At 64.0% G+C, this 459,528-nt stretch carries 406 protein-coding genes, 2 tRNA genes, 3 pseudogenes and 1 riboswitch (2 of these 412 running past the window's edge); of the genes and pseudogenes, 205 read left to right on the top strand and 206 right to left on the bottom strand.

Going from position 1 to position 459,528, the window contains the following annotated elements:
• The 3 genes and pseudogenes from LFL96_RS01200 to LFL96_RS01205 form a co-directional block, all read right to left on the bottom strand.
• A protein-coding gene (locus LFL96_RS01200; RefSeq protein WP_280997117.1) for a tyrosine-type recombinase/integrase crosses the window boundary here: on the bottom strand, positions 1-1,308 show its 5' portion. 57 nt of this gene lie to the left of the window's left edge; 1,308 of the gene's 1,365 nt are visible here — the first part of the coding sequence; it begins with the start codon at positions 1,306-1,308; its stop codon lies beyond the left edge, outside the window.
• A gap of 371 nt (positions 1,309-1,679) precedes the next feature.
• Positions 1,680-1,898, bottom strand: coding sequence for a transposase domain-containing protein (locus LFL96_RS37045; RefSeq protein ID WP_348638407.1), 219 nt, complete (start codon positions 1,896-1,898; stop codon positions 1,680-1,682).
• Positions 1,849-3,171, bottom strand: a pseudogene (locus tag LFL96_RS01205) (IS66 family transposase). The gene LFL96_RS37045 and the pseudogene LFL96_RS01205 overlap by 50 nt, the downstream one beginning before the upstream one ends.
• A 626-nt stretch (positions 3,172-3,797) precedes the next feature.
• On the opposite strand from LFL96_RS01205, the gene LFL96_RS01210 reads away from it, so the two are divergent.
• From LFL96_RS01210 to LFL96_RS01220, 3 genes are all read left to right on the top strand, one after another.
• Positions 3,798-4,439 carry a hypothetical protein gene (locus tag LFL96_RS01210; RefSeq protein WP_280997119.1) on the top strand — a complete coding sequence of 214 codons (642 nt, stop codon included), beginning with the start codon at positions 3,798-3,800 and terminating at the stop codon, positions 4,437-4,439.
• A gap of 239 nt (positions 4,440-4,678) precedes the next feature.
• Positions 4,679-5,707, top strand: a complete 1,029-nt coding sequence (locus tag LFL96_RS01215; protein ID WP_280997120.1) for a type II toxin-antitoxin system PemK/MazF family toxin — start codon at positions 4,679-4,681, stop codon at positions 5,705-5,707.
• A 467-nt stretch (positions 5,708-6,174) separates the two neighbouring features.
• Complete coding sequence (locus LFL96_RS01220) at positions 6,175-6,909, top strand: hypothetical protein (protein WP_280997122.1); 735 nt, start codon at positions 6,175-6,177, stop codon at positions 6,907-6,909.
• A 25-nt stretch (positions 6,910-6,934) separates the two neighbouring features.
• On the opposite strand, the gene LFL96_RS01225 is transcribed toward LFL96_RS01220, so the two are convergent.
• On the bottom strand, positions 6,935-8,662 hold the full coding sequence (locus tag LFL96_RS01225; RefSeq protein ID WP_280997124.1) for a methyl-accepting chemotaxis protein: 1,728 nt from the start codon (positions 8,660-8,662) through the stop codon (positions 6,935-6,937).
• 586 nt (positions 8,663-9,248) lie between these two features.
• On the opposite strand from LFL96_RS01225, the gene LFL96_RS01230 reads away from it, so the two are divergent.
• The 7 genes from LFL96_RS01230 (at position 9,249) to LFL96_RS01260 (ending at position 17,640) form a co-directional block, all read left to right on the top strand.
• Positions 9,249-9,821: a TetR/AcrR family transcriptional regulator gene (locus LFL96_RS01230; RefSeq protein WP_280997126.1), complete on the top strand. Its 573-nt coding sequence runs from the start codon at positions 9,249-9,251 to the stop codon at positions 9,819-9,821.
• Between the two features lie 60 nt (positions 9,822-9,881).
• Positions 9,882-10,772 (top strand): SDR family NAD(P)-dependent oxidoreductase, encoded by an 891-nt coding sequence (locus LFL96_RS01235; RefSeq protein WP_280997128.1) that lies wholly within the window; start codon positions 9,882-9,884, stop codon positions 10,770-10,772.
• 131 nt (positions 10,773-10,903) lie between these two features.
• Positions 10,904-11,605 (top strand): NAD(P)H-binding protein, encoded by a 702-nt coding sequence (locus LFL96_RS01240; protein ID WP_280997130.1) that lies wholly within the window; start codon positions 10,904-10,906, stop codon positions 11,603-11,605.
• Positions 11,606-11,771: 166 nt separating this feature from the next.
• Entirely contained in the window at positions 11,772-13,373 is a 1,602-nt protein-coding gene (locus LFL96_RS01245; RefSeq protein WP_280997132.1) for a sensor domain-containing diguanylate cyclase, read from the top strand.
• A gap of 81 nt (positions 13,374-13,454) precedes the next feature.
• On the top strand, positions 13,455-14,111 hold the full coding sequence (locus LFL96_RS01250) for a DUF2239 family protein (RefSeq protein WP_280997134.1): 657 nt from the start codon (positions 13,455-13,457) through the stop codon (positions 14,109-14,111).
• A gap of 460 nt (positions 14,112-14,571) precedes the next feature.
• Complete coding sequence (locus tag LFL96_RS01255; RefSeq protein ID WP_280997136.1) at positions 14,572-16,137, top strand: methyl-accepting chemotaxis protein; 1,566 nt, start codon at positions 14,572-14,574, stop codon at positions 16,135-16,137.
• Positions 16,138-16,332: 195 nt separating this feature from the next.
• On the top strand, positions 16,333-17,640 hold the full coding sequence (locus tag LFL96_RS01260) for a solute carrier family 23 protein (protein ID WP_280997138.1): 1,308 nt from the start codon (positions 16,333-16,335) through the stop codon (positions 17,638-17,640).
• A 6-nt stretch (positions 17,641-17,646) separates the two neighbouring features.
• Here LFL96_RS01260 and LFL96_RS01265 read toward each other — a convergent pair whose 3' ends face one another.
• Positions 17,647-19,302: a Na+/H+ antiporter gene (locus tag LFL96_RS01265; protein WP_280997140.1), complete on the bottom strand. Its 1,656-nt coding sequence runs from the start codon at positions 19,300-19,302 to the stop codon at positions 17,647-17,649.
• Positions 19,303-19,625: 323 nt separating this feature from the next.
• On the opposite strand from LFL96_RS01265, the gene LFL96_RS01270 reads away from it, so the two are divergent.
• Together LFL96_RS01270 and LFL96_RS01275 are read left to right on the top strand one after the other, a co-directional pair.
• Positions 19,626-20,903, top strand: coding sequence for an EAL domain-containing protein (locus LFL96_RS01270; RefSeq protein WP_280997142.1), 1,278 nt, complete (start codon positions 19,626-19,628; stop codon positions 20,901-20,903).
• Positions 20,904-21,091: 188 nt separating this feature from the next.
• A complete protein-coding gene (locus tag LFL96_RS01275; RefSeq protein WP_280997144.1) occupies positions 21,092-21,793 on the top strand; it encodes a copper homeostasis protein CutC in 702 nt (233 codons plus the stop codon).
• A gap of 17 nt (positions 21,794-21,810) precedes the next feature.
• Here LFL96_RS01275 and LFL96_RS01280 read toward each other — a convergent pair whose 3' ends face one another.
• The 9 genes from LFL96_RS01280 to LFL96_RS01320 all read right to left on the bottom strand — a co-directional run bounded on the left by LFL96_RS01280 (position 21,811) and on the right by LFL96_RS01320 (position 34,011).
• Entirely contained in the window at positions 21,811-25,398 is a 3,588-nt protein-coding gene (locus LFL96_RS01280) for an indolepyruvate ferredoxin oxidoreductase family protein (RefSeq protein WP_280997146.1), read from the bottom strand.
• 241 nt (positions 25,399-25,639) lie between these two features.
• The gene (locus tag LFL96_RS01285; protein ID WP_280997148.1) at positions 25,640-26,668 is read right to left on the bottom strand and encodes an ion channel; all 1,029 of its coding nucleotides are present in this window, start codon (positions 26,666-26,668) and stop codon (positions 25,640-25,642) included.
• A gap of 164 nt (positions 26,669-26,832) precedes the next feature.
• On the bottom strand, positions 26,833-27,078 hold the full coding sequence (locus LFL96_RS01290) for a hypothetical protein (protein ID WP_280997151.1): 246 nt from the start codon (positions 27,076-27,078) through the stop codon (positions 26,833-26,835).
• A gap of 65 nt (positions 27,079-27,143) precedes the next feature.
• Positions 27,144-27,371, bottom strand: a complete 228-nt coding sequence (locus tag LFL96_RS01295) for a hypothetical protein (protein ID WP_280997153.1) — start codon at positions 27,369-27,371, stop codon at positions 27,144-27,146.
• 148 nt (positions 27,372-27,519) lie between these two features.
• A complete protein-coding gene (locus LFL96_RS01300; RefSeq protein ID WP_280997155.1) occupies positions 27,520-28,437 on the bottom strand; it encodes a carbohydrate kinase in 918 nt (305 codons plus the stop codon).
• Positions 28,434-29,714 (bottom strand): AGE family epimerase/isomerase, encoded by a 1,281-nt coding sequence (locus LFL96_RS01305; protein WP_280997157.1) that lies wholly within the window; start codon positions 29,712-29,714, stop codon positions 28,434-28,436. Before LFL96_RS01305 ends, LFL96_RS01300 begins: the two co-directional genes overlap by 4 nt.
• A complete protein-coding gene (locus tag LFL96_RS01310) occupies positions 29,711-30,697 on the bottom strand; it encodes a LacI family DNA-binding transcriptional regulator (RefSeq protein WP_280997160.1) in 987 nt (328 codons plus the stop codon). The genes LFL96_RS01305 and LFL96_RS01310 overlap by 4 nt, the downstream gene beginning before the upstream one ends.
• 157 nt (positions 30,698-30,854) lie before the next feature.
• Positions 30,855-32,714 (bottom strand): phosphodiesterase, encoded by a 1,860-nt coding sequence (locus LFL96_RS01315; protein WP_280997162.1) that lies wholly within the window; start codon positions 32,712-32,714, stop codon positions 30,855-30,857.
• Between the two features lie 271 nt (positions 32,715-32,985).
• Positions 32,986-34,011 carry a bile acid:sodium symporter family protein gene (locus tag LFL96_RS01320; protein WP_280997164.1) on the bottom strand — a complete coding sequence of 342 codons (1,026 nt, stop codon included), beginning with the start codon at positions 34,009-34,011 and terminating at the stop codon, positions 32,986-32,988.
• 550 nt (positions 34,012-34,561) lie between these two features.
• On the opposite strand from LFL96_RS01320, the gene LFL96_RS01325 reads away from it, so the two are divergent.
• The gene (locus LFL96_RS01325; protein ID WP_280997166.1) at positions 34,562-35,185 is read left to right on the top strand and encodes a hypothetical protein; all 624 of its coding nucleotides are present in this window, start codon (positions 34,562-34,564) and stop codon (positions 35,183-35,185) included.
• A 364-nt stretch (positions 35,186-35,549) separates the two neighbouring features.
• On the opposite strand, the gene LFL96_RS01330 is transcribed toward LFL96_RS01325, so the two are convergent.
• Positions 35,550-35,813: a hypothetical protein gene (locus LFL96_RS01330; RefSeq protein ID WP_280997168.1), complete on the bottom strand. Its 264-nt coding sequence runs from the start codon at positions 35,811-35,813 to the stop codon at positions 35,550-35,552.
• Here LFL96_RS01330 and LFL96_RS01335 point away from each other — a divergent pair.
• Both LFL96_RS01335 and LFL96_RS01340 read left to right on the top strand, forming a co-directional pair.
• Positions 35,812-36,897: a porin gene (locus LFL96_RS01335; RefSeq protein WP_280997170.1), complete on the top strand. Its 1,086-nt coding sequence runs from the start codon at positions 35,812-35,814 to the stop codon at positions 36,895-36,897. The genes LFL96_RS01330 and LFL96_RS01335 overlap by 2 nt on opposite strands.
• Positions 36,898-37,158: 261 nt before the next feature.
• Complete coding sequence (locus LFL96_RS01340) at positions 37,159-38,097, top strand: LysR family transcriptional regulator (protein ID WP_280997172.1); 939 nt, start codon at positions 37,159-37,161, stop codon at positions 38,095-38,097.
• 17 nt (positions 38,098-38,114) lie between these two features.
• Here the strand turns inward: LFL96_RS01340 and LFL96_RS01345 are convergent, their stop codons facing one another.
• Positions 38,115-39,074 carry a nitronate monooxygenase family protein gene (locus tag LFL96_RS01345; RefSeq protein WP_280997174.1) on the bottom strand — a complete coding sequence of 320 codons (960 nt, stop codon included), beginning with the start codon at positions 39,072-39,074 and terminating at the stop codon, positions 38,115-38,117.
• 332 nt (positions 39,075-39,406) lie between these two features.
• Here LFL96_RS01345 and LFL96_RS01350 point away from each other — a divergent pair, with 332 nt between their 5' ends.
• Positions 39,407-40,297 (top strand): alpha/beta hydrolase, encoded by an 891-nt coding sequence (locus LFL96_RS01350; RefSeq protein WP_280997176.1) that lies wholly within the window; start codon positions 39,407-39,409, stop codon positions 40,295-40,297.
• A gap of 181 nt (positions 40,298-40,478) precedes the next feature.
• Here the strand turns inward: LFL96_RS01350 and LFL96_RS01355 are convergent, their stop codons facing one another.
• Positions 40,479-41,504, bottom strand: coding sequence for a sulfate ABC transporter substrate-binding protein (locus tag LFL96_RS01355; RefSeq protein WP_280997178.1), 1,026 nt, complete (start codon positions 41,502-41,504; stop codon positions 40,479-40,481).
• A 196-nt stretch (positions 41,505-41,700) separates the two neighbouring features.
• A complete protein-coding gene (locus LFL96_RS01360; protein WP_280997180.1) occupies positions 41,701-42,303 on the bottom strand; it encodes an alpha/beta hydrolase in 603 nt (200 codons plus the stop codon).
• Positions 42,304-42,691: 388 nt separating this feature from the next.
• Here LFL96_RS01360 and LFL96_RS01365 point away from each other — a divergent pair, with 388 nt between their 5' ends.
• From LFL96_RS01365 to LFL96_RS01390, 6 genes are all read left to right on the top strand, one after another.
• Positions 42,692-43,633 carry a glyoxylate/hydroxypyruvate reductase A gene (locus LFL96_RS01365; RefSeq protein WP_280997182.1) on the top strand — a complete coding sequence of 314 codons (942 nt, stop codon included), beginning with the start codon at positions 42,692-42,694 and terminating at the stop codon, positions 43,631-43,633.
• A gap of 128 nt (positions 43,634-43,761) precedes the next feature.
• Entirely contained in the window at positions 43,762-44,688 is a 927-nt protein-coding gene (locus LFL96_RS01370; RefSeq protein ID WP_280997184.1) for a hydroxymethylglutaryl-CoA lyase, read from the top strand.
• Positions 44,689-44,724: 36 nt separating this feature from the next.
• Positions 44,725-45,246 carry a YbaK/EbsC family protein gene (locus LFL96_RS01375; RefSeq protein WP_280997186.1) on the top strand — a complete coding sequence of 174 codons (522 nt, stop codon included), beginning with the start codon at positions 44,725-44,727 and terminating at the stop codon, positions 45,244-45,246.
• A gap of 4 nt (positions 45,247-45,250) precedes the next feature.
• Complete coding sequence (locus LFL96_RS01380; protein ID WP_280997188.1) at positions 45,251-45,478, top strand: DUF1289 domain-containing protein; 228 nt, start codon at positions 45,251-45,253, stop codon at positions 45,476-45,478.
• A complete protein-coding gene (locus LFL96_RS01385) occupies positions 45,475-45,945 on the top strand; it encodes a MaoC family dehydratase (RefSeq protein WP_280997190.1) in 471 nt (156 codons plus the stop codon). Before LFL96_RS01380 ends, LFL96_RS01385 begins: the two co-directional genes overlap by 4 nt.
• Positions 45,942-46,862, top strand: coding sequence for an MBL fold metallo-hydrolase (locus LFL96_RS01390; RefSeq protein ID WP_280997192.1), 921 nt, complete (start codon positions 45,942-45,944; stop codon positions 46,860-46,862). Before LFL96_RS01385 ends, LFL96_RS01390 begins: the two co-directional genes overlap by 4 nt.
• 413 nt (positions 46,863-47,275) lie before the next feature.
• On the opposite strand, the gene LFL96_RS01395 is transcribed toward LFL96_RS01390, so the two are convergent.
• Complete coding sequence (locus LFL96_RS01395; RefSeq protein WP_280997194.1) at positions 47,276-48,175, bottom strand: DMT family transporter; 900 nt, start codon at positions 48,173-48,175, stop codon at positions 47,276-47,278.
• A 114-nt stretch (positions 48,176-48,289) separates the two neighbouring features.
• Between LFL96_RS01395 and LFL96_RS01400 the strand changes: the two genes are divergently transcribed.
• Positions 48,290-48,760, top strand: a complete 471-nt coding sequence (locus LFL96_RS01400) for an Lrp/AsnC family transcriptional regulator (RefSeq protein WP_280997197.1) — start codon at positions 48,290-48,292, stop codon at positions 48,758-48,760.
• A gap of 128 nt (positions 48,761-48,888) precedes the next feature.
• Here LFL96_RS01400 and bioB read toward each other — a convergent pair whose 3' ends face one another.
• From bioB to LFL96_RS01460, 12 genes are all read right to left on the bottom strand, one after another.
• A complete protein-coding gene (gene bioB / locus LFL96_RS01405) occupies positions 48,889-49,968 on the bottom strand; it encodes a biotin synthase BioB (RefSeq protein WP_280997199.1) in 1,080 nt (359 codons plus the stop codon).
• Positions 49,969-50,020: 52 nt separating this feature from the next.
• Complete coding sequence (gene bioD, locus LFL96_RS01410; RefSeq protein ID WP_280997201.1) at positions 50,021-50,755, bottom strand: dethiobiotin synthase; 735 nt, start codon at positions 50,753-50,755, stop codon at positions 50,021-50,023.
• On the bottom strand, positions 50,752-51,936 hold the full coding sequence (bioF, locus tag LFL96_RS01415) for an 8-amino-7-oxononanoate synthase (protein WP_280997204.1): 1,185 nt from the start codon (positions 51,934-51,936) through the stop codon (positions 50,752-50,754). Before bioF ends, bioD begins: the two co-directional genes overlap by 4 nt.
• Positions 51,936-53,297, bottom strand: a complete 1,362-nt coding sequence (gene bioA / locus LFL96_RS01420) for an adenosylmethionine--8-amino-7-oxononanoate transaminase (RefSeq protein WP_280997206.1) — start codon at positions 53,295-53,297, stop codon at positions 51,936-51,938. The genes bioF and bioA overlap by 1 nt, the downstream gene beginning before the upstream one ends.
• Positions 53,298-54,170: 873 nt before the next feature.
• Positions 54,171-55,310, bottom strand: a complete 1,140-nt coding sequence (locus LFL96_RS01425; RefSeq protein ID WP_280996340.1) for an IS481 family transposase — start codon at positions 55,308-55,310, stop codon at positions 54,171-54,173.
• Between the two features lie 231 nt (positions 55,311-55,541).
• On the bottom strand, positions 55,542-56,819 hold the full coding sequence (locus tag LFL96_RS01430; RefSeq protein ID WP_280997209.1) for a CocE/NonD family hydrolase: 1,278 nt from the start codon (positions 56,817-56,819) through the stop codon (positions 55,542-55,544).
• Positions 56,820-57,445: 626 nt separating this feature from the next.
• On the bottom strand, positions 57,446-57,895 hold the full coding sequence (locus LFL96_RS01435) for a YchJ family protein (protein WP_280997211.1): 450 nt from the start codon (positions 57,893-57,895) through the stop codon (positions 57,446-57,448).
• On the bottom strand, positions 57,892-58,059 hold the full coding sequence (locus LFL96_RS01440) for an acyl-CoA dehydrogenase family protein (RefSeq protein ID WP_281000901.1): 168 nt from the start codon (positions 58,057-58,059) through the stop codon (positions 57,892-57,894). Before LFL96_RS01440 ends, LFL96_RS01435 begins: the two co-directional genes overlap by 4 nt.
• A 25-nt stretch (positions 58,060-58,084) precedes the next feature.
• Positions 58,085-58,762 carry an SDR family oxidoreductase gene (locus LFL96_RS01445; protein WP_280997213.1) on the bottom strand — a complete coding sequence of 226 codons (678 nt, stop codon included), beginning with the start codon at positions 58,760-58,762 and terminating at the stop codon, positions 58,085-58,087.
• A gap of 57 nt (positions 58,763-58,819) precedes the next feature.
• Positions 58,820-60,028, bottom strand: a complete 1,209-nt coding sequence (locus LFL96_RS01450; protein ID WP_280997215.1) for an acetyl-CoA C-acetyltransferase — start codon at positions 60,026-60,028, stop codon at positions 58,820-58,822.
• Positions 60,029-60,086: 58 nt separating this feature from the next.
• Positions 60,087-61,970 carry a bifunctional isocitrate dehydrogenase kinase/phosphatase gene (aceK, locus tag LFL96_RS01455; protein WP_280997217.1) on the bottom strand — a complete coding sequence of 628 codons (1,884 nt, stop codon included), beginning with the start codon at positions 61,968-61,970 and terminating at the stop codon, positions 60,087-60,089.
• 13 nt (positions 61,971-61,983) lie between these two features.
• The gene (locus LFL96_RS01460) at positions 61,984-62,388 is read right to left on the bottom strand and encodes a MerR family DNA-binding transcriptional regulator (RefSeq protein ID WP_280997219.1); all 405 of its coding nucleotides are present in this window, start codon (positions 62,386-62,388) and stop codon (positions 61,984-61,986) included.
• Between the two features lie 209 nt (positions 62,389-62,597).
• Between LFL96_RS01460 and LFL96_RS01465 the strand changes: the two genes are divergently transcribed.
• A complete protein-coding gene (locus LFL96_RS01465) occupies positions 62,598-63,671 on the top strand; it encodes an MBL fold metallo-hydrolase (protein ID WP_280997221.1) in 1,074 nt (357 codons plus the stop codon).
• 55 nt (positions 63,672-63,726) lie between these two features.
• Here LFL96_RS01465 and LFL96_RS01470 read toward each other — a convergent pair whose 3' ends face one another.
• From LFL96_RS01470 to argS, 6 genes are all read right to left on the bottom strand, one after another.
• Entirely contained in the window at positions 63,727-64,941 is a 1,215-nt protein-coding gene (locus LFL96_RS01470; protein WP_280997223.1) for a DUF3396 domain-containing protein, read from the bottom strand.
• Between the two features lie 248 nt (positions 64,942-65,189).
• Positions 65,190-66,776, bottom strand: a complete 1,587-nt coding sequence (locus LFL96_RS01475; RefSeq protein ID WP_280997225.1) for an ABC transporter substrate-binding protein — start codon at positions 66,774-66,776, stop codon at positions 65,190-65,192.
• A 370-nt stretch (positions 66,777-67,146) separates the two neighbouring features.
• Complete coding sequence (locus LFL96_RS01480) at positions 67,147-67,920, bottom strand: SDR family oxidoreductase (RefSeq protein WP_280997227.1); 774 nt, start codon at positions 67,918-67,920, stop codon at positions 67,147-67,149.
• A 15-nt stretch (positions 67,921-67,935) separates the two neighbouring features.
• Positions 67,936-68,574, bottom strand: a complete 639-nt coding sequence (locus LFL96_RS01485; protein WP_281000862.1) for a thiol:disulfide interchange protein DsbA/DsbL — start codon at positions 68,572-68,574, stop codon at positions 67,936-67,938.
• A gap of 175 nt (positions 68,575-68,749) precedes the next feature.
• On the bottom strand, positions 68,750-69,532 hold the full coding sequence (locus tag LFL96_RS01490; RefSeq protein ID WP_280997229.1) for an SPOR domain-containing protein: 783 nt from the start codon (positions 69,530-69,532) through the stop codon (positions 68,750-68,752).
• A 79-nt stretch (positions 69,533-69,611) separates the two neighbouring features.
• Complete coding sequence (gene argS / locus LFL96_RS01495) at positions 69,612-71,402, bottom strand: arginine--tRNA ligase (RefSeq protein WP_280997230.1); 1,791 nt, start codon at positions 71,400-71,402, stop codon at positions 69,612-69,614.
• A gap of 575 nt (positions 71,403-71,977) precedes the next feature.
• Between argS and LFL96_RS01500 the strand changes: the two genes are divergently transcribed.
• Entirely contained in the window at positions 71,978-72,304 is a 327-nt protein-coding gene (locus LFL96_RS01500; RefSeq protein WP_280997232.1) for a DUF1840 domain-containing protein, read from the top strand.
• Between the two features lie 268 nt (positions 72,305-72,572).
• On the opposite strand, the gene LFL96_RS01505 is transcribed toward LFL96_RS01500, so the two are convergent.
• From LFL96_RS01505 to LFL96_RS01545, 9 genes are all read right to left on the bottom strand, one after another.
• Positions 72,573-72,782 carry an acid-shock protein gene (locus tag LFL96_RS01505; RefSeq protein WP_280997234.1) on the bottom strand — a complete coding sequence of 70 codons (210 nt, stop codon included), beginning with the start codon at positions 72,780-72,782 and terminating at the stop codon, positions 72,573-72,575.
• A gap of 158 nt (positions 72,783-72,940) precedes the next feature.
• Positions 72,941-75,658, bottom strand: a complete 2,718-nt coding sequence (gene metH / locus LFL96_RS01510; RefSeq protein WP_280997236.1) for a methionine synthase — start codon at positions 75,656-75,658, stop codon at positions 72,941-72,943.
• Positions 75,655-76,368 carry a DUF4276 family protein gene (locus LFL96_RS01515; protein WP_280997238.1) on the bottom strand — a complete coding sequence of 238 codons (714 nt, stop codon included), beginning with the start codon at positions 76,366-76,368 and terminating at the stop codon, positions 75,655-75,657. Before LFL96_RS01515 ends, metH begins: the two co-directional genes overlap by 4 nt.
• Positions 76,368-77,450: an AAA family ATPase gene (locus LFL96_RS01520; protein ID WP_280997240.1), complete on the bottom strand. Its 1,083-nt coding sequence runs from the start codon at positions 77,448-77,450 to the stop codon at positions 76,368-76,370. The genes LFL96_RS01515 and LFL96_RS01520 overlap by 1 nt, the downstream gene beginning before the upstream one ends.
• A 33-nt stretch (positions 77,451-77,483) precedes the next feature.
• Positions 77,484-78,563: a homocysteine S-methyltransferase family protein gene (locus LFL96_RS01525; RefSeq protein ID WP_280997242.1), complete on the bottom strand. Its 1,080-nt coding sequence runs from the start codon at positions 78,561-78,563 to the stop codon at positions 77,484-77,486.
• 265 nt (positions 78,564-78,828) lie between these two features.
• Positions 78,829-79,086, bottom strand: a complete 258-nt coding sequence (locus LFL96_RS01530; RefSeq protein WP_144111157.1) for a DUF3567 domain-containing protein — start codon at positions 79,084-79,086, stop codon at positions 78,829-78,831.
• A gap of 118 nt (positions 79,087-79,204) precedes the next feature.
• Positions 79,205-79,993 carry an alpha/beta fold hydrolase gene (locus tag LFL96_RS01535; RefSeq protein WP_280997247.1) on the bottom strand — a complete coding sequence of 263 codons (789 nt, stop codon included), beginning with the start codon at positions 79,991-79,993 and terminating at the stop codon, positions 79,205-79,207.
• A 195-nt stretch (positions 79,994-80,188) separates the two neighbouring features.
• Positions 80,189-81,418 carry a DUF3108 domain-containing protein gene (locus tag LFL96_RS01540; RefSeq protein WP_281000864.1) on the bottom strand — a complete coding sequence of 410 codons (1,230 nt, stop codon included), beginning with the start codon at positions 81,416-81,418 and terminating at the stop codon, positions 80,189-80,191.
• Positions 81,419-81,442: 24 nt separating this feature from the next.
• A complete protein-coding gene (locus tag LFL96_RS01545; RefSeq protein ID WP_280997251.1) occupies positions 81,443-82,366 on the bottom strand; it encodes an IclR family transcriptional regulator in 924 nt (307 codons plus the stop codon).
• Between the two features lie 115 nt (positions 82,367-82,481).
• Here LFL96_RS01545 and LFL96_RS01550 point away from each other — a divergent pair, with 115 nt between their 5' ends.
• The 6 genes from LFL96_RS01550 to rfaE2 all read left to right on the top strand — a co-directional run bounded on the left by LFL96_RS01550 (position 82,482) and on the right by rfaE2 (position 88,948).
• Positions 82,482-83,465, top strand: a complete 984-nt coding sequence (locus tag LFL96_RS01550; protein WP_280997253.1) for a fumarylacetoacetate hydrolase family protein — start codon at positions 82,482-82,484, stop codon at positions 83,463-83,465.
• Positions 83,466-83,723: 258 nt separating this feature from the next.
• Complete coding sequence (locus LFL96_RS01555) at positions 83,724-84,896, top strand: ABC transporter substrate-binding protein (RefSeq protein ID WP_280997255.1); 1,173 nt, start codon at positions 83,724-83,726, stop codon at positions 84,894-84,896.
• Positions 84,897-84,950: 54 nt separating this feature from the next.
• A complete protein-coding gene (locus LFL96_RS01560) occupies positions 84,951-85,853 on the top strand; it encodes an enoyl-CoA hydratase/isomerase family protein (RefSeq protein ID WP_280997257.1) in 903 nt (300 codons plus the stop codon).
• Between the two features lie 160 nt (positions 85,854-86,013).
• Positions 86,014-86,853 carry a PhaM family polyhydroxyalkanoate granule multifunctional regulatory protein gene (locus LFL96_RS01565; RefSeq protein WP_280997259.1) on the top strand — a complete coding sequence of 280 codons (840 nt, stop codon included), beginning with the start codon at positions 86,014-86,016 and terminating at the stop codon, positions 86,851-86,853.
• Positions 86,854-87,436: 583 nt separating this feature from the next.
• The gene (locus LFL96_RS01570) at positions 87,437-88,309 is read left to right on the top strand and encodes a ferritin-like domain-containing protein (protein WP_280997261.1); all 873 of its coding nucleotides are present in this window, start codon (positions 87,437-87,439) and stop codon (positions 88,307-88,309) included.
• A gap of 156 nt (positions 88,310-88,465) precedes the next feature.
• The gene (gene rfaE2, locus LFL96_RS01575) at positions 88,466-88,948 is read left to right on the top strand and encodes a D-glycero-beta-D-manno-heptose 1-phosphate adenylyltransferase (RefSeq protein WP_280997263.1); all 483 of its coding nucleotides are present in this window, start codon (positions 88,466-88,468) and stop codon (positions 88,946-88,948) included.
• Between the two features lie 177 nt (positions 88,949-89,125).
• Here rfaE2 and LFL96_RS01580 read toward each other — a convergent pair whose 3' ends face one another.
• From LFL96_RS01580 to LFL96_RS01590, 4 genes are all read right to left on the bottom strand, one after another.
• Positions 89,126-89,365, bottom strand: a complete 240-nt coding sequence (locus LFL96_RS01580) for a hypothetical protein (protein ID WP_280997265.1) — start codon at positions 89,363-89,365, stop codon at positions 89,126-89,128.
• 79 nt (positions 89,366-89,444) lie between these two features.
• Positions 89,445-90,293: a type III pantothenate kinase gene (locus LFL96_RS01585; protein WP_348638408.1), complete on the bottom strand. Its 849-nt coding sequence runs from the start codon at positions 90,291-90,293 to the stop codon at positions 89,445-89,447.
• Between the two features lie 26 nt (positions 90,294-90,319).
• Positions 90,320-90,460: a hypothetical protein gene (locus LFL96_RS37050; protein WP_348638409.1), complete on the bottom strand. Its 141-nt coding sequence runs from the start codon at positions 90,458-90,460 to the stop codon at positions 90,320-90,322.
• A 69-nt stretch (positions 90,461-90,529) separates the two neighbouring features.
• Positions 90,530-91,432 carry a biotin--[acetyl-CoA-carboxylase] ligase gene (locus LFL96_RS01590; RefSeq protein WP_280997269.1) on the bottom strand — a complete coding sequence of 301 codons (903 nt, stop codon included), beginning with the start codon at positions 91,430-91,432 and terminating at the stop codon, positions 90,530-90,532.
• A gap of 107 nt (positions 91,433-91,539) precedes the next feature.
• Here LFL96_RS01590 and LFL96_RS01595 point away from each other — a divergent pair, with 107 nt between their 5' ends.
• The 9 genes from LFL96_RS01595 (at position 91,540) to LFL96_RS01635 (ending at position 99,490) form a co-directional block, all read left to right on the top strand.
• Positions 91,540-92,673 carry an ABC transporter permease gene (locus LFL96_RS01595; protein WP_280997271.1) on the top strand — a complete coding sequence of 378 codons (1,134 nt, stop codon included), beginning with the start codon at positions 91,540-91,542 and terminating at the stop codon, positions 92,671-92,673.
• Complete coding sequence (locus LFL96_RS01600) at positions 92,670-93,548, top strand: ATP-binding cassette domain-containing protein (RefSeq protein ID WP_280997273.1); 879 nt, start codon at positions 92,670-92,672, stop codon at positions 93,546-93,548. The genes LFL96_RS01595 and LFL96_RS01600 overlap by 4 nt, the downstream gene beginning before the upstream one ends.
• Before the next feature lie 16 nt (positions 93,549-93,564).
• Positions 93,565-94,533, top strand: a complete 969-nt coding sequence (locus LFL96_RS01605; RefSeq protein ID WP_280997275.1) for an MlaD family protein — start codon at positions 93,565-93,567, stop codon at positions 94,531-94,533.
• Positions 94,534-94,576: 43 nt separating this feature from the next.
• Positions 94,577-95,203, top strand: a complete 627-nt coding sequence (locus LFL96_RS01610; protein WP_280997277.1) for an ABC-type transport auxiliary lipoprotein family protein — start codon at positions 94,577-94,579, stop codon at positions 95,201-95,203.
• 31 nt (positions 95,204-95,234) lie between these two features.
• Positions 95,235-96,392 carry a VanZ family protein gene (locus tag LFL96_RS01615; protein ID WP_280997279.1) on the top strand — a complete coding sequence of 386 codons (1,158 nt, stop codon included), beginning with the start codon at positions 95,235-95,237 and terminating at the stop codon, positions 96,390-96,392.
• 170 nt (positions 96,393-96,562) lie between these two features.
• Positions 96,563-96,886: a (2Fe-2S) ferredoxin domain-containing protein gene (locus LFL96_RS01620; RefSeq protein ID WP_280997281.1), complete on the top strand. Its 324-nt coding sequence runs from the start codon at positions 96,563-96,565 to the stop codon at positions 96,884-96,886.
• An 8-nt stretch (positions 96,887-96,894) separates the two neighbouring features.
• Entirely contained in the window at positions 96,895-97,539 is a 645-nt protein-coding gene (locus tag LFL96_RS01625; RefSeq protein WP_280997283.1) for an alpha/beta hydrolase, read from the top strand.
• 379 nt (positions 97,540-97,918) lie between these two features.
• Positions 97,919-99,148 (top strand): D-alanyl-D-alanine carboxypeptidase family protein, encoded by a 1,230-nt coding sequence (locus LFL96_RS01630; RefSeq protein WP_280997285.1) that lies wholly within the window; start codon positions 97,919-97,921, stop codon positions 99,146-99,148.
• Positions 99,149-99,220: 72 nt separating this feature from the next.
• Positions 99,221-99,490 carry a DUF493 family protein gene (locus tag LFL96_RS01635; RefSeq protein WP_280997287.1) on the top strand — a complete coding sequence of 90 codons (270 nt, stop codon included), beginning with the start codon at positions 99,221-99,223 and terminating at the stop codon, positions 99,488-99,490.
• Between the two features lie 60 nt (positions 99,491-99,550).
• Here the strand turns inward: LFL96_RS01635 and LFL96_RS01640 are convergent, their stop codons facing one another.
• On the bottom strand, positions 99,551-100,522 hold the full coding sequence (locus LFL96_RS01640; protein WP_280997289.1) for a transcriptional regulator GcvA: 972 nt from the start codon (positions 100,520-100,522) through the stop codon (positions 99,551-99,553).
• A gap of 98 nt (positions 100,523-100,620) precedes the next feature.
• Here LFL96_RS01640 and LFL96_RS01645 point away from each other — a divergent pair, with 98 nt between their 5' ends.
• The 3 genes from LFL96_RS01645 to lipA all read left to right on the top strand — a co-directional run bounded on the left by LFL96_RS01645 (position 100,621) and on the right by lipA (position 102,832).
• Positions 100,621-100,947: a DUF2917 domain-containing protein gene (locus LFL96_RS01645; protein ID WP_280997291.1), complete on the top strand. Its 327-nt coding sequence runs from the start codon at positions 100,621-100,623 to the stop codon at positions 100,945-100,947.
• A gap of 117 nt (positions 100,948-101,064) precedes the next feature.
• Entirely contained in the window at positions 101,065-101,811 is a 747-nt protein-coding gene (lipB, locus tag LFL96_RS01650) for a lipoyl(octanoyl) transferase LipB (RefSeq protein WP_280997293.1), read from the top strand.
• A 13-nt stretch (positions 101,812-101,824) separates the two neighbouring features.
• Positions 101,825-102,832 carry a lipoyl synthase gene (lipA, locus tag LFL96_RS01655; protein WP_280997295.1) on the top strand — a complete coding sequence of 336 codons (1,008 nt, stop codon included), beginning with the start codon at positions 101,825-101,827 and terminating at the stop codon, positions 102,830-102,832.
• Positions 102,833-102,931: 99 nt separating this feature from the next.
• On the opposite strand, the gene LFL96_RS01660 is transcribed toward lipA, so the two are convergent.
• Together LFL96_RS01660 and LFL96_RS01665 are read right to left on the bottom strand one after the other, a co-directional pair.
• Positions 102,932-103,066 (bottom strand): hypothetical protein, encoded by a 135-nt coding sequence (locus tag LFL96_RS01660; RefSeq protein WP_280997297.1) that lies wholly within the window; start codon positions 103,064-103,066, stop codon positions 102,932-102,934.
• A gap of 69 nt (positions 103,067-103,135) precedes the next feature.
• A complete protein-coding gene (locus tag LFL96_RS01665) occupies positions 103,136-103,582 on the bottom strand; it encodes a hypothetical protein (protein WP_280997299.1) in 447 nt (148 codons plus the stop codon).
• Between the two features lie 273 nt (positions 103,583-103,855).
• On the opposite strand from LFL96_RS01665, the gene tauA reads away from it, so the two are divergent.
• Genes tauA through LFL96_RS01680 form a run of 3 tightly spaced genes read left to right on the top strand, consistent with a single transcriptional unit; the run spans position 103,856 to position 106,599 of the window.
• The gene (tauA, locus tag LFL96_RS01670) at positions 103,856-104,878 is read left to right on the top strand and encodes a taurine ABC transporter substrate-binding protein (RefSeq protein WP_280997301.1); all 1,023 of its coding nucleotides are present in this window, start codon (positions 103,856-103,858) and stop codon (positions 104,876-104,878) included.
• A gap of 54 nt (positions 104,879-104,932) precedes the next feature.
• Positions 104,933-105,730, top strand: a complete 798-nt coding sequence (locus LFL96_RS01675; protein ID WP_280997303.1) for an ABC transporter ATP-binding protein — start codon at positions 104,933-104,935, stop codon at positions 105,728-105,730.
• Complete coding sequence (locus tag LFL96_RS01680) at positions 105,727-106,599, top strand: ABC transporter permease subunit (protein ID WP_280997305.1); 873 nt, start codon at positions 105,727-105,729, stop codon at positions 106,597-106,599. The genes LFL96_RS01675 and LFL96_RS01680 overlap by 4 nt, the downstream gene beginning before the upstream one ends.
• Positions 106,600-106,644: 45 nt before the next feature.
• On the opposite strand, the gene LFL96_RS01685 is transcribed toward LFL96_RS01680, so the two are convergent.
• Positions 106,645-107,328 carry an HAD family hydrolase gene (locus LFL96_RS01685; protein ID WP_280997307.1) on the bottom strand — a complete coding sequence of 228 codons (684 nt, stop codon included), beginning with the start codon at positions 107,326-107,328 and terminating at the stop codon, positions 106,645-106,647.
• A gap of 220 nt (positions 107,329-107,548) precedes the next feature.
• Here LFL96_RS01685 and LFL96_RS01690 point away from each other — a divergent pair, with 220 nt between their 5' ends.
• On the top strand, positions 107,549-109,216 hold the full coding sequence (locus LFL96_RS01690) for a Na/Pi cotransporter family protein (RefSeq protein WP_280997309.1): 1,668 nt from the start codon (positions 107,549-107,551) through the stop codon (positions 109,214-109,216).
• 83 nt (positions 109,217-109,299) lie between these two features.
• Here LFL96_RS01690 and LFL96_RS01695 read toward each other — a convergent pair whose 3' ends face one another.
• Positions 109,300-110,070, bottom strand: coding sequence for a DeoR/GlpR family DNA-binding transcription regulator (locus LFL96_RS01695; RefSeq protein ID WP_280997311.1), 771 nt, complete (start codon positions 110,068-110,070; stop codon positions 109,300-109,302).
• 557 nt (positions 110,071-110,627) lie between these two features.
• Between LFL96_RS01695 and ugpQ the strand changes: the two genes are divergently transcribed.
• The 8 genes from ugpQ (at position 110,628) to LFL96_RS01735 (ending at position 120,793) form a co-directional block, all read left to right on the top strand.
• A complete protein-coding gene (ugpQ, locus tag LFL96_RS01700) occupies positions 110,628-111,419 on the top strand; it encodes a glycerophosphodiester phosphodiesterase (protein ID WP_280997313.1) in 792 nt (263 codons plus the stop codon).
• A gap of 122 nt (positions 111,420-111,541) precedes the next feature.
• Positions 111,542-112,654, top strand: coding sequence for an ABC transporter substrate-binding protein (locus LFL96_RS01705; protein WP_280997315.1), 1,113 nt, complete (start codon positions 111,542-111,544; stop codon positions 112,652-112,654).
• A 138-nt stretch (positions 112,655-112,792) separates the two neighbouring features.
• The gene (locus LFL96_RS01710) at positions 112,793-113,731 is read left to right on the top strand and encodes an ABC transporter permease subunit (protein WP_280997317.1); all 939 of its coding nucleotides are present in this window, start codon (positions 112,793-112,795) and stop codon (positions 113,729-113,731) included.
• On the top strand, positions 113,728-114,519 hold the full coding sequence (locus LFL96_RS01715; RefSeq protein ID WP_280997319.1) for an ABC transporter permease: 792 nt from the start codon (positions 113,728-113,730) through the stop codon (positions 114,517-114,519). Before LFL96_RS01710 ends, LFL96_RS01715 begins: the two co-directional genes overlap by 4 nt.
• 34 nt (positions 114,520-114,553) lie before the next feature.
• On the top strand, positions 114,554-115,624 hold the full coding sequence (locus tag LFL96_RS01720; RefSeq protein ID WP_280997321.1) for an ABC transporter ATP-binding protein: 1,071 nt from the start codon (positions 114,554-114,556) through the stop codon (positions 115,622-115,624).
• Between the two features lie 439 nt (positions 115,625-116,063).
• Positions 116,064-117,344 (top strand): dicarboxylate/amino acid:cation symporter, encoded by a 1,281-nt coding sequence (locus LFL96_RS01725; protein WP_280997323.1) that lies wholly within the window; start codon positions 116,064-116,066, stop codon positions 117,342-117,344.
• Positions 117,345-117,405: 61 nt separating this feature from the next.
• Positions 117,406-119,421, top strand: a complete 2,016-nt coding sequence (locus LFL96_RS01730) for an ATP-binding protein (protein WP_280997325.1) — start codon at positions 117,406-117,408, stop codon at positions 119,419-119,421.
• 22 nt (positions 119,422-119,443) lie between these two features.
• On the top strand, positions 119,444-120,793 hold the full coding sequence (locus LFL96_RS01735) for a sigma-54 dependent transcriptional regulator (protein ID WP_280997327.1): 1,350 nt from the start codon (positions 119,444-119,446) through the stop codon (positions 120,791-120,793).
• Positions 120,794-120,908: 115 nt separating this feature from the next.
• Here LFL96_RS01735 and LFL96_RS01740 read toward each other — a convergent pair whose 3' ends face one another.
• Complete coding sequence (locus LFL96_RS01740; RefSeq protein ID WP_280997331.1) at positions 120,909-121,439, bottom strand: TlpA disulfide reductase family protein; 531 nt, start codon at positions 121,437-121,439, stop codon at positions 120,909-120,911.
• Positions 121,440-121,809: 370 nt separating this feature from the next.
• Here LFL96_RS01740 and LFL96_RS01745 point away from each other — a divergent pair, with 370 nt between their 5' ends.
• Positions 121,810-122,328, top strand: a complete 519-nt coding sequence (locus LFL96_RS01745; protein WP_281000865.1) for a hypothetical protein — start codon at positions 121,810-121,812, stop codon at positions 122,326-122,328.
• A 333-nt stretch (positions 122,329-122,661) separates the two neighbouring features.
• On the opposite strand, the gene LFL96_RS01750 is transcribed toward LFL96_RS01745, so the two are convergent.
• Both LFL96_RS01750 and LFL96_RS01755 read right to left on the bottom strand, forming a co-directional pair.
• Positions 122,662-124,197 carry a YifB family Mg chelatase-like AAA ATPase gene (locus LFL96_RS01750; RefSeq protein ID WP_280997335.1) on the bottom strand — a complete coding sequence of 512 codons (1,536 nt, stop codon included), beginning with the start codon at positions 124,195-124,197 and terminating at the stop codon, positions 122,662-122,664.
• Between the two features lie 119 nt (positions 124,198-124,316).
• The gene (locus LFL96_RS01755; RefSeq protein WP_280997337.1) at positions 124,317-124,580 is read right to left on the bottom strand and encodes an accessory factor UbiK family protein; all 264 of its coding nucleotides are present in this window, start codon (positions 124,578-124,580) and stop codon (positions 124,317-124,319) included.
• A 444-nt stretch (positions 124,581-125,024) separates the two neighbouring features.
• Here LFL96_RS01755 and LFL96_RS01760 point away from each other — a divergent pair, with 444 nt between their 5' ends.
• The 7 genes from LFL96_RS01760 to ptsP (LFL96_RS01790) all read left to right on the top strand — a co-directional run bounded on the left by LFL96_RS01760 (position 125,025) and on the right by ptsP (LFL96_RS01790) (position 132,923).
• Positions 125,025-125,363 (top strand): P-II family nitrogen regulator, encoded by a 339-nt coding sequence (locus tag LFL96_RS01760; protein WP_006048089.1) that lies wholly within the window; start codon positions 125,025-125,027, stop codon positions 125,361-125,363.
• Positions 125,364-125,407: 44 nt separating this feature from the next.
• Entirely contained in the window at positions 125,408-126,916 is a 1,509-nt protein-coding gene (locus tag LFL96_RS01765) for an ammonium transporter (protein WP_280997386.1), read from the top strand.
• Between the two features lie 235 nt (positions 126,917-127,151).
• Complete coding sequence (gene gshA, locus LFL96_RS01770) at positions 127,152-128,441, top strand: glutamate--cysteine ligase (RefSeq protein ID WP_280997388.1); 1,290 nt, start codon at positions 127,152-127,154, stop codon at positions 128,439-128,441.
• A gap of 103 nt (positions 128,442-128,544) precedes the next feature.
• Entirely contained in the window at positions 128,545-129,501 is a 957-nt protein-coding gene (gene gshB / locus LFL96_RS01775; protein ID WP_280997390.1) for a glutathione synthase, read from the top strand.
• 404 nt (positions 129,502-129,905) lie between these two features.
• Positions 129,906-130,433 carry a PTS mannose transporter subunit IIA gene (locus tag LFL96_RS01780; RefSeq protein ID WP_280997392.1) on the top strand — a complete coding sequence of 176 codons (528 nt, stop codon included), beginning with the start codon at positions 129,906-129,908 and terminating at the stop codon, positions 130,431-130,433.
• 229 nt (positions 130,434-130,662) lie between these two features.
• Positions 130,663-130,932 (top strand): HPr family phosphocarrier protein, encoded by a 270-nt coding sequence (locus LFL96_RS01785; protein ID WP_007179472.1) that lies wholly within the window; start codon positions 130,663-130,665, stop codon positions 130,930-130,932.
• 242 nt (positions 130,933-131,174) lie between these two features.
• A complete protein-coding gene (gene ptsP, locus LFL96_RS01790) occupies positions 131,175-132,923 on the top strand; it encodes a phosphoenolpyruvate--protein phosphotransferase (protein WP_280997394.1) in 1,749 nt (582 codons plus the stop codon).
• Positions 132,924-133,035: 112 nt separating this feature from the next.
• Here the strand turns inward: ptsP (LFL96_RS01790) and LFL96_RS01795 are convergent, their stop codons facing one another.
• The 3 genes from LFL96_RS01795 to gpmA all read right to left on the bottom strand — a co-directional run bounded on the left by LFL96_RS01795 (position 133,036) and on the right by gpmA (position 136,776).
• Entirely contained in the window at positions 133,036-133,794 is a 759-nt protein-coding gene (locus LFL96_RS01795) for a HesA/MoeB/ThiF family protein (protein ID WP_280997396.1), read from the bottom strand.
• A gap of 240 nt (positions 133,795-134,034) precedes the next feature.
• Positions 134,035-135,606 carry a S41 family peptidase gene (locus tag LFL96_RS01800; RefSeq protein WP_280997397.1) on the bottom strand — a complete coding sequence of 524 codons (1,572 nt, stop codon included), beginning with the start codon at positions 135,604-135,606 and terminating at the stop codon, positions 134,035-134,037.
• Between the two features lie 423 nt (positions 135,607-136,029).
• The gene (gpmA, locus tag LFL96_RS01805; protein WP_280997399.1) at positions 136,030-136,776 is read right to left on the bottom strand and encodes a 2,3-diphosphoglycerate-dependent phosphoglycerate mutase; all 747 of its coding nucleotides are present in this window, start codon (positions 136,774-136,776) and stop codon (positions 136,030-136,032) included.
• A 138-nt stretch (positions 136,777-136,914) separates the two neighbouring features.
• On the opposite strand from gpmA, the gene LFL96_RS01810 reads away from it, so the two are divergent.
• The 5 genes from LFL96_RS01810 (at position 136,915) to LFL96_RS01830 (ending at position 139,886) form a co-directional block, all read left to right on the top strand.
• Positions 136,915-137,340, top strand: a complete 426-nt coding sequence (locus LFL96_RS01810) for a rhodanese-like domain-containing protein (protein WP_149668531.1) — start codon at positions 136,915-136,917, stop codon at positions 137,338-137,340.
• Positions 137,337-137,597, top strand: coding sequence for a glutaredoxin 3 (gene grxC, locus LFL96_RS01815; protein ID WP_280997401.1), 261 nt, complete (start codon positions 137,337-137,339; stop codon positions 137,595-137,597). Before LFL96_RS01810 ends, grxC begins: the two co-directional genes overlap by 4 nt.
• A 148-nt stretch (positions 137,598-137,745) precedes the next feature.
• Positions 137,746-138,216 (top strand): protein-export chaperone SecB, encoded by a 471-nt coding sequence (secB, locus tag LFL96_RS01820; RefSeq protein ID WP_280997404.1) that lies wholly within the window; start codon positions 137,746-137,748, stop codon positions 138,214-138,216.
• A 21-nt stretch (positions 138,217-138,237) separates the two neighbouring features.
• Positions 138,238-139,236 carry an NAD(P)H-dependent glycerol-3-phosphate dehydrogenase gene (locus LFL96_RS01825; RefSeq protein ID WP_280997406.1) on the top strand — a complete coding sequence of 333 codons (999 nt, stop codon included), beginning with the start codon at positions 138,238-138,240 and terminating at the stop codon, positions 139,234-139,236.
• A gap of 101 nt (positions 139,237-139,337) precedes the next feature.
• On the top strand, positions 139,338-139,886 hold the full coding sequence (locus tag LFL96_RS01830; protein ID WP_280997408.1) for an O-acetyl-ADP-ribose deacetylase: 549 nt from the start codon (positions 139,338-139,340) through the stop codon (positions 139,884-139,886).
• On the opposite strand, the gene trmL is transcribed toward LFL96_RS01830, so the two are convergent.
• Positions 139,859-140,329 carry a tRNA (uridine(34)/cytosine(34)/5-carboxymethylaminomethyluridine(34)-2'-O)-methyltransferase TrmL gene (gene trmL, locus LFL96_RS01835; protein WP_280997410.1) on the bottom strand — a complete coding sequence of 157 codons (471 nt, stop codon included), beginning with the start codon at positions 140,327-140,329 and terminating at the stop codon, positions 139,859-139,861. The two genes, LFL96_RS01830 and trmL, sit on opposite strands and share 28 nt — an antisense overlap.
• Before the next feature lie 18 nt (positions 140,330-140,347).
• On the bottom strand, positions 140,348-141,166 hold the full coding sequence (locus LFL96_RS01840) for a ComF family protein (protein ID WP_280997412.1): 819 nt from the start codon (positions 141,164-141,166) through the stop codon (positions 140,348-140,350).
• A gap of 83 nt (positions 141,167-141,249) precedes the next feature.
• On the opposite strand from LFL96_RS01840, the gene LFL96_RS01845 reads away from it, so the two are divergent.
• The 8 genes from LFL96_RS01845 to LFL96_RS01880 all read left to right on the top strand — a co-directional run bounded on the left by LFL96_RS01845 (position 141,250) and on the right by LFL96_RS01880 (position 148,556).
• Positions 141,250-142,212 (top strand): methyltransferase domain-containing protein, encoded by a 963-nt coding sequence (locus tag LFL96_RS01845; protein ID WP_280997414.1) that lies wholly within the window; start codon positions 141,250-141,252, stop codon positions 142,210-142,212.
• Positions 142,213-142,518: 306 nt separating this feature from the next.
• Positions 142,519-142,992 carry a DUF2244 domain-containing protein gene (locus LFL96_RS01850; RefSeq protein ID WP_280997416.1) on the top strand — a complete coding sequence of 158 codons (474 nt, stop codon included), beginning with the start codon at positions 142,519-142,521 and terminating at the stop codon, positions 142,990-142,992.
• A gap of 66 nt (positions 142,993-143,058) precedes the next feature.
• The gene (gene coxB, locus LFL96_RS01855) at positions 143,059-144,702 is read left to right on the top strand and encodes a cytochrome c oxidase subunit II (RefSeq protein WP_280997418.1); all 1,644 of its coding nucleotides are present in this window, start codon (positions 143,059-143,061) and stop codon (positions 144,700-144,702) included.
• 44 nt (positions 144,703-144,746) lie between these two features.
• On the top strand, positions 144,747-146,360 hold the full coding sequence (ctaD, locus tag LFL96_RS01860) for a cytochrome c oxidase subunit I (RefSeq protein WP_280997420.1): 1,614 nt from the start codon (positions 144,747-144,749) through the stop codon (positions 146,358-146,360).
• A gap of 126 nt (positions 146,361-146,486) precedes the next feature.
• Positions 146,487-146,621: a cytochrome oxidase small assembly protein gene (locus LFL96_RS01865; RefSeq protein WP_280997422.1), complete on the top strand. Its 135-nt coding sequence runs from the start codon at positions 146,487-146,489 to the stop codon at positions 146,619-146,621.
• A 42-nt stretch (positions 146,622-146,663) separates the two neighbouring features.
• Entirely contained in the window at positions 146,664-147,311 is a 648-nt protein-coding gene (locus tag LFL96_RS01870; RefSeq protein WP_280997424.1) for a cytochrome c oxidase assembly protein, read from the top strand.
• Between the two features lie 34 nt (positions 147,312-147,345).
• Entirely contained in the window at positions 147,346-147,555 is a 210-nt protein-coding gene (locus LFL96_RS01875) for a DUF2970 domain-containing protein (protein WP_280997426.1), read from the top strand.
• A gap of 143 nt (positions 147,556-147,698) precedes the next feature.
• Positions 147,699-148,556 carry a cytochrome c oxidase subunit 3 gene (locus LFL96_RS01880; protein ID WP_280997427.1) on the top strand — a complete coding sequence of 286 codons (858 nt, stop codon included), beginning with the start codon at positions 147,699-147,701 and terminating at the stop codon, positions 148,554-148,556.
• Positions 148,557-148,867: 311 nt separating this feature from the next.
• Here the strand turns inward: LFL96_RS01880 and LFL96_RS01885 are convergent, their stop codons facing one another.
• Entirely contained in the window at positions 148,868-149,077 is a 210-nt protein-coding gene (locus tag LFL96_RS01885; RefSeq protein WP_007179452.1) for a twin transmembrane helix small protein, read from the bottom strand.
• A gap of 126 nt (positions 149,078-149,203) precedes the next feature.
• Here LFL96_RS01885 and LFL96_RS01890 point away from each other — a divergent pair, with 126 nt between their 5' ends.
• From LFL96_RS01890 to LFL96_RS01910, 5 genes are all read left to right on the top strand, one after another.
• Positions 149,204-149,920, top strand: a complete 717-nt coding sequence (locus LFL96_RS01890; protein WP_280997439.1) for an SURF1 family protein — start codon at positions 149,204-149,206, stop codon at positions 149,918-149,920.
• 213 nt (positions 149,921-150,133) lie between these two features.
• A complete protein-coding gene (locus LFL96_RS01895) occupies positions 150,134-150,739 on the top strand; it encodes a cytochrome C oxidase subunit I (RefSeq protein ID WP_280997441.1) in 606 nt (201 codons plus the stop codon).
• Between the two features lie 22 nt (positions 150,740-150,761).
• Positions 150,762-151,871, top strand: a complete 1,110-nt coding sequence (locus tag LFL96_RS01900) for a COX15/CtaA family protein (RefSeq protein WP_280997443.1) — start codon at positions 150,762-150,764, stop codon at positions 151,869-151,871.
• A 6-nt stretch (positions 151,872-151,877) separates the two neighbouring features.
• On the top strand, positions 151,878-152,783 hold the full coding sequence (cyoE, locus tag LFL96_RS01905) for a heme o synthase (RefSeq protein ID WP_280997445.1): 906 nt from the start codon (positions 151,878-151,880) through the stop codon (positions 152,781-152,783).
• Positions 152,784-152,788: 5 nt separating this feature from the next.
• Positions 152,789-153,406, top strand: coding sequence for an SCO family protein (locus LFL96_RS01910; RefSeq protein WP_280997447.1), 618 nt, complete (start codon positions 152,789-152,791; stop codon positions 153,404-153,406).
• A 213-nt stretch (positions 153,407-153,619) separates the two neighbouring features.
• Here the strand turns inward: LFL96_RS01910 and LFL96_RS01915 are convergent, their stop codons facing one another.
• Positions 153,620-153,916, bottom strand: a complete 297-nt coding sequence (locus LFL96_RS01915; RefSeq protein ID WP_280997449.1) for a YciI family protein — start codon at positions 153,914-153,916, stop codon at positions 153,620-153,622.
• A 342-nt stretch (positions 153,917-154,258) separates the two neighbouring features.
• Between LFL96_RS01915 and LFL96_RS01920 the strand changes: the two genes are divergently transcribed.
• Both LFL96_RS01920 and LFL96_RS01925 read left to right on the top strand, forming a co-directional pair.
• On the top strand, positions 154,259-156,166 hold the full coding sequence (locus LFL96_RS01920) for a methyl-accepting chemotaxis protein (RefSeq protein WP_348638410.1): 1,908 nt from the start codon (positions 154,259-154,261) through the stop codon (positions 156,164-156,166).
• Between the two features lie 233 nt (positions 156,167-156,399).
• Positions 156,400-157,212, top strand: coding sequence for a MetQ/NlpA family ABC transporter substrate-binding protein (locus tag LFL96_RS01925; RefSeq protein WP_280997454.1), 813 nt, complete (start codon positions 156,400-156,402; stop codon positions 157,210-157,212).
• Between the two features lie 129 nt (positions 157,213-157,341).
• Here the strand turns inward: LFL96_RS01925 and LFL96_RS01930 are convergent, their stop codons facing one another.
• Positions 157,342-158,268: a bifunctional helix-turn-helix transcriptional regulator/GNAT family N-acetyltransferase gene (locus LFL96_RS01930; RefSeq protein ID WP_280997456.1), complete on the bottom strand. Its 927-nt coding sequence runs from the start codon at positions 158,266-158,268 to the stop codon at positions 157,342-157,344.
• A gap of 382 nt (positions 158,269-158,650) precedes the next feature.
• Between LFL96_RS01930 and LFL96_RS01935 the strand changes: the two genes are divergently transcribed.
• The 5 genes from LFL96_RS01935 (at position 158,651) to nagE (ending at position 166,062) form a co-directional block, all read left to right on the top strand.
• A complete protein-coding gene (locus LFL96_RS01935) occupies positions 158,651-159,385 on the top strand; it encodes a GntR family transcriptional regulator (RefSeq protein WP_280997458.1) in 735 nt (244 codons plus the stop codon).
• Between the two features lie 53 nt (positions 159,386-159,438).
• Positions 159,439-160,542, top strand: a complete 1,104-nt coding sequence (gene nagA / locus LFL96_RS01940; RefSeq protein WP_280997460.1) for an N-acetylglucosamine-6-phosphate deacetylase — start codon at positions 159,439-159,441, stop codon at positions 160,540-160,542.
• Positions 160,535-161,542 carry an SIS domain-containing protein gene (locus LFL96_RS01945; RefSeq protein ID WP_281000870.1) on the top strand — a complete coding sequence of 336 codons (1,008 nt, stop codon included), beginning with the start codon at positions 160,535-160,537 and terminating at the stop codon, positions 161,540-161,542. The genes nagA and LFL96_RS01945 overlap by 8 nt, the downstream gene beginning before the upstream one ends.
• An 11-nt stretch (positions 161,543-161,553) precedes the next feature.
• Complete coding sequence (gene ptsP, locus LFL96_RS01950; RefSeq protein ID WP_280997462.1) at positions 161,554-164,154, top strand: phosphoenolpyruvate--protein phosphotransferase; 2,601 nt, start codon at positions 161,554-161,556, stop codon at positions 164,152-164,154.
• A 105-nt stretch (positions 164,155-164,259) separates the two neighbouring features.
• Positions 164,260-166,062 (top strand): N-acetylglucosamine-specific PTS transporter subunit IIBC, encoded by a 1,803-nt coding sequence (gene nagE, locus LFL96_RS01955; RefSeq protein WP_280997464.1) that lies wholly within the window; start codon positions 164,260-164,262, stop codon positions 166,060-166,062.
• Positions 166,063-166,254: 192 nt separating this feature from the next.
• Here the strand turns inward: nagE and cydX are convergent, their stop codons facing one another.
• The 5 genes from cydX to rpoH all read right to left on the bottom strand — a co-directional run bounded on the left by cydX (position 166,255) and on the right by rpoH (position 170,754).
• The gene (cydX, locus tag LFL96_RS01960) at positions 166,255-166,371 is read right to left on the bottom strand and encodes a cytochrome bd-I oxidase subunit CydX (RefSeq protein ID WP_280997466.1); all 117 of its coding nucleotides are present in this window, start codon (positions 166,369-166,371) and stop codon (positions 166,255-166,257) included.
• A gap of 27 nt (positions 166,372-166,398) precedes the next feature.
• Positions 166,399-167,535: a cytochrome d ubiquinol oxidase subunit II gene (gene cydB / locus LFL96_RS01965; RefSeq protein WP_280997468.1), complete on the bottom strand. Its 1,137-nt coding sequence runs from the start codon at positions 167,533-167,535 to the stop codon at positions 166,399-166,401.
• Between the two features lie 35 nt (positions 167,536-167,570).
• Positions 167,571-169,166, bottom strand: coding sequence for a cytochrome ubiquinol oxidase subunit I (locus tag LFL96_RS01970; protein ID WP_280997470.1), 1,596 nt, complete (start codon positions 169,164-169,166; stop codon positions 167,571-167,573).
• Positions 169,156-169,416, bottom strand: coding sequence for a cytochrome oxidase putative small subunit CydP (gene cydP / locus LFL96_RS01975; RefSeq protein WP_280997472.1), 261 nt, complete (start codon positions 169,414-169,416; stop codon positions 169,156-169,158). The genes LFL96_RS01970 and cydP overlap by 11 nt, the downstream gene beginning before the upstream one ends.
• A gap of 402 nt (positions 169,417-169,818) precedes the next feature.
• Positions 169,819-170,754 carry an RNA polymerase sigma factor RpoH gene (rpoH, locus tag LFL96_RS01980; protein WP_280997474.1) on the bottom strand — a complete coding sequence of 312 codons (936 nt, stop codon included), beginning with the start codon at positions 170,752-170,754 and terminating at the stop codon, positions 169,819-169,821.
• Between the two features lie 363 nt (positions 170,755-171,117).
• Here rpoH and LFL96_RS01985 point away from each other — a divergent pair, with 363 nt between their 5' ends.
• Positions 171,118-171,681 (top strand): acyloxyacyl hydrolase, encoded by a 564-nt coding sequence (locus LFL96_RS01985; protein ID WP_280997476.1) that lies wholly within the window; start codon positions 171,118-171,120, stop codon positions 171,679-171,681.
• A gap of 43 nt (positions 171,682-171,724) precedes the next feature.
• A complete protein-coding gene (locus LFL96_RS01990) occupies positions 171,725-172,108 on the top strand; it encodes a nuclear transport factor 2 family protein (protein ID WP_280997477.1) in 384 nt (127 codons plus the stop codon).
• A gap of 14 nt (positions 172,109-172,122) precedes the next feature.
• Here the strand turns inward: LFL96_RS01990 and LFL96_RS01995 are convergent.
• A pseudogene (locus LFL96_RS01995) lies at positions 172,123-173,103 on the bottom strand (2-isopropylmalate synthase); the annotation flags it as partial.
• A gap of 543 nt (positions 173,104-173,646) precedes the next feature.
• On the bottom strand, positions 173,647-174,618 hold the full coding sequence (gene ybiB / locus LFL96_RS02000) for a DNA-binding protein YbiB (RefSeq protein WP_280997478.1): 972 nt from the start codon (positions 174,616-174,618) through the stop codon (positions 173,647-173,649).
• Between the two features lie 295 nt (positions 174,619-174,913).
• On the opposite strand from ybiB, the gene LFL96_RS02005 reads away from it, so the two are divergent.
• Both LFL96_RS02005 and maiA read left to right on the top strand, forming a co-directional pair.
• Positions 174,914-175,612: a fumarylacetoacetate hydrolase family protein gene (locus tag LFL96_RS02005; RefSeq protein WP_280997479.1), complete on the top strand. Its 699-nt coding sequence runs from the start codon at positions 174,914-174,916 to the stop codon at positions 175,610-175,612.
• Positions 175,613-175,640: 28 nt separating this feature from the next.
• Entirely contained in the window at positions 175,641-176,285 is a 645-nt protein-coding gene (gene maiA, locus LFL96_RS02010; RefSeq protein WP_281000872.1) for a maleylacetoacetate isomerase, read from the top strand.
• Positions 176,286-176,337: 52 nt separating this feature from the next.
• Here the strand turns inward: maiA and LFL96_RS02015 are convergent, their stop codons facing one another.
• Positions 176,338-177,522, bottom strand: a complete 1,185-nt coding sequence (locus LFL96_RS02015; protein WP_280997481.1) for an acyltransferase — start codon at positions 177,520-177,522, stop codon at positions 176,338-176,340.
• Between the two features lie 280 nt (positions 177,523-177,802).
• Complete coding sequence (gene ftsY / locus LFL96_RS02020) at positions 177,803-178,978, bottom strand: signal recognition particle-docking protein FtsY (RefSeq protein WP_280997483.1); 1,176 nt, start codon at positions 178,976-178,978, stop codon at positions 177,803-177,805.
• A 241-nt stretch (positions 178,979-179,219) separates the two neighbouring features.
• Between ftsY and rsmD the strand changes: the two genes are divergently transcribed.
• The 3 genes from rsmD to LFL96_RS02035 all read left to right on the top strand — a co-directional run bounded on the left by rsmD (position 179,220) and on the right by LFL96_RS02035 (position 180,783).
• Positions 179,220-179,834 (top strand): 16S rRNA (guanine(966)-N(2))-methyltransferase RsmD, encoded by a 615-nt coding sequence (gene rsmD, locus LFL96_RS02025; protein WP_280997485.1) that lies wholly within the window; start codon positions 179,220-179,222, stop codon positions 179,832-179,834.
• 112 nt (positions 179,835-179,946) lie between these two features.
• Positions 179,947-180,462, top strand: a complete 516-nt coding sequence (gene coaD / locus LFL96_RS02030) for a pantetheine-phosphate adenylyltransferase (protein WP_280997487.1) — start codon at positions 179,947-179,949, stop codon at positions 180,460-180,462.
• Between the two features lie 63 nt (positions 180,463-180,525).
• Entirely contained in the window at positions 180,526-180,783 is a 258-nt protein-coding gene (locus tag LFL96_RS02035; RefSeq protein ID WP_280997489.1) for a YfhL family 4Fe-4S dicluster ferredoxin, read from the top strand.
• Positions 180,784-180,902: 119 nt separating this feature from the next.
• On the opposite strand, the gene hisC is transcribed toward LFL96_RS02035, so the two are convergent.
• The 8 genes from hisC to LFL96_RS02075 all read right to left on the bottom strand — a co-directional run bounded on the left by hisC (position 180,903) and on the right by LFL96_RS02075 (position 188,195).
• Positions 180,903-181,982 (bottom strand): histidinol-phosphate transaminase, encoded by a 1,080-nt coding sequence (gene hisC, locus LFL96_RS02040; RefSeq protein ID WP_280997492.1) that lies wholly within the window; start codon positions 181,980-181,982, stop codon positions 180,903-180,905.
• A 97-nt stretch (positions 181,983-182,079) separates the two neighbouring features.
• Complete coding sequence (gene pth / locus LFL96_RS02045) at positions 182,080-182,682, bottom strand: aminoacyl-tRNA hydrolase (protein WP_280997494.1); 603 nt, start codon at positions 182,680-182,682, stop codon at positions 182,080-182,082.
• Positions 182,683-182,835: 153 nt separating this feature from the next.
• On the bottom strand, positions 182,836-183,450 hold the full coding sequence (locus tag LFL96_RS02050; RefSeq protein ID WP_280997496.1) for a 50S ribosomal protein L25/general stress protein Ctc: 615 nt from the start codon (positions 183,448-183,450) through the stop codon (positions 182,836-182,838).
• A gap of 164 nt (positions 183,451-183,614) precedes the next feature.
• Positions 183,615-184,571 (bottom strand): ribose-phosphate pyrophosphokinase, encoded by a 957-nt coding sequence (locus LFL96_RS02055; RefSeq protein WP_028199080.1) that lies wholly within the window; start codon positions 184,569-184,571, stop codon positions 183,615-183,617.
• Positions 184,572-184,616: 45 nt separating this feature from the next.
• A tRNA-Gln gene (locus LFL96_RS02060) sits at positions 184,617-184,693 on the bottom strand.
• 52 nt (positions 184,694-184,745) lie between these two features.
• Positions 184,746-185,627 (bottom strand): 4-(cytidine 5'-diphospho)-2-C-methyl-D-erythritol kinase, encoded by an 882-nt coding sequence (gene ispE / locus LFL96_RS02065; protein WP_280997500.1) that lies wholly within the window; start codon positions 185,625-185,627, stop codon positions 184,746-184,748.
• Between the two features lie 94 nt (positions 185,628-185,721).
• Complete coding sequence (lolB, locus tag LFL96_RS02070) at positions 185,722-186,354, bottom strand: lipoprotein insertase outer membrane protein LolB (RefSeq protein WP_280997502.1); 633 nt, start codon at positions 186,352-186,354, stop codon at positions 185,722-185,724.
• Complete coding sequence (locus tag LFL96_RS02075) at positions 186,354-188,195, bottom strand: tetratricopeptide repeat protein (protein ID WP_280997504.1); 1,842 nt, start codon at positions 188,193-188,195, stop codon at positions 186,354-186,356. Before LFL96_RS02075 ends, lolB begins: the two co-directional genes overlap by 1 nt.
• An 87-nt stretch (positions 188,196-188,282) precedes the next feature.
• Here LFL96_RS02075 and mutM point away from each other — a divergent pair, with 87 nt between their 5' ends.
• Both mutM and mutY read left to right on the top strand, forming a co-directional pair.
• A complete protein-coding gene (mutM, locus tag LFL96_RS02080; protein ID WP_280997506.1) occupies positions 188,283-189,113 on the top strand; it encodes a bifunctional DNA-formamidopyrimidine glycosylase/DNA-(apurinic or apyrimidinic site) lyase in 831 nt (276 codons plus the stop codon).
• Positions 189,114-189,188: 75 nt separating this feature from the next.
• Entirely contained in the window at positions 189,189-190,316 is a 1,128-nt protein-coding gene (gene mutY, locus LFL96_RS02085) for an A/G-specific adenine glycosylase (protein WP_280997508.1), read from the top strand.
• A 109-nt stretch (positions 190,317-190,425) separates the two neighbouring features.
• Here the strand turns inward: mutY and LFL96_RS02090 are convergent, their stop codons facing one another.
• From LFL96_RS02090 to kdsD, 11 genes are all read right to left on the bottom strand, one after another.
• Positions 190,426-191,061: an LON peptidase substrate-binding domain-containing protein gene (locus tag LFL96_RS02090; RefSeq protein ID WP_280997511.1), complete on the bottom strand. Its 636-nt coding sequence runs from the start codon at positions 191,059-191,061 to the stop codon at positions 190,426-190,428.
• A 39-nt stretch (positions 191,062-191,100) separates the two neighbouring features.
• A complete protein-coding gene (gene rapZ / locus LFL96_RS02095) occupies positions 191,101-191,994 on the bottom strand; it encodes an RNase adapter RapZ (RefSeq protein ID WP_280997513.1) in 894 nt (297 codons plus the stop codon).
• Positions 191,995-192,111: 117 nt separating this feature from the next.
• Positions 192,112-193,080 (bottom strand): HPr(Ser) kinase/phosphatase, encoded by a 969-nt coding sequence (hprK, locus tag LFL96_RS02100; RefSeq protein WP_064266564.1) that lies wholly within the window; start codon positions 193,078-193,080, stop codon positions 192,112-192,114.
• A 139-nt stretch (positions 193,081-193,219) separates the two neighbouring features.
• The gene (locus LFL96_RS02105; protein WP_281000874.1) at positions 193,220-193,735 is read right to left on the bottom strand and encodes a PTS sugar transporter subunit IIA; all 516 of its coding nucleotides are present in this window, start codon (positions 193,733-193,735) and stop codon (positions 193,220-193,222) included.
• A 298-nt stretch (positions 193,736-194,033) separates the two neighbouring features.
• The gene (raiA, locus tag LFL96_RS02110; protein ID WP_280997515.1) at positions 194,034-194,390 is read right to left on the bottom strand and encodes a ribosome-associated translation inhibitor RaiA; all 357 of its coding nucleotides are present in this window, start codon (positions 194,388-194,390) and stop codon (positions 194,034-194,036) included.
• Positions 194,391-194,559: 169 nt separating this feature from the next.
• Entirely contained in the window at positions 194,560-196,077 is a 1,518-nt protein-coding gene (locus tag LFL96_RS02115) for an RNA polymerase factor sigma-54 (RefSeq protein WP_280997516.1), read from the bottom strand.
• A 285-nt stretch (positions 196,078-196,362) separates the two neighbouring features.
• Positions 196,363-197,148 carry an LPS export ABC transporter ATP-binding protein gene (gene lptB, locus LFL96_RS02120; protein WP_280997517.1) on the bottom strand — a complete coding sequence of 262 codons (786 nt, stop codon included), beginning with the start codon at positions 197,146-197,148 and terminating at the stop codon, positions 196,363-196,365.
• Complete coding sequence (lptA, locus tag LFL96_RS02125; protein WP_280997519.1) at positions 197,145-197,816, bottom strand: lipopolysaccharide transport periplasmic protein LptA; 672 nt, start codon at positions 197,814-197,816, stop codon at positions 197,145-197,147. The genes lptB and lptA overlap by 4 nt, the downstream gene beginning before the upstream one ends.
• Positions 197,817-197,837: 21 nt before the next feature.
• Positions 197,838-198,449: an LPS export ABC transporter periplasmic protein LptC gene (lptC, locus tag LFL96_RS02130; protein WP_280997521.1), complete on the bottom strand. Its 612-nt coding sequence runs from the start codon at positions 198,447-198,449 to the stop codon at positions 197,838-197,840.
• Entirely contained in the window at positions 198,446-199,006 is a 561-nt protein-coding gene (locus LFL96_RS02135; protein ID WP_280997522.1) for an HAD family hydrolase, read from the bottom strand. The genes lptC and LFL96_RS02135 overlap by 4 nt, the downstream gene beginning before the upstream one ends.
• The gene (kdsD, locus tag LFL96_RS02140; RefSeq protein ID WP_280997524.1) at positions 199,006-199,989 is read right to left on the bottom strand and encodes an arabinose 5-phosphate isomerase KdsD; all 984 of its coding nucleotides are present in this window, start codon (positions 199,987-199,989) and stop codon (positions 199,006-199,008) included. The genes LFL96_RS02135 and kdsD overlap by 1 nt, the downstream gene beginning before the upstream one ends.
• 161 nt (positions 199,990-200,150) lie before the next feature.
• Between kdsD and LFL96_RS02145 the strand changes: the two genes are divergently transcribed.
• From LFL96_RS02145 to purU, 5 genes are all read left to right on the top strand, one after another.
• Complete coding sequence (locus LFL96_RS02145; protein WP_281000876.1) at positions 200,151-202,154, top strand: cation:proton antiporter; 2,004 nt, start codon at positions 200,151-200,153, stop codon at positions 202,152-202,154.
• Between the two features lie 72 nt (positions 202,155-202,226).
• Positions 202,227-202,793 carry an adenine phosphoribosyltransferase gene (locus LFL96_RS02150; protein WP_280997526.1) on the top strand — a complete coding sequence of 189 codons (567 nt, stop codon included), beginning with the start codon at positions 202,227-202,229 and terminating at the stop codon, positions 202,791-202,793.
• Positions 202,794-202,851: 58 nt separating this feature from the next.
• Positions 202,852-203,466 carry a LysE family translocator gene (locus LFL96_RS02155; RefSeq protein WP_280997528.1) on the top strand — a complete coding sequence of 205 codons (615 nt, stop codon included), beginning with the start codon at positions 202,852-202,854 and terminating at the stop codon, positions 203,464-203,466.
• A gap of 102 nt (positions 203,467-203,568) precedes the next feature.
• Positions 203,569-204,426, top strand: coding sequence for a DUF4743 domain-containing protein (locus tag LFL96_RS02160; RefSeq protein WP_280997530.1), 858 nt, complete (start codon positions 203,569-203,571; stop codon positions 204,424-204,426).
• 106 nt (positions 204,427-204,532) lie between these two features.
• Complete coding sequence (gene purU, locus LFL96_RS02165; protein ID WP_280997531.1) at positions 204,533-205,402, top strand: formyltetrahydrofolate deformylase; 870 nt, start codon at positions 204,533-204,535, stop codon at positions 205,400-205,402.
• Between the two features lie 108 nt (positions 205,403-205,510).
• On the opposite strand, the gene LFL96_RS02170 is transcribed toward purU, so the two are convergent.
• From LFL96_RS02170 to uvrA, 3 genes are all read right to left on the bottom strand, one after another.
• Positions 205,511-206,800 (bottom strand): PepSY-associated TM helix domain-containing protein, encoded by a 1,290-nt coding sequence (locus LFL96_RS02170; protein WP_280997533.1) that lies wholly within the window; start codon positions 206,798-206,800, stop codon positions 205,511-205,513.
• 156 nt (positions 206,801-206,956) lie between these two features.
• Entirely contained in the window at positions 206,957-208,042 is a 1,086-nt protein-coding gene (locus LFL96_RS02175) for an AI-2E family transporter (RefSeq protein WP_280997535.1), read from the bottom strand.
• A 34-nt stretch (positions 208,043-208,076) separates the two neighbouring features.
• Positions 208,077-210,950, bottom strand: a complete 2,874-nt coding sequence (gene uvrA / locus LFL96_RS02180) for an excinuclease ABC subunit UvrA (protein WP_280997537.1) — start codon at positions 210,948-210,950, stop codon at positions 208,077-208,079.
• A 285-nt stretch (positions 210,951-211,235) separates the two neighbouring features.
• Between uvrA and LFL96_RS02185 the strand changes: the two genes are divergently transcribed.
• The 3 genes from LFL96_RS02185 (at position 211,236) to ltrA (ending at position 214,984) form a co-directional block, all read left to right on the top strand.
• A complete protein-coding gene (locus LFL96_RS02185) occupies positions 211,236-212,423 on the top strand; it encodes an MFS transporter (RefSeq protein ID WP_280997539.1) in 1,188 nt (395 codons plus the stop codon).
• Positions 212,424-212,544: 121 nt separating this feature from the next.
• The gene (locus LFL96_RS02190; RefSeq protein WP_280997541.1) at positions 212,545-213,084 is read left to right on the top strand and encodes a single-stranded DNA-binding protein; all 540 of its coding nucleotides are present in this window, start codon (positions 212,545-212,547) and stop codon (positions 213,082-213,084) included.
• 562 nt (positions 213,085-213,646) lie between these two features.
• Positions 213,647-214,984 carry a group II intron reverse transcriptase/maturase gene (gene ltrA, locus LFL96_RS02195; protein ID WP_280997543.1) on the top strand — a complete coding sequence of 446 codons (1,338 nt, stop codon included), beginning with the start codon at positions 213,647-213,649 and terminating at the stop codon, positions 214,982-214,984.
• A gap of 876 nt (positions 214,985-215,860) precedes the next feature.
• Here the strand turns inward: ltrA and LFL96_RS02200 are convergent.
• The 6 genes from LFL96_RS02200 to LFL96_RS02225 all read right to left on the bottom strand — a co-directional run bounded on the left by LFL96_RS02200 (position 215,861) and on the right by LFL96_RS02225 (position 224,811).
• Positions 215,861-217,747, bottom strand: coding sequence for an AAA family ATPase (locus LFL96_RS02200; RefSeq protein ID WP_280997545.1), 1,887 nt, complete (start codon positions 217,745-217,747; stop codon positions 215,861-215,863).
• Between the two features lie 1,018 nt (positions 217,748-218,765).
• Entirely contained in the window at positions 218,766-219,053 is a 288-nt protein-coding gene (locus LFL96_RS02205) for a PAAR domain-containing protein (protein ID WP_280997547.1), read from the bottom strand.
• A gap of 13 nt (positions 219,054-219,066) precedes the next feature.
• Complete coding sequence (locus LFL96_RS02210) at positions 219,067-220,104, bottom strand: T6SS immunity protein Tli4 family protein (RefSeq protein WP_281000878.1); 1,038 nt, start codon at positions 220,102-220,104, stop codon at positions 219,067-219,069.
• The gene (locus LFL96_RS02215) at positions 220,104-221,246 is read right to left on the bottom strand and encodes a hypothetical protein (RefSeq protein WP_280997549.1); all 1,143 of its coding nucleotides are present in this window, start codon (positions 221,244-221,246) and stop codon (positions 220,104-220,106) included. Before LFL96_RS02215 ends, LFL96_RS02210 begins: the two co-directional genes overlap by 1 nt.
• A gap of 13 nt (positions 221,247-221,259) precedes the next feature.
• The gene (locus LFL96_RS02220; protein ID WP_280997551.1) at positions 221,260-222,672 is read right to left on the bottom strand and encodes an alkaline phosphatase family protein; all 1,413 of its coding nucleotides are present in this window, start codon (positions 222,670-222,672) and stop codon (positions 221,260-221,262) included.
• A gap of 15 nt (positions 222,673-222,687) precedes the next feature.
• A complete protein-coding gene (locus LFL96_RS02225) occupies positions 222,688-224,811 on the bottom strand; it encodes a hypothetical protein (protein WP_280997553.1) in 2,124 nt (707 codons plus the stop codon).
• A gap of 313 nt (positions 224,812-225,124) precedes the next feature.
• Here LFL96_RS02225 and LFL96_RS02230 point away from each other — a divergent pair, with 313 nt between their 5' ends.
• Together LFL96_RS02230 and LFL96_RS02235 are read left to right on the top strand one after the other, a co-directional pair.
• Positions 225,125-225,829: a response regulator transcription factor gene (locus LFL96_RS02230; protein WP_280997555.1), complete on the top strand. Its 705-nt coding sequence runs from the start codon at positions 225,125-225,127 to the stop codon at positions 225,827-225,829.
• A 103-nt stretch (positions 225,830-225,932) separates the two neighbouring features.
• On the top strand, positions 225,933-227,939 hold the full coding sequence (locus LFL96_RS02235) for a sensor histidine kinase (RefSeq protein WP_280997556.1): 2,007 nt from the start codon (positions 225,933-225,935) through the stop codon (positions 227,937-227,939).
• A gap of 88 nt (positions 227,940-228,027) precedes the next feature.
• Here LFL96_RS02235 and LFL96_RS02240 read toward each other — a convergent pair whose 3' ends face one another.
• Positions 228,028-228,486 (bottom strand): Lrp/AsnC family transcriptional regulator, encoded by a 459-nt coding sequence (locus LFL96_RS02240; protein WP_281000880.1) that lies wholly within the window; start codon positions 228,484-228,486, stop codon positions 228,028-228,030.
• A 293-nt stretch (positions 228,487-228,779) separates the two neighbouring features.
• On the opposite strand from LFL96_RS02240, the gene LFL96_RS02245 reads away from it, so the two are divergent.
• Positions 228,780-229,853 (top strand): Glu/Leu/Phe/Val dehydrogenase dimerization domain-containing protein, encoded by a 1,074-nt coding sequence (locus LFL96_RS02245; RefSeq protein WP_280997558.1) that lies wholly within the window; start codon positions 228,780-228,782, stop codon positions 229,851-229,853.
• On the opposite strand, the gene LFL96_RS02250 is transcribed toward LFL96_RS02245, so the two are convergent.
• A complete protein-coding gene (locus LFL96_RS02250; RefSeq protein WP_280997560.1) occupies positions 229,854-230,657 on the bottom strand; it encodes a hypothetical protein in 804 nt (267 codons plus the stop codon). It lies immediately after the preceding gene.
• 237 nt (positions 230,658-230,894) lie between these two features.
• Between LFL96_RS02250 and LFL96_RS02255 the strand changes: the two genes are divergently transcribed.
• Entirely contained in the window at positions 230,895-232,571 is a 1,677-nt protein-coding gene (locus tag LFL96_RS02255) for a methyl-accepting chemotaxis protein (protein ID WP_280997562.1), read from the top strand.
• Positions 232,572-232,588: 17 nt separating this feature from the next.
• Here the strand turns inward: LFL96_RS02255 and LFL96_RS02260 are convergent, their stop codons facing one another.
• The 7 genes from LFL96_RS02260 to LFL96_RS02290 all read right to left on the bottom strand — a co-directional run bounded on the left by LFL96_RS02260 (position 232,589) and on the right by LFL96_RS02290 (position 239,222).
• On the bottom strand, positions 232,589-233,398 hold the full coding sequence (locus LFL96_RS02260) for a c-type cytochrome (RefSeq protein ID WP_280997564.1): 810 nt from the start codon (positions 233,396-233,398) through the stop codon (positions 232,589-232,591).
• A complete protein-coding gene (locus LFL96_RS02265; protein ID WP_280997566.1) occupies positions 233,395-235,029 on the bottom strand; it encodes a b(o/a)3-type cytochrome-c oxidase subunit 1 in 1,635 nt (544 codons plus the stop codon). Before LFL96_RS02265 ends, LFL96_RS02260 begins: the two co-directional genes overlap by 4 nt.
• Positions 235,016-235,588 carry a cytochrome C oxidase subunit II gene (locus LFL96_RS02270; protein ID WP_280997568.1) on the bottom strand — a complete coding sequence of 191 codons (573 nt, stop codon included), beginning with the start codon at positions 235,586-235,588 and terminating at the stop codon, positions 235,016-235,018. The genes LFL96_RS02265 and LFL96_RS02270 overlap by 14 nt, the downstream gene beginning before the upstream one ends.
• A 2-nt stretch (positions 235,589-235,590) precedes the next feature.
• Positions 235,591-235,767, bottom strand: a complete 177-nt coding sequence (locus tag LFL96_RS02275; protein WP_167444571.1) for a hypothetical protein — start codon at positions 235,765-235,767, stop codon at positions 235,591-235,593.
• 36 nt (positions 235,768-235,803) lie between these two features.
• Positions 235,804-237,201 carry a cytochrome c gene (locus LFL96_RS02280; RefSeq protein ID WP_280997569.1) on the bottom strand — a complete coding sequence of 466 codons (1,398 nt, stop codon included), beginning with the start codon at positions 237,199-237,201 and terminating at the stop codon, positions 235,804-235,806.
• The gene (locus tag LFL96_RS02285) at positions 237,198-237,914 is read right to left on the bottom strand and encodes a c-type cytochrome (RefSeq protein ID WP_280997571.1); all 717 of its coding nucleotides are present in this window, start codon (positions 237,912-237,914) and stop codon (positions 237,198-237,200) included. The genes LFL96_RS02280 and LFL96_RS02285 overlap by 4 nt, the downstream gene beginning before the upstream one ends.
• Before the next feature lie 420 nt (positions 237,915-238,334).
• Positions 238,335-239,222 (bottom strand): LysR family transcriptional regulator, encoded by an 888-nt coding sequence (locus tag LFL96_RS02290; protein ID WP_280997573.1) that lies wholly within the window; start codon positions 239,220-239,222, stop codon positions 238,335-238,337.
• Positions 239,223-239,322: 100 nt separating this feature from the next.
• Between LFL96_RS02290 and LFL96_RS02295 the strand changes: the two genes are divergently transcribed.
• From LFL96_RS02295 to LFL96_RS02330, 8 genes are all read left to right on the top strand, one after another.
• Positions 239,323-240,651 carry an MFS transporter gene (locus tag LFL96_RS02295; RefSeq protein WP_280997575.1) on the top strand — a complete coding sequence of 443 codons (1,329 nt, stop codon included), beginning with the start codon at positions 239,323-239,325 and terminating at the stop codon, positions 240,649-240,651.
• A 379-nt stretch (positions 240,652-241,030) separates the two neighbouring features.
• A complete protein-coding gene (locus LFL96_RS02300) occupies positions 241,031-241,708 on the top strand; it encodes a response regulator transcription factor (RefSeq protein ID WP_280997577.1) in 678 nt (225 codons plus the stop codon).
• A gap of 146 nt (positions 241,709-241,854) precedes the next feature.
• On the top strand, positions 241,855-242,544 hold the full coding sequence (locus tag LFL96_RS02305; protein ID WP_280997579.1) for a response regulator transcription factor: 690 nt from the start codon (positions 241,855-241,857) through the stop codon (positions 242,542-242,544).
• A 129-nt stretch (positions 242,545-242,673) separates the two neighbouring features.
• Entirely contained in the window at positions 242,674-243,318 is a 645-nt protein-coding gene (locus LFL96_RS02310; RefSeq protein ID WP_280997581.1) for a response regulator transcription factor, read from the top strand.
• A gap of 250 nt (positions 243,319-243,568) precedes the next feature.
• Positions 243,569-244,315: an aquaporin Z gene (gene aqpZ / locus LFL96_RS02315; protein WP_280997583.1), complete on the top strand. Its 747-nt coding sequence runs from the start codon at positions 243,569-243,571 to the stop codon at positions 244,313-244,315.
• 55 nt (positions 244,316-244,370) lie between these two features.
• Positions 244,371-248,867, top strand: a complete 4,497-nt coding sequence (locus LFL96_RS02320; RefSeq protein ID WP_280997585.1) for a transporter substrate-binding domain-containing protein — start codon at positions 244,371-244,373, stop codon at positions 248,865-248,867.
• Between the two features lie 372 nt (positions 248,868-249,239).
• Positions 249,240-249,674, top strand: a complete 435-nt coding sequence (locus LFL96_RS02325; RefSeq protein WP_280997587.1) for a CHRD domain-containing protein — start codon at positions 249,240-249,242, stop codon at positions 249,672-249,674.
• A 152-nt stretch (positions 249,675-249,826) separates the two neighbouring features.
• Positions 249,827-250,792 carry an alpha/beta hydrolase gene (locus LFL96_RS02330; RefSeq protein ID WP_280997590.1) on the top strand — a complete coding sequence of 322 codons (966 nt, stop codon included), beginning with the start codon at positions 249,827-249,829 and terminating at the stop codon, positions 250,790-250,792.
• On the opposite strand, the gene LFL96_RS02335 is transcribed toward LFL96_RS02330, so the two are convergent.
• Positions 250,762-251,601 carry an EcsC family protein gene (locus LFL96_RS02335; protein ID WP_280997592.1) on the bottom strand — a complete coding sequence of 280 codons (840 nt, stop codon included), beginning with the start codon at positions 251,599-251,601 and terminating at the stop codon, positions 250,762-250,764. The genes LFL96_RS02330 and LFL96_RS02335 overlap by 31 nt on opposite strands.
• 168 nt (positions 251,602-251,769) lie before the next feature.
• Between LFL96_RS02335 and LFL96_RS02340 the strand changes: the two genes are divergently transcribed.
• Both LFL96_RS02340 and LFL96_RS02345 read left to right on the top strand, forming a co-directional pair.
• Positions 251,770-253,365: an MDR family MFS transporter gene (locus LFL96_RS02340; RefSeq protein ID WP_280997594.1), complete on the top strand. Its 1,596-nt coding sequence runs from the start codon at positions 251,770-251,772 to the stop codon at positions 253,363-253,365.
• A gap of 30 nt (positions 253,366-253,395) precedes the next feature.
• Positions 253,396-253,902, top strand: a complete 507-nt coding sequence (locus LFL96_RS02345; RefSeq protein WP_280997596.1) for a MarR family winged helix-turn-helix transcriptional regulator — start codon at positions 253,396-253,398, stop codon at positions 253,900-253,902.
• A gap of 119 nt (positions 253,903-254,021) precedes the next feature.
• On the opposite strand, the gene LFL96_RS02350 is transcribed toward LFL96_RS02345, so the two are convergent.
• Entirely contained in the window at positions 254,022-255,299 is a 1,278-nt protein-coding gene (locus LFL96_RS02350; protein ID WP_280997598.1) for an amino acid deaminase, read from the bottom strand.
• A 165-nt stretch (positions 255,300-255,464) separates the two neighbouring features.
• Here LFL96_RS02350 and LFL96_RS02355 point away from each other — a divergent pair, with 165 nt between their 5' ends.
• From LFL96_RS02355 to LFL96_RS02365, 3 genes are read left to right on the top strand one after another with little or no spacing between them, the layout of a single operon-like run.
• Positions 255,465-256,355, top strand: a complete 891-nt coding sequence (locus LFL96_RS02355; protein ID WP_280997600.1) for a MurR/RpiR family transcriptional regulator — start codon at positions 255,465-255,467, stop codon at positions 256,353-256,355.
• 3 nt (positions 256,356-256,358) lie between these two features.
• A complete protein-coding gene (locus LFL96_RS02360) occupies positions 256,359-257,840 on the top strand; it encodes a D-aminoacylase (RefSeq protein ID WP_280997602.1) in 1,482 nt (493 codons plus the stop codon).
• A 50-nt stretch (positions 257,841-257,890) separates the two neighbouring features.
• Complete coding sequence (locus LFL96_RS02365) at positions 257,891-258,277, top strand: RidA family protein (protein WP_281000882.1); 387 nt, start codon at positions 257,891-257,893, stop codon at positions 258,275-258,277.
• Positions 258,278-258,934: 657 nt separating this feature from the next.
• Here the strand turns inward: LFL96_RS02365 and queF are convergent.
• The 3 genes from queF to ilvA are packed head-to-tail and all read right to left on the bottom strand — an operon-like array spanning position 258,935 to position 262,209.
• The gene (gene queF / locus LFL96_RS02370) at positions 258,935-259,759 is read right to left on the bottom strand and encodes an NADPH-dependent 7-cyano-7-deazaguanine reductase QueF (protein ID WP_280997604.1); all 825 of its coding nucleotides are present in this window, start codon (positions 259,757-259,759) and stop codon (positions 258,935-258,937) included.
• Positions 259,756-260,658 carry a 5'-nucleotidase gene (locus tag LFL96_RS02375; protein ID WP_280997606.1) on the bottom strand — a complete coding sequence of 301 codons (903 nt, stop codon included), beginning with the start codon at positions 260,656-260,658 and terminating at the stop codon, positions 259,756-259,758. The genes queF and LFL96_RS02375 overlap by 4 nt, the downstream gene beginning before the upstream one ends.
• 27 nt (positions 260,659-260,685) lie before the next feature.
• A complete protein-coding gene (ilvA, locus tag LFL96_RS02380) occupies positions 260,686-262,209 on the bottom strand; it encodes a threonine ammonia-lyase, biosynthetic (RefSeq protein ID WP_280997608.1) in 1,524 nt (507 codons plus the stop codon).
• A 715-nt stretch (positions 262,210-262,924) separates the two neighbouring features.
• Here ilvA and LFL96_RS02385 point away from each other — a divergent pair.
• The 19 genes from LFL96_RS02385 (at position 262,925) to LFL96_RS02475 (ending at position 287,733) form a co-directional block, all read left to right on the top strand.
• Positions 262,925-267,019 (top strand): DUF3683 domain-containing protein, encoded by a 4,095-nt coding sequence (locus tag LFL96_RS02385; RefSeq protein WP_280997610.1) that lies wholly within the window; start codon positions 262,925-262,927, stop codon positions 267,017-267,019.
• A 34-nt stretch (positions 267,020-267,053) separates the two neighbouring features.
• Complete coding sequence (locus tag LFL96_RS02390) at positions 267,054-267,482, top strand: HIT family protein (protein WP_280997612.1); 429 nt, start codon at positions 267,054-267,056, stop codon at positions 267,480-267,482.
• 201 nt (positions 267,483-267,683) lie between these two features.
• Entirely contained in the window at positions 267,684-268,097 is a 414-nt protein-coding gene (locus LFL96_RS02395) for a DUF971 domain-containing protein (protein ID WP_280997614.1), read from the top strand.
• Between the two features lie 67 nt (positions 268,098-268,164).
• Positions 268,165-268,896: a bifunctional demethylmenaquinone methyltransferase/2-methoxy-6-polyprenyl-1,4-benzoquinol methylase UbiE gene (gene ubiE, locus LFL96_RS02400; protein WP_012431711.1), complete on the top strand. Its 732-nt coding sequence runs from the start codon at positions 268,165-268,167 to the stop codon at positions 268,894-268,896.
• A 38-nt stretch (positions 268,897-268,934) separates the two neighbouring features.
• The gene (locus LFL96_RS02405; protein WP_280997620.1) at positions 268,935-269,939 is read left to right on the top strand and encodes a TIM44-like domain-containing protein; all 1,005 of its coding nucleotides are present in this window, start codon (positions 268,935-268,937) and stop codon (positions 269,937-269,939) included.
• 162 nt (positions 269,940-270,101) lie between these two features.
• Positions 270,102-270,746, top strand: a complete 645-nt coding sequence (locus tag LFL96_RS02410; RefSeq protein ID WP_280997622.1) for an SCP2 sterol-binding domain-containing protein — start codon at positions 270,102-270,104, stop codon at positions 270,744-270,746.
• Between the two features lie 15 nt (positions 270,747-270,761).
• On the top strand, positions 270,762-272,339 hold the full coding sequence (gene ubiB / locus LFL96_RS02415) for a ubiquinone biosynthesis regulatory protein kinase UbiB (RefSeq protein ID WP_280997624.1): 1,578 nt from the start codon (positions 270,762-270,764) through the stop codon (positions 272,337-272,339).
• Between the two features lie 51 nt (positions 272,340-272,390).
• Positions 272,391-273,014 carry a thiopurine S-methyltransferase gene (locus LFL96_RS02420; RefSeq protein ID WP_280997626.1) on the top strand — a complete coding sequence of 208 codons (624 nt, stop codon included), beginning with the start codon at positions 272,391-272,393 and terminating at the stop codon, positions 273,012-273,014.
• A gap of 183 nt (positions 273,015-273,197) precedes the next feature.
• Positions 273,198-273,587 (top strand): FmdB family zinc ribbon protein, encoded by a 390-nt coding sequence (locus LFL96_RS02425; protein WP_280997628.1) that lies wholly within the window; start codon positions 273,198-273,200, stop codon positions 273,585-273,587.
• Between the two features lie 75 nt (positions 273,588-273,662).
• Positions 273,663-274,316 (top strand): DUF502 domain-containing protein, encoded by a 654-nt coding sequence (locus LFL96_RS02430; protein WP_280997630.1) that lies wholly within the window; start codon positions 273,663-273,665, stop codon positions 274,314-274,316.
• Positions 274,317-274,379: 63 nt separating this feature from the next.
• Entirely contained in the window at positions 274,380-276,179 is a 1,800-nt protein-coding gene (gene aspS, locus LFL96_RS02435) for an aspartate--tRNA ligase (RefSeq protein ID WP_280997632.1), read from the top strand.
• A 206-nt stretch (positions 276,180-276,385) separates the two neighbouring features.
• On the top strand, positions 276,386-276,892 hold the full coding sequence (nudB, locus tag LFL96_RS02440) for a dihydroneopterin triphosphate diphosphatase (RefSeq protein ID WP_280997634.1): 507 nt from the start codon (positions 276,386-276,388) through the stop codon (positions 276,890-276,892).
• The gene (gene clsB / locus LFL96_RS02445; RefSeq protein WP_280997636.1) at positions 276,889-278,148 is read left to right on the top strand and encodes a cardiolipin synthase ClsB; all 1,260 of its coding nucleotides are present in this window, start codon (positions 276,889-276,891) and stop codon (positions 278,146-278,148) included. Before nudB ends, clsB begins: the two co-directional genes overlap by 4 nt.
• A 247-nt stretch (positions 278,149-278,395) precedes the next feature.
• Positions 278,396-280,081 carry a tetratricopeptide repeat-containing glycosyltransferase family protein gene (locus LFL96_RS02450; RefSeq protein WP_280997638.1) on the top strand — a complete coding sequence of 562 codons (1,686 nt, stop codon included), beginning with the start codon at positions 278,396-278,398 and terminating at the stop codon, positions 280,079-280,081.
• Between the two features lie 286 nt (positions 280,082-280,367).
• A complete protein-coding gene (locus LFL96_RS02455; protein WP_091796739.1) occupies positions 280,368-280,967 on the top strand; it encodes a TetR/AcrR family transcriptional regulator in 600 nt (199 codons plus the stop codon).
• 94 nt (positions 280,968-281,061) lie between these two features.
• Complete coding sequence (locus LFL96_RS02460) at positions 281,062-282,849, top strand: acyl-CoA dehydrogenase C-terminal domain-containing protein (RefSeq protein ID WP_280997643.1); 1,788 nt, start codon at positions 281,062-281,064, stop codon at positions 282,847-282,849.
• A 126-nt stretch (positions 282,850-282,975) separates the two neighbouring features.
• Positions 282,976-285,411: a 3-hydroxyacyl-CoA dehydrogenase/enoyl-CoA hydratase family protein gene (locus LFL96_RS02465; RefSeq protein WP_280997645.1), complete on the top strand. Its 2,436-nt coding sequence runs from the start codon at positions 282,976-282,978 to the stop codon at positions 285,409-285,411.
• Positions 285,412-285,601: 190 nt separating this feature from the next.
• A complete protein-coding gene (locus LFL96_RS02470) occupies positions 285,602-286,801 on the top strand; it encodes an acetyl-CoA C-acyltransferase (protein ID WP_280997647.1) in 1,200 nt (399 codons plus the stop codon).
• 161 nt (positions 286,802-286,962) lie between these two features.
• Positions 286,963-287,733 carry an enoyl-CoA hydratase gene (locus LFL96_RS02475; RefSeq protein WP_280997649.1) on the top strand — a complete coding sequence of 257 codons (771 nt, stop codon included), beginning with the start codon at positions 286,963-286,965 and terminating at the stop codon, positions 287,731-287,733.
• 96 nt (positions 287,734-287,829) lie between these two features.
• Here LFL96_RS02475 and LFL96_RS02480 read toward each other — a convergent pair whose 3' ends face one another.
• From LFL96_RS02480 to fdhD, 3 genes are all read right to left on the bottom strand, one after another.
• Positions 287,830-287,985: a hypothetical protein gene (locus LFL96_RS02480; RefSeq protein ID WP_280997651.1), complete on the bottom strand. Its 156-nt coding sequence runs from the start codon at positions 287,983-287,985 to the stop codon at positions 287,830-287,832.
• A 54-nt stretch (positions 287,986-288,039) separates the two neighbouring features.
• Positions 288,040-288,336 carry a hypothetical protein gene (locus tag LFL96_RS02485; protein ID WP_280997653.1) on the bottom strand — a complete coding sequence of 99 codons (297 nt, stop codon included), beginning with the start codon at positions 288,334-288,336 and terminating at the stop codon, positions 288,040-288,042.
• A 222-nt stretch (positions 288,337-288,558) separates the two neighbouring features.
• Positions 288,559-289,401: a formate dehydrogenase accessory sulfurtransferase FdhD gene (fdhD, locus tag LFL96_RS02490; protein ID WP_280997656.1), complete on the bottom strand. Its 843-nt coding sequence runs from the start codon at positions 289,399-289,401 to the stop codon at positions 288,559-288,561.
• Positions 289,402-289,609: 208 nt separating this feature from the next.
• On the opposite strand from fdhD, the gene LFL96_RS02495 reads away from it, so the two are divergent.
• Together LFL96_RS02495 and LFL96_RS02500 are read left to right on the top strand one after the other, a co-directional pair.
• On the top strand, positions 289,610-290,086 hold the full coding sequence (locus LFL96_RS02495) for a nitrate reductase associated protein (RefSeq protein ID WP_280997658.1): 477 nt from the start codon (positions 289,610-289,612) through the stop codon (positions 290,084-290,086).
• A gap of 182 nt (positions 290,087-290,268) precedes the next feature.
• Positions 290,269-293,379 carry an EAL domain-containing protein gene (locus tag LFL96_RS02500; protein WP_280997660.1) on the top strand — a complete coding sequence of 1,037 codons (3,111 nt, stop codon included), beginning with the start codon at positions 290,269-290,271 and terminating at the stop codon, positions 293,377-293,379.
• Between the two features lie 6 nt (positions 293,380-293,385).
• Here the strand turns inward: LFL96_RS02500 and LFL96_RS02505 are convergent, their stop codons facing one another.
• Positions 293,386-294,006 carry a glutathione S-transferase gene (locus tag LFL96_RS02505; protein WP_280997662.1) on the bottom strand — a complete coding sequence of 207 codons (621 nt, stop codon included), beginning with the start codon at positions 294,004-294,006 and terminating at the stop codon, positions 293,386-293,388.
• Positions 294,007-294,163: 157 nt separating this feature from the next.
• Between LFL96_RS02505 and LFL96_RS02510 the strand changes: the two genes are divergently transcribed.
• Both LFL96_RS02510 and LFL96_RS02515 read left to right on the top strand, forming a co-directional pair.
• Complete coding sequence (locus tag LFL96_RS02510) at positions 294,164-295,096, top strand: LysR substrate-binding domain-containing protein (RefSeq protein ID WP_280997664.1); 933 nt, start codon at positions 294,164-294,166, stop codon at positions 295,094-295,096.
• Between the two features lie 262 nt (positions 295,097-295,358).
• The gene (locus tag LFL96_RS02515; protein ID WP_280997666.1) at positions 295,359-295,691 is read left to right on the top strand and encodes a DUF4148 domain-containing protein; all 333 of its coding nucleotides are present in this window, start codon (positions 295,359-295,361) and stop codon (positions 295,689-295,691) included.
• A 184-nt stretch (positions 295,692-295,875) separates the two neighbouring features.
• Here LFL96_RS02515 and LFL96_RS02520 read toward each other — a convergent pair whose 3' ends face one another.
• Positions 295,876-296,271, bottom strand: coding sequence for an acyl-CoA thioesterase (locus tag LFL96_RS02520; RefSeq protein WP_280997668.1), 396 nt, complete (start codon positions 296,269-296,271; stop codon positions 295,876-295,878).
• Between the two features lie 337 nt (positions 296,272-296,608).
• Between LFL96_RS02520 and LFL96_RS02525 the strand changes: the two genes are divergently transcribed.
• On the top strand, positions 296,609-298,507 hold the full coding sequence (locus LFL96_RS02525) for an ABC transporter ATP-binding protein/permease (RefSeq protein ID WP_280997670.1): 1,899 nt from the start codon (positions 296,609-296,611) through the stop codon (positions 298,505-298,507).
• A gap of 38 nt (positions 298,508-298,545) precedes the next feature.
• Here LFL96_RS02525 and murU read toward each other — a convergent pair whose 3' ends face one another.
• Together murU and LFL96_RS02535 are read right to left on the bottom strand one after the other, a co-directional pair.
• A complete protein-coding gene (gene murU, locus LFL96_RS02530) occupies positions 298,546-299,262 on the bottom strand; it encodes an N-acetylmuramate alpha-1-phosphate uridylyltransferase MurU (protein ID WP_280997672.1) in 717 nt (238 codons plus the stop codon).
• 3 nt (positions 299,263-299,265) lie between these two features.
• On the bottom strand, positions 299,266-300,333 hold the full coding sequence (locus tag LFL96_RS02535) for a phosphotransferase (RefSeq protein WP_280997673.1): 1,068 nt from the start codon (positions 300,331-300,333) through the stop codon (positions 299,266-299,268).
• A gap of 222 nt (positions 300,334-300,555) precedes the next feature.
• On the opposite strand from LFL96_RS02535, the gene LFL96_RS02540 reads away from it, so the two are divergent.
• The 4 genes from LFL96_RS02540 (at position 300,556) to rsmA (ending at position 306,342) form a co-directional block, all read left to right on the top strand.
• Positions 300,556-302,922: an LPS-assembly protein LptD gene (locus LFL96_RS02540; RefSeq protein WP_280997674.1), complete on the top strand. Its 2,367-nt coding sequence runs from the start codon at positions 300,556-300,558 to the stop codon at positions 302,920-302,922.
• Between the two features lie 83 nt (positions 302,923-303,005).
• Entirely contained in the window at positions 303,006-304,370 is a 1,365-nt protein-coding gene (locus tag LFL96_RS02545) for a peptidylprolyl isomerase (RefSeq protein ID WP_280997675.1), read from the top strand.
• 5 nt (positions 304,371-304,375) lie between these two features.
• Positions 304,376-305,380: a 4-hydroxythreonine-4-phosphate dehydrogenase PdxA gene (pdxA, locus tag LFL96_RS02550; RefSeq protein WP_280997676.1), complete on the top strand. Its 1,005-nt coding sequence runs from the start codon at positions 304,376-304,378 to the stop codon at positions 305,378-305,380.
• A 131-nt stretch (positions 305,381-305,511) separates the two neighbouring features.
• On the top strand, positions 305,512-306,342 hold the full coding sequence (gene rsmA / locus LFL96_RS02555; RefSeq protein WP_280997677.1) for a 16S rRNA (adenine(1518)-N(6)/adenine(1519)-N(6))-dimethyltransferase RsmA: 831 nt from the start codon (positions 305,512-305,514) through the stop codon (positions 306,340-306,342).
• Between the two features lie 44 nt (positions 306,343-306,386).
• Here rsmA and LFL96_RS02560 read toward each other — a convergent pair whose 3' ends face one another.
• Positions 306,387-307,328 carry a DMT family transporter gene (locus LFL96_RS02560; RefSeq protein ID WP_280997679.1) on the bottom strand — a complete coding sequence of 314 codons (942 nt, stop codon included), beginning with the start codon at positions 307,326-307,328 and terminating at the stop codon, positions 306,387-306,389.
• 286 nt (positions 307,329-307,614) lie between these two features.
• On the opposite strand from LFL96_RS02560, the gene LFL96_RS02565 reads away from it, so the two are divergent.
• A complete protein-coding gene (locus LFL96_RS02565) occupies positions 307,615-308,769 on the top strand; it encodes a porin (protein WP_280997681.1) in 1,155 nt (384 codons plus the stop codon).
• Between the two features lie 28 nt (positions 308,770-308,797).
• On the opposite strand, the gene LFL96_RS02570 is transcribed toward LFL96_RS02565, so the two are convergent.
• Positions 308,798-311,806, bottom strand: a complete 3,009-nt coding sequence (locus tag LFL96_RS02570; protein WP_280997687.1) for an autotransporter outer membrane beta-barrel domain-containing protein — start codon at positions 311,804-311,806, stop codon at positions 308,798-308,800.
• 242 nt (positions 311,807-312,048) lie between these two features.
• Here LFL96_RS02570 and gloA point away from each other — a divergent pair, with 242 nt between their 5' ends.
• Positions 312,049-312,435, top strand: a complete 387-nt coding sequence (gene gloA / locus LFL96_RS02575) for a lactoylglutathione lyase (RefSeq protein WP_280997689.1) — start codon at positions 312,049-312,051, stop codon at positions 312,433-312,435.
• 25 nt (positions 312,436-312,460) lie between these two features.
• On the top strand, positions 312,461-312,862 hold the full coding sequence (locus LFL96_RS02580; RefSeq protein ID WP_280997691.1) for a hypothetical protein: 402 nt from the start codon (positions 312,461-312,463) through the stop codon (positions 312,860-312,862).
• A 165-nt stretch (positions 312,863-313,027) separates the two neighbouring features.
• On the opposite strand, the gene LFL96_RS02585 is transcribed toward LFL96_RS02580, so the two are convergent.
• The 8 genes from LFL96_RS02585 to LFL96_RS02620 all read right to left on the bottom strand — a co-directional run bounded on the left by LFL96_RS02585 (position 313,028) and on the right by LFL96_RS02620 (position 322,259).
• Entirely contained in the window at positions 313,028-313,969 is a 942-nt protein-coding gene (locus LFL96_RS02585) for a SprT family zinc-dependent metalloprotease (protein WP_280997693.1), read from the bottom strand.
• 44 nt (positions 313,970-314,013) lie between these two features.
• Positions 314,014-314,772 (bottom strand): lysophospholipid acyltransferase family protein, encoded by a 759-nt coding sequence (locus LFL96_RS02590; protein WP_280997695.1) that lies wholly within the window; start codon positions 314,770-314,772, stop codon positions 314,014-314,016.
• Between the two features lie 40 nt (positions 314,773-314,812).
• Entirely contained in the window at positions 314,813-315,367 is a 555-nt protein-coding gene (gene gmhB / locus LFL96_RS02595) for a D-glycero-beta-D-manno-heptose 1,7-bisphosphate 7-phosphatase (RefSeq protein WP_280997697.1), read from the bottom strand.
• Between the two features lie 10 nt (positions 315,368-315,377).
• Positions 315,378-317,474 (bottom strand): glycine--tRNA ligase subunit beta, encoded by a 2,097-nt coding sequence (glyS, locus tag LFL96_RS02600; RefSeq protein ID WP_280997699.1) that lies wholly within the window; start codon positions 317,472-317,474, stop codon positions 315,378-315,380.
• Positions 317,475-317,489: 15 nt separating this feature from the next.
• Entirely contained in the window at positions 317,490-318,497 is a 1,008-nt protein-coding gene (gene glyQ / locus LFL96_RS02605) for a glycine--tRNA ligase subunit alpha (RefSeq protein WP_281000884.1), read from the bottom strand.
• Between the two features lie 250 nt (positions 318,498-318,747).
• A complete protein-coding gene (locus tag LFL96_RS02610; RefSeq protein WP_280997702.1) occupies positions 318,748-320,358 on the bottom strand; it encodes an FMN-binding glutamate synthase family protein in 1,611 nt (536 codons plus the stop codon).
• Positions 320,359-320,536: 178 nt separating this feature from the next.
• Positions 320,537-321,682, bottom strand: coding sequence for a tRNA 2-thiouridine(34) synthase MnmA (gene mnmA, locus LFL96_RS02615; protein ID WP_280997704.1), 1,146 nt, complete (start codon positions 321,680-321,682; stop codon positions 320,537-320,539).
• 88 nt (positions 321,683-321,770) lie between these two features.
• Complete coding sequence (locus LFL96_RS02620) at positions 321,771-322,259, bottom strand: NUDIX hydrolase (RefSeq protein WP_280997706.1); 489 nt, start codon at positions 322,257-322,259, stop codon at positions 321,771-321,773.
• A 311-nt stretch (positions 322,260-322,570) separates the two neighbouring features.
• On the opposite strand from LFL96_RS02620, the gene LFL96_RS02625 reads away from it, so the two are divergent.
• From LFL96_RS02625 to LFL96_RS02645, 5 genes are all read left to right on the top strand, one after another.
• Entirely contained in the window at positions 322,571-323,713 is a 1,143-nt protein-coding gene (locus LFL96_RS02625; protein WP_280997708.1) for a Re/Si-specific NAD(P)(+) transhydrogenase subunit alpha, read from the top strand.
• Between the two features lie 15 nt (positions 323,714-323,728).
• A complete protein-coding gene (locus LFL96_RS02630) occupies positions 323,729-324,055 on the top strand; it encodes an NAD(P) transhydrogenase subunit alpha (protein ID WP_280997710.1) in 327 nt (108 codons plus the stop codon).
• A complete protein-coding gene (locus LFL96_RS02635) occupies positions 324,055-325,509 on the top strand; it encodes an NAD(P)(+) transhydrogenase (Re/Si-specific) subunit beta (RefSeq protein WP_280997712.1) in 1,455 nt (484 codons plus the stop codon). Before LFL96_RS02630 ends, LFL96_RS02635 begins: the two co-directional genes overlap by 1 nt.
• A gap of 138 nt (positions 325,510-325,647) precedes the next feature.
• Positions 325,648-326,070 carry a hypothetical protein gene (locus LFL96_RS02640; RefSeq protein WP_280997714.1) on the top strand — a complete coding sequence of 141 codons (423 nt, stop codon included), beginning with the start codon at positions 325,648-325,650 and terminating at the stop codon, positions 326,068-326,070.
• Positions 326,067-326,888 carry a hypothetical protein gene (locus LFL96_RS02645; RefSeq protein ID WP_280997716.1) on the top strand — a complete coding sequence of 274 codons (822 nt, stop codon included), beginning with the start codon at positions 326,067-326,069 and terminating at the stop codon, positions 326,886-326,888. Before LFL96_RS02640 ends, LFL96_RS02645 begins: the two co-directional genes overlap by 4 nt.
• 254 nt (positions 326,889-327,142) lie before the next feature.
• Here LFL96_RS02645 and LFL96_RS02650 read toward each other — a convergent pair whose 3' ends face one another.
• From LFL96_RS02650 to LFL96_RS02665, 4 genes are all read right to left on the bottom strand, one after another.
• Complete coding sequence (locus LFL96_RS02650; RefSeq protein WP_280997717.1) at positions 327,143-327,883, bottom strand: YafY family protein; 741 nt, start codon at positions 327,881-327,883, stop codon at positions 327,143-327,145.
• A 146-nt stretch (positions 327,884-328,029) separates the two neighbouring features.
• Complete coding sequence (locus LFL96_RS02655; protein WP_280997719.1) at positions 328,030-328,413, bottom strand: VOC family protein; 384 nt, start codon at positions 328,411-328,413, stop codon at positions 328,030-328,032.
• 277 nt (positions 328,414-328,690) lie between these two features.
• Positions 328,691-329,980: a class I SAM-dependent RNA methyltransferase gene (locus LFL96_RS02660; protein WP_280997721.1), complete on the bottom strand. Its 1,290-nt coding sequence runs from the start codon at positions 329,978-329,980 to the stop codon at positions 328,691-328,693.
• Positions 329,981-330,121: 141 nt separating this feature from the next.
• The gene (locus LFL96_RS02665) at positions 330,122-332,302 is read right to left on the bottom strand and encodes a site-specific recombinase (RefSeq protein ID WP_280997723.1); all 2,181 of its coding nucleotides are present in this window, start codon (positions 332,300-332,302) and stop codon (positions 330,122-330,124) included.
• A 641-nt stretch (positions 332,303-332,943) separates the two neighbouring features.
• On the opposite strand from LFL96_RS02665, the gene LFL96_RS02670 reads away from it, so the two are divergent.
• The 5 genes from LFL96_RS02670 (at position 332,944) to LFL96_RS02690 (ending at position 340,360) form a co-directional block, all read left to right on the top strand.
• A complete protein-coding gene (locus LFL96_RS02670) occupies positions 332,944-333,726 on the top strand; it encodes a DUF3050 domain-containing protein (protein WP_175772875.1) in 783 nt (260 codons plus the stop codon).
• 84 nt (positions 333,727-333,810) lie between these two features.
• Positions 333,811-334,737: a diiron oxygenase gene (locus tag LFL96_RS02675; RefSeq protein WP_280997728.1), complete on the top strand. Its 927-nt coding sequence runs from the start codon at positions 333,811-333,813 to the stop codon at positions 334,735-334,737.
• Between the two features lie 10 nt (positions 334,738-334,747).
• A complete protein-coding gene (locus tag LFL96_RS02680) occupies positions 334,748-338,437 on the top strand; it encodes an amino acid adenylation domain-containing protein (RefSeq protein ID WP_280997729.1) in 3,690 nt (1,229 codons plus the stop codon).
• A gap of 112 nt (positions 338,438-338,549) precedes the next feature.
• Positions 338,550-339,044, top strand: coding sequence for an SRPBCC family protein (locus tag LFL96_RS02685; protein WP_175772878.1), 495 nt, complete (start codon positions 338,550-338,552; stop codon positions 339,042-339,044).
• A 107-nt stretch (positions 339,045-339,151) separates the two neighbouring features.
• Positions 339,152-340,360 (top strand): PLP-dependent aminotransferase family protein, encoded by a 1,209-nt coding sequence (locus LFL96_RS02690; protein WP_280997733.1) that lies wholly within the window; start codon positions 339,152-339,154, stop codon positions 340,358-340,360.
• An 83-nt stretch (positions 340,361-340,443) separates the two neighbouring features.
• Here the strand turns inward: LFL96_RS02690 and LFL96_RS02695 are convergent, their stop codons facing one another.
• From LFL96_RS02695 to LFL96_RS02705, 3 genes are all read right to left on the bottom strand, one after another.
• A complete protein-coding gene (locus LFL96_RS02695) occupies positions 340,444-340,890 on the bottom strand; it encodes a PPC domain-containing DNA-binding protein (protein WP_280997735.1) in 447 nt (148 codons plus the stop codon).
• Entirely contained in the window at positions 340,887-341,411 is a 525-nt protein-coding gene (locus LFL96_RS02700) for a DUF296 domain-containing protein (protein ID WP_280997737.1), read from the bottom strand. The genes LFL96_RS02695 and LFL96_RS02700 overlap by 4 nt, the downstream gene beginning before the upstream one ends.
• Before the next feature lie 197 nt (positions 341,412-341,608).
• On the bottom strand, positions 341,609-342,508 hold the full coding sequence (locus tag LFL96_RS02705; RefSeq protein WP_175772881.1) for a LysR family transcriptional regulator: 900 nt from the start codon (positions 342,506-342,508) through the stop codon (positions 341,609-341,611).
• Positions 342,509-342,800: 292 nt separating this feature from the next.
• On the opposite strand from LFL96_RS02705, the gene LFL96_RS02710 reads away from it, so the two are divergent.
• Complete coding sequence (locus LFL96_RS02710) at positions 342,801-343,892, top strand: sigma 54-interacting transcriptional regulator (protein ID WP_280997739.1); 1,092 nt, start codon at positions 342,801-342,803, stop codon at positions 343,890-343,892.
• A 218-nt stretch (positions 343,893-344,110) separates the two neighbouring features.
• Here the strand turns inward: LFL96_RS02710 and LFL96_RS02715 are convergent, their stop codons facing one another.
• Positions 344,111-345,046 carry an ATP-binding protein gene (locus LFL96_RS02715; protein WP_280997741.1) on the bottom strand — a complete coding sequence of 312 codons (936 nt, stop codon included), beginning with the start codon at positions 345,044-345,046 and terminating at the stop codon, positions 344,111-344,113.
• A gap of 5 nt (positions 345,047-345,051) precedes the next feature.
• Complete coding sequence (locus LFL96_RS02720; RefSeq protein WP_280997743.1) at positions 345,052-345,957, bottom strand: DMT family transporter; 906 nt, start codon at positions 345,955-345,957, stop codon at positions 345,052-345,054.
• Positions 345,958-346,261: 304 nt separating this feature from the next.
• Here LFL96_RS02720 and LFL96_RS02725 point away from each other — a divergent pair, with 304 nt between their 5' ends.
• A complete protein-coding gene (locus LFL96_RS02725; RefSeq protein ID WP_281000886.1) occupies positions 346,262-346,987 on the top strand; it encodes a helix-turn-helix transcriptional regulator in 726 nt (241 codons plus the stop codon).
• Positions 346,988-347,000: 13 nt separating this feature from the next.
• Here LFL96_RS02725 and LFL96_RS02730 read toward each other — a convergent pair whose 3' ends face one another.
• The 3 genes from LFL96_RS02730 to LFL96_RS02740 all read right to left on the bottom strand — a co-directional run bounded on the left by LFL96_RS02730 (position 347,001) and on the right by LFL96_RS02740 (position 350,880).
• Entirely contained in the window at positions 347,001-347,990 is a 990-nt protein-coding gene (locus LFL96_RS02730; protein WP_280997745.1) for an aldo/keto reductase, read from the bottom strand.
• A gap of 38 nt (positions 347,991-348,028) precedes the next feature.
• Positions 348,029-349,606, bottom strand: coding sequence for an acyl-CoA synthetase (locus LFL96_RS02735; protein ID WP_280997747.1), 1,578 nt, complete (start codon positions 349,604-349,606; stop codon positions 348,029-348,031).
• Between the two features lie 107 nt (positions 349,607-349,713).
• Positions 349,714-350,880, bottom strand: a complete 1,167-nt coding sequence (locus LFL96_RS02740) for an acetyl-CoA acetyltransferase (protein WP_175772888.1) — start codon at positions 350,878-350,880, stop codon at positions 349,714-349,716.
• A gap of 399 nt (positions 350,881-351,279) precedes the next feature.
• Between LFL96_RS02740 and LFL96_RS02745 the strand changes: the two genes are divergently transcribed.
• The 4 genes from LFL96_RS02745 to LFL96_RS02760 all read left to right on the top strand — a co-directional run bounded on the left by LFL96_RS02745 (position 351,280) and on the right by LFL96_RS02760 (position 356,215).
• On the top strand, positions 351,280-352,299 hold the full coding sequence (locus LFL96_RS02745; RefSeq protein ID WP_280997750.1) for a TRAP transporter substrate-binding protein: 1,020 nt from the start codon (positions 351,280-351,282) through the stop codon (positions 352,297-352,299).
• Positions 352,300-352,305: 6 nt separating this feature from the next.
• Positions 352,306-354,186 carry a TRAP transporter large permease subunit gene (locus LFL96_RS02750; RefSeq protein WP_280997752.1) on the top strand — a complete coding sequence of 627 codons (1,881 nt, stop codon included), beginning with the start codon at positions 352,306-352,308 and terminating at the stop codon, positions 354,184-354,186.
• Between the two features lie 64 nt (positions 354,187-354,250).
• On the top strand, positions 354,251-355,051 hold the full coding sequence (locus tag LFL96_RS02755; protein ID WP_280997753.1) for an SDR family NAD(P)-dependent oxidoreductase: 801 nt from the start codon (positions 354,251-354,253) through the stop codon (positions 355,049-355,051).
• Positions 355,052-355,768: 717 nt separating this feature from the next.
• Complete coding sequence (locus LFL96_RS02760) at positions 355,769-356,215, top strand: hypothetical protein (protein ID WP_280997755.1); 447 nt, start codon at positions 355,769-355,771, stop codon at positions 356,213-356,215.
• 325 nt (positions 356,216-356,540) lie between these two features.
• On the opposite strand, the gene LFL96_RS02765 is transcribed toward LFL96_RS02760, so the two are convergent.
• Genes LFL96_RS02765 through LFL96_RS02780 form a run of 4 tightly spaced genes read right to left on the bottom strand, consistent with a single transcriptional unit; the run spans position 356,541 to position 360,366 of the window.
• On the bottom strand, positions 356,541-357,281 hold the full coding sequence (locus tag LFL96_RS02765) for a PqiC family protein (protein WP_280997758.1): 741 nt from the start codon (positions 357,279-357,281) through the stop codon (positions 356,541-356,543).
• Complete coding sequence (locus LFL96_RS02770) at positions 357,278-358,939, bottom strand: MlaD family protein (protein WP_280997760.1); 1,662 nt, start codon at positions 358,937-358,939, stop codon at positions 357,278-357,280. The genes LFL96_RS02765 and LFL96_RS02770 overlap by 4 nt, the downstream gene beginning before the upstream one ends.
• Positions 358,932-359,582 carry a paraquat-inducible protein A gene (locus LFL96_RS02775; protein ID WP_280997763.1) on the bottom strand — a complete coding sequence of 217 codons (651 nt, stop codon included), beginning with the start codon at positions 359,580-359,582 and terminating at the stop codon, positions 358,932-358,934. Before LFL96_RS02775 ends, LFL96_RS02770 begins: the two co-directional genes overlap by 8 nt.
• Before the next feature lie 7 nt (positions 359,583-359,589).
• A complete protein-coding gene (locus LFL96_RS02780; RefSeq protein WP_280997765.1) occupies positions 359,590-360,366 on the bottom strand; it encodes a paraquat-inducible protein A in 777 nt (258 codons plus the stop codon).
• Positions 360,367-360,850: 484 nt separating this feature from the next.
• Between LFL96_RS02780 and LFL96_RS02785 the strand changes: the two genes are divergently transcribed.
• From LFL96_RS02785 to LFL96_RS02800, 4 genes are all read left to right on the top strand, one after another.
• Entirely contained in the window at positions 360,851-361,411 is a 561-nt protein-coding gene (locus tag LFL96_RS02785) for a cytochrome b (protein ID WP_280997767.1), read from the top strand.
• Positions 361,412-361,419: 8 nt separating this feature from the next.
• Positions 361,420-361,983, top strand: a complete 564-nt coding sequence (locus tag LFL96_RS02790; RefSeq protein WP_280997769.1) for a YceI family protein — start codon at positions 361,420-361,422, stop codon at positions 361,981-361,983.
• 73 nt (positions 361,984-362,056) lie between these two features.
• A complete protein-coding gene (locus tag LFL96_RS02795) occupies positions 362,057-362,623 on the top strand; it encodes a YceI family protein (RefSeq protein ID WP_281000888.1) in 567 nt (188 codons plus the stop codon).
• A 317-nt stretch (positions 362,624-362,940) separates the two neighbouring features.
• Positions 362,941-364,218, top strand: coding sequence for an MFS transporter (locus LFL96_RS02800; protein ID WP_280997770.1), 1,278 nt, complete (start codon positions 362,941-362,943; stop codon positions 364,216-364,218).
• A 161-nt stretch (positions 364,219-364,379) separates the two neighbouring features.
• Here LFL96_RS02800 and secF read toward each other — a convergent pair whose 3' ends face one another.
• The 5 genes from secF to queA form a co-directional block, all read right to left on the bottom strand.
• Positions 364,380-365,330 carry a protein translocase subunit SecF gene (gene secF / locus LFL96_RS02805; protein ID WP_280997772.1) on the bottom strand — a complete coding sequence of 317 codons (951 nt, stop codon included), beginning with the start codon at positions 365,328-365,330 and terminating at the stop codon, positions 364,380-364,382.
• A gap of 18 nt (positions 365,331-365,348) precedes the next feature.
• Positions 365,349-367,403, bottom strand: a complete 2,055-nt coding sequence (secD, locus tag LFL96_RS02810; protein WP_280997774.1) for a protein translocase subunit SecD — start codon at positions 367,401-367,403, stop codon at positions 365,349-365,351.
• 118 nt (positions 367,404-367,521) lie between these two features.
• The gene (gene yajC / locus LFL96_RS02815) at positions 367,522-367,851 is read right to left on the bottom strand and encodes a preprotein translocase subunit YajC (protein WP_013587151.1); all 330 of its coding nucleotides are present in this window, start codon (positions 367,849-367,851) and stop codon (positions 367,522-367,524) included.
• A gap of 211 nt (positions 367,852-368,062) precedes the next feature.
• Positions 368,063-369,253, bottom strand: coding sequence for a tRNA guanosine(34) transglycosylase Tgt (gene tgt, locus LFL96_RS02820; RefSeq protein ID WP_280997782.1), 1,191 nt, complete (start codon positions 369,251-369,253; stop codon positions 368,063-368,065).
• A 146-nt stretch (positions 369,254-369,399) separates the two neighbouring features.
• Positions 369,400-370,455, bottom strand: coding sequence for a tRNA preQ1(34) S-adenosylmethionine ribosyltransferase-isomerase QueA (queA, locus tag LFL96_RS02825; protein WP_280997784.1), 1,056 nt, complete (start codon positions 370,453-370,455; stop codon positions 369,400-369,402).
• A 149-nt stretch (positions 370,456-370,604) separates the two neighbouring features.
• Between queA and recG the strand changes: the two genes are divergently transcribed.
• Positions 370,605-373,142 carry an ATP-dependent DNA helicase RecG gene (gene recG / locus LFL96_RS02830; protein WP_280997786.1) on the top strand — a complete coding sequence of 846 codons (2,538 nt, stop codon included), beginning with the start codon at positions 370,605-370,607 and terminating at the stop codon, positions 373,140-373,142.
• 163 nt (positions 373,143-373,305) lie between these two features.
• Here recG and ggt read toward each other — a convergent pair whose 3' ends face one another.
• From ggt to LFL96_RS02850, 4 genes are all read right to left on the bottom strand, one after another.
• On the bottom strand, positions 373,306-375,057 hold the full coding sequence (gene ggt / locus LFL96_RS02835; RefSeq protein ID WP_280997788.1) for a gamma-glutamyltransferase: 1,752 nt from the start codon (positions 375,055-375,057) through the stop codon (positions 373,306-373,308).
• 161 nt (positions 375,058-375,218) lie between these two features.
• Positions 375,219-375,800 carry a TetR/AcrR family transcriptional regulator gene (locus tag LFL96_RS02840; RefSeq protein WP_280997790.1) on the bottom strand — a complete coding sequence of 194 codons (582 nt, stop codon included), beginning with the start codon at positions 375,798-375,800 and terminating at the stop codon, positions 375,219-375,221.
• A 142-nt stretch (positions 375,801-375,942) separates the two neighbouring features.
• Positions 375,943-376,404, bottom strand: a complete 462-nt coding sequence (locus tag LFL96_RS02845) for a Rid family detoxifying hydrolase (protein ID WP_280997792.1) — start codon at positions 376,402-376,404, stop codon at positions 375,943-375,945.
• 111 nt (positions 376,405-376,515) lie between these two features.
• Positions 376,516-377,835 (bottom strand): aminotransferase class V-fold PLP-dependent enzyme, encoded by a 1,320-nt coding sequence (locus LFL96_RS02850; protein WP_280997793.1) that lies wholly within the window; start codon positions 377,833-377,835, stop codon positions 376,516-376,518.
• Between the two features lie 471 nt (positions 377,836-378,306).
• Here LFL96_RS02850 and LFL96_RS02855 point away from each other — a divergent pair, with 471 nt between their 5' ends.
• From LFL96_RS02855 to ubiA, 6 genes are all read left to right on the top strand, one after another.
• A complete protein-coding gene (locus LFL96_RS02855; RefSeq protein ID WP_280997794.1) occupies positions 378,307-379,266 on the top strand; it encodes a hydrogen peroxide-inducible genes activator in 960 nt (319 codons plus the stop codon).
• A 252-nt stretch (positions 379,267-379,518) separates the two neighbouring features.
• Complete coding sequence (locus tag LFL96_RS02860; RefSeq protein ID WP_280997795.1) at positions 379,519-379,659, top strand: hypothetical protein; 141 nt, start codon at positions 379,519-379,521, stop codon at positions 379,657-379,659.
• A gap of 81 nt (positions 379,660-379,740) precedes the next feature.
• Entirely contained in the window at positions 379,741-381,195 is a 1,455-nt protein-coding gene (locus tag LFL96_RS02865; protein WP_280997796.1) for a catalase, read from the top strand.
• Positions 381,196-381,324: 129 nt separating this feature from the next.
• Positions 381,325-381,528 (top strand): hypothetical protein, encoded by a 204-nt coding sequence (locus tag LFL96_RS02870; RefSeq protein WP_280997798.1) that lies wholly within the window; start codon positions 381,325-381,327, stop codon positions 381,526-381,528.
• 198 nt (positions 381,529-381,726) lie between these two features.
• Positions 381,727-382,215 (top strand): Dps family protein, encoded by a 489-nt coding sequence (locus LFL96_RS02875; RefSeq protein WP_280997800.1) that lies wholly within the window; start codon positions 381,727-381,729, stop codon positions 382,213-382,215.
• Between the two features lie 322 nt (positions 382,216-382,537).
• Positions 382,538-383,401, top strand: a complete 864-nt coding sequence (gene ubiA, locus LFL96_RS02880; protein WP_280997802.1) for a 4-hydroxybenzoate octaprenyltransferase — start codon at positions 382,538-382,540, stop codon at positions 383,399-383,401.
• Positions 383,402-383,542: 141 nt separating this feature from the next.
• Here the strand turns inward: ubiA and proC are convergent, their stop codons facing one another.
• The 6 genes from proC to LFL96_RS02910 form a co-directional block, all read right to left on the bottom strand.
• Positions 383,543-384,358 (bottom strand): pyrroline-5-carboxylate reductase, encoded by an 816-nt coding sequence (gene proC / locus LFL96_RS02885; RefSeq protein WP_280997804.1) that lies wholly within the window; start codon positions 384,356-384,358, stop codon positions 383,543-383,545.
• A gap of 67 nt (positions 384,359-384,425) precedes the next feature.
• Positions 384,426-385,124, bottom strand: a complete 699-nt coding sequence (locus LFL96_RS02890) for a YggS family pyridoxal phosphate-dependent enzyme (RefSeq protein WP_280997806.1) — start codon at positions 385,122-385,124, stop codon at positions 384,426-384,428.
• Positions 385,125-385,163: 39 nt separating this feature from the next.
• Complete coding sequence (glcF, locus tag LFL96_RS02895) at positions 385,164-386,390, bottom strand: glycolate oxidase subunit GlcF (protein WP_280997808.1); 1,227 nt, start codon at positions 386,388-386,390, stop codon at positions 385,164-385,166.
• An 8-nt stretch (positions 386,391-386,398) separates the two neighbouring features.
• On the bottom strand, positions 386,399-387,487 hold the full coding sequence (gene glcE / locus LFL96_RS02900; protein WP_280997810.1) for a glycolate oxidase subunit GlcE: 1,089 nt from the start codon (positions 387,485-387,487) through the stop codon (positions 386,399-386,401).
• Between the two features lie 202 nt (positions 387,488-387,689).
• Positions 387,690-389,183: an FAD-linked oxidase C-terminal domain-containing protein gene (locus tag LFL96_RS02905; protein ID WP_280997811.1), complete on the bottom strand. Its 1,494-nt coding sequence runs from the start codon at positions 389,181-389,183 to the stop codon at positions 387,690-387,692.
• Positions 389,184-389,241: 58 nt separating this feature from the next.
• Positions 389,242-390,657, bottom strand: coding sequence for an FAD-linked oxidase C-terminal domain-containing protein (locus LFL96_RS02910; protein WP_280997813.1), 1,416 nt, complete (start codon positions 390,655-390,657; stop codon positions 389,242-389,244).
• A gap of 317 nt (positions 390,658-390,974) precedes the next feature.
• Here LFL96_RS02910 and LFL96_RS02915 point away from each other — a divergent pair, with 317 nt between their 5' ends.
• Entirely contained in the window at positions 390,975-391,520 is a 546-nt protein-coding gene (locus LFL96_RS02915) for a cob(I)yrinic acid a,c-diamide adenosyltransferase (RefSeq protein WP_280997815.1), read from the top strand.
• A 34-nt stretch (positions 391,521-391,554) separates the two neighbouring features.
• On the opposite strand, the gene LFL96_RS02920 is transcribed toward LFL96_RS02915, so the two are convergent.
• From LFL96_RS02920 to LFL96_RS02945, 6 genes are all read right to left on the bottom strand, one after another.
• Positions 391,555-391,887 carry an XRE family transcriptional regulator gene (locus LFL96_RS02920; RefSeq protein WP_280997817.1) on the bottom strand — a complete coding sequence of 111 codons (333 nt, stop codon included), beginning with the start codon at positions 391,885-391,887 and terminating at the stop codon, positions 391,555-391,557.
• A 2-nt stretch (positions 391,888-391,889) separates the two neighbouring features.
• Positions 391,890-392,228: a type II toxin-antitoxin system RelE/ParE family toxin gene (locus LFL96_RS02925; protein ID WP_280997819.1), complete on the bottom strand. Its 339-nt coding sequence runs from the start codon at positions 392,226-392,228 to the stop codon at positions 391,890-391,892.
• A 188-nt stretch (positions 392,229-392,416) separates the two neighbouring features.
• Positions 392,417-393,490, bottom strand: a complete 1,074-nt coding sequence (gene aroG / locus LFL96_RS02930; RefSeq protein WP_280997821.1) for a 3-deoxy-7-phosphoheptulonate synthase AroG — start codon at positions 393,488-393,490, stop codon at positions 392,417-392,419.
• A gap of 324 nt (positions 393,491-393,814) precedes the next feature.
• Positions 393,815-395,281 (bottom strand): metalloprotease TldD, encoded by a 1,467-nt coding sequence (gene tldD, locus LFL96_RS02935; protein ID WP_280997823.1) that lies wholly within the window; start codon positions 395,279-395,281, stop codon positions 393,815-393,817.
• Between the two features lie 130 nt (positions 395,282-395,411).
• On the bottom strand, positions 395,412-396,263 hold the full coding sequence (locus LFL96_RS02940; RefSeq protein ID WP_280997825.1) for a carbon-nitrogen hydrolase family protein: 852 nt from the start codon (positions 396,261-396,263) through the stop codon (positions 395,412-395,414).
• Between the two features lie 143 nt (positions 396,264-396,406).
• A complete protein-coding gene (locus LFL96_RS02945) occupies positions 396,407-400,600 on the bottom strand; it encodes a YhdP family protein (protein WP_280997827.1) in 4,194 nt (1,397 codons plus the stop codon).
• Positions 400,601-400,819: 219 nt separating this feature from the next.
• Between LFL96_RS02945 and glnE the strand changes: the two genes are divergently transcribed.
• On the top strand, positions 400,820-403,624 hold the full coding sequence (gene glnE / locus LFL96_RS02950) for a bifunctional [glutamate--ammonia ligase]-adenylyl-L-tyrosine phosphorylase/[glutamate--ammonia-ligase] adenylyltransferase (protein WP_280997829.1): 2,805 nt from the start codon (positions 400,820-400,822) through the stop codon (positions 403,622-403,624).
• Between the two features lie 187 nt (positions 403,625-403,811).
• On the opposite strand, the gene recN is transcribed toward glnE, so the two are convergent.
• Entirely contained in the window at positions 403,812-405,482 is a 1,671-nt protein-coding gene (gene recN, locus LFL96_RS02955) for a DNA repair protein RecN (protein WP_280997831.1), read from the bottom strand.
• 81 nt (positions 405,483-405,563) lie between these two features.
• Positions 405,564-406,466 (bottom strand): NAD kinase, encoded by a 903-nt coding sequence (locus LFL96_RS02960; RefSeq protein WP_280997833.1) that lies wholly within the window; start codon positions 406,464-406,466, stop codon positions 405,564-405,566.
• A 282-nt stretch (positions 406,467-406,748) separates the two neighbouring features.
• Here LFL96_RS02960 and hrcA point away from each other — a divergent pair, with 282 nt between their 5' ends.
• The 3 genes from hrcA to LFL96_RS02975 all read left to right on the top strand — a co-directional run bounded on the left by hrcA (position 406,749) and on the right by LFL96_RS02975 (position 409,462).
• Positions 406,749-407,768 (top strand): heat-inducible transcriptional repressor HrcA, encoded by a 1,020-nt coding sequence (hrcA, locus tag LFL96_RS02965; protein WP_280997835.1) that lies wholly within the window; start codon positions 406,749-406,751, stop codon positions 407,766-407,768.
• A gap of 207 nt (positions 407,769-407,975) precedes the next feature.
• A complete protein-coding gene (hemH, locus tag LFL96_RS02970; protein WP_280997837.1) occupies positions 407,976-409,046 on the top strand; it encodes a ferrochelatase in 1,071 nt (356 codons plus the stop codon).
• Between the two features lie 8 nt (positions 409,047-409,054).
• Positions 409,055-409,462, top strand: a complete 408-nt coding sequence (locus tag LFL96_RS02975) for an RNA-binding S4 domain-containing protein (RefSeq protein ID WP_280997839.1) — start codon at positions 409,055-409,057, stop codon at positions 409,460-409,462.
• Here LFL96_RS02975 and LFL96_RS02980 read toward each other — a convergent pair.
• Positions 409,434-409,595 carry a hypothetical protein gene (locus tag LFL96_RS02980; RefSeq protein WP_280997841.1) on the bottom strand — a complete coding sequence of 54 codons (162 nt, stop codon included), beginning with the start codon at positions 409,593-409,595 and terminating at the stop codon, positions 409,434-409,436. The genes LFL96_RS02975 and LFL96_RS02980 overlap by 29 nt on opposite strands.
• A 384-nt stretch (positions 409,596-409,979) precedes the next feature.
• On the opposite strand from LFL96_RS02980, the gene grpE reads away from it, so the two are divergent.
• The 5 genes from grpE (at position 409,980) to pabB (ending at position 416,616) form a co-directional block, all read left to right on the top strand.
• A complete protein-coding gene (gene grpE, locus LFL96_RS02985) occupies positions 409,980-410,564 on the top strand; it encodes a nucleotide exchange factor GrpE (protein ID WP_280997843.1) in 585 nt (194 codons plus the stop codon).
• A 142-nt stretch (positions 410,565-410,706) separates the two neighbouring features.
• Complete coding sequence (locus LFL96_RS02990; protein ID WP_280997845.1) at positions 410,707-411,168, top strand: thioredoxin family protein; 462 nt, start codon at positions 410,707-410,709, stop codon at positions 411,166-411,168.
• Between the two features lie 154 nt (positions 411,169-411,322).
• A complete protein-coding gene (gene dnaK / locus LFL96_RS02995) occupies positions 411,323-413,275 on the top strand; it encodes a molecular chaperone DnaK (protein WP_280997847.1) in 1,953 nt (650 codons plus the stop codon).
• A gap of 271 nt (positions 413,276-413,546) precedes the next feature.
• Positions 413,547-414,689, top strand: a complete 1,143-nt coding sequence (gene dnaJ, locus LFL96_RS03000) for a molecular chaperone DnaJ (protein WP_280997849.1) — start codon at positions 413,547-413,549, stop codon at positions 414,687-414,689.
• A gap of 25 nt (positions 414,690-414,714) precedes the next feature.
• On the top strand, positions 414,715-416,616 hold the full coding sequence (gene pabB, locus LFL96_RS03005) for an aminodeoxychorismate synthase component I (protein ID WP_280997851.1): 1,902 nt from the start codon (positions 414,715-414,717) through the stop codon (positions 416,614-416,616).
• Between the two features lie 93 nt (positions 416,617-416,709).
• Here pabB and panB read toward each other — a convergent pair whose 3' ends face one another.
• The 7 genes from panB to LFL96_RS03040 all read right to left on the bottom strand — a co-directional run bounded on the left by panB (position 416,710) and on the right by LFL96_RS03040 (position 423,026).
• Entirely contained in the window at positions 416,710-417,525 is an 816-nt protein-coding gene (gene panB, locus LFL96_RS03010) for a 3-methyl-2-oxobutanoate hydroxymethyltransferase (protein ID WP_280997853.1), read from the bottom strand.
• 36 nt (positions 417,526-417,561) lie between these two features.
• Positions 417,562-418,242: a deoxynucleoside kinase gene (locus LFL96_RS03015; RefSeq protein ID WP_280997855.1), complete on the bottom strand. Its 681-nt coding sequence runs from the start codon at positions 418,240-418,242 to the stop codon at positions 417,562-417,564.
• The gene (folK, locus tag LFL96_RS03020) at positions 418,239-418,790 is read right to left on the bottom strand and encodes a 2-amino-4-hydroxy-6-hydroxymethyldihydropteridine diphosphokinase (protein ID WP_280997857.1); all 552 of its coding nucleotides are present in this window, start codon (positions 418,788-418,790) and stop codon (positions 418,239-418,241) included. Before folK ends, LFL96_RS03015 begins: the two co-directional genes overlap by 4 nt.
• 48 nt (positions 418,791-418,838) lie before the next feature.
• The gene (gene pcnB, locus LFL96_RS03025) at positions 418,839-420,449 is read right to left on the bottom strand and encodes a polynucleotide adenylyltransferase PcnB (RefSeq protein ID WP_280997859.1); all 1,611 of its coding nucleotides are present in this window, start codon (positions 420,447-420,449) and stop codon (positions 418,839-418,841) included.
• Positions 420,446-421,132: an HAD family hydrolase gene (locus LFL96_RS03030; protein ID WP_280997861.1), complete on the bottom strand. Its 687-nt coding sequence runs from the start codon at positions 421,130-421,132 to the stop codon at positions 420,446-420,448. Before LFL96_RS03030 ends, pcnB begins: the two co-directional genes overlap by 4 nt.
• Complete coding sequence (gene hda, locus LFL96_RS03035; RefSeq protein WP_280997863.1) at positions 421,125-421,874, bottom strand: DnaA regulatory inactivator Hda; 750 nt, start codon at positions 421,872-421,874, stop codon at positions 421,125-421,127. Before hda ends, LFL96_RS03030 begins: the two co-directional genes overlap by 8 nt.
• A gap of 75 nt (positions 421,875-421,949) precedes the next feature.
• The gene (locus tag LFL96_RS03040) at positions 421,950-423,026 is read right to left on the bottom strand and encodes an AI-2E family transporter (protein WP_280997865.1); all 1,077 of its coding nucleotides are present in this window, start codon (positions 423,024-423,026) and stop codon (positions 421,950-421,952) included.
• Between the two features lie 100 nt (positions 423,027-423,126).
• On the opposite strand from LFL96_RS03040, the gene purM reads away from it, so the two are divergent.
• Positions 423,127-424,194 (top strand): phosphoribosylformylglycinamidine cyclo-ligase, encoded by a 1,068-nt coding sequence (gene purM, locus LFL96_RS03045; RefSeq protein ID WP_280997867.1) that lies wholly within the window; start codon positions 423,127-423,129, stop codon positions 424,192-424,194.
• Positions 424,195-424,397: 203 nt separating this feature from the next.
• Here the strand turns inward: purM and miaA are convergent, their stop codons facing one another.
• Entirely contained in the window at positions 424,398-425,345 is a 948-nt protein-coding gene (gene miaA, locus LFL96_RS03050) for a tRNA (adenosine(37)-N6)-dimethylallyltransferase MiaA (protein WP_280997869.1), read from the bottom strand.
• 43 nt (positions 425,346-425,388) lie between these two features.
• On the bottom strand, positions 425,389-427,497 hold the full coding sequence (mutL, locus tag LFL96_RS03055) for a DNA mismatch repair endonuclease MutL (protein WP_280997871.1): 2,109 nt from the start codon (positions 427,495-427,497) through the stop codon (positions 425,389-425,391).
• Between the two features lie 231 nt (positions 427,498-427,728).
• On the opposite strand from mutL, the gene LFL96_RS03060 reads away from it, so the two are divergent.
• Positions 427,729-428,397, top strand: coding sequence for a DedA family protein (locus LFL96_RS03060; RefSeq protein ID WP_280997873.1), 669 nt, complete (start codon positions 427,729-427,731; stop codon positions 428,395-428,397).
• A 132-nt stretch (positions 428,398-428,529) separates the two neighbouring features.
• Here LFL96_RS03060 and LFL96_RS03065 read toward each other — a convergent pair whose 3' ends face one another.
• From LFL96_RS03065 to ydfG, 11 genes are all read right to left on the bottom strand, one after another.
• The gene (locus LFL96_RS03065) at positions 428,530-429,342 is read right to left on the bottom strand and encodes a mechanosensitive ion channel family protein (protein ID WP_280997876.1); all 813 of its coding nucleotides are present in this window, start codon (positions 429,340-429,342) and stop codon (positions 428,530-428,532) included.
• A 198-nt stretch (positions 429,343-429,540) separates the two neighbouring features.
• Positions 429,541-429,915, bottom strand: coding sequence for a hypothetical protein (locus tag LFL96_RS03070; protein ID WP_280997878.1), 375 nt, complete (start codon positions 429,913-429,915; stop codon positions 429,541-429,543).
• A gap of 294 nt (positions 429,916-430,209) precedes the next feature.
• Positions 430,210-430,285: transfer RNA gene (locus tag LFL96_RS03075), tRNA-Lys, on the bottom strand.
• A gap of 191 nt (positions 430,286-430,476) precedes the next feature.
• On the bottom strand, positions 430,477-431,226 hold the full coding sequence (gene ybgF / locus LFL96_RS03080) for a tol-pal system protein YbgF (RefSeq protein ID WP_281000890.1): 750 nt from the start codon (positions 431,224-431,226) through the stop codon (positions 430,477-430,479).
• A 19-nt stretch (positions 431,227-431,245) separates the two neighbouring features.
• On the bottom strand, positions 431,246-431,755 hold the full coding sequence (gene pal / locus LFL96_RS03085) for a peptidoglycan-associated lipoprotein Pal (protein WP_028198812.1): 510 nt from the start codon (positions 431,753-431,755) through the stop codon (positions 431,246-431,248).
• Between the two features lie 32 nt (positions 431,756-431,787).
• The gene (tolB, locus tag LFL96_RS03090) at positions 431,788-433,080 is read right to left on the bottom strand and encodes a Tol-Pal system beta propeller repeat protein TolB (RefSeq protein WP_280997888.1); all 1,293 of its coding nucleotides are present in this window, start codon (positions 433,078-433,080) and stop codon (positions 431,788-431,790) included.
• A gap of 140 nt (positions 433,081-433,220) precedes the next feature.
• Positions 433,221-434,231 (bottom strand): cell envelope integrity protein TolA, encoded by a 1,011-nt coding sequence (gene tolA, locus LFL96_RS03095; RefSeq protein WP_280997890.1) that lies wholly within the window; start codon positions 434,229-434,231, stop codon positions 433,221-433,223.
• Positions 434,228-434,674, bottom strand: a complete 447-nt coding sequence (gene tolR, locus LFL96_RS03100) for a protein TolR (RefSeq protein ID WP_280997892.1) — start codon at positions 434,672-434,674, stop codon at positions 434,228-434,230. Before tolR ends, tolA begins: the two co-directional genes overlap by 4 nt.
• Before the next feature lie 10 nt (positions 434,675-434,684).
• Entirely contained in the window at positions 434,685-435,362 is a 678-nt protein-coding gene (tolQ, locus tag LFL96_RS03105; protein ID WP_007179119.1) for a protein TolQ, read from the bottom strand.
• 154 nt (positions 435,363-435,516) lie between these two features.
• Positions 435,517-435,996, bottom strand: coding sequence for a tol-pal system-associated acyl-CoA thioesterase (ybgC, locus tag LFL96_RS03110; protein ID WP_281000892.1), 480 nt, complete (start codon positions 435,994-435,996; stop codon positions 435,517-435,519).
• A gap of 58 nt (positions 435,997-436,054) precedes the next feature.
• A complete protein-coding gene (gene ydfG, locus LFL96_RS03115; protein ID WP_280997906.1) occupies positions 436,055-436,801 on the bottom strand; it encodes a bifunctional NADP-dependent 3-hydroxy acid dehydrogenase/3-hydroxypropionate dehydrogenase YdfG in 747 nt (248 codons plus the stop codon).
• A gap of 238 nt (positions 436,802-437,039) precedes the next feature.
• Positions 437,040-437,148, top strand: a riboswitch (ZMP/ZTP riboswitch).
• 166 nt (positions 437,149-437,314) lie between these two features.
• Here ydfG and glyA point away from each other — a divergent pair.
• From glyA to LFL96_RS03150, 7 genes are all read left to right on the top strand, one after another.
• Positions 437,315-438,562 (top strand): serine hydroxymethyltransferase, encoded by a 1,248-nt coding sequence (glyA, locus tag LFL96_RS03120; protein ID WP_280997908.1) that lies wholly within the window; start codon positions 437,315-437,317, stop codon positions 438,560-438,562.
• 6 nt (positions 438,563-438,568) lie between these two features.
• Positions 438,569-439,051, top strand: a complete 483-nt coding sequence (gene nrdR / locus LFL96_RS03125; RefSeq protein WP_280997910.1) for a transcriptional regulator NrdR — start codon at positions 438,569-438,571, stop codon at positions 439,049-439,051.
• Positions 439,052-439,255: 204 nt separating this feature from the next.
• Entirely contained in the window at positions 439,256-439,816 is a 561-nt protein-coding gene (locus tag LFL96_RS03130) for a GspH/FimT family pseudopilin (protein WP_280997912.1), read from the top strand.
• A gap of 23 nt (positions 439,817-439,839) precedes the next feature.
• Positions 439,840-440,259 carry a hypothetical protein gene (locus LFL96_RS03135; RefSeq protein ID WP_280997914.1) on the top strand — a complete coding sequence of 140 codons (420 nt, stop codon included), beginning with the start codon at positions 439,840-439,842 and terminating at the stop codon, positions 440,257-440,259.
• Positions 440,256-441,068, top strand: coding sequence for a PilW family protein (locus tag LFL96_RS03140; protein ID WP_280997916.1), 813 nt, complete (start codon positions 440,256-440,258; stop codon positions 441,066-441,068). Before LFL96_RS03135 ends, LFL96_RS03140 begins: the two co-directional genes overlap by 4 nt.
• Positions 441,069-441,232: 164 nt before the next feature.
• Positions 441,233-441,733 (top strand): hypothetical protein, encoded by a 501-nt coding sequence (locus LFL96_RS03145; protein WP_348638411.1) that lies wholly within the window; start codon positions 441,233-441,235, stop codon positions 441,731-441,733.
• Positions 441,734-441,743: 10 nt separating this feature from the next.
• Positions 441,744-442,184 carry a type IV pilin protein gene (locus LFL96_RS03150; protein WP_280997918.1) on the top strand — a complete coding sequence of 147 codons (441 nt, stop codon included), beginning with the start codon at positions 441,744-441,746 and terminating at the stop codon, positions 442,182-442,184.
• A gap of 77 nt (positions 442,185-442,261) precedes the next feature.
• Here the strand turns inward: LFL96_RS03150 and LFL96_RS03155 are convergent, their stop codons facing one another.
• From LFL96_RS03155 to LFL96_RS03165, 3 genes are all read right to left on the bottom strand, one after another.
• Positions 442,262-442,741: a DUF3318 domain-containing protein gene (locus LFL96_RS03155; protein ID WP_280997920.1), complete on the bottom strand. Its 480-nt coding sequence runs from the start codon at positions 442,739-442,741 to the stop codon at positions 442,262-442,264.
• A 79-nt stretch (positions 442,742-442,820) separates the two neighbouring features.
• Positions 442,821-443,207 (bottom strand): phage holin family protein, encoded by a 387-nt coding sequence (locus LFL96_RS03160; RefSeq protein ID WP_280997922.1) that lies wholly within the window; start codon positions 443,205-443,207, stop codon positions 442,821-442,823.
• 169 nt (positions 443,208-443,376) lie between these two features.
• The gene (locus LFL96_RS03165; RefSeq protein WP_028198798.1) at positions 443,377-443,679 is read right to left on the bottom strand and encodes a DUF883 family protein; all 303 of its coding nucleotides are present in this window, start codon (positions 443,677-443,679) and stop codon (positions 443,377-443,379) included.
• A 359-nt stretch (positions 443,680-444,038) separates the two neighbouring features.
• Between LFL96_RS03165 and LFL96_RS03170 the strand changes: the two genes are divergently transcribed.
• Positions 444,039-444,677, top strand: coding sequence for a peroxiredoxin (locus LFL96_RS03170; RefSeq protein WP_280997934.1), 639 nt, complete (start codon positions 444,039-444,041; stop codon positions 444,675-444,677).
• 166 nt (positions 444,678-444,843) lie between these two features.
• Here LFL96_RS03170 and LFL96_RS03175 read toward each other — a convergent pair whose 3' ends face one another.
• Complete coding sequence (locus LFL96_RS03175) at positions 444,844-446,034, bottom strand: acyl-CoA dehydrogenase (protein ID WP_280997936.1); 1,191 nt, start codon at positions 446,032-446,034, stop codon at positions 444,844-444,846.
• Between the two features lie 111 nt (positions 446,035-446,145).
• Between LFL96_RS03175 and LFL96_RS03180 the strand changes: the two genes are divergently transcribed.
• Positions 446,146-446,934, top strand: coding sequence for an IclR family transcriptional regulator (locus LFL96_RS03180; RefSeq protein ID WP_280997938.1), 789 nt, complete (start codon positions 446,146-446,148; stop codon positions 446,932-446,934).
• Positions 446,935-446,976: 42 nt separating this feature from the next.
• On the opposite strand, the gene LFL96_RS03185 is transcribed toward LFL96_RS03180, so the two are convergent.
• A complete protein-coding gene (locus tag LFL96_RS03185; RefSeq protein WP_280997940.1) occupies positions 446,977-447,810 on the bottom strand; it encodes an EAL domain-containing protein in 834 nt (277 codons plus the stop codon).
• A 292-nt stretch (positions 447,811-448,102) separates the two neighbouring features.
• Here LFL96_RS03185 and LFL96_RS03190 point away from each other — a divergent pair, with 292 nt between their 5' ends.
• The 3 genes from LFL96_RS03190 to fahA are packed head-to-tail and all read left to right on the top strand — an operon-like array spanning position 448,103 to position 452,152.
• Positions 448,103-449,467 carry an MFS transporter gene (locus LFL96_RS03190; protein ID WP_280997942.1) on the top strand — a complete coding sequence of 455 codons (1,365 nt, stop codon included), beginning with the start codon at positions 448,103-448,105 and terminating at the stop codon, positions 449,465-449,467.
• Between the two features lie 34 nt (positions 449,468-449,501).
• The gene (gene hmgA, locus LFL96_RS03195) at positions 449,502-450,848 is read left to right on the top strand and encodes a homogentisate 1,2-dioxygenase (RefSeq protein WP_280997944.1); all 1,347 of its coding nucleotides are present in this window, start codon (positions 449,502-449,504) and stop codon (positions 450,846-450,848) included.
• Positions 450,845-452,152: a fumarylacetoacetase gene (gene fahA / locus LFL96_RS03200; RefSeq protein ID WP_280997946.1), complete on the top strand. Its 1,308-nt coding sequence runs from the start codon at positions 450,845-450,847 to the stop codon at positions 452,150-452,152. Before hmgA ends, fahA begins: the two co-directional genes overlap by 4 nt.
• 102 nt (positions 452,153-452,254) lie before the next feature.
• Here fahA and LFL96_RS03205 read toward each other — a convergent pair whose 3' ends face one another.
• The 7 genes and pseudogenes from LFL96_RS03205 to LFL96_RS03235 form a co-directional block, all read right to left on the bottom strand.
• Complete coding sequence (locus LFL96_RS03205; protein ID WP_280997947.1) at positions 452,255-453,190, bottom strand: pyridoxal-phosphate dependent enzyme; 936 nt, start codon at positions 453,188-453,190, stop codon at positions 452,255-452,257.
• Positions 453,187-454,416: an MFS transporter gene (locus tag LFL96_RS03210; RefSeq protein ID WP_280997949.1), complete on the bottom strand. Its 1,230-nt coding sequence runs from the start codon at positions 454,414-454,416 to the stop codon at positions 453,187-453,189. Before LFL96_RS03210 ends, LFL96_RS03205 begins: the two co-directional genes overlap by 4 nt.
• Positions 454,413-455,219, bottom strand: a complete 807-nt coding sequence (locus LFL96_RS03215; RefSeq protein WP_280997951.1) for an alanyl-tRNA editing protein — start codon at positions 455,217-455,219, stop codon at positions 454,413-454,415. The genes LFL96_RS03210 and LFL96_RS03215 overlap by 4 nt, the downstream gene beginning before the upstream one ends.
• Before the next feature lie 8 nt (positions 455,220-455,227).
• Positions 455,228-455,899 (bottom strand): serine O-acetyltransferase, encoded by a 672-nt coding sequence (locus LFL96_RS03220; protein ID WP_280997952.1) that lies wholly within the window; start codon positions 455,897-455,899, stop codon positions 455,228-455,230.
• 258 nt (positions 455,900-456,157) lie between these two features.
• Positions 456,158-457,318 carry an MFS transporter gene (locus LFL96_RS03225; RefSeq protein WP_280997954.1) on the bottom strand — a complete coding sequence of 387 codons (1,161 nt, stop codon included), beginning with the start codon at positions 457,316-457,318 and terminating at the stop codon, positions 456,158-456,160.
• A 67-nt stretch (positions 457,319-457,385) separates the two neighbouring features.
• Positions 457,386-458,552 carry an MFS transporter gene (locus tag LFL96_RS03230; protein ID WP_280997956.1) on the bottom strand — a complete coding sequence of 389 codons (1,167 nt, stop codon included), beginning with the start codon at positions 458,550-458,552 and terminating at the stop codon, positions 457,386-457,388.
• Between the two features lie 175 nt (positions 458,553-458,727).
• Positions 458,728-458,835, bottom strand: a pseudogene (locus LFL96_RS03235) (enoyl-CoA hydratase); the annotation flags it as partial.
• A gap of 146 nt (positions 458,836-458,981) precedes the next feature.
• Here LFL96_RS03235 and LFL96_RS03240 point away from each other — a divergent pair.
• Positions 458,982-459,528, top strand: partial view of a hypothetical protein gene (locus LFL96_RS03240; protein WP_280997958.1) — the 5' portion only. 71 nt of this gene lie beyond the right edge of the window; 547 of the gene's 618 nt are visible here — the first part of the coding sequence; it begins with the start codon at positions 458,982-458,984; its stop codon lies off the right edge, out of view.

The following is a 459,528-nucleotide window of genomic DNA, read 5'->3' on the forward strand; positions in this document are numbered from 1 at the left end:
GTCGTGCCACATGCGCAGCAGGTCGAGCGGGCGTCGGCGGTAGTGCTTTTCGGCGATTGCTGATGGCTTATGTCCTTGGATCTGTGCGACAACGCCGACGGGGACCTCCACCCACTCCGAAAGCGTGCCGAATGACCGGCGCAGTCCATGCAGCGAAATATGCGGCAAACCTGTTGGTTCCAACGCGCGATTGTGCGCGTGACGCGGTTCAGCTATCTTTCCGTCCGATGCTGTTTTGCTGGCGAAGACCCATTCCGATGGTTCCCATTGCTCACGTCTTTCAGCGAGGCGATTGGTTTGACGTTTATTGGGAGGTATCTCGTTCAGACGCTGAAGATGTAACAGTAGGCCCGAAAGATACGGAGTGAGTGGAATGGTCCGACCACCGGTACCTTCAACCTTATCGTTCATGGTCAAACTGCGCCATCGGAAGTCCACATCTTCCCAACGCAGCGCGGCCAGTTCTTCCCGACGGGCACCCGTGATTAAGAGCCCTTGAAGGTATGCGCTGATTACGGGGTTCGCAATGCTGCGCACTGCACTAAACCAAACAGACAATTGTTCCCGCTGAAGGCAATCATCTTTAGCGGCGCTACGAGGGAGAATGCCCTTGACCTTTGGCGAAGAATAAGCCTCGTGCAAGATGATGCCCGCGTACATCTCGTGCGTGTCACACCATCGAATGAATGCCTTGAAGAGGCCGAATGCATGACCGGCATTCGTTGGACCCCGAGGTATTTCACCCTCAAGCCACTGAGACATCGATGTTGCCGTTATGTCTGTCAATTTCAGCGGAATAAGCGGGGCCAATGGGCCGCGGACCTTTTCTTTACCGCCGCGTTTTGCAATGCCGCCGCCGGGTGACGAGAGGTTGATATGGTCGAGAATGTATCTCTCTGACCTAGGCTTCTTTGTCTTCGGTGAAATCTTCGTTCGCAGATGCTCCAGATACTGTTCCCACGCTTCGCCGACCGTCACATCCTGACGGTGCTTTGCAGCACGTCGAGCCTCATGTGCTGCCTTCTGCTCAGCCTCCTGTTCCCGCGGATCGATGCCGCCATCGATAAGCGTCTGGAGGCTACGTGCGCGCTCTTGCGCAACATCAATCGTCCAACTTCTCGGATCGCCGATCGTCATCCGCACCGTCGAGCCGTGGATCTTCCCTTGAAAAATGTAAGCTTTTGCACCGCCTGATGTAGCGCGTAAACCTAGCCCTGGGGTCTTGCTGTCCCAAAGAAACGATTGTGATTTACCTTCGGCGCAGCGATGGGCTTCTACCCGCGCCGCAGTGAAATTGACCTTCGCCACCGAGCCTCCTGTTTATGAGTCGGCAATCCCGTGTAACCGCTGTGTAACCCGATTATGCGGTAGCGAAGGTATTTAGATCAACGTGTATGGATGATTGGTTTTGGAATAGTTGTTAAAATACAATGGGTTGTGGGTGTTAATTGATGTCAATCTATCCGGGTGACTCCTGACTTGTTCGTATTCGCAATGCGAAGGTCGGGAGTTCGATCCTCCTCCTCCCAATAGATCAAAACGTCTGAAAAAGGCTAAAAAAATCCCGGCAGCATAAGGCTGCCGGGATTTTTTCGTTTACTGTCGCCGACAATCTCTCGCGCATGGTTAATGTCCCATGTGTAAGCGTGTCGCCGATACCGTCTTGACGCGGCGCTGAATTACATACGCGCTGGAAGCTGAGCAGCGACGGCCCACGGGGTGAGGTCATCGAGGCGATTGATGGGATGATCGGCAACACGGGCGAGTACGAAGCGCAGGTATGCCTCTGGATCGACATTGTTGAGCTTCGCGGTGCCGATCAGGCTGTAGATCGCTGCGGCACGCTCACTACCTGAGTCCGCCCCTGCAAAGAGATAGTTGCGACGGCCAATCGCCACGCCGCGCAATGCGCGTTCGACCGGCAGGTTGTCGATCTCAAGGCAGCCGTCCTCGCAATAGCGCGTGAGCGCCGCCCATCGATTCAAGGTATAGAGGATTGCGCGACTTGTATCGGACTTGCGCGAGAGCGTTTCCAATGTGGCGGTGAGCCACGCATTCAACTCATCAAACAGTGGGCGCGCGTGCTGTTGCCGGTACGCACGGCGTTCGTGGGGGCGGTTTGCCACGGATATTATCTTCGACCTTGTACAAAGCCCCAATGCGCTCGAGCGGTTCGGTGTTCAGCGCATTGGGACGCGCCGCGTGCAGTTCGTAGAACTGTCTTCGCGCGTGGGCCCAGCATGCCGCTTCGGCGACACGTCCCGTTTCGTAGATGGCCTGGTAGCCGCCGTACGCATCGGCCTGCAACGTGCCGCTAAACGATTCAAGATGCTCCTGCGGATGGATGCCCTTGCGATCCGGCGTCTAGGTGAATCACACGGCCGGCGGCGTCTTGTCGCCCGAGGCCCGATCGTCGCCCACATAGACCCACAGACGTCCCCTCTTTGTCTTGCCGGCACCTGGCGCCAGCACTGTCACAGGCGTGCCGTCGACGTACAGTTTCGTTGCCGCCATGACGTGTCGGCGCAACGCGTCGACCAGTGGCTGCAGTAGCGCAGCACTGTGGCCGACCCACTTCGCAAGCAGCGAGCGATCAAGCTCCACGCCTTCGCGCGCATACATGACCGATTGCCGGTAGAGCGGCAGGTGATCCGCGAACTTCGAGACGAGTACGTGAGCCAGCAGGCCGGGGCCAGCCATGCCGCGTTCGATGGGGCGGCTCGGGGCTGCGGCCTGCGCCATATGCTCGCAGCACGAACAGGCAAACCTGGGGCGCACATGGCGGATCACGCAGAAGCTCGCCGGAACGTATTCAAGCTGTTCGGAGACGTCGTCTCCCAGTTGCTTCATCTGGGCACCGCATTCGGTACAGCTCTGGTATGACTCAGGCGGATGTGTCTGGATTTCTCCGGACAGATGCTCCAGCAACGGCTTACGCTGCATCTGTTCCGGTGCGGTGTGCGGCGTTCTGGGGATTTCGACGGGTGTGGCACCTTCATCCGCTTCGAGCTCTTCCAGACGTAGTTCGAGTTGCTCGATCTGATGGTGCAGCTTCTCCCATTCGCGTCCGAACTGTATGCGGCGCAGCTTCGCAATGAGCAGCTTCAGATGCTCGATTTCGGCCTTGTCTGTCGCAATAGCGGCCTTCTGCGAATCGACCACGTTCTGCATACGCTTGAGTTACGCGTCGCGTTCGCGCAGCACGGCCTTCGGGGCCTCGAAGTCGTCTGGACAGTGTGTCAGCAGAAGTCATGCCGACAGTTTACGCGTCGGCGCCGACGTTTATAACTCGGACGTGGGTCGCCCGGTTCCGGCAGGTCATAGTCGCCCGCCAGGTAGTGACGGCGCCATTTAAACAGCAGATTGACATTGACCCGTGCTCGCGTGCGATGAGTGCAGCAGACGTCTCTGGAACGAGCGTCGCTTCGACGAGCTGCCGCTTGAATTCCACCGGGAAGTTGGGGCGTTTGATCTGTTTGGCCTGCGTTGTCGTATCCACGATGGTGTCCACCATTTATTTGGTGGACACCAAAGTAGCCAAACTCAACGGCTATTGCTACACGATACTGGCGACACGCTTATCCTCGCCTTGAACATGGGTTTTTCGATACGCGCTAAACAACCCATGACGTTCCGAACTGGCTCGCCATTTGGCTGCAAGAAAATCCTACCTGGTTCGTCGCACGACGTGTGTCCCCACTTCCGACTACCATCTATTTCCTCAACTGAAGTTTGGTTGACTCATAAAGCTCTGAGTTCATCTCATCAAGGTCATCGTTCTTTGATCCACTTATCCAATGCAAAACACGACCACTATCTCCGTTGCTCGAGTGCTGCTGAATCGAATCCAAGCTTGGGTACGGCGTCACACGTGCCATTTCAACTGCTCGGACTTCTGGCCTGGCCGTGAGCTAAAGCAAGCCGCCATTGTCCTCGCGGCTTGGGCACTTCCCGCAATAGTTGGGGTTGTCGTAACTGACTGGCTCGGCCGTTACCGGTCAGTCAGATATCTGCAAATCTCAATTCAGGAAGGCATTGGGCCGCATATCTGGAATGTCTTCGGGGTGCTTGGTATGGTTCTTACCGGTTTTCTGATTGCAGTTCCCAGACAGAAATGGCTTGCGATCGCGGCATATCAGGTAATGCTGAACACTTATGCTCTCGGCGCGTTGATGTTTGGACTTCTGCTCGGAAAATGGATCTGTGTCATCGTTCCGCAGGATGCTTATTCACTCGTCACCGTGACGCGATCGATGTTTGCCGTTGCGATTTTTCTGAATCTGTTGATTTGGTATGTGGCTTTTCTTGTCTCGCCCGCGCGCCTTGATACTGGTTTCATGCGCTCGGTCGCTCAGACCAAGCCGCAATTTCGCCTGCCGTTCGCCTTGGCAATTGTCCTGATCGCGATTGCTTCGCTTTACGTCTGTATGGACAAGTAGCCCGATGGATGGCGCGTTCTTGATCTGGGCCGCGACGTTCTCAAAGAGGAAACGCTACCGGAGAAGAGCGCGTACGCTATACGACCAGTCCGTCGACGCGCAGGGGGTATTCGAAGTCTTTCAATATGGGGGGGGCAGAATTTCCGCGCCTCCTGTAGCGAGGTTAGTCGCGACTATTCACCCAGCCCCACTTGTGGCACATTCACCTGCTTTAGAAGCGCTCGCAGGAATAACAACAAATGCCGCAGATCAACGTCGAGTATTTCGAGCTGGTAGACGATCCAGTTGGAAACGGAAACCGAACCCCACAGTTGAGAGGTCGTGAGAGCTTCGAGGATATCGAAGAGGCACTGATTCCCTCATCGGAAACGTTCAAGGTCTTTTGCGTCAAGAAGTTCGCTGGAACCAACAACTATCGTTGGCATGTGGAGAGCGTCGTCTGTACGTCAGCGCCTGGAGATCCCACCGCAAGCTATAAGGTAGAACTGAGCGAGCTGAATCAGCGAGTGCCTGAGGTATATCTCGAGCAAACGCTTCGGAATACCGGTGCGGCAGTGAACCGGGTCCTATGGACCGGCACATTGGTCGAAGTCGACTATGGTTTCATTCAGAGCGTGGGTGGACACGACGGGGTGGTCCGCACTAATGAACGCTACAGTGACACCCTGCAACAAGGGGAGATGCACAAGCGCCGCCTGGCTGTCGTCGTGAACGTTTCTGGTGGTCGCGTCAAGGTCGCTCCGGTCACGTCGAATCCGCAAGCCGGTCAAGATAAAACCTGTTTTGAACTGGACCCGACGACATTAAGCAAGCTGTCCTTCTATGGTTCCTCAGGCAAGCAGAGTTGGGTTCTCTGTAGCATGTTGGAAACGGTGTCGGTCAGTCGCATCCTGCCGCCTATGTCCAAATTTTTGGTTCGTGGCCGCGAAAGAGATGGTCGGAATGTCCACTATACGCAAAAGCTGAACGCAAACGAGCTTAAGCTGCTCGAATCAGCTTTGCTTCATGCTATTGGAATTACCGACTACTCTTCCCTCAAGGACGAACTCTCGGCGAAGAAACTTGAATGCGCGGAAATCGACGAGCTCAGGCAGTCGGTCGAAAATCTGAAAGCTCAACTCGCGACGGCGGGAACAGAAAACGCGCGGCTCAAACTCATCGAGGAAATCGCGAGGGACTGGGATAGAGCAATTGGAGGAGGGACGCTTGACGCAAGGGTTACCGAGCTTGCTCACTTGTACCGAGAAATGGCCGAAGAGGCCGATTGACAGTGGACAGCTATCCGCGCATAATCGTTAACACTGGTGGGGTGCTTGGAGCAGTACCGAGCCCCCGCGACGGCGGCAACGCCTTACTGCGAAAGAAACGTTTCAAGAAAAAGCCACCTTCGGGTGGCTTTTTTGTTTTCTGCTCAACCTGAACTCAGGTGCGGCATAGAGCATGCAACAATCAGCTCTAGCCAGAGCCCGTCTGTCTGCAAACGTAGTCGCGCCGATCGTGCTCCGCTCTCGAACTCGCACTAAAAGGCATCCGGATGAAATGTCTGATAGCTCGTGTTTTCACGCTGTCACTGTGCTTACTAGGCTCCGCCGCACAGGCAGCAGGCAGCCAATCGATCAGCGTCCCCGCAACCGCTGACCGCCCCGGCCTGGCCGGCAAAGTCTGGTATCCCTGCGCTTCAGACAGCGGCACCGCTCCCTGTCAAATCCCAGGCACCAGCACACTTCCCCTAATCGTGATCTCCCACGGCGCCGGCGGCGACGTCAACGGCCACCACGACACCGCCGAAGCCCTGGCCGACCACGGCTTCATCGTCGCCGCGATCAACCACCCTGGCGACACCGCCCGCGACCACAGCGCGATCGGCAGTCTCCCAGCCTTACTCATCAACCGTCCATCCGACATCAAGCGCCTGATCGATTTCATGCTGAGCGACTGGCAAAACGCATCCCGAATCGACCCCCACCGCATTGGCTTCTTCGGCTTTTCCCGAGGCGCGTTGACGGGCCTCGTCCTCGCGGGCGGCCAGCCCGACATGGGAAAAATGGCGATCGAATGTCGCGCCGAACCCGACTGGGGCGTATGCCAACACCCCACACTGCCGCCACAACCGCTCCCTCGCGACCCTCGAATCCGCGCGATGGTTCTAGCCGACCCAGTCTTCGGCGCCATGTTCGTCGACGGCCTCTCCACCGTGACCCTTCCACTCCAACTCTGGGCGAGCGAATACGGCGGCGGCGGCGTCACGCCCGCGGATGCCAAGGCAGTGGACGAAGGCCTCCCCACGAAGCCCTCGTACACCATCGTCCCGAACGCCACGCACTACGCCTTTCTCGCGCCATGCAGCCCGGCGCTGGCGCAAGCCGTCCCGCAAATCTGCACGGACAGAACCGGCTTCGACCGCAAACAGTTCCACGAGACATTCGACGCCAGCGTCGTGACCTTCTTCGAACGAACGCTCGGCAAGTAGACAGGGCGCTCGTCAGGGACGCTTCTCAAAACTTATCCCACCCATCCTCGCCACCAGCACCCGCACTCGCTCCCGCCAGCGCAACCATCGGCACGGCATTCGCATGCGTAACCTTCCGCGCAAAAGCCGAGGCAGAACCCGAGCCCGAACCCGCGGCCAACCCCGAACCCGCCCCGCCCGCATACCGCACCGCCTCCCTACGCGAAGCGCCGCCCGCTGAAGCAACCTCCGCCCCAGCCTCCCCCCTCGCGATCTGAAAAAACGCCACCGCCTCGTTCAGCCGTTCCCCCTGATCCTCCATCGACTTCGACGCCGCTGCCGCCTCTTCGACCAGCGCCGCATTCTGCTGCGTCACGTTATCCATCTGCGTAATGGCGAGGTTGATCTGCTCGATCCCCCGGCTTTGCTCGGTCGATGCCGCCGCGATCTCCGCCATGATGTCCGTCACCCGCGCCACCGCCTGCGTGACCTCACTCATCGTCTTCCCGGCCTCACCGGCCAGCGCGGACCCATCGCGAATCTTCTCCACCGACGTGGTGATCAGATCCTTGATCTCCTTCGCCGCGCTCGACGACCGCTGCGCCAGACTCCGCACCTCACTCGCCACCACCGCAAACCCACGCCCTTGCTCGCCGGCGCGCGCCGCTTCAACCGCCGCATTCAGCGCAAGAATATTGGTCTGAAAAGCGATCCCTTCGATGATCCCGGTGATATCCGCGATCTTCGTCGAGCTCTCGCTGATGTCGTGCATCGTGCTGACCACCTGCCCAACCACCTCGCTGCCTTTGTGCGCAACCGACGAAGCATTCGCCGCCAGCGTGCTGCCTTGCTGCGCGTTGTCGGCGTTCTGTTTCACCGTCGACGTCAACTCTTCCATGCTCGACGCGGTCTCCTGCAACGAAGCCGCCTGCTGCTCGGTACGCTGACTCAGATCCATATTGCCCGCCGCAATTTCCCGCGCCGCACCGGCAATGCTGTTGCTGCTGTCGCGCACCCGTCCGACGATCGCCGTCAACCGCTCGTTCATCTCGCGCAACGCGCGCAGCAGTTTGCTGGTCTCGTCGCTGCCATCCACGGTGATCCGCGTGCGCAGATCGCCCTCGGACACCGTCCGCGCGACATCGATCGCAAAACGCAGCGGTTTGGTCACCGCGCGCGTTATCGTCACGCACGCCATCACGGCCAGCGCCACCGCAATCAGGCAGATCGCGAGCAGCAGATTGCGTTGGCTCACGTAATGCGCGGCATAGTCGTTGATCATCTCTTCCTGACGGCCATGCGTGTACTCGGCGTACGCATCGGTCGAGCGGATCAGCGCGGCGAGCAGCGGCCGGCATTGTTCATCCATCTTCACGATCGCCTCGTCGCGTTTGTTGGTCAGCGCGAGGTTGACGATGTCGGTCGCGACCGGACCGTACAGCGACTCCACCCGGTTGATCTCGGCGACGAGACTGCGGGCCTTCTCCGACGTATCCGTCGCGGACCCGATCATGTCGTTGAGCTTCTTGAGGTCGGTCTGCACGTCTTCGTGCGCGCGCAGCACGTCGGCTTTCTCAAGTTCGAGGTCCTGAGGTTTGGTGACGAGCACGAGGTTGCGCGCGGCGATCGCGCGCCGGTCGACGGCGGTGCGCACCTGGACGGCCATGTCCGCGCGCGCGTTGATGCCGTGGACGAAGCTGGAAAAGCCATCGGTCGAATCGCTCAGCGCTTTCAGCGAAAGGCCGGAAACCACGACGACGATGACAGATAGCATGCCGAAACCGGCAACGAGTTTGGTTTTGATAGACAGATGCTTAAGTGTCACGATTAGTTCTCCAATAACGAAACGTTAGAAGCGTTCGCAATGGACTCTCAGGTCCGGGCATGGGAGCGTCTATGTGACCGCTTCGTACTACCAGGCGGCCCTGCGCGTTGATTTCCCCTCCTCGGTCCCGACGTGGCTCGCCGCAACGAATGGCGAGCCGGCGTCAGGCACAAAATGGGTATCCCATTTACCGGATATCGGAATACGCGGACGCGGACTTAAGGCTTATCGGGTATATCTCTATAAGCTTGCACACGATGAGCGAAGAAGCCGTCATTTCCTAAGAAGATGAGTAAATTTAGGCATCCGGCGGGAGGTTCAATCGTCTGTTTATTGCGCTGCAAAACGAACGTTCGGGCGCGGCAGCAATGCGAAGTGCGACGGCCGGGCAAGGCGGCGTGAAAAAAGTGGCTTGAACGATTCGGATTCTGTCGTTATGATTGAGCAATCACTCATTTAACCGGTGATCTTCCTGAGCGAAGTTCGCTGGTTGGCGCCGATAGGGCGTCACATCGTCACCCGGATTCGATTCAGCATGGCCCGTCCCAAAAGCGAAGACAAACGCAACGCCATCCTCGCCGCCGCCGCCGAGGTGATCGCCGAGCAGGGACTGAGCGCGCCCACCTCACGCATCGCGAAACTCGCGGGCGTCGCGGAGGGCACGTTGTTCACGTACTTCGACAATAAGGATGACTTGCTGAACGCGCTGTATCTCGACATCAAGGGCGAACTGCGCGACCTGATGATGAGCGCGTACCCGAAGCACGCCAGCGTGAAAGAGCGGGTCCAATACGTGTGGAACAAGTTCGTCGATTGGGGCGTCGCGCAGCCGCAGAAACGCAAGGCCATGGCGCAACTCGGCGTGTCGGAGCGGCTGACCGAACACACGCGCGCCACCGGCATGAAGTCGTTCGCCGACATCAACGGCATGATCGAGGCGAGCATCGCGAGCGGGGCGTTGCGCGATCATCCGCCGGCTTTCCGGTCGGCGATCATGAGCTCGCTCGCGGAAACCACGATGGATTTCATCGCGCGCGAACCGGCCGAAGCGGAGCGCTATCGTCAGGCTGGCTTCGATGCGTTCTGGAACGCGATCGCGAAGCAGTAATTTTTTTTATCGCATTAATGAGTGATTACTTGCTCAACTAACTCTCAAAAGGAGCGCATCATGTCGAAGGTCTGGCTGGTTACCGGAAGTGCTCGCGGCCTCGGTCGCGAGATCGTCGAAACGGCGTTGCAGGCGGGCGAGCGGGTAATCGCCACGGCGCGCGATCCGCGAAAGCTGGCGGACCTGGTCGCGCATTACGGCGAGCAGATCCGCGCGGTCGCGCTGGACGTCACCGATGCCGCGGCGGCGCGCGCCGCCGTGCAGGCCGCCGTCGATGCGTTCGGACGTCTCGACGTGGTCGTCAACAACGCGGGTTTCGGTCATCTGGTGCCGTTCGAACAAACCACCGAGGACGATTTCCACGCGCAGATCGACACGAATTTCCACGGGGTCGTCAACGTGACGCGCGCGGCGTTGCCGGTGCTGCGCGAGCAGCGCGCTGGCCACATCATCCAGATTTCGTCGGTGGGCGGGCGCGTCGGGATGGCGGGGCTTGCCGCGTATCAGGCGGCGAAGTGGGCAGTCGGCGGCTTTACCGAAGTGCTGAGTCAGGAACTGGCGCCGTTCGGCGTGCACGTGGTCGCGCTGGAACCCGGCGGGATGAAAACCGGCTGGGGCGCGGAGGCATCCGGCGCGACGCCGGAGCTGCTGCCGGACTACGAAGCATCGGTGGGGATGGTGACCGGGATGCTGAAGGAATACCGTGGCCGCGAAGCCAGCGATATCGCGAAGGTCGCGCAGGTCGTGCTGAAGCTCGCGTATCACGACGCGCTGCCACCGCATCTGCTGCTCGGTAGTGATGCCGTGTACTTTTGCGGCGCGGGCGACAAGGCGCGCACCGAGAACGCCGAGGCATGGCGTGCGGTCAGCCTGTCGACGGATTACGCCGCGACCGGACCGGTGCCGGCGCTGCCGGCCGTCGTGAAGCAGCTTGAAGTCGAACTGCCGTAACGCGCGACTGCATTGAACGTAACAACCGTGGCATCGGCACGTACTGATCCGCCGATGCCACGCTACTCGAAACCCGAACAATACGACCAACCCGTACACCCTCATCAACCTCCCCACCGGAGCACCGCAGCATGAAGGTTCTGATTTTCGGCGCGACCGGCATGGTCGGCCAGGGCGTCTTGCGCGAATGTCTGCGCGCGCCCGACGTGGAGGCGGTCCAGACCATCGGCCGCACGCGCAGCGGTCAACTCGATCCGCGTCTGACCGAAGTGATTCAGCCGGATCTGTTCGACTACAGCGCGCTGGAAAACCAGCTGACCGGTTTCGATGCGTGTTTCTTCTGCCTCGGCATCTCGTCGGCGGGCATGACGGAGGCCGATTACAGCCACCTCACCCACGACCTCACGCTCACCGCCGCACGCACGCTGGCCCGACTCAATCCGCGCATGACCTTCATCTACGTGTCCGGCGCGGGCACCGACAGCACCGAGCGCGGCCGCAGCATGTGGGCGCGGGTCAAGGGCCGCACCGAGAACGCGCTGCGCCAACTGCCGTTCGCGGCGGTCTATCTGTTCCGCCCGGGCGCGATCGAGCCGCTACACGGAATCCGCTCGAAAACGCGCGCCTACCGGCTCTTCTACACGTTCGCCAAACCCATCCTGCCGATCCTGCGGGCGCTTTTGCCCAACTACGTGCTGAGCACCGAGGACATCGGCCTCGCGATGCTCGAAGCCGTGCGCCACGGCGCGCCGCAGGCGGTACTCGAAACCGCCGGCATCCGCGCATTGAGCCGCACGGCGGCGCCACCCGCGCTCGATCTGCGCGCCGGTTAGCGCCCCAGATTCGGCTCAAACCATAAAAACCCTGCCTGTTCAACCGTTTGACGCCCCGCCGGGTCTGGTACGCTATCTGAAAAATAGGGCGCTGACCGGATGCCGGACGCGGAATGTGGCCCACCTTCTGACGCGCGTGGGCCAGCGCAACGTTGAACGAGTCCTTATGGTGACGCGCCGACCGAACATCGTGATTGCGATCAGTATCGTGCTGGCCAGCGCGATGCTGGCGATCGCCGTTTGGGTGCTCGCGCAGATGCGCGACGACGCGTTGCGCCGCGCGCAGGACTCCGTGTTCAACGTGTCGCTGCTGATCGAGCGGGACGTGTCGCGCAATCTGGAAATCTACGATCTGTCGCTGCGCGCGGTGATCGACGGTCTCAAGCAGCCGGGCGTGCTCGACCTCGATCCGGCGATTCGCCAGATGGTGCTGTTCGACGGCTCCGCCAGCGCCAAAGACCTCGGCTCGCTGCTCGTCATCGACGAAGCCGGCGACATCCTGTTCGATTCGCAATCGTCGCCGCCGCGCAAGATCAACGTGGCCGATCGCGACTACTTCAAGGTGCAGCGCGATTCGCCCGACGTCGGCTTGTACCTCAGCCATCCGTTCATTCCGAAGATCCACGGCAAGGACGTCAGCATCGCGCTGAGCCGGCGCATTTCGAAACCGGACGGCAGCTTCGGCGGCGTGGTGGTCGGCACGATGCGGCTCACGTATTTCCGCAGCCTGTTCGCCGGCATGAATCTCGGCGCGGGTGGCTCGATGGCGCTGATGCTCAGCGACGGCACCATGCTGATGCGGCGTCCGTACGATCCGAAGATCATCGGCATCGGGCTCGCCGGCACGGCGAACTACTCACGCTTTCTGACCCAGCCGAGCGGCGATTTCTTCGGCACGGCGGCGATCGACGGCGTCGAACGCTGGTATGCGTTCCGTCACATCGACATGTATCCGCTGATCCTCGACGTCGCGCTCTCCACGCAGGACATCTACGTGGAATGGCGGCGGCGCGCGTGGATCATCGGTTCGCTGATCGGCGCGCTCGACGTCACGATCATCGCGCTGGCCGTTCTGTTCTCGCAGCAACTGCGGCGGCGTCGCGCGGCCGAGGAAGAATTGCGTGTCCTCGCACGCACCGACGGTCTCACCGGCCTGAACAATCGCCGCACGTTCGAGGAGGAGGTCGAGGCGGAGTGGCGCCGCGCGCAGCGCAACGGCTGGGCGCTGTCGATGCTGCTGATCGACGTCGACAACTTCAAGGGCTTCAACGACCTGTACGGTCACTCGGCGGGCGATGACGCGCTCATCGCGGTCGCGCACAGCATCGCGCAGAGCATCCGGCGTCCGGGCGACGGCGCGGCGCGCTACGGCGGCGAAGAATTCGCGGTGCTGCTGCCGGATACCGACGAGGTCGGCGCGGCGCATATCGCGGAGAAAATTCGCGCGGCGATTCAGGCGCGCGAACTTCGGCACGTCGCGAGTTCGCACCATGTGCTGACGGTGAGCATCGGTCTGGCGACCATGCGCAACCAGAGCTTCGCGACGAGCCGCGCGCTCATCAATGCCGCCGACGAGGCGCTCTACGAAGCCAAGGACGCGGGCCGCAATCGCGTGATGCCGTATCGGGCGACGGTTCATACGCATATGCATGCGCATGCGCGCGGCACGGCGAGCGTTCAAGGCGGCGCAGGCTCGACGGCCGCGTCAGAACCCGCAAACGCGCTCGCAGCGGAAGCACGCGCCGGTTCCACGTCGCGTCTCCGTTAAATTTAACCCGGGTATTATTTGCGGATAAATTATATCCGGGTATAATTCGACAAACTTTCCTTCCGGGATCAGGAGTTTGTCGTGAGTTCACAGTCTTCCATTTCCACTTGCACGGCCTTCGAAGGGCATCGGCGGATCGCGTCGGGCGCGTTGCCGGACGTGGCGCTCGCCGTGCACGCGGTGCTCGCGCGCGGCGAACAGGCGCCGGTGCTGATTTTCGACGACGTCACGAGCCAGCCCATCGAGTTCGATTTGCGCGGCACGCCGCAAGAGATCGTCGCGCGGTTGAAGAAACAGGCCGGCGACGCGACCGATGCCAACGCGGCCCACTCCGCCGCAACGGACTCCGACACCACCACCGCCGCGACTTCCGCGGAAGATGCGCCGCGCGGCCGTGGCCGTCCGAAGCTTGGCGTGGTCGCGCGCGAAGTCACGCTGTTGCCGCGTCATTGGGACTGGTTGAACGCGCAATCGGGCGGCGCGTCGGTGGCATTGCGCAAGCTGGTCGAAGCGGCGCGCGTCGCGGGTGAGGACCGGCATCGGCAACGTGTGGCGCAGGAGGCGTCGTATCGCTTCATGACCGCGCTCGCCGGCAACCTGCCGAACTACGAAGACGCCACGCGCGCACTCTTCGCGGACGACCGCACGCGCTTCACGCAGATCGTCGAAACATGGCCCGCGGATGTGTGCGCGTTCGCGTCACGTCTTGCCGAACGCGCATTCACCGCTAAGGCGTGAAGGCTGATCGCCACATCGCCACATCGCCACCCGCGCCGCACTCGCCCCACGTGGCGAAATGCCGCTCCTTCAAAACGCACAGACCGCACAGACGAAAAAAAACCGCTCACGCCGGGGAAGCGTGAGCGGCAAGTCGGAGAGTTACAACATCGCATGCGCTTCATGGGGTGAACGCAGCCCACGCAGTCTAAGAGTCCGGTTTACCCTGATACATCAGACGAATCCCAAACGCCCGCCAAGCTCTTAAGCAGTACTGGCGGCGCATTGCGGCCTGTCCCTAGGCCAGAGTGCCGCCTTTCATCATCCTTGCCGCGTTATTCCTGTCATTTGTCTGATCAAGACTCTGTCATCGCAGCCGTAAATGAGAAGGAGCGTCGCTGCGTAGGGCTCGTTCGCGAAATGTTTCGCGGCGGGGCGCATCGGCGAAAGCGCCTGACGCGACCTTGGGAAGGATGAAGAGATGAAGTGGTTCGACCGCATGACCGTATTCCGCAAACTGTTGCTGGCATTTGCCGTGGTGATCGGCTTTTGCGTGGTGATCGGCGCAACCGCGCTGAACACGCTGTCGTCGATGCATGACATCACGACCGTCATCGGCGACAAGCACATGAATGGCCTCTACTGGATGGAAGAGGCGAACCGCCACAAGATCGACTCCGACCTCGCCGCCGCGAATCTCGGCTATGCCGCCGACGACGCGGCCCGTCAAAAGCTGAAGGACGGCATCGTCGCGTCGCTGAAGACCATGCACGGCGCCTACGACGAATATCGCAAGACGACCGGCAGCGCCAGGGGCCAGGAAATGTTCGACGCCGTGCTGCGCGAGTCGGGCGTGTGGGAAAGCATCGTGCACCAGCAGATCGGTCTCGAACCGATTCCGGCTGGCGTCGATAACAACGAACTCGTGCGCCGCGCGATCGCCGCGAGCGAAGCGCTGCGCGACCGCATCACCGCGCTGATCGACTACCGTCGCCAGCAGGCGGTGGAAGCGCAGCAGGAAGCGAGCGACGACTATCAGCACATGCGCATCGTGATGAGCGTGCTGGTGCTCGGCGCGATCGTCGCGGGCATGGCGCTCGCCACCTTGATCGCGCGCCGTCTGTCGCGTCAGCTCGGCGGCGAACCGGACTACGCGATGCAGATCGCCAACCGGATCGCCGACGGCGACCTCAGCGTGCGCGTCGACACCCGCGCGGGCGACAACGACAGCATGCTGTTCGCGCTGCGCAACATGCGCGAGCGTCTGGCCGGCATCGTGTCGGGCATCAGCGAGTCGAGCGAATCGATCCTGATGGCGTCGGGCGAAATCGCGCAGGGCAACACCGACCTGTCGCAACGCACCGAGGAACAGGCAGCGGCGCTGCAGGAAACCGCGTCGAGCATGCAGCAGTTGACCTCGACGGTGAAGATGAACGCCGAGAACGCGCAACAGGCGGGCGGCGTCGCGCACGGCGCGTCGGAAGTCGCGGCGCGCGGCAGTCATCTGGTCGGCGACGTGGTCGAGACCATGCGCGAACTGGCGGCCGGTTCGAAGCGGATGACGGACATCATCGCGGTGATCGAAGGGATCGCGTTCCAGACCAACATCCTCGCGTTGAACGCGGCGGTCGAGGCGGCGCGCGCCGGCGAACAGGGCCGCGGCTTCGCGGTGGTGGCGGGCGAAGTGCGCTCGCTCGCGCAGCGCAGCGCGGTGTCGGCGAAGGAGATCAAGGAACTGATCGAGAACTCGACGGCACGCGTGGGCAGCGGCGCCGAACTCGCCGAACGCGCCGGCCAGACGATGGCCGAGGTCACGCATGCGGTGAAGCGCGTGACCGACATCATGGGCGAGATTTCGTCGGCGTCGCAGGAACAAAGCACCGGCATCGAGGAAGTCAACCGCGCGGTCGCGCAGATGGACGACGTGACCCAGCAGAACGCCGCGCTGGTCGAACAGGCTGCTGCTGCGGCGGCGTCGATGGCGGATCAGGCGCGTCAACTTCAAGCGGCCGTCACGGTGTTTTCGCTCGAAGCGCGCGGCGCTTAAAGCGAGTCCTGAAACCCGTTCCGAAGCCAGCCCGTCAAGCTCGCACGCAACGGCAACGCGCGGCGAAAACCGCGCGTTTTACCGGCCTTGCCAGGCCCCATGGCACTCCGTACACTCGCGCCTGATTCCCGAGCGGCGGCGTCGATTCCGGCGCCGTCCACGATACACCGCGCCGATTAGAGGAGAACCCCCGTCATGGCCGATTCCTACTTCCCCCACTGGCGACGCCAGCCCGCCGGCGCCGAAGGCCGTATCGTCGGCACCGACGAACGGCTCGCGTGGCCGCAGATGATCGCGATGGGCGTCCAGCACGTCGTCGCGATGTTCGGCTCCACGGTGCTCGCGCCGCTGCTGATGGGCTTCGATCCGAACCTGTGCATCTTCATGTCGGGCATCGGCACGCTGCTGTTCTTCGTGCTGGTCGGCGGCCGCGTGCCGAGCTATCTCGGTTCGAGCTTCGCCTTCATCGGCCTCGTGATCGCGGTGACCGGCTACGGCGGTCATGGTCCCAACCTGAACATCCCGGTCGCGCTCGGCGGCATCATCGCGTGCGGCGTGGTGTATGCGGTGATCGGCCTGATCGTGTCGGCGGTCGGCACGCGCTGGATCGAAACGCTGATGCCGCCGGTCGTGACCGGCGCGATCGTCTGCGTGATCGGCTTGAATCTCGCGCCGATCGCGGTGCACGGCGTGAGCGGCAGCAACTTCGATTCGTGGATGGCGCTCGTCACGGTGCTGTGCGTGAGCGCGGTCGCGGTGTTCGCGCGCGGCATGCTGCAACGCCTGCTGATTCTCGTCGGCCTGCTGATGGCCTACGTGATCTACGCGATCGTCACCAACGGTCTCGGCATGGGCAAGCCGATCGATTTCGCGATCGTCGCCAACGCCGCGTGGTTCGGCATGCCGCATTTCACCGCACCGGTCTTCAACCTGCAGGCGATGACCCTGCTCGCGCCGATCGCGGTGATTCTCGTCGCGGAAAACCTCGGCCACATCAAGGCGGTGAGCGCGATGACCGGGCAGAACCTCGACCGTTACGTGGGCCGCGCCTTTCTCGGCGACGGCCTCGCCACCATCGTGTCGGGCTTCGCGGGCGGCACGGGGGTGACGACGTACGCGGAGAACATCGGCGTGATGGCCGTCACCAAAATCTACTCGACGCTGGTGTTCGTGATCGCCGCGTTGATCGCGCTGCTGCTCGGTTTTTCGCCGAAGTTCGGCGCGGTGATCCAGACCATTCCGGGGCCGGTGCTCGGCGGCGTGTCGATCGTCGTGTTCGGTCTGATCGCGGTGACGGGCGCGCGCATCTGGGTCGTCAACAAGGTCGACTTCTCCGATAACCGCAACCTGATCGTCGCGGCCGTGACGCTCGTGCTCGGCGCCGGCGATTTCTCGCTGAAGCTCGGCGGCTTCGGTCTCGGCGGCATCGGCACCGCGACCTTCGGCGCGATCATTCTCTACGCGCTGCTGCGCCGCAAACCGGCGCAAGGGCCGGTGGCCTGACAGGTTCTACTTGCGGCGCGCAGTCAGCGCCGTCTCCGACAGATCCACCTCGCGCATCAGCTTGTTCAACGTCTCGTCGTTGATCGTGCGGCTGTTGCGTAGCGCCAGCAAGGTCTTGCGTTCGGCGCGCATCGCGGCCAGCTTCATCGTGAATTCCAGTGACTCCGCGCGGCGCGCGAGGTCGCGCGATTCCTGCTCGTCGTCGAGCGACGCGAGCCGGCGGCGGTACAGATCCATCACCCGGGCGGTCACATCCGCCGCGTACGCCGCCGCAGATTCGTCGAGATCGGCGGACTCGGTTTCGTGGACGTCGTCGATCGCGCGGATCGCGGCTTGCGCCGCCATCGTGCGGGCGAGGGTTTCCTCGGCCGCGTGCGGGTCCTTGTGCTTGCGCCAGCCGTGCAGCAGGAACGGCAACGTCACCACCGCCACCAGCAGCGACACCAGAATCACGCCCGACGCGATGAAGATCGCCAGATCGCGGCCGGGTAGCGGCGCACCGTTCTTCAACACTTCCGGCAACGACAACACACCGGCCAGCGTCACCGCGCCGCGTACGCCGGCGACCGTCGTCACCGTGGCGGTGCGCAGACCCGGCACCGCGTTCGCCACGCCGTGCTTCGTCGCGCCCCGGCTCGCGAACCAGCGCAACAGCCACACCCAGACGAAGCGCATTGCGTAGAGCGCCACCGCAACCGCCGCGATATAGCCGATCAGCAAGCCGACCTGCACGTCGCTCGTTTCATGCGCGTCGAGCAGCGCGCGGCCGAGAATGTGCGGAAACTGCAGCCCGAGCAGAATGAACACCATGCCGTTGAAGACGAACTCGATCATGCTCCACGTGGTGCCCGCGCGAATCCGCGTCGATGCCGGTCCCGCGTTCGCGACGCTCGTGTAGTTCATCATCATGCCGGCGGCGACGGCGGCGAGAATGCCGGACAACTCGAAGCGCTCGGCGATCAGATACGCGGCGAACGGAATCAGCAGGGTCATCACGACGCCGGGTGCGGGGTCGCCCTCTTCGTTGAGATTCAGCAGATGCGTCGACGCGAAACTGAACAGCCAGCTCACCGCCGCGCCGACCAGCAGTCCGCCCAGCGCGATGATCACGAAACTGATCGACGCGTCGCGCAGCGAAAACACGCCGGTCATCGCGGCGGCGATCGCGAACTTCAGCGCGACCAGACCCGACGCGTCGTTCATCAGCGCTTCACCTTCGAGAATGTGCATCAATCGCCCGGGGATCTTGCCCTTGCCGACGATGCCCGACAGCGCGACCGCGTCGGTCGGCGACAACACCGCCGCGAGCGCGAACGCGACCGGCAACGAAATGGCCGGCACCAGCGCATGCACGAAATAGCCGACCGCCAGCACCGTCATGAACACGAGACCGAGCGCGAGCATCAGGATCGAACGGCGCGCCATGTAGAACTCGCGCTTCGGAATGCGCCACCCGTCCGCGAACAGCAGCGGCGGGATGAACAGCATCATGAAGATGTCCGGATCGAAGGTGACGTGCAGGCCGAGCGCCGGCCATGCGAGGAATGCGCCGATCGCGATCTGCACGAGCGGCAGCGGCAACGAGAACGGCAGAAGACGGATCGCGATGCCCGACACGGACACGGCCAGCAGGAGGATCAATACGGTAAAGACAATGTCCATCGGTCTGTTTCTGGGGATGACGGGTTGCGTGGATGAGCTTCGACGTGAGGCGCCGCGGGAAGTTTAGCCCGATGCCGCCCGATACCACTGCGGACAACACGGGCGCCACCGCCGGCTGCGCACCGTAACGGTGCGCGCGACGCCCCCGCGCGGCGCATCGGCCCTTGCGCCGTGCAATCTCCAATGCAAACGTCATGCGAATGTGCGCCACCGTGCGCATGGAGCTTGCTTAAGCCATACCGATGACGCACATTTTGAGAAACGGCGCCGAGGTTGTTCGCTTCCGCGTTCGGACCGGCCCGGCTCTCGCGTGAGAGGATTGCATGACCATTGCGCAACAGGAAAGGACGGCCAGCGCGCCGCATGGCTTCGATGTCGAGGTGACGTCGGGTCTCGAACGCTATTCGGCGCAGCATGGCGAGCTGACGCTGACCAGCGTGTTTCAACCGATCTTCAGCCTTTCGCATATGCGGGCGGTCGGCTACGAGGGACTGCTGCGCGCGCATGACACGCTCGACCGTCCGGTGTCGCCGCTCGACGTATTCGGCGAGGCCGCGCGTGTCGGCGACGTGCTGCAGGTAGACCGGCTCGCGCAGACGCTGCATCTGGAAAACTTCAAGGTGCTCGGCGCCGATCGAGAATGGCTGTTCCTGAACGTGCATCCGGGCGCGCTCACCGATCCGTATCTGTCGGCGGCTTTGCTGGCCACGCTCAAGCGGCTCGATCTGCCGCCGCGCCGCATCGTGCTCGAAGTGCTCGAACAGCGCGCCGAAGACCTCGAACGTCTCGCCGATGCGGTACGGCAGTTCCGCGAACGCGGCTTCCTGATCGCGCTCGACGATTTCGGCGCGGGGCATTCGAACGTCGAACGGATCTGGCAGTTGAATCCGGACATCGTGAAGCTCGACCGCATCATGCTGTCGCATGCCGCGCATCGCGCCGACATGGCGACGATCCTGCCGGGGCTCGTCGCGTTACTGCACGAAGCGGGCAAGCTGGTGCTGATCGAGGGCGTGGAAACCGAGCATGAAGCGCAGATGGCGCTCGCCTGCAATGCCGACTTCGTGCAGGGCTTCTTCTTCGGCCGGCCGAATCCGGGTGCGGCGGATGCGGTGCATGCGGCGGCCTGCATCAGCGAATTGACCGAACGCTATCGCGATCAGACCGAGGCGCGCGAGCGGCGTGGGGCTAGCCGGCTCGTGCCGTATCTGCGCGCATTCGAGCGCGCGGCCGAACGGCTCGCTGCCGGCGAACCGCTCGAGGAAGTGTGCTGGAATTTTCTCGCGCTCGACCACGCCGCGCGCTGTTTCCTGCTCGACGCGAAAGGGCGGCAGGCGGGTCGCAACGTCGTGCTGCGCGCGGACCGCGCCGCGCACGAAACGCGCTTTTTGCCGCTGGCGGACGCGCAAGGCGCGAACTGGCTGCGTCGTCCGTATTTCCGCGATGCGATCAATGCGCCGGAGCGCGTGCATGTGACGCGGCCGTATCTGTCGATCAACGAGGCGCTGCCGTGCGTGACGCTGTCGGTGGCGACGCGCGTCGGCGAGCAGACCTGCGTGTTGTGCGGCGATATCGACTGGGTGGACGAGGAGCGGTTTTGAGCGGGCGGGCGCGGTGAGGAGGTTTGTGGGGCCGCGTGCAACCGCTCGCAACCGCTTGCAACCGTTCGCAGCCGCGTAAAGCCGCGTGCAGCCGTTCGAGCATCGCTTCGCCCACGCAGCGAAAACCTGCGCGACCAGACGTTCGTGCGCGATGATGTCGTTTTCCACGACGACATCTCGCCGCGACCATGACCGTTCTACTCGAAGTCATCGCCACCACCGTCGCCGATGCGCGCGTTGCCGCGCAAGCGGGCGCCGACCGCCTCGAACTCGTCACCGCGATGGGCGAGGGCGGTCTGACGCCGAGCATCGGCTTGATCGAAGCGATGGTGGCCGCCGTACCGATTCCCGTCAACGTGATCGTGCGGCCGCATAGCCGTTCGTTCGTCTACGACGCCGACGATTACGCGACGATGTGGCGCGACGTGCGCGCGGTGAAGGCGGCGGGCGCGAACGGCATCGTGATCGGCATGCTGAACGAAGCGGGCGAGATCGACCGCGAAGCGCTCGCGCGTGCGATCGACGCCGCCGATGGGCTCGCCATCACCTTCCACCGCGCGTTCGACGAGACGCGCGATCTGCGTCGAGCGCTGGACGTACTGCTCGGTTTCGATGCGGTGACGAACGTGCTGACGTCGGGCGGCAAGGCGTCGGTGCTGGATGCGGAGCCGACGATCGGCGAGTTGATCCGGCAGGCGTCAGGTTCGCATTGCACGATCCTGGCGGGAGCCGGTTTGACGCTGGAGGCGATTGCCGGCTTCGTGAGCCGGACCCAGGTCGAAGCGGTGCACTTCGGTTCCGGCGTCCGCGAGCGTGGCCACGGTCTGGCGCCCGTCGAGGCCTTCAGAGTCGCACAGGTCCGGGCCGCGCTGGACGCGACCCGGACCTGACTGCGCTTATTTCTCGCTCACTTCGCGACCACCACCGGAATCCCACGCAACTGCCCGGCACCCTTCATCTCTTCAAGCGACGCCTTCACTGAAGCACCGGTTGCCGCGTCGATCTGCAGGCGTGCCGCGAGATCGCGCTCGCCGCGCTTCACGCCCGCCAGATTCGCCAGCTTCACGTGACCGTAACCGCGTACGCGCGCGTGCAGATCGGCAAGCTTCGCCACGTCCTCCAGATTGCTCGCGTCGAGCTTCGTCAATGCGCGTTGCAGCGTGGTTTCGTAGTCGCCGGCAAGCTCGCGTTCCATCTTGCGTTCGAGCGTGCGGCCGAACGGATCGAGCATTGTGCCGCGCAGACCGCGCCATTTCGCCAGCATGCCGAGCACCGGCCACATCCACTGACCGAAAGTCTTCTTGACCGGATTCTTGCCGTGCTGCGGACGCGCGATAGTCGGAGGCGCGAGATTGAACTTGATGCCGAAGTCCTTGCCGGCCACGCCTTCGAATTGCGCTTCCAGCGCCTCGCGGAAGGCGACGTCCGTGTGCAGACGCGCGACTTCGTATTCATCCTTCACCGCGAGCAGGCGGTAGAAGGTCGTCGCGACCGCGCGCGTCACGCGTTCGCTGTGGGCATCGACCGCGCTTTCCGCGCGGCGCGCCGCATCGACCAGCGCGCGGTAACGCTTCGCATAGCCTGCGCCGCCGTAGGTTTGCAGACGCCCTTCGCGATGCGCGATCAGCTCGTCGAGCGTGTCGACCCGCACCGCCTGTTTCGCCAGATGCCGCGCTTGCCACAACGCTTCCAGCGCGGCCGGGTCCTGCGCCGCCAGACGGCCGATCGAAAACGCCAGCTGATTCATCTGCACCGCGACGTTGTTCAGTTCGATTGCCCGCATCATCGCCGCGAACGACACCGGCACGAGGCCGAGCTGCCATGCGTAGCCGAGCATCAGGATGTTCGCGCCGATCGTGTCGCCGAGGAAACGCGTGGCGAGCGCCTGGGCGTCGCAGGTCGACATGCGTTCGGCGCCGGCCGCGTGACGCATCTTGTCGATCAGCGCGTCCGCATGCAGCGTCGCGTCCGGATTCTGCACGAAGGTCGCGTTCGGGATCGCATGCGTGTTCACCACGATGCGCGTGCGGCCGTGGCGCACCGTTTGCAGCGCATCGGCACTCGCGCCGACCACCATGTCGCAGGCGAGCAGCACGTCGGCCTGTTGCGTGTCGATACGGACCTGGTTGAGCCATTCGTCGCGCGCGGCGAAGCGCACGAACGACAGCACCGAGCCGCCTTTCTGCGCGAAACCCATGAAGTCGAGCACGGATGCGCTCTTGCCTTCCAGATGCGCGGCCATGCTGATGAGTGCGCCGACCGTCACCACGCCCGTGCCGCCCACGCCCGTCACCAGAATGTCGTAGGGCGCGGCGTCGAGGTGCGTCGCCGGAACCGGTAGCGCGTCGACGCGCGCGGCCAGCGCCGCCGGATCGAACGCAGCGCCCGCGGCCTTCTTCAGCTTGCCGCCTTCCACCGTGACGAAGCTCGGGCAGAAGCCGTTCACGCACGAATAGTCCTTGTTGCACGACGATTGATCGATACGGCGCTTGCGTCCCAACGCGGTCTCGACCGGTTCGACCGACAGACAGTTCGACTGCACGCCGCAGTCGCCGCAGCCTTCGCAGACTTCCTCGTTGATGAACAGACGCTTGTCCGGATCGGGAAACTCGCCTTTTTTCCGGCGACGACGCTTTTCCGCCGCGCAGGTCTGGTCGTAGATCAGCACGGTCACGCCGTCGGTGTCGCGCAGTTCGCGCTGCACGGTGTCCATTTCGCTGCGATGGTGGAACGTGGTGCCCTTCGGAAACAGATCGTGATGGCCGTCGTATTTTTCCGGCTCGTCGCTCACCACGACGAAGCGCGACACGCCCTCCGCTTCCACCTGACGCGCGATCTGCGGCACCGAGATGCTGCCGTCGACGGGCTGGCCGCCGGTCATCGCGACCGCGTCGTTATAGAGAATCTTGTACGTGATGGTGGCCTTCGCGGCCACCGCCTGGCGGATCGCCAGAATGCCCGAGTGGAAGTACGTACCGTCGCCGAGATTCTGGAACACGTGACGCGTTTTCGTGAACATCGAATGCGAGGCCCAGTCGACGCCTTCGCCGCCCATCTGGATCAGGCCGGTGGTGTCGCGCTCCATCCACGAGGCCATGAAGTGACAGCCGATGCCGGCGTGCGCGATCGAGCCGTCCGGCACCTTGGTCGACGTGTTGTGCGGGCAGCCCGAGCAGAAGTACGGCGTGCGCTTCACGCTGTCCGCCGCGTTCGACAGAATGTGCGGCGCGACCAGATCGACCACGCGGTCGCGGCGATCCAGCGCGGGCTTGTGCTTCGCGAGCCAGTCCGCGAACACCGGCAGAATGCGCGACGGCCGCAGCTCGCCGAGCGAGGACAGCAGCAGCGTGCCGTCCGCGGCGTTCTTGCCGACCACGACCGGCCGCGTGCCTTGCGTGCGGTTGTAGAGATAGTCCTTGATCTGCTGTTCGATGACCGGGCCTTTTTCCTCGATCACCAGCACTTCGGAGAGGCCGGAGACGAACGCGTCGATCCGCGTCATCTCCAGCGGAAACGACAGACCGACCTTGTAGATGCGCACGCCGGCCGCTTCCAGATCGGCGACCGTGAGATCGAGCCGGCGCAGCGTTTCCATCAGGTCCAGATGCGCCTTGCCGCAGGTCACGATGCCCACGTTCGCGTGCGGGCTCGGCGCGATCCATTTGTCGATGCTGTTCACGCGCGCGAAGTGGCGCACTGCGTCGAGCTTCGCGTGCATGCGCGATTCGATCGTCAGGCTCGGCAGATCCGGCCAACGGTTGTGCAGGCCGCCGGCGGGCGCGGTGAAGTCCTGCGGCGTCGCCCATTCGGTTTGCAGCGCGTCGAGATCGACCGTCGAACCCGACTCGACGGTCTCGGAGATCGCCTTGTAACCGACCCACGCGCCGGAGAAGCGCGACATCGCCCAGCCGTACAGGCCGAATTCGAGCATGTCGGCGATGTTCGACGGATTCACCACCGGCATGTGCCACGCCATCATCGCGAAGTCGCTCTGATGCGGCATCGACGACGACACGCAACCGTGGTCGTCGCCCGCCACCACCAGCACGCCGCCATGCGGCGACGAGCCGTACGCGTTGCCGTGCTTCAGCGCGTCGCCCGCGCGGTCCACGCCGGGGCCCTTGCCGTACCACATCGCGAATACACCCTCGACGGTACGTTCCGGGTCCGCTTCGACGCGCTGCGTGCCGAGCACGGCGGTGCCGCCGAGTTCCTCGTTGATCGCGGGCAGAAAGCGGATTTCACTCGCCGTGAGCAGTTTCTTCGCCTTCCACAACTGCTGGTCGACCATGCCGAGCGGCGAGCCGCGATAGCCGCTGATGAAGCCGGCCGTGTTCATGCCGCGCGCCTTGTCGGCGGCGCGTTGCATCAGCGCGAGACGCACCAGCGCCTGCGTGCCGGTCAGGAAGATGCGGCCGCGCGTCGCGGTGAGGTTGTCGGACAGCTTGTAGTCGGCGAGAGCGGGCGTGCCGTCGATGGGCAGGCGAGCGGTCATGGGTGAGTCTCCATTTTGTGTTCGCGCGGTGGTGGGGACCACGAGGTGACGCAGCGAAAGAGACTCTATTTTTTAGCGCCGATTGGAGTGGATTTTTTCTACTTTGATGAGCGGGTAGCGAAGCTGCGAGAAGAGCCGCGCGTTTTAATGAAGTTTTGAGGTGGATCTGCCACGCGGCGCGCGCATTCGGGTATGCCCTGGTGCGGCGCGGCGGGTTTTCGAAGGGAGCGTTTGCGGACGGCTACGGCCTGGTTTGCGCGGCGGCGGGGTCGTGGGCGCCGGCGCTATGGGTTGCGCTCGCGGCTGTCATCGGCGCGGCGTCGAGCGGTACCACTTCGTCGAAATGGGAATAGTCGATGTGGCTCACGCCGTCCTGCTCGGTGAGGATATCGACGAAGCGGTGATGCCAGCGGATCAGCTCGCAGTTCCACATATGCCGCGCCTGCATGGTCTGCGACGTCGATTCGTCGACGCCTTCCAGCGTCAGCACCAGCGACGTGTCGCTGCCCTTCAGCGACTCGGCGGTTTCGCCGAACAGCGGGCTGTTCTCGTCGATCACGTGCATCAGCGTCCAGCCGAGCTTGAACACCGGGTGTTGATCGCGCACCAGCGTGAGGTCGTAGAGCCGCCGCAGCGTGAAACCTTCGACGGTGGTTTCCTTGCGCAGGATGCGCAGCCGCGCGTGCGCTTCGGCAATCACGTTCAGCCGCGCGTTCGCGGAACGGACCATCAACGTCATGCGGCCGTCGATCGGCCGCACGACCGCGTAGCGCGCGAAAATCACCTTGGCGTGCGGGCGCGAGAAGCGCGCGAAGATCAGCCCGGTCGCCAACGCGATGCTCGACATGCCGACGAAGATTTCGAGCGTCGCGATCCAGTGCGCGTAGACGGTCTGCGGATGCATGTCGCCGTAGCCGACCGTCGCGAGCGTTTCGACGCTGAAGAAAAACGCGCCGCCGAAGCCGGACGGAAACTGATTGGCGATCGGCGCATCGCCGAGCATGTAGAGCGTCGCGAAGACGGTGTTGAGCAGCAGGAACAGCAGCGCGAGCGACACGAAGAACATCGGCCAGCGCGCCACCACCGCACGGTGATAGAAGTCCTGCCACAGCGGCGTCGGCAGGCTGTGCGTGATGACCACGCGATCGTCGAGGCGCAGTTCGCGGCTGCCGCGCGGAACGCGGCGGCGCGCGCGTGCGGCGGTGTCGGCGTCGGCACCGGTGTCGGCCTCGCCGAGGCCGGCAAGTCGGTCCGAGGGTTCGCTGGCCATGACGTGCTCGTGGAAATGAAAACGCGCAAAGCGTAGCACGCCGCTTTCGCGGCGCGAACGCGTTCGCGCCTTGCGTTGACCTTAAGTACAGCGCGGAAAATTCAGCGCCTAACGAGCGTTCAGCGCATCAGGCACGGCGTGTCTGATGCTTCAGGCGCCTCACGTCAAGGAAACGCGCGCGGCTTCGGAATGCCCGCGCCGTGTTCGATATCGTCGACCGCCTGCCGATGCGCGGCCTCGACCGCTTCCGCCGCGACGCCATACCCCTGATCGCCGCCGATGGTGGTCCACGCCTTCACCGCCTTGTCGCGATGACGGATCTCGTATTCCGCGTCCCAGCGCGCGCCGTTGAGTTCGAGAGGGCGGACGTGTATCGAGTACACGCCGTAGAGAAAGAGCTGTTCAGCCATGACCGCCTCCGGCCGTTTCAGGCAACGTGGCGCGGCACGGCAGTCCGTGCGCGGCGCCGGTCTGCCTAGAGTTCGATGTCCCCGAGTATCCGGTGCGCGAGCGCCTTGGCTTCTTCGAGCGCTTCTTCCGGGGTCGACGACGTGCTGTCCACTTCGTAGGCCGTCGTCTCCTGATCGGCCGCGTCGCCTTCGTCGCGCGCGAGCGTCACGACGCCCTGCCACGCATCGTTTTGTACTTGTTTGATGGACGCGGTGGCGGTGTAGATGCCCTTGGTGTACGTGATGTCGTCCATGGCCGCGCTCCTTCGCAACGGTGTCGGATTTTCATCCTAGCACGATGGCGGAGCGCCGGCTGACGCCCTCGCGGCGGCGCGTGCCGATGGCAAACGCGGCAACCGCACACCGCGCACGCCGCGCGGGGCGGCTGCCCAGCACGGTGGACTACAGCAGCGCGACCACTTCATCCAATGTCGGCGCATGCGCACCCGCATGCCGGCACGCCGCCGCGCCGGCCGCCAGCGCGAACGCCAGGTGCTCGGGCCACGCGCGCTGCGGCGCCGTCATCAGACTGAACAGCAGACCGCCGATCGATGCATCGCCCGCGCCGACCGTATCGGCCACTTCCACGCGCGGCGGACGCGCCTCGACCACCATCGCCCCGTCGATCAGCAGCGCGGTTTCCGAGCCGCGCGTGACGAGCACGGTGGCGGCCGGGTTCATGGCCTGCAATTGCGCGAGCGCGGCGGCTTCGTCGTCGGTCTTGAACAGCAGGCGCAAGTCTTCGTCCGATACCTTGATCAGATCGGCGAGCGCGGCCATCTTGCGCAAGGTCGGCTCGTAGCCGTGTTCCATCAGATTGCGGTAGTTCGGATCGAAGCTGATCTTCACGCCTTGCGAACGCAGCCCGGCCGCGAGCGCGGCGAGCGTATCGCCGAGCGGCTGGCGCACGAGGCTGATGCAACCGAAGTGCGCCCACTTCACCTGCGCGCTCCAGCCGGCCGGCAACTGCTTCGGATCGAACGCGAGGTCCGCGCCGTTTTCGCCCATGAAGAAGTACGCGGGCGGATGCGTCTGATGCACGATGGCCAGCAGCGGCGGGCGCGTCACGCGTTGCATGAAGCGCATGTCGAGCCCGGCGGCGATGCTCGCCTGCCACAGCTCGTCGGAGAAATTGTCGACGCCGAGCGAGCCCGCGCAGGCGGTCGGCAGACCGAGCCGCGCGACGCAGCGCGCCACGTTCCAGCCGGCGCCGCCCGGGCGCGACAGCCATTGCGAGGTGCCGGTGCGCACGAGGTCGGTGAGGATGTCGCCGGCCGAGACGAACACGGGAAAGTCGTTGCTTGCGATGGCTTCGCTCATTGTGTCTGCTCCGCGGATTCGGACGCGGCGGCCGCGCCGTCGGACAACGCGTGCGCCAGCACTTCGTAGCACGCGCCCATGGTGTGATAGTCGGTCTTGCCGGCCGGGCTTTTCTCGTCGCTGTACTTGCGGTTGTCGCAAGTGAGAATGCGATACCACGCGCCGTACTTGTGATCGACGAAATGCGCCCAGCTATAGCGCCAGATCTCGTCGTACCAGTCCCAGAAACGTTCGTTGCCGGTGCGCTTGCCGAGCAGCGCGGCGGTCGCGAAGGTTTCGGCCTGCACCCAGAAATACTTGTCGTGGTCGCACACGGTGCCGTCGGGCCCGAAGCCGTAATAGAGGCCGCCGTGATCTTCGTCCCACGCGTGCGTCATCGCGGCGTCGAACAGTTCGATCGCGCGCGGCAATAGCCACGGCAGCGGCCGGAAGCGTTCGAGAATCAGCAGCAGCTTCGCCCATTCGGTCTGATGGCCCGGCTGGAAACCCCACGGCCGGAAGATGTTCGAACTGTCTTCCTCGTTGTAGTGCCAGTCGACCGACCAGTCCGCGTGAAAGTGTTCCCACACCAGGCCCTGCGAGAGCTTCGCCTGACGCAGCGTGATGTTCGACGCGACCCGCTCCGCGCGATCGAGATAGACCAGATGCCCGGTCGCTTCGTGCGCGGCGAGCAGCGCCTCGGTGGTGTGCATGTTGGCGTTCTGGCCACGGTACGAGCTAACGCGCCATTCCGCTGATGCTTCGTCGGCGTAGAGACCGGCGGCGGCGTCCCAGAAGCGATGTTCCATCAGCTCGAAGGTCGCGGCGATCATCGGCTTCGCTTCCTCGATGCCGGCCATCGCCGCATGCGAGTACGCGAGCAGCACGAACGCGAGGCCGTAGCAGTGGCGGGTGGCGTCGAGCGTGCGCTTGTGGCCGTCGCGCCATTCGAGTTCCCAGTCGTAGCCTTCGTGCTGCGCGTCCCAATGCGCGTCGCGCAGAAAGCGCAGACCGTGGCGCGCGTATTCGAGATGTTGCGGATCGCCGAACTGGCGGTAGGCCATCGCGTAGTTGAACACGTAGCGGCAACTGCTCACCAGATGCCGCGTGGTGCGGTCGTAGATCGAACCGTCGTCGCGGAAGAAATGGAAGAAGCCGCCGCTCGGGTCGAACACGTTCGGCGCATAGAAGCGCAGCGTGTCCTGCACGTGCGAGAGCAGGAAGTCGCGGCTGCGGAAATCGTCGACGGCCGGCACGGCGGCGCCGTTGGCGGAGTGAAGCGGGTCGGATTGCGTCATGGCTTTTTCACCAAAGTACTGGCACGGGCAATGAGGTGGACGGGCAAGCGGACTTCGAGTTCGGCGGGCGAGTCTTCGAGCAGCAGCTCGACGCCGCGCCGGCCGAGCGCTTCCTTGTCGACCGAGAGGGTGGACAGCGGCGGCGACGCATGCGCGGCGGCGGGAATGTCGTCGAAGCCGATGATGGCGATGTCCTCGGGCACCCGCAGGCCGCGCGCGAGGCACGCGCGTAGCGCGGCGAGCGCGGCGGCGTCGTTGTACGCGAACACCGCGTCGGGACGCGGGCCGGGCGCGTCGAGTAGTTGCAGCATCGCGCGCGCGGCGCCGGTGTCGGGATCGAGGCCGGCGTCGATGGTCACTTCCAGCGACGGGTCGAACAGCAGCCCGGCTTCGAAAAACGCGCGCCGGTAGCCGAGCGCGCGCTGCGCGATGCTGAAGTGCGCGAGCGAGCCGCCGATGAACGCGATGCGTTTGCGCTGCTGCTCGAACAGGTGTCGCATCGCGAGCATCGCGCCGGCCACGTTGTCGAGATTCACCGAGCGCAGGCCCGGCGCCCACAGGTCGATCAGCACCAGCGGGCGCTGCATCGCGACCAGCGTGGTGAGCGTTTCCGGCTCGACGAAGCCGGCGATCGCCACGGCGTCGGGCGCGTGCAGGCGCATCTGCTGGATCACGTCCTCGGTGGGGCCGGCGGTCAGCACCGAGGGCACGATGCCGCGCTCGCGGCAGGCGTCTTCCACGCCGTGCAGCACGTGCGAAAAGAACGGACTGACCGCGAAGTTGTTGTGCTGACGATGCAGCAGGAAGGTGAGCCGGCGGATGCGCGGGCGCAATTGCGCGGCGTCGTAGCCGAGTTGCCGCGCCGCCTCGACGACGCGTTCGCGGGTCGCCTCGGAAAGCCCCGGCTGGTTTTTCAGCGCGCGTGACACGGTGCCGATCGACACGCTGGCCGCACGGGCGATGTCGCGGATGGTTGTGGCCATCGAATGAGACGGCCGCGCAGGGCGGCCGCACGGTGTTTGAGTTCGGGCGATTGTATAGTAAAACGCGCCGCGAACCGCTCGAAAATCACCGTGTCGGCACCCGGAGATACCCCTGGGTGTTGGGCTTGGCCCGTTTTATGCTGTTTAGTAAAAAATGCTAAACAAACTGTGCCGACGGCGCGTGGGCGGCTTCGGCCTGGCCGCGTAGCAGGGCCACGCATTCGTCCGCATCGATCAGCACGAAGCCGCTCGCCTCATGTTTCGCGCGCCGCTTGGCCACGGCCGCGACCGACGCGATTTCCTCGCTGTTGTACAGCGACGGCCCGCCGGCCGGCTCGACGTGCACGCCGCCGATCGCCATCGTCACGAAGCCGAAGAAGGTCGGATTGCCGCGCCGGTCTTCGCCGTGGATGCCGCCCGCGAGCCGGTCCGCCGGCGCGTAGAAACGCTGCGCGCCCTCGTTGAACGCGTGAATCGCGCGCAGCACGCGCGCCTGCCAGTCGTCGCTCTGGAACAGGATCATGAAATCGTCGCCGCCGACGTGGCCGAGGAAATCGCGCGTCGGGTCGCAGACTTCGGCGAGCACCGCCGCGGCGAACTTCAGCACTTCGTCGCCTTGCCAGTAGCCGTATTGATCGTTGAACGGCTTGAAGTGGTTCAGATCGACGTAGCACGCGTGAAAGCCCGCGTCGTTGCCGAGCAGGCGAGCGATGTGCGAGCTGATCGGGATGTTGCCCGGCAGGAAGGTCAGCGGGTTCGCGTAGCGCGCCGCTTCGATGCGCACTTCGGTCACCGCGCGCACCAGGTTCTCGCCGGTGCCGAGCCCCGCGTACAGACCGTTTTCGGTGATGACGAAGCCGTCGGCGAGATAGCGCTGGTCGTCGCTCGCGAGGAGCTGGGCCATCTGTTCGACCGTCATCGATTTTTCGATCACCACCGGCGATGCGTTGGCGAATTGCAGGCACGGGCGTTTGCCGAACAGCTCGCGGTGATACGGCAGCGCGTAGCGGTCCATGAAGCTGCGGCGGTTGATCAGCGCGACCGGCTGGTCGTTTTCCACCACCGCGACCGCGTGCAGGTCGGGCAGGCGGTTGAACAGGTCGAGCACGTCGTTGTTGGTCGCATGGCGCGGCAGCGCCGGCGCCGGCACCAGCATTTTCGCCGACGCCATGCCGCCCGACGGCGACGCGCTGCTCACCGCGCGCGTGGTCTCGGGGAACACGGCGATGTGGCCCGCGCGCAATGCGTCGCGGGCGTCGTCGCTCAGCTTGCGCGCCGGGTGCGCGTGCGGCCGGCCGAAGAAATAACCCTGGCCGCAATTGATCCCCATGTCGCGCACGACGATCAGATCCGCTTCGTTTTCGATGCCCTCGGCCACCAGCTGCGCGCCGCTCGCGCTGGCGAAATGCTGCATCGCCCGCACGGCCTCGAACTTGAGCGGATCGCTCGCGATGTCGTGAATGAAGAAGCGGTCGATCTTCACCACGTCCGGTTGCAGCCGCACCCACAGATTCATGCTGGCGTTGGCGGTGCCGTAGTCGTCGAGCGCGAATTGCGCGCCGGCGGCGCGCAGCGTCGAGATCACCGGCAGGAAACTGGCGACGTCCGGAATCGAACTCTGCTCGGTCAGCTCGATCACGAGCCGCTGCGGATCGACGCCGCGATGACGCAGCAGCGCGAGCGTGTCGTCGCGCGCTTCGGCCAACTGGCGTATCGCGCCCGCGCTGAAATTCAGGAACAGCTTGCCGTCGACGTCCAGCTTCGCGAACGCCTCGATGCAGGTGCGCGCGGCCGCCTGTTCGAGCGCGATCGCGCAGCCTTCCGCGAGCGCTTGCGAGAACAGCGCGAACGGCGCTTCGAGCGGGGTGCCGGCCGGTCCGCGAATCAGACCTTCGTAACCGAGGATCGCGCCGTCTTCGAAATCGATGATCGGCTGGAACACTGCGGACAAGTCACGCCTGGCGATCAATTCCTCGATGCGCGGCGCGGCGGATCGGGAGGGCGAACGAAGATGCATGGCAGATAGACGGAGCGATCGACGTTCGGCTTAACGGCGGACCCTGACCGGAGTTAAGTGAATTTTTAGTGAAGCGATGCACCGGGGTGGTGCGCCGGCGAAGAGGCCGAGCGCCGCTTAAGAATCGCCAGGAACCGCCCTATGTCTTCTGGCTGAGGCGACAGCAAGGCCGTGTGCGCGTGAAATAACAAAAAAGCCGCACGAGGCGGCTTTCATCCAATGACGCTCAGGGAGGGCGCTTATGAATGTCCTGTTTGCATTGCGCGCGTATTCACCGCCGGGCTACGGCGGCGGGGGACCGGTCGCGCGCGGGAACGCGGTTCTCGCCGCTGGTGTCGCGTGCGCCCCAGCGCTGCGCGAGCGCGGCGCACACCATCAACTGGATCTGGTGGAACAGCATCAGCGGCAGCACCACGGCGCCTACCGCGTGGGAGGAGAAGATCACCTTGGCCATGGGCACGCCGGCCGCGAGACTTTTCTTCGACCCGCAGAAGATGATGGTGATCTGATCGGCGCGATTGAAGCCGAGCCGCTTGCTGGCGAAGATGGTCACCGCCAGCGCGAGCGCGAGCAGCACCACGTTGATCAGCAGCAGCCCGCCGAGTGCGGACAGAGGAATCTGATGCCACAAGCCTTCGTCCACCGCTTCGCTGAAGGCGCCGTACACCACCAGCAGAATCGACCCCTGATCGACGAACTTCAGCACGCCGCGATGACGTTCGATCCAGCTCCCGATAACCGGCCGCAGCAACTGCCCGGCGAGGAACGGCACGAGAAGCTGCATGACGATATTGCCGACCGTGTGCCACGGCGAGCTGCCGCCCGCGTTCTGATTGGCGATGACGACGCTGACCAGCGCGGGCGTGATGAAGATGCCGAGCAGGCTGGAGGCCGACGCGCTACACACGGCGGCCGGCACGTTGCCTTTGGCGATCGATGTGAACGCGATCGACGACTGCACCGTGGACGGCAGCGTGCAGAGGAAGAGGACCCCTGCGTAGAGCGCCGGCGTGACCAGTGGCGACAGGAACGGCTTAAGCGCGAGGCCGAGCAGCGGAAACAGCGCGAACGTGCTCAACAGAACGACCAGATGAAGCCGCCAATGCGTCGCGCCCGCAATAATCGCTTCGCGTGAGAGCTTCGCGCCGTGCAGGAAAAACAGCAGGCCGACCGCCACGTTCGTCACCCAGTTGAAACCGACGGCGGCCTGCCCATGCACGGGCAGCAGGCTGGCGAGGATCACGGTGCCGACGAGGCACAGGGTGAAGTTGTCGGGAAGCAGTTTCGGGCGAGCCATGGCGGAATCTCGATTCGGTGAAGCGGAATAGCGCGCAGGGCGCGCGCGAACGCGTGCCGCTGAGCTGTGGCAAAAGGCTATTGTCATTGAAAATCGATTGAAAATGCAAATTCATTTGCCGAATCGATTAATGAACGACACGCATGAGTTTGCCCGTGCTGCTTATATTGGACGAGGCCGGTCGCCGCATTTTCAGTATTGGCGACGAGTGAGTTTTGGTCCATGCGGTTTTAACGATTTACCCTGAAAAACACGAGCCGGATTCGTCATACGCAACGGACTTCTGGAAAACCCGCAAAGCCTTGCAAGCGAACGGTTCCAGGGCTTTTCCGCAAGGGCTCTGTCGTAGAAAAACGTCGCGGTAACAAGGTGTTACATCCCATGCTCGGGCCTAACACTTTTTGGCTCGACACCCTTTGTCGCCACCCATAAATTACGGTTCAAAGGCCGTCGGGATGGCGTGCGCGGCATTAACTTCGCAACGCTCGAAATCGTCCCAAAAACAAACTCATCGCAGCTCGAACGGTGAGTTTCAGGCAAGTCTTCGGGCATGAGAGTCACCAAGGTGGACGGGTTGTCGAGAACGAAGCACTGGGCGTTGGGCGCGGTTATCGCCGCGCTGTGCTCGTTCGCCTATGCAAAGGCGCCGGGTATGCCGCACTTCGGTGGCGGCGGCGGCGGTTTCGCGCATGCTTCGGTGAACCACGCAATGCGCGGCGACATGCGCGGCGGCGGCCGTTTCGGCGGCTTCGGCGCGCCGGGTGCGCGATCCGTGCCGGCATTCGGCTCGATGTCCGCTGCGCGACCTGCTCCCGCTCCATCCCGCAACGCGTCGTTCGACCGCAATGCCGGCTCGCCGCGTAACGGCGCAAACTTCGCACGGGGTCCTGCCGGCGGCGATGGCTTCGGCGTGTACAACTCCGGCATGCGACGCCCGGCGGGTCCGTCCGGCTATCCGAACGACGCACGCGGCGGCATGCAATACGCCGGCGCCATCACGCCGGTCAGCGCCGAGTCGCGGTCGGTGCCACGGCCGCCGCCCAACGCGCCGGTGCGGGCGGGCTCGATCCGCGCGGATGTCGCACGCTACAACGAAGAACGCGGCTCGGCGCGCGCCATGCAGCGCCAGAACGACGATCCTCGCCAGGCCGAAGGTTCGCCTTACCGGAACTGACCGGTCGCCCACCGTTCTCGAATAGACCACGAACCGCTGGGCATAATCGGTACCCCGGCGCGTTCCATGATGCGGTAAATGCGCTTTCGCATTAGCGCGACGTCTTCCGATAATCGCCCTCCCGGCTAATCCGCCATTCGGTTTCGCGAACCGGCGGTTATCGTCAATTCACCTTTCAAACTGCCTTCTTCCCTCCTTCGCCCGCTCTCCGGGGTTTAAGCCGCTGTCAATGTGACGTTTCGACGCCACACTTTTTTGAAAACATTCGTCAGTCTTTAGCGACTCGTCGTCAAATCGTGACGTTTCTGCGGCGCTGCGTCATCCGCTTGTCATTTCGTGCGTTATCACCCAGTCGGCATCGGCATCAGCAGTGCTTTGCGCGCTGCCGCAAAAGTGGCGGAAGCACGGCGCGCGGGTTATCCGGCAGGGCTTTATCAGGCCGATAAACCGCAAAACTAACCAGATCGATATACCCGCAATAACCAGCGATATTTTTGTCCATAAAAATGGTCCGCAAAGATGGTCCCGCCCAGATTGGCTCGACGATCGAACGGACAACAACAAATGGTTCGCGCGAGCTCCCCGTTTCGCACAGCCACACCTTTTTGACAAAGACAGGAGAACCCATGAATACAAGCATCAGCAGTGCGCTGAAGACCACCCTCAAGGCCACTGCATGCGCCGCTTTGCTGGCTTGCGCATCGTCCGCTTTCGCGCAATCGAGCGTGCAGTTGTACGGTCAGGTCGACGAATGGGTCGGCGTGCAGAAATTCCCGGCCAACAAGAGCGCGACCGTCGTGTCCGGCGGCGGTATGTCGACGTCGTACTGGGGCATGAAGGGCGCTGAGGATCTGGGTGGCGGCTACAAGGCGATCTTCACGATCGAAGGCTTCTTCCTCGCGCAGAACGGTCAGTACGGCCGCTTCACGGGCGACTCGATGTTCTCGCGTAACGCGTACGTCGGTATCGAATCTCCGTACGGTACGGTCACGGCCGGTCGTCTGACGACGCCGCTGTTCGTCTCGACGATCCTGTTCAACCCGTTCATCGACTCGTACGTGTTCTCGCCGATGGTGGCGCATACGTACCTCGGCCTCGGCACGTTCCCGACGTACAACACGGATCAGGGCGTGACCGGCGACTCCGGCTGGAACAATGCCGTGTCGTACGCGACGCCGAACTTCAACGGCCTGAGCGCGACCGCCATGTACGGTCTGGGCAACACGACGCAGAACGGCGCGAAGAAGTGGAGCGGCCAGGTGCTGTACTTCCACGGCCCGTTCGCGGCAACCGCGGTGTATCAGTACGTGAACTTCAACAACGTGCCGAGCGACCTGGGCAGCTTCGCGGCGTCGGGCGTCCCCGGCCTGAAGAGCCAGAGCGTCGCGCAGGTGGGCGCGTCGTACGATCTGAAGTTCGTGAAGTTCTACGGCCAATACATGTACACGTACAACGAACAGCAGATCTCGAGCTGGCACGTGAACACTGGCCAGGGCGGCGCGTCGGTGCCGGTCGGTCCGGGTACCGTGATGGCGTCGTACGCCTACTCGCGCGACGGCGGCGGTCTGAACCAGACCCGTCAGACGGCAGCGATCGGCTACGACTACCCGCTGTCCAAGCGTACGGACGTCTACGCGGCGTATATGTACGACCACATCACCAACGAGTCGAGCGGCAACACGTACGGCGTCGGTCTGCGCGCGAAGTTCTAAGCGCGACCCGGGTCTGGAGCGTCACTCATCAGTGGCGCTCCTGGGCGCGCGTCACGCCGTGGCGGTGCGCCCGGACCTGCCGGCATCACGAGATTCGCGAAACGACAAAGCCCGTCTTCCCTGGAAGGCGGGCTTTGTCGTTTCTGGCCGCCTGGTGCCTATTACCTGCCGCCGCGGAGCGCTTAGCCTCCCGATTTGCTCACCTGCCTTTGATAAACCCGGCAGAATGACGCCGATTGATTCCTCCAGCGAGCGATTGAGATGGATACCCTCGTCAGCATGAAAGTGTTCCGCCATGTGGTGGAGGTCGGCAGCTTCGTCGGCGCGGCGGAGAAACTGGAGATGTCGGCGGCGATGGCGAGCAAGCACGTGATGCACCTCGAGCAGCAGCTCGGCGCGCGTCTGCTGAACCGCACCACGCGGCGCGTCGCGCCTACCGAGGCGGGCCGCGAATACTACGAACGCCTGAGCCAGGCGCTGACCGAACTCGAGGAAGCCGGCCAGGTGGTCGGCGCGGCAAGCGTGGTGCCGCAAGGACGGCTGCGGGTGTCGTCGCTGTCGGCATTCGGTCTGAGTCACGTGATGGCCGCCGTGGCCGACTACGCGGCGCAGTATCCGCAGGTCACCGTCGACATCACGCTGTCCGACCGTGTGGTCGAACTGATCGACGAGGGCTTCGACGTCGCGATCCGGGCGTCGCCGAGCGGGCTGAAGTCGTCGTCGCTGATCGCGCGGCAGATTGCGACCGCGCATCTGGTGCTGTGCGCGTCGCCGGCCTATCTGAAGCGGCACGGCACGCCGAAGACGGTCGCCGAACTCGCGCGCCACAACTACCTGCAATACGCGGGCGTCTCGACGCTGGAAATTCCGCTGACCGCCGGCGACGCCGCGCCGCGCGTGCGGCTATCGGGCAATCTGATCGTCAATCATCTGGAGGCGCAGCGGGTGATCGTGCTGCAAGGCGCGGGCATCGCGATGCTGGGCACCGAGGTGATCGGCGACGATCTGGCCGCCGGGCGCCTGGTGCCCTTGCTGGTGGACGACGTGCCGCCACGCGAGCTGCCGATTCACGTGGTCTACGCGAGCCGGCGGCATCTGTCGGCGAAGGTGCGCTCGTTCGTCGATTTCCTGGCGGAGCGGTTTGCGAACGAATCGTTGTGGCCATCGCTGGAGCAGATCAGGGCGATGGCCGTGCGGTGAGGTGAGATGAGACGTGCTTAACGCGCGATCGCGAGCCGCGCCTTCGCGTCGTCGTATTCCTGCTTCAGACGCTGCACCAGTTCGCCGACGCTCGGCACGTCGTCCATCAGACCGACGCCCTGGCCCGCGCCCCAGATGTCTTTCCACGCCTTCGCCTTGTCGCTGCCGAAGTTCATCTTGGTCTTGTCCGATTCCGGCAGCGCGTCCGGATCGAGCCCGGCATTGACGATGCTCTCGCGGATGTAGTTGCCGTGCACGCCCGTGAACAGGTTCGTGTAGATGATGTCCGAGGCCGTCGAGTTGACGATCGCCTGCTTGTAGCTGTCCACCGCGTGCGCCTCTTTCGTCGCGATGAAGCGCGTGCCCATGTACGCGAGGTCCGCGCCCATCGCTTGCGCGGCGAGGATCGAGCCGCCGTTGGCGATCGAGCCCGACAGGATGATCGGACCGTCGAAAATGCGCCGCACTTCGCCAACCAGCGCGAACGGCGAGGTCGTGCCCGCGTGGCCGCCGGCGCCCGAGGCGACCAGGATCAGACCGTCGACGCCCGCTTCGAGCGCCTTCTGCGCATGGCGCAGATTGATCACGTCGTGCAGCACGATGCCGCCGTAGCTGTGCACCGCGTCGACGATCTCGCGCGCCGGCGCACGCAGGCTCGTGATGAAGATCGGCACCTTGTGCTCGACGCATACGCGCACGTCGTGTTCGAGCCGCGTGTTCGACTGATGGACGATCTGGTTGACGGCGATCGGGCCGATGATCGCATCGGGATGGGCGGCCTTGTGCTCGGCAAGCTGCGTCTGGATCTGCGTGAGCCATTCGTCGAGCAGTTCGGCCGGGCGCGCGTTCAGCGCGGGAAACGAACCGACGATGCCGGCCTTACATTGAGCCAACACCAGCTCGGGATAGCTGACGATGAACATCGGCGAGGCGACGACGGGCAGCGCGAGTTTTTGCAGAACGGCGGGCAATGCCATGGTGCGAGTCTCCTGATTGATCCGTCCGGTACGGGCTGAGCGCGTCCGGCAGTGAGTGAGTTTAGCGGGACATGACATGCGTTGCGTTGCACGGCGGCGGCGCTGCGGTTCGCTACCGCCTGCTCGTCCCGCATGCACGGCACATCACGTTCCGCCCGACAAATAAAGAACGATCGTTCGATTATAGGGGAAGCGAATCGCACGCGCGTCGCGCGACCGTTTAGAACGGTTGGAAGGAGAGTTCAGGTTCTATGCCTGCGTGTGCCAAGCCACCACGCGATGTCACCCCGGCCTCCTACAATGCGTTGACTCGTAATGACAAGAGAGACGCCATGGCCTTCGAGAACTTCACGCCCTTTCGCGTCGCCGTCGGCGATGTCGACATTTTCGGCGTTCAGGGCGGCGCGGGTCCGCCTCTTCTGTTGTTGCACGGTCATCCTCAATCGCATCTGATCTGGGCGCGTTGCGCGGCGCAACTGGCCGAACACTTCACCGTCATCGCGACGGATCTGCGCGGCTATGGCGCGTCGGACAAACCGCCGAGCGATGCCGCTCATGCGCCGTATTCCAAACGCACGATGGCGGCCGATCAGGTCGCCGTGATGCGGCATTTCGGTTTCGAACGTTTTCTGGTGTGTGCGCACGATCGCGGCGCGCGCGTCGCGCATCGCATGGCGCTCGATCATCCGGATGCGGTCGAGCGTCTGATGCTGCTCGACATCGCGCCGACGCTCGCGATGTACGAAGCCACCGACCGCACGTTCGCCACGCATTACTTCCACTGGTTTTTCCTGATCCAGCCGGAGCCGCTGCCTGAAACGCTGATCGGCGCGAACCCGGCCGCCTACGTGGATGCGGTAATGGGCAGCCGTCACGCGGGACTGGCGCCGTTCGATGCCGCCGCGCTCGACGCGTATCGAACGGCGCTCGCGCAACCCGGCGCCGTGCATGCGATGTGCGAGGACTACCGCGCGTCGGCGAGCATCGATCTGGAGCACGATCGCGCCGATGTCGAGCGCGGGCACAAGATCGGTTGTCCGTTGCGGGTGTTGTGGGGCGACAAGGGCGTGATCGAGAAGTGCTTCGATGCGCTCGCGGAGTGGCGGCATGTGGCGCGCGACGTGAGCGGGCGTTCGTTACCGTGCGGGCATTACATTCCGGAGGAAATGCCGCAGGAACTGGTGACGGAGATGCTGTCGTTCTTCGAGGCGGTGGAGCAGTGACGGGTCTATCTTCGTGACGCTGACGCTGACGCTGGCGTTGACGGTGACGGTAGCGGTGACGACGACCACCGCATTGCCGTCACGACTCGCAACCGCCAACAAAAAAGGGCGCTCCGTTTAAAAACGCAGCGCCCTTTCCACATCGACACGTCAGCTAACCAACCGCGCTATCGCGTGCCGGTCATTTTTTGTCCACGACGATCTGATCGAACGTGCCGCCGTCCGAGAAATGCGTTTGCTGCGCCTTCTGCCAGCTACCGAACATCTCTTCGACGGTGAACGTCTTGATCGGCTTGAACTCGGCTGCGTGTTTGGCGAGTACGTCCTTGTCGCGCGGACGCAGATGATGCTCCGCGATGATTTCCTGCGCGGCCGGCGACCACAGATAGTCCAGATACGCCTGCGCTTCCTTGCGCGTGCCGCGCTTGTCGACCACCTTGTCGACGATCGATACCGGCGGCGCGGCCAGCAGACTCACCGACGGATACACCGCTTCGAAATTGCCGGCGCCCACGCCGCTGTCGATCAGCGACACTTCGTTTTCGAACGTCACCAGCACATCGCCGATGCCGCGCTGCGTGAACGTGGTGGTCGCGCCGCGGCCGCCCGTGTCGAGCACCGGCACGTTCCTGAAGATCGCCTTTTCGAAGTCGAGCGCCTGCGCGTCGGTGCCGCCGTGCTGCTTCTTATAGCCCCACGCGGCGAGATACGAATAACGCCCATTGCCCGAAGTCTTCGGGTTCGCGATCACCACCTGCACGCCGGGCTTCGCGAGATCGTCCCAATCCTTGATGTGCTTCGGGTTGCCCTTGCGCACCAGAAACACCATCGTGGTGGTGTAGGGCGCGCTGTCGTTCGGCAGGCGCGCGCGCCAGTTGGCGGGCACCAGTTGACCCTTCTCGGCGAGCAGGTCGATGTCGTTCGGCTGGTTCATCGTCACCACGTCGGCCTGCAGGCCTTGCAGCACCGACAGCGCCTGCGCGCTCGACGCGCCGTGCGACTGGCGGATCGACACCGTCTCGCCGCTCTTCTGCTTGTACGCCGCGATGAAGCCAGCGTTGATGTCCTTGTACAACTCGCGCGTCACGTCGTACGACACGTTGAGCAGTGACGTCTCCGCGTGCGCGGTCGAGATGCCGCTCATGGCGAGCGTGATTGCCGTCATGCCGGCTGCCAGCCAGCGCGAAGTCCCCGTATTGCCTGCCATCCTGTCCCCGCCTATCGATGATAAAAATTCGTGGCCGCGCCCGTGCGCAGCGTGAAGCGGGATTCTAACGGATTGCTTACTGGTTCGTGCACCGCGCGTCGACACGTTGCGAAGCTGAAATCGACCCGATTCGACCGGGCTCGAGCGCACTTTGCGGCGCTCGACCCGGCGTTCCGACCGGCGTTCAACCCAGCGTTCAAACGAACGCGTGCTGCGCGGTCTCGAAGCTCTCTTCGCGAAACCGCAACGGCGCCGCGCAATGCACGAGCGTGTCGACGAAATACTTCGCGCGCGGCCACGGACCGAAGCCGGCCGCCGTATTGATATGCCCGGCGTCGCCGAGATTGACGAACGCGCTGCCGAAGCGCTGCGCGAGTTCGCGCGCACCGGCGAGCGACATCCACGGGTCGGTTTCGCTGCCGATCAGGATCGACGGCACGCCAAGGCGGCGGGCGTCGAACGGTCCTGCGAACGCGAATTTCTCCGGACTCGCGGGCGCGACGAACAGCACGCCGACGACATCGTGCGCATACGACGCCTGCTGCAACGCATGCGCGGTCGCGAGGCAGCCGAAGCTATGCGCGGCCAGCACGAACGGGCCGCGTTCGCGTGCCAGCAGATCGCGCAGCGACTGCGCCCAGCGCGCAACGTCCGGCGCCTCCCAGTCGGCCTGCTCGACGCGCAGCGAGCGCGCGAATTGCCGTTCGAGCCAGGTTTGCCAGTGCGCGCCCTCGCTGCCGTGCAGGCCCGGCACGGTGACGAGCCGCGGCGGCCACGTCGATTTGGTGCATGAAAGCATGTGCGTCCCTCGCAGCGGGAATCCGGGAGGGTATTGTCCCGCCGGCTCTCTGCGGGGCGAACCAAGTTTTTGTGCTTTGTTTATCGGCTGACGCGGCGAGCCTGTTCCGCACACCCGTTCGCAAACGCGCGCGGTTCGCGTCGAAAAAGTAGAATGAAGCCTATCCATAAAAGGAGGAGGCGCGGTGCCGCAGGCATCGCGGGATGCGCAGCGGATCGCGCCACGCGTTTCGCCGCGGGTGCCGTGGGGCTTTCGGTAATGCTCCGTTGGCGCAACGTGGGTGAAACGTTGGGGCAGGCGGCCGCGCTCACGGCGGGCTTTGTAAAAAGCCGTCGCGTCCTCTCCGCCAATCGAATCGACTGGACTACGCAAAGGCTTACCTGACCGTATGAAAATCCTGTTCTACATGCAGCAAGCCGATGCCGCGACGTGGCTGCACGATTTCGCTCGCGCGCTGCCCGAAGCGGAGTTGCGCGAATGGCAGCCCGGCGATACCGCGCCGGCGGACTTCGCGGTCGTGTGGCGTCCGCCGCGCGAGATGCTCGCGGGTCGTGACGATCTGCGCGCGATCTTCAATCTCGGCGCGGGCGTCGATGCGATCCTCGCGCTCGAACACGCGCAACCCGGCACCTTGCCGCGCAACGCGCAACTGATCCGCCTCGAAGATTCGGGCATGGCCTTGCAGATGGCCGAGTACGTCACGCATGCGGTGCTGCGCTACCTGCGCCGTTTCGACGAATATCAGACGCTGCAACGCGAAGGCCGCTGGCAGCCGCTCGAACCGCATCCGCGCGAGACGTTCACGGTCGGCGTGCTGGGCCTCGGCGTGCTCGGCTCGCACGTCGCGCAAACGCTCGCGGGTTTCGGCCTGCCGGTACGCGGTTATAGCCGCGGCGCGCGGCAGGTGGAAGGCATCACGACATTCGCGGGCGACGCGCAACTCGGCGCGTTTCTCGATGGCGTGAAGGTGCTGGTCAATCTGCTGCCGCACACGCCGGAAACCGCCGACGTGCTGAATGCGCGCACCTTCTCGAAGCTCGCGCGCGGCGCGTATCTGATCAACGTCGCACGTGGCGGGCATCTGGTCGAACAGGATCTGCTCGATGCGCTGGCGGAGGGTCAGCTCGCCGCCGCGACGCTCGACGTGTTGCGCGAGGAACCGTTGCCGTCCGATCATCCGTTCTGGCGCGAGCCGCGCATCACGATCACGCCGCACGTGTCGGCGGTGACCTTGCGCGCGGAAAGTGTCGAACAGGTCGCGCGCAAGATCAACGCGCTGATGCGGGGCGATAGCGTCGGCGGCGTCGTGAATGTCGAGCGCGGATACTGACCCAGGACGCAAGGACGCAAGGACGCAAGGACGCAGGCATCGCCACGTATTGACGACATCACCCAGCATCACCCGCATCACCGGATTCCATCGCAGGAGCGCCGCCTCGCGCGGCAGGAGACAGGATCATGGCCTTACCCCAGCAAGTCAAAATCGTCGAAGTCGGTCCGCGTGACGGATTGCAGAACGAAAAGGAATTCGTCGCGACCGCCACCAAGATCGAGCTGATCGATCGTTTGTCGGCGGCGGGCTTCCGCAATGTCGAGGCGGCTTCGTTCGTGTCGCCGAAATGGGTGCCGCAGATGGCCGACGGCGCCGACGTGATGGCCGGCATCGCGCGCCGTCCGGGCACGATCTACTCGGTGCTCACGCCGAATCTGCGCGGCTTCGAGGGCGCGCTGGCCGCGCACGCCGACGAGATCGTGATCTTCGGCGCGGCCAGCGAGGCGTTCTCGCAGAAGAACATCAACTGCAGCATCGCGGAGAGCATCGAGCGTTTCGCGCCCGTCGCGCAAGCCGCCAAGGAGCACGGCGTGCGGATTCGCGGCAGCGTGTCGTGCGCACTCGGTTGCCCGTATCAGGGCGAGGTGCCGGTGGCTTCCGTGGTGGACGTGGTCGAACGGTTCGCGGCGCTCGGTTGCGACGAGATCGATATCGCCGACACGATCGGCGTCGGCACGCCGAAACGCACCCGCGAAGTGTTCGAGGCGGTGACCAGCGTATTCGCGCGCGAGCGGCTCTCCGGCCACTTCCACGACACCTACGGCCAGGCGCTCGCGAACATTTACGCGGCGCTGCAGGAAGGCATCGAGATTTTTCACGCGTCGGTGGCGGGGCTCGGCGGCTGTCCGTATGCGAAGGGCGCAACCGGCAACGTCGCGACCGAAGACGTGCTGTATCTCATGAACGGCCTCGGCATCGAGACCGGCATCGACCTCGCGCAGGTCGTCGCGATCGGCGATTTCATCTCGACGTCGATCGGCCGGCCGAACGTGTCGCGCGCCGGCAAGGCGCTGCTCGCCAAGGCGCGCAGCGAAGCGGCCAATTGCGTTTGAGCTTCCGCGTTCGATTTTTTACCAGGACCTGAACCGATGACGGACCACGCTTTCCTCGAATCCGGCGACCTCGCCGCCTTGCCCGAATCGGCGCGCCGCGTCGCGCTGCTGTTGCGCGAACGCGGTCACGCGGGCCGCATCGTGATGTTGCCGGAAACCGGCAAAACCTCCGCCGAAGCCGCGGCGGGACTCGGCTGCGCGGTCGCGCAGATCGCCAAGTCAATCCTGTTCCGCCGCCGCGAAGACGGCGCGCCGGTGCTGGTGGTCGCGAGCGGCGCGAATCGCGTCGACGAAAAGAAGGTCGCGGCGCACGTCGGCGACATTGGCCGGGCGGATGCGAAGTTCGTGCGCGAGCAAACCGGCTATGCGATCGGCGGCGTCTGTCCGATCGGTCACGCCGTCGAGCCGGTCACGCTGATCGACGCCGATCTGCTCGAACTCGACAGTCTGTGGGCGGCAGCCGGTCATCCGCATGCGGTGTTCAATCTGACGGCGCAGGAGTTGATCGCGCTGACGGGCGCGCCGGTCGTGGACGTCGCGCTGCGCGAGACGGCGTGACGCGATGACGGCCGGCAACGACATCGAAGACGAGGACGGCAGCGTGTTGTCGCCGTGCATCAGCGTGTGCCGGATGGACGCGGCGACCGGCTGGTGCGAGGGCTGTCTGCGCACCCTCGACGAGATTGCCGGCTGGTCGCTGTTCGACGACGACGCGAAACGCGCGGTGTGGGACGCGATCGAAGTGCGTCACGCGCAGTTCATGGCGCAGCGCGCGAAGGAGCCGCGATGAAGCCGGCACCGCGCGTCGTCACGATCGGCGAAACGTTCAGCGCGACGCTGGCGTTGTCGGTGGAATCGGTGAAGTCGTTCGCCGCGCTCGTCAACGACTTCAACCCGCTGCATCACGACGCGGACTATGCCGCGCAAAGCCGCTTCGGCGGTTTGATCGCGTCCGGCACGCAGCCGACCGCGCATTTCATGGCCTTGCTGGCCACGCATTTTTCCACCTACGCGCAACCGCTCGGGCTGGAATTCGACATCAAGCTGAAGAAGGCCGTCCACGCAAACGACACGCTCACCTTCACCTGGCGAGTGCGCGACGCGTACTGGAAGGCGAGCCTGAACGGCGATCTCACGCATCTGGACGGCACGACGGTGAATCAGCGCGGCGAGGTCATGCTGATCGGCGCGTCGACGATACTCGTGATGCCGAAGCCCGATTCCGTGGATTCACAGACCGGCGTGGTCTCGTCATGATCGCGCTGCCGTCGTCGGTGCGGGTATTCGAGCGCGGCTGGCTGTCGTCGAACAACGTGCTGCTCGTCGACGACGCATGCGCGGCGCTCGTCGATACCGGCTACGCGAGCCATGCCGAACAAACCGTCGCGCTGGTGCGCCAGGCGCTCGGCGCGCGGCCGCTCGATCTGATCGTCAACACGCACCTGCATTCGGATCACTGCGGCGGCAACGCGCTATTGCAGACCACGTGGCCGTGCCGCACGCTGATTCCCGCGTCCGAAGCCGCGGCAGTGCGCGACTGGAACGAAGCCGGCCTGACGTTTGGCGCGACCGGCCAGACCTGCGAGCGTTTCGCGTTCACCGGCACGCTCGCGCCCGGCGCAAGCTTGCGGCTCGGCGCACTCGACTGGCAAGTGCTCGGTGCGCCCGGCCACGACCCGCATTCGCTGATGCTGTACTGCGCGGACGAACGTCTGCTGATCAGCGCGGACGCGCTGTGGGAAAACGGCTTCGGCGTGATCTTTCCGGAACTGGAAGGCGAGAGTGGTTTCGCGGAACAGCAGGCGGTGCTCGAAGCGATCGCGAAGCTCGACGTGCGCGCGGTCATTCCCGGCCATGGCGCGCCGTTCACGAATGTCGACCAGGCGCTTGAACGCGCGTTCTCGCGCGTCGCGTGGTTGCGGGCCGATCCTGCGCGCAATGCGAGAAATGCGCTGAAAGTGCTGATCGTATTCAAGCTGCTCGAAGTCCGCGCGATGAGCTTCGCGACCCTGCTGAAAATGACGGACGATGCCGCGGTGATGCGCGCCGCGGCCACGCAACTCGCGCCGCGCGATACATGGCCCGCGCTACTGGGTAGGATCGTCGAGGAACTGGCGATGAAGAACGGGCCGCTGCGGATAGACGGCGAGCGCATTCTGGCGCGCGCGGGTTGATGAGCGTGCGGTCTGAAACACGCTCAAACAACCTCAAAAAAGCTCAAGTCACGTCGCGCAAATTTACGCAACGCTACTGCACGCCATCACGCACGCCACAAAAAGAAAGCCGCTCGACCTGACAACGGCGAGCGGCGCAAATTCTGTCTGACGTGATCAACGTCTGCCGCAATGATACGCGTGACGCGTTTTGGGTCGCATCGGTGATTTCCCTACAGAAATATGACAGTTCGTTTTAAAGCCCCCTACGTGCGTGCGCCGGCTTTGTGACGAGGCTTTGTCATTGCCCGCTTTAGCGTGAATCTGCCTGCTGATATGAATAATCCAGCTAATCGTTAATCTGGAATCCGTATCATTCGGGTAAAACGTGCCGACTCGATATCGACACACCTCACGCTGATGTCACGTGGAAGTCACGTCGACGACAGGCGTTTTTGCGGAACGATCCGCCAGCCGAGATTGACACCCGCCGCCGCCAGCAAAATCAGGATCGCGCCGAGCACCTGAATCCACGCGAGCGATTGTCCGAACGCGACGCGGTCCACGATGATCGCCACCACCGGATAGATGAACGACAACGCACCGGTCATCGAAGTCGGCAGTTTCTGGATCGCGCCGTACAGCAGCACGTACATGAGGCCGGTGTTCACGATGCCGAGCACGATCAGGTCGAGCCACTGCACGCCACGCGCCGGCAGCGCATCGAAGTGGACGAACGGCGCGAGCATCACGACGCCGAGCGACACCTGGATCAGCGCGATCAGATGCGGCGGCGTGCCCTTGAGCCGCTTCGTGATGATCGACGACACCGCGTACATGGCCGCCGCGCCGACCGCATACGCGACGCCGGTCAGGTATTGCCCCGGCACCGCCAGCACCGCGGGCTCGACCTTCACGACGAACACGAGGCCGATGAACGCGATCGCCAGCCACACCACCGTCGATGCGCTGATGCGCTCGCGAAACACCAGCGCGCCGAGCGCGACCAGCATGAACGGCTGCGTGTTGTAGACGGCCGTCGCCATCGAAATCGACGCGCGCGAATACGCGGCGAACAGCAGCACCCAGTTGACGACGATCGCCGCGCCGCCGAGCAGCGCGAGGCCGAGCATCTTCCACGAGAACAGCCGCCGCCTGAATAGCCCCAGCATCGCGCACACGATCGCCAGCGTCGCCCCGCCGAAAATGCAGCGGAAGAACACCACGTTGAACGGATTCTGCCGCGACGACACCACCAGCCAGCCGATGGTGCCGGACATCAGCATCGCCATGCTCATCTCCGCGGCCCCACGACGGATTTCGTTCGACGCCATGATTCGATCCTCGCTTGAATACCGGTATGGCAAGCAGTGTAAATAATCCGGTCGGCCGAATACATGACTAAACTTAGGTTGTTGCCGATTGCAGCCTAATAATCGAAGGTAATCATGTCGAAACGCCTTGCACCGTCCGTCCCCGTTCCGCTCGACGACACCGACCGCGCGTTGCTCGCGGCGCTCGCCGAGGACGCGCGTCAACCGGTCAGCGAACTCGCGCGACAGATCGGCCTGTCGGCGCCGAGCACCGCGGAGCGTGTGCGGCGGCTGGAAGCGCAGGGCGTGATCGAACGCTTCACCGTGCAGATCGATCCACGCGCGCTCGGCTACACGTTGCAGGCGATCGTGCGCGTGAAGCCGTTACCGGGGCAGTTGCATCTGGTGGAAGAGGTGATCCGGCGCATTCCGGAGTTCGTGGAATGCGACAAGGTGACGGGCGACGATTGCTTCGTTTGCCGCCTCGTGTTGCGTTCGATCGAGCAGCTCGACGAGATTCTGTCCAAGGTGACCGAGCGCGCGGAAACCAGCACCGCGATCGTCAAATCGACGCCGGTGGCGCGAAGGTTGCCGCCGGTTGGGTAGCGGGAGAGACGCCCGGTTGGCATGACCATAAAAACAAAGGGCGCCCCGGTTCAATCCGGGGCGCCCTTCTCACATCCGCCGTACGACGTGCTCACGGCATCGGTGCAGTCCAGCTCACGACAACGCGATCAATTCGGCGCGGCGTGCTTATCGCAGCCATGCTCGCAGCCGCTGTTGTCCACCGGCATCTGCTGCGCGGCCTCGGCGCGAATGCCGAGGCGTTCCAGCAGTTTGCGGTCCGCTTCCGCTTGCGGATTGCTCGTGGTCAGCAACTGATCGCCGTAGAAAATCGAGTTGGCGCCCGCGAGGAAACACAGCGCCTGCAAGGCCTCGTCCATCTGTTCGCGGCCGGCCGACAGACGCACCATCGCCTTCGGCATCGTGATGCGCGCAACGGCAATCGTGCGCACGAATTCGAACGGGTCGATCGCTTCGGTGCCGGTCAACGGCGTGCCTTCCACCTGCACCAGATTGTTGATGGGCACCGATTCCGGATACGGCTCCATGTTCGCGAGCTGCGTGATCAGGCCGGCGCGTTCGCGGCGCGATTCGCCGAGACCGACGATGCCGCCGCAGCACACGTTGATGCCCGCGTCGCGCACGCGTTCGAGCGTGTCGAGACGGTCCTGATACGTGCGCGTCGAGATGATCTGGCCGTAGAACTCCGGCGACGTGTCGAGATTGTGGTTGTAGTAGTCGAGGCCGGCTTCGCGCAGCGCCTGTGCCTGATGCGTCTCCAGCATGCCGAGCGTCACGCAGGTTTCGAGGCCCATCGCCTTCACGCCGCGGATCATGTCCTTGATCGGTTCGAGGTGACGGTCCTTCGGATTGCGCCACGCGGCGCCCATGCAGAAGCGCGTCGCGCCGTTGTCCTTCGCGACCTTCGCGGCGGCGAGCACTTCGTCGACCGGCATCAGCTTGTCGGCCTGCAGGCCGGTGTCGTGATGCACCGACTGCGGGCAGTACGCGCAATCTTCCTCGCAGCCGCCGGTCTTGATCGACAGCAGCGTCGACAGCTGCACGGTGTTCGCGTCGAAGTGCTCGCGGTGCGTTTGCTGCGCGCGGAACATCAGGTCGTTGAACGGCAGTTCGTACAGCGCGACGATGTCGGCGACGCGCCAGCGCGCGACCTGTTTGACGCCTTCGGCGGCGTTGTGGTTGGCGGCGGCCGCTTCGGCCGGCGTCGATGCGATGTTCAGTTGCGTCATGTCGTCAATCCTCATGGATGGATGTGAGTGTGGAGCAGCGCTGCGTGCGCGTTCATGGATGGCGCAGCGTCTGCAGAAGTCGTTCGATGTCGAGCTGGTCCGCCGCGAGTTCCGGCGACGCCGGGCTCAGATGCGGCACGATGCCGAGCAGGGGAGCGTCGTAAGCGCGGGCGAGCAGCGCGCGGATCGTCGCGATGTTTTCGTCGGGGAACGTCATGTCCGGATCGACGCGATTCGCGACCCAGCCGGCGAGTGTCAGGCCGCGCGCGGCGATCGCCTCGGCGGTGAGCAGCGCATGGTTGATGCAGCCGAGGCGCATGCCGACCACCAGCACGACCGGCAGCTTGAGCGCGACCGCGAGATCGGCGGTGTCCTGGGTGTCGGTCAACGGCACACGAAAACCGCCGACGCCTTCCACCACGACGATGTCCGCGCGCTGCACCGCCTGCGCGTGATAGTCGACGATACGTTCGAGGTCGAGCGTGACGTTCTCGAGCGCGGCCGCGATGTGCGGCGCGGCCGGTTCCTTCAGCAGGTACGGCGTGCGCATGTCGGGCGGCAGCAAGACGGTGGACGCGGCGTCGAGCTGATCCGCGTCTTCGTTATGCAGCACGCCGTTGCGTTCGTACGCGCCGGCGGCGATCGGTTTCATCGCGGCCGCTTGCAGACCTGCACGCGCGAAGCCGCGCAGCAAGGCCGACGAAACGAAGGTCTTGCCGATTTCCGTATCCGTGCCGGTGACGAACAGCGACAGCGCGCGGGACGAGGCGTGATTCGACGTGCTCATGCGGCCTTCGCTCCCAACTGTTGCAGGCCCGCGTCGAGCCGGTCGAGATCCGCGAACGAATGCGCGGCGGACAGCGAGATGCGTAGACGCGACGTGCCCACCGGCACGGTCGGCGGACGGATCGCCGGCACCCACAGACCCGCGCGATCGAGCGTGGCCGCGATGTCGAGCGTCGCTTCGTTGGTGCCGATGATCAGCGGCTGCACGGCGGTGTGCGAATCGACGGGCGTCCACGGCGTGGTCTTCAGCATCGCGCGCGTGCGGTCGATCAAACGTTGCAGATGCGCGCGTCGCGCGTCGCCTTCGTCGCCGCCGATGATCCGCAGACTCGCCGACACCGCGTGCGCGGCGGCCGGTACGGACGCTGTGGTGAAGATGTACGGACGCGCGCGCTGCACGAGCCATTCGATCACCGTTTCGTGCGCGACGACGAACGCGCCCGACACGCCGGCCGCCTTGCCGAGCGTGCCGATCGAAATCAGGTTCGGCGAGCGCAGCGCCGCTTGCGCGACCGCGCCGCGGCCTTGCGGGCCGAGCACGCCGAAGCCGTGCGCGTCGTCGACGATCAGCCACGCGCCATGCTGTTCCGCGAGTGCGAGCAGACGCGGCAGGGGCGCGACGTCGCCGTCCATGCTGAAGACGGTGTCGGACACGATCACCTTGACCTCGGCATCCGACGCCGCGAGCAGCGCGCTCAACGCATCCATGTCGCAGTGCGGGTAGATCTGCACGTCGGCGCGCGCGAGACGGGCGCCGTCGATCAGCGACGCGTGGTTCAGCGCGTCGGAGAAGAGCGCGGCGCCGCGGCCCGCGAGCGCGGTGAGCGTCGCGAGATTCGCCATGTAGCCGGTGCTGAAGTAGAGCGCGCGTGCGTTGTCGACGAAGCCGCCGGCGAATTCCGCGAGATCGTCTTCGAGTTGTGCGTGCGCGCGCGAGTGGCCGCCGAGCAGATGCGAGCCGCCGCTGCCCGCGCCATAGCGCTGCGCGCCTTCGGCGACGGCCGCGATGAGTTGCGGATGCGCGGCGAGGCCGAGATAGTCGTTACTGGCGAAGCCGACGATCGCGCGGCCGTCGACCGTCATGTGCGCGGCGCAGGCGGTATCCGCGATACGGCGGCGACGGCGCAGACCGTGCTGGTCGATGTCGTCCAGTCCGGCCTTGAGGGTATCGAGTAGATGCATCAACGGGCCTCCGTGAGGGTGGCGTCGAAGGTCTCGCGGGTGCGCGAGGCGAGCAGCGCGATTTCTTCGTCGTCGAGGATGTAGGGGGGCATCAGATACACCGTGGTCGAGATCGGGCGCAGCAGCAGTTCGCGCTGCAGCGCGTTCTCGAAGAAACGGCGCGAGAAGGTGCGGGCTTGTTGCGGGTCGTCGACGATCGCGTCGAACGCGAAGATCGTGCCGCACTGGCGCAGGTTGCGCACTTGCGGATGCGCGGCGAGCGGTGCGAGCGCGGCCTTCAGCGTGGCCGATTTGCCGGCGTTGACGGCGAGCACGTTGTCACTCGCGAACAGATCGAGGGTGGCGAGCGCCGCGCGGCAGGCGAGCGGATTGCCGGTGTACGAGTGCGAATGCAGGAAGCCGCGCGCGGTGTCGTCGTGATAGAAGGCCGCGAAGATTTCGTCGCGCGACAGCACGATCGAGAGTGGCAGATAGCCGCCGCTGATGCCTTTCGACAGGCACAGGAAATCTGGCCAGATGCCGGCCTGTTCGCACGCGAAGAAGGTGCCGGTGCGACCGCAGCCGACGGCGATTTCATCGGCGATCAGATGCACGCCGTACTGATCGCAAAGTGCGCGCAGACCGGCGATATACGACGCGTCGTGCATGGCCATGCCGGCCGCGCATTGCACGAGCGGCTCGACGATCAGCGCGGCGATGCGGGTGGCGCGCGCGTCGAAGAGTGCGCGGACGTTCTCGAGTGCGCGGCGGGCGACGTCGGCGGCGGATTCGCCGGGTTGGGCGAGACGCGCGTCGGGCGAGGCCACGACGTGCGCGTTGCGGATGAGCGGATCGTAGGCGTCCTTGAAGAGCGCGACGTCGGTGACGCCGAGCGCGCCGACGGTTTCGCCGTGATAGCTGTTGGCGAGGCAGACGAATTCCTGCTTGTCGGCGAAGCCTTGATTGCGCCACGCGTGGAAGCTCATCTTCAGCGCGATTTCGACGGCCGATGCGCCGTCGGACGCGAAGAACGCGTGGCCCAGGGTGTTGTCCGTGAGGGCGCCGAGGCGCTCCGCGAGTTCGATGGCGGGCTCGTGGGTGCAGCCGGCGAGCATTGCGTGTTCGAGGGTATCGAGCTGATCTTTGAGGGCTGCGTTGATGCGGGGGTTGGCGTGGCCGAACAGGTTGACCCACCAGGAGCTGATCGCGTCCAGATAACGATGGTTGGCGCGGTCGTAGAGCCACGCGCCTTGACCACGCGAGACGGGGATAAGCGGCAGGCGCTCGTGGTGCTTCATCTGGGTGCAGGGGTGCCAGACGGCGCGGAGGCTGCGGGTGATCCAGTCGTCAGGGGTGGGTGAGGCGGCGGCTTGGGGATTCAATGCGGTGCTCCTGGTGTTCGATTTGCGCTGGGCATGGGGGGGTGACCTGGCGGTGCCTGGCTTTGCGCGGGGTCGAGATTAGCGGTTTCTTTTCACGCTTGCACTAGTGATTTTTTTGGGGGCGTTGCCCGCTGGGCGGGGGTTTGGCGATGTTTTTCGCTGCTCGCGGGGGATTGGGTCTGATCGATGGTTTTGGGTGGTTTTAGCGACGGCAAAGTGGTGGGGCCCTTCGGGGGGAATGTGGGTTTGGGGTTGGGTTTGTTTGGTTTGGTTTGGTTGGGGTTTTGGCCTTTCCTTGCTGTCTTAGTGGTCTATTGGCGTCGCCCCTGTGCGGGGCAGGCACTTACTTTCTTTGCCTGCCGCAAAGAAAGTAAGCAAAGAAAGCGGCTTCAACCCGCCAGCCCATAAGCGGGAACCGTGGTCGGTCCACGGTAGTGGCCCATCTGGAATCCGTGCTCTCGCACATTCCGCGTCAGTGACAAAGCCGTCATTCATCCCGACTCGCGCACGCGCTCGCCGGAGCGGTTCGCTCAGGAACAGTGGCTTCGTTTGGGTTGGGTGGGGCCGTCGGCTGCGCCTCGGCGAGGCGCCGGAAAATCGGGGGGATTGAAATGCCGCGGTCAGAACCCCGGAGGGCGGCGTTTGATGGACCCGGGGGCGCGCGAAGCGCTGCCGGAAGCATGACTGCTGTGTCACGAACGTGGAATGTGCGGGTGCACGGATTCCAGATGGGCCACTACCGTGGCTGTGCGGGGGACCCGCTTAAGAGTTAGCGGTGTGAAGCCGCTTTCTTTGCTTACTTTCTTTGCCGCGGTGTTTAGACCGGAGACATAGGTAACAGATGTGCGGAGACATGGGTAACACATGATCCGCTCATTCCTGCTGGTTCAGGTTGATGGTTCCGAAGCGGTGATGCGCAAAAAACAGGTCGTAGCAGTTCTCTTCATCGACGCGCGCGCGGATGGCCACGGGCAGGTTCTGCAATGCATTTGATACCTTGAATCGCCGGTTCCTGAAGCGTAGTTCGCCGTTCCACTTCACGCACTGCACGTGATCGTTTTCGCCGTACTCGATTGGCGGCAGGATCTCCGGATAGGCGCGCGGACTCGGTCGATAACGCGTAACCGGGGTCGCCATGTCCAGCGCCTGATGTGGGCGCTGATGGTTGTAGACCGTGCGCCACTCATCGAACGCCTGCTGCGCGCTGGACAGATTCCTGAAGTGGCGTCCGGCGATCACCTCGGCCTTCAGCGTGCGGTGAAACCGCTCCTCCTTGCCGTTGGTCTGCGGATGCGCCACGCGGCTGTGTGACAGGCGCACACCCAGCCGGATGAGCCAGATGGCCAGTTCGGTCAACTGGCCCGGCTGGCTGGGGCTGCCCCACGGCGAACCGTTGTCCGCGTTGATGCGCCGCGGCAGCCCATAGCGGCGGAAGGTGCGCTGCAGATGATGCTGCACGATCCGGGTGTCGGTGCGAATGCAGGCATCGAGCGTCACGTTGTAGCGCGAATGATCGTCCAGCAGGGTCAGGGGCGAACAGTGGCGGCCGTCCTGCAGGTCGAACCAGCCCTTGAAATCCATCTGCCAGAGATCGTTGGGCTGTGCATGCTCGAAGCGCTGCCAGGCCGTGGCGGCCTCGGAGGCAGCCGGGTCGATGAGCCCGTGACGATGCAGGATGTCCGTCACGGTACTCGGGGCCGGCACGTCCCTGTGGCCCAGGTCGCACAGACGCCGGCTGATCTTGCGTCCACCCCAGGCGGGGTGTGCCCGCCGCAGTTCGACTACCTGCTGCTCGACTGACGGTGGCGTGCGCGCCGGATTCTGCAGGGGGCGGCGCGAGTGATCTGTCAGCGCGGCAACGCCGCCCTGCGCGTGGCGCTCAAGCCACTTGTAGCCGGTCTTCGGACTGATGCCAAAGCGCCGGCACAGGTCGCGACGGTTGGCGCCTTCCTGCAAGGCCAGATGGACGAATTCCAGACGCAGATTCATGGTGTCTCTCGGATTCCAGGGCATGACCGGCTCCAGGCGATTCGCTCGCCAAGAGTGTTACCCATGTCTCCGTACACCCGTTACCTATGTCTCCGGTCCATACACGGCGGCAAAGAAAGTAAGTGCCTGCCCCGCACAGGGGCGACGCTGATAGACCACTAAGACAGCAAGGAAAGGCCAAAAACCCAGAAAAACCCCAAAAAAAGCCAGAAAAACCACGAAGCCGCCGCGCAGGCAAAACCCCCAAAAAAAACATCACTCCCGACTAGCAATAGCCCGCCGCCCATCGCCCTCGGCAGAGCCCTTACCCTCACCATCGGCCGTCTGCGAAGCCCCCGCCCCCCAAACAACCGTGTTATCCACCGCATAAAGCCGACAAGGCGCCACACTCTGTTTCTGGCAATTCGCCACCGCGACAGACATCGGATCATCGCCACCTTCAGCCCACGACCACGACCCCGAATCCGAAACAGCAAAAGCCCGGCTAGGAAACTGATGCAAGAAATTCCGATACCCATTGCGCCCAGCTTCATCGACAAACGGCACGGCATCGACCGCATCCACCGCAGCAAACCCGCTCGCCTTCGGCGCAGACGGATCCGCTACCCGGTACTGCACGCCCGTCGGCATTCCCACCTGGGCAAGAAACGCCTCGACCGCCGGCCACCACACATGCACGCCGTCACGGTCGCCCACCAGTCGATGCGCGTCGTTCTTGTAATTCCCGAAATCCACCATCTTCGCGCTCGCGCCGTGCGCCCCATACGCGCCATACATGCCCGCCACCAACTGCGCGTTCCACACCGAATCGTTATCGCCGTACATCCACAGCGACGGCACGCGCGTCTTCTCGCCATACGCGCCAAACGCCCGCGTCAGATTGCCCTGCCAGTCCGTGCACGCATCCTGCCGCAAGCCGCCGGAAAAATTGATCAGCGCCCGCACGCCCGGCGCCGCCTCGGTGCCGTACGCCATCGTCGCGAGACCGCCATGCGATGTACCCGCCACCACGATGTGCTGCGCGTCCACGTACGGCTGCTTCGCCATGAAGTCGACCGTCGCGGCCACATCGCTCGCCTGACCCAGGCCGTTGCGCTCGACGTCGCAGCCATCCTGCTGATACACGCCGTCCGAATGACCGAAGCCCTGACGGTTCGGCGCCACCACCACGTAGCCGCGGCGCACGAACTCGCGCGCGAACGGCAGCGGATCGCTGCGTTCCTGCGTACGCGGATCGCCCGGAATCTTGCCGTGATTGAAAACGATCATCGGAAACGGACCGTTGCCGTCCGGTTTGTAGATCGTCGTTTCGAGTGTGATCTTGCCGGCAGCATCGACCGGCACGCGAATGATCTGTTCGTTCAGGCCCGCGGTGGGCAGATAGACGTCGTCGTCGAGTGCAATGCGCGGCACGTGCGCGCGCGTCAACGGACCCTGGGTGTCGGCGAGCGGGTCGGCATGTGCGACGGCGACAGCGCACGTAGCCGCTGCACAGATCACCGCACACTTCGTCAAAACCTTGCTGAACACCATTGACGCACCTGCCTGAAAAACCTGCCTTGAACACCGTGATGCCTGTGTGCCGATCGCCTTGACTGACGTTTGCCTTTCGGCTGCTTTCGACACACAAAAACACACTCGCGTGCGGGGTGCCGGAAGCACTCGCACGCTGATCGAGATCGCACGGGATGAACCCAAACGGCCGACGCGACCCCACGCGCCGATGATGAACGTCACCTCTGCCAGTTACCGCCGCCGAACCCACACTGTCTGATGCTCGGCAGAGTTATCTGCGCATTTTGCGGAGCGGTTTGAACCGGCTCTCGAAATGTGACGTCATGAAGCTACGGACCCATCCTGGCACGACAATTTTGTTTTGTGCAATCAAGGAGAACCCGCGACGAAAAAATTGCCGTATCGACAGGGACGTGCGTTTCGCCGCGTCGACGCCTTGATGGCGGCGGTCCTCGCATCGATTGCCGTCGTTCGCCATGCGAAGTACCCGGCGCAGATTCTGGCGTTGTGGTGTCTGGCCAACACGACCTGAACCAAAAACGCCGCGGAAAAAAAGACGAAAAAAATGGCCCGCGTATGGGGCCATATGTGAGCACGGTGAATGGAGCGACGCAGCGCCCCGTAAGGCGCGGAAAGGTTACGGACTATTCGGCGACGTCGCCGTCGATATAGCGCCAGCGGCCGTCGTCGCCGCGAACGAATCGGCTCAGTTCGTGCAACCGCTGCGCGCGGCCGCCCACCTTGTATCGTGCGACGAATTCGACCGTCGCGTGATCGGCGTCCGTTTCGGCGAAAGCCTTGATCTGGAGTCCAAGCCAACGGGGTGTGTCGGGCGCGGTGAGGTCGATGTCGAGGTCGGCGGGGCAGGTGGCCGGGGTCCACGTGGCGCGCAGATAATCCGTTGCGCCCACAACGTACGCGCTATAGCGCGAGCGCATCAGTTCGAGCGCGCGCGGCGCAACTTCGCCGCCGTCGATATAGCGCCCGCAACATTGCGCGAAACGCGGTGCCTTCGCACCGCTGCGCGGATTGGGCGCGGCGCCGCCGCACGGGCAGTCCACGGGTCGTTGCGCTGTCAACGAAGTCTTGGTCATCGGACGCTCAACCCAGCGCGCGGATAGCCGTAGCCGTCGTGAATCTGCAAGGCGGCCGAGCGGATGCGCACGCGGTCCCACGCGGCCGCATGCGGCGTGACGGCCTCGCGCACGAAGGTGCGCAGCGCGTCGCGGACCATCACGTGATCCTGATCAAGCACCATGAAATTTTCTCCTGCAGGGCACGGCTTACCAGTCGAGCTGCGTGCCGTCGTATTGATAGAAACGTCCGTTGAAGGCGTCGCGCATTGCCGCGGCTTGCGCCAGCACTTCTCGCATGCCGGTGACGCTGCGCGCCGGATCGATCGCGGCCTGCGCGCCGCCCATGTCGGTGCGGACCCAGCCCGGATGCAGCGACACGCAAGTGGCACGCCGCGCGTCGAGCGAGGCGAGCTTCAGCGCGTCGTTCAGCGCCGCCTTGCTCGCGCGATACAGCCAGCCGGTCGTGCCGCTCGCGTCGCCGATGCTGCCCATCTTGCTGGAGATCACCGCGAATACGCCGCCCGCATCCTCGACGAGCGGCAGCAGGATCGGCATCAACTGCATCGGGCCGCGCACGTTGGTGTGCATCACCTGATCGAAGTCCTCGGCGGTGATCGTCTCGATGCCCTGGGTGTTCGGTCCGTACACGCCCGACACGACGATCGCCGCATCGAGACGTTCGCCGTCGAGCTTCCAGCCGAGCCCGGCGATGTCCTCGGGCGCGGTCACGTCGAGCGAAAAAGCTTCGGCGCCGAGTCCGCTCAAGGCGTCGAGCGATGCGTCGTCGCGCGCGGTGGCGAGCACGCGCCAGCCGCTCTTCCGGTATTGCCGCACGAATTCCTGGCCGATGCCGCGCGACGCACCGACGATCAACACTGTCTTCATCGAATCACCTCGAATCTCAATGGCGCGCGGCGTGCGCCGCGCCTGTCGCCTGTCGCCTTAAACCAGTTCGATCCCCATCGCGGTCGCTTCGCCGCCGCCGATGCACAGCGTCGCGACGCCGCGCTTCAGGCCGCGCTTTCTCAACGCACCGATCAGCGTGACGAGAATCCGCGCGCCCGATGCGCCGATCGGATGGCCGAGCGCGCAAGCACCGCCGTTCACGTTGACCTTCTCGTGCGGCAGATGGTGTTCCTTCATCGCGGCCATGGTCACGACGGCGAACGCCTCGTTGACTTCGTACAGATCGACTTCCTCCGCGCGCCAGCCGTTCTTCTCGAACAGCTTGCGGATCGCGCCGACCGGCGCGGTGGTGAACTTTGCCGGCTCCTGCGCGAAGGTCGAGTGGCCGACCACGCGCGCGAGCGGCGTGACGCCAAGGCGTTTCGCGGTCGACTCGCGCATCATCACGAGCGCCGCCGCCCCGTCCGAGATCGACGACGAGTTGGCCGCCGTCACCGTGCCGGTTTTGCTGAACGCGGGCTTGAGCGTCGGAATTTTGTCGAGGTTGGCCTTGAACGGCTGCTCGTCGCGATCGATGGTGACGTCGCCTTTGCGGCTCTCTACTTTCACCGGCGCGATTTCCCAGTCGAAGGAGCCGTCTTCGTTCGCGCGCTTCGCGCGGTTCAGCGACTCGACCGCGAACGCGTCCTGTGCCTCGCGCGTGAAGTCGAACGAGCCCGCGCATTCCTCGGCGAAAGTGCCCATCAGGCGGCCTTTTTCGTACGCGTCTTCGAGGCCGTCGTAGAACATGTGGTCGATCACCAGGCCGTGACCCATGCGCATCCCGCCGCGCGCTTTCGGCAGCAGATACGGCGCGTTCGTCATGCTTTCCATGCCACCCGCGACGATCACGTCGATGGAGCCGGCGGCCAGCATGTCGTGCGCGAACATGGCCGCGCGCATGCCGGAACCGCACATCTTGTTGACCGTCGTGCTGCCGGTGCTCAATGGCAAGCCGGCGCCCAATGCGGCCTGACGGGCGGGCGCCTGGCCAAGACCGGCGGGCAGCACGCAGCCCATCACGACTTCATCGATCTGTTCGGGCTTCAGGCCCGCGCGTTCGACGGCGGCCTGGATCGCGGCCGAGCCGAGTTGCGGCGCGCTCAGCGACGCGAAGTCGCCCTGAAAACCGGCCATCGGCGTGCGGGCCACGCCGACGATGACGATCGGATCCTGCTGGGTCGGGTTGGTGTTCGTCTCACTCATGTTTGTCTCACTTGGGTTGAAGTGGTTTGATCGGCGCGTACTGGCGTGATGGCGCGGGTTAAGCGGTGCGCGCGCGAGGTTCGTCCGTCGGCGGGTTCGCCGCGTCAGGCGGGGACTGCGAGTTTTGCGATTGATGCGGTTGATGCAATCGATGTGTGGAAGAAGCGCTTGCGCCAAATCGCTCCGGGTAGCGCACGCAAAAGCGCGCGCTGTCGTCGTACGGGAAAAAGTCGGGCAACTCACCCTTCAGCAGATGATCCTTATGCCGCTGCCACAACGCGGGATCGAAAAAATCCGCGTGATGCTGCATGAACGAGCGGCGCACGCGCGGGTCGCCAAGCAGGAATGTGCCGTACGTCTCCGGGAAAATGTCGTGCGGACCGACCGAATACCACGGCTCGCCGGACATCTCGTCTTCCTCGTTACGCGGCGCCGGCACCGCGCGCACGTTGCAGTCGGTCAGGTATTCGATCTCGTCGTAGTCGTAGAACACGACGCGGCCATGACGCGTGACGCCGAAGTTCTTGTACAGCATGTCGCCCGGGAAGATGTTCGCCTGCATCAATTCCTTCACCGCGTTGCCGTATTCCTTGATGCCGTGCTCGACGTCGTCGTCGCTGCCGTTTTGCAGGAACAGATTCAGCGGCACCATGCGACGCTCGATATACAGGTGACGAATGATCAGATTGTCGCCCTCGTATTCGATCAGTGACGGCACTTCCTTTTCGAGTTCACGCACGAGCGCTTCGTCGAGACGCGAGAGCGGCAGCGCGACGCTCGAATATTCGAGCGTGTCGGCCATGCGCCCCAGGCGGTCGTGCCGTTTGACGAGCTGATACTTTTCCTTGATCTGCGCGCGCGTGGTTTCCTTCGGCGGCGGGAAGCTGTCCTTGATCAGCTTGAACACGTACGGAAACGACGGCAGCGTGAACACCAGCATCACGAGCCCCTTGATGCCGGGCGCGATGATGAACTGATCGCTCGAATGCGACAGATGGTGCAGCAGATCGCGATAGAACAGATTCTTGCCCTGCTTCTGCAGCCCGACCGACGTATAGATTTCCGCTTTCGGCTTGCCCGGCATGATGGTGCCGAGAAACTCCACATACGCGGACGGCACCTCCATGTCGACCAGAAAATACGAGTGCGAGAAGCTGAAGATGATCAGCAACTGGTCGCGCTTGAGCAGTACCGTATCGAGCGCGAGCAGGCCCGGTTTCACATGACGCAGCGGCACCGCGAACGGCAGCAGCAGATCGCCGTTGATGATCCGCCCGACGATATACGCCGACTTGTTCCGGTAGAACAGCGACGACAGCACGTGAATCTGGAAGTTGGGCGCTTCGTCGAACACGCCGAACGCGTCGTGGATGGTCTGCATCACGCAGTGCACGTCGCGCGACAGATCCTCGAATGGCGGCTCCAGCTGGAAGTTCGTGACGATGCGTTCGAGCGTCGCGGCGAGCCCGTCCTTGCCGGGGTAATACGCGCGATAGGTCGGCTTGGCGGCTGGCTCGTCGTTCTCGATGTACTCCGTCGAAATCGCCGGGCGCACGAAAATGAAATCGTTGTTGAAGTACGAGCGGTGCAGGATCTTGCAGCACACCGAGTTGAAGAAGGTTTCCGCGCACTCGGGCTGGCGGTGCGTGGTCAACAGGCCGATGTAGTGCAGCTTGATCTGCTGCCACACTTCGCCGTCGATATTCTCGGCGTCGTACTCGTCCTCAAGCAGTTCGACGCATTCGTCGACGCGTTCGTCGTACGAGGTGATGCGATCGCGCGCGAGCTTTTGCAGGCCGTGCCAGTCGGCCTGTTCGAACAGCGTCTTCGCGTGGATCGCGGCGTCGCGAAAGATCCGGTAGTGGCGGTCGAATCCTTCGAGCATGGTCTGCGCAAGGTCAAAGCCGATTTGCGACGACAGCAGTTTGGGGAAGTGATTCATGTCGACCGTCCAGTCACACAGGCTTGGCTTCTCGGGAGGTGTTTTCCAGCAGCGCACGCGCCTGCGCTTCGTACTGCGCGAGGTCTTCGAGCGTCGCGTTCAGATCTTCCAGTTGACGTTCGAGTACATCGCGATGGCGCGCCACCGTGGCGAGGAAGGCGTGCAGTTGCGGCACGGTGTCGGTCGGCGATTCGTACACGTCGAGCAGATCGCGAATCTCCGACAGCGTGAAGCCGAGCCGCTTGCCGCGCAGCGTGAGCTTGAGCCGCGTGCGGTCGCGGCTCGAATAGACGCGTCGCAAACCGCTCGATCCTTCGCGGCTTGGTGAGAGTAAACCCTGATCTTCGTAGAAGCGGATCGCGCGCGGCGTGACGTCGAATTCCCGTGCGAGCTCGGTGATCGTGTATTGCGTGTTCATCGGGCGCCCCGTGGCCAGGCAGAAAATCGGATTGAACGATAGAATCGACGTTTACGTTATCGTCAACTTGAGATCGACGCAACCGGTCCACGCAGCGGGTCCACGCAGCAGGTCCATGCAGCAGGTCAGCACAGGCAGGTCAACGCAACACCGCGTCCGGCATCGCACACCTCGCCATGCCGGACGATCGACGGAGGATGACACCCACAATGAATGCACTCGAACATCAACTCGATTACCCGTTCAACGACACCTTGCCGGAACCCGGCCATGCGCACGACGTCGCGCCGGGCGTGTTCTGGCTGCGCATGCCGTTGCCGTTCGCGCTGGACCACATCAACCTCTGGCTGCTGCGCGACGAGATAGACGGGCAGCAGGGCTGGACGGTGGTCGACTGCGGCATCACGTCTGACACGATCAAGCAGAACTGGGAGACGGTTTTCGATACGGTGCTGGACGGTTTGCCGGTGTTGCGCGTGATCGTCACGCATTGCCACCCGGACCACATCGGTCTCGCGCACTGGATTTGCGCCGGCGGCGACAAGGCGCGCTGGGACGTGCGATTGTGGATGACCCTCGGCGAGTACATGCAGGCGCGCGTGATGGCGGCCGGCGACGGTTCGAATGCGGGCGGCGAGGGCGCCGCGCGGCACTTTGCGCGGCATGGTGTGACCGACGAGGAGTCGCTCGACAAACTGCGCAACCGCAAGAGCTATTACGCGAGCCTGGTGCCGGCGATTCCTGGGCAGTACCGCCGGCTGCGCGAAGGGGACGGCGTGAAGATCGGCGGCAGGACGTGGCATGTGGTGACCGGCTTCGGTCATTCGCCGGAACACTGCGCGCTGCATTGCGAAGAGACGGGCGTGCTGATTTCGGGTGATATGGTGCTGCCGCGTATTTCGACGAACGTGTCGGTGTTCGATATGGAACCGGAGGGTACGCCGCTCGCGTTGTACCTGGAATCGTTAGGCCGTTACGAGACGATGGCGGAAGACACGCTGGTGCTGCCGTCGCACGGCAAGCCGTTCCGTGGCGTACGTACGCGGATCCGGCAGTTGCGCGAGCATCACGATGCGCGGCTTGCGGAAGTGCGCGAGGCGTGCGCGCAGCGGCCGCAAAGCGCGGCCGATATCGTGCCGCTGATGTTCAAGCGGCAACTCGACATCCATCAGATGACGTTCGCGATGGGCGAGGCGCTCGCGCATTTGCATCTGCTGTGGCTTGCGGGGGAGTTGACGCGGGAAGAGGGGGGAGATGGGGTGGTGCGGTTCAGGGCGGGGTGATTGCGCCGGTGAAGCGCGGCGCGCGGTCAGCCGGACGATCGGCTTAAAAGATCGATCAACGGGGCGGGCCGTCGTCGTAGCCCATCCCGTTAGGGACGGAAACATCGGTTAGCCCCATCGCTTTCCGTAGCCGGTGGAGATTCGCCGCGACAACGGCCTTGCTCTCCGTGACCTTTGGCGTCGCATGGAGTGCGTTCCAGCAGTCGAGGATCCTGTCTGCCGACGTGTCGAAACGTCGTAGCCACGCTTCTGACGCGACGTTGGTGTTCAGAAGCGGTGCGTTGCTGTCGAGCGTGCCGCTTTGAATGATGTCCATTGTCTCCGCGATGATGGGGCGCAGCGCAGCATTAAGCAGCACGTATGCGACGGGCGGCAACAGGCGCTGTCCCGATCCCGCGGATACGCCCGATTGCGGATCGATGCCGGCTTGAATGATCAGTCCACCGTCGCTCAACGGTTGACGCACATACCAGTCCGGCGGAAGCGCAAGCGACGTGGCACCCCCGCAGGTGTCCACGAGTTCCCTGTTCAGTGCGACGATCCAGTCCACCGTCTTGATCTTGCCGACGAGGTCGACCGCGCCGACACTCATCGGATCGCCGACGTCGATTCCCGGTCCATAGCGGCGGGAGAAGAAATACTCGCTTGCTTCGTTCGGCGCACGTCCCATCGGCGGTACGTTGATCGCGAGGCCCGCATGTCCGTGGACGGTCGGGAGCGCTTCGCAGCATGCGGCGAACAGTGCCTGGAAAACGCCGGGACGTTGATCGAGAAATGCTCGAGGCACCGTGAAATCGAGGACGTCCATGCCGCGATTGAGGTTGGCTTGCCAGGCCGCAGTCGTGAAAACGGCGAACTCGTAGAAGCCGGTTGCCAGCTTGTGGTCCGCGCTGGTCATCTGCACGACCAGCGCCTGATCGGCCGGAACGATTCTGGCGAGGCTATCGAGTTTTGGCGCTTTGTCGAGCGTCATGGGCGCTTCGCCCTCGCTGTAGAACCATGTCAGCGGTCCGTGTTTTGACGGATCTTTTCCTGCACGGGCTTCAAGTTCGTGGAAGTACTCATCGATCGCTGCGCGGTACTGCTCGAAACACTTCACCAGTGCGGCGCGTACCGCGGGCGTGTGGCCGTTCCGGAAATACACGACGCCACGTACCACTAGCGCCGCGCCCGTCACCCCCTTCCGGTATCCAGGCTCGTAGACGCCGAACGGCAATGTGTCCGCGCGTCGAGGGTCGGCGATCCAGTGTTTGATTTCGTCTTCTGTCATCTTCGCGAATGAAGCCAAAAATCGCTAAGGTTTGCTTGCCAATTAAATCTAGCACGACCAATCTCCGTAGGGCCATCCTGTCAGAGTTGCCAGTTTTCAAATACGGCCCGTCGATATCGTCGCGCTACGAACTGCTGACAACGGGACTCGCGTCGATCGACGCATGCCCGTTTCGAGCAAACAAAAAAAGCCCGATTGCCTTCCGGCAATCGGGCTTTTCAACTTTCAAACCAACAAACGGCCGCTTCCTACTGCACCGCCACCGTCCCAAAGTTCTGCCGACCAAACGGACTCACGTGATAACCGCTCACGTTCGTACGCGTAATCGCCGCGGCGGTTGGATAACCCAGCGGAATCCACAGCGCCTGATCGTGAATGATCTGCTGCGCGGCTTCATATGCCTTCGCGCGTTTTGCCTGGTCCGAGGTTGCCTTGCCGTCGGCGATCAGCTTGTCGAGATCCTGATCGCAGAAACGCGCGAAGTTGATGCCCGACTTCACCGCATTGCAACTGAACAGCGGCGACAGATAGTTATCCGGATCGCCGTTGTCGCCGGCCCAGCCCATGAACAGCGAATCATGCTGACCCTGCTTGGCCTGCTTGATCAACTCGCCCCATTCGATCACCTTCACATCCGCCTTCACACCGATCTTCGCGAAGTCCGCCTGCAACAACTCGGCGCCGGCCTTCGGGTTCGGATTCAGCACGCTGCCGTTCGGTCGTACCCAGATCGTCGTTTCGAAACCGTTCGGATAGCCCGCGTCGGCGAGCAGCTTCTTCGCCTTCACCGGATCGTACGGCCACGGCTTCACCGACTTGTCGTAGCTCCACGTATTCGGCGGATACGGGTTCACCGCCGCCGTGGCGGTGTTGTCGAACACGGTCTTCAGATACGTCGTGCGGTCGAACGACATGTTCAGCGCGGCACGCACCTTTTGATTATCGAGCGGCTTCTTCTGCGTGTTCAACGCGACGAATGCCGTCATGAACGCGGGCGTCTGCACGATCGCGAGTGACTTGTCGTTCTTCGCGTCGGCGAGATCCTGCGGCTTCGGCGACAACGCGATCTGGCATTCGCCGGCCTTGACCTTCTGCGCGCGCACCGTGGCGTCCGGCGTGATCGCGTAGATCAGGCGGTCGATCTTCGGCTTCGCTCCCCAGTAGGTCGGGTTCACGTCGTAACGGATCACCGCGTCTTTCGTGTAGCTCTTCAGTTCGAACGGACCGGTGCCGATCGGCTTCGCGTTCAGGTCGACCTGCTTGCCCGCCTTGAGCAACTGATCGGCGTATTCGGCCGAATAGATCGACGCGAAACCCATCGTCAGGATCGACACGAAGGTCGCGTCCGGTGCGTTCAGCTCGAATTTCACCGTGTTGTCGTCGACCTTGCTGATCGACTTGATGAGCTTCGGCAAGCCCATCGACTGCGCATGCGGGAAGCCGCTCGCGCCCGCTACCTTGTGCCACGGATTGCTGTCGTTGAGCATGCGGTCGAACGTGAAGACGACGTCGTCGGCATTCAGCGCGCGAGTGGGCTTGAAGTAGTCGGTGGTCTGGAATTGCACGTTCGGACGCAGATGGAACGTGTAGGTGAGCCCGTCGGCGCTCACATCCCACTTGTCGGCCAGCGACGGCACCACTTTCTTCGCGGCCTCGTCGTACGAGACCAGCGAGTTGAAGATCACGTCGGCCGACGCATTGGTCGTGACGAGCGAATTGAACTGCACGACATCGAAGCCGTCGGGGCTGGACTCGGTACAGACGGTCAGCGGTTTGGCGAGCACGAGCGCAGGCGCCGTGAACAGTACGGCGGCTGCGAGCAGTTTGAAGCGCATAGGATCTCCCATAACGAGCGCAGTCAGGCAGTGCGTCTGGTGGTGTGGTTGTGTTCCGTCGACGGGGACGGCCAGCGTGGCCGCTGTCTTTATTGTGATACGTTTCCGGCGCTGGCGCATCGGGCGGTCGATCGGACGACGCCGCCTTTGGCGCGGGTGAGCCTGCGCGAAAGCTTATCGAAGGGTCGTTGTGGCGACAACAACTTAATCCGCATATCCATATGGAGCGGACGGGTTGCGGTGCCGGAGATGGGCGAAGGCGTGTGAGGCGAAGCGGTGCGGGTAGTGCAAAAGGCGGGGCAAAGCGAGGCAGTAATCGAGGCGCAAAGCGAAATAAAAAGCGGCGCAAAAAGCGCCGCACACGTTTCGCTTACTCGGTAGCCGCGCGCGGTTTGCGCGGCGCGCGTTCGAATGCGCGGTCATAGAGCCAGCGCGGCGCCACGTGCAGCAGCATCGCGACGATACGCATCTGCCAGGGGAACACCGCGAAGGCCGTCCGGCGTTCGACCGCATCGGCCACCTTCGACGCGAAGCGATCGGCGTCCATCAGGAACGGCATGGTGTACGGGTTGTGATCGGTCATCGGCGTGCGGATGTAGCCGGGCGCGATCGTCACCACGCCGACGCCGTGCGGCCGCATTTCGACGCGCAACGCTTCCAGATACTTCAGCGCCGCCGATTTCGACGCGCTGTACGCGCCCGAACCCGGCAAGCCGCGCACGCTCGCGACGCTGGCAATACCCACCAGCGTGCCCTTGCGCGCAGCGACCATCGCGGCCGCGAACGGCTCGAAGGTGGCGACCATGCCGAAGTAATTGATGTCCATCACTTCGCGGAACGTGCGCAGATCGCCGTGGCCGGTAACCGCGCCGCGGCTGATGCCGGCATTGGCGATCACCACGTCCGGCAGACCATGTTCGGCGATGAATTGCGCGGCGGCCTCGGCGAGTGCCTCGGCGTCGCGCACATCGACGGAATAGACGGAGACGGTGTTCTGGGGATGGGACTGCTGGAACGCGGCGAGCGCGTCGCCGCGCCGGGCGACGAGGCCGAGAATCGCGCCGCGCCGCGCATATTCGTCGGCGAGCGCGAGGCCGATGCCGCTGGAGGCGCCGGTAATGAAAACCTTCAAGGCAGAGTGCATGCCGGCGCCTCGCACTTACATCTTCTTCGCGCGGACTTGCGCGACCAGGTAGTCGAGCACCTGGAGCGTGCCCGGCAGGCTGTTGGTCTGCGCCGGGCCGGTTTCATACTTGCCTTGCACGGCCAGGGTCGGCACGCCGTCGATCTTGTAGTCGTCCAGCAGCTTCTTGTCTTTCTGCAGCGCGCTTTGCGTCGAGAACGAGTTGTACGCGTCCATGTACTTCTTCGGATCGACGCCGTTCTTCGAGAGGAAGGCGGCCTGCGATTCCGGCGTCAGCAGATAGTCCTTGTTGACGTGGATTTCGTGGAAAACGGTCGGCGTGAGCTGTTGCGCGAGGCCGAGTGCGTCGAGCGCGTGGAACATCTTCGAATGCGGGATGAAGTCGTCGCGGAAGGCGACCGGCACGCGCTTGAACACCACATCCGGGCCTTGCTTCTTGATCCACGCTTCGAGGTACGGGTCGAATTCGTTGCAATGCGGGCAGCCGTACCAGAAGAACTCGGTGACTTCGATCTTGCCGGCCGGCACGTCGGTGGGCTGCGGGGTGCCCAGCACGGTGTAGTCCTTGCCGGCGACCGGCGCGGACGGCGATGCATGAGCCGTGGCGGCGACCAGGCCCAGCGAAAGGAACAGAATACTCAGCAGTTTTTTCATGTCGTGTTGACCCAGGTAGGCGATGAAGCGGCGGCGCCACGCAATGCCCGCTACCGCTTTTTTCAATGTCGGCGTTCTCGACGCCTTTCGACGTCCCGCGTGTCGGTGACACGCGCCGCACGCCGAAGGTTCGGCGGCGGCGCGTTCCGGTCAGGCACGCGGATTTATAGTTGGCTTATTGCTTCGTGAAACGGATCACTGCGGTATCCACGCCCGCGTCGGACAGACGCTGACGGCTCGAATTCATATCTTCGAATTTCGAGAACGGTCCGATCCGCACGCGATAGTACGTCACACCGCCCGCATCGCGCTGCGTGACCTTCGACTCGAAACCCTGGAATGCGAGACGCGCGCGCTGCTGCTCGGCATCGGCGGCGGTCTTGTAGGCGCCGACTTGCAGGAAGTAGCCGGTGTTCGCGTCGCCCGGCGCCGGTGCCGTGGCCGGCGCCGCGCCGGAGCCCGGCTTCGCGTTGGCGGTCGTGGTGTTGGCGGCCGGTGCGCTGGTGGCCTGCGGCTTCTTCGCCGGCGTGTTGTTCGCGACGGTGCCGTTGTCCTGCGCGGGCTTCGGCGCGACCGCCGTGCCGTTGTTCGCGCCGTTGGCACCATTAGCGGCGGGCGGCACTTCGACGATCTGCGGCTCTTCGAGCATGCCCGACTGCGTCTGCGAGTTGGTCTGGCCCGGCGCCGTGTTGGGCGGCGCCGGCTGCGCGGCTTGCGGCACCGGCTGGCCCGGCGTCTTGCCTTGCAGCGGACGGTTCGGATCGTATTGCGCCTGGCTCGCGTTCGAGTCCGACGCCGCGGGCGGCGCCACCTTCGAGACGAATGGCGTAGGCGCACGGGTGATATACAGCGCCACCACTACCGCGATCGCAAGGCCGACGATCAGGCCCAGCACGATGCCGAGAAACGTGCCCCCGGTTTGTTTCGATTGCTTTGTTGTGCGGCGTGGTTTTGCCATCGTATGAATCACCTGCGAAAAGAATCCTGGAACGGCCGTCGATTATAACGACGGCCGCATGCATGTTGCGCCGGAGGACTTACATCTTGACGGGAGCGGAGACGCCGATCGTCGCGAGACCGTTGGCCAGCACTTGACGCGTGGCCGCGAGCAGTGCGACGCGGGCATTGCGCTCGGCCGCATCGTCGACCAGCACGCGCTCGGCTCTGTCATTGTAGAACGAGTGGAATTCCCCGGCGAGGTCGCGCAGGTAGAACGCGACCGCGTGCGGCGCGAGTTCGTCGGCCGCGTGCTGCAGCATGTCCGGGAATTCGGCGAGCTTGTTCAGCAGCGCCATCGCGCGTTCGCTCGTGAGCGGCGCGACATCCACGCTCGCCAGCGTGCTTTCGTCGGTGTTGTAGCGTGCCTTGCATTCGGCGATCACCGAGCAGATCCGCGCGTGCGCGTATTGCACGTAGTGGACCGGGTTCTCGTCGTTCTGCTTCAGCGCGAGGTCGATGTCGAACACGAATTCCGTATCCGCCTTGCGCGAGATCAGGAAGAAGCGCACGGCGTCGCGGCCGCGGCGGATCGTTTCCTCATCGATCAGATCGACCGCGGCTTCCGAGCCCGGCGTCGCGCCGCCCGACCATTCGATCAGGTCGCGCACCGTCACGTAGCTGCCCGCGCGCTTGGAGATCTTGACCTCCTCGCCGTTGCGCATGACCGTGACCATCTTGTGCAGGATGTAGTCGGGGTAGCCCTTCGGAATGCCGATGCCGAGACCTTGCAGGCCGGCGCGCACCCGCGCGATCGTGCCGTGGTGGTCCGAACCCTGAATGTTGATGACCTTGGTGAAGCCGCGCTCCCACTTGGCGACGTGATACGCGACGTCCGGCACGAAGTACGTGTACGTGCCGTCGGTCTTGCGCATCACGCGGTCTTTGTCGTCGCCGTCGTCGGTGGTGCGCAGCCACAGCGCGCCTTCCTGTTCGTAGGTCTTGCCGGCGGCGACCAGCGCCTCGATGGTCTTCTCGACCCGGCCTTCCGTGTACAGCGACGACTCCAGGTAGTACTGGTCGAACTTCACGCCGAACGCCTGCAGGTCCATGTCCTGCTCGCGGCGCAGGTACGCGACCGCGAAGCGGCGGATCGATTCGAGATCCTCGACGTCGCGCGCGGCGGTGACCGGCTCGCCGTCGCTCGCCGCGACGGTGGCGCCGTCCAGATAGTCCTTGGCGATCTCGGCGATGTATTCGCCGTTGTACGACGATGCCGGCCAGCCCGCGTCGTCGGGGGTGAGCCCGCGCGCGCGCGCCTGGGTGGACAGCGCGAGCGTCTGGATCTGCACGCCGGCGTCGTTGTAGTAGAACTCGCGATGCACGTCCCAGCCCTGCGAGGCGAGCACGTTCGACAGCGCGTCGCCGAGCGCGGCCTGGCGGCCGTGGCCGACGTGCAGCGGACCGGTCGGATTGGCCGACACGAACTCGATCAGCACGTGCTTGCCGGCATCGCGTTGCGAGCGGCCGAACGCCTCGCCCTCGGCGAACACGGCGGCGATCACCGCCTGTTTGGCGGCGGCGGACAGACGCAGGTTGATGAAGCCCGGGCCGGCCACTTCGGCGGCATCGATCAAGCCCTTGGCCTGCGGCTGCGCGAGCAACGCGTCGACAATCTGTTGCGCGAGCTGGCGCGGATTCGCGCGCAGCGGCTTGGCGAGCTGCATCGCCACGTTGCACGCGACGTCGCCGTGCGCGGCGACCTTGGGACGTTCGAGCGTGATGGTCGGCGACACGAAGGCGGCTTCGCTAGCGCCTTGGGTGGCTTGGACGACCTGCTTCACCGTGTCGGCGAGCAGTGTTTCGAGGGTCTGTTTATGTGCGGGCAGCATGCTTGTTGCGAGTCCAGTGAGGCAATCCGGTGATGCGGGAGAGGCCGGCCGCGCGGCAGGCGCGGCTGGTCCGTCGGAAGCGTGGAAAAGCGGCGCGGCGCCCGGTGCGGCGGCGAGGCGCTGCCGGCTGTCGGCGCGCTGTCAGGCACGTTGCCTGCAACGCAGACGAGTGCGATGCATGACGATGCATGACGGCGAAGGGCGACGAGCGATGCGATCAGACACGACGCGACTCGACCTCGCTCGACGTCATCTGAAGCAAGATGCCGCCGATTCGCCGCAGGTCCGCCGACGTGCCGCGTAGCGCTTGCCGGCGTGCTCACCGTAGCGGCAGGCAACGCCGCGCGGGATGCCGGCGAGCCGTCCGGCTGGCGTTCATCGTGCTTCGCCGCGCGTGGCCAGATGCGGCACGCTTTTCCGTTCAGACGGATTTTAGCAGGTGCTAATATGTTCAATGAGATGCCCGGCAAGGGCCGTGGCCGCCAAGCCTGACCGGCGAGTCAACGTAACGCGCGGCGGCGCTGCTTTCGCGCAGCCGACACGCTAATCCAACATAACCAGAAAAGGGAACAGTCATGTTGATTACTTTCAAATGCCGCGCCGCTCCAGACGTGATGATGCTGGAGAATCTCGCCCAGTACCTGGTGGGTATCGTCGGCAAGCGTCTGGGTGAACGAGGCGTCATTACTCACGACGAACTCGGCCCCGCGATCACCAAACTCGAAGAAGCCATCCACGTCGACAAGCAGGAACGCGCGGAGCACGACGGCCATTTCCACGAAGGCGAAGACGGTCACGAGCATCACGAGATTCCGCCGGGACTCGCGCAGCGCGCGTACCCGTTCCTCGACATGCTGCGCGCGGCGCAGAAAGAAAACGCGGATATCGTCTGGGGACTGTGAGGTCGTCTGCGCCGGGGCCGGATCGACGGCCGAGGCGCTCGCTTCGCTATTAGCTTGGCGGGTCAAGGCGGACGCCACGACGCGCCGCCGCCTGCGAGTGTGCGGATGCGGCCGGTGCATGCGGCGCCTGATCCGGCGCGCAACACTCGCCAAAGACCATAAGAATAGCGATGCACCAATGAAAAGAGCCCGCTCAAAAAAGCGGGCTCTTCTGTTTCTGGAAGCCGGCGCGAACCGGCTTGCCGTGCATCACGGCATCGACAGCGGCTTACTGGCTGGCCGCGTCTGCCGGCGCGGTGGCGGGAGCCGACGCACCCTTCTTCACTTTGGCCTTCTTCGGCTTCTTGACATGCTTCGCGGTGGGCGGCGAATACGAGCTCACCGCGCTGGCACCGGCGGGAGCCGCCGGCTGGGCCAGCGCGACCGAAGCACCTGCGGCCAGCGAAACAGCAGTCAACAACAGCGTCAGCTTCTTCATACGTTTCTCTCCGTCGACGATTGCAATTTGGATAAGCCGACGCGTTTTGGCCGCGTCTGGCGGGGTAAGACTAAATCAGTCTACAAAGCCGAAAATTACACCGCCGCAAATATTCAGTCTTTCAGAGCCGATATAGGGGATTTCCCGCCACACGCCACTTACAGCAAGGGTGCCAGCGCCCGCTGCGCGTCCGTTTCCGACAACGCCATGCGTTTTGCGTAGTCCGCGAGCTGATCCTGAGCAATCTTGCCGACCGAGAAATAGGTGCTGTCCGGATGCGCGAGGTAGAAGCCCGACACGCTCGCCGCCGGCAGCATGGCCAGCGACTCGGTCACGCTCATGCCGATCTCGCCGGCCTGCAGCACGTCGAACATGTCGCGCTTGACCAGATGGTCCGGGCAGGCCGGATAACCGGGCGCCGGGCGGATGCCGCGATACTTCTCGGCGATCAGATCGTCGTTCGACAGGGTTTCGGCGTTCGCGTAGCCCCACAGGTCGCGCCGCACGCGCGCATGCATCGCTTCGGCGAAGGCTTCGGCGAAGCGGTCGGCGAGTGCCTTCAGCATGATCGCGCTGTAGTCGTCGTGATCCTTCTCGAACTGCTTTTCCTTCACGTCGACGCCCAGACCCGCCGTGACCGCGAACATGCCGATGTAGTCGGCCACGCCCGATTCCTTCGGCGCGATGAAGTCCGCGAGCGAGCGGTTCGGGCGCATCACGCCGTCCACCACCGGGCGCACGCTCTGCTGACGCAGGTTGCGCCAGGTGAGCGCGACTTCGGAGCGCGATTCGTCGGTGTAGATTTCGATGTCGTCGTCGTTCACCGTGTTGGCCGGCAGCAGCGCGATCACGCCGTTGGCCTGCAGCCAGCGGCCCTGGATCAGGCGCGCGAGCATCGACTTGCCGTCGGAGAACACGCGGCGCGCCGATTCACCGACGATCTCGTCGTTCAGGATCGCCGGGTAAGGACCGGCCAGATCCCAAGTCTGGAAGAACGGTCCCCAGTCGATGTAGTTCGCCAGTTCGTTCAGATCATAGTTCTTGAACATGCGCCGGCCGATGAACTTCGGCTTGACCGGCTGATAGCTCGCCCAGTCCACCTTGGTCTTGTTCGCGCGGGCTTCGGCGAGCGTGACCATCGGCGTGGCCTTGCGGTTCGCGTGCTGGTCGCGGATGCGGTCGTAATCGGCTTTCAGATCGTCGAGATATTTCGCCGCGCCTTCGTCGGACAGCAGGCTCGACGCCACCGACACCGAACGCGACGCGTCCGGCACGTACACCACCGGCCCTTCGTAATGCGGCGCGATCTTCACCGCCGTGTGCACGCGCGACGTGGTCGCGCCGCCGATCAGCAGCGGAATCTTCTTGATGCGGAAGTGATCGTCGCGTTGCATTTCGGACGCGACATAGGCCATTTCCTCGAGACTCGGCGTGATCAGACCCGACAGGCCGATGATGTCCGCGCCTTCGACCTTCGCCTTCGCGAGAATCTCGTTGCACGGGACCATCACGCCCATGTTGACCACTTCGAAGTTATTGCACTGAAGCACCACCGACACGATGTTCTTGCCGATGTCGTGCACGTCGCCCTTGACGGTCGCGATGACGATCTTGCCTTTCGCGCGCACGTCGCCGCCGGCCGCGGCCAGTTGCTTCTTCTCTTCCTCGATGAACGGGATCAGATGCGCGACCGCCTGCTTCATCACGCGCGCCGACTTCACGACCTGCGGCAGGAACATCTTGCCCTGACCGAACAGATCGCCGACCACGTTCATGCCATCCATCAACGGACCTTCGATCACGTTGATCGGCCGGCCGCCGGCCGCGGCAATTTTCGCGCGCACCTCTTCGGTATCTTCGACGATGAAGTTGGTGATGCCGTGCACGAGCGCGTGCGACAGACGCTTCTCGACCGGCTGGTTGCGCCATTCGAGGTTTTCTTCCTTCTTCGCGGCGCCGGTCTTGAACTTGTCGGCGATTTCGAGCAGACGGTCGGTGCCGTCTTCACGGCGATTCAGCACCACGTCTTCCACGCGTTCGCGCAATTCCGGGTCGAGGTCGGCATACACGCCGAGCTGGCCCGCGTTGACGATGCCCATGTCCATGCCGGCCTGGATCGCGTGATACAGGAACACGGTGTGGATCGCCTCGCGCACCGGGTCGTTGCCGCGGAACGAGAACGACACGTTGGACACGCCGCCGCTCACCTTCGCGTACGGCAGGTTCTCCTTGATCCAGCGCGTCGCGTTGATGAAGTCGACCGCGTAGTTGTTGTGCTCTTCGATACCCGTGGCGATCGCGAAGATGTTCGGATCGAACACGATGTCTTCCGGCGGGAAGCCGACTTCGTTCACGAGGAAGTCGTACGAGCGCTTGCAGATCTGCGTCTTGCGTTCGAACGTGTCGGCCTGGCCTTGCTCGTCGAACGCCATCACGACGGCGGCCGCGCCGTAGCGGCGAATCAGGTTCGCGTGATGGCGGAAGGCGTCTTCGCCTTCCTTCAGCGAGATCGAGTTGACGATCGCCTTGCCTTGCACGCACTTCAGGCCCGCTTCGATCACGTCCCACTTCGACGAGTCGATCATGATCGGCACGCGCGCGATGTCCGGCTCCGACGCGATCAGGTTCATGAAGCGCACCATGGCCGCTTTCGAGTCGAGCATGGCTTCGTCCATGTTGACGTCGATGACCTGTGCGCCGTTTTCGACCTGCTGGCGTGCGACTGCGATCGCGTCGTCGAACTGATCGTTCAGGATCATCCGCGCGAACGCTTTCGACCCGGTCACGTTGGTGCGTTCACCGACGTTGATGAAAAGCGTACCGGAGGTGACGTTGAACGGCTCGAGGCCGGAGAGGCGCATGGTGTGATCGGTCATGGCGTTAACTCAAGATTTGCAGTGTTTGTGCGCGCGGCGACTAGAGATGGCAGCGTTGCGATTCGGTCGTACCACTGGCGGAAATGCGGACATTCAGCGCGAATCCTGTCCAGTCCGATTTTGTCCGCGGCGACTGGCCCATGACGGACTTTGCGATATCGGGGACGCAGGCGTTCGAGCCGTTTGGACGGCGCCGTCTGCGGTGAATCGTTGATCCACTCGGGGTTTTCCACGTTAGCTCTAGCTACCTCGAGTGGGGCCAACTGATTGCGCCATTCGGGTTCGACATCGGCTAGTCGTGCGACATTGGAAAAAAGCAGTGATTCGAATTCGTGTGGCTGTACATGAGCGATCAAGCGCTCCGGACGGCACTGCGCCACTGCGACGATATCCTCGTGAAGCAGATTTTCGATAAGCGCGGCGCGCTCGGCAGGTTCCAGTCCGGCCGATGCTGCGACGCCGCGAAACGAGTTATCGAGCCCATACAGGTCGAATAGCGTCGTCACGTAAGTGTCCGTTCGTTCGCTCAACGTGTTCGCCAAAAAGCGCTGCGCACGGTCAAGATTGAGCGCGCCGCCGGCCTGGATTCTCGACGAATTGATCAGACGGGGAGTGGCGTAAATCTCGTTGATGGCCAGAACAGGCGCAAGAACATTGCGCACGAACGTTTCCTCCGTCTGACCTTCGCCGACAACGATCAATTCGACCATTACGCAGGCCTCCCGCCCAATACATTCTGCTTCCACAGATCGCCAAGCGAATAGTCGTCGAGCCAGCCTCGCAACTGTGTTGCGTCGAGACGGCGGAATGTGGATGCGTCGTCTTTGCGGTCCACGACGATGACATCCTCCGGCTCCATGTTGTCCAGTAATTCGACCGATTGCGTCGAGACGATCAATTGCTTTTGCTCGGCCGCACGTTTCAGTAAGTCAGCAAGCAGGTTGATCGCATACGGGTGCAGACCCAGTTCTGGTTCGTCGATCAGGATTGTCGCGGGCATTAGTTCCCAAGGCTGAAGCAATAGCGTGCTCAGACAGATGAACCGAAGCGTGCCATCGGAAAGCGCGTGCGCTGTGAATGGCGTGTCAGGGTCGCCGCGCTCGGTCCATTCGAGTTGAATCTTCGACGACGGATTGGTGCGAAATACGAAATCGTTGAAGAACGGTGCCACAAGACGGATCGTATCGACGATCAAACGGTAGTTTTGCCCATGCTCGACTTGGAGCATACGGAGATACGCGGCGAGATTCGCGCCGTCGACTTTCAGGCGAAGCGTGTCATTGGTGTCATGAAATTGCTTGACTTTCGCTCGTTCACCCGTGTCGTGGAAGTGATAGACGCGAGTACCTTCAAGCGCGGCTGCGATGTAGGGGTGACGATGCTCTTCTGCAATCAGTTTGAGCCTCGACTCAGGCGTATTGCCAAGTGTTCCACCGACGCTGTCGTTTCCGTCCTCAAACCTGAATTGCTCTTCGGCAAAGATGAGCCGATTGTCGGTTGTCGGCACAAGATTGAACTCGTAACAATCCTGGTCGCTGAACTGGAGTTGAGCGTAAATCTCGTCCGTTGCCTTCCGGGAAAAGTGCATTAGCGCATCCGGTCCGCCTTGTGTCTGAACGTATAGCTGAAGACGTTCTTCGTACATCTCGGCCAGCATCCGGAACAAACCGATGAAGTTCGACTTGCCGGCGCCATTGGCGCCGATCAAAACGTTCAGATTGCGCAATTCGAGGTCGCGCAACTCACGTATTGACTTGAAACCTGCAATCGTCAGTTTGGTGATGCCAGCCATTGTTAAATTCCCGGTTATCGCGCGCCGACACGATCAAGCTGTTTCAGTATCGGTTTCCCGATAGTTCGCCCACATGCGCGGCTTGATGTCGGCCAGTGCCTGCGCGATCGCCGCAATATGCTCCGGCGTCGTGCCACAGCACCCGCCGGCGAGATTCACCAGCCCGGCCTGCGCAAACTCCTTCAGCAAGCCCGACGTATCGGCCGGCAATTCATCGAAGCCCGTGTCGCTCATCGGGTTCGGCAAACCGGCGTTCGGGTAGCACGACACGTAGGTATCGCAAAGCTTCGCCAGTTCCGCGATGTACGGGCGCATCAGCGCCGCACCCAATGCGCAGTTCAAACCGAAGGTCAGCGGTTTCGCGTGGCGCAGCGAGTTCCAGAATGCCTCGACGGTTTGTCCCGACAGAATGCGGCCCGAGGCGTCGGTGACGGTGCCCGAGATCATGATCGGCAGACGCTCGCCGGTGTCCTCGAACAGTTCGTCCAGCGCGAACAGGGCGGCCTTCGCGTTCAGCGTGTCGAAGATCGTCTCGACGAGGAACAGGTCGGCGCCGCCGTCGAGCAATGCCTTGGCCTGCTCGTAGTACGCGTCGCGCAGTTCGTCGAACGTCACGTTGCGCGCGCCCGGGTCGTTCACGTCGGGCGAAATGCTCGCGGTCTTCGGCGTCGGGCCGATCGCGCCGGCGACGAAGCGCGGCTTGTCGGGCGTCGAATACTTGTCGCAGGCGGCCCGCGCGAGTTTCGCCGATTCGAGGTTCATCTCGATGGCCAGCGCTTCCATCCCATAGTCGGCCTGGGCGACGGTCGTCGCGCCGAACGTGTTGGTCTCGATGATGTCCGCGCCCGCCGCGAGGTACTGCTCGTGAATCTCGCTGATGATCTGCGGCTGCGTGATCGACAGCAATTCGTTGTTGCCCTTGATGTCGCGGCCGTAGTCCTTGAAACGCTCGCCGCGGTAACGCGCCTCGTCGAGCTTGTAGCGCTGGATCATCGTGCCCATTGCGCCGTCCAGAATCAGGATGCGCGCCTTGAGCAGCGCGGGCAGCACCGCCCCACGCGTATAGGCGGCTTCAGGGCGGACTGGCGTGGCGGTTTGAGCAGGCTGGTTCATGGCGGACAAAGGCTTGCGCCGGGATTGGCGGGAAACCTTGCATTGTAGCCGTTGCGGCGCGGACCCGCCGATGGTGGCCGGTGCCCCAAAAGAAAACGGTCCAGCAAGCCATCAGCGTGCTGAACCGTTTCATGAACTGCCGACCGCTTTGCGAAAACCGCCGGGTGGGCCGTGTACTGACTGACTTTCTTGCCCGGACGGTGCGGTCGAATGGTCGCCAACAACCTTGAACCGAACCTCGCGCCTCGCGACGCTGAGTGAAGACTTAGTGAAGAATCACCGGTTGCTGCATCAGACTATCGAACTGCCCGAGGAATTCGTCTACCTCATCCAGCGACGGTTCCTCTTCGATCAGCTTCTGCACGTGCTCGCGAAACCGCGCCGCCATTGCACCGTCAATGTAGATTTCACGCTGCATGTTTTTGTCGACGATCTCGTAGCCACCCGACTTCATGGCCAGCAGACCTTCCTGCGGCGGAAACTCGACGACACAATAGTTGGGGCTGTTGTAGATCATTTGCATGGCGACACTCCTTATTTCCGTTGGCTCCTGGCCATTCCTGCGCCATAGGTTGGAGCTTGTGGTTGGAATTCAAGGGGTGGGTCCGGATTGACGCTCGTAAAGATTCCGAACCTACCGGTTAGACCGGCCTTTCGAGAAACGTTTCAAGCAGTGCAGCAAAACGGTGAGATTGTTCGATGGGCGCGAGATGAGCGGCATCGAGCAGTTCGAAACGTGCGCCTCCGATGGCGTCTGCTATTGCCTGCGTTGCAGCAGGCGGCGTGCCTGTGTCGTGGCGGCCCGCCACGGTCAATGTTGGGCAACGGATGGTTCCCAGCTTACTGCGTACATCGAAATCGCGCAGCGCTTCGCATGCCATGGCGTAGCCTTCCGGCAACGTCTGGCCGAATACTTCGCGAATGGGCTCGACGGCTTCCGGGTGCGCGTGCTGAAAGTCGGTCGTCAGCCAGCGGCCCATGGTCGAGTCCAGCAGTGCGGACATGCCGTCCTGGCGTACGCTCGCGGCACGCTGGTCCCATAGCGCGCGCGCTTCGGGCGGCGTGCCGCCGCTCGTATCGGCGAGCGTGATCGTATCGACGCGCGACGGGTGGTCCAGCGCGAACTGCTGCGCGATCATGCCGCCCATCGACATGCCGACCAGATGGGTGCTGGGCGCGCCGAGCGCATCGAGCAGTGTGACGAGGTCATGTGACAGATCGGCAATGGTGAACGGCTCGCGCGACGCGGCGGTCCTGCCGTGACCGCGCAGGTCGTAGCGCAGCACGGTGTAGTCGTCGCGGAAATAGCCGGCGAGTTGATCCCAGACGGACAGATCGCCGCCCAACTGATGGACGAACGTCAGCCATGGGCCGCCGCCCTCGTTGCTCAGTACGTAGCGTGTGTCGATTCCGTTGATGTTCACTTGCATGCGGGCTCCTTGAAGGGGTCGCAGTGGAAGGATCCGTTCGCACGCGCCGCGGGGAGTCGATGGGCGCCGATCAGCGTCGACCTCGCCGCTGATCGATATACGCGGCAATCGCGCGAACGGTTGCAACTGTGTGTGCGAGTCGGCCTGGCGGTGGAAGTTTCGCCGATTCGCCGAGACCTTACTCGGAGGCGGGTCTTAGGGTTTGACGATGGCGGATGCGCTATCGGGCGCGCTGTCCGGGGCCGGCCCTGAGGCGCCGTCGGCATTGTCCAGGTTGAGCTTGCCGCGCCACATCAACTCGAATTGCGTGCCGTTCGGTTCTGTCTGAACGATGCGCGCGGGCAGCCAGCCAAGTGACGGCGCGAGCCACACGTCGATGCGGCGCAGGTCGCCGTCATGACGCGGCAGGCGTTTGAAATGGCGCGTGTCGAGAAAACCCTGGGCGGTGCGGATGGTTTCGTCGCCGATCGTCTCGATCGGCCAGTTCTCGCCGCTGTCGTTATCCACGACGAAGAACTGCCGCGTCACGCCAGGCTTGTACGCGGCGGGATCGCCGCGCACCAGGCTCGCGAGTTGCATCACCATGCTGAAGCGGTCCTGCGCGCCGTCGGGCAGCGGCAAGGTGGCCGGTGTCTTCGTGAACGCGATCTGCCGGTCGGTGCGGTTGAAGATGGCAATGTCTTCCGCGCGATGCCCGCGCTTTTCGATGTACTGGTCCGGCGCGAGACCGAAGGCGTCGATGCGTCCGTGGCTCGAATACACGAACGTGCCGACGAACGGCAGCGGCACGGACACGATCATCTCGTAGCCCTGCGCGTTGCTGGTCCAATGAATCGTGCCAGGCTGGTTGCGTACGCCGTTGTAGAACGTGTCGTATTCGAGGTCGCCGGATGGCGGCACCGAGAACTTCACGCCGGGCGACGCGTGCGGCGCGCTCGCGGCCGACGGGGCGCTGGCCGTACCGGTTCCCGTCGCGCCTGCCTTGGCGGCGTTCGCGCTGGTGGCGGACGCCGGGGACGCCGCATCGGGCGCGCTCGCCGCATCGGTTGCGCTCGCCGCCTCCGCCGACGCCGGCACGACGGGCGCCGCCGCCTGCCTGGCCGGCTGCAACGCGGTCAACACATGCGCGCGCGGCTTGCTGGGTGCGGTACGCGGCGCGGGTGCCGGCGTCGGGGCGCCCGCACGCGGCGCTGCCGCTGGATTGCGTTCGATACGCTCGGGCGTCAGCAGCGCGACCTGCACCGGAATACGCGCGTTGTCCGACGAATTCAACGTCGCGCGATGACGCTCGACCCATTGCCCGGCGATCCAGTGCAGCACCGCCACCACCAGCAGCACCGCGATCCACCGTGCCGCCCGCAACGCGCGGCGCGGCTCGCCGGAGGGCGTGCGATCGGAACGGGATGAAGCGGGGGCGGAAGTTATCGGCATCGTTACGGAATTGCGAGCCTAGCGCGGCGTCGCACTGTACCCCAACTCGTACGAGAGTTTGTGCGCGCAATCGCGCAGCGCCGTGTCGATTTCGCCGCCCCAGCGGATATCGAACACGCCTTCGTGACCCAGCGCGACGAGACCCAGCGCGAGATCGCCGGTCGAGTCGAATACCGGCATGCAGAACGCGTGGATGGTCGGCAGCAACATGCCTTCCACTCGCGCCGCCTGATGTTGCCGCACCTGCGCCAGCACGCGCTCGACTTCCTCGCGCGTGCGCGGGCCACCCAGATGCGCGGCGTGGCGCGCATCGGCGAGTTCGCGTTCGAGCATCGCGCCGGTTTTGCTGGCCGGCAGGTAAGCGGCGAACAGCAGGCCGGTGGCCGAACTGAGCAGCGGCATGACATCGCCGAGTTTCAGCGAGGCCTTCGCGGGATGGCTCGACTCCATCCAGTGGACCATCGTCGCTCCCTGATTGCCCCACACCGCGATGCCGACCGTCAGATCGAGCCGGTCGCGCAACTCCGCGAGCGCAATACGCGCAAGCTTGACGCCGTCGACTCGCGCCAGCCGCGCGAGCCCGAGTTGCAAGGCGAAGCCGCCGAGCTCGTAGCGGCCGGACAGCGCGTCCTGCGCGACCACGCCGAGACGCAGAAAACTCACCAGATAACGGTGTGCCTTCGCCGGACTCATGCCCGCGCGTTGCGCGAGATCGCGCAGCATCATCGCGCGTGGTTCGTTGGTCAGCACTTCAAGCAGACGGAAGCCGACTTCGATCGACTGGATGCCCGAGCGCAGTTTTTCCTCACCGGCTTCGCCGCCTTCCCCAGCGTCGCCGCTTTCGGCGAGATCGGCGAGGTTGCCGTTTTCGTCGTCGGTGTCGAGCAGTTCGGTGGAACCGGAACCGGATGGGATCGCGCCGGGGCGGGCAGTTCGAGGCATGAGCAAGGCGCGCGAAGCGCATCGAGAAGAAGGGAAGCCGCCGCCACTTGGGCCGCGCCGATTCACCATCGTAGAATAGATTCCTTCTATCGTCACTAAACCGGCTCACTCCCCTATGAAACTTGCCACGCTGAAGGACGGCACGCGCGACGGCCAACTGATCGTCGTGTCCCGCGACCTGCACACCGCGGCCATTGCCGACGCGATCGCGCCCACCATGCAGCGCGTGCTCGACGACTGGACCTTCTACGCGCCGCAATTGCAGGACCTGTACGACGCGCTCAATCAGGGCCGCGCACGCAACAGCTTTGCGTTCGATGCGAAAGACTGCATGGCGCCGCTGCCGCGCGCGTTCCAGTGGGCCGACGGTTCGTCGTACGTGAATCACGTCGAACTGGTGCGGCGCGCGCGCGGCGCGGACATGCCGCCGGAATTCTGGACCGATCCGTTGATGTACCAGGGCGGAAGCGACGACTTCATCGGCCCGAAGGACGACGTCACGTGCGCGTCGGAAGACTTCGGCATCGACTTCGAAGCGGAAGTCGCGGTGATCACCGCCGATGTGCCGATGGGCGCGACGCCCGACCAGGCGCTGCGCGGCGTGCGTCTCGTCACGCTCGTCAACGACGTGTCGCTGCGCAATCTGATTCCCGCCGAACTCGCGAAGGGCTTCGGCTTTTTCCAGAGCAAGCCGGCGACCTCGTTCGCACCGGTCGCCGTCACGCCGGACGAACTCGGCGAACATTGGCGCGAAGGCCGCGTGCATCGACCGATGATCGTTCATTGGAACGGCAGGAAAGTGGGCCAGCCGGACGCGGGCACCGACATGGTGTTCCATTTCGGCCAGTTGATCGCGCACGCGGCGAAGACGCGCAATCTGCGCGCGGGCGCGATCGTCGGGTCGGGCACCGTGTCGAACAAGGATGCGAAACGCGGCTACTGCTGCATCGCCGAGAAGCGTTGCCTCGAGACCATCGAGCACGGCGCGCCGCAAACGGAGTTCATGAAGTACGGCGACACGGTGAAGATCGAAATGTTCGACGAAGCGGGCAAGTCGATTTTCGGTTCGATCGATCAGGCGATCGCGCCGCTGGAGTAACGCTGGAACGAGCGCGCCGCTCGCGAAAGGGTTTCGCCCGATGCCGCCGGCCTGACGCGCCGCTACACTGATCGGCGCGGCGGCAGGCCCGGGGTGGCGGCTGCCTGGTTCGGGCGTCGGGCCTCGCTATCCGTCCGGCGCCGGATCGGCAGCTCATCTGCGCCATCACCTCGACAACGAAAACCAATGTGAGGAGACAGCATGCCGCGATTCGTATCCCTGACTGCCCGCAGATCCGCTAAGTCCCGCAAATCCCGCATGTCCCGCACGCCGCGCAAGTCGCTTGGAGCCGCCGCGCTGTGCGCCGCGCTTGCCGCTTGCGCGTTGCCCGTCACGGGCTTTGCCCAGGTCAAGATCGGCCTCGTGCTGTCGTTGACGGGACCGGCCGCGTCGCTCGGCATTCCCGCGCGCGATACGGTCACGCTGCTGCCGAAGCAGATCGGCGGCCAGGCCGTCGAGTATGTGGTGCTCGACGACGCGTCCGATACCACGCAGGCCGTGCAGGACACCAAGAAGCTGATTTCCGAGAATCACGTCGATGCGATCATCGGTTCGTCGATCACCCCGAACTCGCTCGCGATGATCGACGTGGTCGCCGAAGGCGAAACGCCGATGATCTCGCTGGCGTCGTCGGCGAAAATCATCGAACCCGTGGATGCGAAACGTCACTGGGTCTTCAAGACCCCGCAGACCGACGCGATGATGGCCTCCGCGATCGCCGAGCATGCGAGCGCGCACAACGTGAAGACGATGGCGTTCATCGGCCAGGCCGACGCGCTTGGCGAGACGTTCTACGCCGAAGTCGCGAAGTTCGCGCAACTGCATCACATCGACATGGTGGCGAGCGAGCGCTTCAATCGCACCGACCCGAGCGTGACCGGCCAGATCCTCAAGATTCTCGCGACGCATCCCGATGCGGTCGTGGTCGGCGCGGCCGGCACGCCCGCCGCGCTGCCGCCGAAAACGCTGCGGGAACGCGGCTACAAGGGGCTGATCTATCACAATCATGGCGTCGGCAATAACGACTTCCTGCGCGTGTGCGGCGCCGATTGCAACGGCACCTTCCTGCCCGCGAGTCCGGTGCTGGTGGCCGCGCAATTGCCCGCCGATCATCCGGCGAAGCGTCTCGCGCTCGACTACATCGCGCGCTTCGAGGCGTTGCGCGGACCGGGCAGCGTGTCGGCGTTCGGCTCCTACACGTGGGACGCGGGCATGCTGCTCAACCATGCGGTGCCGATCGCGCTGAAAGCCGGCGCGCCGGGCACGCAGGAGTTCCGCCGCGCATTGCGCGACGCGCTCGAAGCGACGCGCGGACTGGCGGACACCAATGGCGTGGTCAACATGAGCACCACCGATCACCTCGGCCTCGATCAGCGCGCTCGCGTGATGGTCGAGATCAGCAACGGCAAGTGGGTGTATCAGCCGCGTTAAACGAACTATCGCGAACTATCAGTCAGGTTTCAGGCCAGTCACGGATTGCACATCATGTCTCAAGCACCGCACACATCGCACGATTCGCACGCCAATGACGCGTACTACGCGCGCTACGAGTCGCTGCAACTGCATCGCCATCCGCATGGCGTGCTCGAAGTCGTGATGAACGGCGCAGGCGCGAACAAAAGCGGCCTCGCCACCGCCGACGCGCGGATGCATTACGAACTCGCCGAAATCTGGCGCGACATCGACCGTGATCCCGAGACACGTGTCGCGATCATTCGCGGCGAGGGCAAGGGCTTTTCGGCGGGCGGCGATCTGCAACTGGTCGAAGACATGGCGACCGATTTCGACGTGCGCGCGCGGGTGTGGCGCGAGGCACGCGATCTGGTCTACAACGTGATCAATTGCAGCAAGCCGATCGTCTCGGCGATGCACGGTCCGGCGGTCGGCGCGGGACTCGTCGCGGGGCTGCTCGCGGATATTTCGATCGCGGCGAAGACGGCGCGCATCATCGACGGTCATACGCGGCTGGGCGTCGCTGCCGGCGATCACGCGGCGATCGTGTGGCCGCTGTTGTGTGGCATGGCGAAGGCCAAGTACTACCTGATGCTGTGCGAGCCGGTGAGCGGCGAGGAGGCGGAGCGGATCGGCCTCGTCTCGCTCGCCGTCGATGAAAACGATCTGCTGCCCAAGGCGTTCGACGTCGCACGCAAACTCGCCGACGGTTCGCAGACGGCGATCCGCTGGACCAAGTACGCGCTGAATAACTGGCTGCGTTCGGCGGGGCCGGCGTTCGATACGTCGCTGGCACTGGAGTTCATGGGCTTCGCCGGGCCCGACGTGCGCGAAGGCGTGAAGTCGCTGCGCGAGCGGCGCGCGCCGGATTTCGGCGCGGCTGATCCGTGGACCGGCGATGCGCGACCGACGGGCGGCCGGGATGGCGATGCATGAGCGGCTGACGCGCGTCTTGCGGCGTCTCTGACACTCCTGACAGGCGCTTCCGGCACATGCCCGGCCGGCGTCTCAAAACCCTTGTGCCCGCACGGTATGATCGACCCCACCGCGCGCGGCCTGGCGCTCACTTCTCATTTTTAGCAGCGAGGCGACAAGCATGACCGACACATCCGATTCCACGCCGCCGTTTCCCGGCTTCCCTGGCTTTCCGCCCGCCGAAATGCTCGAACGCATGTGGGGGATGATGCGGCTGTCGCCGTTCGGCTCCGCGTTCTCCGGCGCGCAGCCGGGCGCGGGCATGGGACCGTCGCTGTCGATGATGTCCGACATGATGGCGCCGCTCACGAACGTCGAGGAGCTCGACAAGCGCATCACCGACATGCGCGCGGTCGAGCAATGGCTGAAGCTGAACCTGAGCATGCTGCAATCCGCGATCCAGGCGCTTGAAGTGCAGCGCGCGACGCTCGCGACGCTGCGCGCGTTCGGCGCGTTCGCGCAATCGTCGATGGAGCAGTCGGCGGCTGCGGCGACCGCGGCGCCGAAACCGTCGCCGTCGCCATCGAGCGGCGGCTGGCCTCATACGCAGCAGGCGGCGGCTTCCGCTGCTGCCGCCGAGCCGGCCGCCAGCGCGGAACCGGCCTCCGAAGCGGCCCAGGACGAGACCCCCGATACCCCGCCGTTCGACGCATCCGCGTGGTGGAATCTGCTGCAGTCGCAGTTCAACCAGATTGCGCAGTTCGCGATGACCCAGCCGGGGGCGGCCGCCGCCGGAGTTGGCGCGGCGGGCGCGGCGGGCGCGGCGGGCGATCCGGCGCCGGGCGGAACGGCTTCGTCGAGCGGCGCGGGCGGCGGTGCGTCGCCGTCAGCATCGACATCGGCATCGGCATCGACGAAGAACGCGGAATCGACCGCCAAACGGCCGGCGGCGAAGCGGGCTTCGGCGTCAACGTCGGCGGCATCGACAGCGGCGAAACGCACGACGAAGAAGTCGCTCTGACCGATCTGATGGTGGAGACGCGAGAACTCGCGGCGGTCCGGAAAGCCGCCGCGACAAAAAACCACACCGCATCCGCGGATGCACGCCGAATCGCCGTCTGTCATGGTTTTGACGCCGATTTTCCGTCACACTCCGCGGACCGCGCGCTTTGTTGAGAGAGGTCAACCGGGCATCGGAATTGCGTCCGTTGCCGTGGGATTTCCGTAAAGTCAGCGTGCTATCATTGTGTAAGCTTCAATTGGTTTTTGGGCGTGCGCTGAAAACAACCAATCCCAGCCGCCCTTGCTTCATTTTGCCGCCGGCCAGACCGGCGCAGGGCTGGACGGTGCGGTTTTCATCGCAGACTGGCTCGACCTCAGGCACAGGGCATCCCTCACCCACGGTTGGCCGCGCAGCGCGTAGCTGGAGTCGGGCGTGCCCGCGCAACCGCCTGACTTCTTTGCTTCCCGATGCATCTAGGCGGTGGATTACCGCGTAAAATTGAATGTTGGCCGACGCACGGCGCAATCCGTTCGTCGTCCATGAGAGTGCTACACGTAGCAGCGACAGACACACACAGCAAGCGCAGAACAGGGGTGGGACTATGAACACCATGCTTTATCCGGAACTTTATAAATCGCTCGAATCCGTTCGATGGGACATGGAGAAAGACATTCCCTGGGACAAGTTCGATGCATCGCTCTTGACCGACGAGCAGGCCGCCACGATCAAGATGAACGCGATCACCGAATGGTCGGCGTTGCCCGCCACGGAAATGTTTCTGCGTGACAACCATCACGACAGCGATTTCTCCGCGTTCATGAGCGTGTGGTTCTTCGAGGAACAGAAGCATTCGCTGGTGCTGATGGAGTATCTGCGCCGTTTCAAACCGGAACTGTGCCCCACGGAAGAAGAGCTGCACGCGGTGCGCTTCGAATTCGATCCGGCGCCGCCGCTCGAAACGCTGATGCTGCACTTCTGCGGCGAAATCCGTTTGAATCACTGGTATCGCCGTGCCGCCGAATGGCACACCGAGCCGGTCATCAAGCAGATCTACGAAACCATTTCGCGCGACGAAGCGCGTCACGGCGGCGCGTACCTGCGCTACATGAAGAAGGCGATGGGCCAAACCGGCGACATCGCGCGTGCTGCGTTCGCCAAGATCGGCGTGCTGATGGCGTCGGCGCGCCGCACCGAAAAGCCGCTGCATCCCACTAACCTGCACGTGAATCAGGCGCTGTTCCCGCGCGACACGATCCAGTCTCGTCTGCCGGATCCGGAATGGCTCGAGCGCTGGCTCGACGAACAGATCCGCTTCGACGACGGCTGGGAAAAGAAGGTGGTCGAGCGGATTCTGCACAACCTGTCCATCCTGTTCGAACGCACGTTCAACACCGCGCAGGAACTGAACCGTTATCGCAAGGAAGTCGTCGCGCGTTTGCAGGCCGACCAGAAGTCGGCGGAACAGCCGGCTTGACGGCCGCACACGCTTGAATGAACGCATGACCCGCTTCGGCGGTGAAACAGAACGGCCCGGCAGGCGTGAGCTTGCCGGGCCGTTTTGCGTCATGCCGTCGAACGTGTATCGTGGCGGCTCATTTCCTTTATCGCTTCTTCTCTTTCCGGTTTCGTCATGGCTGCTACTTTTGAACGCAAGATGCTGACGCGCGACGCCCTCGTGGCGCTGCGTCCCACGCTCAACGCGCCGGTGGTGTTCACCAACGGCGTGTTCGACATCCTGCATCGCGGGCACGTTACCTATCTGGCCGACGCCAAGGCGCTGGGCGCGTGTCTGATCGTCGGCGTGAACAGCGATGCGTCGGTGCGCATGCTCGGCAAGGGCGACGACCGGCCGATCAACGTCGAGTCGGACCGGATGGCGCTGCTCGCGGCGCTGGAAAGCGTCGATTACGTGGTGTGTTTCGGCGAGAAGACGCCGGTCGAGCTGATTTCGGCGCTGCGGCCGGATGTGCTCGTCAAGGGCGGCGACTATGACATGGATGTGCTGCCGGAATCAGCCATTGTGCGTGGCTGGGGCGGGAAAGCGCTGGCGATTCCGTTCGAGCATGACCGCTCGACCACGGCGCTGTTGAAGAAGGTGCGCACGCAAGGGTGAGTCCCGGCGGCGGGATGGGGGCGCAGATCAGTGCGCATGCCTTTGCGCGTTCCGTGTGCGCGAAGCAGGGGTAATGTGGCCGCACCAGCACCAGCACCAGCACCAGCACCAGCACCAGCACCAGCACCAGCACCAGCACCAGCACCGAGCGCGGGGCGCCCCGCGATCGATATCGCGCTACTGCGGCAACGCCGATGCCGCAATCGGCGCAACCGGCGCCGGACCGCCGACCACCGGTTGATCGGCCGCCTCGGCTGCCGTCACCGGCTGCACCTTCAGCCATTCCGGATGGATCTGCCGGGTCAGATGATTCGGTTCGCGGCCGCCGGCAGTCGGCGCCGGGCCGAACACGCCGCGCACCGCGACGAAGGCGAGCAGGTTGGCGAGAAACAGAATGGCGATCAGCCAGCGCAGCATTGTGGGTTGTCCCGATCCAGAAGAAAGTTGAGTCGTCGACGGCAAGCCGTCGTTAGCGATCCGACGCGCTGGCCGCGCATCAGGCGCCGTGGGCCGCCGCGTGCTCGGCGGCGATCAGCGCGAGGCCGGACAGCACGAGCGAATCGTGGCGAGTATGCGGCACTTTCAGCGCGCTTGCCACTTCGTCCACCGCGCCGCCGTTGACCACGAGGCGCACCGGCACCTGCCATTCGTCCCGCAAATCCCGCCACATCCGCTCGATCAGGCCGGCTTGCGCCAATGTGCATCCCGCCGACAGCGAACGCGGCGTATCCGTCGCAAAGAACGGGCCCCGGCGGGATTCGTGAGGGGCCGCGGCATCAGCGTCGGCGTCGGCGTCAGCGGATACACCGGCACTCATGGGTGTGGTTGCAGTTGCCTTCGACGCGGCGTCCGCATTCACATCCGCGCTTGCAGTTGCCTTCGTCTTCGCGTCGTCAATCACGTTCATGCTGGCCTTCACGTCATTGCCCAGCAAACCACGCGCCGCGTCGGCATCGAGTGTCGGCAGTTGCGCGGTGTGTTCGCCGAGCGAGCGCATCATCAGCGTCCAGCCCGGTGCGATCAGACCGCCGACGAACACGCCGTCCGCGCGCAACGCTTCCAGCGTGGTCGCCGTGCCGAACGTCGCGATCAACAGATGCTCGCCCGGAAACGCGGCATGCGCGCCGATCATGCCGGCCCAACGGTCGCTGCCGAGCGCGTGCGGCGTGGTGTAGCTATTCGTCACGCCGCATTGCGTCTCGCGTGCGCGAATCGTCGTGAGTGGTAGACCCGGCCACTGCGCGTCGACCAGCGCGGCGATTCGCGCGGCCACTGCCGGCCCCGCCACGTTGGATAGCCATGCGCCACGCGGCGTCGGCAGGTTCGCCCACGCCGGGCGATCCACGCCGTCATGCGTCAGCGCGCCGGAAGCTATGGCGGCAGCACCAGCAGCACCAGCACCATCAGCACCATCAGCAGCAGCACCACCAGCACCACCACCAGCACCACCAGCACCACCAGCACCACCAGCACCACCAGCACCACCAGCACCACCAGCACCACCAGCACCACCCGCCCGCACCAGCGTCCACTTGATCCGGCTATTCCCCGCGTCGATCAGCAAATGAAACGCGTCGCTCGTCATGCGGCACCGCTGGCGAGCCGCAGCGAAACGTCGCCGGTTGCAATGGTCTGACGGCCGTTCGCGGTGTCGAGCAGCAACTGGCCGCGCTCGTCGACGCCCGCCGCCACGCCGCGCGCCAACTCCTGGCCTTGTTCGAGCAGCACGACTTCGCGTCCCGCGTACGCATGCACCGCATTCCAGCGAGGCTGAAACGGCGCGAATCCCTCGGCGCCGAAGCGCTGCAACGCGGGTTCGAGCGCGTTCAATTCGGCGGCGAGCGTATCGGTGAGATTGGCGTTGGGCAGCGCGCGCTGCAGCGCGGTCGGCACCGTGCCGCGCGCCTGCGGCGGCACGTCGGCGTTCAGCGCACCGACCTTGCTCGCGAGTTCGTCCGCGCCCTTCACATTGGTGCCGATGCCGATCACCACCGCGCTCGCCTCGTCGGTGCTCCATGCGGTTTCGATCAGGATGCCGGCCAGCTTGTCGCCTTCGAGCAGCACGTCGTTCGGCCACTTCAGCGCGATCTGGCCAGGACCGGCGACCGGCAGCGAGCGCAGCCCGTCGACCAGCGCGACGCCGATCGCGAGGCTCAAACCCGCCAGCCCTTCGAGCGGACGCGGCAACACGCACGCCACGGAAAACAGCAGCGCATTGCCCGGCTCCGCGTACCACGGACGCCCACGGCGGCCGCGCCCAGCGGTCTGCAGATAGGCGACCCGCACGAGCGGACGCGGCAACGCGTCGGCCGAGCGCGGCAGCGCCTTGACGCGTGCCATCAGGTCGGCGTTGGTCGAGCCGGTTTCCTCGACGATTTCGATCGGCCAGTCGTGCGCGTGCGATCCGAACAGCGTGACCGCGCGTTCGCGGTCGATGCGCCAATCGGCCGCGGCGCCCTGGGGAGGAGTGTTGGAAGCGTTCATGTCTCATATTGTAGCGACAGCGAACCCGAACAGGCCGCCAGCACGGCCTATCCGCCGCGCCTTCGTTACAATGGCCGCTAATCCGATAACCAAGATTCTCGCGATCCTTGAACTACGACACTCCGCCCGGCCTTGAAGTCGCGGCCGGCAGCCAGGGCAAGATCGTCCGGCTTTCGGGCCAGTGGACGGCGCTCGCGCTTGCCCGCGACCGGGCCACCGGTAAAGTGATTCCGCTGCTGCGCTCGCTGATCGGCGCCGAAGGAATCCGCGAGTGGGATCTATCGCGCATCGACCGGATCGATCATGTGGGCGGCCAGGCGCTGTGGCGCGTGTGGGGTCACAAGATGCCGCCGAACACCGCGCTCACCGACACGCAGCGCGACATCTTCGAACGCATCGCGTTGCTCGACACGGTGCGCGACTCGGCCGAGCCGGTCGTCAAGGTCGATCCCTTCACGCGTCTCGGCCTCGCGATCTTCTCGTTCTTCGAGCATCTGTACGGCGGCGTCGGCATGCTCGGGCGCGTGGTGCTCGATCTGCTGTCCATCGTGCGCAAGCCGAAGCTCACGCCGTGGACCGAGATCTCCGCGAACGTCTATAACGCCGGCACCAAGGCGCTGCCGATCACCGCGCTGGTCGCGTTCCTGATCGGTATCGTGTTGAGCTACCTGTCCGCGCAGCAATTGCGGCTGTTCGGCGCCAATCAGTACATCGTCAACATTCTCGGTTTGTCGGTGATTCGCGAACTCGGGCCGGTGCTGTCGGCGATTCTGGTGGCGGGCCGCTCGGGCTCGGCGATCACCGCGCAGATCGGTGTGATGCGCGTGACCGAGGAACTCGACGCGATGCGCGTGATGGGCATCCCGCATGGACTGCGGCTGATCCTGCCGCGCGTGGTCGCGCTCGGCGTGGCCATGCCGCTGCTGGTGATGTGGACCAATATCATCGCGCTGACAGGCGGCGCGCTCGCCGCGAAGATCGTGCTCGGCATCGACATGAGCTATTTCGCGCGCGCGTTGCCGAGCGTGGTGCCAGTCGCGAATCTGTGGATCGGCCTGGGCAAGGGCGTCGCGTTCGGCATGCTGATCGCGCTCGTCGGCTGTCATTTCGGGTTTCGCATCAAGGCCAATTCGCAGAGTCTCGGCGAAGGCACGACGACTTCGGTGGTGACGTCGATCACCATCGTGATTCTCGCGGACGCGGTGTTCGCGATCCTCTTCCAGAACGTGGGGCTCGGATGATCGCGCCGCTCACCCAGGCCGTGCGCGGCCAGCCCGTGCCGTCGATCGCCGAGCCGGTGATCGAGGTGATCGACATCACCAAGCGCTACGGCCGCAACATCGTGCATCAGCATCTGAATCTGGATGTGCGGCGCGGCGAGATCGTGTCGATCGTCGGCGGCTCCGGTTCGGGCAAGACCACGCTGGTGCGGCAGATTCTCGGGCTGGAGAAACCGTCGTCGGGCACCATCAAGCTGTTCGGCGAGGATCTCGCGACCATCTCGCCGGAAACCGCGCTGCTGATGCGCAGCCGCTCCGGCATGCTGTTCCAGCGCGGTGCGCTGTTCTCGTCGCTGTCGGTGTTCGACAACATCGCGCAGCCGGTGCGTGAACTTGGCAAGGTGCCGGAAGATCTGCTGCGCGACATCGTGATGCTCAAGCTCGAAATGGTCGGACTGCCGTGCAAGCATGCGTCGAAGATGCCGTCCGCGTTGTCGGGCGGCATGATCAAGCGGGTCGGCATTGCCCGCGCGATCGCGCTCGAACCCGAACTGCTGTTTCTCGACGAACCGACCGCCGGGCTCGATCCGCAGGCGTCCGATGAATTCGTCGAGCTGATTTCCGCGCTGCATCGCGCGCTCGGCCTGACGGTGGTGATGGTCACGCACGATCTCGACACGATGATCGCGCTGTCCACCCGCGTCGCGGTGCTGGCCGACCGCAAGGTGCTGGTCGCCGCGCCGGTCGAGGAGGCGGCGGGCGTCGATCATCCGTTCATCCGCGAATATTTCCTCGGCCTGCGCGGACGCCGCGCGTTGCAGGCGCTGCCGCCGGAGCGCCGCGCGAAGCTGCCGCGCGCCGCGCTCGAACCGGCGTCGTCCGAACTGCCGCTGTGAATCAGGGAACCTGACAATGGAAAACAAATCACACGCCTTCTGGGCCGGGCTGTTCACCGTCGTGCTGCTGGTGGCGATCGCGGTGGCGGCGTTTCTGTTCAACGTCGACCGTTCGGTGCGCGTGCCGTACGACCTGATCGCGCGCACCAATGTGACCGGGCTCTACACGGATGCCGCCGTGCGCTATCGCGGGCTCGACGTCGGCAAGGTGCAGTCGATCAAATTCGATCGCGCGCATCCGGGGCAGATCCTGATCCGCATCCTCGTCGACACGCATGCGCCGATCACGCGCTCGACCTTCGGCAGTCTGGGTTTTCAGGGCGTGACCGGCATCGCGTTCATCCAGCTGGACGACAACGGCCGCGATCCGTCGCCGCTGCCGTCGTCGACGGCGCAGGTCGCCCAATTGCCGATGCGGCCGGGCCTGCTCGATCAGCTGCAGCAACGCGGCGACGTGCTGCTGCGCAAACTCGAAAGAGTCACGGAAGATGTCGACAATCTGTTGTCGCCGGAGATGGTCGCGCAGCTGCACGGCACCGCGGCCAGCATCCAGAAAGCCGCCGATGGCGTGGCCACGCTGACGCAGCAGATGGCGCCGGCGGCCGGCAAACTGCCCGGCACGATCGACCAGCTGGATCGCACGCTGGCGTCGACCAATCAGCTGATCACCAGCCTGAATCGCGCGGACGGTCCGTTCGAGACCAATCTGAACAAGGTCGGCACAGCGGCCCAGCAAGCGGGCGACGCGCTGACGTCCATGAACGGCTCGCTGCAGGAGCTGTCGGCGCGGGTCGGCTACGACACCTTGCCGCGCGTCAATTCGCTCGCCGAAGACGTGCGCTCGGCGGCCCGTTCGGTGGACCGCGCCGCCGATACGTTCAGCACCAATCCGCGTAGCGTGCTGTTCGGCGGCCCGCCGCGCGCGGCGCCCGGCCCCGGCGAAGCGGGTTTCACGTGGCCCGCCGCGCGCGCCGCCGCTCACTGAATGAATCGATGGAATTGATGGAATGAATGAAGGGAAGAATGCCATGTCACGCTTGACTCACCGATTGTTGTCCTCGAGCGCCGCGCTGACCGTGCTGCTCGCGTTCGGCGTGCTGGCCTCGGGCTGCGCCGGCAATCCGGCGGCGCTCGCCGACATCCGCTACGACTTCGGGCCGCCGAATCCGGCGGCTTCCGCGGGCACGTCGCCGGCCGTGAAGGTGCTCGAAGTGACCGCGCCCGGCATGCTCGAATCCGACAACCTGGTCTACCGTCTCAGCTACGCCGACGCCCAGCAGACCGCCTCGTACGCGAACAGCCACTGGACCATGACGCCCGCGCAATTGCTGACGCAGCGTCTGCGTGGTGCGCTCAGCACGCGCGGCACCGTGCTGACGGGCGCGGACGGCGTCGCCGCGCCGGTGTTGAAGGTCGATCTGAGCGAGTTCGAGCAGGTCTTCGACAGCCAGTCCGAAAGTCACGCGGCGGTGACCGCGCGCGCCACGCTGACGCAGAACGGCAAGGTGATCGGCCAGCGCACCTTCCTCGCGCGCGCGCCGTCCCGTTCGGCCGATGCCGCCGGCGGCGCCCAGGCGCTCGCCGCCGCCAGCGACGACCTCGTCGCGCAGATCGGCGCATGGCTCGGCGTGCAGGCGCTGGTCGCCGCGCAATGAGGGTCCTGCAGCGCACGCAACGGAGCGCTGCATGAGCGTAAAACCCTGGCAGCGCCGTCCGTCGGCGCTCGCCCGGCAGGCGCTGGTGCTGTACACGGCGCTGATCGTCTACGGGTCGTGGTATCCGTTTTCCGGCTGGCGTTCGCTCGGCCTCGCGCCGTTCGCCTATCTGTTCGATCCCATGCCGCAGTACCTGACGGCGTTCGACGTCGTCACCAACGTGCTCGGCTACATGCCGTTCGGCGCGCTGGTCGTGCTCGCGCTGTATCCGCGCTGGCGCGGCACGCCGGCGGTCGCATTGGCGTTCGTGCTCGGCGGGTTGCTGTCGGGCGCGATGGAAGCCGTGCAAACCTATCTGCCGACGCGCGTCGCCTCCAATCTCGATCTCGCCGCCAATGCGCTCGGTGCGCTGCTGGGCGCGGCGATCATGTCGCCCGCCACGGGGGCGCTGCTCGATCGCGGTTTGTTGCGGCGGCTGCGGCTGCTGTGGTTCGAGCGCGATAGCGCGGCGCTGGTCTGCCTGATCGCGTCGTGGCCGTTCGCGACGATGTATCCGGCGCCGCGTCTGTTCGGTCTCGGCAACTGGCCGCGCGCGCTGTGGCTGCGTTTCGATTCGACGACGCAGGATGCGCTGCTCGCGTGGGCGCCGCCCGGCTGGCACCTCGGCGCGTGGCCGGCGCTGCTCGCCGCGCGTCTGCCGGACGATACGTGGGAAGCGCTGATCGCCACGCTCAATCTGTTCGCCGCGCTCGCGCTGGCGTCGTTGCCGGTGCGCCGCCATGCGCCGCTCGTGCGGCTGTTGTTGCTGTTCATCGTCATGACCTTGTTCGTGAAGGTCGGCGCGACGTTTCTGCAATCGCAGTCGGGCCTGGCGTTCGACTGGGCGACGCCGGGCGCGCTCACGGGGCTCGTCTGCGCAACGGTGCTCGCGCTGCTGGCACTTCGCTTGCGGCGTCGAATGCGCGCGTCGCTCGCGGCCGTCGCGCTGATCGCGTCGCTGGTGCTCGTCAATCTGCTGCCGGTGAATCCGTATTTCGACGTCGTGCTGGCCGACTGGCGGCAAGGCCGGTATCTGCACTTCAACGGTCTCGCGCACTGGCTCGCGTGGATCTGGCCGTACGCGGCGCTGGTGTGGCTCGCGTTCGTCGCCGAGCAGGCGTGGTTGAAGCGGCGCGCGAAGCATGGGTGAGGGAAGCACGGATGGGCCGGCGAGGGCGCTACGAAAGAGCGCATGACGGTCCGCTGAAAAACCCTCGCCGAACCCACGCCGGACTCGCTCGCTATAATCGTCCGCACAACCGGCGCGGCATCGCGCTTACAACGCCATTCCCTACTCTTACGGTCTCGCCTCCGCCCATCATGGATTCTTTCTACAAGCATCATGTGTTCTTCTGTCTCAATCAACGCGATCCCGGCGCCGAGCGCCCGAGCTGCGCGAACTGCAATGCGCAGGCGATGCAGGAGTACGCGAAGAAACGCGTGAAGCAGCTCGGTCTCGCGGGCCCCGGCCAGGTGCGCATCAACAAGGCGGGCTGCCTCGACCGCTGCGAACTCGGCCCGGCGCTCGTCGTGTATCCGGAAGGCATCTGGTACACGTACGTCGACGAAAGCGACATCGATGAAATTGTCGACTCGCATCTCGCCAACGGCAAGATCGTCGAGCGTCTGAAAATCGATCAATAAGCGTCGCCATGAACGTACATACCCAGAAGTATCTGATCGACGGGCCGGTCGGCAAGATCGAGGTCGCGCGCGATCTCCCCGACGAGATGCGTGAAAACGGCACGGCGCCGCGCGGCATCGCGCTGGTCGCGCATCCGCATCCGCTGTTCGGCGGCACGATGGACAACAAGGTCGCGCAGACCCTCGCGCGCACGCTCGTGCAGTTGAACTACGTGACGTATCGCTCGAATTTTCGCGGTGTCGGCGAGACGCAGGGCGAACACGACGCGGGCCTCGGCGAGCGCGACGACCTGCACGCGGTGCTGGCCCATATGCGCGCCGAAGACGGGCAGCAGGATCTGCCGCTCGTGCTGGCCGGTTTTTCGTTCGGTACCTTCGTGCTCTCGCATGTCGCCGCGAAGTTGCGCGAAGAGGGGCAGGCGATCGAGCGGATGGTTTTCGTCGGCACGGCGGCGAGCCGTTGGGAGGTCGCGCCGGTGCCGGAGAACACCCTGGTGATTCACGGCGAGACCGACGACACGGTTCCCATTCAATCGGTTTACGACTGGGCGCGACCGCAGGAACTGCCGGTTGTCGTGATTCCGGGGGCGGAACATTTTCTGCATCGCAAGCTGCACGTGCTGAAGCGGATCATCGTCGACGCGTGGCGTTAAAACGCGCGTCGCTCGCGCTCGCGTGTGTTTTTCGGGGTACAGGTACGCGCAAACGCAAATTAATCGACGCCGTTTGCGCAAGGTTGCCTGGTGAGCGCGCGTATAATGGGCGCTCTTTTTTGGGCGCAGCGCCGCCCATCCGGCAGTTCGCGCGACGCGTAACGGGTTGTGAGTTTGCTTCTGTTTCGCGGTGGTTTCGTGGTGATGGTGTGGCCGCTGCGCGCGCAGCGGTGCCGGATGCAGGGCGTGCTGCGTGAACCGATCGCGTAGCCGGCAGTCCAACGGGCGCCGTGCCGTTTTTGCGGCCGGCCGCTCGCCGACCGGCTCTTCCAAACTATGCGCCCTGCGCGCGATGTATTTTTCTGCACGAATCGACCCTATGCGTTTCTCCACCTCCGGCCGCACGTCCTTCCCGTCAGTTGCTTCCCTCGTTCCCCAAACGCTTAGCCGTGCCGTCACGCTCGGCGTCGTGCTGCCGGCCACGCTCGTGGCCAGCGCCGCGTTCGCGCAAGTGCCGCCGCCGCAGGTGAATGCGCGTTCGTGGGTGCTCGTCGACGCCACCAGCAATCAGGTGCTCGCATCGGGCAATGCCGAGGAGCGCGTGGAACCGGCGTCGCTGACCAAGCTGATGACCGCGTATCTCGTCTTCGAGGCGCTGCAGTCGAAGAAGATCACGATGGACCAGACGGTGATGCCGAGCGAAGCGGTGCGCCGTGTGAAGACCGACGAATCGCGCATGTTCATCGAGGCGAATAAGCCGGTGACCGTGCACGATCTGGTGTACGGCATGATCATCCAGTCGGGTAACGACGCGGCGATCGCGCTGGCCGAACTGGTCGGCGGCAGCGAGTCGCAGTTCGTCAACATGATGAACAACGAAGCGGCGCGCCTCGGCATGACGCACACCCATTTCGCCGACGTGAACGGCATGCCCGATCCGCAGCACTACACCACCGCGGGCGATCTCGCGGTGCTGTCGGCGCGCCTGATCCGCGACTTCCCGGACTACTACAACATCTTCTCGGTCAAGGAATTCACGTACAACAAGATCAAGCAGCCGAACCGTAACCGTCTGCTGTGGATCGACCCGACCGTCGACGGCCTGAAGACCGGCCACACGCAAGCGGCGGGTTACTGCCTGATCGCGAGCGCGAAGCGTCCGCTGCCGGGCACGAACGATGGTTCGCGTCGTCTGGTCACGGTGATGATGGGCGAGACCAAGGAACACGACCGCGTGCAGGACAGCCTGAAGATGCTGAGCTACGGCTACACCGCGTACGACACGGTGCGTCTGTACAAGGCGAACCAGGTGGTCGGCACGCCGCGCGTCTACAAGGGTGCGCAGGACACGGTGCAGATCGGCGTGAAGGGCGATCAGTACATTACCGTGCCGAAGGGCATGGGCGACAAGGTGAAGCCGCAGATCGAGCAGAACGATCCGCTGATCGCGCCGATCGCGAATGGTCAGCAGGTCGGCACGGCGAAGCTCGTCGCGGACGGCAAGGTGCTCGCGCAATTCCCGATCGTCGCGTTGCAGGCGGTGCCGCAGGCAGGTGTGGTCGGCCGCGTGTGGGATTCGCTGATGCTGATGTTCAACAAGAAGAAGTAAGTTGTGTGGTGGCATGCCGCTGGCGAACCGGCGGCATGCTTGCGCGGCGAGGAGTAAAGAATGAACCCCGGAATGACCCCCGAGAAAACATCACTGCTTGAGTTTCCCTGCGATTTCCCGATCAAGATCATGGGCAAAACGCATCCCGAGTTCACCGACACCATCGTCGAAGTGGTGAGGAAATTCGATAGCGGCGTCGATGCATCGCGCCTCGAAACGCGGCCGTCCAGCGGCGGCAACTACACTGGCCTGACCATCACCGTGCGCGCTACCAGCCAGCAACAGCTCGACGATATCTATCGCGCGCTCACGGGTCATCCGATGGTCAAAGTGGTGCTTTGACGCTCGCTTCTCCAGGCTTTATCCGCCGTCCGTCTGCCGGTCGTCCGGCGGCGTGATCAATTACGGCGCGGCGTGCAATGCGTCCGCTGTCGCCGCTTCCCCAGCTGCCTCGGGACCCAGTTCGCAAGCGCGCTCGAAGAGCAGCTTGAAGCGTCCCACCTCCTCGAAAACCCAATCCCGGAACGCTCTGACGCGGGCGGTTTCCAGCATCTGCGGCGGACAGACGAAGTAGTACTGCCACGGGCTCGGCCCATCCACGTCGAACAGCCGCACGAGCCGTCCCGCGGCGATTTCATGCATGGCCAGCGAACGGCGCGTCAGCGCGACACCTTGACCGTCGATGGCCGCCTGCAACAGATTCGACGAATCCTGATAGAGCACGCCGCGCTTCGGCTCCGGCCATTCGGTAAGACCGGCGGCGTCGAACCAGGGACGCCACAATTCGTCGTCGGAGCGCAGCAGCGGGACTTTCGCCAGATCCGCCGGCGACTGCGGTAACTTGCCGCCGTTGAAGTTCGGCGAGCAGGCCGGGAAAAAAATCTCCTCCAGCAGCAGTTCCGCATGCAGGCCCGAATACTTGCCGAAGCCGAAACGGATCGCCACGTCGACGTCGTCGCGCGCGAAGTCGGTGAGCGCGTTGGTGGACAGCAGCTCGAGGTCCCATTGTGGATGCGCCTCGATAAAACTGCCGATGCGCGGCGTCACCCAGCGCGCCGCGAACGACGACAGCATCGACACCACCAGCCGTCGCTCGCGGTCGCCCGCGCGGATTTCGCGGGTCGCGTCGGCGAGCGCGGTTAATGCGAACCGGACTTGCGTCGCGTAGCGCCGGCCGGTTTCCGTGAGCCGCACGCGTTTGCCGTCGCGGGCGAACAGCGTGATGCCCAGTTCGGCTTCGAGCGCGCGGATCTGATGGCTGACGGCGCCGTGCGTGACGAATAGCTCGTCGGCGGCGCGCGAAAAGCTTTCGTGGCGGGCGGCGGCCTCGAAGGCCTTGATCGCGTTCAGTGTGGGGAGTTGACGGAGGTCCATCGCAATATTTCTCACATAGAGGTGAAAATTGCTCGTTTTGCGTAAACCCTTGCTACGCCTACGATTGTAGCCATGAAACGAATTTTGGCGAGGGCATCATGCGAGAAATTTCCTCTAGCATCGCGTTTGAAATCCGTAGCGGTGAAACGATTCCGATGAAGGTGGCGCGCAGCACGCGTCTGGTGGTCCATGGCGGCTCGATCTGGGTCACGCGCAGCGACGATACCGAAGATTACTGGCTGCAACCCGGCCACACGCTGCGGTTGCGTTGCGGCGAGCGGCTGTGGCTGAGCGCCGAGGGCGATACGCAGGCGAAGGTGACGTTTTCCGTGCCGACGCGGTGCGATCAGCGCGCGTTGAACTGGTTCGCGCGGGTCGGGGAACGGCTGGCGGCGCGTGTGCGCGGCGGGTGGATGACGGTTTGAGCGGCCGAGTGGCCGATGGGGAGCGGCCGAAGTAGGGCCGAAGCAGGGTCCAGGCTCGCTCCATCGGCCAATCCACATTCAACGGGGATTCCCAGATTTCGGTAAACTGGCGAGATTATGTGCGCCACCCCGGTTTCCCCGTCTCCGTCCTCTCCGTTACCTGCTGCCGCGCCGCTCACGCTGCGCTGGCGGGGCAACGAACCCTACGAAGCCAGTTTCACGGCCATGCGCGCGTTCACGGACGAGCGCACCGCCGACACCCCCGACGAAATCTGGCTGGTCGAACATCCTCCCGTCTTCACGCTCGGCCAGGCCGGCAACCCATCGCACCTGCTGGCTGCCGACAGCGGCATTCCATTGGTGCAGGTCGACCGTGGCGGACAGATCACCTATCACGGCCCTGGCCAGGTGGTGGCTTATCTGCTGCTCGATCTGCGTCGCCGGAAGCTGATGGTGCGGGAGATGGTGGCGCGAATCGAGCAGGCCGTGATCGACACCCTGGCGGCGTATAATCTCGCCGGAGAACGCAAGGCGGGCGCCCCCGGCATCTACGTGGCGCCCGGGCCTGCTGCGGGACCGGACGCGGATCTGCACGTCGGCGCCAAGATCGCCGCCCTGGGTCTAAAAATCCGCAACGGGTGCAGCTACCACGGCGTGAGCCTGAACGTGAAGATGGATTTGCGGCCGTTTCTGGCCATCAATCCATGTGGTTACGCCGGGCTCGAAACGGTCGACATGGCAACGCTGGGCGTTACCGCCGGCTGGGACGACGTGGCCCGTACCTTTGCAGCACGCCTCACCGCAAACCTCGACGGCAGTCCCGCGGCCGTCGCCCAACCACAGGCCGGTGCGCTCACCGCCTGACTGGACCGAACGAATGACTGACGTTACCGCGAACCTCGCAACTGCCCCCGCATCCGATGCCGCACCGGCCGCCGCCGCTGCCTACGACGCGACCGCCAAGCAGAAGGCGCAAGCCAAAACCGCCCGCATCCCGATCAAGATCGTCCCGATCGAAAAGCTGAAGAAACCCGACTGGATCCGCGTCAAGGCGGCCACCGGCAACTCGCGCTTCTACGAAATCAAGCAGATTCTGCGTGAGCACAACCTGCACACGGTCTGCGAGGAAGCGAGCTGCCCGAACATCGGCGAATGCTTCGGCAAGGGCACGGCAACGTTCATGATCATGGGCGACAAATGCACGCGCCGTTGCCCGTTCTGCGACGTGGGCCACGGCCGCCCGGACCCGCTCGATCCGGAGGAACCCGGCAATCTCGCGCGCACCATCGCCGCGCTGAAGCTGAAGTACGTGGTGATCACCAGCGTCGACCGCGACGATCTGCGCGACGGCGGGGCTGCTCACTTCGTGGAATGTATCCGTCAGACGCGCGAGTTGTCGCCGGAAACGCGCATCGAAATTCTGACGCCGGATTTCCGCGGTCGCCTGGATCGCGCGATCGGCATTCTGAACGCCGCGCCGCCCGATGTGATGAACCACAACCTTGAAACCGTGCCGCGTCTGTACAAGGAAGCGCGCCCGGGTTCGGATTACGCGCATTCGCTGAAGTTGCTGAAGGACTTCAAGGCGCTGCATCCCGATGTCGCCACCAAGTCGGGCTTGATGGTCGGCCTTGGCGAAACGGAAGAAGAAATCCTGCAAGTGATGCGCGATCTGCGCGAACACGACGTGGATATGCTGACGATCGGCCAGTACCTGCAGCCGTCGGAACACCACTTGCCGGTGCGCTCGTACGTGCACCCGGACACGTTCAAGATGTACGAGGAAGAAGCGTACAAGATGGGCTTCACGCACGCCGCGGTGGGCGCGATGGTCCGGTCGAGCTATCACGCCGATTTGCAGGCGCACGGAGCCGGCGTGGTCTAAGCGAATTGGTTTCGCTGTCGGTCATGAATAAAAACAAAGCCCGCACACGATGCGGGCTTTGTTTTTGGTGCGGGTGCGGCGAAGCTCGATCTGATCGAACTAGCTGTAGATCCGCACGAGAAAGATGAACGAGAAGTAGATGGTTCCGCCGACGAGCGAGAACGGAACCATGGCGTCGATAAAACGGTCGCGCATGGCGCGGTTCTCGATGACGTAGTCGATCAGATTGGGCATGTGGTTTCTCCGTGTGCTGAAATGTCGATGGCGATTTGTCAGCAGTATAAGTCAGCGGCTATCAATTAATTAGGTTAACGAAAAGTGAGATATGCAGTATGACGTAGCGACGAGCGCCGTCATGAGAATGGAGCCGCGCATCAGCCTTCGGCTGCGCGCCAGATCGTCGGCATCGTGAGCGTGAGTCGGCATGGCGTCGGCGACACCGAACGACACGATGACTGCCGACGCGACGATGAACACGCCATGCCACACCAGACCGGCGAACATCGCAGCCCTCACGCCATCCGACGACGCGCTACTCAGCGCACGGCCAATCTCGTAGCACGCGCTCGCGCACATCGAAATGACGACCCATAGCAACTGCCCGTCCCGCATCGAGCGCATTGCGGCGCCCTTCGACGCACGTTGATAGAAGCGCGAGAAGCCGAGCAGCGGCAGCAGCGCGAGCGGCGCCAGTATCGGTACGGCGACGTTGAACAACGCCCAGCTAAAACGGCTAAGAAAGTTGGACATGAGAAAGCACGATGAAAGCGATCCGGCGATCATCGCGCTGCCGTCGAAGCACGGTCAATAGGCCGAATGGCCAGCTTGCGCACGTCCTCCACAAGCCTCATCATTCGCTGCAACCGGCTCACTGCGCGCCGCAGCAGCGAGCGACAACCAACCGAACGTGAAAAGCAATGTTCGAGCGGCGTCATTAGCAATTGCTGATTAAATAGAACCGCCCGTGAACAAACTCCCTATAGTCGGATTCCTTCCAGATCAAATTGACCCAAGGGGTTTCCGATGAAGCGTTTTCGCCGTCCGCTGGCTGCGTTCGCCACACTGTTCGCGCTGTCCGCTACTTTTGCTTCCACCGCGCACGCGGACACCAAGGAAGTCGTGATCGCCTATCAGGACATGGTGGTGCCGTGGCGCTACGCGCAGGCAACCGGCGAAGTCGAGAAGGCCACTGGCTACAAGGTCACGTATCGCAAGCTCGGCAGCGGTGCGGACGTGATCCGTGCGCTGGCGTCCGGTTCGGTGCAACTCGGCGAGGCAGGCTCGAGTCCGATCGCGGCGGGTCTGTCGCAAGGCGTCGACATTTCGCTGTTCTGGATTCTCGACAATATCAACGACGCCGAGGCGCTGGTCGCGCGCGATGGCTCGGACGTGACGAGCGTCGCGGGGTTGAAAGGCAAGAAGATCGGCGTGCCGTTCGTGTCGACCTCGCACTTCCATACGCTGGTCGCGTTGCAGAACGCCGGCGTGAATCCCGCCGACGTGAAGATCGTCAACCTGCGTCCGCCTGAAGTCGCGGCGGCGTGGGCGCGCGGCGACATCGACGCCACCTACATCTGGGACCCGGTCCTCGCCAAGGTGAAGAAGAACGGCAAGGTACTGATCACGTCCGGCCAGGTCGCGCAGCAAACCGGCAAGGCAACGTTCGACGGTTTCGTCGTCGATCGCAAGTTCGCGAGCCAGAACGCCGACTTCGTCGCGCGCTTCGTGAAGGTGCTGGCCGCGACCGACGCGAGCTATCGCGATCACCCGTCCGCGTGGACGGCGACCTCGCCGCAGGTCGAAGCCGTCGCGAAGGAATCCGGCGCCAATGCGCAGGAGGTGCCGGCAAGTCTCGCGCTGTACGCCTTCCCGACGGCCGCGCAGCAGGCGTCGAATGCATGGCTCGGCGGCGGCGCGCAATCGGGCGCGGCGAAGTCGCTGGCGGCCACCGCGGCGTTTCTGAAGACGCAGGGCACCATCCAGAACGTGCTCGCCGATTATTCGACCGGCGTCGATCCGCAGTTCGTGCAACGCGCGGCGCATTGAGCCCGGCGCACCTGGCGCTGGCGCTGGTTCACATTCGTAGCATGAGGTCGAGTCATGAGTGGTCTTGAAATCCGGCGACTGCACGTCGCGTATGAAGGCGTGCGAGGCGGCGCGCCACACGTCGCGCTGGCGGATGTCGATCTGCATATCGAGCCGGGAGAATTCGTCGTGGCGCTCGGTGCATCGGGCTGCGGCAAGACCACCTTGCTCAACTGCATCGCCGGCTTCATTGCACCGACCGAAGGCGAAGTGCGCCTGAACGGCGAACCGGTGCGCGGTCCCGGCGCCGATCGCGGCGTGGTGTTCCAGAAGTACGCGTTGATGCCGTGGCTCGACGTGCTCGACAACGTTGCGCTTGGCCTGCGGTTTCAACGCGTGCCGAAAGCGGAGCGCGAGCGCATCGCGCGCGAGATGCTCGCGCTGGTCGGGCTGGAAAAGCATGCGCACTCGCGCGTGTACGCGCTGTCGGGCGGCATGCAGCAGCGCGTGGGCATTGCTCGCGCACTGGCGAGCGATCCGCAGGTGCTGCTGATGGACGAACCCATGGGCGCGCTCGACGCGATGACGCGAGAGTCGATGCAGGAACTCGTACTCGACGTTTGGGGCCGCACGCGCAAGACCGTGTTCTTCATCACGCATAGCGTCGAGGAGGCGCTGTTCCTCGCGACGCGTCTCGTCGTGATGACGCCCGGGCCGGGTCGTATCGCGGAGAGCTATGAGCTGCCGTTCGCGCGGCGGTTTCTTGAGACGCGCGACGCGCGCGCGGTGAAGTCGTCGCCGGATTTCATCGAATGGCGCGAGCGGCTGGTGCGCCGCCTGCATGAGCGCAATCAGGAAGAGTTGGTGTCGTGACGGCTTCGCGTGAATCATTGGGCAACGTGGCGTTGAAACCCACCACTGAACAGCAGAGCCGTAAAGCACGTCGCGCCACGGCAGGCTGGCGTTTACCTGGCGAAGGCCCGACCGCGGCGTTGAGCGCGGCATCGGTCGCGACGCTCGCCGCGCTCTGGTGGCTCGCCACGCATCTGCATTGGCTACCGCCGCTGTTCCTGCCCACGCCGGAAGCCGTCTGGACCGCATTTGTCGACGCATGGCATGGGCGTATTCAGGGCGGCTTGCCGCTCTCCGAACATCTGGCGTGGAGCGCGCTGCGCGTGTTCGGCGCATTTGCGCTCGCCGCGGTGACGGCGGTGCCGACCGGCATCCTGATGGGCGTGAGCCGGATCGCGCGCGGTCTGCTCGATCCGCCGCTGGAGTTTTACCGGCCGCTGCCGCCGCTCGCGTATCTACCGCTGGTGGTGATCTGGTTCGGCATCGACGAAACGGCAAAGATCGTCGTGATCTATCTCGCGTGTTTCGCGCCGATCGCGATGGCTGCGCGCGCCGGCGCGCGTAGCGCGACCGTCGAGCAGATTCACGCGGCCTACTCGCTGGGCGGGCGGTTCTCGCAGGTCGTGCGACATGTGGTTTTGCCGGCGGCGTTGCCGGAGATATTGACTGGCCTGCGGATCGCGATCGGCTTCGGCTGGACCACGCTGGTCGCCGCCGAGATGGTCGCGGCGACGGCGGGCTTGGGTCAGATGGTGCTCAATGCGTCGAGCTTTCTGCGCACGGATGTGGTGGTGATGGGCATCGTGCTGATCGGGCTGATCGCGTGGTTGTTCGATCTGGGTATGCGTGCGCTGGAGCGGCGCCTCGTGCCGTGGAAGGGGCGGGTGTAGCGTTGCACGGCCGCGTGCCGCGCAACGATTATCGGCGCCTGGCCGTTAAGCAAACAACTCGATCACCGGCCAGCCGCGTTCAGCGGCAATCGTGCGCAAACGCGGGTCCGGATTCGTCGCGACCGGATGGGTCACACGTTCGAGCAGCGGCACGTCGTTGATCGAATCGCTGTAGAACCAGCTCTGCGGAAAGTCCTGCAAGCGGTGACCGAGCGACGCGAGCCAGTTCTCCGTGCGCGTGATCTTGCCTTCGCGGAACGTCGGAATGCCGACCGACTTACCCGTGTAGCGCGCCGCCGGATCGTCGCCTTCGGTGCCGAGATCGATTCCCAGCAGATGATCGAAGCCGAGCGCCGCGCCGATCGGCGCCGTGATGAACACGTTGGTCGCCGTCACGATGCAGCAAAGATCGCCGGCATCGAGATGCCGCTGCACGAGTTCGCGCGCGGCCGGCCGGATAGCCGGCACGATCACGTCCTGCATGAACTGCGCGTGCCAGGTATCCAGTTGCTCGCGCGAATGACGCGCCAGCGGCGCCAGCGTGTAGTTCAGATAAGCCGCCATGTCGAGCGTGCCGGCCGCGTACTGCCGGTAGTAGCCGTCGATCTCCTCGGCGTGCCGCGCGGCGCCTTCAATTCCCAGACCAGCAATGAAGTGGGCCCACGCCTGATCGCTATCGAGTGGCAGCAGCGTGTGGTCGAGGTCGAACAGCGCAAGATTGCGGCTCATCCAGAGTCCTTGTGATTTGATGGGGCAAGCGGCTGGGTGGCTTGAGCGAATGAGCGCATGAGCCGGCACACAGCACGCCACAGTTTCGCACGAGCGTATAGTTAAACGCACAAAAATACAATATGGCAAAAATATGCAACACTACTGTCACATACGCTTCGCATAGCGCGCTCGCGCCGCGCGAGGTTCATGTCATGGCAGCAGCAACCGGCATCGCCCTATGTTGATTCTTCTTAACCTTCTAGCCGGTGTGGCGCTCCTCGTCTGGGGCTCGCACATCGTGCGTACCGGCATCCTGCGCGTGCTTGGCGCGGATCTTCGCAGCGTCCTCGGGCGGAGTACCGCGAGTCGATGGCGCGCGTTCCTCGCGGGCGTCGGCGTGACGAGTCTGGTGCAAAGCAGTAACGCGACCGCGGTGATCGTCACGTCGTTCGCGGCGCAGGGGCTGCTGCCGCTCACCAGGGGTCTGGCGATCATGCTCGGCGCCGACGTCGGCACCGCGCTGATGGCGCGGGTTCTCACGCTCGATCTCTCGTGGCTGTCGCCGATCCTGATTCTGCTCGGCGTGCCGCTGTTTCTGTCGCGCAAGCAGACCCGCATCGGCCAGACCGGCCGCACGCTGATCGGCCTCGGGCTCATCCTGCTGGCGCTGCATCTGATCGTCGAGGCCGCCCAGCCGATGATGCAAGGCGCCGGCGTGCGCGTGATGTTCGGCGCGCTGACCGGCGACACGATGCTCGACGCGCTGGTCGGCGCCGGTTTCGCGATGCTGTCGTATTCGAGCCTCGCGGCGGTGCTGTTGACCGCGACGCTGGCTTCGTCCGGCGTGATTTCGCTGAAAGTCGCGCTGTGTCTGGTGATCGGCGCGAACCTCGGCAGCGGCTTGCTGGCGCTGCTCGGGACGGTCGCCCAGAACGCGGCGGCGCGGCGCCTCGCGCTGGGCAGCTTCGCATTCAAGCTGGCGGGCGCGCTGCTGATCCTGCCGTTCGCGCCGCTGCTCGCGCGCGGCCTGCCGGTGCTGATCGCGAATCCGCGCGAAGCCACGGTCGGCTTTCACGTTATCTACAACACGCTGCGCTGCTGCGCGTGTCTGTCGCTGATCGATCCGGTCGCGCGCGTTTGCGTCCGCGTGTTGCCCGACCGGCCGTTGCCGAATGGCGAGTTGCGGCCGCTGCATCTGGACAGCGCTGCGTTGTCCACACCCGCGCTGGCGCTCGCGCACGCGGCGCGCGAGGTGCTGCGGATCGGCGATATCGTGCGCAGCATGCTCGACAACGTCGCGGACCTGATCCACCACAACAGTCTGGATAAAGCTCGCGAAACGGTGCGCATGGACGACGACGTCGACGAACTCTATGCCGCCGTCAAAAGCTATCTGACGCTGATCTCGCGCGAGCAACTAGACGAAGCCGACAGCCGCCGCTGGACCGACATCATTTCATTGACGATCAATCTGGAGCACGCGGGCGACATCATCGAACGGATCGTGCGGGATATCGAGGAGAAGAAGATCGCGCACCGGCTGTCGTTTTCCGAGGAAGGGCTGGGCGAACTCGACGATCTGCAGGCGCGGCTGGTGGGCAACCTGCAATTGGGGTTGTCGGTGTTTCTGAACAACGATCTGCGTTGCGCCGAACGTCTGCTGGCGGAGAAGGAGCGTTTCCGCGATCTGGAGCGCGCGTATTCGTACAAGCATCTGGATCGATTGGCCGGGCAAACGCTGCGCAGCATCGAGACCAGTGCGCTGCACCTGGATCTGATCAGCGACATGAAGCGATTGAACTCGCTGTTCTGTTCGACCGCCTATCCGGTGCTGGACGCGGCCGGCGCGTTGCACGACACGCGCTTGCGCAAGCGCGTGCTCGATACGATTCACGTGAAGGAATAGCGCGGCGGCGAGGCAGGGTGCTGGGCGGCAAGACGGACGGCATGAGCGCAAGCCGCCCGGCCGCTACATCACAATTCCGCACCCTAGGCCAGAACGATCTCTTCCACCTTCTTCTTCAGCGACGCAAACTCGGCGGCTTCGGCCGCTTTTTTATTGGTCACGAGCACGTCGATCCGCTCTACCGGGCAATACGAAATGCGGCTGCGCTGACCGATCTTGCTGTAGTCGGCGAGGATCACCACACGGTCCGCGTTGGCCACCATCGCGCGCGCGACTTCGGTTTCGGCGTGGTCGTAATTCGTCGCGCCATGCCGATGATCGACGCCGACCGGCGACAGCAACGCGAGGTCTGCGCGATAGCGCTGGATGTCGAGCACGGTCGTCGCGCCGGTGGTGGCCATCGCGCGGTCGCTGATCGAACCGCCGAGCAGGATCACCTCGTTGGCGGCATCCGTTTGTTCGACGCCGCCGCGCATCTTCAACGCGACGTCGATCGAGTTGGTGACGATGGTCAGATTCGCGAGCTTCGCCAGTTCTTCGGCGAGGGTCGCGGTCGTGGTGCCCGCGTCGATGAACAGCGTCTGGCCGCTCGCGATCAACCCGGTCGCTGCCTTCGCGATGGCCGTCTTCGACTTGACGCGCATATGCGCGCGCTCGGCGATCGGCGCTTCGTCGGCGGGCTTGATCGCGCCGCCGTGCACGCGCCGCAGTTCACCCAGCGCTTCGAGATCGAGCAGATCGCGCCGCACGGTTTCGCGCGACACCCCGAGGTCCGCCATGATCCGTTCGGTCGACACGCGTTGCAGCGTGGACAGCAACGCGCGAATTCTCTGATGACGGTCTTCCTGCCACATGCATTTTTCCTTGGATGCGAACGCGTGTTCACACGTCTTGTTTTGATGCCGATATCGTGGACACGAATGTGTGTCGAAACTGTGTCAAGCGTAGTACTTTAGAGGAATTGTGTTGTATTTTTTTGGCAGCTTGCAAGTTTGTGTATTTCAACTTAGCCTTCGCAAATTGAAGCGCTGTCTGTCTTTTCGAACATCAAATGTTCGAAAAGGAATTGAAATGTCCGTTTTCGAGCATTCGACGACGCTTTTTGGCAATTCGATGGACCCAGGCTGTCGCCATAATGAACCTTGGGGGCGGCTGGCCGAACGGACGGGCCGGTGACATCGCGCAGTCGGCAAGCGGTACGGTTCGTGATCCTGAGCATGATACGGCAACGCATTGCGCGCGCCGAATCGGATATCTCGAACGGGTTTCGCGCGACTCAGGGTTAGCCATTCGGCCAGCTATCGCACGGACGGCAGCAGCGCGATACTACGCGCGGAGCTTGCGCGTGAGGACAGACAGTGCCGAAGCGTCGAGCGCAATTTAATCCGCTCTATCGGGAAGGTATCGAGACGTGGCAAACGGAATGGATGGAATGGAAAGCGTGGTCGCGGACTGGCCGTATCCTCGGCTGGTCGCGCATCGCTGCGGCGGCACGCTGGCGCCGGAAAACACGCTGGCCGGCTTCGACGCCTGCGTGCGTTACGGCTACCGCATGGTCGAATTCGACGCCAAGCTTTCCGCCGATAACGAATTGTTTCTGATGCACGACGACACGCTCGAGCGCACCACGAACGGTCACGGCGCCGCCGCCGACTACTCGTGGGCACGCTTGAGCACGCTCGACGCCGGCGCATGGTACGCCCCGCAATTCGCCGGCACGAGGCTGCCGACGCTCGCCGATGCGGCACAGCGTTGCGCACGCGACGGCATCGCCGCGAACATCGAGATCAAGCCGTGCCCGGGGCGCGACGCGATCACCGGTGCACTGGTGGCAAGCGGCGCGGCCGCGCGTTGGCGAGGACAAACGCCGCCGCTGCTGTCGTCGTTTTCGTACGAAGCCCTCGCGGCGGCACGCGACACCGAACCCACGCTGCAACGCGGCATGCTGTTCGAGGAAGTGCCGTCGGACTGGCTGCGGATCGTGCGCGAACTAGGCTGCGTGTCGCTGCATGCGAGCCACCGTTATCTGAGCGAACCGCTGGTCGCGGAGATCCGCGCGGCGGGCTTGCGTGTGCTGGCCTATACGGTGAACGACCCGGCGCGTGCGCAGTTACTCGCGCAATGGGGCGTCGACATGATTTGTACAGATCGCATCGATACACTGCACCACGACATGTTCGCCGCGCCGGCGAATCCGCGCTAGGCGCGGCGCCGGACCGGACCTGTCGCGGCCGTACGCAGACCCTGCGCGCAGTGTCGTACGGCCAGAAGCTCGAACCAGAAATTTTCCAAACGTAGCAATTTCGGCAGAGGATGAGGAAGACCATGAACCGCACCGCGTTAGTCCGCTTACTTTCCATTTCGGCAGCGGCGGGCGTCGCCGCCGGCGCCAGCAATGTGGCGTCGGCCGCATCGCTCGATGCGCTGATCGCCGCCGCCAAACAGGAAGGCCAGCTCACCGTGATCGCCCTGCCGCATGACTGGTGCAACTACGGCCAGCTGGTGGCCGGCTTCCAGAAGAAGTACGGCATCAAGATCAACGAACTGAATCCAGATGCAGGTTCGGGCGACGAAGTCGAAGCGATCAAGGCGAACAAGGGCAACAAGGGTCCGCAGGCACCGGACGTGATCGACGTCGGTCTGTCGTTCGGTCCGACCGCGAAGGCCGAAGGCCTGCTGCAACCGTACAAGGTCGCGACGTGGAACTCGATCCCGAAGGAATCGAAGGATCCGGACGGTTACTGGTACGGCGACTACTACGGCGTGCTGTCGTTCGAAGTGAACGCCGACATGATCGACAAGGCACCGGCCGACTGGAGCGATCTGCTCAAGCCTGACTACAAGAACGCGGTGTCGCTCGCGGGCGATCCGCGCACGGCCAACCAGGCGATCCAGGCGGTGTTCGCCGCCGGTCTGTCGCAAAGCAAGGGCGATGCGGGCAAGGCCGGCGCGGCAGGTCTGAAGTATTTCGCCGATCTGAACAAGAACGGCAACTTCGTGCCGGTGATCGGCAAGGCCGCATCGCTCGCGCAAGGCACCACGCCGATCGTCGTGCGCTGGGACTACAACGCGCTCGCCGATCGCGACACGCTGAAGGGCAACCCGAAGGTGCAGGTGGTGATTCCGAAGACGGGCGTGGTCGCCGGTGTGTACGTGCAGGCGATCAGCGCCTACGCGCCGCATCCGAACGCCGCCAAGCTGTGGATGGAATACCTGTACTCGGACGAAGGCCAGATCGGCTGGCTCGCCGGCTATTGCCACCCGATGCGCTACAACGAACTGGTGGCCGGCAAGAAGGTGCCGCAAGCGCTGCTCGACAAGCTGCCGCCGCCGTCGTCGTACAAGAACGTGGTGTTCCCGACGCTGTCCCAGCAGGACGCCTATAAAGACACCATCACGAAGCAGTGGGACCAGGCGGTCGGCGCGAACGTCAAGTAAGCGCGCGGGCTGTCGTCACGGCGGGCGGGACTACCCCGCACCGTCGCGGCACACACCAACGACATGAAGTCTTGCCGCCCGCGTGCTGTTCGAACAGAGCGGCACGCGGGCGTTTGCAGAACGTCCCAAGGGTGAGTTATGAGCGCTTCATCGGATGCAGGATCGGTGCAGCCGGAATTGGTGGTTCCGCCTGTGCCCACCCCCACGCCGCGCGTCGACGGTCCCGGCCGCGCATCGCAGCTGCTGGCGTGGATCGGCGTGGTGCCGTTTTTCACCTTCGCGCTGCTGTTCCTGATTCTGCCGACCGGCTTCCTGATGGTCGGCGCGTTCCAGGACGCGCAGGGTCATTTCACGCTGGCCAATTTCCGCGATCTGTTGCAGCCGTCCGTGCTGGACGCGTACTGGATCAGTTTCAAGGTGAGCGCCGCGTCGTCGTTCGGCGGCGCCGTGATCGGCTCGCTGCTCGCATGGGCGGCGGTGCAGGGCAAGCTGCCGGGCTGGATTCGCCCGACCTTGCTGACGTTTTCCGGCGTCGCGTCGAACTTTGCCGGCGTGCCGCTCGCGTTCGCTTTCATCTGCACATTGGGACGGGTCGGGCTCGTCACCGTGCTGCTGAAAAAGTACCTCGGCTTCAATCTGTATTCGACCGGGTTCAGCATTCTGAGCTTTTCCGGCCTGACGCTGACCTATCTGTACTTCCAGATTCCGTTGATGGTGCTGATCGTCACGCCCGCGCTCGACGGCCTGAAGCGCGAATGGCGCGAAGCCTGTGATTGTCTGGGCGGCACCTCGTATCAATACTGGCGTTACGTCGCGCTGCCTGTGCTGTGGCCGAGCGTGCTCGGCGCGGCGCTGCTGCTGTTCGCCAATTCGTTCGGCGCGGTCGCCACGGCCTACGCGCTGACCGGCAGCTCGCTGAACATCGTGACGATCCTGCTGTATGCGCAGATTCGCGGCGACGTGATGCACAACCAGAACCTCGGCTACGCGCTCGCGCTCGGCATGGTGCTCGTGACCGGACTGTCGAACGGCGGCTATATCTGGCTGCGCTCGCGCGCCGAAAGGGGACGCCGATGAAAAGCCAATCGCGTGTAGGCGCGTGGACCGCGATGGTCGTCGGTTCGCTGTATTTCCTGATTCCGCTGATCGCGACGTTCGAGTTCAGCCTGCGCATGAAGCGCGGCTCGTACAGCTTCGAGGCGTACAGCGTGGTGTTGAGCGATCCGCGCTTTCAGGCTTCGTTCGGCTACTCGATCCTGATGGCGCTGCTGACGATCGTCGTCGGCGTGCTGCTGGTGGTGCCGACCGCTTACTGGGTGCAATTGCGCTTGCCGAAGCTGCGTCCGATCGTCGAATTCATCACGCTTCTGCCGCTGGTGGTGCCGGCCATCGTGATCGTGTTCGGCTATCTGCGCATCTACAACAGCAGCTCGATCCTGCCGCTCACCGGCAACGAGCGCGCCACGGATCTGCTGCTGGTGTTCGGCTACGTGACCTTGTCGTTGCCGTACATGTACCGCTCGGTCGATGCCGGTCTGCGCGCTGTCGATGTCCGTTCGCTCACCGAAGCGGCCGAATGCCTGGGTGCGAACTGGCCGACCATTCTGTTCAAGGTGATCTTTCCGAACATCCGCTCGGGCATCCTGTCCGGCGCGTTTCTCACCTTTGCGGTGGTGATCGGCGAGTTCACGTTCGCGAGCCTGCTCGACCGGCCGGCGTTCGGTCCGTATCTGCAGTTGATCGGCGCGAACCGCGCTTACGAGCCGTCCGCGCTCGCGATCATCGCGTTCGTGATCACGTGGGCGTCGATGGGATTGATCCAGGTATTCGGCTCGGCCCGCGCGATGAGCGGCCAGAAAGTTTGACCTTAATGAGTTTGACGCACTGAGGCGGCGCATCATGGCATTCCTTGAGATCGAAAATCTGCACAAGTCCTTCGGGGCGAACACGGCGTTGCATCACTTCGACATGAAGATCGAGCGCGGCGAATTCATCACCTTCCTTGGACCGTCCGGCTGCGGCAAGACCACGGTGCTGCGGATGATCGCCGGTTTCGAAACGCCGACGCGCGGCGTCATCCGTCTCGACAACAAGGACGTCACGCATCTGCGCACGCGGCAGCGCAAGGTCGGCATGGTGTTCCAGTCGTACGCGCTGTTTCCGAACATGACGGTGGCCGAGAACATCGGCTTCGGACTGAAGATCACGCACCGGCCGCAAGCGGAGATCGACAAGCGCGTCGACGAAATGCTGCAGCTGATCAAGTTGCCGCATCTCGGGCAACGCTACCCGTGGCAACTGTCGGGCGGCCAGCAGCAACGCGTCGCGTTGGCGCGCGCGCTGGCCGGCAAGCCGCAGGTGCTGCTGCTCGACGAGCCGTTGTCCGCGCTCGACGCGAAGATCCGCATCTCGCTGCGTCAGGATATCCGCGCGTTGCAGCGCGAACTCGGCATCACGTCGATCTTCGTCACGCACGATCAGGAAGAAGCGCTGTCCATTTCCGATCGCATCGTGGTGATGAACGAAGGGCGCGTCGAGCAGATCGGCACGCCGTCGGAGATCTACAACTATCCGCGCACGCGTTTCGTCGCGTCGTTCGTGGGCACGCTGAATATTCTGGCGGGGCACGTGGTCGATCCGGCCACCGGCAGGATGGCCGTCGACGGTCAGGAGTTGACCACCACGCAAACACTCCCTTCCGCCGACGCGGGCAAGCAGCGTCTGCTCGCGCTGCGTCCCGAGGCAATCGTGCTGGAACCAGCCGCGCCAGGCCGCAACACGCTGAATGCGACGGTCGAGGAGGTGAATTTCCTCGGCGCGGTGGTGCGCATCAGAACGCGCGTGAAAGACGCGGTGATCTCGCTCGACGTGTTCAACGACCCGAACCGTGGTTTGCCGGAAAGGGGCCAGCCGGTCTCGCTCGGTTTCTCGCACGACAATCTGCTGGTGCTGGAAGAAGGCGCGGTCTGAACCTCGCGCGAAGGCAAAAGCGGGTTCGGGTCCGCACGCGCGCGCGGCTACGGGACAACCCGTAGCGCGCGATGACAAAGGCCTCGGGGTTTTCCCGAGGCCTTTGTCATCATGCATTCCGGATTCTCCGACAGTCCGAATCCGGATTTCCAGAATCCCGGACGATTGATCTCAAAGCGTCTCAAAAATTCCATAAGAATCAAGACGCCGCCTCAAACATCAAGCTGGCATCGACCTTGCAATTCAGAACACGCGGCCGCAACGGCCCGACAACCAAAAAGCAAGGAGACAACGATGTCTGATTTCCCTTCCCGGTATTTCTGAATTCGTCGTCTTGTCGCGGCCTGATGGCGCGCCCGAGCGTGACGATTCTCCGTACTCGTCCGCACGATGCGCGTCCCGGCAGGTCATGAGCTCACCCATATCGCAGGAAAACATCGTGAAGAAACCTATCCACAAAGTGCTGTACGTCCAGGTGATCGTGGCGATCATCATCGGCATTGCGCTCGGACATTACTATCCGAACCTCGCGGTCGACATGAAGCCGCTCGGCGACGGCTTCATCAAGCTGATCAAGATGGTGATCGGGCCGATCATCTTCTGCACGGTGGTGACGGGTATCGCCGGCATGGAGGATATGAAGAAGGTCGGACGCGTCGGCGGCAAGGCGCTGCTGTACTTCGAGATCGTGTCGACCTTCGCGCTGGTGCTCGGCCTGATCGCGACACACGTGCTCAAGCCCGGCGTCGGCTTCAACATCGACCCGGCCACGCTCGACGGCAAGGCGGTCGCGTCGTACGCGGCGAAGGCGCACGGCCAGACGACCGTGGACTTCCTGATGCACATCATTCCGGACACGTTGTCGTCGGCGTTCGCGCAGGGCGAAATCCTGCAGATCCTGCTGATCGCGTTGCTGTTCGGCGCGGTGCTCGCGACGGCCGGCGAGAAGGGCAAGGTCGTGACGAACTTCATCGAAGGGCTTTCGCACATCCTGTTCGGCATCGTGCGCATCATCACGAAGCTCGCGCCGATCGGCGCGTTCGGCGCGATGGCCTTCACGATCGGCAAGTACGGCATCGGCTCGCTGCTGCCGATGCTGAAACTGATCGGCACGTTCTATCTGACTTCGATCGTGTTCGTGGTGGTGGTGCTCGGCATCATCGCGCGGGCGGTGGGCTTCAACATCCTGCGCTTCGTCGCGTACATCAAGGAAGAGATGCTGATCGTGCTGGGCACGAGCTCGTCGGAAGCCGCGCTGCCGCAACTGATGCTCAAGCTCGAAAAGCTCGGCTGCTCGCGCTCGGTGGTGGGACTTGTCGTGCCGACCGGCTATTCGTTCAATCTCGACGGCACCAACATCTACATGACGATGGCCGTGCTGTTCATCGCACAAGCCACCAATACGGATCTCACGTGGACGCAGCAGCTCACGCTGCTGGCCGTCACGATGCTGACCTCCAAGGGGGCGAGCGGCGTGACGGGCGCGGGCTTCATCACGCTCGCCGCGACCCTGGCCGTGGTGCCGACCATTCCGCTGTCGGGCATGGTGCTGATTCTTGGCATCGACCGCTTCATGAGCGAATGCCGTGCGCTGACCAACATCGTCGGCAACGGCGTGGCGACCGTCGTGGTGTCGGCGTGGGAAAAGGAACTGGACCGCAACAAGCTGAATGCCGCGTTGCGTGGCGACGTGCCGGTCAAAGAACCGGCCGGCGCCTGAGCCGGCTTCCGGTTCGCACCGTCGTTCTCTTCTGCCTTTCCATTCCGACGGCCGCCCGACCATGAAACGGGCGGCCGCGTCTTCAAGCTCCGCGCCTCTCACCCCCGCGCCGCCGGCCGACGAAAGTCGCGCCGGCGGCGCTTCGCCTTATGCCACAATAAACGATCCTCTTCGACCGGATCTCGCCAACGTGACGCGCCGCCTGCTGATCCTCTTCGCGCTCGTCGCCGGGCTCGCGGCGGCGTGCTGGCTCACGTACAGCATTGCGTGGCAACGCGGCATCGACAATTTGCGGTACAACGCGTCGGTGCGGGTCGATCGCACCACCAACGCGCTGAAGAGCACGCTCGAACGCTACGAGTCGTTGCCGTACCTGCTTGCCGAACATCCGATCGTGCAGGACGTGCTGGTCGATCCGACGCCGGCCAACGTGCGGCGCGCCAATCTCTATCTGGAAGACCTCAATCGCCACGCGCGCGCCACGGTCACCTACATCATTCCGCTCGACGGTTTTTGCGTCGCCGCCAGCAACTGGGACGGGCCGCAGAGTTTCATCGGCGCGGGCTATCAGTTCCGGCCGTATTTCCTTGATGCGGTGAAGGGCGGCGTGGGCCGCTTCTTCGGCATCGGCACGATTTCACAGGCGCCGGGTTACTACATTTCGCAGCCGGTGCGGCGTGACGGCAAGATCGTCGGCGTGGCGGTCGTCAAACTCGATCTCGAATGGTTTCAGGGCTCGGATGCGACCGAGCCGCTGGTCGTCGCGGACGATCACGGTGTGATCTTTCTGTCGTCGGTGCCCGCGTGGAAATATCACACGATCCGGCCGCTCTCCGGCCCGGTCGCGGATTCGATCTATCAGGCGCGTCAATACGCGCAGCAGCCGATCGCACCGCTGCCGGTCACGATCGAACGCACGCTGGAAGGCAACGCGCAGATCGTGCGGATCGGCGGCGGCCGCTACGCGCCGCGCTATCTGGCGTCGCGTCGCGGCATGGGCGAGCCGGACTGGCATCTGCTGACGATGTCGCCCGTCAGTCCGGTGGATGCCGACGCGCGCTACGCGACGATCATCACCGCGTTCGGTTACGTGTCGCTGGTGTTGTTCGCGTTCTACTGGCGCATGCGGCGCGCGCGCGTGCGCGAGGTGATGCGTAGCCGCGCGATGTTGCAGAAGGCGTATGCGGAGCTGAACCAGCGTGTCGCCGAACGCACCGCCGACCTGTCCGAGGCGAACGAACAATTGCACAAGGAAGTGGCGGAGCGCACACGCGCCGAGCAGGAGTTGCGCGCCGCGCACGACGAACTGATCCAGGCCAGCAAGCTCGCCGCGCTGGGCCAGATGGCGGCCGGCATCACGCACGAGCTGAATCAGCCGCTCGCCGCGTTGCGTGGCTTCTCCGACAACACGCGCGTGTTTCTCGAACGCGGCGACCATGCATCGGCGCGGGAAAATCTCGAAGCGATCGCGGCGCTCACCGAGCGCATGGGCAAGATCACCAATCAGTTGAAGCTGTTCGTCGGACGGGCGCGGCCGCGCAGCGCGCGCGCGCCGATCGTGCGGGCGCTGCGCAATGTGGTCGCGCTGCTGCAAAAGCGTCTGCAAGGTGTCGAGATCGGCTATGTGCTGGTCGATGCGGAAAGCGGCACCCGTACGCCGCTCAGTCTCGCCGACGACTACCCCGATCTGATCGCGCATTGCGACGATCTGCGTCTCGAGCAGGTGCTGATCAACCTGCTCGGCAATGCGCTCGACGCGACCGCCGGTTTGACGCCGCCGCGCATCGGCATCGAGATCGACGTGTCGGCGACGACGCTGGCGTTCGCCGTCGGCGACAACGGCCCCGGCATTCCCGACGACGTACTGCCGCGTCTGTTCGAGCCGTTCTTCACGACGAAGGAAATGGGCCAGGGGCTCGGTCTCGGGCTGGCGATCTCGTCGTCGATCGCGCGCGATTGCGGCGGTGCGCTGGTTGCACGCAACGCGCCGGACGGCGGCGCGCTCTTCGTGCTGACGCTGCGGCGCGCGCACGTGCAGACGAACCCCACTTCGGACCCGCTGATCGCGGGTTCATGAATCGACTCAGACGGAAAACGCCATGAATCACGGCCTGCAGGTGCTGTATATCGAAGACGACGAACTCGTGCGGCGCGCCAGCGTGCAGAGTCTGCAACTGGCGGGCTTCGACGTGATCGGGCATGCATCGGCGGAATCCGCGGCGAAGACGATCAGCGCGGACTTCGCGGGCGTGGTGGTGAGCGACATCCGTCTGCCGGGAGCAAGCGGACTCGACGTGCTTGCGCAGTGGCACGAACGCGCGCCCGACGTGCCGGTGATTCTGGTGACGGGACACGGCGACATTTCGATGGCCGTGCAGGCGATGCGCGACGGCGCGTACGACTTCATCGAGAAGCCGTTCGCGTCGGAGCGTTTGATCGAAACCGTGCGGCGTGCGCTGGAGCGTCGCAAGCTGGTGCTCGAAAATCTCGCGCTGCGCCGCGAGCTGGCGGAACAGAATACGGTGGCGCCGCGCATCATCGGGCGGAGTCCAGCGATCGAGCAGGTGCGGCGGCTGATCGCCAACGTCGCGCCGACCGACGCGTCCGTGCTGATCAACGGCGACACTGGCGCGGGCAAGGAGTTGATCGCGCGCAGTCTGCACGAGTTGTCGCCGCGGCGTGACAAGCCGTTTATCGCGGTGAATTGCGGCGCGCTGCCGGAACCGATGTTCGAGTCGGAGATGTTCGGCTACGAGCCCGGCGCGTTCACCGGCGCGGCAAAACGCCGTATCGGCAAGCTCGAACATGCGTCGGGCGGCACGCTGTTTCTCGACGAGATCGAAAGCATGCCGCTCGCGTTGCAGGTCAAGCTGCTGCGCGTGCTGCAGGACGGCGTGCTGGAGCGGCTGGGCTCGAACCAGCCGATCCGCGTGAATTGCCGCGTGGTCGCGGCCGCCAAGGGCGACATGGCCGAGCACGTCGCGGACGGCTCGTTCCGGCGTGACCTGTTGTACCGGCTCAACGTGGTGACGATCGCGCTGCCGCCGTTGGGCGAGCGCCGTGAGGACATCGTGCCGTTGTTCGAGCATTTCCTGCTGGACGCGGCCGTGCGTTATCAACGGTCCGCGCCGATTCTCACGGATCGTCAGCGCGCCGGCCTGATGCAGCGCGACTGGCCCGGCAACGTGCGGGAATTGCGCAATGCCGCCGATCGCTTCGTGCTCGGCGTCGCCGACGATCCCGTGATGTCGTTCTCGGACGATGGCGCGAGCGCACAGCCCTTGAAGGAACGCGTCGAGCAATTCGAGCGGGCGGTGATCGCGGAGGCGCTGGAGCAAACCGGCGGCGTGGTCGCGGTCGCGGCGGACCGGCTTCAACTGGGCAAGGCGACGCTGTACGAGAAGATCAAGCGTTATGGCCTCGCGGCCAAAGGGGAAGGGGAGCGCTAAGCGGTGTGCGATCCCGAAAGTGAGGATAAAAAAATGCCGGCGTCGATTTCGACGCCGGCATTTTTCGTTGAATCCGGTGCGCCACGCGATCGCGGCGCCTGCGACACAAAAACGCTCAAGCCTTGTTCAGTGCCTTTTCCAGCAACTGGTCGAGTTCCGCGAACTGAGGCTCGCCGACATAGCGCTTGAGAATCTTGCCGTCCTTGTCGACGAGGAAGGTGGTCGGCGTGAGCTGCACGTTGCCGAACTGCTTCGCGGCCGAACCGTCGTCCATCGCGACCTTGAACGGCAACTGACGGGTTTGCGTGTAGTTGGTCACGTACATGGGCGCATCGTAGTTCATGGCGACCGCGACGAATTCGAGACCCTGGCCCTTGAAGCGGTTATAGGTCTGGACCATCTGCGGCATTTCCTTCATGCAGGTGTCGCAGCTGGTCGCCCAGAAGTTGACCAGATAAACCTTGCCCTTCAGATCGGCGGTGGAGACCTTCTGGCCCGACAGCAGCGTGAAGGTCGCATCCGGCACACGCTGCTGGCCGGCAAACGCGAAATAACCGGCGACGGCGATCGCGATCACGACGACGGCAGCGATCACGTAGCGCAGCGGATTCGCGCGCTTGACGGTAGTGGACGGAGTGGAGCTCATGGACGAAACCTCGAGAGTCGCGCGGAACGCGCGGAACAGTGCGCCGGTTTGGGCCAGCGGCCCGGACCTGTTTAGCGTCGCTATTGTAGCGCCATTCCCGTGGCGCGGCAGGACGCCGGGCGGCAGCGGATAATAGGGCTTTTCAGCACATGTCGCCTGGTCTTCCGTCCCCATGATCCGAACTGTTTTCGACGTTTTGCTTCGCGTTGGTCTTCTTGCTACCCGCGCTGCCCGCTGCCTTTCCTTTACCGGACGAGCCCGCAACGCCGCCTGTGCCGCTTCGCCGGTCAGCGGCCAGCTTCGGCCGATTCACCCGCATCGCTCACCCGCTGCGCAGCCCGAATCGCGCCTATGGACGTTCGGCGGGGCGCTGGCCGGCGCGCTCGTGCTAGGCGTCACGCTGAGCGCCTGCTCGCCGACCTTCGACTGGCGCACGATCATGAACAACGACAACGGCTACACCGTCGACCTGCCGGCCAAGCCGGGCAACGATCAGCGGGCGGTGCAGATCGACGGCAAGCCGATGCAGATGGCCATGCAAACCGCCGAGGCCGGCGACGCCGTGTTCGCAGTCGGCACGGTGATGCTGCCGGACGATAGCGATGCCACTCAGCGCGCGGTGCTCGACTATCTGCGCACGGGCCTCGCCCGCAACGTGGGTGCCGCGCCCGACGCGCGCGCGGTCCAGATTCCGCTTGCCGCCGGCGGCAAGGTGCTTGGCCTGGAAATGCGGCTGAGCGGCGAAGCCGGCTCGAAGCACGAAACGCGCACCGTCTACGCACGCCTCGTGGCGCGCGGCCGGCACGTCTATCAAGCCGCCATCATTGCCGCCAAGCCGCTTCAGCCGGAACAGGTCGACCAATTTTTTTCGTCGTTTCAGCTGTATTAACTAGCGGTATTTTTGGCCGATCCGGCGTGCGCGCGGGCGTTCTCCACAGTGAAAGTTCATTCGCAGCTTCGCGCGCTAATTCACGGTTTACGTTGAAGTTTTCCCGTTACGCACCGAGCCTGTGGATAACTCTGTTGAGAACTCGCCGAAATTTGCCGAAGATGCTTGTCCGGTGGGCACTCTGTCAGATTCGGCTCGCCCATCACGATAAAAAAATATCAATAAAATCAACGATCTCTCTTTCGAGCACGTGCCGTACCTTTCAGATGTATCCAAATCTGTTTGGAACGTCCGTATGTGCATAAGTCAAGTCTTGACAGCAAATTTTTCGCCTTATAGGGCAGCGAAAACGCGCCGGTACTGGATCGCCTCGCCGATCTGCGCGGCACTCGGCATGACCGCGCCGGCGAGGTCCGCGATACTGCGGGCGACCTTCAGCACGCGGTAGTAAGCGCGCGCCGACCAGCGGAAGCGCTCGCCGGCCTCGCGCAGCAGGATTTCGCCGGCGGCGTCCGGGCGGCAGACATCATCCACTTCGCGCCCCGTGAGCTCGCGATTGGTTTTGCCCTGTCGCTGCAGCTGCCGCGCTCGCGCGTCGGCCACCCGATGAGCGATCGCCGCGCTGTTTTCGCCCGGCGTCGACGAGCGGGCCGACAACTCCGCCGGCGTCAGCGCCGGAATCTCTATTTGAATGTCGATGCGGTCAAGGAGCGGCCCCGACAGCTTGCGCAGATAGCGCGCCGCGATCTCCGGCGTGCAGCGGCAGCGCCCGCCGGGGTCGCCGCGCCAGCCGCACGGACAAGGATTCATCGCGGCGATCAATTGGCATGCGGCAGGAAAATCCGCCTGCAACGCGGCGCGCGAGATCGTGATGCGGCCGGCTTCCAGCGGTTCGCGCAGCGTTTCCAGCACATGACGGTCGAACTCGGGGAATTCGTCGAGAAATAGCACGCCGAGGTGCGCGAGCGTGATCTCGCCCGGTTGCGGCGGATTGCGCCCGCCGACCAGCGCCGCCGCGCTGGACGAATGATGCGGCGCGCGAAACGGCCGCTGCCGCCATTGCGACGGCGTGAACCCCGTCCGGCTGGCCGATAGCAGGGCGGCGGAGCTGAGCGCTTCGTCGTCGGTCATGGGCGGCAGCAGGCCTGGCAGGCGCGCGGCGAGCATGGACTTGCCCGCGCCGGGCGGGCCGACCAGCAACACGTGATGGCCGCCGGCCGCGGCGACTTCCAGCGCCCGCCGCGCGGCGCGCTGGCCGATCACGTCGCCCATGTCGAGGATCGCGGCGGGCGCGTGTTCGGCGAGCGTGGGCGCGGCGACCGGCGCGAGCCTCGCATCCGGTTCGCCCGCCAGATGAGCGCAGAGCGACGGCAGATCGGCGGCGCCGTACACATCCACGCCGGGGACGAGCGCCGCTTCCGCCGCGCTGGCGGCTGGCAGATAAAGTTGAGGCGTCGGCGACGCGCCGTTCGATCCGCGTGCCGTTCCGCATGCCATCGCGAACGCGCCGCGCATTGGCCGCAATGCACCGGTCAGCGACAGCTCGCCGGCAAACTCGCGATGCAGCAGCGACTCAACGGGAATCTGGCCGCTTGCCGCGAGAATGCCCAGCGCGATGGGCAGATCGAAACGCCCCGATTCCTTCGGCAGGTCGGCGGGCGCCAGATTGACGGTGATCCGCCGCACGGGAAAATCGAAGTCGCAGTTTTGCAGCGCCGCGCGCACGCGCTCGCGGCTTTCGCGCACTTCCAGATCCGGCAGGCCGACGATCGAAAAAGAGGGTAATCCGTTCGCGAGGTGAACCTCGACGGTTACTTCGGGCGCGCGGCCAGAGGCCGGCGCGCGACTGCGCACCACGGCAAGCGACATGTTTTCTCCCGTCGGACAGCGCGCCGAGTCGCGCGCAATCCCCTAAAACGCTGATGACGTCACGGCCCGCTTGCCGGTGATGTGCAGCACTTCGCGCGGTTCACGCCGCGCGCAAAGCGTTACGGCGACGGCGTCGAGGTTGTCACCGGCAGCTTCTGTTCGAGTTCGGCGACGCGGCGCTCCAACTCTTCCAGGCGTGCGCGGGTACGCACCAGCACCTGGGTCTGCGTTTCGAATTCCTCGCGCGTGACCAGCTCGAGCTTCGCGAAACCCTGCGACAGCATGGCCTTGACGTTGCGTTCGACATCCTTGGCCGGCGAGTTCTTGAACAGCTCGCTCACGCGCGCCTGAAAGTCGTTGAAAACATCGTTCGGTTGTTTCATGGGGTTTCCCTCGGTTTCTCTTGCTGCACAAAAAATGTGCATGTTTCGTTACGTCTGTGCTTTGTTACGGCGAATGGGCTGTCTTGGTGCATCGCCCGTTGCCCGCCGCCGCGGCGTGAGCCCGTTTGGTGCGCGACCGGGCGTCCAGAACCTTCGAACACTCTAGCAACGATCCAAACGCCGCGCCAGCGCGCCCGGCCCGCGTTAGCCGTTCGGCCAGGGGCGTTTGCGCCGTCGCCGCGAGGCGCGCGGCACGCAGTCTGACACAACATGGCATGCGAGTTGCTGTTACTGCCCCGCGCGCACTGCCGGGTGCTTTTTACCGGTGGTGCAAGAGACCACGCGAACGCAATCACGGTACGCGCACGGGTTACGCAGCGGCGACGGATTCGGTTCAACGAACGGGTTCAGCAAACGGGTTTAGCAACCAAGCGAGGGGATTTCATGAAACTCATTACCGCAATCATCAAGCCGTTCAAGCTCGATGAGGCGCGCGAAGCCTTGTCGGCCATCGGCGTCTCGGGCATCACGGTGACCGAGGTCAAGGGCTTCGGCCGCCAGAAGGGCCACACGGAGCTGTATCGCGGCGCCGAATACGTGGTCGATTTCCTGCCGAAGGTGAAGATCGAGGCCGCGGTCTCGGACGACATCGTCGATCAGGCGATCGAAGCGCTCGAACGCGCGGCGCGCACCGGCAAGATCGGCGACGGCAAGATCTTCGTCACGCCGATCGAACAAGTGATTCGTATCCGCACCGGGGAGACCGGCGCGGACGCTCTGTAACACCAAAAGATAGCGACACAGATAAGCGACAAGAGGAAACGAAGATGCGCAAACTATTGATGTCCTTGCTGATGGCCGGTTCGCTGCTCGCGGGCGGTATCGGCGCCGCCCTCGCGGACGACGCTTCCGCCCCCGCGGCCGCTTCGGCCGCAGCTTCCGATACGACGGCGAGCGCGCCGGCGCCGGACGCATCGGCAGCGCCCGCCGCGGCAGCCGCTTCGGCGCCGGCCGCGGATGCCTCCGCCGCGCCGGCCGCCAGCGCCCCCGCTGCCGCCTCGGCGGCGTCGGATGCTGCACCCGCCGCACCGACCGCGCCGTTCTCGGTCGATTCGTCGAAGATCAATTCGGGCGATACCGCCTGGATGCTGACCTCCACCGCGCTCGTGCTGTTCATGACGATCCCGGGTCTGGCGCTGTTCTACGGCGGCATGGTCCGCAAGAAGAACGTGCTGTCGGTGCTGATGCAAAGCTTCGCGATCACCTGCGTGGTGACGATCATCTGGACCGTGGTGGGCTACAGCCTGGCCTTCACGCCGGGCGGCTCGTTCATCGGCGGCTTCTCGCGCGTCTTCATGGCGGGCATGAACTACATCAAGGGCGACAAGGCCACGACGCTGACCGTCAGCCACCTCGCGCCGACCATCCCGGAAACGGTCTACTTCGTCTATCAGATGACGTTCGCGATCATCACGCCGGCGCTGATCACCGGTGCGTTCGCCGACCGGATGAAGTTCTCCGCGATGCTGGTGTTCATGTCGCTGTGGTCGATCATCGTCTACTCGCCGATCGCGCACATGGTCTGGGAACCGACCGGCTGGCTGGCTAGCGCGGGCATCCTCGACTTCGCGGGCGGCACGGTGGTGCACATCAACGCCGGTATCGCCGGTCTGGTCTGCTGCCTGGTGCTCGGCAAGCGCGTCGGCTACGGCAAGGAAGCGATGGCCCCGCACAACCTGACGCTCACGCTGATCGGTGGCGCGATGCTGTGGGTGGGCTGGTTCGGCTTCAACGCGGGTTCGGCGGTGGCGGCTGACGGCCGTGCCGGTTTCGCGATGTTCGCGACGCAGGTAGCGACGGCAGCGGCCGCGCTGGCCTGGATGTTCGCCGAATGGGCAACCAAGGGTAAGCCGTCGGTGCTCGGTATCGTGTCGGGCGCGGTGGCAGGTCTGGTGGCGATCACGCCGGCGTCGGGCTTCGTCGGTACGCTCGGCTCGCTGGTGATCGGTATCGTCGCGGGCGTGGTGTGCTTCTGGTCGGCCACATGGCTCAAGCACAAGCTCGGCTACGACGATTCGCTCGACGCGTTCGGCGTGCACTGCATCGGCGGGATCGTGGGTGCGCTGCTGACCGGCGTGTTCGCGGTCAAGGACATCGGCGGCGCGGACGGCAGCGTGATCCTGCAAGCCAAGGGCGTGCTGACCACCCTGATCTACAGCGGCGTGGTGAGCTTCATCCTGCTGAAGGTCATCGACATGGTGATGGGCATCCGCGTGACGGAAGAACAGGAACGCGAAGGTCTGGACGTGAGCCTGCACGGCGAACACGTCGAATAAAGTTCGACGACAGGCGCCGCCCGGCGGCGCCTGCGCGAAAGCAACAAGCGCAGCGATTTTGGCCCGCCTTCATGGCGGGCTTTTTTCTTGACGCTTATCTTGTAAACAGTCAATTTCCCCGCCTATCATCACGATAGCGAGAATGCATTCGCGTCCGCTTGCGTATGGAGAAACCGTCCCCAAATGAGCAAAGCATTTGCTCTACAATCTTTTTTCTCCAGTCTGCGAGTGATCAATGGTTCCGCACCTAGTTACGGCGTTAAACGGCCCGCTGCTCGATCTCGAGCGGAAGATCCTCGACGCCACGCCCGCCATCGAACGCTGGTTCCGGCTCGAATGGCAGGAGCACACGCCGCCGTTCTACTGTTCGGTCGACCTGCGTAACGCGGGCTTCAAGCTCGCGCCGGTCGACACCAATCTGTTCCCCGGCGCGTTCAATAATCTGCCACAGGAAGTGCTGCCGCTCGCCGTGCAGGCCGCCATGGCATCGATCGAAAAGATCTGCCCTGACGCGAAGAATCTGCTGGTGATTCCCGAGCGCCATACCCGCAATGCGTTTTACCTGGAGAACGTCGCCCGTCTGGCCGCGATCATGCGGCAGGCCGGCTTGAACGTGCGTTTCGGCACGCTCGACGAAAGCATCGTCGGGCCGGTCACGATCGCGTTGTCGGACGGCCAGAAGCTCGTGCTCGAACCGCTCGAACGCTCGCCGCGGCGCCTCGGCCTGAAGAATTTCGATCCGTGTTCGATTCTGCTGAACAATGATCTGTCGGGCGGCATTCCGCCGGTGCTGGAGAATCTGCACGAGCAGTATCTGCTGCCGCCGCTGCATGCGGGCTGGGCCGTGCGCCGCAAATCCACGCATTTCTCGTGCTATGACGACGTCGCGAAGAAGTTCGCGAAGATGGTCGAAATCGATCCGTGGATGATCAACCCGTACTTCGCGCACGTGGAAGGCGTCGATTTCCAGGAACGCACCGGCGAGGAAGCGCTGACGGATGCGATCGACGGCGTGCTGAAGAAGATCGCGAAGAAGTATCGCGAGTACGGTATCTCCGAGAAACCGTATGTCGTGATCAAGTCGGACGCCGGTACCTACGGAATGGGCGTGATGACCGTGCACGACGCATCCGAGGTGGCCGCGCTCACCAAGCGCGAGCGCGTGAAGATGTCCGCCACCAAAGACGGCCTCGACGTGCACGACGTGATCGTGCAGGAAGGCGTGTACACGTTCGAGCGCATCGGCGAGGAAGTGGCCGAGCCGGTCGTCTACATGATCGACCGTTACGTGGTGGGCGGCTTCTACCGCGTGCACGGCAGCCGCGAGCGCGATCAGAACCTCAATGCGCCCGGCATGCACTTCGTACCGCTCGGCTTCGAGCACACGGCGCTGCCGGATGCGCACGCCAAACCCGGCGCGGCGCCGCCGAACCGCTTCTATATGTACGGCGTGGTCGCGCGGCTCGGTTTGCTGGCGGCATCGGTCGAACTGGAAAAGACCGATCCGGAAGCGATCCAGGTCTAGCAGGACATTCAAGGTGGACGATGGCGGCGTGTGCCGCCATCGTCATTTTCAACACGTATATTGACGTTCAATGCCAAGCCCATCGGGGCGCACCGGGACCTTCATGGACATTCTTTTCATCGCCGATCCGCTCACGCAGTTCAAGATCTATAAAGACTCGACCTACGCGATGATGGCCGAGGCGGCGCGCCGCGGCCACGTGGTGTACACCTGCCAGCCGCAGCATCTGGCATGGACCGGCGGCGACGTCGAGGCGAACGTGCAGCGCGTCGCGATCGTCGGCGACACCACCGATCTGCATCGCGACACCTGGTATGCCGCCGACGCGCCCGGCGCGCGTTCGCTGAAGAGCTTCAGCGCGGTGATCATGCGCAAGGATCCGCCGTTCGACATGGAATACGTGACGTCCACGTGGCTGCTCGAACTGGCCGAACGCGGCGGCGCGCGCATCTTCAACAAGCCGCAGGCGATTCGCGATCATTCGGAAAAGCTCGCGATCGGCGAATTCGCGGAGTTCGTCGCGCCCACGCTGGTCACGCGCGACGCGACCCGTCTGCGCGCGTTTCACGAGCAGCATGGCGACGTGATCCTGAAACCGCTCGACGGCATGGGCGGCATGGGCGTGTTCCGCGTGAAGGCGGACGGCATGAACCTCGGCTCCATCATCGAAATGCTGAGCCACGACGGCGCGCGTTCGGTGATGGCGCAGAAATTCATCCCCGAGATCAAGGAAGGCGACAAGCGCATTCTGCTGATCGGCGGCGAGGCGGTGCCGTATTCGCTCGCGCGTATTCCGCAGGGCAATGAAGTGCGCGGCAATCTGGCGGCCGGCGGGCTGGGTGTTGCACGGCCGCTGACCGACCACGATCGCAAGATTGCCGGCACGCTGGCGCCGGTACTCGCGGCGCGCGGCTTGCTGCTGGTCGGACTGGATGCGATCGGCGACTGGCTGACCGAGGTCAACGTCACGAGCCCGACGTGCTTCCGCGAAATCATGGATCAGACCGGGTTCGACGTCGCCGCGATGTTTGTCGATGCGCTGGAGCGCGCGGTCGGCTGAGCCGTCGCCGGTCGAGCGGCGAGCGGGCCGCGCGTCGGGTTGCGGGCGGACAACGGTCCGTCATGCGCCCCTTGAATGCCTGCTCCGGTCCCCAAACTGTGTATTAATTCCGCATCGAGCAGCGCGGCGTGATTGGCGCGAAAATGGGCCTGCTACAATGCCCGCTCGCCCGCGCCAGGCCGGATCGGCGGCATCGACCGATGCCCCGGACCGCCCGCCGCGAGCGACGATCGAGCCCTACGGGCGCGGCCTGCGCGTAAGCCCAGCCACGGCGTACGACTCGACCTGGCAGATGATGCGTTTCAGCCCTCAGGACCCACGGCCGGTCGAGGGCGCTTGCGAACCGGGCATGTCGTTCATCCCGGTCCACGGTTCGGGGCCGTTCTTTTGGCAGTAAGGCTGACATGGCAGGCATTCTGATCATTGCGCACGCACCGTTCGCCACCGCGTTGCGCGATTGCATTTCGCACATTTACGGTGGCTTGCCGGCGCGCATCGGCGTGATCGACGTATCGCCCGATTGCGATCCTGTGCAGCAGGTGGCGTTCGCGAACTCGGAAATCGAGCGGTTGAAGGAAGAGAACGGCGCGCTCGTGCTCACCGACATGTTCGGCGCCACGCCCGCGAATATCGCGGGGCGGCTCGCGTCGGTGCCCGACGTGCGCGTGCTGTGCGGCGTCAATCTGCCGATGCTGGTGCGCGCGGTCTGTTATCGCGCGACGCCGCTCGACACGCTGGTCGACAAGGCGCTGGCAGGCGCCACCAAGGGCGTGCATGCGATCGGACCGGCCACGCCGGCGCCCGTCGCGCCATGCGCGGCCTCGGGCGATTGCCTGCCGGCCTTGCCGCCGGATGCGGCGCCGGGCGACTGTCTGCCCGCGTTGCCGGCCGGCGCCGACCTGACGCAGAAAACCGATTCGGCCGGCTTGTAAGCGGACCGGCCGATTCGGCGGAAGACGGCATCGAACGATTCATGTATAGGGCGTCAGGCCGCCACGACGGCCCGGCGCGGATTCATCCGGCGTGAAGCGGTTCCAACCTCGCGCCAGGCGGTTTCAATTGCAATGCATTGCGCCTGTAGCTGTAGGGCTTCAATCGCATTGCAACCGGTTTGCAGTTTCATTCTTCACCACAACACTTACCCGCGCTTCGGACCATCACATGCTGCAACAGGAAACGACTATTGTGAACAAGCTGGGGCTGCACGCACGTGCGTCGGCCAAGTTGACGCAACTCGCGGGCAACTACCAGGCGGAAATCTGGATGAGCCGTAACGGCCGCCGCATCAATGCCAAGAGCATCATGGGAGTGATGATGCTGGCCGCGGGCATCGGCAGCACGGTGTTGATCGAAACCGAAGGCGCCGACGAAAAGGAAGCCATGGACGCATTGCTGAAACTGATTGCCGATAAATTCGGCGAAGGTCAGTGAGTCACGCGTGCAGGTTGCGATCAGCAAGAACGCCGCGGCTATCCGCGGCGTTTTTTTTAGCGCGTGACAATAACGGAAACGATGCTGAACCAGGGCACGGGTGAGAGACGTGTCCGATTTTTCGTGCTGCGCTGCACACAGTTCCGACCGATGTGCATGGGGCGTGGAATTTATAATGACGACGAGAGTCTGAGAGCATTGCAGCGGTTTGCCGCGGCATCACACAACTAGAGGAGGTGCGCGTGTCGTTCACGCTGCATGGAATTCCCGTGTCACGCGGTATCGCCATCGGGCGGGCTTATCTGATCGCCCCGGCCGCACTCGACGTAGACCACTATTTGATCGAACCCGCCCAGATCGAGGGCGAGGTCGAGCGTTTTCGCGCGGCCCAGCAACACGTGCATCAGGAGCTCGACGCGTTGCGCGCCGATCTCGCGGCAGATGCGCCGAGCGAAATGGGCGCATTCATCAACGTTCATTCAATGATCCTGAACGATGCGATGCTCGTGCAGGAAACCATCGATCTGATCCGCACGCGCCGCTACAACGTGGAGTGGGCGCTGACCGAACAGCTTGAGCGTCTGTCGCGTCACTTCGACGATATCGAAGACGAATATCTGCGCGAGCGCAAAGCGGATATCGAACAGGTGGTCGAGCGCGTGCTGAAGGCGCTGGCGGGTGCGTCGGTCGCGCTGGTGGATGGCGCGCACGGCAGTTGCGACGAAATGATCGTGGTCGCGCATGACATCGCGCCGGCCGACATGATGCAGTTCAAAACGCAAACGTTTCAAGGTTTCGTCACCGACCTTGGCGGGCGCACGTCGCATACGGCGATCGTCGCGCGCAGTCTCGGCATTCCGGCCGCGGTTGGCGTGCAGCATGCGAGCGCGCTGATCCGCCAGGACGATCTGATCATCGTCGACGGCGATCATGGCATCGTGATCGTCGATCCGGCGCCGATCGTGCTGGAAGAGTATTCGTACCGGCAGAGCGAAAAGGCGCTGGAGCAGCGCAAGCTGCAACGGCTGAAGTTTTCGCCGACGCAAACGCTGTGCGGCACGCGGATCGAACTGTGCGCGAACATCGAGTTGCCGGAAGACGCGAAGGCCGCGGTCGATTCGGGCGCGACGGGCGTCGGCCTGTTCCGCACCGAGTTCCTGTTCATGAATCACAAGGACAGTCTGCCGGAAGAGGAGGAGCAGTTCGCCGCGTACCGCCGCGCGGTCGAGTTGATGAACGGGCTGCCGGTCACCATCCGCACGATCGACGTGGGCGCCGACAAGCCGCTCGACTCGATGAGCGGCGGCGACGGTTACGAAACCGCCGCGAACCCCGCATTGGGTCTGCGCGCGATTCGCTGGAGCCTGTCCGAGCCGCAGATGTTCCTCACGCAGTTGCGCGCGATTCTGCGCGCGTCGGCATTCGGCACGGTGAAGATTCTGATTCCGATGCTTGCCCACGCGCAGGAAATCGACCAGACGCTCGACCTGATTCGCGAGGCCAAGCGTCAACTGGACGACGCGGGCATGGCCTACGATCCGAACGTGCAGGTCGGCGCGATGATCGAGATTCCGGCGGCCGCGATCGCGTTGCCGTTGTTCCTGAAGCGGCTCGATTTCCTGTCGATCGGCACCAACGATCTGATTCAGTACACGCTGGCCATCGACCGGGCGGACAACTCGGTCGCGCATCTGTACGACCCGTTGCATCCGGCGGTGCTGCATCTGATCGCGTTCACGCTGCGCGAGGCGAAGCGTGCCGGCGTGCCGGTGTCGGTGTGCGGGGAGATGGCGGGCGATCCGGCGTTGACGCGCCTGCTGCTCGGCATGGGCCTCACCGAGTTTTCGATGCATCCGAGCCAGTTGCTGGTGGTCAAGCAGGAGGTGCTGCGCTCGCATCTGAAGACGCTGGAGAAACCGGTGGCGGATGTGCTGGCGTCGTTCGAACCGGAAGAGGTTCAGGCGGCGCTCAAGCGGGTCGCGCAGGTCTGATTCGTCGCGGTTCGCTGCTGAATGCAAAAACGCCGTACCTTTTCAGGTGCGGCGTTTTTTTATGTGCGGTTGCCTGATGTTCGCGGAAGTCTTGCCGTCCGGTATCGCGACCTTAAACCGGATGCGCTTGCCCACATACCGGGCAATCCGCTTGCCGTGCGATTCGCATGGTGGTCCATTCCATGCGCAGCGAGTCCAGCATCATCAGACGGCCGACCAGCGGCGTGCCGATGCCGCCGATCACGCGCAGCGCCTCGGCCGCCTGCATCGAGCCGATAATGCCGACGGTCGGTGCGAACACGCCCATCGTCGAACAGGCGACTTCCTCGAACGGCTGGTCTTCGGGGAACACGCACGCATAGCAGGGCGACGCCGGGTCGCGGAAATCGAAGGTGCTGATCTGGCCGTCGAAGCGCAGCGCCGCGCCGGACACCAGCGGCACGCCATGCTTCACGCACGCGCGGTTGATCGCGTGACGCGTCGCGAAGTTGTCGGTGCAATCGAGCACGACGGTGGCTTTTGGCACTTCGCGCTCGAGCCACGCATCGTCGACGCGCTCGGCTACCGCGTTCACCGCCACCTCGGGATTGATCCGGGCAAGGGCGTCGCGCCCGCTGTCCACTTTCAGACTACCGACCGATGCCGTCACGTGCAGGATCTGCCGCTGCAGGTTGGTCAGATCGACGGTATCGGCATCGACCAGCGTGATCCGGCCGACTCCCGCCGCCGCGAGATACATCGCCGCCGGTGAACCGAGGCCGCCTGCGCCGACGACGATCGCGTGCGCATCGATAAAACGCTGCTGCGCTTCGATGCCGATTTCATCGACGAGGATGTGGCGGGAATAGCGGAGGAGTTGATCGTCGTTCATGGCGGGGCGCGTGAATGGATCGCGCGATATGGAATGCGGCCGGAGGGTCTGCGATGCGCGTCGTGTCGATTTCGTTGTTATTTTAATCGCGCGAGGGAAATGACTGATGACGTGCGGGTGATACCGGGTGTCGTGCCCACGATGTTCCGCAGTCAGGACACCCGCTGAAGCTCAACGCGCTGACGTTCAAGGCGCCAGGCCGGCGGCGCGCTTTTCGCAAAGCGCGCCGCCGCTTGCCTCTTACTTGCCCGGCGCCGCCGCCGGCGCCGAAGCGCCCGGCACCGGTTGCGTGGGCTTCACCGCGACCGGCGCGGAGGCCGACGTTTCCGGCTTGTTCTGCGCGAGACGCCGTTCGCTCAGCGACTTCGACTCCTGAACCGGCTTGCCTTCGAGCTTGTTCAATGCCTGTTGCAGCATGAAGTCGTCGTTCGAGCCGAATTCCACCGGCTTGCGATCGCGGTCCTTCTGACGCTGTTCCGGCGTCTTCTTGTCGTTCTGTTCCTCGAGCAGACGCAGCTGTTCCATGCGATCCGCTTCGCGCTGTTCGGCTTCCTTCTTCTCGTTCGGATCCTGCGTATTCGCGAGGTGGTTCTGATAGTCCACTTCGCGGGTGACCAGCGCGTCGTCCGGATCGCCTTCGGCGTATTGATCGACCGCGATGTCAGGACGGATGCCCTTGTTCTGGATCGAACGGCCGCTCGGCGTGTAGTAGTACGCGGTGGTCAGACGCAGCGCGGTGTCCGCCGTCATCGGACGAACGGTTTGCACCGAGCCCTTGCCGAAGGTGGTCTTGCCGACGATCAGCGCACGGTGCTGATCCTGCAGCGCGCCCGCGACGATTTCCGATGCCGACGCGGAATAGGCGTTGGTCAGCACGATCATCGGCACGGTCTTGAAGATCGGCGCTTCGTCCTTCAGCGGATCGCTGTCGAAGGATTGCAGACGGTAGTTGTCGTAAGTGTCGCGATAGACCTGCTTCGAATCCGGGATCTGGCCGTTGGTCGACACCACCACCGAATCCGGCGGCAGGAACGCGCCGGCCACGCCGACCGCGCTTTGCAGCAGACCGCCGCCGTTGTTACGCAGATCGAGGATGAGGCCCTTCAGGTTCGGCTGCTGACGCGCGATGTCCTGCAGACGCGCGGCCAGATCCGGCGTGGTGCGTTCCTGGAAGCTCGTGATGCGGATGTACGCGTAGCCCGGCGCAAGAATCTTCATCTTGACCGACTGGACCTTGATGATCGCGCGCGTGACCGTGAGCGGGAACGTGCGGTCGTCGGTCTTGCGGAAGATCGTGAGCGTGACCTTGGTGCCCGGGTCGCCGCGCATCTGCTTGACCGCCTGGTCGAGCGTCATGCCGCGCACCGGCTTGTCGTTGATACGCGTGATCAGGTCGCCCGGACGGATGCCGGCGCGGAACGCGGGCGTGTCTTCGATCGGCGAGATGACCTTGATCAGGCCGTCTTCGGAAGAAATTTCAATGCCGAGACCCGCGAAGCGACCCTTGGTCTGCTCCTGCAGTTCTTCGTAATCGGTCTTGTCGAGATACGACGAGTGCGGGTCGAGGCTCGACACCATGCCCTTGATGGCGGCGGTGAGGAGCTTTTTGTCGTCGACCGGTTCGACGTATTCGTGCTTGATCTGCCCGAACACTTCGGCAAAGAGCCTGAGCTGATCCAGCGGCAGAGGCGTGGCGGCGTTGGCGGCGGCACTCGCGGGTTGCTGGGCCGAGGCCGAAAGTTGCAGGGTGGCAAATACGCCGGTAGCAAGGCCCGCGGCAATCAGGCCGATATTTTTCAGGTTCTTTCGCATAGAGTCTGTTGCGGTCGGAAGCGCGTGGCAGCGTCGATAAAGATGGGGACGGACAAGTATAACTGCACACCCGCCCACAAAGGGCGAGGTGCAGGCAATCGTGATTCGACAGCACGAGCCGGGCCTGGTTCGTGAGATCGTACCCGCGATGCCGAAATGATGTGCGCGAGGGAGCGCGGCGACGGGATATGGCGTGAACCTGACCGCCACGTGGCCGGGACATGGCCGCGCCGCAAGCGGGGAGGTCGAAATGAAAATCGGGACGAAGGCCGTGGTGTTGGCCCTCGTCCCGACTATGAGGCGAGGTGGTTCGAGCAGTGGTTCGAGAGGCGACGCGATCCATCGAGCCGGCATCGAGCAGGCCGGCGGCGGCCTGGATTCAACCTCTGAAGCAGTGAGTCAGCGAGTCAGTGAATCGGTGACTCAGCCCGCCTTGCCCTGGCTTGCGACCGCGGCTTGCGCCTTGGCGATCGCTTCCTGGTCGCCGAGGTAGTAGTGCTTGACCGGCTTCAGGTTTTCGTCGAGTTCGTAGACGAGCGGCACGCCGTTCGGAATGTTCAGCCCGACGATGTCTTCGTCCGACACGTTGTCGAGGTACTTCACCAGCGCGCGGATCGAATTGCCGTGCGCGGCGATCACGACCTTGCGGCCCGACTTGATGGCCGGCGCGATCGACTCGTTCCACAGCGGCAGCACGCGCGCGACCGTGTCCTTCAGGCATTCGGTGAGCGGCAACTGTTCGCGCGGCACCTTGGCGTAGCGCGGGTCGCCGTACGGCGCGCGTTCGTCTGTGGCTTCCAGCGACGGCGGCGGCGTGTCGTAGCTACGACGCCAGACCAGCACCTGCTCGTCGCCGAACTTCGCGGCGGTCTCGGCCTTGTTCAGGCCCGACAGCGCACCGTAATGACGCTCGTTCAGGCGCCACGAGTGCACCACCGGCAGGTACATCAGATCCATCTTGTCCTGCACGTGCCACAGCGTGCGGATCGCGCGCTTGAGCACCGACGTGTACGCGATGTCGAACGTGTAGCCCGAATCCTTCAGCAGCACGCCCGCCTGCTGCGCTTCCCGATTGCCCTGCTCGGTGAGGTCGACGTCGACCCAGCCGGTGAAGCGGTTTTCCTTGTTCCACGTCGATTCGCCGTGGCGGATGAGAACGAGTTTGTACATGAGATTGCCGGTCGGTAGTGAGGAAGCGGTAGCGCGCTGCGAGGGCTCCTTCGGTGGAGCGTCGCCATCGCGTCAAACGGTTATTTTATAATGGCTGGATTGCCCTTTTCGATTTCTCTCTTTTTCGGCGGATTTTCCGTGAAGTTTTTCACTGATTACACAAACCTTGTACTGATCGCGATCGTCCTTATCTCTGGTGGGTTGCTGCTGTGGCCGACGATCAGCCGGCGCGGCCGCGGTGGCCTGTCGGCCGCCGAAGCCACCCAGTTGATCAACCGGCGCAATGCGGCGGTGATCGACCTGCGGTCGTCCGCCGACTTCGCCAAGGGGCATCTGCCCGCGGCGCGGCACCTTGAATTCGCCGAGTTGCAAGCGAAAGTCGCGCAACTCGTGAAGAACAAGAGCAACCCGGTGCTGCTGGTTTGCCAGACCGGCCAGCAGTCGAACAAGGCAGCGCGTATCGTGCAGGATGCAGGGTATGCCGAAGTCCATGTTCTCGAAGGCGGTGTCGACGCCTGGCAGAAAGCCGGTATGCCGGTGGTGAAACAAGGAGCAGCCAAGTGAACAAAGTGATCATGTACAGCACCCAGGTGTGCCCGTATTGCCAGATGGCCGAACGTCTTTTAAAGTCGCGCGGCGTCGAGCACGTTGAGAAGGTACTGATCGACAAGGACCCGGCCCGTCGTGAGGAAATGATGACCCGGACCGGTCGTCGCACGGTGCCGCAGGTGTTCATCGGCGAGACGCACGTCGGCGGGTACGACGACCTGTCCGCGCTCGATCGCGCGGGCGGTTTGATGCCGCTGCTCGAAACCGCCTGAATTCGCGCGCCGTCCGGCGCGCGAGGGCGGGTGAAACACAAGCCGGCGCAGTCTGGCCCGATCCGGGCAAGTCGCGCGCCGCATCGATCTGGCGGCTCATGCACGCATGGGCCGCCGTTACGCATACCTATCAGGGAATCACTTCATCATGTCCGACGAGAATAACCAGCCGTTCTTCAACATCCAGCGCATCTACCTGAAGGACATGTCGCTCGAGCAGCCGAATTCGCCGGCCATTTTCCTCGAGCAGGAAATGCCGTCGGTCGAAGTGGAAGTCGACGTGAAGGCCGAGCGCCTCGCCGACACCGTGTTCGAAATCCTCGTCACCGGCACGGTGACGGCCAAGGTGTCGGACAAGGTCGCGTTCCTGATCGAAGCCAAGCAAGCCGGCATTTTCGACATCCGCAATATTCCGGCGGAGCAGATCGATCCGCTCGTCGGCATCGCTTGCCCGACCATTCTGTTCCCGTACCTGCGCTCGAACATCGCCGACGCCATCACGCGCGCCGGTTTCCCGCCGATCCACCTCGCCGAGATCAACTTCCAGGCGCTGTACGAGCAACGCCTCGCGCAGATGGGCGGCCAGGAAGGCGCGGCGCAGAACGGCGTCACGCACTAAGTGTCCGAGGCAGTGCCGGCTATGAAGGTTGCTGTTCTCGGCGCCGGCGCATGGGGCACAGCCCTCGCCGGCCATCTGGCCTTACGGCACGACACGGTCTTGTGGGCGCGCGAAGCCGCGCTCATCGCTGACCTCTCCACTTCGAAGGAAAACGCCCGCTATCTGGCGGGCGTTGCTTTACCTGCATCGCTTCGGTATGAAGCGGATCTGAACGCAGCGCTCGACCATGCGCTCGGCGACGACGCGTTGTGCGTCGTGGCTACGCCGGTGGCGGGCTTGCGCGGTCTGTTCCAGGCCATGCGCGATGCGGGCAAGGTTCCCGCGCAGGTGGTGTGGCTGTGCAAGGGTTTCGAAGCCGATTCGCAGTTGCTGCCGCATCAGGTGGTGGCCGCGGAACTGGCGGGGCACGCCAGCAACGGCGTGCTGTCCGGTCCGAGTTTCGCGCGCGAAGTGGGGCAGGGCCTGCCGGTCGCGTTGACCATCGCGAGCGGCTCGGCGGCGTGCCGCGAACGCACGGTCGCCGCGTTTCATCACGGTGCGATGCGCATCTATACCGGCGACGACGTCGTCGGTGTGGAAGTGGGCGGCGCGGTGAAGAACGTGCTGGCCATCGCCACGGGTATCGCGGACGGTCTCGGTCTCGGTCTGAACGCGCGCGCCGCGCTGATCACGCGCGGTCTCGCCGAAATGTCGCGCCTCGGCGTGACGCTCGGCGGACGGGCGGAAACGTTCACGGGCCTCACGGGCCTCGGCGATCTGATTCTCACGGCCACCGGCGACCTGTCGCGCAATCGCACGGTCGGCGTGCAACTCGCCGCGGGCCGTACGCTCGACGACATCCTCGGCGGTCTCGGTCACGTGGCCGAAGGCGTGCGTTGCGCGCAGGCGGTGCTGGCCATCGCCCGCGCGCATGCGATCGACATGCCGATCACGCAGGCGGTCTGCGCGGTGCTGTTCGACGGCGTAGCCCCGCGCGACGCCGTCAGCGCGCTGCTGCGGCGTGACTCCAAAGCGGAATAAGTGTTGTCTATCAGTCGTTTAGCGCGCAACACGCGCTGAACGGCTGCCTCCTTCCGTGGTCCACGTTGATATCGACGCTTCGGAACCACGAGGTTTTCCCCATGACCCGTTTCAATCGTTGCACGCTGGAAGCGCGTGCGGTCGACATCACCACGCTCGACGTGGATGCGATCGTCAATGCCGCGAATACATCCTTGTCAGGTGGCGGCGGAGTGGACGGCGCGATTCATCGCGCGGCCGGCAAGGAGTTGCTGCGCGAATGCGAAACGCTCGGCGGGTGCGCAACCGGCGACGCGAAGCTCACACGCGGGTATCGACTGCCGGCCCGCTACGTGATTCACGCGGTGGGACCGGTCTGGCGCGGCGGCGTGCACGGCGAAGCGGATCTGCTCGCGTCCTGCTATCAGCGCGCGCTGGAAGTCGCGCGCGAGGCGCAGTGCACGAGCATCGCGTTCCCCGCGATCAGTTGCGGCATCTACCGTTTTCCCGCCGATCAGGCCGTGCAAATCGCCGTGGCCACCGTGCTCGACATGTTGCCGCGCGCACCGCTTATCGAGCGTGTGGTGTTCGCGTGTTTCGACGACGCGATGCTCGCGCGCTACGAAGCTGAATTGAAACGCCGTCAGGCGCCGCCGTCGAAGCCGGTCTGACGCCACGCTTCGAACACCACGATCGCGACCGTATTCGACAGATTCAGACTGCGGTTGCCCGGCCGCATGGGCAGACGCACGCGCTGCGGGGCATCGAAACGGTCGAGCACGGCGTCCGGCAGTCCGCGCGTTTCGGCGCCGAACACGAACCAGTCGCCGGTCTGGAACGCATGCTCGTGAAAGCGGCCCGAGCCGCGCGTGGTGAACGCGAACATGCGCGCCGGGTCCGGCGTTTCCTTCGCGATGAACGCGTCCCAATCGGCATGCACGTTCATTTGCGCGTATTCGTGATAGTCGAGGCCGGCGCGGCGCAGCTTGGCGTCGTCGAGCGGAAAGCCGAGCGGCTCGATCAGATGCAGCCGCGCGCCGGTATTGGCGCACAGGCGGATCACATTGCCGGTGTTCGGCGGGATTTCGGGTTCGACGAGAACGACATTGAACATGATGGGACCGGGTGGGGATTAGTTTTTCGGGGTGCGCAGCGCGACGAAGTTGGTGACGCGCCGGGCGCCGGCGGCCTTCAGCGTGCGTGCAAGCGCTTCGAGCGTGGCGCCGGTCGTCATCACGTCGTCGACGATGCCGACGTGCAGGCCGTCGATGCTCGCGTTCACCGTGAACGCCTGACCGACGTTCAGCCGCCGCGCATCGAGATCGAGGCGCGACTGCGGCACGGTGTGGAGCACTCGCCGCGACAATGTGGCGTCGCTGCACACGTTCAGCAGTCGAGCCAGCGGCCGCGCGATCTGCCACGCCTGGTTGTAGCCGCGCTCGACCAGACGTTGCCGCGCCAGCGGCACCGGCGCGATTACGTCCGGCAGATCCGCCGCCCCGTGCGACGCGTCCAGCACAAGCCGCGCGAGACGTCGCGCGAACTCGTGAGCGAGCATCAACCGGGCGCGGAATTTCAGACCGACGGCCAGCGTATCGAGCGGTGCGCGGTAGTCGGCCAGCGCGAAAGTCGCGTCGAACGGCGGCGGCGTGGCGACACAATCGGCGCACACGTACCGCTGCGTGCGAGTCGTCCGACGCATGGACCCGGACGTGAACTCAGACCGGAAGGCGGACGCGAGCGGCGCCGCGCACACGGTGCAGCGCATGCGGCACTCGTTCCAGTACGCGTCGTCGCAGCTCGCACATAGGGTCTTCTGCGACAAATTGCCGCACAAAGCGCACAGGTTCGGCAAGGTAGCCTGCAGCACGCGTGGCCACGCCGAACGCAGACCTCGCGCAAAACGCGCGAAGCCGCTGCCGGAAGACGAGGAAAATGATTGGAGTGCCACGATCGGCGCGCCCGTAAAGGCCGTCCCGCTGAATCGAAGGAAACGAACGAGTATACTTCGTGCTCTACGCCAGCACGACACCCATGTCCCCAACTTCCGCTCAATCTGGCCGTCCGGCCTACGATGCCGTGCGTCTTCGGCGCATTTTCGACCGCCGCGCAGCGACCTTCGACGACGTCGCGTTCCTGCCGCGCGAGATCGCGCAACGCATGCGCGAGCGTCTGGACTACATCAAGGTCACGCCTGCGAGCGTGCTCGACGCCGGCTGCGGCGCGGGCGAGGACATTCCCGCGCTGCGCGAGCGTTTCCCCGAGGCGCCGGTGTTCGGCACCGATCTGTCGCGTGGCATGCTGGCCCGCGCGCTGCATCACGATGCCGGCGACACGAGCTGGCGGCGGTTCCTGCCCGCATCGCTCGGCAAGGCGCTCGGCGCTCGCGGACCGCGCTTCGCGCAAGCCGACTTTTCGGCGCTGCCCTTCGCGGCCGGCGCCTTCGAATTCATCTGGTCCAACCTGGCGCTGCACTGGCACTCGCGGCCCGATCTCGTGTTTCCCGAATGGCAGCGCGTGCTCAAGGTCAACGGTCTGCTGATGTTCAGCACGCTCGGCCCCGACTCGCTCAAGGAGTTGCGCGGCGCGTACGCGGAGGTCGAGGCCGCGCACGGCATCGGCGCGCGCAAGCACGTGATCGATTTCGTCGATATGCACGACCTGGGCGACATGCTGGTGGAGAGCGGCTTCGAGATTCCGGTGATGGACCAGGAGGTGCTCACCATCACCTACAAGTCCCCGGAATCCCTGCTCGCCGATGTGCGGCGCTGGGGTGCGTATCCGTTCGAGCGAGCCGCCGCGAACGGCGCCGCACGCCGGCTGCACAAGGCTTTGCTGGCGGCGCTCGAAGCGCGCCGGCGCGCCGACGGTACCATCGCGCTGACCTTCGAGGTGATCTACGGACACGCGTGGAAGGCCGTGCCGCGCACCACGGCGGAAGGACATGGCATCGTGCGGATCGAAGACATCGGACGCGGTTCGTCGCGGAATCGTTGAAGCGGTAAAGAGGCCATTTGTTATGTCTGAAATTTCCGCTTCAAAAGACACCTGAAAGCTGTGTAAAAATGGCGCGAAGGCTTGTCGCAGCGGGCTTTCAGGCCGATCGGGGCTTGCTTGTGGATGCTCTGGATCGCGCCTATAATGCGTCAGTTTGTCGTCCGAAGTCCCCACATTCGGGCGGCGAGTCCAAGGTTAAGGGCAGCATGGAGAGGAGACTCGGTCGTGATCGCGTGGCCCGTTTGAATGGCCGCGCAACATGACCGGATGCGCATGACCGGAGGCGGTGATTCGCGGGAGGCAGCGATGGAAGCATCCAATCTGCTGGCGGATTCAGAACCAGTTCTGAAAGACTGGACCATGAAACGCAACTGCTCGATATCGCCGCGGCAGTTCGTATGTTTCTACATGTCGCTTGCGTTGTTCTCGTTGGCCATTGCTTTCATGCTGGTGCTGGTCGGCGCGTGGCTGGTGTTGCCGTTCACCGGTATCGAATTGCTGGCGGTGGGTATCGCGTTTGCCATATATGCGCGTCATGCTGTCGATTACGAGCGCATCCGGTTGTTTCCGAACCGGCTCGTGATCGAACAGGTGAGCGCCGAGCAGCTCACGCAGTTCGAATTCAATCCGCGGTGGGTGCGGATCGAGCCGGGCGCAACGCCGCGTGACCAGATCAAACTGGTCTCGCGCGGCCAGACGATCATGATCGGGCAACACCTCGCGCAGTATCGGCGCGCGCAGTTCGCAGGCGAATTGCGTATGTGGCTCACGCGTTGTTAGATGCGTTGAGACGCGCGGCGTTCAAGGGGAGCGCGAGCCAGCCTGTCGGCGGGGTCGAGGGTTTGAATGGAAATTTTGGGTAAGGAAGCTATGAAAACAATCAAGCGAGCCCTCATGGGTGTGCTGGCGACGAGCGGTCTGCTTTTCGCCGGTGCGGCCCTGGCAGTGGGCGATGTCCCGGGCGGCCCTGCCGTCAACGAGATCAATCTCCAGCCGCCTGCGACGAAAATCGCTGAGGAGCTTTTCAGCCTCCACATGTTCATGCTGGTTCTTTGCCTGGTGATCTTCGTCGGCGTGTTCGGCGTGATGTTCTATTCGATTTTCGCGCACCGCAAATCGAAAGGTCACAAGGCATCTAATTTCCACGAAAGCACCACGGTCGAAATCATCTGGACGATCGTGCCGTTCATCATCGTCGTGTTGATGGCGCTCCCGGCCACCAAGACCGTCGTTGCGATGAAGGACACCACGAATGCCGACGTCACCATCAAGGTCACCGGCTATCAGTGGAAGTGGGGCTACGACTACGTGAAGGGTCCGGGCGAAGGCATCAGCTTCCTGTCCACGCTGGCTACGCCGCGCGCGCAGACCGATGGCCGCGAACCGATTTCCACCACGTATCTGCAGGAAGTCGACAACCCGCTGGTCGTTCCGGTCGGCAAGAAGATCCGCATCATCACCACCGCGAACGACGTGGTCCACTCCTGGTACGTGCCGGCTTTCGGCGTGAAGCAGGACGCGATTCCGGGTTTCGTGCGCGACACGTGGTTCAAGGCTGAGAAGACCGGCACGTTCCGCGGCTTCTGTACCGAACTTTGCGGCAAGGAACACGCGTTCATGCCGGTCGTGGTCGAGGTGCTCTCCACCGACGACTACGCGAAGTGGGTCGACACGCAAAAAGCGAAAATGGCCGCCGGCCAGGACGATCCGAACAAGACCTACACGATGGCCGAGCTGATGGAGCGCGGCGGCAAGGTGTACGCGTCGAACTGCGCGGTGTGCCACCAGCCGACCGGCAAGGGCGCGGGCGCATTCCCGGCGCTCGACGGCAGCAAGGTCGCCAATGGCCCGATCGCCGAACACGTCAGCATCGTGCTGAAGGGCAAGGCGGCCATGCCTTCCTGGGCGCCGACCTTGAACGACGTCGAAATCGCCTCGGTGATCACGTTCGAACGTAACTCGTGGGGCAACCACACCGGCGATATTCTCCAGCCGAAGCAGGTGGCCGACGCCCGTAACGGCAAAATGCCGGAAGGCGGCAACCACGTAGCCGACGCGGGCGCGGCAGCCAGCGGCGCCGAAGCGGCTTCGGGCGCGGCGGCGGCATCGGGCGCGGCTTCCGGCGCGGACGCGGCGGCAGCAGCTTCTTCCGACACTGCAGCGGGCACGCAAGCCGCGCTGCCGGCCAGCATTTACTTCGACACCGGCAAGAGCACGCTGCCGGCCGACGCGAAAGCGGCGGTCGACGCGGCCGCCGCCTACGCGAAGGCCCACCCGGATGCGAAATTCACGCTGTCGGGCTTCACCGACGCCACCGGTTCCGCCGATGTCAACGCGAAGCTCGCGAAGACTCGCGCGGAAGCCGTGCGCGACGCGCTGAAGGCAGCGGGCATTGCCGAAGACCACATTATTTTAAAGAAGCCGGAAACGATCACGGGCGGCAGCGACGCGAAAGAAGCCCGGCGTGTTCAAATCAGTCCGGCCGCCTGACGTGTTCATGGTCAGCACCGCAGTATTCGCTTTAGGAGATAGTCATGTCTAGCATCGGACACGATGTAGTCGCAGGCCACGAGCACGTGCACGGCGACCATGCCCACGAAACGCCGCACGGCTGGCGTCGTTGGCTGTTCGCAACCAATCACAAGGACATCGGTACGCTGTACCTGATCTTCTCGTTCACCATGTTCCTCTCCGGGGGCGTGATGGCGCTGATGATCCGTGCCGAACTGTTCGAACCGGGTCTGCAGATCATGCGGCCCGAGTTCTTCAATCAGCTCACCACGATGCACGGGCTGATCATGGTGTTCGGCGCGATCATGCCGGCCTTCGTCGGCTTCGCGAACTGGATGGTGCCGCTGCAGATCGGCGCATCGGACATGGCGTTCGCGCGCATGAACAACTTCAGCTTCTGGCTGCTGCCGGTGGCCGCGGTGCTGCTGGTCGGTTCGTTCTTCGCGCCGGGTGGCGCGACCGCCGCCGGCTGGACGCTGTACGCGCCGCTCTCCACGCAGATGGGCCCGGGCATGGACTTCGCGATTTTCGCGGTCCACTTGATGGGTGCTTCGTCGATCATGGGCGGGATCAACATCGTCGTGACGATCCTGAACATGCGCGCGCCCGGCCTCACGCTGATGAAGATGCCGATGTTCGTCTGGACGTGGCTGATCACCGCGTACCTGCTGATCGCCGTGATGCCGGTTCTGGCGGGAGCGATCACCATGGTGCTGTTCGATCGCCATTTCGGCACGTCGTTCTTCAACGCGGCAGGCGGCGGCGACCCGGTCATGTACCAGCACATCTTCTGGTTCTTCGGGCACCCCGAGGTGTACATCATGATCTTGCCGGCGTTCGGGATCGTGTCGCAGGTGATTCCGGCGTTCTCGCGCAAGCCGCTGTTCGGCTATAGCTCGATGGTGTACGCCACGTCGTCGATCGCGATTCTGTCGTTCATGGTGTGGGCGCACCACATGTTCGCCACCGGCATGCCGGTGACGGGCCAGCTGTTCTTCATGTACGCGACGATGCTGATCGCCGTGCCGACGGGCGTGAAGGTGTTCAACTGGGTCGCGACGATGTGGCGCGGTTCGCTGAGCTTCGAAACACCCATGCTGTTCGCGGTCGGCTTCCTGATCGTGTTCACGTTCGGCGGTCTCTCGGGTCTGATGCTGGCCATGGCGCCGCTCGACATCCAGTATCACGGGACTTACTTCGTGGTCGCGCACTTCCACTATGTGCTGGTGGCCGGTTCGCTGTTCGCGCTGTTCTCCGGCTGGTACTACTGGGCGCCGAAGTGGACCGGCTGGATGTACAACGAAACGCGCGGCAAGATCCACTTCTGGGCGTCGATGTTCTTCTTCAACCTCGCGTTCCTGCCGATGCACTTCGTCGGTCTCGCAGGCATGCCGCGTCGTTACGCCGACTACCCGGCGCAGTTCACGGACTGGAACCAGGTGATCTCGATCGGCGCATTCGGCTTCGGTCTGGCGCAGGTGTACTTCCTGTTCGCCGTGGCGCTGCCCGCCTATCGCGGCGGCGGTGAACTCGAGAAAGCCAGCGACAAGCCGTGGGACGGCGCAACGGGCCTCGAATGGACCGTGCCGAGCCCGGCTCCGTTCCACACGTTCGAAAACCCGCCGACCGTCGAATAAGACGGCATGGGGGAGGCAACCGGTTTCTGCTGCGCGGCGCGCTTGTTTCAGTGATGGCCGCGCGCGGAACCGGGGCAGTCTGAGCGGCTGCCACCGTAGTCACAAAAGTATTCAGACAAAGCGAGCATGACGCGCAATCCACAGGAAAGACGTACGCCGGAGCAGATTCGAGCGGGCAACAGGCGGATTGGCTGGGTGATGTTCGCGATCGCCGCGGTCTTTTTCGCTAGCGTCATCATCAAGCAGCGATTTTTCACCTGACGCGGCCGCGGCAGTCTGTACGCAGGTTTGTTGAGGATTGAGATGTCGACGCAACCGCCGGCGCAGGCCGACCGCTCTTTTAACCGTTCGATGCTGATCAAGCTGTTCGTCGTCGCGTTGATGATGTTCGGTTTCGGTTTCGCACTGGTGCCGATGTACCGCGCGATCTGCCAGATCACCGGCATCAACAATCTCGTGCAGCGTGATGCCACGGCGCGCGAGGCGAAGAATACGCAGGTCGACATGAGCCGCACGATTTCGATCGAGTTCGATGCGAACGCGCGCGGCCCGCTGGGTTTCAAGCCGGAGCAACGCAGTCTCGACGTGCATCCGGGCGAAGTGACAACGGTGATGTATGAAGTCAGCAACGAACAGGCGCGCACGATTCAGGCGCAGGCCATTCCGAGCTACGCGCCGAAGCAGGCCACCGAGTACTTCAAGAAGATCGAATGCTTTTGCTTTACGCAGCAGACGTTGACGGCGAATCAGACGAAGCGGATGCCGGTGGTGTTCGTGGTCGATCCGAAGCTGCCGAAGGATGTGAAGACGATCACGCTGTCGTACACGTTTTTTGAATTGAATACGCCGGCCGCTGCGGCGCCTGGCGGTGCGTCGCCCGCGGCTAACACGGCCAACTCAGCGGCCAATTCAGCGACAAACGCGGCGGCAGCCACGGCGAATCCCGCCTGAGCGCCGCCAGTCGGACGAAGGAGCGCGGCACACGATGAGCGATAACGGCAGCACCCCGCGCAAGAGCAGTTTCGGTCAGTCGATGCGTGCCGTGTTCTGGTCGTTCTTCGGAGTACGCAAGCGGCGCGATCTGGAAGCGGACGCCACGCAGTTGAATCCGCTGCATGTCGTCGCGGCGGCATTGATCGGGGCGGCGATTTTTATCGGCGTGCTGATCCTGATCGTGCGGGCGGTGGTGGGTTGAGATTGGCGCACGCGCAGCGGACGCAACAAGGGTGAAGGGCGCGGCAGCGCCCGGGAATTAGAGTGAAGCGGTGCGGTATCGACGCGCCGCCGAGGATACAGCCGGAGATTCCGGAACAACTGGACTGAAGTGGAGAATCAAGAATGAGCGGTCAAAACGAGAGCCCGTACTACTTCGTACCGCATCCGTCGCGGCATCCGATCAGCGCCGCTGCCGGATTGCTGGTCATGCTCGGATCGCTTGCGGCCTGGATCAACGAACACGAGCTGGCACCGATCGGCGTCGTGGTCGGCTTGTTGTGGCTGCTCTTTACGCTGTGGCACTGGTTCGGCGACGCGATTGCCGAGTCGGAAGGCGGCATGTACGGCAAGAACGTCGACAAGTCGTACCGCTGGAGCATGAGCTGGTTCATCTTTTCCGAAGTGATGTTCTTCGGTGCGTTCTTCGGCGCGCTGTTCTACGCGCGTGAAATTGCGCTGCATCAACTGGGCAGCCTCGACTACAAGCTAATCTGGCCGGACTTCTCGGCGGTGTGGCCGAACAACGGCCCGGCAGCGCTGGTGTCGACCTTCAAGTCGATGCAACCGTGGCCGGTGCCGACCATCAACACGGCGCTGCTGCTGTCCTCGGGCGCGACGCTGACGGTGTCGCACCACGCGCTGCGCGAGGATCATCGCAAGAAGGCGATCGGCTGGCTGGCGGCAACGCTGGTGCTGGGCGTCTGCTTCCTGTTCCTGCAGGCATTCGAGTATTACCACGCATATAACGAACTGAATCTGACGCTCGCTTCGGGCGTGTACGGCTCCACGTTCTTCCTGCTGACGGGCTTCCACGGTTTCCACGTGTTCCTCGGCGGCACGATGCTGGCGGTGGTGCTGGTGCGGATGATTCGCGGCCACTTCACGGCGGATCATCACTTCGCGTTCGAAGGTGCGGCGTGGTACTGGCACTTTGTGGACGTCGTGTGGCTCGGGCTGTACGTCGTCGTCTACTGGCTGTAACGCGGTCGGATAGTCTTCTGGCCCGCGCGCTTCATCCGGCGATTCGGAGCGTGTGCGGGTTCTGCGCGGTGTCTTGCAGGATAGTCCTGCAAGATGCGGCGCACAGGCAGTCAGCAAAGCACGCAAGCGGCGCCGCCCTCGACCCAGTCAGGGCGGCGTTTTGTTTGGCAGCGCGAAAATGCGGATGATGGAAGGAAAACGAGGGCGATCGAACGAGCAACCAAGCAGACAGGTGGCGGCAATTGACGGCGGCCGAACGCAAACCAATGCAGCACAGCGCAAACCAATGCGCTGCGTTTTATCCGCCGGCTTTAACGCCCGTACGGAATCCCGGTCGACTGAATCCAGCCCATCCAGTGTGCGAACAGGATGAACAGGAACAGCGAGATCGACAGGCCCACCCGGGTGGCGAGCGACCAGACCATCCGCTTGGTTTTGCCCTTGTCATGCATCATGAAATACAGCGCCGACACCATGCTGGCGATGATCAGGACGAAGGCGATGGGAACGAGAATGTGCATGGAACCAGCTAAAACCCGTAAGCGCAGAGGCAAGACGTTTATTATCTCACCGCACGCGGGCGTTTGCCGCAGCTTCCGGGCGATGTCCGAAGCCGCGTCGTACGGACCCAAGGCGGAGCGTACGCGATGAAATTCCGCCTGATTCCCGCGTTGCTGATTCTGCTCGTGATGGCGGTCACGCTGCGGCTCGGCTTCTGGCAGCGCGATCGCGCGCATCAGAAGGAGGCGCTCGAGGCGCGTATCACGCAGTTCGAGAATGCGCCGGCGCTCACGCTGGGCAGCGCGCCGGTCGAACTGAAGGACGTCGAATTTCATCGGGTGAAAGCGCGCGGCCGGTTCGTCGCGGACAAGGTCGTGTACCTCGATAATCGTCCGTATAACGATCAGCCGGGTTTTTACGTCGTGATGCCTTTTAAACTGGCCGACGGCGGCGTCGTGCTGGTCAATCGCGGCTGGTTGCCGCGCAACATGAGCAACCGCGAGACCATTGCGCCTTACAGTACGCCGCAGGGCGATGTGGAAATCGAAGGTATCGCGCGAGCCGATGCGTCGCGCGCTTTCGAATTGGGGCAGGGTGGGTCGGCCGCGCATCAACTGATCCGGCAGAATCTCGACATCGCCGCGTATGCCGCCGAAACCGGCTTGCCGCTGCGGCCGTTCGTGATCCAGCAGTCGAGCGACGATGGCGACAAACTGGTGCGCGACTGGCCCGCGCCGGACAACGGCGTCGAACGCAATTACGGCTATATGTTCCAGTGGTGGGGCATGGCGGCCGCGGCGCTCGCGTTCGGCCTGTATGCCGCGCGCCGGGCGGCGAAGAAGGCGCCCGCGCCCAGCGCTTGAGGTAGCTTGATATCAGGCAGCAACGCGCCGCACAGTGCATCGCCGCAGAACGCGGCGACACCTGGCGAAACGCAGCGCAGCACAGCACACGTGGCTTGCCCGACCTGTCCGAGGTCCGCAACGCAAACCGCGCAATCATTGAAGTGAGGTCCCGTAGTGTCGACGCAATCACCCCGTACGCCGCCAGCCGGCCAGAACGCCACGCCGCGAGCGATGCCCGGCCAACCCAACGGCAAGGGCTCGTGGGAGCGCGGCCGCTGGGTCCTGCTGCTGCTCGCGCTCATCTGCGCGGCGCCGATCGCCGTGTCGTACTTCACGTACTACGTGATCAAGCCGGCCGGCGGCAAGACCAACTACGGCACGCTGGTCGAGCCGCAGCGGCCGATTCCGGAATCGCTGGTGGTGACCGGCGAGGACGGCAAACCGCTCAAGCTCGCATCGCTGCGCGGCCACTGGCTGATGATCTCGGTCGACAGCAGCACCTGCGACAAAGCGTGCGTCACCAAGCTCTACTTCATGCGACAAATCCGCACAGCCCAGGGCCCGGAACGCGAGCGCGTCATGCAGGTGTGGCTGCGCACCGATGCAGGCAACGTCGCCGACGTGATACAAAAGGCGTATCCCGACACCGACATGCTGATCGCCGATCCGGCTCAGGTGGCCGCATGGCTGCCGACCGACACCGGCACGCAGTTGACCGACCACATCTTCCTGGTCGACCCGAACGGCAATCTGATGATGCGTTTCCCGAAAGATCCGAACCCGAGCAAGATCAAGGGCGACGTGACCAAGCTGCTCAAGTGGTCGACCATCGGTTGATGCCGCAACAAAGGTAAGCAAGATGTTCGTATTGCAATTGGCCCTGATCGGCTTGTGTATCGCGTTGTTGCCGCTGTCCTACGTATGGGTCAAGGCGGACGACAACAAATTCCGCAAGCTGGTCTGGCTCACCACTTTCCTGACGCTCGATCTGGTGATGTTCGGCGGCTTCACGCGCCTCACCGATTCCGGACTCGGCTGTCCCGACTGGCCGGGGTGTTACGGCACGTCGTCGCCGTTCATCGCGCATGCGGCGATCAGCGCCGCGCATCAACTGATGCCCACCGGCCCGGTCAGCATGACGAAGGCGTGGATCGAGATGATCCACCGCTACTTCGCGATGGCGATCGGCGTGCTGATCATCGCGCAGACGATCATCGCGTGGACGGCGCGTATCAAGCGGCGTCCGCTGCACGTGTCGCCGTGGTGGCCGACGTCGCTGCTGCTGCTGATCCTCGTGCAGGGCGCGTTCGGCGCGTGGACCGTGACGATGAAGCTGCAACCGGTCATCGTGACGACGCACCTGCTGCTCGGTCTCGCGCTGCTCGGCACGCTGGGCTGGCTGGCCGCGCGGCAAACGCCGCTGCCGGCCTACGAGCCCGAGGCGGCGCGCTGGCGCGCGGCCGCGCTTGCCGGACTCGTGCTGCTGATCGCACAGATCGCGCTGGGTGGCTGGGTCAGCACGAACTACGCCGTGCTCGCCTGCACCGACTTCCCGACCTGCAACGGCCAATGGATTCCGCCGATGGACTTCGCGCACGGCTTCCACCTGTGGCGCGCGCTCGGCATGACCGGCGACGGCGACATGATCACGCAGGACGCGCTGGTGGCGATACACTGGACGCATCGTACGTTCGCGATCGTGGTGGTCGCGTATCTCGCGTGGTTCGCGTTGAAACTGCGCCGTTTCGAGTCGCTGCGACGGCCCGCGAACGGCGTGCTGCTGGTGGTGCTGCTCCAGTTCATCACCGGGTTGTCGAACATCGTTCTGCAATGGCCGTTGCCCATTGCGGTCGCGCATAACGGCGGGGCCGCGATCATGCTGCTGCTGCTCGTTATGTTAAACTTTCGGATCGCTTATAGCCGTCCCGGCCGCGCCGTGCTCCCCGCGCGCGATGCCGCGCCAGCGTGACCCCACATGGACAGCACAACACTCTCCCAACATCCCGGTAGCCGGGTCTCCCAGTACATCGCCCTGACCAAGCCGCGCGTCACGCAACTCGCCGTGTTCTGCGCTGTCATCGGCATGTTCCTGTCCACGCCCGGCATGGTGCCGTGGACCGTGCTGATCGGCGGTACCGTCGGCATCTGGCTGCTGGCCGGCGCCGCATTCGCCATCAATTGCCTCGTCGAACAGAAGATCGACGCGAAGATGCGCCGCACGTCGTGGCGTCCATCGGCGCGCGGCGAAATCACGCCCGTGCAGATCCTGTCGTTTTCGGCCGTGCTCGGCGGCCTCGGCATGTGGACGCTTTACACGTTCGCGAATCCGCTGACCATGTGGCTGACCATCGCCACGTTCGTCGGCTATGCCGTCATCTATACGCTGTTGCTGAAGCCGGCCACACCGCAGAACATCGTGATCGGCGGCGCGTCGGGCGCGATGCCGCCGGCCCTCGGCTGGGCCGCGGTCACCGGTCACGTACCGGGCGACGCGTGGATTCTGGTGCTGATCATCTTCGTGTGGACGCCGCCGCATTTCTGGGCGCTCGCGCTGTATCGCCGCAAAGACTACGAAAACGCCGGCCTGCCGATGTTGCCGAACACGCATGGCGAGCAATACACGCGTCTGCATATTCTGCTGTACTCGGTGATCCTGTTCGCGGTCACCATGATGCCGTTCATCTCGGGCATGAGCGGCGCGGTGTACCTCGTCGCGGCCGTGCTGCTCGGCGCGGTGTTTCTCGCGTATGCGTGGAAGATCTACCGGGAGTACTCGGACGATCTCGCGCGCAAGATGTTCCGTTATTCGATCGTCTATCTGTCGCTGCTGTTCGCCGCGTTGTTGATCGACCACTACGTGCGCGTCCTGATCGGCGCGTAATACCCATGTTCAAAAACCGCTTCGCGCGTACGGCGCGCGCCGCCGTGCTGGCCTGCGCGCTCGGCGCCGCGCTGATCGCGGCCGGCTGCGGCAAGCAGCCGCCGGCCTTCCAGAATCTCGACATCACCGGCAACACGCAGTTTGCCAGCAACTTCTCCTTGCCCGACACGTCCGGAAAGATCCGCACGATGGCGGACTACAAGGGCAAGGTCGTCGTGCTGTTCTTCGGCTACACGCATTGCCCGGACGTTTGCCCGACCACCATGGCCGAGCTTTCGCAAGCGTTGCAGCAACTCGGTCCGGACGACGCGAAGCGCGTTCAGGTGCTGTTCGTCACGGTCGATCCGGAACGCGACACGCCCGCGTTGCTCGCGCAATACGTGCCGGCGTTCAATCCCACGTTCGTCGGTTTGCGGCCGGCGGACCAGGCGCAACTCACCAAGGTCACGAAGGACTTCCGCGTGTACTACGCGAAGGTGCCGGGCAAGACGCCGGACAGCTACACGATGGATCACACGGCCGCGAGCTATGTGTTCGATACCGACGGCAAATTGCGTCTGTTCGCGCGCGATGGCCAGGGCGCTACGCCTTGGGTCCACGATATCAAGCTGCTGCTCGATTGATGGTGTGAGCCAGATGCGGTGACCCGGCGCGGAGAAGCGGCGGCAACCAGGAAGCAGTAGTCGTGAAGAAGGGCATGTGCGTCAGGCACATGCCCTTCTTCATTTGCGCGTTCGCATGCTCGCGTGCGCATGCTCGCGTGCGCAACCACGTTCAGCGATATGCGATCGCCGTCGCCCGTCGCGCTCGGAGCTTCAACCCTCAGCCCTCAGCCTTCAGCCTTCGATCGGCATCGGCAGATTCAACCCCGGCGCGAGCCGCGTCGCCTTGAACTCGGTCACGTCATAGCGTGCGACCTGCTGCACGGCGAACGGGTCGGCGGCAAGGATCGCATCGAGCTTTTCCCGCTCGATGCCTACCGCCAGGATGACGCCGCCGTCGCGCGGCACTTTCGGGCCGGCCGCGACGAACACGCCGGCTGCGAACTGTTCGTCCAGAAACGCGCGATGCGCGTCGAGCGCATCGTCGACTCGTTCGAGCGATGCGATGTAGCTCAGGTTGATCACGTACATAACTCGTCCCACCAGAAATAAAAATCGCCGCCGACCCACGCGGCCTCGAGCGCGGATTATCGGTCACCGCGCGCTTTATTGCGCGCGATCAAGCTGTTCGCGAATCCCGCCGCGAAACAATCGTTTTCCTTACAGCGCCTCTCAAGTTGATTGCCCGCCATGCCGATATCTATGAGGCAATCGTTTGCGAGCAATCGTACCGGCGTGCCGCCGAAGCGGCGGCAACTTGTCGCGCGCTCGCATTCGCAAGCGGAAGCAAGCGGAAGCAAGCGGAAGCAAGCGGAAGCAAGCGGAAGCAAGCGGAAAACGGATCACACGAGAGAGACCATAACAATGAGCAGGATGAGTTTGAATCGAAAATTATGGCTGTCGCTCGCACTTGTCTGGCTGGGGTTGCTCGGCATCGGGCTGTGGAGCGCGGTCGAAACGCGCGGCACGATGCTGGCCGAACGCAAGGCGGGCATGGTGAATCTGGTCGATGCGGCGCAGGGTGTCGTGAACGGCTATTACACGCTGTCGCAGAACGGCAAAATGAGCGAGGCCGACGCGCAACGCGAAGCGCTCGCCCGGCTCGCGACGATGCGCTACGGCGAATCCGGCTATCTGTTCGTGATGGATTCGAAGCCGGTCGTGCTGATGCATCCGACCTTGCCGCAGATGACCGGCAAACCGGTCGGCGATTTCAAGGACCCGGACGGCAAGCTGCTGTACGTCGCGATCGTCGACGCCGCGAAGTCGAGCGGCCGCGGCTTCGCCGAGTATCGCGGACGTCTGCCGCACAGCGAAACCGCGGTGCCGAAGATCAGCTACGTGGTGCGTTTCGCGCCGTGGGACTGGAACATCACGAGCGGCGTGTTCATCAAGGACATCGACACCGTCTACTACGAAAACCTCGGCCTCAATCTCGCCGTGGTGCTTGTGATCGGCGCGGTCATCACGCTCGCGATGCTGTTGATCATCCGCAACGTGCGCGCGAGCCTCGGCGGCGAGCCGGACCAGGCGGCGCGGCTCGCGGCGAGCATCGCGCAGGGCGATCTGACCCAGCTCGTCGAGGTACGCGCCGGCGACACGGCCAGCATGATGGCCGCGATGCATGGCATGCAGGATCGCTTGCAACGCACCATCGGCGAGATCCGGCGTTCGGCGGAATCGATCGCTTCGGCGACGCAGCAGATTGCCGCGGGCAATAGCGATCTGTCACAGCGCACCGAGCAACAGGCCGCGTCGTTGCAGGAAACGGCCGCGAGCATGGAAGAGCTGACCGCGACGGTCAAGCAGAATGCCGACAATGCGCGTCAGGCGAGCGGGCTCGCGCACAACGCATCCGAAATCGCGACGCGCGGCAACGACGTGGTGAACCGCGTGATCGGCACCATGGGCGAGATCAACGACAGCTCGCGGCAGATCGCGGACATCATCGGCGTGATCGAGGGGATTGCGTTTCAGACCAATATTCTCGCGTTGAATGCGGCGGTGGAAGCCGCGCGCGCGGGTGAGCAGGGGCGCGGCTTCGCGGTTGTCGCGGGGGAAGTGCGGAGCCTTGCGCAGCGCTCGGGCACGGCGGCCAAGGAGATCAAACAGTTGATCGGCGCATCGGTGGAGCGCGTGCATAACGGCTCCACGCTGGTTCAGCAGGCCGGCACGACGATGGGCGAAATCCTGCAAGCGGTGCGGCGCGTGACGGACATCATGGGCGAGATCGCGGCGGCGTCGGAAGAGCAGAGCACGGGCATCGCGCAGGTCGGCCGCGCGGTCACGCAGATGGATGAGGTCACGCAGCAGAATGCGGCGCTGGTCGAGCAGGCGGCTGCCGCGGCGGCGTCGCTGCAGGATCAGGCGGGACGGTTGCGTGAGACGGTCAGCGCGTTCCGGGTGAATGGCGGGACGGCGGTTTCGCCGGCGTCGTCGATGTCGGTGACGGCGCGTGCGGCTGGCGTGGTCGCGCGTGAGACGAACGTGGCAGCACCGCAACGCGCATCGACGCGCGTGTCAAAGCGCGACGCGGACGCGGTGGCTCCGGCGCGCGGTCAGGCGCAAGTGTCGGTGCCCACGAAAGTGGAGCCGAAGTTGGCGGCGGCGGCTTCAGGCGCCTCGGCACCTGCAAGTAGCGGTGCGGCTTCGACTGCAACGGCTTCGGGCGCACGACCGGCGGCTGTGAGCGTGAGAACGGCGCCGACTGCAACGCCGTCGCGCGCTGTCGTCGAACCGGCCAGGTCCTCCGCTGCCGAAGACGACTGGACGACTTTCTAACGACGTCGAATCGTGGATGTGAGGGGTGGCCCGCGTCTAAGGCAACGGCCGGCTCTCGCCCCCACCGCATACCCATATGCGATCCTGATATTTCCCATCCCGCCGGTCGTATGAGACCATTTGCGGTCCAGTCGGCGCCGCGCCGCCACGAGCAGCGCGGCGCCGATTTTTTATCCGGCCGGACACCGGTCAAAGCGTCGATCAGCCCATCGACCAGAAACAGCGAGAATCAAATGCAGCGCAGAAACATCCTCAAAGCCCTCTCCGCAGTCGTCGCCGGTGCGGCGATCCTCTCCAGCGCCGGCGCGCATGCCGACGACAAAGTCATCAAGGTCGGCACCATCGGCGGCCCGGACGCGCAGATCTGGGAAGTCGTCACCAAGGTGGCGAAGCGCGAAGGCCTGAACGTGAAGGTCGTCGAATTCAACGACTACGTGCAGCCGAACGCCGCGCTCGACGCCGGCGACCTCGACGCCAACAGCTTCCAGCATCAGCCCTACCTCGACAGCCAGGTGAAGCAGCGCGGCTACAAGATCGTCAACGCGGGTCTCACCTACATTTCGCCGCTCGGCATCTACTCGAAGAAGCTGAAGTCGCTGAAGGATCTGCCGCAAGGCGCGAAGGTCGCGGTGCCGAACGATCCGTCGAATGAAAATCGCGCGATGCTGTTGCTGCAATCGCAAGGCGTGATCAAGCTGAAGGCCGGCGCGGGCACCAACGGCAACAACGCCACGCCGCTCGACGTCGCGGACAATCCGAAGAAGGTCAAGCTGGTCGAACTCGACGCCGCGCAACTGCCGCGCTCGCTGTCGGACGTCGACGCCGCCGCGATCAACACGAACTTCGCGCTGGCCGCCAATCTGCAACCGACCAGGGACGCGATCGCCCTCGAAGACATCCACAGCCCGTACGCGAACCTGATCGCCGTGCGCGCGCAGGACAAGGACAAGCCGTGGGTCAAGAAGCTGGTTGCCGCGTATCAGTCGGAAGACGTGCGCCAGTTCATCAAGACGCAGTTCAAGGGTTCGATGGTGCCGTCGTTCTAAACGGCTGATTTGAAGTCGCGATGCCGGGGCCCGGTATCGCGGCGCCCGCTTCCTTGATTGATCGTTCAGGCGGGACAAGCAGGCCGGATCACCGCCTGCATAACGTTCACACTCGCTCGCGCTTCGGCGCTACAACTCCAATTCCCAGCGCTCGATCGTCAGATCCATGCCGAAGCGGCGCTCCGGCGTCGTACCGGCCAGCGTGAAACCGGCGCGCTCGCACAGACGACGCGGTTCGGGCAACGAGCGCGCCGTGGTCAGCGTGAGTTTCGTGTAGCCCGCGCGGCGCGCGAAACGCACGCATTCGCCGAGCAGTTGCGTGCCGATGCCGTGCCGCTGCAACTCCGGTTCGACCCACAACAGCCGCACCCCCGCCACCGTCGTCGATACCCCGACGATGCACACCGAGCCCACCACCACGCCGTCCTGATCGGCGACCCAGCACATCTCGCGCAGTGGATCGGCGCGTTGCGTGTAATCGGCGACGACACGCGCGAGCAAACCCTCGAACGACCTATCCCAACCATATTGCGCGGCGAACCACTGCGCCTGCCGATGCACCAGCCAGCCGCATTCACCGGCGCGCGGCTGCCGCAACGACACGAGTGCATGCGAGGGTTGCGCGCTGAGCAAGCGCTCGATCAGCTTCATCGACGCGATCAGCTGTTCCTGCGAGAGCGGCGTGAGACTGCCGAGCAGCGCCGAGACTTCCTCGATCGCGGCGGTATCGAGCGGCGCGTACGCCGCGTGGCCGGCGTCGGTGAGCGCGATCAGCGATTGCCGCGCGTCCGTCTCGGACGGGCGTCGCGAGATCAGATCGCGGCGTTCGAAACTGGTCAGCAGGCGGCTGAGATAACCGCTGTCGAGCCCGAGCGCACGCCCGAGCACCGAGGCCGTCTGCGCGCGTCCGCGAGAGAGTTCGTGCAGCACGCGCACTTCCGTCAGCGAGAACGCGCTCTTTGCCAAATGCTCGTGCAGCGCGCCGATGTGCTGGGTGTAGAAGCGGTTGAAATGGCGGACGGCCTGAGCGCGCCGCAGCGCCTCGGAATCTGTCAATGCTGCTCCCCGGGGAATTGTTATGGTCTGGTGGCCTTCACTATATTGGAACGTATCGCATTAAAAAAGCGGCACCGACCCCGAGCGCCGCGCACTGGTATCAGAAAGGTATTGAAAGCCTGCAATTCGTCTGATAACGCGAGAACCGCAATGGGCTCCACCGGATCGCTCTGCGTGTCCCGGATAGGGGTAAGTCCTGGTCTCAACAAACCCTTCAATATCCCGTCCCCAGGCCCTTCAGCATGCCGCAAACCCTTGCTGCGCATGGCTTTCAGCCAACCCGGACCAGACTGATACCAGTTCGTTGACTGGTATTATGTTGGTTATATAATGGGCTCTCATTTTCGACGGCCGACTTTCCCACAACGGTCCCCGGAGCCCCATGGAAACTCGCTGGTCCGCATTGATGCCTGACGCCCGCAACGTCACGCCGCTCTATTTGCAGCTCGCGCGCAATCTGGCGACGGCGATCCATTGCGGCGTCTGGTCGGCGGGGGAAGCCTTGCCGTCGGAGCGCACGTTGTCGGACGCGATCGGCGTGTCGCGCATCACCGCGCGCAAGGCGATCGAGCTGCTGGTCGAGCAGGGTTTGATCCGGCGGGCACGCGGCGCGGGCAGCTTCATCACGCCGCGCGTCGAGGATCCGTTGTCGCGCCTCACCGGTTTCACGAAGAAGATGCAGCAGCGCGGTTTCCGGCCGGACTCGGTGTGGCTCGAGCGCGATATCCGCGCCGCCAACCGCGACGAGCTGGTGCACCTCGGCCTGTCGCCGGGCGCGGCGGTGGCGAGTCTGCGGCGCCTGCGGCGCGCGGACGGCATCGTGATGGCGGTCGAGCATTCGGCGCTGCCGGTGGCGATCGTCCCCGACCCGCAGGCGATCGGCGTGTCGCTGTACGCGCATCTGGAGCAACGCGGCATGGCCGTGGTACGCGCGTTGCAGCACTTCCGGGCGGTCAACGCGTCGAGCGAGATCGCCTCGCTGATGGATATCGAACCACGCTCGGCGCTGCTGGTCATCACCCGTATCGGGTTTAGCGCCGACCAGCGCGCGATCGAATTGACCGACACCTATTGCCGCGACGACTACTACGACTTCGTCGCCGAATTGCGGACCTGACGCCTGGCACGCGGCGCAGTCGCACCCCGAATCACGCCTGACCAGAGAGACTCATGCTGACCGGAAACATACTCACCACCGATGGGTGGATTCACGGCACGCTCGAATACGAAAACGGCCGCATCACGGCACTGACCGGCGAGCGCGTCGATCCGTCGACCAACGACGCGCCGTACATCCTGCCCGGCTTCATCGATCTGCACGTGCATGGCGGCGGCGGTTCCGACGTGATGGAAGCGGGCGACGCGATCGAGGTGATCGCCCGCACGCACGCGCGCTACGGCACCACCAGCCTGCTCGCCACCACCATGACCGCGCCGCGCGAGGAGCTGATGAACGTGGTCGCCGGTCTCGGCAACAACGCGAAGGTGCGCACGCCGGGCGGCGCGCGCGTGCTGGGCGTGCATCTGGAAGGTCCGTACATCAACCCCGGCAAGCTCGGCGCCCAGCCGGACGCGGCGGTCTCCGCGGTGATGGATGAAGTGCTGAAGTATCTGTCGATCGCGCCGATCCGCGTGGTCACGCTGGCGCCGGAAATCGCCGGCCACATGGAGATCATCTCGGAGATGGCGGCGCGCGGCGTGCGCGTGCAGCTCGGCCATTCGCTCGGCACCTACGACGACGCCGTCGCCGCGCTCAAGCATGGCGCGTGCGGTTTCACGCATCTGTTCAATGCGATGTCGCCGCTGCATCACCGCAATCCCGGCCTCGTCGGCGCCGCGCTCGCGCACGCCGAATTCGCCGAAATCATCCCCGATCTGCTGCACGTGCATCCGGGCGCGATCCGCACCGCGCTGCGCGCGATTCCGCGTCTTTACGTGGTGACCGATAGCACCTCGGCCACCGGCATGCCGGACGGCGAATACCGCCTCGGCAGCCAGCACGTGACCAAGTGCCTCGGCGGCGTGCGTCTCGCCGACGGCACGCTCGCCGGCAGCACCCTGACGATGGATCAGGCGCTGCGCAATCTCGTCTCGATCGGCCTGCCGATCGCCGATGTATCAAACCGTTTGTCGCGCTACGCCGCCGACTATCTCGGCATCGAAGACCGCGGCCGTATCGCGCGCGGCGCGTGGGCCGACGTGGTCGTGTTCGATCGTGAACTGGCGTTGACCGCGACTTACGTCGAAGGAGAAGCCATTGTCGAATATGCTTAAAGAAGCGCTCGCGTCCGCCGAAACGGTCGCCGCGCAACTCGCCGATACCACGCGCGTCGAGGCGCTCGCCGCCAGGCTCGCGCAGCAGCCGCGCCATGTCGCGCTGACCGTCGCACGCGGCAGCTCGGACCACGCCGCGAGCTATTTCGCCAGCCTGACGATGAGCCGCCTCGGCGTGCCGGTCGCCTCGCTGCCGATGTCGGTCGCCACGCTCCAGCAGGCGCCGCTGCAGGTGCGCGATCAACTCGCGCTGGCGTTCTCGCAATCGGGCAAGAGCCCGGATCTCGTCGGCACCATGGACGCACTGCGCCAGGCAGGCGCGTTGACGGTCGCCGCAGTGAATGCGCCGGACTCGCCGCTCGCCGATGCGTGCGAGTGGCATCTGCCGCTCGTCGCCGGGCCGGAACTGAGCGTCGCGGCCACCAAAAGCTATATCGCGATGCTGTCGATTTCCGCGCAGCTGGTCGCGCACTGGCAGAAGGACGCCGAATTGCTCGCCGCGCTGACGACGCTGCCCGACGCGCTGCAAGCCGCGGGCAAGCTCGACTGGTCGAGCGCGGTCGAGGAACTGCGTGGCGTCGAGCGGATGATCGTGATCGGCCGGGGTCTCGGTCTCGCGATCGCGCAGGAAGCCGCGCTCAAGCTGAAGGAAACTTCCGGCATTCAGGCCGAGGCGTTTTCGAGCGCGGAAGTGCGGCATGGTCCGATGGAGCTGATCGATCGCGACTATCCGCTGCTGGTGTTCGCGCCGCGCGGCCCGGAACAGGCCGGTCTGCTGCAGCTTGCCCGCGACATGCGCGCACGCGGCGCGCGCGTGCTGCTCGCCGCGCCGTCCGACGTGCCGGAAGCGACGCTGCCGCTCGCCATCACCGCTCATGCGGCGCTCGATCCGATCGCCGCGATCCTGTCCTTTTACGTGATGGCCGCCGGCCTTGCCGCCGCTCGCGGGCGCAATCCCGATGCGCCGCGCCATCTCAACAAAGTCACCGAAACTCACTGACGAGAAATCAGATGCGACGTGTCGAGGAGTCCCGCTTGATGAGCCAATCCGAAGGCCATATTGTTTTGCTCGCGCCCATGACCGGTCCGGTCGTGCCGCTCGCGAACGTGCCCGACCCGGTGTTTTCGGGCGGCATGTTCGGCGACGGCATCGGCGTCGATCCGCTCGAGGGCCGGCTCGTCGCACCGTGCGACGGCACCGTTACCCATCTCGCGCGCACCGGCCACGCGGTGACGCTGGCGACCGCCGAGGGTGCGGAAATTCTGCTGCACATCGGCATCGATACGGTCGAGCTGAACGGCAAGGGTTTTGCGCCGATGGTCGAGCAAGGCGCCCACGTGCGCGCCGGCGACGTGCTGATCGAGTTCGATCAGGATCAGGTGGCGTTGAATGCGCCGAGCCTCGTGTCGGTGATCGCGATCGCCAACTCGGACGCGTTCGAGATCGTCGAGCGCGTGCAGGGCGGCGTGTTGCGGGCCGGTCAAACGCCGCTGCTGGTGCTGCGTGCGCGCGGCGGCGAAGTGGCCGACGCGGCGCGCCGCGCGAGCGCGACCAACGTCACGGAAGAAGCGCGCCGCCAGGTCACGCTGGTGCACGCGGGCGGCTTGCATGCGCGTCCCGCCGCACGTGCCCGTGAAGCGGCACGCGGTTTCGACGCACGCGTCGAAGTGCGTTACGAAGGCCGCAAGGCGGCGATCGAGAGTGTGGTCGGTCTGCTCGGGTTGGGTGCGGGCGAAGGCGCGAGCGTCGAGTTGCTCGGCGTCGGCCCGCAGGCGCAAGCCGCGATCGACGCGATCGCTCACGAACTGACGCGCGAAGCGCACGGCGAAGTCGAGGAAAAACCGGCACGGCAAAGCTCGCCCGCGCCTCAAGTCACCGCGGCGGCGGCAGGCGCGGCCGGCGAAACGCTGGCACCGAATACGCTCGCGGGCGTGTGCGCGGCGCCGGGCGTCGCGGTCGGCAAGCTGGTGCGCTGGGACGATGCCGACATCGATCCGCCGGAGCAGGCGAACGGCACGTCGGCGGCGGAAAGCCGCCTGCTCGATAAAGCGATTGCCACCGTCGACGCCGATCTCGGCACGACGGTGCGCGATGCGTCGCAACGCGGCGCGGTCGGCGAAGCGGGGATTTTCGCGGTGCATCGCGTGCTGCTCGAAGACCCCACGCTGCTCGACGCGGCGCGCGATCTGATCAGCCTCGGCAAGAGCGCCGGTTTCGCGTGGCGCGCCGCGATCCGCGCGCAGATCGGCATCCTGAGCAATATCGAAGACGCGTTGCTGGCCGAACGTGCGGCCGATCTGCGCGACATCGAAAAGCGCGTGCTGCGCGCGCTCGGTTATACGAACGCGTCGGCGCGCGCGCTGCCGGACGAAGCGGTGCTCGCGGCTGAAGAATTCACGCCGTCGGATCTGTCGACGCTGGACCGTTCGCGCGTCACCGCGCTGGTGATGGCGCGCGGCGGGGCGACCTCGCACGCGGCGATTCTCGCGCGGCAGGCCGGGATTCCCGCGCTGGTCGCGGTCGGCGACGCGCTGAATGCGATTCCGGAAGGGACACAGGTCGTCGTGAACGCGACAACCGGCCGGCTTGAGTTCGCGCCTTCCGAAGGCGATGTGGAACGCGCGCGCGTCGAGCGCAGCCGTCTCGCCGACGTGCGCGAAGCGAACCGCCGCACCTCGCAACAGGCGGCCGTGACCGCCGACGGCCGCGCGATCGAAGTGGCCGCGAACATCGCCACGCTCGACGACGCGAAGACCGCCGTCGACAACGGCGCCGACTCGGTCGGTCTGCTGCGCACCGAGCTGTTGTTCATCCACCGCGCGGCGGCGCCGACCACGGACGAGCATCGGCAGAGTTATCAGGCCATCGTGGATGCGCTGAGCGGCCGCACCGCGATCATCCGCACGCTCGACGTCGGCGCCGACAAGGAAGTCGACTATCTGACGCTGCCGCCCGAACCGAACCCGGCGCTCGGCCTGCGCGGCATTCGTCTCGCCCAGGTGCGTCCGGATCTGCTCGACGATCAGCTGCGCGGTCTGCTGGCCGTGCAGCCGCTCGGCGCCGTGCGCATTCTGCTGCCGATGGTCACCGACGCGGGCGAGCTGATCCGCATCCGCAAGCGCATCGACGAATTCGCCCGCGAGTTGGGCCGCAACGAACCGATCGAGGTCGGCGTGATGATCGAAGTGCCGTCGGCGGCGTTGCTGGCCGATCAGCTTTCGCAACACGCGGACTTCCTGTCGATCGGCACCAACGACCTGACCCAGTACACGCTCGCGATGGACCGCTGTCAGGCCGATCTCGCCGCGCAGGCCGACGGTCTGCACCCGGCCGTGTTGCGCCTGATTTCGGCAACCGTGCAGGGCGCCGCGAAGCACGGCAAATGGGTCGGGGTGTGCGGCGCGCTGGCGGGCGATCCGGTGGCGATGCCGCTGCTCGTCGGCCTCGGCGTGACCGAGCTGTCGGTCGATCCGGTATCGGTGCCCGGCATCAAGGCGCGGGTGCGCAATCTCGATTATCAGCTGTGCCGCCAGCGTGCCCAGGATGCCCTGGCGCTCGAATCGGCACAGGCGGTAAGAGCAGTGAGCCGCGAAACCTGGCCGCTGGACTGAAGGCGGAACGCCACGCAGTCCACGACGGGCTTCGCATCGTCATGACGTAAAGCCAGAAAATTTAACGACAACAGTCGACCACGAGACAAAGGATTGGAGGTATCGATGGATGGGAATCCGTTTCTGAAGATTCAGCGCCTGGGACGCGCGCTGATGCTGCCGATCGCGGTGCTGCCGGTTGCCGGCCTGCTGCTGCGCCTGGGTCAGCCCGATGTGTTCAACATCAAGATGATCGCCGACGCCGGCGGCGCGATTTTCGACAACCTGCCGCTGCTGTTCGCGATCGGCGTGGCGGTCGGCTTCGCGAAGGACAACAACGGTGTCGCCGGTCTCGCGGGCGCGATCGGCTATCTGGTCGAAGTCGCGGTGATGAAGGACATCAACGACAAGCTCAACATGGGCGTGTTGTCGGGGATCGTGGCGGGGATCGTCGCGGGGCTGCTGTACAACCGGTACAAGGACATCAAGCTGCCCGACTATCTCGCGTTCTTCGGCGGGAAACGTTTCGTGCCGATTGTCACGGGGGTGGTCTGTCTCATACTCGGGATCGTGTTCGGCTACGTGTGGCAGCCGGTGCAGGCCGTGATCGATACGGCCGGCCACTGGCTGACCACGGCGGGCGCGCTCGGCGCGTTCGTGTTCGGCGTGCTGAACCGTCTGCTGCTGGTCACGGGTCTGCATCACATCCTCAATTCGCTGACGTGGTTCGTGTTCGGCACCTTCACGCCGCCGGGCGGCGCCGCGGTGACGGGCGACCTGCATCGCTTCTTCGCGGGCGATCCGACTGCCGGCACGTTCATGACGGGCTTCTTCCCGGTCATGATGTTCGGTCTGCCGGCCGCCTGTCTGGCGATGTTCCATGAAGCGCCGAAGGAGCGCCGCGCGGTGGTCGGCGGCCTGCTGTTCTCGATGGCGCTCACCTCGTTCCTGACGGGCGTGACCGAGCCGATCGAATTCAGCTTCATGTTCCTCGCGCCGGTGCTGTACGTGATCCACGCGCTGCTGACGGGCCTCTCGCTCGCGATCTGCTCGGCGCTCGGCATTCACCTGGGCTTCACGTTCTCGGCCGGTGCGATCGACTACGTGCTGAACTACGGTCTGTCGACGAAGGGCTGGATGGCGATTCCGATCGGCATCGTGTACTCGGTGGTGTACTACGGTCTGTTCCGCTTCTTCATCCGCAAGTTCAATATGGCGACGCCGGGCCGCGAACCCGCGGCCGCCGACGAGCAGGTCGATTCGTTCACCGCGGGCGGCTTCGTGTCGCCGGTGGCCGGTGCGGCCGTGCCGCGTGCGCAGCGCTATATCGCCGCGCTGGGCGGGGCGGCGAATCTGTCGGTGGTGGATGCCTGCACGACGCGTCTGCGTCTGTCGGTGGTGGACTCGAACAAGGTCTCCGAGAACGAACTGAAGACGATCGGCGCGCGCGGCGTGCTCAAGCGCGGTTCGACCAACGTGCAGGTCATCATCGGGCCGGAAGCGGACATCATCGCGGATGAAATTCGCACCGTGATCGCGCAGGGTGGCGGTGAGGCGGCCAGGCCGGTGGCGAGCGCGGCGGTTGCCGCGCCCGTGGCCGCTGCGTCCAGCGCGGCTGCGGCTACGGCGGCTGCCGGTGGGCAAACGCAAGGCGGCCCGCTCGATCCCGATCCGCTGCGCTGGCTTGCCGTGTTCGGCGGCGCGGGCAACGTGGTGTCGCTGGATGCCGTCGCGGCGACGCGTCTGCGTATCGTCGTGCGCGATCCGTCGGCGGTCGATCGTCAACGTCTGGCGACGCTCGACACCGCGTGGATTTCGGCGGATACGTTCCATATCGTCGTCGGCGATGCCGCGCAGCGTTATGCGGCGGTTCTCGCCACGCGGCTGTCGCAGAACGGCGGCAGCGGCGCGGCGCCGGTGCCGGCATAAGCGAGGGTGGCGTGGGTGGCGTGTTGCGAGTTGCGCGTCCGGCGCGACACGCCGTGCGCCATACCGCGCACGGCACGTAGTACGCCGTAATTGATAAGCCGCAAATACAAAACGGCACCTTGAGCGATCAAGGTGCCGTTTGCGTTTCAACTCGCCGGCGCGTGGCCGGCATCGAGTCGGGTTCAACCGCGGTCAGCGCGCCTTAGCCTTGGCCGCTTCCGCAGGACGCCGCGTTTCCAGCCACATCACGTTGATCACGCCGAACGCCAACGCCACGCCAATTCCCAATAACCAGCTGAAATACCACATCACCTACTCCTGTTAAGCGTCACACGTTCAATACATCGAATGATGGTTTTCCTCGAGCGCGGCGGCCGTCACCTTGCCGCGCATCACGCGATACACCCAGCTCGTGTAGAGCAGGATCAGCGGCAGAAATATCACCACCGCCACCAGCATGATTTGCAGCGTCATGCGGCTCGATGTCGAGTCCCATACGGTGAGGCTGCTGCGGCCGTCGAGCGACGACGGCATGATGAACGGGAACATCGAAAAGCCCGCGGTCAGAATCACGCCGATGATCATCAGCGAGGTCGACAGGAACGCGCTCTTCTCGAACCGCGAGCGCGCCAGCAGCAAGGCCAGCATGCCGCCGACCAGGCCGGCCACGGGCGCCGCCACCATCCACGGATAATTCGCGTAGTTGGTCAGCCACAGGCCGGGCGCGCCGATCACGTTCTTCATCAGCGGATTGGCGACCGCGTCGAGCGGCGGCGCGTCGATCACCTGATAGCCGCCGATCATCGTCGCGATCAGCGCGCCGGCGATCAGGAACAGCACCACGCCGACCAGCGCGGCGATCCGTAGCGCGAGCGACGCGCGCTCGGCCACCACGCCGTCCGACTTCATCTTCACGAAGGCCGCGCCGTGCGCCGCCAGCATCGACACGCTGACCAGCCCGCACAACACCGCGAACGGATTGAGCAGCGCGAAGAAGCCGCCGTGATAGGTGACGCGCAGGTCGGTGTCGAACGAAAACGGCACGCCTTGCAGCAGATTGCCGAATGCGACGCCGATCACCAGCGACGGCACGAACCCGCCGACGAACAGCGCCCAGTCCCACGCGCTGCGCCAGCGCGGGTCTTCGCGTTTGCTGCGGTAATCGAAGCCGACCGGCCGGAAGAACAGCGAGAACAGCACCAGCAGCATCGCGAAGTAGAAGCCCGAGAACGAGGCCGCGTACACCAGCGGCCACGCCGCGAACATCGCGCCGCCGGCCGTGATGAACCACACCTGGTTGCCTTCCCAGGTCGCGCCGACCGTGTTCACGACGATGCGCCGCTCGCCGTCCGTTTTCGCGATGAACGGCAGCAGAATCGCCGCGCCCATGTCGAAGCCGTCGGTGAGCGCGAAGCCGATCAGCAGCACGCCGATCAGCACCCACCAGATCAGTTTGAGGGTTGCGTAATCCATGATGATCTTTTCCCTTGATGCTCGATGGCGGCGGATCAGGCGGCCGTGTTGGTCGGCAGCGGCTGATTCAGCGGCTGTTTCTGTTCATGGTGATAGCGGCCCGTGTGCAGCGAGGACGGCCCCAGCCGCGCGTACTTGAACATCAGCATGATTTCGATGATGAACAGCACGGTGTAGAACACCACGAAGCCGGCGATGCTCAGATACAGATCGCTGGGCGTCAGGCTCGACGCCGACAGATTGGTCGGCAGAATGCCCGCGATGGTCCACGGCTGACGGCCCACCTCGGCGACGATCCAGCCGAACTCGGCCGCGAGCCACGGCAGCGGAATCGCCCACACGGCCCAGCGCAGGAACCAGCGACGCTTTTCCAGCAGCAGCGTGCGTTGCGCGCAGAACCAGAACGCCGTCACGAACGTGGCGAGGAACAGGATGCCGAGGCCCACCATCAGGCGGAACGAGAAGAACACGGGGGCGACTGGCGGAATGGTCTTCTTCGCCGCCTGCACGATCTGGTCCGGCGTGGCGTCGGTGACGTTCGCGGTGAACTGCTTGAGCATCAGGCCGTAGCCGAGGTCTTTCTTGTGCGCGTCGAAGGCGGCTTTGGCTTCGTCGGTGGCGTCGCCCTGCTTGAGTTTTTGCAGCGCGGCGTAGGCCAGCATGCCGTTCTTGATGCGCACTTCGTTCTGCGCCATCAGGTCTTTCAGGCCGACCACGGGTTCGTCGAGCGAACGCGTGGCGATCAGGCCGAGCGCGTACGGAATCCGGATCGCGTAGTCCGTGCGCTCTTCCTTCTGGTTCGGAATGCCGATGATCGTGAACGGCGCCGGCGCCGGCGCGGTGTCCCATTCGGATTCGATCGCGGCCAGCTTCACCTGCTGGACTTCGCCGGTGCGATAGCCGGATTCGTCGCCGAGCACGATCACGCACAGCGTCGAGGCCAGACCGAAGCCGGCGGCGATCGCGAACGAGCGCAGCGCGAACTCGGTGTCGCGGCGCTTGAGCAGATACCACGACGACACGCCGAGCACGAACATCGACGCCGTCACGTAACCCGCCGACACCGTGTGCACGAACTTCACCTGGGCGACCGGATTGAACAGCACGGAGAAAATGCTGTCGAGTTCCATCCGCATGGTCTGGTAGTTGAAGGTGGCGCCGACCGGATTGTTCATCCAGCCGTTGGCGACCAGAATCCACAGCGCGGACAGATTCGAGCCGAGCGCGACGAGGAAAGTGACCATCACGTGCTGCACTTTCGAGAGGCGGTTCCAGCCGAAGAAGAACAGTCCCACGAAGGTCGATTCGAGGAAGAACGCCATCAGGCCTTCCACCGCGAGCGGCACGCCGAAAATATCGCCGACGTAGTGCGAGTAGTACGACCAGTTGGTGCCGAACTGGAATTCGAGCGTGAGGCCGGTGGTCACGCCCATCGCGAAGTTGATCCCGAACAGCTTGCCCCAGAACTGGGTCATGTCCTTGTAGATCTGCTTGCCGGTCATCACGTAGACCGATTCCATGATGACGAGCAGCCACGACAGACCGAGCGTGAGCGGCACGAACAGAAAGTGATAAAGCGCCGTGATGGCGAACTGGAGACGCGATAGTTCTACGACTTCGCTAACGGGCATGTTGATCACCTTGGGACGAATGCGGGGCAGGCACGGACAACAGCGCCTGCGCGACCTGCTCAGGCGGCAGCGACATGTGCTCCGCCTGCGGATGATTGAAAAACGTGTACTTGAGCGCCATCAGCAGTACGAATTTGATAGCGAGGACGATGGCGATGTCCCGCGCCAGCGTCGGGCCGCGCACCCAGCCGGCGAGCCGTTGACGCAGGCTCGGGCGGGGGCGGCGGTTGCGATTGAGGGCTATGGTCATGATCGGTCTAAGGCGACTTCACGCCGGTGTCGTCCGGCTGGATCCGGGCCGCGGTCGCGGTCCGGCGAGTGCATTCCGATTCTAGGAGCAGAACCCGGCGCGCATCGTTTCAGCGCTGCGGCATTGGGTCGCTAAGCTCGCCCCGTCCGAACAGTATTGCTATCTGGTTTGTGATACGTCAAGAAAACGTATGCGGGGTGCAATGATTGCAGCGCGCGGCCGGGCGAGCGCGAAGGCGTGGCCGCGAAAGCGGAAAGCGGGCGAGCGGAAGGTGGGTAGATGCCGGGCAGGAAGGCGAAAAAAGAAACCCCGCCGTCTTGCGAGGGCGGGGTTTCGGGTGCTGCTTGCCGGTGCGGTGGTCCCGCACCCGGCATCCGGCGCTTATCTGATGGACTGCGCGTTTTACGTGTAGTCGGTCAGCGCGCCGCGCATCTTCTTCATGGCGCTGGCTTCGATCTGGCGAATCCGTTCCGCCGACACGCCGAACTCGTCGGCCAGTTCGTGCAGTGTCGAGCCGCCCGAACCGTCGTCTTCCACCTTCAGCCAGCGTGCTTCGATGATGCGGCGGCTGCGCGCGTCCAGCGCATTCAGCGCGCTCGCGATACCGTCGCTTTGCAGCCTGTCGCGCTGACGCGAAGCCAGCACGGCGGTCGGTTCGCTATGCGAGTCGGCCAGATAGGCGATCGGCGCGTAGCTTTCCTCGCCGTCCTCGACCTGGCCTTCCAGCGCGATGTCGCCACCCGACAGCCGGGTTTCCATTTCGGCGACTTCCTCGCGCTTCACGTTCAGTTCCTTCGCCAGATCGTCGATCTGATCCGGCGTGAACGCGCCCAGACCTTGCTTGTGGCTGCGCAGGTTGAAGAACAGCTTGCGTTGCGCCTTGGTGGTGGCGACCTTCACCATCCGCCAGTTGCGCAGAATGTATTCGTGGATCTCGGCCTTGATCCAGTGCATGGCGTACGACACGAGGCGCACGTTCTGCTCCGGATCGAAGCGCTTCACGGCCTTCATCAGGCCGATATTGCCTTCCTGGATCAGGTCGGCGTGCGGCAGGCCGTAACCGAGATAGTTACGCGCGATCGACACGACCAGGCGCAGGTGCGACAGCACCAGACGGCGCGCGGACGCGAGGTTGTCCTGCTCGCGAAATTCGGTGGCGAACTGGCGTTCTTCCGCCGGCGTCAGCATCGGAATCCGGTTAACGGCCTGGATGTAGGCGTCGATATTGCCCAGTTGACCGGGCAGCAGCGAGGAATGCGAGAGCGCCAGTGCACCTGCCGAAGCGGCCTTAGCCGACGACGGGCTCAGAGTACTCGGAAGGGTCATTGCATGGCTCACGTAGGAAACTCCTTTGGAATCAGACAAAAGCGTATTCAGTTAAACGACTCCAGCGTTGGATGTTAGCACTCTGATTTGCCGAGTGCTAATACTTAGAGGCCGTAGGGGCATCCAAGTTCCGTCAATTTCTATTGAAATCGAGGTTTCGATAGCCATGATACGCCGTTCATGCGTGACATGTGTGGGCCGTAGAACTTACCTGACAATCGGCCTTCATTCTTATATGTGACCGATATTTGCTGATTTTGCAGTGACTAATTGCGAAAAAATAGGTTTCTTCATACGATCCATCGAATCGACTTTGTCTTTAGAATAAGCAAACAGTGACAGATTCTTTAACGTTCGACGGAGCTCGGGTGTTAGATGAACAACAAAAAGAATGCATTGCGCGGTCTGGCGCTAAAAACGGGCTGCGTGGCCCTGCTGATGGGAGCGTCGGCGGCGGCTTCGGCCGATCAGTTCGGTATCCAGGTGGCGGGCGGTCTCGGCGATCGTCACGTGAAAAAGCTCGATCTCGGCTTCGTCTGGGATCCGAACCTGACCTGGTGGCAGATCGGTGACTGGCACTTCGCGCTGATCGGCGAAGCGCACGTGGCCTGGTGGCATACCAACGAAGGCAACGTGCACGACAACATCGGCGAAGTCGGCGTAACGCCGATCATCCGCTTCATTAAGGGCACGGGGTCGCTGCGGCCGTACGCGGAGTTGGGCGCCGGTATCCGCCTGCTGTCGAGTCCGCGTCTATCCGACAAGTTCACGCTCGGCACCGCGTTCCAGTTCGCCGACATGGCGGGGGTCGGCATGCAGTTCGGCAGCCACCAGCAGTATCAGGTGGGCTACCGTTTCCAGCATGTTTCCAACGGCGGTATCAAAGAGCCGAATCCTGGTATAAATTTCCACCAGCTATATCTGCAATATAACTTCTGAAGCCCGTGAGCACGTTCGGCTCATCGGTGCGAGGGGCTGAGCGATGGTGGCAAAGATAATCGAAGCGATTCGCGGGCTCGAACGCGAGCGTTTCCGCGCGATGGTCGACGGTGACGGTTCGTCGCTCGACACGCTGCTTGCGGAGAACGTCAGCTACGTCCATACGAATGGCAAGCGCGAAACGAAGCGGCAGTTCATCGACGGCATCACGGCGGGGCGGCGGCGCTACCGGCAGATCGAAGTGCAGTCGCAGGACGTGCTGCCGGTCGGGAACGAGACCTGTGTGGTGACCGGACGCGCGTTGATCGAGATGGAAGCGAACAACGGCGCGTTGCTGTTTCCGATCGCCTACCTCGCCATTCACACGCAGGAAGACGGGCAGTGGCGGCTGATCGCCTGGCAGGCGACCCGCTGCGCGATCGAATGAGCCATCGCGGCGGCGCCCGCATACGGATGCCGCTCGTGCACCGGCAATTGCGTGCAACGTTCGACGACGCCCCGCACCGCGTCCATCTCCGAAAAGTCCAGACCTGAGTCGACGCCTTGCGCGTCGAGATTCATCGCGAGCGTGACGAGGTCCACGTTGCCGGTGCGCTCGCCATTGCCGAACAGGCAGCCTTCCACGCGATCCGCGCCCGCCAGCAACGCCAGTTCCGCCGCGGCCACCGCCGTGCCGCGATCGTTGTGCGGATGCACCGACAGCACGATGCTGTCGCGATAGCCGAGATTGCGGTGCATCCATTCGATCTGGTCGGCGAACACATTGGGCGTCGCGGCTTCGACGCTCGCCGGCAGATTGACGATCATCTTGCGTTCGCGCGTGGGGCGCCACGTCTGCGCGACGGCGTCGCACACCTCGCGGGCGAACGGCAATTCCGCCATGTTGAAGGTCTCGGGCGAATACTGGAACGTCCACCGGGTGTCCGGGCGCGCCTGCGCGTGTTCCTTGATGAGCCGCGTGCCTTCCACGGCCAGCGCCTTGATCTGCGTCTTCGATTGATTGAACACGATGCGCCGGAACGACGGGCAGATCGCGTTGTACAGATGCACGATCGCGCGCGGCGCGCCCGCGAGCGCGTCGAAGGTGCGGCCGATCAGCTCGGTGCGCGCCGGCACGAACACTTCGATGGTGACGTCGTCGGGAATGCGTTGCTCCTCGATCAGCTTGCGCACGAAATCGAAGTCGGATTGCGACGCCGACGGAAAGCCCACCTCGATCTCCTTGAAACCGATCGCGACCAGCATCTCGAAGAATTCGAGCTTCTGCGCGGGGTTCATCGGTTCGATCAGCGCCTGGTTGCCGTCGCGCAGATCGGTGCTCATCCAGACCGGCGCCTGGTTGATCGTGCGGCTCGGCCATTTGCGGCCGGTGAGCCGAACGGTGGGGAAGGGGCGGTATTTTTCAGCGGGATTGGACAACATGTCAGGCCTCGTTCGTCGTGTAACAGGGAAAGAAAGGTGGCGACGGGCGGCTGACGGACTGCCACGGGTGCTCGGTCCGTCAACCGATGCCTAGCGGCACCAGCGAGCGGGCGAGCACGAACGGCCTGACGGCGGCGACGAAAACGGACGTGAATGATGCGCGTGCAGCGTGCATGTGACCCTCGCGCTTCGTCCGGGCGATCGGCGGACGAATGCAAACGACTACAGATTGGTGAAGAACCAAGGTTCGGGATGAAGCGGGAAACTGCTGAAACTGCCGGAGGACTGTGCGTGGCGCTAACCCGGTGGTGGGACAGCCGACACGCAGCGCTACGTCCGACTTACGCTAGACGTAGCGATAGGGGCCGCGCTAGGCGGCCGAGGATGTTGCGGAGGGTGTTCGGAAGGAAATGCATGGCGGCTAATTTAAGACAGCGCGCGGGGGCGTGTCAACCGCCGAGGTGCCGGATAGGCGGTGTGTGACGACGGTGTCACTGCCCGCCTGTCTGCCTGTCGCCGCTCGTGGCCAGTCACTCGTCGCCGTCACACGGCCACTTTCGCGACGTCGACGATCAGCTCCACCTGCCGCTCGATCGCGCTCGGCACCGGCGCTTCGCCGCGCAGGACGGCAGCGATCCACGCGGCGGTCGTCGGCGCATCTTTCGCTTCGGGCAACTCGACCTCCGGCGCATCCGCCGACGAGCGTTCGTGCGGCACGCGCGTTTCGCACACGCCATCGTGCAGCCAGTCGATCTGCACCTGCCGGCGCGTATCGGCGACCGCTTCGCCTTCGGTGCCGCGCGCGAGCAGCGCACCGCCGGCCGCCGCATCGGGATGCGTGTTGAACAGTTGCGTCAAACTGTCGCGATACGGCGGGTGCGTGTAATTCACCAGACGCAGTCCGGCCGGCGCGAATGGCTGCAGGATCTTCACCAGCGTATGGGTCGAATTGCGCACGCCCATGCGCCGTCGCAACGCGAGCAGGCGCGCGAGTTTCGGCGCCAGCACGTCGATCGGCGCGAACGCGAGACGCCGCTCGGCGAGACCGTCCTCGATATCGGCGTGTGAGCTGGCGTGCGGAATATGCAGATGCGCGAAGATTTCGGCGCTCGTCACGCGACCCGGATCTTCGGTGACGCCGTGTACGAGCACCGGCACGCCCTCGCGTGCGAGCAGCAGTGCGAGCAGCGGCACCAGGTTCGGCTGCTTGCGCGCGCCGTTGTAGCTCGGAATCGACACCGGCCGGAATTCGCCGTGCGGCAGATGAACCGGTTCGAACGACGCATGCGCACCCGCGAGCATGGCGGCGAGTTCATCGGCGGTTTCGCCCTTCACACGGTACGCGAGCAGCACCGCGCCGAGTTCGAGTTCGGCCACGCGGCCGTCGAGCATGGCGGTGTAGAGCGAACGCGTGTCGTCGGCGGTGAGTGCGCGGGCGCCGTTCGGGCCGCGGCCGATTTCCTTGATGAAACGGGCGCAGGGGAAGAGCGTGGTGGTGTGGGCGGAGTCGGTCATCGGGCGCGGGGGACGAGGTGGCGGGGCGCTTCGGGCATCTCAGGCATTTCAGCCGCTTGAGCTCTCGGCTACTTGAAGCACTTGAGGTTCTTCGAACGCGCTGCCACGGTATTCAAGGGACGTTGTTCGGTGTGAGTATCGCATCTATGGGATTTTGACGAGACGGCTCGCGCGGCGCCAGGCATTCGCGCGGGCCTGCCCGGCTCGCACGCGCCGGCCTTTTGCGCGCGTTACACTCGATGTTTCAGCGCCGCCGCCGCGGCACATATCAAAACGTCAGGAAACGGAGAACGGGATGAGTTACGTCTTTGCACCCGCACCGCAGGTCGCGGTGCCGATCATCGGGTCCAGCGAGCAATTCGCGGTGCGCCGCATCTACTGCGTGGGCCGCAACTACGAAGCGCACGCGCGCGAGATGGGACACGATCCCGACCGCGAACCGCCGTTCTTCTTCAGCAAACCGGCCGATGCCGTGCTGTACGTCCCGCCCGGCGCGACCGGCGAGTTTCCGTATCCGTCGTTGTCGAAGAACGTCCACTTCGAAATGGAACTGGTGGCGGCAATCGGCAAAGGCGGCAGGAACATCCCGGAGGAGAACGCGCTCGACCACGTCTACGGCTACGCGCTCGGTCTCGACATGACGCGCCGCGATCTGCAGGCCGAGGCGAAGAAGCTGGGCCGTCCGTGGGACACCGCGAAGGGCTTCGATCACTCGGCGCCGCTCGGCCCGATTTATCCGGCGACGACCGTCGGCCATGTCGGCAAGGGCGCGATCTGGTTGTCGGTGAACGGCGAGGAAAAGCAGCGCTCGGACGTGTCGCAGCTGATCTGGTCGGTGGCCGAGACGATCGCCTATCTATCGACGCTATTCGAACTGCAGCCGGGCGATCTGATTTTCACCGGCACGCCTGAAGGTGTCGGCGCGGTCGTGCAGGGCGACCTGATGAAGGGCGGCGTGGACGGACTCGGCGAGTTCAGCGTGCGCGTGGTCTGATCGCGCGCCGGAGGAGACAGACAACATGATGAAGCTCTACAGCTATTTCCGTAGCTCGGCGTCATACCGCGTGCGTATTGCGCTGAACGTGAAGAACCTGCCGTACGACTATGTGCCGGTGCATCTGGTGCGCGACGGCGGCGAGCAACTGAAGCCGGATTACCGCAAGGTGAACCTGGACGGCATCGTGCCGACGCTGGTCGACGGTAACGAGACGATGCCGCAGTCGCTGGCGATCATCGAGTATCTGGAGGAGACGCATCCGGAGCCGCCGCTGCTGCCGAAGAAACCGGTCGATCGCGCGTATGTGCGCTCAGTGGCGCTGCAGGTGGCCTGCGAGATTCACCCGATCAACAATCTGCGCGTGCTGAAGTATCTGAAGCACACGCTGCGCGTGGACGACGACGCGAAAGACGCGTGGTACAAGCATTGGATCGAGGCCGGCTTCGCGACGCTGGAAACGCATCTGGCCGGCGACGCGCGCACCGGCAAGCTGTGCTTCGGCGACACGCCGACGCTCGCGGACGCCTGCCTGATTCCGCAGGTGTTCAACGCGCAGCGCTTCAAGGTCGATACGGCGAAGTTTCCGACCATCCAGCGCATCTACGATCACGCGACGCAGCTCGATGCGTTCGCGCGCGCGGCGCCGGGCGTGCAGCCGGATGCGGAGTGAAGGAGTGAGGTGACGATGTGAAAGGGGCACGCCACGGCGTGCCCCTTTCCATTTATGTCGAAATAGCTGTCTTCAACCGATTGTTTCGTGAATGCGCAAGACGATGCCCGAGCCAGATGGCCGGCTTCTCGATGCACCAGAACGACAGGGTCGCGACCAGTACGCTGACGCTGAACGTACCGGCGAGAATGAGCAGTAACGGTACTTTTCCATGGAACACGTTGAGCGCCGCCAGCAGAATCACGCAATGAAACAGATAGAAGCTGTACGAAATACGGCCGGAAAAGCGTGCGACGCGAGTCGATAAAAGTCGCGACAGGGTTGGCGAAGCAATGGCGATAACGATGATCAGGCACGCGCAGAGCGCACTGAAAAACGAGACCGCGGAAAAGAGCATGAAGCCGTAGCCCGCAGGCGATTTGAAATAGAAACAGCCGAGGATCGCCGTCGCGAGTACCGTGAGTATCTTCACGACCGACAGCTTGACGGTGATCGCCGTGAGCACGTGAGCGTATCTGGCCAGCAACGCGCCAAGGGCGAAATGACTTGAAAACAGAATGCTCGCGGCGTACTCGCCCAGCCACGGCCGGGTTGCGATCGACAGCGCGACGAGCGCCACCGTAAACGCGAGGTTCACCGCCAGCGAGCCGCGCACGAGTACGTACATGATGAGCGGAAAGATCAGCGATATCCGCATTTCGTGGACAAGCGACCAGATGACGCTGTCGTACGCGGACATGTCGTAGGTGCCGATGAGGAGCGCGTGTCCGGCCAGCAGCGCCGGCGTCGGATCGACATGCGTCGACAGGCCGTTGAACCAGTTGCTGAGCCCGTCGATCTGGTGATACCTGATGACGCAATGCAGAACGATCGACAATGCGATGGCCGCGTAATACGGCGGATAGATTCGTAGAACGCGGCGGATCACGAAGGGCAGGCAACCGTCGTTGCCGCGATTCCAGAACTTGATGGAGAGCACGAATCCGCTCAGGACGAAAAACAGCACGACCGAACCATATCCGCCCATCAGAATTCTCAGTGGCGAATATCGCATCGTCACAGCAAACCATCCGAGCGATCTGACGGGGAGCGGGTCGTACATCAGCGGCGACAAAATCATGAAATGCGTGCTGACCACGATCAACGCAGCGATGCCTCGCAACGATTCCAGTTCGGGGACATTGCCTTTCATGATGTGCGCCGGCCGATCGTCCTTGAATGTGTCGCGTTGCGTCATTCCCGGCTCCCGGTTTTGCGATCACTCTATGCTCAACGGATGGCACGAACAATCCGTGCGTTCGCCATTTCCGTGCACGAAATGCGTGCTAGCAGACAGATGTCGAGTGATTACGGGGAAGGTTTCACGCTGCTGACATATTGCTGTCGATGCCCGTTGAACGGGTGTGCGCGCTGAAGGTTTGCATGCGGCTGAAAAGCAAAGAGGGCACTCCGCGGAGCGCCCTCTTTGCTCGTTTCGTTTCGTCGAACGAGGCTGCGGTGTTGGCCGCAGCTTGGCGTCAACCGCCCAGCAACGCGTCCGCGAATTCTTCCGCGCTAAACGGCTGCAAGTCCTCGACCTTCTCGCCGACGCCGATGAAGTACACCGGAATCGGCCGCTGCCGCGCGATTGCGGCGAGAATGCCGCCCTTCGCCGTGCCGTCGAGCTTGGTGACGATCAGACCCGTGAGGCCGAGTGCATCGTCGAAAGCCTTGACCTGGGCGAGTGCGTTCTGGCCGGTGTTGGCGTCGATCACCAGCAGCACTTCGTGCGGCGCGCCGTCCTGTGCCTTGCCGATCACGCGCTTGACCTTGCGCAACTCTTCCATCAGATGCAGCTGGGTCGGCAGACGGCCGGCGGTGTCCGCCATCATCACGTCGATCTTGCGCGCGCGGGCGGCGCCGACCGCGTCGAAGATCACCGCCGCCGGGTCACCGCTTTCCTGCGACACCACTGTGACGTTGTTGCGCTGTCCCCAGATTGCCAGTTGCTCGCGCGCGGCGGCGCGGAACGTGTCGCCTGCGGCCAGCAGCACCGATTGATCGAAACTTTGCAGATGCTTGGCGAGCTTGCCTATGCTCGTCGTCTTTCCCGCGCCGTTCACGCCGGCGATCATCATGACGAGCGGCTGTGCGCGGCCAAGCATCAGCGATTTTTCGAGCGGCTTGAGCAGGTCGATCAACAATGTGCGCAGTGCGGTTTTCACCTGCTGCGGATCGGTAAGGCGCTCGGCGCGCACTTTTTCACGCAGCGATTCGAGCAGGAATTCGGTGGCGCCGACGCCCGCGTCCGACATCAGCAACGCGGTTTCGAGTTCTTCGTACAGATCCTCGTCGATCTTCGTGCCGACGAAGATGCCGGTCAGGCTCGAACTGGTTTTCGACAGACCGGTTTTCAGGCGCGTGAGCCACGAACGCTTGGCGCCGGCGTCCTGCGCCGGTGGCGGGACGATTTCGACGGTTTCGGCGCTGTCCGCGCTTTCGTCGATGTCTATCGCCGGCTCCTGCTGCTCGGGTTCGAACACGGGAGAGGGCGCCGGTGCGGAAGCGGGCGTGGCGCGAGCGGGCGATGCCACCGGCGCGACGGGCGCCTCGGCGGCAGCTTCTGGCGCCTCGTCTGCCGGCGCGGATTGCGACTCTTCTGGCGCGTTATCGGACTCTTTCGAACCCTTGAATCGTTTGAAAAAGCTGAACATGATCTGGCGTGGTGAGAGCGCGCGCCGATGCGCGCAGCCGGCACGGAACCGGCGGGAGCGGCAGACAGCGTTGCGATGCGGGATGCAAGGCGCTGGAAGCCGCACATTTTATCAGGCGCGCCGCCGCGCGTCGTATAGGCCGAACGGCCAGGCTGGACGCGGCGCGCCCCTGTGGTAACGTTGGCGCTCCGGTCCGCACGCATCGGCGTGGCGGGCGCCTTCATTACGCAATCGAAACTGCATGCCTCGTCCCACACCATCCCGCGCCCACGGCGCTTCGTCCAAAGGCGGCAAGCCGCACGCCATTCGTATCATCGGCGGCGACTGGAAACGCACGCCGTTGCCGGTGCTCGATCTCGATGGCCTGCGTCCCACGCCGGATCGCGTGCGCGAGACGCTGTTCAACTGGCTCGGTCAGACGCTGGACGGCCAGCGTTGCCTCGATCTGTTCGCCGGTAGCGGCGCGCTCGGTTTCGAGGCAGCGTCGCGCGGCGCCGCACGGGTCTTGATGGTGGAGCGCAATGCGCGAGCCGCCGCCCAGTTGCGCGCGAATCAGGAACGCCTCGCGGCCCGCTCGATCGAAATCGCCGAAGCCGACGGTTTGCGGCTGGCCGCCAGTCTCGCGCCCGCTTCGTTCGACGTGGTGTTTCTCGATCCGCCGTTCGACGGCGACCTGCTGGACAAAGCGCTCGCGCTGGCCGTTCCGCTGATCGCCGCCGACGGTTTTCTCTATGTGGAAGCCGGCGAGGCGCTCCAGATCGACGGTAATGCGCCACTCGACGGCTGGGAAATCGTGCGGCAAGGCAAGGCGGGCGCTGTCCACTTTCATTTGCTGCAGCGCGAAAATAAGGAATAATGCGCGTTCCAAAACAAGCGCCGGGCGGTTTGCCGTTACGTGCGCGGCCGGTGCCAAATGCGTCGCGTGGACGCTTTGACGTGCCCATTTGTCTGAAGAGAGGAGAAGTCTCATGGTAGTCGCCGTGTACCCGGGCACCTTCGATCCGCTGACGCGCGGTCACGAAGACCTCGTTCGGCGCGCGTCGAGCATTTTCGACACGCTGGTGGTGGGCGTTGCGGACAGCCGCAACAAGAAGCCGTTCTTCACGCTGGAGGAGCGTCTGGACATCGCGCACGAAGTGCTCGGCCACTATCCGAACGTTCAGGTGATGAGCTTCAAGGGGCTGCTGAAGGATTTCGTGCGGACCAATAACGCGCGCGTGATCGTGCGCGGCCTGCGTGCCGTGTCGGACTTCGAATACGAGTTCCAGATGGCGGGCATGAACCGCTACCTGCTGCCGGATGTCGAGACCATGTTCATGACGCCGTCCGATCAATATCAGTTCATTTCGGGCACGATCGTGCGTGAAATCGCGCAACTGGGCGGCGATGTCAGCAAATTCGTGTTTCCGTCGGTCGAGAAATGGCTGAAGGAGAAGGTCGCTGCGCTGGACAATGGCAGCAGCGCGTCGGCGGGACAACCGTAACCGGCGTAAACTGTCGGTTTGACGGATCAAAGCCGGTTGCGGCCGGCGTGAAGTGAGAGAAGCATGGCCTTGATGATTACCGACGAGTGCATCAATTGCGACGTGTGCGAGCCCGAGTGCCCGAACGACGCAATTTCGATGGGCCCGGAAATCTATGTGATCGACCCGAAGAAGTGCACCGAATGCGTCGGGCATTTCGACGAGCCGCAGTGCATTCAGGTGTGTCCGGTGGAGTGCATTCCGCGTGACCCGGAGCATCTGGAAAGCGCGGAAGGGTTGATGGCGAAGTACCACGCATTGCAGGCGGCGAAAGAGGCTTGAGTGCCTGAGTGAGGGTGCTTCAGTCTGCACGCAGTCGCAGGCGGAAATAAAAAACGGCGAGGCCTGCGGGTCTCGCCGTTTTACTTGAGGCGGCGTATTCCGTCGCCCGGTTCCGAACCTTATCCGATGTACGCGCTAAAAATATCCCGCAATGCGTCCAGCAGGATCTCGCACTCCGCGTCGGTGCCGACCGAGATCCGCAGATGCTGCGCAATTCGCGGCGCGTTGAAATGGCGCACGAATATGTTGCTTTCCCGGAGCCGCAAAACGAGCGTGGCGGCGTCATAGCCTTCATGGCGCGCGAACAGCAGATTCGCCGCCGACGGCACCACCTCGAAGCCCAGCGCGGTCAGACCCGCAGCCAGCCGCTCACGGCTCGCAACCACCTTGGCGCAGGTTTCACGGAACCACGCATCGTCTTCGTAGGCGGCGGTCGCCGCGGCTTGCGCGAGGCGGTCGAGCGGATAGGAGTTGAAGCTGTCCTTCACGCGGTTGAGCGCATCGATCAGCACCGGATGGCCGAACGCGAACCCCACGCGCATGCCGGCGAGCGAGCGCGACTTCGACACGGTTTGAATGACCAGCAGATTCGGATAGCGATCGATCAACGCGATCGCCGACTCCGCGCCGAAATCCACGTACGCCTCGTCGATCACCACGACCGAATCCGTGTTGCGTGCGACCAGCCGTTCGATCTCGGCGAGCGGCAGCGGCCGGCCGGTCGGCGCGTTCGGATTCGGAAACAGGATGCCGCCGTTCGGCGTTGCGTAATCGTCGACGTGAAGGGCGAAGCTGTCGTCGAGCGGAACCGTTTGGTACTCGACCTCGAACAGACGCGCGTAAGTCGGATAAAAGCTGTACGTGATGTCCGGGAACAGCAACGGCTTGTCGTGCTTGAGTAGCGCCTGGAACGTGAGCGCGAGCACTTCGTCCGAGCCGTTGCCGACAAAAATCTGTTCGGCGCGAATGCCGTGATACGCGGCCACCGTTTCGCGTAGCGTGCGTGCGGTGGGGGCCGGATAGCGTCGCAGCGATTCACCGTTCTCGCCGAGTTCGCGGCGGATCGCGTCGAGTACGCGCGGCGACGGCGGATACGGATTCTCGTTGGTATTGAGCTTCACCGGATGCGTGGCCGTGGGCTGCTCGCCCGGCACGTACGGCGTGAGTTGATGGACGATGTCACTCCAATAGCGGCTCAAGCGATTCTCCGGTCTCGGTCGATAACGATGCGGGGCGATGTTTGGCGATGCGGTGTCGTGTAGTCACTCGCCGCGGACAAAGCAGGGAAACGACAGGTCAGGGATTGCGGTGAAGCTGCATCATCGCCCGGTCCAGCTCGCCTTTCACAATCTGCGGCATGACCGCGAGCGCACGTTCGATCGACGCGTCGATCACTTCCTGCTCCTCGCGCCGCGGGGGTTTCAGCACGAAATTGGCGACGTCCGGTTTTGCGCCGGCACGCGCGCTTTCCGGAATCAGATCGCGCGGATGCCCGATACCGATCCGCAGCCGCCAATATTGTTGCGACGACAGATGCGCGCTGATGTCCTTCAAGCCGTTGTGTCCGCCGCTACCGCCGCCCAGTTTGAGTTTGACGCTGCCGGGCGGCAGGTCGAGCTCGTCGTGCGCGACCAGAATCTCGTCGGGCAGAATCTTGAAGAACTGCGCGAGCGCGACCACTGATTGCCCCGAGCGGTTCATATACGTCTGCGGTTCCAGCAAATGCACTTCCTCGCCATGCAGCCGCGCCTTCGCGTAGAAACCGTGGAAGCGCCGCTCGTCGCGCAGCGTCGTGCCTGCTTCGCGCGCCAATTGATCGATTAGCCAGAAGCCGGCGTTGTGGCGCGTCGCGGTGTATTCGGCGCCCGGATTGCCGAGCCCGACGATCAGCTTGATCATGATTGCGTAGGTCCGTCTGGCCCGGAGACTGAACGCCGCCGCGCCGAAAAAAACCGAAAAAAAACCCGCCGGGGCGAACCTCGGCGGGTCACGTCGACCGTTTCATGGAAACGGTTCGAGAGGATTACTTGCTCTTTGCCTGAGGCATTAACCTTAAGCTGCCGGCGTTTCGCCTTCAGCAGCAGCGGCGTCTTCAGCGATTGCGCCAGCCGGGATCGTTGCTGCTGCGACAACCGGGTTTTCCGCTTCGACGTGAGCGACCAGCGAAACACCTGCCGGCAGCTTGATGTCCTTAGCGTGAACCGATTGACCTGCTTCGATGTTCGCCAGATCGACTTCGATGAATTCCGGCAGTGCCGACGGCAGGCACTCGATTTCGAGTTCGTTGACGACGTGCGAGATCACCGCGCTCGACAGCTTGACTGCCGGGTTCGATTCCTGGTTCATGAAGTGCAGCGGCACCTTGGTGTGCAGCTTCTTCTTCGCGTCGACACGTTGGAAGTCCACGTGCAGCACGAGCTGACGGAACGGGTGGTATTGCACGTCGCGCAGCAGAACCTGTTGCGACTTGCCTGCCACTTCCAGATCGAGGATCGACGAGTGGAAAACTTCTTTCTTCAGCGCGTGCCACAGCGCGTTGTGGTCCAGTTCGACCAATTGCGTTTCAGCACCAGCGCCATATACGATGCCCGGGGTCTTGCCCGAGTTACGCAGGCGGCGGCTCGCACCCGTACCTTGCAAAGAACGCTCGAAAGCGACTACTTTCATGTTGAATCTCCATTGCACTGCCCGCGACCAGGCAGTAAAAACGGGGCCTCCAAGCCAAACCGGCTGAGGCCCCAGAGCGACGGCACGAACCTTCGTTCGTTCATGCCGATTGTGCAAAAGCGCAGCGTGCCGCATGAAGCGGGACGCTGCGCCTTCGCAAATACTTAACTTTCAGCGAACAGCGACATCACCGAATCGCCGCGGCGAATCCGCGAGAACGTTTCGGCAAGCAGACCGGCGCTGGACAACGAACGGATCTTTGCGCACGAGCGGGCTTCTTCGCCGAGCGGGATCGTGTCCGTGACAACGAGTTCGTCGAGCGCGGAGGCGGCGATACGTTCACCGGCGCCGCCCGACAGAACCGGGTGGGTTGCGTAGGCGAAAACCTGCTTCGCGCCGCGTTCCTTCAAAACCTGAGCTGCCTTGCAGAGCGTGCCGGCGGTGTCGACCATGTCGTCCATGATCACGCAGGTACGGCCTTCGACTTCACCGATGATGTTCATCACTTCGGCTACGTTCGCCTTCGGGCGGCGTTTGTCGATGATCGCGAGGTCGCAGTTCAACTGCTTAGCCAACGCACGGGCGCGGACCACGCCGCCGACGTCCGGCGACACGACCAGCAGGTTCTCGTAGTTCTGCTTGCGCAGATCGCCGAGCAGCACGGGCGTTGCGTAGATATTGTCGACCGGAATGTCGAAGAAACCTTGAATCTGGTCAGCGTGCAGATCCATCGTGATGATCCGCTCGACGCCGGCGATTTCCAGCATGTTCGCCACGATCTTCGCCGAGATGGCGACGCGCGCGGAACGCGGGCGACGATCTTGACGGGCATAACCGAAGTAGGGGATGGCTGCGGTGATCCGGCCGGCCGATGCACGCTTGAGCGCGTCGACCATGATCATCAGTTCCATCAGATTGTCGTTCGCCGGCGCGCAGGTGGACTGCAGGACGAAGACATCCTTGCCACGCACGTTTTCCTGAATCTCGACCTGGATTTCACCGTCCGAGAAACGGCTAACCATTGCTTTGCCGAGGGGAATACCGAGAATTTTGACGACTTCCTGTGCAAGCGCGGGATTTGCGTTGCCAGTAAAAACCATCAGGCCGTCATGGCTGCTCATCGTGCACCTACTTCAGGCTGGGGGCGAGGGAAATGCGAGAATTTTTGGCAGGGGAGAAAGGATTCGAACCTTTGCATGCCGGAATCAAAATCCGGTGCCTTAACCAGCTTGGCGACTCCCCTACACTAACTTTGAGCTCCGCCGAACGTGGAGTTTCGTTCGACGATGCAAAACTTATGACGCGAAAGTAAAGAGTGGATGCTCTTCGAGTCCGGCGGCCACTGCGCTGTTCCATTCGCTGGGCAGTTTGGCTTGTGCCGCTTCTGCTTCAACTCTACTACGGAACGCTGCAAAGACACTTGCACCTGAACCCGACATCCGCGCTGGCGCGACGTTTTCAAACCATCGCAACACTTGCGCTACTTCCGCGTACTTTCCTACGACAACCGGCTGCATGTCATTACGGCCAAAACTTTCCGGCCATTCAGTGTTGCAGCTAAGTTCTGCAGGAAAGTCCGTAATTATGAGGGGTTTCGAATCTCTTGTCAACGCTTTTTCGGAAAAAATCGCTGCAGTCGGAACCTGCACCCTCGGCGTCACTACCAGGAAATGACGCGGCGGCAATTGTACAACGTCTAATGCCTCTCCGACACCCTCTGCGAACGCATTTTTTCCGAAGACGAAAAACGGCACGTCGGCGCCGAGTTTGAGCGCCAGGTGCTGCAATTCGAGGCGCGGCACATTCAGCTTCCACAGGCGGTTCAACGCGAGCAGCGTGGTCGCCGCGTCGGAGCTGCCGCCGCCGAGACCGCCGCCCATCGGTAGACGCTTGTCGATCGCGATGTCGACGCCCTCGGACGAACCCGTGTGCGTTTTCAGCAGCGTGGCGGCGCGCACCGTGAGATCGTGCTCGGCCGGCACATTGGCGATGTCGGTGCTGCGGGTGATGAGCCCGTCGTCGCGGCGCTGGAAGTGCAGCGTGTCGCCCCAGTCGAGCAGTTGAAACACCGTCTGCAGCGTGTGATAGCCATCCGGCCGGCGGCCCGTGATGTGCAGGAAGAGGTTGAGTTTCGCGGGCGCGAGGCAGTCGCGCAGCGAGTCGGGCGTTTCAATCATGAGTGAGTCGAGGCTGCGTGCGCCGAAACGGCGCGGTAGAAGCGACAAGGCCGCGCGACGTCGATAGACGAGGCGCGGCCCGGGGTAAGAGACTTTACTGGTCCAGCACGAGCTTGATTTCGAGCGGCGGTTCCGAACGGCTCAGATTCAGACGTTTGACACCGGTGGCCGGCGCGTCGGCGTAAGCGACGTAGTCTATCGTCCAGCCGTCCTGGGTGATCTGCTTCAGGCGCGAGGGCTGATCCGGATCCTTCTCGGTCTTAGCGCGCGACGTCGGCGCCGGCGACGGCTGCAGCCAGTAGCGCAAACCCTCGACCGGCAACGCGAAGCCCAGCGCATTCTGCATCAGCGTGGAGACGTTATCCGCGGTGAGCGGCTGGCGGTTCGGCAATTCGAGCGTGGCCGAGGCCGGCGACGATGTCACCACCGCGAGCGTCTGCCCGAGCGGATTGCGCAATTGCAGCGTCACCGTGTCACCGGTTTCCTGCCAGGTGAAGTTGCCGTACGCGTTGCGTTGCTGACCGTTCTGGTCGTTGTACTGAATCGCGAAACGACCCTGATAGGACCGGCTGGTCTGCGCGGTCACCGATGTCGCGGCATTCGACGTGGACGGCCCCTGCGGCTTGACCGATGCGCAACCGGATAACGCGACCGCGGCGGCGGCCGCGAAGCCGAGCACCGCGCCGCGCGGCGCCCGGGGAAGGGAAAGCAGACGAAAAAGACGCATCAAAGATCGTTCACCTGAAGACGTTGGAGCGTTTTGACCAGCGTGTCGTTGTCCGGTTCGAGCTTGCGCGCGTCGCGGAACGCCGCGCGCGCCTGATCCTGCGCGCCGGTTTTCCACAACACCTCGCCGAGATGCGCGCCGATTTCGGCGTTCGGCTGGATATCGTAGGCTTTGCGCAGCAGCTTGATCGCGTCCGACGTATCGCCCATCCGGTATTTGACCCAGCCGACGCTGTCCATGATGAACGCGTCGTTAGGCGCCAAAGCGGATGCCTTCTCGACCAGCTTGTCCGCTTCCGCGAGACGCTGCCCGCGGTCGGCCAGCGAATAGCCGAGCGCGTTATAAGCCTGCGGATTGTCCGGCTGCGTCTGGATCAGCTTGCGCAACTGCGCTTCCATCAGATCGTAGTGACCGTTCTTCTCGGCCGCCATCGCGTAGTCGTACGTGAGGTCGGGGTCGTCGGGGAAGTTCGCGGTGGCTTGCTGCAGACGCGCTTCCGCCTCCGGATAGCGCTTCGCGTCGAACAGGATCGCCGCATCCGTGCGCGCGATCAGCGCCTGGTCGCGCGGATCGGGCGCCGGCAGGCCGGCGAGCAGCTTGCGCGCGTCGTCGGTCTTGCCCTGCTTGGCGAGCAACTGGGCGCGCGTGATCTGTGCCGGCACGTACTGCTGGCTTTGCGGCGAGATCTTGTTGAGCCAGTCGCCAGCGGCGGCGTCGTTCTTCTGTTCGAGCGACAGTTGCGCGAGATAGATATACGCCTGACCCGGATCGGCGCCCGGCGTTTTCTCGGCCTGCTGCGCGTACTGCGTCAGATACGACTGCGCGTCGTCGAAATGCTTCTGCTGGATCTTGATCAACGCGAGCGCCATGAGCGGCGTCAGGTCTTTCGCGTCGTTCTTGTGCATGATCTCGAACTGCTTCTGCGCGTCGTCCAGCCGGTCGCTCGCCAGGTACATCTGCGCGAGCGCGAGCCGCGCGTCATGCGACTTCGGATTTTGCTGCACGTATTTTTCGAGCGACGCAATGCCTTCCTTGCGCTCTTCCGGACCCATCTGCGACAGCATCAACGCGGCCGGCAGGTAGTCGGGCTTCAGCGCGAGCGCCTGTTCGAGCGACTTGCGCGCGCCCGGTGCGTCGTCCGCCTGAAGCTGCTGGCGCGCGATGGCCAGTTGCGCTTCCGGACGGTTCATGTCGTTCTTCAGCAGATCCTGCAGCACGTGCAGGCCACCGACGCGGTTCGGCCCGCGCGACAGCAGCAATTGCAGCGCCAGAATCGCGCTGCCGCGATTGTCGCCGGACACTTTCGCGAGTTCGCGGGCGAGGATCGGTTCCGCGTCGTCAGGCTTGCCGGACAACACGAGCAATGACGCGTCCAGTTGCGCGGCGCGCTCCGAAGCCGGTGCATACTGCTGCCACAACTGCGCGGCGGCGAGTGCGTCCGATGGGCTCTGCGCAGCCAGCGCGATTTCCGTGGCGCGCTGCGCCATGCGCGGATCGTGCGTATCGCGTGCGAGCGCGAGGTAAGTTTGATAGGCGGGCGCCGGCTGGTCGCGTTGCAACGCGACTTCGGCGGCGAGCACCTGGAATACGATCTGACTCGTCAGCGGCACGTTCGGCAGCGCCTTCTGGTCTTCCGCCGTGGCGGGCCCGAGCGGATCGGGCAGCGTGACCGAGGTGTCGTCCGAATCCGGCGAAGGGTCCTGCGCGTGCGCGGGCACGGCGGCCAGCGCCCAGACGGCGAGCGCGGCGGCACCCAGCATCCGGCGGGCGGACACGACCTGCGGCACGCGGGATGCGCTAGCCGGGCGCTTCGAAAACAGCTTCACGAAGGACAAGTTCATGGAAATCCGTTCAATGTTTCGGACGATTGTAACGCGCTCGCTACAATACGCGCACAACCACTCACGCAAGTTGCAGACCAGTTAGACATGCCAGAGTTGCCAGAAGTTGAGGTTACCCGACGGGGAATCGAACCGTATGTGGCCGGCCGCAAGGTTGAGCGCGTCGACGTACGCACGCCCGCCTTGCGCTGGCCGATTCCGGCCGAGCTTGCGAAAACCTTGCGCGGCCACGTGGTGCGTAAAGTCGAGCGGCGCGGCAAGTATCTGCTGTTCGAAATCGATGCGGGGTGGTTCATCGTGCATCTTGGCATGACCGGGACGCTGCGGGTGCTGCGCCACGTGCCGCATCCGCCGGCCGCGGCGAAACACGACCACATCGACTGGATTTTCGACGAATTCATTCTGCGCTACCGAGACCCACGGCGCTTCGGCGCGGTGCTCTGGCATGCGCGCGAAGCCGGCGATGTGCTGGAACATCCGCTGCTCGCCGGGCTTGGCGTCGAGCCGTTTTCGCCGGCGTTTTCCGGCGCGTTGATGCATCGTCTCACGCGTGGACGCAAGGTGTCGGTGAAACAGGCGCTGCTGGCAGGTGAAATCGTCGTGGGTGTCGGCAATATCTACGCGTCGGAGAGTCTGTTTCGCGCCGGCATCCGGCCCACCACCGCGGCGGGCCGCGTTTCGCTGGTGCGCTACGATCTGCTCGCCGACGCGGTGCGTGTCACGTTGGCCGCCGCGATCGAGAAGGGCGGCAGCACATTGCGCGATTTCGTCGGCAGTAACGGCGAGAGCGGGTATTTTCAGCTCGACTATTTTGTCTACGACCGCGCGGGCCTGCCGTGCCGCGTGTGTGGAACGCCGATCAAACAGATCGTGCAGGGGCAGCGCTCCACGTACTTCTGTCCCACCTGCCAGCGATAGCTAGTGGAAGCCAGCGAAAGCCAGCGCTAACCAGCGTCAATTTTTATCAGCGCTTTAAAAGCGTCTTCGTCCTTCATGCCTTCTCGACTTACTCCGCGCTCGGCGCCGTCTGCTCAATCCGGCGCCTCCGCATTTCCCGCCATGCCCGATTTTTCGACGCGGCTGATCGCGTGGCAGCGTCGGCATGGCCGGCACGATCTGCCGTGGCAAAACACGCGCGACCCGTATCGCATCTGGCTGTCGGAAATCATGCTTCAGCAGACGCAGGTGTCGACGGTGATTCCGTATTACGCGAAGTTTCTCGCGCGTTTCCCGGATGTCGCCGCGCTCGCCGCCGCGCCGGTCGATGACGTGATGGCGCTGTGGGCCGGTCTCGGCTACTACACGCGCGCGCGCAATCTGCATCGCTGCGCGCAGACGGTCGTCGAGCGGCATGGCGGCGCGTTTCCGAGGACGGTGGAGGAACTGGCGGATCTGCCGGGTATCGGCCGCTCGACGGCGGCGGCCATTGCGTCGTTCGCATTCGGCGCGCGCGCGACGATTCTCGACGGCAACGTGAAGCGCGTGCTGGCGCGGGTCTTCGGCGTCGAAGGTTTCACCGGCGAGAAGAAAGTCGAAAACGCGATGTGGACGTTGGCGGAATCGCTGCTGCCGGTGAATGCATCGGACGCCGAAGTCAGTGCGTACACGCAAGGCTTGATGGATCTCGGCGCGACCTTGTGCGTGCGCGGCAAACCGGATTGCCTGCGCTGCCCGTTCGCGATCGACTGCGTGGCGAACGTAACGGGACGTCAGCGCGAATTGCCGGCCGCACGCCCGAAGAAGACCGTGCCGACACGCCGCACCTGGATGCTGGTGCTGCGCGACGGCAACGCGGTGATGCTGGAGAAGCGGCCGCCGTCGGGCATCTGGGGCGGTCTGTGGAGTCTGCCCGAAGCCGCCGACGAAGCCGCGCTCGCCGAGCGTGCTCGCGCGTTCGGCAGCGCCGGCACGGTGTCGCCGCTGGCGCCGCTCACGCATGTATTCACGCATTTCAAGCTGGATATCGAGCCGCGGCTCGCGGAGCTGGGGCATGGCGTGGGCGTGCTCGCCGCGTTGGGCGACGCGGACACCGCGTGGGTGTCGCTGAGCGATCTGGATTCGTTCGGTGTGCCGGCGCCGGTGCGCAAACTGCTGGACAGTTTGCAGGGCTCGTTGCTCTGATCGATGCCGATGCGTCTTCAGGCGAAGCGTTCGGGACGATGCGCCTGAGCGGAGCCGCTTGAGACAGGCGTGTGAAAGACGCCGGCGCGAACCCACTCGCGCCGAGTTCTTACAGCAGTTGATGCTGCTGCATGTAGTGATGAACCACATCGATACGTGCGCCGGCGTCCTGCAACTCCATCAACTTCTGGCGCGCACGCAACGCGATCGGCAGCACTTCGGCGAGCCGGTTCGAGACCCACGACGGATCTTCGAGCCGGAACGGTTCCGCGAACGGCAAACTGTCGGGATCACGCTCGCGAATGGTCGCGATGATCCGTTCGAGCACCTCCGCGCAGGCGCCGAACTTGGCGAGCACCTCGTTGCCTTCGAGCGGGACATCGTCGCCGAGCGGTTCGGCCATGCCGACCAGCAAACCACTGGGTTCGACCCGATGCGACAGCAAGCGGAAACGCCGTGTGCCGCGCGCGCGAATCAGCAGCATGCCGAACGCTTCGACGTCGCACTCTTCGATCTCGGCCAGACAGCCGATCGCTTCGGGCACCGAAGGCTCTTCCTCGCGCGCGACCTCCGCGCCGCTCTTCAGGAGACACACGCCGAACGGCGTCTTCTCGCGCAGACAGTCGCGCGCCATGTCGAGATAGCGCGCCTCGAAGATCTTCAGCGGCAGGAGTCCGTCGGGAAACAGCACCGTATGCAGCGGAAACAGCGGCACATCGGCAAGCACAGTAGAAGTAGATGACATGGCGCAACGCTTCGAGTTGAGGCCGCGCGATGCGGCCGGTTAAGCCACTAACTTCGAAGATGCGCCGGCGTCGACCGGCGCATCGCGGTGCCGCACAATGACATTCGCCGAAGCGGCGAGACGCGCGGCAAGCGTCTCCGCAATGAACACCGAACGGTGCTGGCCACCCGTGCAACCAATCGCCACAGTCAGATAACTGCGGTTGTCGTCGCGAAAATGCGGCAGCCATTTGGCGAGAAATTTCTCGATGTCGTCGATCATCTCGTGCACGACCGGCAACGCATCGAGAAAATCCATCACCGGTTTATCGAGGCCGGTCAGCGGCCGCAATTCATGATCGTAGTACGGGTTCGGCAGCGTGCGCACGTCGAACACGAAATCGGCGTCGAGCGGCACGCCGCGTTTGAAGCCGAACGACTCGAACATCAGCACGAGCCCCGCCTCTTCCTGCTCGATGAAGCGCTTGACCCACGCGCGCAACACGTTCGCGCGCAGATTGCTGGTGTCGATCTGATGGCCGAACTCCGCGAGACCCGAGACGAATTCGCGTTCGCGTTCGATCGCTTCGGCCAGCGACGTGAGCAGGCCGACGTCTGCGTCGTGCGCGGTGGAGCCGGACAGCGGATGGCGGCGGCGCGTTTCGGAAAAGCGCTGGATCAGCGCCTGGGTGCTGGCGTTCAGGAACAGGACACGCACGTCGTGCGCGCGAGAGAGGTCGCGGATCATTGCTGGCATTTCGTCGAGCGAACCGCTCGAACGGGCGTCGATCGCGACCGCGAGGCGGTCGTGTCCATCTTCGGCGAGATAGGACGCGAGTTGCGGCAGAAAACGCGGCGGCAAATTGTCGACGCAGTAATAGCCCGCGTCTTCAAGCGCGTTCAATGCAACAGACTTGCCGGAGCCGGATATACCGGTGATCAGGATTATGCGCATGGAATCATCAAAACCGTACGGTTCATCATAGCATCTGGTCCCCGTGGACGTACCCGTAGCCTGCCGAAAGCGAAGGGTGCGTCACGGTGCCGCGGGGTGTCGCGCGGCGTCGCGGATTCAGATCAGCTTGCCGGGAAACTGGCTGTCGGGGTCCTGCATCGCGAGGCGCTGACGATCCATGAAATCGCGCAGCGTGTCGATGCCGCGCAGTTGCAGGATCGTGTTGCGCACGGCCGCTTCGACCAGCACCGCGAGGTTTCGGCCGGCCGCGACCTGAATCGTCACCTTGCTGATCGGCAGGCCGAGCACGTCGACGGTCTGGCTTTCGAGCGGCAGGCGCTGGAATTCGCCGTCCGGACGCCGGACCAGTTGCACGATCAGTTTCAGCTTCATCTTTCGACGCACCGCGGTTTCACCGAAGATCGTCTTGATGTCGAGCAGACCGAGGCCGCGCACTTCGAGCAGATTCTGCAGCAGCGGCGGGCAGCGCCCTTCGACGAAGTCCGGGCCGAGTCGCACGAAGTCGACGGCGTCGTCGGCAACTAGGCCGTGGCCGCGGCTGATCAGTTCCAGCCCGAGTTCGCTCTTGCCGAGGCCCGAGTCGCCGGTGAGCAGCACGCCCATCCCGAGGATGTCGAGAAACACGCCGTGCAAAGTGGCGCGCGGCGCGAGAATGCGCGACATGTAAAGCCGCAGGCTGTCGATCACCGCGGCGGCGGACATCGGCGTGGTGAAGAGCGGCGTGGACGAGCGGGTGCAGCGCAGCACCAGTTCCGGCGGCGCGGCGACGCCGCCCGCGACCACCAGGAATGGCGGTTCCAACGCGATCAGCTCGGCCATGTGGCGCGAGCGGTCTTCGTCGGTCTGACGCTTGTAGTAGTCGATTTCGGCTTCGCCGAGCACCTGGATCCGGTTCGGGTGGATCAGGTTCAAGTGGCCGACGAGGTCGGCGCTCGACGTGGCATTCGCGACCGATTCCGAGGAAAAGCCGCGTTCCCAGCCTTCATGCCCCGTCAGCCAGCTCAGCTTCAGCATGGCGGCGTTGTCGTCGAAAATACTCTGGGCGTTGATGCTGGACGTATCCATGAGTCAGTGACTCCAGTGTGGACCGCTGACCGGGCAAACAGGCGGCCGCAACGCGGACCGCCCGGCTTGCCTGACCGTACCCGCGCGCGGATCAGCACCGCGCAGGCGGATAAGCGGCGTGCGGATAACCGCCGCTACATCAAGGTTGCCACTGAGTGAGCAGGCGATGCAATGATTCGCGGTCTTCTTCCGTGTGCAGACGCTCGCGAGCCTCGCGATCGGACAGCAACTGGGCGATTTCCGAAAGAATTTCGAGGTGCTGCTGGGTGGCCTGCTCGGGCACGAGCAGGAAGATCAGCAGCGAGACCGGCTGGCCGTCGGGCGATTCGAAAGGGATGGGTTCGGCAAGACGGACGAACGCGGCGAGCGGCTGCTTCAAGCCTTTGATCCGGCCGTGCGGGATGGCGACGCCTTCACCGAGCCCCGTCGATCCGAGGCGCTCGCGCGCAAACAGATTGTCAGTGACCGTGCTACGGGCGATGCCGTTCTGGTTCTCGAAGATCAGGCCCGCTTGCTCGAACACACGTTTCTTGCTGGTGACCGATAGTCCGACGACGACGTTCTCGAGGGGAAGAAATTTGGCTAAACGATTCATGTTGACAGGCGAAAACGTGGCCTGGATTCTCCTCGCTGAGGCGTTTGAGTGGCGTTCCATTCGTTTGATACTCACGGCGAGACGCGGTAAAGCGCTGAAGTCCGAAAGCGCAGGACTCCGGCCGACCGACTTCCGTGCGAGCTAGCTCGACCCCGATGGTAACCGGAACATTATAGAACAGGGTAGCAACAGATGGTGCGGCGCGCCATCCATGCACGATGGGTTTTTGATCGATCGTTCGATCGCGCGTTTTGCGCGCGGACCGCGTGCTGTCAAACCGCGGCGCCCAACAAAAAACCGCCCGGTGGCGGGCGGTTTTGCTGGGGCAGGAAATATGAAGCGATGCTTCTAATTTTCCTTATTGCGGCGGCACGTCGAGTTGCGGCGCCGGGTGGTACTTGATCGCCTCATGCGCATGGCCTTGCAGACGATCCTTATGGCGGATCACTTGCCGGTCGAGCTTGTCGATCATCAGATCGATCGCAGCGTAGAGGTCGCTGTCACAGCTCTCGACGAAAATGTCCTTGCCCTTCAGATGCAGGTTGATTTCAACCTTTTGACGCTTTTCCTTTTCCTTATGGTTGTCGACCGAGAGGACCACACTGCCGTCGATGACCTGATCGAAATGTCTTAGCACCCTATCCAGTTTGGTGATCACGTATTCGCGCAACGCAGGCGTTACTTCGAGGTGGTGTCCACTGATCTGCAGATTCATAGTGCTTCTCCAAGCTAATGGCCGCTTGGTCCGCACGATGACGTAGGTCCGGTCGATCTGTGGCTTGCCTGAGTCGTCCCCCGGTGACTGACTTCTGGCAGGTCGCGTCGGCCGGCTTGCCCGCCAACTGCGGAGCGGCCGGTAAATGCCCGCCGCGGGAGGCGACGAGCTACAGAGACTTGCGCAGGTTGACTGCCGGAATCTTCAGTGCTTCGCGATACTTCGCGACGGTACGCCGTGCGACCACGAAGCCCTGTTCCGCCAGCAGTTCGGCTATGCGGCTGTCTGAAAGAGGAGATTTCGGGTTTTCCGCTCCTATCAGTTGCTTGATGAGCGCGCGGATCGCTGTGGAGGATGCCGCGCCGCCCGTGTCCGTCGAAACGTGTGATCCGAAGAAGTACTTAAATTCAAGCGTCCCGAATGGGGTCAGCATGTATTTACCGGTTGTCACACGCGAGACAGTCGACTCGTGTAGGCCCAGCGTATCAGCAATCTCCCTCAAAACCAAGGGGCGCATGGCAATTTCGCCATGTACGAAATAGCTCTTTTGACGCTCCACAATGGCTTGCGCGACCCGCAGGATCGTTTCGAAACGTTGCTGGATATTCTTGATCAGCCAGCGTGCTTCCTGCAGTTGCTGACGCAACGAACCACTGCCCGGATCGCCCCGGTTATTGCGCAGAATATTCGCGTACAGGTGGTTAATCCGCAGTTTCGGCACGACTTCGGGATTCAGTTCGGCCTGCCACCCTTGTGCCGTTTTGCGCACCATGATGTCGGGCACCACGTAGTCGGCTTCGGCCTTGCCGTACGCCGCGCCGGGGAACGGTTCGAGCGAGCGGATCAGCAGGTGTGCGTCGCGCAGATCGTCGTCGTTGGCCTTCAGGTGTTTGCGCAGACGCGTGAAGTCGCGCGCCGCGAGCAATTCCAGATGATGGGCCACGATGTCGAGCGCAAGCGTGCGCGTGGGCGAGGTGTCGAGCCGCAGCAATTGCAGCTTCAGACATTCCGACGCGGAGCGCGCGCCGACGCCCGCCGGATCGAAGCTATGCAGCAGCGCGAGCGCCGCGTTCAGTTCGTCGACGTCGACTTCGAGTTCTTCAGGCAGATCGGCCAGCACTTCATCGAGCGTGGCGGCGAGGTAGCCGTCGTCGTCGAGCGATTCGATCAGGAAGGTGATCAGCGCCCGGTCGCGTTGGCCCGCCTGGGTCACGCGCAATTGCGCCATCAGGTGATCGCGCAGCGAGGTGCTGGATTCGTGGATTTGCAGCGGCGGCAGATCGTCGTCGTCCGATGCGTTGCCGGAGCGGCCGTAGTCGTCGAGATTCCATTGCGACGTGTCACCGTTGCTGTCGCCGGAGAGGCCGTTGTATTCGTCCACGCCTTGCGGTTCGCCGTTCTCCGCGCGGTCGTTGCTGCTCGTCGACGAGGACGACGTGTTGCCGCCCATCTGATCGGGCGGCGCGGACGAATTCGGCGCCTGCGCGATCAGCGAGCCGTCGGACGCCACCCGCAGCGGGCTCGCGATCCAGTCGTCCTCGTTCTCGAGGAGCGGATTCTGCGAGATCGCCATGGCGACTTCCTGCTGCAGTTCGAGCGTAGACAGCTGAAGCAGCCGGATGGACTGCTGCAGTTGTGGCGTCAGCGCAAGATGCTGCGATAGGCGGAGTTGGAGGCTGGCTTTCATGGCAAGTTGAGATTCATTGTAGAGAGTTTGCCACGACCGCGATACCTTGCGACATTCGCAATTACGCGCGCGCCGGTTTTCGAACGGGAGTTGGGCGCGAACGGCCCAGCAGGAGGGTGGATGTGCGGTTGCCGCAAACAAACCGGCGCATGCGCGTGCGCATCGCGGGCTTGCCGGGCTTGTGCAACCCGCTATGCATGAGACTGGAGCCAGTGCTTCAGCTTTTATCTGCGACGCCAGCGTGCGCTGCGTCGGCTCCAGTCCCGCGCACGGGTTGCGATGCGGTTACATGCGGAAGTGTTCGCCGAGATAGACGCGCCGCACGCTTTCGTTTTCGATGATCTCGCTCGGCGCGCCGGCGGCCAGCACGCTGCCGTCGCTGATGATGTACGCGTGATCGCAGATGCCGAGCGTTTCGCGCACGTTGTGGTCGGTGATCAGCACGCCGATATTGCGCTGCTTCAGAAATTTGACGATCTTCTGAATTTCGAGCACCGCGATCGGGTCGACGCCGGCGAACGGTTCGTCGAGCAGAATGAAGCTTGGATTGGTGGCCAGCGCGCGGGCGATTTCAACCCGCCGGCGCTCGCCGCCCGACAGCGACAGTGCCGGATTCTCACGCAGATGCGCAATCTGCAACTCATCGAGCAGCGCTTCCGTGCGGCTCGTGATGGTGTCCTTGTCGAGCCGCTTGCCGTTGTCTTCGTGTTGCAACTCCAGCACCGCGCGAATGTTCTGCTCGACGGTGAGCTTGCGGAACACCGACGCTTCCTGCGGCAGATACGACAGGCCGAGCGACGCGCGCTTGTGGATGGGCAGCAGACTGATGGACTTGCCGTCCAGATCGATCTCGCCCGCATCCAGCGGCACGAGGCCGACGATCATGTAGAACGAGGTCGTCTTGCCGGCGCCGTTTGGTCCGAGCAGACCGACCACTTCGCCGCTTTTCACGTCGAGCGAGACGTCCTTGACGACCGTGCGCGAACCGTAGCGCTTCTTCAGATTGCGCACGACCAGCGAACTGCTGGTGCCCGCCGGCTTGCGATTGGGGAGAGACGCGGAAGTACTCACTGATTCGGCGCTCCCTGGATCGTGGTGGACGGCGCGAGCGTGGCCGACGCGCCGTTCAGCGGCGCGGCGCCGCCGTTGCGTGGCGACAGCATCGCGCGCACACGGCCGGTCGGGTTGCCCGGGCCGGCGACGTCCTTGCCCGCCTTCGCGGTGTAGAAGTCGTTCTGGCCGTCATACGTGACCACGCTGCCGTGCACCTGGTCCATCACCGTCGAGAGGCCTTGCAGACGCTTCACGGTTGCATTGGTGGTGAGCGTGGTCAGGTCCTGCTTGCCGTCGTAGTCGATACGGACTGCCGTGCCCTCGATGTATTCATCGAGACCTTCGCGTTTCTGGCGGAAGTACGACAGATTGCCGCCCGTCGATGTACCGGTGGCGTACTGATAACCCTGCGGGTCCTGCGTCACTTCGACACGGTCGGCCTTGATCACGATCGTGCCCTTGGTGGCGACCACGTGGCCGGTGAAGATGTTGACCTGCTTGAGGTCGTCGTAAGTCATGTTGTCCGCTTCGACGTTGAGCGGCTTGTCCTTGTCGGCGCGGTCCGCGTGCGCGAGTGGAGCGAAGCCGGCCAGCGGCAACGCGACGAGCAGCGCGGCGAGTCCGGCGCGGCACGCGGACAGGGTGCGCGAGCGGCCGGTATCAAAACGGGGGAGCGATTCGTTCATGCAGTGACGCCTGGAATGGATTTACCCGGGTTGCTTCGGCGAGGCGCTGCCGCCGGCTTCGGACGCGGCGATCGCGCCTTTCACGTTGCCGAACAGTTGCATGACCCGGGTGACGTTGTTGTAGTTCATGCCGCTGGCAGTCATCACCGACATGCCGCGCTGAAGTTTAACCGGCTTTTCGGTCTCGATCACATCGTCGTTGACCAGCACCCTAAAATGCTCGGAATCTGCCTGCATCTGCGGATCGCCGTAGCCGGGCGCGCGCAGAATCCGGGCGTTGCCGTACAGGTCGACGATCGACGCGTCGTCGTTCACCTTGCCGGTGTCGCCGGTCGCGGTGACGATCGGCTTGCCGGGCTGGAACGCGCGCATGGCCGGCTTGACCAGGTCGCTCAGTTCGTCGTCTTCGTAATGGATCAGCGATTGCGCGGTCAGGCGGTATTGCGTCGTGCCCGACTGGTCGAGTTCGGACACCGAGAAGTTGTCCGCGAAGTAATCAGGCGTGTGTTCCTTGGGGCGGATCAGGTTTTCGTTCTGGCGCGGCAAGGTGGCTTGCAACAACCACCACGTGATGCCGGCGAGCGCGGCCATGGCGACCAGCGGGATCAGCGAAGTCAGGCGAAACTGGTTCATCCGACGAGGCCTCGCTGTTCGCCGCTACAGGCCGCCGCGAGCAGCGCTTCGTATTTGTGCTGCGCGCGCAGCAGCGTGTCGACCACTTCGCGCGCCGCGCCGTGGCCGCCGCGTGCCTCGCTGACCCAATGGGCGCGTGCGATCACTTCCGGATGCGAGTTGGCGGGCGCCGCGGCGAAGCCGACCTTCAGCATGACCGCGAGATCGACCCAGTCGTCGCCCATGTAGCCGCATTCCTCGGCCTTCAGGCCGGTTTGCTGCAACAGGTCCGCGAATGCGGCCGGTTTGTCCTGCACGCCCTGATAAACGTGCGTGACGTTCATTTCCTTCGCCCGCACCGCGACGATGCCGGACTTGCGCCCGGTGATGATCGCCGTGTCGATGCCTGCCTGGCGCAGCAGCTTCATGCCGTGGCCGTCCATCGAATGGAAGCCTTTCATCGTGTCGCCTTCCGCCGTGAACAGCAGACCGCCGTCGGTCAGCACGCCGTCGACGTCGAAAATCATCAGCTTCACGCGGCTCGCGCGTTCGGTGGCGGTAGCAGGGGCGATGGCCATCAGATCACCTTCTTCGAGAACAGGTCGTGCATGTTGAGCGCGCCGATCAGCTTGCCCGCTTCGTCGACGACCAGCATCTGGTTGATGCGGTGGCGCTCCATCAGTTCCACGGCTTCCACCGCGAGCTGATCCGGGCCGATGGTGCGCGGACCGGCCGTCATCACCGATTCGATCGACAGGCCGCGGAAGTCGCCGTCGCGTTCGAGCACGCGACGCAGGTCGCCGTCCGTGAAGATGCCGGCCACGCGTTCGTCGCGATCGACGATCGCCGTCATGCCCATGCGCTTCGCCGTCAACTGGAACAGCGCGTCGCGCACGGTGGCGTCGGGCGTGACCATCGGCACCTGGTCGCCGGTGCGCATCACGTCGCGTACATAAGTGAGCAGACGGCGGCCAAGCGCGCCGCCCGGATGCGAGCGCGCGAAGTCGTCGCGGCCGAAGCCGCGCGCGTCGAGCACCGCGACCGCGAGCGCGTCGCCGAGCGCGAGCGCGGCGGTGGTGCTGGCGGTGGGCGCGAGATTCATCGGGCAGGCTTCTTTCGATACCGCGGAATTCAGGTGCACGTCGGCCAGTTGCGCGAGACTCGACGACGGCCGTCCGGTCATCGCGATCAGCTTCGCGCCGAGCCGCTTGATGAGCGGCAGGATCGCCACGAGTTCTTCGGTTTCACCGGAATTCGACAGGGCGAGAAATACGTCGTCCGACGTGACCATGCCGAGGTCGCCGTGGCTGGCTTCGGCCGGATGCACGAAGAACGCCGGCGTGCCGGTGCTGGCGAGCGTGGCGGCGAGCTTGCGCGCCACATGGCCGGATTTGCCGATGCCGGAAACGACCACGCGCCCACGGCAGCCCAGGATGAAATCGACCGCCCCGACGAAGCCATCGTCGAGTTGATCGCGAAGCGCGCGCACGGCGTCCGCTTCGATGTCGAGCACGTCACGAGCGAGCGCGAGTGCCCGGTCGACATTGATTTTCGCTATCATTCGCGGAGTATAGCAAAGGCGCCTGTTCGCCGCGCCGGGCCTGCTGTGCCAAGCCGCTGCTTTTACCGCTGCCGTTAACGGCCCCTCAACCTTGTCGCACGGCGTGTTGCGTGCGCGGTTCCGCTGACGAACGAGGACGCTGCACCGATGCGTTTCTGCCGATGATTTCCCCGCTCGAAATGACGCTTTTCCTGCTGCTGGCATCGGTGGCGGGCGTGGTGATTTTTCGCTTTCTGAATCTTCCGCCGATGCTCGGTTATCTGTCGGTGGGGATCGTCGTCGGGCCGCACGCGTTCGGTCTGGTGCCCGACTCGGCGGGCGCGCAGAACCTCGCCGAATTCGGCGTGGTGTTCCTGATGTTTTCGATCGGCCTGGAGTTCTCGCTCGCCAAGCTGCGCTCCATGCGCCGGCTGGTGTTCGGTCTCGGCCTGCTGCAGGTGATCGGCACGATCGCGGTGGCGGTGTCGCTCGGCTTCGTGCTGGAGCGCTGGGTGCATATCACGTGGCAGGCAAGTGTCGCGCTGGGCGGCGCGCTGGCCATGTCGTCGACGGCAATCGTCAGCAAGATGCTGGCGGAGCGGCTTGAAATCGAAACCGAGCACGGCCGCAACATCTTCGGCGTGCTGCTGTTCCAGGATCTGGCGGTGGTGCCGCTGCTGATCGTGATCGCGGCGTTCGGAGGCGATTCGAAAGACCTGATGAGCGCGCTCGGCGTCGCGGCGATCAAGATCGTCGTGGCCTTGTCGCTGCTGCTGATCGTCGGGCAACGCTTCATGACGCGCTGGTTCAACGTGGTCGCGCGGCGTCGTTCGCAGGAACTGTTCATTCTCAATCTGCTGCTGGTGACGCTCGGTTCGGCGTTCATCACCGACAAATTCGGGCTGTCGCTCGCGCTCGGCGCGTTTATCGCCGGCATGCTGATCGCCGAGACGCCGTACCGGCATCAGGTGGAAGAGGACATCAAGCCGTTTCGCGACGTGCTGCTCGGGCTCTTCTTCATCACCACCGGCATGCTGCTGAATCCACGCGTGGTCTGGGAGCATCCGTTCATCGTGCTCGGTTTCCTGGTCGGGCCGATCCTGCTGAAGGCGGTGATGATCACCGGCCTCGCGCGCCTGTTCGGCGCGTCGCCGGGCGTCGCGATGCGCACCGGCATCGGTCTCGCGCAAGCCGGCGAATTCGGCTTCGTGCTGCTGAATCTGATTCTCGACAAACATCTCGTCGACGCCACCTTGTTGCAGGCGATTCTCGCCTCGATGCTGCTCTCCATGCTCGCCGCGCCGTTCCTGATCCAGAACGCGGACCGGATCGTGCTGCGCCTGTCGTCGACCGAATGGATGATGCAGTCGTTGCAGATGACGCGCATCGCCACGCAAAGCCTGAAGCAGAGCGGCCACGTGATCATCTGCGGATACGGCCGGGCCGGGCAGAATCTGGCGCGCATGCTGGAGCATGAAGGCCTGTCGTACGTCGCGCTCGACCTCGACCCCGATCGCGTGGCGGCCGCGGCGGCGGCCGGCGAATCGGTCGTGTTCGGCGACGCGGGGCGGCGCGAGTCGCTGCTCGCGGCCGGGATTCACCGCGCGACCGCGATTGCGATCACGTATGCGAACACGCCGTCGGCGCTACGCGTGCTGCACAACATCCACGAGCTGGAGCCGACGCTGCCGGTGATCGTGCGCACCGTCGACGACGCCGATCTGGAGAAACTGCTGGCCGCCGGCGCGACCGAGGTGATTCCGGAGATCGTCGAAGGCAGTCTGATGCTGGCCTCGCACACGCTCGTGGTGATGGGCGTACCGATGCGGCGCGTGGTGCGACGGGTCGAGGAAATGCGCGACGAACGCTATGCGCTGCTGCGCGGCTATTTCCACGGCGCCGACGACGTGGAAGACGACGACGGCCACGAACAGGTGCGGCTACAATCGGTGCCGGTCGACGAAAATGCCGACGCGGTGGGCCGCACGCTCGCCGAGGTCGGCCTGTTCGAGCTGGGCGTCGAAGTGACGGCGATCCGCCGGCACGGGATTCGCGGCGTCGAACCCGATCCGTCCACCAAGCTGCGCGCGAGCGACATCGTCGTGCTGCGCGGCTTGCCCGAGCAGTTGTCGGCCGCCGAGGAACGTTTGTCGAAGCATCGCCGCGCGGGCGCCGCCGCGGCGTAAGCGCCAGGGTCGGCGACGATAGTCGGCGCGATTCGCTTTTCATCGGACCGCCAAGGTCCATCCGGAGACACCATGTCCAACGCGCTCGCGAGCGCGCCGCTCGATGCGGCCGACTACATCAAAAGCCACATCCGCACGGTGCCCGACTGGCCGCAGGCGGGTGTCCAGTTCCGCGACATCACGCCGCTTCTGCAGGAACGCAAAACGCTGCGCGTGCTGATCGACCTGTTCGTGCAGCGCTATATCGACGCGAAGCTCGATTACATCGCCGGGCTCGACGCACGTGGTTTCATCATCGCGCCGATCCTCGCGTACGAACTGAACATCGGCTTCATTCCGATCCGCAAGGCGGGCAAGCTGCCGTACAGAACGGTCGCGCAGTCGTACGAACTCGAGTACGGCAGCGCCACCGTCGAGATTCACGAAGACGCCTGCAAGCCGGGCGAGCGCGTGGTGATCGTCGACGATCTGATCGCCACCGGCGGCACGATGATGGCCGGCAAGATACTGCTCGAGCGGCTCGGCGCGGTTGTCGTGGAAGGCGCGGCGATTATCGATCTGCCCGAGCTCGGCGGCTCGAAGCGGCTGCGCGACGGTGGTTTGCCGTTGTACACGGTGACGCGCTTCGACGGTCATTGAATCGAGCGCGGGCGGCGCGCTTTTCCGAATCCCTGAACCCTTTCTGCAAGGCCGGTCGATGCCCAATTTCCTGTTGTTTCTCGCCACCTCGATCGCCATCACCATGGCGCCCGGCCCGGACAATCTGCAAGTGCTCGCGCGCGGTATCTCGCAAGGCCGCGCGGCAGGTCTCGTCGCCGCGCTTGGCTTCGCGGCCGGCATCACATTTCACACGACGCTCGCCGCGCTCGGCGTGGCCGCGTTGCTGCGCTCGTCGCCGGTCGCGTTCGAAGCGATCAAGCTGGCGGGTGCCGCGTACCTGATCTGGATCGGCATCAAGGCGCTGCGCAGCCAGGGGCTCGCGACCGCGCACGAACGCGCGCCGCAGCCGCTGTCGGCCGTGTTTCGTCAAAGCGTGCTCGGTAACTTGCTGAACCCGAAGGTGACGCTGTTCTTCGTCGTGTTCCTGCCGCAGTTCGTGAAGCCGAACGGCGCGCAGAGCGTGACCGTGCAGATGCTCGAACTCGGCGTGCTGTTCATGTTGCAGACCGTGGTGGTGTTCTCGCTGTTCGGCGTGTGCGCGGGGATGATCGGCGGCTGGTTGAAACGTCGGCCGCGCGTGGGTGTGTGGCTCGATCGCCTCGCCGGCGCGACGTTCATCGCGATCGGCATCCGCGTCGCGCTGCGTGACTGAGTGGTGACTGAGTGGTGACTGAGCGGTGATGGCGCTGCGACCGGGCTGCGCTTGAACACGCAACCCGGCACGCGAGCGCCTACGATTCATTTGGAGTTCTGCATGACTTTGCCTTGCCTTACCGCCGCGCGCCGTTTCGACCGGCATGCGCATCTGCCGTTCTGGATCGGCGCCGAACAGGTCGGCTGGATTCGTCGGGGCGACGTATCGCTGCTCGCGCGCTGGCCCGACGTGTTCGAGATCGATGCGGCCCGCGTGAGCTTGTCGAACCGCTTCGATACCGTCGATCTGCGCAGCGCCGCGCTCGGCTCGGTGATCGGCGCGCTGGCCGCGGAAGGCCGCATCCCCGGGTGGCGCAACGAAACTTACGCGATCCGCAATGCGTTCGACGCGCCGCCGCTTGCGTATATCGAACGCGCGGCTTCGCGCTTCTTCGGCACGCTGACGTATGCGGTGCATCTGAACGGCGTCGTAGAATACGAGGACGGCGCGCCGCAGTTGTGGATCGCGCGCCGCAGCGACACCAAGGCGACCGATCCGGGCATGCTCGATAACGTCGTCGCGGGCGGCATCGGCTGGGGCTTTGGAATCGAGGCGACGATCGTCAAGGAGTGCTGGGAAGAAGCCGGCATTCCCGAGGAGATCGCCGCGCGCGCCGTGGCGGGCCGCACCGCGCATGTGCTGCAATCGTTGCCGGAAGGCACGCAGGCCGAACAGATTTTTATCTACGACCTCGCGTTGCCGGCCGATTTCGCGCCGCGCAATCAGGATGGCGAAGTGGGCGAGCACCGGCTCGCGCGCATCGACGAGGTAGCGCGCTGGATCGAAGAGAACGCGATGACGGTGGACGCGAGTCTCGCCACGCTGGATTGTCTGCTGCGCCGCCGCTGGATCGATGAAGACGCTTGCGCCGGGATCGGCGAGCTGTTCGTTCCACCTGTGCCGCCTGTGTCCGCTTGAACACGCTTGAACACGCTTGAGCCGGCTTGAGTCTCTTGAGCCCGGCACCGTTTCGAACCGACCACACCGAATCAACCACGCATTGAAGAAGGGAGTCACCCAGGTCATGTCGACCGATCACAGCTTTATTCTCAAACTCTCGTGCGCCGACCGGCCCGGCATCGTCCACGCGGTGTCCGGCTTCCTGTTCGAGCGCGGCAGCAACATTCTCGACTCCGCGCAGTTCGGCGACAGCCGCACCGGCGAGTTCTTCATGCGCGTGCATTTCCAGCAGGTGGGCGGTGATCCGGGTCTGGAGGCGCTGCGCGCGTCGTTCGTGACGCTCGCCGAGCAGTTCGGCATGCGCTGGGAGATGCACGACGCGTCGGTGAAACCGCGCGTGGTGATCATGGTGTCGAAGATCGGCCATTGCCTGAACGATTTGCTGTTCCGCTATCGCACCGGTCAGCTGGGTATCGAGATTCCGGCCATCATCTCGAACCACAAGGAGTTCTATCAGCTCGCCGCCAGCTACGACGTTCCGTTCCATCATTTCCCGCTGCTGGGCGGCACGCCCGACGCGAAGGCCGCGCAGGAAGCGCGCGTGCTCGAAGTGATCGACGAACATCAGGCCGATCTGGTGGTGCTCGCGCGCTACATGCAGATTCTGTCGCCGCAACTGTGCGAGGCGCTGGCCGGTCGCGCGATCAACATTCATCACTCGTTCCTGCCGAGCTTCAAGGGTGCGAAGCCTTACTACCAGGCGTTCGACCGCGGTGTGAAGCTGATCGGCGCCACCGCGCATTACGTGACCACGGATCTCGACGAAGGTCCGATCATCGAGCAGGAAGTGGAGCGCGTCGACCACAGCATGACGCCGGAGCAACTGACGGCGATCGGCCGCGACGTCGAGTGCGTGACGCTCGCGCGCGCGGTGAAGTGGCACGTCGAACATCGCGTCGTGCTGAATGGCAGCAAGACGGTGGTGTTCCGTTAAGCGCCGGTTGGTACTGCGTGCGTTGAAATGAAAAAGCGCCGGCTGGTTCCGGCGCTTCAGACTGCGGAGCGACCCCACGCTTGTCGAGGCGTGGGGTTTTTTATTGCGTTACGACTGCGGGGCGGAGCGGCTGGCGTCACGCGCGACGCGCGCGCTTTGCGGTGACGGTGCTCGCTGGGCATCGCGCGGGGTCTGCGCCGGTCGCGCCGACCGCGCATTCTGCGCCGAACGCCTACGCGCGTTCAGTTTCTTCAGCCAGATCAGCAGGCCCGTCGCGCTCAGCACGGCAACCGCGAGGCCGACCGCGCTGATCAGAATCCGTCCGCCGATGCCGAGAATGCGCCCCGAGTGCAGCGGGAATTGCACCTGCATGAAGACGTCGCCGGCCGAGCCTTGACCGGGAATCTGCGCGCCGAGCGGTTTGCCGGTGGCCGCGTCCCAATACATCCACGCGTTGCCGAGGCCGATGTCGCCGTGATCGTTGCCCGGCGCGTAATAGCCGACGCCGTAGGCGTGGAAGACTTCCGCGTAATAGATGCCACCCGGCGGCGCCTTCAGGTGCTGGGCCTTGCCCGCCTGCCCGGCCAGTTCGACGATGCGCTCGCGGCTCAGCACCGGATCGCCCGGTTGCGGCGGGCGGCGGACCTCCGGGTTATCGACCGGATTCGGCGTCAGCGAGGAGAGCGACGCGACGATCGGGCGGACTACCGGGCCGGACAGATTCATCGAGATCGAGGTCAGCGCGACGATCGTCAGCAGAGCCCAGATCCACACGCCACCGGAGCGGTGCAGGTCGAAGGTGAGTGCGTAGCCCCCGCGTCCGAGGCGGAACGCGAATGACTTGCGCCACGCCTTGACGCTCGGAAACGACAGCGCCAGCGCAATCATGCTGTCGAACAGCCAGATAATCCCGACGATGCCCATCAGCCACGTGCCGATGTCGATGCCGCCCGCGAACGGCAGATGCAGCGTGTAGTGCAGCTTGTAGATGAACGGAATCAGGTTGAGCCGTGCGAGCGACACCGCGCCCCATTCGCGGCGGCCCTGAATCTCGCCGGTGGCGGGATCGACGGCGATCTGGTTGAAGTCGAGCGCGTAGGGTTGCTTTGTCGCGGGATCGGTGCGCGGCAGCACCATCATCTGCAGCGTGTGGCCGGGCTCGGCGGTGAGCGGCAGATAAGTGACCTGCAAGCGCGGGTCCGCCGCTTCGACGCGGCGCGCGAGTTCCAGCCCGGACAGCGCGGGCGCCGCGCTGCGTGCCTTGAAGAACGTCGGGTTGAGCGCCGCGTCGAGTTCATGGTCCCACGCGATGATCGCGCCGGTGAGACCCGCGACGAACAGAAACAGCGCGGTGGCGACGCCAAACCAGCGGTGCAGGCGAACGAACTGGCGCCTCATGCACGAACCCGCAAGGCGAGAAGAGACGACGGCGGAATGATCACGGGACAGGATGCGTGCAAATGGGAATTGTTCGCATCTTACGGGAAACTTGCAGTCAGCGGCAAGAAGCGTGTCGGGCCCGAACGGAGAGGGCGGCAGCGCCCCGGCGAACCGTCACACCAGCCGCAAATAAATCAGCTCCCGCTTGATATACGCATAAAAAATCGGCGCGGCGACCACACCCGGAATGCCGAACGCGGCTTCCATCACCAGCATCGCGATCAACAGTTCCCATGCGCGCGCTTCGATCTGTCCGCCGACGATCCGTGCGTTGAGAAAGTATTCGAGCTTGTGAATCAGGATCAGGAAAACCAGCGACATCACCGCCGCCGGAAAGCTCACCGATAGCGCCACCGCGACGATGATCGTGTTCGAGATCAGATTGCCGATCACCGGCAGCAAGCCGACGATGAAGGTCACCAGCACAAGCGTTTTCGACAGCGGCAGGCGGTCGTGGAAGATCGGCAGGACCACCAGCAGGAAGATGCCGGTGAACACCGCGTTGATCGCGGAAATCTTCACCTGCGCGAACACGATGCGGCGGAACGCATCGGCGAAGCGCGTGACGCGCGCGACGAACGCCGTGGACAACGGCAGCCGCTGCATATGCTTCTGCGCGCCGACCGCGATGATCGCGCCGATGATCATGCCGATCAGAATATGCGTGAACGCGCGCGCCGCCGTCTTGCCGCTTTGCTGCAGCATGTTGGCGTGCGTCTGCATCAGTTCGGTGGCCTTGGTCTTCATCTGTTCGGTATCGACCGGCAGATACTTGGCGATGAACTGCGGAATGCGGCCGCGCGCTTCGTCGACCAGTTGCATTGCCTGATCGAGCAGCTTCTGCACGCTCGGCACGTCGTTCTCGAAGTGGGCGATGATCCCCAGCGTGATGCCCGTCAGCGACCCGACGATCACCACCGACAGAATCACCACGGCCAGCCAGCGCGCCCGCTTGCTCGACATATGACGCTCGATGCGCGGCGCGATCGTATGCACCAGTTGGTACACCAGCAGCCCGGCGAGCAACGCGCCGAGCAGCTTCAACTCGATCACCGCCCACATGCCGAGCAGCATCACGACATAACTGCCGATTTCGACCGCCGACAGTTTCGGCAGGCTCATGTCGCTCGTCAGCCTGACCGGGCGTGGGCGTAGGTCCTGCACTTGCCCGTCGTCGCGCGCCTGATTCCGCTTGGCCATGGCTTATTCCGTCTCCCACCCGTGAGGTGCCGCGTTACTTTTTGCTGGCCGCGCGTTTGAGCAACGGCGCCAGATACTTGCCGGTAAAACTTGCCTTCGACTTGGCCACCTGCTCCGGCGTGCCTTGGGCGATGATCTGACCGCCGCCGGCGCCGCCTTCCGGACCGAGGTCGATGACCCAGTCGGCGGTCTTTATTACATCCAGATTATGCTCGATGATCACGACGGTATTGCCGTGATCGCGTAGCCGGTGGATCACTTCCAGCAGCAGTGCGATGTCGTGGAAGTGCAGACCGGTGGTCGGCTCGTCGAGGATGTATAACGTGCGACCCGTATCGCGCTTGCTCAGTTCCAGCGAAAGTTTGACCCGCTGCGCCTCGCCGCCCGACAGCGTGGTGGCCGACTGGCCCAGGCGGATATAGCCCAGCCCCACGTCCAGCAAGGTTTTCAGCTTGCGCGCGACGACCGGCACCGCCTTGAAGAACTCGTAGGCGTTCTCCACCGTCATGTCGAGCACTTCGCTGATGTTCTTGCCCTTGTACTGGACGTCCAGCGTTTCGCGGTTGTAGCGCTTGCCGTGGCAGACGTCGCAGGGCACGTAGACGTCCGGCAGAAAGTGCATCTCGACCTTCAGCACGCCGTCGCCCTGGCAGGATTCGCAGCGGCCGCCCTTCACGTTGAACGAGAAACGGCCCGGATCGTAGCCGCGCTCCTTGGCCGCCGGCACGCCCGCGAACAGCTCGCGGATCGGCGTGAACAGCCCGGTGTAGGTGGCCGGATTCGAACGCGGCGTGCGGCCGATCGGCGACTGGTCGACGTTGATCACCTTGTCGAAATGTTCGAGGCCTTCGATCGATTCGTACGGCGCCGGCTCCGTCGACGATCCGTACAGGTGATGCGAGACCGCGTGGTACAGCGTGTCGTTGATCAGCGTCGACTTGCCGGAGCCGGACACGCCGGTCACGCAGGTCAGCAGACCCACCGGCAGATCGAGCGACACGTGCCGCAGATTGTTGCCGTATGCCTCGACGATGCGCAGACGCCGTTCGTCCGGTTCCTTGCGCTCGTCCGGAAACTCGATGCTGCGCGCACCGGACATGTACTGTCCGGTCATCGACGCGGCGTTCGCCTGCACCTGTTTGGGCGTGCCTTCCGCGATCACCATGCCGCCGTGTTCGCCCGCGCCCGGTCCCATGTCGACCACATAGTCGGCCATGCGGATCATGTCCTCGTCATGCTCGACGACGATCACCGAATTGCCGAGATCGCGCAGATGCTTGAGCGTCGCGATCAGCCGGTCGTTGTCGCGCTGATGCAGACCGATCGACGGTTCGTCCAGCACGTACATCACGCCGGTCAGGCCCGAGCCGATCTGCGACGCGAGCCGGATGCGCTGCGCCTCGCCGCCCGACAGCGTTTCCGCGCTGCGTTCGAGCGACAGGTAATCGAGCCCGACGTTATTCAGGAACATCAGCCGCGCGACGATTTCCTTGACCACCTTGTCGGCGATTTCGCGCTTCGAGCCTTCCAGACGCAGCGTCTGGAAATAGCCGAGCGCATCGCGCAGCGGCCAGCCGCTGATTTCGAAGATGCCGCGCGCGTCGCTGTCCGCGCCGATCCGCACGAAGCGCGCCTCGCGGCGCAGCCGCGTGCCCGCGCAAGCGGGGCAGGGCTGGTTGTTCTGATACTTGGCGAGTTCCTCGCGCACCGCGACCGAGTCGGTCTCGCGATAGCGCCGCTCCAGATTCGGGATGATCCCTTCGAACACGTGTTCGCGCACCGACGTGCGGCCGCGCTCGTTGATGTACGAGAACGGAATCTCCTGCTTGCCCGAGCCGAACAGCAGGATCTTGCGGACCTTTTCCGGCAGATCCTCGACCGCCGTGTCGATATCGAACTCGTAGAACGCGGCGAGACTCTGCAGCATCTGGAAGTAGAACTGATTGCGCCGGTCCCAGCCCTTCACCGCGCCGGCCGCCAGCGACAACGACGGATGCGCGACCACCCGCTTCGGATCGAAGAAGGTGATCTGACCCAGGCCGTCGCATTCCGGGCACGCGCCCATCGGGTTATTGAACGAGAAGAGCCGCGGCTCCAGTTCCTGCAGCGAGTACGAGCAGATCGGGCAGGCGAACTTCGAGCTGAACAGCTTCTCCTTGTCCGTATCCATTTCAAGCGCGATCGCACGGCCGTCGGCGAGACGCAACGCCGTTTCGAACGATTCGGCGAGGCGCTGCTTCATGTCCGGCCGCACCTTCAGACGGTCGATCACCACGTCGATGGTGTGCTTGTCGTTTTTCTTCAGCTTCGGCAGCGAGTCGACTTCATAGATTTTGGCGACGCCTTCGTTGGCGGTGCCGCCGCCCGAACGCACGCGAAACCGGATGAAGCCCTGCGCCTGCATTTCCTCGAACAGCTCGACGTGCTCGCCCTTGCGGTCGGCCACGACCGGCGCGAGGATCATCAAGCGGGTTTCGTCCGGCAACGCGAGCGCGGCGTCGACCATCTGCGAGACGCTTTGCGCTTCCAGCGGGATCTCGTGATCCGGGCAATACGGCGTGCCGACCCGTGCGAACAATAGCCGCAGGTAATCGTGGATTTCCGTGACCGTGCCGACCGTGGAGCGCGGGTTGTGCGAGGTCGCCTTCTGTTCGATCGAGATCGCCGGCGACAGCCCTTCGATCAGATCGACGTCCGGCTTTTCCATCAATTGCAGGAACTGGCGTGCGTAGGCCGACAGACTTTCGACGTAGCGGCGCTGGCCTTCCGCATAGAGCGTGTCGAACGCCAGCGACGATTTGCCCGAGCCCGAAAGGCCCGTGATGACGACGAGCTTGTGACGTGGAAGATCGAGGTTGACGTTCTTCAGGTTGTGGGTGCGAGCCCCACGAATACGGATTTGTTCCACGGATTTATTCCATGAACTGGCGGAAAGAGGAAGGGGCTAAACCTGCTACTATAACGACTTTTCGAGACGGCCGTTACGGCTCCCTGACAGCCCGAAGAAGCGCTAAGGCAAGCTGTAAGGCAGCGGTCCGGCGCCGCGGGAAAGTGGTCCAACTGGGGCCGTTTTCCGCGACTGCAAGGCAACCACGAGGCAACCACGAGGCACCGCTGCGCTACGAGCCGCCCGCGGGCACGCTGCCAGTCCGACGGCTCGAATGTCGCGCCGCTCATTCAAATTACGCTTCCGATGTCCAATCCATCCGCAACTTCCTCGCGCATGAGCGCGCCTGAACTACGCGCGACCATGTCGCTGGCCGCGATCTTCGCGCTGCGCATGCTCGGTCTGTTCATGATCATGCCGGTGTTCTCGGTCTACGCGAAAACGATCCCGGGCGGCGACAACCTGCTGCTGGTGGGCATCGCGCTCGGCGCGTACGGCGTCACGCAGTCCATGCTCTATATCTTCTACGGCTGGGTGTCGGACAAGATCGGCCGCAAGCCGGTCATCGCGGCCGGGCTGCTGATCTTCGCGCTCGGCAGCTTCGTCGCGGCGGGCGCGCACGACATGACGTGGATCATCGTCGGCCGCGTGATTCAGGGGATGGGCGCGGTGTCGTCGGCGGTGATCGCGTTCATCGCCGATCTGACGGCGGAAGAGCATCGCACCAAGGCGATGGCGATGGTGGGCGGCAGCATCGGCGTGTCGTTCGCGGTGGCGATCGTCGGTGCGCCGATCGTGTTCCAGTGGCTCGGCATGAGCGGACTGTTCACGCTGGTCGGCGTGTTCGCGATTCTGGCGATCGGCCTCGTGCTGTGGGTGGTGCCGGATGCGCCGAAGCCGGTACACGTGCGTGCGCCGTTCGCCGAGGTGCTGCATAACGTCGAACTGCTGCGCCTGAACTTCGGCGTGCTGGTGCTGCACGCAACGCAAACCGCGTTGTTCCTCGTCGTGCCGCGCATCCTCGTCGCGGGCGGCTTGCCGGTCGCGTCGCACTGGAAGGTTTATCTGCCGGTCATGGGGCTGTCGTTCGTGATGATGGTGCCGGCGATCATCGCCGCCGAGAAGCGCGGCAAGATGAAAATCGTGCTGCTGTCGGCGATCGGTCTTATCCTGATCGGCCAGTTGTTATTGGGCGTTGCACCGCATACGATTCTGACTGTGGCAGCGATCCTTTTCGTGTACTTTCTCGGCTTCAATATTCTCGAGGCGTCACAGCCTTCGCTGGTGTCGAAACTGGCGCCGGGCACGCGCAAGGGCGCGGCCGCCGGCGTCTACAACACCACGCAGTCGATCGGCCTCGCGCTGGGCGGCGTGGTCGGCGGCTGGCTGCTCAAGGTCGACGGGGCAAGCGCGGTATTCTTTACGTGCTCGGGCCTCGTGTTGTGCTGGCTTATAATCGCCGCCAACATGAAACAGCCGCCGCGTAAGGCGTAACGGCACACCAGAACTCACCCGGCGGCGGGCAGAGGCGCAGTTCTGGTCTCGGGCCTGCCGGCCATGAGACGCGAACCGCGCCGTGCCGCGCCGCCCGCAACGGAATCAACAGGAGAAACTCATGGCATCCGTGAACAAGGTCATTCTCGTCGGCAACCTCGGAGCCGATCCGGAAGTCCGTTATCTTCCGAGCGGCGACGCAGTGGCGAACATCCGCCTGGCCACGACGGATCGTTACAAGGACAAGGCGTCCGGCGAGATGAAGGAAGCCACCGAATGGCACCGCGTGTCGTTCTTCGGCCGCCTCGCGGAAATCGTGTCCGAGTATCTGAAGAAAGGCTCGTCGGTTTATCTCGAAGGGCGTATCCGTACGCGCAAGTGGCAGGCGCAGGACGGCACCGATCGTTATTCGACGGAAATCGTCGCGGAACAGATGCAGATGCTGGGCGGCCGCGGTGGTTCGATGGGCGGTGGCGGCGATGAGGGCGGATATAGCCGCGGTGAGCCGTCGGAGCGCAGTGGCGGCGGTGGTGGTGGTCGCGCCATGTCGTCGGGTGGTGGTTCGCGCGGTGGTAGTGGTGGTGGCGGTGGTGGTTCGAGCCGTCCGAGCGCGCCGGCTGGCGGCGGGTTTGATGAGATGGATGACGATATTCCGTTCTGAGCGGTTCGGTAAGCTGCTCAGTGTCTAACAGGTGCGAGTCCTGTCGCAGTAGTTGGTTAGTTTGACTGCGTAGCGATGGCGTACATGTGGATGGCGACTGAAACATGGGAGCAACGCCGGATAAACGTGTCCCCCGACCCAGTCAGTGGGAGCGCGCAAATATGCAGCCCGTAACGAAAGTGAACCTGAACAAGCCTCGTAAATGTCAGCCACACGAGTATGCTGGGAGTGGTGTGGTGTAGGGTGGTTCCGCCGAGCCTCTAGAACGGGGGCGAAGGCCAGCGAGTCATGGTGGATTAACTAACCACTTGAAGCCATGATAGGAACTCGGGGTATTGAGGATGGGATGCATATAAAGCACTGAGCGGAACGAACGAGATCTCTACCCGTCGTGGCTTAACCCGCCACGTAATCGACGATATAAGGTAACCGCCGAAGTTCGGAGAAACGCGGGATAGAGAAGTCGGAGGAGGTCATAGTACTGTTGATGGCAAGGACAACATAACCTTGCCGGAGGGAAGGGCCTCTGCTTCTGTCATGCTCTTTTTGTAGGAGGCACTGCGTGATTGCGAAAGCTAAAAACACGCCGTTAGAAAGTGTGCGAGTACTGCAACGAAAGCTATACCAGGCAGCCAAGACGAATCCGACGCGAAAATTCGGTGCGTTATATGACAAAGTGTGCCAAAGCGATGTGCTGTGGTCGGCGTACCAACAGGTGAAAGCCAACAAAGGTGCCCCTGGCATCGACCGACAAACTTTCGACGTAATTGAAAGCGAAATCGGTCTTAGCGATTTTCTGGATGGAATCCAATCACGTCTCAAAGCGAAGCGGTACAAGCCTCTACCGGTTAGACGGGTGTATATCCCTAAGGCCGATGGATCGCAAAGACCGCTGGGCATACCAGTCATTGCCGATCGCGTGGTTCAGGCAGCAGTGAAGCTTGTTATCGAACCTATGTTCGAGGCGAGTTTCAAGGATTTTTCGTATGGCTTTCGCCCTCGGAAGAGTGCGCAACAGGCCCTGCGGGAAGTCTACAAATGGCTGAATTTCAAATGCCATTGGGTTGTGGATGCGGATCTGAAGGCTTATTTCGATACGATTCCACACGACAAACTGCTGCTTTCAGTGCGATCCAAGGTCATAGATCGGTCTGTTGTAAAACTGATCGAAATGTGGCTCAAAGCAGGTGTGATGGAGGATATGCGAGTCCGGACGGAAACGACCGGGACACCACAGGGGGGAGTTATCTCTCCCTTGCTCGCAAACCTCTACTTGCACTGGCTGGATCACACATGGGTGAAGAAGGCGTTTGCTAATCGGCCGTACGATGCTCACATTGTGCGGTACGCCGACGACTTCGTAATTCTGTGCAACAAGAACCCCGAGTTTTATCTGGGGGAGGCCAAGAAAGTGCTGGATCGTCTTGGTCTCACGCTCAATGCGCAGAAAACACGGATAGTAGATGCCCGGGAGGAGCCGTTCGACTTTCTGGGTCACCGATTTGTAGCCCAACCGTCGAAGGTGACGGGCAAGCTCAAGTCGTACTACTACCCCTCGCCCAAGGCGATGAAGTCGGTCAAGAAGAAGATTCGGGAGGTTGTCCGAACAGGGCAGCACTGGAATCTGCCGCAGCTCATCAAGGAGAAGGTCAATCCGATTCTTCGCGGCTGGGGAAACTACTTCAAGACGGGTAACTCAAGGAAGCACTTCTTGAGCATCGCGAACTACACGACGTGGACGCTCTGCATCATGCTTCGGAAGAAGCACAAGAAGCGAGCTAAGGGGTGGAGGGACCACCCGCCATCTTGGTTCTATGATTACCACGGGCTCTTCAAGTTGTATGGCCTGTCGGTGACCGGAGAGGAATCAAGTCGGTATGCACGCCCTGTGCCGTTGTAACGCTGCTGGCTGAAGGCAGTCGGAAAGCCGTGTGCGGGAAAACTGCAAGCACGGTTTGACGAGAGGTCGCTGGGGAGATCACTTCAAACTTGAGACCTACTCTACAGGATATACCTAGATAATTCTGTAAACAAAACCCCGGTAAGCCTTGTGCTTGCCGGGGTTTTTCATTGTTCACGTTTTTTCCGATTTGTACCTATAGTAGTTGCAATCGTGTACATGAAAAAGTGTAAACAATGTCTTCCGGTTACCGCGTCAAGACTATTGTTCTCACCTCGGACGAACGACTTCCGATCCTGCTTGATAGGGACGGACAGCCTATGTTCGAGCCTACCGTCTTTGCGCTGACGGACGTGCGGGGGAGGAATTTAGCTGCCAACACCATTGGCATGGTCCTCCGCAGCATAATGATTTTCCAGATCTTCCTGGATGCACGTGGCATTGATCTCGATGCTCGCCTTCCCTGCGACTTCAGTACCATAACTGGACGCCTTGGCAGCCAAAGACTGATGTCGTCGTCAATTTTCGGCTCACCTCTCGCGAATTGACGCAGCACCGCGATCGCGCGACATGCGATCGCGGGCCGCCGGGTGCGGTCGGTACCCCGACACCCGGGCGCTGCGACGAGGTCACCGCCCCCATACGCCTCCGCAATGCGAATCAGACGCTTCATGACTCGTCCAAGAAGCCCGCGGGCGGATTGCCCCACTGCACGAATGTGGGAAAGATACCGGCTCACTGCGGCACGCGCGGTCAAGCCCTCGTACTACGCTCTCAGCGCCGCCAGCGACGCGTGGTCGGGAAAGGCCTGTGGCAGGCCACTCCAAGAATCGTCCCGCTGGTTTGCGCCATGTAGCAACGAACGCGTTGCGTCTGTCAGGCCTTAGGATTGCCGGCAAAGCGGACGGTATTCTCGAGGCCGTGGCTTGCAGCCCAGCGCAGGATTTTCGAACGCAACAGTTCCATATAGTCAGCCTTCATGTCATCCGGAGCAAACGGCTCGTGTTGTTCGCCGCGGACGAGGTCTTTCAACAGTGTCTGAACTTGTTCCCCCAATTTTGCGTCTTCGGTTATCGCTCGATAGGCGTTCAACGGCTTATCCTTGGACTCTTCGTCGCCACCAAGGAACCGTTCGAAATCGGGCACGCTTACCCGATGCCGAACCTGCAGGCCAGCAGTTCTAGCCTCCATAATTGCATCCCGGATTTTCTTGTTCTCGGTCCACATGCCGTTTTTGTCTCCGTTGGTTTTGAACGGTGGATCGCAGTCGTGCACAATGCCGAAGCCGATCTTGAAATGGCGCAATACCTTGATCAGCGGCACGAGTATCGCCTTTCCGCGAGCCCGGATGACAGTCGCCCGGTCCATGAGTTCTTGTTCTTTTTCCACGATGGCAGCGATAAACGCAGCATGCTCGGTGTCGCCCTCAACGAGCACTGGGTAGGAACCAAAAAACACTTCCGCAAGACTAGGGTCAATGTGCTGTAGGGCTTGCAATCTTTGCTTCTCATCGCCTTCAAACGTGATGAAATCAGATCGATATGTCTTCGGCGCTATGGGCGCTTCATCATCCGCGCCGACGCGTTCCAGCCGTACGATTGTTGTATGGTCCTCAAAAGGATTAACGAAGTACGGCGAATGGGTAGTCATCAAGACTTGCCAGTCCGGACTTTCGGCCAGCTTGTAAAGGTGCCGTTGCGCAGCCCGGGCCGCCATAGGATGCAAGGCATTTTCCGGTTCGTCGATTAGTAGCAGATAACCAGGCAATGACGGGTCATCAGGACTTTCGGGTATAGGCGCTCCAGCGATATGGGCGTCGAGCAACGCCGTGAGCGTCGCAATGCGCGCGTCGATCTCAGCGCGAGCCTCATCGGAAATCTTCTTGGTCTTTTTCTTTGCTTCGTCGGCGAGTTCTTTCTCGATCTTCTTCTGGAACTCGCTTCGAATTTCCTTTTCCCGCGTTAATTCGTTGTGTACTTGTAACATTGCCCAAAAAAGCGCCCGACGAGCGCCCGTTCCTTGCTGCGCAAGCGACGTGTCAGCCTTACCGTCAGCGATTCGGAGCCCGGACCCTTTCTTCACCAGATCGTCGACCTTCACCGCAAACGGAGCTGAAGCGATGTTCAGGCGGACGCCCAGCGACGGGAAGACACTTCTAAATCCATTGGTTACTTGCGCGGCGATCTGGTTGAATGTCTCTTCGTGAGCTACGCTGAGTTCATTGATATTGGCTGTGATATTAGAAATCGCTTGAGACAAAGCGGACTCGGCATTTTGTCGCTCCTTCTCGAGACTCGCGATCAACGGTGTCAGAGCTAGGGTTAGCAGCATCTGCTCAGTCTTCTCGGAATCGTCAAGGGATCCGATGCGAAGCGGCCGAGGTAGCCGTGACGTAAAAACGTTGTCTAGACCAGCAGCATTTTTGTCAGGATCCCAATCTCCGACATTGTCTGCCCCACCAGTTGGATTCCATGTCGTGCGCACGCTCTGGAAAGACGGGGGCGCCCACTGCCAGCGACTCCTGACTATGCGCAAGCCGTCTTCGTTTACCTTCCACTCGGGTGCAATGTTTCCGATGCCGTCTGGAATGTGAACGTCGAGGATCACTTCTGACGGTTGATCGTTATTCGCGTGCAGATGTCGATCCCGCCCCGGCTCAAAGGGGATAGAGCCCTTGGCCAGCTCGTATGCGCGAAGGATCGTCGACTTCCCGGCATTGTTGCGCCCTACGAGGCACACGACGTTGTCGAGCGAAATGTCCACTGCATCGTTTCCGATGCACCCGATGTTGCGAACACTTATGCGTACGAGCTTTGACCTATTTTCATCTGCCGCCATGCCTTCCCCCGATTAGTATTATGAAACGTGCACAGCGCAGCAGTTTCGGCTAATGGCGGTCTTACGTCAAAACAAAAAGCGGACCTCCCAGCGCGCATAACATCCTATTCTTTGGCAATATCTCCGCATATGGTTCGTTGGTGCGCTTTTGGACTATGTAACAGTCAGCTAAGGTTACGGTTCGAGTGCAGGCATGGATTCGTCAAAGATGCCGTGCTGCACGGTGGGGTCCTGCGGCTCTCGCCTGTGGATAACTACTCTGCTCGCCTCCCCCTGCACCCCTCATGCCAGTGAGGAATATAGTTCCCGGAACGGCAGAACCGTGTAAACAAGTGGCCCTCAGACGAGCTACTCGTTTACGTTGCACCGGTTAGACTGCCGAAAGGCCTCGCTGGGATGGTAAGCGGAACCGTTCTAAGCGATCTCGACTGAACGTTGTCGCCTGATGTAAAGAAAGACCCGGAGGTTCGGGCTAAGTCATTGACTTAGCCCGAACCTCCGGGTCTTTTTGTTTGCGCGGTTTTTCAGTTCTGGACTTCCGGCCTACATAGCCGATGTGATTTGTAAGGTCGCACGCTGCGCGAGGGTCAATGTCCCCTTGATGGCGCTATCTTGTAGGCTGTAGACGCGGACATCCTCTCGTCGATTGGAATCGATTAAGGGAATGATTGCCTTGTCTCCATCCGGATGTAGACGAAGCGACCAACTGTGTGATGCATCTATTTCTCCGCGCAGCCGCCAGCGACCGTAGACTAAGTTCTTCTGCTAGGAGTGGCAGCCTCCGCCGAGTGCCTGTATGCAATCCCATAACGATTGACAACCGGATACAGCGAAAGCCCATGCTAATAACAAACCGGCTCCGATAATTTTCTTAACCATACCGCCGTCCTTTACCGATGGTTGAACCAGGTTACATTTTGCTAGCCGCTTTAGCTCTGCGACCCTATACGTCGACGTATGAGGTCTTCTGCGAGGGCAGCAGGCGCGGAGGCGGTGTACACGCGCACATACACACGTCGTCACTCAACGCTGCCTGCCGGGCATCGGGACCCGTCATTGAAACGCGCGGGCCCTCGCACTGGATTCGCCCTACGGTTTTACAGACTGGACAAAGGACTGGATCGCCCTCATACGCCTGTTCGCGTTCACCGAGCAAATCGCGTGTGTCGCCGCTTTGCACGATACCGCCGACCGTTGTCACGTCACCTTTCACAATGTCGTAACGCCTCACGATTCGTCTTCCATCAGATCGCCCCCGGCCTTGCACGTAGGCTGCTTAGCAACGTGTCCCAAGCTTGTAGCGCCCCCGCCTCATCGACAGGGGAGGTAGCCTGATCCGGTGGCAGGTCGCTCCGGGCTGATGTGCCTAGCAGCAGTTCGATCGACGTATGCGGTTGCGCGAGGGTGGCGGTATTTCCAGATGCCAGCAGGTAGAAGCGATATACGGTGACGGTCCCGTCCCTGAGCGCGAACAACACCTCCTCGGCATCCATGCCGGCAATCTTCCGTTTGCCTTGGCGCAGGATGCGGTAGCTACCGGGCATGTCGTCTAGTTTCGCTCGCAACGCGGGCAAATCACGACTAAGCAACTGACCCTGATCGCCATCCGCTGCATCGCGCAATTTGATCACCAGCAGCGCAGGCCGGCCCGGCATCAGAGCGAACGACTGGCTGACTTCTTCCGTATAGTTCGACGATCCAGTTACGATTCCACCGTCAAAGCAAAATCCGGGTTCCGTCGGTACTGTCCAGTTATCACGCATCTTGATGCGCTTGTAGGTGTCGTCATAAATGCTTTCCACGCGATCAAGGGCATCCGCGCCGATCATGCCTGTCGTATGGACAAGCGTTCGATTTGCGAATAGATATCCTTCCGTATCGAACGGCAAGGTCGCTGTTTTCGCCACCGCGTCGTTGTATATGAAAATCCGCGAATGCGACACCGGTGAAAACGCTTTTTCCAGCCACACGTGTCCGGTCTTCTCATCCAGATTGACTGGATTCACTCGTTGCCGGGTACGAAGTTCCTTCTCGCGTATTGAGACCTTGGCATCGTAGGTCTCTTGTGAAACATCGTGAGTTGTAACAAGTTTTTCGCCACGATACTGATAGACCTCATTCGAAAGCTCACTCGAGACAGGCCTATCGAAGAGGAGGCGGCCGATACACCACGGACGGGCTTTGGAAAGCAAAGGATTATTCATTGTCGGTTCCACGGGAAAAGCAAAAGAGCAGGCGCAAAACCCCGCCAGCAAAAACAATGAGCGAACAAAGCGGATCATCATGATTCTCCGGGTACGGGGACATTCTTCACGATCTGCACCACGCTATAAAGAAGTGCCCATCGGGTCCACGGGTGCGCGTAACTCTTCATGTGCTCGTAGCCCGCCTGGACGAAAGCCATTTGGACCCCTTTCGCCCGGGCGCCAGGGATATCAGGCTTCAGGCCGCGCGCCTGGGCATCCGCCGACCATGCTGGCACAGTCCCGTCACCACGAATGATCCCTGTCTTGTTCGCCACGCGTGCCCAGTCCGTTGAACTGCTCACGTTGGGTATCTGGTTAGTCTTTTGCACAGTGAACGTGACAGTTAGCTTGCGCTCCTCAAGTAGCACGCGAATTTCGCCCTTTCCCGAATCATGTAGGCATCTGGCGCCACGAAGCTCATTCTCCTGTACATCGGAGGGGAGATCGCTTGTCCAAACGGCATTGCCCCATGTCAGCAAGTCTTTCGTCGGTTCCCCATGCTCGATGCTGGGCGTGTTTTTGCTGTCGGTTCCAGCAGACGTACCGGATGATGGCGAACGAGTGTCCAGTCCTCCGTTAGCGTATGCCACATACGTGTTGCCGTGGTATTTGTTCTTTAGTTGGCTTTGGCGTATGACCACCTGCTTTAAGGTGGACTTGTAATGGTCAACAAGCACATTAGTGCCCGTTTCGTTCTTGCCGAGTCGCTGTCTTACCAGTCCAGCAGGATCAAGCTGGGCTTCTTTCGGCAACAAACCGTACCATTTGTCATTGAGATAAAGCTCGTTGTATGCGTCGCCCCCCTCAGGGAATTGCATGAGTATTTGTCCGTCGACGCGCGAAAAAATCCACCACGGCGCGCCGTTGTGATAGTCGGGCATCGGCGTTAGTTCTAAAGGTCCCGGTGCGTTCGCCATGACTGCAATGAATTCGTCCGCGTCGCGACCCAGCAGGCTGCCGTTGACGAACCCGTTCATTCCGCCTTCCGGACCGCCTCCTGTCTTAATACGTTTGGCCGCCAGTGGCGCACCGGTGGCGGGTTGCGCGCCGTGGAAGACGCCGTGCGCCAGGCTTGGCGTGTCGTCGTGCCTCTGCTTCCCTAAGCATTTCACTGTCGGCAACGTGCTGCGGAATTCGGGAGCCAGCCTGCGATCCCACGCGCCTTCTCGTTTGATCAAGGCTTGGCTCGTCTCATTCGCGCCCGCTCTCCTTCCCCACGCCCAATCGAAGCATGACCTCCTGCAAATACGCCACTGCATCGCCCTGATGACTGGCCTTCATTGCACGCCGCCTCAATTCATCCAACCCGGCGTCATGTTTCACCAGCGCTTGCGCCGATTCCACCAGTTCGAACTGAAGCCCGTTGAGCGGGGCGGCGTGTTCGACGGTGAGCGTCTTCCTTGCGGCCAGCGGCGCCAAACTCAGCGGCGTATCGGTTCGCGGCTCAGCGAGCGAGAACAACGTGGAAAGATCGTTCTCACCAGCCCACTTATCGCGCGCCGTCAGATTAGGCAGGCCAAAGCGCTTTTCGAGCAGCGCCGCGATGGCGGTGTGATCGTGCACACGCGAGTCGATGGTCATCCGGGGAATCAGCGGTGAAACGACCACCGCCGGCACGCGAAAACCGAGCCTGTCGAACCTGAAGCGGATGAGCTTGCCATCCTCGTCGTCGTCTTCGCCGATCCTTCCATCAGGGTTGACGGTCGGCGGCGAACCGGCGTGATCGTAGGTCCCGCCGGCTTCGTCGTACGTGACGATCAGCGCTGTCTTCTCCCACAGCGGAGATTGGCGGATAGCGTTGTACAACGACGCAATCAACTTCTCGCCCTCCAGCACGTCGTTCGACGGATGCTGGTCGTTCGCACGCAAACCTCGCTGGTCGAAATAGCGCGGTTCGATGAACGAGTAGTGCGGCAGCGTGCCTTTTTCGAGATCGCGCGAGAGCCGGTCGATCGGATTGAACGGCGCGTGCGCCATCACCGACAGCATCGTCAGCGATTGCGGCACGTCGTGATAGTAGACGGCGGTGCTCCTCCCCGCCTTCTTGAGCAGTTCGAAAATCGTGCGGGACGAGGTCACTTTTTGCGTGCCGCCCAGATAGCCGTCCGACGTCGCCGCGTGAACGAATCGCCGGTTCGGACACGTGGCCCCCGGCGCCGAGCTGAACCATCGGTCGCAGATCGCGAATTCGCGGGCGAGCGTCGTCAGCACCGGCAGGCGTTCGGGCGCGAAGCACTTCATGATGTCCTCGGGACGACCGCCAAGCCGCTGCTGATAGTCGTGGACATAGCCGCTGTTGGTGGGCGGCGTATCCGGCAGCCAGTCGAGTTTTTGCCGGGCTTCCTTGCTCAGGCCGAACATCTGCGTCATGGAAGCCGGGTTGAAACTATGCCCGGGATCGACGGGAGGATCGCTGTAGTTCGCGTCGTCGCTCACGGTGTAGCGGGGCGACGACGCGTCGTTCGGATCGGCGGGATTCGATTCGTCGCCCTGCAAGCCGTCGATCGGATAATCCGGCGCCTTCATGAAACCCAGCAGGTGATCGAACGAGCGGTTCTCCAGCATGAGCACGACGAAGTGATCGATGCGGTTCAATGTGTCCACGGCGAATATCCCCTGTCACGCTTTGCGCACGGCGGCGATACACAACTCGCCGAGCGCGTTGATCGACGCTTGCGTGAATTGGCCGAGATCGCCGATCCCGATCGGTTGAATCTTCGACAAGATCTTGCCGAGTTCCTGAGCAAGGTCTCTCGCCGCATCCGCGGCGCGACCGTCGACGCATTTACCCAGTCCGCCGTGTACCTCGTGGTTGGTCGGCACCGGCGTTTCCAGCTGGAAGACGATCTGCGAACGGTTCTGCCCGATCTGCATCGCGAGGCTCGGGATCGCTTCCGCGTAGACGTAGCTGGTGAGCGATCGGGTCGTGACGGGGATGCGGACGTCGGCGACCACTCGCAAGTCGACCGTCAGCCTGGAATGGACGATATCGACCCACGACCAGTCCACGGCAGGCGTGTAATCCCTTTTCCAGAAGCGGCAATACTGCCCATCGGTAAAGGCGCGCAGACGTTCCTGATGCGGTACGTCCGAGGTGACCTTGTACCCGTACGTCAAGGGCCGCGTCCCGTCCCGTCCCTGCGGTCCCATCTCCTCTCGAAGGCGGCTCTGGACTACATCACCGACGACGTGGATCGTGATCCCGTTGCTGACGTACAGCGCGGCGTCGCTGCCGGCCGGCAACACCGACGAGTCGAAGTCGTGTCGATGCGGCTGCGGCGCTCCGCCTTGGGTGGACAGCAGGACGACGAGAATGCCCTTGGGCCGAGCGGAATCCGGCACGACGATCGTTTCGATGTAGGGGAATTGCGTACCGTCCGGAAACGGCGCTGAGAACGAACCGAGGCGCTGCGCGGGCTGCGATGCGATCCGCGAGGCGAGCGTTTCACCCAGTCGCGCGGCGGCGTCTGCGTCCGCGGCGCGATGCACGCCTTCCACTCGCGGCGGGGCCGTCAGACGTGAAAAGTCGAGCATGAGGTCCCACTGTCCGTCCTGTTCCGGCGACGGCACCAGTTTGACGGACGGCGTCACCACCACGCGCGCGTCGGCTGCCTTGGCATCGGCATTGGTTTGTGTCGACACCACGCCGTCTGCTTGTGCCTTCAGCGGGAAGGACACGGCGAAGCCGGACGTGCCAACGTGGCCGGCGGCAGCCACTACGCCAGAGTCGAGATGCACGCCGAGAGCGTCGTCGCGCGATGCATCCGTCAGTGCGGCTTCCTGCTGCGTACTAAAAGCGGACTCCAACGGCAGCGCGCCGAGATCCACCGCTGCAACGCAATCCCAGCCCTTCAACGCCGATTCGATCGACGGGAAGTGAAGCGCTCGCATGATGCCCTTGCCGTCGGCATCCACACCGATCACGCACAGCATGTCGCCTAGCGCGGCGGCGGCCGGCCCTTCGTCGATATCCAGGCCGATATTGAGCGGCTTCGCGTATTCGAACCGGTAGCCGTCGCGGGAGAAGACGTGATAAACCGCGTTGCCGCCATTGTCCCGATAGAACAGGTGAAGTTGCCCGTTATAAGCGACCGGGGTAGGCGACGCGCTGGTCTCGGCATTGCCGGCGACGTGGAAGAACTCTCCGCCTACCCAGTCCTTCGCGTCACGCGACGAGATGTGCATGACGCCCGTCTTGCCATGACCGTCCTTGTAGAAGATATGGAACCGGCCATCGAATGCGGCGATGCCCGGCCGATTCGCCGAGGTCGAATGGCCGGTGTTGCCGTGGACCCACGCGCCGGCCGACAGCTTCGAGTACATGACCGCGTCGCCTTCGAAGTTCACATAGGTGAGGACGAGCGACTCGTCGTGCGCCGCAACCGACAGATGCGACCTCGCGCGCCGTTTCATGTCGACGGGGGCGCTCCACGTCACGCCGTCGGACGAGGTGACGTAATACACCCCATCGCCGCGATCCGCGCGAAAGAACACGTACAGGCGATCCTGATAGACGACGCTGCAGGGGCCGGCGCTCGTCTGGATCTTGTTGCCGGTCGTGACGTCGGTCATGGCCGCCGCAGTCGCGGGATCCCAATAGAAACCATTCGACGACCGGGCATGCATCAAACGGATACTGCCCTCCTGCTGATAAAAGCAGTGCAGTTGCCCCTTGAATGTCGTGAGGGACGGCGGAACGAGCCGGTTGGTATTGCATTGGGTGTAGCCGCGCTGAAATTGCATGTCTGTGGCCTCGAATTGGAGTAGTTGTGAACTCGACTGCGTGGGTCGTGCATCATGCAGCCGGCCGCATGGCCGGAAACACGAAGAAAATCGGTGTGAAAACGTGACGAGCGGCGACGCGCGCTGGCGCATGCTCAAGGCGAAACTCAAGACGTTTCGCCCGTCGAGACAGGTGCGCAAATCGCGATCGCGATGGTGAATCCCCGTTGCGGCGGCTTTGATTTGAAATCGAGTATAGTCTGACGATTCCGCCGTTTCTGTAGCACAAACGCGCTACACGGCGCGCCCGCGCGTGTCCCTACAAATTGCCTTCATGCCAGCCTCACGCTCCGATTCCGCGACCGTTTCGATTAGCGTCGTCGAGGACGATCACGCGTTTCTGAACGATCTTCGGCAGGTGATTCAGGCCGAGGCAGATATGCATCTCGCCGGGGTGGCCGGTACGCGGGCAGAAGGACTCGCGCTGCTGCAAGGCGCTCCCGCCGACGTATTGCTCGTCGATCTCGGCTTGCCGGATGGCTCGGGCATCGACGTCATCGCGGCGGCCGCGCAGGCATGGCCGCGCTGCAACATCATGGTCAGCACGAATTTCGGCGACGAGACGCATGTGATGCGCTCGATCGAGGCCGGCGCCGCCGGCTATCTGCTCAAGGACAGCTCATCGGCGCGCATTGCCGATGAGATCCGCAGCGTCGCAAGCGGCGGCAGTCCGATCAGCCCGATCATCGCGCGGCAGATCCTCACGCGGTTTCAGCAAGGTGGCGTGGCGCTGCGTCAAGCGGCGGCGCCGGCTGCCGCGGTTACGCCATCACCGTCGCCATCGCCTTTATCCGCTCGCGAAGCGGAAGTCCTCGACTTCATCACCAGGGGTTTCACGACGCAGGAAATCGCCAGGCTGATGGCGGTGTCGCATTTCACGGTGCGCAGCTTCGTGCGGCGCATCTACGGCAAGCTGAAGGTCACGTCCAAGGCGGAAGCGATTTATGAAGCAAGAACGCTTGGACTCCTGCGTGACTGACGCGGGTCCGGCGCCGCGCCCGCAAGCAGGCCGCCCCCACTGGATTGTGCGAGCTCGCGACGATGTTCGAGGGAGCCGGCGCACGGCCCCGGTCCTTGCCGGAATGCTGTTCCTCGTTTCCATTGCACTGCTTGTCGGCGCGGCCATGTGGTATGCCGCGGGCGCAACGCCACAGCGTGCCGACGCGCGCGAGCATCTGACCGAAGCGGAGTGGATAACGCTGCCGACGAGCGCAGCTGCCGTGCCGCCGCCGACGGTCGATAGCCGCGCGTTGTCCGCTGCATGGCAGCGCACCGGATTGCCGCGGGCGCTGCCTGCACCGACGCGTGCAAACTCAAGCTCAAGCTCAAGCTCAAGCTCAAGCTCAAGCTCAAGCTCAAGCTCAAGCTCAAGCTCAAGCGATTCACCGGCCAATGCCGACATGCCAGACAGCGTCACCTGGATCCGGGTGACGACGCATGCAACGCACCTGCCCGCTGGCCCGCTGGTGTTATACGGTAGCCGCGTCAAGACGGACGGCACTGTCGCGATCTACGCCGACGGCCGTCTCGTCTATCGCGCGCAACGGCAGGGGCCGCTCTGGAACAGCCTGTTCACGCCGCTCTGGATCGAACTCGACCGGCCCGATGGCGCCGCGCCGCCCGCCGAAATTCTGGTCCGCCTGACACATACGCGTGTCACGGACGTCGGCCTCGCTTCGCTCTGGCTCGGCACGGCCGACGCGCTGCGCGGCCGCTACGTGATGCGCCAATGGCTGCAGCGCGAGTTGCCCGCCACGCTCAGCGCGGCGTTCCTGATGGTCGGCGGCTTCGCGCTGTTCGTATGGTTGCGGCGCCGCCGCGAAACCGGCTATCTGCTTTTCTTCAACCTCGCGGCCACATCGTTCGTCGCGCATCTTCACTACTACGCCGGATTGCCGATCACCGACGACTGGTTCGCGTGGGTCACCATCAACGCGCTTTTGTGGATGATCGTGGTCGTGCATTTCTTTCTGTGCCAGACGCACGGCCGGCCGTTCAAGTGGCTGACTTACGCTGTCGTCGGCGTAAGCGGATCGATCACGATACTTACGCTGCCGCTGATCGCGGTGTTGCCGGTACTGCCGAATACGCCCGTCATCGTTCCGTTGATCTATGCCGTCGAGATCGTGATCGGTGCGGTGGTCGGTGTCGCGGGCGTGCTGGCCGGCTGGCGTCGTTCGCGTGAAGCGCGGCTGGTGGCGACGGGCGTGAGCCTGTGCATCGTGCTCGGCATCTCCGATTGGGCGATGTACAACAACGTGGTGAGCCTGGAAGGATGGTTTCTCGGGGCGTACATGAATGCCGTCACGTTCGCGATCTTCGGTCTGCTGATCTACCGGCGCTATGTCACGGCGATCGCGGAGGTCGAGCAGATCAACGTGAGTCTCGCGGAACGGCTTCAAGCGCGCGAAGACGAGCTCGAAGAGAGCCACCGGCTGCTGCGCGAAGCCGAGCTCAAGCGCACGATCAGCGACGAGCGCCAGCGGCTGATGCAGGACATGCACGACGGGTTGGGCTCGTCGTTGATCAGCGCCATTCGCTCGGTGGAGCGCGGCGACGCGAGCAGTCCGCACGTGTCGCAAATCCTGAAGAGCTGTCTCGACGATCTGAAGCTGACGATCGACTCGATGGAGCCGGTCGAGGCGGATCTCCTGCTGCTGCTGGCAACGCTGCGTTTCCGGCTGGAGCCGCGACTCGAACGGTCGGGCGTGACATTGCGCTGGGACGTGCAAAAGCTGCCGACGTTGCCCTGGCTCGATCCGTCCAGCGCGCTGCATATTCTGCGCATCGTCCAGGAGAGCATTGCGAACGTGCTGGCGCACACGCGTGCCAGCGAAATCCGGGTCGGCACTGCTGCCGACGTGACCGGCGTGCGGGTCGTTGTCGAAGACAACGGTCAAGGCTTCGATGTCGAGAAAGCGCTCGGTGCCGGCAAGGGGCATGGTTTGCGCAATCAGTTGCGTCGCGCGCAAGCCGTCGACGGCACGATCGAATGGGCGGCCAGTTCGACCGGCACGCGTTTCACGCTTTGGCTGCCGCTCGCGCGCGATGACCGGAAGGGCGACCTTGCGCAGCCACGCGCAACTTGAGCGGGAAAGCCCTCGATCCTTCATGCGGACTGGACGTCCGCAAGTAGCGGCGCTTCGTGCTGCATGGATCGAGGGCGGATGGCCCCCCTCAAACCTCCACCGACACCCCTCGCTTCAAACACCGCAACGCAAAGATCGACCGGCTATTCTGAAATCCCGGCAGCCGATAAAGCTTGCGCCGCAAAAACTCCTCGTAGCCCTCGGTGCCGGCCACCGCCACCTTGATCAGATAATCGTATTCACCGGATACGAGAAACGCCTCGACCACTTCCGGCAGATCGACCAATGCGTCGCCGAAACGCTCCAGCGTCCGCTCATCGTGCTTGTCGAGCGTGACTTCGATGATCACGGTATCCGGTATGCCCAGCGCCTTCTGATTCAGCAACGCCGCATAGCCTTCGATCACACCCGCCTCCTCGAGCGCCCGCACGCGATTCCAGCATGGCGTCGCCGACAGGCCGACGCGCTCGGCAAGCTTCGCATTCGAAAGGCGCCCGTCCTGGCGCAATTCGCGCAGGATGCGCTGGTCGATGGCATCGAGTGGCATGAGGTTCCTGGAGAGTTGGCGCATTGCACCATCGGCTGGGAGACGAATCGTCTTCGAAATAATAATCCGGCAGTCGATCATTCTGCCATGTCAGTCGCATGGCCCGGCAATCAGAACAAATCCCCGAATTTGTCCGCCTAAACTCTTGCGGCTGACCGAGACGCGTCTCCCGCCTCTCCCTTGCGTCTCGTGTCGACTCCGCATGCGGCCGCGATCCGGCTTGCATCCGGCATCGCGCGCGGCTACCGCCGTGCGCTCCCATTCAATCGACCTGCCCACGAGGAAGGACCCAGATGGACCGACTCACGACCACCGCCGCCGGCACGCTGTTCGGCATTCACGGCGAACCCGCGCACGAACGCGTCGTACTCGCGACCGATGCCGCCACCGGCCTGCAAGCCATCATCGCCGTGTACAGCACCGCGCGCGGCCCCGCGTTCGGCGGCTGCCGCTACTGGCAGTACGCGTCGGACCACGAGGCCTACAACGACGCGCTGCGTCTGTCGCAAGGCATGGCGTTCAAGAATGCGCTCGCCGATCTGCCGTTCGGCGGCGGCAAGGCGGTGATCCTGCGCCAGCCGCACACGCTCGACCGTACCGCGATGTTCAAGGCGTTCGGCCGGCTGGTGCAATCGCTCGACGGCATCTACCTGACCGCCGAGGATGTCGGCACCACCGCCGACGACATGCGCGCGGTCCAGAGCGAAACGCGTTACGTGAGCGGCATTCCGCGCTCGGGCGACGTCTACGGCGGCAACCCGTCGCCGCGTACCGCATACGGCGTGTTCATCGGCCTGCAGGCGGCGGTCGACGCCGCGCTGGGCCGCAAGTCGCTCGACGGCGTGTCGGTCGCGCTCCAGGGGCTCGGCTCGGTGGGCTGGGATCTGTGCGAGCGTCTGCATCAGGCGGGCGCGCAGTTGATCGTGTCCGACATCGACGCCGCGAAAACCGCGCGCGCCGCCGAGTTGTTCAATGCGCGCGTGGTCGACATCGCGCTGATCGCCGGCGTCGAGGCGGATGTGTTCGCCCCGTGCGCGCTGGGCGGTTCGATCACCGCTGAAGTGGCCGAGCATTGCCGCTTCAAGGTGATCGCGGGCGGCGCGAACAATCAGCTGATGTCGCTCGCCGAAGGCGACGCGCTGCATCGGCGCGGCATTTTCTACGCGCCGGACTTCCTCGTGAACGCGGGCGGCATCATCAGCTGCGTGCGCGAATATCTGGGATCGGCGGAAGAAGCGTCGGTGCTGGCCGAAGTCGCGCAGATCGGTCCGCGCGTGTTCGACCTCGCCGAACGCGTGAATGCGACCGGCGTCGCGCCCGCGCGCGCGGCCGTGGCGTGGGCGCGGGAGAAGATGATCGCGGAGTGATTACCGGTTCAGGTGCGTGAGCGCATCGCGCATCGGCTGACTGGACACGACGATCGGCCCGGTGAACGGCGTGTCCAGATCGACGATCACATAGACCGCGGACGCGATCGACACCGCGCCCAGGCAGATCGTCACGATGGTCAGCGCGTTGCGCGGCGCGATCAGGCCGAAGCTCAGAAAGATCACGCACAGCCAGAAGGTCAGCGTCGTGAAAAATAGCTGCGAGATCGAGCTGTGCGCTTCCTCGATCAGTTTCCAGCGCGCGTCGACAATACGCCGGTATTGCGTGAGGCTGTCGTCGAGCGCGCGTTGCTGCAGCGGATCGCGCGCACGCAGTTGCCGCAGATTGCGCCCGACCGCGGTCAGCATGTCGCCCAGCCGTACATTCTCCAGACTCTGCGAATTGTCCTGACTGCCGACATCCTTCGGATAGTAATCGCCGGCGGGCGCCCGCTCGCCGGTCCAGGTCGAGGCGATCGCGGCCGCCGTGTATTGACGCAGCAGCAAGCGCGCCGGCGCCGTTTCCTGCCCGTATTCGCGCAAGGTCGTGTCGAGTTCGATCAGATCGGCCGCATAGGCGCGCATGTCGTTCGAGGTCGTGTCGAAGCTCGCCTTCGCCGACGCCGTCATCAGACCCAGCACCAGCGCGGCGAACGTCACCAGCATGCCGATCACCAACTGGATCAACTGCACGGTTTCGTGCGCCCGATGCGCCTCATGCAGCAGCGGCCGCACCCACAGGCCGACACTGGTCGTCGCGAGCAACAAGCAGAAGACCAGCACGGACGAGCCTATCTCCACCATGGCAATGCTCCGTCGAATCTCACCCCGCCACTCTCCCTCAACCGCGACGCGGCGAACAGCCGGGTAGTCCCGCAACCATAAAGTTTTTTGTAAACCGGCCGTAGTCCTTTTCTGTGGCATTCGCTTAAATTTTGATAATAGTTGTTGCGGACCTGGCCGGACGAGCTTGGGCGCAGCACGCGTGGCCGAAGCGCAGCACTGAACAGTCGGTCAGGCAGCCCAATGGAGACCCGCCCGATGCTAAAGAATCTGTCGATTCGCACCTGCCTTACCCTGATGATCGTGTTGTTCGGCGTCGTGCTGCTGGCCGGCGCCGCCGCCGGTTTGCTGTCGCTGCGCTCGAGCAACGCGTCGCTGCAGCAGATGTACACGGTGGACACGCCGGCCGTCGCCGATCTCGAAGGCAGCGCTGGGCAGTTGCTGCGTCTGCGGCTCGCGCTGGCGACGTACGCGTCGCTGGTCGATCTGAACGACCAGGACGGCGCGAACGCGGTGCTCAAGCGCTTCGATCAGTATCAGAAAGCCTCCAACGACCGGCTTGCCCACTATGTGAGCCGCGCCAGCACCGACGCCGACGAACAGCGGCTGATCAAGGACATGCTGGACAAGCGCGATACCTTCCTGCACGACGGTGTCGAGCCGGCGCTCGCCGCGCTCAAGGGTGGCGACAAGACCGCCTTCCAGCAATTGCAGGCGCACAAGCTGCCGACGCTCTACAGCAACTTTGAAAAGTCGATGCTCACGCTAGAACAACTGCAGCTCGACCACGGCGCGCAGCGCTATCAGGATGCGCAGAATCTGTTCTACGCGATCTGTATCGTGGTGGCGGTCGGCATCGGTGTGTCGCTGCTGTTCTCGCTGATCGGCCGGGCGGTGCTGGTGCGCGCGATCGTCAATCCGGTCGACGCGACCATCGCGCAATTCCAGCGCATCGCGGACGGCGATCTGACGAGCCGCATCGACGTGACCAGCAACAACGAAATGGGCCGTCTCGCGGCGGCGCTGCGCAAGATGCAGGATTCGCTGATCGCGACTGTCAATTCGGTGCGTCAGGGCACCGAGGCGATCGATACCGGCGTCAGCGAAATTGCCGCCGGCAACACCGATCTGTCGCAACGGACCGAGGAACAGGCCGCGTCGCTGGAAGAAACGGCGGCGAGCATCGAGCAGTTGACCTCCACCGTCAAGCAGACCGCCGACAATGCGAAGCAGGCCAGTTCGCTCGCGCAGGGCGCATCGACGCTGGCCGCGCAGGGCGGCGACCTCACCGAGCAGGTGGTGGGCACGATGCACGGCATCGTCGACGACTCGCGGCGGATCGCGGACATTGTCGGCGTGATCGAAGGGATCGCGTTCCAAACCAATATTCTCGCGCTGAACGCCGCCGTCGAAGCGGCGCGCGCCGGCGAACAGGGACGTGGTTTCGCGGTGGTGGCGAGCGAAGTGCGCTCGCTCGCGCAACGCAGCGCGGCGGCCGCCAAGGAGATCAAGGGCTTGATCGATGCATCGACGGCGCGCGTGGAGGCCGGCTCGCAACTGGTCGAGCGTTCGGGTTCGACCATGAGCGAAATCGTCGAATCGATTTCCCGCGTGAGTTCGATCATGAGCGAGATCGCGTCGGCGGCGCTCGAACAGAGCACCGGCATCGATCAGGTCAATCTCGCGGTCGCGCAGATGGACGAGGTCACGCAGCAGAACGCCGCGCTGGTCGAGCAGGCGGCCGCGGCGGCGGGTTCGCTGGAAGAGCAGGCACGCAAGCTGACCTCGGCGGTTGCGGTGTTCCGCACGAGCGGCGGGGCGGGCGGGTTGGGTGGATCGGGCGCTGCGCTTTCTTCGTTCGCGCGATCCGCTGCACGTCATGGCGAGCCGGTCGCATCGGCGGCAAGCGGGAGAGAAGCGCTCGCCGCCGGCTGAAACCGGGCCCACGACGGTTACTGCATCGTCGCGTAATACTTCGCGACGCCGTCGATTTCCTGCGGCGTCATTTGACGCGCGACGTTGCGCATCTGTTCGTTGATGTCGTTGTGACGCGCGCCAGAAGCAAAAGCCTGCAACTGTGTCACGAGATAAACCGACGACTGTCCGCCCAGCCACGGCGCCGCGCCCTTGCGATCCAGCTGGCCGTGACACGCCGCGCACGGCGCGATATTGCGCTGCGGATCGCCTTGCATCGCAAGCTTCACCGCATTCGCGTCCGGCTGACTGCCGGGCGGCATCAGTTCCGCCGCGGGCGGCTTCGGCAGCGACGCGTAGTACGCGGCCAGATCGTGCAGATCGCGCTCGCTGCGTGACGCGATGATCGCCTGCATCACCGCGCTCTGGCGCATGCCGGTCTGGAAGTCGCGCAACTCCTTGTAGACCACTTCCGCGTATTGCCCGGACAAAGCCGGCGCCGTGACCTGGGCTGGACCCTGCACGCCGTGGCACATCGAACAGTTCTGCGTCGCGATGGTCGCGCCGCGGCCGATCGAATCCGCGTCGGCCTTCGCGCGCCGCAGCGGCGGCAACACGACCACCTCGCTTGGCGCCGGACCGGCAATATTCGGGCCGGCATACCAGCTCGATGGCGCACCGGCCGCGCTGCAGATCGTCGCCCACAAGCTGCGGTCGCCGAACGCATTGCTCGCCGACGGCAGCCAGATAAAGCCGATCAGAATGCTCACGGCGGCGATCGCGAGCGTCCCGCCCACGCTCAGCGTGAACCACGGGTTGCGCAAGCTGAAGACGCGTTCCTGATTCATCGCTGCGCTCCGACGATGACAGCCGGCACCGACGTCTGCGGCAACTTCAGCAATTGCACGATCGGCACGCTGTAGTTGACGACCGTGAGGCCGATCATCAACGCGACCCACAAACCGAAGCTGTTGAGCGCGGCGGGCACGCGCTCGACCGGATGAACGGCGCTCGCGAACCGGAACGCCTGCGGTGCCTGCTGCTGCACCGAAGCGCCGAACTGCGACTTTGCAAGGATGTAGATGAACAGCACGCCGGACACGACGAGAATCAGCCCGCCCACCGCCGACATGCCGACCCAGAACGCCTGCCCCTGCATGCCGGCCATGTTGTAGTCGTAGTAGGCCATGCGGCGCGGCGCACCGAGCAGGCCGACGTAGTGCCACGGCAGCGTGACCACCATCATGCCGACGAACCACAGCCACAATTGCGTGCGCACCAGTTTCGCGGAGACGATCGCGCGGCCGGTCAACTGCGGCCACAGCTCGTAGGCAATCGCGAAGTACATGATGACGATCGCGCCGCCGAAGATCAGGTGGAAGTGCCCGGTCACCCACTGCGTGTTGTGCACCGTCGAGTTCAGCTGATAGCTCATGTTGATCAGGCCGCCCGCCCCGCCGAGCCCCAGCATCACGAACGAAAACGCGATCACCAGCATCATCGGGTTCTGCCACGGCAACGCGGTGAGCCAGCCGAACGCGCCCTTGCCGCCGCGCAGACGCCCGGCGATTTCCACCGACGCGCAAATCGTGAACACCGTCAGCAGCGTCGGCACCGACACCATGCCGGTGAACACCGCATGCAGGAACTTGAAGCCCGAGCCGACCTGCGGATCGGCGAACAGATGGTGAATGCCGATCGGCATCGCGAACACGAGGAACAGGATGAAGGACACGCGTGCCATCGCATCGCTGTAGAGCCGTCCGCCGATCGCGCGCGGCACCAGCGTGTAGTACGCGATATATGCCGGAATCAGCCAGAAGTAGACGATCGCGTGCAGTGTCCACGAGAACAGGATGCGCGACAGGCCCGCATCGATCGTATTCGTGAGGCCGAACGCGACCGGCAGGATCTGGAACAGGATTTCGAGCGCCGCGCCGATGGCGGTCCAGGCCCACAGATACGCGCCCGCCACGTTGGCGAACATCGCGAGCGGAATCGGCTTGCCCGGATTCGCGCGCTTCCAGATGCGCAGATTGATGTGCATCAGCGCGACCCAGATCCACGAGCCGACCACCACCAGCACCACGCCCAGATAGTAGAAGGGACTGCCGATCATCGGCGGATAGAAGGTGTAGAGCACCGAGGCCTGGCCGAGCGCGACCGGCACCATCGCCATCACCGCGCCGACCGCGAGCATGACGAACGCGGCCCATGCCCACTTGAGTCCGGCGAGGCGCTGCGCGAGCGCGAGTTCGACGATCGCGTAGCCGAAGCCCATCGAGATCAGCGTCGGCAGCACGTAGGCCATTACCGAACCATGCGCGGTCACCGAGCGGTAGTAAAGCTCCGGGTCGCCGACCCACGGCAGCAGCGGACTGCGCACCAGCATCTGCCACGCGCCGAGAAAGAGCGCGATCAGAAACGCGATGAAGGCGAGCCAGAAATGGGCGAGAACGAGTCGCTTAGCGTGAAACACAGCTCAGCCTCCGGGATTGTCGGGCTTGCGCGAAGAAGGCGGCTTTGTCGATCACCTTGACGTGCGCCCACATGGTTTGATGGCCGAAGCCGCAGAACTCGTGGCACGGCATGGTGTGATCGGCGGGCGCGTCGAAGCGCGTGTTCAGCGTGGCGACGTAGCCGGGCACGACCATCGTGTTGATGTTGGTATCGGTGACGAGCAGGCCGTGCACGACATCGGCGCTGGTCGCGCGGATCGTCACCGGCGTGTCGGCGGGCACCAGCAGACATTGCGGCGTGAACGAATACTGCTGCGCGATGAAACGCACCACCACCGAGCCGTCCGCTTCGACCGCGCTGCCGAGGTTGTCCTCGACGAATTCGCCGGATAGCTGCAGACGCGACGGGTCGATCGTTTCGACGCGCGACGGCGGCATCATCGCCCAATGCAATCCGGAATAGACGATGACGGCCAGCATCAGCACGATCAGCGCGACCGCGAAAATGGCCCAGCGCCGTTCGGCGCGCAACGCGACGGCGTGGCCGCCGCCGGGTGAATGACGGGATTCGGTCGACATAATCAGTGCACGACGCCGCGCGGTAAAAACACGAAAAAGTAGAAGCCGAACCAGATCGCCATCACGATCAGCGTGGCCACGCCGGCGACCGCGATGGCGCCGTGCGGGCCGGCCGCGACGACGCGTTCCACTTCGTCATCCGTGGGCGGCGCGCCGCTGCGGGTATCGTTCGCTTCCATCGAGAGGTTCTCCAGTCCAGCGGTTCAATGCAGGGTTCAATGCAGCGGTGCCTTGCGCAGCTCGTTGATTTCGCGCGAGCTCACGGGCTGGCCGTGATTGCCCCACGCCGTGCGGATGTAGGTGACGACGGCGGCGGCATCGGTATCGTTCAGTTCCTGGCCGAACGGCGGCATGCCGTAGGGTTCGGGATTGCGCGTCGTGCCCGGCGGGAAGCCGCCGTTGAGAACGATCCGGACCGGATTGACGGCCGAGTCCATTTCGATCGACTGGTTGCCGGCGAGCGGCGGGTAGTGCTGCAACTGGCCCTCGCCCTTTTCGCCGTGGCACAGCGCGCATTTGTCCGCGTAGATCTTCGCGCCGAGTTCGAATACGTGCGTGTTGGTCGGCGCGGTCGGTCCCGACTTGCGGCCGCTCTTGTCGGGCAGCGTCTTCAGGTAGCCGGCCATCGCCTTGACGTCGTCGTCGTTCAGGTACTGGAGGCTGTGATAGGTGACTTCGGCCATCGGGCCGTACACCGCGCCGCGATCCGAAATGCCGGCCTGCAGCAGATCGACGATGTCCTTCACGCTCCAGTCGCCGAGGCCGCCGTCCTTGTTCGACGTCAGCGACGGCGCGTACCAGTTCTGCACCGGAATCAGGCCGCCCGCGAACTGCTCGCTCTGCGACGAGCCGCCGAGCATGTTGATGCGGCTGTGACACATCGTGCAGTGCCCGAGGCCTTCCACCAGATACGCGCCGCGATTCCATTCGACGGATTTCGTCGGATCGGGCTGATATTCGCCTTCGCGGAAATACAGCGTGCGCCAGCCGTACAGCAGCTTGCGTTGATTGAACGGGAAGCGCAGCGAGTTCGGGTGATTCGATTCGCGCACCGAAGGCACGCTCATCAGATACGCGAAGATCGCGTCCGAATCCGCGCGCGTGACCTTGGTGAACTGCGCGATCGGCATCGCGGGATAGATCAGCGTGCCGTCTGGACGGCGGCCCGTGCGCATCATCTTGAAGAACGCTTCCTGGCTCCAGGTGCCGATGCCGTATTGCACGTCGGGCGTGATGTTCGGCGAGTAGATCGTGCCGAACGGCGTGTCCATCGCGAGGCCGCCGGCGAACAGCTTGCCGCGCGGCGCGGTGTGGCACGCGACGCAATCGCCGGCACGGGCGAGGTATTCGCCGCGCTTGATGAGGTCGCTGGATGCGGTGGCTGTTCCGTTGGCGCCCGCGTTCGCGTTTGCGTTTGCGTTTGCGGCGTTTGCGTTCGCGGCGTTTGCGACCGAGCCTGAAGTTACGGACGACGCATTAGCGGCGGCGCGCGCCTGGGTGACGAGCGAGACAGGTGGCACGCCGGACAGCGACAGACTGCCGGCCACGAGTAAGCCGCCCATCAGCGTGATCGACGCGCGCCGTTTGAGGAGATCGCGAAGTGTCGGCTTCATTGCGGTTGACTCCCGCAGGCGAGCGGCAGACGCGCAGCGCTGGCCGGCGCGGGCCGCGGATCGGCCGGACGTGGCTGGCGCGCGAGCCAGCTGGAGACCGCGGTGATGTCGCGGTCGCTCAGCTTCACGGCGATCGAATGCATGCAGTCCGGCGCGAGCGCGTGGCGCGTGCCCGAGCGCCACGTCCCCATCTGCCCGGCGATGTAGCTCGCGTGCAGACCGAGCAGGCCTGGGATGCCCGGTTGCGTGCCGGTCATGCGCTCGCCGTGACAGGCGATGCACGCGGGAATCCTGCGCGCCGGATCGCCCTGCGTGACGAGCCGTTGACCGGCGGCGAGCACGGCCGGCGCGACCGGCGTGCTATCGGGGTCGGGATAGGGCGGTTGCAGATCGGCGAAGTACTGGCTGATCTTGCGCAAATAGTCGTCGGGCAGGAAGGCGAGCAGATAGCCCATCGGCGGGTAGGTACGGCCGCCGTCGCGGAATGCGCTCAACTGGTTGAACAGATAGTCGGCGGGTTTGCCGGCGATTCGCGGGAAGTAGTCGTTGTTCAACCCTTGACCCTGCACGCCGTGGCACGAGGTGCAGGCACGCACGCGTTCGTCCATGGTCGACGGCATCGCGCCGGATGCGTCGCCGGCGGCCAGCGCCGCGCCGCTCCACATGACGTAAAACACGAACAGGACCGAAGATCCGATAGTTCTGCGATACACGCCAGGCCTCGTTGGGGGAACGTTCTTTTTTCTGGATGTTTTCACGCATTCGTCATGCGTTGGCGGGACGAGCCAATACGCCAATACGCGACGCATGACAGCTCTGCGAGTCTTTTTTATTTCGACTGCACCAGCGGCGAATCGTAACGAACTCGAGCGGGACTGCGGGGTGTTGATTCGCTACCGCGAAGCAATTGCTTGACTTAACACAATGAACTGCGTGAATGCGCCGGCGGGCGGCGGGTTTCGGGCTGCGAGGCGAGACGCTTCAAGGGGCGCTGCGAACGTCGGATAACGTGCGGCGCGTCGCGGAATTCGAGCCGGTATATCGACAGCGGATAAAAGCGCGTTGGACGGAAATACCAAATCATCATAGGTGGCGATTTGCGCGCTTTCAATGTCGGCGCGCATTCAATCGCTTCAACTGAACAACTGCTTCAACGCGATTCGTGCGTTGCTGACGAGTTCGCTTTCGCCAGGCCGTCCCGGCAGCAGATGAAACTCGACCGGCGGAAGCGGGGGTAAATCCACACCAGGCGGGCAGGGCATCACGCCGCCGCCCGTCGCCGATTCGTTCAGGCAGGAAATGCCGAGCCCGGCCCGCAGCGCCAACTGCAGACCGGCCACGCCGGACGCCGAGTGCGACACCAGATACGCGACCTTGTGCTCGTCGAGCAGTTTGACGACGAAGCGCTGCAACTGGCACGTGGACGGCAGCAGTACCAGCGGATACGGCGCGGCGGGCCGGGCGGTCGTATCGGCCGCGCAGACCCACAACAGCTTCTCGCGCCGCACGACCGTGCTCGCGGGGGCGCCGCGCCGCTTGCCGGCGCGGGTCGCGTCGGTCCCGAGCCGCAGCGACAGGCCGATGTCGAAGGAGGCGTCGCCTTCCGCGCTGCTGTCGATCACCGCGCTCGGCAGCACCGTCACATGCAGCTTCAGCCGCGGATGCTGCTCCGAAAACGTTTTCAGGATGCGTGCGATGTCGTGCGGCCGGTAATAGTCGGTGATCGCGATGCGCAATTCGCCGTCGAGCGAGCGGCCCTGCACATCCTCGAACGCCGCCTCGCTCATTGCGATGATGCGTCGCGCATGCTCAAGCAGCCGGCTGCCGGCGGGCGTGGGGCTGACGCCTTGTTTGCTGCGCACGAAGAGCGGCAGGCCCGCACGTTCCTCCAGTTTCTTCAACTGTTCGCTGACCGACGACTGCGACAGGAACACCCGGTCCGCGCCTGCCGACACGCTGCCCGACTCGGCGACGGCGACAAAGGTACGCAATTGCGTCAGGTCGAATCCACGTTGGCTCATGATTCGTTTAATCCGATGGATGCCATCTAAATTTCCGGCTTTTCCGATGGAAAGCCCAGCCGTAGGATAACGCCAGATTCCTACTTTGAGGAGCGTTGTGATGAAAAACGTAACGGTTGACGGCACGCGGATGCCGGGCGAACGGGCGGCGAGCCATCGGTGGAAAGTGCTGGGGGTGGGATTTGCCGCGAACGCGAGTTTTTCCGCCGCGTTCTCGGGTATTCCGACCACGGCGGTCTTTCTGCGCTCGGGCTATCACCTCGGTAACGGCGGACTTGGGCTCGTGCTTGGCATGCTCGGCCTTGGGATTGCCGTCAGCGAATTGCCGTGGGGGTTGCTGACCGACCGCTGGGGCGACCGGCGCGTGTTGCTGCTCGGCCTGCTGACCACCGGCGCGGCGCTGGCCGGCATGGCGGCGTTCGTCGCGCCGTCCGCGGGCTACGTGCCGAGCGTGACGATGCTCGCGCTCGGGCTGCTGCTGGTCGGCTTGTTGGGCGGCAGCGTGAACGGGTCGAGCGGCCGCGCGGTGATGGCGTGGTTCCGCGAAGGCGAGCGCGGACTGGCGATGAGCATCCGCCAGACCGCCGTGCCCGCGGGCGGCGGCCTCGGCGCGCTGGTGCTGCCGGCGCTCGCGTCGCACTATGGTTTTGCCAGCGCGTATGCGGTGCTGGCGCTCGCGTGTGCGATCACGGCAGGGTTCACGTGGCACTGGCTGCACGAGCCGCCGCAGGCGACAGCGGACGCAACGGGCGCGGCGCGGGCGGCCACGCAAGGCTCGAACGCTGCGGCAGCTCACCATAAAAGCGCTCCGGCAGCCGCTTCGCCACTGCGCAACGTCGGCATCTGGCGCGTCGCCCTCGGCGCGGCGGCGCTGTGTGTGCCGCAACTCGCGGTCGTCACGTTCGGCACGGTGTTTCTGCACGACTTCAGCCGCGCCGGCGTGCTCGCGATCAGCGTGACGATGGCGGCGGTGCAAACCGGCGCCGCCGTCGCGCGGGTCTGGAGCGGCGGCTGGACCGACCGGCGCGGCAATCGTCGCGCATACATGCGGGCGTGCAGTCTGGTGACGGCGGGGTTGTTCGCGTCGCTCGCGCTCGTGACGGGGATCGTCGGCGCGCACCACGGCGCGGTGACGACGCTGTTCGCGGCGATGGTCGTGCTGGGCGGCGTGAGCGCGTCGGCGTGGCACGGCGTCGCCTTCACGGAACTCGCGACGCAGGCCGGCACGAGCCGCGCGGGTACCGCGCTGGCGATCGGCAACACCTGTGTCTTTCTCACGTTGTTCCTGACGCCGCTCGCGATTCCCGCGTTGCTGTCGGTCGGATCGTGGCCGATGGTCTGGGCGGTGGCGAGCGTCTGTGCGCTGATCGCGTGGCCGATCTTTCCGCGTGCGACGCGCGCGGCCAAGGTGAGCCGGGCGCCGGCGTGAGATGTCGTGCAGGCTGAGGCTGAAGCTGAAGCGTAACGTCGTGGCGTGCCACGACGGGGCACCGCAGACCACCGCGCACCGCTGACCGACGTGAGTGATTCAAATCGAATCCGTAATTGCCGCGTCGATTAGCCACAAAAAACCGCAAATATTCATTACGAGTATTTGCGGTTTTTTTGTTCATGAAGAAACGCATCGAACTAATAGGTTTTTACAGGATTAGGAACGCTCCGATATTCGTGCGATGACGGCAATGATTTTATGGCCGCCTTGGCGTGCTGATAGGCGTCGCCGGGCGGCCGTTACAGCGTGTGGGGAATATGTCGGATTATTCCCTTCAATCAGCTAATTGTCCTTACAACAAAAGCGAGAAATCCTGGTGAACCTCAGAATTATTCTGGCGGACGATCATCCATTCGTTCTCCTCGGCATTCGGGCCGCGCTCGAAGCGCGCGCGGGTGTCAAGATCGTCGGCGAAGCGGCCACGCCGACGGCATTAATCGCGTTACTGCAGGGCACGCCGTGCGACGTGCTCGTCACCGATCTCTCGATGCGCGAGCCGCATGGCGGCGCGCAAGACGGGCTCGGCCTGATCCAGCGGATCCGGCGCGACTGGCCACGCTTGCGCGTCGTCGTGATCACCACGCTGATGAACACGGCGATCCTGCGCGCGATCGTGTCCGACGGCGCGGTCAGCACGCTCGGCAAGGTCGAGCCGATGGAAGAACTGTGGCGCGCGATCGAAGCGGCCAGACGCGGCGAAGTGCACCTGGGGCGTTCCATCGCCGAAGCGCTCGCCCAGCCGGGCGACGACGAAGTGCCGCCCGCGCCGGCGCCCATGCCTGCGCCACGGTTGTCGTGGCGTCAGGCGGAAGTCGTCCGGCGTCTCGCCGACGGCCAGTCGGTCGCGGAAATCGCGGCGGCGCTCGGTTGCGAGCGCCGCTCGGTCAACCGGCAGCGTCGCGAAGCGATGTACAAGCTCGGCGTCACGAACGAACCGGGCCTGTTCGCATGGCTGCGCGCCTACGGAATGACCGACTTTGAGTCGCATATCTAATCAATCGATTGGCCCAACCGGCCGTGGCCGTTCCGGCGCGTATCCGGAGCGTCCGAAAGGTGGCGCCGGGAAAAGTCCAACCAACGCGGCGGGGACGGCTGGGCTGTCCGCGCCGGCGCGAAGTCAAGATAGGGGGAAAGTAATCGATGAACGACGTCGCTGAAACAGGCACGCCCGTCAGAGCCATCATTGCCGACGATCATCCGCTGGTTTTGCTGGCGATCGACAATCTGATCGGCGGCTATCCGAACATGCAGGTCGTCGGACGCGCGGCCGACGCCACCGAACTCTTCGCGGAAGTGGCGCGCAACCCGTGCGATCTGGTGCTGATGGACCTCTACATGCCCGGCGGTGTCGACGGCAACGGGCTCGAAGTCGTCGCGCAGTTCAAGCAGCGTTATCCGGCCGTGCGCCTCGTGGTGCTCACCATGGAGACCGACGCGAGCGCGTTGCAGAAAGTCATCGCGCTCGGTGTCGACGGATTGATCAGCAAGCGCGACCGCATCGATCTGATTCACGTGGCGATCGTCACGGCGCTCGCGCGCGAATGCTTCGTCGGACCGGCGGTGCGCGCGCTGATCGCCGAGGCGACCGTGATTCAGCGCCTCGATTTCGTGCGCGCCGTGCTGTCGCGCCGCGAACTGGAGGTGTTTACACACTACGCCTCGGGACTCGGCGTGACCGAGATCGCCGCGCGCCTCGGCCGTAGCGTCAAGACAATCAGCGCGCAGAAATGCACGGCCATGCGCAAGCTCGCGTTGCAGACGGACGCCGAGCTGTTCCGCTTCGCCGTCGAGCACGGCGTGGTCGCCGAGGAGCGCGCGCAAGGCCGCTGACGGACGCGCAAGGGTGTAGTGAGCGTAAGAGGGGTCGCGCGATGCGGGCGCGACTTGTCAGAAGCAGGTTTGGCGGCCCGGGGAAGCATGAGAGATGCTGGGTTAGCCAATCGATACGACAACAAGAACATGAAACGAAAAATTCGCGTCATCGTGGCCGACGATCACGACTGCGTTCGCGTCGGCGTCCAGCGGTTGCTGCGGGCCGCGCCGCATATCGAAGTGGTCGGCGAGGCGGCCGATACCTATGGTCTGGCCGAACTGCTCGACGCCCGTGCGTGCGACGTGGTCGTGTCGGACGTCAGCATGCCGGGCATCGACGGCGGCAGCAACGCCGTTTCCTTTCTACGCCGGTTGCTTCGCGGGCGGCCCCATCCGTGCGTCGTCGTGCTCACGATGATCTGCCACGCGCACATGTTGTCCGGCCTGCTGCACATCGGCGTGGGCGCGATCGTCGACAAGCGCGACGTCGCCGGCGCGCTGATCGAGGCGATCGAAGCCAGCGTGGCCGGCCGCGTGTTTCTGTCGGAACAGGCGCGCGTCGCGATGGAAACGTCGAATACGCCCGTGCAACTCGGCGCGGGCGTATTGAGCGCGCGCGAATGGGAGGTCTTCCAGCTTTATGTGCAGGGCCATGCGGTTCACGAAATCGCGACCCGTCTGCAGCGCAGCGGCAAAACCATCAGCACGCAGAAGCGCAGCGCGATGCGCAAGCTCGGACTGGAGACCGAGTCCGATCTGATCGACTACGCGCGGCAGATTGGCTTGACGTGATAGTGAGCTGGCATGTGGCTGCGCTTCGGGATGTGATTGTTTTTTTATTAAATTATTTAGGAATCCGCTGATTGTGATGGCGAGGCCGTCATTTCATAGTTCTGAGTTCACTGCGGCCCGGCTGCCTGCTTGCACGACCCATGCGTTGGTATGGCCGTGTCGGCCAAGGCGGCGCGCAGCGTAGTCAGGCTGACGTCTCGTTGCAATCGTGTACTGCCGTCCGCCTTGTCCGAAGAAACTGGGAGGCGGCATGGTCGTGCTGGGTAAGCGGTTGGTGGCCGAAGGCGTCGGGACGGCATGGCTGGTGTTCATCGGCTGCGGCAGCATCGTGTTGTGTACCGGCACGGTGCAGCAAGGCTACTGCGCGCTGGAGGTGGCGTCCGCGTTCGGGCTCGCTTTCGCCACCGGCCGCTATCTGTTTGGCGGCACGTCCGGCGCGCATTTCAATCCGGCCGTCACTATCGGTTTCACGGTCGCACAGCGGTTTCCCATCAGAGACGTGGTGCCGTACATCGCCGCGCAGATTCTCGGCGCGATTGCGGCGTCGGCGCTGCTGGCCTACATCGCGAACGGCCGGCCGGGTTTCGTGGTCGGCGCGAGCGAATTCGCGGCGAACGGGTTCGGCGATCATTCTCCTGCCGACTACCAGCTGCATTCGGTGTTCGTCGCCGAGTTCGTGCTTTCCGTCGTCCTGGTCCTCGCGAACCTGTTGATCGAGGCCCGGCGTGAGAGCGCGTCGACCGCCGCGCTCGTCGGCGGCGTGTTTCTGATGCTGGTCTATCTGGTGTCCATTCCCATCACCAACGGCTCCGTCAATCCCGCGCGCTCCACCGCGCAGGCCTTGTTCGTCGGCGATTGGGCGCTGGATCAGTTGTGGTTGTTCTGGGCGGCGCCCCTGATGGGCGGGGTAGTGGCCGGCATGCTGTTCTCCTTTCTGCATCGCAAGTCCGACCTGACGGCCGTCGCGCTCGCAGACAGTTCAGGCGACACCGAGTGAGCGGCAACGCGTGTCGTCGACTGTGCGGATCTTCCCGCCTTGGCAGCGTAACGCGATGAGGCGCGTTTTCCGTCGTCTGTCGCTGTGTCTGCTCGCATTGTTTTTCCTGTGCGTGGGGCAGGAGCCGGGTTTCGCCCAGGCTTCCGGCGACGTCGCGCGTGCCGAGGGTACGCGCGAGGTCCCGGCGAAACTCGTCGTCGGCGTACTCGCCGGGGGCTGGCTGCCGTTCGAGTCGTTACAGGACGGCGCGCTCTCCGGCATGAGCATCGACTATCTACGCGCGCTGCTCGGCCCGGATACGCGGATTGAAGCCCAAACCTTTCCAGACTTGCCGCATCTGCTCGCCGCCGCTTGCGCGGGGCAGGTCGATCTGGTGACGAGTATCGCGCGTACGCCGGAGCGTGAGCGGTGCCTGAAATTTACCGCGCCGTATTTCCGCTCGTCGGTGTCGGCGGTGGTTCGCCGCGACGGCGAAACTTATACGACGTCAACGCAGTTGCGCGCCACACGCATCGCCGTCGAAAAGAGTTTTGCACTCGAGCGCCTGCTGCGCGAGCGTTTTCCGCGAGCACGTTTCCAGACCTTTGCCAATACGCGTGCCGCGCTCGACGCGGTGGTGCTCGGTCACGCTGATGTCTATCTCGGTTTTACGCCGACCGTGCGCCATGCACTCGCCACCGAGGATTTCCGCGCGCTGCACGTGGCGTTCGAAGAGGCCAGCAAAACCTCGGAACTGCGCTTCGGCGTGCCGCCTGGCCAGATCGCGCTGCGCGACCGGCTCAACCGCGCGCTCGCGTCGCTCGATCCCGCGCACGACGCGGCCCTGCGTGCACGCTGGCTGTCCGGCAACTTCGACGCGCAACCCGTGCCCGGCGTGCCGAGTCTTCTGCTCACGCCACAGGAAAAATCCTGGCTCGCGTCCTTGCCGCCATTGCCGGTCGGATTCGATAGCGGCTGGCCGCCGTTCAGCTATGTCGACGACGCCGGTCGTCCGTCGGGCGTCGCCGCCGACTATCTCTCCTATCTGAGCCGCACATTGGGCATCGTGTTCACTCGTGCGCCGATCGGAAATTGGCCCGCCACGATCGAAGCCTTCCAGCGCGGTGAACTCGCGCTGGTCGCGACGGCGTCCAGCGGCGATCCGAGGCTCAAGGACGCACGGTTTAGCCAGCCGTACGAGAGCTACCCACTGGTTATCGTCGGTCGCGACGACGAGCCGGTCGCGCGTTCGCCCGGCGACTTCGCGGCGCGCCGGATCGTGGTGCCATCGCATATCGCCGGTGCCGCGCCGCACGCGCTCGAGGGTATCGAGCCGGGACACATCGCGATCACGCCCAGTCTCGACGATGCGCTCGCCATGGTCGCGGCGAACGAGGCGGACGTACTGATCGGCAACGTCGCGGCGGTCGACATCGCGCTCAAGCGCCGCTATGACAACGTGCTCAAGATTCTCGGCATGGCCGGCGATGCCGACGCGCTCAGCTTCGCCGTGCGCGCAGACCTGAGTCCACTCGACCAGTTGATCGATCGTGCGTTGCGGGCCATGCCGCTGGCGGAGAGACAGCGCATCAGGCAGAAGTGGATCAATGGCCGCGAGCCGGAAACGGGCACGTGGAGCGTGACCGCGCTTCGATTGCTGCCGTTGCTGATCGGCATCGGCGTTGTCTTGCTGGTGACGCTGCGCGCCTGCCTGTTGCTGCAGCATGAGGTTCGCCTGCGTCGCAAGATCGAACGCGATCTGGCGTTGCAACTGAGCTTCCAGGAAACCATGATGAAGATGGTGCCCTATCCGCTGGTCGCGAAAGACTTCGACGGGCGTTACATCGCCGTCAACCAGGCGTACGAGGAAGCTTGCGGACTGCCGCGTGAAGCGGTGATCGGACGCACCGCGACCGAAGTCCAGTGCTGGGGAGAAGCCAACAGCCGCATTCTCGACAGGATGACTCGCGAGATGCTCAAGGGCGGCGAAACCGCGCAGGCGGAACTGCAGTTCGAGCGCAAGGACGGCGATCTGCGTCACGGTCTGTTCTGGACCAGCAGTTGCCGGGACAGCGACGGCAAGCCGGTTTGCGTGCTCGGCACCATGGTCGATATCACCGACATCCGCCGCGCCGAAATGCTCGCGCGCGAAACCGAGCGGCGTCTGTTCGACGTGACGCGCTCATTGCCGGCCGTGGTGTTCCAGCTACGCCGTACAGCGGACGGCGTGTACTCGTTTCCGTATATCGGCGGCGATACGCGGCATCTGCCGGGTGGCGTCGGCGCGGCGAATCCCGGCAAGGTCGACTTCAGGCGCGTGTGCGAGCAGGACCGCGGCTTTGTGATCGCGGAACTGGAGCATTCGGCGCGTTGCGAGACGCCGGTGCATCTGGAGTTTCGCTTCAAGGGGGACGGCGGACTGAGCTGGGTGCGTGCGGAACTGGTGCCGCGTCGCGAAGCGGCCGGCAGTGTCGTGTGGAGCGGTTTCTGGGTCGACGCGAGCGTCGAACGCGCGCGCTCCGAGGAATTGGCGCGGGCGCGCGACGTGGCCGAGGCCGCCTCGCGCGCCAAGGACGATTTTTTCGCGATGATGAGCCATGAAATCCGCACGCCGATGAACGGCGTGCTGGGTCTCGTCGAAGTGCTGGAGCGCACGCCGCTTAACGCGGATCAGAGCGAAATGCTGAGCATGATTCACGAGTCGGCCGGCGCGTTGCTGCAAATCCTCGACGATCTGCTCGACTATTCGAAGATCGACGCCGGTCGGCTCACCATCGAGGCCGAGCCCATCGACATACGCGAACTGGTCGATAACGCGGTCGGCCTGCTCGCGGGCCGCGCGCACGAGAAGGGGCTGAAAGTGCGCGTGGATATCGCGCCGCAGGTCGCCGCGCTGGTGCGGGGCGACAGCGTGCGCTTCCGGCAGATTCTGTTCAATCTTCTCGGCAACGCCATCAAGTTCACGCCGGCGGGCGAGGTCGACGTGCGCGTGTCGGTCGTCGCGCAAACCGATGGCGCGCAGACGCTTGAAATGACGGTGGCGGACACGGGTATCGGCATTGCGCCCGACGTGCAGGCGAAGCTTTTCGAGCCGTTCGTGCAGGCGGAGTCATCGACCACGCGCCGGTTCGGTGGCACCGGGCTCGGCTTGACGATCTGCCGCAAGCTGATCGAACTGATGGAGGGCTCGCTCGCGCTGCAGAGCGAACCCGGTTGCGGCACGCGCATGACCGTGCGGCTCGGCATGCCGGTCGAGGCGTTGCATTACTCGGTCAGCGCGTTGCGTGGCAAGCGCGCGGTCGTGGTGACCGGCGACGTGCGCGTCGCCCGGGCTCTCATGCATTTCGGCAAGGCGCTTGGGCTCGAACTGCGTCATGTCGCGCCTGGCTCGGACGAACTCGGCGACCGCCTGATGTTTGCCAGGCTGGACCTGTTATTCGCGACCGAAGACGTGCGATTGCCGGAAGGCGTTCTGCCTGCCTCGCGCATCGTCTGTCTGACGGAAAAGCCGAAGCCCACCGGTTATCGCATCATCGACGACAAGGTGCGGGTTAGCGTCAATCCGATTTCCTGGCGCGGGCTCGGCGCCGCGTGTGCGGCGGCGCTGACCGGGCTGCCGACAGTGGCGCCGCGTCTCGCGGGCATGCGCTCCGCCGAAGGCGGCGCCGTGCCGCCGGACCGGGAGCGCGCGATTGCCAGCGGCCGCTTGATCCTCGTCGCGGAGGATCATCCGGTCAATCAGGAGTTGATCCGTCATCAACTGGCGCTGCTCGGCTTTGCCTGCGATGTCGCGAACGATGGCGCCGAGGCGTTGGCCGCACTGGAGCATACCCGCTACGGCTGTTTGATCACGGATTGCCATATGCCGAATCTGTCCGGCTACGAACTCACACGGCGGATTCGCGCGAAAGAGGCGAGCGGCGAGCATCGTTTGCCGATTCTGGGCATCACGGCGAACACGGCACCGGAAGATCTGAATCTGTGCCGCGAAGCAGGCATGGATGACAGCCTCGTGAAACCGACGCGGCTCGCTACGTTGCGCGATTATCTGAGCCGCTGGTTCGGCGCGAGTGTTGGTACCAGCGCCGGCGTGGGCTCGGGCATCGGCTCCGGTTCGATAAACAGCGGCGGCACCGATTCCGCAGCGCACGACTCACCCGCCGAGGCGACGAGCGCGTCGATTCCCGCAGTCCAGCCGTCCACAGGTAGCGCACAGCAGGGCAGCGAACCGTTCACGCCGGTCGATCTCAGCTATATGACGCAACTGTGGGGCAGTGAATCGACGGTCAAGGCGTTGCTCGATTCGTTCGTCTCGTCGGTGCGCGAGGATATGGCGGCGTTGGCGCCGCTGCTCGAGCAAAAACAGACCGAACGTGTGCGGGAATGGCTGCATCGGGTGGCGGGCGCGGCGAGCGTGTTGCAATATTCGCCACTGTTCAAGGCGCTCGAAGCATATCGCCGCGACATCAGCGGCATGTCGCCGGAACAGGTGCGCGTGGATGGGCTGGCACTGATCTCGACGTGCAATGCCATGCTCGACGGCATCGAGCAGCAGGCAGCGTTGTTGTCCTGATGGCGCGTGCCATGCCGCGGAAAAAACGTGGACGAAAACGCAGCACTCAACGCGTGCAAGAAACGCACAACGAACAACGCGCAACAAAAAACGCAGGCGAAAAAAAACGCGGCCGAAGCCGCGTTAAAGATTTGGAGACATCCTTCGATGAAGGAGTCACTTCTCGCAGACGGAAGCATAGCCGGGTTAGCCCCAATTATTCACCACAAAATACGCAAATAACTGTTTGAAGAAATCGTACGAGCGCGTCATCGCGCTGACCGATCCGCTGTCCCCAAAATCGCCATCGTCCGGAAATTTGAACTAGTATGTGGTGGCCCCGCGCGCTGCCGAACACGTCGGTGCGGCGGTGCATCAAGTCCGGAGAAGACCATGATTGCGCTGCGAAAATTGAATCTGGCTGTGGTGGTGTGGGCGTTGGCGTCGGGTGCCGCGTTCGCGGATACGGTGGCGTTGAAGGCGGATCTCGAACCGTCGAGCGAAGTGCCGCCGCGTGTGAGTCACGGGCACGGCATGCTGAACGCCACGTTCGATACCTCGACCAAATCCTTGCAATGGACCGTCACGTACGAAGGCTTGAGCGGTCCCGCGACCGCCGCGCACTTCCACGGTCCGGCGCCGGTGGGGCAGAACGCCAAGGTGCAGGTGCCGATCGACAAGGACGCGCTGGCCAGTCCGATCAAGGGCTCGGCGGCGCTCACCGAACAGCAGGTGACCGATCTGATGGCTGGGCAGTGGTACTTCAACGTCCACACCGCGCAGAATCCGACCGGTGAGATTCGCGGCCAGGTTTTGCCGGCGAATTAATCCCGCGCCACCTTTGACTCCGCCGGTAAATCGCGCCGTGCCGCACCGGCCGCGATTTGCCGGTAACGTTTTCAGGATTAGAAGCCGCTGCCCACCGGCGCCGCCGCGAACGCACGTACCATGGCGGGACCTCAACGAAGGAGAGCGTCCCGATGAGCTGGCAAAGCGCACTCGCATGCTGGTATCTGCGCCGGCAGTTTCGCCCTGAAACTCAGAAGCCGCGTATCAACGTCGAACGGGCGCGGGCGCTGACCGCGAAACGGGTATGGTCGCCGCGCGTGCCTGGCGGCTGGCGTCTGCGTGAGTTGTACAGCGCTAACGACACGCCCTTGCGAGGCGAATGGCTCGAACCCGCGAGCGAATCGTCATCGCTTCGCGACGGCCCCACCGTGCTGTATTGCCACGGCGGCGGCTACTACTTCTGTTCTCCGCAAACGCATCGCGCGCTGGTGTTCGGCCTCGCGACGCGCGCCGATGCCGCCGTCTTTTCGCTCGGCTACCGGCTCGCGCCCGAGCATCGTTTTCCGGCCGCGCTGGATGACGCCACCGCCGCGTATCGTCGATTGATCGCGGACGGCATCGCACCGAAGTCGATCGTGATCGCCGGCGATTCGGCCGGCGGTGGGCTCGCGCTGGCCACCCTGGTGGCGTTGCGGGACGCCGGCGATCCGCTGCCGGCCGGCGGTCTGCTGTTCTCGCCGTGGACCGATCTCGCGGCGACGGGCGACAGCATCCGCACCAACGATGGCCGAGACCCGATGTTCAGCGGTCCCGCGATCGGTCCGGCCGCGAAGCTGTATCTGGGCGACACGCCCGCCACGCATCCGCATGCGTCGCCGGTCTACGCGGACCTGCACGGTTTGCCGCCGCTCTTCATGATGGCGGGCGACACCGAAGTGTTGCTCGACGACTCCCGGCGTGTGGCCGACAACGCGCGAGCGGCGGGCGTCGAATGCGAATTCGAGGTGTGGAAAAACGTGCCGCACGTGTGGCCGATCTTCACGCCGTTCCTGCCCGAAGCGAAGCGCGCGCTCGATCGTTCGGCAGCGTTCGTGCGGCGCGTGACGAGCGGCGCCGCGCCGTCCACTCAGCCGTCGAGCGCGATGTCGATGGTTTGATAGGCCGCTTCGATCACTGCCTCGCCATACTGCCGCTCCAGCCGCCGCACGGTGAAGTGGCCGTGCGCGACCTGCTGGAAATGGTCGATGAACACCGTGTTGACCATCGCGCCGAGTACCGCGCCGATCGCCGGAATCGATTTCGCGGCGATCTGTTCGCTGACCTGCACCGAGAAGCGCGCGGCGATGGTGTTGAGCAGGCGAAGCAAGGCCGCCGAGCCATGCGCGGTGAAACCCTTCGTCGCGATTTCGGACGACGCCTTCGACACCGCCTGCGCCAGCGCGCCGCGCATGATGAAGTAGCCGAAGTCGGCGTCGTCGTCGGCGCTGGAGGTGCCGCCCATGCCGAGCACGGTCAGGCATTGCAGCTGGGTATCGATCGAGCTCAGATCCTCGCCCTCGCTGCGCGCAATGTCGCAGATCGAGCGGAACATCAGCGTGGTCGTCACCGGCAACTCCACCGGCAGCGCGAACAGCCCGAACGCCCCGCCGGCCGCGCCGGTGGTCGCCACCGCGAACTTGTGCAGCAGGTTGCTCGGCCGGTCGGGCACGATCAACGGCGCCGCGTCGCGCCGGCCGAGCGTGCGCAGCGCGATCGACAGGCATTTGCGCAAGGCCAGCTCGGTGGCGTCGGTGACCTTGGCGTTGGCGAACGCCGGCATGCGCGACATCAGCTTCTCCAGCGGCGAACCGACGATGCTGGCCAGTTTCATCGCCAACGCCGGGCTTTCCAGTTCGTGTTTGGCGCGCCGCAGTGCGGCGAGGTCTTCGTCCGATAAGGATTGTGCTGCGAGCGAACTCGGCTCCATGTGCCTCCCTTGGCGTCATGTGGGTTCATTCGTGATTCTTCAGTCGATTTCCGGCCGGTTTGGCCGACCCACCGCTACGGTAAACCGTCGTGGCGAGTCCCTGCTTAGAGCGCAACACCGTGGTATGATTCCCAATCATTTGACGAGTCAACTGTTGCTCTATCAAAAATGGCTGTCCATACCGCCGCCCACCATTCGAGTGGGCAAGTCTTACCGTTCCGTGAATCGCTACTGGCGATGCTCGGCATCTCCTTCGTCACGATGCTCGTCGCGCTCGACCAAACCGTGGTCGGCACCGCGCTGCCCACCATCGTGGCCGAACTCAAGGGCTTCGAGCTGTACGCGTGGGTCGCCACGTCGTATCTGCTGACCTCGGTCATCACCGTGCCGATTTTCGGCCGGCTCGGCGATTACTACGGGCGCAAGCCGTTCGTGATCGCGTCGATCGTCGTGTTCACCGGCGCGTCCGTGCTGTGCGGCGCGGCGAACAGCATGCTGTTCCTCGTGCTCGCGCGCGGGCTGCAAGGCATCGGCGGCGGCATGCTGGTCGGCACCGCGTTCGCGTGCATCCCCGATCTGTTTCCCGACTCCGTGGTGCGTTTGCGCTGGCAGGTGCTGATGAGTTCGGCGTTCGGCATCGCCAACGCGGTGGGGCCGTCGCTCGGCGGTTTCCTCACGCAGTACTACGGCTGGCGGTCGGTGTTCTATGTGAATCTGCCGGTCGGCTTGCTGTCGTTGTTTTTTGTCTGGCGTTTTCTGCCGCACCTCCGGCATGTCGAGCACACAGGTAAGATGCGGCTCGACTGGCCCGGCGCCGCGTTGATCGCCGTCGCGCTCGGCTCGCTGCAACTGTTCGTCGAATTGCTGCCCAAGCATGGCGTCACGCTGGGCGCACTCGCGCTGCTCGTGTTGAGCGTCGCGTCCGCCTACGCGCTGTGGCAATGGGAAAAGCGTTGCCCGACCGCGATCCTGCCCGTCGACATGTTCCGCAATCGCAGCCTGGCCGCGCTCTTCACGCTGGCCGTGCTGGGCGGCTTCTCGATGTTCTCGCTGCTGTTCTACGCGCCGCTGCTGTTCCAGGGCGGCTTCGGCATGTCGCCGAAAGAAGCGGGGCTGGTGATCACGCCACTGGTGGTGTTCATCACGATCGGCAGTATCGCGAACGGGCGGATCGTGTCGCGTGTGCGCAATCCGAATCTGATGCTGTACGTCGGTTTCGCGCTTCTCGCATTCGCCTGTCTCGGCGTGGTCGTCGCGACGCGCGCGATGCCGCAATGGCTGCTGATGTCGTTCATGGTGATCGGCGGATTGGGGCTGGGCTTCGTGATGCCGAATCTGACGATCTTCGCGCAGCAGACCGCCGGCCGCGAGCACCTTGGTATCGCGACAGCGCTGCTGCAGTCGCTGCGGATGATCGGCGGGATGATCGGCACGGCGTTGACCGGCACGCTGGTCACGCATATGTACGCGAGCGGCGTGCGCAGCGCGCTGGAGAACGACCACGCGTCGCAATGGTTCAACGATCTCGGCGATCCGCAGATCCTGATCAATCGCGACGCGCAGGACACCTTGCTCGGTCAGTTGACGCACGCCGGCCACAACGGCGCGATGCTGCTCGAAAGCGCGCGCGAGGCGCTCGTCGCGGCGATCCATCTCGGGCTCGCGATGGCGGCGGTGATTGCCGTGGTGTCGGTATGGCAAAGCCGCCGGGTGCCGCCGGTCAAGCTGCAACGCAAGCTCGAACCGGTGATTCACGCGGATTGATATTCAGACTTACCGTTTTACTGAAAGGCTATGGAAGAACAGGATCACGTCGCCGTCATGCAGCAATTCGGGCGCACTTACCGGGCGTTCATGTCGGCGTTCGAGGCGCAGGTCGGCCACCCGTTGCCGCGCTGGCGTATCCTGCTCGCGCTGCACGATCAGGACGGCGAGTCGTCGCAGAAGCGGCTGGTGGAGCGTTTGCGGGTGGATCCGGGCGCGCTGACGCGGCAATTGAAAGCGCTCGAAGGGCTCGGCTGGATCGCCCGCAGCATGGACGAGCGCGACAACCGCGTGACCAATGTGCGGCTGACCGACGCCGGTATGGCCGCGATCCGCGAAAGCCTGCCGCGCCGCAAGGTGTTCATTCACGACACCATGGCGGCGTTGCCGGACGACGTGCTGGGCGCGCTGTCGGGTGCGTTGAAGATGCTCGAAGCGCGGATCGGCGAAGTGGTCTCGGAGGCGAACGACGTGCCGGATGCGGCCGCCACGCAACCGGCCGGTGCAACTCACGAAGAAGCGCCGGCGAGAAGTTAAGCCGTTGCGGCTCGACGCGCCGCCGCGACGTGTCGATCAGAGCCTTGATGCAAAGCCCCGCCTCGCGAACAGCGCGCCTCACTTGATCACGAGACGAGGCGCGCCACTCACTCCCAACCTCAGAAAAACGTCTCGATCACTTCGGTGACGCGATAAGCCGGATCGACCACCAGCACCTGACGCCACTTGTCGAACGTCAGGCAGGGGTGCGAGATGTCGAACGCGATCATGTCGCCCACCTTCAGATCGGCGCCGGCGGGAATCCGCAGGTAGGCGTGCTGATCCATCATCCCGAAGATTTCCCAGCCTTCGCTCGCCTCGACGTCGCGCGGCGCTTCGTTGCCCGGGCGATAGTGACGCGACGGTTCCGGCATGCCCGCGTCGAACGCGGCGTCGCGTTTGCCGAGGCCGATGATCGCGCGGTCCGGTTCGGGGATCGACTGCACGTACGCCCACAATTGCAACGCCGGCAGCAAACCTTCGCCCATCTTTTTGGCCACCGGATTACGCGCGAAGATATCGGTCTGCGCCTTGCGGTAGACGCCCACGTCATGCGTCAAATAGCAGCCGGGGCGCAGCACGACCTCGACCTTGCCGGTTTCCGACGCCTTCACGAATTCCTCCGCGACCACGTCGTACCAGGCCGAACCCGCGCCCGACAACACCGCCGGCGTGCGCGCGAAGCGGTCTTCGTCGACGAGCGCGCGCGTGATCGCGACCGCGCTTTGCAGGAACTCGCGCACTTCGTGTTCTTCCTTCAGCACGCCCTCGTACAACTCGACGCCGGCCAGCTTCAGCACATCCGGATAGCGCGCGATCGCATCGAGCACCGCGGTGCGCTGCGCGTCGTCGCGCACACCCGTGCGGCCGCCCGGCACGCCGAGTTCGAGCAACACCTGCAGGGGCTTCTTCACCGACGTGAAGAACTCGCCCAGTTGCTCGACACCTTCCACGGAATCGACCAGACAGAAGAACTCGAAGTCCGGGTCGCTCAGCAACTCGGCGACCATCATCATGTTGTGGCGGCCGACCAGTTGATTGGCCATCAGCACGCGCGACACGCCGCCGTGATAGGCGGCGCGCACCTGATGCGCGGTGGCGAGCGTGATGCCCCACGCGCCGGTTTCCAGTTGGCGGCGGAACAGTTGCGGCGCCATGGTGGTCTTGCCGTGCGGCGCGAGCTTGACACCGTATTCCGCGACGAACGCCTGCATCCACTTCAGATTGTGTTCCACGCGATCCGCGTAGAGCACGGCAGCCGGCAAGCTCACGTCCTCGTTCAGCAGGTTCCATTCGAGACGCGCGGCATCCATCAACTGGATGCTGGTGCCCGGAACCATGCCCAAGCCCTTGCTATAAGGATCAATCGTTGCGCCCTGATAGTTTGTAACTTTCATGTCTCCCAGCTCCATCGTCCAGTTAAATTGAATCAAAGTTGACTTTAGCATGTTACCGAAAGTACGATGATCGCAGAAATGTTATTTAGTACCACGGCGTGCGCGGTCCGCTGAGGAAGTGGTTTTTTCCCGGCCGGGCGTCCGCGCGGCATCCCACAGTCTGCAATGAACTCAACCGCCGAACCGCTGGCTTTCGATATCGTCGCGCGCATCGCGGAATGCGCGCCGGAGCTGCGCTCGGCCGAACGCAAGGTCGCCGCGCTGATTCTCGACGACCTGACGGGCGCTTCGCGCGCCAGCATCGGTGCGCTGGCGCAGCAGGCCGAGGTGAGTGTCGCGACCGTCACGCGCTTCGCGAAGGCCGTCGGTTGCCGGGATGTGCGCGAGTTGAAGCTGCGCCTCGCGCAGGCGGCTGCCGTCGGTCAGCGCTTCCTGCAGGCGGGTGGCGCAAGCGACGCGCCCGAGCCGATCGCCACGCGTGTGTTCGACGAATTGCAGACGGCGCTCGCGCATAACCATCAACTGTTACGGCAGGCGCCGTTCGGCGAAGCGGCGGCTGCCTTGCGCGCCGCGCGGATGATCTACGTGTTCGGCATGGGCGGCGGTTCGACCGCACTCGCCGACGAGATGCGCTTTCGCCTCGTCAGGCTCGGCCGGCCGGTCGCGACGTATCAGGACGGCTTGCTGCAGCGCATGGTGGCGAGCACGGTGTCGCGCGAATGCGTGGTGATCGCGCTGTCCACCACCGGGCGCGTGCCGGAGATGCTGGAGAACTGCAAGATCGCGCGCAGCTACGGCGCGAGCGTGATCGCGTTGACCGCGCCGGCGTCGCCGCTGGCCAGGGTTGCCGATTGGGTGATCCCGATCGTCGCGTTCGAAACCGATTTCATTTACAAGCCGTCGTCGTCGCGCTACGCGATGATGATGGCGCTCGATGTGCTCGTCACCGAACTCGCCGTCAGCCAGGGCGACGAGAGCCGCGAATTGCTGCGCCGCATGAAGCACGCGCTCGACGCGCACCGCGGCGGCGGCGATCGACAACCGTTAGGAGACTGATCCATGCATTCGCATCCCGAAGCTGCCGATACGCTGATCGTCGGCGCGCAACTGTATGACGGCACGGGCGCGCCGCCGGTGGAGCGCGACGTGGCGATTCGCGACGGCCGCATCGTCGCGATCGGCAATCTGTCGAACTGGCTGGCCGAGGAGGTCATCGAGGCCGACGGGCGCGCGCTGGCGCCGGGTTTCATCGACGTGCACACGCACGACGACACTCACGTGATCCGCTCGCCGCAGATGCTGCCGAAGATCACGCAGGGCGTGACCACGGTGATCGTCGGCAACTGCGGGATCAGCGCGTCGCCGGTGGCGTTGAAGGGCGAGCCGCCGGACCCGATGAACCTGCTCGGCGAGCGCGACGCGTTCCAGTACCCGACCTTCGCCGCGTACGTCGACGCGGTGAACGCCGCGCGTCCGGCGGTGAACGTCGGCGCATTGATCGGCCATACGGCGTTGCGCAGCAATCACATGGACCGGCTCGACCGCGCGGCGACATCGGAGGAAATCGACGGCATGCGCGCGCAGCTCGAAGAGGCGCTGGCGCATGGCGCGCTGGGGTTGAGCAGCGGCCTCGCATATGGTTCGGCGTTCGCCGCGCCGACCGAAGAGGTGGTGGCGCTGGCCGAGCCGCTCGCGGCGGCCGGTGCGCTCTACACGACGCACATGCGCACCGAGTTCGACGCGATTCTCGATGCGATGGAGGAGGCGTATCAGGTGGGCCGGCACGCGCACGTGCCGGTGGTGATTTCGCATCTGAAATGCGCGGGGCCGTCTAACTGGGGGCGCAGCGAAGAGGTGCTGAAGTCGCTGGAAGGCGCGCGGCGTTTGCAGCCGGTCGGGTGCGATTGTTATCCGTACAACCGCAGTTCGTCGACGCTGGATCTGAAGCAGGTGACGGGCGACATCGACATCACGATTACGTGGTCGGAGCCGCATCCGGAGATGGCGGGCAAGCTGGTGCGGGAGATCGCGGCCGAGTGGGGCGTCACGCAGCAGGAGGCGGGCAAGCGGCTGCAGCCGGCGGGCGCGGTGTATCACAACATGTCGGAGGAAGACGTCCGGCGGATTCTGTCGCATCCCGCGACGATGGTGGGATCGGACGGATTGCCGAACGATCCGCTGCCGCATCCGCGGTTGTGGGGCGCGTTTCCGCGGGTGCTGGGGCATTACGCGCGCGACGCGGGGTTGTTGCCGCTGGAAGAGGCGGTCCGCAAGATGACCGGCTTGTCGGCGCGCCGGTTTGGCTTGGCGCAGCGTGGCGAGGTGCATGTCGGGTATCACGCGGATCTGGTGCTGTTCGATCCGAAGAAGGTGCGGGATGTGGCGACATTCGAGAAGCCGCAGCAGGCGGCGGACGGCATCGATGCCGTGTGGGTGAATGGTGTGCTGTCGTACCGGAATGGCGAGGTGACGGGTGAGCGCGCGGGGCATTTTGTGGCGCGGGGCGCGGCGTCGAAGGGCGATGCGCAGGGCGCGTTCTGATTTTTCTGGATTGATTTTTTCTGACTGTATTCTGATTAAGGAGTGTGATGATGAAGCGATATGGCGTTGAAGGTGGGAAGGGGACGGGTGGTCAACATATGCCGTTTGCGCGTGCGGTCGAGGCGGATGGCTGGTTGTTCGTTTCCGGGCAGACGCCGATGGAAAATGGCGAGGTGATCAATGGCGGGATTGTTGAGCAATCGCACAAGGCGATTCAGAATGTTTTTGCCATTTTGAAAGAAGCCGGCTATGGCGCCGAAGATGTTGTTCGCTGTGGCGTTTGGCTCGATGATCCTCGGGATTTTGCTTCGTTTAATAAGGTTTTTCGGGAGTATTTTGGGGATAATCCGCCTGCGCGGGCTTGTGTTGTTTCTTCTATGGTGATTGATTGTAGGGTTGAGGTTGATTGTGTGGCTTATAAAAAACCGACGGTTTAAGTGGGGTTTTGGTCTTTTCTTGTATTGTTAGTGGTCTATTAGTGTCGCCCCTGTGCGGGGCTGGCACTTACTTTCTTTGCCGCCGCAAAGAAAGTAAGCAAAGAAAGCGGCTTCACACCGCTAATTCTTAAGCGGATCCCCCGCACAGCCACGGTAGCGGCCCATCTGGAATCCGTGTTCTCGCACATTCCGCCTCGGTGACACAGCAGTCATGCTTCCGGCGGCGCTTCGCGCGCCCCCGGGTCCATCAAACGCCGCCCTCCGTCGTTCTGACCGCGGCATTTCAATCCCCTCGATTTTTCCGGCGCCTCGCCGAGGCGCAGCCGACGGCCCCACCCACCCCAAACGAAGCCCCTGGTCCTGAGCGGACCGCTCCGGCGAGCGCGTGCGCGAGTCGGGATGAATGACGGCTTTGTCACTGACGCGGAATGTGCGAGAGCACGGATTCCAGATGGGCCACTACTGTGGCTGTGCGGGGGACCCGCTTAAGAGTTAGCGGTGTGAAGCCGCTTTCTTTGCGTACTTTCTTTGCGGCGGCAAAGAAAGTAAGTGCCTGCCCCGCACAGGGGCGACGCCAATAGACCACTAACAATACAAGGAAAGGCCAAAACCCCAAAAAAACAAAAAAACCAACCCCGCCTCGCGTCAAAAAAATATTTACTGCCGCGCCAACCTAAAATTATCCGGCATCGCCAAATTATAGTTGGTACGAAAAGGATTAATATCAAGCCCACCCCGCCGGGTATACCTCGCATATACCGCCAACTTAACAGGCTTACAAACCTTCAAAATATCAATAAAAATCCTCTCAACGCACTGCTCATGAAACCCGGTATGATTCCGATAGGAAATAACATACCGCAATAACCCCGCATGATCGATCTGCGGCCCAACATAATGAATCTGCACCGAACCCCAATCCGGCTGCCCAGTCACCGGACAATTGGATTTCAACAGATTGGAAAAAACCGTCTCCTCAACCGGCGCCTCATCAAGCGCAGCGCTCAGCAACGAAGCATCCGGCTGATAAACCTCGGCCTCCAGATCCAGCCGGTCCAGCGCCGTCCCCGCAAACTCCTCCATCCGCAACTTTCCGAATTCGTACGGCGCCGTCAATTGCACCGACACCGTCGCCCCACACGATGCCGACACGTCCCGCTTGATCGTGTCCTTCACCACATCGATCGATTCGAACGACGTCTGCGCGAACGACCCCAGATAAAGCTTGAACGACTTCGATTCGACGATATTCGGTGAATCCGCCGGCACGAAAAACGTCGCCACCGCAATCTGCGGCTTGCCGCGCGCGTTCAGCCACGACAGTTCATACGCGTTCCAGATGTCGGTGCCAAAGAACGGCAACTGCGCGCCAATCCCGATCGCCTCGCGCGCATTCCTGCGCGCAATCGGAAACAGCAGTCCGGCGTCGTACTGCTCGGTGTATGTGGAGGCCTTGCCCAGCGGTGATTGTTCGGGTGTCATGATGCGTTCACGATGCCACTCATCACGTGCCCCGTCGCCGTCACGACGCGGGCCGATTCGCAGTGGCCAATTTGGTCGTCGAAGAAAAAGTCCGGCTCGAACTCGCGCAAAAATGCGCTCTTGTCGAGGCCGCCGAGGAACATCGCTTCGTCGATTTCGATGTTCCACGCCATCAAGGTACGGATCGCCCGCTCATGCGCCGGCGCCGATCGCGCCGTCACCAATGCCGTACGAATATGCATCGGCGACGCTTCGTCCGCGAGTTTTTGCAGCCGGTGCAGCGCTTCGAGCAACGGCTTCAACGGCCCATCCGCGAGCGGTAAATCCTTATTGTGAATCTCGTGACCGACAAACGCGCGCAGCCCGTCCTTCTGGAACACGCGCTCGGCTTCGTCGGAAAACAGCACCGCGTCGCCGTCGAAGGCAATGCGGATCTCGTCCGGATACGTGCTCGCCATTTTCGCCGATTCGGGCAACACGCGCGCAGCCGGAAAACCGGCAGCCAGCGCGTCGCGCACGTCGCCCTGATTCGCGGACAGAAACAGCGACGCGTTCAGCGGCTTCAGATAACCGAACGGCGGCCGCCCACGCGTGAACACGCCGCGCTCGATCGCGAGCCCGTGTTCGCGCGCCGAATGAAACGCGCGCAGCCCGCTGATCGGATCGCTGCGCGACAGAATCACCACTTCCACGCGATGCCCGCCGGCGTTCAAGGCCAGCAGCTTGCGGATCAGCGGAAACGCCACACCGGGTTTGGCGGGCACGTTCAGCCGCGCGCGCTGCAACGCTTCGTATTCTTGCAGGTTGCCTTCCTCGTACACGCGGTTCTCTTCCTCGAAGTCGAACAGCGCGCGCGACGAGATGGCCACCACCAGTTTGTCGACGAGCGAAAGTGCCATCGTAGTGTGACGGTCCTTGATTGAGGATCAGGCGAGAAACAGGCGATACACCGGGTTCTGCGTCTCTTCCCAGTACGGATAACCCAGCGTCGCGAGAAACTGGTCGAACGCGGCGTTCTCGCTCTCCGGCACCTGGATGCCGACGAGAATCGAGCTGTAGTCCGCGCCCTGGTTCCGGTAATGGAACAGGCTGATATTCCAGTTCGGCGCCATCGACGACAGGAACTTCATCAACGCGCCCGGCCGTTCCGGAAACTCGAAACGGAACAGCCGTTCGTCATGCGCAAGCGGCGAACGGCCGCCGACCATGTAGCGGATGTGCTGCTTCGACAGTTCATCGAAGGTCAGGTCGACGGTGGCGAAACCGTGCGCCTCGAACGCGCCCGCGATCTGCGCGGACTCGCTGCGATTGCGGATCTGCACGCCGACGAAGATATGCGCGGAGTTCGCATCCGCGATCCGGTAGTTGAATTCGGTGACGCTGCGGGTGCCGACCAGTTCGCAGAAGCGCCTGAAGCTGCCGCGCTCTTCGGGGATCGTCACCGCGAACACCGCTTCGCGCGCTTCGCCGACCTCGGCGCGTTCGGCGACGAAACGCATGCGGTCGAAATTCATGTTCGCGCCCGACGTGATCGCGATCAGCGTCTGGTTCTCGATGCCTTCACGCTCGGCATACTGCTTCGCGCCGGCCACGGCGAGCGAGCCCGCCGGTTCAAGCACGCTGCGCGTGTCCTGGAAGACATCCTTGATCGCGGCGCACAACGCGTCGGTGTTCACGGTGAGCACGTCGTCGAGATATTCGCTGCACAGCCGGAAGGTTTCCTCGCCCACGAGCTTGACCGCCGTGCCGTCCGAGAACAGGCCCACTTCATTCAGCGTGACCCGTTCGCCCGCTTTCAGCGAGATCGCCATCGCGCACGAATCGTCGGTCTGCACGCCGATCACCTTGATCTCCGGACGCACCGATTTCACGTACGCGGCCACGCCCGCCGCGAGCCCGCCGCCGCCGATCGGCACGAAGATCGCGTGGATCGGCCCCTGGTGCTGGCTGAGAATCTCCATCGCGACGGTGCCTTGTCCCGCGATCACGTACGGGTCGTCGAACGGATGCACGAAGGTCAGGCCGCGTTCTTCCTGCAGCTTCACCGCGTGGCCGTAGGCATCGCTGTACGACTCGCCGAACTGCACGACCTCGACGGTCGGGCCGCCGTGCGCGCGCACGGCGTCGACCTTCACCTGCGGCGTCGTCACCGGCACGACGATGATCGCCTTCACGCCCATGCGTGCCGCCGACAGCGCCACGCCCTGCGCATGATTGCCCGCCGATGCGGTAATCACCCCACGCTCCAGCGCCTCGGCCGGAATGTGGGCCATCTTGTTGTACGCGCCGCGGACCTTGAACGAGAACACCGGCTGGTTGTCCTCGCGTTTCAGATAGACCGGATTGCGAAGCCGCGCCGACAGGTTCGGCGCGCGTTCGAGTTCGGTCTCGCGGGCCACGTCGTAGACGCGCGCGGTGAGGGTTTTTTTCAGGTAGTCGTGGGAGGCCATGCGGGTGGCGCGGTGCGCTTCGTGGGACGGGAAAGGGTCAATGATAGCGCCAACGCCGAGTGCGCCGACCGTCTGTCACCCGTGCGCCTGCCGTACGCTGGACGTGTACCGGCCGTATGTCCGCTGTGCCGCCGCTATGTCGTCGCGGTGTCGTCGCTGTGCCGTCGCCGTGTCCCCGCGCGCATCCCTACGGCATCCCTGCCTCGTCTTTGCAGCTTCTCCAGCCGTGTCCTGGCCAGTTCCGCGCCGCCCGCCGGCCGGTCGTCGACAGCGTCGGCGTCGCGCGCCTCGTGGCAAAGAGGGCTGCCCGACCGTCCGGTCGGTAAATTGGCGAGCCCTTCGTCGCCCGTGCACAACCGGGCGATCCGATGCGAAAGGGCGTCAATCCCCGCCACGGGCCCGTTTTCAGCCGCCGACGCAGGGCGGGATCATGCGGTAGAATTCGGCTTCGGAATAAGGATCGGAAGATGCACTGGCAGCCTCGGTTCGCCCACTTGATGCCTGTCCCGCGTGAGGCTTGCCCCGCGGCGGAGCGGCACGTGCGCCACGCACGATCGTGTAGCTAGAGCCGAGCGCCGCGAAGCGATCGACGTGAATCAGGCCGTCGGTCGGGCTTCGCTCCCCTTAGAAGATTTCCAGCATTGCGCCCCACGCGCACTGTCAGCCGACGCCTCTTCGACGAGCGCGCCGGGTTGACCTACCGAGTCGTCCAAACATGAACGCACCTCAAGTTTTCGATCCGCACGGTGCCGCCGCTGCGGTGGCTGCCGATCCCGAAGCGCGTCTGCGCGAAATTCCCTACAACTACACATCGTTCTCCGATCGTGAAATCGTGATCCGCCTGCTCGGAGACGACGCCTGGGCGGTGCTCGCCGAATTGCGCGCGGAGCGCCGCACCGGCCGTTCCGCGCGGATGCTGTACGAAGTGCTCGGCGACATCTGGGTCGTGCGCCGCAATCCGTACCTGCAGGACGACATGCTCGACAATCCGAAGCGTCGTGCGCAGTTGATCGAAGCGCTGCATCACCGCCTGACCGAGATCGACAAGCGCCGTCGCGCGGATCTGGTCGAACACGGCGATGAAGCCGGCGTGGACCGCGCCGCGCGCGTCGACACGCTGGTGCAGGCCGCGCGCCGCGCGGTCGACGATTTCAGCAGCGAATTCCAGAAGACCTACGACCTGCGCCGCCGCGCGACCAAGGTGCTCGGCAAGGTCACGGAAAAAGACAACGTCAAGTTCGACGGCCTGTCCCGCGTTTCGCACGTGACGGACGCGACCGACTGGCGCGTCGAATACCCGTTCGTCGTGCTGACGCCGGACACCGAGGCCGAGATCGCCGGCATGATCAAGGCGTGTTTCGAACTCGGGCTGACCGTGATCCCGCGTGGCGGCGGTACCGGCTACACGGGCGGCGCGGTGCCGCTCACGCCGTTCTCCGCCGTGATCAACACCGAAAAGCTCGAACAGCTCGGCGCGGTCGAGATGACCGAACTGCCGGGCGTCGATCGCAAGGTCGCGACGATTTTTTCCGGCGCGGGCGTGGTCACGCGGCGCGTGACCGAAGCGGCCGAGCAGGCCGGCTTCGTGTTCGCGGTGGACCCGACGTCGCTGGACGCGTCCTGCGTCGGCGGCAATGTCGCGATGAACGCGGGCGGCAAGAAGGCGGTGTTGTGGGGCACGGCGCTCGATAACCTTGCCTGGTGGCGCATGGTCGACCCGGAAGGGAACTGGCTCGAAGTCACGCGCCTCGACCACAACATGGGCAAGATCCACGACATCGAAGTCGCGCGTTTCCGGCTCGACTGGTTCGACGGCAACTACGCGCCGGGCGAGAAACTGCTGCGCACCGAGTCGCTCGACATCAAGGGCCGCGTGTTCCGTAAGGAAGGGCTCGGCAAGGACGTCACCGACAAATTCCTCGCCGGCCTGCCGGGCGTGCAGAAGGAAGGCTGCGACGGGCTGATCACGTCCGCGCGCTGGGTGCTGCACAAGATGCCCGCGCACACGCGCACCGTGTGCCTCGAATTCTTCGGCCAGGCGCGCGAGGCGATTCCGAGCATCGTCGAAATCAAGGACTATCTGTTCGAGACGTCGAAGCAGGGTGGCGCGATTCTCGCCGGCCTCGAACATCTCGACGAGCGCTATCTGCGCGCGGTCGGCTACGCGACCAAGAGCAAGCGCAACGCGTTTCCGAAGATGGTGCTGATCGGCGACATCGTCGGCGACGATCCGGATGCGGTCGCGCATGCCACCTCGGAAGTGGTGCGCATGGCCAACGGCAAGAGCGGCGAGGGTTTCGTCGCGGTCAGCGCCGAGGCGCGCAAGCGCTTCTGGCTCGACCGCAGCCGCACCGCCGCGATCGCCAAGCACACCAACGCGTTCAAGATCAACGAAGACGTGGTGATCCCGCTGAACCGGATGGGCGAGTACACGGACGGTATCGAGCGGATCAATATCGAGCTGTCCATCAAGAACAAGCTGCAACTGGTCGACGCGCTCGAAAGCTTCTTCAAGGGCGGCAAGCTGCCGCTCGGCAAGAGCGACGACGCGAACGAGATCCCGAGCGCCGAACTGCTCGAAGACCGCGTGCAGCAGGCGCTGGATCTGCTCAAGCGCGTGCGCACCCGCTGGGAATTCCTGCGCGACAAGCTGGATCTGTCGGTGCGCGAGGCGCAGCACTACCTCGTCGGTCTGGGCTACGAGGCGCTGGCGGAAAAATTCGCCGACCGCGCCGACGCGCAGCCGGGCGCCACTGTGTTCCACATCACGCAGGACCGTACGATCCGCGTGTCGTGGAAGCAGGAAATCCGCGCCGAGTTGCGGCAGATCTTCAACGGCGGCGAGTTCAAGCCGATCCTCGAGGAAGCTCAGGCGATCCACAAGCAGGTGTTGCGCGGCCGTGTGTTCGTCGCGCTGCATATGCACGCGGGCGACGGCAACGTCCATACGAACCTGCCGGTCAACTCCGACAACTACGAGATGCTGCAGGACGCCCACACGGCGGTCGCGCGCATCATGAAGCTCGCGCGTTCGCTGGACGGCGTGATTTCCGGCGAGCACGGCATCGGCATCACCAAGCTCGAATTCCTGACCGACGACGAGATCGGCGAATTCCGCAAGTACAAGCAACGCGTCGATCCGCACGGCCGTTTCAATGCGGGCAAGCTGCTCGAGGGCGCGGACCTGCGCAACGCGTACACGCCGAGCTTCGGGCTGATGGGCTACGAATCGCTGATCATGCAGCAGTCGGACATCGGCGCGATTTCCGAGTCCATCAAGGACTGTCTGCGCTGCGGCAAGTGCAAGCCGGTGTGCGCGACCCACGTGCCGCGCGCGAACTTGCTGTACAGCCCGCGCAACAAGATTCTGGCCACCTCGCTGCTGGTCGAGGCGTTCCTGTACGAGGAGCAGACCCGTCGCGGCGTGTCGATCAAGCACTGGGAAGAGTTCAACGACGTCGCCGATCACTGCACCGTCTGTCACAAATGCGTGACGCCCTGCCCGGTGAAGATCGATTTCGGCGACGTGACCATGAACATGCGCAACCTGCTGCGCAAGATGGGCAAGAAGAAGTTCAATCCGGGCAACGCCGCCGGCATGTTCTTCCTCAATGCGACGAATCCGCAGACCATCAATGTCGCGCGTACCGCGATGATGGGCGTCGGCTACAAGGCGCAGCGCCTCGGCAACGAAGTGCTGAAGAAGTTCACGAAGAAGCAGACGGCGCACCCGCCGGCAACGGTCGGCAAGCCGAACGTCACGCAGCAGGTGATCCACTTCATGAACAAGAAGATGCCGGGCAACCTGCCGAAGAAGACCGCGCGCGCGTTGCTCGATATCGAGGACAACAAGATCGTCCCGATCATCCGCAATCCGAAGACGACCACCGCCGACACGGAAGCGGTGTTCTACTTCCCGGGCTGCGGCTCCGAGCGGCTGTTCTCGCAGGTGGGCCTCGCGACCCAGGCCATGCTGTGGGAGGCGGGCGTGCAGACGGTGCTGCCGCCGGGCTACCTGTGCTGCGGCTATCCGCAGCGCGGCTCGGGCCAGTTCGACAAGGCCGAGAAGATCGTCACGGATAACCGCGTGCTGTTCCACCGCGTGGCCAACACGCTGAACTACCTCGACATCAAGACGGTGGTGGTGTCGTGCGGTACGTGCTACGACCAGCTCGCCGGCTACGAATTCGACAAGATCTTCCCGGGCTGCCGGATCATCGACATTCACGAATATCTGCTGGAAAAGGGCATCAAGCTCGAGGGCGTGAACGGCGTGCGCTACATGTACCACGACCCTTGCCACTCGCCGATCAAGACGATCGATCCGGTCAAGCTGGTCAACCAGTTGATGGGCTCGGAAAAAGACGGCTACAAGATCGAGAAGAACGATCGTTGCTGCGGCGAATCCGGCACGCTCGCGGTCACGCGTCCGGACGTGTCCACGCAGGTCCGTTTCCGCAAGGAAGAGGAAATGCGCAAGGGCGCGGCGAAGTTGCGCGGCATCCCGCTGGTGGCCGAGGCGGGCGCGAACGCAATCAACACCGCCAACGCATCGGCCGGTGCGGCGGGCGCGCCGGAGGGTTCGGTGCTCAAGGCCGGCGACGGCCCGCAACCGAACGGCGCCACCGACGTCAAGATCCTGACCAGCTGCCCGTCCTGTCTGCAAGGCTTGTCGCGCTACAACGACGATGCCGGCACCGAGGCGGACTACATCGTCGTCGAAATGGCGCGTCACGTGCTGGGCGAAGACTGGATGGCCGACTACGTGCAGCGGGCCAACAATGGCGGAATCGAGCGCGTGCTGGTTTAATGGCACGACTGACGATTCTTGCCTGAGGACGACGATGAACTGCGTTTTTTGCCGCGAAGACGGTGGCGATGTGCTGTGGCAGGACGACAGTCTGCGTGTCGTCCTCGCCGACGAACACGATTACCCCGGCTTCTGCCGGGTGATCTGGAATCAACACGTCGCCGAGTTTTCGGATCTCGCCGACAGCGACCGCGATCGCGTGATGCGGGCCGTGTACGCCGTGGAACGCGCGTTGCGGCGCGTGATGCAGCCGGTCAAGGTGAATCTCGCGAGCCTCGGCAATCAGGTGCCGCACGTGCACTGGCATGTGATTCCGCGTTATTCGAACGACGCGCATTTTCCCTTGCCCATCTGGGCGCCGCGTCAGCGCACGGTGTCCGAAGCGATGCTGTCGTCGCGCCGCGCGCAGGCCACGTTGCTGCGCGAGGCGGTGCGGCAGGAAATCGAACACGCGTTGGCTTGAGTTCGGCTGGGCTGGGGTTTGAAGGCCGGCGCCCGGTTTGGCGCGGGTTCGATCCTGGCGCTGGCCAAATCTCGCCAGGCGCGGCCAACTTAATTCATCTCGCTGGCCGCCCACAGGCGCGAGATGCCGGAGCGGTCTCGAACCGCCCAACGCAACCGGGCCGGAATCATCCCGGCGCGTATCTTTCTGGAGAGGCTCATCATGAGCGGACTGACCCGTGAGACGCCGGTGCCGACCGGCGTGGTCGTGCATTCCAAATCGCGTGTACTCGAATTGCAATACGCAAACGGCGAATCGTACCGGCTGCCGTTCGAGTTCTTGCGTGTCTATTCGCCGTCGGCGGAAGTGCAGGGCCACGGGCCCGGCCAGGAAACGCTGCAGACCGGCAAGCGCGACGTGACGATCACGATGATCGAGGGCGTCGGCAATTACGCGCTGCAGCCCACTTTCTCCGACGGGCACGGCACCGGCATCTATTCGTGGGATCTGCTGCACGACATGGCGGTGCGTCAGGATGAACTCTGGGCCGCGTATCTCGCCAAACTACAGGCGGCGGGCGTCGACCGCGACGCGCCGATGACGCCATCCGGCGCTGCGCACGGGCACTGTCACTGATACGATTCGCCCTGATCGCCGCACTGATGCGGCGCAACAATCCAGAATACGCGAAAGGACGAGCGCGATGAGCAAAACCCACTTCGGCTTTCAATCGGTCGACGAACAGGACAAAGCGCAGAAGGTGGCGGGCGTGTTCCACTCGGTTGCCGCTAACTACGACTTGATGAACGACCTGATGTCGGGCGGGTTGCACCGGGCCTGGAAGATGTTCACGATCGCCCAGGCGAACGTGCGGCCGGGTTACAAGGTGCTCGACATCGCGGGCGGCACGGGCGATCTGTCGAAGGCGTTCGCGAAGCAGGCGGGCGACACCGGCGAGGTCTGGCACACCGACATCAACGAATCGATGCTGCGCGTCGGCCGCGACCGTCTGCTGGACAAGGGCGTGATCACCCCGGCGCTGCTCTGCGACGCCGAGAAGATTCCCTTTCCGGACAACTACTTCGATGTGGTGACGGTGGCCTTCGGCCTGCGCAACATGACCCACAAGGACGTCGCGCTGGCGGAAATGCGGCGCGTGCTGAAACCGGCCGGGCGCCTGCTGGTGCTGGAATTCTCGAAGGTGTGGGATCCGCTCAAAAAAGTCTACGACGTCTATTCTTTCAAGGTGTTGCCGTGGCTGGGCGAACGCTTCGCGAAAGACGCCGAGAGCTATCAGTATCTGGCGGAATCGATCCGCATGCATCCGGATCAGGAAACTTTAAAAACAATGATGGAACAAGCTGGCCTGGACGGCGTCAAATATTACAATTTGTCAGCTGGCGTGGTAGCTTTACATGTGGGGACCAAATACTAGGGTTCCTAACCCATCGATTTTTAAAGGAAAGTGCGAAAATGTCCGATTCAGCGTTGTTATCTCCCCGTAAGGTTAGGCGGTCGTTGGCGAGAAGAATCGGACTGATCGCGGTGGTCGGTCTGATCATGGCCGGCTCCCTCGCTTCGCTCGATGCGGAAGCTCGCCGCATGGGCGGTGGCCGCAGCATCGGCCGTCAGTCGAACACCGTTCAGCAGCAACATCAGGCGACGCCGTCGCAACCCGCACAAAGCAACCAGGCCATGCAGCAGCGCGCGCAACCCGCGCCCGCGGCGGCGCCGGCCGCGCAGCCTAACCGCTCGCGGTGGCTCGGACCGATCGCCGGTCTGGCCGCCGGTCTCGGCATCGCCGCGTTGCTGTCGCACTTCGGCCTGGGCGGCGCGTTCGCCGGCGCCATGGCCAATATCATCGTGATTGCCGTGCTGGCCATGATCGGCATCTGGCTGGTCCGCCGCTTCATGGGCCGCAAGCGCGACACGGCGCAACCGGCCTACGCCGGCGCGTCGCCGTCGCTGAATTCGGGTAACAGCGGCTATACGTCGCAGGAGCCGCGCTACAACGCGCCGCCCGCCGGTTCGTATCTGGAGCCGCAAGGCCATTCGATGAGCGCGCCGGGAATTGCTACGGCGGCTACGGCGGCCGCCGTGCCGGCCGGTTTCGATTCGGAAGCGTTCCTGCGTAACGCCAAGGTGTATTTCGTGCGGCTCCAGGCGGCGTGGGACGTCGGCAATATGGACGACATCCGCGAATTCACCACGCCGGAAATGTTCGCCGAGGTGAAGGTGGACCTGTCCTCGCGCGGTAACGAGAGCAACCAGACGGATATCGTCCAGTTGAACGCCGAGATGCTGGGCGTCGAAGAGCGCGCGAACGAGTACTTCGCAAGCGTGCGCTTCTCCGGCCTGATCCGCGAAGCGCCGGGCGCGGCGGCGGAACCGTTCGTCGAAGTGTGGAATCTGTCGAAGTCGAACCGCGCCGGCGAAGGCTGGCTGCTGGCCGGTATCCAGCAGGTTGCGCAGCATTGAGCTCACCGGGGCCGCGTCGCCACGGCCTCGGGGCAACGCGGTCGAGCCTGATTTCGCACAAAGCATCGGCCGTTCGGCATAGCAGGCCGCGAAGCGAACGGACGTTACAATAGGAACCCGCGCGGGCACCTCGCCCGCGCGGGTTTTTTCTTGCCACTTTCAATGACCCTCGCCGCCAAGCCCTTCGCTGCTGCTGTCAATCATCTGCTCGCCCGCGAATCGTGGGCTCGTGAGCGCCTCGCCCCGTACGCGGGCAAGACCGCCAGACTGGCCTGTCCGCCGGTCGTGCTGACGCTGCTGGTGCAGCCCGACGGTTATCTGGGCGCGATCGGCGAAACCGACGCACAACAGTTCGACGTCACCATCTCGGTGCCGTCCGACGCGCTGCCGGCCTTCGTGCAAGGCGGCCAGGCCGCGGTCATGAAGCACGTGAAGATCGAGGGCGACGCGGAGTTCGCCACGGTGATCGCCAAACTCGCCGAGCATCTGCGCTGGGAGCCGGAGGAGGATCTCGCGAAGTTCATCGGCGATGGGCCTGCGTGGCGGGTGGCGTCGATCGTACAATCGGTCGGCGAACACGTGCAGCGCACCGGGCGCAACCTGCTCGACACGGCCGCCGAATATCTGCTCGACGAAAATCCGCAACTGGTGCGCCGTGCATCGCTGGAAGACTTCAACGTCGAACTGGCGCGTGCGCGCGATGCGCTGGCGCGCGTGGAAAAACGCGTCGAGCGTCTGGAACAGAAGGTCGAAGCCCGCGGCGCGCATGCGCCGGGCGGCGCCGCTACGTCGCGCGGCACGCGCTAGTCAACGGGCACAACTATGCGTTTTCTGCGCTTCCTCAAGATTTTCTTCACGGTAATCCGCTTCGGTCTCGACGAGATGATGCTCGGCCGCGTCAACGACCGGCGCGTGCGCTTCCTGCTGCGCATCACCACGATCGGCCGCAAGTTCGAAGCGCCGCCGGGTGTGCGTCTGCGGCTCGCGCTCGAAAGCCTCGGGCCGATCTTCGTCAAGTTCGGCCAGGTGCTGTCCACGCGCCGCGATCTGTTGCCGGTCGACATCGCCAACGAACTCGCGAAGTTGCAGGACCAGGTGCCGCCGTTCGATTCGGCGGTGGCGATCGGGCTCGTCGAGAAATCGCTCGGCGCACCGGTCGACGTGCTGTTCGACGATTTCGAGCGGGTGCCGGTGGCGAGCGCGTCGATCGCGCAGGTCCATTTCGCGAAGGTCAAGGCCGGTCAGCACGCCGGCAAGGCGGTCGCGGTGAAGGTGCTGCGCCCGAACATGCTGCCGGTGATCGATTCCGACCTCGCGCTGTTGCGCGACATCGCCGTGTGGGCCGAGCGCCTTTGGGCGGACGGCAAGCGCCTGAAGCCGCGCGAGGTGGTCGCCGAATTCGACAAGTATCTGCACGACGAACTCGATCTGATGCGCGAGGCGGCCAACGGCAGCCAGTTGCGGCGCAATTTCGCCGGGCTCGATCTGCTGCTGGTGCCGGAAATGTATTGGGAGTTCTGCACGCCCACGGTGCTGGTGATGGAGCGCATGGTCGGCGTGCCGATCAGTCAGGTCGAAACGCTGCGCGCGGCCGGCGTGGATATCCCTAAGCTGGCGCGCGAAGGCGTCGAGATTTTTTTCACGCAGGTGTTCCGCGACGGCTTTTTTCACGCCGACATGCATCCGGGCAACATTCAGGTGAGCCTCGATCCGGCGCACTTCGGCCGCTATATCGCGCTCGACTTCGGCATCATCGGCGCGCTGTCGGATTTCGATAAGAACTATCTGGCGCAGAACTTCCTCGCGTTCTTCAAGCGCGACTATCACCGCGTCGCCACGCTGCATCTGGAGTCGGGCTGGGTGCCGGCCACCACGCGCGTCGAGGAGCTCGAAAGCGCGATCCGCGCGGTGTGCGAGCCGTATTTCGACCGCGCGCTGAAGGACATTTCGCTCGGTCAGGTGCTGATGCGACTGTTTTCCACGTCGCGCCGCTTCAACGTCGAGATTCAGCCGCAACTGGTCTTGCTGCAGAAGACCATGCTGAATGTGGAAGGGCTGGGCCGCTCGCTCGATCCCGAACTGGATCTGTGGAAGACCGCCAAGCCGTATCTCGAGCGCTGGATGAACGAGCAGATCGGTCTGCGCGGCTGGTACGAGCGGCTGAAAATCGAGGCGCCGCAGTGGAGCAAGACGCTGCCGCAACTGCCGCGTCTGATCCATCATGTGCTGGCGGAGCGCCACGACAACAAGCACGGCGCGAACGACGACATGATTCGCCAGATCCTGCTCGAACAGAAACGCACCAACCGTCTGCTGCAAGGCCTGCTGCTGTTCGGCGTGGCGGTGGGCGTCGGCGCGGTGCTGGCGCGGGTGTTCCTGGCGCTCGCCTACGGCGGTTGAGCCACGGCACAGTACAGCACAGCGCACCACAGCATAGCCACGAGGTATCCGATGAGCGATCCGATCCAGCCAGCCGTCCCCGACTTCACGAACCGCGACCCCAACTCGCCGCAATTCTGGGACGAGCGCTTCGAGCAGCGATTCACGCCGTGGGACCAGGCGGGCGTGCCGTCGGCGTTTCGGGCATTCGCGGCGCGTCATCCGGGTGCGGCGGTGTTGATCCCGGGTTGCGGTAGCGCGTACGAGGCGCTGTATCTCGCCGAGCACGGCAATCCGGTGCGTGCGATCGATTTCGCGCCAGCCGCCGTCGCGGCCGCATCGGCGCAGTTGGGCGAGCGGCACGCACACCTGGTCGAGCAGGCGGATTTCTTCGCCTACGAGCCGCCGTTCGCGCCCGCGTGGATCTACGAGCGGGCCTTTCTTTGCGCGCTGCCGCTGGCCATGCGCACCGGTTATGCGCGGCGCGTGGCCGAACTGTTGCCGGCGGGCGCGTTGCTGGCCGGTTTCTTCTTCCTCGGCGCGACGCCGAAAGGGCCGCCGTTCGGCATCGAACGGTCCGAACTCGACGCGCTGCTCGCGCCGGATTTCGAGCTGATCGAAGACGAGGCCGTAACCGATTCGATTCCGATCTTCGCCGGGCGCGAGCGCTGGATGACCTGGCGCCGCCGCGGCTGAAGGCGGGCCACGCGCGCTCGCGCCGGATCTGAGGCGCGCACTTGATTCGACCCTCACCGTCCCCATTTGCGCGGACGGCGGCTGCATCGGGCGCGCGTCCTTCAATTCCGCGGGAGCGACATCGTTTGCGGCTATAATTCAAGGCTTTGCAAGCGTTTACTAGATTTCAGTAGGGAAAAGATCATGCCGATCTACGCGTATCGTTGCGAGTCATGCGGCTTCGGGAAGGACGTGCTTCAGAAGATGAGCGACCCCCAGTTGACGCAGTGTCCCGAGTGCGGGAAAGACACGTTTCGCAAACAGGTCACCGCAGCGGGTTTCCAGTTGAAGGGTTCAGGCTGGTACGTCACCGACTTCCGCGGCGGTAACAGCGGCGCCAGCGCGCCGGCCAAGCCCGACGCCAATGGCGCGGCGAATGGCGACAATGCGGCCGCCGGTAGCGGCGCCGCGAATGGCGGCACGGCTTCGGCGGACGGCGCGTCCGCCGCTTCATCGAACGCAGCCGCGACTCCGGCCACGCCTGCCGCCGCCCCGGCGGCACCGGCGAGCTCGAACGGTTCCGGCAGCGCCTAGCAGCACGGCCGCCTTAACGGGCGGCGCATACGCCGCGTTGCGGGCTTCGGTCCGCGCGGCCTTCTGGCGGTACACATGACGACGAAAAAAACGACGCTCAAATCGGTGTTCCTGACTGGCCTGCTGGTGCTGGTGCCTCTGGCCATCACGCTGTGGGTGCTCGGCCTGATCATCGGCACGATGGACCAGACGCTGTTGCTGCTGCCCAGTTCGTGGCAGCCGGAACGCGCGCTCGGCTTCCGCCTGCCGGGCCTCGGCGCGGTACTCACGCTCGCGTTCATCTTTGTCGTCGGGCTGTTGACGCAGAACTTCATCGGGCAGAAGCTCGTGAAGTGGTGGGAAGTCGTGGTCGCGCACATTCCGGTGGTCGGCCCGATCTACACCAGCGTCAAGCAGGTGTCGGATACCTTGCTGTCGAGCAGCGGCAATGCGTTCCGCAAGGCGCTGCTGATCGAATATCCGCGCCGCGGTTCCTATACGATCGCGTTTCTGACCGGCATTCCGGGCGGCGACGTGGTCAATCACCTGAAAGAAGATTACGTCAGCGTGTACGTGCCGACTACGCCGAACCCCACGTCCGGCTTCTTCCTGATGGTGCCCAGGAGCGAAGTGATCGAACTCGACATGACGGTCGACGCGGCGCTCAAGTACATCGTCTCGATGGGCGTCGTGGCGCCGTCCGCTCCTCCGGCGCCGGTGCGCCGCACGACTGTCGAGCCTCCGCTGTAATGCCGGCGCGCGGCTTCCAACGCCGCACGCCGTCCAACCAATGCATAACGAAAGACAAACATCATGTCGATGAGAACTGAATACTGCGGTCTGGTGACCGAAGAACGGCTGGGCCAAACTGTTTCGCTGTGCGGCTGGGTGAGCCGCCGCCGCGACCATGGCGGCGTCATCTTCATCGACCTGCGCGATCGCGAAGGCCTCGTTCAGGTCGTTTGCGACCCGGACCGCGCGGAGATGTTCAAGGCCGCCGAAGGCGTGCGCAACGAGTTCTGCCTGCAGATCAAGGGCGTGGTGCGCAGCCGTCCGGAAGGCACGACCAATGCCGCGCTGAAGAGCGGCAAGATTGAAGTGCTGTGCCACGAGCTGATCGTGCTGAACGCGTCGATCACGCCGCCGTTCCAGCTCGACGACGACAATCTGTCGGAAACCACGCGCCTCACGCATCGCGTGCTCGATCTGCGCCGTCCGCAGATGCAGCACAACCTGCGTCTGCGTTACCGCGTGTCGATCGAAGCGCGCAAGTATCTCGACTCGCTGGGCTTCATCGACATCGAAACGCCGATGCTGACCAAGAGCACGCCGGAAGGCGCGCGCGACTACCTCGTGCCGTCGCGTACGAACCCGGGCCAGTTCTTCGCGCTGCCGCAATCGCCGCAGCTGTTCAAGCAGTTGCTGATGGTCGCGAACTTCGATCGCTACTACCAGATCGTCAAGTGCTTCCGCGACGAAGACCTGCGCGCCGACCGTCAGCCGGAATTCACGCAGATCGACTGCGAAACCTCGTTCCTCGACGAACAGGAAATCCGCGATCTGTTCGAAGCGATGATCCGTCACGTGTTCAAGGAAACGATCGGCGTTTCGCTTGACGAGAAATTCCCGGTCATGCTGTATTCGGAAGCCATGCGTCGCTTCGGTTCGGACAAGCCCGACCTGCGCGTGAAGCTCGAATTCACGGACCTGACCGATGCGGTCAAGGACGTCGACTTCAAGGTGTTCAGCACGCCGGCCAACACGAAGGACGGCCGCGTCGCGGCGATCCGCGTGCCGAAGGGCGGCGAGCTGTCGCGTGGCGATATCGACAGCTACACGGAATTCGTGCGCATCTACGGCGCGAAGGGTCTGGCGTGGATCAAGGTCAACGAAGTCGCGAAGGGCCGTGACGGTCTGCAAAGCCCGATCGTCAAGAACCTGCACGACGAGGCGGTCAAGGCGATCATCGAGCGCACCGGCGCGCAAGATGGCGACATCATCTTCTTCGCGGCGGATCGCGCGAAGGTGGTGAACGACAGCCTGGGCGCGCTGCGTCTGAAGATCGGCCATTCGGAGTTCGGCAAGGCGAACGGTCTGGTCGAATCGGGCTGGAAGCCGCTGTGGGTGGTCGACTTCCCGATGTTCGAATACGACGAGGAAGACAACCGCTACGTCGCCGCGCATCACCCGTTCACGAGCCCGAAGGACGAGCACCTCGAATATCTGGAAACGGATCCGGCGCGCTGCCTCGCGAAGGCGTACGACATGGTGCTCAACGGCTGGGAAATCGGCGGCGGTTCGGTGCGGATTCACCGCGAGGAAGTGCAGAGCAAGGTGTTCCGCGCGCTGAAGATCAACGCGGAAGAAGCGCAGGCCAAGTTCGGCTTCCTGCTCGACGCGCTGCAATACGGCGCGCCGCCGCACGGCGGTATCGCCTTCGGTCTGGACCGCATCGTCACGATGATGGCCGGCGCCGATTCGATCCGCGACGTGATCGCGTTCCCGAAGACGCAACGCGCACAGTGTCTGCTCACGCAGGCGCCGAGCGAAGTGGACGAGCGCCAGTTGCGCGAGTTGCACATCCGTCTGCGTACGCCGGAACCGAAGGCGTAAGCGGGCAGGCGCGCGAGCGCCGGCAGGATGGGCCGAAGCGGCGGGGCGTCGCCCGCCGCGAATCAAGTCGAGTCCTGAAAGACGAACCTGAAAGGCGCGTTCACGCCGTGACGCGCCTTTCTGCTTTTTTGCGTTACAGTCGCAGCAACAGCTTTCGACCGTCATCCGACATGTCTCGCGCAAACCTTGCGCCTCGTTGCCCCACCATGCCGAAACCGCCGAAAATTCCGCAATCCGTACTCGTCGTCATTCATACGCCCGCGCTCGAGGTGCTGCTGATCGAGCGCGCCGATCATGCCGGTTTCTGGCAATCGGTGACGGGCTCGAAGGACCGGCTCGACGAGCCGCTCGCCGAGACCGCGACGCGCGAAGTCGCCGAGGAAACCGGCATCGTGATCGGCGGCGCGCGCGTGCCGCGTGACGCGCTGTTCGACTGGCGCTATTCGATCGAATACGAGATTTACCCGGAGTTCCGCTATCGCTATGCGGACGGTGTGATCCACAACACCGAACACTGGTTCAGCGTGCAGGTGCCCGAGCCGGTCGAGGTGACGCTCGCGCCGCGCGAGCACATCGCGTTCGTGTGGTTGCCGTACGAGGAAGCGGCGTCGCGATGTTTTTCGTCGTCGAATGCGGATGCGATTCTGCAATTGCCTCGCCGCCTCGGCGCACGTTCGGACGCTGGCGCGCATGCCGGCGAGCGTAGCCGGTGAGCGTCGGCGGCGCGCGCCGTTTCGCCCGACTGCGGCAATCGCTGCTCGGCCGCCGCTATTGGCAGCGCTACCGCTTCACCGCCGGCAACGACGTCCAGCTGCTGCGCTCCGGCGAGCAGTTCTTCAGCGCGTTGATCGCGCGTATCGACGCGGCGCAGCGCGACGTCGTGCTCGAAACCTACATCTTCTGTCATGACGACGCCGGCAAGGCGATCGGCGCCGCGTTGCTGCGTGCCGCCGCGCGCGGCGTGCGGGTGCGTGTGATCACCGACGGCATCGGCACCGCGCGTCTGCCGATGTTCGACGAGTGGCCGCTTGCCGGCATCGACCATCGCATCTACAACCCGCATCTGTTCGGGCGGTTCGGCTTCTCGCGCACGCATCGCAAGCTGGCGGTGATCGACGATCAGTTCGCCTTTTGCGGCGGCATCAACATCGTCGACGATTACGAGAACGACGGTCAGCGGTTACCCTTCCGCCGCTGGGACTTCGCGGTCGAATTGCACGGACCGGTAGTGGCCGACGTGCGCGAAGCGTTCGACGTGCAATGGCGGCGGATCCGGCTCGGACATCGGCCGCTGGACACGCTGGAGCCGGATCTCAGGCCGAAGAGCGCGGCGTCGCTCGGCAGCGTGCGGCGGCGCAGCCGTCGCCGGAACGAGGCGTTGTGGGCGGGCGGTCAGCCGTGCGTGGCCTTCGTCGCGCGCGACAACCTGATCAATCGTCGCGCGATCGAAAAGGCCTATCTGAGCGCGATCGGCCAGGCGCGCAGCGAAGTGCTGCTGGCCAATCCGTATTTCATGCCGGGGCGCAAGCTGCGGCGCGCGCTGGTGTTCGCGGCGCGGCGGGGCGTGGTGGTGAAGCTGATCATCGGCCGCAAGGAGTTCAAGGCGCTCGACTACGCGGTGCCGTTTCTGTACCGCTCGTTGCTGAAGGCCGGCGTGCAGGTCGCCGAGTATGAAAAGACCCTGTTGCACGGCAAGGTCGCGGTGGTCGATTCGAACTGGGGGACGGTGGGTTCGTCGAACCTCGACGCGCTGAGCCTGATGCTCAACAACGAGGCCAACGTGGTGCTGGTGAACGATCCCGCGGTCGATGCGCTGCGCGAAGCGATTCTCGCCGCGTTCAAGGACTCGCGACGGATCGACGAAGCGCATTACGCGGCGCGGCCGGCCGCCGAGCGCGCGCTGAACTGGCTGGCCTACACGACGTATCGCGCGGTGATGAAGCTGCTGACGGTGGGTGGGTACGACTGAAGGCCCGCTCGCCATGCGGCCCGCGCTTCGCGCGGCATCTGCGCGGCTCTCCATCTGTCCCGCTTTCGGACCGTTCCTACAGACGCGCTCCGCCACCGCCAACATAATCTGCGCTCGATAAAAATCGGGCGGCCAGTCGTGTGAAATGCGTCGCCGCGATCGCATCGGTCCCGCTTCCCTTCCAGCCCAGCAGCCGGTTCGATACGCGCTCACGGCGAGCAAACCGGCCGCGTCACGGAGACGCCATTTGCTCATCACGTCAGCCACCCAATCCGACGATCCGTCGAACCTCCACGACCTCGCCCTCGCGGCCTATCAGGCGGGCCGCTTCGACGATGCCGACAGTCTCGCCGACCAAATCCTCCAGCACGACCTGGCGCACGTCGGCGCGCTTCATTTGAAGGGTCTGCGCGCGTACGCATCCGGCGATGCAACAAGTGCCCTGACGTGGCTCGACCGCGCGATCCGGATCAAGCCGGAGCCGATTCTCTACAACACGCTCTACGCGATCCATCTCAGCCTCGGCAACTACGTGGCAGCGATCGACAGTCTTCGCCAGGGCCTCGCGCTTGAACCCAACTTCGCGGTGCTGCACTACAACCTCGCGTTGACGCTGCAGCATCACGAGCGGCTCGACGAAGCGGCCATCAGCTACCGTCGCACGCTCGAACTCGAGCCGTCGAATTCGTCCGCGCAAAACAACCTCGGCCGCATCCACGCGGACCTCGGCGCGTTGGACCAAGCCGAGCGGCACTACCGTCGGGCGCTCGAACTGTCGCCGACCAACCTCGTCGCGCGAAACAATCTGGCGATGGCGCTGCTCGCCGCCGGTCGTTACGAAGAAGCATGGCCGTATTTCGAAGACCGCTGGATCAGCTTCAAGCATGTCGACGGACGACCGGCCCGCGTGCCGGTGCAGGTGCCGTTGCCGCGATGGCACGGCGAGCGTCGCGCGACCGACGGCGATGCATCGACCGCATCCGCATCCGCCAACAATCTGCTCGTCCTCGATGAACAAGGCTTCGGCGACAGTCTGCAGTTCGTCCGCTACCTGCCGCTCTTGCTGGCGCGTTTCGACCGGGTCGGCTACGTGTGTCCGCCGCCTTTGCGCCGTTTATACGAACAGTCGCTGGGAGGCGCGCGTGGGCCGAACCTTGCGCTGCTCGACGCGACGCCTGCCGATCTGAGCGACTGGGACTGCCATTGCCCGCTGATGTCCCTGCCGATGGCGTTCCGGACGCGCCTCGACACGATTCCGGACGAACTGCCGTATCTGCATGCCGATGCCCGGCAAACCGCTGCCTGGCGCGCGCGGCTCGATGCATTGCCCAATGCGCAGCGGCCGCGCATCGGCGTGGTCTGGGCCGGCGGCCATTCCGGCATCGCGGTCGACCGTCTGCGCAGCCTGAGCTTCACCCAGATCGCGCCGTTGCTGACGCTGCCGCACCTCCACTGGATCAGTCTGCAAAAGGCCGACGACCCCGCCAAACGCGCCGACGCCGGTGCCGATACAGACGCCGGCGGCGATATCAGTTCCACTAGCCACCCCAACCCCCGCCACCCGCTGAACGCGTTGACCGACTGGACGGACGAACTCGCGGATTTCGCCGACACCGCCGCACTGATCGCCAACCTCGACCTCGTCATATCGGTGGACACCTCGGTTGCTCATCTCGCCGCCGCGATGGGCAAGCCGGTCTGGCTGCTGAATCGTTTCGCGGGATGCTGGCGCTGGCTGCGCGAGCGCGACGACAGCCCCTGGTATCCCGGCCTGCGCCTCTTCACGCAGACGCGACGCGGCGACTGGGACGACGTACTGGCGCGCGTCGCCGGCGCCTTGCTGCAACGGTTTCCCTACGCTGCGGCGCCTCGCCGGCACCCGACCCAGGAACAACCCGAACCCCGCCAGCCACGCGTCCAACAACCCAACTGAGCCCCGCCTGCGCCCGCACCCCACCGAAACCTTCTCGATTCCGCCCGACTTGCTGCATCATGTCGCCCGATTGCGGCATTCGGAGAACGTGCGCACCTTGATTGGCAACCTCGGTCTCAAGGCAAAGGCCTCTAAAAAATCTGATTCCTCCGATTGACGGATGCCGCAGAATTGGAACCTGGTTAGAAACCGGTTTCTAATAAAGTCCTTGTTTAGCGGGCGGTCGCACTCAATAATAGTACGGCCGTTCGATTTTCTTTCGGTCACATTAGAACGGTAAAAAGCTATGCGAAAAGGCGAACAAACGCGAGCCGCGATTCTCGAAGCAGCACTTGATCTGGCAAGCCGCGACGGACTGGAAGGTCTGACGATCGGGCTGCTGGCCGAGCGCATGCAGATGAGCAAAAGCGGTGTGTTCGCGCATTTCGGGTCGCGCGAGGACTTGCAGGTCGAAGTCGTGCGCGAGTACCACCGTCGTTTCGAAGACGAGGTGTTCTTCCCGAGTCTGCGCGAGCCTCGTGGCTTGCCGCGCTTGCGCGCGATGATTTCCCGCTGGATCGAGAAACGCATTCAGGAAGTCACCACCGGCTGTATCTACATCAGCGGCGCCGTCGAATACGACGACCGCGCGGATAACCCGGTACGTGAGCAACTGGTGTCGAGCGTGACGATCTGGCGTGCGGCGCTCACGCGGGCCATTTCGCAGGCCATGGAAGAAGGGCATCTGCGTGCCGACACCGATCCGCAACTGATGCTGTTCGAACTCTATAGCTTCACGCTCGGTCTGCATCATGACGCGCGCTTCCTGCATCTGCCGGATGCAGTGCGTCTCACGTGGGCCGCGCTGGAAAAATTGATTGTTTCGTATCAAAGCGAAAGCCGTTAGCAGAGCCGCCGAACCTCAACGATTCAGCGGCGCAGAAGGTTCGGTACACGGACCCAGCTGACAGCCTGGCTTCTTGTCAAACTTGGAGAGAGTCATGGGACAGTACGCCGCGCCGCTGCGCGACATGCAATTCGTGTTGCACGAACTGCTTAACGTCGAAGCCGAAATCAAGCAGATGCCGAAGCACGCGGATCTCGACGCCGACACCATCAACGCGGTGCTCGAAGAGGCCGGCAAGTTCTGCTCCGAAGTGCTGTTCCCGCTCAATCACAGCGGCGACCAGGAAGGCTGCACGTACGTCGGCGACGGCGTCGTGACCACGCCGAAGGGCTTCAAGGAAGCCTACAGGCAATACGTCGAAGCCGGCTGGCCCGCACTGGGCTGCGATCCGGAATACGGCGGCCAGGGTCTGCCCGCGTTCGTCAACAACGCGCTGTACGAAATGCTGAACTCGGCGAATCAGGCGTGGACCATGTACCCGGGTCTGTCGCACGGCGCGTACGAATGTCTGCACGCGCACGGCACGCCGGCGTTGCAGCAGGCGTATCTGCCGAAGCTCGTCGCCGGCGTGTGGACCGGCACGATGTGTCTGACCGAACCGCATTGCGGCACCGACCTCGGCATTCTGCGCACCAAGGCCGAACCGAACAGCGACGGCTCGTACGCGATCAGCGGCACCAAGATTTTCATCTCCAGCGGCGAACACGATCTCGCGGAGAACATCGTTCACCTGGTGCTCGCGCGTCTGCCGGGCGCACCGAACGGCACCAAGGGCATTTCGCTGTTCATCGTGCCGAAGTTCATTCCGAACGAAGCCGGCGAGCCGGGCGCGCGCAACGGCGTGAAGTGCGGTTCCATCGAACACAAGATGGGCATTCACGGTAACGCGACCTGCGTGATCAATCTCGACAACGCGACCGGCTGGCTGGTCGGCGAGCCGAACAAGGGCTTGAACGCGATGTTCGTGATGATGAATGCCGCGCGTCTGGGCGTCGGTATGCAGAGCCTCGGTCTGACCGAAATCGGTTACCAGAACTCGCTGACGTACGCGAAAGAGCGACTGCAGATGCGTTCGCTGACCGGCCCGAAGGCGCCGGAAAAAGCGGCCGATCCGATCATCGTGCATCCGGACGTGCGCCGCATGCTGCTCACGCAGCGCGCCTACGCCGAAGCGGCCCGCGCATTCTCGTACTGGTCCGCGCTGCACATCGACAAGGAACTGTCGCACGGCGACGAATCGGTCCGTAAGGACGCCGCCGACCTCGTCGCGCTGCTCACGCCGATCCTGAAGGCATTCCTGTCGGACAACGCGTTCGAAAGCACCAACCACGCGATGCAGATCTACGGCGGCCACGGCTTCATCGCCGAGTGGGGCATGGAGCAATACGTGCGCGACGCGCGTATCAACATGATCTACGAAGGCACCAACGCGATTCAGGCGCTCGACCTGCTGGGCCGCAAGATCCTCGGCGACATGGGCGCGAAGATGAAGAAATTCGGCAAGCTGGTGTCGGACTTCGTCGAAGCCGAAGGCATCAAGCCGGAAATGCAGGAGTTCATCAACCCGCTCGCCGACATCGGTGAAAAGGTGCAGAAGCTGACGATGGAAATCGGCATGAAGGCGATGCAGAACCCGGACGAAGTCGGCGCCGCCGCCGTGCCGTATCTGCGGACCGTCGGTCACCTGGTGTTCTCGTACTTCTGGGCCCGCATGGCGCGTATCGCGCTGGACAAGGAAGCCTCGGGCGATCCGTTCTACAAGGCCAAGCTGGCCACCGCGCGCTTCTACTTCGCGAAGCTGCTGCCGGAAACCGCCATGACGATCCGTCAGGCGCGCGCCGGTTCGAAGTCGCTGATGGAAGTCGACGAAGCGCTGTTCTAAAGCCACATCACGGCAGGCGCCGCGCGTGACATCGCTCGCGGCGCCTGTATCAGCTACCCATTCAGCCACACATCGCGAAGTGTCTCCGCACCTTCGCGACATCGCATAACTCCCCGGAGGAACGACGTGAGCAATCTGATCATTCGCAAGGTAGCCGTGCTCGGCGCCGGCGTGATGGGCGCGCAGATCGCCGCGCACCTGATCAACGCCAAGGTGCCCGTGCTGCTGTTCGACCTGCCCGCAAAGGAAGGCCCGAAGAACGCGATCGCGCTGAAGGCGATCGAGAACCTGAAGAAGCTGTCGCCGGCGCCGTTCGGCGTGAAGGACGACGCGCAATACATCCAGCCCGCCAATTACGACGACGACATCGCGAAGCTCGCCGAGTGCGACCTCGTGATCGAAGCGATCGCCGAGCGGATGGACTGGAAGCACGACCTGTACAAGAAGGTCGCGCCGCATCTCGCACCGAACGCGATTTTCGCGACCAACACGTCGGGTCTGTCGATCACCGCGCTGTCGGAAGGTTTCCCGGATGAACTGAAGGCGCGCTTCTGCGGCGTGCACTTCTTCAACCCGCCGCGCTACATGCATCTGGTCGAGTTGATCCCGACCGCGACCACGCGTCCGGAGATTCTCGATCAACTCGAAACGTTCCTGACGAGCGTGGTCGGCAAGGGCGTCGTGCGCGCGAAGGACACGCCGAACTTCATCGCGAACCGCGTCGGTATTTTCTCGATCCTCGCGGTCGTGACCGAAGCCGCGAAATTCGGCCTGCGTTTCGACGAAGTGGACGACCTGACCGGCGCGCGCCTGGGCCGCGCGAAGTCGGCGACGTTCCGCACGGCGGACGTGGTCGGTCTGGACACGATGGCGCACGTCATCAAGACCATGCAGGACACGCTGAAGGACGACCCGTTCTTCCCGGTCTACGAAACGCCGGCCGTGCTTGCCGAACTGGTGAAGAAGGGCGCGCTCGGCCAGAAGACCGGCGGCGGCTTCTACAAGAAGGAAGGCAAGGCGATCAAGGTGCTCGACGCGAAGACCGGCGAGTACGTGGACGGCGGCGCGAAGGCGGACGAACTGGTGGGCCGGATTCTGAAGCGTCCGGCGGCGGAGCGTCTGAAGCTGCTGCGCGAATCCGAGCATCCGCAGGCGCAGTTCCTGTGGGCGATTTTCCGCGACGTGTATCACTACATCGGCGTGCATCTGGAGTCGATCGCCGATAACGCGCGCGACGTCGACCTCGCGATCCGCTGGGGCTTCGGCTGGAACGAAGGTCCGTTCGAAGGCTGGCAGACGGCCGGCTGGAAGCAGGTCGCCGAATGGGTTCAGGAAGATATCGCGGCGGGCAAGGCGCTGTCGAACGTGCCGCTGCCGTCGTGGGTGCTGGAAGGCCCGGTTGCTGAACAGAGCGGCGTGCATACCAACGAAGGTTCGTGGTCGCCGGCGTCGAAGACGTTCGTGCCGCGCTCGTCGCTCGGCGTGTATGACAAGCAGGTGTTCCGCGCGCCGCTGGTCGGCGAGACTTCGGCCGATCCGAAGACCTACGGCAAGACGCTGTTCGAAACGGATGCCGTGCGCGCATGGGTCGACGATCGCGCGGGCGAGAACGACGTGTTGATCGTGTCGTTCAAGAGCAAGATGAATACGATCGGACCGTCGGTGATCGATGGTTTGACGCAGGCGATCGAGCTGGCCGAGAAGGACTACAAGGGCCTCGTGGTATGGCAGCCGACGTCGCTGAAGCTCGGCACGCCGGGCGGCCCGTTCTCCGCCGGCGCCAACCTCGAAGAGGCGATGCCCGCGTTCATGATGGGCGGCGCGAAGGGGATCGAGCCGTTCGTGAAGAAGTTCCAGCAGGGCATGCTGCGCGTGAAGTACGCGAGCGTGCCGGTGATCGCGGCCGTGTCGGGCATCGCGCTCGGCGGGGGTTGCGAACTGGCGCTGCATAGCGCGAAGCGCGTGGCGCATGTCGAAAGCTATTTCGGTCTGGTCGAAGTCGGCGTGGGTCTGGTGCCGGCCGGCGGCGGTCTGAAGGAAGCGGCGCTGCGCGCGGCGGAAGCGGCGACGCAGGCCGGCGCGACCAGCGATCTGCTGAAGTTCGTGCAGAAGTCGTTCGAAAACGCGGCGATGGCGAAGGTGTCGAGCTCGGCGCTCGACGCCCGCGCGATGGGTTACCTGAAGCCGTCCGACACCATCGTCTTCAACGTGTTCGAACTGCTCGACGTCGCGAAGAAGGAAGCGCGCGCATTGTCCGCGGCGGGCTATCGTCCGCCGTTGCGCGCCGCGCAGGTGCCGGTGGCGGGGCGCTCGGCGATCTCGACCATCAAGGCGTCGCTGGTCAACATGCGCGACGGCCGCTTTATCAGCGAGCACGATTTCCTGATCGCGAGCCGCATCGCGGAAGCGGTGTGCGGCGGCGATGTCGAAGCGGGCAGCCTGGTCGACGAAGAGTGGCTGCTGCAACTCGAGCGTCGTGCGTTCGTCGAGCTGCTCGGCACGCAGAAGACGCAGGAACGGATCATGGGCATGCTGCAAACCGGCAAGCCGGTGCGCAACTAAAGCGACGGGCTTACGCATAAATATGCATGGGATCAGAGTAAGCGCTGAAGCGCTAACTCTGATCGACCGCGATAAGACTGCATGGGATCAGAGTAAGCGCTAAAGCGCTAACTCTGATCGACCGCGATAAGACTGCATGGGATCAGAGTAAGCGCTAAAGCGCTAACTCTGATCGACAAAGGAGCTTCAAATGGCAAAGCAATTGCAAGACGCATACATCGTCGCCGCGAGCCGCACGCCGATCGGCAAGGCGCCGCGCGGGATGTTCAAGAACACGCGCCCCGACGAACTGCTGGTGCACGCGATCAAGTCGGCCGTGGCGCAAGTGCCCGGCCTCGACACCAAACTGATCGAAGATGCGATCATCGGCTGCGCGATTCCGGAAGCGGAACAAGGCCTGAACGTCGCCCGCATGGGCGCGCTGCTGGCCGGCCTGCCGAACACCGTCGGCGGCGTCACGGTCAACCGCTTCTGCGCCTCCGGCCTGACCGCGCTCGCGATGGCGGCGGACCGCATCCGCGTCGGCGAATCGGAAGCGATGATCGCCGGCGGCTGCGAATCGATGAGCATGGTGCCGATGATGGGCAACAAGCCGTCGATGTCGCCGCACATCTTCGATCGTGGCGAAGACTTCGGCATCGCTTACGGCATGGGCCTGACGGCGGAGAAGGTGGCCGAGCGCTGGAAGATCAGCCGCGAAGCGCAGGACCAGTTCTCGGTCGAATCGCACCGCCGCGCGATCGCCGCGCAACAGGCCGGCGAGTTCAACGACGAAATCGCCGCCTACACGATCACCGAGCGCTTCCCCGATCTCGCCACCGGCGAAGTGAAGGTCAAGACGCGTGAAGTGTCGCTCGACGAAGGCCCGCGCGCGGAAACCTCGCTGGAAGGCCTCGCGAAGCTGCGTGCGGTGTTCGCGAACAAGGGTTCGGTGACCGCCGGCAACAGCTCGCAGACGTCGGACGGCGCGGGCGCGTTGATCGTCGTGTCGGAAAAGGTGCTGAAGGAGTTCAACCTGACGCCGCTCGCGCGTTTCGTCAGCTTCGCGGTGCGCGGCGTGCCGCCGGAAATCATGGGCATCGGTCCGAAGGAAGCGATTCCGGCCGCGCTGAAGGCCGCCGGCCTGAAGCTCGACGACATCGATTGGATCGAACTGAACGAAGCGTTCGCCGCGCAATCGCTGGCGGTGATTCAGGACCTCGGTCTGGACCCGGCGAAGATCAACCCGCTCGGCGGCGCGATCGCGCTCGGCCACCCGCTCGGCGCGACGGGCGCGATTCGTGCGTCGACGGTGGTGCATGGTCTGCGCCGCCGCAATTACAAGTACGGCATGGTGACGATGTGCGTCGGCACCGGCATGGGCGCGGCGGGCATCATCGAACGTCTGTGAGTGCGGCGCGTCCCGTGGCCCACCCCGTGTTAGGGCCGGCGACCCCGGTGTTCGCTCTGGTCCCCATGGGCACCCCTTAAGGACCGAGGAACGGTTCGCAGGCCAGGCGGCTTGCGGACCGTTTTTTACATTCTCAGCAGGATCACGAGGAGAAGCAGGAGATGACGACGGATATTCTGATCGAGCGCGCCGACGGCGTGCTGACGATTGCCTTCACCCGGCCCGAGCGCAAAAACGCGATCACGGCCGCGATGTATCAAACCATGGCCGATGCGCTGGTCGAGGCGCAGGGCGACGCGTCGGTGCGCGCGATCCTGATTCGCGGCAGCGCGGGCATTTTCAGCGCCGGCAACGATCTCGAAGACTTCATGAAGACGCCGCCGGTCGGCGAGGACGCGCCGGTGTTCCAGTTCCTGCGCGCGATCAGTTCGGCGGAAAAGCCGCTGGTGGCGTCGGTGGCGGGGCCGGCGGTGGGTATCGGCACGACGCTGCTGCTGCACTGCGATCTGGTCTACGCGGCCGATTCGGCCAGCTTCTCGCTACCGTTCACGCAACTCGGACTGTGCCCGGAAGCGGCGTCGAGCCTGCTGTTGCAGCGCATCGGCGGCTATCAGGCGGCGGCGGAAAAACTGCTGCTCGGCGAGGCGTTCGACGTCGTCGAAGCGCATCGCATGGGTTTCGTGAATCGCGTGCTGCCGGCCGCTGAGGTGGAGGCGTTCGCCGCCGCGCAAGCCGCCAAGCTAGCCGCGCTGCCGGCTTCGTCGTTGCGCGTGACGAAGAGCTTGATGAAGAAGGCGAGCCAGCAGGAATTGCAGACGCGGATGTCGGAAGAAGCGGTGCATTTCGCGAAGATGCTGCTGGCGCCGGAAGCGCGCGAGGCGTTCAAGGCGTTCTTCGAGAAGCGCAAGCCGGATTTCCGGGCGTTTTCGTAAGCGGGTTTATTTTTCGGCCGGAAAGCCGGAAAGCCGGAAAGCCCGAAACGAAGCGGCCGGTGGCGGAGCAACTCATGCTCCGCCACCGGCCGTTTTTTATTCAGCGATCGAAAAGCGCGCCGAGCGTTTCTGACGTGCGGCGGACGATTGGGCGGACGGACGCTCGACGCGCGCCGTGGCGCCGCGAATGAACAGGATCGCGCAGAGGGCAACCATGGCCCAGATGCTCAGAATGACGGTGAAAGCACTCATTTCGGTTTCCGGAATGGCAGTACGGCGTGTAGTTCTGTCGAGCGGGTCGGCTGTTCAGTGCGTCGTGGGTTGTTCGGTGCCGTCGGACAGAATCTGGTCGATCAGGCTGGTGGAAATGGCCAACTGCTTTTCGAGCGACGCCCGCGCCGCTTCCGCGGCCGCCTTATCGCCGCGCGCGACGGCTTGATGCGTCAGCGTGGCGAGTTGCAGGACTTTGCCGGACGCGCGATGCAGGCCGTCCATCATGTCGGGGTCGACGCCCGGCGGATGGGCAAGATCGAGCGTGTCGAGCGTGAACATGTCGGCGAGATCGATGCCGAACGGGCGGGTTTTATCGTGACGGGATGACATGGTCTGGCTCTGCTCTTGCGATTGGCACGATGTCAGTGTGCGCTCCCCGAAGCGCGATCGATTCGTCGAAAAGAGGCCAGTTTCGAAGCTAATCCGCCGGCGCGCGATCGTGCACGTCAATCGGTCAAATTTCCGTGCCGGATCAAGGCGATAGCGGCGAGGCGGGCGGCATGGCGACGCCGCTGCGGGCGACCGGCGGCAGGCGCCCGGCAGGTCAACCGGTCAATCCGTCCCCGCTTGCAGCGTGTCGTAGTCCACGTAACTCGTTTCACGGCAGAAGCTCACCAGCCGCACGCCCGCCTTGCGGGCAATCGCGATCGCCAGCGACGACGGCGCCGAAATCGTCGCGACCATCGGCACGTCGACGCGCGCGGCCTTGCGCACCAGCTCGTAGCTCGCGCGGCTCGACAGGAACACGAACCCATCGCGCGTATCGACGCGGTCCAGCACCAGTTGCCCGATCAGTTTGTCGAGCGCGTTGTGGCGGCCGACGTCCTCGAACGCGTAGCGGATCGCGCCGGTCGCGTCGCACCACGCGGCGGCGTGCAGGCCGCCGGTCAGCTTCGTGAGCGCCTGATGCTCGGGCAGCCCGCGGGCCGCGAGCGCAATGGCGTCCGGCGCGAGCCGCTGCAAGAAGCCGGTATCCGGCACGCGTGGCGGTTCCAGATCCAGCAGATCGATGCTTTCGATCCCGCACACGCCGCAACCGGTGCGTCCGGCGAGCGCGCGGCGTTTTTCCTTCAACGCGACGAAAGCCTGCTGCACCACCTGCAATTGCACTTCGGCATGCGGCAATTCGCCGTCGTCGTGCAACTCGACCTCGATGTCCTGAATGTCGCTGCCGCGTTCCACGATCCCTTCCGAAATCGCGAAGCCGACCGCGAATGCCTCCAGATCGCGCGGCGTGCACATCATCACCGCGTGCGAAATACCGTTGAAGACGAGCGCGACCGGCCATTCCTGGCCGACATGGTCGGTGACGGTCTCGACCGCCGCGCCGCGATGCCGGTGCACCCGGCGCTCCACCGCGCCAGGTTGGCCGGCGGCTGTGTCCAGTTCGTTCAAGCTTGTCTGCTCCTCAATGCTGCCGTGCGTATGGGCGGGGTATGGCGGGGTATCGGCGGGGGGCCGTGCAGCATCGCGCTGCGTTGCGCGATGTCATGCCGCGCCGCAGCGCGCCGTACGACCCGCCAGGGCCGTCGCCGCGCGAATAAGGTTCTAAAATACCTCAAGCCGGGCGTGCATGTTGCCCGCTATCCACGAGGACACTGTCATGGGACTCAGCGAAGCGCCGCTTCTGTTCAACTTCGAGGTCGAGTCTTCGGAGAATTTCACTTACATCCCGATGTCGGTCCGCTTCAATCTCGACCGTTTCGGGCTGCGTATCACGCTCGCGCAGTGGCAGTTGCTGCCGCTCGAGGACCGCAAGCTGCTGGCGCGTTTTCCGGTCGAGGACGACACCGAGATCGAGCCGAATTTCGACCACGCACTGTTCGAAATGCTGCGCACCCATGCGAACGTCGAGCCGGAATGGTTCACACCGGAAGACGTGCCGGCGTGGCGCCGCACCGATAGCGTGCCGGAAGGCGTGACCCGCCAGGCCGGTCTCGCGGGGCTGAGCGCGCCGAGCGTGGCGCGTTGGGCGGAACTCGATCCGTTCCAGCGCTACGTGCTCGCCAAGCTGTCGCGCAAGCCGGAGCCGAATCACGACTTCGTGCCGGCCATGAAGGAATTTGGCGGCGGCGCTTAATTACTGCTCGCCTGTCGCCCGCCCACCGCCGCCCGCGATTTTTTTCGCTTCCACCCTCAACCTGCTCCGAACGCTGCCGTTATCCAAGGGTTAGCGCGTAAAAAAACTCGTATCGATGCGGCCTCACGCAGCGAAAGCGAGCGCGCGTTCCCGCCCTCGGAACGATCTGACGTTCGGAACCCATGATTCCTTTTCTATCGAAGCGGCTGCTGATCAATCTGGCGGTCGTCGCGGCCGCGGTCGGCGCAAACGCGTTCGTCGCCTACACGCAGATTTGCGGGCAGCGCGACGCCGACGCGCGCATGCTGCGTTCGACCAGCGTGCGCGCGAACCTCGACGCCTATCAGACGGCGCTCGACGGCAGCCTCGCCACGCTTGGCCGCTTCGAAGCGACGGGGGAAGCCGCACCGGTCGGCGCGGCCTTCGCGATGCGCGCGACCCTCGCGGGGCTGGAGCGCGACCTGCGCAACGAGCTGGCCAGCGAACCCGCGCTGCTCGACGCCCTCGCGAAACTGAGCACCGACAGCCACGCGCTGCAACGCGACATCGACGATGCGCTGTTGAAGAGCGCCAATGCCGAGCCGGGCGCGTCGCGCGCGTGGGCGGCGTCGACGTACACGCATCTCGGCCTCGGACTCGACCGCGTCGAAACGGCGCTGGCCGAATTGCGCGGCGCCGAGAGCCGCGAGTTGCAGGCTTCGCTGTCGACCTCGACGAGCGAAACGCAGCGCGCGATGTTCCTGCTGATCGTCACGATGCTGGCGGGCAGCGCGCTCCTGATCTTCACCTTCGGCGCGCGCGAAAGCAGCGCCCGCGAAAAGCTGCGCACCGTGCGCGCGCTCGGCCGTAACGACGAGCGTTTTCGCGGCCTGTTCGACGATCATCCGGTGCCGATGTACATCTTCGATCGCGAAACGCTGCGCTTTCTCGCCGTCAACGCGGCGGCGATCAAACAATACGGTTACTCCGAGATCGAATTTCTCGGCATGACGATTCGCGCGATCCGGCCGAACGCGGAAATCGCGCGGCTCGAATCGCACCTGCAGCGCAGCGATACCGTGCCGCGCGGCCGGACGATGGCGGGCATCTGGCATCACCGTCGCAAGGACGGGTCGACGATCAGCGCCGACATTTCGTATCACGCGCTCAATTTCATGGGCCGCGCCGCGTTCTTCGTGCTGGCCGACGACGTCACCGAGCAGATCAACGCCGAGGCCGAAGCGCAGCGTTCGAACCAGATGCTCGAAGCGGTGATCGACAACATTCCGCAGCGGATTTTCTGGAAGGATCTGGAGTCGCGCTATCTCGGCTGCAACATGGCGTTCGCGCGCGACGCGGGGCTGGCTTACCCGGAACAGGTGGTCGGTAAAAGCGACGCGGACATGCCCTGGCGCGCGTTTTCCGAACTGCTCGGCGAGCACGACAAGGAAGTGGTCAGCACCGGCATGCCGAAGATGAGTTTCGAGGTCGATCTGGTGATCGACGGCGTGCATCGCACCACGGTCACGAGCAAGCTGCCGTTCACCGACGGCGAAGGCCGCGTGATCGGCGTACTCGGCTCGTACACGGACATCACCGAACGCAAGCGCGCGGATCTCGCGTTGCGCCTGCAAAGCCGCGCGCTCGACGCGAGCGTCAACGCGATTCTGATTACCGCGCCGTCGCCGAGCGGCAATCTGATCGAATACGTGAACCCGGCGTTCATGCGGATCACGGGCTACGATCCCGCCGAAGTGATCGGCCACGATTGCCGCGTGCTGCAACGCGACGATCGCGATCAGGAAGGCGTTGCGCTGATCCGCCAGGCGCTCGCCGCGAATCGCGAGGGGAGCGCGGTGGTACGCAACTATCGCAAGGACGGCGCGCTGTTCTGGAATCAGCTGTTCATCGCGCCGGTGCCGAACCAGGACGGCGTGATTACCCATCACATCGGCGTGATCAACGATGTCACCGATCTGATGCGGTATCAGGAACAGCTCGAATACCAGGCGAACTACGACAGCCTGACGCGCCTGCCGAACCGCAATCTGCTGCGCGACCGTCTGCAGCATGCGTTGATCGTCGCGCATCGGCATCACAAGGGTGTGGCGGTCGTGTTCATCGATCTGGACGGCTTCAAGAACGTCAACGACAGTCTCGGCCATAGCGTCGGCGACCGGCTGTTGAGCGTGGTCGCCGAGCGGCTCGCGCGTTGCACGCGTACCAGCGACACGGTCGCGCGTCACGGCGGCGACGAGTTCGTGATCGTGATGACCGATACCGTCGACGAGCAATCGCTGATCGCGTGGATGGAGCGCGTGCGCGCGTCGATTTCCGAGCCGGTGTGGCTCGACGGCACCGAGTTGTACGTGGGCTGCAGCATGGGCGCGAGTCTGTTCCCGCAGGACGGCGAAGACGCGGAAACGCTGATGAAGAAGGCCGACCTCGCGATGTATCGGGCGAAGGACATGGGTCGCAATACGTTCCAGTTCTATCAGCCGGAGATGAACGCAAGCGCGGGCGCGCGGCTGAATCTGGAGCGGCGTCTACGGCGCGCGCTGCGCGATAACGAGTTCCTGCTGCACTACCAGCCGCAGGTCGATATCGAAAGCGGGCAGATCGTCGGGACCGAGGCGCTGGTGCGCTGGCGCGATCCGGAAGTCGGACTGGTGCCGCCGTCGTCGTTCATTCCGGTCGCGGAAGAGAGCGGCCTGATCGGGCCGCTGTCCGAGTGGGTGCTGCGCGAAGCGTGCCGGCAGAACAAGGCCTGGCAGGACGAGGGATTGCCCCCCGCGCGCGTGTCGGTGAATCTGTCGGCGCGCGTGTTCCAGCAGCGCGATATCGCCAAGCTGGTGATGCAGGTGCTGGCCGAGACGGGGTTGGAGCCGCAGTACCTCGAACTCGAACTGACCGAGAGCACGATCATGCGCAACGCCGAAGAGGCGGTGTCGATGCTCAACGAACTGCACGCGCTCGGCATCGGCCTCGCGATCGACGACTTCGGCACCGGCTATTCGAGCCTCAGCTATCTGAAGCGCTTCCCGGTGGACCGGTTGAAGATCGACCGCTCGTTCGTATCGGACATCGGCGTGTCCGGTGACGACGAAACGATCACCTCGGCGATCATCGCGCTCGCGCATTCACTGAAGTTGCAGGTGATCGCGGAGGGCGTGGAGACGTCCGCGCAGCTCGATTTCCTGAAAGAGCGCGCGTGCGACGAAATGCAGGGTTTCTACTTCGCGAAGCCGTTGTCGACGGAAGCGATCTCCGAACTGCTGCAAGGCGGGATGAAGCGCGAAGCTGCGACGGTTTGAGCTACCTCACACCGGCGGCGTGTCCACGAAAAGCGGCGACGCTTCCGCCAGCGCTGAAAACGCTTTCAGGTGCGGATACGCGTCCTGATCGACGATCTCCGGCAACATCAACTGCGTGAAGCGCCACGCGACCGCCACGGTGATGTCGGCCGCGTCGAAGCGATCCGGATTGGCGGGCGCGGATGCGGCGGCGAGTGCGCGTTCGAGTTCGTCATACGCGGCGAACAACTGCGAGCGCACCCGCTCGATCCACGGTTCATGCTGTTTTTCCGCCGGCCGCAGATTGCGTTCGTAGACGATCTGCACGGTCTTTTCGCTGGCGGCCAGCGCGAGGCCGGTGAGATAGGCGGCGCGCAACGCGGCGTCCGGTTGCGTCGGAAACAGTTGCTGTTGCCGGTCCGCGCCGGCCAGCGTCGCTGCGTATTGAAGAATGGCGCTCGAATCCATCACGACCAGGCCGTTGTCGGCGATCAGCGTCGGTGCTTTCACGACCGGGTTGATCTTCCTGAACTGCTCGTAGGTGCTGAACACCGAAACCGACTCGTGTTCGAAGTCGAGCTTCAGCCATTTGAGGCAGATGGCGACCCGGCGCACATAGGGCGAGTCGAGCATACCGATCAGTTTCATCACATTCCCGTTAGAAGTTCTATCATCGCGCGCCGCGATCCGCTGTGCTGGGGCTGTGCAACGCCTTCGCGGTGCGGCGCTTCCACGCGATAGATTAAGCATCTCCGTGCGCAAGAAAAAGCGACATTAATCGACGGTTTACGTCAGAATTTCTTACATGAAACCTATTCCGCCTCTGACCGCGCTGCGCTGCTTCGAGGCTGTCGCCCGTCTGGGCGGCGTCACGCTGGCCGCGCGCGAACTGCATGTCACGCATTCGGCGGTGAGCCAGCAGATCAAGGTGCTGGAAGAGAGCATGGGCGTCGCGCTGTTCGTGCGCGAGGCGCGCGGCTTGCGGCTCACCGAGGAAGGCCGCCTTTACGCGCTCGACATCCGTACCGCACTGCGCGACATCACCGAGGCGACCCGCCGCGCGCAGGCGCGTCCGCAGGAAAGCGAACTGGTGGTCGCGACCCTGCCGTCGTTCGCGCAGCACTGGCTCGTGCCGCGTCTGCCCAGCTTCCGCGACGCGCATCCGTACTACCGGGTGCGTCTGCTGACCAGTCTGCGTGTCGAGGATCTGCGCGAGGGCGCGTGCGATGTCGCCATCCGCATGGGGCAGGGGCATTGGCCCGACGTTGCGCAGCAGAAACTGTTCGACGACGACATCGTCGCGGTCGCGGCGCCGCATTTCGCGTTGGCGCCGAACGGGCGCTTTCCCGTCAGCGCCGAAGACGTGCTCGCCTGTCCGCTGATTGCCAGCCCGGATACGCCGTGGGGCGACTGGTGCCGCGCGGCGCAGGTGGCGGAGCCGGCGGAGTCGGCCGTGGTGCTGTCGGCCAACGACTCGAACATCGTGATCGGCGCGGTGCGGATGGGGCAGGGCATCGCGCTCGAACGGCTCAGTCTGGTCGGGCCCGCGCTCGCGCGTGGCGAACTCATGCAGATCACCGATATCCGCGTGCCTTACCGATACCCGTACTGGCTCGTGTGGCAACAGCGCGAAATCCTCAGCCTGAGGCAGCAGCATTTCGCGCAGTGGATCGAAGGCGAGGTCGACGCGTATCTGCGCGAGAACGTTTCCGCTGTATCGCCGATTCGCGCGCTCTAGCCCCGTCGTGGTGCGTGGAAAGCGGTTTGCGGACGGCGTGCGGTCGGCTATATTCGGGATTCCCATCGCGTGCTGTGCTGGGAGAAGCAAGCACCAAACTTCGGTATCAAGCTTCGACACCGAATTTCGACGAAACCTCGATCGATTCACTGGCGTCGCGCCCGCTTGCTCGCTGTCCGTTTTCGCCTTCGCTGTTCGCTGCCTTTTCCCGGAGCCCGGGCGTTGCGCCGTCGCATGATTGCCAACTCGACTGGAGAGAACAATGACTGCTTCACCTGCAAGGAAACTGGCTGTACTGCTCGCATCGGTGGTGCTGAGCGTGGCGTGTGCCGCACCGGCGTTCGCGCAGAGCGGCGGAGGCGGCGGCGCGGCGGGCGACGATTCGGATGCGGCCAAGCCGACGGCCGCGTCGAAGGTGACGACCACCAAGGCACAGCGCAAGGCCGCGCGCAAACAGGCACGCGCGAAGAAGAACGCCGAGCTGAAGAAGCTGGAAGCGAACGGCTACAACCCGTCGCGTAACGATCCGAACTATCCGACCGATCTGCAGAACGCTCAGAAGAAAGCCGCGGCGGGGGCGGCGGCGAGTCAGTGAGCGAGGTGGGTTAGCGGGCAGCATCGCCACTTGATTACGTGAAGCGCGGAGGTCGAGCGGAACGTAGGGCGGTGAAATGCAAACGAGGCGCCCAGGCGCCTCGTTTTCTTTTGAGCCCGTGTTTTCAGGCTCGAATGCGTGTACCGGATGTCGCGATTCAGTGGCTCGGCGACTCCCGCTCAACTCACTCCAGTACCGGCAACGCGCGCGGACGACGATCGGTATCGGTCGCCACATACGTCAGCAACGCCTCCGTCACCTTCACGACTTCCTCGGTCAGGCTCATACGTTGCGCGTAAACCTCGACCGACACCGTGACCGACGTCTTGCCCGTCTTGACGATATCCGCGTAAAAACTCAGCAGATCGCCGACGAACACCGGCTGCTTGAACACGAACGAATTGACCGCAATGGTCGCGACCCGGCCGTTGGCGCGGCGGCTCGCCGGAATCGAACCGGCAATGTCCACCTGCGCCATGATCCAGCCGCCGAACACGTCGCCGTGGACGTTCGCATCCGACGGTTGCGGCACGACGCGCAGCGCGCAGGATTTTTGCGGGAGTTGAAGAAGATCGGACATGGGACACCCTTGGGGAAACGGATTGAGCTCGGTCGGCTCGACTGGCAGGCGCGGGAGTTCACGTGCCATGGTGCGGGCCGGACCCGCTCACGCGGGTTATACGGCAACACCGCGGCACGACAGCCAGGCTACGCGGTCCCTTCACGACCGGCGACCGGACTGCCCATGGAAAGCGGCGCCAGCCGGCTTCTGCGACAATAGAAAGATCAGGAATTGTACGGGAAAGCGCCCAGCCGGGCGCGCGCGACAAAAAGCGGTGAGCCGGTAAGCCGGTCCGCGATGCTCGCGCGCGCCGCTGCGAACTCCGGCTATTCCACCTTTTCCCCAGCCGATCTCCATGCGCCGCACGCCCTCGTCCGAACCGTCTCCCATTTCCACCCAGCCGCGCAACGACTGGCAGACCATTCTGTCGCTGCTGCCGTACCTCGCCACGTACAAATGGCGCGTCGTGTTCGCGCTGAGCTGTCTGGTCGGCGCGAAGGTCGCCAATCTCGGCGTGCCGATCGTGATGAAGCGGATCGTCGACAGTCTGTCGTCCGTCCAGCATCTCACCGCGCTCGGCCGGGCGCACGATTCGCCGGCCATCGTGCTGCTCGGCGGCGTCGGACTGCTGGTGGTCGCGTACGCGGTGGTGCGGCTATCCACGTCGCTGTTCACCGAGCTGCGCGAGATCCTGTTCGCGAAGGTGACCGAGAGCGCGGTGCGGCAACTGGCGCTGAAGGTGTTCCGTCATCTGCATGCGCTGTCGTTGCGGTTTCACCTCGAACGGCAGACCGGCGGCATGTCGCGCGACATCGAACGCGGCACGCGCGGCATCACGCAACTGATTTCCTATTCGCTCTACAGCATTCTGCCGACGCTGGTCGAAGTCGGCCTCGTGCTCGGCTTTTTCGTCGTCAAGTACGAGTGGTATTACGCGGTGGTCACGTTCATCGCGTTGGCGGTGTACATCGTGTTCACGGTGAAAGTCACCGAGTGGCGCACGCATTTCCGCCGCACCATGAACGATCTCGATTCGAAGGCGAACTCGCGCGCGATCGATTCGCTGCTCAACTACGAGACCGTCAAATACTTCGGCAACGAGGAATGGGAGGCGGGCCGTTACGACGAAAACCTGAAGCGCTATCGCACGGCCGCGATCAAGTCGCAGCGTTCGCTGTCGGCGCTGAACTTCGGTCAGCAGGCGATCATCGGCACGGGGCTCGTGTTCATTCTGTGGCGCGCCACGCAAGGCGTGATGGCCGGGCGGCTCACGCTCGGCGATCTGGTGCTGATCAACACATTCATGTTGCAGCTGTACATTCCGCTGAATTTCCTCGGCGTGGTGTATCGCGAGTTGAAGCAGAGTCTCACCGACATGGACCGCATGTTCACGCTGCTCGGCGCCGCCCAGGAAGTGCCCGACCGCGAAGGCGCACCGGCGTTGCAGGTGAAGGGCGCGAAGGTGCGCTTCGAGCAGGTGAATTTCGCGTACGAACCGGCGCGTCAGATTCTGCACGACGTGAGCTTCACGATTCCGGCAGGCACCACGACCGCGGTGGTCGGTCATAGCGGCTCGGGCAAATCGACGCTCGCGCGGCTACTGTTCCGCTTCTACGATCTGGACCGCGCGGCGGGCGGCGCGATCACCATCGATGGTCAGGATATTCGTGACGTCACGCAGGATTCGCTGCGAGCGTCGATCGGGATCGTGCCGCAGGATACGGTGCTGTTCAACGATTCGATCTACTACAACATCGCGTACGGCCGGCCTTCGGCGACGCGCGACGAAGTGATCGCGGCGGCGCGCGCCGCGCATATCCACGATTTCATCGAGGCGCTGCCCAAGGGTTACGACACGCCGGTCGGCGAGCGCGGGCTGAAGCTCTCGGGTGGCGAGAAGCAGCGCGTGGCGATTGCGCGGACCATTCTGAAGAACCCGCCGATTTTGCTGTTCGACGAAGCGACCTCGGCGCTCGATTCACGCTCCGAGCGCGCGATCCAGCACGAACTCGACCAGATCGCCCGCGAGCGCACCACGCTGATCATCGCGCACCGGCTGTCGACGGTGGTGCACGCGCAGCAGATCATCGTGATGGACAAGGGGCGTATCGTCGAGCGCGGCACGCACGCGGAACTGCTGCGCGCCGATGGACTGTTCGCTCAGATGTGGGCGTTGCAGCAGCAACGCGCGGCGCAGGCGCCGCAAGCGCCTGAAGCGGCGGATACAGCGAATACGGAGAGTACGGGGCGCTAGGTCAGGCCGCTAGTCAGGCCACTGGTCGGGCCACTAATTCAGGCGCCGCGCCTCAACCGCAGATCCAGTTCGCCAAGCTGCGCGGCGGTGCCGACGTTCTCCCACAAGCCCTCGTACAACTCCCCGCTCGCGAGCCCGCGCGAAATCGTCTCGCGGTAATACGGCGACAGCGCGCGCCGCGTGCCGCGCGGCAGATCGCGGAACATCCGCGTGTCGTACAGGCCGATGCTGCCGAACGTCACACGCGGCTGCGCGTCGAGAGACAGCACGCCATCCACGAGACCGAAGTCGCCGTTCGGATGAAACGGCGGATTCGGCACCATCACCAGATGCATGCCCGGCTCGGGCAGCGCGGCGAGCCGCTCGGCGGGCGCGTGCAGCGCCGTGTAGTCGAAGTCCGAGTACACGTCGCCGGCCACCGCGACGAACACTTCGCCCTGAGCTTCGTCTTCCAGCAGCGGCAGCGCCTGCGCGATGCCGCCCGCGGTTTCCAGCGCTTCATGCTCGGCGGAGTAGCGCAACGCGACCTGCCAGCGCGAACCGTCGCCGAGCGCGGCTTCGATCCGCTCGCCAAGCCACGCGTGATTGATCACGATGGTGCGAAAACCCGCCTGCGCGAGCCGCTCGATCTGCCACACGATCAACGGTTTGCCGCCGGCTTCGAGCAAGGGCTTCGGACACGTGTCGGTCAGCGGACGCATGCGCTCGCCGCGGCCCGCGGCGAAAATCATCGCTTTCTTCAAGGGCATCGTCATCGGTCAGAAGGTGTAGCCGACTTCGTTTGCGCGGCCTTCGAGGTCGTCGAGCAGCTTCGCGAACGGACGCAGCGGCGCATAGCGCTCGGCCACCTTGCGCGCGTAACCGATGAAGCGCGGCAGGTCGTTCATGTAGTGCGCCTTGCCGTCGCGGTAGTGGATCCGGCAGAACAGACCCAATACCTTGATGTGGCGTTGCAGGCCCATCCATTCGATCTGGCGGTAGAACTCGCCGAAGTCGGGATCGACCGGCAGACCGGCTTTCCTCGCGCGTTCCCAGTAGTAGACGAAGCAGTCCAGCTCGAACTCTTCGTCCCAGCCGAGGAACGCGTCGCGCAGCAGCGACGCGACGTCGTAGGTGATCGGGCCGTACACCGCGTCCTGAAAGTCGAGCACGCCGGGATTCGGCGCGGCGATCATCAGATTGCGCGGCATGAAATCGCGCAGCATGAACACCTGCGGTTGCGCGCGTGCGCTCGCGATCAGCAGCGCGAACGTGCGATCGAGCAGGCCGCGCGTGGTCTCGTCGACCTCGCGGCCCAGATGGCGGCCGATGAACCACTCCGGCATCAGCTCCATCTCGCGGCGCAGGAACGCTTCGTCGAACGGCGGCAGCATGTCTTCGCGCGAAGTCAGTTGCCAGCGGATCAACGCGTCGAGCGCATCGCGCATCAACGTGCGGGCCCGACGCGGGTCGTCGCCGCGTTGCGCTTCGGTCAGCGCGTCGAGATACGACGCGGTACCGAGATCGGTGACCAGCATGAAGCCGGCGTCGACATCCACTTCCAGCACGCGTGGCACATGCACGCCGGCGGCGTCGAGCAGTTGCGCGACCTGCGCGAATTCGCGGCATTTCTCAGGTGGCGGAGCATCGACGGCGATCAGGGTACCGGCCGCACTGTCTTCCGCCGCCTTACCGGCAAGCCGGAAATAGCGGCGGAAACTGGCGTCGGACGAAGCCGGTACGAGGGTGTCGAGCTCGAGCGCATAGCGGCCGGCGTGGCCGTGCAGCCAGGCTTTGAGCAGGTCGAGGCGAGTGTCTTGCGTGTCTTGGGAAGGGGGCAGCGTCATGAAAACCGGCGGCAAATTCAGAGGGGCAACGTCTTGCCATATAATACCCCACGACTTTTTTGACGCGACTCACGCCAGCTTGAGCGTAGTGCGCTTCACCGCCCGCCTCACCGTTCGAATCATTGACAATCTTGATGCGCAGCCCACTGTCACGGTCGGGGTGCGCAGGCGGTGGATCGTGACTGCAGGAGCTGACGGACGGGCCGATTCGCCAAACGATACATGCCGCCTAGACAGCTTTCCCAAACCCCTTCCTCTTGTGCTGTAGTGCCGCGCAAAAGGCGGCTCGTCGCGGCGTTGCTCGCCGTTCCGGGCCTGATGCCCGCGCTTGCGCACGCCCAGCTGGTGGGGGAAGCCGCGCAGCCGCAACCAATCGATTCGACGTGGGGCATGCAGCTCGCGCCGCAGCTCGAGGAGCATCCGCTGCAACAGGGGCAGAAGCCGGCCACCTTCGTACTCGGCGACACGACCAGCGGCACGACCGACCAGGACCTGGCGGCCAAGGGTTCGGCCGAGGTGCGGCGCAATACGATGGTCATCAAGGCCGACGCGCTGCACTACGATCAGGACACGGACATGGCCGACGCATACGGCCAGGTCCACATCAACAACAACGGCAATACGTTCATCGGTCCCGAAGCGCACATGCGGCTCGATTCGAGCGAAGGTTTCATGACCGCGCCGAAGTACCACTTCAGTGTGACGGGCGGTTCGGGCAGCGCGCAGCGCGTCGATCTGCTCGACAACGAACGCTCGGTGTTCACCAAGGGCACCTACACGGCCTGCCAGTGCGCGGACAATCCGGCGTGGTACATCAAGGGCAGCGAGTTCGATTTCGACACCGGCGCGGACGAAGGCGTCGCCTATAACGGCGTGCTGTTCTTCCAGGGCGTGCCGGTGTTCGCCTCGCCGTGGCTGTCGTTTCCGCTGTCGGGCGAGCGGCGCAGCGGCATTCTGCCGCCCACGTTCTCGCTGAGTTCGTCGAACGGCTTCGAACTGTCGGTGCCGTACTACTTCAACATCGCACCGAATCGCGACCTGACGATCACGCCGCGGCTGATCTCGAAGCGTGGCGTGCAGTTGCAGTCGTCGTTCCGTTATCTGTCGCCCACGTATTCCGGCTCGATCACCGGTGAGTTCCTGCCCGACGACCGGCTGACGAAGACCAACCGCTACGCGCTGTACATCCAGCACAACCAGAACTTCGGCGACGGGTTCGGCGGCTACATCTACTACAACAAGGTCTCGGACAACACGTATCCGGAAGACCTGTCGTCGTCGGTCAGCCAGTTCATGAACGGCACCCAGCTCCTGTATCAGCAGGAAGCCGGGTTGACCTACAACAACGGCCCGTGGTCGGTGCTCGCGCGCGAGCAGCACTGGCAGACGCTGACGCCGTCGGTCGCGCCGTACGGCCGCGAACCGCAATTGAACGTGAAGTACGCGAAGTACAACGTCGGCGGTTTCGATTACGGCGCCGAGGCCGATTACTCGAATTTCCGCATCACGACGGCGGACACGACTCAAGGCCAGCGGGTCATGTTCAACCCGTACGTGTCGTATTCGGTGATCGGGCCGGGCTACTTCGTCACGCCGAAGGTGCAATGGCACTTCGCGCAGTACAACCTGAACAACATCAGTACCGACGTGCCGGTGGGCACGCCGAAGTACTTCACCGAATCGATCCCGACCTTCACGTTCGACACCGGACTGATCTTCGACCGTTCGGTGCGGATCTTCGGCGAGGATTACATCCAGACGCTGGAACCGCGTCTGTACTATGTGTACACGCCGTACCGCAATCAGGAATTCGCGCCGCTGTTCGATACCGCCGAGTCCGACTTCGGGCTCGCGGAAATCTTCTCGCCGAACACCTTCGTCGGTAACGACCGGATCGCCGACGCGAACCGCCTGACCGCCGCCATCACCACGCGCTTCATCAACCCGGCCACGGGCGACGAACGCGCGCGCTTCGTGATCGCGCAGCAGTACTACTTCCAGGACCAGCGCGTCACGCTGACGCCGACGCAAACCAGCACGCAGGCCACGCATTCGGACCTGATCGTGGGCGCCTCGCTCAAGCTCGGCGCCGGTTTCGCTTCGGAAACGGCGTTCCAATATAATGCCGACAACAACCAGTTGGTGAAGACGAGCGTCGGCTTCGGCTTCAGTCCGGCCACCGGCAAGGTGATCAACGTCGCGTACCGCTACACGCGCGCGAACACCACGCTGGACAACACGCCGATCAACCAGGTGCTGGTATCGGGGCAATGGCCGTTGAGCCATCGGGTGTACAGCGTCGCGCGCTTCAACTACGACCTGGGCGCCAAGCGCATCGTCGACGGCCTGGTAGGCCTGCAGTACGACGCCGACTGCTGGACGCTCGGCGCCGGGATCCAGCGCTACGCGAACGGTTTGAACACCACGGGTCAGAATCAGACCAGCACGCGGTTTCTCGCGCAGTTGACGTTCAAGGGTCTGGCGAGCGTCGACAATGGTCTGATGGCCGCGTTCCGCAACGGCGTGCAGGGCTATTCGCCGCCGCCGCCGCCGTTGCCGCCGCAGGCGCGTTTCACCAATTACGAATGACGCAGGTTCGGACGCGATCGTTGATAGCGTGCGTAGAGTACGAAAAGACGGGCCAACGCGTGCCCGACATCATTGGAGTATCTGTGGCAATCATGAAAAAGCTTCGCTTGGCAACGCTCACGGCTGGTCTTGCCGCCGTGGCGTCTTTCCTGTCGGTTGCGCCGGTTCAGGCGCAGGCGCTGGCCGGCGTCGGTAACGGCCAGACGGTCGATACCATTGCCGCGGTGGTCAACAACGGTGTCATCACGCAGCGCGAGCTCGACGATCGCATGGGACTGATCACGCGCCGGCTGAATCAGCAGAACGCGCCGGTCCCGCCGATGGACCAGTTGCGTCAGCAGGTGCTGAACCAGATGGTGCTCGAACGCATCCAGTTGCAGAAGGCGAAGGAAGACAACATCAATGTCGACGACGCCGCCGTGCAGAAAACGCTCGAACGGCTCGCGCAGTCGAACAACCTGCCGCTCGAGGTCTACCGCTCGCGGATCGAGGCGCAAGGCGTGCCTTGGGACACCTTCAAGAAAGACGCGCGCACCGAGCTCACGCTGTCGCGTCTGCGCGAGAAGGAAGTGGACAGCAAGATCGTGGTGTCGGACGCCGAGGTGGCGAACTACATCGCCAGTCAGCGCGGCCCGAACGCCGGCCTGACGAGCGATCTGCACATGCAGCACATTTTCCTGAAGGCGCCGCTGAACGCGTCGGAAACGGATATCGAAGCGGCGCAGAAGAAGGCTCAGGCCCTGCTTGCCGAAGCCAAGGGCGGCGCGAACTTCGAGAAGCTCGCGAAGGCCAATTCGCAGGCGCCGGATGCGTCCAAGGGTGGCGATACCGGCTACGTGCAGCCGTCGAAGCTGCCGCCTGAGTTCGTCAAGGCCGCGTCCTCGCTGCGTCCGGGCGAAATCAATCCGGACGTGATCCGCACCAACGACGGCTTCGAAGTCGTGCGTCTGGTCGATCGCCGCACGGGTCAAGGCAGCGCCTCGGACGCGCCGAAGCTCGTGCAGACGCACGTGCGCCACATCCTGCTGCGCGTCGGCGACGGCATGTCGGAGCCGCAGGCGCGTCAGAAGCTGCTGGAGATCAAGAACGAAATCGCCGCGGGCGGCGACTTCGCGAAGTTCGCACACACGTATTCGCAGGACGGCTCGTCGTCGCAAGGCGGCGATCTCGGCTGGATCAGCCCGGGCGAAACGGTGCCGGAATTCGAGCGCGCGATGAACAGCCTGCAGGACGGCCAGATCAGCGATCCGGTGCGCAGCGAGTACGGCTACCACCTGATCCAGGTGCTGGGCCGCCGCGACGCCGAAGGCTCGGTCGCACAGCAGATGGACCTCGCGCGCCAGGCGATCGGTCAGCGCAAGGCGGAACAGGCTTACGCCGACTGGCTGCGTGAGTTGCGCGACACCGCGTACGTGGAAGTGAAACCCACGCTGTCGAGCGCGCAGTAATCGTCATGACGAACGCCGCCCCGTCCAGCGCCGTGCACATCGCGATCACGACCGGCGAACCCGCCGGCGTCGGTCCCGAGTTGACCGTGCAGGCGCTCGCCGGCGCGGCGGCGCACTGGCCGCACGCGCAATTCACCGTGCTGGGCGACGCGGCGCTGCTCGCCGCGCGCGCGCGGGCGGTCGGCGTCGACTGGACCGCGTTGCAGGCGGACGGCAAACGCATCCGCGTGCAGCACCGGCCGCTCGGCGCGCCCGTGCAGGCAGGCAAGCTGGACGCCGCCAACGGCCGCTACGTGCTCGATCTGCTCGATAGCGCGATCGACGGCGCGGTGGCCGGCAGCTTCGACGCGATCGTCACTGCGCCGCTGCAAAAAAGCACCATCAACGATGCCGGTGTGCCGTTCACCGGCCACACCGAATACCTCGCCGAGCGCACGCACACGCCGCGCGTGGTGATGATGCTGGCGGGCACCGGCAAGCGGCCGCTGCGCGTCGCGCTCGCCACCACGCATCTGCCGCTCAAGGACGTGTCGGCGGCGTTGTCCGTCGAAGGCATCGTCGAGACGCTGCGTATCATCGATCACGATCTGCGACACCACTTCGGTTTGCCGGCGCCGCGCATCCTCGTGACGGGCCTCAATCCGCATGCGGGCGAAAACGGCTACCTGGGCCGCGAGGAAATCGAGGTCATCACGCCGGCGCTGAAACTCGCGAACGGGCAGGGCATCGACGCGCCGGGTCCGTATCCGGCCGACACGCTGTTCCAGCCGCGTTATCTGGATCAGGCCGACTGCGTGCTGGCCATGTTTCACGATCAGGGCCTGCCGGTGCTGAAGTACGCGACGTTCGGCGAAGGCATCAACGTCACGCTGGGCTTGCCGATCATCCGCACGTCGGTCGATCACGGCACCGCGCTGGATCTCGCGGGCACGGGCCGCGCCGACGCGGGCAGTCTGATCGCCGCGATCGAAACCGCGGTGTCGATGGCGCGGCATCGCCGCGCGGGTTGACCGATCTGGCGCCGGCGTAGTTTGCGCGGTTGAGCGCGTGCGCCGCCCGTTCTGACCGAGTGCGGCGGATATGACGCACGCGCCGCATATTCCCTTTCTTTAAGCAGTTCTCTTTCTTTAGCGTTTCTTCGATGTCCACCAGCAGACAGCAACAGGGCCGGCACCAAGGTCATATCGCGCGCAAGCGTTTCGGTCAGAACTTTCTGGTCGACCTGGGCGTGATCGATTCGATCGTCGACGTGATCCGGCCGCAGCGCGGCGAGCGCATGGTCGAGATCGGCCCCGGTCTCGGCGCGCTCACCGAGCCGCTGATCGAGCGTCTGGCGACGCCCGAGGCGCCGCTGCACGCGGTCGAGCTGGACCGCGACCTGATCGGCCGTCTGAAGACGAAATTCGGCGCGCTGCTCGAGCTGCACGCGGGCGACGCGCTCGCGTTCGATTTCGGTTCGCTCGCCGCGCCGGGCGACAAGCGCTCGCTGCGCATTGTCGGTAACCTGCCGTACAACATTTCGAGCCCGCTGCTGTTCCACCTCGCGACGTTCGCGCATTGCGTGATCGACCAGCATTTCATGCTGCAGAACGAAGTGGTGGAGCGGATGGTGGCGGAGCCGGGCAGCAAGGCCTTCAGCCGTCTCTCGGTGATGCTGCAATACCGCTATGTGATCGACAAGCAGCTCGACGTGCCGCCCGAGTCGTTCAACCCACCGCCGAAAGTCGATTCCGCGATCGTGCGAATGATTCCGTACGAGCCGCACGAACTGCCCGACGTGGACGAACGCGTGCTCGGCGACGTGGTGACGGCGGCGTTCTCGCAACGCCGCAAGATGTTGCGCAATACGCTGGCCGCGTTCCGCGACAAGGTGGATTTCGACGCGATCGGCTTCGACCTGCAGCGCCGCGCGGAGGACGTGCCGGTTGCCGAATACGTGCGCGTCGCGCAGATCGTCGCGGGGAACGGCTAACGGCTAACGGCTAACGGGCGGATAACGGTTAAGGGCAACGCATCCTAGCTGTTCACGGTCGCGCGCCGCGCCGGCGCGTTGACCAGCGCGATGCCCGCCAGCACCAGCAACGCGGCCATCAGAAAGCGCAAGCTGAACGACTCGCCGAGCAACAGCACACCGAAACTCACGCCGAACAGCGGCGTGAGAAACGAAAACACCGACAGGCGCGACGCGATATAGCGCGTCAACAGCCAGAACCACACCAGATAGCTGACGAACGCGACGATCACCGCCTGATACGCGAGGCTCAGCAACGCGAGCGGCGTCACCGTGTCGACGTGCGCCTGACCGAGTCCGGCCGCGAGCGCGAGCAGCACCACTGCCGACACCGCCAGTTGATAGAACAGCGTCTTGCTCGCGCTCGATTGCGCGAGTCGCGTGGCGCGCACCACCACCGTGGTCGCGGCCCAGGCGATGCCGGCCAGCACGCCGAGCGCGTCGCCGGCCGTGCCTTGCAACGTGGCGCCGTGCGCGCCGTGGCCATGCAGGAAGCCGTCCGCGAAGGCCAGCGCGATACCGGCAAACGCGACGACAATGCCGAGCCACTGGATGCGCCGCATCCGCTCACCGGCGACGAACCAGTGCAGACCGAGCGCGGTAAAACACGGCGCGGTGTAGAGAAACACGGCCATGCGCGACGCGCTGGTCAGCGTCAAGCCGAGAAAAATGCACACGAACTCCGCGGCGAACAGCACGCCCGCGAGCAGGCCGGCGCCGAGCGTGCCGTCGTCGCGAAACAGCGGCGTGCCGCGCGAGCGCGCCCAGCCCCACACCAGCAACGCGGCGACCGCCGAGCGCAAGCCCGCCTGAAAGACCGGCGGCAATGCCGCGTTGGTGCTTTTGATGGCGACCTGCTGGAAGCCCCAGATTGCGCACAGGCCGACCATCAGCAGGATCGCGTAGCTATCGGGGGCGCGGCGTGCGGGCAGGGCGGATGTGCTCATGAGGGGCGATCGGTTCGCGAAACGTTGAGAAATCTGAAACGCGGGCCGCTACCGGCATCCGGAAGATGCCGTTCCGGCCCGGGCCATACGATATCAAACCCGCCCCATCCCGCCCGCCGATGACCCCACCGCCTACGCGTGCTTCTTACAGGCTGCAAGCGTTTTGCGCGGATAACAACACTCGGCCGCGCGGGGTGGCGCGGCATTTTTTTGCCGTCATCGTTTCGCGCTAAGGTTCCACCACAAGCGTTTCGTCAGGAACGTCGCAAGGGTGCGAGGAGACGGCATGAACAGCGTACGCAGGTGGACGGCAGCGATGATGCCCGCGGCGCTTGCGTCGTTCGGCTGTCAGCTCGCGCAGGCACAATCGAGCGTGACCTTGTACGGCGTAGTCGACGAAAGCGTGCGCTATCTGACGCATGCGAATCTGGCCGGCGCTTCGTCGCTCGGACTCGGCAACGGCGGCATGACCGAGAGCCGCTGGGGGTTGAAGGGCGTCGAGGATATCGGTGGCGGCTGGTCGGTGTTCTTCAAGCTCGAAAACCGCTTCTATCTGAACAGCGGCCAGAGCGATCCCACCCTGCCGTTTTTCAACGAAGCGCAGATCGGCGTGCGGTCGACCTCGTATGGGCAGGTGATCGTCGGCAGGCAGTACAACGTGATGATCGAAGGCATCACCGTCGGCGGTTATGGCAGCAACGCGTGGATTCCGTACGACTTCAGCTTCCAGCCGGAAGTGACGATGACCGGCGGTATCTGGACCAGCAACCAGGTGCAGTATCAGGCGCGTTACGGCGGTTTCACCTTTGCGGCAGGTTATGCGCTCGGCGGCAATGCGGGCAATGCGTCGGGCAATGCGGCCGCCGCGGCTTCCACCGCGTATGGCAGCCAGATCGGCGCCGCGTTCGCGTATGGACCGGCGGGCGGTCCGTTCAGTCTTGGCGGCGCGTACGAGGCATCGAAGGATTCCGTCAACGGCGCGGCCGCGAAAGCATGGACGTTCGGCGGTTCGTACACGTGGAACCTGACGCGCTTCTCCGCGGGCTATATCGTCAATCAGAACGACGCGGGTTTTGCCAATTTCGCCAATGGGCCGTTCACCGCGCCCGCGCTGAATGCGCTGAAGTACACGGACTTCGCGCGGCGTCGCATGATCATGGGCGGCGTGACGCAGCAGGTCGGCAACGTCTGGCACTTCGCCGCGAACGTCTGGCGCACGTTGCAGGACGGCAAGACGCCGGCGCGCAACGGCTCGGCCTGGCAGTATCAACTGGTCGCCGATTACAACCTGTCGAAGCGCACGGATGTCTACGTGGAAGGCGATTACGCGATCTATCGCGGCGATCTGATCGGTGCGCAACTCCAGGGTGTGAATAGCGTCGGACTCGCGCAGAAGGGGACGCAACTCGGTTTGATGGCGGGCGTGCGGCATCAGTTTTGAAGCGGCGGGCCGATCACATTCGATCCCCTCACCACTTCCACCGTGCGCCCAGATCGCCCTCGACGCTTCTGCGCCGCTCGCCGTTCACGTTCGTCGTGTAACTCGCGTTGGCGAACACGCTGCCGTGCGTGCCCAGACGCGCGGCGACACCCGCGCCGATTTGCGCGGCCGTCGCGGCGACTTCGGATGGAATCACGGTCGTGCCCGCATACGTGACGCTGTCGGTGCCGCTGAAATAGCGCCACAGGTTCGCGCGCACATACGGTTGCCATTGCGCGTGGGCGCTCTCGAACGTGCCTTGCAGCCGCACGCCGAGGCGGCCTGTCAAGCCATCGGCCGCATGAAACGCGACGCTCGACACGCCGTCGTCGAAGGTGTCGATGGAAGTGTGCTGCCAGATCAACTGCATCTGCGGTTCGACGCGGAACCTGCCGCCGAGCGGAATCGGCAGGCCGGCTTCCAGCGAAGAACTCACGGCGTGCCCATGTGTGCTCGCGCCGATGCCTTCGTTCGACATCGGGTCAAGGGTCAGCGCGCTGCCGAGTATCACCGCGTCGGTGTACCAGCCGCCCGGACCGATGTGCGTCCAGTACGCGCCGGCGCTGTAGGCATCGATCGACACATGGCCGGCCGGCAGATCGGGAAAGCCGAGCGCAAAGCCGCTCACGTCGCCCTGCGCGCGAGCGAAGCCGAGGAAGAAGCCGTAGTGGTTGCGATGGCCGCTCGCGCTGCGATCCGCGTAGAGGTCGTGGCCGACCTGCACGCCGCCGAAGTCGCCGCTGAAGTCCGGGTTCGCGCCGCCGCTACTGCGCTGCGACGCATGCCCGCCCCACACGCGTGACCATGCAGCGGGCAGCGGGCCCGTTTCGTCGAGCAGCGATTGTTCGCCCTGCCGGTCGTGGAAGGTGCCGATCTGCGCGATGCCGAGTTCGCGCGTGAGCGCGGGGACGGCGGCATAGACGGGGACTTCCATCCGGTAGAGCGGGATGGGCGCGGCGCCCGACGGTGGCGGGGAAGGAAGGGCGGGTGTGCCGGGCGTGGCGGTGGGGCCGGCGGCGGAGCTGGGGGGCGGTGTGGGCGTCGGGGTTGGAGTTGGTGTTGGCGTCGGCGTCGGTGTGGGCGATGGAGCAGGCGTCGGTGTCGGTGTGGCCGCCAGACTCGATCGCAGATACCAGTTGTCCGCTGTACCCGGACTCACCCCACCCTTGAACAGATAGTAGGTGTACGCGCCCGCCACCAATGGGACCGGCAGCGTAAACGCACCAGTGGTGGTCGTCGCGCCGCTGGTGGCCTGTACGACGAGAATCCCGTCCGTCAGCGTGGCGGCGCCCGTGCCCCCGACATTGGTCACGCCCAGCGTCGTACTGCCCGAGCCGACGCCCTGCGCGATCACCAGCTTGCCGCTCGGCGAGCCATCGCCGGCGAGCACGCTCTGCAGCAGCAAACGCCCGTTGAGGCCCGTGTAATTGCCGTCGATCACCAACGCCGCCTGCGTACTCACGCCACCGTTGGTCAGATCGAGCGTCCCCCCGTTCTTCACGTTGACGAGCTGTCCCGCCACTGCCGGCGCGATCGTCAAGGCGCTGCTCAGGCCGCCCGCGAACAGCGTGCTGGTCGCATCGACATTGAGCGTGCCGGTCAGCGTGCCGCTGTCGCCGAGCGTGAGCCCCTGGGCGTCGAGCGTCAGACGGCTGCCGTTCGTCACGTTGACGGTTTCCCAATCGATGAAGCGGCTCACGTTGCTTGCCGACGTGTGATCGAAGGTCAGCAGGTCGGTGCCCGTGCCGCCGTCGAAGCTCGGCACGCCGCTCAGATTCGCGTCGGTGAGGTTGGTGAGCGTGGCGCTGTCGTTACCCGCACCGAGCCGCACGAAGCCCGTGACGGTGCCGCCGCTCCAGTTGAACGTGTCGTTGCCGGTGTCGGTCCAGATCGCGCGGCCGTTGCCGCCCGCAATCGTGCCGGTGTTGTTGATGACGATATCGAATGCGCCGATCGAGCTGATCGCCTGACTCGTCGCCGCCGTGATGCTGCCGCTGTTGTTGATCGTCGCGCCCGCGTTGGCGAAGGCGATCGCATTGACCTGGCCCGCGATCGTGCCGGCATTGTTGAACGTGCCACCGCCGTTGACCACCACCGCATTGGCCTGCTGACTGACGATGCTCGCGCCCGCGAGGTTGTTCAGCGTGACGTTGCCGCTCAGATAGACGCCGAGTCCGCCCACCCCGCGCGCGGTGATCGAGCCGCTGTTCGTGACGACGCCGGGCGTCGTATCGAGCGACACGATGCCGTGCGCGTCCGCGCCTGAAACATCGATCGTGCCGTGATTGGTCAGCACGTTATCGCCGGGACCGCCCGCCGCGTTGCCGTTCGCCAGCATGCCGTAGGCGCCGGCGCCGCTGGTGGCGATCGCGCCGTTGTTGACGAGCGTGTCGCCGTTCGTCAACGCCGCCATGCCGGGCGCGCTGTCGCCGCTCGTCGATAGCGTGCCGTTGTTGGTCAGCGTGCCGCCGCCGGTGCTCGACGCGTCGCGCAGGGCGGCCGCGTCATTGCCGGTGGTGTGGATCGTGCCGTTCGTGTCGTTGAGCATCGTGACGGCGGCCGCGCTGTTGAACATCGCGTCCGAGTCCACGCCGCTCGTCGTGATGTTGCCGCGATTGATCAGCAGGTTCTGACCGGCGCCGCCGCTTGCGCCCAGCGCGGCGACGCCGTAGAACGCGTCGCCGCTGCCGTTCAGGGTGCCGAGATTCGTGACCGTGCTGCCGTCGCGCACGAGAATGACGGTGCTGCCATTCACGGCGAGTTCCGCGCCGCTTTGCACGTTCACTGTAACGCCAGTGCTGCCGTTCGCCGCGGCGATGCCGGTGGTGAACGGATTCGGTGCGCCGTTCGTGCAGGAGACGGTTTGGCCGGTGATGGGTGCAGGATTGTTGCAGACCGCGAATGCAGGTTCGCAGGGCAACAGGATCGCAAATCCGATGGTGGACGACAGCGCCTCGAGCAAGCGGATAGGCGCATGTCCGGTGCATGCGTGACGCATAGGGTGGCCCTCCGGACGAACAGGTCGGGCCTTGTCTGCGGGGTCTGCCTGCTCTGGAACCGTCCCCTCGTCGGGTATGGCTGGACGGTTCAGGAAGAATGGTTCGTCAGACGAAATTAGTCAAATTACATTGCGCTCACCCCGCCGCGCGGATGCGCCGCCGCGTCCGCGCGCCGCTGCAGCGGCGCGTGATTCCGGGTACATTGACGGTCTCGTTTTTTTCACGCAACAGGGAGTGCACCATGCGCCTGCTACACACCATGCTTCGGGTCGGCGACCTGGATCGTTCGATCGCCTTCTACACCGAACTCCTCGGCATGAAACTGCTGCGCCGCGACGACTATCCGGACGGTAAATTCACGCTCGCCTTCGTGGGCTACACGGACGAGCGCGACGGCACCGTGCTCGAACTCACGCACAACTGGGACACGCCGTCCTACGACCTCGGCAGCGGTTTCGGCCATCTCGCCGTGGAAGTCGACGATGCGTACGCCGCGTGCGACAAGATCAAGGCACAAGGCGGCACGGTCGTGCGCGAAGCCGGCCCGATGAAGCATGGCACCACGGTGATCGCTTTCGTCACGGACCCGGACGGCTACAAGATCGAATTCATCCAGAAGAAAAAATGAAGTCGCGGCAACGCGAGATCGAGCGATGAATAACAACAGCAATCCCTACTTCCAGGAACTCGACGACATTCACGTCGAAATCGCCGCGCTGTTCGACGGCTCGGCGGACGAAGGCGCGTTGCAACGCATCATGGCGCGTTTCACGCCGCAGTTCACGCTGGTGATGACCTCGGGCAACGCGCTCGATTACGCTGGCACGCAGGCCATCTTCTCGACGCTGCGCGGCGCGCGGCCGGGCTCGCAGATCACGATCCGCGACATGGAGATGGTCGCCGAATACGCGACGGGCGCGGTGGTCAAATATCGCGAGTATCAACGCGACGGTGCGGGCAACGCGAACGTGCGGCGTTCGACGGCGGTGATGGAGATCGACGCGCAGGGCAAGGTGATGTGGCGTCATCTGCAGGAGACGTTCTGCCAGGAATGAGCGGCAGTGCGTGACTGGGCGACTGAGTTGCTGCGTTGTTGCAGCTCGAAGAAAAAAACCGGCGCTTCATCGTGAAGCGCCGGTTTCGTTTGGGGCGGTGAAAAAGCGCAAGGCTCGCGATAAGGGCGGTCGACAATTCAACAGCCCGCAGCCGGATCAGCGCCTCTACAACGTCGGCAGCAACTCCGGCGGATGCGACTTCAGCGTCTGCCGTGCCTCGCGGAATTCCGGAAAAATCGATTCCACCGTTTGCCAGAAGCGCGGACTGTGATTCATCTCTCGCAGATGCGCGAGTTCGTGCGCGACCACGTAATCGATGATGGACAGCGGAAAGTGAATCAGCCGCCAGTTCAGGCGGATCTTGCCGTCGCTCGAACAACTACCCCAGCGCGTGGCCGCCGCCGACAGCGCATACGCGCGGTAGTTGACGCCCAGCTTTTCCGAATAGATCGCCAGGCGCTCGCCGAACAGACGCTTTGCCTCGCCTTGCAGCCAGCCTTGCACGCGGTCCTTGATCTGCTGCGGATCGGCTTGCAGCGGCAACGGCAATTGCAGGATCGAATCGATCGCGTTGAAGTGCAGCGTGCCTTGTGGCGCGCCCAGTTGCACACGTACCGGCTGACCGAGATAAGGCAGTTCGGCGCCGTCTTTCCAGTCCACCTTCGGCAACGCGCGCTGTTCGACGCGTGTTTGCCACTCGATCAGCTTCGTGAAGATCCAGCGCTGCTTTTCGGTGATCGCGGTTTCGATATCGGCGAGCGTGACCCAACGTGGTGCGGTGATCGTCAGACCGGTGCTGTCGATGGCGAAACCGATCGAGCGGCGCGACGAACGTTTGAGTGCGTAATGCAGCGTGCGCGAACCGATCGTGAGGCTGCGCAGCTTGCTGCCATCCGGCGCGAGCAGGCCGGCGGACTGCGGCGCGTGAGGGGCGGCATGCGGCGAATGTGGTGTATGAGGTGAATGCGGCGCGGCGCCGGCGGAACCGGATGACGGCGCGGACGGTGAAGGCGACGACGACGTCGACCCCGGCTCGGCGAAGAGCGGGAGATCGAGTTGCCGGTTATCGAGCGCCGCGGCGGGTTGCGACGTAGGAGACTTCTGCATCGGATTCGGCTTCGCGCTAATACGCCTTCGAGGGCGTGGGCGCGTCAGATTGGTGCGGCGGCGGAATGATCTTCCGTCGCGCTGTACGCGGTGGGATCGATGCGACGCATTTCAGCTTCGATCCACTGTTCGACGCGCGCGTTCACTTCGTCGGGCGTGAGCCCCGTCGTGTCGATCGGCTTGCCGATCGACACTGTGACTATACCCGCATATTTCAGAAACGAGTTGCGCGGCCACAGACGTCCCGCGTTGTGCGCGATCGGTACGACCGGTGCGCCGGTCGCCACGGCAAAGCGTGCGCCACCGGTTTTGTATTTGCCCTGCGTGCCGGTGCGCGTGCGCGTGCCTTCCGGAAACATGATGACCCACGCGCCTTCGGCCATGCGCGTCTTGCCTTGCTTGATGACGGACTCGAACGCGTACTTGCCTTCCTTGCGATCGATGTGAACCATCTTCAGCAGACCGAGCGCCCAGCCGAAGAACGGCACATACAGCAACTCTCGCTTGAACACATAGCACAGCGGACGCGGCATCAATGCGGGAAACGCCAGCGTCTCCCATGCCGACTGATGCTTGGACAGCAGTACGGCCGGCCCATCGGGCAGATTCTCGAAACCTTCGATCCGGTAGCGGATGCCGTTCAGCCAGCGCACCACGTGGACCGTGCACGTGCACCAGCCCGCGGCCATCCAGTAGCGCTTGTCGGCGCGCATGAACGGAAACGCGATGAAGCACGCACAGGCGTACGGCACCGTGAACAGAATCAGATAGATCAGCAGCAGCAGGGAGCGAATGAAGCGCATCGGCGTGGTCGGTGAGGGATGGGGACGCGTGCGACGCGCGTCACTCTTGGGCGGCGGCGAGGAAGTCGAGCGCGAACGCGCGCAGATCGTCGTGCACGCGCGTGCCGTCGGGCAGTCCGCCGGCCGCGAGCGTCTTGCGGCCCTTGCCGGTCAGCACGAGATGCGTGGGATGACCGAGCGCCGCGCCCGCTTGCAGATCGCGCATCGCGTCGCCCACCACGGGCGTGTGTTGCGGATCGACCTCGAAGCGTTCGGCGATGAGTTTCAGCATGCCGGGCTTCGGCTTGCGGCATTCGCAATGATCTTCCGCCGTGTGCGGGCAGAAGAACACGGCGTCGATCCGCCCGCCGACCGCCGCCGCCATGCGATGCATCTTCAGATGCATCGCGTTGAGCGCGTTCATGTCGAACAGACCGCGGCCGATGCCCGACTGATTCGTCGCGATCGCCACGCGGTAGCCGGCCTGGTTCAGACGCGCGATCGCTTCGAGCGAACCGGGCAGCGCGACCCACTCGTCCGGCGACTTGATGAACGCGTCGGAATCGACGTTGATCACGCCGTCGCGGTCGAGGATCACCACTTTTTTGGTCGGCATGGCGCGGGGCTCAGGCGGCGAGTCGGGAAATGTCGGCGACGCAGTTCATCTGCTGATGCAGTGCGCCGAGCAAGGCCAGACGGTTGGCGCGCAACGCCGGATCGTCGGCGTTGACCATCACGTCGTTGAAGAACGTGTCGACCGGTTCGCGCAACGCGGCGAGCGCGCTCAGCGCGCCCGTGTAGTCGCGCGCGGCGAGTTGCGATTGCACGCGCGGCGCGACCTGTTCGAGTTGCGCATGCAGCGCCTTTTCCGCCGCTTCGATCAGCAGCGTGACCTGCACGCCGCCGCCGACCGCGCCTTCCGATTTCTTCAGGATGTTCGAGATGCGCTTGTTGGCGGCGGCGAGCGAAGCCGCTTCCGGCAGCGACGCGAATTCGCGCACCGCATCCAGACGCGCGACGATGTCGTCCAGACGCGTGGGATTCAACGCCAGCACCGCGTCGATTTCGCCGGCTGCATAGCCGCGTTCGCGCAGCAGACCGCGCAGACGGTCCATGCTGAAATCGTAAATGGCCTGCGTCGAATCGGCGACGTTCGGCACCGCGGCGAATTGCGCGTAAGCGGCGCGCAGCAGTTCGACGAAATCGACCGGCAGTTGTTTCTCGACCAGAATGCGCAGCACGCCGAGCGCGTGACGGCGCAGCGCGAACGGGTCTTTTTCGCCGGTGGGCTGCAGTCCGATGCCCCAGATGCCGACCAGCGTCTCGAGCTTGTCGGCCAGCGCGACGACCGTGCCGGTCGCGGTGGCGGGCAGCGCGTCGCCGGAGAAGCGCGGCTGATAGTGTTCCGAACACGCGAGCGCGACTTCTTCCGGTTCGCCGTCGTGGCGCGCGTAGTACGTGCCCATCGTGCCTTGCAGCTCGGGGAATTCGCCGACCATGTCGGTGATCAGATCGGCCTTGGCGAGACGCGCGGCGCGCTGCGCGAGCGCGACGTCGGCGCCGACCAGCCCGGCGATCGCGCCGGCCAGGCCTTCGACCCGCTCGACGCGTTGCAGCGCCGAACCCAGCTTGTTGTGATACACGACGTTCGCGAGCAGCGGCACGCGGTCGGCCAGCGGCTTCTTCTTGTCCTGCTCGAAGAAGAACTTCGCGTCGGCCAGACGCGGACGCACGACGCGCTCGTTACCTTCGACGATATCGCCCGGCGTGGCCGTTTCGATATTCGACACGATCAGGAAGCGCGAACGCAGCTTGCCGTTCGTGTCCGTCAGCGCGAAATACTTCTGGTTGGTCTGCATGGTGAGGATCAGACATTCCTGCGGCACTTGCAGGAATTCGTCCTCGAAGCGGCAGGCGTACACCACCGGCCATTCGACCAGCGAGGTCACTTCGTCGAGCAGCGACTCGGGCATCACCACCTGGTCGCCGTCGGCTTGCGCGAGCAGATGCGTGCGGATGGTTTCCTTGCGATCCGCGAAGCTCGCGACCACGCGGCCCTTGTGCAGCAGCGTGTCCGCGTACGCATCGGCGTGCTGGATCTGCACGAAGCCTTCGGACAGGAAGCGGTGGCCGAGCGTGGTGTCGTCGGCGTCGATGCCGAGCGCGCTGACCGGCACCACCTGGTCGCCGTGCAGCACGGTCAGGCGCTGGGCCGGACGCACGAACTGCACGTTGGTGCCGTCCGGACGCTGATAGGTCATGACCTTCGGGATCGGCAGTTTGGCGAGGGCTTCCTCGAGCGCGGCCTGCAAGCCGTCGGCGAGCGTCGCGCCGGGCGCGGCGTAGCGCAGGAAGAACGCTTCGGCCTTACCGTCCTGCGCGCGCTCCAGGTCGTTCACCGAAAAATCGGGGAAGCCGAGCGCGGCGAGTTTCTTCGCGAGCGGCGCGGTGGGCTGGCCGTCTTTATCCAGCGCGACCGACACCGGCAGCACTTTTTCGCGGACGTGTTTTTCCGGCGCGACCGCGCGCACGTTCTTGATGGCGACGGCGAGGCGGCGCGGCGTCGCATAGCGTTCGAACGACAGGTCGCCTTCGATCAGATCGCGCGCCGCGAGGCGCTGCGCGATGCCTTCGGCGAATGCGTCGCCGAGACGCGCGAGGGCTTTCGGCGGCAGTTCTTCGGTCAGCAGCTCGACGAGCAGGGTAGCTTGATGGGATTGCATGTGTTGATGTTCTCGTCAGTCCGGGTCGATCTTGCGTTCGACTTTCAGCGGCGGCGCCCAGGCGGGCATGGCGGCGTCCTGTTCGTCGGTGGTGAGGCCGGGCACGCCGTGCACCGGATTGCCGAGCATCGGGAAGCCGAGCTTTTCGCGCGAATCGTAGTAGGCCTGCGCGACCAGCTTCGACAATGCGCGAATCCGGCCGATATACGCCGCGCGCTCCGTCACCGAGATGGCGCCGCGCGCGTCGAGCAGATTGAACGTATGGCCGGCCTTGAGCACCAGCTCGTAGGCGGGCAGCGCGATCTGCGCTTCGATCATGCGGCGCGCTTCCGCTTCGTAGCTGTTGAAGATCGAGAACAGCAGGTCGACGTTCGCGTATTCGAAGTTGTAGGTGGACTGTTCGACTTCGTTCTGGTGGTACACGTCGCCATAGGTCAGGCGGCGGATTTCGGGGCCGTTCGGGCCTTGTTCTTCCCACTCGGTCCAGACGAGGTCGTAGACGTTCTCGACCTTCTGCAGATACATGGCGAGACGTTCGAGACCGTAGGTGATTTCGCCAAGCACCGGCTTGCAGTCGAGACCGCCCACCTGCTGGAAGTAAGTGAACTGGGTCACTTCCATGCCGTTCAGCCACACTTCCCAGCCGAGGCCCCAGGCGCCGAGCGTGGGATTTTCCCAGTCATCTTCGACGAAGCGCACGTCGTTCTGCTTCAGGTCGAAGCCGAGGGCTTCGAGCGAGCCGAGGTACAGGTCGAGGATGTTTTCCGGCGCCGGCTTGAGCACGACCTGGTACTGGTAGTAGTGCTGCAGGCGGTTCGGATTTTCGCCGTAACGGCCGTCTTTCGGACGACGCGACGGCTGCACGTAAGCGGCGCGCCAGGGCTCGGGGCCGACCGCGCGCAGAAACGTATGAACGTGGGAGGTGCCCGCGCCGACTTCCATGTCGATCGGCTGGAGCAACGCGCAACCCTGCTTGTCCCAGTAGGACTGCATTGTCAGGATGATTTGCTGAAACGTGAGCATGAAGTGCCTTTCGGGCATGAGGCCGCGCCGCAAACGCCGAAGCGCGCGAGGTGGCCGTGGAGCGAAGTGCTAAACCCTGGATTTTAGCGGAAAGGGAGGGGGGTGTCCGTTTTGCGGGGTCGGAGGGAACAGGCGGCGCTCCGTCAACGACAAAGGACCGCTTTGGGCAGTCCTCTGGTCATTGGCTAACCGGTTTGCCGGCCGATGTCATGTCAGTGCTGGCAGCAAAGCGCGCACACCATCCTCCACCTCAAGTCGCCGCCAACTCCACCTTCGGCGAGAACGAATCGCTCTGCGCGACCGGCCAGTACTTCTCGAACAGCGAGTACCGGTAATTCCCCTTGACCAGGTCGTTCGGTTCCAGATACTTCAGCAGTTCCGACATCAGCCGCACCTCATGCGAGGACACCCGCCGCACGATGTGATGCGCGCGCAGTTCCGCCGGATGCTTCAGCCCCGCCGCCTGAATGATTTCCTTCAGCGCGTGCAGCGTGTTGTGGTGGAAATTGAACACGCGGTCGGCCTTGTCCGGCACGACCAGCGCGCGCTGGCGCACCGGGTCCTGGGTCGCGACGCCGGTCGGGCAACGCCCCGTGTGGCAGGTCTGCGCCTGAATGCAGCCCACGGCGAACATGAAGCCACGCGCCGCGTTGACCCAGTCGGCGCCGATCGCCAGCGTCTTCGTGATGTCGAACGCGGTGATCATCTTGCCGCTCGCGCCGATGCGAATCCGCTGCCGCAAGCCGATTCCGACCAGCGTGTTGTGCACCAGCAGCAGCCCCTCCTGCAGCGGCACGCCGACGTGATCGGTGAACTCCAGCGGCGCCGCGCCGGTGCCGCCCTCCGCGCCGTCCACGACGATGAAGTCCGGCAGAATCCCCGTCTCCAGCATCGCCTTCGCAATGCCGAAAAATTCCCACGGATGGCCGATGCACAGCTTGAACCCGGTCGGTTTGCCGCCCGACAGCGTGCGCAACCGGTCGACGAATTCGAGCAGCCCGCGCGGCGTCGAGAACTCCGAATGCGTGGCCGGCGAAATGCAATCGCGGCCCATCGGCACGCCGCGCGTCTCGGCGATTTCCGGGGTGATCTTGGCGGCCGGCAGCACGCCGCCATGACCGGGCTTCGCGCCTTGCGAGAGCTTCACCTCGATCATCTTCACCTGCGGCTCGGCGGCCTGCTTCGCGAATTTTTCCGCGCTGAACGTGCCGTCGTCGTGACGGCAGCCGAAGTAGCCCGACGCGATTTCCCAGATGATGTCGCCGCCATGCTCGCGGTGATACTTCGACATCGAGCCTTCGCCGGTGTCGTGCGCGAAGTTGCCCTTTTTCGCGCCGAGGTTCAGCGCCATGATCGCGTTCGCCGACAGCGAGCCGAAGCTCATCGCCGAGACGTTGAAGATCGACATCGAATACGGCTGCGCGCGATCGGGGCCGACGACCACGCGGAAGTCGTGGTTCTCGAGCGTGGTCGGCGCGAGCGAGTGGCTGATCCATTCGTGCGCGACCGCCTTGACGTCGAGTTCGGTGCCGTACGGGCGGCTGTCCACGTCATTCTTCGCGCGTTGATAGACGATGCTGCGTTGCGCGCGCGAGAACGGCTTCTCTTCGGTGTCGTCCTCGACGAAGTACTGGCGAATTTCCGGGCGGATGAATTCGAACAGGAAGCGGAAGTGCCCCCACAGCGGATAGTTGCGCAGAATCGCGTGACGTTGCTGCGTCAGGTCGAAGAGACCCAGCGCGACGAGCGCGAGCGGCACGACCAGCCAGAACCACGAGAGATGCTGCGTCGCGCCGAGCGCCGCGCAGAGAGCGAGCAGCGCGACGGCGCACCACATGGCCAGATAACGTCGAGAAAACATGGGGACTCCAGTGCAGTGGGGATCGTCACGGCGGGATCGTCGACGTTGTCGGCGCAGACGGAATCCGCCGCGAAGGGGAACGAACGGCTGCTTGTTATGTTGACTACGGTGAAGCGGGTGGCCGCAGAGCGAACCGGCGAACCGGCGGGTGGAGGCTGCACCCGCGTTCGCGCATCGCTCAGCGGGCGCTCAGCAGCGCCGCTTTCTGCGGTTGACGCGCCACCGGTTGCGCGGTCGCCGCGTGTTCGATGATGCCGCCGCCAAGACAGACGTCGCCATCGTAAAGCACCGCGGATTGCCCCGGTGTGACAGCCCATTGCGCGGCATCGAAATGAAGTTCGAACAGACCGGCGCCGACGTTGGCGTTGCCGAACGTGCAGGCCGCATCCGCCTGGCGGTAGCGGGTTTTCGCGCCGCAGGCGAAGCCGTCGGCCGGCGCTTCGCCCGCGACCCAGCTGGTGTTGCCCGCGCTCAGCGTGTGACTGAGCAGCCACGGATGATCGTGCCCTTGCGCGACGTACAGCGTGTTCGACGCGATGTCCTTGCCGGCCACGAACCACGGTTCGCCGCTGCCGTCCTTGCTGCCGCCGAGGCCGATGCCCTTGCGTTGCCCGAACGTGTAGAACGCGAGGCCGATGTGTTCGCCGACCACTTTGCCGTCGGTGGTCTTCATCGGACCGGGCTTGGTGGGCAGATAGCGGTTCAGAAAATCGCGGAACGGCCGTTCGCCGATAAAGCAGATGCCGGTGGAATCCTTCTTCTTCGCATTCGGCAGCGCGATCTGTTCGGCGATCTCGCGCACCTTGGTCTTCGGAATTTCACCGAGCGGAAACAGCGTTTTCGACAACTGCGCCTGGTTCAGCCGATGCAGGAAATACGACTGATCCTTCGTATGGTCGAACGCCTTCAGCAATTCGAAGCGGCCGTTATTTTCCCGCACGCGCGCGTAATGTCCGGTCGCGATGGTTTCCGCGCCGAGCGACATGGCGTGATCGAGGAAGGCCTTGAACTTGATTTCGGCATTGCACAGCACGTCCGGATTCGGTGTGCGGCCGGCCGAGTATTCGCGCAGGAATTCGGCGAACACGCGGTCTTTGTATTCGGCGGCGAAGTTGACCGCTTCCACGTCGATGCCGATCAGGTCCGCCACCGACACCACGTCGATCCAGTCCTGCCGCGTCGAGCAGTATTCGCTGTCGTCGTCGTCTTCCCAGTTCTTCATGAAGAGGCCGACCACGTCGTAGCCCTGTTCCTTCAGCAGCCACGCGGTGACCGACGAATCGACGCCGCCCGACATGCCTACTACGACTTTCTGCTTGCTCATAAGATGCTCACTGGGTGCTGCATGACTTCATGGTTCATGGGTGGGCCGTTCGTGACGGCGCCGCCTGCCCGATTGCGCCGACGGCGAGTCAGCGCTGCCCGGACCTGGGCCCGACCGAATGCGTGTGCACGAAGTCGAGCGGGAAACGCCGGCCGGCGAGGTAGTCGTCGACGCATTGCATGACGAGCGGCGTGCGGTGCCGTTCCGGACAGGCGCGCAGTTCGTCGGCGCTCATCCACACCGTGCGGACGATGTCGGGATCGAGCGCGCGCGCCGGTTCCGGTTCGCCGCCCGTGCCGCAATAGGTGAAGCGCAGATACGTCACGCCCGCGCTGCCGGGCCGCTCGAAGTGGGTCATGTACATGCCGACCAGCGCCTCGGGCGTGAACGGATGGGCGGTTTCCTCGAGCGTTTCCCGGTGCACCGCTTCCAGCAGCGTTTCGCCCGCTTCCAGATGGCCGGCGGGCTGATTCAGGCGCAAGCCGTCGACGGTATGTTCCTCGACCAGCAGGAAGCGCCCGTCGCGCTCGACGATCGCCGCGACGGTGACGTGCGGCAGCCAGGTTTCCGGTTTCATGGGTGCGCATTTTACCGGTTATGGGTGGGAACTGCCTGGAAGCCGGGCGCGTCGGGGGCTCGGCCGTTCGCGGGCTGAGCGCGGCAGTCCCGCCGTGCCGGGCACTCCGGATTGTCCCCGATTTCTGTGCCGCCCCGAGTTTCGGTTAAAGTGCGGCAGTAGCCGTTGCACCTGCAAGCCGGCGTGCGTCGTCCTCGTCGGCCGAACTGTGAAGAAAACGCCGGGCCGTCCAACATCGCATCCTTTCCGGGGATGGGCGCGCAGCGCCATGTGGGTGGCCCTCTGAAACAGGAAGTCGAGGAGGAACAACGATGCACATCGGAGTGCCAGCCGAGACGCGCGCGCACGAATCCCGCGTCGCCGCGACCCCCGAAACGGTCAAGAAGTACGTGACCCAAGGCCACCGGGTCACGATCCAGAGCGGCGCCGGCACCGGCGCCAGCTTTCCCGACGATGCCTTCACGGCCGCCGGCGCGGAAATCGTCGATGCGGCGAGCGCGTTCGGCGCCGATCTCGTTCTCAAAGTCCAGTCTCCCACCGACGCCGAACTGCCGCTGCTCAAACGCGGCGCGACGCTGGTCGGCATGCTCGATCCGTTCAACGCCGAGAACGCCGCGAAACTCGCGGCGGCGGGCGTGACGGCGTTCGCGCTCGAAGCCGCGCCGCGCACGACCCGCGCGCAGAGCCTCGACGTGCTGTCGTCGCAGGCGAACATCGCCGGGTACAAGGCGGTGCTGCTGGCCGCCACGCTGTATCCGCGCTTCATGCCGATGCTGATGACCGCCGCCGGCACGGTGAAGGCCGCGCGCGTGCTGATTCTCGGCGCGGGCGTGGCCGGTTTGCAGGCGATCGCGACCGCGAAGCGCCTCGGCGCGGTGATCGAAGCGTCCGACGTGCGTCCGGCGGTGAAGGAGCAGATCGAATCGCTCGGCGCCAAATTTCTCGACGTGCCTTATGAAACCGACGAGGAGCGCGAAGCCGCGCAAGGTGTCGGCGGATATGCGCGGCCGATGCCGCCGTCGTGGCTCGCGCGTCAGTCGGCCCTCGTCCACGAGCGCGCGAAACAGGCGGACGTGGTGATCTCGACCGCGCTGATTCCGGGCCGCGCCGCACCGACGCTGATTTCGGTGGAGACGGTGCAGGCGATGAAGCCAGGCTCCGTGCTGGTCGATCTGGCCGCCGGACGCGGCGCGGAATACGAAGGCCAGCGCGGCGGCAACTGTCCGCTCACCGAGGCGGACAAGGTGGTCGTGAAGCACGGCGTGACGATCGTCGGTCATACGAATCTCGCGGCGATGGTGCCCGCCGACGCGTCGTCCCTTTACGCGCGCAACCTGCTCGACTTCCTCAAGCTGATCGTCACGAAGGAAGGCGCGTTGAACATCGATCTCGCGGACGACATCGTCGCGGCCACGCTGCTGGCCCGCGACGGCGAAGTCGCGCGCAAGAGCTAAACGGAGAGCGCGGCCATGGAAGTCATCAACCACACCGTCATCAATCTGATCATCTTCGTGCTGGCGATTTACGTCGGCTACCACGTCGTCTGGAACGTCACGCCCGCGCTGCATACACCGTTGATGGCCGTGACCAACGCGATCTCGGCGATCGTGATCGTCGGCGCGATGCTCGCGGCCGGGCTGACGCTCGGCGCGCCGGGCAAGTTCTTCGGCACGCTCGCCGTCGCGCTCGCGGCCGTGAACGTGTTCGGCGGCTTTCTCGTCACGCGGCGAATGCTGGAGATGTTCCGCAAGAAAGAGCCCAAAAAAATCGCTGACGGGAAGAAGGAGAACGCCTAATGAGCCTGAATCTCGTCACGCTGCTTTATCTGGTCGCGTCGGTCTGTTTCATTCAGGCGCTCAAGGGGCTGTCGAATCCGAAGACCGCGCGTATCGGCAATACCTTCGGCATGGCCGGGATGGCGATCGCGATCCTCACCACGGTCGCCCTGATCGTCAAGCAGGCCACGGCGCTCGGCTCGAATCTCGGCCTCGGGCTGGGTTTGCTGCTGGTCGCGCTGGTGATCGGCGGCGCGGTCGGCGCGTTCGTCGCGGCGCGCGTCGAAATGACCAAGATGCCCGAGCTGGTCGCGGCGATGCACTCGCTGATCGGTCTGGCCGCCGTGTGTATCGCGTATGCGGTCGTGTCGGAGCCGTCGGCGTTCGGGCTGGTCGATCCGGACAACATGACGCCGGGTTTCCTGCCCTACGGCAATCGTGTCGAGCTGTTCATCGGCACGTTCGTCGGGGCGATCACGTTCAGCGGGTCGGTGATCGCGTTCGGCAAACTGTCGGGCAAGTACAAGTTCCGGCTGTTTCAGGGCGCGCCGGTGGTGTACGGCGGACAGCATCTGATCAACCTGATGCTGGCGCTCGCGATGCTGGGCTTCGGCATCATCTTCTTTCTCACGCAGTCGTGGCTGCCGTTCATCATCATGACGGTGATCGCGTTCGTGCTCGGCGTGCTGATCATCATTCCGATCGGCGGTGCGGATATGCCGGTCGTGGTGTCGATGCTGAACTCGTATTCCGGCTGGGCGGCGGCGGGCATCGGCTTCTCGCTGAACAATCCGATGCTGATTATCGCGGGTTCGCTGGTGGGGTCGTCGGGGGCGATTCTGTCGTACATCATGTGCCGTGCGATGAACCGCTCGTTCTTCAACGTGATTCTCGGCGGCTTCGGCAACGATGCGGGCGCGGCGGCCGCGGGTGGCGCGGCGGAACAGCGACCGGTCAAAGCCGGTTCGGCCGACGATGCGTCGTTCATGCTCGGCAATGCCGAGACCGTGGTGATCGTGCCGGGGTATGGGCTGGCGGTGGCGCGCGCGCAGCATGCGCTGAAGGAGTTGACCGACAAGCTGGTGGAAAAGGGCATCGAGGTGAAGTACGCGATTCACCCGGTGGCCGGACGCATGCCGGGGCACATGAACGTGCTGCTCGCCGAAGCCGAGGTGCCGTACGACATGGTGTTCGAAATGGAGGACATCAACGGCGAGTTCGGCCAGGTCGACGTGGTGCTGGTGCTCGGCGCGAACGACGTGGTGAACCCGGCGGCGAAGAACGATCCGAAATCGCCGATCGCGGGCATGCCGATTATCGAGGCCTACAAGGCGCGCACGGTGATCGTGAATAAACGGTCGATGGCGGCAGGGTACGCGGGGCTCGATAACGATCTGTTCTATATGGACAAGACGATGATGGTGTTCGGCGACGCGAAGAAGGTGATCGAGGATATGGTGAAGGCGGTGGAGTAACAAGTTTGCGGGGCCGCTCGGCGAGCGGCCCCGCAAACCTGGCGGTAGGTAGGCGACGTTGGCGATGCTAAACTCCATGGTTCGAAATTGAGCAGGTTGAACGGTTCTTTATCAAGATGATGATCAGGATGGCGAACTATGGAAGAGAAGCAACTATCCGGATATTTAAAGTCCATTGCCGACGACGTCTGGGCCAGGTCCGGTGAACCCGCGCTCCTGAGCAATCTGCCTGTTGAACTTCGTATTCTTGCGGGCGGCGACAATTACCGGGACGCGCTCGGCAAACGCACGCTGAAGGCATTCATCGCAGAGACCGGGAGCATTTACGGCTACAAGCTGGTCGAGCATCCGGCTCAGAAGGCGAAGGTAGGTGTAGTCCCTTCCGACGCCCAATTCAGCTTTCCTCCTGAATGTAAGGCCGGGCATAACGCGGGCAATCGGCGGGCCGGCGCTAACGACGTCATCGCCCTGTTCGCCATTTTAGGAAAACTCTCACCGGAGGATCTGGAAAAGATCACGATTCCTGTTTCCGTCCTCACCAAGCTCTGGCATACCGAATGAAAGTATTCATCGGCATCATCACAGACAATCTTTACCTGTGCGATGAATATACGAAGCGTCGCACAGGCCTCATCCCGCGCGAGTGCCTCTCGGGCTTACCGAATGTGACGTTGAGCGTGGGCGCGTTCAATCCTCGCAAGGCCGCGGTCTCGGCCGAAGAGTATTTGCTCCATGCGACGCGCGAGGCGGATGCGTCGATTCTTATCGTCGACCGGAAATATGCGCATATCGTAACGGAGGTGCTTCACGCCTTTTTCACCTGCTCTGTCGAGATACCTGAATTCATCTCGAACTGTAAGAATTTTCTGGGTGGACTCTTTTCCCGATTGCTGAAGAACTTTTCTTACCTGATATCGACGCTTCAGCAAGGCGAGCATGGACAGGCCGCGATCCTGCCCATCAGGAATTTCGATGCGGATTCAATGCGGGAACTGGTGCGTGTTTGTCGCGACGAGACCATGAACCCCCAATTCGCTCAAATGGTCACCTCGCATCTGACCGATCTCAGGCGGCGGCGCAGGCCGAGACGGCGGTCTGCGTACAAGACGCAGTATTGGATTGACGACGCCGATAAGCATTTTGAGTATGGTCACGAGAAGCATGCTCTTCCTGCTACCGGCAGCCCGCACACCTTGGTGTGCGACATATGCGCGAATTTCAGATTCGGGAAGAAGATTCCGTTCGACCGTCACTTCAACGTGACTCGCGGAACCGGTGACAAGCCCCGGATCAGCGGGCGATTCCGAAACTGTCACGACGAGATCGTGGTGGTCAAGGAGACCAGCCACATCAACATGTTCAGCAACGACTACCACTAAAGAAAAAAGCGGAAATCGACTAGTCGATTTCCGCTTTTGTTCTTCTCTATCGCAGATTTCCACCCGCTGAGGCAATACAAAGGATTGCGGCGCTAAAACGAGACGTTTCTGGTGCTCTCCTAGGTATCGTCCTACACATGCCGCCTCAGTGTTCAGAAGCGAAGTCATTAAGGCAGACGGCGTGGTGCGTAGAACCTTGATCGTAGCAGAGTGATCCCCCAGATGTAAACGAGTGAGCGCTTTTGCTGTTCCGATCACCGTGGCTTCGCATTCAGATGCCGCATCAAATCCGCGAGCCGTCTGCCTTCCTGATCCGGATACGCTTCCAGCACCTGCAGATTCTGCATCTTCTCCAGTCCGAAATTACGGAAGTCTTCGCGCAGTTCGCACCAGGCGCCCAACGTCCAGCGTGCGCCCCAATACGCCAGCGCCAGCGGCCACACGCGACGTTCCGTCGCCGCGCCATTCGCATCGGTATAAGCAAAGCCCACGACGTGCCGTGTATCGATCGCGCGATGCAACGCGTCGAGTTGCGTCGAGAAATCGCCTTTGATATGGAACGACGGCGCGAACACCGCGAGCCGTTCGAGCGATGCGCGTTTGTCGGCGGGCATGGCCGAGGCGATCTTGGCGAGCGCACCGCGTGCGCCACTCGCGAAGCCGGCGCCGCCCCACGATTCCAGCATGCGTGCGCCGGCCGCGAGCGCGGCCAGTTCATCGGCGGTGAAGGTCAGCGGGGGCAGGCTCGCCGCTCGGCTCAGCCGGTAGCCGATGCCCGCTTCGCCCTCGATCGGCACGCCCGACAATTGCAGATCGCGCACGTCGCGATACACCGTGCGCAATGAAATGTTGAGCCAGTCGGCGAGTTGTTGCGCGGTGGTCAATCGCCGGCCGCGCAGCAGTTCGGCGATCTGGAACAGACGGTCGGCGCGGCGCGTCATCGTGGGCGTCTTGTAGAAGAGAACGGGGACAGTTCCGCGATGATAGCGCCGCATGCCGCGCTCCGGTCAGCGTCGTGGAACGCCGCCCCACGACGGTGGGCGACGGCGCGGCTCCACGCTATTTCAGCTCGCTTGATTCCATCGACGCCGATGGCCGCCACTCAGGTTGCCCCTAGCGGCGGGATTCCCTTCATGCGTCCTTAACCGTTGGTCCGCGAATGCAGGCCGATGCGGTTGCCTTCCGTATCGGTGATGAACGCGATATAGCCGATGTCCTGCGGCAGCTTGATCACTGGCCCGTCGGTCTTGCCGCCGGCCTGCTCGACGCGGGCGAGCACGGCATCGACGGTGGGTTGCGCGTTCAGGTAGACGAGCAAGCCGTCGCTGGTCGGTTTGGCCGCCGGATTGTGGACGATCGCGCCGCCCGTGGCCGGCTCTTCGTAGCCGAATACCGCGATCGGCTGGCCGCCGATTTCCTGCACGTTCAGTTTGATGTCGAAGGTCGTTTCGTAGAAGCGCACTGCGCGATCGAAGTCGACGGACGGGATTTCGAACCAGGCAACAACTTTGGATGATGCGGACATGTCACTCTCCTCGGATTGGCGTCTAAGCCGTGCAAAGCGCCGGATGGCGTGAGAAGCAGTGTGCGGGGGTGCTACTGACAGCGTAGTGTCAGTAGGGTGCGCCGTGCCGGCGGGGCGGATGCGCTTAATCCACCCGCAAAAGCTGGACGACAAAAAACCGCGAGCCCCTTTCGAGGCTCGCGGTTCTGTTTGCGGTTCGGTGCTGCGGCGCTAGCGATAGCGAACGCAAGTGCTAACGCAAGCGCGAACGCCGCGTGTCACCGTCACGGTGTGAATCTCACTCCGCCGGCTTGTCGTTCTGCGGCCGCTGCCGCACGCTGCCCGCGATCAGATCGAAGCGGAACAACCGGCATTCGAGCGCGCCGTTGAACAGCGGCGTCTTGGTCGATTCGCGCAGGCGCATTTGCCCCGGCAGCTTGCGGTCCGACGTCAGCACGAATGCGTGCCAGCCGGTGAAGCGTTGCTTCAGCGCGTCGCCGAACGACTGGAAGAATTCGCTGTCCGGCGCTTCTTCCTGCACGCGGCGGAAGCTGTCGTCGTCACGCTCGCGGTTCGCACGGCCTTCGCGAATCTCGCCGCGCGCATTGCGGCCGCGCACCTCGATCCGCTCGCCATACGGCGGATTGGCGACGAGGATGCCCGCGTCGGACGACGGCGGCGTCATGCCGCGCGCGTCGACCTGCTTGAGCGGAATATTCGGCAGACCGGCGCGCTGGAAATTCGCGCGTGCCTTGTCGAGCATGTCGCCGGAAATATCGCTGCCGAAGATCTGCAGATCGGCGCGCGAGCTGCGCGCCGCGTGTTTGGCGTCGAGCGCGGCGGCCTTCAGCGGCTGCCAGGTCTTCGCCTCGAATTGCTTGAGCTTCTCGAAACCGAAGCGGCGCTCCGCGCCCGGCGCGATGTTCAACGCGACTTGCGCGGCTTCCGCGAGGAACGTGCCGCTGCCGCACATTGGGTCGTACAGCGGCGTGCCCGCTTGCCAGCCGGTCAGCCGCAGAATGCCTGCGGCCAGGTTTTCGCGCAGCGGCGCCGCGCCCTTGTCCAGACGCCAGCCGCGCTTGAAGAGCGGGTCGCCCGAGGTGTCCAGATACAGCGTGCAGTCGGTCGCGGTGAGGAACGCGAACACGCGGACGTCGGGCGTCGCGGTATCGATGCTCGGCCGCGCGCCGCTGACTTCGCGCAGACGGTCGCAGATCGCATCCTTGACGCGCAGGGTGGTGAATTCGAGGCTGCGCAGTGGCGACTTGATCGCGGTGACGTCCACGCGCAGCGTTTCGTTCGCGGAGAACCACTGTTCCCAGCGCTGTTCGAGCGCCAGCGCGTAGATGTCCTGTTCGCTGCGATACGGCCGATGCGCGATTTTCAGCAGCACGCGGCTCGCGAGTCGCGAATGCAGGTTGGCGGCCATGCCGGCAGCCCAGCCTCCGCGGAAATGCACGCCACCCGGCACCTGGGCGCCTGCGATGAATTGCGCGCCGTTCAGGTGTTTCGTGGCGATCTCGGCGAGTTCGGCCGCGAGCGAGGCTTCGAGGCCGCGGGGGCAGGGGAGGAAGAAATCGAAGGACATTGAGCTTGCCGGAAGGCGTTGGATAAGGCGCCATTGTACGCGGTCGGGGTGCGCCGCCCCGTGCGCATCCCATGATTAAGCCGATGGCGCACCGACCGCGCGCCGGCCCGCGCGCACGCGGGACCGGCGCCGTGGATCGGCTTACTGGCTGTCGCGCGCCGTTTTCGACGGCCAGACCAGCTCCAGCGGATGCTGAAACACGCGCTGCCAGATCGCGCCGCGCAGCGAGCGCACCGCATTGCGCCGCAAGTCGCGCGAACGCACGGCCATGTAGAACGCGAGCGCGAAGCTGACGGCCACGTTGAGGATCGCCATGCTGCCGACGCCCGCGACCGCCCACCACAGCTCCGGCAGTTTCAGCGCGTCCTTGCCGAGCACGCCGAGCGCGACGCCGATCGATCCCGCGCTGAGCGTCACGTGACGCACTTCGAAGGTGAAGGCGAACGCGGTGAGAATCGCGGGCACGAGACCGAGCATCAGACCCAGCGTGATATTGCCAACCACGCCCGCGACGTTCGACCGGCACGCCTTCGCGAGCCGTGCGGCGCCGGCCGCGCCGAGCGTCATGCGCAACCGGCGGTTGTAGGCGAGCGCATCGGCGACGCGATGCAGGACGAACCAGTTGTCCGCCCAGCCGGCGAGCAGACTGGACGACCACAGCAGCACGCCGGTCAGCGCGGCGTAGAAAGGCGTGGGGCCGAGCAGCGAGAACGAGTGCAGCGTCGCGTGGGCTTTTTCCGGGGAGATGATGTTGGCGTTGAAGGTCGCGTGCCACAGCAGTTGCACACCGAAGCACACGGGAAACACCAGCAGCACGTTGCCGAGTACGGCGGCCGCCTGGGTGCGCATCAAGGCCGTCACCGAACTCACGAAACTGTCGACGCCGGCCGGCGTGCCCGTGCCGTCGAGTTCGCGCGCGAGGGTCGGCGCGGTCATCGCGGGTTGCTTGGTGGCGAGCGAGAAGTGCAGGAAGTGCATCAGCAGGAAGCTGGCCGCGTAGTTGATGCCGGCCAGCAGGCCTTCGAACATCGCGTGCAGATGCGCGCCGGTGATCGCGAACTTCACGCACACGGTGACCACGGTGACGAGTCCGCCGCCGGCCGCCATGCGCAGCATCTTCAGATAGTCGGCGCGGTCGCGGGCGATGTAGTGCTCGCCGGTGTCGGCGCTGTACTCGACGACCTTGCGCGCGAGCAGCGAGAAGTTGCTGCGCAGCAGGTGCGCGACGCTCTGGCTCGCGTGATTCGCGTCCACGAGTTCGGCGGTGAGGCGTGCGCCGGCATGCGGGTCGTCCTGCGCCATCCACGCATTCAGCAGATGCTCGGCGCGCACGATGCGCATGCGCATGCGCTCGACCTGGAACACGATGTCGACGCTGACGCCGTTGCGGTACAGGTGCGAGAAGACCTTGCCGGTGGCGAGGCGGCATTCGTCGAGCAGCAGCCGCAGGTAGTTCACTTCGTGAAGCAGCTTGTCTTGCGGTGCACCGTCGGCGACGGATTGATGCGCGGCTTCGACCGCGAGCATCGCGCGCGTCAGGCGATAGAACGGTTGCTTTTCCATCGCGATGCGGACGTCGGTGGCGTCGCGGTCGCTATTTTCATGGCCGTCGCCGATGCGGCTGCGGACGGTTTGGGACAGACCCGTCGAGCTGATCTGGCAGGTCAGGTTGTGCAGGGCCGCCAGCAGGTCTAGCGAAAACGGCGTGGTGGCGGCACGGTTTTTTTCTTCCGGCTCATGGCGGGGATCGTCGGCTTCGTGGTGGTCGAAGAGCGCGCGAATGCGCACGAGCAGATCCGTGGGCAACGTGCCGATCCATTCGGCGTCGCGCTCGGAGGTGAACATCAGCGTGACGATGGCGGTCAGGTCGCGGCTATTGGGCGCGGGTGGAATCAGCGAGGCCTCGAGGCGGCCGAATAACGCGCCGAAGAAACCCGAGTGAACCGGCATGCCCGCATCGCACAGCAGGGACAGGCCATCGGTTTCGCGCAGCAGCGCGCGCAGGATACCGGCCACGTTCGCTTTCCATGCGGGGTTACGGTCCAGCACGTTCAACAGGTGACGGATTCGCGTGTGCGCCGGATGGGCGCGCGGCGTTACCGGCGCGGCGGCTTCGGCCAGATCGCCGGCGCTGTTTTTTACGTCGCGGCCGTCGCGAACGTCGCGGCCACGGCGGACCCAGTGCGCAAGTTCGATCAGCCATTCGCTGCGCTCCGCGTACGCGGCGGACCGATTCGCTGTCGCGAGCAGTGCGTCCAGTTGGTGTCCGCCGTCGCGGGAGGCTCGCCATTTTTTTATCAGGCGGGTCAGGGCTGTGAGCATCTTCGGGGTGTCGAGTTGAGTGGTTGGGCTTCCCCCTGTTCGTAACACAACTCCTTTCGCCGGGCAATCTCGCGGGAGGTTAGCGCACACTTCTTTGCAAATCGATGCGGGTCTTAAAATCGATTGCGCAAAAAGCCTGTTATTGCAGAGCCGGCCGATTCGAACGGTCCTATTTTTCGCCTGTAATGAATTGTCAAAATATCTAATAAACGACCAGCCGGTCGGTATATAAATATCGCTTCCTTTCCGATTAAATCAAAATGCATCATTTTCTGATGCTGCCTGAATATTTCAGATTCTGCATTGGGTGTTACTCAAGTCGGTGGGCATGAAAGCCCGTCGGGCTGGCGTTCCGTGCATTAACGAATAATGCCATAGGCATAAATGTCATCGATTATTCGAATTGCCAAAATATTGGGATGCCTGATTCGCCGCTTCTGCCCTGCGACACGTGTTTATAAAAATACGACACCTGGAATACCAGTTGTTCACTTAATCGATCGATTCAAACAAAAATCGCCGATTAATCGGACTCGTGGCATTGGCATTGAATTTGCCTTATCCATTCCGCGATGACGGCTGGCCCCCGCTGTCGTATTCCCCCTTATCGATACCTGAGAAACATACTGAGGACGAAAATCGTGAACAGCATTGAGAAACTCGAAGCGCAACTCGAAAAACAACATGCGGCGCTCGCCCATCACCCCATCTTCCATTCGATCGAAACCCTCCAGGGTCTGCGCACCTTCATGGAGTGGCACGTGTTTGCCGTGTGGGACTTCATGTCGCTCGTCAAACGTCTGCAGGCGGATCTCACGACCATCACGCTGCCGTGGCTCGCGCCGCGCAACGCGAACGCCGCGCGTCTGATCAACGAGATCGTGCTCGGCGAGGAATGCGACGAAACCCCGAAGGGCCACATGAGCCACTTCGATCTGTATCTGCATGCGATGCGCGACGTCGGCGCCAGCACCGAGCGCATCGATCGTCTGATCGCGCTGCTGGCGAAAGGGTCCAGCGTGCATGGCGCACTGAGCGCCGTGGAAGCACCCGCGCCGGTGATCCGTTTCGTCAGCTCGACCTTCGCGACCTGCTACGAGGGCGCGACGCATCAAGTGCTCGGCAACTTCTTCTACGGCCGCGAGAACGTGATTCCCGACATGTTCCGCACGCTGCTCGCCGGCTGGCAGATCGAACGCAACAGCGTGCCGCTGCTCAGCTATTACCTCGATCGTCACATCGAAGTGGACTCGGGCGAACACGGTCCCGCCGCGCGCGCGATGATCGTCGAGGCTGCCGGCGGCGACGAGCGCAAGTTGCGCGAAGCGCTCGAAGCGGGCGTGGCCGCGATCGAGGAACGGCTGCGTCTATGGGACGGGCTGCACGCGCATCTGATCGCCCAGAAAGACGCGATCGCCGCTTGATGCGGGACGCCGGCGCCCACGGCGGCAGGATGGCTGCCGGGCGCCCGCGTTGTCCGTTCCGAATAATCTTCTGAGGCAATGGCCATGACGTCACTCCAGAGTTATGTCAGTCACGCGGATCAGTGGGAGCAGCGCGCCACGATCCGCTCGCGTCCCCGGCGCGTCGTCGAAGACGACGCGCTCAGCTACTACCCGATCGAACGTCAGCCGCTGTACGCGCACCCGACGATCGTCGACGCGGGGCAGACCGTGCAGGACTTCATCCTGCTGCAAAGCTTCTATAAGTACATCAACGACGTGATCATCTTCGAAACGGAGATCGTCAACCGGACCGCGCTCGCGATCGCCAAGAATCGCTTTCCGTTCGAGTTTCCGTTCCCCTGCAAGAGCGACGCGATGTCGGTGGTGATCGACGAGCATTACCACGCGTACGTCGCGATGGACTATCTCGATCAGGTGGAACGCAACACCGGCATCAAACCGATCCAGCAGAACACGGAGATCGAACTCTCGCGTGCGATTCCGCGAGCGATCGCCTATGTGCCGGCTGAGTACGCCGCCGGCATGGAACTGCTGGCCGTGGCGATTTCCGAAAACACCGTGACCGCCGAGGTCGCCGCCTTTTCGCGCGACACCACGCTCAAGCGTTCGGTGAAAGGCGTGATGGCCGATCACCTGGCCGACGAAGGCCGTCACTCGGTGTTCTGGATCAACCTCGTCAAGCTCTACTGGGCACAGATCGGCGAAGACGCGCGCGTCGCGCTCGGTCTCGGTCTGCCGTACTTCCTCAAGGAGTATCTGACCAACGAACTGCAGCTCGAATTCGACCGCCGTCTGATCGACGCGCTCGATCTCCCGCAGGCGAGCCGCGAGCAGATCGCCAACGACATGGTCGGCGCGTATCCGATCACCAGCAAGCATCCGATGATCGTCAACATCCGCAAGTTTCTGAAGATGGCGGGTCTGCTGGAACACGAACCCACGTGCGCGGCGATTGCCGCGTACCTGTGAGGAGCGGCGCATGAGAACCCTAACGTTTGCCGTCAGCGGCAATAACCGGCTCGCTGCGAACCTGCTCGCGTTGCTGCACGACGTCGGTCATCAGGTGCAGGCGACGGTCGCGCAGCCGGGACCGTTGCTCGACATGGCGCAAATACTCGGCATCGCCGACGCTCAGCCCAGCCAGACGCGGGCCGCCGCGCTCGCGGTCGAGTGGCTGATTCGCTGCGACCCGTTGGAGTCGATCGACCTGACCGGCGACGCGTCGTATCCGGCGGCCCGCGACGCTGCGCGCATGCTCGAATTCCGCGCGACGTCCGCGACCTTCCCGCCGGTGTCGGTGCAGGTGGAATGGCGCTCGCCGGCCGGCGCGGGCACGGTCCGGCAAATCGCCAGCCGCGAGATCGAACTGACGCCGACGCTGTGCGGCGCGGACATGGTGGCCGAAATCGAAGCCGCCGCCGAAGACCTGTTCACCGAAATCGTCAGCCTGCTCGGGCGCGACGCGTTGAACGACAGCGCGTTGCCGATCGTCGCCGACACGCCGGCACAAGGTTGCGTGCCGCTCGACGTTCACGCGCTGACCGGCTGGCACGCGACCAATCAGACCGCGCGTCAGTTCGAACTCGATCCCTCGCTGCCCGAAATGGTGTCGCGTACCGCACGCGCGCGACCGGACGCCATCGCCTTGCACGACGAACATGGCACGGTGGACTACCGCACCTTTGCCGGCGCGGCGATGAAACTGGCCGCGCAACTCGCGGCCGGCGCGCCGGCGCCGCTCGCGGGCGCGGCGTACGAGGAACCCGCGCCGCGCGTGATCGCGGTGCGGCTGCGCAAGTCGTCGCTGCTGTATGTCGGGATTCTCGCCGCGATCGGCGCGGGCGCGGCCTATCTGCCGCTCGATCCGTCGTTTCCGGCGGAGCGCGTGCGGATGATCCTGGAGCAGGCCCACGCCGACTGCCTGATCACCGACGACGCCTTCGATGCCGCTTCGCTCGGCGACCTGCCGGTGCGCATCGTGCGCCTGACGCGCGTGGACGCCGACGGTATCGATATCCAGCGCGCCGCGTGGCCCGTCGAAGCCGATCCGCAACGCTTGAGCCGCTGCGCGATCACGATCTTCACGTCGGGCTCGACCGGCGTGCCGAAGGGCGTGATGCTCACGCATCGCAACATCGTGCACTTCTGCCACTGGTATCGCGACTACATCGAACTGACGCCGCCCTCGCGCGTGCTGCAGTTCTGCACGGTCGCGTTCGACGTGTCGCTGCTCGACATCTTCCCGACCTTCCTGGCCGGCGCGACGCTGGTGATTCCGACCGAAGAGCAGCGTCACGCGCTCGACGATCTGAGCCGTCTGATCGCGGAGCAGCATCTCACGCATGCGTTCCTGCCGCCCGCCTTGCTCGCGGTGATGCCGCCCGCCGAATGGCCGGACCTGAAGCATCTGCTGACCGGGGGCGACGTCTGCTTCCCGGAAACGATCGAGCGCTTCAGTGCGACGCGCCAGTTCCACAACATCTTCGGACCGGCGGAGTGCACGGTGCTGGTGACGATCGCGAGGCTGCGGGCGGGCGACAACAATCGCCTGATCGGCAGGCCGCTCGCGAACGTGCGCTGCCATGTGCTCGACGAAAGCGGCCAGCCGGTGCGCACCGGCGAAGCGGGCGAGCTGTGCGTGGCGGGCGCGGGCGTCGCCGACGGCTATCTGCGCCGCGCCGATCTGAGCCGCGAACGCTTCGTGCCGGACCCGTACGCGAGCGCGAACGGCGTGTGGCCGGATGCAAGCGACGGCCTGCTGTACCGCACCGGCGACATCGTGCAATGGGATAGCCAGGGCGCGCTGCATTTCATCGGACGGCGCGATGCGCAGGTGAAGATCCGCGGCTTTCGCGTCGAACTCGGCGAGATCGAAAACGCCGCGCTCGCCACGCAGTTGTACAGCCAGTGCGCGTGCGTGGTCGACGATCGCAAGCGCATCCGCATCTTCGTCAGCAAACCGCGCGATACGGCCGTCACGCCCGACGCGCTGCGCGCCGCGCTCGCCGTCAAGCTGCCGGATTACATGCTGCCGCACGAAGCGATCGAGCTCGACGCATTGCCGTCCACCAACAACGGCAAGATCGATCGCGGCGCGCTCGGCCGCATTCCGTCGCAACGCGCGGCTGCCGCGGCGCGCGACGGCGAACCGGCCAACGCGACCGAGCGCCAGTTGCGCGCGCTATGGGCCACGTTGCTCGACATCGACGAACTGGAAATCGGCCGTCACGATTCGTTCTTCGATCTCGGCGGTCATTCGCTGCTGGTGTCGCGTCTGATGCTGGCGGTCAAGCGGCAGATGGCCGGCAATGCGCCGCTCGCGCGCTTCATGGAGAAGCCGACCATCGAAGCGCTCGCGTCGCTGCTCACCGACCGCGATCGCAAGAAGGGCGACCGGATTCCGCCGCGCGTGTTCGCCGACATGCGTCTGCCGGACGAGATCCGTCCGCTGGAAGGCTTGCGCGCCGATCCGCGCAAGCTCGGCAACGTGCTGCTGACGGGCGCGAACGGCTTTCTCGGTAGCTTCATCGCCGCCGAACTGCTGGTGCAGACGGACGCGATCGTCTGGTGCCTGGTGCGCGCGAAGCACGAGGAGGAAGGCCGCGCGCGGCTCGATGCGGCATTGCGCACGAACGGACTCGCCGCGCTCGCCGGTCATCCGCGCCTGAAGGTCGTGATCGGCGATCTCGCCGAGGAGCGTCTGGGTTTGTCGAAGGACAGCTGGCAGCAACTGGCCGAGCGCATCGACGCGATCTATCACAACGGCGCGCACGTCAATCACGTGTACGACTACCCGTTTCTGTATCGCGCGAACGTCGCCTCGACGCTCGAACTGCTGCGCCTTGCCTGCGAACGGCGCAACAAGTCGCTGCATTTCGTGTCGACGCTCTCGGCGGCCAGCGCGACCGCCAGCGACGGCAGGCTGATCGAGGACGGCCCTTCGCTCGACGCGCCGGCGTTCGTCAACAACGGCTACAACGTCACCAAGTGGGTGTCCGAGCATCTGGTCTGGGAAGCGGCGCAACGCGGCGTCGAAGCGACGATTCTGCGGCCCGGCAACATCACCGGCGTGGCGAGGAGCGGGTTGTGTCTGCCGGATCGCAACCGCGTGCTGCTGCTCGTGAAGGGCTCGCTGCAACTCGGTTTCGCGCCGGCTGGCGACACCGCGTTCGACTTCAGCCCGGTCGACTTCCTGGCCCGCGCGATCGTGCTCTGCACGATCGATCCGCAGCGCGAGCAACAGGTCTTCCATTTCCAGAACCCGCAGCCGCTGACGTGGGAAGGCTACCTCGGCACGTTGTCGCGCCTCGGTTATCAGCTCGCGCTCGAAGACCCCGCTGCATGGCGCGATCGTCTGATGTCGATCGACGAATCCAATGCGCTGTTCGACGTGGTGGCGTTCTATCTCGACGACTCGCAGGAGGACATCGGCGATATGGCGCGGATCGAGCACCACGTGAGCGCCGCCACGCTGGACCGGCTTGGGCTGGCGTATCCGGAGAAAGACGAGGCGTTGCTGGACGCGCATTTCGGCTACCTGGTGACGAGCGGGTTCTTGCCCGCGCCGCCATCGGCCGCTTCGACGGCTTCGACGGCTTCGACGGCCGCGGCGAAGAGGAAACCCGCCGAGGTACGCGTCGCGTCGAACGATGCCGAGCAGTCCGCCTGAGTCACCATCGTGAACCCTCGTGGCAGGCGCGGGCGCGAAGCCGGCGCCGGCCACACCGCAGCCCCGCAGTACCACTTATTACTGACGTCACCCCATCCTCAAGGAGAGCACCATGCAACAGAAAGTCCGTATCGAACTGCGCCCCGACACGCTGATCCGCAACCTCGGCACCACCGTCCACGCGGGCGTCGCCGATCTGAACGCGCCGGCGCGCAAGGTGTGGGACACGGTCGGCCGCTTCGACGGCTACAACCGTTTCGTCACCGGTCTCGAACGCATCGAGATGACCGGCACGGCGACCGGCCTGCGCTCGCTGCGCAACAAGTTCTTCGCCGGCGGCGACCTCGTGGTCGAGCAACTGAATTCGCGCGACGACGAGAACATGACGATGACGTGGACGCTGATCTACACGACCTTCGACATCGGCAACATGTGGGCGTCGATGCAGGTCGTGGCGCGCGGCGACAACGCCTGCACGGCGACGTACCGGATCGCCGGCGAAGCCCGTTCGGGCGACCCGAAGGACCAGCCCGCGTTCGACAAATTCGCGGTCGACTTCCTGAAGATGGCGATGGACAACCTGCGCGCGATGTTCAACAACGCGTAAGCGCAGTACACGCTGCGAGGCGGTCACGATGTCGTGACCGTCCACGCTCCTGGCGCGGCATTGCCCGCGCGGGCGGCTTTTCCCCACCGATCCTCGATCTCGAAGCCATGGATAGATACATTCCGCCTGTCGGCCGCTGGAAGCTGGCGAGACGCACGCAACAGATGACGCATTCCGCGCTCAGGGAACTGCTCAAGGTGGCCGAGCGCCCGGACATGATTTCTTTCGCCGGTGGCCTGCCGTCGCCCGACGCGTTGCCGCTCGCGCGCGTCGCGGAAGTCACGCAGCGGATTCTGCACGCCGAGGCGATCGGTGCGCTGCAGTATGGTCCGTCGGAAGGCTACACGCCGCTGCGCGAGGCGATCGCCGAACGCTTCACGCGCAACGGTTCGCCGGTGCGCGCGTCGCAGGTGCTGATCACCACCGGCTCGCAACAGGCGCTCGATCTGGTGGCGCGTGTGCTGATCGACCAGGGCAGCCGCGTGCTGGTCGAGACGCCCACCTACCTCGGCGCGGTGCAGGCGTTTTCGCAATACGAGCCGAGCTTCGAACAACTGGCGAGCGACGCGGACGGTCTGATTCCCGAGCTGCTGTCGCCGGCGCAATTGCACGACGCGCGCCTGCTGTACACCCAACCGAATTTTCAGAATCCGACCGGACGGCGTCTGCCGCTCGACCGGCGCCGGCAACTGGCGCAGCTTGCGCTCGAAACCGGCCTGCTGGTGGTCGAGGACGATCCGTATGGCGAACTGGTCTACGAAGGCGGTCCATTGCCGCCGATTCATTCGATGGCGCCCGATGCGGTCGTCTACCTCGGCTCGTTCTCGAAGATCCTCGCCCCCGGCTTGCGCGTCGGCTACCTCGTCGCGCCCGAGGCGCTGATGATCAAACTCGTGCAGGCGAAGCAGGCAAGCGATCTGCACACGGCTGGGCTCACGCAGCGGATCGCGCATCAGGTGTTCACCGAAGGTTTTCTCGAACCGCATCTGCACGCGCTGCGGGCGCGCTATCGCGAGCAATGCAAGGTGATGCTGACGAGTCTTGGTCTGCACATGCCGCTCGGCGTGACGTGGACCCGGCCCGAAGGCGGCATGTTCCTCTGGGTCACGCTGCCGCCGCAACTGAATGCGCTCGATCTGTTCGACGCGGCAATGCAGGCCGGCGTCGCGTTCGTGCCGGGCGCCGCGTTCTATGCGGTCGAGCCGCGGCACAACACGTTGCGGCTGTCGTTCACGACATCGACGCCGGAGCAGATTCGTCGCGGTATCGAAACGTTGGGACGACTCGTGACGGCGCGGTTATCGGGGCTGTCGTGAACGTGCTGAATTGCCCGAATTGCCCGAATTGTCTGAACGGATAGATGGAATGCGGGCGGCAGCACGCCGCCCGCTATCGGTTCCTAGACGACGTTCCCGTCGGCCAGCCATTCCTGCAACGTCACCTCGACGGTGATGAACGACAGATTCATGCCACGCACCACGCGTCCGGCGAACACCTGGCTATCCGTACCCGACAGGATCGCCGTGAGTTCGGTCGCGCGCGTGCCGCTTGCGTCCTCACGCTGATCCGCCTTCCCGACCGCCACTTCACCGAACAAGCCGACGATCTCCACGCCCGGCCCCTTGACGACCTGCGTGATCAGCGACGCATCGGTGCCGCTCGCGAGATGCCCATCGACCAGACTGCCGACCGCGCTGCGCACTACCGCCCGGCCGATCCCGTATTGCACGCACAGATGTTCGAGCGATTCGACGAGATCTTCGTTCGGCTTCAGCCGCGCAATCACGGTCCGCCCGTAACTGCCGGTTTCGAGCTTGACCTCCAGGGAACTGATGGGCGATGTCATGGCGTCACCTCCACCGTCGGGCCGAAGAGCGTGTAGCGCGTCTCCTCGTCGATGTATTGCGTGAAACCGCCGTGCTCGAACGCGCAGAGCCGCAACACCAGCGGCTCGCGGCCCACTTCGAGGCGATCGAGAATCACGTGACCGCCGTGCAGGTGTCCGTCGTGATCGACGAACGCGCCGTGGCAATGCAGCGCGATGCTGCCCGCGCGGTCGAGTCCGATGGTGACCGCGCCGTGCAGCAACGCGACTTCGTCATGCTCCAGGGTAGGGGTGCCGTAGATATAGGGGCGGTCTCCTTGCGCGGCCTTTATGACCACGTGGTACTGCAACGCGCGCGCGGTGCCGCTGCAGATCCGTCCGGTCGCGCCGCGAAAGCCATGGCGCGCCATCAGCTCGCGCAAAACGGTGCCGGCGTTTCGTCCGCTGGGTATTTCGACGCGCAGTTCGCGCGGCTCCCGCACTTCCGTGGCAAGCACCCGCGGGTGAGCGGCCGCGCCCGGATGGCGAAAAGCTTCTGTCATTGATGTCATGAGTTGTATGGGTGATTTGCGACACACCGGATTAGCAACTTCGATGCCATTTTGACGGGCGCGTCAGACCCGAAGCGGGGCGGGGCTGAGCGCCCCATGCGCTGTCGCGGATCACGCGACATCTGTCGCGCGGGCTGCGACAGGTGTCATACGGGCGGCGCACGGCGGCGTGCCTGAAAGTAGTCGCGTCAGCTGGCCGGCCGCGTGCCGCCCAACCCCATTTGCGCGGCGATATCGACAAACCGCGCGACGCACGGATTCAGCGTATCGGGACTCCAGACTAGCGCGACATCGACATAAGGCGCGTGCAGCAGCGGCATGAAGCGGACGTTGTCCGCGTGGGTGCTGCGCATCGAGCTATGCACGAGCGCGACGCCGAGCCGTTGCGCGACGAGGTTGACGATGGTCTGCTGGAAATTGGTTTCGAGCCGGATTCGCGGAGAAAACCCCGAGCGCCGGCAGTGCTCGACGATCGTGTTGTAGATGAACGGCGATGCCGCATGCGGCGAGATGATGAACCACTCGTCGCGCAACTCGGCGATCGAGATCGCGGCCCGGGTGGCGAGCCGATGCCCTTCGGGCAGCACGGCGACCAACTGCTCGGTGAAGATCGTGCGCGTTTCCAGTTCGACCGCCGAATCCGACGGATACATGATGCCGACGTCCGCCTTGCCCGCGCGGATGTCGGCCACCAGCAGCGTGGGAATGCTCTCGCTCAGCTTCAGTTCGACGCGGGGAAAGGCCGATGCATACGCGCGGGTCAGCACCGGCACGATGCTGTAGGCCGCCGCGAACATGAAGCCAGCCAGCAGCGTGCCTTCTTCGCCGAGGTCGGCGGCGCGCGCGTGGCTGCGGGCCTGGTCCACGGTCGCCATCACCATTTTCGCGTCGCGGTAGAAACGCTGCCCGGCCGCCGAGAGCCGCACGCTGCGTCGATTGCGATCCAGCAGCACCACGCCCAGCTCTTCTTCCAGCAAGGCGATCTGACGCGACAGCGGCGGCTGCGAAATATTCAGCAGCGCGGCGGCCCGCCCGAAGTGCAGGGTCTCCGCAAGTACGACGAAATAGCGTATCTGCCTCAATTCCATGCCTGGCGGCCCCCGGTCCACGAATAGGATTCCGACTTATACCTAATCGGTATCAGTCGTCGCATCATAATGTATTGGAGACTATTAATGAATCGCACTATGCTTGGTTCCGGAGACAAACCGCTGGCAGCTTTTGCGATTCGCCTGGCCACAAGCCGGGCCGATCCTGCCAACCAGACAGATAAAGAGAGATGTCATGACCGCCCCCCACGACCCGTTGGACCGCGCCCGTGCAGACTCATCTCGCTCATCCGGGCTTCCTCTTAGCCGACTATGTGGCGACGACCCTACGATGCTTGCCACGCTATCGCGCGCTCGTCTGTTGATCGACAGGCAGCTTCCCATTCTGATTCTCGGCGAGACCGGCACCGGCAAGGAGTACCTTGCCCGCGCGCTGCACGACTACAGCAACCGCCGGCATGCCGCGATGGTGTCGGTGAATTGCGGTTCGATTCCCGAGAACCTGATCGAGAGCGAACTGTTCGGTTATACGCGTGGCGCATTTTCCGGCGCCTTGTCGACCGGCATGAAGGGCAAGGTCGCGCTTGCCCACCGCGGCACGTTATTCCTCGATGAAATCGGCGATATGCCCGCGGCGCAACAGACCCGTTTGCTGCGCGTGCTGTCGGAGCGTGAAGTCACGCCGATCGGTTCCGCCGAACCGATCGCCGTCGATCTGCAGTTGATCTGCGCGACGCATCAGAACATCGAGTCGCATGTCGAAGCCGGCACGTTCCGCGAGGATCTGTATTACCGGATCGCGGTGGGGATCGTGCATCTGCCGCCGGTGCGCGAACGGCACGACCGCGCGTGGCTGCTGCAATCGATTCTCGACGCGGAAGCACCAGGCATGACGCTCGATGCCAACGTCGATAGCGAAGCGCGCGACATCCTGCTGCACAGCCGCTGGCCCGGCAATCTGCGCCAGATGCGCGCGGCGATCCAGTATGCGTGCGCGGTGAAGAGCGGCGATCTGATCCGCGCGGGCGATCTGCCGGCCAACGTGCTGACCGGCAAGGGAATCAAAGTGGGCGCGGCGTTGCGCTCGACCCTGCACGCGGCATTGCAAAGCGCGCCGCATCCGTATGCCGCGTCGCACGATGCGTTGCCCGGCGCCGCGCAGGCCATTCGTCACGGCGGCCACGGTGGTCACGGCGGTCATGTCAGCCACGCGGGCCATGGCGATGCATTGCGTGCGGCGGTCGCACCGCCGAGCGAGCGCGACAACATTCTGCGTGCGCTGTCCGCGAGCCGTTGGAATATTTCGGCCGCTTCACGCGAGTTGGGTATCTGCCGCGCATCGCTTTATCGCAAGCTCAGGCAGTTCCGCATTCCGCACGTGCGAGACGTGGGTTGCGACATGCTGATGGCCGACCACGGTTAGGTGCTGCGATTGAACCGGTGTGGTTGAGTCCGCAAAGCTAAGCCCGTTTAATCCTGACGCAAGGCCTGGCGCATGGGGACGTCCGCGTATTGTTTGTCGATTCGCGGACGTCCCTTTCCCATGCCCCCTCTCTCACGGCCCCCACCATGACGCTTTCCGGCTCGCCCGCGCGCGGCCACCGCCGAGGCCGCGCCGGGCGCGCCGGTTTCTCCGGCACTTCACCGCACCTCGGACGACACCTCGCGCTCGGCACACGCAAGCCGCCCCGCGTAATCCTGCGCGAACTGCATGGCGATGCGACCCGAGCGTGCCCCGCGCGCCAGCGCCCATTGCAGCGCGGGCTGGTGCGCGGCCTCGATCTGCGCCGTCGTGAAGCCGAGCATGCCGAGCCGTTGCGCGACCACTTCCAGATACTGGTCCTGCGAAAACGCATAGAACGTGACCCAGATGCCGAAGCGCTCGGACAGCGAAATCTTTTCCTCGACCGCGTCGCCCGGATGCAGCTCGCCGTTCTCCGCGACCGAATAGCCTTCGTTGTCGCGCGCATCTTCCGCGAGCAGGTGACGGCGATTCGACGTCGCGTAAATCAGCACGTTGCTCGAATGACCGGCCACCGATCCGTCGAGCACGGTCTTCAGCCCTTTGTAGCCGGTCTCGCCGGATTCGAACGAGAGGTCGTCGCAGAAGATCAGGAAACGTTCCGGACGATGCCGCACGCGATCGAGAATCACCGGCAGATCGTCGAGCGATTCCTTGCCGACTTCGATCAGCCGCAGACCCTCGGGCGCGAATGCATGCAGACAGGCCTTCACCAGCGACGACTTGCCGGTGCCGCGCGCGCCGGTCAGCAGCACGTTGTTGGCCGGATAGCCCATCACGAACTGACGCGTGTTCTGCCGGATCACATCCATCTGACGCTCGACGTTGCACAGTTCGTCGAACGGAATCAACGCAGGGTCCGTGATCGCGTGCAATTGCGCGGCGCCGAACGGGCCCGCGCCACGTTGCCAGCGAAACGCGATCGCATGGCGCCAGTCGGGTTCCTCGCCGGCACTCGTGCCGAGCGCGGCCTCAGCCAGCGCGGCGAGCCGGTCGAGCCGTTTGAACAGGCCGGCGACGTGCCGTTCCAGCGAGTTGTCGGTATCGATATCCATGGGGCTCATTCCTGCGTCGCGGCGGCTTGCGCGGCGGGTCGTTTGAACATTTGCGCGACGATCACGCCGACCAGCGCGGTACCGCCGCCGAGCACGTGATACAGATGCAGGTTCTCGCCAAGCAGCGTGATGGCGATCAGCGCGGTCGCGATCGGCAGCACGTTCATGAACAGTGCGCAGCGATTCGGGCCGAGATGCTTGACGCCTTGCATCCACAGGAACGGCAGCACGACCGAGGCGAGCACGCCGGCGTACAGGATCAGCGGCACGCTAGCGCGGGTCGGCAACGCTTCGGCGGTGGGCAGACGCAGCAGCATGGGCAGCATGAAGACCAGCGCGAACAGCGCCTGCAGATAGGTGGATTGCCACGACGGCAGCCCGACGTGCCAGCGCTTGAGCAGCACGCCGTAAATCGCATAGGCGAGCGACGCGAAGATCATCAGCAGATCGCCGATATGCGCGCCGTTGGCGAACAGCATCGCGGGATTGCCCTGCGTGATCAGATACACCACGCCGACCAGCGACAGGATGCCGCCGCCCACCATGCCCGCCGAAGGCGCTTCGCCGAGCAACAGCGTGCTGGCGACCATGGTCATCAGCGGCACCAGCGCGGTGATGATCGACATGTTGGTGGCGGTGGTGGTTTTCGCGGCCTCGTACGAAAGGCTCTGGAACAGCGCCATCGCGAGGAAGCCGAGTACGGCGAGCTTGGGCAGTTGCGGAATGATCGCCGCGCGATTGAGCCAGGCCGGCTTCAGCGTGAACAGGCTCATCAACGCGACGGCCAGCAGCAGACGATAGAAGGTGATCGCCGACGGGTCGATGGTATGGGCGGACAGCTTCGACACGATCACGTTGCCGGCCCACAGCAGGATTGCCACAAAAGGAAACAGGAAATACGATCTCTTCATCTCGCGCTCTGGCTAACTATCAAATGGGATTCATGGGCTTCGAACTGAATCGGAATGTTGCGCTCGCGTGTCAGGTCTGTCTCCCGCCAAAAAGTCTTCACTTGTCGCGAAACGGTCAACCGCATGCGCAGTTGCGTGTTCAAACACGCGGCCAGGGACATACGCCCACGCGTATCCGCATGAACAACCTCTGCTCGCGAAACTCGCGAAACCGCCCATGAACGCACGCGCCCCTTCCAGCGTGGACAACCGCGACGAAACGCCGACGGCACCCGGCGCGCATGTCCCGTTCGAGAGCACGCCGATGCCGGTCTCGGCGATGGCCGCGTGGTATCCGCACGGCAGCGTGATCGCCGCGCACCGTCACCGGCGCGCGCAATTGCTGTATGCGATCGAAGGCGTGATGCTGATCGAATCGGCTACCGGCTCGTGGGTCGTGCCGCCGACGCGCGGCGTGTGGCTCGAACCCGGCGTCGATCATTCGGTGCAGATGAGCGGCGACGTGAAGATGCGCACCGTGTTCGTCGAGCCCGGCGCGGCCGCGCATCTGCCGACGCGCAGTTGCGTGGTGGAAGTGCATGCGTTGCTGCGCGAGCTGATTCTCGCGGCGATCGACGTGCCGCAAGACTACGCGCCCGGTTCGCGCGACGATCATCTGATGCAGTTGCTGCTGGCCGAGTTGAACGCGGTGCCGCTGCTGCCGCTGTATCTGCCGTGGCCGACCGATGCGCGTCTGCGCGAGGTGTGCGACAGCCTGCTCGCCGCGCCGGACGACAATCGCACGATCGGCGCCTGGGCCCAGACCCTGGATGTGTCGGAGAAGACGTTTCACCGCTGGTTCCAGCGCGAAACCGGCATTACGTTCGGACGCTGGCGCCAGCAGGCGCGGCTGCTGCTGGCGCTCAGGTGCCTCGCGCACGGCGAGAAAATTCTCGCCGTCGCGATGGACCACGGCTATACGAGCCAGAGTGCGTTCGCGGCGATGTTCAAACGGCACTTCGGCGTGGTGCCGTCCGCGTTTTACGCGTAGCGCACCGGCACATTCAGCGGTCCACCATCCGTTCCATCGCGGCGGTGTAGCGCGGCCCGGTGGTCGCGCCGCGCGGCAAGGCCTCGTCGAGTTGCCGCAACACCGAGCGCGCGATGCTCAGCGAGCCGGCGGCGAGATTCTGTTCGAGGTTCGCCACGCGCCGCGTGCCCGGAATCGGCACGATGTCGCTGCCTTGCGCAAGCGACCACGCGAGCGCGAGTTGCGCGGGCGTGCAGCCCGCCTGCTCCGCGAGGTCCTTCAGCACGCCGGCCAGCCGCATGTTGGCGTCGAAGTTATCGCCTTGCAGGCGCGGGTCGGAGGTGCGGCGCGTATCGCCTTCCGGAAACTCTTCCGCGCGCCGCGCGGAGCCGGTGAGAAAGCCGCGGCCGAGCGGCGCGAACGGCACCAGCCCGATCCCCAGTTCGCGCAGACAGGGCAGGATCTCGGCTTCGATCTCGCGCTCCCACAGCGAATACTCGCTTTGCAACGCCGTCACCGGATGCACCGCGTGCGCGCGGCGGATGGTCCGCGCACCGGCTTCCGACAAGCCGAAGTACAGCACCTTGCCTTCCTTCACGAGATCGCCGACGGTACCGGCCACGTCTTCGATCGGCACTTCCGGATCGACCCGGTGCTGATAGAGCAGGTCGATGTAGTCCGTGCCGAGACGCTTCAGGCTCGCGTCGACCACTTCGCGGATATGCGCGGGCCGGCTATCGGTGCCGTTGATCTTGCCGTTGTCGATGCGAAAGCCGAACTTCGTCGCGATCCGGATATGCTCGCGCCGCCCTTCGAAGGCGCGCGCCAGCAGTTTCTCGTTCTCGAACGGTCCGTACACTTCGGCGGTGTCGTAGAAGTCGCAGCCGAGGTCGAATGCGCGATGCAGCGTGCGCAGCGATTCGGCGTCGTCGGTGGGGCCGTACGCGAAGCTCATGCCCATGCATCCGAGTCCCAGCGCGGATACGTCCAGTCCCTGCGATCCCAGCTTGCGGCGTGGCAACATTTGATTGGTTTCCTTATGAGTGAATCAACCGGTTGAGCTTAGGCGGCGGACGCTTCCTGCGGCACCGCCAGCAAAGCCTTGATGTCCTTCTTGACGATCTTGCCGTAGGCCGACTTCGGCAATGCGTCCCAGAAAACACAGCGTTTCGGCCATTTGTAGCGGGCGAGGCGCGGTTCGAGATGCGCGAGCAGCGCGTCCTCTTCCAGTCCCCAGCCCTCGCGCAGCACCACCACCGCGACGCCGATTTCGCCCCACTTCGCGTCGGGCATGCCGACGACCGCGACTTCCTGCACGGCCTTGTGCGTGAGGATCGCTTCCTCGACTTCGCGTGGATACACGTTCGAACCGCCGGAGATGTACATGTCCGACGAGCGTCCGGTGATGTACAGGAACCCCTGATCGTCGAGATGACCGAGGTCGCCGGTGTGGAACCAGCCGTGCCGGAAGGCCTTTTCGTTCGCGTCGGGATTGTTGTAGTAGCCGACGAACACCGCCGGTCCGCGCACGCAGATTTCGCCGCTTGCGCCGGGCGCGAGGCGATGGCCTTCGTCGTCGAGAATGCCGATCTCCATGCCGGTGCGCGCGTAGCCGCAGGTGCCGGCGCGTGCGTCGGCGTGATCGTCGGCGCTGTGCAGCGCGGGCGGCAACACGGTGATGTTGCCGGTCACTTCGCCGAGCCCGTAGTACTGCACCAGCACCTTGCCGAGCTTGCGCAGCGCATGCTTCTGGTCTTCGCGATACATCGGCGCGCCGGCGTAGATCACGTATTTCAGCGAGCTGTGATCGTAACGGTCGACGGATTCGTGCTCGGTCAGCATCTTGACGATGGTCGGCACGGTGAACAGGTTGTCGATCCGGTGTTCCTGCACCAGCGCCCACGCTTCCTCGGCGTCGAGTTTTTCGGAGGCGGGCAGCACGCTGGCCGCCGCGCGCGCCACGTTGACCATCGCGTGAATGCCGGCGCCGTGCGACAGCGGCGCCACCACGAGCGACCGCGACGCCGGGCTCAGACCGGGCATCAGATCGGCGATGTGGTTGGTCAGCACGAAGGCCATCTGCCCATGCGTGAGCACGCCGGCCTTCGGGCGGCCGGTGGTGCCGGACGTATAGAAGAACCACAGCGGATCGTCGCGATCCACTTCGCACGCGACGAAGGGCGGCGCGTCGAGCTGACAGGCGAGCGTTTCGTACGCGAGTTCGCCGGCGCGCGGCGCGCCGATCGCGATCACGTGCTGTAGCGCTGGGGACGCGGCCCGCACCGCGTCGACGTGCGCGTCGAAACCGGCTTCGTAGATCATCGCCTTCGCGCCGCTCGATTCGCCGAGATAGGCGGCTTCCGGCGCGGTGATCCGGCAGTTGGTCGGCACCCACACGGCGCCGAGCTTGAACGCGATCCACGCGCTTTCGAACAGCGCCAGGTTGTTGCGCGAGTGCACGAGAATGCGGTCGCCCTTGCCGACGCCGAGCCGGCTCAGGCCGTGCGCGACCGCGTCGACACGGGCGTTGAGTTGATCCCAGCTCGTGCTGTTGCCGGCGTGGATGAAGGCGGGTTGATCGGGGTGGCGCCGGGCTGCGTCGGTCAGCAGATTCCCGAGGTTCATGACGGTGGTCAACATACGCAAAGTGCTTTCGAAAAGGGGAAGGGGAGCGGCGCGCATCGGCGGCGTGCGTTCGATGGCGCGCCTCAGTGGCGTCGCGCGGCGGTGTCGCCCAGTGGTGTCGCTTAGCGGCGTGCCTCGAGAATGCTCAGATAGTTGGTCACCGCCGCGCCACCCATGTTGAAGACGCCGGCTGTGCGCGCATTCGGAATCTGCATCTCGCCGGCCTGGCCGCTGACCTGCATCGCCGCCATCACGTGCATCGACACGCCGGTCGCGCCGACCGGATGCCCCTTCGCCTTCAGCCCGCCCGATGCATTCACCGGCAGGCGCCCCTGTTTCGTCGTCACGCCGTCGAGAATCACGCGCGCGCCTTGTCCCGGTTCGGCCAGTCCCATCGCTTCGTATTCGATCAGTTCGGCGATCGTGAAGCAGTCGTGGGTTTCGACCAGCGAGAGATCGTCGAGCGTCATGCCGGCTTGCGCGAGACCTTGCTTCCACGCGAGCCGTGCGCCGTCGAACGCGATCGGATCGCGACGCGAGAGCGGCAGATAGTCGCTGACCTGAACCGTCGCGCGAAACTCGACCGCGTGGCGGGTGCGCCGCGCGATCTCCGGCGACGCGATGATCATGGCTGCCGCGCCGTCGGAGATCATCGAACAGTCGGTGCGTTTCAGCGGGCCGGCCACGAACGGATTTTTCTCCGACGGCGTGCGGCAGAAGTCGTAGCCGAAATCGCGCCGCATATGCGCGTACGGATTCGACACGCCGTTGCGATGGTTCTTCGCGGCGATCGCCGCGAGCGCGTCCGACTGGTCGCCATAGCGGTCGAAATAAGTCTGTGCGAGCTGGCCGAAGATGCCGGCGAAGCCGCCCGGCACGTCCGCTTCCTCGCTCGCGTACGAACACTTCTGCAGCACCTTGCCGACTTCGGCGGTGGGCAGGCTCGTCATCTTCTCGTAGCCGATCACCAGCGCGCAGGCCGAGCGGCCGGAGCGCAGCGCGTCAAGCGCGGAATACACGGCGGCCGAACCGGTCGAGCAGGCGTTTTCGCAGCGCACGGTCGACGTGAAACGCAACTCGGGAATCGCGTTGAAGACAAGCGCGGACGGAAAGTCCTGATAGACGAAACCGCCGTTGAACGTCCCCACGTGAATCGAATCGATCTGGCCGGCTTCGATGCCGGCGTGATCGATCGCGCCGTGCGCGGTGTCGGCAATCATGCGTTCGATGTCGAGCGCGTCGAGTTTGCCGAACGGGATATGGCTCCATCCGATGATGGTCGGTTGCATAACGAACAGCTCCTTGGCTTGGTGATGGCGACGCTCAATGCAAGAGCCAGGCCAATCGCGTGCCGATATCGCGAGCCGCGGCGCGCCACGCGCGAGGCGGGCGCCGCGCGAAGCCTTGCCATGCCTTGCCGCGTCTCGCCTCGCCACCGAAAACGCGCGATGCGATTCGAGCGGGAACACCGCGCCCGTCATGTTCGATCGACCCGCCCGTGTGCGACACAAACCCTGCGACAGGTGTCGCACACGCTCGACACCTGCACGCCCGCCGCGGCCTGGCAATAACCCGTACCGCACGCCGCAACGCCACGGCCCGCGTGCCTCGTCACCAATGGCATTCAATTTGCTTTTGCCTGGATGCCCGCCTTCGATGCGGCAAACATAAAACTCAGGAGACAGACGATGAGCGTTACTTCCCGGCGCGACTTTCTCAAATGTGCCTCACTTGCCGCCGCCGCGTCGTTCGCCGGCCTGCACGGCCGCAATGCGCACGCGGCCGAGTTCACTCTCAAGTACGCGAACAATCTGCCCGCGACGCATCCGATGAACCTCCGCGCGAAAGAGGCCGCGGCGCGCATCGCGTCGGAAAGCAAGGGACGTGTCGACTTTCAGGTGTACCCGAACAACCAACTCGGTAGCGATACGGACATGCTGTCGCAGGTTCGCTCCGGCGCCATCGACTACTTCACGCTGTCGCCGCTGATTCTCGGCACGCTGGTGCCGGCCGCGCAGATCACCGGCGTGGGCTTTGCGTTCAAGGACTACGACCAGGTATGGAGCGCGCTCGACGGCACGCTTGGCGAACGCGTGCGCCAGGAGATCGCGAAGACCTCCGTGTTCGCGTTCGACAGGATCTGGGACAACGGCTACCGCCAGACCACCACCAGCACGCGGCCGATCCATCTGCCGGCCGATCTCAAGGGCATCAAGCTGCGCGTGCCGATGAGCCCGATCTGGACGTCGATGTTCCAGGCGCTCGGCGCGTCGCCGGCCAGCATCAATTTTTCCGAGGTGTATTCGTCGCTGCAGACGCGCGTGGTGGAAGGGCAGGAGAACCCGCTCGCCACCATCACGGCGGCCAAGCTTTACGAAGTGCAGAAGTATTGCTCGCTGACCAATCACATGTGGGACGGCTTCTGGTTTCTCGCCAACAAGCAGTCGTTCGCGCGTCTGCCGAAAGACCTGCAAACCGTCGTGCAGAACGCCGTCAACGATGCGGCGTTGAAGGAGCGCGCGGACGTCGCGAAGCTGAACGCGTCGCTGATGCCCGATCTGAAGTCGAAGGGACTGCAATTCAACGACGTCGATATCAACGCGTTCCGCAAGCAACTGACTGCCGCGGGCTTCTACGCCGACTGGCACAAGAAGTTCGGCGACGACGCGTGGACCGCTCTCGAAAAATACACCGGCAAGCTCGCCTGATACGCCATGCATCTGACTCTGACGAAGAAACTGGAAAACGACGGCTGGCTCGCGCGCGGCGTGATCGCCGCCGTCGATTGGGTGATGCATGGCGTGGGCGCGCTGGCCGCCTGCCTCGTGGTCGCCGAGACGGCGATTCTGCTGTGCGGCGTGATCTTTCGTTATGGACTCAACCAGCCGTTGATCTGGTCGGACGAACTCGCGTCGATCCTGTTCAGCTGGCTGGCGATGCTCGGGGCCGTGCTCGCGTTGCATCGCGGCGCGCACATGCGGCTCACCGCGATCGTCTCGCGGTTGCCGGCGAAATGGCGTGGCTGGCTCGAAGCGGTCAGCGCGTTGACGGTCTGCGCATTCGTCGCGCTGATCATCACGCCGGCCATCGAGCACATGAATCTGCAGATGCCGGTCAGCACGCCCGCGCTGCAGGTGCCGGACGGCTGGCGCTGCGCGGCGTTGCCGGTCGGCGCGGTGCTGATGCTGCTGGCTTCGCTCGCGCGCATCGTCCGGGAAGTCAGCCCGGGGCAGTTCATCGGCGCGTTGCTGACGGCCGGCGCGATCGCCGCGGGATTGTGGATCGCGCAACCGGCGCTGCTCGCGCTCGGCAATCTCAACCTGATCGTGTTCTTCGTCGTGCTGGTGGGCTTGTGCGTGGCGGGTGGCGTGCCGATCGCCTTCAGCTTCGGCACCGCGACGCTCGCCTATCTGGTGATGATGACGCATGCGCCGCTGGGCGTGGTGGTGAGCCGCATGGACGAGGGCATGGCGAACCTCGTATTGCTCGCGGTGCCGCTGTTCGTGCTGCTCGGCGCGTTGCTGGAGCTGAGCGGACTGGCGCGTTGTCTGATCGACTTCATGGCCGCGTTGCTTGGCCATGTGCGTGGCGGTCTGCAGTACGTGCTGGTCGGCGCGATGTTTCTGGTGTCCGGCATCTCCGGCGCGAAAGCCGCCGACATGGCGGCGATCGCACCCGCGTTGTTCCCCGAGATGCAACGGCGCGGCGCGAAACCCGAGGAACTGGTGGCGTTGCTGTCGTCCACTGGCGCGATGACCGAAACGATTCCGCCGAGCCTCGTGCTGATCACGATCGGCGCGGTCTGCGGCGTGTCGATCACCGCGCTGTTCGTGGGCGGAATCATGCCGGCGGTGATCGCGACGATCGCGATCGGCTTCGTCTGCTGGCGGCGTGCGCGACACGAGCCGCCGAGCCACGCGACTCGCGCGCCGTTGCGCACGATCCTGCGCACCTTCGTGATTGCGATTCCCGCGCTGGCGTTGCCGATGTTGATCCGCGTGGTGGTGATCGAAGGGGCGGCCACCGCGACCGAGGTGTCGACCATCGGTATCGCCTATACGCTGATCGCGGGGGTGCTGTTGCATCTGTGCGGACGGCGTATCGAATGGCGGCGGATGTATGGCTTGCTGCTCGATACCGCGAGTCTGTCCGGCGCGATTCTGCTGATCATCGGTCTTGCCACCGCGATGGCGTGGGCGCTGACGCAGTCGGGCTTTTCCGCGTCGCTGGTGGCGGCGATGGAGCAGATGCCGGGCGGACCGCGCGCGTTCCTGTGCGTATCGATCGTGCTGTTCGTGGTGCTGGGCAGCGTACTCGAAGGGATTCCCGCGATCGTGCTGTTCGGACCGCTGTTGTTTCCGGTGGCGCGGGCGCTCGGCATTCACGATGTTCACTACGCGATGGTGGTGATTCTGTCGATGGGGCTCGGTTTGTTCGCGCCGCCGATGGGAGTCGGTTTCTACGCGGCGTGCGCGATCGGCAAGGTGACGCCGGATCGCGTGATGGGACGCGTGTGGGGTTATCTCGGCGCGTTGTTTATTGCGTTGCTGGTGGTGGCGTTCGTGCCGTGGCTGTCGACGGGGTTTTTGAACTGACAGTGCTTTGGACGCAGGCTGTTTTTATTTCTTCACGCGGTTTTTACACATTCGAGAGTTCGCTGTGAATCTGAATACCGATGTTTCTCGTCCTGACCGTTCTCCTCTTGCTCATCCGCGCGTTGCGCTGGTTACTGGCGGCGGCGCTGGTATTGGCGCGGCTATTTCGCAGCAGTTGGCGGAAGCGGGGCATATCGTTTTTATCGGCGATATCAATGCGCATGCCGCGGAGGATCTTGCCGGTGCGCTGTGCGCGGCGGGGCACGAGGCTTACGCTGTGCAGCTTGACGTGTCCGCGCCGGCTTCGATCGATGCGGCGTTCGATGCGATCGAAAGCCAGTTTGGGCGTTGCGACATTCTGGTCAATAACGCGGGGATCGCCAAGACGTTTTCGTTTCTTGAGTATCCGGTCGAGCATTGGCGGAAGGTGTTCGATGTGAATGTCACCGGGCCAATGCTGTGCGGGCAGCGGGCGGCCAGACTGATGCGGCGCAATGGGTGGGGGAGGATTGTGAATATTGCGTCGGTGAGCGGGTTGCGGGCGAGTTCGGGGAGGACGGCGTATGGGACGTCGAAGGCTGCCGTGGTGGGGCTGACGCGGCAGATGGCGATTGAACTGGCCGAATATGGGATTACGACTAATGGCGTGGCGCCTGGGCCTGTTGATACGCCTATGACCGTTGATCTGCATTCGCAGGTGGCCAGGGATAATTACACGCGGGCGGTGCCGGCTAAACGGTATGGGGTTCCTGCGGAGATTGCTGCTGTTGTGCAGTTTCTTTGCTCTGAGCAGGCTTCTTATGTTAATGGGCAGACTGTGCCGGTTGATGGGGGGTTTATGGCGGCTGGGGTTTTGGAGATTTGAGGGTTTGGGGTTGGGTTTGGGTTTGGTCTTGGTTGTTTTCTGTTTTGGCCTTTCCTTGTTGTCTTAGTGGTCTATTAGCGTCGCCCCTGTGCGGGGCAGGCACTTACTTTCTTTGCCGCCGCAAAGAAAGTAAGCAAAGAAAGCGGCTTCACACCGCTAATTCTTAAGCGGAGCCCTCGCACAGTACCGGTAGTGGTGCATCTGGAATCTGTGTTCTCGCACACTCCGCGTTCGTGACACAGCAGTCATTCCTCCCGCGACGCTGCGCGCGCCGTGGCGGTCGGCCTGACGGGATGCCGGTCATCTTGGTCGCTTTTTTCGTGAAACCTCTTTGGAGACCTGCGAAGATTCAGTTGGCATTGCTGATTTCGTGGAAATCTGACACCTGCGTTGGGAAATTTCGGAAATGCGGCCGACGCGCACTATTTAGCTCGGTCGAGTGATCACCTCAACAAGCCCACGTCTTAGACTCGTTTTGTCGTGCACGTCACGACGACAGGTTTAGCAGCCTGACAAACGTATCGCCCCGCAGGTTTGCTCATGCAGATGTGCGGCTGCCGTTGCACGTCTCATTACATTGGGCGGGCCTTGGTGGGGGAGCCTCGCGGCTCGCCGGTTTTTGGTGATACGTACCGGTCTGCTAATCCCGTCAATGTGCCCGCTCACCCATTTTTGAAGTGATGCTGGGCGATCTGAGTAAGAGATGGGAGATCGCAGATGAGTAAGACGTCGAAGAAAGCTCGATCGGGGGGTAGAGGGCGTACGCCTGTTGATGGGGATCAATACGAGAGGCTGGCGTTATCGGCGTTTCGGCTTATTGAGCGTCATGGTGAGCAATTGGAGAATTTGTTGACGTTGGCGACGTCGATCTACCAGAACCCAGCGACGACGATGGATGAGCGAGCGCGACAAAGGACGTTGTTGGGTTTATGGATAGAAACGGGCGAAGCGTACCGACGCGAAGTGGACGTCGACCGTGAGTTGTACGGCATTATTGCGCTGGATGCGCGAGGCGTTCCGCAGACGCAATTGACTGCACGCTACGCGACGAAATTGCTGGCGAAGGCGGCATCAGAAAATGGCGCTACGGCGAGCACATCGCCGGGGCCGAGCCGCCGAACCCGCTCAAAAATTCCGACGCGCCGCACGGCGACGGCGCACTAAAAGAGATTCGCAAAGCGAACCCGCGCCCCCAGCGCTGGCGCACGGCGCGCGCAGCGTCGCCGGAGGAATGACTGCTGTGTCACGAACGCGGAATGTGCGAGAACGCAGATTCCAGATGCACCACTACGGGGACTGTGCGAGGGCTCCGCTTAAGAATTAGCGGTGTGAAGCCGCTTTCTTTGCTTACTTTCTTTGCGGCGGCAAAGAAAGTAAGTGCCTGCCCCGCACAGGGGCGACGCTAATAGACCACTAAGACAACAAGGAAAGGCCAACCCCATCAGTCAAACCACCAAAGCGCCGCACAGGCAAAAAAAAGCCTCCAACTTCAACCCCCATCAGCACCTGCAGAAGGACACCCCGGCACAACAACCTGCGAAGCCTTCCCAACCCCAACCCCAACCCCAACCCCCCGCCCTTGCGAATCCACACCACGCGAAGCCGCAACCATCCCCCGCACAGCCCCAGCAACCTGCATGGAGATTTGCATCAAAGCCTTCCGATGCCCGTCAACGACGGAGTCATAAGACCCACCGACAGGTTGACTCACAACACTCCGGCAAGTCATGACAGCCCCACTCCGCACAGCCCGAACACTCCAGACCGCGTCAATAAGCGCATGTGACCCAGGCCACGACTCAAACCGCTGCACATTCATGCTCACGCGATAAACCGGCACCCCATCCGCGCGAGCGGTCCCATACACATCGATGGTATTGAGCTGCTGCGTCAGATTCGTCGACAAAGCCCGCCGAATCTCATCCCCCGGCAACGAAGCCCAGCGCTGCTCTTCAAGCACCTTGACCTGCGTCGGCCCCGTCTGCACAACCAGTTGATTCTTGGCGACCGCCGGCGGCACATCCACCGGCGCGACCTCGATCAACCAGCCCGGCGCAGCCGAACTCCGGACCGTAGCCGCCCCCGTCGCCCCAGCATCGCCCAACGTATAAAACCGGCTAGCCGGCGACGAACACCCCGTCGCCGCCAACACCATTCCGGCCAAAGCGCCAACACCAACGACCCCGCGCACAAACCCGCGCGTCGAGCGGGAAAGCCGGTCAAACATCATGGTTTATCTCCTGTTTTACCGCGCAACAGCGACTCGGGATGACGCTCCAGATAATCCGACAACGCATTCAGCGACTGCAACGTCCGCGTCAATTCCTGCAACGCCTGATGCACGTCCGACTGCAACGGCGAATCCTGCTGCAACGTCGCCTCGGCCGAACCGAACGTCTGCTTCGCCGCCGCCAGCGTGTCCCGCGCCTGCGGCACCACTTCCTTGTCGAGTCGCGTGAACAACTGATCCGCGTTCTTCAACGCGCTGTTCAGGTTGTCGCCAATCTGGTCGAACGGCACCTTGTCGAGCTTCTTCGCAATGTCCGCCACCTGCAGTTGCAGCTCGTCGAGCGTGTTCGGGATCGTCGGCAGCTCAAGCGGATCGCTCGTCACGTCGACCGTCGCCGGCGCCGCCTTCGGGAACATGTCCAACGCCACGTACAACTGGCTCGTGATCAGATTGCCGGTGCGCAACTGGCCACGCAAACCGTGCTTGACCAGTTGCTGCAGCAAGGTCTGACCCGCGAGCGTGCCCGGTGCCGGCGCCGTTTCGCGGAAGCGCTTGCCGAGCCGGTCCGGATACAGATTCATCGTCACCGGCATCGTGAAGTTGCGCGTCTTCGGGTCGTAATCGATGTTGATGTTCGTCACCTGTCCCAGCACGATGCCGCGGAAATCGACCGGCGCGCCGACCGACAGACCACGCAGCGACTGATTGAAATTCATCACCACGCGCAACGGCACACCGTCCGGCTCGCGCATCGCGTCGGCTTCGTCCGAACCCAGCCGGAACGTCATGTTGTTCGGCGCCTGCGCGCCCACGCCCTGGCCCGGCGGCGACTGGAACGACAAACCGCCGACGATCACCGTCGCCAGCGACTGCGTATTCAGCTTGAAGCCGCTCGAATCGAGCCGCAGATCGACGCCGCTCGCATGCCACCAGCGCGAGTTCGTGCCGACGTACTGGTCGAACGGCGCGGACACGAACACCTGCATCGTCACGCCAGTGCCGTCCTTGTCGAGCGAGAAGCCCACGACCTGGCCGACCTGCACGCGCCGGTAGAAAATCGGCGAGCCGATGTCGATCGAACCGAGCGAATCGCCGTGCAGGATGAACTGGTGACCCTTCTGGTCGCCAGTGATCGGCGGCGGCGTTTCGAGGCCGACGAAGTTCTTTTCGGTATCCGGCGAATGGCCGGCGTCCGCGCCGATATACGCGCCGGACAGCAGCGTGGTCAAGCCCGACACGCCGCTCGCGCCGACCCGCGGACGCACCACCCAGAAGCGCGAGTCCTTGACCGCGAAGTCCTCGCCTTCCTTGGTCAACTGCACCTGCACCAGCACGTGCGACAGATCCTTCGACAGCGTGATGGTCTTCACCGAGCCGACGTCGACGTCCTTGTACTTGACCTTGGTCTTGCCGGGTTCGAGACCCTCGGCGCTGATGAAGCTGATGGTGATGGTCGGACCTTTCTCGGTCACCGACTTGATCACCAGCGCGATGCCAATCAGCGCGGCGATCAGCGGAATCACCCAGACGAGTGACGGCAGCCAGCGGCTGCGCGGCTCGATGTCGGGGTCCGGGAGTTGAGGCGGCAGCTTCGGTCCGTTCGAATCGCTGCGCGGCGCCTCATCGGAAGCGGGCGTCGGTCCTTGCGGGCTAGTCATGATCGGGGTCCTGAGGTTTTTGGGTACGGCTTTCCACGTTGTCCCAGATGAGCCGTGGATCGAATTGCATGGATGCCATCATCGTCAGAATCACCACGCAGCCGAACGCGATCGCGCCGGGTCCGGCCGTGATGACGGCAAGCGACTTGAAGCGCACCAGCGCCACGGTCAGCGTGACGACGAACACGTCGAGCATCGACCAGCGGCCGATGCGCTCGACCATCCGGTACAGCGTGGTGCGTTGCTCCGGCCGCCAGCGCGAGCGGCGCTGCGCGGTGATGGTGAGCAGCGCGAGCACGCTCAGCTTGAGCATCGGCACCATGATGCTGGCGATGAACACGATGACCGCGAGCGGCCAGTCGCCCGAGGTCCAGAAGTACACGACGCCGCTCATGATGGTGTCGTCCTCGGACCCGAGCAGCGAAGCGGTGTGCATCACCGGCAGCAGGTTCGCGGGAATATACAGCAGCGCGGCGGCGATCAGCAGCGCCCATGTGCGCATCAGGCTGTCCCGGTTGCGCGAGTGCAGGCGCGCGCCGCAGCGTCCGCAGTGCTGCGGCGTGACCGAACGGATGCGCGGCTCGACCCGGCCGCATGCGTGGCAGCTCAGGAGGCCGGCGCGTTTCGCGGTGATGTATTTCATCGCGGGCTCATCCTTCACGGGGCGTCGGCGGCGCCGGCGAGAGGCCGGGCGGCAACGCGTCGCCCGTCGCGGGGTGGTCGGCGTCGCGTATCTCGGGCGGCGCGGGCGGGCCGGCCTGCGTGTTGACGGCCACCGCCGCGCTATCGGCGGAGGTGCGCGGCAGCGGACGCTGGCCGAGGTCGCCGAGTTCGTCGGCGAGGTCCCACAGAATGCGCGGGTCGAACGTGACGACCACCGCGAACATCAGCGTGAGCACGCCGAACGCGAACAGCGCGGCTTCGGGAATCACGCGCGCGAGGCTCACCATCTTCACGATCGTGATGAGCACGCCGAGCATGAAGACTTCGATCATCCCCCACGGCCGCACGAACTGGATCGCGCGCAACACGCGATTGAAGCCGGCGGGCACATAGCCCGCGCGCAACGGGATCAGCACGTACAGCAGCGCGACGAGTTCGGTCAGCGGAAACAGGATGGTCGAGCAGAACACCATCACGGCGACGATCTGCATGTCCTCGCCCCACAGCGCGACCAGCGCGCCGAACAGCGTGGTCTGCGAGGTGATGCCGTTGGTTTCCAGTTCGACGATCGGAAAACCCTGCGCGATCAGGAAGGTGATCAGCGCGGCCAGCGTCATCGCGCTGATCTTGTCGAGCCGGCGCGAAACGCCGCGATACAGCGTCGCGCCGCAGCGCGGACAGCGCGCGGACGTGCGCCCGACAAGCCGGGGCTTGCGGAACAGCGTATCGCATTCATGGCACGCGATCAGGTTGTCATGTTCCATTCGGCAGAGGGCTAACGGTCAAGGGGAGCGGGGCTATGCCGGTTTATGGCGAGGCTGGTGAAACGCTGTAAATGGACCAGCGAAAGAACATGCGGAAAAAAGGGTGCAGCAATAGTACCAAACGCGACCCCCGATCGTATCGGCGGCGCCTCGGCCGATCGTCGGCCAGACCGGCAAGGGAAGGGTTCCGCCGGGCTGGCCTCGCGCCACCATGTCGTCTTATAGCGCGGCTTCTTACCGCTTTGGTCGCTATCAGGCATCCCTTGTGACACTCTCCGTCCCTTATTGTTCAATGTGGGGTGCATTCGCACCGGCCCATCCGCGCCGCGCCCACAGCCAGCTTTTCGTGCTTGGGGTAGCATGCGGCCTTGGCCTATGCAATTGCCGTTCCCGCCTGCCGTACAAGCCGATGCCGCACGCGGCGGCGCCGGGAACAACCGGGCGGTTCGCACCGTTTACTTCTCTTAGCTTGCGTTGACCTGTCATGGCACTCAATCCTTCGTTCGCCGGCCGGGAGTCGTACACGCGGACCGCCATCGCCTTTCACTGGCTGATCGCGCTGCTGATCGTGTGCGGCTTCGGACTCGGCTGGGTAATGACCGACATCCCCGGTTTCACGCCCACCAAGCTGCGCTACTTCTCCTGGCACAAGTGGATTGGCGTGACGGTGTTCGCGCTCGCCGTGCTGCGCATCCTCTGGCGCGCGACCCACGCCGCCCCGCCGATGCCGCGCCGCATGCCCGCCTGGCAGCGTGGCGCCGCGCATCTGGTGCATCTGCTGCTGTACGTGCTGATGATCGCGATTCCGGCGTCGGGCTATCTGTACAGCTCGGCCGCGAATGTGCCGGTGGTCTACCTCGGGTTGATTCCGCTGCCGCGTCTGATCGCGCCGGACCCGCATCTGAAGGAACTGTTGAAGAACGTTCACATCGCGCTGAATTACACCTTGCTCGTGCTGGTCGCGCTGCATGTGGCGGCTGCGCTCAAGCATCAATGGCTGGACCGCGACGGGCTGTTGTCGCGCATGCTCCCTTTCCTCAAATAAGGATAACCATGAAGGTCTCGTTCTATCGCTACATGCTCGCCGCTTTCGCCGCGGCTTCGCTGACCGCGGCCGGCAGCGCGCTCGCCCAGGTGGACGTCGCGAAAAGCTCGGTCACGGCGACCTCGAAACAGATGAACGTGCCGGTGGAAGGCAAGTTCGGCAAATTCACCGCGCAGATCAAGTTCGATCCGGCCAAGCCTGCGGACGGCAGCGCACAGTTCAATATCGACGTCGGTAGCTACGACCTCGGCGACGAGAGCTATAACGACCAGGTGCGCGGCAAGGACTGGTTCGACGCGAAGACGTATCCGAGCGCCACGTTCGTGTCGAGCGCGATCGCGCCGGCCGGCGGCAACCAGTTCAAGGTGACCGGCAAGCTGACCATCAAGGGCAAGTCGCAGACGGTGGTCGTGCCGGTCACGGTGACGCAGCAGGGCGGCGCGCAGGTCTTCGACGGCGCGTTGCCGATCAAGCGCTCGCAGTTCGACATCGGCACCGGCGAATGGAAGGACACGTCGGTGGTCGCCGACGAGGTGGTCATCAAGTTTCACATTGTTGCGGCACGCAAGTGACCTTTGAAGGTCGCTAGATCCCACGGTTTCACACGATCCATCCCGAACCCAGGAGCATGAAGTGAAAAAATCCCTGTTGATCGCCGCCGGCGCGCTGGCTTCGTCGATTTCCCTTGGCGCCTTCGCGGCCGATACCTATCAGCTCGATCCGACCCACACCTATCCGAGCTTCGAGGCCGATCACTTCGGCGGGCTGTCGGTGTGGCGCGGCAAGTTCACGAAGAGCTCGGGCACCGTGACGCTCGACCGCGCGGCCAAAACCGGCACCGTCGACGTGACGGTCGATCCCGCTTCGGTCGACACCGGCAACACGAAGCTCGACGAGCATCTGAAAACGGACGCGTTCTTCGACGTCGCGAAGTATCCGTCGGTCACGTACAAGGGCACCGACATCAAGTTCGACGGCGACAAGCCGGTCGAAGTGATCGGCAACCTGACGATTCGCGGCATCACCAAGCCGCTGAACCTGACGATCGATTCGTTCAAGTGCATGCAGCATCCGGTGCTCAAGCGCGAAGTGTGCGGCGTGGAAGCGAGCGCGCATTTCAACCGCGCCGACTACGGGATGGATTTCGGCGCCAAATATGGCTTCAACATGGATACCAGGCTGCATATCCAGTCGGAAGGGATCAAGCAGTGACCGGGTGAGCCGGTAATCGGTCAGGCGATCGCCTGACCGGGCTGGCGTCGCGCTGCGACGCAACAAAAACCGCTTCGGCCGCTTCGGCGCCGGAGCGGTTTTTTTATTGACTACGGCGCTGCCGGCGGGCGTTGCACGCGCCTGCGGGCAAGCCTATGCGACGAGCATCGGGAATGTGCCGCTCGCCTCGTTTTAATTTTTCGGGTACATAGAGCGCTGGCACCGATCTGGTTGTGCGCGCATCCATTCGGGCAGGACCGGGCAGGACCAGGCATTAAGCCTACAGTCAAAAATACTCGCGCGAACTGGAGATCTGGATGAACGCAACGACAGCAGCAAGCCTCGCGGGCAGTCGGCAGAATTCGTGGCGCGCGGTGGTCGCCGCATCGATCGGCAACGCGTTGGAATGGTTCGACCTGGTGGTGTACGGATTCTTCGCGGTGATCATCGCGAAGCTGTTTTTCCCGGCGGGCAACGACACGGTGTCGCTGCTGCTCACGCTCGGCACGTTCGGCGTGTCGTTCTTCATGCGGCCGCTCGGCGCGATCGTGATCGGCGCGTACGCGGACCGCGCCGGACGCAAGGCGGCGCTGACGCTGTCGATCCTGCTGATGATGGGCGGCACGCTGATCATCGCGGTGCTGCCGACTTACCGGAGCATTGGCCTCGCCGCCCCGGTGATCCTCGTGCTCGCCCGGCTGATGCAAGGTTTCTCGGCGGGCGGCGAATTCGGCAGCGCCACGGCGTTTCTCGCGGAACACGTGCTGGGGCGGCGCGGCTTCTTCGCCAGCTGGCAGGTGGCGAGCCAGGGGCTGACCACCTTGCTGGCCGCTGGTTTCGGCGTGCTGCTGACGGGCGGCCTCTCGCCGGATCAGATGGCGTCGTGGGGATGGCGCGTGCCGTTCTTCTTCGGCTTGCTGATCGGGCCGGTGGCCTGGTACATCCGTACCAAACTCGACGAAACGCCCGAATTCCTCGCGGCCGAAACCACGACGACGCCGCTGCGCGACACCTTCGCAAGCCAGAAGCTGCGGCTCCTGATCGCGATCGGCGTGGTGGTGCTCGGCACCGTGTCGACCTATCTCGTGCTGTTCATGCCGACGTTCGGGGTGAAGCAGTTGGGGCTGGCGCCCTCGGTGGCCTTCTCGGCGATCGCGTTGACCGGGCTGATCCAGATGGTGTTTTCGCCGGTGATCGGTCATCTGTCGGACCGGCATGGGCGCACCACGATCATGCTGACCTCGGCGCTGCTGCTGCTCATTCTGATCAATCCGGCGTTCGTGTATCTGATCGCGCATCCGACTTTCGGCACATTGATGGCGATGCAGATCGTGTTCGGCTTTCTGATGACCGGCTACTTCGCGGCGCTGCCGGGTTTGCTGTCGGAGATGTTTCCGGTGCAGACGCGTACGACCGGCATGTCGCTGGCCTATAACATCGCGGTGACGGTCTTCGGCGGGTTCGGGCCGTTCATCATCGCGTGGTTGATCAACGTCACGGGGTCGAAGGCGGCGCCGAGCTTCTATATGATTTTCGCGGCGGCGATCAGCCTGGTGGCCTTGTTCGCGGCGCGGCGCAAGCTGGGGTTCCGTTGAGCGAAAGGCGGTCGTGGCGACAGGCCAGTGGCGATACGCGCGGTAAGCGGTGAACGGTAAGCGGTAAACGCAAAAGGCCGGTTCGAGAAGAACCGGCCTTTTGTTTTGCGCGTCTACGCTAATGCTCGATGTGCGCTAGCGACTGATTAGCCGTTGCCACATCAAACCTGCGCGCCCGCATTCGGATCGTTCGGATCGACGCCTTGCTTCTTGTCCTTCAGCAAGTCTTCGCGCTTCACGCCGAACCACATGGCGAGCGCCGCGGCGACGAACACCGACGAGTAGATACCGAACAGAATACCGACCGTCAGCGCGAGGGCGAAGTAGTGCAGCGTCGGGCCGCCGAACAGGAACATCGACAGCACCATCATCTGCGTACAGCCGTGGGTGATGATGGTTCGCGACATCGTGCTGGTGATCGCGTGGTTGATCACCTCGATCACGGTCATCTTGCGTTCGCGGCGGAAGGTCTCGCGAATCCGGTCGAAAATAACCACCGATTCGTTCACCGAGTAGCCGAGCACCGCCAGCACCGCGGCGAGCACCGACAGCGAGAACTCCCACTGGAAGAATGCGAAGAAGCCGAGAATGATGATCACGTCGTGCAGGTTGGCGATCACGCCGGCTACCGCGTACTTCCATTCGAAGCGGAACGACAGGTAGATCACGATGCCGACTACCACGCACGCGAGCGCGAGCAGGCCGTCGGTAGCGAGTTCCTTGCCGACCTGCGGACCGACGAACTCGACGCGCTGCAATTGCACGTCGGGCGTATCGGTTTTCAGCGCGCCCATCACCTGATCGCTCTGTTGCGCGGACGTGAAGCCCTGCTTGAGCGGCAGACGGATCAGCACGTCGCGCGAGGTGCCGAAGTTCTGCACCTGAGCGTCGGCATAACCGAGCCTGGCGAGACTGCCGCGCACCGGTTCGAGCGGCGCGGCGCCCGGATACTGCACCTCGATCACGGTACCGCCGGTGAACTCCACCGACAGATGCAAGCCGCGATGCAGCAGAAAGAACACAGCGGCCACAAACGTCAGCAGCGAGATCGCGTTGAACACCAACGCGCGCTGCATGAACGGAATGTCTTTACGAAAACGGAAAAATTCCATGGTCTTGTTCTCCGGGACTCAGCGGGATGAACCCGGTTTCTGCGGCGTATTCGACGCGTCCGGCGCATTGCGGCGACGCACCGTCGGCTTGCCGGCACGGGCCTGGGCCGCACCGCCGGCTTTCGCCTTCGGCTTGGCGACGACCGCGGCCACGGCTTGCGCCGTGTCGGTATCGGCGTCGTCGTTGCCGAGGTAGGCGGCCGCACCGGCAGGCGCCGTATCCGGACGCCACACCTGGCCGATCGCCAGCGACTTCAGCTTCTTCTTGCCGCCGTACCAGAGGTTGACGAGGCCGCGCGAGAAGAACACCGCCGAGAACATCGACGTCAGGATGCCGATACAGTGGACCATCGCGAAGCCGCGCACCGGGCCGGAGCCGAAGGCGAGCAGCGCGAGACCGGCGATCAGCGTGGTGACGTTCGAGTCGAGAATCGTCGCCCATGCATGCGCGTAGCCGTTCTGGATGGCCAGTTGCGGCGGCGCGCCGTGGCGCAGTTCTTCACGCACACGCTCGTTGATTAGCACGTTCGAGTCGATCGCCATGCCGAGCGCGAGCGCGATAGCGGCGATACCCGGCAACGTGAGCGTGGCCTGCAGCATGGACAGCACGGCGATCAGCAGCAGCAGGTTGATTGACAGGCCGATCACCGAAATCACGCCGAACAGCATGTAGTACGCGATCATGAAGACGGCGATGGCCGCGAAGCCCCACACCACCGAGTGGAAGCCCTTCTTGATGTTGTCCGCGCCGAGGCTCGGGCCGATCGTGCGTTCCTCGATGATGTCCATCGGCGCGGCCAGCGAACCGGCGCGCAGCAGCAGCGCGAGGTCGGCGGCGCCTTGCGGCGTGGCCTGGCCGGTGATCTGGAAGCGGTCGCCCAGTTCCGACTGGATGGTCGCCACCGTCAGCACTTCGCCCTTGCCCTTTTCGAACAGCACCATCGCCATCGGCTTGCCGATGTTGTCGCGCGACACGCTGCGCACCGCGCGGCCACCGGCCGAATCCAGACGGATGTTGACGGACGGACGCTGATGCTCGTCGAAGCCCGCCGACGCGTCGATGATCCGGTCGCCGGTGAAGATGATCTGCTTGCGCAGCAGCACCGGTGTCTGGTTGCCTTGCGTGAACAGTTCGTCGCCCGGCGGCACCGGATCGCCCGGGTTCGGATGCGTGTTCACCGGATCGGCGAGACGCGCTTCGAGCGTGGCCGTGCGGCCGATGATGTCCTTCGCCTTCGCCGTGTCCTGCACGCCCGGCAGTTCGACCACGATGCGGTCGCTGCCTTGCTGCTGGATCACCGGCTCGGCGACGCCGAGTTCGTTCACGCGGTTATGCAGCGTGGTGATGTTCTGCTTGAGCGCGGCGTCCTGCACGGTTTTCTGCACCGCCGGCGTGAACGTGCCGACCAGCTGCACGCCACCGTCCGCGCCGTTCTGCGACGCCCACTGGAGTTCGCCGATACCGCGGCTCAACTGCTTGAGCGCGGTGTCCGCCGTGGCCTGGTCGGCGAAGTTGATCACCACCGTCTGGTTCACGCGGTTCACGCCGCCGTCGCGGATGTTGTTGTCGCGCAGCAGCGTGCGCGCATCCGATGCGTCGGAATCGAGCTTCTTGTTCAGCGCGCCGGCCATGTCGACCTGCAGCAGGAAGTGCACGCCGCCGCGCAGATCGAGACCGAGGTACATCGGCAGCGCGTGCAGCGCCGTCAGCCAGTGCGGCGATGCGCTTTGCAGATTCAGCGCGACCACGAACTGCGGGTCGGTCGGATCGGCATTCAGCGACTTTTGCAGCAGGTCCTTCACGCGCAATTGCGTGTCGGTGTCCGGCAGACGCACGCGGATGTTCGCGTTGGTCGACGAGTTGTCGAACGTGACGTCGTCCGGCTTGATCTGATTCGCGGCGAGCGCGGCTTCGACTGCCGACAGCGTGGTCGAGTCGAGCTTGACCGTTGCCTTGCCGCTCGACACCTGCACCGCCGGCGCTTCGCCGAACAGATTGGGCAGCGTGTACACGAGGCCGATGACCAGAGCCACCAGCATCACGGCGTATTTCCAGAGGGGGTAACGATTCATGAGTGGTCCAACGGGAAGGTTGGCGTGGAAGCGATGCGTCCGGCGATGAGCGCGGGCGATTCAGCGTTGCGTTGCGTGGATCGCCGGCGAGGCCGCGCCGGACGCGAGAGAGCAGGCCTTACAGCGACTTGATCGTGCCCTTCGGGAGAATCGTCGTGACCGACGCCTTTTGCACGGTGATTTCCGTGCCTTCCGAGATCTCGACGCCGACGTAAGCTTCGCCCACCTTGGTGACCTTGCCGACGATGCCGCCGTTCGTCACCACTTCGTCGCCCTTGGCCATCGCGGCGAGCATGTTGCGATGTTCCTTCTGGCGCTTCATTTGCGGGCGAATCATGATGAAGTACAGCACGCCGAACATCAGGATCAGCGGCAGGAAGCTCATCAGGTTCGACTCAACGCCACCTGCTGCGGTGCCTTGGGCGAAGGCATTGGAAATGAACGACACGTTGGTCTCTCCGTTATCAAACAAAACGATCAAAAAAATCAGCCGGTTATTCTACCACCGGCCCGACAGGCGTCGGCGCGGCGAATCGGCTTTGCGATCAACCGTTTAATGCCGTTTCCCTGCATCGACGAAAGTTTATTGTAAGGTTTTCGGCGCCGTGCCGACGGATTCCTCGGGAGAATCCGTGGCCGGTCTTTTGCCCGATCGCCTGTCAGGGGGCCTGTTCGACCCCGCGCGCGCGGTTTTCATGGAAGCGCTTGCGGAACGGCTCGAACATTTTCGCGTCGATCGCGTCGCGGATTTCCTGCATCAGTTCGAGGTAGTAGTGCAGGTTGTGGATCGTGTTCAGCTGCGCACCGAGGATTTCCCCTACTCGATGCAGATGATGCAGGTAGCCGCGGGTGAAGTTGCGGCAGGTGTAGCAGCCGCACTGCTCGTCGAGCGGGCGCAGCGAGTTCTTATGCGTCGCGTTGCGGATCTTGATGTCGCCGAACCGCGTGAACAGCCAGCCGTTGCGCGCGTTGCGGGTCGGCATCACGCAGTCGAACATGTCGACGCCCGCCGCGACGCCCGCCACCAGGTCTTCCGGCGTGCCGACGCCCATCAGGTAGTGCGGCTTGTCGGCCGGCAGCTTCGGGCCGATGTGGTTCAGCACGCGCATCATGTCTTCCTTCGGCTCGCCGACCGACAGACCGCCGATCGCCAGACCGTGGAAGTCCATCTCCGCGAGGCCCGCCAGCGATTCGTCGCGCAGATCCTCGAACATGCCGCCCTGGACGATGCCGAACAGCGCGTTCGGATTGCCGAGACGCCTGAATTCGTCGGTGGAGCGGCGCGCCCAGCGCATCGACATGCGCATCGAATCGGCGGCTTCCTGGTGCGAGGTCGGCACGTCGTTGGTCGCGTACGGCGTGCATTCGTCGAACTGCATGACGATGTCCGAGTTCAGCACCTTCTGGATCTGCATCGACACTTCCGGCGACAGGAACAGCTTGTCGCCGTTGATCGGCGACGCGAAGGTCACGCCGTCTTCGGTGATCTTGCGCAGATCGCCGAGCGAGAACACCTGGAAGCCGCCGGAGTCCGTCAGGATCGGCTTGTTCCAGCCCATGAAGCGATGCAGGCCGCCGTGCGCCGCGATGGTTTCGAGACCGGGGCGCAGCCACAGGTGAAACGTGTTGCCGAGGATGATCTGCGCGTGCATTTCCTCCAGCTCGCGCGGCTGGACCGCCTTCACCGTGCCGTAGGTGCCGACCGGCATGAAGATCGGCGTTTCGACCACGCCGTGATTCAGCGTGACGCGGCCGCGGCGCGCCTGGCCGTCGGTGCCGAGCAGTTCGAATTTGAGGCCGTTGCCGGGCGGCGTGTGCGTCGCTTCCGGCGATGGGTGACCAAGGGTCATGAATTAACTCCTGTGCTACCGGAAAACAGTCCGGCGCAAATGATGAAACGCCGCCGGCAAGCTCGCGGCGGCAGGGGAACTGCGAAAAACTCATGGGGCGCGAAGCGGTGGCTGGCGCTTCACGCGAGTCGGGCGCCTCGAGCGCCTCAACCGTCGCGCCGCGTCAGCAGCATCGCGTCGCCATAACTGAAGAAGCGGTACCGCTGTTCGATCGCGTGACGATACGCGGCGCGGATCGTCTCCACGCCCGCGAACGCCGACACCAGCATCAGCAAGGTCGACTTGGGCAGATGGAAATTGGTGACGAGCCGGTCGACCACCCGAAACCGGTAGCCCGGCGTGATGAAGATGTCGGTCTCCGTGCTGGCCGCGCCGAGCGGACGGCCGGCGGCCTCGGCGTCGCGCGCGGCGGCTTCGAGCGCGCGCATCGAGGTCGTGCCCACCGCGATCACGCGGTTGCCGCGCGCGCGCGTCGCGGCGATTTTGTCGGCGAGCGATTGCGGCAGGTGGTACCACTCGCTATGCATCTTGTGTTCGTCGATGTTCTCGACCCGCACCGGCTGGAACGTGCCCGCGCCGACGTGCAGTGTCAGCGTCGCGCGTTCCACGCCTTGCGCGTCGAGACGGGCGAGCAGCGCCTCGTCGAAATGCAGGCCGGCGGTGGGTGCGGCGACCGCGCCGGGATTTTGCGCGAACACGGTCTGGTAGCGGGTTTCGTCGGTCGAGTCGGGATCGTGCTCGATGTACGGCGGTAGCGGCAGGCGGCCGAACTGTTCGATCAGCGTCAGGCAGTCGTCCGGGAAATGCAGCGTGTAGAACGGCTCGACGCGTTCGCCCAGCGTGACGTCGAAGGCGTCGGCGAGACGGATCGTGGTGCCCGGCTGCGGGCTCTTGCTCGCGCGAATCTGCGCGAGCGCGGTGCGTTCGCCGGTGAGCCGCTCCACCAGCACCTCGACCTTGCCGCCGCTCGCCTTCACGCCGTGGAAGCGCGCCTTCAGCACTTTGGTGTCGTTGAAGACCAGCAGGTCGCCGGGCGCGATGCACTCGGGCAACGCGGTGAACGGACGGTCGATCAGACGCGCGCTGTCGGCGGAGACGGTGTTGTCCACTTCGAGTAGACGGCTGGCGCTGCGCTCGGGCAGCGCGACTTGCGCGATCAACTCGGGCGGCAGATCGAAATCGAAATCGGAAAGCGTAAACATGCGAACGACTGGAAGCGAAGTGAGACTGAATTGAGCCGAAGCCGGAGCCGGGCGGCTATGATTGCGGGACGCCTGAACAGCCCGCGAGCCCGCGCGCTGGATGGCGGCGCTACCCTTTGACAGCCGATATTGTACTTGCGAAGCAGCCCATGCCTTTGTCCGACCGCCGATTGCCCTTAGCCACCGACGATGCGACCGCCGAGCCCAGGCGCCGCGCGTCGCGCGGCAAGCCGGCGGCGGGGGCGGATGGCGCGGGTGAGGTGCGCGAGGTGCGTGACGCGCATGAAGCGCGCGCCGTAGCGGGCAAGCTCGCTCACGCCGATGCGCCGGTATCGGAATCAGCCGCCCCGCTCGAACCTGCCGACGCGCCCGAACCCCCGCGCGCGGCCGAGCCGGACGCGATCTTCGGCGATCGTCCGCCCGGCCGGCCGGGCGTGAGGGCGTCCGCGAAACCAGCGGCGAAGCCGGCCGCGAAATCCGCCGACCCGATGGCCGACGACCTCGCGGACAACCCGGCCAGCGACGCAACCGGCAAATCGGGCGGCAAATCGGGCGGCAAATCGGGCAGCAAATCGACGGCGAAATCCGCCGCGAAATCCGCCGCGAAATCGACCGCCAGGCCCGCCGAAAAAACCGCCGACAAACTCGCGAAACTCGGTCTTACCCGCGACATCGATCTCGTGCTGCATCTGCCGATGCGCTACGAAGACGAAACGCAATTGACGCCGATCGGCCACCTGCTGCCGGGCGGCATCGCGCAAACCGAAGGCGTGGTGTTCGACAACGAAATCGCCTACCGTCCGCGTCGCCAGTTGCTGGTGAAGCTGCACGACGATCACGGCGACGAACTCGTGCTGCGCTTCCTGAACTTCTACGGCTCGCAGGTCAAGCAGATGGCGATCGGTGCGCGTCTGCGCGTGCGCGGCGACGTGCGCGGCGGTTTCTTCGGCATGGAGATGGTGCATCCGGCGGTGCGTGTCGTCGATGTCGATACGCCGTTGCCGCAAGCATTGACACCGGTGTACCCGAGCACCGCGGGCGTCACCCAGGCCTATCTGCGCAAGTCGATCGATAACGCGCTCGCGCGCACCGCGCTGCCGGAGTTGCTGCCCGAGCCGGTCGCGCGCGCGTACATGGCGCCGCTTGGCGTGCCCGCGCTGATGGACGCGGTGCGCACGCTGCATCATCCAGGCGTGCAGTCCGACGAGACCGCGCTGATCGACGGCACGCATCCGGCGTGGGTGCGCATCAAGTTCGAGGAACTGCTCGCGCAGCAGATGTCGCTCAAACGCGCGCACGAGGAACGCCGCACGCGCGCCGCGCCGGCCATGCCGCGCCGCAAGCTCGGTGATGAAGCCGCGCTGGTCGCGCGCCTGCTGAAAGCGTTGCCGTTTTCGCTGACGGCGGCGCAGGAGCGCGTGGGCGGCGAGATCGCGCTCGACCTGACGCAGCCGCACCCGATGCAGCGTCTGTTGCAGGGCGACGTCGGCAGCGGCAAGACGATCGTCGCCGCGCTGGCCGCCGCGCAGGCGATCGACGCCGGCTATCAGGCCGCGCTGATGGCACCCACCGAAATCCTCGCCGAGCAGCACGCGCGCAAACTGCGCGGCTGGCTGGAGCCGCTCGGCGTGAGCGTCGCGTGGCTGGCGGGCAGTTTGAAGACGAAGGAAAAACGCGCCGCGATCGAAGCCGCTGCGCTCGGCACCGCGCAACTCGTGATCGGCACGCACGCGATCATCCAGGACACGGTCGAGTTCGCGCGCCTCGGGCTCGTGATCGTCGACGAACAGCATCGCTTCGGCGTCGCGCAGCGGCTCGCGCTGCGCGCCAAGGCGCGTCATGCCGCCGACGGCGCGCGTGACTTCCAGCCGCATCAATTGATGATGTCGGCCACGCCGATTCCGCGCACGCTCGCCATGACGTATTACGCGGACCTCGACGTCTCCACCATCGACGAATTGCCGCCCGGCCGCACGCCGATCCTGACCAAGCTCGTGTCCGACGCGCGCCGGGAAGAGGTGATCGGGCGCGTGCGCGAGGCCGCGTTGACGGGGCGTCAGGTGTATTGGGTGTGTCCGCTGATCGAGGAAAGCGAGACGCTGCAATTGCAGACCGCGGTGGAGACGTACGAGACGCTGATCGCCGCGCTGCCGGAACTGAAAGTGGGTCTGGTGCACGGGCGGCTCGCGCCGGCGGAAAAAGCGGCGGTGATGGACGCGTTCACGCGCAACGAGGTGCAGTTGCTGGTCGCCACGACGGTGATCGAAGTGGGCGTCGATGTGCCGAACGCGTCGTTGATGGTGATCGAGCACGCCGAGCGCTTTGGCCTCGCGCAGTTGCATCAGTTGCGCGGACGGGTCGGGCGTGGCAGCGCCGCCTCGGTATGCGTGCTGCTCTATACCGGACCGTTGTCGATGACCGCGCGGGCCCGCTTGCAGACCATGCGCGAGACCACCGACGGCTTCGAAATCGCCCGGCGCGATCTGGAGATTCGCGGGCCGGGGGAATTTCTCGGCGCGCGGCAGTCGGGCGCGGCGATGTTGCGCTTCGCCGATCTGGAAAACGATCAGTGGCTGATCGAACCGGCGCGCGAAGCGGCGGCCGTATTGCTGGAGACGTATCCCGAGGTCGTGATGCAGCACCTGGCGCGATGGCTGGGGAATCGGGAGCAGTTTCTCAAGGCTTGACGGGTGCGCGTGGCGAGCCGTTGTCTAACGGCATCGACGCCTGCGCGAACGGCGGCACGAAAAAAAGGAAGAGGCGGGCGCCTCTTCCTTTTTGCTTTCGACGTTGTGCGGTCAACCAGACCCGCCGGGGCCGACGCCGACGGTTACGCCATCACCCGCTCGATCAATACCCCACCGCCGATCCAGCCGGCCGGCGCGGATCGTTCGATCCATACACGAAGCCCGGCCGCACCTGGCCCGACACCGACGAATCGTTGCCCGAACTCACGCGGCTCGCCGCCTCGGTGCCCGGCAACCCCACCATGATCAACTCGGCGGCGCCCCACGGCGTCTGCTCGACCATCTTGTAGCCCATCTGCTGGAGGATCTTCAGCGTATCCGGCGACAGGCCTTGCGTTTCGTAGTCCACTTCGTCAGGCAGCCACTGGTGATGGATACGCGGCGCGTCGACGGCGTCCTGCGGCGCCATGCCGTAGTCGATCACGTTCAATGCGGTCTGCAGCGTGATCGTGATGATGCGCGAGCCGCCCGGCGAGCCCAGCACCATGAAGACCTTGCCGTCCTTCGTGACGACCGTCGGCGCCATCGACGACAGCGGACGCTTGCCCGGCGCAATCGCGTTGCGCGACCCCTGCACCAGCCCGAACAGGTTCTGCACGCCGACCTTGACGGTGAAGTCGTCCATCTCGTCGTTCAGGAAGAAGCCCGTGCCCGGCGCGATTACCACCGCGCCGAAGCGGCCGTTGACCGTGTACGTCGTCGAGACGGCGTTGCCGGCCTTGTCGATGATCGAGTAGTGGGTGGTCTCCGGCTTCTCGTGCACCGCGTAACCCGGTTGCACGTCCTTCGACGGCGTCGCGGTGTCGGCGGAGATCAGCGTGCGGATGCTTGCTGCGTAGTCCTTGCTCATCAGCTTGTCGATCGGGTTCTTGATGAAGGCCGGATCGCCGAGCAGGGTATTGCGGTCGAGGTACGCGTGCCGCATCGCCTCGGTCATGTAGTGCACGGAGGCGGCCGAGTGATAGCCGAGGCCGCGCAGATCGTAGCCTTCAAGAATGTTCAGCGTCTCGCACAGCGTGACGCCGCCCGAGCTCGGCGGCGGCGCGGAGATGAAGTCGTAGCCGCGGTAGCTGCACTTCAGCGGCTCGGTGTCGTCCGCCTTGTAGGCGGCGAAATCCGCCGCGGTGATCAGGCCGCCGTGCTGGCTCGACGCGGCTTCGACGATTTGCGGGATGCGGCCGCGATAGAACGCGTCAGGACCGCGTCGCGCGATGTTTTCCAGCGTCTTCGCGAGGTCGCGCTGCACGAGGCGGTCGCCCGGTTGCAGCGGCGTGCCGTCGCGGCGCAGGAAGATGCGCGCGGCGTCCGGGTCGGTGCGGAAGCGTTGGACGGTGGTATCCAGAATGTCGGTGTCGGCGCGCGTCAGGATGAAGCCGTCGCGCGCGAGCTTGATCGCGGGTGCCATCACCTGCTGGCGCGTCAGCTTGCCGTATTTGCGCTGCGCGAGATCCAGCCCCGCGACCGTGCCGGGCACGCCGACCGCGCGGTAGCCGTAGAGACTTTCGCCGGGACGCACTTTGCCGTCGGCATCGAGGTACATGTCGGCGCTGGCGGCAGCGGGCGCGGTTTCGCGGAAGTTGATGAAGCGGTCGCGGCCGTCGGCGAGATGCAGCGTCATGAAACCGCCGCCGCCGATGTTCCCGCAGCACGGGTTGGTGACGGCTTGCGCGTAGCCCACCGCGACGGCGGCATCCACCGCGTTGCCGCCTTTTTTCAGCATCGCGATGCCGATCTCGGACGCGAGGTTTTGCGATGAAACGACCATGCCGTTTTTAGCCTCGACGGCGGGCTCGGACGCCGCCATCGCGTGGAGGTGCAAAGCGGAAAGGACTGCGAGGGCAATGATTCGCCTCATGGTGAAGGGTCTCCTGCGGGCTGGGTGGGGAAAAGGTGAGGGTCGGTTTGTGAAGTTGAGGCGCGCCTGACTGTGCCGCCAGCGTTGTCCGGTTCTGTTTGGCGTTGATGTCGCGAGCCTGCCTGATGCCCGAAGGCAACGGGCCAATGCGATGAGCGGATTCAGGTCATCGATGAAATCAGCACATCCGCCGCCGCGCGCAGATCGAAGCCGCCCTTGAGTCCGCGGCCGACGAGCATCGAGCCTTCCAGCAATGCAAGCAACGCCCCGGCAAGTTCGGATGCGGAGCGGCTGGACTTCAGCGTGCCCGCCGACAAACCCTTCTCGATGACGGCGCTGAGCCACACGATATTGATCTCGAAGAACCGATGGATTTCACCTCGAATTTCCTCGGGAAGCGATTCCGATTCGGCGCCGAGAATTCCACACACGCAGAGCCGGCCGTCCTGCGCGTAGGTTTTCGCGAACAGATCGACATAGGCTCGCAACTGATTCGGGGCATGAATGACTGTGCCTTCGATACGTAACAGCGCCTCGCGAAAGCGATGCGTGTAGCGCTGCACGACGACCGCGCCCAGTTCCGCCTTGGTCGCGAAGTGATGATGAACGCTTGGTTTGCGGATGCCGACCTGAACGGCGATGTCTTCGTAGGAGAAGCCGTTGTAACCCAGGTGCTGAATCAAACCCTCGGCCGCGTCGACGATGCGCGTGGCCGACGATGTGAGTTCGCTGAAATGCTTCATTTTTGCGTGCGTAAGCGGGAGGCTTGAATGTGTGCTGGGTGCCGGCGCATCAAGGAAAATCAGGTATAGGCCGACACGACCTATCAACTGGTAGGTAGTGTCGGAGGTCAAAAAGAAGAAGTCAAGCGAGCGGGGTACTCGCTCAGCGTTTGACGGCGACCGCCGAGATTTCGATCTTCAGATCGCGAGCGAGCCGCGACACGCCGACCGTCGCGCGCGCTGGCGGCTGGTCCCTGAAGTACGTCGCGTAGACGGCGTTCATCCGGGGAAACTCGTTCAGGTCGGTCATGTACACCTGCGTGGACACGATGTCGTCGAGCGTCATGCCTTTCGCGGCCAGCACCGCGCGCAGGTTATCGAGCACGAGCTTCGTCTGGTCCTCGATGCTCGCGGTAATGGCCGGCGCGTTGGTGGTCGGGTCGATCGGTAATTGCCCGGAGAGAAACACGGTGCTGCCTGAGCGGATCGCCTGCGAGTAAGGGCCGATCGCCGACGGTGCGTTCTTCGTCGAGATGACTTCCTTGTGCGGCTCGAGCGGCGCGCAGGCAGAGAGCGCGACCGCCGCGCAGACGGCGACGTGCAATGGAATGCGGGAAGTGTTCATGCGATGTATCGGTGAAATGGAAGAGGGTGTCTGTCGACGCCGGCCGGTGGACGACGGTTATTGCGCGTGCCGCTTGCTTGCTGGCGACTGACCACCGGCCGCTGGTCGCGATCAGGAGTTCGTGATGTCCTTTAGCGCGGCGACAAGTTGGTCGAGATCCGACGGGCGATTGAATAGCGACGTCGTCACCCGCACGCAATCGCCCGCAGCGACGCCGCCCCGCTGGGTCGTGAAGACCTTGTGCCGGTCGAAGATGCGATTGACGATCGCGACGTTATCCGCCTTGGTCGTTTTGCCCGCGAGACGGAACGACGTGATCGAGCCGTAGGCGCCGGGTTCGTCCGGCGTCAGAATCTGCACGCCCTTGAAATCCCGCACGCGCGACACCCAGTAGTCGCGCAGATAGCGCAGCCGCGCGCCCTTGTTTTTCACGCCGACGCGGTTGTGAAACGCGAGCGCGGCGGGAATCGTCATGACGTTGGCCGTATTGGTCGTGCCGGAATGGACGCGCGAACGGATGTCGGTCGGCGCATAGTCCTCGTCGCACAACTGCCGGTCGATGTCGTTCAGCCGGTCCTTGCGGATATACATGAAGCCGACGCCGAGCGGCGCGCCGATCCATTTGTGCAGGTTGAAACCGATGAAATCGGCACCGAGATCGGACGCGTTGAAATCGATTTGCCCCCACGTATGCGCCGCGTCGACGATCACGTCGATGTGGTGAGCCTTCGCCATTTTCGTGATCTCGGCGATCGGCATCACGAGGCCGGTACGGTGACTTGCATGCGTGAGCAGCAGGAGCCGCGTCTTCGGATACTTCACGAATGCCTTTGCGTAGGTGTCCAGGATCGCCTGCCGGGTGGCTGGCTCCGGAATGACAATCTGCGCGACGTCGACGCCGCGCCGGTCCTTCAGGAAATTCATCGCGTACTGCGTGCTGTCGTAGTCGAGGTCCGCGTACATGACCGTGTCGCCGGGTTTCAGCAGCTTGTAGTTGACGATCAGGTTCTGCAACGCCTCCGTCGCGCCGCGCGTGATGGCGATTTCCTCGGGCGCCGCGCCGACCGCTGCGGCGATCTGCGCGCGAATCGCGTCGTTGCCGGTTGCGTCGTAATTGCGACGCAGGTAGTACGAGCTGTATTCGTTCAGGTATTCGATGTTGCGGCGGTATTCGTCGGCAACCGGCTTGGCCATGATCCCGTAGTAGCCGTTTTCCAGGTTGATGAAGTCCGACGTGACGTCGTATTGCGAGGCGATTTCTCCCCAATAGGTTTCGTTCCTGGCATTCACCGCCGCGTCGCCGGCGAACGGCGAGGGCAGTGCGGGCTGGGCGCCGGCCCACGATCGCGTTGACGATAGCGCGCTGGTCGCGGCCAGCGTCATGCCGATCGAGCTGTTGATAAAGGCTCTGCGAGAAAGTTGCTTTTCCATCGGTTCACTACTCCAATTCGCTGTCTCAAGTCGTTGATCAATTGCGTAGCCGAGTTGACGGGGATGTCTTTCTGATTGGTTATTTAGTATTGCGGAATGGTTGAGCCGTCAGGCTTCAGGCCGTGGACCACGCATCCGGGACGAGACGTGGTGATGTCACGGCAGCTATACATACCGACTAATTGGTAGGCAATGAGCGCAAATTTTCGATGTCACGATGCACTGGCCGGTAGGCCATCGCGCTGACTGGTTTGCCACCAAGCGATTAGCCCGGTGATATCTCGATGAACTCTTACGAAACCTACCAACTGGTAGGTAAAGATATGCGTTTCAATTTTTAGCGTCAAGCGCTTTTCGGTTGAGGACGGGCTTCGTGCATGCCGGTTGCGCTTTTTTAAACGGGCTAGCGAACCGACCCTATACGGTGTATAACTAGAACCTATCAAACTCACTGCACTGATTGGTCCCCTAATGACGCTCACCGAATTGAAATACATCGTCGCGGTGGCCCGCGAACGGCACTTCGGCCGAGCCGCCGAGGCGTGTTTCGTCAGCCAGCCGACCTTGTCGGTGGCGATCAAGAAGCTCGAAGACGAACTCAATGTCCAGATTTTCGAGCGTGGAACCAGCGAAGTCAGCGTCACGCCCATCGGCGAGCAGATCGTCACGCAGGCTCAGCGCGTACTGGAGCAGACCCTCGCCATCAAGGAAATCGCCAAGCAGGGCAAGGATCCGCTGGTCGGTCCGCTGCGCCTGGGCGTGATCTATACGATCGGACCGTATCTGCTGCCCACGCTGGTCAAACAGATGATCAAGCGCGTCCCGCAGATGCCGCTGATGCTCCAGGAAAACTACACGCTCAAGCTGATCGAACTGCTCAAGCAGGGCGAAATCGACGTCGCCATCATGGCGCTGCCGTTTCCCGAAACCGGTCTGATGCAACGGCCGCTGTACGACGAACCGTTCGTGGTGGCGCTGCCGTCGGGGCATGCATGGGAAAGCCGTCCGAAAATCGATGCCGACGATCTGAAGCAGGAAACCATGCTGCTGCTCGGCAGCGGCCATTGCTTCCGCGATCACGTGCTCGGCGTGTGTCCTGAGTTGATGCGTTTTTCGCAGAACGCGGACGGTATCCAGAAGACGTTCGAAGGCTCGTCGCTGGAGACGATCCGCCATATGGTGGCGAGCGGTGTCGGGATTACCGTGCTGCCGCGCATGTCGGTGCACGAAGTCAAGCCGCACGCCGGCGGAATCGATTCGGGTCTGCTCAGCTATGTGCCGTTCGAGGAACCTGTGCCTGATCGCCGCGTCGTGCTCGCGTGGCGCAAGAGCTTCACGCGCATGCCCGCCATCGATGCCATCTGCGACGCGATCAACGCCTGCGACCTGCCGGGCGTCAAGAAGCTCGATCTGCCGGTCGCCGTCAACTGACCGGCCGCGAACCACCGCAAAGCCGCAAACCCGCAAACCCGCTTTTCACGCAGGCCGCCTGGCATCCGCCGGCGGCGCTGCCTGCGCTAAAACCCTCGCTTGTCTCCACCCGGATCGACTTGGATCCGCGGCCAATCGTCCGGTAGGTCCTCTCCCTATCGAATAGATAAATTCAATCAAACACGTTTATTCAATAGTATTGTTATAGTTTCCTCCATGGATCGCCCGATCCAACCGACTTCGGAGGAAAGCATGTCGCAATCGAACCCGCAGCAAGGCCACGCGCTCACTACACAGTCGAACTCGACCGCGACTACAAGCTTCGCCGCGTCGCTCGTCAGCGTGCGTACCGTCGCGCTGTCGCTGCTGGTCGATCGCGCGTTGTCGGCCTGACGCGTCGATTCGATTCGCCGGTCTTCCTCTGCCGCGCCTCTCCCCCAATCCGATTGAATAAAAGTTCACCAGGAGTCTCGCATGTCCGAACGTAAGCTCACCAACGCCGCCGGCGCGCCCGTCGCCGACAACCAGAATTCGATGACCGCCGGCCCGCGCGGTCCGGTGATGTTGCAGGACGTCTGGCTGCTCGAAAAACTCGCGCACTTCGATCGCGAAGTGATTCCCGAGCGTCGCGTTCATGCCAAGGGCTCGGGCGCTTTCGGCACGCTCAAGGTCACGCACGACATCAGCCGTTACACGAAGGCCAAGGTGTTCGCCCAGGTCGACAAGGAAACGCCGCTGTTCATGCGCTTTTCGACGGTGGCCGGCGAGCGCGGCGCGGCCGACGCCGAACGCGATGTGCGTGGCTTCTCGATCAAGTTCTACACGGAAGAAGGCAACTGGGACGTGGTCGGCAACAACACGCCGGTGTTCTTCATCCGCGATCCGCTGAAGTTTCCGGACTTCATCCACACGCAGAAGCGCGATCCGTACACCAACATGCGCAGCAACGTGGCGGCGTGGGACTTCTGGTCGCGTCATCCGGAGTCGCTGCATCAGGTGACGATTCTGATGAGCGACCGCGGCATTCCACAAAACTACCGGCAGATGCACGGTTTCGGTTCGCACACGTATTCGTTCATCAACGCGAACAACGAGCGCTTCTGGGTGAAGTTCCACTTCAAGTCGCTGCAGGGGATCGACAATTTCACCGATGCCGAAGCCGCGCAAGTCGTCGCGCAAGACCGTGAAAGCGCGCAGCGCGATCTGATCGCGAACATCGACGCGGGTCATTTCCCGAAGTGGCGCTTCGCGATTCAGGTGATGCCGGAAGCGGAAGCCGCGACGTATCGCTTCAACCCGTTCGACATCACCAAGGTGTGGTCGCAGAAGGACTATCCGCTGATCGATGTCGGCACGATCGAGTTGAATCGCAACGCGGCCAACTATTTCGCGGACGTGGAACAGGCGGCGTTCACGCCGGCTAATGTGGTGCCGGGCATCGGCTTCTCGCCGGACCGGTTGTTGCAGGGGCGTTTGTTCTCGTACGGCGACACGCAGCGCTATCGCCTCGGCATCAACCACCATCAGATTCCGGTGAATGCGTCGCGCGTGCCGAACCCGCATTCGTTCCATCGCGACGGCGCGATGCGCACGGACGGCAACCTCGGCGGCAATGTGAACTACGAGCCGAACCGCTTCGGCGACTTCGCGCAGGACGCGAATGCGGCGGAGCCGCCGCTCGCGGCCGGTGCGGTGGATCGCTACGACCATCGCGATGACGACGATTACTACACGCAGCCGGGCATGTTGTTCGCGCTGTTCGACACGGCCCAGCGTGAGCGCCTGTTCGGCAACATCGCGCGGCATATCGACGGCGTGCCGCAGGAGATCGTCGCGCGTCAGATCGAGCATTTCCGTCGCGCCGATCCGGCGTACGCGGAAGGCGTGATCGCCGCGCTGGCCGGGTTGGCCGAAGGGCGCGGCAAGTAACGCGTCGGCGAGCGACCGCGCTGATCAGTCACAGAGGAAGCGGAAGCCGACGCAGTCGCGCAAACAATGCAGCAACGCGGAGCGCAGCGGCGCTCCGCCCTTAACGATACGAATCGACGGAGCACAATCATGATCCAGATGATGATGGCCGCAATCGGCAGCGCATCCCCTGTTACGTCCGAACCCGCGGCGCGCAGCGCCCAATGGCGGCGCGAGCAGTTGCAACGCCGCCAGCAGGCCGACCTGCTGCGCCGCGCGATGGGCCTCGCGATCGTCGCGATCGGCTTCGCGGTGATCGCCTCGCGCGTGCTGCAACACGCGCATGGCGGTTGATCGCGACGCGAGCCGCGAGGGCGACATGGGTGCGTGGCGAGTGCCTGGTGAGTGCGTGGCGAGGGCAATGAGCGGCCACGCGTCACACGAACACGGCAGTTTTGTACGCTAAACTGTCGGGCGTTCGCTGTGCCGAGTTTGCCATCAGCAGATCGTCACTTTGCCGACCGGTTCGTATCACTCTTCAAAGGAGTCATCATGGCCAAGAAAGAAGCCGTACAGCACGTCAATATCGGAATCAGCGACAAGGATCGCAAGAAGATCGCGGAAGGTCTGTCGCGTTTGCTCGCCGACACCTACACGCTCTATCTGAAGACCCACAACTTCCATTGGAACGTCACGGGTCCGATGTTCAACACGTTGCACCTGATGTTCGAAACGCAGTACAACGAGCTGGCGCTCGCGGTCGATTCGATCGCCGAACGGATTCGTGCGCTGGGTGTGCATGCGCCGGGCAGCTACAAGGAATTCGCGAAACTGTCGTCGATTCCGGAAGCGGACGGCGTGCCGGCCGCGGAAGAAATGATCCGCCAGCTGGTGGAAGGTCAGGAAGCCGTGGTGCGTACCGCGCGCGCGATTTTCCCGTCGACCGAAGCCGCCCACGACGAGCCGACCGCCGACCTGCTGACGCAACGCATGCAAACGCATGAAAAGACGGCGTGGATGCTGCGCTCTATGCTGGCTTGAGCTTAAGGCGTTGAAGAAAAAAGAAGCGTGCTGGTTGGACAAGCTTGTCGGCTGATCGGGTGACAAGCGAGTTCCGGTTCAGCAGCGGAGCCCCTGTCGGTCGATGACCCACAGGGGCTTTTTCATGATTGCGGCGCAAACGGGGATTGGGGACGTTTTCTTGCCGGAGCGCTTCGCAGGATAAAGAAGATGTTCATGAAAGGGCCGCTTTCATGAACATCTTTGTTAACGCGGCACCGGTCGCTTCAGCCCGTGCCGAGCGGCTCCACATCCATATCCCGTAAAATACCCGCACCGTTTTCACCCCTCACCGACACCGCCCATGTTCGCCCGTCTTCCCCTTTTTCTGCGCCTCGTCCGCATGGACAAGCCGATCGGTACGGTGCTGCTGCTGTGGCCGACGCTCAACGCATTGTGGATCGCCTCGGACGGTCATCCCACGTGGCCGCTGCTGGTGATCTTCTGCGTCGGCACGCTGCTGATGCGCTCGGCCGGCTGCGCGATCAACGACTACGCGGACCGCGACTTCGATCGTTACGTGAAGCGCACGGAGAACCGGCCGGTGACGTCGGGCAAGATCAAGGCGTGGGAAGCGGTGGCGGTGGCGGCGGGGCTGTCGCTGATCGCGTTTCTGCTGATTCTGCCGCTCAATGCGTTGACGAAGGAGCTGTCGGTGGCGGCGCTGTTCGTCGCCGGTTCGTATCCGTTCACCAAGCGCTTTCTCGCGATTCCGCAGGCGTATCTCGGCATCGCGTTCGGCTTCGGCATTCCGATGGCGTTTGCCGCCGTGCAGGATCATGTACCGATGCTCGCATGGGTGATGCTGCTCGCGAACGTGTTCTGGTCGGTGGCGTACGACACCGAATACGCGATGGTGGATCGCGACGACGACATCAAGATTGGTATCCGTACTTCCGCGCTGACGTTCGGCCGCTTCGACGTGGCCGCTATCATGCTGTGCTACGCGGTGACGCTGGGGATTTACGTCGGCGTCGGCGTGGTGCTGAAGTTCGGCTGGCTGTACTGGCTTGGCTGGGCGGCGGCGGTGGGCTGCGCGATCTATCACTACCTGCTGATCCGCGACCGCGAACGCATGGCGTGCTTCGCGGCGTTCCGGCATAACAACTGGCTGGGTGGCGCGTTGTTCGTCGGGATTGCCGCGCATTACGCGGCGGCTTCGTTCTAGTTATCCGGCGCGCTGCGTTATTCGCGCTGCGGTGTCGGGTAGTTGTCATCGGCGCTTCGGTTCGACGAACCGGAGCGCCGATTTCGTTTCGGCGCTTGAAGAAGCTGCGCGGCGCCTTCATCGCGCCGGACTGGTTACGGCTTACTGTTTGCCGAATTCGTCGCCCATTTCCTTCGCTCGCGCGTCGGCGGCGAGCACGCCGCGCACGATCGCATCCTTGATTCCGCTGGCGTCGAACGAGGCCAACGCCGCCGCCGTCGTGCCGCCTTTCGATGTCACGCGTTCGCGCAACACGCCCGGCGCTTCGTCGGAATTCGCGGCGAGTTGCGCGGCGCCGGTGAAGGTCGCGACCGCGAGCGCGCGGCCTTGCGCTTCATCCATGCCGAGCTGGCGCGCGGCTTCCTGCAACGCCTCGATGAAATAGAACACGTACGCCGGTCCGCTGCCCGAGATCGCGGTGACGGCGTCGATCTTCGCTTCGTCGTCGAACCAGACCGTTTCGCCGACCGCGCCCAGCACCTGCGACGCGAGCGCGCGGCCCGCTTCGTCGACGCTGCCGGTCGCCACCAGTCCGGTCACGCCCATGCCGATCAGCGCGGGCGTGTTCGGCATCACGCGCACGACCTTCGCGTGGCCGTTGAGCCAGCGCGACATATCTTCCATGCGAATCCCGGCGACGATGCTGACCACCAGTTGCGACGCGTTCAGATGCGGCGCCAACGCCTCGGCGACGCCCTTCAGGATCTGCGGCTTCACGGCCAGCACGACGGCGTCGTAAGCGGCAAGCGTGGTGTCGGCCGCAGCGTCGGTCCGGATACCGAATTGCGCTTCACTGCGCTTGCGCGCGTTTTCGTTCGGATCGATCGCGTAGAGATCGGCCGCCGCGATGCCGCGCTTGATGAGCCCGCCGATCAACGCCGCGGCCATGTTGCCGCCGCCGATAAAAGCAATTTTCATGATGTTCTGGAAGTGTTGAGTGGCGGGTTTTCAGGCACGCAGCCCCAAGCCCGAAGCCCGCACAAGGTCAGTTGGAATAATCCCGCGCGCCGAAAATGGCGGTGCCGACGCGCACGATGGTCGCGCCTTCGAGCACGGCGGCTTCGAGGTCGCTGGACATGCCCATCGACAATGTGTCGAGTTCGAGCCCGTCATCGCGCAGACGCTCGAACAGTTCGCGCAACTGGCGATGCGGCACGCGCTGTTCGTCGATGCCGCCGGCGGGTTCCGGGATCGCCATCAAGCCGCGCAGATTCAGGCGCGGCAGCGCGGCGATCGCCTGCGCGACCTCGACTGCCTCGGGCACGCTCACGCCGCTCTTCGATGCCTCGCCGCTGATGTTCACCTGCAGGCACACGTTCAGCGGCGGCAGATGCTCGGGCCGCTGCTCGGAGAGCCGCTGCGCGATCTTCAGGCGGTCGACCGAATGAACCCAGTCGAACTGCTCGGCAACCGGACGCGTCTTGTTCGATTGCAGCGGCCCGATGAAATGCCATTCGATCGACGCGCGCAGATCGGCGAGCGTTTCGATCTTGGTCAGCGATTCCTGCACGTAGTTTTCACCGAACGCGCGTTGACCGGCAGCGTGGGCGGCGCGCACGTCTTCGGCGGGGAAAGTCTTGGAGACCGCGAGCAGGGTGATCGAACGCGCGTCGCGTTCGGCCACGTGCGCGGCCGCGGCGATGCGCTGTTGCACCGCTTCGAGGTTGTGGATCAGATCGGGCATGGCACGAGTGCGAACTTCCGGCAAAAGACGATGCCCCGATTATACGGACAGCATGTGCTCGACCAGTTCGATCCAGTGCGCGACCGGCGTCGACGTGCCGCTCTGCAAATGCGCGATGCAGCCGACGTTCGCCGACACGATCACCTGCGGTTCCTGCGCCTGCAGCTTGTCGATCTTCTGATCGCGCAACGAATAGGAGAGCTTCGGCTGCGTCAGCGAATAGGTGCCGGCCGAACCGCAGCAGAGATGGCTGTCGGCGGGCAGACGCACTTCCACGCCGAGCGCCGTCAGCAGATGTTCGACCTGACCGCGTATCTGCTGACCGTGTTGCAGCGTGCAAGGCGGATGAAACGCCACCGTGTGGATCGCGCGGCGGCGCGTGACCGTGGCGAGCGCTTCCTCGAACTCCGGCAGGATCTCGGCGAGATCGCGCGTCAGGGCGACGATGCGGCGCGCCTTCTCCGCGTACGCGGGATCGTCGCGCAACAGGTGCGCGTATTCCTTGACCGTCGCGCCGCAGCCGGACGCATTCATCACGATCGCTTCCACGCCCTGTTCGACGTACGGCCACCATGCGTCGATGTTGGCGCGCAAATCGTCCAGCGCTTCGTCGTTGTAGCCGAGATGCAGGCGGATCGCGCCGCAGCAGCCGGCTTCCGGCGCAACGATCGTTTCCACGCCGAGCGCGTCCAGCACGCGCGCGGTCGCGATGTTCACGTTCGGCATCATCGACGGTTGCACGCAGCCAGCGAGCATCAGCATCTTGCGCTCGTGCTTGGCCGTCGGCCATTCGAGCGGACGTTGCCGCGCGGGCACCTTGTCGCGCAGTTTCTTCGGCAGCAGCGCACGGAAGTGCTGGCCGATCCGCATGGTCGGGGTGAACAACGCGCTGTTCGGCACGAAGCTCGCGAGCAGCCGGCGCACCAGCCGCTGGCCCGCCGGACGCGTCACTTTTTCCTCGGTGATCTTGCGGCCGATTTCCACCAGGCGGCCGTACTGCACGCCGGACGGACACGTCGTCTCGCAATTGCGGCAGGTCAGGCAGCGGTCGAGGTGCACCTGCGTGCTGCGCGTGACCGGCGCGCCTTCCACCATCTGCTTGATCAGGTAGATGCGTCCGCGCGGGCCGTCGAGTTCGTCGCCGAGAATCTGGTAGGTCGGGCAGGTGGCGGTGCAGAACCCGCAGTGCACGCAGTTGCGCAGAATGGCGTCGGCTTCTTCGCCGTCGGGCGTATTGCGAATGAAGTCCGCGAGGTTGGTTTGCATCGCGTCGCTCAGAAGTCGGGGTAGAGACGGCCGCGATTGAAGATGCGGGCCGGGTCGAACGCGGTTTTCAGGCCGCGGTGGATTTTCATCAGCGGTGTGGGCAGCGGCGTGAACACGCCGGCGCTGCGATCGTAACCGTGGCCGGTGCGGAACATCGTCGCGTGGCCGCCGGCCTGTTTCGCGCTGATGCGCACGGTTTGCGCGTCGGTGTCGGTAATCCACCAGCGCTGGCCGCCGCCCCATTCCATCAATTGCGCGCCGGGCAATTGCAGCGGCTCGGTAATCGATGGCAACGCGAGGCGCCAAAGGGCGGCTTTCGGGGGAATGGCCGCGAAGAAGGAATCGGTCTGTTCGCGTAGACCGGCCCAGAAGCGTTCGGCTTCGACCGCATCGACGACTTCGCCGCCCAGCGACGAGCGTGCCGTCTTGACCGCCGATTCCGCGCCGGCAAGGCGCACCGCGAGCGTGCCGTGACGCCACGCGCTGGCGGTGATCGGCAGCGGGCGGCCACCCCATTCGTTGAGCTTGCGCACGGCGTCGGTGCCGTTCATGTCGAACTTCAGCGTGGTTTCGGCTTGCGGGAGCGGCAGCACCTTGATCGACAGTTCGAGGATCAGGCCGAGCGTGCCGAGCGAACCCGCCAGCAAACGCGAGACGTCATAACCCGCGACGTTCTTCACCACCTGCCCGCCGAATTGCAGCCGATGCCCCTGGCCGTTCATGATGACCGCGCCGAGCACGAAGTCGCGCGCCGCGCCGGCGGCCGGGCGGCGCGGCCCGGCGATGCCCGCCGCGATGCAGCCGCCGAAGGTGGCTTGCGGCCCGAAATGCGGCGGCTCGAAAGCAAGCATCTGGTCGTGTTCGGCGAGCGCGGCTTCGATCTCCAGCAACGGCGTGCCGGCGCGCGCGGTGATGACCAGCTCCGCCGGATCGTAAGCGATGATGCCGCGATAAGTGCGCGTGTCGAGGATGTCACCTTCCAGCGCCTGGCCGTACCAGTCTTTGGTGCCGCCGCCGCGGATGCGCAACGCGCGTCCCTCGGCGCTGGCGGAACGCACCCGTTCCGACCATACGGCGACGATGTCGTCCTCTTCCATGGTGTCCTGCTTCGTTGTGTTTCGACCGATTGTACCGGGCGGGGGCTTGCTGGCAACCCGGAACGGACCCGCATCGGGTAATCAGGGTGGCGGGCGGAAAACCCCGGTGGGACCGGGGTATGCGCGGTGCGTGCGCGGGCCGCGCCCTGGATGCGCGGTCCGCGAAAGCTCGACGCGAGACGCTCGAAGCCGCTCGAAGCCGCTAGAAGCGCGGCAATTCCGGATGCGGCAGCAATCCACCGCGCACGTGCATCTTGCCGTACTCCGCGCAGCGCGCCCGGGTGGGAATGCCCTTGTCCGGGTTGAGCAGGCCCGGCGCGTCGAATGCGCGCTTGACCGCGTGGAAGGTGTCGCGCTCCTCGGGCGAGAACTGCACGCACATCGAGTTGATCTTCTCGATACCGACGCCGTGTTCGCCGGTCACCGTGCCGCCCAGCTCGACGCAGCTCTCCAGAATGTCGGAACCGAACGCCTCGGCGCGGTGCCACTCGTCCTGGTCGTTGCCGTTGAACAGGATCAGCGGATGCATGTTGCCGTCCCCCGCATGGAACACGTTGATGCAGCGCAGCCCGTATTTCTTCTCCATCGCCTCGATGCGCGCGAGCAGCGGCCCGATACTGCGGCGCGGCACGGTGCCGTCCATGCAGTAGTAATCCGGCGAAATGCGGCCGGCGGCCGGAAATGCGTTTTTGCGACCCGACCAGAAGCGCAGCCGCTCGCTTTCCGAGCGCGAAATCTGGATCCGCGTGGCGCCTTGCTCGCGCAGCACCGCCGTCATGCGGACGATTTCGTCGGCGACTTCCTCGGGCGTGCCGTCCGATTCGCAAAGCAGAATGGCGGCCGCGTCGAGGTCGTAGCCGGCATTGACGAATTCCTCGACCGCGCGCGTGGCCGGCTTGTCCATCATCTCCAGGCCAGCTGGAATGATGCCCGCCGCGATGATGCCGGCCACCGCATCGCCGCCTTTCACGACGTCGTCGAAACTGGCCATGATGACCTGCGCCGTTTGCGGTTTCGGAATCAGCTTCACGGTGACCTCGGTGACGATCGCGAACATGCCCTCGCTGCCGATCAGCACCGCCAGTAGATCGAGACCGGGCGCGTCCGGCGCGAGCGAGCCGAATTCGACGATCTCGCCTTCCATGGTCACCGCGCGCACGCGCAGCACGTTGTGCACGGTCAGGCCGTACTTGAGGCAGTGCACGCCGCCGGAATTCTCCGACACGTTGCCGCCGATCGTGCAGGCAATCTGCGAGGACGGGTCCGGCGCGTAATACAGACCGTACGGTGCGGCCGCCTCGGAGATGGACAGATTGCGCACCCCGGGCTGAACGGTGGCCGTGCGCGCATACGAGTCGACCTCGACGATCTTGCGGAAGCGCGCGAGCGATACCACCACGCCGTGACGGATCGGCATCGCGCCGCCGGACAGGCCGGTGCCCGCGCCGCGCGGCACGATCGGCACGCCGAGGCGGTGGCAGATCTGCACGATGCGCTGCACCTGCGATTCCGTTTCCGGCAACGCCACCGCAAGCGGCAACCGCCGATACGCGGCGAGACCGTCGCATTCGTACGCGACCGTGTCTTCCTCGCGATACAGCAGACAGTGGGTCGGCAACACGGCCATCAACGCCTGCACGACTTCGCGCTGGCGCTGGGCGAGGACATCGGCCGTCAGTTCAGCGGGTGCGTTCATTTAACTTGTCTCCTCGTGCCTTTCGCCTGTCTTTCTCGGCTTTGAGTCCGTCAGCGCATCAGGCTGCCCAGCTGAAAATCTTGCCGGGATTCATCAGATTGCGCGGATCGAGCGCGTGTTTGATCGAGCGCATGGTGTCGATCGCGACGTCGCCGTGTTCTTCCAGCAGGAAACCCATCTTGTGCAGCCCGACGCCGTGTTCGCCGGTGCAGGTGCCGTCCATGCGCAGCGCGCGTTGCACGATGCGATGATTCAGGCGCTCGGCTTCGGCGAGTTCTTCGGGCTTGCCGGGATCGATCAGGATCGCCACGTGGAAGTTGCCGTCGCCGACATGGCCGACGATCGGGCAGGGCAGCGGCGAAGCCTTCAGATCCTGCTCCGTTTCCACCACGCATTCGGCGAGCCGCGAGATTGGCACGCACACGTCGGTAGTGACGGCGCGGCAACCGGGCTTCAACTGAAGCATCGCGAAATACGCGTTGTGCCTTGCGTTCCACAGACGGCTACGATCCTCCGGCCGCGTGGCCCATTCGAAACCTTCGCCCGAATTCTGGGCGGCGATTTCCTGCACGAGTTCCGCCTGTTCCTTCACGCCCGCTTCGGTGCCGTGGAATTCGAAGAACAGCGTGGGCGCCTCGCGCAGCGTCAGATTCGAATGGCGATTGATCGAGCGGATCGCGAGCGCATCGACGAACTCGACGCGTGCGATCGGCACGCCGATCTGGATCGTTTCGATGACTGCGCGTACCGCGTCGCCCATCGAAGGAAACGCGCACACCGCGGCCGACACGGCTTCCGGCTGCGGATACAGACGCACGGTGATTTCGGTGATGACGCCGAGCGTGCCTTCCGAGCCGACGAACAAACGCGTGAGGTCGTAACCCGCGGACGATTTGCGAGCCCGCGTGCCGGTCTTGATGACGCGGCCGTCGGCCAGCACCACGGTCAGCCCGAGCACGTTCTCGCGCATCGTGCCGTAGCGAACGGCATTGGTGCCCGACGCGCGCGTGGCGGACATGCCGCCGATACTCGCGTCCGCGCCCGGATCGATCGGGAAGAACAGGCCCGTATCGCGCAGCGCTTCGTTCAATTGCTTGCGCGAGATGCCCGGTTCGACGGTGACGGTGAGGTCTTCGGCGTTGATCGACAGAACCCGGTTCATTTCCGACAGGTCGATCGACACGCCGCCCTGCACGGCCAGCAGATGTCCTTCGAGCGACGAACCGTTGCCGTAGGGGATGATCGGCACGCCATGCTGGGCGCACAGTTTGACGACGGTTTGCACGTCTTCGGTGGTGCGGGCGAAAACCACGGCGTCGGGCAGTTGCGGATCGAACGGCGATTCGTCGCGGCCATGATGCGCGCGCACGGCTTCGGCCACCGACACGCGTTCGCCGAAAGCGGCTTTGAGCGCGCTCAGCAACTCGGCGGGAAACGGCCGGCGTAGCGGGGCCGGCGGCACGGGATGGTTCACGGATGTCTCCTGGTATTTGGGGCTGGCCGCGTGGTGAAGCGGTTCCGGCGCGGTTCCGCCTAGTCTGCAGCGTGCGTTTCATTTTACGCCGAACGCCCGTGGACGGGCCTTCAGGCCGGCCCACGCTCCTATAATGGCGGCGACCTTACGATGCGCGCAATATGGAGAAACGCGTGGACAACCGCGTGGACGAGCGGGCGTTTGGGCGTGCTGGCCCAGGGCCGATCGCGGAGCCTTCCCGGAAGGTGCCGCCGAGCCGCTTGAGACCCGCACCGCAGGCGCATCATTACCGAAATATGAAACGCAACGGAGACAGCATGGGCAACCGCTTGAGCAAGATCACGACCCGCACCGGCGACGATGGCACCACCGGCCTCGGCGACGGCCGCCGCGTCGGCAAGGACAGCACGCGCATTGCCGCGATCGGCGACGTCGATGAACTCAACTCGAATCTCGGCGTACTGCTGTGTGAGACGCTGCCGGACAATGTCCGCGCGGCGCTGGTTGCGATTCAGCACGATCTGTTCGATCTGGGCGGCGAACTCTGCATTCCCGGCCATACGATGATCACCGAGCGGCACCTCGAGCAACTGGATGGCTGGCTCGCCGACTACAACGCCAGCTTGCCGCCGCTGAAGGAGTTCATTCTGCCCGGCGGTTCACGCGCCGCGGCGCTCGCCCACGTGTGCCGCACGGTTTGCCGGCGCGCGGAACGCGCCATCGTCGCGCTCGGCGAACAGGAAAAGATCAACGCCGCGCCGCGCCAATACGTGAACCGGTTGTCCGACCTGCTGTTCGTACTCGCACGCGTGCTGAACCGCGCGGACGGCGGCACCGACGTACTGTGGCGCCACGAGCGCTAACCAGCGGCGGTGAAGGTGAAGTGTTAAACGCGCATTAGCCCACGGCCAGAGTGACCGGCTTGCCGATACGGCTCAACATTTCCACGAGTGTGTCGATCGTGAACTTGGTGGTCTTCTTGTTCACCACATCTGACACACGCGGACGCGACACCATCAACACCTCGGCCGCCTCCGATTGCTTCAGATGATGCTGCTCGATCCACGACGACAGTTCGGTCATGAGCTGTTCCTTGAGCAGCCGCGTGTCGTTGATCTGCTTTTGCGACGCGGCATGCAGGCGCTTGGCTTCTTCGGCGGAAAAGCCGAGCTCAAGAAACAGATTGGCGCCTGGTTTTGTAACGTGACGAATTTTGGTGTCGATCGTCATTGTTAAGGGTTCCTATCATTGATAATTGCACGATAACGCGTGGCGGCGATCTGTTGATCATGTGACGTGAGTTTCTGCGTTTTCTTCTGGATGCAATGAAGAACGTAAAGCGCATCGACGAACTTGGTCACGTACATGACACGGAAGATACCGTTCGCTTCCTTGATGCGAATTTCGCGCGTACCCGGGCCGATTAATTCGATGGGTTTCCAGTTGTCGGGATCAAGACCCGCCTGAATTTTTCCGAGCTGGAAACCGGCCTCGCGACGCGCTTCTTCGGGAAAGGCGAGTAAATCGCTGTAGCTGGAGCCGATCCAGCGGAGTTCTTTTTCAAGAGCCATAACCACCTTTCATGTACAAAACTTTATACCCATTCCTCCGCCTCGTCAAGTCCTCCCACGACGCGGCGCTGAATAGTTAAAGTACAGAGAAGGTCGGCTGAGTGCCATTCGGCCATTCGGCCAATAAAAAAGCCCGGCTCATATGAGCCGGGCTTTGTCAAAACGCCTGAACGTCGTCGCGGTGCGGATCAGTTGCCGCTGCCGCGCGCCACACGTCGTTGCTTGACGGCTTCGGCGAGGCCTTCGAGCACGGCGACGCTTTCGTCCCAGCCGATGCACGCATCGGTGATGCTCTGCCCGTAGGTCAGCGCGCAGCCTTCCTGCAGATCCTGACGGCCGGCCACGAGATGCGACTCCACCATCACGCCGACGATTCGTTCGTCACCCGAAGCAATCTGGCGGCCGATGTCGGCGCACACCGGAATCTGGTTCTCATGCTTCTTCGAGCTGTTCGCGTGACTCGCGTCGATCATCAGACGCGCGGCGAGACCTGCCTTGCCGATGTCCGCGCACGCCGCGTTCACGCTGTCCGCGTCGTAGTTCGGCGTCTTGCCGCCGCGCAGAATGATGTGGCAGTCCTCGTTGCCGGCGGTCGACACGATCGCCGAGTGGCCACCCTTCGTCACCGAGAGGAAATGGTGCGGCTGCGAGGACGCCTTGATCGCGTCGACGGCGATCTTCACGTTGCCGTCCGTGCCGTTCTTGAAGCCGACCGGACACGACAGGCCCGAAGCCAGTTCGCGGTGCACCTGCGATTCGGTCGTGCGCGCGCCGATCGCGCCCCACGAAATCAGGTCCGCGATGTATTGCGGGCTGATCATGTCCAGGTATTCGGTGCCGGCCGGCAGGCCGAGTTCGTTGATGCGCAACAGCAGTTCGCGCGCGGTGCGCAGGCCGTCGTTGATCTTGAAACTGTTGTCCATGTACGGGTCGTTGATGAGACCCTTCCAGCCCACCGTGGTACGCGGCTTTTCGAAGTACACGCGCATCACGATCTCGAGTTCGCCGGCGAAGCGTTTGCGCTGCTCGACGAGACGGCCCGCGTATTCCATCGCGGCCTTGGTGTCGTGAATCGAGCACGGCCCGATGATCACGATCAGGCGGTCTTCCATGCCATGCAGAATGCGATGCATCGCGGTACGCGAGTTGTAGATCACGTCGGACACCGTTTCGTCGCAGGCGAATTCGCGGATCAGGTGAGCGGGCGGCGTGAGTTCTTTCAATTCGCGGATACGGACATCGTCGGTGTTGTGCGGGGGCATGGTGTTTCTCCTGAATCGGTTCGTAGCGTGTTCGGTGTCAAAAGCGTGGGGCGAAAAAAAACCGCCAGTCTGGGCTGGCGGTTTTTCGGGAATTCTTGGTGTCCTGCGTGCACTAACACCCCTCTCGATCCGCCAGCGGTCTGAGATGCCAAAAAAAGTAAAAGTAAAACTTGGCGGACATGGCGAAATGGGGTCGCTGGTCAAAAAAGGGTGAGTGACTTTATAACCCGGGCGGCGGGTGTGGTGCAAGCAGTCGGGTGTAAAAATGCGGGAAATCCGCATACTTCGCGCAAATCGCGCACGAAGTATGCGTTCGCTGCGGAGTCAGGCCGTGCCGCCGACCGTCATCCGGTCGATCCGCAGCGTCGGCTGGCCGACGCCGACCGGCACGCTCTGACCTTCCTTGCCGCACACGCCCACGCCCGAATCGAGCTTCATGTCGTTGCCGATCATGCTGACGTATTTGAGCGATTCCGGGCCGCTGCCGATCAGCGTCGCGCCCTTCACCGGGTACGTGACCTTGCCGTTTTCGATCATGTACGCCTCGGAGGCCGAGAACACGAACTTGCCGTTCGTGATGTCGACCTGGCCGCCGCCGAAGTTCACCGCGTACAAGCCGTTCTTCACCGACGCGATGATTTCCTGCGGGTCTTTATCGCCGTTGAGCATGTACGTGTTGGTCATGCGCGGCATCGGCAGCGCCGCGTACGACTCGCGGCGCGCGTTGCCGGTGACCGGCATCTTCATCAGGCGCGCGTTCAGCGTGTCCTGGATGTAGCCCTTCAGAATGCCGTCCTCGATCAGCGTGGTGCACTGCGTCGGATTGCCTTCGTCGTCGATGTTCAGCGAGCCGCGGCGGTTCGGCAGCGTGCCGTCGTCGACCACGGTGACGCCCCTGGCGGCCACCTGTTCGCCGATGCGGCCGGCGAACGCCGACGAGCCCTTGCGGTTGAAGTCGCCTTCGAGCCCGTGGCCGATTGCCTCGTGCAGCAGCACGCCGGGCCAGCCCGGGCCGAGCACGACGGTCATCGCGCCGGCCGGCGCCGGACGCGCGTCGAGATTGACCAGCGCCGCATGCACCGCGTCGTCGACGTAGCCGGACAGCACGTCGTCGGTGAAATAGCCGTAGTCGAAGCGGCCGCCGCCGCCGCCGCTGCCGATCTCGCGGCGGCCGTTCTGCTCGGCGATCACGGTGACCGACACGCGCACCAGCGGCCGGATGTCGGCCGCGAAGCCGCCGTCGCTGCGTGCCACCAGCACCACGTCGTACTCGCCGGCGAGGCCAGCCATCACCTGCTGGATGCGCGGATCGCGGCCACGCGCCATCTGTTCGATGCGTTCGAGCAGCTTGACCTTGGCGGTGGCGTCGAGCGAATGCAGCGGATCGGCGGGCAGGTACAGATCACGCCCGGCGATGCCGGTCAGCGACGAGGCCACCTTGATCTTCTGCTTGCCGCCGCCGGCCTTGGCGATCGCGCGCGTGGCGAGCGCAGCCTGACGGATCGCTTCGGGCGACAGGTCGTCCGAGTACGCGAACGCCGTGCGGTCGCCCGACACGGCGCGCACACCGACGCCCTGGTCGATACTGAAGCTGCCCGACTTCACGATGCCTTCCTCGAGACTCCACGCTTCGCTGCGGGTCGCCTGGAAATACAGGTCCGCGTAGTCGATGCGATGCGTGAAGATTTCGGCGAGCGTGCGGGTGAGCAGGGATTCGTCGAGACCGTAGGGCGTCAGGAGGATGTCCTTGGCGGTGGCGAGATTACGGATACCGGGTTCGATGATGTTCATGCGAAGTATGTTCTGCTCGATACGAAGGATTCGGTTAGCGTGCGCTCACTATATACGTGGCGGGCGCCGCACTTTCAATGCCGCGCGGCAACCGACGCCGCGATCGTCCAACTCAAGGTAATCAATTCAATCAACTGAGCACGCGATGACGCCAGGCGGGCAGACTCTGCCGGACCTCGTCGATACGCGCCCGTTCGAGATTGCCGGCGACCACGCCGGCGCCCTCGTCGCGCACCGCGACGATTTCGCCCCACGGGTCGATCAGCATGCTGTGGCCCCAGGTCCGGCGGCCGTTTTCGTGCGTGCCGCCTTGCGCCGCGGCCAGCACGTAACACTGGTTTTCGACCGCGCGCGCACGCAGCAGCATCTCCCAGTGCGCCCGCCCGGTGGTGTACGTGAACGCCGACGGCACCACGATCAACGCGCAGTCGCCCATGCGCCGGTACAGCTCCGGAAAGCGCAGATCGTAGCAGACCGACAGCCCGACGCGGCCGAACGGCGCCGCGAAGGTGCGAACTTCGCCGCCCGGGCAGATGGTGCGGGCTTCGTCGAACGATTCCGCGCCTTTTTCGAAGTTGAACAGATGGATCTTGTCGTACCGGGCGGCCTCGTTGCCGTGCGGGTCGAACACCAGCGTGGTGTTCAGCACGCGCGCCGCTTCCGGCGCGGTCAGCGGCAGCGTGCCGCCGATCACCCAGATCTTGTGACGGCGCGCGGCATCGGCGAGAAAACGCTGGATCGGACCGTCCTGATACGTTTCGCGGATGGCCAGCTTGTCGGTGTCCTTGTGGCCCATGAAGCAGAAGTATTCGGGCAGCAGGACGAGTTGCGCGCCGTCGGCGGCGGCTTCGGCGATCAGGCGTTGCGCTTCGGCGAGATTGCGGTCGCGGTCCGGCGTGCTGACCATCTGCAACGCGGCGACGCGAAACGCGCTTTCCAGGGATCCGCTGGAGTCGGTGGACGAGACGTGTGATTCGCTCATGAGCGTTTCGAAAAACTCCCGGTGAGGCGGCGGCGCGAATCGCGGTCGCCGCGGGCATCGTTCAAGGCTGGCTGGGCTCGCCGTGGCGGCACCGCGCGAAGCTGACCGAAAGCTCGTGTGAAGCAACGGTCAGCGCGGCGGGCTCAGTGCGCTTCCACGGTCGAAGCCGGAGCGTCCATCTTACCGCGATCGTCTTTCACCCGCTCGACGTGCGGTTTCGACCACGAACCGGTGATCGCGTACTCGCGCGCGAACGCGTGCGAGACCGATTTGCTGAACGCGAGATCGGCCACCAGCGCACCCACGCCGAGCAGCGGATTGATCACCGCCGCCGCGACCACCGCGGCGCCGGCGCTGACCGTCGGCACGATTTGCACGTGCAGGTCCTGGGTTTCCTGCGCGAGGTCGACGGTGCCTTTCATGTCGGCGCGGGCCGGCGCGGTCACCATCTCGAAGTTCTCGGTCCGGCCGATGCCGTCGTGAATCTGCGCGGTGCCGGTGACACGCTCGAACGGCAGTCCTTCGCCGATCACGTCGCGGAAATTGAGCGTGGCGACGCGTGCAAGGCTCTGCAGGCTCAGCACGCCGAGCAGCTTGGCGACGCCCGGATCGACCTTGAGGATCTGGCCGTGACGCAGATCGACGGCGAGGTTGCCGTTCAGCGTCGGGTAATCGATGGTGGTCGGGCCGCCGCGCCACACCACCTTGCCCGACAGCGAACCGCTGCCGGCCTTCAGCGTGCGCGGCTGGCCGAAGCGTTCGAGCAGCGCGCCGGCATCCTTGATGTCGAGCTTGAAATCGAACACGGTGCGGCGCGGCGTGGTTTCGTCGGTGGTATTGCCGAGTTCGGTCGAGGTGCGCCAGTTCGCGGTGGCGGTCAGTGTGGCCGCCGGGTTGGTGATGTCGAGCTTGTCGAGCTGCCAGACCGGCACGCCGTCTTCGGTGAAGTTGTGCGCGTCGACTTCGAGCCGGCCGATGTTGCGGTCGCGCACGATCAGTTCGTTGACCACCAGATCGATGGACGGCATGTTCTGCGCCGGCGCCGACATCGCCTGACCGAGCAGGTCTTTGTCCGTGGCCGACGGAATCACCACGCGGGCGAAGCGTGCCTGCAACGCGCCCGGCGATTCCTTGTTGGCGCCCGGTAGCCACGAGACATGGCCGGACACCTGATTCGACGCGATATTCGCCTGCCATTTGCCGTCCGCGTGCGACGCGCCGACGATCACGCTGTCCCAATGACGCTTGAGCAAGGTCAGCGTGCCGACGTGCAGCGCGAAGCGGCTCGGCAGGAATGACGCGAGCGCCGGGTTCGGCGGCGCGGGCGTTGCCGACGCGTTCGGCGCGGGCGCTTCCTTGCTGCGGATCTGGGTGACCAGCGCGCGCCAGGCGTCGGCGTCGAACGAATCGAGGTCGACGGCGGCGATCACGCCGTCGGACGGCAGATCGGCAGGCTTGTTCACGCCGATTGCACCGCGCACCACGGTCGGCGGCGTTTTCGGCTGATATTGCAGCAGATAAGTCGCGGCGATCGGCCCGAAGGTCAGGTCGGCGCGTTCCAGACCGGCTTCGCCCGGCGCCGTGGACGGGTTGAGCGCGAAGCGCAGCGGCATCGGCGTGCCGACCGGTTTGTCGAACGGCGCGGGGAAGTCGAGCGCGAGGCCGCTCAGGTCGGAATTCGCCGTCACTTCCGGCAGGCGGCCCTTGGCGCCGCGCACGTTCAGCGCATACGGCGCGGTGCCGCTCATGCGCGTCAGCACCTCGGCGGCGGGACCGTGCAGATTGAGGTTGCGGGCGGCATCGGCGGCAATGTGGCCGTTCAAGTCGAGCGCATAGGTGCCGTTCTGTTTCAGACCGCCGTTCGCATGCACATCGCCGCCGAGGAATTGCCCCGACAGCCGGTCGACCTGCGCCGTGTGCTCGGTGAAGCGCACCTTGCCGTTCAGCTGCGACAGCGGCGGCACGTTGTCCACGCTCAGGCGGTTGTTCTGAAACCCGACCGCGCCTTCCACGCCGATGTGCGGCATCGGCGTGCGCGGCACCGTCAGCTTGAGCGCGAGCGATGCCGGTCCTTCCGCGTGCAGTTTGTCGGTTTCATGTTTGGCCATGATCCCGAGCGAACTCTGGTTCACGTAGTCGAGCATGTCGGCGAGCGGCCCGCGCCCGTCGCCGTCGATCACCAGCGGCGACGCCTTGGTGCCGAGATCGTCGATCTTGCCGTTGACGCGCGTGAGCGCGACGCGCCGGTAACGCGCGCGGTCGATGTCGAAGCGCAGCACGTTCTGCTTCAATTCGAACACGCCGTCGATGCCGTCCAGCGCCGGCCACACGTTCGGCGTGCCGTTGCGCATCTTGCGCGGCGGGAACGGCGACGGATCGAACTTGCCGGCCTTGAACGGCGCGACGATATGAAACACGCCCGCGCCCGGATCGCGCGAATAGGGGAATTTGGTCAGGTCGCCGTGAATCTCGATCGTCGCGCCGTGCGATGTCCCCGCCTGCAAGCCATGACCGAGATAGATGCGCAGTTTCTCGCTGATGCTGGTCGGCAGATAACGGACGATGCGCGTCACCTGCGCGCGCTCGAAGTCGGCTTTCAGATCGAGCGAACCGCGCCCGTGGCCCGGATTGCTGTAGCTCGCGGTGGCGCTGGCCGCGACATCGGCATTCGACACGCCGAAGTCGGCCAGCTTGACCGCGAAGCCCGGGTGCGTCTCGCCGGGCGCCTTCGGCGTGATGGTCCAGTCGGCGCGGCCGTGCAGGCGGTCGAGTTGCAGGCGCGGGTCGTCGAATACGCCGGGCAGCGTGATCGCCACGTTCGACGTATCGAGCAACGCGGTGCCGTGCTTTTCGTCGGCATCCACGCTGCCCCACAGATTCTCGATGCCCGGAATCCCCGCGCGCGGATGGTTCAGCGGCGTCAGGCCCGGCGGCGGTTCCTGCGCGGCGACACTGATGCCTTGCAGGTCGCCTTTGAAGCGATAGCGTTCGATCGGCTCGGCGCCGCTCGTCTGATGGTCGCTGCCCGCTTCGCCGGATTCCGGTTTGCCGCGCTCGACTTCGATCAGATAGTTCGCCACCAGCCCGCGCGGATTGAAGCGCACGAGATTGTTCAGCAGACGCCGCGGCAACGGCAGCGCGCGGCTGAATTCCGCGAGGATGCCCAGATCGACGCGATCGCCGCTCACGCTGACCAGTTGCCCGTGCTGCTGCGACGCCTGCCGGAAGCGGCCGTTCAGCGTGGTCAGCGCGAGCGTGCGGGTGAGTGGCGTGCCGTCGTCGAGCGGCGGCTGGCCGAGTTCGGCGTGCAGATGGTTCAGTTGCAGCGTGTAGTCGCCCGGCGCGACCTGGACTTGCCACGAGAAGCTGGCGACCGGCATCAGCAGCTTCGGCTGGGTGGGGCGCACGCGCATCGCGACGTCCGTGCCGGTCAACTTGCCGCGCGCGGTCGTCATGCGGCCCTCGGCGAAGTCGGCCCAGATCGCGTTGTCGATGCGGCCGGCGAACATCTCGATCGGCAGATTGACGTAGCGCGCCAGCGCCGGCAGATCGACCGGCCCGGTCGACATGTACACCTCGCCGGTCCAGTTGATCGGCTTGCCGATCGCCGACAGCGGCGCGTGCCGGAAATGCGTGCGGAAATCGATCGGGCCGTGCAGCACCTGGCCGTCGGCGGGCGCCTGCAGCGCCATCCGGTGCTCGTAGCCGTCGTTGAGGATCGCGATGCGGATGTCGCGCAGCGCCAGTTCCGGCGCGGTGTGGGTCGCGTCGCGCCAGCGCAGCACGCCGCCGCGCACGACGATCGCCTGCTGCCGCAGCAACCAGGTGGACAGCGTGTCGTTGCCGCTATGACGAGTGGGGATCGGCACGCCCGCCACGGACATCACGCCGTCGCTGCTGCGCGAGACCAGCACGTCGGGCTGGTCGACGATCAGGCTGGACAGTGCCGGATGGAATTGCCAGAGCGACTTCCACGATAGCGTGGCGGTGGCGTGCGGAATGGTCAGCGCGGGCTTGCCGTCCGGATCGCGAATCACCAGATCGGTGACGTCGAGGCCCGGCTGGAAGCCGCTCCAATGCGGCGCGAGCTTGCCGATGGTGAACTGGGCGTGGAGCTTGCCGGAGACGGTGGCTTCGATGCGCGGGCGGAATGCGTCGACGCGCGGCAGCAGGACGTAACGCAAGCCGAGAAACAGACCCGCCGCGATGAAGTAGAGCACCAGCGCCACCACGACGGCCACGTGCAAGGTCCGACGCAGCACGATGTGGTCGCTTCCGCTCACAGGCCGGACCTGCCCGGTTTCGTGCGGGTCGGCGGATTCGTTTCGCTCGGACATGCTGCGGCGGGTGGGCGTATGGTAGTTTTGCGAGTTAACGACGAAATGTAACACACGGGAAAGCGTAGGCGGACCTCCTGCAAACCCTGTCTGCATGCGCCTCGCGAGTCGAGCCGGCGGGCTTGACGCGGGATTCGCCCCATGTGTTGCGGCGGACTGAATACGAACTGAACACGCGAATCGAATACCTGAGTAAGCAACGAGCGAGCCAGACCCTTGATGACTGATGCCACCCTCCTGAGTTCCAACTATTCACATTACGCGGCGCGTGCCGCGGCTGCCCGTCCGGCGCTGGTCGCGCACGTGACGGCGCTGGCCTCCGCGCCGCTGACGCGCGAGCGCATCGACGCGCGTTTCGATGCGCTGTGCGCCGAGGCTGCCGGTGGCGCGGCCGGCGCGATCGGCGCCACGCTCAGCGAGGATGCACTCAAACGGGCGTTGCGCCAGTTGCGCACCGAGGTGTTCTGCGCCGTGATGGAGCGCGATCTGGCCGGCGAGGCGGACGTCGCCGAAGTGACCGGCGCGATGACCGATCTCGCCGAAACGACGATCCAGCGCGCGCTCGCGGTGGTGTCGGCGGATCTCGAAGTGCTCTACGGCGAGCCGCGCGGACCGCAGGGCGAACGGCTCGCGCTCGGCGTGGTGGGCATGGGCAAGCTCGGGGGCCGCGAGTTGAACGTGTCGTCGGACATCGACCTGATTTTCGTTTATGAAGACGACGGTGAGACCGCCGGCGGCCAGCGTTCCCCAATCGCCACGCAGGATTTCTTCACGCGCCTCGGCAAGCGCCTGATCGGCGCGCTCGCGGAAGTCACCGCCGACGGCTACGTGTTCCGCGTCGACATGCGGCTGCGGCCGAACGGCGATTCGGGGCCGCTGGTGTGTAGTCTCGGCATGCTCGAAGAGTATTTCTATGTGCAGGGCCGCGAGTGGGAGCGTTACGCGTGGATCAAGGGCCGGCTCGTGTCCGAAGCCGCGAGCGACGCGGCGCAACGTCTGCAGAAGCAGCTCGACGCGATCGTCACGCCGTTCGTCTACCGCCGCTATCTCGACTTCGGCGTGATCAGCGCGATCCGCGCGCTGCATCTGCAGATTCGCCAGGAAGCGCAGCGCCGCGCGTCGATGCGGCCCGACAAAGCCGACGACATCAAGCTTGGGCGCGGCGGCATCCGCGAAATCGAATTCAGCGCGCAGGTGTTCCAGTTGATCCGCGGCGGTCAGGACGCGGGCTTCCGCGTGCGGCCGACGCTTGCCGTGCTGCGTCACGCGGCGACGCACGGGCTGATCGATACGGCGGTGTGCGTGAAGCTGTCGCAGGCTTACCGGTTTCTGCGCGAGCTTGAACATCGCCTGCAATATCGCAACGACGCGCAGACTCACGCGATGCCGGTCGATCCCGAGGAGCGCGTGGCGCTCGCCCGCGCGATGGGCTGCGACGACTACGCGGGGCTGATGAGCCGGCTCGACGCGCATCGCGAATTTGTCGAGCAGCAGTTCGACCAGATTTTCGCCGACAAGGTCAGCGGCCGCGACGGCTGCGGCGCGCCGGAAGACGGCGCGGCCGCCTGGGTGTGGAGCAGCGCGCTCGCCGACGACAGCGCCGGTGACGCACTCGCCGCGCGTCTGATTGAGCTCGGCGTGGCCGAACCGGCCGAGTTGCTCGCACGGCTGCGCGGCGTATGGCAGTCGTCGCGCTATGCCGGGCTGGCCGAGCGTAGCCGGCAGCGTTTCGATATCGTCGCGCAGCGCGCGCTGGAAGCCGCGCGCACGCTGGAGCCGCCCGAGCGGCGCGGCGATACGGTCGCGCGCTTCTTCGATCTGCTCGAAGCGGTAAGCCGGCGCGGCGCGTATCTGGCGCTGCTGACCGAGTATCCGCAGGCGTTGCATCGCGTGCTGTCCGTGCTGGGCGGATCGCGTTGGGCGGCCGGCTATCTGATTCGCCACCCGCAATTGCTCGACGAACTGCTCGACGACGAATCGCTCAACAGCCCGTTCGACTGGCCCGAATTCAAGCGCACGCTGCGCCTGCGGCTCGCCGCGGCGGATGGCGTCGAGCAGCAGATGGATCTGCTGCGCCACGCGCATCAGGCGGAGGTGTTCCGGATTCTGCTGATCGATCTGGCGGGCAAGCTAAGTGTCGAGCACGTCAGCGACCGGCTGTCCGAACTCGCCGACGCGGTACTCGACGTCACGCTCGAAGCGGTCTGGAAGCAACTGCCGAAGCGCCATCGCGAGATGCCGCGCTTCGCGGTGATTGCCTACGGCAAGCTGGGCGGCAAGGAGTTGGGCTACGCATCCGATCTCGACGTGATCTTCCTCTACGACGACGATCACGATGCCGCCGCGGACATCTACTCCACCTATACCCGTCGCCTGATCACCTGGCTGACCACGGCAACCGGCGCCGGCACGCTGTTCGACGTCGATTTGCGGTTGCGTCCGAACGGCGAGTCGGGCCTGCTCGTCACCGATCTGGACGCATTCCGCCGCTATCAACTGCGCGAGGGCGATGCGGCCAACACCGCGTGGGTGTGGGAACACCAGGCGCTGACCCGCGCGCGTTACTGCGCAGGCGACGCGGAGATCGGCGCGAAGTTCGAGGCGATCCGCGAACAGGTGCTGACCACGCCGCGCGAAGCGGCGCCGCTCGCGAAGGAAATCGTCGAGATGCGCGAGCGCGTCGAGGCAGGGCATCCGAACCATACGACGCTGTTCGATCTGAAGCACGATAGCGGCGGGATGGTGGACATCGAGTTCACCGTGCAGTACTGGGTTTTGCTGCACGCGGCGCGTGATCCGGAGCTGATCCGCAATACCGGCAATATCGCGCTGCTGCGGGAGGTGTCGCGTTTCGGCCTGATGAGCGAGGCTGAAGCCGAGACGGTCGGCGCGGCTTATCGCACTTACCGGAAACTGCAGCACAAGCTGCGGCTGGATGGGATGGAGAAAGCGCGGGTCGAACCGGTGCGGGTCGAGACCGAGCGGGAAGCGGTGTTGAAGTTGTGGGAGCGGGTGTTCGAGTGAGTCGGGAAGGGCGGTGGGTCGGGCCGCCCGCGGCCGGTGTGCTCGCGGCACGCGGGCCACGCGCCTGGCCGAGACGTTCGGCTTGTGCCCGAGCAGCTTGCCGCCTCCGGACTTGCACCCTGTTTGCGACCTTCTTCACGCGTGCCGCGTGTGCTTTGCCGCGCGCGCTTAACCGCGTGCTTGACCGCTAAGCCGCCAGCATTTCCTTCGCGTGCTTGCGGGTGGTCGCGGTAATCTCCAGCCCGCCGAGCATCCGCGCGACTTCTTCCACGCGGCTCGCCCTGTCCAGCGACGTCACGCTGCTCACCGTACCGCCCTTGCCGTTGCCCGCTTTCGCGACCTGGAAGTGATGGTCGCCGCGCGCCGCGACTTGCGGCAGGTGGGTCACGCACAACACCTGGCGCGCCTGTCCGAGTTGATGCAGCAAGCGCCCGACCACTTCGGCGACGCCGCCGCCGATGCCGGTATCCACTTCGTCGAAAATCAGCGTGGGCGTCGGGCTCGCGGCGCTCGCGATCACGGCCAGCGCCAGGCTGATCCGCGCGAGTTCGCCGCCCGAGGCGACCTTGGCGAGCGGCCGCAACGGCACGCCCGCATGACCGGCGACGCGGAACTCGACCTGCTCGAGCCCATGCGCGCCGCCTTCCGGCAACGGCACCAGCGCGACCTCGAAGCTGCCGCCCTTCATCGACAGTTCCTGCATGCCGGTGGTGACGGCCGCGCCCAATGCCTTGCCGGCTTTGGCGCGTGCCTTCGACAGCTTTTTCGCCTCGGCGAGGAAGTTTTCCCTCGCCCTGGCCTCCGCCGCGTGCAGGCTGTCGAGATCGGCGGCAGCGTCGAGCGCGGCCAGTTGCGCACGGCGCGCCTCGTGTTCTTCCGGCAGCGTCTGCGGTTGCAGACGGAACTTGCGTGCCGCCGAATGCAAAGCGTCCAGACGCTTTTCGACCTGCGCCAGCCGTTCCGGATCGAGATCGAGCTTCTGCGCGTAATGACTCAGCGAATACGCGGCTTCCTGCAACTGGATCTCGGCCGGTTCGAGCGCGGCGAGCACGTCGTTCAGCGCCGGATCGATTTCGGCCAGACCCCGTACCTTCGACACGATCGACGCGAGATGCGTGATCATCGCCTCGTCCGATTCCGATAGCGCGCCGAGCACACCCTGCACGCCGTCGATCAGATTCGCCGAGTGCGACAGCCGGTGGTGCTCGCTATTGACCTCTTCCCATTCGCCCGGTTGCGGCGAGAGTTTGTCGAGTTCCGTGAGCTGCCACGCGAGGCGTTCGCGTTCGAGCTGCAATTCGCGGTCGCGGGTTTGCGCGTGCTCGACCGCCTGCACTTTCTCGCGCCACGTGCGCCAGGCACGCGTGACGGTGGCCGCCGTGTCTGTCAAGCCAGCGTGGGTGTCGAACAATTCGCGTTGCGCGTCCGGACGCATCAGCAACTGGTGCGCGTGCTGGCCGTGAATATCCACCAGCATTTCGCCGACCTCGCGCAACTGCGCGAGGGTTGCCGCGGTGCCGTTGATGAACGCACGCGAGCGGCCATTGGCGTCCACCACACGGCGCAGCATCACGGTGCCGCCGTGCTGGGCGTCGTGCGCCGGCGCGCTCAGCGCCTGTTCGTCGAGCCATTGCTCGACCTGCGCGTGAGTCTCGAACTCGGCGGTGATGTCGGCCCGGCTTTCGCCGGTGCGCACGACATTGGCATCGGCGCGGGCGCCGAGCGCGAGCGCCAGCGCGTCGATCAGGATCGACTTGCCGGCGCCGGTCTCGCCGGAGAAAACAGTGAAGCCGCCGTCGAATTCGAGATCGAGCGCGGCGACGATGACGAAGTCGCGTATCGAGAGGTGGCGCAGCATGGAGGTGGTGTGGTGAGCGTGGTGAGCGGGGGATTCAGGGTCCGGCAGCGGCGGCGTCGCGGTCCAACGGCTGCTCGCGGCTCAGGGCTTCGTATCTTCTTCGTGCGACGGGTATTCGTTCCAGTGCAGCTTCTTGCGCAGCGTGGCGTAGTAACTGTAGCCGACCGGATGCAGCATGGGCACCGTATGACGCGAGCGGCGCACTTCGATCGTGTCGCTCAGTTCGAGCGACGTGAACGACTGCATGTCAAAGTTCACGTTGACCTCGCGGCCGGACACGATCTGGATGCTCACCTTCGAGTCGTCCGGCAGCACGATGGGCCGGTTCGACAACGCGTGCGGCGCGATCGGCACCAGCACGATGCCCTGCAACTGCGGATGCAGGATCGGCCCTTGCGACGACAACGCGTAGGCGGTCGAGCCGGTCGGCGTGGCGACGATCAGGCCGTCCGAGCGCTGGTTGTACATGAAGCGCCCATCCACGGAGACATGCAGTTCCGCCATGCCCGAAAAACCGCTGCGATTGACCACCACGTCGTTGAAGGCCAGTGCGTGATAGATCGGGCTGCCGTTGCGCATGATGCGTGCTTCCAGCAGCACGCGCTCCTCGCGCTCGAAATTGCCCGACAGCATTTGCGGCACGATCTCGCGCATGTCCGAGATCGGGATGTCGGTGATGAAGCCGAGCCGCCCATGGTTGATGCCGATCAGCGGCGTGCGGTACGGCGCGAGCTGACGGCCGATGCCGAGCATCGTGCCGTCGCCGCCGAGCACGACCGCGACATCGGCGCGCGCGCCGATCTCGGCGGGACGCAGCGCCGGGTAGTCGGTCACGCCGATTTCGGCGGCGGTGTCGGCTTCGAACACGACCTCGAAGCCGCGCTTCGCGATACACGAGGCGAGCGCGGTCAAGGGCTCGACGATCCCCGGCGTATTGTTGCGCCCGACGAGCGCGACGGTCTTGAACTGGCTGGTCACTTGCATGCCGGCATTACACCATAGGTAGGGCCTGAAAAGAACCGCCGACAGCCCCGGCCGCGGGGCGGCGCGGCCAGGCTGTCAGCGACGCGCGCGATTATCGTTAGAATGGTGAAGCGTTGATGACATGCGCGCCGCGTAAAGTGTCGCGGTGCGCCCTTGTCGAGGATGCCGCTCATGCGCCGGACGGGCGGCCAGGCGGCGCTCCGGCGAATCGCGGCGCATTGTCCAACAGTCGGCGCCGTCAGCGCTCGCGATAGCCTTGCCATTAAGCTAAAATTTTTCCTCATGCTAGATCCTCGCGCACAAACCCTCCTCAAAACGCTGATCGAGCGCTACATCGCCGAAGGTCAGCCGGTCGGCTCGCGCACGCTGTCACGTTACTCGGGCCTCGAACTGAGCCCCGCCACCATCCGCAACGTGATGTCGGACCTCGAGGATCTGGGGCTCGTGATCAGTCCGCATACTTCCGCCGGCCGTATTCCCACGCCGCGCGGCTATCGCCTGTTCGTGGACACCATGCTGACCGTGGAATCCGCCGCCGACGAAGAAGCCGTGATGCGCACCGTCAAGACCACGCTGCAGGCTGGTGAGCCGCAGAAGATCGTCGCCGCGGCGGCGAGCGTGCTGTCCAGCCTGTCGCAGTTCGCGGGTGTCGTGCTGACGCCGCGCCGCAGCCACGTGTTCAAGCAGATCGAGTTCATGCGCCTGTCCGACAAGCGCATTCTGCTGATCATCGTGACGCCGGAAGGCGACGTGCAGAACCGCATCATGGCGACGCAACGCGACTTCAGCCCGGCCGAGCTGGTGGAAGCCTCGAACTACATCAACGCCCATTTCGCCGGCCTTTCGTTCGACGACGTGCGCCGCCGTCTGCGCGAGGAAATCGACCAGTTGCGCGGCGACATGACCACGCTGATGCATGCCGCCGTCACGGCCAGCACCGACGAATCCGATACCGGCGAGACCGTGCTGATTTCCGGCGAGCGCAATCTGCTCGAAGTGGCCGACCTGTCGTCGGACATGGCGCGCCTGCGCAAGCTGTTCGATGTGTTCGACCAAAAGACCAGTCTCCTTCAATTACTCGACGTATCGAGCCACGCGGCGGGCGTGCAGATTTTCATCGGCGGCGAATCGACGCTCGTGCCGATCGAGGAAATGAGCGTGGTCACCGCGCCGTACGAAGTGAACGGCAAGATCGTCGGCACGCTCGGCGTGATCGGGCCGACCCGCATGGCCTACAACCGCGTGATTCCGATCGTGGACATCACCGCGCGTCTGCTTTCCATGACGCTCAGCCAGCAGTAGCGCGCATTCGTCACATGAGCCGTCGTACGTCGACCGCGGCGGCGAATCGCGCCGGCGCAGTCGTTCGACCATCATGCGCGATGCCGCGCGGCTTGCCAATTGGCCGAATGGCCAGGGGTGTACGGCGGACCGGCGGCTGGACCGCGCCGCTATAATGAAACCCATCTGAAACCGACGCGCCGCTCGAAGCGGCGACTTCCGCTGCCTATGCGCTTCGACCTCGAGCGGCCCTCGCAGAACGCCACGTCACATCGTGTCGCCGTGCTGCTGATCAATCTCGGTACGCCCGACGCGCCGACGCCGCGCGCCGTCCGCCGCTATCTCGCGCAGTTTCTGTCCGACCCCCGCGTGGTGGAAATTCCGTCGCTGTTGTGGCAGATCATCCTGCGCCTGTTGATCCTGCCGTTTCGCAGTCCGGCATCGGCGAAGAAGTACGCTGCGGTCTGGATGCCCGAAGGCTCGCCACTACGGGTTCATACGGAAAAGCAGGTGGAGGGCTTGCGCCATCTGCTGCAGTTGAACGACTACACGGTGCTGGTCGATTACGCGATGCGTTACGGCACGCCGGGCATTCCGGCAATGCTGAATCAACTGAAGCTGGCGGGCGCCGAGCGCGTGCTGCTGGTGCCCATGTATCCGCAGTACTCGTCCTCGACCACCGCGACGGCGTTCGACGACGCATTCTCCGCGCTCAAGCGCATGCGCAATCAGCCGGAAATCCGCACGGTGCGCCAGTACGCGGATCACCCCGCTTACATCGCCGCGCTGGCCGCGCAGGTGCATCAATACTGGCAGCAGCACGGACGGCCCGATTTCGCGTCCGGCGACAAGCTCGTGCTGAGTTTTCACGGCGTACCCAAGCGCACGATGGATCTGGGCGATCCCTACCACGAGCAATGCCAGCAGACCGGCGCACTGCTGATGCAGGCGCTCGAACTGACGCCGGTGGAATGCCGCATCACCTTCCAGTCGCGTTTCGGCAAGGCGGAATGGCTGCAACCGTACACGGCGCCGACGCTCAAGGAACTGGGCGCGGCGGGCGTGCGGCGCGCCGACGTGTTCTGCCCGGGCTTCACCGCCGATTGCCTGGAAACGATCGAGGAAATCGGCATGGAAGTGCGCGACGAATTCCTGCATGCGGGCGGCAAGGAGTTTCACCGGATTGCCTGTCTGAACGCATCGCAGCCGTGGATCGCCGCGCTCGGCGAAATCGTCGCGCAGAATCTGCAAGGCTGGCCGGTGCTGGCCTTGCCGGTGCCGCATACCACGGGAGCTTGAGCAGGCCGATGAACTACCGGATTTCAACCGACGCGGGCGCCAGACTGCGCATCGACAAATGGCTGTGGGCGGCGCGCTTCTTCAAGACGCGTTCGCTCGCCGCGGATGCGGTCGACAAGGGGCATGTGCGGATCGGCGGCGCGGCGGTGAAGCCGTCGAAAGACGTGCGCGTAGGCGATCTGGTCGAGATCGAGATCGAACGGATTGTCTGGCAGGTGGAAGTGCTGGGCGTCTGCGACGTGCGCGGGCCGGCGAGCGTCGCGCAGACGCTCTATGCGGAAACTGAGGAAAGCAAGGTGAAGCGGCAGGTCGAGCAGGAGCGGCGCAAAACGTATCGCGAGCCGGCCGCCGAATTGCATGGACGGCCGACCAAGCGCGACCGGCGCACTATCGACAGATTTTCAGGTGGGGATTGAACAGTTGTTCCATGGTCGCGTGCACACCGCCGTATTCGGTGGTGTGATCGTTGACAGCCCCGGACATGCAGATGGTCGTGGTGCCCAAAATCAGTACCAAAGCGACCACCGAGATTGCGAAGGTCAGTTTCACGGTACTCCCCTTGGGAAGATTCAGGACGGAAACGGGCGGATCAGGCGAATCGGTGGAATTGCAAAGGTCGGTAAGGCTTACGTCAGATTAGGGTTAACGTGTCTTTTTCGACGCTTTAATGGAGCATAGGCGAGTTGCCGTCCGCACTCAATCTCAATCTGATTGCTTCGCAATAATGGTTGTAACCGGGCATTTCGGGCGCCCGTCGGCGACTTGAAAAGTTCCGCGAGACCCGCTTGAAATGGGTCTTTCCGGCCCCATCTGCCGTTTCGATATGCGGTGGCGCGCCAGCGAGTCTGTCGCTATTTTGCAACGCACAAATCGCGGCCCAGTTCGCGCACTGCCACTACCGTTGGTTTTTACTTTTTTACGACTTTCAGCGACATGGAAAACACGCAAGAGAACCCGACGAGCCAGAATCCCACGCCCGCGGACGAAGCCGCGCGCCAGGCCGCCGAGGCTGCGGCAGCGCCGCAGGAGGCTGCCGCCAATGCCGCGCCGGAGGAAGGCGCACATGCCGAGCAGGCCGCGCTGGCCGAAGCTCAGGCCAGGATCGCCGAGTTGCAGGAAAGCTTCCTGCGCGCGAAAGCCGAGACCGAAAACGTGCGTCGTCGCGCGCAGGAAGACGTGACCAAGGCGCACAAGTTCGCGATCGAAAGCTTTGCCGAGCATCTGCTGCCGGTGGTCGATAGCCTCGAAGCGGCCGTCGCTCACTCGTCCGACGATCTGCAGAAGGTGCGCGAAGGTGTCGAGCTGACGCTGCGTCAGTTGACCGGCGCGCTGGAAAAGGGCCGCGTCGTCGCACTGAACCCGGTCGGCGAAAAGTTCGACCCGCATCGCCATCAGGCTATTTCGATGGTGCCGGCCGATCAGGAGCCGAACACCGTCGTCGCGGTGCTGCAAAAGGGTTTCGTCATCGCCGACCGCGTGCTGCGTCCGGCGCTCGTTACCGTCGCGGCGCCGAAGTAAACGCGTCGTCGCGAGGCGCTACGAAACTGCGAAGCCGCGAAGACGTGAAACGCCACGAATCCTTCCGGGTTCGTTCCGGCCGTTTCATGTCGTAGCCGGCTGGTAGCGGGCCCGTAGCCGTCGCGCCTGGGCAAACACCGCCATGGCGAACCTTCCCGTCGACGCAACCGCCTTCGCCGTCTTCGATATGCAGGAACTCGGCGCCGAATCGTTCGACGCCGAACTGGCCGAAGCCGGCGACGATCTCGCCGTCGTGTTCTTCTGGGGCATCGACTGCTTCAACTGCGAGATCGCGAAGAAAGCGATGCTGGCCCGTCCCGACGCGATCCGTGCGCTCGGGCTCAGGTGGTTCCACAGCAATGTGTACGAGCACCGCGAGTTGGGCCGGCGCTTCGGGCTTCATGGCGTGCCGACGTGGTTCTTCTTCCATCGGGGCAAACGGCTCGGCCGGGCGACTGGCTGGCATGGCCTCGCGCAGTTCGAAGCGGCGGTCGCGGCGGCTCGGGAAAAGATCCGGACAGCTGCTCCCGGCGTGTCGAACGGTGACCCGGCAAGCGACGACACCCCAAATGGTGAAAAAAGCGGCAAAAGTTCGATCGATTGAAAAAAATTAAAGACCGCATCGCAAAAAAGGTCTTGAAAACGATGCGGTCGCACTTATGTTGAGTGCAGGTTAGGAATTGAGAGCGGATCGCCTTGCCGCCAATGCGCAAAACAGGGCGATTCCCGCAGCGATCAAAGTCAGGAGAACAGTAAAAATGGGCAAAATCATCGGCATCGACCTCGGCACGACCAACTCGTGCGTGGCGATCATGGAAGGCAATTCGGTCAAGGTGATCGAGAACTCGGAAGGCGCGCGCACCACGCCGTCGATCATCGCTTACATGGAAGACGGCGAGATTCTCGTCGGCGCGCCCGCGAAGCGTCAGTCGGTCACGAACCCGAAGAACACGCTGTACGCGGTCAAGCGCCTGATCGGCCGCCGCTTCGAAGAAAAGGAAGTACAGAAAGACATCGCGCTGATGCCGTACAAGATCATGAAGGCCGATAACGGCGACGCATGGATCGAAGTGCGCGACCAGAAGCTGGCGCCGCCGCAAATCTCGGCGGAAACGCTGCGCAAGATGAAGAAGACCGCTGAAGACTACCTCGGCGAGCCGGTCACCGAAGCCGTGATCACGGTTCCCGCGTACTTCAACGACAGCCAGCGTCAGGCCACCAAAGACGCCGGCCGCATCGCCGGTCTGGAAGTCAAGCGCATCATCAACGAACCGACCGCTGCCGCGCTGGCATTCGGTCTGGACAAGGCCGAAAAGGGCGACCGCAAGATCGCGGTGTATGACCTGGGCGGCGGTACGTTCGACGTGTCGATCATCGAAATCGCCGATGTCGACGGTGAAATGCAGTTTGAAGTGCTGTCCACGAACGGCGATACGTTCCTCGGCGGTGAAGACTTCGACCAGCGCATCATTGATTACATCATCAGCGAGTTCAAGAAGGAGCAGGGCGTCGATCTGTCGAAAGACGTGCTCGCGCTGCAACGCCTGAAGGAATCGGCTGAAAAGGCAAAGATCGAACTGTCGTCGAGCCAGCAGACCGAAATCAACCTGCCGTACATCACGGCCGACGCGTCGGGTCCGAAGCACTTGAACCTGAAGATCACGCGCGCCAAGCTGGAAGCGCTGGTCGAAGAGCTGATCGAGCGCACCATCGAGCCTTGCCGCATGGCGATCAAGGACGCGGGCGTGAAGGTCGGCGAAATCGACGACGTGATTCTGGTCGGCGGTATGACCCGCATGCCGAAGGTGCAGGAAAAGGTTAAGGAATTCTTCGGCAAGGATCCGCGCCGCGACGTGAACCCGGACGAAGCCGTGGCCGTGGGCGCCGCGATTCAAGGTCAGGTTCTGTCGGGCGACCGCAAGGACGTTCTGCTGCTCGACGTGACCCCGCTGTCGCTCGGCATCGAAACGCTCGGCGGCGTGATGACCAAGATGATCAACAAGAACACCACGATCCCGACCAAGCACGCACAGGTCTACTCGACGGCTGACGACAATCAGAGCGCCGTGACGATCAAGGTGTTCCAGGGCGAACGCGAAATGGCAGCCGGCAACAAGCTGCTCGGCGAGTTCAACCTCGAAGGTATTCCGCCGGCACCGCGCGGCACGCCGCAGATCGAAGTGAGCTTCGACATCGACGCGAACGGCATTCTGCACGTCGGCGCGAAGGACAAGGCAACCGGCAAGGAAAACCGCATCACGATCAAGGCGAACTCGGGTCTGTCCGAAGCCGAAATCGAAAAGATGGTGAAGGACGCGGAAGCGAACGCGGAAGAAGATCACAAGCTGCGTGAGCTGGCCGATGCCCGCAACCAGGGCGACGCGCTGGTCCACAGCACGAAGAAGGCGCTCACCGAATACGGCGACAAGCTGGAAGCCGGCGAGAAGGAAGCGATCGAAACCGCGCTGAAGGATCTCGAAGAAACGCTGAAGAGCGGTTCGAGCGACAAGGCCGCGATCGAAGCCAAGATCGAAGTCGTGGCCACCGCTTCGCAGAAGATGGGCGAAAAGATGTACGCGGACATGCAGGCAGCGCAGGGTGCCGAAGCAGCGGCAGCAGGTGCGGCGGGCGCGGGTGCATCGGCGGGCGGCGCGAGCCAGCAGCAGGATGACGTGGTCGACGCCGAGTTCAAGGAAGTCAAGAAAGACTAAAGCCAGGTCGCATTTCGACCGTAAAGCCGCACACGTCACCGTGTGCGGCCCGGCTGCACAAATCGCCGTACCCGTCCGGGCCGCGGCAAACGTGCAAAAGCGGTTATCACGCCTGGCGAGCCTTTTGGGGCTCTCCGGGCACATTTGTTTTATGGAGGACGTTGTTTCAAGCCGGTTTCGGGCGGCAAAAAATAACGGCCGGACGAGTCGCAAGACTCCAGCATTCAAGAGGAGCCACCGCGTCGCATCGCGCGAGTGGCGTTGAACCGATATGGCGAAACGGGATTACTACGAGGTTCTGGGCGTCGCGAAGAACGCGAGCGACGACGAAATCAAGAAGGCTTATCGCAAGCTGGCGATGAAGCACCACCCCGACCGCAATCCGGGCAACAAGGATGCGGAAGAGCATTTCAAAGAGGTGAAGGAAGCCTATGAAATGCTGTCGGACTCGCAAAAGCGTGCCGCGTACGACCAGTACGGCCACGCGGGCGTCGATCCGAACATGGGCGGCGCCGGGGCACAGGGCTTCGGCGGTTTTGCCGACGCATTCGGCGACATTTTCGGCGACATCTTCGGCCAGGCGGCCGGCGGTGGCGCACGCGGGGGCGGCGGTCGCGCCGGCCCGCAGGTGTATCGCGGCGCGGATCTGCGCTACAGCATGGAAATCACGCTGGAACAGGCCGCGCACGGGTACGACACGCAGATTCGCGTGCCCAGCTGGGTCTCGTGCGAGAACTGTCATGGCTCGGGTGCCAAGCCCGGTACCAAGCCGGAAACCTGCCCGACCTGTAGCGGTTCGGGTTCGGTGCGGATGTCGCAAGGCTTTTTCAGCATCCAGCAGACTTGCCCGAAGTGCCACGGCACCGGTACGTATATCCCCGATCCGTGCGGCCATTGCCACGGCGCGGGCAAGGTGAAGGAAACCAAGACGCTCGAAGTCAAGATCCCCGCGGGTATCGACGACGGCATGCGCATCCGCTCGGCCGGTAATGGCGAGCCGGGTATCAACGGCGGTCCGTCCGGCGATCTGTACGTCGAGATTCACATCAAGCAGCACTCGGTGTTCGAACGCGACGGCGACGACCTGCACTGCCAGATGCCGATTCCGTTCACCACGGCGGCGCTCGGCGGCGAAATCGAAGTGCCGACCCTCGCGGGCCGCGCCAGCTTCACCGTCCCCGAAGGCACGCAGTCGGGCAAGACATTCCGTTTGCGCGGCAAGGGTATCAAGGGTTTGCGTTCGAGCATTGCCGGTGATCTGTACGTGCACGTTCAGGTCGAAACGCCGGTCAAGCTCACCGAGTCGCAGCGCGAGTTGCTTCAGCAGTTCGAGAAGGCGCTGGTGGAAGGCGGCTCGCGGCATAGCCCGCAAAGCAAGAGCTGGTTTGACCGCGTGAAGAGCTTCTTCGATTAATGGCAGGTTGAGGTTGGCGGTAAGCATGACGGCAGATGAGCGCAGCGCGGTTTTCGCGTTGCTCGACGATTGCGACGCGACGGCGGCGCGCCGTTCGAGTCGTCTGTACACGGGTTTTGTGCGGGAACGGGTTTGCGTGGATGCGGCGCAGCTCGAAACCGTCTGCGAATCCGTGGCGGCAGACGCCCGGCGTGGTCTGCATGCCGTCGTGCTAGCCGACTATGAATTTGGACGGAATCTTCTCGGTGGCGATTCGCGTCTGCATCCGGAAACGCAGCGTGGCGATGCCTCGCTGCGTTTTTTATCGTTCGAACGTTGTGAAAAGCTGGCGCGTGGCGAAGTCGATGCCTGGCTGATCGCGCGTGACGGCGGTGCGCTCGAACCGTCGGTGGCGGGCACGGCGAACGTGCGTGCGAGTGTCGAGCGCCAGCAGTTCGATGCGGCGATCGACGCCATTCACGCCGCGCTACGAGCCGGCGACTCCTACCAGATCAATTACACGTACCGGCTCGGGTTCGATGTGTTCGGTTCGTCTACCGCTTTGTATCGGCGGTTGAGGGCGAGGCAGCCGGTTCCGTACGGCGCGTTGATCGCGCTGCCGGGTGGTGATTGCGTGTTGTCGTGCTCGCCGGAGCTTTTCATCGAGAAGGCGGGCGCGACGTTGCGCGCGCGGCCGATGAAAGGCACCGCGCCGCGTTCCGACGATCCGCAAGCGGACCGCCGTGCGGCTGAGTTTCTCGCGAACGACCCGAAAAACCGCGCCGAGAACGTGATGATCGTCGATCTGCTGCGCAACGACGTTTCGCGTGTGGCGCAGACCGGCTCGGTCAAGGTGCCTGCGTTGTTCTCGGTCGAGCCGTACGCGTCGGTCTGGCAGATGACGTCGACAGTGCAGGCCACGTTGCGGCCCGACGTGTCGTTTGCCGGTGTGCTGCGCGCGTTGTTTCCCTGCGGGTCGATCACCGGCGCGCCGAAGCATCGGACGATGCAGTTGATCGATGAAATCGAGAGTACGCCGCGCGGGCTTTACACCGGCATGATCGGATGGTTCGATCCGGTCGTCGACGACGCGGCCACTGTTCAATGCGGCGACTTCTGCTTCTCCGTCGCGATCCGCACGCTGACGTTGCGCCCATCCCCGTCCGGTTCACACGGCGCGTTGCGCGGCACGATGGGCGTCGGCGCGGGCATCGTGCTCGACAGTGTGGCGGCCGACGAGTTTGCGGAGTGCCAATTGAAGGCGAGTTTTCTGACCGGCGCCGAGCCGGGCTTCGATCTGTTCGAGACGATGTACGCGACGCGCGAGGAAGGTGTCCGCTATTTATCGCGCCATCTTGACCGGCTTTCGCGTAGCGCTGCAACCTTGGGTTTCAGGTTCGACGACGCCGGGCAGACGATTCGCGACCAGCTTGCCGCGAAGTGCGCGACATTGCCGGCGCAAATGCCGCATCGCATGCGGCTGGCGCTCAGCAAAAACGGTGCGATCAACCTGACCGCAGCGCCACTGACGCCGCTGCCGGAACAGGATGCGATTGGCGTTCTGCTCGCCTCCGATCACAGCTTCCCGGCGACCGACGCCACCGATCCGCTGCTGTGCCACAAAACCACCCATCGCGCGCAATACGATCGTGGCTGGCGCGAAGCCGAAGCGAAGGGCGCATTCGACACGCTGTTTTTCAACGATCGCGGCGAATTGACGGAAGGCGGTCGATCGAACGTGTTCGTGAAGCTGGCGGGAAAGTGGTGGACGCCGCCGCTCGCCTGCGGCGTGTTGCCCGGCGTGATGCGAAGTGTGCTGCTCGAAGAAGGTTCGAGCAGCCTGCAGGCGGTTGAAAAAGTCCTCACACGAGAAGACGTATTGGGCGCGGAAGCGCTACTTATCTGCAACGCGCTGCGCGGCGCGTTGCCCGCACGGATCATTCGCTAAGAACTGGGAGAACTGGGTCGAAGCGCTTGTGTCCGACGGCGTTTTGGATTCCCAGCAAAAGCGCCGAGTCCCGAAAAAACCCACCGGCCCTTCTCAAAACGTATGTTCCGGGCCAGGAAACGTCCCATCCTTCACCGCGCGCACGTACGCTTCCACCGCGGCCTGAATCGTCGGCTGCCCCTGCATGAAATCCTTCACGAAGCGCGGCCGCTTGCCGGGGAAAATCCCCAGCATGTCGTGCAGCACCAGCACCTGACCCGAGCAATCGACACCCGCGCCGATCCCGATCGTCGGAATCCGCAACTGCTTCGTGACTTCCGTGCCAAGCTGCGAGGGCACCGCCTCGATCACGATCAACTGCGCGCCGGCCGCTTCGACGGCCAGTGAATCGCGCAGCAACTGGCTCGCGCCGGCTTCGGTCTTGCCTTGCACCTTGAAGCCGCCGAACGCGTGCACCGACTGCGGCGTCAGTCCAACGTGCGCGCACACCGGCACCGAACGCTCGACCAGAAAACGTATCGTGTCCGCCAGCCATTCACCGCCTTCGAGCTTCACCATCTGCGCGCCCGCGCGCATCAATTCCACCGAATTGCGGAACGCCTCTTCCGGCGTGCCGTAGGTGCCGAACGGCAGATCGGCGACCACCAGCGCCGACGGACGCACGCGCGCCACGCAAGCCGTGTGATACGCGATGTCGGCGAGCGTCACCGGCAGCGTCGTGGTCTGGCCTTGCAGCACGTTGCCGAGCGAATCGCCGATCAGCAGCACGTCGACACCCGAGCGGTCCAGCAACGCGGAAAAGCTCGCGTCGTAGCAGGTGAGCATCGCGATTTTTTCGCCGGCGTCGCGCATGGCCTGCAGCTTCGGCACGGTGATGGCGTTGCGGCTCGTTTCCTGCAAATAGGTCATGGGGTAATCCGTTGCAAAAGAAGGGGGCGCCGCCGCTTAGAGCGACGTGCCTTTGACAAAGAATTCCTTGCGGCCGCGCATGGTTTCGATGCGTTCGGCGAGTAGCGCAAGGTCCGCGTCGGAGTCGAGCGGATTCAGATGTTCGGCGTTGACCGTCAGCACCGGCGTGCGGTCATAGTGATAGAAGAACTCGTTGTACGCGTCGCACAGCGCATGCAGGTAGGCGTCGGAGATCTGCAGCTCCATCGGCACCGCGCGTTTCTGGATACGCGCGAACAGCACCTCGGGACTGGCCTGCAGATAGACCACGAAATCCGGTGCGGGCGCGCTGACGTCGAGCTTCGCGGCGAGCGCGCGATACAACTGCCACTCGTCTTCCTGCAATGTCAGACGCGCGAAGATGTCGTTCTTCTGCGTCATGAAATCGGCGATCAACGGTGTGCCGGACACCTGCGCGGCGATCACCTCCTGCGCTTGCTGCGCGCGCTGCAAAGCGAAATGCAACTGCGCGGGCAATGCGTAACGCGTCGTATCGCGATAGAAACGTTCGAGAAACGGATTGTCCTGCGGACGCTCGAACAACTCCTGCATCGACCAGCGCTGCGCGAGGCGGCGCGCCAGCGACGTCTTGCCGACGCCGATCGGCCCTTCGATCGCGAGATAGCCGAACGGCGGCCGCAGTTGCGGCGCGGTGACCGTGAGCGGTGTCGAATTCATTCGCAGCGGCCTTTGCCGGTCGCTGCGCTATCGCTGGCGGCCAATGCATTGAGCATGGGGCACTGGCACGGCCCTTTCACCTTTTCGATGCGCTGATCGCTGACACCGGCGAGCAGCGCGTCGGCGCGGCCGTGTTGCGGAATGATCAGCGTGGGGTCGATCTCGACCAGCGGCACCAGCACGAAAGCGCGTTCGACCAGACGCGGATGCGGCACGATCAGATCGGCTTCGTCGATCGATTGATCGCCGAACAGCAGAATGTCGAGATCGAGCGTGCGCGGTGCATTGCGAAACGGCCGCTCGCGGCCGAAGTGATGCTCGATCTTGTGGCACAGCGCCAGCAGATGGCGCACGGGGAGCGTCGTGTCCAGCTTCACGACGCAGTTGAAATAATCGTCACCGCCCGCGTCGATCGGGGCAGTGCGATACAGGCTCGACTTGGCGAGCACGCTGATGGTGTGCTGTTGTGCGAGGCACACCACCGCGTCTTTCAGGGTCTGGCGCGCGTCCCCGAGATTCGCGCCGAGGCCGAGATAAGCAACCGTCATGGCATAACTTCCTGCAACTATCGTTCGACGGCTTCAGCGAACGCTCTGTCAGTCTTCGTGCGGGCCGTCGTGGTCCGCGCCGCTGTCCGTGCGTTCGGCTGGCGTGCCGCCCTCCAATCCGTCGCCCGTTTTGCGGTTTCTGGCGCCACTGCTGCGCCGCCGGCGTTTTCGGGGGCTCCGGTCCTTCCCGCCTTGCGTGAGCAATGCTTCACGCGCGGCAATGTCTCCTTCGATGAACTCCGTCCACCATGCGCCGACCGACTCGTCGAGTTCGCCGGATTGGCAGCGCAACAGGAGGAAATCATACCCCGCTCTAAATCTTTGGTGTTCCAGCAGCTTCAGCGCGCTGCGGCCCGAGCGTTTTTCGAGGCGCAACTGCAGGCCCCAGATCTCGCGCATGTCGGCGGAGAAGCGCTTGTGGATCGCGAGTTTCTCGGTCTGCATGTCGAGCACTTCGTCCATCGCGCGATGCAGCGCCGGGACCGGGTACTCGCCGTTCGCCTCGAACTTCTGCCAGCGCTGCTGCACGTCGTGCCACAGCAGCGTGGCGAACAGGAAGCCCGGCGACACCGGCTTGCCGGCGCGCACGCGGGCATCCGTATTGTTCAGCGCCAGCGTGATGAATTTTTCGCCGATGGGCTGTTCCAGCACTACGTCGAGCAAGGGCAGCAGACCGTGATGCAGGCCTTCCTGGCGCAGCCTTTTCAGGCAGGCGAGCGCGTGACCCGACAGCATCAGCTTGAGCATCTCGTCGAACAGACGCGCGGCCGGCACGTTGTTGATCAGGTCGGCCATCTCGGTGATCGGCGCGCGGGTGCTGGCTTCGATCTCGAAGTCGAGCTTCGCGGCGAAACGCACGACGCGCAGCATGCGCACCGGATCTTCGCGGTAACGCGTGGCCGGATCGCCGATCATGCGCAAGAGACGCGCACGCATGTCGGCGATGCCGTTGTGATAGTCCAGCACGGTTTGCGTGGCCGGATCGTAGTACATCGCGTTGATCGTGAAGTCGCGGCGGGTGGCGTCTTCGTGCTGTTCGCCCCACACGTTGTCGCGCAGCACGCGGCCGCTCGCGTCCACCGCGTGAGTGCGGCGGTCGAGTTCGTCGCGCTTCAGACGGCGCGGCGGCGCGGCGTCGGCGGCGGGTTGATCGACCAGCGCGCGGAACGTGGAGGTTTCGATGATTTCCTGACCGAACTGCACGTGCACGATCTGAAAGCGCCGGCCGATGATGCGCGCGCGGCGGAACAGCTTCTGCACCTGTTCCGGCGTGGCGTCGGTCGCGACGTCGAAGTCTTTCGGCTTGATGCCGAGCAGCAGATCGCGCACCGCCCCGCCGACGATGAACGCGCGATGCCCGGCCTGTTGCAGGCCCTCGGTCACGCGGATCGCATTGCGTGAGATCAGCGATTGATCGATGCCGTGCACGTCGTGCGGAATGATGACGGGCACGTCCGGATCGCGTGTGGCGTTTGCGGCCGAGCCGGCGCGCGCCGGTTTGCGGCGCGCCTTCGCGGTGTCGGATGCCGCGGCGCGCGCGCTGGTGCGTTTGCGTGCCGGTGCGCTGCCGGATTCGTCGGCTTCGGTGTCGGCGGGCGGGGTGTCGTCAGCGGGCGCCGAGTCCTGGCCGAATAGCTTGCGGATGAGTTTTTTGATCACGTGGCTTGAAAGAGTTCGAGGATGCGCCAGCCTTTGGCCTGCGCATGGGCGCGCAATGTGTCGTCCGGGTTGGTCGCGATGGGATCCGTGACCTTCTCGAGCAGCGGAATGTCGTTGTGCGAGTCGCTATAGAAATAGCTGTGCTCGAAATCGCGCCAGGTCTTGCCGAGCGACGCGAGCCACGCTTCGGTGCGGACGATCTTGCCTTCCTTGTAGCTCGGCGTGCCGGTGGGGCGGCCGGTGTACGGCGAATGCGGCTGGCCGTCGACGGTTTCCGCCTCGCAGGCGATCAGCGCGTCGACGCCGAACGCCTGGGCGATCGGGCGGGTGATGAATTCGTTGGTGGCCGTGACCACGCAACACAGATCGCCCGCCTCGCGGTGCTGGCGCACGAGTTCGAGCGCGACCGGAAAGATGGCCGGCGTGATCACTTCGTGCATGTACTGCGCGTGAAGCCCGGCGAGTTCCGCGCGCGTGTAGCGGGACAGCGGCGTGAGCATGGCGATCAGATAGGCGTGAATGTCGAGCTTGCCGGCTTTGTAGTCGGCGAAAAAGCGGTCGTTTTCACGGGCGAAATTTTCGGCGTCGACCATGCCTTGTTTCACCATGAAGCGGCCCCATTCGTGGTCGCTGTCGGTGGGAATGAGCGTGTGGTCGAGATCGAACAGTGCGAGATTAGCCATGGGGGCCTATTTTACTTGAAGCGGATGGCGCGGCGTGTGAACCCGCCTGCGAGTCGTCCGGCGAGGCCAGCATGGTGCGCAGGAGCGGCAGCGTGACCGCGCGCTTCTGTTCGAGCGAGAAGCGGTCGAGCGCGTCGAGCAGCGCCATCAGGCTCGGCATGTCGCGGCGAAAGTGCGTGAGCAGATAGGCGGGGACATCGTCGGCGAGCATCAGGCCGCGCTCGCGCGCCGCGTGTTTCAGCACCGCGGCCTTGCCTTCGTCGGGCAGCGGTGCGAGGTGGAACACGAGTCCCCAGCCGAGCCGCGTGCGCAGGTCCTCGCGCACCGTCATGCCGATCGGCGCCGCGTTGCCGGCGGCGACCAGCGCGCTGGTGGGATGCGCGCGCACCTCGTTGAACAGGTTGAAGACGGCAATCTGCTGCGCGGCGGACAAGCCGTCGCAATCGTCGATCGCGTACAGGGCCACGCGCGGATCGAAGCTGAACGCGGCGAGGCTGCTCTGCGGACTGGCGTAGCGCGCATGGCCCGGCGGCGCTTCGTGCACCAGCGCCTGCAGCAGATGCGTGCGGCCGCTGCCGGCCTCGCCCCACAGGTAGAAGGTGCGATCGGCGACCGGCCCGGCGGCGAGCGCGTTGTCGAGCTCACGCAGACGCGTGACCAGCTCGGCGTTGGCGCCGGCGAAGAAATTGTCGAATGTCGATGGCGGCGGGGTGCCGAGATCGAGCGTCAGTTGACGAAGCACAGTTAGGTGAATGCCGAAAATAAGGCTAAGCCGCGGAGGGCCCGGCAGGCGGGCCGAAAAAAGGTCGCTGGGCGATCAATTGTTATACAGCGTGCTGGCGAGGTAGCTCTGGCGCAACTCGCGCATGGCCACCGACAGAATCGCGCTGACCGGCAACGCGAGCAGCACCCCGAAAAAGCCGAACAACTGACCGAATGCGAGCAACGCGAAAATGACCGCGAGCGGATGCAGGCCGATCCGTTCGCCGACCAGACGCGGCGTCAGATAGAAACTTTCGACAATCTGGCCGATGCCGTAAATCACCGCGACCGCGCCGAAGCCGTACCAGCTGCCGAACTGTAGCAGCGCGGCCAGCAAGGCCAGCGCGAGTCCGGTCGCAAAGCCGATATACGGGATGAACACCGCGAGCCCGGTGAAAATGCCCACCGGCAACGCAATCTCGAACCCGGCGAGGGTCAGCGCGACCGCATAGTAAATGGCCAGCACGGCCATCACCAGCAACTGGCCGCGCAGGTATTGCGACAGCATCTGGTCCATGTCGCGCGCGAGTTGCAGCGTCTTGTCGAGCCAGCGGCGCGGCACCACGCTTTGCAGGCGCGCCAGCATGCGGTTCCAGTCGTACAGCAGATAGAACAGCACGAGCGGCACCATCACCAGATTGCCGACCACCGTCATCATCAGATTGCCGCTGGTGCGGATCGAGGTCCACGCGTACAGCGCGACGGTCTGCGCGCTGCCTTCCAGCTGGCCCATCACCAGATCGCGGATGCTGGCGAAATCGAGCGAATCGGCCAGTCCGAGCGCGGCCAGCTTGGGTTGCAGCCACGCGCTCACGTGCGCGAACAGCACCGGCACCTGCTGGCGCAACTGCGGCACTTCCTTCTGGATCACCGCGAGCACCAGCAGCACGAGCAGCGTCATGAGCAGCGAGAACACCAGCATCATCAGCAATGCGGCGAGGCCGCGCGGCACGCGCCGGCGCACCATCCACGCGACGCCGGGCTGCAGGATGTAGGCGAGAATCGCGCCGAGCAGGAAGGGCGTGAGGACCGGACTCAACAGCCAGAGCAGAATGCCGATGCCCAGCGCGATGGCGAGCCAGACGAAGGCGCGGCGCTGAACGGGCGTCAGAATCGAGGAGTTCGGTTGCAAAGTGTGTTTCCCAGCTGTCGTCGGACCGGATTAATCAAATTCCAGCCAGCCGGCCGGCATCGGGTAAAATCGCATTTTACCGACCTTCGAGCTCTTCCCCATGAATCAACCGAAATCCGCCCCGAATTCAACTGATTCGGCCCAAGGTTTGTCGTATCGCGACGCCGGCGTGGATATCGACGCGGGCGACGCCCTCGTCGACGCGATCAAGCCTTTCGCCAAAAAGACGATGCGCGACGGCGTACTCGGCGGCATCGGCGGATTCGGCGCACTGTTCGAAGTGCCGAAGAAGTACAAGGAGCCGGTCCTCGTGTCGGGTACCGACGGCGTGGGCACCAAGCTGCGCCTCGCATTCCAGCTGAACAAGCACGACACGGTCGGCCAGGATCTGGTCGCGATGAGCGTGAACGACATTCTCGTGCAAGGCGCCGAGCCGCTGTTCTTCCTCGACTACTTCGCCTGCGGCAAGCTGGACGTCGGCACGGCGGCCACGGTCGTGAAGGGCATCGCGCATGGTTGCGAACTGTCGGGTTGCGCGCTGATCGGCGGCGAAACGGCGGAAATGCCGGGCATGTATCCGGACGGCGAGTACGACCTGGCCGGTTTCGCGGTCGGCGCGGTGGAAAAGAGCAAGATTATCGACGGCAGCACGATCGCCCCGGGCGATGTGGTGCTGGGTCTCGCATCGAGCGGGATTCACTCGAACGGTTTTTCGCTGGTGCGCAAGATCATCGAGCGCGCGCAGCCGGATCTGAACGCGGATTTCGACGGCCGTTCGCTGGCCGACGCGCTGATGGCGCCCACGCACATCTACGTGAAGCCGCTGCTGGCGCTGATGCAGCAGATCACCGTGAAGGGCATGGCGCACATCACGGGCGGCGGTCTGGTCGAAAACATTCCGCGCGTGTTGCGCGAAGGTTTGACGGCCGAGCTGGATCATCGCAGCTGGCCGCTGCCGCCGCTGTTCTCGTGGCTGCAGAAGCACGGCGGCGTGGCGGATGCGGAAATGCATCGCGTGTTCAACTGCGGGATCGGCATGGCGGTGGTCGTGTCGTCGGCGGATGCCGAGGCAGCGATCGGTTTGCTGTCGGCGGCCGGCGAGCAGGTCTGGAAGATCGGTACGATTCGCGAAAGCGCGGCCGGTGAAGCGCAGACGGTGGTGGTGTAACGCGCGGCTTTGATTCGCGGCTCGCTTGCCGGAATCAAGGCCAAAGCCGAAACTGAATTGGAAAAGCCCGCGCGGTGTGCGAATAGCACGCCGCGCGGGCTTTCGGTTTTTTGGGCTTAGGGTTTCAGGTTTTTTTGCGTTTGCTGTTTCCGCGTCGGGGCATTCATCGCCGAGCGCTCAAACGCCACGGTTTTTCAAGACTTTCACAGCGCCGCTTCAATCGCTTCGAGCACGCGTGCCGTCGCGTCCGGATCGCAGCAATCCACCACCACCCGCTCCGTCATGCCGCGCAGCCACGTGAGCTGCCGCTTGCATAACTGCCGTGTCGCAAACACGCCTTTGTCGCGCATGGTCGGGTAATCGACCGCGCCGTCGAGGTATTCCCACACCTGCCGGTAGCCGACGCAACGCATCGACGGCATCTCGGGCGTCAGATCGCCACGTTCGCGCAGTTTCACCACTTCGTCGACGAAACCGCCCGACAGCATCGCGTCGAAGCGTTGCTCGATGCGCGCATGCAGCCAGCTACGCTCGGACGGCTCGAGCGCGACCGGCACGAAGCGCCATTGGGCGGCGGCATCGTCCGTTTTGACGGGCGCGGCCAGCAGGTCCGACATCGGCTGGCCGGTCAGCGTGAATACTTCCAGCGCACGTTGAATCCGCTGCGAATCGTTCGGCGCGAGGCGCGCGGCGGCGACCGGATCGACGGCGGCGAGGCGCGCGTGCAGCGCGGGCCAGCCTTCGCGGGCGGCGTCGGCGTCCAGCGTGGCGCGCACGTCGGCGTCGGCGGCGGGGAGATCGTTCAGGCCCTGCGTGAGGGCCTTGTAGTACAGCATCGTGCCGCCGACCAGCAGCGGCAGCCGCCCGCGCGCGTGGATCTCGCCGCACAGCCGCAATGTGTCGGCGCGAAACTGCGCGGCGGAATAGCTATCCGTCGGGTCGACGATATCGATCAGGTGGTGCGGCGCGACCGCGCGTTCCCCGGCGGTCGGCTTGGCGGTGCCGATATCCATCTCGCGATACACCAGCGCCGAATCGACGCTGATGATTTCGACCGGCCGCCGCGCGGCGAGAGCCAGCGCGGCGGCGGTTTTCCCGGAGGCGGTCGGACCCAGCAGGCAGGGGACCGGCGTAGCGATAGTCGAGGTCATGCGTGCATTCGCCCGTGTTGAAGCCAGATCGGCGAATCCACCGTCACTGCCCGCGCATGAACAGCCGATCGAGATCGGACAGCGTCAGTTGATACCACGTCGGACGGCCGTGATTGCATTGGTCGGCGCGCTCGGTCGCTTCCATCTGACGCAGCAGCGCGTTCATTTCGTCGAGCGTGAGACGCCGGTTCGCGCGCACCGCGTGATGACAGGCGAGCGTGCCGAGCAATTCGTGCTGACGCTCGGTCAGCACGCGCGATCCGCCGAACGCATGCAGGTCGGACAGCACCGCGCGCGCCAGCGCCTGCAGATCGGCGTCCTTCAGCAGCGCGGGGACTGCGCGGATCGCGAGCGTGGTCGGCGACAGCACGGCGAGGTCGAAGCCGAGCGCGTCGAGCGTATCGCGCTCTTCTTCCACCGTGCCGATTTCGATCGGATCGGCCTGCATCGACAGCGGAATCAGCAGCGGTTGCACGGCGATCGTGCGGTCGGCCAGCGCGTTCTTGAACTGCTCGTACAGAATCCGCTCGTGCGCGGCGTGCATGTCGACGATCACGAGGCCGTGCGCGTTCTGCGCCAGCACGTAGATGCCGTGAATCTGGCCGAGCGCGAAGCCGAGCGGTTGTTCGTCGGCCGCGTTGAAGGCGGGCGATGCATAGGCCAATGCCGATGCGTTGTACGGCGACGCGCCTTCGGCGGCCGAGTCGCGCGCTTCGAACAGCGTCGCACCTTCGGCGGTGCCGGCGTGGGTGTCTTTGCGGCCGAACAGCGCGTCGTAGAACGCGAGCGGTTGGGCGACCGGCAGGGTGCCTTGGGTCATGCGCGCCTGGCGCATCCACGTGTTGCCGGATTGCGATGAACCGAAGCCACCGGAACCGGCGCCGCTGCCACCACCCAATCCACCGGCGCCTGCTGCGAAGCCCACGCCCGCGCTCGCGCCTGGAGCGCCGCCAGCACCAAACCCGCCAAACCCGCCAAACCCGACGCCGCTGCCAATGCCCGCGCCGCCCAGCGGCGTCGCGCCGAACGAAGCCGGTGCGCCTGCTGGCGCCAGATGCGCCGCATGACCGCCCGCCGTGGTTTCCGGCGATGCGCCCGCATGCCGCGCCAGCGCGCGCTGGACCGCGTGGAACACGAACTGGTGGATGGAGCGTGAGTCGCGGAACCGCACTTCGATTTTCGACGGATGCACGTTCACGTCGACCGCTTCGGGCGGCAGATCGAGGAACAGCACATACGATGGGTAACGCTCGCCGTGCAGCACGTCTTCGTAGGCGGCGCGCACCGCGTGCGTGAGCAGCTTGTCGCGCACGAAGCGTCCATTGACGAAGAAATACTGCTGGTCCGCGCGCCCGCGGCTCGCGGTCGGCAGACCCGCGCAGCCGTACACGGCCAACGGTCCGGCGGATTCGTCGAGCGGCAGATGCGCGGTCGCGAACGTGTCGCCGAGAATCTTCGCGACCCGCACGGGCGGTTCGCTGGCGTTCCAGTGCTCGACCGCCTTGCCGTTATGCAGCACCGAAATCGCGACGTCCGGACGCGCCAGCGCCGCGCGGCGAATCTGTTCGAGGCAGTGGCCGAGTTCGGTCTGTTCGCTTTTCAGGAATTTGCGGCGTGCAGGCGTGTTGAAGTACAACTCGCGGACTTCGATCGTGGTGCCCTGCGTGCCGGCGGCCGGGCTCAGCACGCCGGTTTGCGCATCGACGCGTACCGCGTGCGGCGCCTCGGCGGTGCGGCTCGTGATCGACATTTCCGCGACCGATGCAATCGACGCCAAAGCCTCGCCGCGAAACCCGAGCGTGGCGACCGCTTCGAGCTCGGCGAGCGAGCGGATCTTGCTGGTGGCGTGGCGCATCAGCGCGAGCGCGAGTTCGTTCTCGGGGATGCCGCAGCCGTCGTCGGTGATCGAGATGCGTTTGACGCCGCCTTCGTCGAGCAGAATGCGCAGCGTTTGCGCGCCGGCGTCGAGAGCGTTTTCCAGCAATTCCTTGACGACCGATGCCGGCCGCTCCACCACCTCGCCCGCGGCGATCTGGCTGATCAACTGGTCGGGCAGCGGCTGGATCGCGCGCAACGGGCGCGCGGCGGGCGAGGGCGCGGAAGCGGTAGCGCTGGCAGCGGCGCCGTCGGACGTTTCGGAGATTTCGGACATGGCGAAATTATAGCGATTCGACGCGGTGCGCCGCTGGCGCACTCCACGCCGCAGTTTTTTAATCGCCGCCGGGCACTTTCTGTATCATGACGCGGTCAATTTCCGGCGGTAGGCTTCTGCCTGCCTTCATCGCCTGCGGGTTGCCCGCACGGTCGTGCGCGCCGCGCTCAGGTCCGCTCGCGCGGTTCGTTTCGCTTCGTTCGTTAAATCCGTTCAATAGAGGACGCTTCCTTGGATACGTTGCTTCATTTCGTCAACCTCGTCCTGCACATCGACAAGTTCCTCGGAGACTTCATTCACGTGTACGGCGCGTGGGTCTACGCCGTGCTGTTCCTGATCGTGTTCTGCGAAACGGGCCTCGTCGTGCTGCCGTTCCTGCCGGGCGACTCGCTGCTGTTCATCGGCGGCGCGTTCTGCGCGACCGGCGAGATGAATCTCGGTTTGCTGATCGTGCTGCTGCTGGTGGCGGCGGTGGGCGGCAATACCGTCAACTACATGATCGGGCGCGCGATCGGGCCGCGTGTGTTCAATTCGCACATTCCGTTTCTGGAGCGCTTCCTGGATCGCAGCGCGCTGCAGAAAACCCATAACTTCTACGAGAAGCATGGCGGCAAGACCATCGTGCTCGCGCGCTTTATTCCCGTCGTGCGGACTTTCGCGCCGTTCGTGGCGGGCGCCTCCGAAATGACGGTGAGCCGGTTCCAGTTCTTCAACGTCGCCGGCGCATTGTTCTGGGTGTTGTTGCTCACGTTGCTCGGGTACTTCTTCGGCAACATCAGCTTCATCCGCCAGTATCTGAACGTGATCGTGCTGGTGGGGATCGGCGCGGCCGTGGTGCCCGTCGTGCTCGGCGCGTTGTGGAAGATGATGCGCCGGAACTCGGCCACAGGGAGCCGCTGAGCGTTTCTTTGCTTCCGGTGACAAGAATGTGGAAACGGCGTCGCGATCTGATCGCGACGCCGTTTTCGTTTGCGGGGTCTTGCTGTCTACTGTGTGTACGCCGTGCCGCCGGGCCGGCAATTCCGCTCTTTTTCAAGTCACCGCGCGCGGCGCTAGCGGCGTCTCCGGCGTCGGATACCCGGCTTCCCTGAAGGTCTGGATGATCGCCCGATTGGTATCGAAATAGACCTGCCAGTAGTTCGTGTTGTTGGTGTACGGCCGCACGCATAGCAGCGGACCCTCAGGCGTGAAATTCAGCACTTCGATATCCGGCGCCGGGCTCTCCGCGACGTTCGGAATCTGCGCGATGGCCGCCTTCAGACGATTCATCGCGTCGGTCGGATCGACGCCGTTGGCGATCTTCGCGGTCAGCTCGACACGGCGCACCGGCAACACGCTGTAGTTCGAGATCGTGTCGGAAAAGATCTTGTTGTTGCCGACGATGGTGGTCACGTTGTCCGGCGTCACGATCGTGGTGCCGAACAGGCCGAGTTCGGACACCGTGCCGGTCACGCCGCCCGCGGTGACGAAATCGCCCACCTTGAACGGCCGCAACACCTGCATGAAGATGCCTGCCGCGAAGTGCGCGAGCAGGCCGCCCCACGCGGTGCCGATCGCGAGGCCGAGGCCGGCGAGCAGCGCGGCGAACGAGGTGGTCTGCACGCCGAATACCTGCAGGATCGCGAGGATCAGCAGCAGATTCAGCAGTGCGCCGAGAATCGAGCCGAGGTAATGAGCGAGCGTGGGATCGACCTTGCCGTTGCGCGCCAGCACTTTGCGCAGCAAGCCGGTGATCAGACCGATGAGCCAGCGCCCGACGATCCACAGGACGATCGCGCCGACGACCTTGGTGCCGAGGTCGATGCCTCGGGTCATGATGAATACGCGGACGGTTTCGAGATCCAAGATGTTCCTCGCTGGGTGAGTTGCCTTCGACTGATTGAACGGCGGTGGTGCAATACAGCGGCAAGTGCCCGGTGGATAAGGCGGCGGGCGGGAACGGCGATGCTCGGTCTGCGGGAGGTCTTCGGGAGTTATAGGCGACGGCGCGCGCATTCGCAAGGAACGTTCCTGGCAGCAGGAGGCCGGTTTGCGCTGGCGGATTCACATCGGCAAATGCGATTCCGAATATGGCGAGGTGCGGATGATTACCGTCGTACCGGCGCGGCGTCGTGACGGGTGATGCCGATACGCGATGCGATGGGAGATCAGCGCCGCGAGGATCGCGAGTCCGTATGCGACGGTCCGCCCGAGAAACGCGCTCGGCTTGCCGAACTGGCCATAGCGGCTCTGCGCGTCAGCGAACACGAGAAAGGTCAGCGCGGCGTCGAGCAGTATCGCGACGCATGCCAGCGCGATGAAGACACGCGCCCCGCTCACCGTCGCGCCCGGAGCGCACCGGTTGTACAGACTGCACGCGATCAGCACGATCGCGAGAAGCGCCAGATTCGAGAGGATATCGAACTGAAAGTTGAGCATGTCGACGCAGTGATGAGGGCACGGTGCGCGGCGTGGCCGGTGCGTTTTCCGTGCCGTGCCGCGAGGTGGTTCGCTGGACCGGCGGCGATCATTGCACGTCTTTATGTCTCGATAAATAGCCGGAGTGGACGGTCGGAATTTTCCGTCGATGGAATCGACATTGCGTGTGGAAATGCGTCGGAGGGGGGATATTGCCGATTACAGGGCGCGGGCAAATTGCTCTGCCGTGTTACTTTTGACTGACGCAAATGGAAAAGGGCTTACATGCTTTCGCATGTAAGCCCTTGAATCTTTTGGTAGGCCGTACGGGATTCGAACCTGTGACCAACGGATTAAAAGTCCGCTGCTCTACCAGCTGAGCTAACGACCCAAAAGAGAAGCGAGATTATAGCGATAGCCCTGGCGGACTGTCAACCCATAGTGATCCACCGCGCCTTCGACACTTCATATAGTGAAAAGTGAAAAGCCCGGGTATCGCTACCCGGGCTTTTCAGCGAGAGGCGCGCGTGGCTATGACATCGGACACTGCGCGTTACTGCCTGCTACTACTCGACCATCGAACTACTTGATCTGCGACAGCTTGCTCTGAGCCGACTGCGCGACATCCGAGCCACTGTATTGCGCGACGATCTGCTCCAGCGTCTTCTTGGCCGCGGCCTTCTGACCTTGCTCGAGCTGATTGTTCGCAATCGCCAGCAGCGCTTCCGGCGCCCGCGGATGCTGCGGATAGTTCTTCACCACACCTTGCCACGTCGCCGTCGAGCCCTTGTAGTCGCGCAGTGCATACAGCGCGTTGCCGAGCCAGTACTGCGCGGTCGGCTGATAAGGACTGTTCGGATACTTGGAGATGAAGCTGCGGAATGACGCCGCCGCATTCTTGAAATCGCCGCTGCGGAATTGCTGTGAAGCCGCATTGAACGAATCGGTCTCACCCGGCTGAACCTCGCCCTGAACGCCGTCCACCGTCTGCTGCTGCGGCTCGAATTTCTTCAGGCGCGTGTCCAGATCGGTGTAGTAGTCCTTCTGCTGCTTCTGCAGCGTGCTGAGCTGATTGGCCATGTCCTCGTTCTGTCCGCGCAGCGTCGCGACCTGCTGATTCAACTGGTCGAGACGGTTGGACTGATCGAGGATCGTGCGCTGTGCAGCCGACAACTGGCTCGACAGGCTGTCGGTCTTCGAACGCAGATCGAGAATGGCCTGGCGGGCCTGATCGTCGTCGAAGATGCCCGCGTGAGCGGGCATCGCCGTGAAGGCCGTGCCCGCGACACAGGCCGCTGCGGCAAACCGCAGCCAGGAGAAACGATGCGTCATTCGGCTCATCACCCGTTACTTACTGTTGGTACACGAGGTCGGCGCGGCGGTTCTGTGCCCACGACGATTCGTCATGACCCGTAGCTTGCGGCTTTTCCTTGCCGAGGCTCACGGCTTCCATTTGCGAGTCCGCCACGCCCATCAGCGACAGCGAACGGCGCACAGCTTCAGCACGCTTCTGGCCGAGAGCCAGGTTGTATTCGCTGGTGCCGCGCTCGTCGGTGTTGCCTTGAATCAGCACGTGACGTTGCGGATGGCTCTTCAGGTATTGCGCGTGTTGTTGCAGCAGCGACTGGTAATCGTCCTTAACCGAATAGCTGTCGAAGTCGAAGTAAATGCTGCGCTTCGCCAGCGGGCTGTTCGGATCGTTCAGCGGGTCGACATTGACCTGTGCGACATCGGTCGGGTTCGGTTGCGTCGAGACGGCACCGCCCTTGTTGGCGTTTTCGTCGAGCTTGACGCCCGAGTGACATGCGGCCAGCGCGCCGACCATCAGTACGGCAAAAGCGAAACGAAGTTTGGACATCATTTGGTAACTCTCCTTGTGTTATTGCATCAACGTTATTGCATAAACGGGCCCCAGGACGGCTCGCGTACGCTGCCGCCCTGAACGGACAGGACCTGCCGAGTGCGACCATCGGTCGATACTGCGGCCAACACGCCACGGCCGTTCACCTGTGTGGCGTAAAGAATGTACTGACCGTTCGCCGCGAAGCTCGGCGATTCGTCATGTGTCGTGTCCGTCAGGCCTGTGGCGGTGTTGCCTTGCAGGTCCTGGATATAAAGCTTGAACCCGCCGCCGACGCGCGAGATATAAGCGAGCTGTTTGCCGTCCGGGCTGACGCGCGGGCTGGTGTTGTAGCTGCCCGTGAAGGTGACGCGTTGCGCGGCGCCGGCGCTTTCGCCGCCGACCGGCATCTTGTAGATCTGCGGCGCGCCGCCACGGTCGCTCGTGAAGTAGATCGACTGGCCGTCAGGAGAGAAGCACGGCTCGGTATCGATCGAGCTGCCTTGCGTCAAACGACGCAGGCCGCTGCCGTCCGCATTGACGGCGAAAATCTGCGTATTGCCGGTGCGCGACAGCGCGACGGCCAGCGTGCGGCCATCGGGCGACCATGCCGGCGCGCTGTTGTTGCCCTTCTGATCGGAGACGATCACGCGACGGCCCGTGGGCAGGTCGTGGATGTAGACGATCGGCTTCTTCTTCTCGAACGAAACATACGCGACCTTGGTGCCGTCGGGCGACCATGCCGGCGAGATGATCGGCTCGGGGCTCGACAACGCGATACGCGCGTCCTGGCCGTCCGAATCCGAAATCTGCAACTGATAGCGGCCGCCGGTCTTGATCACGTACGACAGGCGCGTGGCGAATACGCCGCGGCCGCCCATCAATTTCGCGTAGATGTAGTCCGCGACCTTGTGCGCGCTCATGCGCAAGCCGCTTTCCGGGCTCACCAGCACGAGGCCGCCAAGGCTTTCGCCCTTCACGGTGTCATACAGTTTGAAACGCACTTCGAACTGGCCGTTCGGCAGGCGGTTCACGCTACCCGACACGAATGCATTCGCACCCTTGGCCTTCCAGCTGCCGAGATCGACGGAATCGGTCTCGGAGACCGGCGTCGAGCCCGCATCGATATTGGTGAATTTGCCGCTGCGTTGCAGATCCTGACGCACGATCGTGCTGACCTGCTGCGGCGAGTTCGCCTCGTTGGCGAAATTCGCCGTCGCGATCGGAAACTGGGTCGACCCGACGCCCGTCACGAGGACGTTGAGTTGTGCGTTGGCGGCTCCGCCGACGGCGATCAGGCACGACGCTACCAGTGTCCGCAGGCCTAGCTTGGTCATCAAACTCATGCTGTATGGTTTCCCCAAAAAACGGTTTTACTAACACTTCACGACAGCAGACAGACCCGAAAACAACTAATTCGTTCCCGGTCGCACCGCGCTGGGCGGGGCGCTGGGTCTGCTGTCAACTGACTGACATGCTGCGGAAATCAACCAGCCGGCTTCAAGGTAATCAGGAAGCTGGTCGGCGTCTTGCCGTTGATATCCTGCGGCATCGGGTCCGTACGCTGGACGGCGCGTAGCGCTGCGTCGTCCCACGCCGAGTTGCCGCTACTGCGCTGAATCGTTGCGTCGAGCAGCGTACCGGTCGGCGAGCAGCGCACGGAAACCACCGTCTCCAGACCGGCCGTTTCACCACCCCAGGAAATGTGCGGACGCACAGCGCGACGGACCTTGTCCGAGTAACCCGGCGACGTGGCGGTCCCACCCGAGCCACTACCCGTCCCACTCTTGCCAAGCCCATCGGTCGAGCCCGTACCGCCGGCTATACCTTGCATCATCTGCGCGAGGCGAGCACGGCGCTCGGCATCGACCTTCTTCGCTTGCGCGGCGGCGTCGGCTTGAGCCTTCGCTTTCGCTGCCTTCTGCGCATCGGCCTTTTTCTGCGCTTCGGCTTCAGCCTGCTTCTGCTGTTCTTTCAGTTGCTGCTGCTTCTGCTGCTCGGCCAGTTGCTGTTGCTTGAGCTTCTCGGCCTGCTGCTGTTGTTGCTGTTGCTGCTGTTGTTGAAGCTGTTTCTGCTTCAGCGCCGCAGCCTTCTGCGCGGCCTGGTCGGCGGCCAGTTGCTGCTGACGTTTCGCCTCGGCTTCCTGCTGCGCCTGCAGCTTCTGCTGACGCAACTGTTCGGCCAGCTGAGCCTGACGCGCCGCTTCCTGCTGCTGGCGTTTCTTTTCCTGCAGCGCGATGTCGGCCTGTTCGTCCGGCACCGGCGGGGTAGGGGCGACCTGCACGGGCGGCGTCGGAACGGGACGCGGAATCGCCGTATCCGGCACTTCGGTCCACAACTCCGCTTCCGCGCCTTCCGGCGTGCTGTTTTGCCACTGGATGCCGTGATACAGAAAAAACCCGAGCAGCGCATGCATCACCAGCGCGAACACAAAGGCTCGCCCTGTGCCGCGTTCACGCGGTGGCTGGAGCGGGTATTCGGAATTCTTGCGGATCATTGCGATTTGACGAGCAAGCCGACGCGTTTGACGCCTTGAGCCTTCAGCTCGGACATCACGTTCATGACGACTTCGTATTTCACGGTCTTGTCGGCGGCGATCACGACGGGCTGATCTGGATGCGATTGTGCGCGGTCGGCGATGAAACCGTGCAGGTCGGCCTTCGTCATGTCTTCCTGCTGCTGCGCGCCGGAATCGTCCTTGTACTTGACGTTCATGTTGCCGTCCGCGCGGATGTTCACGATCACGGGCGGCGTTTGCTGTTGCGGCGCGGCGCCGCCGACGGTGGGCAGATTGACGATCGACGGAGCGACGAGCGGCGCGGTGACCATGAAGATCACGAGCAGCACGAGCATCACGTCGATGTACGGCACGACGTTGATGTCGGCCATCGCGCGGCGTTGCCGGCTGCCGCGCATGCTGGAGGAACGAGAGCCTGCCATCGTGAACCCCTTACTGTGCCTGGCGCTGCAGGATGTTCGAGAACTCTTCGATGAAGGTCTCGAAGCGGATCGCCAGACGGTCGATGTCGTGCGCGTAGCGGTTGTACGCGACCACGGCCGGAATCGCGGCGAAGAGGCCGATCGCGGTGGCCGTCAGCGCTTCGGCGATGCCGGGCGCGACGTTCGCGAGCGTAGCCTGCTGAACGTTGGCGAGACCGCGGAACGCATTCATGATCCCCCACACCGTGCCGAACAGACCGATATACGGGCTGACCGAGCCGACCGACGCGAGAAACGCGAGGTTGGCCTCGAGCACGTCCATTTCACGCTGGAACGCGGCGCGCATCGCGCGGCGCGCGCCGTCGAGAATCGCGCCCGGATCGTTCAGGCGTTTTTCCTTGCCTTTCAGAAATTCGCGCATGCCGGATTCGAAAATGCGTTCCAGCGCGCCGATCGTGTGACGGTTGTTGGCGGCGCTTTGATAAAGCGCCTGCAGGTCGCCGCCCGACCAGAAATCGCGTTCGAAGCGTTCAGTCTGCGCGCGCGCCCGGCGGATCGCAAACCACTTGCGGAAGATGAAGGTCCACGACAACAGCGACAGCAACAGCAGCAGCGCCATCACGGCCTGCGCCAGCAGGCTCGCATTGAGTACGAGTGAAACGATCGACAGATCTTGTGTAGTGTTCATAAAGGTTCGTTTTAACGTCCCGGGAGGGGGCGTCCGGCTGCAAGGTCACTCGAAGCTTTCCGTGGGCAAAACGGAAGCATCGGCAAGTTGCAAGCCGAACCATGCTTTGTGTTGCTTGATCGGTATGAGTTCACTGGCCCCGTAACAACGGAGTTCAGTCGTTGTCCGTTGACATGCGGCCGCCGCTCACGCCCGGCCCACGGCGCAAAGCGGCCAGAACCGGCGCGGGAATCGCGGCCGGCCGCAGCACCTTGCGATCGACGCAACCGACCCGGATCGAACCGGTAGCAAGCAGCGTGCCGTCGCGCCAGGCTTCCTGAACGAAATCGACCGAGGCCCGGCCGATCCGCTCGATCCGGCTCACCACGTTGATCACGTCGTCGAGCCGCGCCGGCGCGCGATAGTCGACCGCCGTGCTGCGGACGATAAAAATTGCACCGGTTTCCTCAGCGAGGCGATTCTGGTCGACGCCGCACGCGCGCAGCCATTCGGTGCGGGCCCGTTCGAAAAACTTCAGGTAATTCGCGTAAAACACGATACCGCCGGCGTCGGTGTCTTCGTAGTACACACGGATGGGCCATGTGTAGCCGATTTCCGCGCCGGGCTGGCTGGTCGACATATTCATGCGGCGCATTTTACCGGAACGCATAACCCGAGGTCTGTTTCAAAGTGTGCGCCCCGCCCGGCAAGCCTCAGCCGCGATGCACGCTCAAAGCCGAGAACGATTGCGCGACCGGCATCAGTTCGATCGTGTTGATGTTGACGTGGGCCGGCCGCGTCGCGATCCAGTAGATCGAATCGGCGATGTCTTCGGGCGTCAGCGGCTGGACGTTTTCGTACATCTTCGCGGCCTTGTCGTCGTCGCCGCGGAAACGCACGTTCGAAAATTCGGTGCCGCCGCACAGACCGGGTTCGATGTCGGTCACGCGCAATGCGGTGCCGGCGAGATCCGCGCGCAGGTTCAGGCTGAACTGACGCACGAAGGCCTTGGTGGCGCCGTACACGTTGCCGCCTGCGTATGGCCAGTTGCCGGCCGCCGAACCGAGATTGAAGACGTGGCCGCGATTGCGCTCCACCATGCCGGGCAGCAGCGCGTGCGTGACCTGCACGAGACCCGTGCAATTGGTCTCGATCATGGTGTGCCATGCGTCAAGGCTGGCTTTCTGCGCCGGCTCGACGCCGAGCGCCAGGCCGGCGTTGTTGACCAGCACGTCGATCGCGGCGAATTCGGCCGGCAACGAGCCTGGTACGGCTTCGACGGCGGCGCGGTCGCGCACGTCGAGTTCGTAGGGCAGGAGAGCGTCGCCGAGTTCGTCGGCCAGCTCCTGCAGGCGGTCCTTGCGGCGCGCGGTGGCGACGACCCGATGGCCGCCCTTGACGAAAGCGCGAGCGATGGCGGCGCCGAATCCCGCGGATGCTCCGGTGACGAAGACGATCATTTCAGTTCCCTGGTCGGTTAACGAGAAAGGCACCAAGCCTACTTGCAATGCGGCGCTGCGGCAAGGATGCACCAGCCGTATGAAGGGCTCCGGCAGGGACGCGCAGCGGGCCTGCGGCGCATCCTCGCCGGACGACTGAAAGCCGTGTCCGGCGGGCATCGCGCCAGGCCCGGGAACGCGCATGGACGCGAGATCGAGCCGGTTGCCTATTCGATCCTCTTCCAATAAACTAACGCGCTCATCCCTGCGTGACTGGCGATAGAACCGGTTCAAGCAACCGGATTCAAGGTGGAGCAACCCACCGTGAAGCGCGGGGTGCCGTTTTGCCGTTCGCCTGGGCAGCTGTGATCCGCGCGCTTTGATCTGCGCTGACGGTGGCTGTCCTGCCTCGCGTGTGCGGCGACTCTTCATTCGCCACGTCAGGGCTGGCCCAGCCGCCAGCAGCGCTGCGTACCCTCTACGCAAGATTCGGCGCACGATCCGGTCAACCTGAACACATTCAACGGAATCCGTATGTTTGACAGAGCCCAAAGCACCATCGCCAACGTCGATCCTGAACTCTGGAAAGTGATCGAGCAGGAAAACCGCCGTCAGGAAGAGCATATCGAACTGATCGCGTCGGAAAACTACACGAGCCCGGCCGTGATGGCCGCCCAAGGCTCGCAACTCACCAATAAATACGCCGAAGGCTATCCGGGCAAGCGCTATTACGGCGGCTGCGAGTACGTGGACGTCGCGGAGCAGCTCGCGATCGACCGCGTGAAGGAACTGTTCGGCGCCGAAGCGGCCAACGTGCAGCCGAACTCCGGTTCGCAGGCAAACCAGGGCGTGTTTTTCGCCATGCTCAAGCCGGGCGACACGATCATGGGCATGAGCCTCGCACATGGCGGCCACCTGACGCACGGTTCGCCGGTCAACATGTCGGGCAAGTGGTTCAACGTGGTGAGCTACGGGCTGAACGAAGCGGAAGACATCGACTACGACGCCGCCGAGAAGCTCGCGCAGGAACACAAGCCGAAGCTGATCGTCGCTGGCGCGTCGGCATTCGCGCTGCGCATCGACTTCGAACGCCTGTCGAAGATCGCCAAGTCGGTCGGCGCGTACTTTATGGTCGACATGGCGCACTACGCCGGTCTGGTTGCCGCGGGCGTGTACCCGAACCCGGTGCCGTTCGCCGATTTCGTCACCACCACCACGCACAAGAGCCTGCGCGGCCCGCGCGGCGGTGTGATCCTGATGAAGGCCGAGTTCGAGAAGCAGATCAACTCGGCGATCTTCCCGGGCATTCAGGGTGGTCCGCTGATGCACGTGATCGCCGGCAAGGCCGTTGCGTTCAAGGAAGCGCTGTCGCCGGAGTTCAAAGTTTATCAGCAGCAGGTGGTCGAGAACGCGCGCGTGCTGGCCGAGACGCTGGTCAAGCGTGGTCTGCGGATCGTGTCGGGTCGTACCGAAAGCCACGTGATGCTGGTCGATCTGCGTGCGAAGAAAATCACCGGCAAGGCTGCTGAAGCCGCGCTGGGCGCCGCGCACATCACCGTCAACAAGAACGCGATCCCGAACGATCCGGAAAAGCCGTTCGTGACGAGCGGCGTGCGTCTCGGTTCGCCGGCCATGACCACGCGCGGCTTTGGCGTCAAGGAAGCGGAACAGGTGGGTAACCTGATCGCCGACGTGCTGGACAACCCGGAAGACGCGGCCACGATCGAACGTGTGCGCGGCCAGGTCGCCGAGCTGACCCAGCGTTTCCCGGTTTACCGCTAAGCCGCCATGCACTGCCCTTTTTGCCGTCACGCCGATACGCAGGTTGTCGACTCGCGCGTATCCGAAGACGGCGCGACGATTCGCCGGCGCCGTCGCTGCCCGGCCTGCGACAAACGTTTTACGACGTATGAGCGGGTCGAGCTGGCGTTGCCGTCGGTCGTCAAGAAGGATGGCAGTCGCACCGAATTCGATCGCCGCAAGATCGTCGCGAGCATGCAACTGGCGCTGCGCAAGCGCCCGGTTGCGGCGGACGCGATCGACGCGGCGGTCGCCCGCATCGAGTATCAACTGCTCGGTAGCGGTGAGCGCGAGGTGCGTAGCGAGCGTCTCGGCGAACTCGTCATGAACGAGTTGCGCGCGCTCGATACGATTGCCTACGTTCGTTTTGCCTCTGTTTATCGGCGCTTTGAAGACGTCTCCGAGTTCGAAGACGTGATCGAAGAGTTTCGCCGCGCGTCTTCTCCTCCCAAGCCTACCCGTAAGCGCTGATTTCAGGCGCGCATCGCGCCGCGTTCCGGTTTCAGTCTCTCTCAGCGTTGTTTCGCGCATCGTTAGCTCCCGCTTCGTAGTGGATCGGTCGCGTGCATTGTTGCGCGCCATGGCGTCCTAAAACCACCTGGCCATTCGGCCGATTGTTGACCCGTTCGCGAACCGCTAGATTGGCGGCATTCTTTGCAACGATCAGGATTCCGGATGAACCAATATGCTGTCCGTAGGCCGACGTGCGCGGGGGTGACGCTCGTCGAAACGCTGGCGGTGATTGCCCTGCTGGCGGTAGTCGCAACGCTGACGGTGCCGTCGTTCCTCGCGTGGCACGTGCGGGATCAGGTGGATGCGCGAGCGAAGGCGCTGGCGTCGACGCTCGCGTATGCGCGCAGCGAGGCATTGCGCCGAGGTATGCGCGTAACCGTTTGCCGGATCGATGCGGCGCGCCGCTGCCTTGCCGCCGGTCAGCCGTGCGCGAATGGTGTCGTCGACTGGTCCTGCGGCTGGGCGGTCATGGCGGAGCGAAGCGGCACGTTTTCGCTGCTGCGTGCGCATCCGCCACTCAGCGCGGTGAGCATCGGCGGTACACAGACGAATCTGACGTTCACGCCGCCGGCAGGGCAATTGATCGGCACGTTCCGCAGCTTCGATATCGCGCCGCGCACGCCGACGAGTGCAATGCAGGGCAACGCATGGCATCGGTGTATCCATATTGCCGCGGGCGGTCGCGTGCGCGTCGTGGAGAACGCTTGCGGAGCCGTGTCATGAGAAAGAACTTACGCAGGTTCCGGATGCGTCGCCGAGATGTCGCGCGTCGTGGTAGCTCGCTGATTGAAGTGATGCTGGCCGTGGGGGTGATGGGAGTGACCGCGTTGGGATTGATTGCCGGCCAGTTATGGACTGCGCGGGAAGCCCGCGCCATGTCGATGCGCGAGCAGGCGGCGTGGATCGCGGATTCTGTTGCGGAGGCCATGGTCAATCCGTCCGCCGGAGACGCCGCGCTCAGGCAATGGAGTTCGCGAGCGGCAGCGCTTTTACCGCACGGGAAGGTGTCGGTGGATACGAACGGCGGTGCGTTCGCCGCGCGCGTGACGTGGGCATCCGTGCGCAACTCGCCGCCTTCCGACAACATCATCGACAAGCCCGAGTCTTGTGGCGCAGTCGACGCACCGGCCGGCTTCTCGTGCGTCGCGTTGGCGTTCGCGAAATGAGGCGGCGGCTATTTCTCGCGCCGGGCCACACGCTGCTGGAGTTCGTGATCGCGGTTGCGCTGGGGCTGCTGGTCACGGCTGCTGCCGTTTCGCTTTACACGGCACAGCGCACCGCGTTCGATCAGGCCAGCGACGCAACGCGGATTCGCGAAGCCGGTTTGACCGCGCTGACGCTGATCGGTCAGCAACTGCAGATGGCTGGATTCGTGCCGGCGGACGTCGTGCGTTACGACGCGCCCGCGCCATTGTTCGGCTGTTCAGGCGGGCGGCCGACAGGTGCCGATGTCAGCCCGGGTTGCGAGTCGCTGCCGAGCCGCTCGGATGGTGTTCTGATTCGCTACGTGGGCGACAACATATCGACATGGGCATCCACGGCAGGGCAGGTCACCGACTGTCTCGGTCAAGCCGTGACGACCAGCCATGCCGCGCTCGGCGACCGTGGCGTACCGGTCGTGAACCGCTATTTCGCGCGGGTCAGTACCTCCACCGGAGAGCCGGAGCTCTATTGCGAGGGCAACGGCAAGGCGGGATCGGCACAGCCGCTGGTCGAGGGTGTCGAACGTGTGCGGCTCAGGTACTGGCTGGCGGATCGCGCGGACGCGATCGAGGCATCGGCGGTGACGGCGGGTCAATGGAGCAGCGTCGTCGCGGTGGATCTTTGCGTGCTGGTGCGGGGCGCGGCGCGTGCGCAGCATGGGCGATACGTCGATTGCGACGGCGTCAGCGCTCTCGTTCCCGATGGCCGCGCGCGGCAGGCCTTCTGGCGGCGAGTGGCGATACGCAATTCGGTGTCGGGGGTGTCGCTGTGATCGCGCGTCGAACGGGGGCAAGCGTGGGCCTTACCGCCGCAGACGCGGTGAGTCGCCATGCCAGGCGAGGTGAACGGTGTTGCGAGCGCTGGTGTTTTATCAGTGGGCCGCATGATGGGCGGAAGCGCTTTCGCTGGAAGCATCGCGGCACAGTCCTTCCCATCGTGTTGCTGATTGCCGCGCTGATGCTGGCGACATCCGCGGCATGGTTCGAAAGCTCGCTCGCCGCAGCGCGTGGCGCTGGCAACGTTCGTGACTATCTGCAAGCGTTTCACGCTGCGGATTCGGCGCTGACGTCATGTGCGCGCGCAGTCGTTGCGACGGCCGCAGTCGAAGACGCAGATTCACATGACGGTGTAATCGGTGCAGGTTCGACACCCGCAACACCCGCAACACCCGCAGAACCAACGCAATGGAAACTTCAGACCGCGTTCGAAGCCGCCGCCATCACACCCGTTTCGCAATGGCCCGGTTCGCTGCGTCCACCGCAGTGTCTGATCGAAGCATGGCGCCTGGCCACCCGCCCGGATGCGCGTGCATATCTCGTGACGGCGCGAGGATTTGGGCGAAACAACGACGCACAGGTCTGGTTGCAAACGGAGCTTGTGTTCGACAACCAAAAAATCGAGCGTCACTGGCGACGTATCGTCGCGAGGCCGTTTTGAAGGGAGGGATATGACACGTACGCGTCGATCCGCATTCACGTTGCTGGAACTGGTGATCGTGCTGGCGATTGCCGCTACGCTGGCCTCGTTCGCCGTGCCGTCTTACCGCAATCACATTGCCCGCACGCATCGAATCGATGCCGCATCGGCGCTATTCCGGGCGGCGCAATTTGTCGAAGGCGTGACGAGCGGCGAGGTATCGAGCCTGCCAGCTGGGATGGATCAGGCACCGCAGTCCGGCACGCCGGTCTACCGCCTGCGCATGCTCGCGGCGAACGATACCAACGGCGGCTATTCTCTGGAAGCCACCCCGGTCGATTCCGGACCGATGTACGACGATCGCTGCGGCATCTTCACGCTGGACGCGACGGGACAGCGAGGCAATAGAAGCGGGAGTGGTGGCGGCAGCGAACCAACGCCGCCCATAGGCGAATGCTGGAACACAAGCTAAAGCATCGCTGGAACTTGGAACGTCAGCAGAGACGAGAGGAACGGGGGGAGGCAGGGAAAACGGCAACACAAATTCCGTCAATTCGAATTAACGTTCTGCTCATCGCCTGCATTCGAATTAGCCGCCGAATCCCGCTTCATCTGCTGCCAGATTCGAAACGCTTCCCACCCGGCGAGGGCAAGGCTGCCCCACTTGAGCGCAGGTTTTGCACCGGCAGCGATCGTCGCGCGCAATGGCTTCGCGAGGACCATCGAAGCGATGGAACTGATCAGCGGGTATTCCTTGAGCAGCGCGCCGATGGTCCCCGCGTTCAGCATGCCGCCCTTCGCACCGCGCCCGACGCGCATGCCGCCAAAACCCGGCACAAGAAATTTGAGCCAGCTGAAGTGTGTGACCGCTTGCCGCAGTTCGATGGTCGCCTGAGCGAGTTCCATCCGCTCGACGTCCGCGCGCACCAGCAGCAATTCCTTGCGCAATGCCCGCAAATGCGGCGCGCTCAGATCTTTCGCGTGATGGCGCTTGTTACGGAAAGCGGTATCGGAGTGGATCTGGCTCATGGCGTGTCGGGGTGCGTTGGGCGTTGAGCGCGTCGAAGACGGCTGTGACGGTGGGTGACGGGATCGGCGAACTCGAGTGTCACGGTTTGCGAAACACGTCGCGGTCCTTTTCGAATTCGGCGATGGTCGCTTCGAACACCATGGGCGCATTGCGCAAACCGCTGCGCGCTTTCAGCGCACAGGCGAGGCCCGCAATCGCATAGACGGCGGTAATGCCGGCGAGCGCCTGCCAACGGTAGGTGTCCCAGAACGCGATCGCGATCAACGCCGTCAGCGCGATCAGCGCCATGGTGGCGAGCATCATGGCGGCGAGGCCGAGAAACAGCACGGCGAGCAGACGGTCTTTTTCCTCGGCGAGTTCAATGCCGATCAGTTCCAGCCGCGTCTGCAGGATGGCAAACACGGAGCCGAAAATGCGGCGCAACGGGCTATGTTCTCCGCGCTGCGATTGTGTTTCGATCGTCATGGCTGTGGGCGTTGCGCGTGATGACTTCCCCGGCGCGCGTGCGGGCTGGCGGAAGCCGACCGGCCGGACTTGCGCCGGTCAATTCGAATCGCCGGCGCGCCGAATCGGGCATGCACGTGACATGCTTCGATCCGATGCGACGCCAGCCTGATGCTTACGTAATACCCGCTTACTTGCGGTTGATCAGCAAGCCCAGCAGCACGCCCGCGCCCGCGGCGATGCCGATGGATGCCCACGGATGCTCATGCACGTAGTCGTCGGTAGCGCGAGCGGCCTTCTTGCCTTTCTCGACCACCACGACCTGCACGTCAGCCGCTTTTTCCTTGGCCTGCTTCAGGCGCGTGAGCGCCGTTTCACGCAGTTCCGAAGCGCGCTCGCCCGTGGCGCTCGCGGCCTGTTTCAGCAGATCTTCAGCGTCCGCGAGGACGGTTTTGATATCCGACATCAATCTCTCCTTGTTGACTTCCGACATTGACAGCTCCCCTTCGTCTCACGCCACGCGTGAATCGTAACCAAAGAAACGGTCGCTGGCGAGCGCAGTGCCCGGTACGTTCGAAGCGAACGCACGAACCGTTCCCGGCTGAGGCGAAGCCATGAAAACGCTACCACCCGCAAGACATGCAGGAAAGTTTGCCTACGATGGAGTTGATCTGTCCCGCAAAGTTTCCACTAAAACGGTGAAAATTACAAAAACGCATAAAGTAGTGACGCGATGTTTGTTCGCCGAGCACGTCGCGTCCCGTATGCTTTAAATTTGCGGGGTCGCGGGCATGAGCTCGCGCGGACTGTCCGAACCGAACATCGAAACCGAACACCTAAAGGAGATGCATCATGAGTCTACGTCTTGGCGATATCGCACCGGATTTCGAGCAGGAGTCGAGTGTAGGTCGCATCAAGTTCCACGACTGGCTGGGCGATAGCTGGGGCGTGCTGTTCTCGCACCCGGCGGACTTCACGCCGGTCTGCACGACCGAACTCGGACTCACCGCCAAGCTGGCCGACGAATTCGACAAGCGCAACGTGAAGACCATCGCGTTGTCGGTCGACAGCGCCGAGTCGCACAAGGAATGGATCAAGGACATCAACGAGACGCAGGCCGCCAACGTCGGCTTTCCGATTCTCGCCGACGGCGATCGCAAAGTCGCCGAACTGTACGACATGATTCATCCGAACGCGAATGAGACGCTGACGGTGCGCTCGCTGTTCGTGATCGACCCGAAGAAGAAGGTGCGGCTGATCATCACGTATCCGGCGAGTACGGGCCGTAACTTCGACGAAGTGCTGCGCGTGATCGACTCGCTGCAGCTCACCGACAACCATTCGGTGGCGACGCCGGGCAACTGGAAGCAGGGTGATGACGTGGTGATCGTTCCGTCGCTGAAGGACGAGGAAGTCATCAAGCAGAAGTTCCCGAAGGGCTACAAGGCACTGCGTCCGTATCTGCGCATGACGCCGCAGCCGAACAAGTAAGCGCGGCATGACGCGGATCGCAAGTCGATCGGGTCAGTCAACGCTTCGCTAGCGCTTTCGAAACCAGGCGCCCAACAACAGAGGGCCGGTTCTCGCAGGAGAACCGGCCCTCTGTTTTATTCAAAGCCGTTGCAATTCAAAGCCGCCGCGGATCAGAACCCGCGCCTCAAAAGAACGCCTGAATCCCCGTCTGCGCGCGCCCCAGAATCAGCGCGTGAATATCGTGCGTGCCTTCATAGGTATTCACCACTTCCAGATTCACCAGATGCCGCGCGATGCCGAATTCGTCCGAAATGCCGTTGCCACCCAGCATGTCGCGCGCGAGCCGCGCGATGTCCAGCGCCTTGCCGCACGAATTGCGCTTCATGATCGACGTGATCTCGACCGCCGCGGTGCCTTCGTCCTTCATGCGGCCAAGACGCAGCACGCCTTGCAGGCCGAGCGTGATTTCCGTTTGCATGTCGGCAAGCTTCTTTTGAATCAGCTGGTTGGCGGCAAGCGGCCGGCCGAACTGCTTGCGATCGAGCACATACTGACGCGCCGTGTGCCAGCACGCTTCGGCCGCGCCGAGCGCGCCCCACGCAATGCCGTAGCGCGCTGAATTCAGGCAGGTGAACGGACCGCGCAGCCCGCTGACTTCAGGGAAGCGGTTTTCTTCCGGCACGAACACTTCGTCCATCACGACTTCGCCGGTGATCGACGCGCGCAAGCCGACCTTGCTGTGAATGGTCGGCGCCGACAACCCCTTCCAGCCTTTTTCGAGGATAAAGCCGCGAATCGCGTCCTTGCCGTTTTCCTCGAGCTTCGCCCACACGACGAACACGTCGGCGATCGGCGAATTGGTGATCCACATTTTTGCGCCCGACAGCGAGTAGCCGCCGTCGACCTTCTTCGCGCGCGTCACCATGCTGCCCGGGTCCGAACCGTGGTTCGGTTCGGTCAGGCCGAAGCAGCCGATCCACTCGCCGCTCGCGAGCTTCGGCAGGTATTTGCGTTTCTGCGCCTCGGAGCCGAATGCGTGGATCGGCACCATCACCAGCGACGACTGCACGGACATCATCGAGCGGTAACCGGAATCGACGCGCTCGACCTCGCGCGCAATCAGCCCATAGGCGACGTAGTTCAGGCCAGGACCGCCGTACTCCTCCGGAATGGTCGGGCCGAGCAGCCCGAGTTCGCCCATTTCGCGAAAGATCTCGATGTCGGTCTTCTCATGGCGGAAAGCTTCGAGCACGCGCGGCTGCAGCTTGTCCTGCGCGTAGGCCGCGGCGGCGTCGCGCACCATGCGCTCGTCTTCGGTGAGCTGCTGATCGAGCAACAGCGGATCTTCCCAGTGAAACTGCGCGGCCTCGGCCATGATCTATCTCCTGATTCCTGACTTCATGCTGGACTGAAACGGGGTTATGCTTGACTTGAGTTCCGCTATGCGAAACAATGTTTTGCAAATCACGATCGAGTGTATCACCCCATGGCGCCTCAATCTACTCCGGCTGACCCGCTCGACGAGCGCAAATTCGTCGTCGCCCTGGCGCGCGGGCTGGATCTGCTGCGCGCGTTCAAACCGGGTGAAACCATGCTGGGCAATCGCGATTTCGTCGAACGCACGGGTTTGCCGAAGGCGACGGTCAACCGTCTCGCCTACACGTTGACGGTGCTCGGCTATCTGCGGCTCGACGAAACGCTGGGTAAGTACGCGCTGGATGCCGGCGTGCTGTCGCTCGGTTTCGCGCTGCTGTCGGGCACCGACACACTGGAGCTCGCGCGGCCGCACATGCGCACTTTCGCGCGCGAGGTCGGCGCGGCGGTGTCGCTCGGTTGCCGCGATGGGCTCGACATGATCTATCTGGAGACGATCCGCAGTGAAACCGCGCTGACGCTCGGCCTCGCCTCGGGCTCGAAACTCTCGATGCTGACGAGTTCGATGGGCCGCGCGTATCTCGCGGTGCAGCCCGTCGACGTGCGCGCCGCGTTGCTGGCCGAACTCACGAAAGCGGCCGGCCCCGAGGAAGGTGCGGCGCTCGCCGCCGATGCCGAAAAGGAAATCGCCGCCTTCGCCGACGAGCGCTGCTGCTATTCGTTTCGCGCGTGGCACGACGACGTGAACGCGGTCGCGGTGCCGTTTCGCGAGCCGCGCGAGGGCCGCTGGCTCGTGCTGAGTTGCAGCGGGCCGGCGTCGTCGATGGGAGAAGAGGTGTTTCGCGAGAGCGTGGGGCCGCGATTGAAGGCACTCGCGCGGCGTCTGGGCGATACGGGCTGAAGCGCCGCCGTCATCAGCGCAGTTCCAACCGCAGCGCCAGCCTCAAACCGCGCGATCGTGATAATGCGCGTTGAACAACGGCCCTTGCACGAAGCGCACGTCGTATTGCTGAAGCGCGACGAACTGCGCTTCGTCCATCACACGATTGAAGATCAACGGTATCCGCAGCCGGCTCGCATACCCGACCAGCGGCTTCACCGTCGCGTCGCGCAACGCGATGCCCGCATCCATCTTGATGAAGTCGAGCCGCGCGGTTTCCGACACCGACAGAATCTGCCCCGCGTTCGACAGATTGCCCGCCACCTTGAACCCGTAGCGCTGATAGCTGGTGGTCAGGTAGCCGAGAAAGGTCTTATGGGCGACGGCGGCCGCCGGCAATTCGATCACCACCCGCGCCGGGTTCAATCCGAACGACACCAGCACCGTCGAAAAATGCCGTCCATGGTCGTACTTCACGCTCTTCAGTAGCCGTTCGTGCACGCGCAGGAACAGCAGACCGTGCCGCTGCGCGCCGAAAAAGTTGATCGCATGCAGCGCCCGTGACATGCGGTCGAGCGCGACCAGTTTCTGGTCGTCGGCGATGCGGTCGAACGGATCGAACACTTCGAAAGGCGGCGCGTCCAGACGTCGCGTGACCGCCTGAAAGCCCAGTTCGTCGCCGAAACGATCGACGCTTTCCACGCTGGACGTGAGCGATTGCGCGAGCGAATGCACGCTGATGTCGAAGATCGGTTCGTACGCGCTTGCGAGTTCGACGCCATCGAAACGGGCCAGCGCGATGTCGCTCTGCTCGCCGTGTCCCATCGCCAGATATTCGCCGAGAAAGGGATGGTCGGTGGCGCGGGCAATCAGGTTGGGGATGGTCGGCGGAATCATGTAGGCGCAATGGATGGCAAAAGAGGCGCGCTCGGCGCCAGGCAACGCGACGCGTTGCCGCATCCATCGATGGTAGCAGTCCATACACCGGTCACATGGACAAATTGCTCATAACGTTATCCGCCGAACGCTTGTGCCATCGGCCTCGCCGCCGGTTTCGGGCGAGTTTTCAGGGTATACGTTAATTTCACCATGCGTAATTCGTTTTACTATACGTAAATTGCGGCGTGACCGACGATGGCGATCGCCATTCGCCCGTTAAACAATCCAGTCAAGGATGAGGGGAGACCCCATGAACACCCAAGCGGCCCGGAACGGCGCCAACGTCATCGAAGTCGAGCGCGTGCTAGGCGAAACGCACCAGCCGGCATTCCAGTGGATGCTGCTCGTGCTGTGCGGCCTGTGCCTCGTGATCGACGGCTTCGACGCGCAGGCGATGGGCTACGTCGCGCCGAGCGTGATCGGCGAATGGCACGTGTCGAAAGCGGCGCTCGGGCCGGTGTTCAGCGCCAGTCTGTTCGGCATGCTGCTGGGCGCGCTGGGTTTGTCGGTGCTGGCGGACCGGATCGGCCGTCGGCCGGTGCTGATCGGCGCGACCTTCTTCTTCGCGCTGTCCATGCTCGCGACGCCGTTCGTCTCGACGATTCCGGCGCTGATCGCGCTGCGTTTCATCACCGGTCTCGGCCTCGGCTGCATCATGCCGAACGCGATGGCGCTGGTCGGCGAGTTCTCGACGCCCGCGCATCGCGTCAAGCGGATGATGCTGGTGTCGTGCGGTTTCACGCTCGGCGCGGCGCTCGGCGGCTTCATCAGCGCCGCGCTGATTCCGGCGTACGGCTGGCGCGCGGTGTTCTGGGTCGGCGGCGCGGTGCCGCTGCTGCTCGGGTTCGCGATGCTCGCGGCCTTGCCGGAGTCGCTGCAGTTTCTGGTTCTCAAGGGGCGCAGCGAACGCGCGCTGCGCTGGCTCGCGAAGTTCGATCCGTCGCTGCCGATCGATGCGAACACCCGCGTCGTCGTGCGCGAAAAAGGCAATGGCGGCGCGCCAGTCGCCGAACTGTTCCGCGCGGGCCGCACGCCGGTCACGCTGATTCTGTGGGCGATCAGCTTCATGAATCTGATCGATCTGTACTTCCTGTCCAACTGGCTGCCCACGGTGATGCGCGACGCCGGCTATTCGCCGTCCACGGCGGTGATCGTCGGTACGGTGCTGCAGACCGGCGGCGTGGTCGGCACGCTGCTGCTCGGCTGGTTTATCGAACGGTTCGGCTTCGTGCGCGTGCTGTTCGTGTGCTTCGCCGGCGCCGCGCTGTCGGTCGGCACCATCGGCACGGTCGCGCATGCGTTGCCGTGGCTGCTGATCGCGGTGTTCGCCGGCGGCTTCTGCGTGGTCGGCGGACAGCCGGCGGTCAACGCGCTGGCCGGTCACTTCTACCCCACCTCATTGCGTTCGACGGGTATCGGCTGGAGCCTCGGCATCGGCCGGATCGGTTCGGTGATCGGACCGCTGATCGGCGGACAATTGATCGCGCTGAACTGGTCGAACGCGTCGCTGTTTCACGCCGCCGCCGTACCGGTGCTGTGCTCGGCGCTGCTGGTGATCGCGCTCGCCGCGGCCACGCGTCAGCGCGCCCGGCCGTCCGAAACCCAGGCCGCATGAGATGACACGATCGAGTATCAACGGAGAACCTTGCATGGATACCGCAACACGTCAGCCGAACACCGCCTGCTCGCGGCTCGAGATCGAGCCGGGTTATCAGTCGGGTTTCGGCAATGAATTCGCGACCGAGGCGCTGCCGGGCGCGCTACCCGAAGGCCGCAATTCGCCGCAGCGCGCGGCCTACGGCCTGTACGCGGAACAGATCTCGGGCACCGCGTTCACCGCGCCGCGCGGCCACAATCGCCGCTCGTGGGTGTATCGCATCCGGCCGGCGGCGGTGCACAAGCCGTTCACGTCGCTGCCCACGACACGGCTGGTCGCCAACTTCGCGGACGTGCCGCCGACGCCGCCGAACCAGTTGCGCTGGGACCCGCTGCCGATGCCGGCCGATCCGACCGACTTCGTCGACGGCTGGGTGACGATGGCGGGCAACGGCGCGGCCGAATCGATGAGCGGTTGCGCGATCCACCTGTACGCGGCCAATCGTTCGATGCAGGATCGCTTCTTCTACAGCGCGGACGGTGAACTGCTGATCGTGCCGCAGGAAGGGCGCCTGCAGATCGCGACGGAAATGGGCCGGCTCGACATCGGACCGTTCGAGATCGCGGTGATTCCGCGCGGCGTGCGCTTCTCGGTGGCGCTGCCGGATGGCGCGGCGCGCGGCTACATCTGCGAGAACTTCGGCGCGCTGCTGCGCCTGCCGGATCTCGGGCCGATCGGCTCGAACGGTCTCGCGAATCCGCGTGACTTCCTCACCCCGCACGCGGCCTATGAAGACCGCGAAGGCGACTTCGAACTCGTCGCCAAGCTGAACGGCAATCTGTGGCGCGCGGACATCGGCCATTCGCCGCTCGACGTGGTGGCCTGGCACGGCAATTACGCGCCGTACAAGTACGACCTGCGCCGCTTCAACACGATCGGCTCGATCAGCTTCGATCATCCGGACCCGTCGATCTTCCTGGTGCTGCAATCGCAAAGCGACACGCCGGGCGTCGACTCGATCGACTTCGTGATCTTCCCGCCGCGCTGGCTCGCCGCGGAAGATACGTTCCGTCCGCCCTGGTTCCACCGCAACGTCGCGAGCGAATTCATGGGCCTCGTGCACGGCGTGTACGACGCCAAGGCCGAGGGTTTCCTGCCGGGCGGCGCGAGTCTGCACAACTGCATGTCGGGCCACGGGCCGGACGCGGATACCTTCGAGAAAGCCTCGCATGGCGATACGTCGACGCCGAAGAAAGTCGGCGACACGATGGCCTTCATGTTCGAGACGCGCACGCTGATCAAGCCGACCCGTTTCGCGCTGGAGACCGCGCAATTGCAGGCGCATTACTACGAGTGCTGGCAAGGCCTCGCGAAACATTTCAACCCGGAGCAACGATGAGCGCATTGAGCGATCTTCAGGCGACGCTCGATCCGTCGCGTAAAAGCTGGGTCGAATCGGCGAACGATTCGAGCAGCGATTTTTCGATCCAGAACCTGCCGTTCGGTGTGTTCAGCCTTCGGCAGGATGGCCCGGACGGCGCGCGTCGCGTGGGCGTGGCGATCGGCGATGCGATCGTCGATCTGGCGGTCCTGCGGAATGCCGGTTTGCTGAACGTGCCGCAACGCGAGGTGTTCGCGCGCGACACGCTGAACGATTTCATCGCGCTCGGCCGCGACGCGTGGCGCAGTGTGCGCATTCAGTTGAGTCATCTGCTGGCGCGCGACACCGCGACCGTGCGCGACGACGCGGCGCTGCGCGCCAAGGCGCTCGTCCGTCAGGCCGACGCGCATCTGCATCTGCCGGTGCAGATTCCGGGTTACACCGATTTTTACTCGTCGAAGGAGCACGCGACCAACGTCGGCTCGATGTTCCGCGATCCGAAGAATGCGCTGCTGCCGAACTGGTCGGAGATGCCGATCGGTTACAACGGACGCGCGTCGTCGGTGGTGGTGAGCGGTACGCCGGTGCGTCGTCCGAACGGTCAGTTGAAGCTGCCGGATCAGGAGCGCCCGGTGTTCGGCGCGTGCCGCAAGCTCGACATCGAGCTGGAGACGGGTTTCGTGATCGGCGCGGGCAACGCGCTGGGTGAACCGATTGCCTGCGAGGATGCCGAGGCGCACATCTTCGGCATGGTGCTGCTCAACGACTGGAGCGCGCGCGACATTCAGCAATGGGAATACGTGCCGCTCGGGCCGTTCAACGCGAAGACTTTCGCGACGACGATCTCGCCGTGGATCGTCACGCTCGATGCGCTCGAACCGTTCCGCGTCGCGCAGCCGGTGCAGGAGCCGCAGCCGCTCGCGTACCTGCGTCACGACGGCGCGCACGCTTTCGACGTGCAACTGGAAGTGAAGCTGCGTCCGCAGTCGGCGAAGCAGGCGAGCACGATCGCGCGAACCAATTTCAGGCACATGTACTGGACGATGGCGCAGCAACTTGCGCATCACACGGTGTCGGGCTGCAATACGCGGGTCGGCGATTTGATGGGATCGGGCACGATCAGCGGACCGAGCGAAGATTCGTTCGGCAGTCTGCTGGAGTTGACGTGGAACGGGAAGAAGCCGCTGGAATTGCGCGAAGGCGGTACGCGCAGCTTTATCGAGGACGGCGACGAATTGACGCTGACCGGCTGGTGTCAGGGTGACGGGTATCGCGTCGGATTCGGCGATTGCGTGGGCGAGATTTTGCCGGCGCGGGCGTAGTGGCGCCTGGCTTAAGAGCGCGATAGATAGAAAGGCCGACGCAAATTGCGTCGGCCTTTTTCGCATCCGGGTTCTCATGCGGTCGCTCGATCTTGCCGATGCCTAGCGCACGTACCATAGCCCGTGGTCGTACAGAATCGATAGCACCTTATGCGTGTCCCCGGCATCGTGCGCCAACTCGCGTGCCACGCTGAGGCACGCGGCGGCAGTGTTGCCTGGAAGCAGACCGTGAATTCTCGCGAAGCTTTTGCGGGCATCCAACACCTGCTCGTAGCTGACCGTTCTGACCTCGTCGATGAGTCGCCAGCCTAGAAAAGGCGGCGCGACGCCGACTGACATGCCCTCCAGCTTGTGGTCCACGAACACGCCGTGGCGGGAATCGCACCCTTGCGGTTCGACCAGCACGACATTCAGCGCGTAGCCCGCCGATTTCAGTGCCCTGGTAATGCCGACAAGACTTGCCCCCGTGCCGGCACATGCAACAAAAGTCAGTTTCTGGATTCGCGGCCAGGCCTTCAGTTGAGCGACGATTTCCGGGCCGGTTTCGAGCTCATGCGCGGCGACGCTGCCGGAGTTGTGAAACTGATCGGTGTAGAAATAGCTGCGCTCGCATTCCTGCTGATGAGCCAGATGCCACTCGATGACCTCACGTGGTGTTGCGCCGCGTTCGAGCATGTCGAGTCCAATCAGCCGTGCTCCGAATAACTCGAGACAACGGCGCTTGACGCCACTGAATCCCAGTCCCACCGCCAGGTCGACGGGAACACCGTGTGCCTGGCACGCAATCGCCAGTCCAAAACCGAAATTGCCACCGGTTTTTTCGATGACCGTGGTGCGCCCCGGCACGATGTCTCCACACGCTATCGCATTGCGCACGATGAAGCGTGCGGCACGTACTTTGTGACTGCCTCCGGGGTTATCGCATTCGAACTTGAGCAGCAGGCCGGGCTCGATCTCGCGCAGTGGCGTAGGCAGGCCGTTGCCCGAACTTTGCTGGATTGTCGACGGTGGGTGTATTTCCGGCGCGCTGACCGTCATGCCTGCAAAACCTCGTTCGCGGATGATCGCACTTCGCGCAGGCATATCCACGTCATTGCGGCTGCGGCGAGACAAAGCAGCAGACAGAGCAGGTTAGTGGTCTGCCAGCCGATCGAGCTTTGCAGAACGGCGGGAAGAAAGGCGCCCGCAGTCGCGCAGACTGCAATCACGCAATCGTTGATGCCTTGCATCCGGTAGCGCCGGTCGTCGCTCAACGAGCAGGCCAGCAAGGCGCCGCCGCCGACGTAGCCGAAATTCCAGCCGACCCCGAGCATGACCAGGGCCGCTGCTATCGCTCCGATGCCGGAGCCCCATATACCCAGGACAGCGCAGCCCGCGAGCAACAGGTAGCCTGCAAGCAGCGTATTGCGATGACCGATGCGGGAAAGAATCATTCCGGTCGCGAACGACGGCGCGAACATCGCGACGACGTGCGCCTGGATCACCAGCGAACTGGTGTCGAAAGACGCGCAAATGGATTCCATGACCAGCGACGCCTGGACCATCAGCATGTTCATCAGCAGGTAGCTCAACGCGGCGGCGACCACGGCGGCCAACACCGGCGCGCGCGTCGTGACGGTATTTTTCCCGGCAACGCGTGTGCTGGCCGTGGATGCCTGGGCAGGACGCCAGAACGCGATCAGCACGATCGTGGCGAGTCCGAGCAGCACGAACGACGCATAGCACAGCGAGAATGGCGCGAAACCACTCACGTCCTTCAATCCGATCGACAAAAGTGGACCGCTCAGCGCCGCGACAATGCCGCCCGCCACGACCAGCGACACGCCTTTCGGACGCAGTTCGGGCGCGAGCCCGTCGACGGCGGCGAAGCGATAGAAGTTGGCGAACGCCACGTAGGCGCCGAGCAAACCATGCGCGCCGACCAACTCCGTGAAGCTGGTATTGACGACGGCGTGGAAACCGATAAGACCGGCGGCAATCAGGAAGACTGCGCCGAGCAGGAAACCCGCTTTGCGGCCATGCCGCCGCATCAGACTTGCCGCTGGATAGGTGCAGAGGGCGACCGCTGCGAACTGGACGCCGTACGGTACGGTGGCCCAGGCGTTACCGGGCGCCAGTTTGCCGCCGACTAGCGCGGCAATCGTGACGGAAACGACGGCCGCGGTCAGATTGATCGCCTGGCAAAGCGTAAGCAGATAGGTCGTACCCGGCAAGTCGATCGGTGCACGCGATGGCTGCGATGGTTTTTCACTTGCGCCGGTCATGCCCCACCCTCGCGTACCGATGAACTGCGAACGTCGACATGAAACGCGGTGGTGTCGAAACGCGCGTCCGCAAACTGGCAAGACAGTCGTTCCTTGCCAGACCCCATGCTTTTCCGGCGAACGGCGATGAGGCCAATCGGCGCGGTATCGCTGAGATGCGTGCCGCCACAGGGCATGACATGATCTTCGCATTGCCAGTACCGCGCATCGTCGTGATCCGGATGCGCGTAGGTTCGCACGGCGCTTCCTCGCGCGACGAAGTCGTTGGCGATGCGCTCGATGGCTTCGACTTCCGCCAACGAAAACCGGCTGGCCACGCCAAAGTCGAATCGTGCCCCGTCCGGACGGATATGGCAGCCCAGCGTCCACGTCACGGCATCGGGGCGAACTTGGCCCACGCCGAGATAGAGAAGATGCGATGCGGTGTGACTCAGCGACAATTGCGCCCGGCGCAGGGTGTCGATGTTGATCGAAACTTCATCGCCGGGTTTCAGTCGGGCGAGATGCTGTATGTCGGCGGGGTCGATCACGTGCTCCACGACGCCGCCGAGTTGAATGTCCGGAAAATCGGGCAGATTCGCGCGTTGGCCGTACATCTTGCGCGCGTGGACGAAACGGATGACCTGCCCGCCGGCCAGTTCGATCGTGCCGGTGTCCGCCTCCTGGCCGCCGCCCTCCGGATAGGCAATGGTTTGAGCCAGCTCGATATAGTCGCCGCCAATCTTCGTGATGATCGATTTGATCTGACACAAAAAGGAATCCGAATGATATAGGCGAGCGGTGGATCTTGGAAATGGAAGCATGGGTGGGATTAAATGACGTTGTGCGATGGTTCGGAAAGACTGGCGCCGTTCCGGCTCCGAACGATCTGCGTTTCCGAACGCAGCGTGACGATGGAATGGGGGGCGATGTCGTGCGTGATACTGCAGTGCGAGCCGATAAATACGTCGCTGCCGACGCGGATGTCGCCGAAAACGCGTGCGAATGCGCCGATCTGAACGCGATCGCCAATCGTGGGATGGCGCTTGCCGGCCGGGTTGTCGGCAATGCCGGTCGCGCCTAGCGTGACGCCGCCAAGCAGATAGCAGTCGTCGCCGATGAGGCTCGTCTCGCCGATGACCGAACCCCAGCCATGATCGAGAACGAACCGCCGCCCGATCTTGCAGCGTGGATGGATGTCGGCGCCGGAGAGCAGCTTGCCGCGGCTGGCGACGAGCGATGCATAGGTCTTCAGCTCACCCGGGGCCCGTGGGTCGCTGTCTGCCGTCTCGATCAGCGAGTGGGCAAGCCGGTAATGCAGCACGGCTCGGAACGACGTTGAACCATGGAGAATGGCCGTGGCCGAGTCCTGCTGAGCGGGATCCTTGGCGAGAAACGCGGCGAGATCCTCTTGCGCGAGTGTGCATGCGTCGGCGAAACAACGGTGTTCCGTCACCAACGCCGCCACGTCGGGCGGCGTGCATTCCATCAGCGCTGCGCGCATGAGATGAACGAGTACCCGACTCGCCTCTGCCGACGCGGACTCTATTCCAAATGCGCTGCTTTTATCAGTAGACGCAAGTCGGGCCGACGTCGGCGGTGCGAAAAACTCGGAATCACTTAAGAACTCTCTCATACGTTATTGATCTGTATAGGAATACGTATGAATGAGTTTGCCTTAAAAGTAGGTTATTTGGGGTGCGGAAATTTCCCAATTCACACCTCTTGCGAGGTTCAGTCCGCGGCACCCGCGCCACCTGTGTCAGCCTGTCACGCTTTCCGCGACTCGCCGCCGTTCCCACCACACCGCCGCCAGAAACGCGAGCGCCGCGACAAACAGCACGCCCACCATCGCATCGTCGCCGACGCCTTTCATCAGCGCGCCGGCCACCAGCGGCCCGCCGAAGCTCGCCACGCTCCACGCCGCGCCGACCAGCGAACTGGCCGACACCAGCGCGACGCCACGAAAGCGTTCGCCGCAAGCGACCAGCGACAGCGTATAGATCGCGCCCGCCGCCGCGCCGAGCACGTACAGCAACGGCCAGCACAGCCACGGCGACGCCACCGCCCACGGCAGCAACGGCAACAGCAGCGCGACGATCACGCCGCAGCCGATATGCACCCGCTCGCGACCCAGCCGGTCGGCCAGCCAGCCGATCGGAAACTGCATGGTCGTGTCGCCGAGCAGCAAGGCCGACGCGAACAGCACCGCGACTTCGCTGGAGATGCCATGCGACATCGCGAAAAGCGGCAGCAGCGAGAGCGCGATCGTGTCGAACAGCGCGAAGAAGCCGGTGCCGATCACAAGCGCCGGCATTTGCGGCAACACGCGAGCCCAACTGCCGTGCTCCGCGTGTTCGTCGTCGGCGGCGTGCGGGGTGGTGCGGATCGTCGCGAGCATCGGCAGCGCCAGCAGGAAAATCGCGCCGCAGATCAGGAAGCGCGAATGCGCGAGTCCGGCGATCTGGCTCACCAGCACCGGCCCCGACATCTGGAACAGCGTGAAGTTAGTCGCGTAGATCGCGACGACGCGGCCGCGCGTGGCATCGTCGGCAAGCTGGTTGACCCAGGCTTCGCCGATCGTGAACAGCAGCATCAGCGCCGCGCCGCACAGCACGCGCAGCAGCGCCCAGAGCCACAGGTTCGCGGTGAGTTGCATCAGCGCGGTGGCGAGCGCGACCACCAGCACCGAGCCGACGATCACCTGGCGGCCGCCGAAGCGTGCCGCGACCCAGCCCGCGAACGGCACGACGAAGAGTCCGCCGCCGGCTTGCGCGGCAGTCAGCAGGCCGACCACGTCGGTGCCGTAGCCGGCTTGCGTCAGCGCGAGCGCGGTGAGGGGGAGGGTGGCGCCGCTGCCGAGTCCGACCACGGCGACGCTAAGAATGAGGGCGAGGAAATCGCGAGTGAAGATGACTTTCATCGGCCGTGATGCTACTACGGGCGAACCGCACGCGCATCGTTCGACGACGCGCGTGCGCGGCGTGGCCTTATCCCGCGGCCACCATCCGCTGCGCGCGGCGCTCGATCGACACCGACCACAACGTCAGCACCAGCGCGCCGATCGAGGTCGCCACGCCGACCCACGGCAGCGTGGTCAGCGGCGCGCCCGCGCCGATCGCCATGCCGCCGAGCCACGCGCCGGTCGCGTTGCCGAGGTTGAACGCGCCTTGATTCAAGGTCGACGCGAGATTCGGCGCATGACTCGCACGGTCGACGATCAGCATCTGCAACGGCGGCACGATCGCGAAGGCCAGCACGCCCCACACGAACACGGTGATCATCGCGGGAATCTGCGCGTGCATCGTGCCGGCGAAGATCGTCAGGATCACGACGATCGCCAGCAGGAACGCCACCAGCGAAGGCAGCAGCCGCCAGTCCGCGAGCTTGCCGCCGAGCGTGCTGCCGACCGTCAGCCCGAGGCCGAACAGCAGCAGCACGAGCGTGACCGCGTGCGGCGTGAAGCCGGTGACGTCTTCGAGAATCGGCGTGATGTAGGTGAATGTGGAAAAGAGGCTTGCCGACGCGAGCACGCTGATGCCGAGCACCATCAGCACCTGCGGGTTCTTCAACACGCTGAATTCGTGGATGAGGCTCGCCTTCTGCATTTCAATCTTCGCCGGTAGACAGACGGCGAGCGCGGCGGCCGCGAGCACGCCGATGCCGGTGACGGCCCAGAACGTCGTGCGCCAGCCCACCGCCTGGCCGAGCGCGGTGCCGAGCGGCACGCCGAGCACGTTGGCGAGCGTCAGGCCGGTGAACATCAGCGCGATGGCCTGCGCGCGACGATTCGGCGCGACCAGTCCGGCGGCGACCACCGAGCCGATGCCGAAGAACGCGCCATGACAGAACGCGGTGACGATGCGCGCGGCCATCAGCACCGCGTAACCCGGCGCCACCGCGCACAGCAGATTGCCGACGATGAACACGCCGATCAGACTCATCAACGCTTTCTTGCGCGGCATATTGGCCACCGCGATCGCGACGATGGGCGCGCCGATCGTGACGCCGAGCGCGTACGCGGACACCAGCATGCCGGCAGCGGGAATCGAGACGGACAGATCGCGCGCCACGTCGGGCAGCAGCCCCATGATCACGAATTCGGTGGTACCGATTCCAAAGGCGGCAACGGCAAGGGCGAGCAGGGGCAAAGGCATGATGGCGGAGCGTGATTCGACGCGGCGGGGAAGGCCGCGCGGCCGGCGCGCATTTTCGGGGCGAGAACGCGTGCGCCGGTGAGAGCAGGCAAACAGTAGGGGATTCTACCTAAGTCAAAACACGCGCGCCGTGCCGCTGGGCAGTTGTTGTTTTTTGCTGAAAACGCGAGATGACGTCCACCGCATTGCGTCGCTCGGGCCGCTCAAGAACGATCGTCGCCACGCCGATATCTTCGTTAGCTTCGATGCGAACGTAGTCATTGAAAATTTGCGTGAGTATCATCGTTGTTGTCTCTGTAGAGGTTAGCGTCCCCCCGTTTGCTGCGTTTGCCGCGGGTTTTTTCAGCATGCTCGTGCCGATGTGATCCGGTGTCATTGATCTCGTCGAACGGCGTGCTGCATGCAGTGTGATTAATGCCGTGGTCTGTCATGCTTCTTTCACAGTCGACTCGTAGCGTTAGCGCTCTTTTAACGCGCTGGCGGATTTTCGCTGGCTTATCGAGCTTGCCTTTGCCTTCGTCCACTTCATCGTCGGCCACCGCGCCGGCCTGTGCCGAGACCGTCTGGACCATCCCGCTGCACGAGCACGCATGGTACGACCATGTCCGTCTCAAACGCGTCTTCGTCACCGACGGCACACGTCATCAGGTGGTGCTGATCGACGCGCGCAAGCTGCTCGCGTGTGCGGATCGCGACAATACCGACTATGTGCTGAAGCCCGTTGTCGAATGGCACGCGGGCAAGGTACGCGGCATCCGCGAATTCCTCGACCCGGAAAACCCGCGCATTCCGCAGATGCCGTACGTGACGATCTCGACGCGTCGCGCGCCGGGTCTGTTCGGATGGGTCGGGCTGGAGCGCGAGGGCGTGGTGGCGTTTCGTAACGGCCAGCATCGCGCGCGCTATCTGGCGGATGCGGGCGCGCGCTGGTTCCCGGTGGAAGTGCACGAGCGTGAAGCCGGTTTGCTGCGCGAAC

Source organism: Paraburkholderia sp. D15, from assembly GCF_029910215.1.
Lineage (GTDB): Bacteria > Pseudomonadota > Gammaproteobacteria > Burkholderiales > Burkholderiaceae > Paraburkholderia.

What these genes read in the sequence shown, in the direction of transcription:
- ilvA (WP_280997608.1), bottom strand. Translation starts at nt 262,209, where the DNA reads ATGGCCTCCCACGACTACCTGAAAAAAACCCTCACCGCGCGCGTCTAC.
- LFL96_RS02960 (WP_280997833.1), bottom strand. Translation starts at nt 406,466, where the DNA reads ATGCAAGTGACCAGCCAGTTCAAGACCGTCGCGCTCGTCGGGCGCAAC.
- LFL96_RS02145 (WP_281000876.1), top strand. Translation starts at nt 200,151, where the DNA reads ATGATTTCCCCGCTCGAAATGACGCTTTTCCTGCTGCTGGCATCGGTG.
- LFL96_RS02705 (WP_175772881.1), bottom strand. Translation starts at nt 342,508, where the DNA reads ATGGAATTGAGGCAGATACGCTATTTCGTCGTACTTGCGGAGACCCTG.
- ptsP (WP_280997462.1), top strand. Translation starts at nt 161,554, where the DNA reads ATGCGACGTGTCGAGGAGTCCCGCTTGATGAGCCAATCCGAAGGCCAT.
- LFL96_RS02625 (WP_280997708.1), top strand. Translation starts at nt 322,571, where the DNA reads ATGCACATCGGAGTGCCAGCCGAGACGCGCGCGCACGAATCCCGCGTC.
- lolB (WP_280997502.1), bottom strand. Translation starts at nt 186,354, where the DNA reads ATGCGTCTTTTTCGTCTGCTTTCCCTTCCCCGGGCGCCGCGCGGCGCG.
- LFL96_RS02150 (WP_280997526.1), top strand. Translation starts at nt 202,227, where the DNA reads ATGTCCAACGCGCTCGCGAGCGCGCCGCTCGATGCGGCCGACTACATC.
- LFL96_RS02135 (WP_280997522.1), bottom strand. Translation starts at nt 199,006, where the DNA reads ATGGCCATCGCCCCTGCTACCGCCACCGAACGCGCGAGCCGCGTGAAG.
- LFL96_RS01530 (WP_144111157.1), bottom strand. Translation starts at nt 79,086, where the DNA reads ATGCAAATGATCTACAACAGCCCCAACTATTGTGTCGTCGAGTTTCCG.
- LFL96_RS01690 (WP_280997309.1), top strand. Translation starts at nt 107,549, where the DNA reads ATGTTGATTCTTCTTAACCTTCTAGCCGGTGTGGCGCTCCTCGTCTGG.
- pth (WP_280997494.1), bottom strand. Translation starts at nt 182,682, where the DNA reads ATGATCAAGCTGATCGTCGGGCTCGGCAATCCGGGCGCCGAATACACC.
- LFL96_RS01380 (WP_280997188.1), top strand. Translation starts at nt 45,251, where the DNA reads ATGACGGCCGGCAACGACATCGAAGACGAGGACGGCAGCGTGTTGTCG.
- glcF (WP_280997808.1), bottom strand. Translation starts at nt 386,390, where the DNA reads ATGCAAACCAACCTCGCGGACTTCATTCGCAATACGCCCGACGGCGAA.
- LFL96_RS02500 (WP_280997660.1), top strand. Translation starts at nt 290,269, where the DNA reads ATGATTCCTTTTCTATCGAAGCGGCTGCTGATCAATCTGGCGGTCGTC.
- LFL96_RS01630 (WP_280997285.1), top strand. Translation starts at nt 97,919, where the DNA reads ATGCGTTTCTCCACCTCCGGCCGCACGTCCTTCCCGTCAGTTGCTTCC.
- LFL96_RS01335 (WP_280997170.1), top strand. Translation starts at nt 35,812, where the DNA reads ATGAATACAAGCATCAGCAGTGCGCTGAAGACCACCCTCAAGGCCACT.
- LFL96_RS01350 (WP_280997176.1), top strand. Translation starts at nt 39,407, where the DNA reads ATGGCCTTCGAGAACTTCACGCCCTTTCGCGTCGCCGTCGGCGATGTC.
- folK (WP_280997857.1), bottom strand. Translation starts at nt 418,790, where the DNA reads ATGACGGTTGCTTATCTCGGCCTCGGCGCGAATCTCGGGGACGCGCGC.
- dnaK (WP_280997847.1), top strand. Translation starts at nt 411,323, where the DNA reads ATGGGCAAAATCATCGGCATCGACCTCGGCACGACCAACTCGTGCGTG.
- LFL96_RS01990 (WP_280997477.1), top strand. Translation starts at nt 171,725, where the DNA reads ATGGTGGCAAAGATAATCGAAGCGATTCGCGGGCTCGAACGCGAGCGT.
- LFL96_RS02920 (WP_280997817.1), bottom strand. Translation starts at nt 391,887, where the DNA reads ATGACGATCGACACCAAAATTCGTCACGTTACAAAACCAGGCGCCAAT.
- LFL96_RS02630 (WP_280997710.1), top strand. Translation starts at nt 323,729, where the DNA reads ATGGAAGTCATCAACCACACCGTCATCAATCTGATCATCTTCGTGCTG.
- LFL96_RS02385 (WP_280997610.1), top strand. Translation starts at nt 262,925, where the DNA reads ATGAACGCACCTCAAGTTTTCGATCCGCACGGTGCCGCCGCTGCGGTG.
- LFL96_RS01635 (WP_280997287.1), top strand. Translation starts at nt 99,221, where the DNA reads ATGACCCCCGAGAAAACATCACTGCTTGAGTTTCCCTGCGATTTCCCG.
- LFL96_RS01560 (WP_280997257.1), top strand. Translation starts at nt 84,951, where the DNA reads ATGTCTCAAGCACCGCACACATCGCACGATTCGCACGCCAATGACGCG.
- LFL96_RS02515 (WP_280997666.1), top strand. Translation starts at nt 295,359, where the DNA reads ATGACTGCTTCACCTGCAAGGAAACTGGCTGTACTGCTCGCATCGGTG.
- LFL96_RS02570 (WP_280997687.1), bottom strand. Translation starts at nt 311,806, where the DNA reads ATGCGTCACGCATGCACCGGACATGCGCCTATCCGCTTGCTCGAGGCG.
- LFL96_RS01240 (WP_280997130.1), top strand. Translation starts at nt 10,904, where the DNA reads ATGAAGGTTCTGATTTTCGGCGCGACCGGCATGGTCGGCCAGGGCGTC.
- queA (WP_280997784.1), bottom strand. Translation starts at nt 370,455, where the DNA reads ATGTTTACGCTTTCCGATTTCGATTTCGATCTGCCGCCCGAGTTGATC.
- ctaD (WP_280997420.1), top strand. Translation starts at nt 144,747, where the DNA reads ATGTCTAGCATCGGACACGATGTAGTCGCAGGCCACGAGCACGTGCAC.
- LFL96_RS02685 (WP_175772878.1), top strand. Translation starts at nt 338,550, where the DNA reads ATGCAACAGAAAGTCCGTATCGAACTGCGCCCCGACACGCTGATCCGC.
- aroG (WP_280997821.1), bottom strand. Translation starts at nt 393,490, where the DNA reads ATGCCCCCGCACAACACCGACGATGTCCGTATCCGCGAATTGAAAGAA.
- bioD (WP_280997201.1), bottom strand. Translation starts at nt 50,755, where the DNA reads ATGAGCACGTCGAATCACGCCTCGTCCCGCGCGCTGTCGCTGTTCGTC.
- lptC (WP_280997521.1), bottom strand. Translation starts at nt 198,449, where the DNA reads ATGAACCAGTTTCGCCTGACTTCGCTGATCCCGCTGGTCGCCATGGCC.
- LFL96_RS03155 (WP_280997920.1), bottom strand. Translation starts at nt 442,741, where the DNA reads ATGAGCCAGATCCACTCCGATACCGCTTTCCGTAACAAGCGCCATCAC.
- kdsD (WP_280997524.1), bottom strand. Translation starts at nt 199,989, where the DNA reads ATGATAGCGAAAATCAATGTCGACCGGGCACTCGCGCTCGCTCGTGAC.
- LFL96_RS02700 (WP_280997737.1), bottom strand. Translation starts at nt 341,411, where the DNA reads ATGACAGAAGCTTTTCGCCATCCGGGCGCGGCCGCTCACCCGCGGGTG.
- mnmA (WP_280997704.1), bottom strand. Translation starts at nt 321,682, where the DNA reads ATGAGCAAGCAGAAAGTCGTAGTAGGCATGTCGGGCGGCGTCGATTCG.
- LFL96_RS02525 (WP_280997670.1), top strand. Translation starts at nt 296,609, where the DNA reads ATGCGCCGCACGCCCTCGTCCGAACCGTCTCCCATTTCCACCCAGCCG.
- LFL96_RS02590 (WP_280997695.1), bottom strand. Translation starts at nt 314,772, where the DNA reads ATGCGCTTCATTCGCTCCCTGCTGCTGCTGATCTATCTGATTCTGTTC.
- recN (WP_280997831.1), bottom strand. Translation starts at nt 405,482, where the DNA reads ATGCTGCGCCACCTCTCGATACGCGACTTCGTCATCGTCGCCGCGCTC.
- LFL96_RS01600 (WP_280997273.1), top strand. Translation starts at nt 92,670, where the DNA reads ATGATCGCGCCGCTCACCCAGGCCGTGCGCGGCCAGCCCGTGCCGTCG.
- LFL96_RS02210 (WP_281000878.1), bottom strand. Translation starts at nt 220,104, where the DNA reads ATGATCCGCTTTGTTCGCTCATTGTTTTTGCTGGCGGGGTTTTGCGCC.
- mutY (WP_280997508.1), top strand. Translation starts at nt 189,189, where the DNA reads ATGCCTTCTCGACTTACTCCGCGCTCGGCGCCGTCTGCTCAATCCGGC.
- LFL96_RS01435 (WP_280997211.1), bottom strand. Translation starts at nt 57,895, where the DNA reads ATGACCAAGACTTCGTTGACAGCGCAACGACCCGTGGACTGCCCGTGC.
- LFL96_RS02850 (WP_280997793.1), bottom strand. Translation starts at nt 377,835, where the DNA reads ATGGAAAAGCAACTTTCTCGCAGAGCCTTTATCAACAGCTCGATCGGC.
- gshB (WP_280997390.1), top strand. Translation starts at nt 128,545, where the DNA reads ATGGACATTCTTTTCATCGCCGATCCGCTCACGCAGTTCAAGATCTAT.
- LFL96_RS02305 (WP_280997579.1), top strand. Translation starts at nt 241,855, where the DNA reads ATGAACGACGTCGCTGAAACAGGCACGCCCGTCAGAGCCATCATTGCC.
- LFL96_RS01645 (WP_280997291.1), top strand. Translation starts at nt 100,621, where the DNA reads ATGCGAGAAATTTCCTCTAGCATCGCGTTTGAAATCCGTAGCGGTGAA.
- LFL96_RS01550 (WP_280997253.1), top strand. Translation starts at nt 82,482, where the DNA reads ATGAAACTTGCCACGCTGAAGGACGGCACGCGCGACGGCCAACTGATC.
- LFL96_RS01490 (WP_280997229.1), bottom strand. Translation starts at nt 69,532, where the DNA reads ATGGCAAAACCACGCCGCACAACAAAGCAATCGAAACAAACCGGGGGC.
- LFL96_RS01245 (WP_280997132.1), top strand. Translation starts at nt 11,772, where the DNA reads ATGGTGACGCGCCGACCGAACATCGTGATTGCGATCAGTATCGTGCTG.
- LFL96_RS02855 (WP_280997794.1), top strand. Translation starts at nt 378,307, where the DNA reads ATGACGCTCACCGAATTGAAATACATCGTCGCGGTGGCCCGCGAACGG.
- LFL96_RS02290 (WP_280997573.1), bottom strand. Translation starts at nt 239,222, where the DNA reads ATGAGCCAACGTGGATTCGACCTGACGCAATTGCGTACCTTTGTCGCC.
- LFL96_RS01300 (WP_280997155.1), bottom strand. Translation starts at nt 28,437, where the DNA reads ATGAGCGAAGCCATCGCAAGCAACGACTTTCCCGTGTTCGTCTCGGCC.
- LFL96_RS01235 (WP_280997128.1), top strand. Translation starts at nt 9,882, where the DNA reads ATGTCGAAGGTCTGGCTGGTTACCGGAAGTGCTCGCGGCCTCGGTCGC.
- LFL96_RS01275 (WP_280997144.1), top strand. Translation starts at nt 21,092, where the DNA reads ATGACCGTTCTACTCGAAGTCATCGCCACCACCGTCGCCGATGCGCGC.
- LFL96_RS02485 (WP_280997653.1), bottom strand. Translation starts at nt 288,336, where the DNA reads ATGTCATCCCGTCACGATAAAACCCGCCCGTTCGGCATCGATCTCGCC.
- LFL96_RS02645 (WP_280997716.1), top strand. Translation starts at nt 326,067, where the DNA reads ATGAAAGTATTCATCGGCATCATCACAGACAATCTTTACCTGTGCGAT.
- glnE (WP_280997829.1), top strand. Translation starts at nt 400,820, where the DNA reads ATGACTGATGCCACCCTCCTGAGTTCCAACTATTCACATTACGCGGCG.
- LFL96_RS02610 (WP_280997702.1), bottom strand. Translation starts at nt 320,358, where the DNA reads ATGTTTTCTCGACGTTATCTGGCCATGTGGTGCGCCGTCGCGCTGCTC.
- LFL96_RS02675 (WP_280997728.1), top strand. Translation starts at nt 333,811, where the DNA reads ATGACGTCACTCCAGAGTTATGTCAGTCACGCGGATCAGTGGGAGCAG.
- LFL96_RS02160 (WP_280997530.1), top strand. Translation starts at nt 203,569, where the DNA reads ATGACTTTGCCTTGCCTTACCGCCGCGCGCCGTTTCGACCGGCATGCG.
- LFL96_RS02230 (WP_280997555.1), top strand. Translation starts at nt 225,125, where the DNA reads ATGCCAGCCTCACGCTCCGATTCCGCGACCGTTTCGATTAGCGTCGTC.
- LFL96_RS02345 (WP_280997596.1), top strand. Translation starts at nt 253,396, where the DNA reads ATGGAAGAACAGGATCACGTCGCCGTCATGCAGCAATTCGGGCGCACT.
- LFL96_RS01315 (WP_280997162.1), bottom strand. Translation starts at nt 32,714, where the DNA reads ATGCATCTTCGTTCGCCCTCCCGATCCGCCGCGCCGCGCATCGAGGAA.
- nagA (WP_280997460.1), top strand. Translation starts at nt 159,439, where the DNA reads ATGCTGACCGGAAACATACTCACCACCGATGGGTGGATTCACGGCACG.
- LFL96_RS01580 (WP_280997265.1), bottom strand. Translation starts at nt 89,365, where the DNA reads ATGCTGCGCTGGCTGATCGCCATTCTGTTTCTCGCCAACCTGCTCGCC.
- LFL96_RS02945 (WP_280997827.1), bottom strand. Translation starts at nt 400,600, where the DNA reads ATGTCCGAGCGAAACGAATCCGCCGACCCGCACGAAACCGGGCAGGTC.
- ybiB (WP_280997478.1), bottom strand. Translation starts at nt 174,618, where the DNA reads ATGACCGACTCCGCCCACACCACCACGCTCTTCCCCTGCGCCCGTTTC.
- LFL96_RS02115 (WP_280997516.1), bottom strand. Translation starts at nt 196,077, where the DNA reads ATGAAAGCCAGCCTCCAACTCCGCCTATCGCAGCATCTTGCGCTGACG.
- LFL96_RS02760 (WP_280997755.1), top strand. Translation starts at nt 355,769, where the DNA reads ATGAGTAAGACGTCGAAGAAAGCTCGATCGGGGGGTAGAGGGCGTACG.
- LFL96_RS01850 (WP_280997416.1), top strand. Translation starts at nt 142,519, where the DNA reads ATGGAAGCATCCAATCTGCTGGCGGATTCAGAACCAGTTCTGAAAGAC.
- LFL96_RS01425 (WP_280996340.1), bottom strand. Translation starts at nt 55,310, where the DNA reads ATGCCCTGGAATCCGAGAGACACCATGAATCTGCGTCTGGAATTCGTC.
- cydX (WP_280997466.1), bottom strand. Translation starts at nt 166,371, where the DNA reads ATGTGGTATTTCAGCTGGTTATTGGGAATTGGCGTGGCGTTGGCGTTC.
- LFL96_RS02460 (WP_280997643.1), top strand. Translation starts at nt 281,062, where the DNA reads ATGGGACAGTACGCCGCGCCGCTGCGCGACATGCAATTCGTGTTGCAC.
- LFL96_RS01785 (WP_007179472.1), top strand. Translation starts at nt 130,663, where the DNA reads ATGCTGCAACAGGAAACGACTATTGTGAACAAGCTGGGGCTGCACGCA.
- gloA (WP_280997689.1), top strand. Translation starts at nt 312,049, where the DNA reads ATGCGCCTGCTACACACCATGCTTCGGGTCGGCGACCTGGATCGTTCG.
- LFL96_RS02990 (WP_280997845.1), top strand. Translation starts at nt 410,707, where the DNA reads ATGGCGAACCTTCCCGTCGACGCAACCGCCTTCGCCGTCTTCGATATG.
- LFL96_RS02770 (WP_280997760.1), bottom strand. Translation starts at nt 358,939, where the DNA reads ATGACTAGCCCGCAAGGACCGACGCCCGCTTCCGATGAGGCGCCGCGC.
- LFL96_RS01570 (WP_280997261.1), top strand. Translation starts at nt 87,437, where the DNA reads ATGAACACCATGCTTTATCCGGAACTTTATAAATCGCTCGAATCCGTT.
- LFL96_RS01355 (WP_280997178.1), bottom strand. Translation starts at nt 41,504, where the DNA reads ATGGCAGGCAATACGGGGACTTCGCGCTGGCTGGCAGCCGGCATGACG.
- LFL96_RS02735 (WP_280997747.1), bottom strand. Translation starts at nt 349,606, where the DNA reads ATGTTGACCACCGTCATGAACCTCGGGAATCTGCTGACCGACGCAGCC.
- nrdR (WP_280997910.1), top strand. Translation starts at nt 438,569, where the DNA reads ATGCACTGCCCTTTTTGCCGTCACGCCGATACGCAGGTTGTCGACTCG.
- lipA (WP_280997295.1), top strand. Translation starts at nt 101,825, where the DNA reads ATGACTGACGTTACCGCGAACCTCGCAACTGCCCCCGCATCCGATGCC.
- LFL96_RS02665 (WP_280997723.1), bottom strand. Translation starts at nt 332,302, where the DNA reads ATGCTCACAGCCCTGACCCGCCTGATAAAAAAATGGCGAGCCTCCCGC.
- LFL96_RS01660 (WP_280997297.1), bottom strand. Translation starts at nt 103,066, where the DNA reads ATGCCCAATCTGATCGACTACGTCATCGAGAACCGCGCCATGCGCGAC.
- LFL96_RS03140 (WP_280997916.1), top strand. Translation starts at nt 440,256, where the DNA reads ATGAGGCGGCGGCTATTTCTCGCGCCGGGCCACACGCTGCTGGAGTTC.
- LFL96_RS01640 (WP_280997289.1), bottom strand. Translation starts at nt 100,522, where the DNA reads ATGGACCTCCGTCAACTCCCCACACTGAACGCGATCAAGGCCTTCGAG.
- LFL96_RS01900 (WP_280997443.1), top strand. Translation starts at nt 150,762, where the DNA reads ATGTTCGTATTGCAATTGGCCCTGATCGGCTTGTGTATCGCGTTGTTG.
- gshA (WP_280997388.1), top strand. Translation starts at nt 127,152, where the DNA reads ATGGTTCCGCACCTAGTTACGGCGTTAAACGGCCCGCTGCTCGATCTC.
- LFL96_RS01760 (WP_006048089.1), top strand. Translation starts at nt 125,025, where the DNA reads ATGAAACTCATTACCGCAATCATCAAGCCGTTCAAGCTCGATGAGGCG.
- LFL96_RS02340 (WP_280997594.1), top strand. Translation starts at nt 251,770, where the DNA reads ATGGCTGTCCATACCGCCGCCCACCATTCGAGTGGGCAAGTCTTACCG.
- rfaE2 (WP_280997263.1), top strand. Translation starts at nt 88,466, where the DNA reads ATGGCTGCTACTTTTGAACGCAAGATGCTGACGCGCGACGCCCTCGTG.
- LFL96_RS01875 (WP_280997426.1), top strand. Translation starts at nt 147,346, where the DNA reads ATGAGCGATAACGGCAGCACCCCGCGCAAGAGCAGTTTCGGTCAGTCG.
- LFL96_RS01505 (WP_280997234.1), bottom strand. Translation starts at nt 72,782, where the DNA reads ATGAAGAAGCTGACGCTGTTGTTGACTGCTGTTTCGCTGGCCGCAGGT.
- argS (WP_280997230.1), bottom strand. Translation starts at nt 71,402, where the DNA reads ATGCTGCCCGCACATAAACAGACCCTCGAAACACTGCTCGCCGACACG.
- LFL96_RS01230 (WP_280997126.1), top strand. Translation starts at nt 9,249, where the DNA reads ATGGCCCGTCCCAAAAGCGAAGACAAACGCAACGCCATCCTCGCCGCC.
- ispE (WP_280997500.1), bottom strand. Translation starts at nt 185,627, where the DNA reads ATGATTGAAACGCCCGACTCGCTGCGCGACTGCCTCGCGCCCGCGAAA.
- LFL96_RS01750 (WP_280997335.1), bottom strand. Translation starts at nt 124,197, where the DNA reads ATGTCGCTTGCCGTGGTGCGCAGTCGCGCGCCGGCCTCTGGCCGCGCG.
- LFL96_RS02635 (WP_280997712.1), top strand. Translation starts at nt 324,055, where the DNA reads ATGAGCCTGAATCTCGTCACGCTGCTTTATCTGGTCGCGTCGGTCTGT.
- LFL96_RS02800 (WP_280997770.1), top strand. Translation starts at nt 362,941, where the DNA reads ATGAACGCAACGACAGCAGCAAGCCTCGCGGGCAGTCGGCAGAATTCG.
- LFL96_RS01665 (WP_280997299.1), bottom strand. Translation starts at nt 103,582, where the DNA reads ATGTCCAACTTTCTTAGCCGTTTTAGCTGGGCGTTGTTCAACGTCGCC.
- LFL96_RS01865 (WP_280997422.1), top strand. Translation starts at nt 146,487, where the DNA reads ATGACGCGCAATCCACAGGAAAGACGTACGCCGGAGCAGATTCGAGCG.
- LFL96_RS01265 (WP_280997140.1), bottom strand. Translation starts at nt 19,302, where the DNA reads ATGGACATTGTCTTTACCGTATTGATCCTCCTGCTGGCCGTGTCCGTG.
- LFL96_RS01925 (WP_280997454.1), top strand. Translation starts at nt 156,400, where the DNA reads ATGCAGCGCAGAAACATCCTCAAAGCCCTCTCCGCAGTCGTCGCCGGT.
- LFL96_RS01475 (WP_280997225.1), bottom strand. Translation starts at nt 66,776, where the DNA reads ATGCGCTTCAAACTGCTCGCAGCCGCCGTACTGTTCACGGCGCCTGCG.
- LFL96_RS02295 (WP_280997575.1), top strand. Translation starts at nt 239,323, where the DNA reads ATGAAAAACGTAACGGTTGACGGCACGCGGATGCCGGGCGAACGGGCG.
- LFL96_RS01605 (WP_280997275.1), top strand. Translation starts at nt 93,565, where the DNA reads ATGGAAAACAAATCACACGCCTTCTGGGCCGGGCTGTTCACCGTCGTG.
- aqpZ (WP_280997583.1), top strand. Translation starts at nt 243,569, where the DNA reads ATGGTCGTGCTGGGTAAGCGGTTGGTGGCCGAAGGCGTCGGGACGGCA.
- queF (WP_280997604.1), bottom strand. Translation starts at nt 259,759, where the DNA reads ATGACACCCGAACAATCACCGCTGGGCAAGGCCTCCACATACACCGAG.
- LFL96_RS02410 (WP_280997622.1), top strand. Translation starts at nt 270,102, where the DNA reads ATGACCCTCGCCGCCAAGCCCTTCGCTGCTGCTGTCAATCATCTGCTC.
- LFL96_RS01685 (WP_280997307.1), bottom strand. Translation starts at nt 107,328, where the DNA reads ATGAGCCGCAATCTTGCGCTGTTCGACCTCGACCACACGCTGCTGCCA.
- LFL96_RS01470 (WP_280997223.1), bottom strand. Translation starts at nt 64,941, where the DNA reads ATGACAGAAGACGAAATCAAACACTGGATCGCCGACCCTCGACGCGCG.
- fahA (WP_280997946.1), top strand. Translation starts at nt 450,845, where the DNA reads ATGAGCGCATTGAGCGATCTTCAGGCGACGCTCGATCCGTCGCGTAAA.
- LFL96_RS02695 (WP_280997735.1), bottom strand. Translation starts at nt 340,890, where the DNA reads ATGACATCGCCCATCAGTTCCCTGGAGGTCAAGCTCGAAACCGGCAGT.
- LFL96_RS02725 (WP_281000886.1), top strand. Translation starts at nt 346,262, where the DNA reads ATGCCGGTCTCGGCGATGGCCGCGTGGTATCCGCACGGCAGCGTGATC.
- LFL96_RS02655 (WP_280997719.1), bottom strand. Translation starts at nt 328,413, where the DNA reads ATGTCCGCATCATCCAAAGTTGTTGCCTGGTTCGAAATCCCGTCCGTC.
- LFL96_RS01935 (WP_280997458.1), top strand. Translation starts at nt 158,651, where the DNA reads ATGGAAACTCGCTGGTCCGCATTGATGCCTGACGCCCGCAACGTCACG.
- LFL96_RS01340 (WP_280997172.1), top strand. Translation starts at nt 37,159, where the DNA reads ATGGATACCCTCGTCAGCATGAAAGTGTTCCGCCATGTGGTGGAGGTC.
- LFL96_RS02170 (WP_280997533.1), bottom strand. Translation starts at nt 206,800, where the DNA reads ATGAGGCGCCAGTTCGTTCGCCTGCACCGCTGGTTTGGCGTCGCCACC.
- LFL96_RS03215 (WP_280997951.1), bottom strand. Translation starts at nt 455,219, where the DNA reads ATGCTTCCATTTCCAAGATCCACCGCTCGCCTATATCATTCGGATTCC.
- LFL96_RS01895 (WP_280997441.1), top strand. Translation starts at nt 150,134, where the DNA reads ATGCCCGGCCAACCCAACGGCAAGGGCTCGTGGGAGCGCGGCCGCTGG.
- LFL96_RS01330 (WP_280997168.1), bottom strand. Translation starts at nt 35,813, where the DNA reads ATGGGTTCTCCTGTCTTTGTCAAAAAGGTGTGGCTGTGCGAAACGGGG.
- LFL96_RS01480 (WP_280997227.1), bottom strand. Translation starts at nt 67,920, where the DNA reads ATGCACTCTGCCTTGAAGGTTTTCATTACCGGCGCCTCCAGCGGCATC.
- LFL96_RS02335 (WP_280997592.1), bottom strand. Translation starts at nt 251,601, where the DNA reads ATGGAGCCGAGTTCGCTCGCAGCACAATCCTTATCGGACGAAGACCTC.
- purU (WP_280997531.1), top strand. Translation starts at nt 204,533, where the DNA reads ATGTCGACCGATCACAGCTTTATTCTCAAACTCTCGTGCGCCGACCGG.
- LFL96_RS03070 (WP_280997878.1), bottom strand. Translation starts at nt 429,915, where the DNA reads ATGCTCAACTTTCAGTTCGATATCCTCTCGAATCTGGCGCTTCTCGCG.
- LFL96_RS02105 (WP_281000874.1), bottom strand. Translation starts at nt 193,735, where the DNA reads ATGGAACGCCACTCAAACGCCTCAGCGAGGAGAATCCAGGCCACGTTT.
- LFL96_RS01485 (WP_281000862.1), bottom strand. Translation starts at nt 68,574, where the DNA reads ATGAAAAAACTGCTGAGTATTCTGTTCCTTTCGCTGGGCCTGGTCGCC.
- LFL96_RS01765 (WP_280997386.1), top strand. Translation starts at nt 125,408, where the DNA reads ATGCGCAAACTATTGATGTCCTTGCTGATGGCCGGTTCGCTGCTCGCG.
- cydB (WP_280997468.1), bottom strand. Translation starts at nt 167,535, where the DNA reads ATGGATTACGCAACCCTCAAACTGATCTGGTGGGTGCTGATCGGCGTG.
- LFL96_RS01675 (WP_280997303.1), top strand. Translation starts at nt 104,933, where the DNA reads ATGAGTGGTCTTGAAATCCGGCGACTGCACGTCGCGTATGAAGGCGTG.
- LFL96_RS02660 (WP_280997721.1), bottom strand. Translation starts at nt 329,980, where the DNA reads ATGTCCTTCGATTTCTTCCTCCCCTGCCCCCGCGGCCTCGAAGCCTCG.
- rsmD (WP_280997485.1), top strand. Translation starts at nt 179,220, where the DNA reads ATGCCTCGTCCCACACCATCCCGCGCCCACGGCGCTTCGTCCAAAGGC.
- LFL96_RS01210 (WP_280997119.1), top strand. Translation starts at nt 3,798, where the DNA reads ATGCAAAACACGACCACTATCTCCGTTGCTCGAGTGCTGCTGAATCGA.
- trmL (WP_280997410.1), bottom strand. Translation starts at nt 140,329, where the DNA reads ATGTTCAATGTCGTTCTCGTCGAACCCGAAATCCCGCCGAACACCGGC.
- glyS (WP_280997699.1), bottom strand. Translation starts at nt 317,474, where the DNA reads ATGCAATCCCATCAAGCTACCCTGCTCGTCGAGCTGCTGACCGAAGAA.
- LFL96_RS02190 (WP_280997541.1), top strand. Translation starts at nt 212,545, where the DNA reads ATGGCATCCGTGAACAAGGTCATTCTCGTCGGCAACCTCGGAGCCGAT.
- tolB (WP_280997888.1), bottom strand. Translation starts at nt 433,080, where the DNA reads ATGAGTTTGATGACCAAGCTAGGCCTGCGGACACTGGTAGCGTCGTGC.
- LFL96_RS01615 (WP_280997279.1), top strand. Translation starts at nt 95,235, where the DNA reads ATGAGCGTAAAACCCTGGCAGCGCCGTCCGTCGGCGCTCGCCCGGCAG.
- LFL96_RS01365 (WP_280997182.1), top strand. Translation starts at nt 42,692, where the DNA reads ATGAAAATCCTGTTCTACATGCAGCAAGCCGATGCCGCGACGTGGCTG.
- LFL96_RS01880 (WP_280997427.1), top strand. Translation starts at nt 147,699, where the DNA reads ATGAGCGGTCAAAACGAGAGCCCGTACTACTTCGTACCGCATCCGTCG.
- LFL96_RS01295 (WP_280997153.1), bottom strand. Translation starts at nt 27,371, where the DNA reads ATGGACGACATCACGTACACCAAGGGCATCTACACCGCCACCGCGTCC.
- LFL96_RS01625 (WP_280997283.1), top strand. Translation starts at nt 96,895, where the DNA reads ATGAACGTACATACCCAGAAGTATCTGATCGACGGGCCGGTCGGCAAG.
- LFL96_RS01555 (WP_280997255.1), top strand. Translation starts at nt 83,724, where the DNA reads ATGTCCCGCACGCCGCGCAAGTCGCTTGGAGCCGCCGCGCTGTGCGCC.
- LFL96_RS02320 (WP_280997585.1), top strand. Translation starts at nt 244,371, where the DNA reads ATGAGGCGCGTTTTCCGTCGTCTGTCGCTGTGTCTGCTCGCATTGTTT.
- lptA (WP_280997519.1), bottom strand. Translation starts at nt 197,816, where the DNA reads ATGAACGAATCGCTCCCCCGTTTTGATACCGGCCGCTCGCGCACCCTG.
- bioF (WP_280997204.1), bottom strand. Translation starts at nt 51,936, where the DNA reads ATGCATCTACTCGATACCCTCAAGGCCGGACTGGACGACATCGACCAG.
- LFL96_RS02925 (WP_280997819.1), bottom strand. Translation starts at nt 392,228, where the DNA reads ATGGCTCTTGAAAAAGAACTCCGCTGGATCGGCTCCAGCTACAGCGAT.
- LFL96_RS02535 (WP_280997673.1), bottom strand. Translation starts at nt 300,333, where the DNA reads ATGACGCTGCCCCCTTCCCAAGACACGCAAGACACTCGCCTCGACCTG.
- LFL96_RS02915 (WP_280997815.1), top strand. Translation starts at nt 390,975, where the DNA reads ATGGGCAACCGCTTGAGCAAGATCACGACCCGCACCGGCGACGATGGC.
- LFL96_RS02275 (WP_167444571.1), bottom strand. Translation starts at nt 235,767, where the DNA reads ATGGAAGCGAACGATACCCGCAGCGGCGCGCCGCCCACGGATGACGAA.
- LFL96_RS01705 (WP_280997315.1), top strand. Translation starts at nt 111,542, where the DNA reads ATGAACCGCACCGCGTTAGTCCGCTTACTTTCCATTTCGGCAGCGGCG.
- LFL96_RS01535 (WP_280997247.1), bottom strand. Translation starts at nt 79,993, where the DNA reads ATGCAAGTGAACATCAACGGAATCGACACACGCTACGTACTGAGCAAC.
- LFL96_RS01390 (WP_280997192.1), top strand. Translation starts at nt 45,942, where the DNA reads ATGATCGCGCTGCCGTCGTCGGTGCGGGTATTCGAGCGCGGCTGGCTG.
- aspS (WP_280997632.1), top strand. Translation starts at nt 274,380, where the DNA reads ATGTCGATGAGAACTGAATACTGCGGTCTGGTGACCGAAGAACGGCTG.
- ubiA (WP_280997802.1), top strand. Translation starts at nt 382,538, where the DNA reads ATGTTCGCCCGTCTTCCCCTTTTTCTGCGCCTCGTCCGCATGGACAAG.
- gpmA (WP_280997399.1), bottom strand. Translation starts at nt 136,776, where the DNA reads ATGTACAAACTCGTTCTCATCCGCCACGGCGAATCGACGTGGAACAAG.
- LFL96_RS01320 (WP_280997164.1), bottom strand. Translation starts at nt 34,011, where the DNA reads ATGGCTCGCCCGAAACTGCTTCCCGACAACTTCACCCTGTGCCTCGTC.
- LFL96_RS02480 (WP_280997651.1), bottom strand. Translation starts at nt 287,985, where the DNA reads ATGAGTGCTTTCACCGTCATTCTGAGCATCTGGGCCATGGTTGCCCTC.
- tauA (WP_280997301.1), top strand. Translation starts at nt 103,856, where the DNA reads ATGAAGCGTTTTCGCCGTCCGCTGGCTGCGTTCGCCACACTGTTCGCG.
- LFL96_RS01845 (WP_280997414.1), top strand. Translation starts at nt 141,250, where the DNA reads ATGTCCCCAACTTCCGCTCAATCTGGCCGTCCGGCCTACGATGCCGTG.
- LFL96_RS01715 (WP_280997319.1), top strand. Translation starts at nt 113,728, where the DNA reads ATGAAAAGCCAATCGCGTGTAGGCGCGTGGACCGCGATGGTCGTCGGT.
- LFL96_RS02175 (WP_280997535.1), bottom strand. Translation starts at nt 208,042, where the DNA reads ATGGCCAAGCGGAATCAGGCGCGCGACGACGGGCAAGTGCAGGACCTA.
- LFL96_RS01870 (WP_280997424.1), top strand. Translation starts at nt 146,664, where the DNA reads ATGTCGACGCAACCGCCGGCGCAGGCCGACCGCTCTTTTAACCGTTCG.
- secF (WP_280997772.1), bottom strand. Translation starts at nt 365,330, where the DNA reads ATGGAATTTTTCCGTTTTCGTAAAGACATTCCGTTCATGCAGCGCGCG.
- lipB (WP_280997293.1), top strand. Translation starts at nt 101,065, where the DNA reads ATGTGCGCCACCCCGGTTTCCCCGTCTCCGTCCTCTCCGTTACCTGCT.
- LFL96_RS02750 (WP_280997752.1), top strand. Translation starts at nt 352,306, where the DNA reads ATGCATCTGACTCTGACGAAGAAACTGGAAAACGACGGCTGGCTCGCG.
- hmgA (WP_280997944.1), top strand. Translation starts at nt 449,502, where the DNA reads ATGGATACCGCAACACGTCAGCCGAACACCGCCTGCTCGCGGCTCGAG.
- LFL96_RS01915 (WP_280997449.1), bottom strand. Translation starts at nt 153,916, where the DNA reads ATGTACGTGATCAACCTGAGCTACATCGCATCGCTCGAACGAGTCGAC.
- LFL96_RS03190 (WP_280997942.1), top strand. Translation starts at nt 448,103, where the DNA reads ATGAACACCCAAGCGGCCCGGAACGGCGCCAACGTCATCGAAGTCGAG.
- LFL96_RS01280 (WP_280997146.1), bottom strand. Translation starts at nt 25,398, where the DNA reads ATGACCGCTCGCCTGCCCATCGACGGCACGCCCGCTCTCGCCGACTAC.
- LFL96_RS01565 (WP_280997259.1), top strand. Translation starts at nt 86,014, where the DNA reads ATGACCGACACATCCGATTCCACGCCGCCGTTTCCCGGCTTCCCTGGC.
- secD (WP_280997774.1), bottom strand. Translation starts at nt 367,403, where the DNA reads ATGAATCGTTACCCCCTCTGGAAATACGCCGTGATGCTGGTGGCTCTG.
- LFL96_RS01795 (WP_280997396.1), bottom strand. Translation starts at nt 133,794, where the DNA reads ATGAACGACGATCAACTCCTCCGCTATTCCCGCCACATCCTCGTCGAT.
- LFL96_RS01890 (WP_280997439.1), top strand. Translation starts at nt 149,204, where the DNA reads ATGAAATTCCGCCTGATTCCCGCGTTGCTGATTCTGCTCGTGATGGCG.
- purM (WP_280997867.1), top strand. Translation starts at nt 423,127, where the DNA reads ATGAATCAACCGAAATCCGCCCCGAATTCAACTGATTCGGCCCAAGGT.
- secB (WP_280997404.1), top strand. Translation starts at nt 137,746, where the DNA reads ATGTCCGACGAGAATAACCAGCCGTTCTTCAACATCCAGCGCATCTAC.
- glyQ (WP_281000884.1), bottom strand. Translation starts at nt 318,497, where the DNA reads ATGCTCACGTTTCAGCAAATCATCCTGACAATGCAGTCCTACTGGGAC.
- hemH (WP_280997837.1), top strand. Translation starts at nt 407,976, where the DNA reads ATGCGCTTCGACCTCGAGCGGCCCTCGCAGAACGCCACGTCACATCGT.
- LFL96_RS02245 (WP_280997558.1), top strand. Translation starts at nt 228,780, where the DNA reads ATGGACCGACTCACGACCACCGCCGCCGGCACGCTGTTCGGCATTCAC.
- LFL96_RS02840 (WP_280997790.1), bottom strand. Translation starts at nt 375,800, where the DNA reads ATGAAGCATTTCAGCGAACTCACATCGTCGGCCACGCGCATCGTCGAC.
- LFL96_RS01395 (WP_280997194.1), bottom strand. Translation starts at nt 48,175, where the DNA reads ATGGCGTCGAACGAAATCCGTCGTGGGGCCGCGGAGATGAGCATGGCG.
- LFL96_RS01910 (WP_280997447.1), top strand. Translation starts at nt 152,789, where the DNA reads ATGTTCAAAAACCGCTTCGCGCGTACGGCGCGCGCCGCCGTGCTGGCC.
- ydfG (WP_280997906.1), bottom strand. Translation starts at nt 436,801, where the DNA reads ATGATCGTCTTCGTCACCGGAGCATCCGCGGGATTCGGCGCCGCCATC.
- pdxA (WP_280997676.1), top strand. Translation starts at nt 304,376, where the DNA reads ATGACGAACGCCGCCCCGTCCAGCGCCGTGCACATCGCGATCACGACC.
- mutL (WP_280997871.1), bottom strand. Translation starts at nt 427,497, where the DNA reads ATGTCCGAAATCTCCGAAACGTCCGACGGCGCCGCTGCCAGCGCTACC.
- LFL96_RS02455 (WP_091796739.1), top strand. Translation starts at nt 280,368, where the DNA reads ATGCGAAAAGGCGAACAAACGCGAGCCGCGATTCTCGAAGCAGCACTT.
- gmhB (WP_280997697.1), bottom strand. Translation starts at nt 315,367, where the DNA reads ATGCCGACCAAAAAAGTGGTGATCCTCGACCGCGACGGCGTGATCAAC.
- LFL96_RS02865 (WP_280997796.1), top strand. Translation starts at nt 379,741, where the DNA reads ATGTCCGAACGTAAGCTCACCAACGCCGCCGGCGCGCCCGTCGCCGAC.
- ftsY (WP_280997483.1), bottom strand. Translation starts at nt 178,978, where the DNA reads ATGTTCAGCTTTTTCAAACGATTCAAGGGTTCGAAAGAGTCCGATAAC.
- LFL96_RS03180 (WP_280997938.1), top strand. Translation starts at nt 446,146, where the DNA reads ATGGCGCCTCAATCTACTCCGGCTGACCCGCTCGACGAGCGCAAATTC.
- maiA (WP_281000872.1), top strand. Translation starts at nt 175,641, where the DNA reads ATGAAGCTCTACAGCTATTTCCGTAGCTCGGCGTCATACCGCGTGCGT.
- LFL96_RS01460 (WP_280997219.1), bottom strand. Translation starts at nt 62,388, where the DNA reads ATGAACACGCAATACACGATCACCGAGCTCGCACGGGAATTCGACGTC.
- LFL96_RS02050 (WP_280997496.1), bottom strand. Translation starts at nt 183,450, where the DNA reads ATGAAAGTAGTCGCTTTCGAGCGTTCTTTGCAAGGTACGGGTGCGAGC.
- glyA (WP_280997908.1), top strand. Translation starts at nt 437,315, where the DNA reads ATGTTTGACAGAGCCCAAAGCACCATCGCCAACGTCGATCCTGAACTC.
- LFL96_RS01620 (WP_280997281.1), top strand. Translation starts at nt 96,563, where the DNA reads ATGGATTCTTTCTACAAGCATCATGTGTTCTTCTGTCTCAATCAACGC.
- LFL96_RS02310 (WP_280997581.1), top strand. Translation starts at nt 242,674, where the DNA reads ATGAAACGAAAAATTCGCGTCATCGTGGCCGACGATCACGACTGCGTT.
- LFL96_RS02905 (WP_280997811.1), bottom strand. Translation starts at nt 389,183, where the DNA reads ATGAACGCACCCGCTGAACTGACGGCCGATGTCCTCGCCCAGCGCCAG.
- miaA (WP_280997869.1), bottom strand. Translation starts at nt 425,345, where the DNA reads ATGACCTCGACTATCGCTACGCCGGTCCCCTGCCTGCTGGGTCCGACC.
- LFL96_RS03225 (WP_280997954.1), bottom strand. Translation starts at nt 457,318, where the DNA reads ATGAAAGTCATCTTCACTCGCGATTTCCTCGCCCTCATTCTTAGCGTC.
- LFL96_RS01385 (WP_280997190.1), top strand. Translation starts at nt 45,475, where the DNA reads ATGAAGCCGGCACCGCGCGTCGTCACGATCGGCGAAACGTTCAGCGCG.
- panB (WP_280997853.1), bottom strand. Translation starts at nt 417,525, where the DNA reads ATGACCTATTTGCAGGAAACGAGCCGCAACGCCATCACCGTGCCGAAG.
- rsmA (WP_280997677.1), top strand. Translation starts at nt 305,512, where the DNA reads ATGTCCACCAGCAGACAGCAACAGGGCCGGCACCAAGGTCATATCGCG.
- LFL96_RS02520 (WP_280997668.1), bottom strand. Translation starts at nt 296,271, where the DNA reads ATGTCCGATCTTCTTCAACTCCCGCAAAAATCCTGCGCGCTGCGCGTC.
- cyoE (WP_280997445.1), top strand. Translation starts at nt 151,878, where the DNA reads ATGGACAGCACAACACTCTCCCAACATCCCGGTAGCCGGGTCTCCCAG.
- nudB (WP_280997634.1), top strand. Translation starts at nt 276,386, where the DNA reads ATGCCGAAACCGCCGAAAATTCCGCAATCCGTACTCGTCGTCATTCAT.
- LFL96_RS02785 (WP_280997767.1), top strand. Translation starts at nt 360,851, where the DNA reads ATGGCACTCAATCCTTCGTTCGCCGGCCGGGAGTCGTACACGCGGACC.
- LFL96_RS02890 (WP_280997806.1), bottom strand. Translation starts at nt 385,124, where the DNA reads ATGCCCGATCTGATCCACAACCTCGAAGCGGTGCAACAGCGCATCGCC.
- LFL96_RS03185 (WP_280997940.1), bottom strand. Translation starts at nt 447,810, where the DNA reads ATGATTCCGCCGACCATCCCCAACCTGATTGCCCGCGCCACCGACCAT.
- LFL96_RS02255 (WP_280997562.1), top strand. Translation starts at nt 230,895, where the DNA reads ATGCTAAAGAATCTGTCGATTCGCACCTGCCTTACCCTGATGATCGTG.
- LFL96_RS02350 (WP_280997598.1), bottom strand. Translation starts at nt 255,299, where the DNA reads ATGAAAGTTACAAACTATCAGGGCGCAACGATTGATCCTTATAGCAAG.
- bioB (WP_280997199.1), bottom strand. Translation starts at nt 49,968, where the DNA reads ATGACGCAACTGAACATCGCATCGACGCCGGCCGAAGCGGCCGCCGCC.
- LFL96_RS02420 (WP_280997626.1), top strand. Translation starts at nt 272,391, where the DNA reads ATGAGCGATCCGATCCAGCCAGCCGTCCCCGACTTCACGAACCGCGAC.
- pal (WP_028198812.1), bottom strand. Translation starts at nt 431,755, where the DNA reads ATGATGTCCAAACTTCGTTTCGCTTTTGCCGTACTGATGGTCGGCGCG.
- tldD (WP_280997823.1), bottom strand. Translation starts at nt 395,281, where the DNA reads ATGAACATCATCGAACCCGGTATCCGTAATCTCGCCACCGCCAAGGAC.
- LFL96_RS02765 (WP_280997758.1), bottom strand. Translation starts at nt 357,281, where the DNA reads ATGATGTTTGACCGGCTTTCCCGCTCGACGCGCGGGTTTGTGCGCGGG.
- LFL96_RS01970 (WP_280997470.1), bottom strand. Translation starts at nt 169,166, where the DNA reads ATGCCCGTTAGCGAAGTCGTAGAACTATCGCGTCTCCAGTTCGCCATC.
- LFL96_RS02055 (WP_028199080.1), bottom strand. Translation starts at nt 184,571, where the DNA reads ATGAGCAGCCATGACGGCCTGATGGTTTTTACTGGCAACGCAAATCCC.
- LFL96_RS02790 (WP_280997769.1), top strand. Translation starts at nt 361,420, where the DNA reads ATGAAGGTCTCGTTCTATCGCTACATGCTCGCCGCTTTCGCCGCGGCT.
- LFL96_RS02075 (WP_280997504.1), bottom strand. Translation starts at nt 188,195, where the DNA reads ATGAACTTGTCCTTCGTGAAGCTGTTTTCGAAGCGCCCGGCTAGCGCA.
- mutM (WP_280997506.1), top strand. Translation starts at nt 188,283, where the DNA reads ATGCCAGAGTTGCCAGAAGTTGAGGTTACCCGACGGGGAATCGAACCG.
- LFL96_RS02870 (WP_280997798.1), top strand. Translation starts at nt 381,325, where the DNA reads ATGATCCAGATGATGATGGCCGCAATCGGCAGCGCATCCCCTGTTACG.
- LFL96_RS01720 (WP_280997321.1), top strand. Translation starts at nt 114,554, where the DNA reads ATGGCATTCCTTGAGATCGAAAATCTGCACAAGTCCTTCGGGGCGAAC.
- LFL96_RS02430 (WP_280997630.1), top strand. Translation starts at nt 273,663, where the DNA reads ATGACGACGAAAAAAACGACGCTCAAATCGGTGTTCCTGACTGGCCTG.
- LFL96_RS02240 (WP_281000880.1), bottom strand. Translation starts at nt 228,486, where the DNA reads ATGCCACTCGATGCCATCGACCAGCGCATCCTGCGCGAATTGCGCCAG.
- coaD (WP_280997487.1), top strand. Translation starts at nt 179,947, where the DNA reads ATGGTAGTCGCCGTGTACCCGGGCACCTTCGATCCGCTGACGCGCGGT.
- LFL96_RS02090 (WP_280997511.1), bottom strand. Translation starts at nt 191,061, where the DNA reads ATGTCATCTACTTCTACTGTGCTTGCCGATGTGCCGCTGTTTCCGCTG.
- ybgF (WP_281000890.1), bottom strand. Translation starts at nt 431,226, where the DNA reads ATGACGCATCGTTTCTCCTGGCTGCGGTTTGCCGCAGCGGCCTGTGTC.
- LFL96_RS01735 (WP_280997327.1), top strand. Translation starts at nt 119,444, where the DNA reads ATGAATCACGGCCTGCAGGTGCTGTATATCGAAGACGACGAACTCGTG.
- LFL96_RS02155 (WP_280997528.1), top strand. Translation starts at nt 202,852, where the DNA reads ATGCCCAATTTCCTGTTGTTTCTCGCCACCTCGATCGCCATCACCATG.
- glcE (WP_280997810.1), bottom strand. Translation starts at nt 387,487, where the DNA reads ATGGAAGAGGACGACATCGTCGCCGTATGGTCGGAACGGGTGCGTTCC.
- LFL96_RS03030 (WP_280997861.1), bottom strand. Translation starts at nt 421,132, where the DNA reads ATGGCTAATCTCGCACTGTTCGATCTCGACCACACGCTCATTCCCACC.
- LFL96_RS01515 (WP_280997238.1), bottom strand. Translation starts at nt 76,368, where the DNA reads ATGGTCGAATTGATCGTTGTCGGCGAAGGTCAGACGGAGGAAACGTTC.
- LFL96_RS03130 (WP_280997912.1), top strand. Translation starts at nt 439,256, where the DNA reads ATGAACCAATATGCTGTCCGTAGGCCGACGTGCGCGGGGGTGACGCTC.
- LFL96_RS02690 (WP_280997733.1), top strand. Translation starts at nt 339,152, where the DNA reads ATGGATAGATACATTCCGCCTGTCGGCCGCTGGAAGCTGGCGAGACGC.
- LFL96_RS02875 (WP_280997800.1), top strand. Translation starts at nt 381,727, where the DNA reads ATGGCCAAGAAAGAAGCCGTACAGCACGTCAATATCGGAATCAGCGAC.
- LFL96_RS01780 (WP_280997392.1), top strand. Translation starts at nt 129,906, where the DNA reads ATGGCAGGCATTCTGATCATTGCGCACGCACCGTTCGCCACCGCGTTG.
- LFL96_RS02225 (WP_280997553.1), bottom strand. Translation starts at nt 224,811, where the DNA reads ATGCAATTTCAGCGCGGCTACACCCAATGCAATACCAACCGGCTCGTT.
- LFL96_RS01375 (WP_280997186.1), top strand. Translation starts at nt 44,725, where the DNA reads ATGACGGACCACGCTTTCCTCGAATCCGGCGACCTCGCCGCCTTGCCC.
- LFL96_RS02540 (WP_280997674.1), top strand. Translation starts at nt 300,556, where the DNA reads ATGCCGCCTAGACAGCTTTCCCAAACCCCTTCCTCTTGTGCTGTAGTG.
- LFL96_RS01345 (WP_280997174.1), bottom strand. Translation starts at nt 39,074, where the DNA reads ATGGCATTGCCCGCCGTTCTGCAAAAACTCGCGCTGCCCGTCGTCGCC.
- LFL96_RS03230 (WP_280997956.1), bottom strand. Translation starts at nt 458,552, where the DNA reads ATGCCTTTGCCCCTGCTCGCCCTTGCCGTTGCCGCCTTTGGAATCGGT.
- LFL96_RS02355 (WP_280997600.1), top strand. Translation starts at nt 255,465, where the DNA reads ATGAACTCAACCGCCGAACCGCTGGCTTTCGATATCGTCGCGCGCATC.
- LFL96_RS01500 (WP_280997232.1), top strand. Translation starts at nt 71,978, where the DNA reads ATGTTGATTACTTTCAAATGCCGCGCCGCTCCAGACGTGATGATGCTG.
- LFL96_RS02280 (WP_280997569.1), bottom strand. Translation starts at nt 237,201, where the DNA reads ATGAAGCCGACACTTCGCGATCTCCTCAAACGGCGCGCGTCGATCACG.
- LFL96_RS01590 (WP_280997269.1), bottom strand. Translation starts at nt 91,432, where the DNA reads ATGAACGCTTCCAACACTCCTCCCCAGGGCGCCGCGGCCGATTGGCGC.
- LFL96_RS01260 (WP_280997138.1), top strand. Translation starts at nt 16,333, where the DNA reads ATGGCCGATTCCTACTTCCCCCACTGGCGACGCCAGCCCGCCGGCGCC.
- LFL96_RS03175 (WP_280997936.1), bottom strand. Translation starts at nt 446,034, where the DNA reads ATGGCCGAGGCCGCGCAGTTTCACTGGGAAGATCCGCTGTTGCTCGAT.
- rapZ (WP_280997513.1), bottom strand. Translation starts at nt 191,994, where the DNA reads ATGCGCATAATCCTGATCACCGGTATATCCGGCTCCGGCAAGTCTGTT.
- LFL96_RS02365 (WP_281000882.1), top strand. Translation starts at nt 257,891, where the DNA reads ATGAAGCGATATGGCGTTGAAGGTGGGAAGGGGACGGGTGGTCAACAT.
- LFL96_RS01445 (WP_280997213.1), bottom strand. Translation starts at nt 58,762, where the DNA reads ATGAAGACAGTGTTGATCGTCGGTGCGTCGCGCGGCATCGGCCAGGAA.
- dnaJ (WP_280997849.1), top strand. Translation starts at nt 413,547, where the DNA reads ATGGCGAAACGGGATTACTACGAGGTTCTGGGCGTCGCGAAGAACGCG.
- LFL96_RS01885 (WP_007179452.1), bottom strand. Translation starts at nt 149,077, where the DNA reads ATGCACATTCTCGTTCCCATCGCCTTCGTCCTGATCATCGCCAGCATG.
- LFL96_RS02005 (WP_280997479.1), top strand. Translation starts at nt 174,914, where the DNA reads ATGAGTTACGTCTTTGCACCCGCACCGCAGGTCGCGGTGCCGATCATC.
- LFL96_RS02425 (WP_280997628.1), top strand. Translation starts at nt 273,198, where the DNA reads ATGCCGATCTACGCGTATCGTTGCGAGTCATGCGGCTTCGGGAAGGAC.
- LFL96_RS03205 (WP_280997947.1), bottom strand. Translation starts at nt 453,190, where the DNA reads ATGACGGTCAGCGCGCCGGAAATACACCCACCGTCGACAATCCAGCAA.
- LFL96_RS02585 (WP_280997693.1), bottom strand. Translation starts at nt 313,969, where the DNA reads ATGCAGAAGTCTCCTACGTCGCAACCCGCCGCGGCGCTCGATAACCGG.
- LFL96_RS03135 (WP_280997914.1), top strand. Translation starts at nt 439,840, where the DNA reads ATGCGTCGCCGAGATGTCGCGCGTCGTGGTAGCTCGCTGATTGAAGTG.
- hprK (WP_064266564.1), bottom strand. Translation starts at nt 193,080, where the DNA reads ATGGATACGTCCAGCATCAACGCCCAGAGTATTTTCGACGACAACGCC.
- ybgC (WP_281000892.1), bottom strand. Translation starts at nt 435,996, where the DNA reads ATGCGCCGCATGAATATGTCGACCAGCCAGCCCGGCGCGGAAATCGGC.
- LFL96_RS02405 (WP_280997620.1), top strand. Translation starts at nt 268,935, where the DNA reads ATGTCCGATTCAGCGTTGTTATCTCCCCGTAAGGTTAGGCGGTCGTTG.
- grpE (WP_280997843.1), top strand. Translation starts at nt 409,980, where the DNA reads ATGGAAAACACGCAAGAGAACCCGACGAGCCAGAATCCCACGCCCGCG.
- tgt (WP_280997782.1), bottom strand. Translation starts at nt 369,253, where the DNA reads ATGACCCTTGGTCACCCATCGCCGGAAGCGACGCACACGCCGCCCGGC.
- LFL96_RS01755 (WP_280997337.1), bottom strand. Translation starts at nt 124,580, where the DNA reads ATGAAACAACCGAACGATGTTTTCAACGACTTTCAGGCGCGCGTGAGC.
- LFL96_RS03015 (WP_280997855.1), bottom strand. Translation starts at nt 418,242, where the DNA reads ATGAATTCGACACCGCTCACGGTCACCGCGCCGCAACTGCGGCCGCCG.
- LFL96_RS01710 (WP_280997317.1), top strand. Translation starts at nt 112,793, where the DNA reads ATGAGCGCTTCATCGGATGCAGGATCGGTGCAGCCGGAATTGGTGGTT.
- LFL96_RS01450 (WP_280997215.1), bottom strand. Translation starts at nt 60,028, where the DNA reads ATGAGTGAGACGAACACCAACCCGACCCAGCAGGATCCGATCGTCATC.
- LFL96_RS02560 (WP_280997679.1), bottom strand. Translation starts at nt 307,328, where the DNA reads ATGAGCACATCCGCCCTGCCCGCACGCCGCGCCCCCGATAGCTACGCG.
- LFL96_RS02470 (WP_280997647.1), top strand. Translation starts at nt 285,602, where the DNA reads ATGGCAAAGCAATTGCAAGACGCATACATCGTCGCCGCGAGCCGCACG.
- LFL96_RS01400 (WP_280997197.1), top strand. Translation starts at nt 48,290, where the DNA reads ATGTCGAAACGCCTTGCACCGTCCGTCCCCGTTCCGCTCGACGACACC.
- pabB (WP_280997851.1), top strand. Translation starts at nt 414,715, where the DNA reads ATGACGGCAGATGAGCGCAGCGCGGTTTTCGCGTTGCTCGACGATTGC.
- LFL96_RS03150 (WP_280997918.1), top strand. Translation starts at nt 441,744, where the DNA reads ATGACACGTACGCGTCGATCCGCATTCACGTTGCTGGAACTGGTGATC.
- LFL96_RS02260 (WP_280997564.1), bottom strand. Translation starts at nt 233,398, where the DNA reads ATGAATCAGGAACGCGTCTTCAGCTTGCGCAACCCGTGGTTCACGCTG.
- LFL96_RS02475 (WP_280997649.1), top strand. Translation starts at nt 286,963, where the DNA reads ATGACGACGGATATTCTGATCGAGCGCGCCGACGGCGTGCTGACGATT.
- LFL96_RS02975 (WP_280997839.1), top strand. Translation starts at nt 409,055, where the DNA reads ATGAACTACCGGATTTCAACCGACGCGGGCGCCAGACTGCGCATCGAC.
- LFL96_RS02015 (WP_280997481.1), bottom strand. Translation starts at nt 177,522, where the DNA reads ATGACGCAACGCGACACATTCAAGGACGATCGGCCGGCGCACATCATG.
- LFL96_RS02845 (WP_280997792.1), bottom strand. Translation starts at nt 376,404, where the DNA reads ATGAACACTTCCCGCATTCCATTGCACGTCGCCGTCTGCGCGGCGGTC.
- LFL96_RS02325 (WP_280997587.1), top strand. Translation starts at nt 249,240, where the DNA reads ATGATTGCGCTGCGAAAATTGAATCTGGCTGTGGTGGTGTGGGCGTTG.
- LFL96_RS02640 (WP_280997714.1), top strand. Translation starts at nt 325,648, where the DNA reads ATGGAAGAGAAGCAACTATCCGGATATTTAAAGTCCATTGCCGACGAC.
- metH (WP_280997236.1), bottom strand. Translation starts at nt 75,658, where the DNA reads ATGACCGATCACACCATGCGCCTCTCCGGCCTCGAGCCGTTCAACGTC.
- ubiB (WP_280997624.1), top strand. Translation starts at nt 270,762, where the DNA reads ATGCGTTTTCTGCGCTTCCTCAAGATTTTCTTCACGGTAATCCGCTTC.
- LFL96_RS02620 (WP_280997706.1), bottom strand. Translation starts at nt 322,259, where the DNA reads ATGAAACCGGAAACCTGGCTGCCGCACGTCACCGTCGCGGCGATCGTC.
- LFL96_RS02390 (WP_280997612.1), top strand. Translation starts at nt 267,054, where the DNA reads ATGAACTGCGTTTTTTGCCGCGAAGACGGTGGCGATGTGCTGTGGCAG.
- LFL96_RS01985 (WP_280997476.1), top strand. Translation starts at nt 171,118, where the DNA reads ATGAACAACAAAAAGAATGCATTGCGCGGTCTGGCGCTAAAAACGGGC.
- LFL96_RS03160 (WP_280997922.1), bottom strand. Translation starts at nt 443,207, where the DNA reads ATGACGATCGAAACACAATCGCAGCGCGGAGAACATAGCCCGTTGCGC.
- LFL96_RS01545 (WP_280997251.1), bottom strand. Translation starts at nt 82,366, where the DNA reads ATGCCTCGAACTGCCCGCCCCGGCGCGATCCCATCCGGTTCCGGTTCC.
- LFL96_RS03220 (WP_280997952.1), bottom strand. Translation starts at nt 455,899, where the DNA reads ATGCGCGCAGCGCTGATGGAATGCACGCCGCCCGACGTGGCGGCGTTG.
- LFL96_RS02035 (WP_280997489.1), top strand. Translation starts at nt 180,526, where the DNA reads ATGGCCTTGATGATTACCGACGAGTGCATCAATTGCGACGTGTGCGAG.
- LFL96_RS02235 (WP_280997556.1), top strand. Translation starts at nt 225,933, where the DNA reads ATGCTGTTCCTCGTTTCCATTGCACTGCTTGTCGGCGCGGCCATGTGG.
- LFL96_RS01360 (WP_280997180.1), bottom strand. Translation starts at nt 42,303, where the DNA reads ATGCTTTCATGCACCAAATCGACGTGGCCGCCGCGGCTCGTCACCGTG.
- tolR (WP_280997892.1), bottom strand. Translation starts at nt 434,674, where the DNA reads ATGGCAGGCTCTCGTTCCTCCAGCATGCGCGGCAGCCGGCAACGCCGC.
- LFL96_RS01800 (WP_280997397.1), bottom strand. Translation starts at nt 135,606, where the DNA reads ATGCGAAAGAACCTGAAAAATATCGGCCTGATTGCCGCGGGCCTTGCT.
- LFL96_RS02650 (WP_280997717.1), bottom strand. Translation starts at nt 327,883, where the DNA reads ATGCGGCGCTATCATCGCGGAACTGTCCCCGTTCTCTTCTACAAGACG.
- aceK (WP_280997217.1), bottom strand. Translation starts at nt 61,970, where the DNA reads ATGAATCACTTCCCCAAACTGCTGTCGTCGCAAATCGGCTTTGACCTT.
- LFL96_RS02730 (WP_280997745.1), bottom strand. Translation starts at nt 347,990, where the DNA reads ATGTTGCCACGCCGCAAGCTGGGATCGCAGGGACTGGACGTATCCGCG.
- LFL96_RS02495 (WP_280997658.1), top strand. Translation starts at nt 289,610, where the DNA reads ATGGGACTCAGCGAAGCGCCGCTTCTGTTCAACTTCGAGGTCGAGTCT.
- LFL96_RS01525 (WP_280997242.1), bottom strand. Translation starts at nt 78,563, where the DNA reads ATGAACCAGCCTGCTCAAACCGCCACGCCAGTCCGCCCTGAAGCCGCC.
- LFL96_RS02745 (WP_280997750.1), top strand. Translation starts at nt 351,280, where the DNA reads ATGAGCGTTACTTCCCGGCGCGACTTTCTCAAATGTGCCTCACTTGCC.
- LFL96_RS03165 (WP_028198798.1), bottom strand. Translation starts at nt 443,679, where the DNA reads ATGTCGGAAGTCAACAAGGAGAGATTGATGTCGGATATCAAAACCGTC.
- LFL96_RS02510 (WP_280997664.1), top strand. Translation starts at nt 294,164, where the DNA reads ATGAAACCTATTCCGCCTCTGACCGCGCTGCGCTGCTTCGAGGCTGTC.
- hrcA (WP_280997835.1), top strand. Translation starts at nt 406,749, where the DNA reads ATGCTAGATCCTCGCGCACAAACCCTCCTCAAAACGCTGATCGAGCGC.
- LFL96_RS02720 (WP_280997743.1), bottom strand. Translation starts at nt 345,957, where the DNA reads ATGAAGAGATCGTATTTCCTGTTTCCTTTTGTGGCAATCCTGCTGTGG.
- LFL96_RS01310 (WP_280997160.1), bottom strand. Translation starts at nt 30,697, where the DNA reads ATGGCCACAACCATCCGCGACATCGCCCGTGCGGCCAGCGTGTCGATC.
- LFL96_RS02395 (WP_280997614.1), top strand. Translation starts at nt 267,684, where the DNA reads ATGAGCGGACTGACCCGTGAGACGCCGGTGCCGACCGGCGTGGTCGTG.
- LFL96_RS03170 (WP_280997934.1), top strand. Translation starts at nt 444,039, where the DNA reads ATGAGTCTACGTCTTGGCGATATCGCACCGGATTTCGAGCAGGAGTCG.
- coxB (WP_280997418.1), top strand. Translation starts at nt 143,059, where the DNA reads ATGGAAATTTTGGGTAAGGAAGCTATGAAAACAATCAAGCGAGCCCTC.
- LFL96_RS02940 (WP_280997825.1), bottom strand. Translation starts at nt 396,263, where the DNA reads ATGAGCGAATCACACGTCTCGTCCACCGACTCCAGCGGATCCCTGGAA.
- LFL96_RS01465 (WP_280997221.1), top strand. Translation starts at nt 62,598, where the DNA reads ATGAATGCACTCGAACATCAACTCGATTACCCGTTCAACGACACCTTG.
- ubiE (WP_012431711.1), top strand. Translation starts at nt 268,165, where the DNA reads ATGAGCAAAACCCACTTCGGCTTTCAATCGGTCGACGAACAGGACAAA.
- LFL96_RS02715 (WP_280997741.1), bottom strand. Translation starts at nt 345,046, where the DNA reads ATGGATATCGATACCGACAACTCGCTGGAACGGCACGTCGCCGGCCTG.
- LFL96_RS01290 (WP_280997151.1), bottom strand. Translation starts at nt 27,078, where the DNA reads ATGGCTGAACAGCTCTTTCTCTACGGCGTGTACTCGATACACGTCCGC.
- tolQ (WP_007179119.1), bottom strand. Translation starts at nt 435,362, where the DNA reads ATGAACACTACACAAGATCTGTCGATCGTTTCACTCGTACTCAATGCG.
- LFL96_RS02710 (WP_280997739.1), top strand. Translation starts at nt 342,801, where the DNA reads ATGCTTGCCACGCTATCGCGCGCTCGTCTGTTGATCGACAGGCAGCTT.
- ggt (WP_280997788.1), bottom strand. Translation starts at nt 375,057, where the DNA reads ATGAGGCGAATCATTGCCCTCGCAGTCCTTTCCGCTTTGCACCTCCAC.
- LFL96_RS02270 (WP_280997568.1), bottom strand. Translation starts at nt 235,588, where the DNA reads ATGTCGACCGAATCCCGTCATTCACCCGGCGGCGGCCACGCCGTCGCG.
- LFL96_RS01305 (WP_280997157.1), bottom strand. Translation starts at nt 29,714, where the DNA reads ATGACGCAATCCGACCCGCTTCACTCCGCCAACGGCGCCGCCGTGCCG.
- cydP (WP_280997472.1), bottom strand. Translation starts at nt 169,416, where the DNA reads ATGACCATAGCCCTCAATCGCAACCGCCGCCCCCGCCCGAGCCTGCGT.
- LFL96_RS02250 (WP_280997560.1), bottom strand. Translation starts at nt 230,657, where the DNA reads ATGGTGGAGATAGGCTCGTCCGTGCTGGTCTTCTGCTTGTTGCTCGCG.
- LFL96_RS01695 (WP_280997311.1), bottom strand. Translation starts at nt 110,070, where the DNA reads ATGTGGCAGGAAGACCGTCATCAGAGAATTCGCGCGTTGCTGTCCACG.
- tolA (WP_280997890.1), bottom strand. Translation starts at nt 434,231, where the DNA reads ATGATCCGCAAGAATTCCGAATACCCGCTCCAGCCACCGCGTGAACGC.
- LFL96_RS02360 (WP_280997602.1), top strand. Translation starts at nt 256,359, where the DNA reads ATGCATTCGCATCCCGAAGCTGCCGATACGCTGATCGTCGGCGCGCAA.
- LFL96_RS02860 (WP_280997795.1), top strand. Translation starts at nt 379,519, where the DNA reads ATGTCGCAATCGAACCCGCAGCAAGGCCACGCGCTCACTACACAGTCG.
- raiA (WP_280997515.1), bottom strand. Translation starts at nt 194,390, where the DNA reads ATGAATCTGCAGATCAGTGGACACCACCTCGAAGTAACGCCTGCGTTG.
- LFL96_RS01610 (WP_280997277.1), top strand. Translation starts at nt 94,577, where the DNA reads ATGTCACGCTTGACTCACCGATTGTTGTCCTCGAGCGCCGCGCTGACC.
- LFL96_RS02780 (WP_280997765.1), bottom strand. Translation starts at nt 360,366, where the DNA reads ATGGAACATGACAACCTGATCGCGTGCCATGAATGCGATACGCTGTTC.
- LFL96_RS01740 (WP_280997331.1), bottom strand. Translation starts at nt 121,439, where the DNA reads ATGAGCTCCACTCCGTCCACTACCGTCAAGCGCGCGAATCCGCTGCGC.
- LFL96_RS01270 (WP_280997142.1), top strand. Translation starts at nt 19,626, where the DNA reads ATGACCATTGCGCAACAGGAAAGGACGGCCAGCGCGCCGCATGGCTTC.
- LFL96_RS01255 (WP_280997136.1), top strand. Translation starts at nt 14,572, where the DNA reads ATGAAGTGGTTCGACCGCATGACCGTATTCCGCAAACTGTTGCTGGCA.
- LFL96_RS02505 (WP_280997662.1), bottom strand. Translation starts at nt 294,006, where the DNA reads ATGAAACTGATCGGTATGCTCGACTCGCCCTATGTGCGCCGGGTCGCC.
- LFL96_RS01920 (WP_348638410.1), top strand. Translation starts at nt 154,259, where the DNA reads ATGAGTTTGAATCGAAAATTATGGCTGTCGCTCGCACTTGTCTGGCTG.
- LFL96_RS01945 (WP_281000870.1), top strand. Translation starts at nt 160,535, where the DNA reads ATGCTTAAAGAAGCGCTCGCGTCCGCCGAAACGGTCGCCGCGCAACTC.
- LFL96_RS01370 (WP_280997184.1), top strand. Translation starts at nt 43,762, where the DNA reads ATGGCCTTACCCCAGCAAGTCAAAATCGTCGAAGTCGGTCCGCGTGAC.
- proC (WP_280997804.1), bottom strand. Translation starts at nt 384,358, where the DNA reads ATGAAAATTGCTTTTATCGGCGGCGGCAACATGGCCGCGGCGTTGATC.
- LFL96_RS02185 (WP_280997539.1), top strand. Translation starts at nt 211,236, where the DNA reads ATGTCCAATCCATCCGCAACTTCCTCGCGCATGAGCGCGCCTGAACTA.
- recG (WP_280997786.1), top strand. Translation starts at nt 370,605, where the DNA reads ATGCCTTTGTCCGACCGCCGATTGCCCTTAGCCACCGACGATGCGACC.
- LFL96_RS01325 (WP_280997166.1), top strand. Translation starts at nt 34,562, where the DNA reads ATGAGAGTCACCAAGGTGGACGGGTTGTCGAGAACGAAGCACTGGGCG.
- LFL96_RS01440 (WP_281000901.1), bottom strand. Translation starts at nt 58,059, where the DNA reads ATGGTGCTTGATCAGGATCACGTGATGGTCCGCGACGCGCTGCGCACC.
- LFL96_RS02740 (WP_175772888.1), bottom strand. Translation starts at nt 350,880, where the DNA reads ATGCAACCGACCATCATCGGATGGAGCCATATCCCGTTCGGCAAACTC.
- LFL96_RS02375 (WP_280997606.1), bottom strand. Translation starts at nt 260,658, where the DNA reads ATGGCACTTTCGCTCGTCGACAAACTGGTGGTGGCCATCTCGTCGCGC.
- LFL96_RS01430 (WP_280997209.1), bottom strand. Translation starts at nt 56,819, where the DNA reads ATGGTGTTCAGCAAGGTTTTGACGAAGTGTGCGGTGATCTGTGCAGCG.
- LFL96_RS01825 (WP_280997406.1), top strand. Translation starts at nt 138,238, where the DNA reads ATGAAGGTTGCTGTTCTCGGCGCCGGCGCATGGGGCACAGCCCTCGCC.
- LFL96_RS01225 (WP_280997124.1), bottom strand. Translation starts at nt 8,662, where the DNA reads ATGCTATCTGTCATCGTCGTCGTGGTTTCCGGCCTTTCGCTGAAAGCG.
- LFL96_RS01215 (WP_280997120.1), top strand. Translation starts at nt 4,679, where the DNA reads ATGCCGCAGATCAACGTCGAGTATTTCGAGCTGGTAGACGATCCAGTT.
- LFL96_RS01285 (WP_280997148.1), bottom strand. Translation starts at nt 26,668, where the DNA reads ATGGCCAGCGAACCCTCGGACCGACTTGCCGGCCTCGGCGAGGCCGAC.
- LFL96_RS03210 (WP_280997949.1), bottom strand. Translation starts at nt 454,416, where the DNA reads ATGACCGGCGCAAGTGAAAAACCATCGCAGCCATCGCGTGCACCGATC.
- LFL96_RS01830 (WP_280997408.1), top strand. Translation starts at nt 139,338, where the DNA reads ATGACCCGTTTCAATCGTTGCACGCTGGAAGCGCGTGCGGTCGACATC.
- LFL96_RS02565 (WP_280997681.1), top strand. Translation starts at nt 307,615, where the DNA reads ATGAACAGCGTACGCAGGTGGACGGCAGCGATGATGCCCGCGGCGCTT.
- LFL96_RS02580 (WP_280997691.1), top strand. Translation starts at nt 312,461, where the DNA reads ATGAATAACAACAGCAATCCCTACTTCCAGGAACTCGACGACATTCAC.
- murU (WP_280997672.1), bottom strand. Translation starts at nt 299,262, where the DNA reads ATGACGATGCCCTTGAAGAAAGCGATGATTTTCGCCGCGGGCCGCGGC.
- LFL96_RS02775 (WP_280997763.1), bottom strand. Translation starts at nt 359,582, where the DNA reads ATGAAATACATCACCGCGAAACGCGCCGGCCTCCTGAGCTGCCACGCA.
- LFL96_RS02680 (WP_280997729.1), top strand. Translation starts at nt 334,748, where the DNA reads ATGAGAACCCTAACGTTTGCCGTCAGCGGCAATAACCGGCTCGCTGCG.
- LFL96_RS02330 (WP_280997590.1), top strand. Translation starts at nt 249,827, where the DNA reads ATGAGCTGGCAAAGCGCACTCGCATGCTGGTATCTGCGCCGGCAGTTT.
- LFL96_RS01730 (WP_280997325.1), top strand. Translation starts at nt 117,406, where the DNA reads ATGAAACGGGCGGCCGCGTCTTCAAGCTCCGCGCCTCTCACCCCCGCG.
- LFL96_RS01520 (WP_280997240.1), bottom strand. Translation starts at nt 77,450, where the DNA reads ATGGCTGGCATCACCAAACTGACGATTGCAGGTTTCAAGTCAATACGT.
- nagE (WP_280997464.1), top strand. Translation starts at nt 164,260, where the DNA reads ATGGATGGGAATCCGTTTCTGAAGATTCAGCGCCTGGGACGCGCGCTG.